This window comes from Pseudonocardia sp. WMMC193 (assembly GCF_021728735.1).
In the GTDB taxonomy this organism is placed as follows: Bacteria; Actinomycetota; Actinomycetes; order Mycobacteriales; family Pseudonocardiaceae; genus Pseudonocardia; species Pseudonocardia oroxyli.
This window is the reverse complement of sequence record NZ_JAKKDO010000003.1, coordinates 1993796-2450092: the sequence shown is the minus strand read 5'-3', so window position 1 is coordinate 2450092 and position 456297 is coordinate 1993796. Positions and strand designations below refer to the sequence as shown.

Below are 456297 nucleotides of genomic sequence, written 5' to 3'. Positions count from 1 at the left end.
TGCGACAAGTCGCTGCCCGGCATGCTGATGGCCGCCGCGCGCCTGGACCTGGCGAGCGTGTTCGTCTACGCGGGCTCGATCCTGCCCGGCCACATCGACGGCCGGGAGGTCAACATCTCCGACGCGTTCGAGGCCGTCGGGGCCTGCGCGCGCGGGTTGATCACGCGGGACGAGCTGACCGCCATCGAGAAGGCGATCTGCCCCGGCGAGGGCGCCTGCGGCGGCATGTACACCGCGAACACGATGGCGAGCGCGGCCGAGGCGCTGGGCATGGCGCTGCCCGGGTCGGCCGCCCCGCCCGCCGTCGACCGGCGCCGGGACGGCATCGCGCGCGACTCCGGCGAGGCCGTGATCGGCATGCTGGCCAAGGGCATCACCGCGCGGCAGATCCTGACCCGCGAGGCCTTCGAGAACGCGATCGCCGTGGTCATGGCGTTCGGCGGCTCGACCAACGCCGTGCTGCACCTGCTGGCCATCGCCGCGGAGGCCGAGGTCCCCCTCGAGCTGGACGACTTCAACCGGATCGGCGACCGCGTGCCGCACCTCGCGGACGTCAAGCCCTTCGGCAAGCACGTGATGAGCACCGTCGACCAGGTCGGGGGAGTGCCCGTCGTCATGAAGGCGCTGCTGGACGCGGGACTGCTCCACGGGGACGCCCTGACCTGCACCGGGCGGACCGTCGCGGAGAACCTGGCGGACGTCGACGCCCCGCTCGACGGCACCGTGATCCACCTCATGACCGACCCGATCCACCCCACCGGCGGCATCACCATCCTGCGCGGCTCCCTCGCCCCGGACGGCGCCGTGGTCAAGTCCGCGGGCTTCGACTCCACCGAGTTCCGCGGGACCGCCCGGGTGTTCGACGGCGAGCAGGGCGCGCTCGACGCCGTGTCCGACGGCACCGTCGTGCCCGGGGACGTCGTGGTGATCCGCTACGAGGGCCCGCGCGGCGGCCCGGGGATGCGGGAGATGCTCGCCGTCACGGGGATGATCAAGGGCGCGGGGCTGGGCAAGGACGTGCTCCTCGTCACGGACGGGCGGTTCTCCGGCGCGACGACCGGGCTCTGCATCGGGCACGTCGCCCCCGAGGCGACGGACGGCGGCCCGATCGCCTTCGTGCGCGACGGCGACCCGATCGTGCTGGACATGACCACGCGCACACTGACCCTGGACATCCCCGACGAGGAGCTGGCGGCGCGGAAGGCGGCCTGGGTGCGCCCGGAGACGGGGCGGCGCACGGGGGTGCTGGCGAAGTACGCGAGACTGGTCGGGTCGGCGGCGCAGGGCGCGGTCTGCTCCTGACATGGGGCCGGATCGCGGCAGGCGCAGGCTGACGCTTGGGCGGCCCAAGCACCGCTGAGCGACGCTTGGGACGCCCAAGCGTCGGGCACGGGCGGTGCAGGCTGACGCTTGGGACGCCCGAGCACCGCTGAGCGACGCTTGGGACGCCCAAGCAGCAGAGGCCAGGCAGCGTGACGCTTGGGCGGCCCAAGCACCACGGAGCGACGCTTGGGACGCCCAAGCAGCAGAGGACGAGGAGTGGCGTGGGTAGGAAGCAGCAGGGCCGGGGGCAGAAGCGCGCGGCGAAGGTCGCGGCGCGGAAGCGGAAGGTCCGGCAGAGCGAGCCCCTGCGCCCCGTCGTCACCGTGCCCGGGCTGGACGGCTGGGAGGGCCCCGTCGAGGAGCTCACGCCCGTCGACGAGATGCGCTACGCCGTCGCGGAGATCCGCACGGTCCGCGCCCTCGGCCCGCACGACGGCAACCCGGAGTGGCTCGAGGTCCTCCAGGCCAACGTCGACGTCCTCGCCGACGCGGGGGAGAACGAGCTGGTCGTCGAGATCCTCGACGACCGGGTCCGCCGCGCCGTGCGGGACACCCTCGACGCCCGGTCGCCCGAGCCCGCCCGCGAGGAGGTCCGCTGCCTCGTCGAGTCCGACGGGGAGATGGGCGATCCCGACGTGGTGCCCGGCGACATCGGCGGCGCCCCCGCCCAGGGCATGGCGCTGGCGATCCTCTTGAGCTGGCTCGCCAACCGCGGACCGCGCCCCGTCCCCACCGCCGCGCGGACCCGTGTCCCGGAGTGGGTCGCGGACACCCTCGGCGCGCGCCCGGGCGAGGTCGCCACGACGTTGATCGGGATCACGGGTTCGGAGGAGGAGCGCCGCGCGGCCCTCGGCCCCGCGGCGGACGAGCTGGGCGAGGACTTCCTCGCCGGCCTGATGTGGATCGCCGCGGGCCTCGTCGCCCTCTACGGCGACGGGGACCCCGACACCTACCTGGCGTTCCCGGAGGGTGTGCCGGCCTGAGCGGAGCCCGCTCCGGACGCCTGATCCGACTCCCGATCCGACTCCCGATCCGACTCGGACCACGCCTGCTCCAGCGCCTGCACCAGCACCTCCACCGACTGGGCGCCGGACACGCCGTACCGGCGGTCGAGGACGTAGAACGGCACCCCGCTGATGCCGAGGCTCCGCGCGGTCTGCTCGTCCGCGCGCACCGCGTCGGTGTACTCCGCGGAGCCGAGCACCCGGTCCACGTCGGCCTCCGGCAGACCCGCCGCCACCGCGACCCGGCGGAGCGCCTCCACGGAGCCGATCGGCTCGCCGTCCCGGAACAGGGCCGTGACCAGCGCCGACTTGACCTGCGACTGCAGCTGGGCGCCGCCGAGATCCCAGGCGAGGTGCAGGAGGCGGTGGGCGTCGAAGGTGTTGCCGTCCTGCGTGCGGTCGAACCGGATCTCCAGCCCGTCCGCCGCGGCGAGGTCGGCGAGCCGCTGCTCCATCGCCCGCACCTGCGGCACGTCCGCGCCGATCTTCGCCGACAGCCGCTGCGTGCGGTCGCCCTCGTAGGTGCGGGGCGCGTGCGGGTCCAGCTCGAAGCTGCGGTAGCGCACCTCCACCTCGTGCGGGAACGCCGCCAGCGCGGCGGCGATCCGCCGGGTACCCAGGGCACACCACGGGCAGGCGACGTCCGACCAGATCTCGAGCTTCACGCTCGGTGACAACCGCCCGCCCGGCACGGCGATTCCCACTCACAGCGCTCTCTCAGCGCGCGCCCACCCGACACCGAGCGTGCCGGGCCATGGTGGAGGGATGGGCGAGGGGCCGGAGCCGGAGCTGGTCGCGCGGGCGAAGGCGGGGGACCGGACGTCGATCGACCGGGTGCTGACGGCGGTGCACCCGTTCGCGCTGCGCTACTGCCGCGCGCGGCTGGGGCACGCGCTGCCGGGGGTCACGGCCGAGGACCTGGCCCAGCAGGTGTGCCTCGCGGTGCTGCGGGCGCTGCCGCGCTACGAGGACCGCGGACGGCCGTTCCTGGCGTTCGTCCACCGGATCGCGGTGCGCGAGGTGGCCGACGCCTACCGCGCGGCGGCGCGGGACCCGCTGCTCGCCGAGCTCGTCCCCGACCGGCCGGACCCAGACGTCGGACCCGAGGAACGCGCGCTGACCGGGGACGACATGCGCCGGGTGCGCCCGCTGTTGAACCGGCTCACGCCCGCCGCCCGGGAGGTGCTGCTGCTGCGCGTGGCACTCGGCATGTCCGCGGAGGAGACCGCGGCGGTCGTCGGGCGTTCCCCGGGTTCGGTCCGCACCATGCAGCACCGTGCGCTCGCCACGCTGCGGTCCGGCGCCGCCGCGATGGTGCGGTCGGCGGTGCCGCAGTACTGAGCCCACCACCGAGCAGCAGTACTGAGCAGCAGTACTGAGCAGCAGTACTGAGCCGCAGTACTGAGCCGCAGTACTGAGCAGCAGTACCGAGCCGCAGTACCGAGCAGGCGCCCCGGTACCCGAGGAACCGGCGCCGACCCCGGCGGGGCCCGGAACGCGCTCGTTACACCGCGGATCACGGCGCGCAACCCGGCGGGCTCACCGTGGCCTCATGCACGAGCGGGAACCGTCCGTCGATCTGCTGCGGGCCCCCGGACCCGCGCCGACCGCAGGAATCGGCGTGATCGTCCCCTTCGACTTCGCGCTGGACCGCGAGCTGTGGCGGTGGGTACCGGAGGACGCGGCGCTGCACGTCACGCGCACGCCGTTCGTGCCGTCGCCGGTCACCGCGGCGATGGCGCGGGTGATCTCGGACCCCGAGCCGGTCCAGCGCGCCACGCGGGACGTGCTGGTGCCCGAGCCCGGCGTGGTCGCCTACGCGTGTACCTCGGGCAGCTTCGTCGACGGCGCGGCGGGCGAGATCGCGCTCACCGGCGTGATCGCGGACGCGGGCGCCCCGCTGGCGCTGACCACGTCCGGCGCGCTGGTCGAGGCGCTGAAGGTCCTGGGCGCGAGCCGGGTCGCGGTCGTCACGCCCTATGTGGACGACCTGACCGACAAGCTCGCCGCGTTCCTGGCCGCCCACGGGGTGGAGACCGTCGGGAGCGTGGGGCTGGGGCTGCTCGGCCAGATCTGGCGGGTGACCTACGACGAGGTGGTGCGGGCGGTGCGCGCCGCGGACCGGCCCGAGGCCGAGGCCGTGTTCATCAGCTGCACCAACCTCGCGACCTACGACGTCATCGCCCCGCTGGAACGCCTGCTGGGCAAGCCGGTGATCACGGCGAACCAGGTCACGGTCTGGGCGGCGCTCCGCGCGGTCGGGCGCCGCGCGGTCGGGCCGGGCCAGTCGCTGGTCACCGGCAGGCAGGGCGCGCCCGCGCACCTGCGGGTGGTGCCGGACCAGCCGCGGCGCAAGGGCGGCGGGCCCGACGGGCCGCCCGTCCTGCACAAGGTCCGGGTCCGGCTGCCGGACGAGGCGGGGGCACTGGCCCGTCTCACCGAGGCCGTCGCGCGGGCCGAGGGCAACATCCTCGGCCTCGCGGTGCACGGCCAGGACTCGCGCTCGGTGGTCGACGAGATGTTCGTCGGCTCCACGGGCAGCGCCGAGGACCTCGCCGAGGCCATCCGCCGCGGCGTGGGCACCGCGGAGCCCGTGCTCGTCACCCCCGCCGACCCGCACGATCTCGTCGACGCGCCCACCCGCGCGCTGGACCTGGCGGTGCAGGCGATGTCCGGTGGGGATCTCGCCCGCGGCATCGAGGCCCTCGTCCACGCCGACGAGGTCCGCTACCAGCCCACCGCGCCGTCGTCCGACCCGCACGTCCTCGCGGTCGCGGCGCCGACCGGCGGCTGGCTGGTCGCGCAGCGGGAGTGGGCGCCGTTCACCGTGACCGAGCAGGCGCGGGCCGAGGCCTTCGTGCGGGCGGCGGGCGTGGAGCCGGTCCGGCCGCGCTGGGACATCCTGACCCTGTCCGGGGACGAGCTGGTGGCCGAGCCCGCGACCGGCGAGGAGCTGGGCGCGGTCGAGGAGCTGCTGTGCGAGTGCCTCGCGACGCTGGGGCCGGACGGCGAGCGCGCGACCTGGACCGACCGCGAGCTGCGGGACCTGCTGATCACCCCGCGGGGTCCGGCGCTCCTGGTCCGGGACGGCGAGCGGGTCGTCGCCCTCGGCGCCGTGGTCGACGGGGAGGCCGAGGACGAGTACGGGGCCCCGGTCCTGCTCGTCCACCCGCACTACCGCGGCATGCGCCTCGGGCGCTGGCTGCGCAAGCGCCTCGCGGAACGGTCCGGACGGCCGGCGCCTACGCTCCCCGTGTGACCCTCCCGCACCGCTGGTACCACCCGGACACCACGGCCTACGACGACCGCTGGTCCGCCATGGAGAACCCCCACGGCGAGGCCGATCTCGTCGCCTCCTACGGGCCCGCGTCGGTGCTCGACGGCGGCTGCGGCACCGGCCGGGTCGCGGTCGAGCTGGCGCGGCGGGGGATCGCGGTGGTCGGGGTGGACCCGGACGCCGACATGATCGCCGCGGCCCGGGCGAAGGCGCCGGAGCTGCGGTGGCGGGAGGAGGGGTTGGAGTCCCTCGACCTCCCCGACCGGTTCGATGTGATCGTGCTGGCGGGCAACGTGATCCCGTACGCGGGCGACCGCGCAGGGGTCGTGGCGGGCTGCGCGCGACACCTCGCCCCGGGCGGGCGCCTGATCGCCGGGTTCACCCTGCAGCCCGGCTGGCCGACCCTCGACGACTACGACGGCTGGTGCGCCGGTCTGTCCCTGGAGGACCGCTGGTCCACCTGGGACCGCGCGCCCTACGCCGGCGGCGCCTACGCCGTCTCCGTCCACACCCGGTCGGCCACCCCGTGAGGTGAGCGGCGCGGAGGCAGGTCCTGGATCACCCGCCGGAGATCGTCTCGGGGCGGGTCATGCCCGGCAGAGTATTTCGCCGTGCGGCACGATCAACCACCCGTCGGGGCTGTCGCGCCAGGCCCGCCAGCCTGCGGAGATCTCCTCCAGGTCCGCCCGGGTCGCGAGCCCGCGCTCCACGGCCTGGGTCGCGATGGCCGAGTCGAGGATCCGGTCGGCCCACATCCCGCCCCAGGCGGCGCGGGCGTCGGGGGTGGCGTGACACCACACCGAGGCGGTGGGGGTGATCTCGGTGAACCCGGCCGCGCGGGCCCAGGCGAGCAGCCGACGGCCCGCGTCCGGTTCGGCGTCGTTGCCGTGCGCGACCGCCCGGTACAGCGCGAGCCAGCGGTCCAGCCGGGGGTCCGCCGGGTACCAGGTGAAGGCGGCGTAGTCCGCGTCCCGCGCGGCGACGACCCCGCCCGGACGGCACACCCGGCGCATCTCGCGCAGCGCCGCGACGGGATCGGAGAGGTGCTGCAGGACCTGGTGGGCGTGCACCACGTCCCACGTGTCGTCCGGGTCCGAGAGCGCGTAGACGTCGTCCACCGCGAACTCGGGCCCGGGCGTGCGGCGGGCCTCCGCCAGCGGCGCCTCGACCACGTCGACGCCCTTGACCCGACCGGGCGCCACCCGCGCGGCGAGGTCGTGGGTGATGCTGCCCGGCCCGCAGCCGACGTCGAGCAGGTCCAGGCCCGGGCGCAGCAGGGGCAGCAGGTACCCGGCCGAGTTCTCGGCGGTCCGGGCGCGGTGCGAGCGCAGCACGGACTCGTGGTGGCCGTGGGTGTAGACGTCCATCAGCCCGTCACGTCCAGTCCCGGACGGCGGCGTCGAGGGCCGCGCGCATCGCGCCCACCGGGCCCTCGTGACCGGTCATCAGCTCGACCTGCGCCACGGCCTGGTGCAGCAGCATGTCCAGCCCGCTCGCCACGCGGCAGCCCGCCACCGCCGCACCCGCGGCCAGGGCCGTGGGCCAGGGCGCGTACACGACGTCCAGCACCACGGTGCGGTCCCGCCACCGGGCCCCGGCCAGTTCGTCCGCGGCGCCCGCGGGCAGCGTGGAGAGCACGACGTCCGCCCCGTCCAGCAGCCCCGCGGCCACCTCGGCGTCGGTCAGCACGCCGCGCACGTCCGGCCGCACGTCGAGGCGTTCGGCGGCGTCGAGCAGCTCGCCCGCGCGGCGGGGTTCGCGGACCAGCACCGTCGGCTCCGCGGCGCCGAGCTCGCGCAGCGCCGCCAGCGCGGCCTGGGCGGTGCCGCCCGCGCCGAGCACGACCGCCTGCTCGACCTTCTCCACCCCCGCCGCCCGCAGCGCCCCGACGATCCCGACGACGTCCGTGTTGTCGGCGTGCCGCCCGTCCGGGCCCAGGACCAGGGTGTTCGCCGCCCCGACGGCCTCGGCCAGCGGGGAGACGGTGTCCGCGACGTCGAGCGCGACCCGCTTGAGCGGCATGGTCAGCGACAGCCCCGCCCAGCTCGCGTCCAGCCCGGCGACGAACCCCGCCAGGTCCGCCTCGCCCGTCTCGACCACCTCGTACGACCAGCCCTCCAGACCGAGGGCGGCGTAGGCCGCGCGGTGCAGGACGGGCGAGAGCGAATGTCGGATGGGAGAGCCGAGCACGGCGGCGCGTCGTGTCACACCGGGAAGTATCTACCTGCGGAAGGACTCCAGGGTGACCTGGTCGGTGGCGGCGAACCGGGCGGCCGCCTGTTCGATGCCCGCCATCGTCGCCACGGACTGGGCGCAGCCGAACCCGTACTTCTGCCGGACGCGCTGGTCGGCGATCCGCATGCAGGTGCGGCTCGTGTCCACGAACTCGGCGACGGGGTACACCGACCCGGCGTGGAAATGCTCCTCCACGATCAACGACGGCGAGTAGAAGGTCTGGCGGGAACCGTCCGGCCAGCGGACGTCGAAGAGCACCTCGGGCACCCGGCGACGGTAGATCGCGGATGTGACGACCGTGTTGCCCACCCCGTGAGCGGCGATGGTCGCCAGAGCGACCATCGCCGCTCACGAGGTCGGGGGGCCCTGACAGACTCCGGCCCATGGGCACGGTGCTGTTGCTGGGCGGACGGAGCGAGATCGGGCTGGCGGTGGTGCGGCGGCTCGCGGGACGGGAGGCGACCCGGGTCGTGCTCGCGGCCCGCGGGGGCGTCGAGCCCGTGCCCGAGATCCCCGGCGCCGCGGTGGAGTCCGTGGACTTCGACGCCGACGACCTGGCCGCGCACCGCCCGCTGGTCGAGGGGACGGGGGAGATCGACGTCGCCGTCGTCGCGTTCGGGATCCTCGGCGACCAGGCCCGCGCCGAGGCCGACCCGGCGCACGCCGTGCAGGTCGTGCACACCGACTACGTGGCGCACGTGCAGGTCCTGACCGAGCTCGCGAACCACATGCGGGCCCGGGGCCGCGGCACGATCGTCGTCTACTCGTCCGTGGCGGGTGCCCGGGTCCGCCGGGCGAACTACGTCTACGGGTCGGCGAAGGCGGGCCTCGACGGCTTCGCCTCCGGCCTGGCGGACGCGCTGCACGGCACCGGGGTGCGGCTGGTCCTCGTCCGGCCCGGGTTCGTGATCGGCCGGATGACCGAGGGGATGAGCCCGGCGCCCTTCTCCAGCACGCCCGACCAGGTCGCCGACGCGACCGTCGCCGCCCTGCGCGGCGGGCGGGACGAGGTCTGGGTGCCGCGGGTGCTGCAGCCGCTGTTCGCGGTGGCCCGGCACCTGCCCCGGGCGCTCTGGCGACGTCTGCCGCGCTGAAATCGTTCGACACTTTCGTGACGGGCCGACAGTGGCGCGTCCGTGATCGTCGTCATAAGGTCGGGTGCGCATCTCCCCATGTGACGACGACGTCAAGGAGAACGACCAGTGCACACTCGCGGAGCAGTCGTCCGGCAGGCGCCGGGCAAGTACGAGGTCGTCGATCTCGAGGTGGACGACCCGAAGACCGGTGAGATCCAGGTCCAGCTGGTGGCCTCGGGCCTGTGCCACTCGGACGACCACATCGCCACCGGTGACATCCCCGTCGGCATGTACCCGTTCGCGGGCGGTCACGAGGGCGCGGGCATCATCACGAAGGTGGGCCCCGGCACCAAGGGGTACAAGGAGGGCGACCACGTCGTCTTCTCGTTCCTGCCCGGCTGTGGCCGGTGTCGCTGGTGCGCCAGCGGCATGCAGAACCTGTGTGACCTCGGCTCGACCCTGTTGCAGGGCTCCCGCTGGGAGGACCCGACCGACTTCCGGCTGTCCCTCGACGGGCAGCCGGTCGGCCAGATGTGCGGCATCTCGACCTTCTGCGAGACCACCACGGTCGCGATCGACTCCGCGGTCGTGGTGCCGGACGACATCCCCCTGGACAAGGCCTGCCTGGTCGGCTGCGGCGTCGGCACCGGCTGGGGCTCGGCGGTCAACTCCGCGGAGGTCCGGCCCGGCGACACCGTGATCGTGATGGGCATCGGCGGCATCGGCATCAACGCCGTGCAGGGCGCGCGGCACGCGGGCGCGTCGAACATCATCGCGGTGGACCCGGTGGCCTTCAAGCGCGAGAAGGCGCAGGAGCTGGGCGCCACCCACGCCGTCGAGACGATGGAGGAGGCCGCCGAGCTCGGCCGCCAGTTCACCAACGGCCAGGGCGCGGACTCGGCGATCGTCACCGTCGGCGTCACCACGGGCGACCACGTCGCCCAGGCCTTCAGCGCGATCCGCAAGGCGGGCACGGCGGTCGTGACCGGCCTCGGGGACATCACCGAGGTCGGCGTCCCGATCGCGATCTCCGAGCTCACCCTGTTCCAGAAGCGCCTGCAGGGCGCCCTGTTCGGCGCCTCGGCGCCCAGCTTCGGCATCCTGCGCCAGCTGGAGATGTACCAGCAGGGCGTGCTCAAGCTCGACGAGCTGATCACCAAGACCTACTCGCTCGACGAGATCAACCAGGGCTACCAGGACATGCACGACGGCAAGAACATCCGCGGCGTCATCGTCTACTGACTCGACCCGCGGCTGCGCCGCCCGTGAGTGGTAAGTCGTGCCAGAGCACCACTTACCACGCACGAGCGGCGGAGCCGCAGATCAGTGGTCGCGGGCCTCGAGGCGGTCGCGGACGTCCGCCGGGAGGAGCTCGCGCAGCTGCTCGGGGAGCAGCGGGAGGTCGAGCAGGCTGAGCTTGACCCGGCTGCGCCGCGCGTGCAGGTCCGGGTCGAGCCGGACCACGCGTCCGGCGTGCGGCTCCGCGGTGACGTGCACGCGGTCGCCCGCGGTCACGTCCTTGTGCCCGATCCCGTCCACCTCCACGGCGAGGGTGCCGCAGCGGGGGGTGAGATCGAAGGTCAGCGCGTCCGTCCCGGCGACGACGAGGGGCCGCGAGATCCCGCTCATCGGCGCCGACGGCGTCACGACCACCCCGTCGACGGACGGCGACACCAGCGGCCCACCCGCCGCGTAGCTGTAGGCCGAGGAGCCCGCGGGCGTGGCGACCACGAGGGCGTCGCTGCGGTAGAAGCCGTAGCTCAACCCGTTGACCGAGAGCGTGGCGTCCACCTGTCCGCGCCCGGGCTGGCGGGCCAGCGCGAGGTCGTTGAACGCGATCGCCCGGTCGGTCCCGGAGACGGCGCCCGCGGAGTCGACGCTCGGCGCCGCCGTGATCCGCAGCGCGCTGTGCGGCTCCTCGGTGAAGTCACCCCGGATGAGCCGCGGCAGCGCCGAGTCCAGCTCGGCGGGCGTGACCTCCACCAGGAACCCCAGGTTGCCCAGGTGTACGCCGAGCACCGGCACCGGGCGGTCGGCGACCAGGCGCAGGGCGCCGAGCATGGTGCCGTCCCCGCCCAGGCTCAGCACGCCGTCGCACTCCGCGGCGAGCTCGTCGGTGGACACCGGCACCGCGCCGGGCACCCGGCGGGCGTCCGCGGCGCGCACCAGGACCTCGGCGCCGAGCTCGGCGGCGACGGCGACGGCGCGTTCGGCGACCTCGGTGACGTCGTTGCGGGGATGGAGGACCAGCGCGATCTGCACGACCTCCATACTGTCCGATCATGCTGCTCATCGACGGACACAACGACCTGCCGTGGGCGCTCCGCACGTTCGACGGGCCGGAGCCCGATCTCGCCGCGGGCGCTCCGACCCTGCACACGGACCTGCCGCGGCTGCGCGCGGGCGGGGTGGGTGCCCAGTTCTGGTCGGTCTACGTGCCCTGCTCCTTCGTCGGGGACGCGGCGGTCGCGGCCGTCGTCGAGCAGGTGGAGCGGGTGTACGCGCTGGCCGACCGGTACCCGGCGGACCTGCGCGTGGTCACCACGGCCGACGAGGTCGAGGCGGCCCACGCGGACGGCTGGATCGGGTCGCTGCTCGGGGCCGAGGGCGGGCACTCGATCGGCGGGTCGCTGCAGGTCCTGCGCGCGCTGCGCCGCTCCGGCGTGCGCTACATGACGTTGACGCACAACCTGAACACCGACTGGGCGGACTCGGCGACCGACGAGCCGACCCACGGCGGACTCAGCGACTTCGGCCGCGACGTGGTCGCGGAGATGAACCGCATCGGCATGATCGTGGACCTCTCGCACGTGGCCGCGACCACGATGCGCGCGGCGTTGGACGCGACCCGGGCGCCGGTGCTGTTCACGCACTCGTCGGCGCGCGCGGTGACCGACCACCCGCGCAACGTGCCGGACGACGTGCTGGCCGCGCTCCCCGCGAACGGCGGCGTGTGCATGATCACCTTCGTGCCGCGGTTCGTCTCGCGGGCCGTCGCGGACTGGGACGCCCGCCTGGCCGACGCGATGGCGGCCGCCGGGGCCGACCACCGCGACCTGCGGGCACGGGACGCCTTCGCCGCGACCTGGGACGGCCCGCCGCCGCCCGGCGCCACCCTGGACGACGTCGTGGCGCACCTCGAGCACGCCCGCGAGGTCGCGGGGATCGACCACCTGGGCATCGGCGGCGACTACGACGGCGTCGCCGAGCTCCCCGCGGGCCTGGAGGACGTCAGCGGCTACCCGAGGCTGTTCGCGGCGCTGTCCGCACGCGGCTGGAGCCGGGCGGACCTGGAGAAGCTCGCGGGCCGCAACGTCCTGCGGGTGCTGCGCGCCGTGGACGACGTCTCCCAGCCGTAGCCCCCACCGCCTGGTGATCATGCGCGGGGGTGATCATCAGGCGCCCACGGTCGAGTCGCCGCCCCAGCTCAGCCCTCAGCGCCTGGTGATCACCCACCGCGCATGATCATCAGGCGCGGAGGGTCGGGCGGAGGTCGGACTCCGGCACCGACTCGACGCCCTCGCGCGCGATCCGCTCCGCGAGGGTGAAGGCGTGCTGCTGCAGCCCCCGGACGTCCAGGCCCGCCGGGGGCTCGCCGATCCACCGCGCGATCCCGTCGCCCGCCCGCTCCAGCAGCGAGGCGGCGCCGCGGGAGTTGCCGCGCTGGGCGTGCGTGAGGCCCGCGCCGTACTGGGCCAGGGCACGCCAGAGCTCGCGGCTCTCGGGGCCCGCGGTCTTCCAGGCCGCCTCCAGCACCTCGTGGGCGTGGAAGGGCATGCCCTCGTCGAACAGGCGCTGCGCCTCGGTGACGGTCTCGTCCGGGGTGAGGTCGAGGTCGTCCGGGATCGTCGGAACCCCTTGTGCCCCATGGGGGAGTGGGCGGCCCAAGACGTCCCGGGGGCGGGCGTTGCGGGCGCGCCCGGTGGGGTCGCGGTCCCTCATCCGGACTCCAGGGGGCGCAGCTCCTGGTCGAACCGGTCCAGGAACCCCCGCCAGTCCGGCACCGGGGTGGCCGGGCGGACCACGAACTTCGTCAGCCCCGCGTCGACGTACTCGGCGATGCGCTCCCGCGCCTGCGCCCAGCCGTGCGCCACGATCTGGTCGGGCGACACGTCGGGGCGGCGGTCGACCGAGTTCGCCAGCGCGGCCGCGATCTGCGCGTCCGTGGCCTCCGGCGGGACGACGGCGAGGTTGGTGCCGTAGTGGTCCGGCTCCACGGCGCGGCCCGCGGCGGCGGCGGCGCGTTCGATGATCGCCCGGCACTCGGCGGCCTCCGCCGGGGTGACGAAGCTGCCGAGCCAGCCGTCGGCCAGCCTGCCGATCCGTTCGAGGCCGACCCGGGCGCGCCCGCCGAGCCACAGGTCCACGTGACCGGGCGGTCGGGGGCCGACGCGCGCGTCCGTCAGCTGGAAGAACTCGCCGTGGTGGGTGACCCGGTCCTCGGTGAGCAGCCGGCGGACCACGACCAGCGCCTCCTCGAACACCGCGGCACGGTCGCCGGGCACCGGGTAGAGCTGCCGCTCCCGTGCCCGGGCGGGCCGCACCCCGAAGGCGGGCAGCACCCGCTTGGGCGCCAGCGTGGCCAGCGACGCGAGCTCCGCGGCGACCAGCGCCGGGTTGCGGCCCGGGAGGACGAGCACGCCGGTGCCCACCTTCAGCGTCCGGGTGCGCCCGAGGGCGAACGCCATGCCGGTGTGCGCGTCGACCGCGTCGGTCCCGACGAGGTCGGGGAGCCAGAGCGAGTCGATCCCGCGTGCCTCGAGCTCGTCCACCAGCTCGACGAACCCGTCCGCCCCGGTGGAGCCGCCCACCGGGAGGGAGCCGATACCGATCCGTACCTTCACCCGCCCGACGCTACGGGGTCGTGGGCTCCTTGCCGACAGAACCGACGGAACCGACCGGTCCGACGGTCGAGTCGGCCGACGGCGCGGGCGAGGGGGTCGGCGAGGGGGACGCGGCCGGGGCCGGGCTGGGGGCCGCGTCGGCGCTCAGCTCGGCCTTGAGGATGCGGGTGGAACGCCCCAGGCTGCGTGCCGCGTCCGGCAGCTTCTGCGCGCCGAAGAGGAGCACGAACGCTCCGATCACGATCAGCCAGTGCCACGCGCTGAGCCCACCCATGCCGCCTCCTGCTGGTGCGTCGTCGTCCGAGTATGGACCATAGGCCGGCGCGCGCGTCACATTCACAGCGGAGCCCCAGGAATTGCGTCCGAATTGCGGTCTGCTGTCGGAAACACGGCGTTCGGCCGGTCCGCGGCGCGCCATTCGGGCTGGTAGACAGTGCGGCTGTGGGTCGACTGGTCGGTGTGCGCAAGCTCCTGGTGCTCGGGGTGGCCGCGGGGGTACTGCTCGCCGGAATGCTTTTCCCGGTGGCGGGTGGAATCGGGCTTCTCGCGGCGTCGGTGAGCGATTCCGCCGTCGGCTCCCACACCGACCTCGAGACGGGCGTGCTCCCCGCCGTGACCACGGTGAAGGACCGCAACGGCGCCACCATCGCCTCGCTGTACCAGCAGTACCGCGTGCCTGTGGACAGCGACCGGATCGCGCCGGCCATGAAGGCCGCCATCGTCGCGATCGAGGACCGGCGGTTCTACGAGCACGGCGGCTTCGACCCCATCGGCGCGCTGCGCGCGCTGGTCAACAACTCCAACGGCGGCGCCACCCAGGGCGCGTCGACGCTGACCGAGCAGTACGTCAAGAACTACGACCTCTACGTCGCCGCGCAGACCGACGCCGAGCGCCGCGCCGCCGTCGCGCCCAGCTACGCGCGCAAGCTCAAGGAGGCCGAGCTCGCCGTCAGCCTGGACCACGACCTCAGCAAGGACGAGATCCTCACCCGCTACCTCAACCTGGTCTACTTCGGACACGGGGCGTACGGGGTGCAGGCGGCGGCCCAGGCGTACTTCGGGGTCGACGCGGCCGCGCTCACGGTGCCGCAGGCCGCGCTGTTGGCGGGCATGGTGCAGAGCCCGGCCGAGTACGACCCGGTGAACCACCCGGAGGCGGCGACGGGCAGGCGCAACGTGGTGATCGAGGCGTTGGCGGCGCAGGGGTCGATCCCGGACACGTCCGCCGAGGCGCAGCCGCTGGGCGTCGTGGCGAACCCGTCGGTCCCGGCGGAGGGGTGCATCGGGGCGGGCGACGCCGGCTACTTCTGCGACTACGTCCTGGACTACCTGCGCAAGGCCGGGTTCCCCACCGACCGGCTCTCCGGCGGCGGGTACACCGTCACCACGACGCTCGATCCCGATGCGCTGGCCAAGACGAAGGCCGCGGTGGACGAGCAGGTCCCGCCGACGCAGCCGCACGTCGCGAACGTCATGTCCGTGGTTGCGCCGGGCGCGGACGCCCACCAGGTCGTCGCGATGGCGGCGAACCGGACCTTCGGCAACAAGGAGGGGGAGTCGAGCTACGGGCTGCCCTACGAGCCGGAGAACATGGGCGCGGGCTCGGTCTACAAGATCTTCACGGCGGCGACGGCGATGGAGCAGCACCTCGTCGGCATCGACACCGTGATCTCCGTGCCGCCCAGCGGGTACACCTCGCCGATCTACCGCAACGGCTCGGGCAGGCCGATCCCCGTGGGCAACGCGGGCAACTACCGGACCGCGCTGACCCTGCAGGACGCGCTGGCCGAGTCGCCGAACACGGCGTTCGTGAAGCTCGAGGAGAGCACCGGGGTCCCCCCGGTCGTCGACATGGCGGTGCGGCTCGGGCTGACCTCGCTCGCCGAGACGCCCTACAGCGGCAAGGCGGGCACGCCCTCGATCGCCGACGTGATGAAGCAGCAGAAGCAGGCGTCGTTCACCCTCGGGGTCACCCCGACCTCGGCGCTGGAGCTCGCGAACGTGCAGGCCACGCTCGCGTCGCACGGCACGTGGTGCCCGCCGACGCCGCTCCTCTCGGTCACCGACCGGGCCGGCGCCGCGGTGCCGGTCACCCAGCAGGCCTGCACCCAGGCCCTCGACCCGGCCATCGCGGACACCCTGATGACGGGCCTGTCCAAGGACGACGCCGCGGGCGGCACCTCGGCCGCCGCCGCCGGACAGATGGGGTGGAACCGGCCGATCGCGGCGAAGACGGGGACCACGCAGGAGTACAAGTCGGCCGCCTTCGTGGGCGCGACCCCGCAGCTCGCGGGCGCCGCGATCGTGTTCGACGACTCCGCCTCGCCCAAGCCGATCTGCGACGGCAGCCCGCCGCGCTCCTGCGGCGGCGGGAACATCTACGGCGGCAAGGCCCCGGCCCGCACGTTCTACCGGGCCTTCGGCGACATCCTGGCCGCGCAGCCGGTGGCGCCGCTGCCCCCGACCGACCCGGCGTACCTGCACGGCACGCTGCCGGACGTCGTCGTCGCCCCGCCGCCGGACCAACCCCAGCCCGACGGCGCCCAGCCCCCGGCCGACCAGCCCCCACCCGACCAGCCGCAGCCGGGCGGCGAGAACGGCGGCTGACGCCGCTCGTGAGTGGTCAGTGGTGCTGGAGCACCACTGACCACTCACAGGGCGCGGAGCGCCTGGTCCAGGTCGGCGATCAGGTCGCGGGGGTCCTCGAGGCCGACCGAGAAGCGCAGGTGGCCCCACTCGCGGAACTCCGCGGGCCAGGAGCGGGCCCGCTCGTCATCCCCGGCGACGTGCACGATCAGCGACTCGTCGTGGCCCAGCGACACGGCGGAGGTGATCACCTCCAGGTTCGCGACGAACGCGTTCTGGTCGCCGCGCACCGCGAAGGCCATCATGCCGCCGAAGCCGTCCATGGTGCGGGCGGCGAGCTCGTGCTGCGGGTGCGTGGGCAGTCCGGGGTAGGTCGTGTACGCCACGCGCGGGTCCGCCGCGAGCCACTCGGCCACCGTCTGGGCGCTCGCGCAGTGCTGGCGCATCCGCAGCGGGAGGGTGACCGCGCCGCGCATGATCAGCCATGCGGCGAACGGGCTGAGCACGCCACCCACGTTGACCTGCGCGTCCGTCCGGATGCGGTCGGTGAGGGCACGGTCGCCGATCACCGCGCCGCCCATCGCGTCGCCGTGGCCGTTGAGGTACTTGGTCAGCGAGTGGACGACGAGGTCGGCGCCGAGCGCGAGCGGGCGCTGCAGGATGGGGGTGGCGAACGTGGCGTCGACGGAGAGCAGCGCGCCCGCCTCGTGGGCGATCGCCGCGACGGCCTCGACGTCCGTGATGCGCGTGCTCGGGTTCGCGGGGGTCTCGACGTGCACGAGCCGGGTCTCCGGCCGGATCGCGGCGCGGACGGCCTCGGGGTCGCTCGAGTCGACGAGGGTGGCGGTGATCCCGTACTTGTCCGGCAGCAGCTCGGTGAGCAGGCGGTAGGTGGCCACGTAGGTCACGTCGGAGCTGACGACGTGATCGCCGGAGCGCAGGAACGTGAAGAACACCGCGTGCAGGGCGGCGACCCCGCTCGCGAGGGCGACCGCGTCGACGTTCCCGCGGTCCCCGGCCGTCTCCAGCAGGGCGAGCTTCTCCTCGAGCCAGCCCTGGTTGGCGCCGCCGTTGCGGGTGTAGATCGGGGTGTCGACGTCCGACCAGCTCAACGTCGACGGGTCGGCGGGCAGTGCGTAGGAGTTGGCCGCGACGATCGGACGGCGGACGGCCCCGGTACCGGGGTCGACGGCGTTGCCCGCGTGGACGCTCAGCGTGTCGAAGTGCACGCCCGCATTCTCACCAGCGCGGGTCCCGACCCTCCAGGCCGAGGACGCGATGGAACACCGGGGCGTCCGCCCCCACCTCGACGCGCTCGCCGAACAGCCCGGGCACGACGACCTCGAACTGCTGCGCGAACCCCAGGCAGGCGCGGGCGCTCGCCGCGTTCACGGAGAACCGCTGGCGGGTGGCCCGGGCCAGGTCCCAGCCGTGCACGACCAGCTCGTTCACCGCGATGGCACCCACCTCGGACGCGGGGAGGCGCAGCCCGCCCGCCTCGGTCTCGCCCGCCCACGCCGCGGGCTCGGCCCAGGCCGCGACGAGCTCGGCCAGCATGTCCGGCAGGGCCGTGCGCCAGTCGGGGTCCAGGTGCGCCGCCGACGGGGTCTCCGGGGCGCCGAGCGGGGTCTTGCGGGCGGAGTGCGTGAACGCGTCGGTGAGCGTGACCAGGTGGTCGAGCAGGGTCGCCACGTCGAAGTCGGGGCAGGGGGTCGGGTCGCCGAGCTGCTCCGGGCCGATCGCGGGCAGCAGCGCGGCGACCCGGCGGGCCGCGGGGGCCAGATCGAGTGCGGGGCCGAGTGCGGGCTCGTGTGCGGGCTCGGGCGGGCGGGGCGCGTCGGTCGTCGAAGCAGTCATGCCGGGGGAGACCGCGGGCGTCCGCGGAACTCATCGTTCGACACGTGGTAGAACTTCAGGGACGCCGACGAAAGGGACCCCATGACCGCGAGCACGGCCACCGTCACCGGCATCGGCAGGCTGTTCCGGGCGGTCGCGATCGCCGAGGCCTGCTCCTGGGCGGGCCTGCTGGTCGGGATGTTCTTCAAGTACGTCGTGGTGCGCAACGACATCGGCGTCACGATCTTCGGCCCGATCCACGGCGCCCTCTTCGTCCTCTACTGCGTGGTCGCCCTGGTGGCCTGGCGGATGCTGCGGTGGGACCTCAAGACCCTGGCCCTGGCCCTGGTCTCCAGCATCCCGCCGCTGATGACCATCTGGTTCGAGCGCCGCGCCGCCGCCCGCGGGCAGCTCGCGGGCTGAGGTCCGCAGCGCGGTACCTGGGCCGCTGCTCAGCGGCTCATGCACCGCGCTGCGGCCGCGGGACCCCCGGGCTGTCGCTCGCGGGGGAGCCGTGTACCCTTCGGAATGCGACCACCCCGTCGTGCGTTCACCACGTACGTCAGGGCGATCAAGTGGAGCCCCGCTCCCACCCGCTCACTGCTCACAGGTGTCCGGGTCCCGGTCAGCAGTTCTTCGCGGAGCTGTGTCGATCGACGGGTCTTTGCTTGTCGTCGCGTGACATGACGGCATAACGAGGAGACCCCATCACCACAGAGACCCGCATCAACGACCGCATCCGCGTTCCCGAGGTCCGGCTCGTCGGCCCGAACGGCGAGCAGGTCGGCATCGTGCGTATCGAGGACGCCCTTCGGCTGGCGCAGGAGGCCGAGCTGGACCTCGTCGAGGTCGCGGCTCAGGCCCGCCCGCCCGTCTGCAAGCTCATGGACTACGGCAAGTTCAAGTACGAGAGCGCGCAGAAGGCCCGGGAGTCCCGGCGGAACCAGCAGCTCACGGTGATCAAGGAGCAGAAGCTCCGGCCGAAGATCGACAAGCACGACTACGAGACGAAGCGCGGCCACGTCCGCCGCTTCCTCGAAGGCGGCAACAAGGTCAAGGTCACGATCATGTTCCGTGGTCGCGAGCAGTCGCGCCCGGAGCTGGGCTACCGGCTGTTGCAGCGGCTCGCCGAGGACATCAGCGACCTCGGTGTGGTCGAGGCGGCGCCGAAGCAGGACGGCCGCAACATGACGATGGTGATCGCTCCGACCAAGAAGCCGACCAAGAAGCCGACGGCCCAGTCTCAGGAGTCCGAGACCGAGGCCGAGGCGACGGTCGAGCCGACGGCCTGAGACCGACCAGCCCGGTAGTACCCGTGCCGCGGCCCGCCGCGACCAGCGGCGGACCGCGACAGACAGAAGTGAGACAGCCATGCCCAAGAACAAGACGCACAAGGGAACGGCCAAGCGGGTCAAGGTGACCGGCTCCGGCAAGCTCCTGCGCCAGCAGACCGGTCTGCGCCACCGGCTCGAGGTGAAGTCGAGCAAGGAGACCCGCGACCTGGGTCACGTGGTCGAGGTCAACAAGGCCGACCGCAAGCGCGTCAAGAAGCTGCTCGGTCGCTGACCGCTCCCGCCCGCTAGCCCCCTGAAGTAGTGAGGAACACCCCATGGCACGCGTGAAGCGCGCGGTGAACGCCCAGAAGAAGCGCCGCTCGATCCTCGAGGCGTCGGCCGGTTACCGCGGGCAGCGTTCGCGGCTGTACCGCAAGGCGAAGGAGCAGCAGCTCCACTCGCTGACCTACGCCTACCGGGACCGGCGCGCCAAGAAGGGCGACTTCCGGCAGCTGTGGATCACCCGCATCAACGCGGGCGCCCGCGCCAACGGCATGACCTACAACCGCTTCATCCAGGGCCTCAAGGCCGCGGGTGTCGAGGTGGACCGCAAGAACCTCTCGGAGCTCGCGATCAGCGACCCGACCGCGTTCGCCGCGCTCGTCGAGCTCGCGAAGACCAACGTGCCTGCCCAGTCGCCTGCCGCCTGAGCTTGCTCACCGAACGCACGCCACGCGTCGTAGCAGCCCGCAAGCTGCTGCGGCGCGTGTCGCGTGAACGGGCCGGGCGCTTCCTCGTCGAGGGCGCCCAGGCCGTGTCGGAGGCGATCCGGTACGGGCGGGTCCACGAGATCTTCGCGACGCAGGCGGCCCTGGACCGCAACGCCGCCCTGCTCGACGGGGTGCCGGTCACCCTCGTCGACGACCGGGCCGCGGACGGGCTGTCGGACACCGTCACCCCGCAGGGCCTGATCGCCGTCTGCGACCTGGTGGACGTGCCGCTGGCCGAGGCGGTGCGCGGGGCGCGGCTGGTCGCCGTGCTCGCCGGCATCGCCGAGCCGGGCAACGCCGGGACCGTGCTGCGGGCCGCGGACGCCGCGGGCGCGGACGCCGTGGTCTTCGCGGGAGACACCGTCGATCCGCACAACCCCAAGGCCGTGCGCGCCTCCACCGGCAGCCTCTTCCACCTGCCCGTCGCCCGGGAACGGGACCCGGCCACCGTGCTCGACGCGCTGGCGGGCCTCACCCTGCTGGCCGCCGACGGGCACGGCGAGGTCGACCTGCACGCGTCGCCCGAGGTGCTGGCCGGGCCCACCGCGTGGATCTTCGGTGGCGAGGCCCACGGCGTCCCCGAGACCCTGCTGGCGCGGGCGGACCACCGGGTGCGCGTGCCGCTGTACGGGCGGGCCGAGAGCCTGAACCTCGCCACCGCGGCGGCCGTGTGTCTGTACGCGAGCGCCCACGCTCTACGATCACCGACCGTGCATGAGGGAACCCGATGACCAGCCTGGAGAGCACCGACCTGGACGCCGCCGTCAAGGCGGCCCACGAGGCGTTCGAGGCCGCGGGCGATCTGGACGCGCTCGCCGCCGTCAAGCCCGCGCACCTCGGCGACAAGGCCCCCGTGCTCCTGGCCCGCCGCAGCCTCGGCAGCCTGCCCGGCAAGGAGCGCGCCGAGGCCGGCAAGCGGGTCAACGCGGCCCGGGTCGAGATCCAGGCGGCCTTCGACGCCCGCCGCGCGGTGCTCGTCGCGGAGCGTGACGCACGGGTGCTGCGCGAGGAGACCGTCGACGTCACCCTCCCCTGGGACCGCCGCCCGCGCGGCGCCCGGCACCCGATCACCCAGATCGCCGAGACGATCGCGGACGTGTTCGTTGGCATGGGCTGGGAGGTCGCGGAGGGGCCCGAGGTCGAGTCGGCCTGGCTGAACTTCGACGCGCTGAACTTCGGCAAGGACCACCCCGCGCGGACCATGCAGGACACGTTCTACCTGGACGACGGCACGGTCCTGCGCACCCACACGTCCCCGGTGCAGGTCCGCGCGCTGCTGAACCGCGAGCTGCCGGTCTACGTCGTGTGCCCCGGGCGCACCTTCCGCACCGACGAGCTGGACGCCACCCACACCCCGGTGTTCCACCAGGTCGAGGGCCTCGCCGTCGACAAGGGGATCACCATGGCGCACCTCAAGGGCACCCTGGACGCCTTCGCCCGCGCCATGTTCGGGCAGGAGTCGACCACCCGCCTGCGGCCCTCGTTCTTCCCCTTCACCGAGCCGTCCGCCGAGGTGGACGTGTGGTTCCCGGAGAAGAAGGGCGGCGCGGGCTGGGTCGAGTGGGGCGGCTGCGGGATGGTCAACCCGAACGTGCTGCGCGCCTGCGGCGTGGACCCGGAGGTCTACTCCGGCTTCGCGTTCGGCATGGGCCTGGAGCGCACCCTGCAGTTCCGCAACGGGCTGCCGGACATGCGGGACATGGTCGAGGGCGACGTCCGGTTCTCCCGGGCCTTCGGAATCTGAGGGAGTAGGCAGTGCGAGTCCCCCTGTCCTGGCTGCGCGACCACGTGGCCGAGGTCCCCTCGGACGCGGCCGTCGTGGGCGAGGCGTTCGTCCGCGTGGGCCTGGAGCTCGAGGAGATCCACCCGCTCCCCGAGATCACCGGCCCGCTCGTCGTCGGCCGGGTGCGCGAGATCGAGGAGCTCACCGGCTTCAAGAAGCCGATCCGGTTCTGCCGGGTGGACGTCGGCGCCGCCGAGCCCCAGGGGATCGTCTGCGGCGCCCGGAACTTCGCCGTCGGCGACCTGGTGGTCGTCGCGCTGCCGGGTGCCGTGCTGCCCGGACCCTTCCCGATCGCCGCGCGCGAGACCTACGGGCGGATCTCGGACGGCATGATCTGCTCCGCCCGGGAGCTCGGCCTCGGCGCGGACCACTCCGGCATCCTCGTGCTGCCCCCGGGCACCGCCGAGCCCGGTGCGGACGCGCGGGCGGTGCTGGGGGTGGACGACCCGGTCGTCGAGCTGGCGATCACCCCGGACCGGGGTTACTGCTTCGCCGTGCGCGGCATCGCCCGCGAGCTCGCCGCGTCCCTGGGCACCGGCTACACCGATCCGGCCGCGCAGGTCGCGGTGCCCGCGGCGAAGGGCGAGGCGCACCCGGTCCGGCTGGCCGACTCCGGCTGCGCCCGGTTCGTCGCGCGCACGGTGGTCGGGGTGGACGCGAGCGCGCCCACCCCCTGGTGGATGCAGCGCAGGCTGCTCGCGGCCGGGATGCGGCCGATCTCGCTGACCGTGGACGTCACCAACTTCGTGATGCTCGACCTGGGGCAGCCGATCCACGCGTACGACGCGTCGGCGCTGCAGGGCGAGATCGTCGTGCGGCGGGCCGTCGCGGGCGAGACGCTCCGCACGCTCGACGGCGTGGAGCGCACCCTCGACCCGGACGACCTGCTGATCACGGACGACTCGGGCCCCATCGGCCTCGCCGGCGTGATGGGCGGGGCCTCCACCGAGATCCCGCTCGACGCGGCGGGCACGATCGACGTCGTCATCGAGGCCGCGCACTTCGTCCCGACCGTCATCGCGCGGGCCGCGCGCCGGCACAAGCTGCCCAGCGAGGCGTCCAAGCGCTTCGAGCGCTCCGTCGACCCCGAGCTGCCCCCGATCGCCGCCGAGCTGGTCGCGAACCTGCTGGTGGAGCACGGTGGCGGGCGGATCGAGCCCGGCCGCACGGACGTGGGTGCGGCGCCCGCCCTGCCGTCGATCACCATGGCGCTGGACCTGCCGGACCGGTACGCGGGCACGACCTACCCGCCCGGCGCGACCGTCGCGCGGCTCGAGCAGGTCGGCTGCACGGTCACCGGCACCGACCCGCTCACGGTCACCCCGCCGTCGTGGCGCCCCGACCTGGACCTGCCCGCCGCGCTGGTCGAGGAGGTGCTGCGGCTGGAGGGGTACGACACCATCCCGTCGGTGCTCCCGGCGGCGCCCGCCGGGCGCGGTCTGACCCCGGCCCAGCAGCGCAGGCGCGCGGTGTCGCGGGCGGTGGCCGAGGCGGGGTTCGTCGAGGTCGAGCCGTTCCCGTTCGTCTCCGACGCCGTGTGGGACGACCTCGGGCTCGCTCCGGACGACATCCGCCGGACCACGGTCACGGTCGCCAACCCGCTCGACGCCGAGCGCAACCGGCTCGCCACCACGCTCCTGCCCGGGCTGCTGGACACCCTCGTCCGCAACGCCGCCCGCGGGTTCGACGACCTCGCGCTCTACACCGTCGGCCAGGTCGTGCTGCCGCACCGCAACCCGGTGCCGATGCCCGACCCCGCCGTCGACCGCCGTCCCACGGACGCGGAGATCGCCATGATCGACGCGGCGCTGCCCGCGCAGCCCGTGCACGTCGGCGCGGTGCTGGCGGGGAACCGCGAGCCCGCCGGGCACTGGGGCCGGGGCCGCCCGGCGAGCTGGGCGGACGCCGTCGAGGTGGGCCGGCTCGTGGGTCGGGTCGCGGGCGTCGAGCTGCGGGTGACCCGCGCCGAGCTCGCGCCGTGGCACCCCGGCCGGTGCGCCGCGCTGCGGGTGGGGGAGTGGGTCGTCGGGCACGCGGGCGAGCTGCACCCCAAGGTGGTCGAGGCGCTGGGCCTGCCGCCGCGGACCTGCGCGATGGAGATCGACCTGGACGCCATCCCGCTGCGGGAGGACCGGCCGGTGCCGCGGGTGTCGCCGTACCCGCCGGTCTCGGTGGACGTCGCGCTGGTCACGGCGCTGGACGTGCCCGCGGCGAGCGTCGAGCAGGCGCTGGTCGAGGGCGGCGGCGACCTGCTCGAGGCGGTCCGCCTGTTCGACGTCTACGCGGGCGACCAGGTCGGCGAGGGCAGGCGGTCGCTGGCCTACAGCCTGCGTTTCCGGGCCCCCGACCGCACCCTCACCAGCGAGGAGGCGAACGCCGCCCGGGACGCCGCGATCGCCGTGGCGGCCGAGCGGTTCGAGGCCGTCCAGCGCTGACGCGCCCGTGCGCGGTGAGTGGTGCCAGAGCACCACTTACCGCTCACGACCGCAGCAGCCGCTTCTCGAGCATCCCGCCCAGCCACGGGATCACGCCCCACAGCACGAACGCCCAGCTCCCCAGCAGCGGGAACGTCGGGATCGACACCACGAACGCCACCGCGCTGACCATCGCGCCGAACCACCCCTCGAGCCCGCGCCAGTGGGCCGGGGTGTCGGGCCGGAACGCGTCGGTCCGGTCCAGCCTCAGCACGAGGGCCGTGAAGATCAGGATCTGCAGCGTCTGGGCCAGCGCGTAGATCGTGAAGTGCGCGAAGTCGACCTGCTCGTCGGCGATGAACTGCGTCAGGAACGGGGTGAGCACGATCATCAGCAGCCACGCCAGGTTGATCCAGATCGTGATCGTGTCCGCCCGCCGCACGTAGCGGAACAGCCGGTGGTGGCTGATCCAGTGCCGCCCGATCACCGCGAAGCTGATCAGGAAGGCCAGGTAGGCGTTCCAGTTCGCGCCGAACGCGGCTCCGATCTCGGCGAACGTGGAACCCTTCGGCACCTGCAGGTCGATCGCCAGCAGCGTGATGGCGATCGCCACGACGGCGTCGGAGAAGAACGCCATCCGCTCGGCGGCGCCCAGCTCCGTCCCGTCGACCTCCGCCGCAGGCTCCCGCTCGCTCATGGCGGCAGCGTAGGACGTCCGCGGCGGCTCATCCCAGCGCCGCGACGGCCCGGCGGCCCGCCTCGACCCACCGCGCGTCGTCCGGCTCGCGGTCGGCCACGGCGATCGTGACGAGCCGGTCACCCGTCGCGACCTGCAGCGTCGGCCCGCCCGCGGTGTCGACGACCACGGCGGCGTCCCCCACCTCGAGGGGACGTCCGGACCGCAGCAGGTCGGCGGGCGCGCCGCCGCGCACGCCATAGACGTTGATCGCGGCGAGGCCGCGCGGGGTGCCGCGGGTGGTGGCGGTCGCGCAGGACGGCGGGTCGCCGCCGTTGGCGGGCGGGGCCACCGGCGCCTCCAGCAGGAGGGCGAACCCCTCGGCGTCGAGCAGGCACTCGTCCGGCAGGACGTCCGACACCAGGACCGCGGTGGTCGGGGCGGCGGGCGCGGGTTCCGGCACCGCCCGCCCGGGCACGGACACGGCACACCCGGCGACCAGGAGCAGCACCACCAGGGCCGGGACCGCGCGCACCGCCCGACGCTACGACGCCCGCCCCGGGCCCCGAGGCGTTTTCGCCGAACTCAGACCCGCGCCAGCCTGACCAGCTCCCGCGCCGAGGCGTCGGGCAGGTAGGCGCGGGTCAGCGCCAGCCCGATCCGCGGCAGGTCCGCCTCGTCGCGGAAGACCAGGTGCAGCGGCGAGTACCGCGGCTGGAACTTCGCCTTGAAGGCGTGCAGCGAGCGGAACCCGTACAGCGGCTCCAGGCGGGCGCCGAGGGTGTCCAGCAGGCGGTCGAGGACGGCGGTGTCCCCGTCGGTGTCGGTGCGGGCCAGCGGCGCCCCGGACAGCGACACCACGCGTGCGCCCTCCGCCCGGAAGGTGAGGCAGGACGAGGCGATCAGGAACTCGACGACCGGCCGGAACCCGTCCTCCCGCCGCCGCATCACGTCGAGGGTCCAGCCGGTGACCCGTCCGTCTCCGTACACCGGCAGCCAGGACGTGACCCCCTGCACGATCCCGTCGGCGTCGAGCGCCAGCCCGACGCGGACGTGCGGGTCGAGCGCCTCGTCGACCCCGCCGAGGGTGAACCCCAGCTCGGGCAGGCCCTTGTCGCCGACCCACTGTTCCGAGATCTCCCGCACCTGCGCGACGAGCGAGTACCGCTCCTCGGCGAGGGTGACCATCCGGAACCCGACGCCCTGGGCACCCGCCCGGTTCAGCGCCGACCGGACGTCCTGCCAGGACTTCCCGCGGAACTCCAGGTCGGGCAGGTCGATCAGGGTGTCCTCGGCGACCTGCGTGGTGCGCCAGCCCGCCGCGCGGGCGGCCTGCGCCAGCTCGTCCGACGCCGAGAACAGGCACGCCACCAGCCCGGCCGTCTCGCTGCGGGCGCGGAACTCGGCCACCGCGCCCACCGGGTCGGCGCCCACGGGGTCGCCGAGCCCGATCGCGACGCCGGCGTGCCGCTGCCAGGCGACGACGGTGTCCCCGGCCGCGGTGCGGAACCAGTCGTTGTCCGGCCAGGTCGCCATCCACGACAGCGTGCCGCCGCCGTACCGCTCGACGAGGGCGACGGCGGTCTCCCGGTCGGTCAGCCCGCCCGCGGCCCGCCGACCGCGCCGCGACGGCACCCGCCACGCCCGCCGCCCGATCACCAGCACCGCGAACAGCACGGCGTAGGCCAGGCGGTCCGCCACGAAGATCCCCGGCGCCTGGCCGAGCTCGATCTCCCCGCCCGCCACCGCCACCGCGCCCGCCGCGACGCCGACGAGGAGCCCGACGGCGACGTTGAGCGCCGCCCAGCCGACGACCCAGCGCCAGGCGACCCGGTGCCCCTTGCGCAGGCCGTTCACCGCGAGCCCGGTGATCACCACGTTGAGCACGATGTCGACCCACGTGCTCTCGGGGTCGGCGGTCGAGCCCAGCGGCCCGTCGTTCGGCAGCGCCACGCTCAGCACGGACCCGGCGGTGAGCAGGACCAGCACGAACACCGCCAGCAGCCGCCACTCGCGCCGGGTCGGCCTGCCGGGCGCGGCGAGCCCGAGCCGCGCCCGTACCAGCCGCGGCCCGACGGCGAGCGCCAGACCGACCGCCACCAGGTGCTCGAGATCGGCCAGCGAGCCCAGGTACACGGCGCTGGCCAGCACGTACAGGCCGAGGGCGAGGCGCAGCCGCAGCCGCCAGGGCGGGCGCAGGACCGCGCTCGTCACCGCCGCGGCCGCCAGCGACCCGGCGGAGAACCCGACGTCGAGCAGGGTGGCGGTGCGGTCCGCCCACCCCCACCCGTGCCCGCGGACCGCGACCAGGAACCCGAGCGCGGCCAGGATGCCGGTCAGCTGCCCGACGACGGCCGCGACCGCGGCGACCCGCGTCCCCAGCCGCCACTCGGCGTACCCCACCAGCAACGCGAAGCTGCCGGTCATGGCCAGGTAGAACGGCGGCACCACGGCGAAGAACGGGCCCGTCAGCAACGTCCACCAGCGCCCCGCCTCCAGCGACGGCACGCCGTAGGCGACCATCGGGTACCAGGACGCGTCCTCGGCGGCCCGCCAGAGGGTGCCGGTCGCGAGCCCGAGCGCGATCATCGCGACCACGACGGCGCTGGTGAACGGCAGCCGCCTGATCAGGTGCGTCATCCGGAGAGGGTCGCACGGGCGCAGACGGCGTTACCGTCGGATCATGTGCTTCGCAGACGAGCCCGGTGGCGCGCCCCGACCCGCGCCCGGCGTCGCCGTGGACCCGATCGCGCTCGAGCCGGTCGACGAGGTGCGGATCACGACCCTGGTGGAGAACACCTTCGACGCGTTGCTGGTCGGCTCCGAGCGGGTCGCACGGGCCGGGCTGGGGGCGGGTCGGGTCGAGGCGCCGCAGTTCCTCGGCGGCGCGGCGGACGTGGGCCTGGTGGCCGAGCACGGGTTCTCCGCGCTGGTCACGGTGCGCCGGGGAGCCACGGAGACCGCACTGCTGTTCGACGCCGGACTCTCGCCGGACGCCTTGTCGCTCAACGCCGCGCGGCTGGGGGTGGACCTCGGCGCGGTGCAGGGGATCGTGCTCAGCCACGGCCACCCCGACCACGCGGGCGGGCTGCTCGGGCTGCCGCGCCTGCCGATGGTCCTGCACCCGGGTGCCTGGACCCGGCGCAGGTTCGCGCTGCCCGGCGGGGCGCGCGAGCTGGCCTCGCTGAGCCGCCGCGCGCTGGAGGCGGAGGGGTTCTCGCTCGTCGAGCGGCGGGTCCCGTCGCTGCTCGTCGACGGCGCGGTGCTGATCACCGGCGAGGTCGACCGGACCACCGACTTCGAGCTCGGCATGCCCGCCGCGCACGAGGCCTGGACCGGGGACGGCTGGGAGCCGGACCCGTGGGTGGTCGACGACCAGGCCCTCGTCGTGCACGTCCGGGACCGCGGTCTCGTGGTGCTGACCGGCTGCGGGCACGCGGGCGCGGTGAACATCGTGCGGCACGCGCAGCGGCTCACCGGCGTGGCGGAGCTGCACGCCCTGGTCGGCGGCCTGCACCTCGGCGGAGCGCACGTCGAGCCGGTGATCGCCCCGACCGTGGCGGCGCTGCGGGCGCTCGCACCCGCCGTGGTCGTCGGAGGCCACTGCACCGGCTGGAAGGCGCAACACGCCCTCGCCGCGGCCCTGCCGGACGCCTACCTCCCGCCCAGCGCGGGCAGTACCTACCGGCTGTGAGCGCGGCTCACAGGTGTTTGAGGGCCTCGCGGCGCGAGAGCGGGGAGAGGTCCGGGTGGGCGTCGACGAACTCGCGGACCCACAACGGGTCGGTGCGGGCGTGTTGGCGCAGCGCCCAGCCGATCCCCTTGCGCAGGAAGAAGTCCTCGTCCTTGAGGCTGGCCTCGATCGCCTCGCCCAGCAGAGCGGTGTCGGTGGCCTCCTTCGCCATCAGCTGGCAGATGATCGAGGCGCGCCGCAGCCACGGATCGGGGTCGGTGGCCCAGCGCCGCATGACGGGGACGACCCGGCCGGGGTCGGCGCGCAGCAGCGGGCCGACCAGGCGGTTCGCGATCTCGTCGACGTGGTCCCACCAGGCGCCGGACACGATCCAGTGCCGGTAGCGGGGGAGCCAGTCCGCGTCCGGCAGGCGGGCGAGCGACCGGTGGGCGCACAGGGCCGTGGCGAGGTAGCGCTCCTCGCGGAACTCCGCGCCGTCCCACAGGGCGTCGACGACGCGGGCCAGGACGTCCGCGGTCGGCGGCGGCGCGGCGGCCAGGCACTCGCGCAGGATCCGGGCGCGGACCGGTTGCGGCACCCCGCGGAAGGGCAGGGCGGACTTCATGTACGCCTGCATGGTCGGCGCCTGCTCGGGGTCGGCCGCGCGCGCGAGCGCGGCGCGCAGGGCGGCCACCAACGGGTGCATGGGGCGAGCCTAGAGCCGTAGGCTCGGGGAAACCCCCTTTGCATGAGCTTGCAGGGGTGTGCATAATCATCCGCGTGGTACGGATCGCAGTGGCAGGAGCCAGTGGCTATGCCGGGGGAGAGCTGTTGCGGCTCCTCCTGGCCCACCCGAGCGTCGAGATCGGCGCGCTCACGGCGGGCGGCAACGCGGGCCGACGAGTCGGTGAGTTCCAGCCCCACCTGACCCCGCTCGCGGACCGGGTGCTCGGCGAGAGCACCGCCGAGGTGCTCGCCGGACACGACGTGGTCTTCCTCGCGCTGCCGCACGGCAAGTCGGCGGAGATCGCGGCGCAGCTGGGCGAGGGCGTCCTCGTCGTCGACTGCGGGGCGGACCACCGGCTGGCGGACTCCGCCGCCTGGGACCGGTGGTACGGCGGGGAGCACGCCGGGCACTGGCCCTACGGCCTGCCGGAGCTGCCCGGTGCGCGGGACGCGCTGCGGGGCACCCGGCGGGTCGCGGTCCCCGGCTGCTTCCCCACGGTCTCGTCGCTCGCCCTGGCCCCGGCCCTGGCGGCCGGGATCGTGGCCCCGGACGTGGTGGTCACCGCGGTCACCGGGACCTCCGGCGCCGGGAAGTCGCTCAAGCCGCACCTGCTGGGCGCCGAGGTCATGGGCTCGCTCTCCGCCTACGGGGTGGGGGGCGTGCACCGGCACACCCCGGAGATCGCGCAGAACCTGTCGGGGGTGTCCGGTACCCCGGTACGGGTGAGCTTCACCCCCGTCCTCGCGCCCCTGCCCCGGGGCATCCTCGCGACCTGCACCGCGCCGCTGACCGGAGACGGTGCGGACGCGCGGGAGGTCTACGAGAAGGCCTACGCGGCCGAGCCGTTCGTCCGGCTGCTGCCCGAGGGGCAGTGGCCCACCACCAAGGCCACGCTCGGCGCCAACACGGTGCAGCTGCAGGTCGCGGTGGACGCGGACGCGCAGCGGCTCGTGGTGGTCGGCGCGATCGACAACCTGGCCAAGGGCACCGCGGGCGGCGCCGTCCAGTGCATGAACATCGCGCTCGGCCTCCCCGAGACCACCGGTCTCCCGACCACGGGGATCGCGCCGTGAGCGTCGTCGCGCCGCAGGGCTTCCGGGCCGCGGGCATCGCCGCGGGGCTCAAGGTGAGCGGCAAGCCGGACCTCGCGCTCGTGGTGAACGACGGGCCGGAGCAGACCGCCGCGGCCGTCTTCACCCGCAACAAGGTCAAGGCCGCCCCCGTCCTGTGGTCCCAGCAGGTCCTGACCACCGGCACGCTCCGCGCGGTCGTCCTCAACTCCGGCGGGGCGAACGCCTGCACCGGCCCCGAGGGCTTCCAGACCGCGCACGCCACCGCCGAGAAGGCCGCCGAGGTGCTCGGGGTGGGCGCGATCGACGTCGCGATCTGCTCCACCGGGCTGATCGGCGCACAGCTCCCGCGGGACGTGCTGCTGGCCGGGGTCGAGAAGGCCGCCGCGTCGCTGGACGCCTCCCCGGAGTCCGGGCTGGCCGCGGCCACCGCGATCATGACGACGGACACCGTGGCCAAGCAGGCCGTGGCCGTCCGGGAGGGCTGGTCGGTCGGCGGGATCACCAAGGGCGCCGGGATGATCGCGCCGTCGATGGCCACCATGCTGTCGGTCCTCACCACGGACGCCGCGGTGTCGGCGGAGACCCTGGACAGCGCCCTGCGCGCCGCCGTGCGGGTCAGCTTCGACCGGCTGGACGTCGACGGGTCGATGTCCACCAACGACACCGTGATCGCGATGGCTTCCGGCGCCTCCGGTGCCGCGCCCTCGGTCGCGGAGCTCACCGTGGCGTTCACCGAGGTCGCGAAGAGCCTCGCGGCGCAGATGCAGGCGGACGCCGAGGGCGTCACCAAGCGGGCGACGATCCGGGTCACCGGCGCCGCGAGCGAGGACGACGCGGTCACGGTCGCCCGCACGGTCGCCCGGGACTCGCTGGTCAAGACCGCGCTGTTCGGGTCGGACCCGAACTGGGGCCGGATCGCCGCCGCGGCGGGCTACGCGGACGCGGAGCTGGACCCCGACTCGCTGGACATCACGATCAACGGCGTGCTGCTCTGCCGGGGCGGCGTGGCGGCGGGGGACCGGTCGCTCGCGGACCTCAGCGGCGAGGACGTCCTGGTCGTGGTCGCGCTCGGGATCGGCGGCGGCGAGGCGGAGATCCTCACCACCGACCTGTCGCACGCGTACGTGGAGGAGAACAGTGCCTACTCCTCGTGAGGGCGGCAGCCCGGTGATCAGCCCGGGTCGGCTCACCCACGCCGGTGAGAAGGCCGCGGTCCTGGCCGAGGCGCTGCCCTGGCTGCAGCGCTTCCACGGCAAGGTCGTCGTGGTCAAGTACGGCGGCAACGCCATGATCGACGAGGAGCTCAAGCAGGCCTTCGCGCAGGACATGGTGTTCCTGCGGCTGGCCGGCATCCACCCCGTCGTCGTGCACGGGGGTGGGCCGCAGATCAGCGCGATGCTGAAGCGACTGGGCCTGCCGGGTGAGTTCCGCGGCGGGCTGCGGGTCACCACGCCCGAGACGATCGACGTGGTCCGGATGGTGCTGGTCGGGCAGGTCGGCCGCGAGCTCGTCGGCCTGATCAACCAGCACGGCCCCTACGCCGTGGGCCTCTCCGGGGAGGACGCCGGGCTGTTCACCGCCGAGAAGCGCACGGCGCTGGTCGGCGGCGAGGAGGTCGACATCGGCCTGGTGGGAGACGTGGTGGAGGTCAGCCCCGCGGCGGTGCTGGACATCGTGGCGGCGGGGCGCATCCCCGTGGTCGCCGGTGTCGCGCCGGACGTGGCGGGCCAGGTCCACAACATCAACGCCGACAGCGCTGCCGCCGCGCTGGCGGCCGCGCTCGGCGCCGAGAAGCTCGTGGTGCTCACGGACGTCGAGGGCCTCTACGCGAACTACCCCGACCCCGAGTCGATCATCTCGGAGCTGACCGCCGCCGAGCTGGAGCCGATGCTCCCGCAGCTCGAGAGCGGGATGGCCCCGAAGATGGAGGCCTGCCTGCGCGCGGTGCAGGGCGGGGTCCCCCAGGCGCACGTGATCGACGGCCGCGTGCCGCACTCCGTGCTGCTCGAAGTCTTCACCTCAGCCGGTGTCGGAACCATGGTGGTGCCCTCATGACCAGCAACTACGCCGAGCGGTGGCAGCACTCGCTCATGAACAACTACGGCACCCCGCCGCTCACCCTGGTGCGCGGCGAGGGCGCCCGCGTCTGGGACGCGGACGGGCGCGAGTACCTCGACCTGCTGGGCGGCATCGCGGTCAACTCCCTCGGCCACGCCCACCCGGCGATCGTCGAGGCGGTCACCCGGCAGATCTCCACGCTGGGCCACGTCTCCAACCTCTACATCGCCGAGCCGCCGCTGCTGCTCGCGGAGAGGCTGCGGGACCTGCTCGGCCAGGAGTCGGCGCGGGTGCTGTTCAGCAACTCCGGCGCCGAGGCGAACGAGACGGCGTTCAAGATCGCGCGGCGCACCGGCCGCCCGAAGATCATCGCCTGTGAGCAGGCGTTCCACGGCCGCACCATGGGTTCGCTGGCCCTGACGGGCCAGCCCGCCAAGCGCGCCCCGTTCGAGCCGATGCCCCCGGGCGTCGAGCACATCCCGTTCGGGGACGTCGCGGCGCTCGAGGCGGCGGTGGACGAGACCACCGCGGCGGTGTTCCTGGAGCCCATCCTCGGCGAGGCGGGCGTGATCGTGCCGCCGGAGGGCTACCTGGCGGCGGCGCGGGAGATCACCGCGCGGCACGGTGCCCTCCTGGTGCTGGACGAGGTGCAGACCGGCATCGGGCGCACCGGCGCCTGGTTCGCGCACCAGACGGTCGGGATCGTGCCGGACGTCGTCACCCTGGCCAAGGGCCTGGGCGGCGGCCTGCCGATCGGCGCCTGCATCGGGATCGGGGCGGCGGCGAGCCTGCTCGAGCCCGGCCAGCACGGCACCACCTTCGGCGGCAACCCGGTCAGCTGCGCCGCGGCCCTCGCGGTCCTGGCCGTGATCGCGAACGACAACCTGCTCGAGCACGTGACCACGCTCGGCAAGGAGATCACCGCGGCCGTCGAGCAGATGCCCCTGGTCACCGACGTGTCCGGCGCGGGCCTGCACATCGGGATCGGCCTGGCGAAGCCGGAGTCCGCGGCGATCACCGCGGCCGCCCGGGACCGGGGCTACCTGATCAACAACCCGGCGCCGGACCGGCTGCGGCTGGCGCCGCCCCTCGTGCTCCCCCGGGAGGAGGCCCAGGGCTTCCTGGCCGACCTCCCCGACATCCTGCGGAGCGTCTAGATGGTCCGGCACTTCCTGCGGGACGACGACCTCAGCGCCGCCGAACAGGCCGAGGTCCTCGCGCTGGCGGCGGAGCTGAAGGCGGAGCGGTTCGCGGCGGGGGAGAGGAGCCTGCGAAACGACCGATCGGCGCTGCCGCTGCACGGGCCGCGCCCGGTCGCGGTGATCTTCGACAAGGCGTCCACCCGCACCCGGGTCTCCTTCGAGGTCGGCATCACCCAGCTCGGCGGGCAGCCGGTGATCCTGGACGGCACCACCAGCCAGCTCGGCCGCGGCGAGACGATCTCCGACACCGCGCGGGTGCTCTCGCGCTTCGTCGACGCCATCGTCTGGCGCACCTCGGGGCAGGAGCGGATCGCCGAGATGGCCGCCGCGGCCACCGTCCCGGTGGTCAACGCGCTGACCGACGAGTTCCACCCGTGTCAGGTCCTCGCGGACCTGCAGACGATCCGGGAGCGGTTCGGGCGCACCGCCGGGCTCACCCTGACCTACCTGGGGGACGGCGCGAACAACATGGCCCACTCGCTGCTCCTCGGCGGGGTGCTGGCGGGCCTGCACGTGCGGATCTGCGCGCCCGAGGGCTTCCAGCCGGACCCGGAGGTCCTGCAGGCGGCGAAGGCCCACGGCAGCGAGACCGGCGGGTCGGCGGAGCTGATCGGGGACCCGGGCGCCGCGGCCGAGGGCGCGGACGTGCTGGTCACCGACACCTGGGTGTCGATGGGCCAGGAGGCGGACGGGCTGGACCGGGCGGCGCCGTTTCGGCCGTACCAGATCAACGCCGAGCTGCTGGGCAAGGCGAACAGCGGCGCGATCGTGCTGCACTGCCTGCCCGCCCACCGCGGGGACGAGATCACCGACGAGGTGCTCGACGGTCCCGCGAGCGCGGTGTGGGACGAGGCGGAGAACCGGCTCCACGCCCAGAAGGCGCTGCTGGCGTGGCTGATGGACCCCGCGCGCACATGACCGGCGCCACCCGGGCGGCCCGGCAGGGCCTGATCATCGAGCTCGTCTCGCGGCACACGGTGCGCAGCCAGGGCGAGCTGCTCGTGCTGCTGGAGGAGCACGGCGTCGACACCACCCAGGCCACGTTGTCCCGCGACCTGGACGAGCTCGGGGCCGTCAAGCTGCGCGGGGCGGACGGCGGGCAGCCCGCCTACGTGATCCCGGAGGACGGGAGCCCCGTCCGGGGCGTCGAGGGGGGCACGTCGCGCCTCGAACGCCTGCTGTCCGAGCTGCTCGTCTCCACCGACTCGAGCGGCAACATGGCGGTCCTGCGCACGCCGCCCGGAGCGGCGCACTACCTTGCGAGTGCACTGGACCGCGCGTCGCTGAGCATCGTCGTCGGCACCATCGCGGGAGACGACACGATCTTCGTGGTCGCCCGTGAACCGCTGACCGGCGCCCAGCTGGCCGACCGGCTACAGAACCTGCATGAAGGAGCATCGTGAGCAAGGTCCTGACCTCCCTCCCGAAGGGCGAGCGCATCGGCATCGCCTTCTCGGGCGGCCTCGACACCTCGGTGGCGGTCGCCTGGATGCGCGACAAGGGCGGGATCCCGTGCACCTACACGGCAGACCTCGGCCAGTACGACGAGGCGGACATCGCGGGCATCCCGGAGCGGGCCACGCAGTACGGCGCCGAGATCGCCCGCGCGGTGGACATCAAGCCCCAGCTGGTGGACGAGGGGCTGGCGGCGCTGGCGTGCGGCGCGTTCCACATCCGTTCCGGCGGGCGCACGTACTTCAACACCACACCGCTGGGCCGCGCCGTCACCGGCACCCTGCTCGTCCGGGCCATGCAGGCGGACGAGGTCAACATCTGGGGTGACGGGTCGACCTACAAGGGCAACGACATCGAGCGGTTCTACCGCTACGGCCTGCTGGCCAACCCCGAGCTGCGGATCTACAAGCCCTGGCTGGACGCGGACTTCGTCGACGAGCTCGGCGGGCGGGACGAGATGAGCCGCTGGCTCACCGCGCACGGCCTGCCCTACCGGGACTCGGCGGAGAAGGCCTACTCGACGGACGCGAACATCTGGGGCGCCACGCACGAGGCGAAGACCCTCGAGCACCTGGACGTCTCGCTGGAGACCGTCGAGCCGATCATGGGCGTGCGGTTCTGGGACCCGGCGGTCGCGATCGAGACCGAGGACGTCGCCGTCACGTTCGAGGCGGGCAGGCCGGTGGCGCTGAACGGCAGGCGCTTCGCCACGGCCGTCGACCTGGTCCTGGAGGCGAACGCCATCGGCGGCAGGCACGGCCTGGGCATGTCCGACCAGATCGAGAACCGGATCATCGAGGCCAAGTCGCGGGGGATCTACGAGGCCCCCGGCATGGCGCTGCTGTTCGCCGCCTACGAGCGGCTGATCAACGCGATCCACAACGAGGACACCGTCGCCAACTACCACAACGAGGGCCGCAAGCTCGGCAGGCTGCTCTACGAGGGCCGCTGGCTGGACCCGCAGGCGCTCATGGTGCGCGAGTCGGTGCAGCGGTGGATCGCCTCGCTGGTCACCGGCACCGTCACGCTGCGGCTGCGCCGGGGAGACGACTACACGGTCCTGAACACCGAGGGCACCGGCTTCTCCTACCACCCGGAGCGGCTGTCGATGGAGCGCGTCGAGAACGCGGCCTTCGGTCCCACGGACCGGATCGGCCAGCTGACCATGCGCAACCTGGACATCGCCGACTCCCGCGCCAAGCTCGAGGCCTACGCGGACCAGCCCGCCGAGCAGGGCACCGTGCTGGTGGAGCACGGCACGCTGTTCGGGGAGCTGCCCTCGGGCGGGTTCGACCGGATCGCCGCGGGTGAGGACGGCGGCGAGGGCGCCTCGCTCGACGCCGCGGCACTCGAGTCGGGTACGGACTGATGCCCGAGTCGAGCGGAGCGTTGTGGGGCGGCCGGTTCACCGGCGGCCCCGCGGACGCGCTGGCCGCCCTGAGCAAGTCCACCCAGTTCGACTGGCGGCTCGCGCCCTACGACATCCGCGGATCCAAGGCGCACGCCCGCGTGCTGCACCGCGCCGGCCTGCTGACCGACGCCGAGCTGGACGGGATGCTGGAGGCGCTGGACAAGCTGGCGGCGGACGTCGAGTCGGGCTCCTTCGGCCCCGCCGTCGACGACGAGGACGTGCACAGCGCCCTCGAGCGCGGCCTGATCGAGCGAGCCGGGCCGGAGCTGGGCGGCAAGCTCCGCGCGGGCCGCTCCCGCAACGACCAGGTCGCCACCCTGTTCCGGATGTGGCTGCGGGAGGCGGCGCGCCGGATCGGGTCCGGCGTGCTGGACGTCGTGGACGCACTCGTCACCCAGGCCACCGCCCACCCGAACGCCCCCATGCCGGGCCGCACGCACCTGCAGCACGCGCAGCCGGTGCTGCTCGCCCACCAGCTCGGGGCGCACGCCCAGGCGCTGGTCCGAGACGTCGAGCGGCTGCGGGACTGGGACCGGCGGGCCGCGGTCTCGCCGTACGGGTCCGGGGCGCTTGCCGGGTCGTCGCTGGGGCTCGACCCGGAGGCGGTCGCGGCGGAGCTGGGCTTCGACTCCTCGGCGGAGAACTCGATCGACGGCACCGCCGCGCGGGACTTCGCCGCCGAGGCGGCCTTCGTCCTCGCGATGGTGGCGGTCGACCTCAGCAGGCTGTCGGAGGAGGTCATCCTCTGGGCGACCGCGGAGTTCTCCTACATCACCCTGGACGACGCGTTCTCCACCGGCAGCTCGATCATGCCGCAGAAGAAGAACCCGGACGTCGCCGAGCTCGCGCGCGGCAAGGCGGGCAGGCTGATCGGCAACCTGACCGGGCTCCTGGCCACGCTCAAGGGCCTCCCGCTGGCCTACAACCGGGACCTGCAGGAGGACAAGGAGCCGCTGTTCGACTCCGCCGAGCAGCTCGAGGTCCTGCTGCCCGCGGTGTCCGGCATGGTCGAGACCCTGGTGTTCCACACCGAGCGGCTCGCCGAGCTGGCCCCGGCCGGGTTCACCCTCGCCACCGACATCGCCGAGTGGCTGGTGCGGCAGGGGGTCCCGTTCCGGGTGGCGCACGAGGCGGCGGGCGGCTGTGTGCGCGCCGCCGAGGCCCGCGGCGTGGGCCTGGCGGACCTGACCGACGCCGAGCTCGCGCAGGTCCACACCGCGCTGACCCCCGCGGTCCGCGAGGTCCTCACGGTGGCGGGCTCGATCGCCAGCCGGGACGCGCGGGGCGGCACGGCGGGGGTCCGGGTGGAGGAGCAGCTGGACCGGCTGCGGCTCGTCACGGCGGACCACCGGGCCTGGTGCTCCGCCTGAGCGTCGCGGGATGCGCGCCCCCGACCCGACCTCCGCAGTGTGGAGCCACAACGGCCGGAACCGCGCCGTGAGACGGACACTGTGGAGCCACGATGCTGCTTGATCGCGGTGAGCTCGCGGGCGACGTGCTGCCCGCGGCGCGGCGGCTGCTGGGCTGCACGGTGGAGGTGGACACGCCGGACGGCACCGTGGCCGTCGAGCTGGTGGAGGTCGAGGCGTACCGCGGGGCGGACGACCCGGCGTCGCACAGCTACCGGGGGCGGACCCCGCGCAACACGGTGATGTTCGGGCCCGCCGGACACCTGTACGTGTACTTCGTCTACGGGATGCACTTCTGCGCCAACGTGTCCTGCCTCGGCGACGGGGCGGCGGGCGCGGTGCTGCTGCGAGCGGGACGGGTGGTGTCGGACCCGGGGATCGCCCGGGTCCGTCGGCCCACCGCCCGCACGGACCGCGAGCTGGCGCGCGGGCCCGCCCGCCTGGCCGCACTGCTCGGGCTCGGCCGGGACCACAACGGCCTGGACCTGACCTCGCCGGACTCGCCGGTGCGGATCGTGGCGGGCGCACCCGTCGCCCCGGACCGGATCCGGAGCGGACCGCGGGTCGGGGTGGCGGCCGCCCACGAGCTGCCCTGGCGGTTCTGGATCGACGGCGCGCCGGAGGTCAGCCCCTATCGCCGGCACACCCCGCGCGTCCGGACCCCGACCCGACCCGACCGACGTGCGGCGCGGGGATCGGGGAGGATTGGCCCGTGAGCATCCTCGACGAGCTGGAGTGGCGCGGCCTGATCGCGCAGAGCACGGACCTCGACGCCCTGCGCAAGGACCTCGACGCACCCGAGCCGCTCACGCTCTATTGCGGATTCGACCCCACGGCGGCCAGCCTGCACGCTGGCCACCTGATCCCGCTGCTCACCCTGCGCCGCTTCCAGGAGGCGGGGGCCCGGCCGATCGTGCTGGCGGGCGGGGCCACCGGCCAGATCGGTGACCCGCGGGACGTGGGGGAGCGGTCGCTGCAGAGCGTCGACACCGTCGCGGAGTGGGCCGGGCTCATCCGCGGCCAGCTCGAGCGGTTCGTGGTCTTCGACGATTCGCCCACCGGGGCGCTGGTCGCGAACAACCTGGACTGGACCGGCGGGCAGAGCGTCCTGGAGTTCCTGCGGGACGTCGGGAAGCACTTCTCGGTGAACGTGATGCTGGCGCGGGAGACCGTGAAGCGCAGGCTGGCGACGGACGGGTTGTCCTACACCGAGTTCAGCTACCTGCTCCTGCAGTCCCAGGACTACCTGGAGCTGTACCGCCGGTACGGCTGTCGGCTGCAGATCGGCGGCTCGGACCAGTGGGGCAACATCGTCGGCGGAGCGGACCTCATCCGCCGGGTCGACGGGGGCTCCGCCCACGCCCTGACCCTGCCGCTCGTCACGGACTCGGAGGGCCGCAAGTTCGGGAAGTCGACGGGCGGCGGCAACATCTGGCTCGATCCGCGGCTGACGTCGCCGTACGCCTGGTACCAGTACTTCGTGAACGTGGCCGACGCCGACGTGGGCCGCTACCTGCGGATGTTCACCTTCCTGTCGCGGGAGGAGATCCTCGCGCTCGAGGAGGACACCCGGGAGCGTCCGCACCTGCGGGCGGGGCAGAAGCGGCTCGCGGCGGAGCTGACCACGCTGGTCCACGGACCACACCAGACGGAGCAGGTCGTCGCGGCGTCCGCGGCGCTCTTCGGGCGCGGCGAGCTCACCGGGCTGGACGCGTCCACACTGGACGCCGCGATGAGCGAGGTGCCGACCGCAGACGCGGTGCTGGGGGAGACCACGCTCGTCGACCTGCTGATCGGTACCGGTCTCGTGGAGTCCCGGGGCGCCGCGCGGCGGGCCGTCGGCGAGGGCGGGGCGTACGTGAACAACGTGAAGATCACCGACGAGGGCTGGACGCCGTCGTCGGCCGACGTGCTCGCGGGTGGCTGGCTCGTGGTGCGCCGCGGGAAGCGCAACCTGGCCGGCGTCCGCGCGCGGTAAGCGACGTCACACGGCTGTTCTCTCGGGCCCGGCGCCCCCGTCAGGGGGGTGCCGGGCCCGACCCGTCTCGGTGGCGGCGCCGTCGGGCCGCGTCGGGGGCGACTGCAGGCCCGTGCCGCGCACGCGGACCTCGATACCGGCCTTGACCTGCGAAGACATCGATAACCCACCCCCCCGGTTTTCGGGCCCTGAGGGCGTGTGTGTAACTTTCTCGTCGTCGCCAAGGCGGTCAGCACGACAGACCGGGACGGAATCTCCGGCCCAGAGTCAGACGGCAGGCGGCGACGACAATCGGTTCACACCGACCCGCTAGGGGCGATGGGGATCGGCGCGGGACCCCGGTGCTTGACCAGGCCGGTGGAACCGGGTAAGTTAAGAAAGTTGCCTCCGGCCGGACCGGCCTGGTAGAGTGACTGCAGACGACGCCCCCGAGCGTGTATCCCGAGTGGATCCATGCGGAGGTGTGCGGATGTCTTTTGAGAACTCAACAGTGTGTCGAGCTATTTTTCTTGTTCTGGCAGTGTTTGTGCCAGTTCATTTTGGGGCTCGTTCCTCCGACCCCGTCGGAGGCGAGCCCGTCAGCTAGAGCCAGTTTTTGTTGGAGAGTTTGATCCTGGCTCAGGACGAACGCTGGCGGCGTGCTTAACACATGCAAGTCGAGCGGTAAGGCCTTTCGGGGTACACGAGCGGCGAACGGGTGAGTAACACGTGGGCGACCTGCCCTCCACTCTGGGATAAGCCCGGGAAACTGGGTCTAATACCGGATATGACCTTCCCTCGCATGGGGGTTGGTGGAAAGTTTTTCGGTGGGGGATGGGCCCGCGGCCTATCAGCTTGTTGGTGGGGTGATGGCCCACCAAGGCGACGACGGGTAGCCGGCCTGAGAGGGCGACCGGCCACACTGGGACTGAGACACGGCCCAGACTCCTACGGGAGGCAGCAGTGGGGAATATTGCGCAATGGGCGAAAGCCTGACGCAGCGACGCCGCGTGGGGGATGACGGCCTTCGGGTTGTAAACCTCTTTCGCCAGGGACGAAGCGCAAGTGACGGTACCTGGATAAGAAGCACCGGCCAACTACGTGCCAGCAGCCGCGGTAACACGTAGGGTGCGAGCGTTGTCCGGAATTATTGGGCGTAAAGAGCTCGTAGGCGGTCTGTCGCGTCGGTCGTGAAAACTTGGGGCTTAACTCTGAGCTTGCGGTCGATACGGGCATGACTGGAGTTCGGCAGGGGAGACTGGAATTCCTGGTGTAGCGGTGAAATGCGCAGATATCAGGAGGAACACCGGTGGCGAAGGCGGGTCTCTGGGCCGATACTGACGCTGAGGAGCGAAAGCGTGGGGAGCGAACAGGATTAGATACCCTGGTAGTCCACGCCGTAAACGTTGGGCGCTAGGTGTGGGGGCCATTCCACGGTCTCTGTGCCGCAGCTAACGCATTAAGCGCCCCGCCTGGGGAGTACGGCCGCAAGGCTAAAACTCAAAGGAATTGACGGGGGCCCGCACAAGCGGCGGAGCATGTGGATTAATTCGATGCAACGCGAAGAACCTTACCTGGGTTTGACATGCACCAGACATCCCTAGAGATAGGGCTTCCCTTGTGGTTGGTGTGCAGGTGGTGCATGGTTGTCGTCAGCTCGTGTCGTGAGATGTTGGGTTAAGTCCCGCAACGAGCGCAACCCTTGTTCCATGTTGCCAGCACGTAATGGTGGGGACTCATGGGAGACTGCCGGGGTCAACTCGGAGGAAGGTGGGGATGACGTCAAATCATCATGCCCCTTATGTCCAGGGCTTCACACATGCTACAATGGCCAGTACAGAGGGCTGCGAGACCGTGAGGTGGAGCGAATCTCTTAAAGCTGGTCTCAGTTCGGATTGGGGTCTGCAACTCGACCCCATGAAGTTGGAGTCGCTAGTAATCGCAGATCAGCAACGCTGCGGTGAATACGTTCCCGGGCCTTGTACACACCGCCCGTCACGTCACGAAAGTTGGTAACACCCGAAGCCGGCGGCCCAACCCTTGTGGAGGGAGTCGTCGAAGGTGGGACTGGCGATTGGGACGAAGTCGTAACAAGGTAGCCGTACCGGAAGGTGCGGCTGGATCACCTCCTTTCTAAGGAGTCTCACCGAGTGGTGAGCGTCCGGGTCTTCGGGTCCGGTCCTTTCACTGATACGCATCCGTGATGACGGTTCGAGTCCTGGTTTGGGGTTCGGGTCGTGGGTGCGCTGGGTGGAACACAGTTTGCATTGTGCAGAACTTGGGTTCGACACACTGTTGGGTCCTGAGGGGACATCCTGTTGGGTGTGTTCTCCGGCCGCACCCGGTTGGTGCCTTCTAACGCTTTCGTCGAGGTGACTCGGTTGGGGGTGGTGGAGGTGCTGGTGCCGGGGTTCGGTTGTGTGTTGAGTGTTGCATAGTGGATGCGAGCATCTTGTTGTGGTCAAGTGTGTAAGGGCACATGGTGGATGTCTAGGCATCAGGAGCCGATGAAGGACGTGGGAGGCCGCGATAGTCCTCGGGGAGTTGTCAACCTAGCTGTGATCCGAGGGTGTCCGAATGGGGAAACCCAGCGCCCGTCATGGGGCGTTACCGTGCGATGAATTCATAGTCGTACGGGGGGAACGTGGGGAAGTGAAACATCTCAGTACCCACAGGAAGAGAAAACAACCGTGATTCCGTGAGTAGTGGCGAGCGAAAGCGGAGGAGGCTAAACCGTGTTCGTGTGATACCCGGCAGGGGTTGCGGATGCGGTGTCGTGGGTTATGGTCGTCGAGGTTCTGCCGGATCTTGGATCGTGTTGTCTGTGTGTTAGTGGAAGACGTCTGGAAAGCGTCACCGTAGTGGGTGAGAGTCCCGTACGCGAAAACATGCAGGGCATGGTGGACTGTGTACCCGAGTAGCAGCGAGCTCGTGGAATTTGCTGTGAATTTGGCGGGACCACCCGTTAAGCCTAAATACTCCCTGGTGACCGATAGCGGACTAGTACCGTGAGGGAAAGATGAAAAGTACCCCGGGAGGGGAGTGAAATAGTACCTGAAACCGTGTGCCTACAAGCCGTCAGAGCCTTTCGGGGTGATGGCGTGCCTTTTGAAGAATGAGCCTGCGAGTTATGCTTCGTGGCGAGGTTAACCCGTGTGGGGTAGCCGTAGCGAAAGCGAGTCTGAATAGGGCGTGTAGTCGCGGGGTGTAGACCCGAAGCGGAGTGATCTACCCATGGCCAGGGTGAAGCTACGGTAAGACGTGGTGGAGGCCCGAACCCACCAGGGTTGAAAACCTGGGGGATGAGCTGTGGGTAGGGGTGAAAGGCCAATCAAACTCCGTGATAGCTGGTTCTCCCCGAAATGCATTTAGGTGCAGCGTCGCGTGGTGGGTACCGGAGGTAGAGCACTGGATGGTCTAGGGGGCCGACAAGCTTACTGAAATCAGCCAAACTCCGAATGCCGGTACTGTTAGCGCGGCAGTGAGACTGTGGGGGATAAGCTTCATAGTCGAGAGGGAAACAGCCCAGATCACCAGCTAAGGCCCCTAAGCGTGCGCTAAGTGGGAAAGGATGTGGGATCGCCGAGACAACCAGGAGGTTGGCTTAGAAGCAGCCACCCTTGAAAGAGTGCGTAATAGCTCACTGGTCAAGTGGTCCTGCGCCGACAATGTAGCGGGGCTCAAGCGCACCGCCGAAGCTGTGGCAATCCAGCAGAGATCCGCTCGCCGGTTTTTCCGGTGGGTGTAGTCGTTGGGTTGGGTAGGGGAGCGTCGTGCATCCGTTGAAGCTGCGGGGGAACCCAGTGGTGGAGGGTGTGCGAGTGAGAATGCAGGCATGAGTAGCGAATGCAGAGTGAGAATCTCTGCCGCCGGATGACCAAGGGTTCCTGGGCCAGGTTGTTCCGCCCAGGGTGAGCCGGGACCTAAGGCGAGGCCGACAGGCGTAGTCGATGGATAACGGGTTGATATTCCCGTGCTCGTGATAGTGCGCCCATGCTGAGGTCGTTGATGCTAACCATCCGAACCCGGCTCTGTTGTCCCTTCGGGGGCTTGAGTTCGGGGGAGCGTGGGAACCGATTCGGTAGTAGGCAAGCGATGGGGTGACGCAGGAGGGTAGCTCCGCCACGCGGTGGTTGTCGTGGTGTAAGCCTGTAGCCTGATTCCTAGGTAAATCCGGGGGTCGTGAAGGGTGAGAGGTGATGCGTAGCCGATTGAGGCGAAGTAGAGTGATCCCATGCTGTCGAGAAAAGCCTCTAGTGAGTGCTGTTGCGGCCCGTACCCCAAACCGACACAGGTGGTCAGGTAGAGAATACCGAGGCGATCGAGTGAACTCTGGTTAAGGAACTCGGCAAAATACCTCCGTAACTTCGGGAGAAGGAGGGCCGGTTGTCTTGAAGCCCCTTTGCGGGCTAGGGGCGGCCGGTCGCAGAGACCAGGCCCAAGCGACTGTTTACTAAAAACACAGGTCCGTGCGAAGTCGCAAGACGATGTATACGGACTGACGCCTGCCCGGTGCTGGAACGTTAAGAGGACCTGTTAGTCCTTTCGGGGGCGAAGCGGAGAATTTAAGCGCCAGTAAACGGCGGTGGTAACTATAACCATCCTAAGGTAGCGAAATTCCTTGTCGGGTAAGTTCCGACCTGCACGAATGGCGTAACGACTTGGGCGCTGTCTCGACCAGAGACTCGGCGAAATTGCACTACGAGTAAAGATGCTCGTTACGCGCGGCAGGACGGAAAGACCCCGGGACCTTTACTATAGCTTGGTATTGATGCTCGGTTCGGCTTGTGTAGGATAGGTGGGAGACTGTGAAGCGGTCACGCTAGTGGTTGTGGAGTCGTTGTTGAAATACCACTCTGGTCGAATTGGGTGTCTGAACCTCGGGCCATGATCTGGTTCAGGGACAGTGCCTGGTGGGTAGTTTAACTGGGGCGGTTGCCTCCCAAAGAGTAACGGAGGCGCCCAAAGGTTCCCTCAGCCTGGTTGGCAATCAGGTGTTGAGTGTAAGTGCACAAGGGAGCTTGACTGTGAGACTGACGGGTCGAGCAGGGACGAAAGTCGGGACTAGTGATCCGGCACCGCCTTGTGGAAGGGGTGTCGCTCAACGGATAAAAGGTACCCCGGGGATAACAGGCTGATCTTGCCCAAGAGTCCATATCGACGGCATGGTTTGGCACCTCGATGTCGGCTCGTCGCATCCTGGGGCTGGAGTAGGTCCCAAGGGTTGGGCTGTTCGCCCATTAAAGCGGTACGCGAGCTGGGTTTAGAACGTCGTGAGACAGTTCGGTCCCTATCCGCCGCGCGCGTAGGAGACTTGAGGAAGGCTGTCCCTAGTACGAGAGGACCGGGACGGACGAACCTCTGGTGTGCCAGTTGTACCGCCAGGTGCATGGCTGGTTGGCTATGTTCGGAAGGGATAACCGCTGAAGGCATCTAAGCGGGAAGCTCGTTCCAAGATGAGGTCTCCCACCACCTTGCGTGGTTAAGGCTCCCAGTAGACGACTGGGTTGATAGGCCAGAGATGGAAGCCCTGTGAGGGGTGGAGTTGACTGGTACTAATAGGCCGAGGGCTTGCCACAACATGTTGTTCGCATCCACTGTGTGACCCTGAGCACACAACCTCATTCCCTGGTTTCGGGGGGTGTTCGGTTGGTGTTCGAAACCCTGGGTCCCGATTCCTTCCACTGTGTGGTGGGGGTTGGGGTGTTGGGGATAGTTGGATAGTGTTGTCGGTGGTTATGGCGGAGGGGGAACGCCCGGTCCCATCCCGAACCCGGAAGCTAAGCCCTCCAGCGCCGATGGTACTGCACTCGCCAGGGTGTGGGAGAGTAGGTCGCCGCCGACATCAAACATCGAAGGGCGTCCCCACCGGGCAGGTGGGGGCGCTCTTTTTTGTGTTCTCCGAGGCTGGAATCGCGGCTGTGCAACAGAAGCCCGAGCACGGCCGCGACGCGACGGAATCGGAATCTCCAGTGACTGATCGGGATGACAAGCAGGGCTCCGGCGACCGCCGTGACCGCCCGCGCACCTTCGACCGGCGTGACGACCGCCGCCAGGGTGGCCGCGTCGGCAGCGGGTGGGGTGACCGCAACGACCGGGACCGCGACCGCAGCGACCGGGGCACCGGCGACCGCGACCGGGGCGACCGGCCCCGGGGCGGGCGGAGCCAGCCGAGCGGAAAGGTGCCCGTCGACCGGTGGGGCAAGGACGACCGGCGTGGTCGGGGCCGGGACGACCGCTCCGGCGGATTCCGCCGGGACGACCGTGACGACCGCAAGGGCGGCTCCCGCGGCGGCCGGGACGACCGGCCCGGCGGTGACCGTGCTCGCGGCGGCGCGCGGGACGACCGTGGCGGCTACCGAGGTGGCTACCGAGACGCCGGCGGGCGCGACGAGCGTGGTCCGCGCCGGGACGACCGTCCGTCCGGTGGTGGCTCCCGCGAGGACCGCGGTTCTCGGAGTGGCGGCTACCAGGGCGATCGCGGTGGCCGTGGCGGCTCGCGCAGCGACGACTTCCGGGGCGGTGACCGTGGTCGCGACGGCTCGCGCGGTGGGTACGGCTCCAACGACCGCGGCGGCTACCGCAGCGACTCCCGTCGTGAGCGCGGCGAGGGCGGTGCGCGCGGCTACCGGGGGAACGACGGTGCGCGCACCGACCGCGGCGGCAGCTCCGGTGGCTACCGCGGAAACGACGACTCGCGCGGCTACCGCGGGAACAACGAGTCGCGGAACCACCGCGGTGGAGACGACTCCCGCGGATACCGGGGCAACGACGGGGCGCGGAGCGACCGCGGTGTCCGCGGCGACGACGACTCCCGCGGCTACCGGCGCACCGACGACTCACGGGGTGACCGAGACTCCCGCACCGACGGTCCGCGCGGCTACCGCGGGAACGACGACTCCCGTGGATACCGGGGGAACAGCGGTGCCCGGAGCTACCGCGGTGACGACGATTCCCGCGGCTACCGGGGCAACGGCGGTGCGCGCACCGACCGCGGGAGCAGTGGTTCGGGCGGCTACCGGGACACTGACTCACGTGGTGGCCGGGGCAGCGATTCCCGCGGGTATCGCGGCAACGACACCTCGCGCGGGGACCGCGGGAGCAGTTCCGGCGGCTACCGCGGAAACGACTCGCGTGGTGACCGCGCGACCGGCGGCTACCGCGGCAGCAGCGACTCCCGTGGCTACCGGGGCAGCGACTCGCGTGGTGACCGCGAGAACGGCTCCCGTGGTTACCGCGGGAGCGATTCGCGCGGTGAGCGGGACGGCGACTCGCGCGGCTACCGTGGCAACGACACTGCCCGCGGTGACCGCGCCGGCGGCGACTCGCGTGGTGACCGCAGGTCCGACGCCTTCCGTGGCGGGTACCGCGGCGATCGCGACTCCGGCTACCGCGGAGGCTCGTCCGGTGACCGCGACGATCGTGGTCAGCGCGGCGGCTACCGGGGCGACCGGGACCGCGCGGGCTACGGCGCCGACCGGGGTGCCCGTGCTGACTACCGCGCCGACTACCGCGGCGACGACGACCGCGGCCGTGACGACCGTGACCGGAACGACCGTGACCGCCGGTTCGGCGACGACCGCGCCGCGTCCGTGGACGAGCGCCCGGTCACTCGGGACACGGACGACCGCCCGGTCACCCGAGAGACGGACGAGCGCCCGAGCAGCGCGGCCGTCACCGGCGATGCCCTGCCCGCGTCCGACGACCGGGAGAGCGCCGGCTCTCCGACCGACCACCCCTCCACCGCCGACACCGCCGCGGCTGTCGAGCCCGCTGCCGCCGCGTCCCCGACCGTGACCGAGGGCGGCCGCGCGGCGGAGCAGGTCGCGGGCACCGAGAGCCTGACCCCGACCTTCGACGACGGCCGTGCCGCCGCCGAAGACGCCCGGGGCACCGGGGACGACGCCCGTCCTGCGCGCACGACCGACGCGCCGTCCGAGCAGGCCCCGGTGCGCGACCGGGACCGCGAGTGGCGGCAGGAGTACCCGCGCCGGGACCGTCGCGACGACCGGCCGCGCCGGGACGACCGCCCGCGCGGCGGTGACCGGGGACGACGGGACGACCGGCGGGACGCCCGACCGGGACGGGACGACCGGCCCCGGCGTTCGGCCGGCGCCGCCGAAGGGGTCTCGACCCCGTACATGGCCGAGCCCGATCTGCCGGAGGGGGTGCGGGCGTCCGCGCTCGACGGCGACGTCCGGCGTGACCTGCGTGGTCTGCAGAAGGACACGGCGGACACCGTGGCGCTGCACCTCGTGGCCGCCGGGATGCTCGTCGACTCCGACCCGGAGCAGGCGCTCGAGCACGCCCGGTTCGCCCGCAAGCGGGCGTCTCGGATCGCGCTCGTCCGCGAGGCGGCCGGGATCGCCGCCTACCACGCGGGGGAGTGGACCGAGGCGCTCGGTGAGCTGCGCGCCGCCCGTCGCATGGGGGGCGGGCCGGGGCACCTGGCGGTGATGGCCGACATCGAGCGGGCGCTCGGGCGCCCGGAGCGCGCGCTGGACCTGGCGCGCAGCCCGGAGGCGAAGGAGCTCGAGCACGCGGAGCGGGTCGAGCTCGCGATCGTCGCGGCCGGGGCCCGGCGGGACCTCGGCGAGACCGACGCCGCGGTCGTCGGGTTGCAGGGGGCCGACCTGGACCCGAAGAAGCGGGATCCGTGGAGCGCGCGGCTGTTCTACGCCTACGCGGACAACCTGCTCGCCGCGGGCCGCGAGTCCGACGCCGTGCAGTGGTTCGCCCACGCCGTCGACGCGGACGTCGAGGTCGAGACCGACGCCCGCGACCGGCTGGCCGAGCTGACCGGCGAGTCCCTCGACGACGACGGCTTCGACATCGGCGACGTCTACGAGGACGACGGGGCGGACGGGGACGAGCCGGCCGAACCGACACGGGCCGCGAACGGGACCACGGCGACCGCCGCCGCCCGTCCCAGCGTCTCCGCCCGTCCCAGCGTCTCCGACGGGCCCGCTTCCGACGACGCGGTCTCGGATGAGGCGCTCTCCGGCGACGCGGCGCCCGCCGGGGCCGTCTCCGACGAGGCTGTGTCCGATGAGGCGCCCTCCGCCGGGGCCGTGTCCGATGAGGTCACGACCGCCGGGGCCGTGTCCGACGGGACCGTGTCGGACGGGACCGTGTCGGACGGGACCGTGTCGGACGGGACCGTGTCGGACGGGACCGTGTCGGACGGGACCGTGTCGGACGGGACCGTGTCGGACGGGACCGTGTCGGACGGGACCGTGTCGGACGGGACCGTGTCGGACGGGACCGTGTCGGACGGGACCGTGTCGGACGGGACCGTGTCGGACGGGACCGTGTCGGACGGGACCGTGTCGGACGGGACCGTGTCGGACGGGACCGTGTCCGAGGAGGTGGCGACCGACGGGCCCGTGTCCGGCGAGCCCACATCCGGCCAAGCCGGCTCCGACGACGGTCCCGTCTCCGACCCGACCGTCTCCGACCCGACCGAGCCGCCCGCCCCCTCCGCGAGCGGGACGGACGGCGAGGCGGACGAGGACGGCGACCCGCTGCCCGCCGTCGACACCTGGCCTTCCCTCGAGGGGCAGAATCGGGAGTCGTGAGCGACCTCCTCTCCCGGTTCGACGCCCTCCTCGCCGACCTCGACGGCACCCTGTACGCGGGTAAGGAGGCGGTGCCGGGCGCGGTCGCCGCCGTCCGGGCCGCCGCGGAGCGGGGGGTGCGGACCGCGTACGTCACCAACAACGCGTCGCGGCGTCCGGCGGACGTCGCGGCGCACCTCGTCGAGCTGGGGTACCCGGCGACGACCGAGGACGTCCGGACCAGCTCGCAGGCGGGTGCGGCGATGCTCGCCGCGCAGCTGCCGGCCGGGGCGAAGGTGCTGGTCCTGGGCACCGACGCGCTCGTCGACGAGGTGGCCCTGCGCGGCCTGACGCCCGTGCGCGAGGCGGCGGGTGCGGTCGCGGTGGTCCACGGCCACTCCCCGGACACCGGGTGGCGCCAGCTCGCCGAGGCCACCCTCGCCATCCGCAACGGGGCGGTCTGGGTCGCCACGAACGTCGACCCGACGCTGCCGACCGAGCGCGGCCCCATGCCCGGGAACGGGTCCATGGTCCGGGTGGTGCAGACCGCGACCGGGATGGACCCGCAGGTCGCGGGCAAGCCCGCGCCCGCGCTGATCCTGCAGGCCCACCGGGACGGGGAGCGGTCCCTGGTCGTGGGGGACCGCCTGGACACCGACATCGAGGGCGGCAACGCTGCGGGCCTGCCGACGCTGCTGGTGCTCACCGGCGTCTCCACCCCCCGCGACGTGCTCGAGGCCCCCGAGCGGCAGCGGCCGACCTACATCGGCGCCGACCTCGGCGTGCTGAGCGAGGACCCCGGTCCCGAGGGATGGCGGGTGTCCGACGGCGTGCTGAGCGGCGAGGGCTCCCCGGTGGCCGCGCTGCGCGCCCTGCTGGCCGCGGCGTCGGGCCCGGACGTCCGGGCGGACGGCGACCAGGCCGTCCACGCTCTCGACGCCCTGGGCCTCGGCTGACCGAGCCCATGATCCACGTCTCGGGAGCGGGACGGTCGGAGATCGACCGTCCTCCTCCCGACGAGTGGATCACTGCAGTGCCGGTCCGAGCGCGGTGGTGAAGATCGGCCGGGCATGGCTTAGCCTGGCGACGATGAACGCTCCGGTCCCCGGCGACCCCCGGCCGCCCGCCGCCCGCCCGCTCGAGGCGGTGCGTGCCGAGGTCGACAGCGCCCTGGCCGCGCTGGACGAGGTGGCCGAGCGGCCCGCGTCCGAGCACGTCGCGGCGTTCGAGCGGGTGCACGCCGCGCTCGGCGCGGCCCTCGCCGCGGGCTCGTGACCACGCGTTCGCGGCTCGACGCGGAGCTCGTGCGTCGCAAGCTGGCCCGCTCCCGACAGCACGCCGCCGAGCTCATCGGCGCCGGTCGGGTGACCGTGAACGGCATGCCCGCGCAGAAGCCCGCGTCCCAGGTCGAGCGCAGTGCCCCGGTCGTCGTGGCCGAGAACGACGAGCCCGAGTGGGCCTCGCGCGGCGCCCACAAGCTGATCGGCGCGCTCGACGCGTTCGGGGTCGACCCCGCGGGCCTGCGCTGTCTCGACGCCGGCGCCTCCACCGGGGGGTTCACCGACGTCCTGCTCAGCCGCGGGGCCCGGGAGGTCGTGGCGGCGGACGTCGGGTACGGGCAGTTGGTCTGGCGCCTGCGGTCCGACGAGCGGGTGCGCGTCCACGACCGCACGAACGTCCGCGCGCTGGAGCCCGCGCAGATCGGCGGGACCGTCGACCTGACCGTCGCCGACCTGTCGTTCATCTCGCTGCGCACGGTGTTGCCCGCGCTGGCCGCGTGCACCGCCGGGACCATCCTGCCGATGGTGAAACCGCAGTTCGAGGTGGGGAAGGAGCGGCTGGGGTCCGGGGGAGTGGTGCGGGACCCGGCGCTGCGGCTCGCCGCGCTGACCGAGGTCGCGCAGGCCGCCCGCGCGCTCGGACTGGCCGTGCTGGGCGCCGTCGCGAGCCCGCTGCCCGGCCCGTCCGGCAACGTCGAGTTCTTCCTGCGGCTCGGCACCGGGGAGGACGTCGGGGACGGCCCGCTGGCCACCGCCGTCGAGGAGGGGCCGGCATGAGAGAGGTCCTGGTCGTGCTGCACGCCGGGCGCGCCACGAACCGGCGGGTCGCCGCCCGGGTCGCGGAGCGGTTGGCGGCCTCGGGCATCCGGCTGCGGGTGCTCGCCGACGAGTGGGCCGAGGTGCAGAACGGCCACGACCTGCCGCCGGAGCTGCGCCCGGTCGTCGTCGACGGGTCGCCCGCCTGCGCGGCGGAGACCGAGGCCGTGATCGTCCTCGGCGGCGACGGCACCCTGCTGCGCGCCGCCGACCTCGCCCGCCCCGCGAAGGTGCCGCTGCTGGGGGTGAACCTCGGCCGCGTGGGGTTCCTCGCGGAGGCCGAGCAGGAGTCGCTCGGCGAGGCGCTCGATGCCGTCGCCGCCGGGAAGTACCAGGTCGAGGAACGGATGACGGTGGACGCCGTGGTCCGCCACCACGGCCGCACGCTGGACCGCACCTGGGCGCTGAACGAGGCCTGCGTGGAGAAGAGCACCCGTGAGCGGATCCTCGAGGTGATGCTGGAGATCGACGGCCGCCCGGTGTCCGGCTTCGGCTGCGACGGCGTGATCTGCTCGACGCCCACCGGCTCCACCGCCTACGCCTTCTCCGCGGGCGGCCCGCTGATCTGGCCGCAGGTCGAGGCGATGCTCGTCGTGCCGTCGAACGCGCACGCCCTGTTCGCGCGGCCGCTCGTCGTGTCCCCGACCAGCGAGGTCGCGATCGAGATCGACGCGACCGGCCCGCCCGCGGTCCTCGACTGCGACGGCCGCCGGATCATCGACGTGCCGCCCGGCGCCCGGGTGGAGATCACCCGGGGCGTCGAGCCCGTGCGGATGATGCGGCTCGACGGCCAGCCCTTCGCCGACCGGCTCGTGCGCAAGTTCGACCTCCCCGTCCGCGGCTGGCGCGGGGAGCCGGACGACAGCTGAGCGGACACTGACCGCACTCGAACAGCCGTTCGGCTCTCGTGTCCACAGGGGCGGCGCGGCGGCGTCGGATCTGTCGGGCGGGCGCCGTATCGTGCGGCCCATGCTGGCCGAGATGCGCATCCAGGGCCTCGGCGTGATCGAGGACGCCACGCTGGAGCTGGATCCGGGCCTCACCGTGCTCACGGGTGAGACCGGTGCGGGCAAGACGATGGTGGTCACCGGTCTGTCGCTGCTCGGCGGCGGTCGGGCCGAGGCCTCGCGGGTCTCGGGGGCCAAGGCCGTGGTCGAGGGGGTCTTCGCCGAGGCCGGGCCCGGGGCGTTGGAGCTGGCCGAGGAGGTCGGCGCCGAGGCGGACGAGGACGGCACGCTGATCGCGGTCCGCACCGTGTCGGCCGACGGGCGGTCCCGTGCGCACCTCGGCGGGCGGTCCGTGCCGGTCGGGGTGTTGGGCAGGCTGGCGGAGGCCTCCCTCGCCGTCCACGGCCAGAACGACCAGCTCCGCCTGCTCCGATCGGCGGACCAGCGTGCGCTGCTGGACCGTTTCGCGGGAGACGCGGTGGGCAAGCCGCTGGTCGCCTACCGGGAGACCCGGGCCGAGTGGCAGGCGGTCGGCGCGGAGATCGTCGAGCGGCGGGACGGGGCGCGGCGGCTCGCCCAGGAGGCCGACATGCTGCGCCACGGGCTGGCCGAGATCGAGGCCGTCGCACCGCAGCCGGGTGAGGACCGGGTGCTGGTCGAGGAGGCGCGGCGGCTCGCGGCGGCGGACGACCTGCGCGAGGCCGCGGGGCTGGCGCACGGCCTGCTCGGCGGCTCGGACGACGGGGAGACCCCCGGCGCCGTCGGGCTCGTCGGGGAGGCCCGCAACCGGCTGCAGGCCTCCGGCGATCCGGAGCTGACCGCGCACGATGCCCGGCTGGACGAGGCGCTGGCGATCCTCACCGACGTGGCGGGGGAGCTGACCGGCTACCTCGACCGGCTGGACGCGGACCCCGAGCGGCTCGGCGAGGTCCTGTCCCGGCAGGCCGAGCTCAAGGCGCTGACCAGGAAGTACGCGGCGGACGTGGACGGGGTGCTGGAGTGGGCGGCCCAGGCCGCGCGCCGGCTGGACGGGCTGGACACCTCGGACGAGGCGCTCGCCGCCCTCACCGCCCGCCGGGACGCCCTCGCCGCGGACCTCGCCGGGCACGCCGCGGAGATCACCGCCGCGCGCACGGAGGCGGCCGCCCGGCTGGCCGCGGACACCACCGCCGAGCTCGGGGGGCTCGCGATGAAGGACGCGGAGCTGTTCGTCTCGGTCCTGCCCCGCGAGGCCGGGGACCTGCTCGAGACGGGCGGGCAGCGGCTCTTCGCCGGACCGGACGGGGTGGACGAGGTGGAGCTGCGGCTCGTCCCGCACCCCGGGTCGCCGCCGCAGCCGCTGCACAAGGGTGCGTCCGGCGGTGAGCTCTCCCGGGTGATGCTGGCGCTGGAGGTCGCGCTCGCCGGGTCGGACCCGGTGCCCACCATGGTGTTCGACGAGGTCGACGCCGGGGTCGGCGGTCGCGCCGCGGTGGAGATCGGGCGCAGGCTGGCGCGGCTCGCGCAGCGGCACCAGGTGATCGTGGTGACCCACCTCCCGCAGGTCGCGGCCTACGCCGACCGCCACCTCGTGGTGCAGAAGAAGCGGGGCGAGGGGGTCACCCGCAGCAGCGTGCGCACGCTGCCCGAGAGCGACCGGATCGTCGAGCTGGCGCGCATGCTCGCCGGGCTGGACGACACCGACACCGGCCGCGCCCACGCCGAGGAGCTCCTCACCACGGCCCGCGCGCACCGGGACGAGGACCGGAAGCCCGCGAAGAAGCGCCGCCGAGCGTGACAGGAGCGCTCTCGCGCTGACGCGCCTGTGACGCTCGCGGTGGGTGATCGTTGCGAGTGTGACGTGAGCGCTGCGAGGTGTGCGCTCCTGTGACGGTCGTCGCGGGCGTGACGGGAGCGCTCTTGCGCCGACGCCCCTGTGACGCTCGTGGTGGGTGATCGTTGCGAGTGTGACGTGAGCGTTCCGAGGTGTGCGCTCCTGTGACGGTCGTCGCGGGCGTGACGGGAGTGCTCTTGCGCCGACGCTCCCGTGACATTCGCGGTGGGTGATCGTTGCGAGTGTGACCGGAGCGTTCCGAGGTGTGCGCTCCTGTGACGGTCGTCGCGGGCGTGACGGGAGTGCTCTTGCGCCGACGCTCCCGTGACATTCGCGGTGGGTGATCGTTGCGAGTGTGACGTGAGCGCTGCGAGGTGTGCGCTCCTGTGACGGTCGTCGCGGGCGTGACGGGAGTGCTCTTGCGCCGACGCTCCCGTGACATTCGCGGTGGGTGATCGTTGCGAGTGTGACGTGAGCGCTGCGAGGTGTGCGCTCCCGTGACGGTCGTCGCGAGCGTGACGGGAGCGCTCTCGCACCGACGCTCGTGTGACGCTTGCGGTGGGTGATCGTTGCGAGTGTGACGTGAGCGCTGCGAGGAGCGCGCTCCCGTGACACTCAGGCGTGGGTGGTCAGCCAGCGGGTCACGGACTCGAGGACGTCGGGGGCGATCGTGGTCTCGATGGTCGCGTACTCGGCGGGGCTCCCGGTCTGCGCGGGCTGCATGAGGTGGTTCAGCTCCGGAAAGGTGCGAACCTCCGAACCCGGGGCCCGCGCGAGCGCGGCGCGCATCGGGCCCTCGCTCTGCGCGGGCGGGACCTGCAGGTCCTTCGCGCCGAAGAACGCGTAGGTCGGGATGCGCAGCGCGCGCAGGGCGGGCTGCGGGTCGTAGGTCAGGAACGGGACCAGCGAGTCCACCTGCGCCGCGGCCGCCTGCGGGTCGACCCCCTGGGCCACCGCCTGGTCGCGGGCCGCCTGCCGGGCGGCGTCGAGGTCGCCCGCCCGGACCTGCGCCACCAGCGTCCGGACGTTCTCGACGCCGGCGTCCACCTGGTCCGCGGGCAACCCGGCGGCGGCGAGCAGCAGCCGGTTCTGCTCGATCAGCACGTCGCCGCCGGACACCGCGGGGCCCGCCATCAGCACGGCGAACGCGACGTCCCCGCGCTGCGCCGCCAGCGGCGCGAGGTAGCCGCCCTCGCTGTGCCCGAACAGCCCCACCCGGGCCGGGTCCACGTCGGGCCGCCCGCGCAGCAGCGCCGCGCCCGCGAGCGCGTCGTCGGCGAGGACGTCGTACGGCGTGCCCTCCAGGGTGCCGCCGGACCCGCCGACCCCGCGGTCGTCCGTGCGGAGCACCACGAACCCGGCGCGGGTCAGGGTGTCGGCGAGCAGCAGGAACGGCTTGTGTCCCGCAATGGTCTCGTCGCGGTCCTGCGCCCCGCTCCCGGTGATCATCACGACGCCGGGGAACGGGCCCGGTCCGGGCGGCGCGGTGACGGTGCCCGCCAGCGTCACGTCGCCGCTCGGGAAGGTCACGTCCTCGGTCCGGTACGGGTAGGGCGGCTGCGGCTCCTGCGGCCGCGCCTGCGCCGGCAGCGTGCCCCTGGCCAGCGAGAACGGGAGACTCTGTCCGCCCTGGGTGAGGGTGCCCGAGATCGCGTCCCCGTCGAGGGTGCCGGTGAACGCCGGTGAGCCGGGCACGGTGGAGAGGCCGAAGCGGACGGTGTCCCCGTCGACCGCGACGCCGTCGAGCGGGGCGCCCCGCGTCCCCTGCGCCGGGATGTCGATCGTGCCGGACGCCTGGTCCTCGCCGATGTGCAGCGCGAACGGCAGCCGCTGCCCGGGCAGCTCGATCGCGCCCTGCCAGTCCCCGGCGAACGACGAATCGGCCGGTATCCCCGTCGGCCCGGCCCCGCACGCGGCCAACCCCAGCACCAGAACGAGAGCCCACGCCCCCCGACGCACCATGGCCGCGATCATGCCCGGCGCCGCCGCCGGGCGCCGAACCGGTTCGCGGTCGAACGGACGGGGTGGTACCCAGACCGGATGCCGCCACCCCCGACCTCCGTCCTGCTCTGGCGGGCCGACGACTGCGCCGCCGCGGGTCCCGTCCACGCCTGCTGCCTGCGCGAGACCGCGCCCGGTGCCCGCGCCGTGGTCTACCGCACCCGGGCGGAGCAGGGGATCGCGGGCGTCGTCGACTTCACGGCGGCGGCGGGCCCGCGCCCGGACGGGGGATGGGCGGCCCCGGGTGTCTTCGTCCCGCTGGCCGACCCGGTGCCCCGCGCGGCGCTGCTCGCCGACGACACCCTGCGTCCGGTCTTCGCGACGCTGCGCAGCAGGCGCAGGCTGCCCGAGCCGGCCGCCCGTCTGCTGGCCCGGATGATCGACCCACCTGCGGATCCCCGACCGGATCGGTGACAGCCCGGTCACGGTCGGCGCGCCTTCACCGCACGGGCACGAGCGGATGTCAAGGTGCCCCGCATGAAGCTCTCCGGCCTGCTGCACCGCTCGCGACCCGAGCTGCCCGGGCTCGCCGGGACCGCCCGCGTCGACAAGCGCACCGACGCCCTGCTGAAGCGGCTCAAGCCCGGTGAGGTCGCCGTGCTCGACCAGATCGACATGGACCGCGCCACGGCGGACGCGCTGATCGCGGCGGAGGTCGCGGCCGTCGTCAACGCGGCGCCGTCGATCTCCGGGCGCTTCCCGAACCTCGGCCCCGAGGCCCTGCTGGCCGCCGGCATCCCGCTGCTGGACGACTGCGGGCCGGAGATCCTGCACGCGGTCAAGGACGGCGCGCGGATCCGGCTGCACGACGGCGCGGTCTTCGCGGGCGAGCTGGAGCTGGGCCGCGGCACCGAGCAGACGGCCGACTCGGTCGCGGACGCCCTCGTCGAGGCCAAGGCGGGGCTGACCCACCAGCTCGAGGCGTTCGCCGCGAACACCACCGAGTTCATGCGCCAGGAGCGCGCCCTGCTGCTCGACGGCTACGGCGTGCCGGACGTCGACGTGGTCCTCGAGGGCCGCCAGGTGCTCGTCGTCGCCGCCGGGTTCGACCACCTGAAGGACCTCAAGAAGCTGCAGCACTTCATCCGCGAGTACCAGCCGGTGCTGGTCGGGGTGGGGGCGGGCGCGGACGCGCTGCGGGCCGCGGGCCACACCCCGCAGCTGATCGTCGGGGACCCGTCGGACGTCACCGACGAGACGCTGACCTGCGGCGCGGACGTGGTCGTGCCGGCGTTCGCGGACGGGCACGCGCCCGGCCTGCACAAGGTCCAGGATCTCGGCGCGAGCGCCGTGACGTTCCCGAGCAGCGCCAACCCCGAGGACCTCGCGCTGCTGCTGGCCCACCACCACGGCGCGTCGATGATCGTCACCGTGGGGCTCTCCGCGACGATGGCCGAGTTCCTCGACCGCGGCCGCTCGGGCAGCAACGCCTCGACCTTCCTCACCCGGCTGCAGGTCGGGGGCACCGTCGTCGACGGCCGGGTGATCGCGCAGCTCTACCGCAGCCGGGTGTCCACCGGCGCGCTGTTGTTGCTGGTGGGCGCCGCGCTCGTGGCCATCCTCGCGGCGCTGCTGATGTCCCAGGCGGGCGACGCGGTGATCACCTGGGTCACCACGACGTGGACCGCGCTGGTCGAGACGGTCCGGGGCGGGGTCGCCCCGTGATCTCGCTCAAGTACCACGCCATCTCCCTGGCCGGGGTCTTCCTGGCCCTGGCGGTCGGGGTCGTCCTCGGCGCGAGCGGGCTGTCGGACCGGCTGCTCGCGGCCGTGTCGACGGACCGGGACTCGCTGTCCTCCCAGGTCGACACGTTGACGGCGGAGCGGGACTCGCTGCTCGATCAGCAGGCGGCCGCCGACCAGTTCGCCGCCCGGGTGGGCCCGGCCGCCGTCGCCGGCTCGTTGACCGGCCGCAGCGTCGCGATCGTCCAGGCGGGCGGCGACCAGAGCGACCAGGAGTCGGTGATCCGGCTGATCGGGCAGGCCGGCGGCACCGTGACCGGCTCGATCACCCTCACCGACGCCGTCACCGACCCCGCGCGGGCCGACCAGCTCAACGAGCTCGCCGCGCGCCTGCTGCCCGCGGGCGCCCAGCTCCCGGCCGCCTCGGACACCGGCAGCCTCGCCGGTGGCCTGCTCGGCAGCGTCATGACCACCAAGAACGCCGCGACCGCGGGTTCGGCGGGCGCGGTCTGGACCGGTCTCGCCGACTCCGGGTTCGTCCAGCCGGGCACGGCCCCCGGGCCCGCCGACATGATCGTCGTGCTGACCGGCGGCGCCCAGCAGGGGGCCGACGCGGGCGACTCGGCCGCCGTCCTGGCCCGCCTGGCCGCCGAGCTCGACCGGGCCGGATCGGGCGCGGTCCTCGCGGGCCGCACCGGCTCGGCGTCGGCGACCGGACCCGTCGGCGTCGCCCGCGCGGCGGGCGGCTCCACCGCGGGCCTGTCCACGGTGGACGACGTGCAGACCGGCACCGGCCGCGTCGCCACGGTGCTGGCGCTGAAGGAGCAGCTCGACGGCAAGGCGGGCGCCTACGGCTCCGACCGCACCGCGAGCAACGGCGCCGTCCCCACCGCATGACCCCGGCTCGGCGTGCCGGTTGCGGGTCTCGCGGGCGCAGGGCGTAACCTGAGGTTCCGTGCAGACACGCTCGACCCGTCACCTGTTCGTCACCGGCGGGGTCGCGTCCTCGCTGGGCAAAGGCCTCACCGCGTCCAGCCTGGGGCAGTTGCTGACCGCGCGTGGACTCCGGGTCACCATGCAGAAGCTGGACCCCTACCTCAACGTCGATCCCGGCACCATGAACCCGTTCCAGCACGGCGAGGTCTTCGTGACCGAGGACGGCGCGGAGACCGACCTCGACATCGGCCACTACGAGCGGTTCCTCGACCGGAACCTGCACGGGCGGGCCAACGTCACCACCGGCCAGGTCTACTCCGAGGTCATCGCCAAGGAGCGCCGCGGCGAGTACCTCGGCGACACCGTGCAGGTCATCCCGCACATCACCAACGAGATCAAGGACCGCATCCTCGCGATGGCGGAGCCGGACGCGGACGGCATCGTCCCCGACGTCGTGATCACCGAGGTGGGCGGCACGATCGGCGACATCGAGTCGCTGCCCTTCGTCGAGGCGGCCCGCCAGGTCCGCCACGAGGTCGGCCGGGACAACTGCTTCTTCCTGCACGTCTCGCTCGTGCCGTACCTCGCGCCGTCCGGGGAGCTGAAGACCAAGCCCACCCAGCACTCCGTCGCGGCGCTGCGCAACATCGGCATCCAGCCGGACGCGCTGGTCCTGCGCGCCGACCGGGAGATCCCGGAGGCGATGAAGCGCAAGATCTCGCTGATGTGCGACGTCGAGCTCGACGGCGTGGCCGCCTGCCCGGACGCCCCGTCGATCTACGACATCCCCCGCGTGCTGCACCGCGAGGCCCTCGACGCCTACGTCGTCCGCAGGCTCGGCCTGCCGTTCCGGGACGTCGACTGGACGGTCTGGGGGGACCTGCTCGACAAGGTCCACAACCCCGACGAGACGGTGACGGTCGCGCTGGTCGGCAAGTACGTCGACCTGCCGGACGCCTACCTGTCGGTCACCGAGGCGCTGCGCGCGGGCGGGTTCGCCCACCGGGCCAAGGTCGAGATCCGCTGGGTCCCCTCGGACGACTGCGAGACGCCCGCGGGCGCGGCCGCCGCGCTGGACGGCGTGGACGGCATCCTCATCCCCGGCGGGTTCGGCATCCGCGGGATCGAGGGCAAGCTCGGCGCCCTCACCCACGCCCGCACCCGGCAGATCCCGGCGCTGGGGCTGTGCCTGGGGCTGCAGTGCATGGTGATCGAGGCGGCGCGCAACCTCGCCGGCCTCGCCGACGCGTCGAGCTCCGAGTTCGACCCGCGCACCCCGCACCCGGTCATCTCGACGATGGCCGAGCAGCTCGACGTCGTCGCCGGGGAGCGGGACATGGGCGGCACCATGCGCCTCGGGGCGTACCCCGCGGCACTGGGGGAGGGGACCGTCGTCGCGAAGGCCTACGGCTCCCGCGAGGTCTCCGAGCGCCACCGGCACCGCTACGAGGTCAACAACTCCTACCGGGCCCGGCTCGCGGAGGCGGGCCTGGTCTTCGGCGGCACCTCGCCGGACGGCACGCTCGTCGAGTTCGTCGAGCTGCCCGCGGAGCAGCACCCGTTCTACGTGGGCACCCAGGCGCACCCCGAGCTGAAGTCCCGCCCGACCCGTCCGCACCCGCTGTTCGCGGCGTTCATCAAGGCGGCGTTGACCTACAGCGGCGAGGTCAGGCTGCCGGTCGAGCTGCCCGCCCGGCCGAAGAAGAAGCCCGCCGAGGTCGGTTCGTGAAGCCCGGCGAGCACGACTTCCCGGTCGCCTCGTCGAAGGACATCTACACCGGCCGCGTGATGGCCGTCCGGGCCGACCAGGTCGTGATGCCCGGCGGGCGGGAGGCGACCCGGGAGATCCTGGAGCACCCGGGCGCCGTCGCGGTCGCGGCCGTCGACCCGGACGACCGGCTCATGATGATCCTGCAGTACCGGCACGCCGTGCGGCGGCGGCTGTGGGAGATGCCCGCGGGTCTGCTGGACCACGCGGGGGAGGACCCGGCCGCGGCCGCCGCCCGCGAGCTCGAGGAGGAGTCCGGGCTGCGGGCGGCGGAGTGGTCGGTGCTGGTCGACTGCGTGTCCAGCCCCGGGTTCTCCGAGGAGGCGATCCGGGTGTTCCTGGCGAGCGGGCTCACCGAGGTGACCCGCCCCGACCTGGGCGACGACGAGGAGGCGGACCTCGAGACCCGCTGGATCCCGTTGGCCGAGGCCGTCGCGATGGTGCTGCGCGGGGAGATCGTCAACGCGACGACCGTCGCCGGCGTCCTCGCCCTGCAGGCGGTGCGGGACGGTCACGGCCGCACCCGCCCGCTGGACGCCGCGTGGCCCGACCGCCCCACGAACTTCGCGGCCCGCACCTCCTGAGGTCGTGAGTGGCGATGGTCGCTCCAGCGACCATCGCCGCTCACAGGTCGCCGAAGCCCTCCAGTGCGGCGATCTTGCCGAGGACGTCGAGCCGGTTCGCGGGTTCGCGGGTCGGGTCGCGGTGGTCGTAGACGTTCGCGACGTTCTGCGCGATGCGGCTGCTCTCCCCGAGCCCGCCCCACTCGCCGAGGTCGATCGACGCGATGGCGGCGTCCACGTCCAGCCCGTCCTCGAAGCGCGCACCCGCCTCCCGCTGCACGAACAGCAGGTACTCGCGCATCCGCGAGACGTCCGGCTTCGCGCCGATCGGGCCGTGGCCGGGCACGATCGTGTCGACGGGCAGGTCGAGCATGAGGTCGCAGGCCGCGATCCAGCGCTCCACCGGCCCGGCCCAGACGATCGGGGTGCCGCCGATGAACAGGACGTCCCCCGCGTAGAGCAGCCGGGCGTCCGGGACCTGGACGAGCGTGTCGCCGGGGGTGTGCGCGGGCCCGACCTGGATCAGGCGGACCTCCCGCCCGCCCACGTCGAGGCTGGTCTCCCCGCGGAACGTCCGGGTCGGCGGGGTGGCCGTGATCCCCTCGAACTCGAAGGGCCCGAACACCTTCCGCACGAAGTCCCCGCGCGGTCCGGGCAACCGCTTGAGCGCCGCGAGCGCCTCGACCTCCTCCTGGCCCATCAGCGCGGCCGCCGCCTCGGACGCGACGATCTCGATGTCGCCGACCAGCTCGTTGCCGAACACGTGGTCGCCGTCGGAGTGGGTGTTGACCAGCGTCTCGAGCGGGTTCGCGGCCGTGAGCGGGCGGATGCCCGCCAGCATCTCGCGGGTCAGCGCGAGGTCGAACAGCGTGTCGACCAGCAGGCTGACCCCGCCGCCGGTGACCAGGCCGGAGTTGCTCAGGCCCCAGCCGCCGTCGGGTTGCAGCCAGGCGTGGCAGCCGTGGCCGAGGTCGTGCAGTCCCTTGTCGTACACGGGCTCTCCTTCAGAATCCGGAGCGGAGGGGGACGAGCGGGGCGCCGGGGACGACCGTCTGCCGGGTCTCGCCGCCGAAGCCGCGCAAGGACACCACGTCACCGGGCTCCAGCCAGCGCGCCTTCGCCACGTCCGGGGTGTCGACGTGTTCGAGCAGACACCCCCGCGGCACGGTGCCGGAGCAGATGACGTCCCCGGGCACGAGATCGCAGCCGCGGGAGGCGTACGCGACCATCTCGCCGAAGGTCCAGTCCATGCCCGTCAGCGCACCGCGGGCCAGCTCCTCGCCGTTCAGCGTGACCGACAGCGGGGTCTCGGGGTCCGCGTCGGTCTCCACCGCGGGCCCGAGCGTCGACGCGGAGTCCTTGCTCTTGCCCATCCCGATGCCCTGCGCCATGTCCCGCATCTGGATGTCGCGGGCGGACCAGTCGTTGAACATCGTGTAGCCGGCGATGTGGTCGGCCGCCGTGTCCGGGTGCAGGTCCCGGCCGCCGCGGCCGATCACCGCGGCCACCTCCAGCTCGAAGTCGAACAGCGTGCAGCCCGGCGGGACCGGGACGTCGTCGTGGGGGCCGAGGATCGAGCCGACGTTCGCGAAGTAGAAGGCGGGCGTCTGGAACCAGGCCTCCGACAGCTCGGTGGGCCTGCCGAGGGCGGCGTAGCAGCCGCGCAGGTGGTCGAGGAACCCGAGCGAGTCCCGCACCGACGGCGGCCGGGGCAGCGGCGCCCGCAGCCGGACGTCCGCGAGCGCGCGGACCTCCGCCGGGTCCCGCCGCGCCCCGTCCCCGGCCTCGGCCAGCTCGCCGCGGGTCAGCAGGTCCAACAGCGTCGTGCCGGGGGCCAGGCCGCGCACGCTCTCCCCGTCGACGATCCCGACGCGCGCCCCGTCCCCGCCGTCGTAGGTCACCCACCTCATGCGAACACCACCGGGATCTCCTCCCACCCGCGGGCGACCTTGTTGGCGACCCGCCGCACCGCGGGTCCGGCGGGGGCGATGTCGGGGAACCGCTCCAGCAGCCGGGCGAAGATGATCTGGCCCTCGAGCCGGGCCAGCGGCGCCCCGATGCAGTGATGGTGGCCGGGCAGGAACGTCAGGTGCCGGTTGGGGCTGCGCGTCGGGTCGAACGTGTCGGGGCGGTCGAAGGCCCGCGGGTCCCGGTTGGCGGACGCGATGACGAGCCAGACGATCGCACCGGCGGGGAGGTCCACGCCGCCGAGGGTGACCTCGCGCGTCGTCTTGCGCAGGTCCAGGTGCAGGGGAGGATCCATCCGCAGCATCTCCTCGACGGTCGAGGAGAGGTCCGCCTCCCGGGCGGAGGGCTCGGCGAACAGGAACTGCAGCCCGTTGCCCAGCAGGTTCACCGTGGTGTCGTTGCCCGCGGTGAGCAGCAGCGCGAGCGAGCCGAGCAGCTCGTCGTCCGGCAGGTCGGCCGCCGCGAGGATCGAGGTCAGGTCGTCCCGCGGGTGGGCGCGGCGCCGGGCGAGGATCCCGCGCAGGTACTCGACCATCTCGGACGCGGTGTGGATCGCGGTGGCGCGGGCGGCGCCCTGGATCCCGGGGTCGAAGGTCGCCGCCAGGGCCTGGGACCAGCGGCGGAACTCGGACTGCTCCTCCTCGGGCACCCCGAGCACGTCCGCGATGATCGCGACCGGCACCGCGCCCGCGAAGTCCGCCATGAACTCCGCCTTCTGTCCCGGCTCGAACCGGTCGAGCAGGGCACCCACCCTGGCCTCGACGATCGGTCGCCAGCGGCGGGTCGCGAACCCGGTGAAGGCGGGCACCATCGCCTGCCGCATCCGGGTGTGGGCGGGCGGGTCGTGGAACATGAACTGCTGCGCGCTGACGGCCATGAAGGCGGCCTGGACCGGGTCCGTCGGGTCGTGCAGCCCCGCGGGGGAGTCGTGGAAGTGGTCGGAGCTGAACACGGCGTTGTCCCGCCCCATCCGGGCCACGTCGTCGTAGCGGAAGGCGAAGTAGCCCAGACCGGGGAGGGGGTGCACCCCGCCGCCGGTCTCGCGCAGCTCGCTGTAGAGGGGGAAGGGATCGGGGTCGTCGCCCATCAGGCGACCCAGGAGCGTCTCCGTCGACGTCATGGGGTCAGCGTGCCGCCACCGCCCACCGCGGGGCTCGGACAGGCACGCACACCTTCCGGACGGACGCGCACAGGCGTACGGTCCGCTCCACCACCACGGCGAGGACGCCATGTACGAGGTCGAGACCGTCCGCACGGACCGTGCGGCCCCCTGGAGCGAGACCGTCATGGCGTTCCAGGGCACGCTGCGGTGCACCTACCCCGACGCGGGCCGGTTCGACGCGGTCGCGACCCGGCAGCGCAGCGGGCGGTTCCAGCTGGTCACGTGGCACATCGGCCAGGAGCAGACGCTCAGTCGACGCCGGTCGGAGGACGCGGACCTCCGTCTGCTGCTGCCGTTGGCGGGCCCCGCCGACCTGCGGATCGGGCGGTCCGACCACCGGCTGACGACGCGTGAGGGCCTGCTGATCGGGCCCGCCGAGCCCTACCACCTCCGGCTGCCGCCCGGCAGCCGCGGACTCGTCGTGACGCTGCCGGGCACCGAGATCGACACGCCGGACGGCCCGCACCGGATCCTGTCGCTGGACCGCGCGCCGGGTCGGGTGCTGCGGCTGGTGCTCACCACGCTCGTCGCCGACCGCGCGGAGCTGGACCGCCGCAGCTTCGACACGGTCTGCGGGCACGCCGCCGAGCTCGCCTGCCTGGCGGCCGAGGACCGCGCGGCCGTCCCCGAGTCCGATCTCGCCGACGAGGTCCGGCTCGTCGTGCGCCGCCACGCCCACGACCCGGAGCTGACGGGCACGGAGGTCGCCCGGCTGGTCGGCTGGTCGTTGCGCCAGGTCCAGGCGGTGTTGCAGCGGGAGGGGACCACGCCGTCGGACCTCATCCGGGAGGCCCGCCTCGAGCGGGCCCGCCACCTCCTCGGCGGCCCCGGCACGATCACCGAGATCGCCCGGGCGTCGGGCTTCCGCTCCATCGACGCGTTCGAGAAGGCCTTCCGCCGCCGCCACGGCCGTACCCCGACGGACTTCCGCAGATCCTGACCGGGTGGCGTCGGTCCGCGACGCGCTGTCGTACCGTGTCGCATGCGCATCGCGGTGGTCGAGGACGACGACGGCGTCGGTGACGCGCTCGTCGACGCGCTCGGTGCCGTGGGGCACAGCCCCGTGCGGATGCGCCGCGGGTCGGACGTGCTGCTCGGCCACCGGGACGTCGAGGCGGTCCTGCTCGACCTCGGCCTGCCGGACGCCGACGGCCTGACCGTCCTGCGGCGGCTGCGGGCGGTCAGCGACGTGCCGGTCGTGGTGCTCACCGCCCGCGACGACGAACGCTCCGTGGTCCGCGCCCTGCGGACCGGCGCCGACGACTACGTCGTCAAGCCCGCGCGCCTCGGCGAGCTGCGGGCGCGCCTCGAGGTGGCGGTCCGCCGCCGCAGGCCCGCCGAGCAGGACGCCCCCGAGGTGGTGGAGGCGGGGGACGTCGTGGTCGATCTCGCCGCCCGCCGCGTCGAGGTGGCGGGCGCGGAGGTCACGCTCGCCCCGAAGGAGTTCGAGATCCTCGCCCACCTCGTCGCCCGCCGCGGCGAGGCGGTGAGCAGGCAGGAGCTGCTGGACGCGGTCTGGGGTGACGCCTACGTCGCGGTCTCGCGCAGCCTGGACGTGCACATGACCTCGCTGCGGGCGAAGCTCGGCCGCCCGGACGCGCTCACGACCATCCGCGGCTACGGCTACCGGTGGGGCCGCTGACGTGTGGCGGCGGGTCCTGCTCGTCCTGGTCGTGTACTCGACGATCGCGGTCGTCGCGCTGGCGGTGCCGCTGGCGCTGGCGCTGGGCCGCGAGCGGGCGCAGCGGCTGAGCGAGAGCCGTTCGTCCGCCGCCGCGTACTTCGCCGACCTCGCGGCCCGCCGGGACCCGGCGGTCGCCGTCGACCTGGCGCAGGCGGTCGACCGGTACCACGCGCTGTACCGCGAGCCGGTGCTCGTGGTCGACCGCGACGGCACGCCGCGCGCGTCGGCGGGCCTGGCCGGGGTGCCGCCCGACGTCGGCGCCGCCGTCTCGGAGGCCCTGCGCAACCAGCGCAGCCGCGTGCCGGAGTCGGTGACCCCGTGGTCGCCCGCCGAGGTGCTGGTGGCCGTGCCGGTCGGCACCGGCACGCAGGTCGACGGCGCGGTCGTGCTGGTGGCGTCGACCGCGGCCGCCGCGGCGGACGTCGGCCGGGCCTGGTGGATCATCGGCGGGGGCGCGGCCGCGCTGCTGGGGGTCGCGTCGCTCATCGCCGTGGCCCTGTCGCGCTGGACCGCCCGCCCCCTGAGCGGGCTGTCCGCCCGGGTCGCGGCGCTCCAGGACCGCGTGGTGGACCGCCCCACCGCGCCCGCCCCGGTCGAGGGCGGACCACCCACCGTCGAGCGCCACGCCGGGCCGCGCGAGGTGCGCGCGCTGGCGGCCGCCTTCGACGGCATGGCCCGCGAGGTCGAGGCCGCCGCGGCGGCGCAGCGCCGGTTCGTCGCCGACTCCGCTCACGCCCTGCGCAACCCGCTCGCCGCGCTGCGCATCCGCCTCGACACCCTCGGCATGGTCGTGCCGGAGGACTCGGCCGCGGTGCACCACCGGACGACGCTGGAGGTCGACCGGCTGGAGGGGATCGTCGTCGACCTGCTCGCCCTGGCGACCGCCGAGACCCGCAGGCCCGACGCGGTCGCCGCCGCGGACGTCGGCGCGGTGGTCACCGAACGCCACGAGTTCTGGGCGGCGGCCCTGAGCGCGGCGGAGGTGTCCGCCACCGTCGACGTCCGCCCCGGCCTGCGGGCCGACCTGGCCGCGGGCGACCTCACCCAGGTGCTGGACGTGCTGCTCGGCAACGTCGTGCAGCACGCAGGCCCCGGCACCCGGGTCGAGATCACGGGCCGCGGCGAGGCGGCCCACGTCCTGCTCACGGTCGAGGACGACGGGCGCGGGGTGCCCGAGCCGGACCTGCCGCTGGTCACCACCCGGTTCCACCGCGCGACCAACACGGTCGGGCAGGGGACCGGCCTGGGGATGTCGATCGCCCGCGCGCTCACCGAACGCGCGGGCGGGCGGTTCGAGGTCGGGACGGGGCCCGCCGGTGGCCTGCGCGTGACGCTGCGGGTGCCGCGCGCCCGTCCGGAGTGACCGTCCTAAGGGAGCGTTAGGGTTCGCCGCCCCGCCTTCCGCCGCCGCCCGCCGGCCCGCACCGTGGTCTCACGACGACGGGGTCGGCCTCCTTCCGTTCCGGCCCGCGTCCGCAGGAACAGGAGGCTGTCATGAGCGACCCGACCACCCAGCCGGCGCCCGCCCCGGCGTCGCCGCGGGCGGCGAACCGGCGCGCGATCCTGAACACGTTGCGCGGCTCGTCCGGAAACCTCGTCGAGTGGTACGACGTCTACGTCTACACGGTGTTCGTGTCGTACTTCGAGAACCAGTTCTTCGACTCCGCGGACAAGAACTCCACCCTGTACGTCTACGGCATCTTCGCGGTGACGTTCCTCATGCGCCCCGTCGGCTCGTGGTTCTTCGGCCGGTTCGCCGACCGGCGGGGCAGGCGGGCGGCGCTGACCTTCAGCGTCTCCCTCATGGCCGCCTGCTCGCTGCTCATCGCGCTGACCCCGGGGCGCGAGAGCATCGGCGTGTGGGCCGCGGTCATCCTGCTGCTGTGCCGCCTCGTCCAGGGCTTCGCCACCGGCGGTGAGTACGGCGCGTCGGCCACCTACATGTCCGAGGCCGCCACGCGCGAGCGGCGCGGGTTCTTCTCCTCGTTCCAGTACGTCACCCTCGTCGGCGGCCACGTGCTCGCGCAGCTGACGCTGCTGGTCATGCAGCTGTTCCTCGACCGCGAGCAGATCGCCGAGTTCGGCTGGCGCATCGCGTTCCTCATCGGCGGCGTCGCCGCGATCGTCGTGTTCTGGCTGCGGCGCAGCATGGACGAGTCCCTCTCCGCCGAGCAGCTCGCCGCGGTCCGGCGCGGCGAGGACACCGGATCGGGGTCGCTGCGCGAGCTGCTCACCCGGTACTGGCGGCCCCTGCTCACGTGCTTCCTCGTCACCATCGGCGGCACGATCGCCTTCTACACCTACAGCGTCAACGCGCCCGCCATCGTCAAGTCGACCTACGCCGACGAGGGCATGACCGCGACGTGGATCAACCTCGTCAGCCTGACCTTCCTCATGGTCATCCAGCCGATCGGCGGGCTCGTCAGCGACCGGGTCGGCCGCAAGCCGCTGCTGGTGTTCTTCGGCGTCGGCGCGGTGATCTACACCTACGTGCTGCTCACCTTCCTGCCGCAGACCACCTCGGTGGCCGCCTCGCTCACCCTCGTCTGCGTCGGCTACGTCATCCTCACCGGCTACACCTCGATCAACGCGATCGTGAAGGCGGAGCTGTTCCCGTCGCACATCCGCGCCCTCGGCGTCGGGCTGGGCTACGCGCTGGCCAACTCCGCCTTCGGTGGCACCGCGCCGCTGATCTACCAGGCGGCGAAGGACGGCGGGTACGTCACGGTGTTCATCGTGTACGTGACGGCCGTCGTCGCGGCCTCCCTGCTGGTCTACGTGTTCGTGCTCAAGAACAAGACGGAGACCGCGCTGGACCGTGAACAGGGCCGCGCCTTCGTCTGACGGCACCTAGGGGGTGTCTGATGGATCTCCAGCCGGCCCGCGGGGCCCCAGGCGGCGCCCCGCGGCGTTCTCGTCGGGACCGATCCAACCCCGGGATCGGCCCCTCCTCGGCCTTGCGGGCCATCCACCTGGAACCCCGCGGACTCGGCGGAGATCCATCAGACACCCCCTAGGCTTCCCGTCCATGACGTCGCTCGCCCCGCAGCCGGACCGCCGGTCCGTGCTGCGGGGCCTCGTGCTGGGGGCGGCCGCGCTGGGTCTCGCGGCGTGCGGGACCGACGACACGCCCACGGTGCGGCTGGCCGCGGGGGAGCCCGGCGGGCTCTTCTGGGACTTCTCGGGTCTGCTCGCCGCGGCGGCCGGCCGGGCGGGCACCGCCCGGCTGGAGCCGCTGCCGACCGGCGGTTCCGCGGAGAACCTGCAGCTGCTGGGGGCGGGATCGGCCGCCCTGGCCATGACCCTCGGCGACCTCGCCCAGGACCGCGTCGCCACCGACGGGTTCGCGGCGGTCGGCCGCGTGTACGAGAACTACTTCCAGGTCGCCGTGCGCGCCGACTCCCCGATCACCGCGCCGGCCCGGCTCGCGGGCCGGACGGTGAGCGTCGGCGCGCCGGGATCCGGCGCGAGCACCCTCTCCGCCCGCGTGCTCGACGTCGTGGGGCTCGGCGCCCCCACGGCCGTGCGCCGGGTCGAGCGGACGATGCGCGGGGCGGCCGCGGCGCTCGTCACGGGCGAGGTCGACGCGGCGATGTGGGCGGGCGGTCTGCCCACCCCCGCGTTCGCCGACCCCGCCACCCCGATCCGGCTGCTCGACCTCGGCGGCGAGGTGGACGCCCTGCGACAGCGGTTCGGCAGCGTCTACGAGTCCGTCACCGTGCCCGCCGGGGTGTACGGGGCGAATCCCGCGGTGACGACCGTCGGTGTCGCGAACCTGCTGCTCGCCCGGCGGGACGTGGCCGACCGCGTCGCCGCCGACATGGTCGACCTGCTGCTCGACGACCCGTCCGCGCTGGTCCCCACCCAGGCGGTCGGCAGCCAGTTCCTCGACGCCCAGTCGTTGATCCAGACCGGCCCCGTGGCCCTGCACCCCGGGGCGGCCGCCGAGTACCGGCGCCGCCACGGCTGAACCCACCCGCCCTCCTGCGGTCGTGCGTGGTAAGTGGTGCTCTGGCACCACTTACCACGCACGGGCCTCAGGGGCGCAGTGGCCTGCCGTCCGGGTCGGTGTTGCGGCCCGCCAGCAGGACGATGCCGTCCGCGACCCCCCACACCGCGCCCAGCCCGAACGTCACGATCGTGACGATGAGCTGCGCGATCGCGATCTCGGTGTGGCCGGTGTAGAACCGGCCCGCGCCGACGGCGCCGAGGAACAGCTGCAGGATCCCGGCGGTGACCTTGGACTTGTCCGAGTACGGCAGCCCCGTGCCGGGCTCCCGGCCGAACGGGGCGTCCTGCCACGCGAGGTGGGCCGTCGGGCGGGGGAGCCCGGGGGCGCCGTACGTCGGGCCGCCCCCGAACGCCGCGGGCAGCCCGGCGGGTGGGCCGTAGGCGAGGTCCGCGGGCCGGGCCGGGGGAGACGGCCGCAGCACCGCAGGCCGCGGGTCCGGCAGGTCCTCGAACACCACCGCGAGGTCGGTCGTGGTCTTGCCGTTCCAGACGGCGCCGACCCGGTCGGCGTACTCGTCCCCGTCGAGCCTGCCGTGCGAGAAGTGTTCGGCGAGGGCGTTCGCCGCCTCCTCGCGCTCGGCGTTGCCGATGCGCAGCGCCGGTCGCGCGGGCGACGCGGCGGGTTCCGGCTCGGGTGCGGGTTCGGGCTGCGTCACCCTCCCGACGGTACCGAACCGCACGGCCTAGAGTCCGGTCATGCGCTTCGGTCTCTTCGTCCCACAGGGCTGGCGGCACGATCTCGTCGGCATCGACCCCGCCGAGCACTGGGGGGTGATGAAGGGGCTGGCCCGGCACGCCGACGCGGGCCCCTGGGAGTCGATCTGGGTCTACGACCACTTCCACCCGGTGCCCAAGCCCACCCACGAGGCCGTGCACGAGGCGTGGTCGCTGATGGCCGCGTTCGCCGCCGCGACCGACCGGGTCCGGCTCGGCCAGATGTGTACCTGCATGGCCTACCGCAACCCGATGTACCTGGCGAAGGTCGCGGCCACCATCGACGTCATCTCCGGCGGGCGGGTCGAGATGGGCATCGGCGCGGGCTGGTACGAGAACGAGTGGCGGGCCTACGGCTACGGCTTCCCGTCCCCGGGCGACCGGCTCGGCATGCTCGACGAGGGCGTCCAGATCTTCCGGCAGGCGTGGGAGCACGGCACGGCGACGTTCGAGGGCAAGCACTACCAGGTCGACCAGGCCCTCTGCGAGCCGCAGCCGCTGCAGGCGGGCGGCATCCCGATGTGGATCGCGGGCGGCGGGGAGAAGGTCACGCTGAAGATCGCGGCGAAGTACGCGGACTTCACCAACTTCGACGGCTCGCCCGAGGGCTTCACGCACAAGTCGGAGCTGCTCGCCAGGCACTGCGAGACCGTCGGCACGGACTTCGCCGCCATCGTGCGGTCGGCGAACTACAACGTGGCGATCGCCGAGACCGAGGCGGGCGTGGAGGCGAAGCTGCAGGAGGCCGTCGACCGGCTGCGGCCCCACGTGGGCGACGAGCGGGCCGAGGCCTCGCTCGGGGCCTACCGCGGCCTGCCGGGGGTGGGTACGCCGGAGCAGATCGTGGAGAAGCTGCGCGGCATGCAGGAGCGGGGGATGACCTACGGCATCTTCTACTTCCCCGACGCCGCCTACGACCGCTCCTCGATCGAGCTGTTCGAGCGCGAGGTCATCCCGCACGTTGCCTGAACGCACGGTCGAGGCCTTCCTCGCGCACCTCGCCGTCGAGCGCGGGAGCTCGGCGAACACGCTGCGCGCGTACACGAACGACCTGGACCGGTACGTGGCCTACCTGCACGACCGGGGCCTCGACGACCTCGCCGCCGTCCGGGAGTCGGACGTCGGCGGGTTCGTCGCGGCCCTGCGCAGCGGCCCGACCCCGCTGGCCGCCTCCTCGGCGGCCCGCGCCCTGGCCGCGGTGCGCGGACTGCACCGGTTCGCCGCCCGCGAGGGTGTGGTGCCCGTGGACGTGGCCAAGGCCGTGACACCCCCGGCGCAGCCCGGCAGGCTGCCGCACACGCTGACCGTCGACCAGGTGGAGCAGCTGCTGGCGGGGTGCGTGGGGGACGGGCCCACCGCGCTGCGCGACCGCGCCCTGCTGGAGATCCTCTACTCGACGGGCGCCCGGATCTCCGAGGCCGTCGGGATCGACCTCGACGACCTCGACCCCGGCGACCGCACGGTGCTGGTCCGCGGCAAGGGCGGCAAGCAGCGGATCGTGCCGGTGGGCAGGCCCGCGCTCGCGGCGGTCGACGCCTACCTGGTCCGGGCCCGGCCCGCGTTCGCGGCCAAGGGGACGGGCACGGCGGCGTTGTTGCTCAACGCCCGGGGTGCCCGGCTGTCGCGGCAGTCCGCCTGGCACACCCTGCGCGGCGCCGCGGACGCCGCCGGGCTGGACCCCACCGCGATCTCGCCGCACACCCTGCGGCACTGCTTCGCCACCCACCTGCTCGCGGGCGGCGCGGACGTCCGCGTGGTCCAGGAGCTGCTGGGCCACGCGTCGGTCACCACCACGCAGATCTACACCCACGTGACGGTCGACGCGCTGCGCGAGGTGTACGCCACGAGCCACCCACGCGCCCGCGGATAGCCCACCCGTGAGTGGCGATGGTCGCCATGGCGACCATCGCCACTCACAGGGTGGTGTGGGTCCAGCGGCCGGCGAGCATCGTGGCGGCGACCGGCAGCGCGCGGAGCTGGGCGGGGGTGCACCGCGCGGGATCGGCGTCCAGGACCGCCAGGTCGGCGACGCGGCCCGCGCGCAGGGGGCCGTCCGGCCCGGATGACGCGGCGAGCGCCTCGGCCAGCGTCAGGTGCTGTTCGGGGTGCCACGGCTCGCGCGCGTCCCCGCTGCGGTGCACGGCGGCGGCGATCGCCACCCACGGGTCCAGCGGCGCGACCGGGGCGTCCGAGCCCAGGGCCAGGGTGGCCCCCGCGGCGAGCAGCGACCGGAACACGAAGGCCCGCCGCGTGCGGCCCGCCCAGTAGTGGTCCGCGACGTCCCGGTCGTCCACGGCGTGCTCGGGCTGCACCGACGCGGTGATCCCCAGCGCGGCGAACCGTGGCACGTCGGTGTCCTGCAGCAGCTGCGCGTGCTCGACCCGGCCGCGGGCGCCGGTCGCGGCGAACGCGTCGAGCACGAAGGCGTTCGCGGCGTCCCCGATCGCGTGGACCGCCACGTCCAGCCCGCCCGCGGCGGCGCGGCGCAGCAGCGGCTCCAGCTCCGACCGCGGCACCAGGACCATCCCGCACGGGTGCGGCGTGCCCTCCAGCCCCGGGTACGGGTCGACGCAGAAGGCGGTCCGGGTGTTCAGCGACCCGTCCGTCACGATCTTCAACGGCCCCATGGTGAGCAGCCCGTCCGTGCCCGGCACCGCGGCGCCGGTGCGCAGTCCCCGCTCCAGCGCGAGGTCCAGCGCGGGCGGCCACACCGACGACACGACCCGCAGGGAGCGGGTGCCCGCGGCGATCCGGGAGGCCCACGCGTCGAGCGGGAAGGGGGCCTCGAAGTCCACGACGCCCACCACGCCGCGGGCGGCGGCGGCCCGCGCGGCCTCGTCCGCGGCGCGGTCGACGTCTCCCGCCAGCCGGACGTCCTCCATGATCGGGATCCAGTCCTGCTCGCGCACGACGCCCGGGGGCACGCCGTAGTGCGCGGCCGCGGCGGCGTTCACCCAGCAGCAGTGCAGGTCCGCGCTCACCAGCACGATGCGCGGGGCGGGCGGCAGCAGGTCCGCCCGCGGGAGGTCCGGCCACAACGCGTCCCGGAACCCGGCGCCGACCAGCATCCCGTCCGCGGGCGGGTCGCTGCGCAGGCGCGCCTCGACCAGCGCGGCCGCCTGCGCCGCCGAGCCCGCCCCGGACAGGTCCAGCCGCCGCCGGGACAGCGCCCACTGGTCGAAGTGCACGTGGCTGTCCCACAGCCCCGGCACGACGACCCGGCCCTGCAGATCGACCCCGGGGCCGGGGGAGTGCGGGCGGACCTCGGTGAGCACGCCGCCCTCGACGGTCAGGTCCACCAGCTCGCCGTCGACCCGGCCCGCGCGGAGCCGCGTCGACGCCGCCGCCGCGGGAGGGCGGACGTCGGCGGTCACGCGTGGCGCAGCCGCAGGAACCAGGCCAGCGCCGCGGCCAGCACGATCCCCATGGCCAGCACGGACACCCCGATCCCCGCCACGGGGGCCAGGAAGGCGCAGGCCAGGATCAGGACCGCCGCCAGCGTGACGAGCAGCGGGGTGAGCGTCCCCGACGGCCAGACGAGCCCGCGCAGCACCATGATCACGAGCACGTAGAGCGCCACCGGGACCGCCACCGCGAACCCGGCGACGAGCGGTGCCACGTGCGCCTCGTGCTCGGCGAGCTGCACCGCCGTCTCCAGGCCCGCACCGAGCGCCGCCACCGCCGCGAACACGAGGAAGTGGCCGTATCCCCAGGTCAGGGCGGTGCGCAGGGAGCGGAACCCGTGCTCGTCGCCCCCGAGGAAGTAGATCCACCAGATCCCGAACATCAACAGCAGCGCACCCACGGCGACCAGCACCAGGTCCAGCGTCAGACCGGAGGCCTGCGAGCCCTGGAACGCGACGGTCGCCGCGAGGATGACCTCGCCGAGCACGATGATCGTGAACAGCCCGTAGCGCTCGGCGATGTGCTCGGGGTGGAAGGAGGTGGGGCGGGTGCGCTCGGCCCACGGCGGCACCGCGACCTCGGCCACCGCCAGCACCACGAAGCCGATGTAGTCGAACGGGTGCGGCAGCAGGAGCCGCAGCAGCCACAGCACCTGCACGACGGCGATCCCGAGCGCGTACCGCTGGGCGGTCCGGCGGCCCTCGGGGTGTTCGCGGGCCGCGCGCAGCCACTGCAGCACCATCGGGATGCGCATGACCGCGTAGCCGACGGTCACCATCGCGAAGTCGTAGTCGTTCAGCGCCGCCGGGACGCCCGCCGCCAGGATCAGCACGCCCGCCATCTGCAGCAGGGTGAGCAGCCGGTACGGGACGTCGTCGGTGTCGTAGGACGAGGCGAACCAGGTGAAGTTCATCCAGGCCCACCAGATGGCGAAGAACACCATCACGAACCCGCCGGTCGCCGCGACGGCGTGGTTCTCCTCGATCCCGTGCGCGAGCTGGGCCGCGGCCTGCGCGATCGCGACCACGAAACACAGGTCGAACAGCAGCTCGAGCGGGGTCGAGGCGCGCCCCTCCTCCTCCGGGTCCCGCCCGTTCATCCGCCGCCGCCACGGCATCGCCAATCCCGGAACCGCCATGATCGTCCCCTCCCCGCGCGTTCCGGGGAGAAACTACCCGGTAGGTTTCGACCGGAAGTTCGAGGCGCCCTGGCGTGGCGCGTTGCCCCCGGTAGGTGGGTTTCCTAGTCTGCGGCGCAGGTAGGGACATCAGAGGAGCCGCATGGACACATCCCCCGCGGGGCCTGACTACGACCCGACCGTCGAGGATCCCGCTCCCGCCGCCGCCCGGCACCGGGCGGGCGCCCCCGAACCCGCCCCGCTGACCGAGCACGGCCCGGCCCGGGTGATCGCCGTCGCGAACCAGAAGGGCGGGGTCGGCAAGACCACCTCGACCATCAACCTGGGCGCGGCGCTGGCCGAGTACGGGCGCCGGGTGCTGCTCGTCGACTTCGACCCGCAGGGGGCGCTGTCGGTGGGGCTGGGGGTCCAGCCGCACCAGCTCGACGCCACGATCTACAACCTGCTGATGGAGCGCGGGGTCGAGGCGGAGGACGTCATCCTCGAGACGTCCGTGCCCGGCATGGACCTGCTGCCCAGCAACATCGACCTGTCCGCGGCGGAGGTCCAGCTCGTCACCGAGGTCGGCCGCGAGCAGGCGCTCGGCCGGGCGCTCAAGCGCGTCCTCGGCAACTACGACGTCGTGCTGATCGACTGCCAGCCGTCGCTCGGCCTGCTCACGATCAACGCCCTGGCCTGCGCGGACCACGTGCTGATCCCGCTGGCGTGCGAGTTCTTCTCGCTGCGCGGCGTGGCGCTGCTGATGGACACCATCGACAAGGTGAAGGACCGGCTCAACCCGGACCTGGAGCTCATCGGCGTCCTCGCCACCATGTTCGACTCGCGCACCGTGCACACCCGCGAGGTGCACCAGCGCGTGGTCGAGGCCTTCGGCGACCTGGTGTTCGACGCCGTGATCAACCGGACCATCCGCTTCCCGGAGACCACGGTGGCCGGGGAGCCGATCACCACCTGGGCGCCCAACTCGTCGGGCGCGGCGGCGTACCGGATGCTCGCGCGTGAGGTCATCGCCCGTTGACCATCGCCCCGGAAGAGCGCCCGCGGTTCACCGTCCGGCTCCAGAACTTCGAGGGGCCGTTCGACCTGCTGCTGCAGCTGATCGGCAAGCACCAACTCGACGTCACCGAGATGGCGCTGCACAAGGTCACGGACGACTTCATCGCCCACCTCACCGCGATGGGCGACGCGATGGACCTCGACGAGACCACCGAGTTCCTCGTCGTCGCGGCGACCCTGCTCGACCTCAAGGCCGCCCGGCTGCTGCCGAACGCCGAGGTCGAGGACGAGGAGGACCTCGCCCTGCTCGAGGCGCGGGACCTGCTCTTCGCCCGGCTGCTGCAGTACAAGGCGTACAAGCAGGTCGCGAGCCTGTTCGCCGAGCTGGAGAAGACGGCGCTGCGCCGGTTCCCCCGCTCGGTCGCCCTGGAGCCGCGGTTCGAGGGGCTGCTCCCCGAGGTGCTGCTGGGCATGGACGCCGCGGCGTTCGCCGAGCTCGCCGCCGGGGTGTTCCGGCCCAAGCCGCCGCCGGTCGTCGGCGTGGACCACGTCCACCAGCACGACGTCTCGGTGCCGGCCCACATGGACATCCTCCGCGAGCGCCTGGCCGAGCTGGGCGAGGCCACGTTCGCGATGCTGACGGACGACTGCACGGAGACCATCGAGATCGTCGCCCGGTTCATGGCGGTGCTCGAGCTCTTCCGCGAGAAGGCCATCGACGTGGAGCAGCCCGAGGCCTTCGGCACGCTGACCGTACGCTGGAACCCTGATGACCTCGTCCGAGCCTGAGCCGCCGGATCTCGACGCGCTGGAGGCGGCGTTCGCGGAGCCGTCCACGGTCGAGGAGCCGGGCCTGCCCACCCTGCACCGCGACGACGAGCTGGCCGCGGCCCTCGAGGCGTTGTTGCTGGTCGTGGACTCGCCGACGGACGAGGCGTCGCTCGCCACGGCGCTGGACCAGCCGGTCGCCCGGGTGGAGCGGGCCCTGCGCCACCTCGCCGAGTCCTACCGCGAACAGGGCCGCGGGATCGACCTGCGCCGGGTGGGGGAGGGCTGGCGGTTCTACACCCGCGACCTCTACGCCCCCTACGTCGAGCGCTTCCTGCTGGACGGGCAGCGCGCCAAGCTGACCCGGGCCGCCCTGGAGACCCTCGCGGTCGTCGCGTACCGGCAGCCCGTCACCCGGGCGCGGGTCGCGGCGGTACGGGGTGTGAACTGCGACGGCGTCCTGCGTACGCTGCTCACACGCGGTCTGGTGGAGGAGGCCGGTGTGGACGGGCCCACCCAGGGCACGCTGTTCCGCACCACCGAGCTCTTCCTGGAGCGGCTGGGGCTGTCCTCGCTGGAGGACCTGCCCCCGCTGGCTCCGCTGCTACCGGACATCGAGACGATCGACGAGCTCTGACGGGCTCGTCACCAGAGCTTCACGAGGGAACGACACGATGGTTGACTCCGCACCCCAGGGTGTGCGGCTGCAGAAGGTGCTCGCACAGGCGGGGGTGGCCTCGCGCCGCGCCGCCGAGGAGCTGATCGCCGCGGGCCGGGTCTCGGTGGACGGTGAGATCGTCCGCGAGATGGGGCGGCGCATCGACCCGGACAGCGCCGTGGTGCACGTGGACGGCTCGCGCATCCAGCTCACCGAGGACCAGGTCTACCTGGCGCTGAACAAGCCCGTCGGCATGCTGTCCACGATGTCCGACGACCAGGGCCGGGTCTGCGTCGGGGACCTGATCCTGCACCGCACCGAGCTGCTGAACAAGGCGGGCAGGCTCTTCCACGTCGGCAGGCTGGACCAGGACACCGAGGGGCTGCTCCTGCTGACCAACGACGGGGAGCTGGGCCACCGGCTCATGCACCCGTCGTTCGAGGTGGAGAAGACCTACGTGGCGGAGGTGCAGGGGCAGGTCAGCCGGGACGCCGGGCGGCGGCTGCGCGAGGGCGTCGAGCTGGAGGACGGGCCGGTCGCGGTGCACTCCTTCAAGCTGATCGACTCCATGCCGGGCCGCTCGGTCGTCGAGCTGAAGATCCACGAGGGCCGCAAGCACGTCGTGCGCAGGCTGCTCGACGAGGTCGGCTACCCCGTCGAGCGGCTGGTGCGCACGGCGATCGGGGACGTCCGGCTCGGCGACCAGCGCCCCGGCAAGCTGCGCCCGCTGACCCAGAGCGAGGTCGGCGCGCTGTACAAGGCGGTGGGGATGTAGTGGCCGTCCGGGCGATCCGCGGCGCGATCCAGATCGAGGGGGACTCCCGGGACGAGATCCTGGAGGGCTCCGCCGAGCTGGTCACCGCCGTCCTCAAGCGCAACGACCTGACCAGCGACGACATCATCTCGATCCTGTTCACGGCCACGCCGGACCTGACGGCCGAGTTCCCGGCCTACGCCGCCCGCCTCCTCGGCCTGACCGACGTCCCGCTGATGTGCGCGGTGGAGATCGCGGTGCCCGAGGCCATGCCGCGCGTGCTGCGCCTGATGGCGCACGTGGAGACCGACCTGGCCAGGGCCGACCTGCGCCACGTCTACCTCCGCGGCGCGGCCGCCCTGCGCCGCGACCTCCCGAGCTAGCGGCTCCGCCGCCCGTGCGTGGTAAGTGGTGCTCTGGCACCACTTACCACTCACGAGTGCCGCAGGCGCGGCTGGCACAATGACCGGGGCTCGCGCGGGGTGTGCGGGGCTCGTCCTTCCAACCGCCGGCGTGAGAGGTGTCCATGGTGCTGCACGGGGTCGTCGCGATGGACGGGCCCTCCGGTACCGGCAAGTCCACCGTCTCGCGCCGGTTGGCCCGCGAGCTGCAGGCCGACTACCTCGACACCGGGGCGATGTACCGCGCCGTCACGCTGGCGTGCCTGCGCGCGGGGCTGACCGCCGAGAGCTCCGCCGAGGAGATCACGAAGGTGGCGCTGTCCGCCGGGATCGAGTCGGTCACCGACCCGGCCGCCCCGCGGATCCTCCTCGAGGGGGAGGACGTCGAGGCCGAGATCCGGGGCGAGGCCGTCACGAAGGCCGTCTCCGCCGTCTCCGCCGTGCCCGAGGTGCGTGCGGCGCTGGTCGCACGCCAGCAGGCGTACATCGCCGCGGCGAGCGGCATCGTGGTCGAGGGGCGGGACATCGGCTCGGTCGTCGCGCCGGACGCCGGGCTCAAGATCTACCTGACCGCGTCGGAGGAGGTGCGGGCCGCGCGCCGCAACCGGCAGGACCTGCGGGCCGGCCGCACCGCGGACGCCGCCGCCACCCTGGCGGACGTCCAGCGCCGCGACCGGCTGGACTCCACCCGCAAGACCTCCCCGCTGCACGCCGCGCCGGACGCGCTCGTCCTGGACACCGACGAGCTGTCCGTGGAGCAGGTGCACACGGCGCTGCTGGCGCTGGTCGAGGAGCGTGGCCTGGTCTCATGACCCTTCTGGAGGCACCGGCGGCCGCCGATCTCCCCGCCGGTGCGGACCCCCGGCTGCACGACCTGGCCCGCTGGCTCGGGACGTGGCTGTTCGTGCCGGGCTACCGGGTCCGGGTGCACGGTCGCGACCGGATCCCGGTGGACGGGCCGCTGGTGCTGGTCGCCAACCACAGCGCGATGGTCGACGGTCCGCTGCTGTTCGGACTACTCGGGCGCCGTGCGGTGTTCTGGGTGAAGCAGGAGATGTTCACCGGCGTCCTCGGGGTCGGGCTGCGCCGGATCGGGCAGATCCCGGTGCGGCGCGGGTCCGCGGACCGGGCGCCGCTCACCGCGGCCCGCGAGGTGCTGCGGGGCGGCGGCCTCGTCGGGGTGTTCCCCGAGGGCACCCGTGGCAGTGGGGACGTCGCGGCCGCCCAGCAGGGGGCGGCGTGGCTGGCCCGCGCGACCGGGGCGCGGATCCTGCCGGTGGTCATCCGCGGGACCCGCCGGGGCGGCGGGCACCGCTGGAGACCGCGAGTGGACGTGCTGGTGGGCGAGCCGTTGCCGGCCCCCACCGGGAAGGGCCGCGCCGAGCTGGCGGCGGCCACCGAGACCGTGCGTGGCGCTCTCGCCGCGCTGGTCCGAGAACTCGATGACGTACGGAGCAGGACGTGAGTGAGATCAGTGGGACCGACCGGGCCGCCATGGCCGACCTGGGTCTGGACCCCGACGAGTTCGTGGGCGACGAGTTCGCCGACCCGGACGCGCCGCAGGAGGAGGGGCCCACCCCGGTGCTGGCCGTGGTCGGGCGACCCAACGTGGGCAAGTCCACGCTGGTCAACCGCTTCCTTGGGCGCCGCGAGGCGGTCGTGCAGGACGTCCCCGGGGTGACCAGGGACCGCGTCTCCTACGACGCCCTGTGGAACGGCCGCCGCTTCACCGTGATGGACACCGGCGGCTGGGAGCCGGACGCGTCGGGCCTGCAGAAGGCGGTCGCCGCGCAGGCCGAGCTGGCCATGCGCACCGCGGACGCGATCCTGCTCGTGGTCGACTCCCGCGTCGGGGCCACCGAGGTCGAGCAGGCCGCGGCGGACGTGCTGCGCCGCTCCGACCGGCCCGTCCTGGTCGCCGCCACCAAGGTGGACGACGAGCGCATGGTCGCCGAGACCGCCGCGCTCTGGGGCCTGGGTCTCGGCGAGCCCTACCCCGTCTCCGGCCTGCACGGCCGCGGCTCCGGCGACCTGCTCGACGCGATCCTCGACGCGCTGCCCGAGACCCCGCGCGAGACGTTCGAGGCCACCCGCGGCGGGCCGCGCCGGGTCGCCCTGGTCGGGCGCCCGAACGTCGGCAAGTCCTCGCTGCTCAACCGCGTCTCCGGCGAGGTCCGCTCCGTGGTGCACGATGTCGCCGGCACGACGGTGGACCCCGTCGACTCCCTGGTGGAGCTCGACGGCGAGATCTTCCGCTTCGTCGACACGGCGGGCCTGCGCAAGCGGGTCAAGACGGCGTCGGGCATGGAGTACTACGCCTCACTGCGCACCCAGGCGGCGATCGAGGCCTCCGAGGTCGCGCTCGTCCTGCTCGACGCGAGCGAGCCGATCTCCGAGCAGGACCAGCGGGTGCTGACGATGGTCGAGGAGGCCGGGCGCGCGCTCGTGATCGTGTTCAACAAGTGGGACCTCGTCGACGAGGAGCGCAGGCTCGCGATGAAGCGCGAGCTGGAACGCGACCTCGGGCGGGTGCGCTGGGCCGAGCGGATCAACATCTCCGCGCTGACCGGGCGGGCCACCGCGAAGATCGCCCCGGCCATGCGCACGGCGCTGTCGTCCTGGGACACCCGGATCCCGACGGGCAGGCTGAACAGCTGGCTGTCGGACGTCATCGCCGCCACCCCGCCGCCCGTGCGCGGCGGCAAGCAGCCGAAGGTCCTCTTCGCCACCCAGGCCGCCACCCGACCGCCGACGTTCGTGCTGTTCACGAGCGGCTTCCTGGAGGCGGGCTACCGCCGGTTCCTGGAGCGGCGCCTCCGCGAGGAGTTCGGCTTCGAGGGCTCCCCGATCCGGCTGTCGGTGCGGGTCCGGGAGAAGCGCGAGCGGGGCGGGAAGCGCCGCTGAGTATCCTCGCCCCATGTCCGAACCGGTGCGCGTCGTCCTCGCGGACGACGAGGCGCTGCTCCGGATGGGCCTGCGGACCGTGTTGGAGGCCCGCGGCACCGTCGCGGTCGTCGGGGAGGCGGCCGAGGGGCACGGCCTGATCGCCGCCGTCGAGGCGCACCGGCCGGACGTGGTGCTGGCGGATGTCCAGATGCCCGGCATGAGCGGGCTGGAGGCCCTCGCGGTGCTCTGCGCGCGTCCCGACGCGGTCCCGGCCGCGGTGCTGACCACCTTCGATCTCGACGACTACGTGGCCGAGGCGCTGCGCATCGGCGTCCAGGGCTTCCTGCTCAAGGACGCCGAGCCGGACGCGTTGATCCGGGCCGTCCTCGACCTCGCCGCCGGGGGCGCGGTGCTCGATCCGCGGATCACCGCCCGGTTGTTGCCGCGGCTGGTCCCCGAGACCCCCCACCCGCGGCCGCGCCCGGCGGACCTGACGCTGCGCGAGACCCAGGTGCTGCGCCTGCTCGCGGCCGGGGTGTCGAACGCCGCCATCGGCCTGGAGCTCGGCCTGGCCGAGGCCACCGTGAAGAAGTACGTGTCCGCGCTGCTGGTCAAACTGGGTGCCGAGAACCGCGTCCAGGCCGCGCTGCTCGCCCAGAGCTGGGGCGCCTGATGTCCCCCGACCCCACCCACCCCGTGAGTGGCGATAGTCGCCAGAGCGACTATCGCCACTCACGGGGGGTGTGGCGGCCGGGTGCGCCGGTGCGGGTCGTGGGGCTGGAGATCCTGGCGATGGGCACGTCGGCGGCGTTCGTGCTGCTCGCCGCCCCGGGGCCGACGTCGTGGTCCCTGCTCGCCGGGCTCGTCGGGTGTGCGTTGCTGCCGTTGCGCCACCTCTGGGCGCCGCTCGGGGTGATCGTCTCGCTGCCCGGGATCGCGGGCGGGTTGGGCTGGCCGGTCCAGATCGTGACCCTCTGGGCGCTCGGCCGCCGCACCAGGCCGGTGGCGACCGTCCCGTGGTTCGTGCTCGTGGTGCTCGCCGCGGTGCTGCCGGTGCAGCTGCGCGAGTCGCTGACCTGGCAGTCCACGGTGCTCAGCGTGGTCTTCGCGGTGCTCTCGGCCGCCAGCCCGCTGGGCTTCGGGCTGTTCGAGGCCGCCCGGGCCCGGCTCACGGCCAGCCTGCGGGAGCTGGAGAGCGCCCGCGAGGCCATGGTCGTCGCGCGCGAGGCCGCGGCCCGCGCCGAGGAACGCGCCCGGATCGGCCGCGAGGTGCACGACGCCGTGGGCCACCACGCCACCCTCATCGCGGTCGGCGCGGCGGCGCTCGCGGCCTCCTCGGAGGACCCGCACGTGCGGGAGACCGCGGAGCGGCTGCGGACCCAGGCGAAGGAGGCCCTCGCCGAGATGCGCAGCGCGCTGGGCCTGCTCGGGCCCGCCCACAGCGCCGGGGTGGGTGACCTCGCGGAGCTGGTGGACAGCGCCCGGCGCAACGGCCTGGACGTCCGCTGGGAGACCGTCGGCGACCCGCGCCCCCTCCCGCAGGCCCCCGACCACGCGGTGTACCGGGTGGTGCAGGAGGCACTCACCAACGCGGCCCGGCACGCCCCGGGCTCCGCGGTGCGGGTGGAGGTCTCCTGGGGTCCCGGGGTCGTGCGGGTCGAGGTCCGCAGCGGCCCCGCCCGCGCCCCGGTGCGCGGCCTCGGCGCGGGCGGCGCGGGTCTGGCGGGGCTGGCCGACCGGATCCGGGCCGTCGGCGGGGAGCTCGACCACGGCCCGGCGGACGACGGGTTCGTCGTCCGCGCCGTCCTCCCGCTGGCCCCCGAGACCCCCGGCACCCCACCCCGGGGCCAGCCGCCCGCGGTCAGCGGGGCAGCCGGTACCGGATGAGCCGGGAGCTGTTGCCGACCACGGCCACGCTGGACGCGTTGTGCAGGATCGCGGCGACCACGGGGGACAGCGCGCCCGCGGCCGAGACCGCCAGGCCCGCGGCGTTGACCGCGATCGACATGCCGTAGTTCTGCCGGACGTGGGTGATCGTGCGGCGGCCGAGGTCGCGCAGCTCGAGCAGGGTGTGCAGGTCGTCCCCGGCGAGCGCGACGTCCGCGGTCTCCACCGCCACGTCCGTGCCGCCGACGCCCATGGCGATGCCGATGTCGGCCAGGGCGAGCGCGGGGGCGTCGTTGGTGCCGTCCCCGACCATGGCGACGGTGTGGCCCTCGGCCTGCAGCGCCCGGACGACGTCCTGCTTCTCCTCGGGCATGACCTGCGCGCGGTACTCGCCGATCCCGAGCTCCGCGGCGACCGCGGCGGCGGTCTGCGGGTTGTCGCCGGTGAGCAGCACGATCCGGCGGACGCCGTCCGCACGCAACGCGTCGAGCACCTCGCGGGACTCGGCGCGCACGGTGTCCCGCAGCGACACCAGGCCGACCAGCCTGCCGTCGACGGCGAGCAGCAGCGGCGTCTCGGCCCGCTTCTGCAGCCTGGTGACCCACCCGGACGCGACCCGGCTCACCGGGACCTTCATCTCGCGCAGCAGCGCGCGGTTGCCGATCAGCAGCGTGCGGCCGTCGGACTGCACGCGCATGCCCTGGCCGAGCAGCACCTCGCACTCCTCGTGCGGCGGGATCTCGATCCGGCGCTCCTCGGTGGAGCGGATCACGGCCTGGGCGAGCGGGTGCCGGGAGTGGATCTCGGAGCTGGCGGCGTAGGCCAGGACCTGCTCGGGGGACCAGGTGTCGTCGAAGGAGATGACGTTGGTGACCACCGGGCGGCCCAGGGTGAGCGTGCCGGTCTTGTCGAAGACCACCGCGTCGACCCGGCCCGCCGCCTCGAGGTGCGCGCCGCCCTTGATGAGGATGCCGCGGCGGGCGCCGTTGCCGATGGCCGCGCTGATCGCGGTCGGGGTGGACAGCCCCACCGCGCACGGGCAGGCGACGAGCAGCATGGTCATCGCGCGCCGCACGTCCCGGGTGAGCAGCAACGTCACCGCGGACAGGGCGAACGACGCCGGCACGAACCGCCGGGAGAAGTTCTCCCCGACGGTCTGGATCGGGGCCCGGTCGGACTGCGCCGACTCGACGCGGTCGATGATTCGGCCGATCGCGGTGTCCCGGCCGACGGCCGTGGCGCGCACGACGATCCGCCCGCGCATCAGCACCGATCCCGCGTGCAGCGCCACCCCGGGGGCGACGGAGACGGGCAGCTGCTCGCCGGTGATCGCGGCCTGGTCGACGACCCCCTCGCCCTCGACGACCTCGCCGTCCACCGGCAGCACCACGTGCTCGTGGACGACCACCTCGTCGCCCACCCGGACGTCGTCGATGTCGATCTCGATCTCGGTGCCGTCCGCCAGCCGCGTCCAGGTGCGGGTCTGGGCGCCGGTGAGCAGCTCGGAGATCGCCCGCCGGGAGCGGCGCAGCGTGAGGTCCTGCAGGTACTCGCCGATGTTGAGCAGCCAGAGCACCGTCAGCGCAACGACGTTCTCGCGCAGCACGAGCGAGGCGACCGTGGCCGCGGAGACCAACGCGTCCGTGCCCGCTCCGCGGCCGCCGGTCAGCGACCGCAGCGCCCCGCGCAGGAACGGGTAGCCGGTGAAGATCGTGACGCCGGTGGCGACGGTCCGGCTGGTCGGCCCCAGCACCGGCGGGCGGCGCAGGCCGTAGCGGCGCACCCCGAGCGCGGCGAGCGCGACCCCGCCGACGACGAGCCGCACGAGGTCGGCGTTGCGGACGTCCGCCGAGCGCGGCGCGCGGGCCGCCGTGGCCTCCGGGTCGGCGCCGCAGCCCTTCTCGACGGCGTCGAGCAGCTCCGCGCGGACGCAGCGGGCCGGGTCGTACCAGACCACGACGCTGCCGGTCCGGGGGTAGGCGTGGACCTGGCGGACCCCGCCGACCGCGTCCACGGCGTCCTCCACCGCCACGCAGAGCGAGGCGCGTCCGCGCAGCTCGGGGACGGCGAACCGGGCGCGTCCCGCGGCGTCCGAGAGGACCTGCACCTCGGTGGTCCTCAGTGGTCGTGGTCGTGGACGTGCGCGGCCCCGGGCACCGGGGCCTCCTCGCCGATCTTGGCGCGCGCCTCGCTGACGATGTCCGCGGTGGCCAGCCGGGCCCGCTCGGCGCCGGTCTCGGCCGCGCGGGCGCCGCGCAGCCCCCAGGAGGTGACCGTGACCGCGGCGCCGCGCACCGCGCCCGAACGGACCACGCGCTTCACACCGTCGTAGGCGGCCGCACCCACCAGCCCACTGCCGACCAGGCCCGCGGCCTTACCGATGAGACCAGCTGCGAACACGACTCTCTCCTCCCGGGACGATCACGCCGTCAGGGTACGCGGGCCGGGTTCCCCCGCGCCGACCCGACCGGACGGTCACACCGCCGGGGTGCCGCGGACGGGGGTCCGGGTGGAGAGGCTCAGATCGGCGGCCGGGAAGTACCCGTGGCTGAACTCGCAGGGTCGGCCCTGCTCGTCGACGAGCACCCGCTCCCGCAGGAGCAGCAGCGTGCCGGGGGAGACGTCGAGCAGCCGCGCGGTGCGCCCGTCGGCGCGCACGGCGTGCACCGTCGAGTCGATCCGGTCGACCGCCGAGCCGTGGGTCCGGGCGAACAGCTCGTCGAAGTCCACGGGCGAGTCGGTACTGAGCGGGCGGTGGGGCAGGCTCGCCCGCGAGTAGAGCAGGTACACGCCGAACGGCCTGCCGTCCCGCAGGATCCGGTACTCGGTGACCGCGACCTCGGGTTCGGAGGTGCTCAGCATCCGGGAGAGGAACGGCGGGGTCGGCACGGTGGCGACGGCGAGCCGTTCGGCCCGATAGCGCCAGGCCTCGGTGCGGTGCCAGCCGCGGCCGGTGTCGAGCGGCAGGTCGGCGATCCGCCGCTCGATGACCGTGCCGGTCCGCGGCGCCCGCCGGACGACGCCCTCGTCGGCCAGCTGCGCCAGACCCCGGCGGATCGAGTTGCGGCTGACCCCGAACCGGTCGGCGAGGTCCTGTTCGTTCAGGCGGTCACCGACCGGCAGCAGCCCCTCGCGCACGGCCGCACGCAGCTCGGCGTGCACGGACAGCGCGGACTGGCGGGCCCCGACGACACCCGGCTCGACGGGCTCGACCGCGGTGCGGGCGCGGCGCGGCACCGGGATCCGCAGCCGGGGCCGGAACTCCGTGGACAGGGTGGTGTGGGTGGCGGGGTAGTGGGTGACGCTGAACTCCCGCGGGACCCCGTCCGCGCTCCACAGCACCCGGGATTTCACGAGCAGCGCGGTGCCGACCGGGACCTCCAGCTGCGCGGCGACCTTCTCGTCCGCCTCCACCGCCTCGAGCCAACAGCCGACCTGGCCGAGCGGGCTGCCGTAGACGCGGGCGAACTCGTCGCCGAACGAGGCGGTCTCGGCGGAGGTCATCGTGAGCCTGCGGTCCACGCCGCCGGACAGGCTGAACCGGGCGTAGAGCAACGCCGGTCCACCGTGGCGCAGCAGCACCAGCTCGGTGAGGTGCACGGCCTCGGCGTCCGGGGACAGGTGGTGGCGGGTCAGCGGGGTGGCGGGCACCCAGCGGCGCTCCAGCACCTCACACCGGAAGACGTCCTCCGTCGTGGTGCTCCACCCGACCCCGTTGTCGATCCGCACGTCGGTCAGGTCGCCGCGCACGACCGTGCCCGCCCGCGGGGAGCGGGACACGATGCCCTCCTCCACCAGCAGACCCAGCGCCGCGCGGACGGCGCTGCGGCTCACGGAGAAGCGGTCCACCAGGGTGTGCTCGTCGAGGCGCTCGTCCGCCTCGATGAGACCGGTGCGCAGGCTGGAGCGCAGCGCGGCGTGCACCCCGGCGACCGACTGGAGCCGCACGCGGTGCTGGCGCAGTGCCCGCTCCCGCGTCGCCCGCCGGTACTGCTCCTCCGCGGTGGTCATCCGTCCTCCTGCGCGCCTCGACCGGACCAGGGTCCGCCACCGCGTCGGGGCACACGTTCGGATGGTTCGTCGGCGCCGTGCCGCGGTGGTCACCGGACGGTGAACACCTCGTTGCGCGGTCCCGCGCCCGGCGGCGGGGGAGCGGCCCGCGCGGCTGTGGGGCCGGTCACGACGCGGTCGGCCCGGGGGCCGTCGCGCCCCCGCGCCGCCGGGCCCGCGGTGGCGAGCCGGATGCGGCGGCAGCCCGCTGACCTGCGCAGACGGGCTGTCGCACGGCCGCGTGACCCCGCGTAATTGCGCCTTGACCCTCGACGTCACCGCGCGGCAATACTCGCTCCATACGGTTCTGGTCGTCCCCCGAACGACCACGAAGAGCCCGGTGATGATCGTATGAGTCCCCCGCCGTTCCACCTCGGTTGGTTCTATTCCAAGGGCTTCGGTCCGAAGGCGTGGAAGCACGGGTGGGCGGGTCCGCGCGCGGCGGTGGCGAGGTTCACCCGACCCGACACGGCGGTGGATCTGGCCCGGGCGATGGAGCGGGCGCGCTTCGACTACTTCATGATCGAGGACTCGTCGAACGTCCCGTACACCTACCAGGGCAGCCACAACGCCTACCTGCAGCACTCGGTCGACACCCCGAAGCTGGACCCGATGGTGCTGGCGCCCTTCATCGCCCAGGCCACCGAGAAGCTCGGCGTGGTCGTGACCTGCTCCACCACCGAGTACCACCCGTTCATGCTGGCCAGGGCGATGAACGCGCTCGACCACACCACCGACGGCCGGATCGGCTGGAACGTGGTCACCGGCTCGAACGACGGCGGGGCGCAGAACTACGGCCGGGACAGGCAGTACCCGCACGACGAGCGCTACGACATGGCGGACGAGTTCCTCGAGGTCGCCCACGGCCTGTGGCGCAGCTGGGACGAGGACGCGGTGGTCCTCGACCTGGAGAAGGGCGTGTTCGCCGACGGGGACAAGGTGCACGCGCTGCACCACGAGGGCACCTACTTCCGCTCCCGCGGACCGCTGTCGGCCCCGCGCTCCCCGCAGGGCGCGCCGGTGATCTGCCAGGCGGGCGGGTCCGGGCGGGGTCGGGCGTTCGCGTCCCGCTGGGCGGAGACGATCATCTGCGCCGCCCGCGGGGTGGACGCCATGAAGGCCTACCGGGAGGACGTGCGCGCCCAGGCCGCCGCGGCGGGCCGCGACCCGGACGGCATCAAGGTCCTGTTCCTGATCTCGCCGATCGTGGACGAGACCATCGAGGCCGCGCAGGAGCGCCGGAAGGCCCGCTGGGACTTCGCCGAGAGCGAGGTCGAGTTCGGTCTCGCGGCCCTCTCGCGCGGTTCCGGGATCGACTTCGCGCAGTTCGCGCTCGACGAGCCGCTGCCCGCCCTCACCTCCAACGGGCACCAGTCCAGCGTCGCGCAGATGGAGGGCAAGGTCCTCCGGGACGTGCTCCGCTACCAGCGCCACCTGGAGTGCGTGCCCCTGACCGGCACCGCGCAGAGCGTCGCCGCCGAGATGCGCGAGGTCATGGCGGAGGTCGGCGGGGACGGGTTCCTGCTCAACGAGAGCTACTTCTCCCGCCGGTACGTCACCGAGATCTGCGACGGGCTGGTGCCCGAGCTCCAGCGGCTGGGTCTGACCCGGACCGAGTACGAGTTCGACACCTTCCGCGAGAACCTCCTGGCTTTCTGAACAGCTTTCTGAGAAGGAACGAACAGATGAGCGCCAGACCCTTCCACCTCGGGTGGTTCTACTCCAAGGGCTTCGGTCCGAAGGCGTGGAAGCACCAGTGGGCCGGACCGAAGTCCGCGGTCGCCCGCTTCACCAAGCCGGACACCGCGGTGGAGCTCGCCCGCGCGATGGAGCGGGCCTGCTTCGACTACTTCATGATCGAGGACTCGTCGAACGTCCCGTATACCTACCAGGGCAGCCACGACGCCTACCTGCGGCACTCGGTCGACACCCCGAAGCTGGACCCGACCGTGCTCGCCCCCTACCTGATCGCGGCGACGGAGAAGCTCGGCATCGTGGTCACCTGCTCGACGACCGAGTACCACCCGTTCATGTTGGCCCGCAAGATGAACACCCTCGACCACGTGAGCGAGGGCCGGATCGGCTGGAACGTGGTGACCGGGTCGAACGACGGCGGCGCCCAGAACTACGGCCGGGACAAGCAGTACCCGCACGACGAGCGCTACGACCGCGCGGACGAGTTCCTGGAGGTCGCGCACGGGCTGTGGGCGGGGTGGGAGCCCGACGCGCTGGTCCTGGACCTGGAGAAGGGCGTGTTCGCCGACGGCGACAAGGTCCATCCGCTGCACCACGAGGGCCGCTTCTACCGCTCCCGGGGCCCGCTGTCGGCGCCGCGCTCCCCGCAGGGTTCGCCGGTGATCTGTCAGGCGGGCGGCTCCGCCCGCGGCCAGGCCTTCGCGGGCCGCTGGGCCGAGACGATCATCGCGTCCGCCTCCACGCCGGAGAAGATGAAGGCCTACCGCGACAACGTCCGGGCGACGGCCGCCGCCCACGGCCGCGACCCGGACCAGATCAAGATCCTCTTTCTCGTCTCGCCGACGGTCGACGAGACCCGGGAACGGGCCGAGGACCGCTACCGGCGCAGCCTGGAGATCGACGACAACGAGGTCGAGTACCAGCTCGCCTCGCTGTCCCGGCAGTCCGGGATCGACTTCTCGCAGTTCCCGATGGACGAGCCGCTGCCGGACACCCTGGTCAGCAACGGGCACCAGTCGATGGTCGCCCAGTGGCAGGGCCGGGTGCTCGCCGACGTCATCCGCGGCAACCCGCTCAACTCCGGGTCGAACGCCTTCGTCGGTACCGCGGACGACGTGGCAGCCCACATGGACGAGGTCATGCAGGAGGTCGGCGGGGACGGGTTCCTGCTGGTCAACAGCTATTTCTCGCGGCGGTACGTCACCGAGGTCTGCGACGGGCTGGTGCCCGAGCTCCAGCGCCGCGGACTGACCCGCACCGCCTACGAACACGACCACTTCCGCGACAACCTGATGGCGTTCTGATGATCACGATCGTGCAGCTGGCCCTGCGCCCGGACGACACCCTCGCGGGCGTCGAGTCCGCCGTGGCCGCCCTGGAGGCGGCAGGCGTCGCCGCGGTGTGCGTGCTCGACGGCGCGGACACCGGGGAGGCGACCGCCTTCGAGTCGACGACGCTGTGTGGACGACTGGCCTCGACGACCTCCGAGATCGGCCTGGTGGCGTCGAACTCCGCGCTCTACGGCTTCCCCTACCACCTCGCCCGGCGGCTGGCGACGGTCGACCACTTCTCGGACGGCCGCTCCGGCTGGCTGCTGCGCACCCGGACCGCGGCCGATGAGGCGGCGGCCTACGACTGGCGCTCGACCGGCGGGAGGGGGGTCGAGCTGCACCGGGCCGCGGAGTACGCCGAGATCGCGCTGGAGCTCTGGGACTCCTGGGAGGACGGCGCCCAGTACCCGGACAAGGCGAGCGGCGACTACAAGGACGACGCCCGGATCCACCGCATCGACTACCGCTCGCTCGCCTTCCGCGTGGAGGGTCCGCTCGACGTGCCGCCTTCGCCGCAGCGCCGCCCGGTGCTGTTCGCCCGGTTCGACGAGGCGGCGGAGGCCGCGCTGCTCCCGTCGGTGGACGTCGCGATCGTCTCGGACCCGACCACGGCCGCGGCGGTGACGGCCCCCCTGATCCTGCGCGCCGTCCCCCCGCACACGACCCCGGACGAGGCGGAGCGGCTGCGCGCGGCGACCGGCGCCCACGGCCTCGCCCTGCACGCCACCACCGACACCGTCCCCGAGGCCTGCGCGCTCGCGGTCGCGCTCGGTGCCGCCCGGAACCCGGGCGACACCCTCGCGGCGGCGCTCGGCCTGACCCTGACCCTGGGAGGACGCGCGGCATGACCCGCCCGACGATTCACCCCGCCACGATGCACCTCAGCGTCAACCTCACCGAGTACGGCAGGCACTCCGGCGGCTGGCGGCACGCCGTCAGCGACGTCAGCCGGATCCCGAACCTGGAGACCTACCGGCACGTCGTGCGGACCGCCGAGCGCGGGCTGTTCGACCAGGCCTTCATCGCGGACACCCCGGTGCACGGCTGGGGCCGGTCGAGCTCCACGACCACCCGCATCGACCCGCTGGAGATCGCGGCGGCCCTGTCCACCGAGACGGCGCACATCGCGATCATCGCGACCCTGTCCACCAGCTACAACGAGCCCTACGACGTGGCCCGCCGGGCCGCCTCGGTGGACGCGGTCACGGGCGGGCGGCTCGGCATCAACTACGTCGCCTCCACCGGGGACCAGACGGCCCGCAACTTCCACCGCGCGGCCCAGCTCCCGCACGACGAGCGCTACCAGCGGTCCAACGAGTTCATCGAGGTCGTCACGAAGCTGTGGGCGAACGCCCCCACCGCGGACGCGGCGGGGTCGCGGGTCGCCCACCGCGGGCGCTTCTTCGACGTGGACGCGACCCTGGACGTCCGGCAGCCGCGGCACGGCAGGCCGCTGATCGTGCAGGCGGGCTCGTCGCCCGCAGGCCGCGACCTGGCCGCCCGCTGGGCGGACGCGATCTACGCGGGCGGCTCCACGCTGGACCGCGCGCAGGAGTACTACCAGGACATCAAGGCCCGCGCGGTCGCCTACGGCCGGGACCCGGACAGCATCAAGGTGCTGCTGGGCATCGCGCCCTTCCTCGGCGACACCGCCGAGGAGGCCGCCGAGCTGCAGGCCACGATGGACGCCCACCACGCCGAGGGCGCGGACGTGGTCGCGCACCTGTCCGGCCTGCTGGAGTACGACCTGTCGACGCACGACCCGGACGGGCCGCTGCCCTTCGACCTGCTGCCCGAGGTCACGAGCGCCAGCGTCAGCCAGGCCACGCTGTTCACCCGGATGGCACGCGAGGAGCACCTGACCATCGCCCAGGTCGCCTACCGGTCCTACGTCGGCGGGCTGGCGAACATGCAGTTCGTCACCACCGGCACCCCCACCCACGTCGCCGACGTGATGCAGGAGTGGTTCGAGGCGGGCACCTGCGACGGCTACTCGCTCGTCGCGCCGCTGCTGCCGCAGACCATCGACGCGTTCGTCGACGGCGTGGTCCCGATCCTGCAGGAACGCGGGCTCTTCCGCACCGAGTACGAGGGGTCCACCATCACCAGCCACTTCGGCCTGTCCGCGCTCGACTCCCGCGTGGCGGTGGTCGCGTGAGCACGCCCCCCTTCCACCTGGCCTGGTTCACCTCCTTCACCGCCCCCGCCTGGCGCTCCACCTTCGGCGGCGACACGGGCACGGAGTGGATGACCGGCGAGTACTACGTGTCGATGGCGCGCCAGCTCGAGCGCGCGGGCTTCGACTTCATGATGTTCGAGGACTCGACCATGGTGTCCGAGGCGCTCGGCGGCACCATGGAGCAGGACCTCAAGCACAGCCTGCACAGCCCCAAGCTGGACCCGTTCCCGCTGCTGCCGATCCTGGCCAGGGCCACGAAGCACATGGGCTTCATCGCCACCGGGTCCACGTCCTTCTACTCGCCGTACATCCTCGCCCGGGTCATGGCCACGATGGACCACCTCACCGGCGGGCGCGTCGGCTGGAACATCGTGACCAGCTCCGAGGACATCGCCGCGCAGAACTACGGCATGGACGCCCTGCCCCCGCACGACGAGCGCTACGACATCGCCGAGGAGTTCGTGCAGGTCGTCAAGGCGCTGTGGGACTCCTGGGAGCCCGGGGCCATCGTGATGAACCGGGAGACCGGGCACTACGCCGACCACACGAAGGTCCACCGGATCGACTACCGCGGCAAGTACCACGCCTCGCGTGGCCCGCTCAACATGCCCGCGGGCCCGCAGGGGCATCCGGTGCTCTGCCAGGCGGGCGGCTCGCCGAAGGGTCGGGACTTCGCGGCCAAGCACGCGAACGCGATCGTCGCCACCAACCCGAACGTCGAGAAGATGGCCGCCTACCGGGCGGACATCCGGGAGCGGGCCGCCCGGCACGGCCGCAACCCCGACGACGTCAAGGTCCTGTTCCACGCCGCCCCGATCATCGCCGAGACCACGGAGGAGGCGCACGCCGCCTACCAGCGGGTCTTCGGGATGGACGACCCGCTGCAGATCGAGCAGACCCTCGCCATGACCGCGGCCGTCACCGAGATCGACTTCTTCCAGTACGACCTCGACGCGCCCATGCCGCAGGACCTGAAGACCAACGGCCACCAGTCGGTGCTCGACGACTTCATGAAGCGCAACGAGGGCAAGACGCTGCGCGAGTCGCTCGGCGAGCGCCTGCGGCTGGGTCCGCTGCTCGTCGGCACGGTGTCCGAGGTCGCCGACCAGATGGAGGACATCGTGACCCGGGTGGGCGGCGACGGCTTCCTCATCCGGGCGGAGACGGGCCTGTCCCACACCCGCCGCTACATCGACGAGATCTGCTCGGGGCTGGCGCCGGAGCTGCGCCGCCGCGGGCTCATCCGCAGCGACTACCCGAACGACCTGTTCAAGCAGAACCTCCTCCAGTTCTAGGAGCGCGAGAAGTGAGTGCCAACCCCTTCCACCTCGCCTGGTTCGGCGCGGGCGGCTTCGGCGTGAAGTCCTGGAACAAGACGTGGTCCGGTCGCGGCGGCCAGGACTGGGCGAGCCCGCAGCTGTGGGTCGACATCGCCCAGGCCCTCGAGCGGGCGCGGTTCGACTACATCATCATCGAGGACTCGTCCTACGTGCCCGACGCGTACGGCTCGAACGCCAAGGCCTACCTGTCCTCGGCCACGGCCACCCCGAAGATGGACCCGACGGTGCTCGCGCCGATCATGTCCCACCTGACCAGCCGGATCGGCATCGTGCCGACGCTGTCGGTCACCGAGTACCACCCGTACATGCTCGCCCGCAAGATCAACACCCTCGACCACATGTCGAACGGGCGCACCGGCTGGAACATCGTCACCTCGTCGAGCCACCGCGCCGCCCAGAACTACGGCAAGGACCTGCTCGAGGAGCACGACCTGCGCTACGACATCGCGGACGAGTTCTTCGACGTCAGCTGCAGGCTGTGGGAGTCCTGGGACGCGGACGCGGTCACCCTCGACGCGGAGAACGGCGTGTGGGCGGACTACGAGAAGGTCCACACCATCGACTTCGAGGGCAAGTTCTTCAAGGTGCGCGGGCCGCTGAACGCGCCGCAGTCGCCGCAGGGCAGGCCCGTCTTCACCCAGGCGGGCGGGTCGCCGCGGGGCAGGCAGTTCGCCGCCCGCACCGCGAACTCGGTGATCTCCGGCGTCGAGGGCGGCCCGGAGGCGATGAAGCGGTTCCGGGACGACATCCGGGCCCAGGCCGTCGGGTTCGGCCGGGACCCCGACGACGTCAAGGTGCTGTTCATGGCCTCCCCGGTCGTCGGGGAGACCGACGAGGAGGCCCAGGCCAAGCGCGCGCGGCAGGTCGCCTTCGCCGAGGCCCACCCCGAGCTGGGCCTGCTGCACCTGTCCCGACACTCCGGGATCGACTTCGCGCAGTTCCCGCTCGACGAGCCGATCCCCGACACCGCGAAGACCAACGGCCACCAGCAGATGCTGGCGCAGGCCATCGGCAAGACGCCGCGGGAGTTCCTCCGCAAGTCCCTGTCCACGATGGAGTTCGTCGGCAGCCCCGACACCGTCGCGGCGAAGATGGACGAGGTCATGGCCGAGGTCGGCGGGGACGGCTTCCTGATCGCGAACTTCGACCTCAACCGCCGGTACGTCAGCGAGATCGCCGACGGCCTGGTCCCCGCGCTGCAGCGTCGCGGCCTCACCCGGACCGAGTACACGCACTCCCGCTTCCGGGACAACCTGCTCGAGTTCTGAGCCGACCGGAGCCGATGGTCGGCTCCGCGAGCTCCGCCTCCGCGCCCGCGACCACGAAGGACGAGATCCGTGCCCGAGACCCCCGAAGGCGAGCCGTTGCTCGCCGTCCGCGACCTGACCGTCCGCTACGGCGGCGGTGACCCCGCCGTCGACCGGGCCTCCCTGCGCATCGAGCGCGGCGAACACGTCGCGATCGTGGGGGAGTCCGGCTCCGGCAAGACCACCCTCGCCCTCGCCGTCGCCGGGCTGCTGCCGCTCGAGAACACCGTCCGCACCTACGAGTCGTTCCGGTTCGCGGGGCAGGACGTGGTCCGGGTGCAGAAGCACCTGATCCCGCAGCGCACGCCGGGCATGTCCATGGTGTTCCAGGACGCCATGACGTCGCTGGACCCCGTCGCGACGATCGGGTCCCAGTTCACCGACGTCCTGCGGGGGGTCCGTCGGGTGGGTCGGCGCGAGGCGCGGGCGCTCACCGTCGAGTGGCTGGGCAAGGTCGGTCTCGGCGGGACCGGGAACGACGCCGAGCGGGTGCTGAAGCTGCGGCCCTACGAGCTCTCCGGCGGCATGCGCCAGCGCGTGATGCTGGCGTTGGCGCTGTGCAGCGAGCCGACGCTGCTCATCGCCGACGAGCCGACCTCCGCCCTGGACGCCTCGCTGAGCCGGGACGTCATGGACCTGCTGCTGGACATGACCCACCGGACCGGCGCGGGCCTGCTGGTGGTCAGCCACGACATCGAGCTGTGCCGCATGTACGTGGACCGGATCGTGGTGATGTACCACGGGCGGATCGTGGACGTGGTCCGGGCGGAGCACGTCGAGGAGGACGCCACCCACCCCTACACGCTCGCCCTCACCGAGTGCGTGCCCACGCTGGAGTCCTCCCGGCTGCGGCGGCTGCCGAGCCTGTCCGACGAGGCCCGCGCCGAGTTCGACCGGATCGCCGAGGAGCGGGCCGCCGGGTCGACTTCCGGGTCGACTTCCGGGTCGACTTCCGACGCGCGCACCGCCGGCGCCGAGCTCGAGCAGGTGTCGGCATGAGGAAGCCGGTCTCGCTGCGTGCCGAGGCGCTGAGCCGCAGCTTCGGACGGCACGTCGCCGTGCAGCCGCTGGACCTGGAGATCACCTCCGCGACGTCGTTGGGGATCGTGGGGGAGTCCGGCTCCGGGAAGTCGACGCTGTCCCGGCTGCTCGTCGGGCTGGACCGGCCCAGCGAGGGGCGGGTGACCCTCGACGGCGCGGACGTCGCGCAGCTGCTGCGCAGCCGCGCCGGGACCCGCGACCTGCGCCGCACCGTGCAGTACGTCGCCCAGGACACCTTCTCCAGCTTCGACCCGCGGCGCACCCTGCGAGACGCCGTGGCCACCCCGCTGCGGGTGCTGCGCGGGCTGGACCGGGACGCGGCCGAGGCGGAGATCCTGCCCGTGCTCGACCTGCTCAAGCTGGACCGCCGGATGCTGGAGCGCTACCCCGCGCAGCTCTCCGGCGGCCAGCGGCAGCGGTTCGCGCTGGCCCGCTCCCTGGTCGTCAAGCCCCGGATCCTGCTGTGCGATGAGGTCGTGTCGGCGCTCGACGTGTCCGTCCAGGGCGCGGTGCTGAACATGATCCGGGACTTCTGCGAGTCCGAGGAGGTCGGGCTGGGGTTCGTCTCGCACGGGCTGCCCGCAACCGCTTTCGTGGCCGACGAGCTGCTGGTCATGTGCCGGGGCGAGGTCGTGGAGCACGGGCCGACCCAGCAGGTCCTCGACGCCCCCACGCACCCGTACACCGTCTCGCTGCTCGACGCGTACCGCCGCGGGCCCCGACCACTGCTGGACGTGTCCGCGTGAGCGAGCTCGCGAGCGAACCGTGGGCGCGGAACGAACCCTCCGGGCGTCGGGGCTGGACGGTCCTCGTCGTCACCACGTTCGGCAGCCTGCTGGTCTTCCTGAACAGCACGGCCACCAACGTCGCGCTGCCCGCCATCTCGGCGGACCTGTCGATCGCAGCGGCCACGGCGGACTGGATCCTGCTGTCCTTCATGCTCACCCTGTCGATGTCCGTGCTGGTGGTCTCGCGGATCTCGGACATGGTGGGGCGGCGGCGGATCTACCTGGCCGGCCTCGCGATCCTGGTGGTGTCCAGCATCGGCGCCGCGTTCGCGACCGGGCCCGCGGTGCTGGCGACCCTGCGCGGGGTGCAGGGCGTGGCCGCGGCGATCATCATCACCGGCGCGACCGCGGTGATCTCGGACGTGTTCCCGGCGCACCGGCTGGCGGGCGCGCTGAGCATCAACATCATGACGGCGTCCGCGGCCGGGATGCTCGGGCCGCTGGTGGGCGCGCTGCTGCTGGAGTCGTACGGCTGGCGCTCGCTGTTCCTGGTGAACGTGCCGTTCGGGCTCATCGCGTTGGCCCTGGCGGCGACGGTGCTCCCGCGGGACCGGCGGACGCGGAGCGCGGGGGAGTCGCTCGACGTGCCGGGGGCGGTCCTGTCGGCCGTCGGGCTGGCCTGCCTGCTGCTCGCGGTGAACCGGTCGTCCGCGTGGGGGGTCACCGACCCGCGGGTGCTCGGGCTGGGGGTCGCGGCGGTGGCGATCCTGGGCGCGTTCGTGGTCGTGGAGCGGCGGGCCGCCCGCCCGCTGGTGGACCTCGGCCTCGTCGCGGACCGCAACCGGGCGCTGGCCTACGCCACGGCCTTCCTGATGGCGCTCCCGCAGGCCGCGTCGCTGGTGCTCGTCGTGCTCTACCAGCAGACGGTCCTCGGGGCCTCCAGCGTCGAGGCCGGGATCGCCGCGACGGTCACCGCGGCCGCGCTCGTCGTCACCTCGCCGGTCGCGGGCGTCCTCGCCCGGTCCCTCACGCCGCGGGCGGTCTCCTCGGCGGGCTGCGCGCTGACCGCCGTCGGCTACCTGCTGCTCGGGCTGTCGATGACCGGGGCCGGGACGGGCGGGGCCTTCTGGGTCGGGCTCGTCCTGGTGGGGGCGGGCAACGGGATCTTCATGGCCCCCAACACCGCGTCCATCGTCCGGGGGCTCCCGGTGGACCGGCGCGGCATCGCCAACGGCATCCGGTCGCTGATGTTCAACAGCGCGCAGACCCTGGGCGCCGCGCTCGCCCTGCTGCTGGCCGCGGCCGGCCTGGCGGGCGCCGGGATCGGCGGCTACGACGGCGTCGCTGCCGACCCCGCAGGCGCCCTCTGGGGCTTCCACCTGGCCGCCGGACTACTGGTCGCGTTCGCCGTGGCCGCGACCGTCACGTCCCTGCGCCGCTCCGGCGCCTGGCTCGTCGACCAGACACCCGACTCCGCGGCTGCACCGGTGCCGTCGCCCGCATCGAGAGGAGAGGACCGTTGAGCCCGTTCCTGGCTCGCCACCGCTGGTGGATCACCCGGACCCTGGTGCTGCCGCTGCACGTCGCGGTCTTCGCGAGCGTGGCGTTCTTCCTGGTCCGGCTGGTGCCGGGGGACCCCGTCATGGCGCGGATCGACGCCAGCGGCGGCTTCACGCAGGAGGACTACGACCGGGCCGCGGAGCAGATGGGCCTCGCGGGCTCGGTCTGGTCGCAGTTCGGCCGGTTCTGGTCCGAGCTGGTCACCGGGAACCTGGGCGTCTCGCCCGTCACCGGCCGTCCGGTGTGGGAGGAGGTGATGAGCCGCCTGCCGTCCACGGTGGAGCTCGTGACGCTGGGCCTGCTGGGCTGCGTGGCCCTGGCGCTGGTCCTGGCGGCGATCACCGTCACCACCCGCAGCCCGCGCCTGCACGCCGTGCTGCGCGGCTACGGCAAGCTGGCGGGCTCCGTGCCGGACTTCGCCGTCGCCATCCTCGGCCTGGTCCTGTTCTTCGTGGTCCTGCAGGTGATCCCGGCCCCGCTCGGGCGCGTCGACCCGCGGATGACGATGCCGGACGTCACCGGGTTCCCGTTGCTGGACAGCGTGATCACCGGCGACTGGCCGGTGTTCGCGGCGATCACCGCGCGCTACGCCCTCCCGCTCGCGGTGCTCGTCCTGGTCCACACCCCGAGCCTGTGGCGCCAGCTCAGCCTCGGGCTGAGCGAGCAGGTCACCGCCTCGCCGACGCTGTTCAAGGTGGCCTCCGGCGCCACCCGCACCTCCATCCACCTCTCGGTGCTGCGGCGCGCCAGCGCGTCGTCGGTCGTCATGCTCGGGGCCATGTTCGGCGGCCTCATCGGCGGCGTCGTGGTGATCGAGCAGCTGTTCGGCTTCGGCGGGGTCGCCCAGTTCGCGATCGGCTCGGTGGAGCAGCTGGACTTCGTCGGCCTCCAGGGCTTCCTCGTCGTGATCGCCGGGCTCTGCCTGCTGGTCTTCTTCCTGGTCGACCTCGTGAACATGATCCTCGACCCCCGACGCCGCCCCGGCGTCCGAGTGGACGGCTGAGCCCCATGACCGAAGTCCTCGCGGCCGTCCCGACCACTCCCGCGCCTGCGCCCGCTCCGGCGGCACCGGTCCGGCCCGCGTCCCGGTGGCGCGTGTGGCTGCCCGCCCTCCCGTTCGCCCTGCTCGCGCTGCTCACGGTCGTCGCGCGCCTGGTGGTGCCGTTCGACCCGGAGACGGTGGTCGCGCCCGCCAACCTCGAGCCGGGCGGCGCCCACCTGTTCGGCACCGACGCGACCGGCATGGACGTGTTCTCCCGGACCGTCGCGGCCACCCAGGTGAACCTCGTCATGGCCGTGCTGGTCACGATCATGGCGACGGCCATCGGGCTCGCCCTCGGGCTGGTCCTCGGCATGAACGAGGCGGCGGGTGGTGTGCGCGGCCTCCTCGGCCGGGGCATGAACCGCTTCACCGACCTCACCGACGCCGTCCCGCCGCTGATCGTCGGCGTCGTCGTGGTCGGGCTGTTCGGCCCGTCGATCGTCAGCCTCAGCGTGGCGCTCGCCCTGATCCTCATGCCCAACCAGGTCCGGCTGACCCGCGCGGAGGTCCTCAAGGTCCGCGGGGACGCCTACGTGGACGCCGCGCGGATGGCGGGCCTGACGCCCTGGCAGGTCATGGTGCGCCACGTCCTGCCGAACTCCGCCCGGCCCGCGATCGAGAACAGCTCCAACATCTTCGGGGTCTCGATCATCGTCTCGGCGTCGCTGGGCTTCCTCGGCGTCGGGCTCAACCCGCCGACGCCGGAGTGGGGCGTGATGATCTCCACCGGCATGTCCGACGTGATGCTCGGCGGCTGGTGGACCACGTTGTTCCCCGCGCTCGCGCTGTGTGTCGCGGTCGCCTCCGCGGCGCTGCTCACCGGCGTCATCACCCGTCTGACCCGCTCCCCGGGCCACTGATCCGCCCCCTCACCAGGAGAAGAGAGAAACCCCCGTGACCCAGCCCATGTACTCCGCCCGCGGCAGCAGCATCATGCAGAGGTCCGTGGGCCGCCGCGGCTTCCTCGCAGGCGGCCTGTCCGGCCTCGGCCTCCTGGCCCTCGCCGCCTGCGGGGGCGGCGGCGGTGGCTCGTCGGCGGGCGGCAGCGGCGGCGGGGGCGGCACCCGCTCCCTCGTCGTCGCCGTGCCCGCGCTGGCCCCGACGCTCGACGGCGTCGTCGGCGGCGGCGGGCTGAGCCTCGAGTCGTTCGAGATGAACGCGAACCTGCAGGCGGGCCTGGTCCGCAACCCCTACATCGCGGGCAAGACCGAGAACACCGTCGTCCAGGACTTCAACACCTACGTCGGCTACGTCGCGGAGTCCTACGACGTGTCGGCCGACGGCCTGACCTACACCTTCCGGCTGCGCCCCGGCCTGCAGAGCCCGCTCGGCAACCCCATCACCGCGGACGACGTGCTGTACTCGTTCGAGCGCAAGTGGAACACCCCCACCTACTCGAAGACGGTGTGGCAGGGCGGGTTCGCGGGCCCGCAGGCGATCAGCAAGATCGACGACCACACCGTCGCCTTCACCCTGACCAACCCGGGCTTCGGCCTGACCTTCCTCGGTCTGTTGGCGAACCTGCAGGGGCACATCTACGACTCGACCGCGCTGAAGCAGCACGCGACCTCCGCGGACCCGTATGCGCTGGAGTGGGCCAAGGCCAACGGCGGCTGGGGGCTGGGCCCGTACCACGTGACCTCGCAGACCCCCGACCAGGAGATGATCCTCACCGCCAACCCGAACTACGCCTACGGGGCCCCGGCCATCGGCCAGGTCACCCTGCGCGTGGTCGGGGACGCGGGCACCCGGGCGTCGCTGGTGGCGAGCGGGGACGTGGACATCGCGGAGGGCACCCGGCCCACCGACCAGGCGCGGCTGGCGTCCAACGACGCCGTCGTCGTGCCCGAGGCGGACCCCATCGAGTACGTCGACCTCACCCTGGTCACCAACAAGGCCCCGTTCGACGACGAGCGCGTGCGCAAGGCGATGTCGCTGGCCGTGCCCTACGACCAGATCATGCAGCAGATCTACGCGGGCCGGGCCGTGCCGACGGTCGGCAACGTCAACCCGAACACGCGCAACTACGACGTGTCCAAGGTGCCCGCGCCGACCTCGGACCCCGCGCGGGCCAAGGCGCTGCTCGGCGAGGCGGGGCACGACCGGATCGCGTTCACGCTCTCGGTGTCCACGGCCAACCAGGACCTGATGGACGCGTCGGTGCTGATCCAGTCCTACGCCCGCGAGGCCGGGTTCGACATCAGCATCGACCAGAAGACCGCCGCGGACTTCTCGACCCTGCGCAACAAGGCGGCGGGCCAGGCGATCATCTACCGCAACCGGTCCCAGGTGCAGACGCCGACGTACGCCTGCACCATCTTCTGGAAGCCCAACAACGACGCGTCGAACCCCTCCCGCTGGGACGACGCCTCGGCGAACCGGTTCCGGGCGATCGTCGACCAGGCCCAGGCGCTCCCGGACCCGCTGAGCCCGGAGGCGGGCGCGCTGTGGGTGCAGGCCCAGCAGATCCTCGTCGAGTCCTCGCCGGAGATCTTCGTGTGCTCGATCCAGCCGTCGCAGATCTTCCGCACCGACGTCGGCGGCTTCACCTACCGCTCGGAGAACGCGATCGACTTCGGCAACATCACGATCCTCGACGCCTGACCGCCCGGCCGCGGCAGCGCCGCCGCGGCCCGCCCGCCCCGTGAACGCCGCCCCGTGGAAGGAACGACCACGCCCCCCGTACGCCCGGCGGCCGCACCGCGTGGTGCGCCCGCCGGTATCGCCCCGCGCCCCTACGCCGTCCTCGCCGTCACCAGCCTCGCGCTCGCCCTGGTGCTGATCAACGGCACCTCGATCAACGTCGCCCTCCCCGACCTCTCCCGCGACTTCGCCGCCCCCGCAGGCCTCGCCGACTGGTTCCTGCTGGCCTTCCTGCTGGCCAACACGGCGTCGATCCTGGTGTTCGGGCGTATCTCGGACCTCGTCGGCAGGCGGCGGATCTACCTGGTCGGAATGACGGCGTTCATGGTGCTCAGCCTGGCCGCCACCGTCGCCCCGGACGCGGGCACCTTCATCGCGGTCCGGGCGCTGCAGGGGGTGTCCGCCGCGACGATCGTGGCGAACTCCTCCGCGCTCGTCGCGGACGCGTTCCCGGAACACCGGCTGGCCTACGGGCTCTCGCTGAACCTCACCGCGGCCTCGGTCGCGAACACCGTAGGCCCCACCATCGGCGGGCTGCTGGTCTCGGTCGCGGGCTGGGAGGCGGTGTTCCTCGTGAACGTCCCCTTCGGACTGGCCGCGTTGCTGCTGGGTCTGCGGGTGCTGCCCGCGCCGCGGCGGGCGTCCGGTCGCCGGGAGCGGTTCGACGCCCGCGGCGCGCTCCTGTCCGCCGCCGCGCTCGCGACCCTGCTCTACGGCGTCAACCGGCTGTCGACGGCGGGGCCCGCGGACCCGTTCGTCTGGGCGATGCTCGGTCTGGGCGTGGTGTTGTGGGCGGTGTTCGGGCTGCTGGAGCGCCGCCTGCAGGACCCGCTCGTCGACCTCGCGCTGGTCCGGGACAAGGCCCGGGCCTGTGCCTACGGCGCCGCCTTCTTCCAGTCCTTCGGCCGCGCCGGGGTGACGGTCCTGGTGGTGTTGCAGCAGCAGATCGTGGCGGGTCGCTCGGCGGCGGAGGCCGGGCTGACCGGGATGGTCATGGCGCTGGCGATGGTCGTGGTGACCCCGGTCTCCGGGCGGCTCACCCGGATCCTGACGGCCCGCACCCTGACCGCGCTCGGCGGCGGGCTGTCCGTCGTCGGGACGGTGGGGCTGGCCCTCACCCCGCCCACGGCCGCGCTCCCGGCCACGATGGCCTGGCTGGTCCTCGTCGGCGCGGGCATCGGCACGTTCGTCACGCCCAACACCACCGCCATCATGCGCGGTGTCGCGCCGGAGCGGCGCGCGGTCGCGAACTCGGTGCGGTCCATGTTGTACAACAGCGCCGCGGCACTCGGCACCAGCGTGGTCCTGCTGCTGGTGTCCGCCTCCGGCATCGCGGGCTACGACGTGCAGGACTCCGGTCCGCAGGTCAGCGCGGCGTTCACCGTGGCCCTGCTCGTCTGCGCCTGCGCGGACGCACTCGCCCTGGTGTTCGGGATCGCCAGGGGCGGGCCGTGGCGGGTGCGGGACGGGGCGGCCGGATGACCGCCGTCGCGCCGGCGCCCGTCTCGCGGGCGGCCGCGGTCGCGGTCCTGACGACGACCTCCCTGGCGGCCGTCCTCGTGTTCGGGTCGGCGTCGGCCCTGGGGGTGGCCGTGCCGGACATGGCCGCCGACCTCGCGGGCGGCGCGGGCACGGCGACCTGGGTGGTGCTGGCGTTCCCGCTGGCGAACGCGGCCACCATCCTGGTGTTCGGCAAGCTGTCCGACTCGTTGGGCCGCCGCCCGCTCTACCTGGGCGGGCTCGTGGTGTTCACGCTCTGCGCCGCGGTCTGCGCGCTGGCGCGGGAGGACACCGTCCTGATCGCCGCCCGGGTCCTGCAGGGGCTGTGCGCCGCGGCGGCGGTCAGCAACACCACGGCGGTGATCAGCGACGTCTTCCCGCCGCCGCGACTGTCGTTGGCGCTGTCGCTCAACATCACCGCGGGCGGCGCGGCGACGCTGCTGGGCCCCGTGGTCGGCGGGCTGCTGGTGGACGCCTACGGGTGGCGCTCGATCCTGTGGTGCGCCGTCCCGATCGGGCTCCTGGCCTGCGGGATCGGCTGGTGGAGCCTGCGGCACGCGCATTCGCCCGCCCGGTCGGCCGGGTTCCGGCTGGACGTCCCCGGCGCCGTGCTGTCGATCGCGGCGATCGTGGCCGTGCTGCTGGCCGGGCAGTTCGTCGCGGCGGGGCGGGTGGTCCTCGCCGCCCTGGTCCTGGGGATCGGGGTGCTCGCGGGCGGCGTCTTCGTGACGGTGCAACGCCGGGTCCGCGAGCCGGTGCTCGACCTGCGGATCCTCGCGGGCGACCGCGGCTTCGCCTACGGCGCGTCCTTCTGCGCGGGACTGGCGTTCGGCGCGTCGGCCCTGCTCGTGGTGCTGTACCTGCAGACCGTCCGGGGCTTCTCCGCAGGCGCGTCGGGTGCGCTGGTCCTGCCGATGGGACTGGCCCTCGTCGTCGCCTCGCCCGCGACGGGGCTGCTGGGCAGGTGGGTCTCGGCGCGGGTACTGACGACGACCGGGGCCGCGCTGGTGGGGGTGGCCATGCTCGGGCTGGCGGGGCTGTTCACCGGGCGGCCTGCCGTCGTGGCGCTCGTGGTACTCCTGACGGTGTCGGGGTTCGGCGAGGGCGTGTTCATGGCCTCGATCACCCGCCGGGTGATCGAGGGGGTGCCCGCCGACCGGCGGGCGATCGCGAACGGGTTCCGGTCGGTGCTGCACAACGGCGCGCTGGCCCTGAGCACGGCGTGCGTGCTCGCCGTCGTACTGGGCGGTGGTCCCGACGGGTACGTCGTGTCGGCGGCGGCGCTCGGTGTCGTCGGGCTGCTCGCGGCGCTGCTGTCGGCGCGCCGGGACCGGAACGGATGAGAGGGGAACGGATGGACACCGTGCTGGTGGTCGACGAGCTGCAGCGGCAGGCCCTCGGCGCGCCCGCCGGGTGGCGGGTGGCGTCCTGGGAGGAGTTCGAGGCGGGCGCGGTCCCGGCGGCGGACGTGCGCTTCGTGGTGATCAGCCGCGACGGCGGCGTCGAGCGCCGCCGCCGGATGCGGGAGCTGCCCGCCGTCGAGCGGGTGCAGGTGATGAGCGTGGGCTTCGACTACGTCATGGACCACCTGCCGTCGGGCGCCCGGCTGCACAACGCGGCCGCCGTGATCGCCGAGACCACCGCCGAGCAGGGTCTGCTCAACATCCTCGCGGCGCTGCGCAGGCTGCCGGACTACGTGCGCGCCCAGGACCGCGCGGACTGGGTCGACGTGGACGACCCCACCAGCGAGATCCCCGCCGCGGGGCTGCGCAGCCTGGTCGGCGCCACGGTGGTCCAGCTCGGGCACGGGGTCGTCGGGAAGGCACTCGCGCGCAGGCTGGCGGCGTGCGGGGCGGAGGTCGTGGCCTTCGCGCGCAGCGCCCGGATCGAGGCGGGCCGCCCCGTCCTGCCGCTGGCGGAGCTCGACGAGTGGCTGCCCCGCGCGGACGTCGTCGCCTCCGCGCTGCCGCTGAGCCCGGCCACCCGTGGACTGGTCGACGCGGCCTTCCTGGCCCGGATGAAGGACGGTGCGCTGTTCAGCAACGTCGGACGCGGGGCCACCGTGGACACGGCCGACCTGACCGCGGCGGTTGCCACCGGGCGGATCGGGGCGAGCCTGGACGTCGTCGACCCGGAGCCGCTCCCCGCCGACCACCCGCTCTGGCGGCTGCCGAACGTGCTGCTCACCCCGCACATGGCCGGTGACCACCGGGGCACCCTGGGCGAGCTGGCGGCGCTCGTCGCGACCCAGTTCGAGGCCTACCGCACCGGACGCCCGCTGGTCGACGACGTGACCGCCATGGTCGAGCCCTCGCTGCCGTAGCGCCACAGGCACTTCGAGGTGCCCCGGTCACCTCGAAGTGCGTACTGGTCGGGCGCTGCCCCGGAGGGCGACCATTCGTCCGTCACATCCGGAACAGCGCAAGGAGACACGGTGTCCGTCGCCGTCGCACCGTGCTCGAGCAGCTGGGCACCGCCCGGTGGACCGGTGAGGAGCCGGGGCGGGCCGCGGCCTTCGACATGGCCCTGCTCGACCTGTTCCGGACCGCCACGGGCGCCTTCGCCCACGCCGCCGCCCTGGCCCGCGCGGAGGGCATCGCGCCGGCGGAGCTCCTCCCGCACGCCCTCGGCATCCGCGAGATCCTCGTCGACGCGGGGCACGGTGGGGACGAGTTCAGCCGGGTGCTCGACTACCCCCGATCTGGTCGATGTGCTCGACGGCCCAGTCGCCCAGGGGGATCAGGACGGCGTCGAGCCGCTCGCCCGACGGGGTCATCGGGTACTCGACCCGCGGCGGCATCTCGGGGGAGTCCCGCCGGGTTCGCTCGTGGTGAAAACGTCGGCGGGTCGGGCAGATCGCCGTGACCGTGGCCGTTGGGTCCGGCATGGGATACCGCCGCGACGAGCTCGTCCGACAGCCGATCGGGTACTGGACCGGGGAGGCCTACCGGCGGATCGCCGCGGCCATCCGGGAGAGCCTCGCGGCGAACGCCCTGAGCCAGCCCCAGTGGTGGATCCTCAACCACCTCGACGGCGGCCCTCGGCCTCGCGACGTACTGGTCGAGACGCTGACCGGCTACAGCGACCGCGAGGAGGGGCGCGACGTGGCGAGCGAGCTCGACGCGATGGTGGGGGCCGGGCTCGTGGTCGAGTCCGAGGTCGGCGTCGCGCTCACCGGAGACGGTGTCACCCGACTCGCGGCGGCGCGCGAGCGCAACGGCGCGACCCACGCCTCCCTCCGCGCGGACGTGAGCGACGAGGAGTACGCCACGACCATCGACGTGCTGCGCCGGATCGTCGGCAACCTGGGTGGGGACGCCCGTCTGCCCTGACAGTTCCGTGTCTGCACAGCGTGTCCGTGTCTGCACAGCGTTCCCGCGGCGACGGCCCGCCGCCGACGGCGAAGTGCTGCCTGGTGAACACCTCGCCGTAGTCGCGCCGGGCCCACCCGTTGCCCCGACTCTGACAGACCATGATCGCCGTCTGCGGTTCACGGGTGCCGGATTCGGCACCTGTGGACCGCGGGTCGCGATCTTGGGGGGGCAGCGCGCTTTGCGGTGACTACAGATGCAGGAAATCGGTTCGAACAGGTGTTCGATATGGGGCGCGTGGATCCGGTATTCTGTGGGCATGTCCGAGACTCGATTCGTCACCTCCCCGCAGTCGCGGGAGGAATGGGTGGCGTGGGTGTCGGAAATGATGTCCTCAGAGTACGAGGCGGAATCTCCGGCAGAACTCATCGAGCGCATCTCGCGGCTGGATCAGGCGGTCGCGATCCTTTCGGCCGCGCGTCTGGAGGCGGTGTACGCGTTCGCGCGGGCGGAGGTCGGTGCGCGGTTGGACGCGGCCGGCGCGCCGCTGCAGGCGGTCCCCGTCGAGCTCGACCAGAGCGGCTCCGACTCGGGCGGCTCCGACTCGGGCGGCTCCGACTCGGGCGGCTCCTCCGACCCTGCTCGTGTCCTGGAGTCGGGCCCAGGGCCAGGCTCGGAGCCTGCCCTGGCGTTGGTGGTGCCGGATCTGGAGCGGATCGAGCGGGAGGTGGCGGCGCAGGTGGGGTTGGCGTGTCGTGTCGGGCCGGGGGAGGGGCGGCGGCGGGTGCGGATGGCGCGTGATCTGCATGCGGGGTTGGGTCGGGTGCGGGAGGCGTTCGTGGCGGGGGAGTTGGGGGAGCGGAAGGTCGCGGCGATCGTGCGGGCGACCGGGCACCTCGACGAGCGCGAGCGTGCTGCGGTCGATGCGGAGTTGGCACGCCGTGGTTGGGAGGGGTTGGGGGAGCGGCGGCTCGGTGACCTGGCCCGGCGGATCGCCGGTCGGGTCGCTCCGGAGAAGGCACTCGAGCGGGTGCGGCAGGCGCGGCGTGGTCGTTTCGTCAGTGTCCGGCCGGTGGGGGACGGCATGGCCGATCTGCGGGTGCGGCTTCCGGTCGAGCAGGCCGTGGGCTGTTATGCGGCGTTGGACAAGGCGGTGCGTCAGGTGTTCGTGGCGTCGGAGCCGGTCACACGGACGCGCGGGCAGATCATGGCCGACACGGTGGTGGAGCGGGTGACCGGGCGGGCCCGGGCCGGGGAGGTGGATGTGGAGGTGCAGGTGCTGGTGCCGGTCGAGTCGCTGCTGGAGCCGGGTGCGCCGCTGTTGGGTGAGGTTCCCGGTTACGGCCCGCTCCCGCCAGAGGTCCTCGCTCATGGGGAGGGTCGGCGTTCGTGGCGGCGTCTGTTCACTCGTGAGGGGGTGGTGGTGGGTGTGGAGTCTCGGCGGCGTGTGTTCACGGGGGTGGTGGCGGAGGTGATCCGGGCGCGGGACGGTGGGGTGTGTGCCGAACCGTATTGTGATGCCCCGATCCGCCATCTCGACCATATCGTGCCGCATTCTCGTGGTGGTCCGACCAGTGCGGCGAACGGTCGCGGAACGTGTGAGTTCCACAATCTCGTGAAAGAGAACGACGGGTGGGCGGTCCGGAGAGAAGGAATGGTGCTCACCACGACCACCCCGACCGGGCACGAGTATTCACGGCGCCTCGAAGAAACCGTCCCTCTCTCCCGAGGAGCGAGCTCGTGACATCCCCGTATCGCCAAGCCGGCTACGCCCTGCGTCTCGACTGGGGCCCGACGGGCGCGGCCGAGATCGCCTCGGAGGTCGACGTCGCCGTGGTCGTCGACGTCCTGAGCTTCACGACGACCCTCACGGTCGCGGCGGACCGCGGCACCGTCGTCCACCCCTACCGCTGGCGGGACGAGTCCGCCGTCCGGTTCGCCGCGGACCACGACGCGGTGCTCGCAGGCGGCCGGTCCCAGGGCGGCGTGAGCCTGTCCCCGGCCACGATCCGGGCCGCCGCCGACCTGCCGCGCCTGGTCCTGCCCTCGCCCAACGGCTCGACGATCAGCGCCCTCCTCGCCGACGCCGTCCCGCTCGTCGCCGGGGTGAGTCTGCGCAACCGCGCTGCGGCCGCGGCGTGGCTCCGCCGCAGGCGCGCCGAGAACCCCGACCTGCGGGTGGCCGTCGTCGCCGCCGGCGAGCGGTGGCCGGACGGCAGTCTCCGGCCCGCCGTCGAGGACCTGTGGGGTGCGGGCGGTCTGCTCAGCGTGCTGATCCGGGAGGGCTGGACGGCATCCCCGGAGGCGCGCGCGGCCGCCGCGGCCTTCGACGCGGTCGGCGCGGACGTCGAGACGGCTCTGCACGACTGTGCGAGCGGCCGTGAGCTCGACGGGATCGGCTTCGCGAACGACGTGGACACCGCCGCCGAGCTCGATGCGAGCGCGTCGGTCCCGCTGCTGGTCGACGGGCGCTTCGTCAGCGCCCGGAGCTGAGCGGAGGCGGTTCCGCGCCCCGGACCCGACGATGGTTGGCTGGTCGACATGCCCGACATGGATCATCCGAAGGTGCAGCGCGTGCTCGCCGACCTGCGCGCGGGCGGGGCGGACGAGGAGCGGATCGGCCGCCTGCAGGTCCTGCCGGACGCGGTCCGCACCGCGGCCGCGGCGGCGGCCGCGCTGGGGGTCGAGGTGGGCGCCATCGCGAACTCGCTGGTCTTCGCCGCGGACGGGGAGCCCCTGCTCGTCCTGACCTCCGGCGCCCACCGGGTCGACACGGCGACGGTCGCGGCGCTGGTCGGCGCCGAGGTCGTCCGGCGGGGCACCCCGGAGTTCGTCACGGCCGCGACGGGGCAGGCCATCGGCGGGGTCGCGCCCGTCGGGCACCCGGCGCCGGTCCGCACCCTGGTCGACGTCGCCCTGCGGCACTACCCGGAGGTCTGGGCCGCCGGTGGGATCGCCCACGCCGTCTTCCCCACGACCTTCGACGAACTGGTCGCCGTCACCGGCGGAACGCCGGCGACGGTGGGGTAGCGCGCCGACCCAGCACCTCCGTCACGACCGGCGCCGCCAACTCCACGGCGAGCAGCACGTCGTGGAAGCGGTGGGGGCGACCGAGGGTCGCACGCGTCGCGAGGCGCCCGAGGCCGCCGACGGCCATGAGCCCGGCGAGCAGCCGCATCCGGTTCAGGTCGGGTTTCTCGGCCGCCGCCGCGTCCAGCCACCCCACGCCGTAGCCCGCGAAGACGGGTCCCATGAAGCGGACGTGCGAGTCCACGGTCGCGTCACCGGTCATACCGGGTTCGCCGCGCGCGCCACCGACCAGCTGGATCCCCCCGATCGCGATGCAGGCCCAACCGGTCACGCGTGCCATGGTCGTCAACGCCGTCATCCGGTCAGCCTGGCAGCACCGCGCTCGACCGTCATGCCGTTTAGGCGGCGGCCCGCGCCCCGCACGACCGGTCCACCAGGTCCGAGCGGCGTACGAGGAGGACACCCGCGCCCTCCGGGGAAGCGCTACGAGTGGCGCCCCGGCGGGTCGTCCTCCGGGGGCGGACGGTCGGTGATCCCGGCACCCGCTGCGGTGTCTCCTCCGTCGCCGGTCTGTCCACTCGGGACGAACGCGGCGATGCCGACGCGCCACACCTCGTCCAGGTCGGCGTCCTCCGGGAACCGGTCGGCGAGCTCGAGGTCCACGAGGCCGTGGGCGAAGGCCCAGACCGCCCGCGCGACGGGGACGTCCCCACCGACAGCGGCGAGGAGGGGGGCTCCGGCCGCGTCCTCGACGCCGTCGGGCAGCCGGTCGCGCCGGAGCCGCCGCCGGGCGGTGAGCTCGTAGAGCCGAGGGTGCGCCGACGCCCAGCGGCGGTAGGCCTGCGCCATGCCGGGGAGGTCTGTGTACGGACCCAGGGCCTCGGCCTGGCTGCGGAGCGCCCGTTCCTGCAGAGCCGCCTCGATGTCGTCCTTCCCGGTGACGTGCTTGTAGAGAGACGGAGCCCGCATCTGCAGCTCCGCGCCGAGCCTGCGCATCGTCAGGCTCGTCGGCCCCTCCGCCTCGAGGATCCGTTCGGCGGCGTCGACGACCTCCTCGCGCCGGGTCATGGGTGCAGGACGCGCTGGGTCGCGATGCGGGTGCTCCAGCCGAGACCGACGACGAAGACCACCAGCGGTACCCCGTCGACCAGGGCGCCCACCAGGAGCAGGACGACGGGCCCCCACGGTCGCGCCGCCCAGTCGCCGAGCCTGCGCAGACCGAGGACACGAGGAAGGTCGGGCACCACGAGGCCCGCGACCGCCGCGGCGATCACGGGCAGCCCGTACTTGACCGACTCGAAGACCGTGAACGCGGCGAGGACGAGGGCGAGCAGCGTCCAGCCGAGCCGTCTGACCCGATGCCCGGGGGTGGCCGGGAGAGGTGCGTCCATCCGGTCAGGCTAACAGTGTTAGCCGAAGACGCGCCCTAGTTCGACAAGGGGAGACACTCGCTGAGCAGACCGAGGACGTCCCGCCAGGCTCGCGCCGCGTGCTTCTCGTGGTACCCGACGCCGGGGAGCAGCACCTGGTCGGGCAGCTCGTCCAACGGGTGGTGGAACGCGTGCTCCGCCCCGCCGTAGATCGTCAGCCGCCAGTCCACGCCCGCGTCCTGCATCTCGGCGGCGAACGCGTCGCGTTGCGCGGCGGGCTGGATCGGGTCCTCCGATCCCACGCCCGCCCACACGGGGCAGCGGATGTGGGCGGCCTCGCCCGGCCTGCCGGTGATCAACCCGTTGATCGTCCCGATCGCCTGCAGCGGCACACCGGCCCGACCGAGCTCGAGCGCGACCGCACCGCCGGTGCCGTACCCGATCGCGGCGATCCGCTCCGGGTCCGTGCGGTCCTCGGCGAGGACGACGTCCCGCGCCGCGGTCCCGATCTCGCGGAGGCGGTCCGGGTCGGCGAGCAGCGGCAGGCAACGCGCGAGCATCTCCTCGGGGTCGCGGAACCAGCGTCCGCCGTGGATGTCGAAGGCGAAGGCCACGTAGCCCCGCTCGGCCAGCGCGTCGGCTCGGCGCCGCTGCACCTCGCTGATCCCGGTGCCCTCGGGGCCGAGCAGGACCGCCGGTCGGCGGTCGTGGCCCGACGGCAGCGCCAGATGACCCACCATGGTCAACCCGTCCGCCGGATACTCGACCGTCCGTCTCGTGATCGTCGTCATGAGACCGGACGCTAGCCACCGACGGCCCGTCGGTGCGGTGGTTTCGCCCGACGCGGAACCGTCCCTACGCCGAGCGACCCGCCGCCCGGCCGAACGTGGCCCGGTAGGTGGTGGGGCTGGCCCCCACCGTGCGCCGGAAGTGTCGGCGCAGCGTGGCCGCGGTGCCGAGGCCGCAGCGGGCGGCGATCTGCTCGATCGTCGCGTCCGAGGACTCGAGGAGCTCCTGGGCCAGCGAGATCCGTTCGCGGTGCAGCCAGTCCAGCGGGCGCAGCCCCAGCTCGGCGTGCATGCGTCGGGCGAGCTGTCGGCTGCTCAGGCCCGCCCGGCGGGCCAGGGACTCGACGGTGACCGGTTGGTCGAGACGGTCCCGGGCCCAGGCGAGGGCACCGGCGAGCCCGTCGGTCGTGCGGGGCAGGCTCGGGCGGGTGGCGTACTGCGCCTGGCCGCCGGGGCGGTGCCCGGGGCCGACGAGCCTGCGGACCAGCCCGTTGGCCGCCGCCGCTCCGAAGTCCTCGCGGACGAGATGGACGCACAGGTCCAGGGCCGCCATCTTGCCCGCCGAGGTCAGCACGAGGCCCTCGTCGACGTAGAGGACGTCGGGTCGCACCTCGACCCGCGGGTGCGCGCGGGCGAGGTCCTCGGCGTGCATCCAGTGCGTGGCCGCCGCGCGCCCGTCGAGCAGGCCGGCGTCGGCGAGGACGAACGCACCCGTGCAGAGTGCGGCGATCCGGGTGCCCCGCTCGTGCGCGGCGCGCAACGCGGCCCGCAGCGCGGGATCGGTGTCCGCGGCGGGATCGTCGGTCGAGGGGACGACGATCGTGTCGGCGGCGCGCAGGTCGTCGAGGGTGCAGGTCGGGACGTCGGGCAGCCAGGGGGTGGGGCGGCCGTCGGGCGTCCACGCCGCGAGGCCGTACCAGCGGCCGTCCGCGGTGAGGTCGGACCGGTCGACCCCGAAGACCTCGGCGGCGATGGCCAGCTCCAGCAGCATGGTGTGGGCGTGGACGGCCAGGACGACGCGGTGCATGTCGGAAAGTATGCGGTAGTGGTCGGATCGGACGCTCGTCGTGTCGGCGCGGTCCGGGGACGCTGGGCGCATGTCGATCACCACACCCCGCGTCGCGGTCTACGGCGCCTACGGCCACACCGGACGGTTCGTCGTCGCCGAGCTGCTGCGCCGCGGCGTCGAGCCCGTCGTCTCCGGCCGTGACGCCACGCGCCTGGCCGCGACCGGACTCGAGGCCCGCCCCGCCGCGACCGGCGACCCGACGGCGCTGGCCGCCGCCTTCGCGGGCGCCGACGCGGTGATCAACGTGGCCGGTCCGTTCCTGGACACCGCCGTCCCCGTGGCGGCGGCCGCGGTCCGGGCGGGTGCCCACTACCTCGACGTGTCGGCCGAGCAGGCCCCCGTCCGCGCCCTGGCTGCGGAGCTGGGCGCGACGGCGCGCGCGGCGGGGGTGAGCGTGGTGCCCGCCATGTCGTTCTTCGGGGGGCTGGCCGACCTGCTGGCGACCGCGGCCGTCGGCGACCGGCGCGGCGACGACGTCACGGTGGCCATCGGGATCGACCGGTGGTGGCCCACCGCCGGGACCCGGATCACCGGACGACGCACCACCGCACCTCGGCTGGTGGTGACCGACGGTGCGCTCGCGCCGGCCGACGCCGAGCCCGAGGTCCGCACCTGGCACTTCCCGGAGCCGCTCGGCGCCCAGGAGGTCGTCGCGCACCCCTTCTCCGAGACGGTCCTGATCGCCGACCACCTCCCGGTCCGCTCCGTGCGGACGTTCCTCACCACCGCGCCGCTCGCGGACCTCCGGGACCCGGCCACGCCCGCCCCCGAGGCGGTGGACGACCTCGGGCGGTCCGCGCAGCGGTTCACCGTCGAGGTCGACGCCGGCGGTCGGCGGATCAGCGCGTCCGGCCGGGACATCTACGCCGTGACGGCGCCCCTGGTCGTCGAAGCCGCCCTGCGGCTGGGGCGGGACCGGCCGGGCGGGGTCTGGGCGCCGGGGGCCCGGTTCGACGCCGAGGACTTCCTCGCCGCACTCACGCCGGAGCCGCTGAGCCTCCGCCACCCCGTTCCCGCGCGGTGACGCCCCCGAGGTCATCGCGCCGCCCGGGCCACCCCCGCCGGCTCGGCCGCCCCGTGTCGGGCGAGCGGAGCCGTCACCGCCACGCCGGCGACCGCCAGTGCCACCGCGACCACGACCCCGGCCCGGAGGTCCGTGCTCACCACCGCGGCGGTCGCGACCGCGAGGCCGATCGCCCCTCCGAACTGGAAGGACATGGTCATGAGACCACCGGCCAGCCCCTGCTCGGACTCCTCGGCGCGGTCGGTGCCGACGAGGGTGAGGGGCCCGTAGGCCAGGGCGAACGCCACGCTGATCGCCAGCAGCCCGGCCGCCATCAGGGAGACCGTGCCGTCGAGCGGCAGGAACCCGAGGTACCCGACGGCGGCGAGCCCGAGCCCCGCGACCAGGACCCTCCCGTTGCCGACGCGGCGGACCAGCGGCGGGGCGAGTGTCGGGGCGAGGACCGCGTCCAGCCCGCCGATGGCCAGCAGCAGGCCCGTCTCGATCGAGGACCAGCCCAGCTGCTCCTGCAGGAACAGGACCGCGGAGAACTGGAACGCCATGAAGGAGCCGACCAGGGCCATGGCTCCGAGGTTCGCCCGGGCCACGCCCGGCACGCGCAGGATCCCCAGCCGCAGCAGCGGCTCCGGTCGACGCCGCTCGACGGCGAGGAACGCGACCAACCCCGCGACCGCGCCGGCGCCGGTGAGCAGGCTGATGGCGAGCGGCACCTCGGGCGCGTGCACCACGGTCAGGATCAGCAGCGACATCCCGACGGTGAGCAGGAGCGTGCCCACCAGGTCGAACCGCGCACCCGCCCGGCGCGCACCGCCGTCACGAGGGACCACCGCGGCCGCCGCCGCCAGGATCACGGTCGCCAGCACCACCGGTGCGAAGAACACCCAGCGCCAGTGCAGCGCCGTGAGCAGCCCGCCCACCACCATCCCGAGCGAGAACCCGCCTGCCGCCGCGCCCGCGTACACCAGCACCGCCCGGTCCCGGGCGGGCCCGCGGGCGTACGTGGTGGTGATGATCGACAGGCCCGCGGGGGCGGTGAACGCCGCGGCGACGCCCGTCACGAAGCGGGCGGCGACGAGCATCCAGCCCTCCGTCGCCACCCCGCCCAGCCCGGAGAACACGACGAACACCCCCAGCATCACCAGGAACATCCGGCGGCGCCCGAGCAGGTCCGCGGCGCGGCCGCCGAGCAGCACGAACCCGCCGTAGCCCAGCACGTAGGAGCTCACGACCCACTGCAGCTCCCCGGTGCTCAGCCCGAGGTCGGCGCGCATCGACGGGAGGGCGACGCCCATCATCGAGATGTCGACCCCCTCCAGGAAGATCGCCCCGGACAGCACGAGCAGCAGGGCCCAGGCCCGGGCGGACAGGCGGTCGGTCGCGGTCATCGGTTCCCCCATGAGTTACTTCTTGATACCGACCGCATCGTGCGTCACCATCCAGAGCCATGGAAGACGGCACTTCGGAAGAACCCGGTTCCTGCGCGGTGACCGACGACGACCCGTTCCAGTGGGACGCCCGCCAGAACTGCGAGGTCCGCCAGATCCTCGACCGGATCGCGGACAAGTGGTCCCTGCTGGTCATCGCCCTGCTGGAGCGCCGGACCATGCGCTTCACGGAGCTGAAGAAGGAGATCGACGGGGTCAGCCAGCGGATGCTCACCGTCACCCTGCGCCAGCTCGAACGAGACGGCCTGGTCCACCGCTACGTGCACGCCACCGTTCCGCCGCGCGTCGACTACTCGCTCACCGGCCTGGGCTGCACGCTGCACGACACCATCAAGCCCCTGGTGGCCTGGACCGAGACCCACCAGGAACAGATCATCTCCGCCCGGGCCGCCTACGACCGGGCCGTGGCCACCGGGTGACCCGTCGGCGTCGTCGTGGGGCCTCGGGAAAACCCAGCGCGAGACCCCGGCGGCGCGCCTACGGTGGTGTGCGACCACCGACGACGTGCCCCGGACCCGTCGTCCGGGCTGTGGGGGATCCTCGTGATCATCGGGCTCCGCCGGACGGCGGCCGCGCATGGCTGACACCATGCCCACGCTGTGGGTCACCGGAGCCCCCGGCATCGGCAAGTCCACAGTCGGCTGGGGGCTGTTCGAGGCCGTCGCCTCCCGTGGTGGGAGCGTCGCCTACCTCGACATCGACCAGCTCGGCCTCCTCGGTCCGCCGCCGGGCGGCGGCGACCGGAGCCATCGGATCACGACCGACAACCTGGTCCCGCTGCTCCACGGTCTGCGCCGGGCGGGCGTGCGGCAGACGATCGTCTCGGGAGTCGTCGACCCCGAGCGCGGGATCGACCACCACCTGCGGGCCGGGCCCCCGCTCGACGGCGTGCCTCTCGACCTGGTGCGGTTGTCCTGCCGTGACGACGTCCTCCGCGGACGGTTCCTCGGGCGTGGATCCTCGCCCGAGCTGCTGGACGAGTTGCAGCGCTACGCCCGGCTCCTCGACCGGACGGGGATCGGTGAGCCGGTCGACACGACGGACCACACCCCCGCGCAGACCGTGGCCGGGCTGCTCGGTCGGTGCCTGATCGCGGCGCCGGGAGCGGGGGAGGTGCCGACGGGTCCGCCGCCGTCGATCCCCGTCGCCGGGGTGATCGGGCCGACGGCGGTGGGCAAGTCCACCGCGGGATGGCACGCGCTGCGGACGCTCTGGCAGGAGGGTCGTCCCGCGGCCTTCGTCGACGCCCAGCAGCTCGGGTTCGTGCACCCCCGGCCCTCCGACGCGTTCGTGCGGGCCCAGATCTCGATCCTCCTCCACGGGTACCAACGGGCGGGCGCGACCGTCGCCCTGCTGGTCTCGCGCGATCCGGTGCTCGCCCGGCCGCCGTTCGGGGAGGGGGCGGGCACCCTGATCCGGCTCGCCGCCGACCCGGACGCGCTGGCGCGGCGGGTCGAGAGCCGGGCGCGGGGTTCGTCCGCGCTGCTGGCGGGCGACGAGCTCCGCGGTGCGCCCGCGCCGACGCGGCGGGCGGTCCTCGACCGTGCGCTGCGGGAGGCCGAGAACCTCGCCCGGGCCTGCCCGGACCTGCCCGTCGTCGACTCCTCGCGCCAGGCGGCCGAGGCGACCGCGGCGGCGCTGCTGGAGCATCTCCGCAGTTCAGTGCTCGCCCTGCGCTCGCTCCCTCCGCGGCCGGGTACCGTTCGCCTCGTGCTCAACCGCGACCGCATCCTGGAGACCGCCATCGCCCAGGGTTTGGACCGGTTCAGCATGGCGGGGGTGAGCCGGGAGCTCGGGGTGACCGACATGGCGCTGTATCGCTATGTCGGGTCTCGGGAGGAGCTGTACTCGCTGGCGGCGGCGCGGGCGCATGCGACCTTCCAGTTCCGGCTGGAGGGGACGGACTGGCGGGCGCACCTGGTGGAGGTGGCGGAGCAGACCTGGCAGCTGGCGGCCCGGCATCCGGGGATCGAGCGGTATCTGCTCGACGGTCCCTACCACCCGGAGACGTTGCGGGTGTTCGACGCCAGCATCGCGGGGTTCCGGGCGTTGGCCCCGCAGTTCTCGGCCGACCAGGCGTACGTGCTGCTCAGCCGGGTGGTGTCGTTCACGCTGGCGGCGGCGGACAACGCGTTGAGCCGCCGCTGGCAGCCTGATCCGGGGGAGCCCAGCGCGTTGTTCCGGTGGACGGTGGAGGCGTTGGTGGACGGGATGGTCGGCAGGCTGGACGACCTGCCGACCGATCCGTCCGCGCGTGGTCTGGGTCCGGAGAGCGCGATCAGCCCGTCGCGGTCTTGAGGAAGGGCAACATGGCGTTGACGCCGTAGGGGATGGACAGGACCGAGGGTGAGGAGAGGGCGAGGTCCGGCATGAAGTAGGCGTGGTCGGCCTTGACCGCGCCCAGGTTGGCGAGTCCGGCGTTGGAGGCGAGGGTGTCGGCTTGGTTGGCGCCGAAGCCGTAGACGACGAGGATGTCGGAGTCGATCTGGGGGAGGAGCTCGGCGGAGAGGGGTGACTGGGTGTCGGCCGGGGGAAGCGATGCCACGTAGGGGGTGTCGGTGAAGCCGAGTTCTTTGAGTGTGGTGACGACGGTGGCCTGGTTGCCGCCGACGTAGACCTCGCCGGCCATGACGTCGAGGTAGGTGGCGGTCTTGCCGCGGAAGGTGGGGTTGGCCGAGGCGACCCCGTTCAGGTAGGTCTCGGTGTCCGCGACGAGCGTGTCGCCTTCGGCGGGCTTGCCCAGCGCTTGGGCGATCAGCCGCGTCGCGTCCTGCCACTTGGGCGCGTAGGGCTGCGCGCCGACGGGGAGGGCGATGGTGGGGGCGATCCGCGACAGGGTGTCGTACTCGTCTTTGTCGCCGCTGGAGGCGACGTTGATGATGAGGTCGGGTTTGGCCGCGGCGATGGCTTCGAGGGGCAGGACGCGGCCGGTGGTCACGGTGGGGGTGGCCGTGCCCAGTTTGTCCTCGGCCCAGGGGCCGACGCCGCGTTCGAAGCCGTAGCGGCTGTGGATGCCGACGGGGGTCACGCCGAGTGCCAGGACGACGTCCGCGTCCGACGGGCCGAGGGTGAACACCCGGGTGGGTTGCTGGGGGATCGTGGTGGATCCGAGTGCGTGCTGCACGGTGACCGGGAACGCGGCGGCGGGGGCCTGGGGTTGCTCGGTCGGAGCGGGTGTGCCGGCACACCCGGCCAGCACCAGCAGGAGCGCCACCGCTCCGAGGATTCGCTTCATGAGGGCAGACTAATCTGAGGTTTGGGTAGCAAACAACCACGCGCCTCAGCGATCGCGGGTGGGGTCGCCGCGCCCGGCGAAGGCGGGGCCTGCGAGGAACCACACCCCGGTGACGATGGGGAGGAGCAGCAGGGTGGCCCAGTAGGGATGGCCTGCGGCGTCCTCGACATCGGCGGGAGCGGGCCCACCCTCGAGTCCGATCATGACGAGCAGGCAGGCCGCGCCGATCGCCGCGGCGAGCAGCACGCGGAACCATTCACGCCAGAGGGCGCGCACCTCCTCGGTCGATCCCTTGGGCGGCCTGGTCGGTGCCGGTCCGCCCGCGAACCGGTACCGGAACCAGGTGTCGGTGCGCTGCACGATGTGGTGGCCGAACGCCACGGTGATGCCCAGGTACAGGGCCGCGAACGCGTGCGGCCGTGTCGGCGGGGCGCCGTTCAGTACGTCGACCGCGACGAGGACCAGCAGGGCGAGGTCGACGAGGGGCACCCCGGCGAGCACGACGGTGCTCAGCCGCCGGGCGCGGGCGAGGTAGCGCAGCGCCAGCCCGGCGAGCAGGAGTGCCCAGAACGCGACCTCGGCGCCGATGATCGCCGCGATCACGACAGCAGCGCCCGGCGCAGGGCGGCGGTGGCCTGGTCGCGGCTGATCAGGTCGGGCGCGGTCAGCAGCTCGAAGGTCAGCCCGTCGACGACGGCGTTGAGGTGGGTCACCTCGGCTTCGATGTCGGTGGCGGGTGGTCTGAGCCCCGCCGCCACCAGGTCGGTGACCACCGTGGTCAGGAACTCCCGGATCGCGGTGGCCTGCTCGGCCACGATGCGAGCCAGACCCGGGGCGTGGCGGGCCCTGGCGACGAACGCCATCCAGACGCCCAGCTCCCGCTCGGTGTCCTCGCGCAGCGGCATCAGCTCGCTCACCATCGCCACCGCCCGCCGCCCGAGGTCGGGCTCCGTCGCGAGGCGAAGGATGCGCTCCCGTACCCGCTCGGCGAGGCCGGTCATCGCGAACTCGTGCAGCCCGGCCTGGGTGGAGAAGAAGAACCGGATCGACCCGGACGACAGCCCGGTCTCGGCGACCACACCGCGCACCGACGCCGCCTCGACGCCGCCCTTCTCCAGGAGACGCCACACCGCCTCGACGATCTCGCGCCGCCGCTCCTGCGGGTTCACCTGGGCCACGAACGCAAACTAGCACACCTGTGCTAGTCCGCTCGGCCCTTCACTGAGCCCCAGACGGCACCCCGGTCGAGCCGGGCGACCATGACGTCCAGCGCGGCCTCCCGAGCAGCGCCGCGGCACACCTCCCGGCCCCGGCCGTCACTCGAACACGGACCAGCAGAGGGCGTTGCGCCGTTGCTGGTCCTCGAGGACGAGCTCCTGGACCGGCGCGGGGAGCCTGCCGCGCTGCCACAGGCATTCGCGCCTGCCCGCCTCCACCCCCGACGCCGCCCGCACGGCCTTGATCGCGTAGGCGGCGGCGCCGAGGTCGTGCTCGGCGACGTGCGCCACGCACGCCGCCTGTCCCGCCGCGTAGGCGGCGAAGCGGGGTGCCCCGCGCAGGTCCCGGGCCGCCCCCATGGCGTGTCCGCCCGCCGAGCGGGTGTCCCACATGGACAGTTCCCCGCACGTCCACGCCCGCACCGCGGCGAGCGCCGCCCGCGGCCGCGGATCGTCCGAGTCGAACAGGGGGAGGACGTGCTCGGCGCACTCCGCGGCCCACAGGGCGAGCAGGTGGTGGTCGGCGTCGGTGAGCGTGCCGCCGCGGCGGACGGTGACCATCCTGGGGTCGCGCACCGGGGGCAGGATCATCCTCCGAGCCGCCCCGTGTCGGCGGCGGTCAGACTCTCGTCCACGGATCCGACTCTACGAGACGCCGCAGGCCCGGGTGCGCTGTCCGCGCAGCGGGGCGCTCCCGAGCCGGCGTGGGTCAGCGGAGCCGCACCTGCGCGGTCAGCGACGGCTCGACGCCCTCGGCGGCGACCGCGACCGTCGCGGTGTCGCCCTCCCGGTCGCCGGTCGCGACCAGCGGGGACGGGACGAAGGCCGGACGGGACAGCCGGTAGGAGACGCTCTCGACCTGCTCCTGCGGGGCGTGCCGCCGGGGCAGCTCCAGGCCGAGCAGCGCCATCAGCGGGCCGTGGATCACCAGGTCCGGGTACCCCTCCACGGCGGTGACGTACGGGACGTCGTGGTGGATGCGGTGGCCGTTGTAGGTCAGCGCGCTGAAGCGGGAGAGCAGGACCGAGTCGGTGGGCAGCCGCAGGCGCCAGGCGGCGGCGGGCTCCGGTCGGCCGCCCTCCGGACGTGCCATGGTCCGCCGCTCGGTGCCCTCGGGCTCGGAGCGGTAGACCACGTCCTGCTCCTCGACGGCCGCCACCGCGGGGTCGCCGTCGACGGTGAGCTCGCTGCGCACCGTCACGAACAGCATCTCCCCGGTCCGCCCCGACCGCGGGACCACGGCGCTCACCGCGGACCGGCTGGTCAGGACGGACCCGAACGGGATGGGCCGGTGCCGGGTGAACCGGCCGCCGGCGATCATGCGCCGCCTGCCCGGGATCGGCGGCAGGAACGGTCCGTCGGCCGGGTGGCCGTCCTCGCCGATCTCCGAGGTGCGCGGATGGGCCAACAGCAGGAACCAGTGCCACAGCGGAGGCAGCGGCGCACCGTCGTCGAGGGCGGGCGGGTCGGTCTCGACCAGGTCGGCGAAGGCCGCGGCGGGCCAGGGATCGACCCGGCGGGTGAGCTCGACGGTCGGCGGGTGCCAGTCCGCGACGGCCGCGGCGAGCGATCCCTGGGTGGCGAGGTCGGTCATGGGAGTCTCCTTCGGGGTCGAGACGGCGTCAGAGGACGACGAACGCGAGCCAGGCGGCGACCGGCGCGAGGAGGCAGACCCCGAGGCCCCACAGGAGCATCGCGCGGTAGGTCTGCGGGCGCAGGGCGTCGGGCGCGTTGGCGATGACGAGGGCGCCGTTGGTGGAGAACGGGCTCGCGTCCACGATGGTGGACGCGGCGGCCAGCGCGATGACCACCCCGGTCACCGGGAGCGCCCCGGAGCCCAGGAACGGCACCGACAGCGGGACCAGCGCGCCGAGGATGCCGGTCGTGGACGCGAACGCCGAGACGACCCCGCCGATGTAGCAGATCACCAGCGCCGCGACCAGCGGCGTGCCAATCCCGACGATCATGGCGCCCAGCGAGTCGACGACGCCGACGTCCTCCAGCACGCCGATGTAGGTGACGATGCCGCAGACCAGCAGGATCACCGGCCACGCGATCTGACTCGTCGCCTCCTTGGCGGTGGTGCGGAAGATCAGCGCCAGCACGGCGGCGATGGTCAGCGCCGTGAAGCCGGTGTCCAGGCGGAAGCCGATCGTGCCCACCACCAGGGCCGCGAGGCCGACCAGGGTGACCAGCTGCTCCACCTCGAGGCGGCCTGCGGTCGGGGCCGCGACGAGCGTCGCCGTGCGGCCCGTGCCGCCGCCCGCCGGGGCCGCGCCGGGGACGGGGCCCTCGCCGGGGGACGTGTCGTCGTCGGCGGTGGGGGCCGCGCCGGGGGCCGGGGCTGTGCGCCGGCGTCCGAAGATCGCCCAGGTGGCGAGGGCGGCCACCAGGTTGAGCGCGAACGTGCCGGCGAACAGGGCGGCGGCGTCGACCTGCAGGCCGTTGGCCGCCAAGGTGCCGTGCACGATGCCGCCGAGGATCCCGGTGGGGGAGAAGCTCCCCGCCGCGGCGCCGTTGACCGCCATCAGGCCCGCGTAGATGGGGGTGATGCCGTGCCGCACGGCGAAGGTGATGCCGATCGGGGCGACGATCGCCACGGCCGCGGGCGAGGCGGCGCCCGCCGCGCACAGCACGGTCGTCAGCAGGAACAGCACCCACGGCACCAGCCCGATCCGGTTGCCGCTCAAGCGGACCGTGGACCGCACCAGCCAGTCGACGGTGCCGTTCGTCCGGGCCATCCCGAACAGGAACGTCACGGCGAGCAGCACCACGAACAGGTCGCCGGGGAAGGCGGCGAGCACCTCCTTGGGCCGGCTCCCGACCAGGACGCTGCCCACGAGGAACGCCGCGACGAGGGCGAGCACGCCCATGTTCAGGCCCCGCAGGGCCGACAGCAGGAAGACGGCGGCGAGCCCGAGAACGCCGATGATCTCGATCGTCGTCATGCCGTCACCGCGCCCGGGCCGGGACCGGCTGCTCGGCCTGTTCCGGTGTCTCGGCGAGCCAGGCGAGCACGCTCTCGGTGTGCTCACCCAGCGCGGGCACCGGGCGGAGCGCGGGGTCGGTGCCCGGCAGCCGCACCGGCGGCACGAGCCCGGTCAACGGGCCGACCGGGCTGTCGAACTCGGCCCACCGTTCCCGGGCGCGCAGCTGGGGGTGGTCGGCGAACTCGGCCATGGTGCGTTGGCGCGCGTAGGCGATGGGCGCCGCCTCCAGCCGGGCGACGAGCTCCTCCCCGGTCAGGGTCGCGGCGACCTCCGCGATCAGCGCGTCGAGCTCGGCGCGGCGGGCCACCCGCTGCGCGTTGCCCGCGAACCGCGGGTCCGCGGCCAGCGCGGGCTGCTGCAGCACGACCCGGCAGAACGCCTCCCACTCGTGCTCGTTCTGCAGCCCGAGGTTCACGACCGTGCCGTCGCCCGCGGTGAACGGGCCGTACGGGGCGATGGTGGCGTGGCTGGCGCCCGCGCGCAGCGGCGCCGTGCCGCCGTAGCGCGTGAAGTACTCGGCGTAGCCCATCCACTCGCCGAGCGCCTCGAGCATGGACACCTCGAAGGCGGTCCCCCGCCCGGTCCGGCCGCGGTCGAGCAGCGCCGTGAGGATCCCGGAGTAGGCGTACATGCCCGACGCGATGTCGGCGATCGAGATCCCGACCTTCGCAGGCTCCTCCGGTCCGCCGGTGAGCGAGACGAGCCCGGCCTCGCACTGGATCAGCAGGTCGTAGGCCTTGCGGGTGCCGTACTCGCCGCCCGTGCCGTAGCCCGAGACGCCGCAGACGACCAGGCGCGGGTGCCGGGCGGTGAGGGTGGCGGGCTCGAGGCCGAGCCGGTCGGCGGCGCCGGGTGCGAGGTTCTGCACCACCACGTCGGCCCGGCCGACCAGCTCGTGCAGTGTCCGGTTCCCCGCGGCCGAGCGGACGTCGAGCTCGACGCTCTCCTTGCCGCGGTTGAGCCAGACGAAGTGGCTGGACATCCCGCGCACGGTGGTGTCGTAGTGCCGGGCGAGGTCGCCGCGACCGGGTCGCTCGATCTTGATGACGCGGGCGCCGAGGTCGGCGAGCTGGCGGGTCGCGAACGGGGCCGCGACGGCCTGCTCGAGGCTGACGACGACGAGCCCGGCCAGCGGGCCCGGCGTGGTGGGCGGTGGTGCGGAGGTTCTCATGGGCCACTCCATCGTGGGTTCGGCATCGTGGGTTCGGCGACGAGGCGGTGGGCGATCGCCCGGCAGCCAGGATCGCGGCGCCCGGCGCCCGTGTGAAATGAACGCTTCGCGGACCGACGATGCGCGTCGCGCATAATTGCAGCATGGAGATCCGGGAGCTGGGCTGGTTCACGCTGCTCGCCGAGCGGGAGCACGTCACCGAGGCGGCCGAGCACCTCAACGTGGCGCAGTCGACGCTGTCCCGCGCGGTCGCCCGGCTCGAGCGCAGGCTCGGGGTGCCGCTGTTCGACCGCGCCCACAACCGGCTGCGGCTCAACGAGTACGGCGAGATCCTGCGCGCGCACGCGCTGCGGGCCCTGTCGGAGATCTCCGCGGCCGAGCAGCGGATCGCCGCGCTGGCCGATCCGGGGCGCGGCACGCTCTCGGTCGGCTTCCTGCACTCCTTCGGCGGCTGGCTGCTGCCCGGCCTGCTCGCCGGCTACCGCGCCGAGTCCCCGGGGGTGGCGTTCCGGCTCAGCGGCGGCGCGGCCGACACCGTGGTCGACGGCGTGCGGGCCGGCAGTCTCGACGTGGCCTTCACCAGCCCGCGCCCGGCCGGTGACGACCTGCTGTGGACCGAGCTGGGCGACGAACGGCTGGGGCTGCTGGTGCCCGAGGCCCACCCGCTGGCCGAGCGGGAGTCGGTCGCGGTGGAGGAGCTGGCTCAGGAGCAGTTCGTCGCGCTCGAGCGGCTGTACGGGCTGCGGCAGGTCGCGGACCGGCTCTGCGCGGCGGCGGGTGTGTTGCCCCGGGTGGTCATGGAGGCCACCGAGCTCGTCACGGTGCGCTCGCTGGTCGCGGCCGGGCTGGGTGTCGCGATCGTGCCGGCGCCGCGCCCGGGGGACGCGGTGCTGCCCGGGGTGCGGGACGTGGCGATCGCCGATCGCGGGGCCTCGCGGGCGGTCGGGATGATCGTGGCCGCCCACGGCACCCCGACGCCCGCGGCCCGCCGGTTCCGGGAGTTCGTGCGGGCCCGGCACACCGAGCCCCCGAGCTGAGGCGCCCTGCTCGTGGTCAGGAGCCGGGGGCGTGGCTCGCCTGGCGGAGGACCTCGCGGGCGTGGGCGAGCACCGGAGCGTCGACCATCCGACCGTCGAGGGCGAAGACGCCGGCGGTGTGCCGTTCGGCGGCGGCGAGCACCGCCTGGGCGTCGGCGACCTCCGTCGGCGTCGGGCGGAAGGCCTCCCGCACCACCGCGACCTGGCTGGGATGGACGCAGGCCTTGGCCGCGTAGCCGTCCGCGACGGCGTCCGCGGTGTCGGAGCGCAGCCGGTCGAGGTCGGCGATGTCGACCAGGACGGTGTCGACCGGCATCACCCCGGCGGCCCGGGCCGCGTACAGGACGCGGGTGCGGGCCTCGGCCAGGGCGGGCCGGTACCCGCCTGCCGCGGTCCGGGCGCTGCGGCCGCCGAGGTCGGCCCGCAGGTCCTCGCTGCCCCACATGATCCCGACACAGTTCGGGGCGGCCGCGATCTCCGGTGCGGCGAGCACCCCGGCCGCGGTCTCGCACAGCGCGACGACGGGCCGGGGCGCGAGCGCGACGACGTCCGCGGCCCGGGCCGTCATCGGCAGCATCACCGGGACGTCCGGACGGGCGGCCAGGGCGGCGAGGTCGTCGTCGTGCCAGGGGGTCCCCGGTGCGTTGATCCGCACCAGCACACCGGTCGGGTCCAGCGCGTCCAGACCGGCGACGACCGCCGACCGTGCCCCGTCCTTGGCGCCCGGGCCGACCGCGTCCTCGAGGTCGAGGACCACCATGTCCGCCACGGCGGCCGCCTTGGCGTAGCGCTCCGGGCGGTCACCCGGGCAGAACAGCCACGCCGGGCCGCGCACGACCGGCGGCAGGGGGTCCTCGACGGCCTCGGCGAGGCTCGGTGCAGCGGGCTCGTCGGCCACATCACTCCTTGTCCGGTGGTGTCGGCGCCTGCCGGGTCCACACAGGAGACGGGCCTCGCGCCGGGACCCCCAGTCTCGGCCACCGACGCGAGGGTGTGAAGTCCGGGGGATGCGGACCGACGATGCGCCGGGCGCATGACACGCCGCGGTGTCGGGAGTCGCGGTCCGGGGAGAGGACCGGGGACGGCCGCGCACCCCGGGTGGCGGTACCCGCGCAGGTCGCTGAACCGGGAGTACCGGGCGGGTCTCGAGCGGTCCGTGACCGTGGGCGGGCCCCCTCCGGGTCCCGGTCAGCCGGGGGCCTGACGGCTGAGCGGCTCCCATGCCCGGTAGAGCTCGTCTCGGGCGCGGCGCAGCTCCTGGACCTGGTCGTAGGACCGGCTGCCGACGATGAGTCGCCGGGGCGGGTCGGGCAGTGTGGCCAGCTCCATGACGACCGGGACGGCCGTCTCCGGTGCCGGGCCCGAGTCCTCGCCCCACATCTCGGCCAGTTCGGCGCGCAGGGCGTCGTAGTGCGGCAGGGTTCCCGTCGCCGTGATGCCCTTGGTGAACAGCTCGGTGTCGTAGCCGCCCATCTCCACGATGGTGACCGTGACGCCGAACCGCTCGACCTCCATCGCCAGCGCCTCACTGACGGTGTCCAGTGCCGCCTTGCCCGCGCCGTAGAACCCGACGGACGCCATCCCGCCGGCCGCGCCCATCGAGGTCACCTGCAGGATTCGTCCGGACCCCTGTGCGCGCAGATGGGGCAGGACGGCTTGCGACACCCACACGGCGCCGAAGAAGTTGACGTCCAGATGTGCCCGGATCTGGTCCTCCGTGGCCTCCTCGACCATCCCGTAGAGCAGCCCGCCCGCGTTGTTGACCACGACGTCGAGCCGGCCGAGGGCGGCCACCGCGCGGTCCACGGCATCCCTCACCGCGCTGCGGTCGGAGACGTCCAGGACGAGCGGGATCAGGGTGTGCGGGTACTCCGCCTGCAGGTCCGCCAGCGGCGCCACGTCGCGGGCGCAGGCCACCACGCGGTCCCCGGTGGCCAGGACCGCCTCGGCGAAGGCCCTGCCCAGCCCGCGGGACGCGCCGGTGATCAACCATCCTCTGGCAGGGGTCATGTCTGCACCTTCCTCAAACGAGACGAACCGTCTCGTCTCGTCGTTACCGTAGGTCTCCGGGCTCCGCCCTGTCAAAACGAACCGGTCCGTCTCGTTGTCCGGGTAGCGTGTCGCCATGCCCGATGCCAGGACGCCGGAGCCCTCTCGGCGCAGTGAACGGTCCCGGCACGCGATCCTGGAGGCCACCCGCGCGCTGGTCTCCGAGGTCGGGTACGGCAAGATCGCGATCGAGACCATCGCGGCCCGGGCGGGCGTCGGCAAGCAGACCATCTACCGCTGGTGGCCGTCCAAGGGCGCGGTGATCTTCGACGCGTTCCTGGCCCTGAGCGAGGGCGCGTCGGGGCCGGGCGTGGCGCTGCCCGACACCGGCGACATCGAGGCCGATCTCAAGACGGTCCTGCGCGCGACCGCCGCCGAGTTCGCCGACCCCGAGTTCGAGAAGCCGATCCGGGCGCTCACCGGCGAGATCGTCAACGATCCCGACCTGGCCGCCCAGTACCGCGAGAGGCTCGCCAAGCCCGTCGACGAGGCCAAGAAGGAACGCCTGCGCAGCGCCCAGCGGGCCGGCCAGCTCGCCGCGGACGTCGACCTCGACCTGGTCCTGGAGGTGCTCTACGCGCCGCTGTTCCAGCGCTGGCTGCACCGCTCCGGCCCGCTGACCGCGCAGTACGCCGACTCGCTCGTCGATGCCACGCTCAGGGCCTTCGGCCCCTGAGTCGCAGGCCCGCCACGGTCATCGCGTCCGCGCGTCGACCTGCGGCACGAGCTCGGCGAGCAGCGCGCGGACGCGGCGGTCGATGTCGTCGCGGATCGGGCGGACCTCGTCGACGGGCCTTCCGGCGGGGTCGGTGAGGGCCCAGTCGAGGTAGCGCTTGCCGGGGAAGACCGGGCAGGCGTCCCCGCAGCCCATGGTGATGACGACGTCCGAGGCCTCGACGGCGTCGGTGGTGAGCCTTGTGGGGACCTCGTGGGTGAGGTCGATGCCGATCTCGGCCATGACCTCGCGCACGGCGGGGTTGATGGTCTCGGCAGGTTCGGAGCCTGCGGAGCGGACGGCGACCGCGCCGTGGGCGTGGTGCTGGAGCAGCGCGGCGGCCATCTGGGAGCGGCCGGCGTTGTGCACGCAGACGAACAGGACCTCGGGAACGGCGGGCATCAGCGGGCTCCGTGACGGGTCGGCCACCAGCGGCGACGCAGGGCGAGGGAGACGTAGACCAGGCCGACGAGCACGGGTACCTCGATCAGTGGGCCGACGACGCCGGCGAGGGCCTGGCCCGACGTCACGCCGAAGGTCGCGATGGCGACGGCGATGGCGAGCTCGAAGTTGTTGCCCGCGGCGGTGAACGCCAGCGTGGCGGAGCGCTCGTAGCCCAGCCCGACGGCCTTCGCGAGGGCGAGGGATCCGAACCACATGAGCGCGAAGTAGGCCAGCAGCGGCAGCGCGATCCGCGCGACGTCGAGGGGTTGCGAGGTGATCGCCTCGCCCTGGAGGGCGAAGAGGACGACGATGGTGAACAGCAGCCCGTAGAGCGCGAACGGCCCGATCCGGGGGATGAACCTCTCCTCGTACCACGTGCGGCCCTTGGCCTTCTCCCCGAACCGGCGGGTCAGGTAGCCGGCGACCAGGGGGATCCCGAGGAAGATCAGGACGGACCGGGCGATCTGCCAGGCGGAGACGTCGAGGTCGGCCCGGGGGAGGCCCAGCCACCCGGGGAGCACGGAGAGGTAGAACCAGCCGAGTCCGGCGAACGCGACGACCTGGAACACCGAGTTGATCGCCACCAGGACGGCGGCGGCTTCGCGGTCACCACACGCGAGGTCGTTCCAGATGACGACCATGGCGATGCAGCGGGCCAGGCCGACGATGATCAGGCCGGTGCGGTACTCGGGCAGATCGGGGAGCATCAGCCAGGCCAGGGCGAACATCAGCGCGGGCCCGAGCACCCAGTTGAGGACCAGCGAGGAGATCAGCAGGCGGCGGTCCCCGGTGACGGTGTCCAGCCGGTCGTAGCGGACCTTGGCCAGCACCGGGTACATCATGATCAGCAGCCCGAGGGCGATGGGCAGCGAGACGCCGTCGACGGTGATGGCGTCGAGCGCTGCGCCCAGGCCGGGGACGAGTCGTCCGGCGCCGAGCCCGATCGCCATGGCGGCGAGGATCCAGACCGGCAGGAAGCGGTCGAGTGTGGACAGTCGCTGTGCGACGGGTGCGTCGGGGTCGTTCGTGGTGGTCATGCGGGGGCGTCCTCGGGTGCGCAGGTGCTGGCGAGTGGGGTGTCGGTGGGGACCAGGACGTGGGCGAGCCTGCCGATGACGGCGGGCCGGACGCGGTAGTAGATCCAGGTCCCGCGCCGCTCCCCGGTGATCAGGCCCGCGGTGCGCAGCACCTTGAGGTGGTGGCTGATGGTGGGGCCGGTCAGGTCGAACGCGCCGGTCAGATCGCACACGCAGGCCTCGCCGCCGTCGTGGGCGGCGATCAGGGACAGCAGGCGCAGCCGGACCGGGTCGCCGAGGGCCTTGAAGACGGCGGCCAGTTCGGCCGCCTCGTCGGCGCTCAGTGCGGCGTGCGTGGCCGCGGAGGTGACTAGCAACGGCAGGGACACCGGTACGGACTTCGACACACGTCTATCTTCATGGATGTCGAAGCAGCGGGTCGACGCGGGGGCCGGTGACCTCGAGGACGGGCGAGACGGCCTGCTCAGCGCGCAGCGGCCACCCGGGGCGGGATGCTGCCGACCGCGAACGCGGCGGCGGTCGCGGCGACGGCGGCGAGCAGCCAGAACACCGCGGTGTAGCCGCCCAGGGTCGCGGCCAGGGCGGCGCCGGCCCACGGGGCGACGGCGGTGGCGATCATCGACGGGGCGGAGAGCAGCCCGTTGAGCCGCCCGTAGTGCGCGGCACCCCAGCGGTCGCTGATGGCGGTGGCCTGCAGCAGGGTGAAGATCCCGCGGGCGGCGCCGGCGAGCATCGCGACGGCGGTCAGCAGCCCGGTGGGGCCGGGGACCAGGGCCAGCAGCGCGGTCGCCAGTGCGGACACGGCCAGGATGCCGACGCCGCGGGCCCGCACGCCCAGGGTCCGGTCGAGGCGGCCGTAGCCGAGCCGTCCGCACACCTGCCCCACCCCGCCGAGGCCCAGCACCCAGGCCGCGGTCGTGGTGGACAGGCCGCGTTCGAGGAACAGCGGGACCTGGTTGACCACCACGGCGAAGGCACTGAAGGTGCCCAGCGTGATCGCCGCCACCAGCAGTGCGAACGCGCGGCTGCGCACGATCTCCCGCGGCGCGTGCCGAGGCGCGGGCTCGCCCGTCTCGTGGTGCTCGGGCCACCGTCCGCGCAGCCCGAGGGCGTGCCCGGGGAGGGTGGTCACGGCGAGGACGATCGCCAGGACGAGGTAGGTGTCGCGCCACCCGAGGTGGCCGAGCAGGGCCGCGGTCAGCGGGGCGAAGATCGTGCTCGCCAGCCCGCCCAGCAGCGTCACCACGGTCAGCGCCCGCACCCGTCGAGGTCCCCACCAGCGGGTCAGTGCGGCGAAGGCGGGCGGATAGAGGGTCCCGGCCATGGCGACCCCGGCGAGGGTCCACGCGGCGAAGAACAGCGGCAGCGTGGGTGCCCATCCGATCCCGACGACGGCGGGCGCGGCCAGCGCCGACCCGACCGTCATCACCGGCCGCGGCCCGATCCGGTCCAGCAGCCGCCCGGACCAGATCCCCACCAGCGCCGACACGACGAGGCCCGTCGAGAAGGCGGCCGTGACCGTCGAGACCGGCCAGCCCGTGTCGGCGGAGATCGACGGCGCGAGGACGGGGAAGGCGTAGTAGAGGACACCCCAACTGACGATCTCGGTCGCGCAGAGCACGAGGAGCACCCGCCGCAGACCACCGACGGTCAGCGACGCGACGCTCGCCGGCGGCACCTGCTCAGTCCTGCGGGCGCCCGACACCGACCGCGACCGGCTCGACGGGGGCGCCACAGCAGCCTCCGTCCGCGGCGCCCGCCGGGTCGTCGACCACCCCGGCGCCCCCGCAGACCCCGGTCTCGGGGAGGACCAGCTCGACGCGACCGGCCGCGGCCTGGTCCCCGTCGATCGCGGCGACGACGGAGCGGACCTGCTCGTAGCCGGTCATCGCGAGGAACGTCGGCGCGCGGCCGTAGGACTTCATACCGACCAGGAACACCCCCGGCTCGGGCTGCGTCAACTCCCGCGCCCCGTGCGGAGACACCGTGCCGCACGAATGCACGTTCGGGTCGACGAGCGGCGCCAGCGCGCGGGGTGCCTGCAGCACCGGGTCGAGATCCAGGCGCACCTCCGAGAGCCACGACAGGTCCGGACGGAACCCGGTCAGGGCCACGACCTCCGCCACCGGGTCGAGGCGGCGCCCGTCGTCGGCGACCAGGACGAGTCCGTCCGCGGCGGCCTCGACGGCGCGGGTGCGGAACCCGGTCACGATGCGGACGTGCCCGGCCTCGACGGCGGCGGCGGCGCGCCGGCCCAGCGCTCCGCGGGCGGGGAGCTGGTCGGCGTCCCCGCCGCCGAAGGCGTCTCCGACCCGGCCGCGGCGCAGCAGCCAGGTCACGTGCGTGCCCGGCTCGGCGGTGGCGAGCTCGGCGAACGCCACCAGCGCGGTCAGCGCCGAGTGCCCGCTCCCGGCCACCGCGATCCGCTCGCCCGCGAACCGGCTCCGCACGGCGGGGTCGTCGAGGTCGGGAACCCGGTAGCCGATGTGTGCCGCCGCGGCGCGCTCCCCGATCGCGGGCAGCCCGTCCCCGCCCAGCGGGTTCGGGCCGCTCCAGGTCCCGGAGGCGTCGACGACCGCGCGGGCGGTGATCCGCTCGTCCGCGAGGTGCACCGTCAGCGGCTCGCGGTCGCGGCCCGCGTCGACGACCCGGTCCCGACCACGCCGCGCCACACCGACGACGCGCGCGCCGAAGCGGACCCGGTCTCCGAGGACCTCGGCGAGGGGCTGCAGGTAGCGGGCCGCCCACTCCTGCCCGGTCGGGTGGTAGTCCGGGTCCGGGGCCTGCCACCCCGTCGACGCGAGCAGCCTCTCCGCGGCCGGGTCGACCAGCTCGGCCCACCGGGAGAACAGGCGCACGTGGTGCCACTGCCGCACCGCCGCACCCGCCCGCTCCCCGGCTTCGAGGACCAGCGGGGTCGACCCGCGTTCGACGAGGTGCGCTGCGGCGGCGAGCCCCACCGGGCCCGCCCCCACGACCACCACCGGCAGCTCGGCCATGACTCCTCCATCGATGAGCATCGATCCTTCGGGCCCGGACTGTATCGACGGGGGTCGATGGATGCAACCATCGACGTTCGTCGATACTCTGGTCGCCATGAGCGCTCCGCCTCGCTTGCCGTCGTCGACCGTCCTGCCGCTGTCGGACGTCTCCGACCCGGCGCCGGCGCAGCTCGCCGCCCACGACGCGGCGACCTACGCGGAGTGGTTCGCCTGCCTCGCCGACCCCACCCGCGTCCGGCTCCTGCACGCCGTGGCGGTCGCAGGCCACGAGACGACCGTCGGTGAGCTGCACACCCGGCTCGGGATCAGCCAGTCCACCACCTCCCACCACCTGCGCAAGCTCGCCGACGTCGGGTTCGTGACCGTGCGGAAGGAGGGCACGGCCACCCTGGTGTCGGTCAACCCCGCCTGCTGCACCGGCCTGCCGCACGCCGCCGACGCCGTCATGGGACTGCTCGGCCCCCGTCCCTGCTGCCCCGCCGACGTGCCGGAGGACGTCACCGTCCGCGCCCTGGAGGCACGCGACTGGCCGGAGGTGAGACGCATCTACGCCGAAGGCATCGCCACCGGACACGCCACTTTCGAGACCGAGGTCCCCGACCGCCGCGAGCTCGACCGCAGGTGGCTTCCCGGCCACCGCTGGGTCGCGGACGTCGACGGCCGGGTCGCCGGGTGGACCGCCCTGACCGCCGCCTCCACCCGCCCCGTCTACGCCGGGGTCGCCGAGTCCGCGGTCTGCGTCGGGGACGGGTTCCGCGGCCGCGGCGTCGGGAAGGCGTTGCTGCACAAGCAGGTCACCGCCGCGGACGGCGCCGGGATCTGGACGCTGCAGACCTCGGCCTTCCCCGAGAACCGCGCCTCGCTGGCCCTGCACCGCTCCGCCGGCTACCGCACCCTCGGCGTCCGCGAACGCATCGCCCGCCACCACGGCGTCTGGCGCGACACCGTGCTCCTCGAACGCCGCCGCGCCGTCGACGACTAGGGTCCTGGCCGGCGTCGGGCCCTTCGGCGCATCTCACCCACGGCCTCGACCTCACCGCGACCGATCGCGCCCCGGGCTCGGCTCATCTGGCTCCGCGGGCGCGCAGGTCCGCGAGGGACTCGCCGCCCGCGAACCAGAGTTCCGGCTCGCACTCGGTCAGGACCACGCGGATGGTCTCCCGCTTCGCCCCGATGGCCTCTTCGGCGGCGGTGGTGAGGGCCTCGCCGAGGGCGCGGAGCTGCTCGGGGGAGCGGCCCTTGGCGAGGGTGACCTGGATCAGGGGCATGGGTGTTCCCTTCCGAGCGCGGTGGGTCAGGCGCAGCCGAGCTCGACGGACCCGAGCCGGTCGATCGAGGCGACGACGACGTCGGCGGGGGCGACGGGGACCGCCGCGGTCAGCCCGCCGGAGAGCACGATCTCGCCCGCCCGCAGGCCCTCGCCGTCGGCGGAGAGCTGGCGGGCGAGCCACGCGACCGCGGCGGCGGGGTGCCCGAGGGCCGCCGCGCCGGACGCGGTGGCGACGACCCGCCCGTTCTTCTCCAGCACCACGCCGACCAGCCTCAGGTCGATGCCGGCGGGGGAGACCGGGGCCCCGACGAGGTAGCGGGCGGCGGAGGTGTTGTCGGCCACCACGTCGGCCATGGTGAAGCGGTAGTCGGTGTAGCGGGAGTCGAGTACCTCGATCCCCACCGCCACCCCGGACGTCGCGGCCAGCACGTCCGCCGCGGTGACGTGGGGTCCGTCGAGGTCGCGGCCGAGGGTGAACACGATCTCGGGCTCGCAGCGTGGCTGGATGTGCCGCGAGGTGTCCAGCGGCGCACCGAGGTCGAGGGCGTTCGCGGCGGCGAGGAAGCCGTAGACGGGGTCGGTGACGCCGACCTGTGCCTGTTTGGCCCGGGAGGTGACCCCGAGCTTCCACCCGGCGAGCGGGCCCGCGCCCGAGCGCAGCACGCGTTGCACCCGGTAGGCGGTGGGGAGATCCAGGTCGGGGAACTCGTCGGACAGCTGCGCGATGGCGGTCCGCTCGGCCACGGCCTTGTCCAGGCGGGTGGCCAGCTCCTCGATGTCGATCCCGCCGTCGATCCTGCCGTCGGTCCTGGTGTCGCTCATGGTCCGACCCTCACGGTGACCGGGCCGAGCCGGTCGAACTCGGCCCGGAAGACGTCTCCCGGGGTCATCGGGACGGCCGCGTGCAACGCGCCCGTCATGATCAGGTGGCCGGGCTCGAGCGCGATCCCGTTCTCCCCGAGGGTGTTCGCCAGCCAGGCGACGACGGCGACGGGGTCGCCCAGGGCGGCCGCCCCCGCGCCGGTGTCGACGAGCTCGCCGTTGCGGGTCAGGGTCATCCCGACCAGCCGGGTGTCCAGCGTGGTGACGGGGACGACCCGGCTGGAGACCGCGACCGCGCCGTTGGACGCGAGGTCGGCGACGGTGTCGGCGAGCTTGATCCGCCAGTCGACGATGCGCGAGTCGACGATCTCCACCCCGGCCACCGCCCCGGCGAGGGCGGCGCGAGCCTGGGTGACGGTCACGCCGGGGCCTTCGAGCCGCTCGCCGAGGACGAAGACGATCTCGGCTTCGAGCTTGGGCGCGATGAACCGCGACAGCGGGATCTCGTCGCCGTCGCGGTAGACCGTCGAGCCCAGGACGGGGCCGTAGTCGGGGGAGTCCACACCGATCATCCGCTGCATGGGCTCGGAGGTCAGCCCGACCTTGTAGCCGACGACGCGGTCGCCGTCGGCGAGGAGCAGGGCGACCAGCTCCCGCTGCACGGCGTAGCCGTCCGCGATGCCCAGGGCGGGGTCGTCGTCGGTGAAGGGCGCGATCGGCGTGCGCGTGCGGCGAGCGTCGTAGAGCGCCTGCGCCTTGCCGCGCGGGTCCGTCACGACCACGGCCGCCTCGTCCGGTCCCGTACTCATCCTCGCTCCTGAACGGCCATCACGACGGCCTTGGGGTCGGTGAAGATCTCGCGGCTGACGGTACCGCCCTCCCGGCCCTCGGGTACCTCCACGGCGACCGCCCCCGCGGCCGTCGTGGGTCGGGTTCAGGGTGTCTGTTCCCGGCGGCGGGCCGAGAGCCCGGAGCGGTACTGCTTCGGGATCGGGTGTCCTCGGTAGTCCTGGTCGAGTGCGGCGTTGAGCGTCCAGTAGGGGTCGACGAGGTGGGGGCGGGCGATGGCGCAGAGGTCGGCCCGTCCGCTGGCGATGATCGTGTTGGCGTCCTCGACCGAGGAGATGGCGCCGACGGTGATGGTCGGGACGCCGGTCTCCTGGCGGATCCGGTCGGCGAAGGGCGTCTGGTAGAGGCGGCCGTACCTCGGGCGGGCCTCGGTGCTGGTCTGGCCGGTGGAGACGTCGATGATGTCGGCGCCGTGCGCGGCGAGCATCGGGGCGAGGGCGACGGCGTCGTCACCGTCGAAGCCGTCGTCGACCCAGTCGGTGGCGCTGATCCGGACGCTGATCGGCTTGGCGGCGGGCCAGACCTCGCGGACGGCGTCGAGGATCCGCAGGGCGAGGCGGGCCCGGTTGTCCAGGCTGCCGCCGTAGGAGTCGGTGCGCCGGTTGGAGACCGGCGAGAGGAACCCGGACACCAGGTAGCCGTGGGCGAAGTGCAGCTCGAGCAGGTCGAACCCGGCCTCGTCGGCCCGTCGTGCGGCCGCGACGTGGTCGGCGACGACCTGGTCGAGGTCGGCCGCGGTGGCCTCGCGCGGCACCGCGCTGTCGGGTCGGTACCGAACCGGCGAGGGGGCGAGGATCTCCCAGTTCCCCTGGTCGAGGGGCTCGTCGATGCCCTCCCACATGAGCTTGGTGGAGCCCTTGCGCCCGGCGTGCCCGATCTGGGCGCCGATCGCGGCGTCCGTCCGCTCGTGGACGAACCGCACGACGCGGGCCCAGGCGTCCCGCTGCTCGTCGGTCCACAGGCCGGGGCAGCCGGGGGTGATCCGCGCGTCGGGGGAGGTGCAGATCATCTCGGTCATGACCAGCCCGGCACCGCCCTGGGCCCGTGCGCCCAGGTGGACGAGGTGCCAGTCGTCCGGGACGCCGTCGGTCGCCGAGTACTGCGCCATCGGCGAGACCACGATCCGGTTCGGGAGGGTGAGCCCGCGCAGCCGGAAGGGGTGGAACATCGGCGGGGTGCCGGTCTCGACCTCGAGTCCGTGGGCGCGGGTGCGCTCGGCGAGCCAGGCGTCGACGCGGCCGACGTAGCCGGGGTCGCGCAGCTTGAGGTTGTCGTAGGTGACCCGCTGCGAGCGGGTGAGCAGCTGGAACGTGAACTGCTCCGGCGCGAGGTGGCGGTAGCGCCGGGCGCCCTCGAACCACTCCAGGCTGGTCTGGGCGGAGCGCTGCAGCGACTCGACGGCCGGCTTGCGGTCCTCCTGGTAGGCCTTCAGCGCCGCGTCGATCGTCGGCTCGCGGTCGACCGCGACGGCGAGCCCGATCGCGTCCTCCAGCGCGAGCTTGGTCCCCGACCCGATCGAGAAGTGGGCGGTGTGCGCGGCGTCGCCGACCAGCGCGACGTTGCCCGCCATCCAGTTCCGGTTGCGGACGACGCCGAAGTTCAGCCAGCCGCTGTTGTTGCCGACCAGGCCGTGCCCGTCGAGCAGCTCGGCGAAGATCTCCTCGCAGAACCGCATGCTGCGCTCGTCGTTCTCGCCGGGCCTGCGCGGTGCGGCGGCGAACTCGCCCAGCCCGGCGCGGGCCCAGGTGTCGGAGTCGGTCTCGACGATGAAGGTGGAGCGCTCGCCGTCGAACGGGTAGATGTGCGCCCAGAACAGGCCGAACCCGGTCTGGACGAACTGGAAGGTGAAGCAGTCGAACGGGCGGGTCGTGGCGAACCAGACGTACTTCGCGGTGCGCGGGTCGAGGCTCGGTTCGAAGTCCGCGGCGAGCGCGGAGCGGATCCGGGAGTTCACGCCGTCCGCGGCGACGACCAGGTCGTGCGAGGCGCGCAGGGTGTCGAGGTCGGGGGCCTCGCTGGAGTAGCGGACGTCCACACCCAGCTCGGTGGCCCGCTCCCCGAGGATCGCGAGCAGCCGCTTGCGCTCCAGGGCCGCGAAGGCGTGCCCGTCCGACCGCTCCCGGGTGCCGAGGAAGTCGACGTCGATCGCCGACCAGTGCCGGAACTCCGCGGCGATGCGGCCGAGGGACTCGGGGTCGGCGGACTCGATGTTCGACAGGGTCTCCTGGGAGAACACCACGCCGAAGCCGAAGGTGTCGTCCGCGCGGTTGCGTTCGTAGACCGTGATCTCGCGGGTGTGGTCGGACTTCTTCAGCAGGGTCGCGGCGAACAGACCACCGGGCCCACCACCGACTGCGACGATCTTCACGGGAGTCTCACCAGTCCTTCCTGGACGACCGAGGCCAGGAGGCGGCCGTCGGCGGAGAACAGCCGGGCGGTGCCCAGGCCGGTGCCGCGGGTGGCGACGGGGGAGTCCTGTACCAGCGCGACCCACCCGTCGATGCGGCCGTCGTGGTGCCACCACATGGCGTGGTCGAGGCTGGCGGTGACCACGCCCTCGTCGGCCCAGGCCGCGCCGTGGGCGCGCAGGATCGGCTCGAGCATCGTGTAGTCACAGACGTAGGCCAGGGCGCTGCGGTGCAGGGCCGGGTCGTCGGGGAGGCGGTCCCAGGCCCGCAGCCACACGGTCTGGCGGCGGACCCGCGCGCCGTCGTGTCGGGTGTAGACCGCGGACGGGGAGTGTCGGATGTCGACGCTGCGGTGGTGGCGCCAGTACTCGGCGTCGCGGGTGTCCGCATCGCCGAGGGCCTCGGCGGTGGTGGGCAGGGCCTCGGGGTCGCCGAGGTCGGCGGGCGGCTCGACGGCGTGCTCGACGCCGGCGGCCGGGACGCCGAACTGGGCCATCGCCCGGAAGACCTCCCTGCCGTGCTGGACGCCGCGCACGGCCCGGTGGGAGAAGCCGCGTCCGTCGCGGACGCGCTCGACCTCCCAGCGCGTGGGTGCCCGTACGTCTCCGGCGCGCAGGAAGTAGCCGTGGAAGGAGTGGATCCGGCGGTCGTCGTCGCAGGTCAGCGTGGTCGCGTGCACGGCCTGGGCGACGAGCTCGCCGCCGTAGGCGCGCCCGCTGGGGATCCCCTGGTGGCGGGCGACGAACGCGTCGTCGCCGTCCTTGCGCAGGTCGAGCGCGTCCCGCAGCGGTGCGCTGGTGCGCGCGGTCTCGGTGGGCATCGGGGTGGTCATGCGCGCCGGTACCCCTCGAGCACGGAGTCGTCGACGTCGTCGAGGTTGACGACGATGTTGTCCGGGGTCCGGCAGGTCAGCCACACGAGCTCCTCGGTGGTCGACATGTTGCCCTCGACGTGCGGCATGAACGGGGGAACGAACACGAAGTCGCCCTCGGTCATCTCGATCCACTGCGCGTAGTCCTCGCCGTACCAGATCCGACCGGTGCCCTCGAGCACGTAGCCGCCGGTCTCGGCCTCGCCGTGGTGGTGGGGCAGGGAACGGTAGCCGGGCTCGTTGGACACCCGGCCGAACCAGATCCGCGTGGCCGGCGTGTGCTGCGGCGAGACACCGGAGACCCGGACGGCGCCGCCGGACTGCCCGGTCGCGCCGAACTCCTGCCCGGCCCGGGTGACCACCGGTACGGACCCGGTGTCCGGCTCCACGGTTCGGCTCTGCGCGGTCATGCGACGCCTCCTGCGACGGTGGGGAGCAGGTGTCCCTGCTCGGACGGTTCCTCGATGCGGATACGGGTGGTCAGCACGCCGACGCCCTCCAGAGCGACCTCGACGACGTCGCCGTCGCGCAGGGTCGCCCGACGCATGTCCCGCTCCTGTATGTCGTGTAGCTGACGACCGTTACAGAAGCACGCTTCACATGGTCGGGGCAAGGGTGCGGGGGCGAGCTCGCGCACAGCGGACCGGAGCCGCGTTGAACGGCTAGGTGCGTGGCGTCGGGAGGCCTACCGTCGTTCACCACTACCTCACGACCGTCATGCGTCCGGCATGACTGCGACCCCATCCACGTCGAAGGGAAGGCCATGGCCGAACGGTCCTTCGCCGCCGAGGTGCAGAAGCTGCGCGCAGGCGCGGGCGAGACACTGCACGTCGAGGGCATCCTGGCCGTGACGAAGGCGCTGCTGCAGTCCGGCGTCGCCTACGTCGGCGGCTACCAGGGCGCGCCGATCTCGCACCTGATGGACGTCCTCGGTGACGCCCGCGAGGTGCTCGACGAGCTCGACATCCGGTTCGAGAACTCGGCGTCGGAGGCGACCGCGGCGGCGATGCTGGCCGCCTCGGTGCACCATCCGCTGCGCGGCGCGATCACCTTCAAGTCGCCGGTGGGCACCAACGTGGCCTCGGACGCGCTGGCCAACCTGGCCTCGGGCGGGGTGACCGGCGGCGCGCTGGTGATCCTCGGCGAGGACTACGGCGAGGGCTCCTCGATCATGCAGGAGCGCAGCCACGCCTTCGCGATGAAGTCGCAGATGTGGCTGCTCGACCCGCGCCCGAACACCACGGCCATCGTGGAGGCCGTCGAGGCCGGGTTCGCCCTGTCCGAGGTGTCGAACACCCCGGTCCTCCTGGAGCTGCGGCTGCGCTCGTGTCATCTGCACGGCGGCTTCGTGGCCAAGGACAACCGGCGGCCGCCCATGACGGTCGCGCAGGCCGCGCAGGCCCCGCGCCGCGCCGTCGACCGGATCGTGCTGCCGCCGGCCGGCTTCCTGCACGAGAAGGAGAAGATCGAGGACCGCTGGCCCCAGGCCGTCGAGTTCATCCGCGAGCGCGGCATGAACGAGCTGTTCCCCGGCGACGGGTCGGCCGACGACGTCGGGGTCATCGTGCAGGGCGGGCTCTACAACACCCTCAACCGGTCGATGGAGCTGCTCGGCGCCTCCGACGCCTTCGGCCGCACCCGGGTCCCGACCTACGTCATGAACGTGACCTATCCGGTCGTCGACTCCGAGATCGTGGAGTTCTGCGCCGGCAAGCGCGCGGTGATCATGGTGGAGGAGGGGCAGCCGGACTACATCGAGCAGAACCTGCACGCCGTCCTGCGCCGGGCCGACGTGCCGACGGTGCTGCACGGCAAGGACATGCTGGCCGCGGCGGGCGAGTACACGACCCAGGTCGTGACGCGCGGGCTCGACCGGTTCCTGAGCAAGTACGCCCCGCAGACGGTGACCCACCGGCCGTCGCTGCTGCTCGACGCGGACGATCCGGCGAGCCCGCTCGCCCCGCGGGTCGCGGCCGAGGTCGTCCGCCCGCGCCCGCCGGGCCTGTGCACCGGCTGCCCGGAGCGACCGATCTTCGCGGGCCTCAAGCTCGCCGAACGCGAGACGGGCGCGCACCAGATCTCCGCCGACATCGGCTGCCACCTGTTCGCGATCAACGCGCCCTTCGACCTCGGCGCCACCACCATGGGCTACGGCCTGGGAGCGGCCGGGGCGGCGGCCCTGTCGAGCGACCGGACCGAGAACCGGCCCGTGTCGATCATGGGTGACGGCGGGTTCTGGCACAACGGCCTGACCTCCGGCATCGGCAACGCGGTGTTCAACAAGTCGGACCAGCTGATGGTGGTGGTGGACAACGACTACGCCGCCGCCACCGGTGGGCAGGACCTGCTGTCCTCGCACGCCGAGCTGGAGCGCCGCTCCACGCACCACCCCATCGAGCGGGCGGCCCGGGGTCTCGGGATCACCCGGGCGACCACGATCGACCACACCTACGACGTGCAGAAGGTCAAGGACGCCTTCCTGAAGGCCTTCCGCCGCACGGAGAGCGGGCCCGAGCTGCTGGTCATGCAGTCCGAGTGCCAGCTCAACCGGCAACGGCGGGTGAAGAAGGAGCGGGCGGAGAAGCTGAAGCGCGGCGAGCGCGTCGTGCGGGAGCGGTTCGGGGTGGACCCGGAGACCTGCACCGGTGACCACGCCTGCATCCGGATCTCCGGCTGCCCGTCGCTCACGATCACCGACAACCCGGACCCGCTGCGCAGCGACCCGATCGCCACCGTGCTCGACAGCTGCGTGGGCTGCGGGGTGTGCGGCAACAACGCCCACGCCGCGGTGCTCTGCCCGTCGTTCTACCGCACGGACGTCGTCGACAACCCCACCGTCTCCGACCGGCTGCTGGGCCGCGTGCGGGGCTGGTGGATCACCCTCGCATCCCGGGGCCTCGAGCGCCGGGCCGCTCGGATGGAGGTCTGATGCCCACCGTCATGCCCGCGACCACGCCCGCCACCGGGGAGGCCACCTGGTACGCCGGACAGCGCCCGATCACGATCGCCGTACTGGCGATGGGCGGCGAGGGCGGCGGCGTGCTCGCGGACTGGATCGTCGCGGTCGCCGAGCGGGCCGGGTACTTCGCCCAGACGACCTCGGTGGCCGGCGTGGCGCAGCGCACCGGTGCGACCGTGTACTACGCCGAGCTCTACCCGCCGCTCACCGAGACACCCGACGCGGCGGGCAGGCCCGAGCCCGTGCTCGGCGTCTTCCCGGCCCCCGGGGAGGTCGACGTCGTGGTGGCCTCGGAGCTGATGGAGTGCGGCCGGGCCGTGCAGCGCGGCTTCGCCACCCCGGACCGCACCACGCTGATCACCTCCACCCACCGCGTCTACTCGATCGACGAGAAGATGCACCTGGGCGACGGGCGGGTGGACTCCGCCGAGCTCCTCGCGGCCGCGGGGCGCGCGGCGAAGCGGCTGGTCGCGGCGGACTTCGCGGCGATCGCCGAGGAGCACCGCAGCGTGATCTCCGCGGCGCTGTTCGGCGCGGTGGCCGGGTCGGGCACGCTGCCCTTCCCCCGCGAGGCGTTCGAGCAGGCGATCCGGGACGCCGGCAAGGGGGTCGAGGCGAGCCTCGCCGCGTTCGCGGGCGGGTTCGCGGCGGCCGCACCCCCCGTTCCCGAGAAGCCGAGGCGAGCCCCCGTCGAGATCTCGATCGGCGTCCGCCCCGTGTCGGTCGAGGAGCGCAAGGAACGCGAGGAGGCACGGCGCGCCGAGATCGCCGCCACCGCCCCCGAGTCCCTGGTCGGCCCGGACCTGCGCCCGCTGGCCCGCGAGGTCGCGGACCTGCCCGCCCCGGCGCGCTCCACCGTGCTGCACGGGCTGGTGCGCACCGGTCTCTACCAGGACCTCGACTACGCGCGACGCTATCTGGACCGGGTCCGCACGGTCGCCGCCGCCGACCCCGATGCCGCCGGATCCGCCCGGCTCACCACCGCCGCGGCCCGGCACCTGGCCCTGTGGATGTGCTACCAGGACACCATCGCGGTCGCGCTGCAGAAGACCCGCACGCGCCGGCTCGAGCGGGTCCGCACCGAGGCCCGCGCCACCCCCGCCCAGGTCACACAGGTCCGCGAGTACCTGCACCCGCAGTCGGAGGAGATCACCGACACGCTGCCCTACCGCCTCGGCGGGCTGCTGCGCCGCTCCACGGCCTTCACGCGGGCCGTCGACCGGGTGACGCGGGAGGGGATGATCCTCAACACCACGTCGGTCACCGGCTACACGATGCTCTCGACGATGGCGCGGATGCGTCCACTGCGCCCGCGGTCGCTGCGGTTCGTGCACGAGCAGACGGCGATCGAGGAGTGGCTGGCCCTCGTGCTCGCGGTCGCCGCCGACGACGCGGAGCTGGCCGTCGAGATCGTCGAATGCCAGGGCGTCCTCAAGGGCTACGGCGCGACCTACGCCCACGGAGACGACAGCTTCGCGCTGCTCGTGACGGCGGCCCGGGCCCTGCGCGGCCGGGCGGACGCCGCGACCGAGCTGGCCCGGCTCCGCTCCGCGGCGCTGGCTGACGAGGACGGTGCGGCACTGCGCACGCGGCTGGCCGGGGCCGGCCTGCCCACCACCCCCGACACCCCGAAGAGGAAGAGTTGACCATGACCGTCGAGCTGATCAACCCGGACGTGCTCGCGAAGCCCTCCGGCTTCACCCACGCCGTGCGCCACGGCGACACCGTCCACCTGTCCGGCCAGACCGCCATGGACGCCCACGGCACGATCGTCGACGGCGACATCGTCGACCAGTTCCGCCAGGCCCTGACCAACGTGCTGACCGCCCTGCGCGCGGCGGGCGCGGAGCCCGCCGATCTGCTGTCGGTGCGGATCTACCTGATCGACGTGCCCGGCTACCAGGCCCGGGGCAAGGAGATCGGGCGGATCTGGAAGGAGCTCTGCGGGTCCGACTACCCGGCCATGACCGGCGTCGGGGTCACGGCGCTGTGGCAGCCCGAGGCCCTGATCGAGATCGAGGCGGTGGCCGCGGTCCGCTCCTGACCCGACACGGCGAACGGCGCCTTCGCTCACCAGGTATGAGCGAAGGCGCCGTTCGCCGTGTCCGGGGGGCGGGTCAGGAGTCGACGACGAGCGAGAAGTACTCGCGCGCCGGGCCCGCGAGCCGGGCTCGCAGGGTCCCGAACAGCTCCTCGGCCCGGTTGCCCACCCACGCGGTGGGCAGCGCGTCGAGCGGCAGGCCCGGGTCGAGATAGGGCAGCCGGCGCCAGACCGTCACCAGCGACACGTGGTCGGCGAAGGCCTGCGCCGGAGTGGGGTCCGCCCCCTCCCAGGTCCGCAGCACGGGCTCCTGTCGCTCGAGGAAGGCCGTGTACTGGGCGTGCAGGGCATCGAGGTCCCACCACGAGGCGACGGTCTCGCGCAGCGGCAGGCCCCCGACGTGGCGACTGCGGAAGAGCTCGGTGTAGCCGCGCAGCCCGGCCCGTTCCAGCGCGTGCGAGACCTCTGCCTCGAGGTGCGCGGGCGCCACCCACAGCCCGGGCGCGACCGTCCCCAGCCCGAGCCGGATCAGCAGGCTCCGCAGCCGGTGGCGCTGGTCGCGCGCCGACTCGGGCACCGAGAACGCCACCAGGAGCCAGCCCTCGCCTGCCGCCGCGCGCCGCCGGGAGAAGATCCGTTCGTCGCCCTCCGCCAGCACCTCGGTGAGCAGCGGGGACAACCGGTAGCCTGCCGCGCCGTCGACGCGCTGCGGTTCGAGCAGGCCCCGGCGCTTCAACCTCGACACGGCGGACCGGACGGCCTGGCCGTCCACGCCGACGGCGTCGAGCAGCCGGACCAGCGCCGCGACCGACAGCGCGCCGCCCCGCTCGCGCGCGTAGAGCCCGTAGACGGTGACGATGAGCCTGCGGGGCGGAACGGGGGCGAGGATCTCCTGCGTCTCGACGACGGTCGTCACGGGCGCATCGTACGGGCCGGGCGCACCGGAACGGCGCACGCGCCGCACCGCGGAGGGCGGTGCGGCGCGTGCGCGCAGCGCGGGGCGCGTCACCCGGCGGCTCGCAGCCGGGTTCCGGGCGAGGTGCGGCCGCCGGCCACGACCGGGCGGTGCCGGGCGGTCAGCCGCGCGATGGGCCGGGCATAGGCACCCGGGTCGACGGGCAGCAGCCACTCGGTGAACCGGCGCCTGCGACCGATGCCCTCGCCGAGGTCGGAGAGCATCTCGTCGATGTTGTGCAGCGAGAAGGGGATGATGTTGGTGCCGCGGGCGTGCTTGCCCCTGGTCCGCTCCTCCATCCAGCGCAGCCGCTCCTGCACGAAGGCCCGCCGCTCGGCGACCGGGGGCAGTGCGATCCCGCCGGCCAGGTGGGTGCCGATCCACAGCGCCGCGACCTCGGCGGACAGTGGCGAGAGGAACGAGGAGTTGTAGCCGCAGAAGGTCAGGTCGGCCACGGTGTGCGGCAGGATCTGGCGGTACAGCTCGAAGTTGCCCCGCTCGTCCACGAGCCGGTCCCGCACCTCCGCGGACAGGAACGGGACCCGCTGGTGGAAGCCGGTCCCGGCCACCACCACGTCCGCGGGCACCACGGTGCCGTCGGCGAGCTCGGCGACCGGCTCGCCCCCGCGGACGCCGAGCCGGGCGATCACGGCGTCCCGGTGCACGTCGATCGTGCCGTCCGCCACGCCCTCGTAGAAGCCCTCGGTGGCCAGGCTGACCGTGGAGCGGGCGATGTCCTCCAGCGACCCCTCCGGCACCAGACCCAGCTTCGTGAGCTCGAGCTGGCGGACGATCTGGCCCTGCAGGCTGCCCATCATGCCGTCGCGCACCCCGCGGCCCGCCCCGTGCAGGAACTTCTCGAAGCCGACGAGCCTGGCGTAGCGGAACAGGCCCTCCCCGAGCCGGGTGAGCAGCAGGTACTTGTAGTTCAGCGCCCCGGCGATCCGGCGTGGCATCTTCCACAGCAGCTCGCGGGCCACCACCGTCGTCGTGCGCGACACGGCGGTCAGCGCCACCGCGATGTCGCAGGAGGACTTGCCGTAGCCGATCACCACCACGTCCCGGTCCCGGGCGTCCTCCAGCACGGTGAACTCCGAGGCGTGGCAGTAGCGCCCGCCCGCGGCCCGGAACTCGTCGGCGCCCGGCAGGTCGGGGACGAAGGGATCGGAGAAGATCCCGTTCGCCACGACCAGGTGGTCGACGTCCTCCGCGCCGGCGGACGTCGTGACGGTCCAGCCGCCCGCGGCGCGGGGTTCGGCGGAGAGCACCTCGGTCGAGGTCCGGACCCTGTCGAGGATCCCGAAGTGCCGCGCGTAGGACTCCAGGTACTGCTGGACCTGCTCGCCCGACGGCCACTCCGGGTAGTGCCGCGGCATCGGGTAGTCCGACAGGGAGTACGTGCCCTTGTCGTTCTGCGTGGTCAGGCCGGGGTAGCGGCGCGAACGGCTCCACACCCCGCCGACGTCCGGCGCCTTCTCGAAGACGGTGACGTCGTGTCCGAACCCGGTGAGGATCTTGGCGGAGGACAGGCCCGCGAAGCCTGCCCCGACGATGGCGATGCGCATGAGAGGTCTCCTGAGACTGGCTGGGGTTACTCGGCGAGCTGCGGAATGGCGGCGACGGCCTGCTCGGGTCCCATGGCCGAGTAGCCGCCGTCGACGGCCCAGTCGGCGCCGGTGACCCCGGACGCCGCGGGGGAGAGCAGGAAGGCGACGACCTCGCCGACCTCGTCCGGGTCGCCGACCCGGCCGGTGAGGTGGAACGGCGCCGCGACCCGGTCGGTCTTCGCCCGGTCCCCGCCGGTCAGGTCGTCCATGATCTTCGACCAGGTCCAGCCCGGGCTCACGGAGTTGACCCGGATGCCGTCGGCGGCGAGGTCCATCGCCATCGAGCGGGTGACCTGCACGAGCGCGGCCTTGCTCGCCGGGTAGACCCACCGGCCGGTCTGCGCGACCTTCGAGGAGATCGAGGTGAAGGTGACGACCGCGCCGCCGGTGGCGGCGAGGTGCGGGCGGGCGGCGCGGGTCACCTGGACCGCGCTCACGACGTTGACGTCGAGTGCCCGCAACCAGTCGGCGCGGCCGGTGTCGGCGCCCTCGTCGAGGTAGCTGCACGCGAGGTTGACCAGGCCGTGCAGCCCGTTCGGGGCCGCGACGGCGGCGAGTGTCTCCGCGACCGCCGCGTCGTCGGTGATGTCCGTCCGATGGAAGCTCACCCGCTCGCCGAGCTCGTCGAGCAGCGGCGTGGCGCCCTCGGCGTCGATGTCGGCGATCGCGACGGTGGCACCCGCGGCGGCCAGCGCGCGGACCACACCGTGCCCGACGAGGGTGGAGCCGCCGGTCACCAGGACCGTTCGGTGGTGCAGCACGGCCATGAGGTGCCTCCCGGGGAAGAGAAACGCGACGGTCATATAGCGGACTCGTGAACGCAGTCAACAATCTGTTATATGCTCCTGCGTGGCTATCCCCGCCGCGCAGGAGCTGTCCGGCGTGCGCGGTGAGAGCGCTCGCCACGAGGAGGTGGAGATGACCGAGGTGCTGACCGGGTACCGCCGGGTCCACTCGTCCGACCTGGACGAGGCGCGCGAGCGGGTCGGGGAGGTCTTCTGCCCACACGGGCTGGCGCCCGCGGGTCGCTCGTCCACCGCGCAGGCGGTGCGGTTCAACTCGACGGAGCTGGGTGCCGTCGGGCTGTCGTACCTGGCGTACGGCACCACGGTGCGCATCCGCCCCCAGCCGCTGGGCTCCTTCGTCCTGGTGCAGATCCCGCTGTCGGGGCGCGCGCTGGTGCGCACCGGCGGGGACGAGATCGTCTCCGACCCCACCGTGGCCTCGGTCCCGGACCCGGAGGCGGACCTGGACATGACGTGGGCGGAGGACAACGAGCAGCTCATCGTCCGGGTGGACCGGCAGGCCCTGGAGGCGCAGCTGCAGCGCCTGTTGGGCCGCCCGCCCGCGAAGCCGCTGCGCCTGGCCACCCGGCTGGACACCACCACCCCACAGGCGCGGTCCTGGCTGTCCACGCTCGAGATGCTGCGCGCGGACCTCGACGGGCCCGCCGGGCTGCGCCACCCCGCGTTGCAGGCCCAGGCCGAGCACCTGGTCCTGAGCCAGCTCCTCGCGGCGGTGCCCCATTCCGCCTCCGCCGAGCTCGAGGGGATCGGCCGCGAGACCACGCAGGTCGTGCCCCGGGTGATTCGGCGGGCCGAGCAGTTGATCGCCGATCACGCGCGGGAGCCGCTGACCGTCGACGACGTCGCAGAGGCCGTCGGGCTGTCCGTGCGCAGCCTGCAGGAGGGGTTCCGTCGCCACCTCGACACCACGCCCACGGCCTGGCTGCGGGACGCCCGGCTGATCGGCGCCCGCAGGGAGCTCGCCGACTGCGACCCGACCCGCACCACCGTGTCCCGGGTGGCCGCGGACTGGGGCTTCCATCACCTCGGCCGGTTCGCCGTCGCCTACCGGGAACGGTTCGGCGAGTCGCCCTCGGAGACCCTCCGGCGCTGACCGGACCCCTGCCCGAGCGCTGATCGAGCCCCGATCGAGCGCTGAGCGGACACCCTCCGCGCACAGCGGATGGCTCCGCGCGGCACGGAGGCGGATCCTTCCGAGCACGCCCGCCCGCCTGGAGGTTGCCGTGTCCGTCCTGTCCACCCTGGTCGAAGCCACCCGGTCCGGTTCGGTCCGGGTCGTCGACCTGACGACCCCGCTGCAGGAGTCCACCCCGATCCTGGAGCTCCCGCCGCCCTTCGCCAACACCAGCCGGTTCCGGCTCGAGGAACTCTCCCGCTACGACGACCGCGGGCCCGCCTGGTACTGGAACGACATCCACACGGGCGAGCACACCGGCACCCACCTCGACGCCCCGAACCACTGGATCACCGGCAAGGACGGCCTCGACGTCTCGCAGGCCCCGCTGTCCACCCTGGTCGCCCCGGTCGTCGTGATCGACAAGGTGGCCGAGGCCGAGAAGGACGCGGACTTCCTGCTGCAGATCGACCACGTGCAGGAGTGGGAGGCCGAGCACGGCCCGCTCCCCGAGGGCGGCTGGCTGCTCTACCGCACCGGCTGGTCCGCGCGCGGCGACGACGCCGAGGCCTTCGCCAACGCCGACGAGAACGGACCGCACACCCCCGGCGTCGCGCCGGACTGCGCCCGGTGGCTCGCCCGCGAGACCCCGATCACCGGGTTCGGTGTGGAGACCGTCGGCACGGACGCGGGCCAGGCCCCGGCGCTCGACCCGGCCTTCCCCTGCCACTCGGAGCTGATGGGCGCGGGCAAGTGGGGCCTGACCAGCCTGCGTAACCTCGACCGGCTGCCCGCCACCGGCGCCGTGCTCGTCGTGTGCCCGCTGCCGATCGTGAACGGCTCGGGGAGCCCGGCCCGCGTGCTGGCCCTCGTCGAGGGGTGAGGGGCGTGGCCGCACACCGCAGCGCCGCCGACGCCGCCGACGCCGCCGACGCCGTGGTCGTCGGCGGCGGCGTCAACGGCCTGGTCGCCGCCGCGCGGCTGGCCCGGGCCGGCTGGTCGGTCGCCCTGGTCGACGACCACGAGCGGCTCGGCGGGTTCATCGCCACCGAGGAGCGGACCCTCCCCGGCTACACCCACGACACGTGGTCGAGCTGGCACCCGCTGTTCGTCACCGGCCCGGGCTACGCCGCGTTCGGCCCCGACCTGTACCGGCACGGTCTCGAGTACGCCAACACCGACGGCCCGCTCACCGCCACCGTGTCCGACGACGGGACGGTCGCGCTCGCGCACCGGGACGTCGAGGAGACGGTGGCGGGCTTCGCCGAGCCCGCCGACCGGGACGCCTACCGGGCGATGATCGACCGCTTCGGCGCCCACGCCGCCGGCGTCGGCGGCCTGCTGGGCGCCGAGCTGCACTCGCGCGGCGTCCTTCGGCCCGCGCTCACCCTGGCCCGGTCCGCCGGGCGCTCCGGCCTCGCGGACTACGCCCGGGACGCGCTGACCTCGGGCCGGTCCTGGATGCGGGCCCGGTTCCGCGGGTCGGAGACGGACCGGCTGTGGGCACCGTGGCTGCTGCACGCGGGGCTGGCCCCGGACTCCGCCTCCGGCGGGGTGATGGTGCCGGTGCTCGCCGCGACCCTGCACGGTGCCGGGTTGCCGGTCGTCGTCGGCGGTGCGGGCGGGTTCCTGACGGCCTGGGAGGGGTTGCTCGCCGAGCTCGGCGTGGCCGTCCACACCGGGCGGAGGGTCGACCGCATCGTCCTGCGAGACGGTGCCGCCGTCGGCGTCGCGGGGGACGGGTTCGAGATCCTCGCGCGCCGGGCGGTCCTCGCCTCCGTCACACCGCCTGCGCTCTACGGTTCGCTGCTGCCGTCGGGGGCGGTGCCCGCCCCGGTCGCCGAGGCGGCCGCCCGCTACCGGCCCGGACGGGCCGCGATGCAGATCCACGTGGCGCTCTCGGGCCCCGTCCCGTGGGCGGACCCCCGGCTCGCGGACGTGCCGCTCGTGCACGTCTCCGACGGCTCGGCCTCCACCGGGATCGCCTGTGCCGAGGCCGAGGCGGGGCTGCTCCCGCGCAGGCCCACCGTGGTCGTGGGCCAGCAGCACGTCCTCGATCCCTCCCGGGTGCCCGCGGGGGCCGCCGCGTTGTGGCTGCAGCTGCAGGAGCTGCCGTTCGCGCCGGTCGGGGACGCGGCGGGCGAGCTCGACACGAGCGACGGCTGGGACCGCACGCTCGCCGAGGGCTACGCGGACCGCGTGCTGGCGCGGCTCGCCGCACACGCCCCCGGGCTCCGGGAGCGGGTGCGCCACGTCGACGTCATCGACCCGACGGCAGTGGCCGCGCACAACCCCAACGCCCTGTCCGGTGATCCCTACGCGGGATCGGCGGAGCTGGACCAGAACTTCTGGTGGCGGCCACTGCCGATCTCGGGCGGACACGACACGCCCGTGCCGCGGCTGTGGCACATCGGCGCCTCCACGCACCCGGGCCCCGGTCTGGGCGGTGCGTCGGGGTTCCTGGTCGCGGACCGGTTGGCCGCCCGACGCCGATGACCCCGGACCGATCGACCGCGCCGGGGGTCGGGGGGCGGCTCCACGGACGAGCGAGCAGAGACGTCCTCAGCCCCCTGCGGCGATCCGAACGGCCTCGTCGACCGACAGGACCTTGCGTCGGGACGCGCCGACCGCACGGCCCGCCAGCTGCTCGTGCCGGTCGATCGCCCGCCAGCCCGCGAGCCCGATCCGCTCGGGACGGCGCTCCCGCAGCAGGGCGTCGAGCTCGGCCGGGGCGTGGGTGGGCTCGGGGAGCAGACCGGCGAGGTGGTCGGCGAGCAGTCGGTCCACGGTCTCCTCGGCACAGAGCCTGCTGCGCCCGATCCCGCCGGTGGGGCCGCGTCTGAGCCACCCGACGACGTAGTGTCCCGGCGCCCCGTTCACGCGGCCGCCGTCGCTGGGGACCACGGCCCGGCGGTCGTCGAACGGGAGGCCGGGGACCGGGATGCCGCGGTGGCCGATCGCGGTGACCACGAGGGTGCAGCTCAGGTCCTCGCCCGAGCCGTCCGGCGCGGACAGGCGCAGGCCCGTGACGGCGTCCGGGCCGAGGATCTCGACGGGGGAGCGGCCGAAGCGGAGCACGATGCGGCGGTCCCCGCCCGCGGCGCGCGTGGCGTACTCGGCGATGATCGCCGCCTTGCGGTCCCGGATGAGGTCTCCGGTCGCCGTGGTCCCGGCCTCGTCGGGCGGGACCGAGACCGTGACGCCGTCGAGGCGGCCGAGGGCGAGCAGCTCCGGGGTGGTGAAGGCGGCGTCGGCGGGGCCCCGGCGGCCGACGACGTGGACCTCGCGGATCCGCGAGGCGCGCAGGGTCGCGAGCGCGGGCGCCGCGATGTCGGTGCGCGCCATCACGTCCGGGTCCGTGGTGAGGATCCGCGCCACGTCCAGCGCGACGTTCCCCGTGCCGATCACCACGGCCCGCTCCCCGGACAGGTCGACCGGGAGGTCGACGAACGCCGGGTGGCCGTTGTACCAGCGGACCAGCTCGCCCGCTGGGTGGCTGCCGGGCAGGTCCTCGCCGGGGATGCCGAGGCTGCGGTCCCCGGCGGCCCCACCCGCGTGCACGACGGCGTGGTGGTGGGCGAGCAGCTCGGCGGCGGACAGGTGCACGCCGATCTCGACGTTGAGGTGCAGGGTGACGCCGGGCCTGCGGGCGAGTCGGTCCAGGCCGAGGGCGAAGGCCTTGGTGTGGGCGTGGTCGGGCGCGACCCCGTACCGGATGAGCCCGCCGGGCGTGGGTGCGGAGTCGAACAGCGACACCCGGGCCCGGCCGCCGGTCCGGTCGAGGATCTCCTCGGCGGCGTAGTAGCCGGACGCGCCGGTGCCCACGATCGCGACCCGGAGCTCGCCGTCTCCCGCGACCGGCCGGGCGCGGGCGGGGGAGGGCCGGGGCCGGAGCGGGTGGTGGTCGAACCACTCGACGCTCGCGTGGAGGCTGAGCCTGCCCGCGGCGTCGAGCGCGTCGTCGGGGGTGATCGCGTCCACCGGGCAGACGTCCGTGCAGGCGCCGCAGTCGATACAGGTCGACGGGTCGATGTAGAGCGTCTCCGCGGTGAGGTACTCCGGGTCGCCGGGGCGTGGGCGGATGCAGTCCACCGGGCAGACCTCGGCGCAGACGGCGTCGTTGCAGCAGGGCTGCGTGATCACGTGCGTCATCGGGCGACCCCCACCGTGACCCGGATCCCGTTGAAGATCGGGATCCCGGTGATCGGCTCGACGTGCCGGTCGTCGACCAGGGCGTTCACGTTGACCCCCGGTGCCGCGGCGGCGTGGGTCAGCCGGACGCCGGCGCCGGTGTGGCCCCACCCGTGCGGCAGGCTCACCACGCCCTGCCGGACCGAGTCGTCGAGGTGCAGCGCGGCGGTGACCCGCCCGGCGGCACTCTCCACGACCACCGCGTCTCCCTCGACGAGACCGCGGCGGGCGGCGTCGGTGGGGTGCATGTGCAAGGCGCTCTCCGCGTCGTCTCGGTGGGGCAGGGCGTTGTGCAGCCAGGAGTTCATGCCCCGTCGCTGCCTGCGGTTGATGAGCAGCAGCTCGCCCTCGACGCCGGGGTCGAGGCTGCGGCGCACCCGCTCCAGGTCCTCGACGAGCAGCGCCGGGGCGAGGTCGATCCGCCGCTGCGGCGTCCGCAGCACGTCCGGCAGCCGCGGGCCGAGCGGGCCGTAGTCGATGCCGTCGGGGGCGGCCTCCAGGGCGGCGAGGCTCAGCCCGTCTCCGGTGAACCGGTCGCCGTACGGGCCGCTGCGCAGCCGCAGGTCCACGAGCCGCTCCGGGCCGCGTCGCGCCCCGACGGCGCGCAGCGCGGTCTCGGTGTCGACGCCGACGAGGGTCGCGGCGCGGCGGGCGGCCCGGGTGGCGATCTCCTCGTCCAGCGACTCGACCGTGCCGCCGCCGCGCAGGATCGCCGCGAGCCGCAGCAGTTGGTGCCAGTCCGGCAGCTCACCCGGAGCGGGCTCGACGGCCGCGGCGCTCCAGCGGGCGACGTTGCGCAGCTGGTAGTGGTTCAGGGTGAGGTCGATGTGCCCGTGCGAGAACAGGTTCGGCGGGGGGAGCAGGACGTCCGCGTGCCGGGTGGTCTCGTTGAGGTAGGGATCCAGACAGAGCAGGAAGTCCAGCTCGCCCAGCGCGCGTTCGACGTTCGCGCTGCCGGGCAGCGAGCGGGCCGGGTTGCCCGCCAGCGTGATCAGCGCGCGGACCCGTCCCTCGCCGGGGGTGAGGATCTCCTCGGCGAGGCACGCCGCGGGAAGCTCCCCCATGGCCTCGGGCATCCCGCGCACGCGGGAGCGCCAGCGGTCGAAGGGCAGCCCGCGCATCGACCCGGGCCAGGTCGTCTGGCCGCCGCCGGGCGGGGTCGCGAACAGGGCGCCACCGACCGCGTCGAGCCTGCCGGTGACGGCGTTGAGCACCTCGACCAGCCAGTTCGCGAGCGTGCCGAACTCCTGCGCACACGTCCCGATCCGGGAGTGCACCACCGCCCGGCGCGCCGTCGCGAACCGCCGGGCCAGGTCCCTGATCGCGACGGCCGAGATCCCGCACGCGGGCGCGACGCGCTCGGGGGTGAACTCCAGGGCGGACGCGAGAACCTCCGCCGCGCCGTCGAGGTGCGGGGCCGCGTTCCCGAGCGAGTCGAGTCCCTCGGCGGCGATCACCGACAGCATGCCGAGCAGCAGGTGCGCGTCGCGGCCGGGCCGGACGGCGAGGTGGCTGTCGGCGACCTCGGCGGTGCGGGTGCGGGCCGGGTCGATCACCACCAGGTGCCCGCCGCGCCTGCGCAGCGCCGCCAGCCTCCTGTCCATCCCCGGCGCGCAGATCGTGCTGCCGTTGGACACCAACGGGTTCGTGCCGATCAGGATCAGCAGGTCCGTCCGGTCCAGGTCCGGGACGGGCATCCCGAGCGGGGTGCCGTAGAGCAGCGAACAGACCAGGTTCTTGGGCAGCGTGTCGAGGCTGGCGGGGGAGAAGAGGTTCCGGGAGCCGAGGGCGCCGAGGAGGGTCGGCAGGTACAGGGTGTAGTCGAGCTGGTGGGCGGCGGGATTGCCGGTGTAGACCGCCACGCTGTTCGGATCGTGGGCGACGAGGGGTGGGAGGTGCTCGGCGATCCGGGCGAAGGCCTCGTCCCAGCTCGCCTCGCGCAGCTCGCCGCCGTGGCGCACCAGCGGGGTCCGCACGCGGTCGGGGTCCTCCTCGACCGCACCGAGCCCCAGTCCCTTGGCGCAGGCGTGGCCCTCGCTGAACACGTCGTCCCGGTTGGGGCGGACGGACAGCACCCGCGGACCGTCCAGCTCCACGGTCAGGCCGCAGGTCGCCTCGCACAGTGGACAGATCCGGGTGGCGGTGATCGTCATCCGATCCTCGCCTTCTCGGCGCGCCGGGTCATCGGTGCGGGCCACTCGCGACCCAGGGTGAGCCCGCCGTCGACGACGATCGCCTGGCCCGTCACGAAATCGGCCTCCGCGAGGTAGGCCGCGGCCCGCGCGATGTCCTCGGGCTCGCCGATCCGGGGGATCGGCTGCAGGGCGGCCAGCCCGGCGCGCAGCCGCTCCGGGTCCACACGAGACGGTGCGTCGGTCCCGTTGGCGACGATGTCCGTGTCGGTCCCGCCGGGCACGATCGCGTTGACCCGCACCCGGTGCGGCGCGAGCTCCATCGCCGCGCTGCGCACGAGCGCGAGGACCGCCGCCTTGGCGGCGCCGTAGGCGTGCGGGCTGTGGCCGGTCTGCAGCGCGGCCACGCTGGAGGTGGCGAGGATGCAGCCCGATCCCTGTGGGCACATGACCCGTGCGGCGTGCTTGATCCCCAGCATGACGCTGCGGCTGAGCAGGGCGAACGTGGCGTCCCACTCCGCGGTGTCCAGCTCGGTGACGAACCGCCACGCACCGACCCGGCCCGCGTTGTTGACCATCGTGTCCAGCCTGCCGAACCGCTCCACCGCCAGGTCGACGGCGCCCGCGACGTCCGCCTCCACGGTCACGTCCCCCCGCCGGAACTCGGCGCCCAGCTCGCGCGCCAGGTCGGCGCCCGCGGGGTCGACGTCCAGCAGCACCAGGCGCCCGCCGCGCTCGGCGAACAGTCGCGCGATCCCCGCCCCGATGCCGCTCGCCGCACCGGTCACCACCGCTACCTGTTGCACGGATCCTCCTTGAACCTTATGGCTTTAGGCTAGCCGGACTGACCGAAGGAGGTCGAGGGTGAAGGTCGCACTCGTCACCGGTGGAGCGCGCGGGATCGGCGCGGCGCTCTCCCGCAGGCTCGCCGCGGACGGTTTCGCCGTGGCGGTCAACTACGCGGGCAGCGAACAGGCGGCGACGGCGCTGGTCGCCGAGATCGCGGCCGCGGGCGGAACGGCCTGCGCCCTGCAGGCGGACGTCGGCGACGCGGAGGCGGCGGCCGGTCTCGTCGCGCGGGCCACCGAGGCCCTCGGTCCGCCCACAGCGCTCGTGCACAACGCCGGGGTCGCCCTCTCGGGGTCGGTCCGCGCGCAGAGTCCGCGGGACTGGGACCGGGTGCTCGCGGTGAACCTCAGCGCCGCGTTCTACCTCGCCCACGCCGCGCTGCCCGCGATGTACGAGCGGGGGTGGGGACGGATCGTGTTCTTCACCAGTCCCGCCGCCGAGCGGCACCCGATGCCGGTGACCGCCGCCTACGCCGCGGCCAAGGCCGGTCTGCAGGGCATGACCAGGGCGATGGCGAAGGAGGTCGCCCGGCGCGGGATCACGGTGAACAGCGTGCTGCCGGGCTACGTGCTCACCGACATGGTCGCCGCCGAGGGGCCCGAGGCCGTGGCGGAGATGGACCGCCGGTGGCCCCGGATCCCGCCCGCCGCGGTCGCCTCGACGGTCTCCTACCTGCTGTCCGACGAGGCGGAGTACGTCTCGGGCGAGGAGATCGGCGTCTGGCGCGGTGGGCCGGTCTAGCGGCCGACGGAATACCTACAGGCTTTCGGCAAACCTCTAGTGCACCTGCACGACACCGTGGTAGACAGTCGTCCGCATCGAGCCACCGCCCGTCTCGAGAAGGGGTCGCCCCCGCCATGACCACCACGCGCGCTCTCCCCGATCACCTGGTCGAGGCCGTCCGCATGCTCGAGCAGAACTCCCTCGACGCCACGCCGCTGCGGCCCCTCGTCGAGGCCCGCCGCCTGCGCCGCTGATCCGTCGGCTCCCGCGCAGCGGTCACCCCGGAGCGGCTCGCCGCCCGGGGGGTGCCGCGTCCCCACCTCCCGAGAACCCGAGTCCCAAGGACCACCATGCCTCGTACCCGGAAGTACAGCTCACGCACGGTCGTCGCCACCTGTCTGGCGATCACCATCCTCGACGGATTCGACCTGCTCGTCTTCGGCGCCGCGCTGCCGGTGCTCCTGGAGACCCGGCAGTGGGGGATGACGGCGGCCTCGGCGGGCGTCGTCGGCAGCCTCTCGCTGTTCGGGATGTTGTTCGGTGCGCTGGTCATCGGCTACCTCACCGACCTGCTCGGCCGCCGCCCGATGCTGTTGGCCTGCACGGCGTGCTTCGCCCTGTTCACCGGACTGTGCGCGATCGCGCCCAGCATGGAGGTCTTCGGCGCTCTGCGGTTCCTCGCGGGCCTCGGCTTCGGCGGGGCGCTCCCGACGCTCATCGCGCTCACGATGGAGTACGTCCGGATGGAGCGGCGCCAGTTCGCGAACGGCGTGATCCAGACGGGGTTCCCGCTCGGCGGCGCGATCGTGTCGGTCACGGCGATCTTCCTGCTCCCCACGCTCGGCTGGCGGGCGCTGTTCGTCCTCGGCGGCGTGTTGGGCCTGGTCCTGCTCGCGGTGGCCTGGCGCAACCTGCCCGAGTCGATGGCCTTCCTCGCCGCGCGCGGCAGGCACGACGAGGCTCGCGCGCTGGCCGAGCGCTACGACCTGCCCGCCACGGCGGAATCGGCGATCGCCGTGAGTGGGACACCCGTGGCGAAGAGGCAGTCCCCGATCGCGGCGCTGTTCGCCCCGGGCCTGCGGGCGGCCACGATCCTGTTCCCGCTGATCAGCATCTGCGGTCTGCTCGTCGGCTACGGGATGCAGACCTGGACGCCGCAGATCCTGCGCTCCACCGGTTACGACCTGGGGTCGGCGCTGACCTTCATGCTGATGTTCAACCTCGGCTGCATCGGTGGCGCCCTGTTCCTGAACTACTCGGCGGGCCGCTGGGGACCCCGTTCGACGATCGCCGGGGGCTTCCTGCTCGGCGCGGCCTCGGTCGCGGTGCTCAGCATGGGACCGCCGCAGGCGCTCGCGCTCCTCATCATGGTCGTGATCGGCTTCTGCACCGGCGCGCAGCCCGCGGTGTACGGGTTCGCCGGCGTCTACTACCCGGCCGCCGTGCGCGGCACCGCGCTCGGCCTGGCCGCGGGCCTCGGCCGGTTGGGCGGCGTCGCCGGACCGGTGATGGCCGGGCTGATCATGGGGTCCGCCGCGGGCTCGACGGGGGTCTTCCTGGCCTTCGCCGCGGTGGGTGTCCTGGCCGCGGTCCTGGTCGGGTTGGTCCCGCGGGTGCGGGCCGCGAAGGACGCACCGGCGGCGGTGGTGGCATGAGCGGCACCGTCACCGACGCGCTCCGCTGGTGGGCGCGAACCGTCCCCGACCAGGCGGCGATCGACTTCGACGGCGCCCCGGTCACCTACGCCGAGCTGGACGTCTGGGCGGACGGCGCCGCGGCCTGGCTGCGGTCGCACGGCGTCCGGCCGGGCGACCGGGTGGGGATCGTCGGCGACAACAGCCTGGAGTGGTGCGTCGTCGCGCTGGCGGCCTGGAAGCTCGACGCCGTGGCGTGCGGTTTCAACCACCGGTTCAAGGTGGGCGACCTGCGACCGCTGATCGAGCTCTGCGCGCCGACCGTCGTCGTGGCGGACGCGGCGCACCACGAGCGGGCGAAGGAGGCCGCGGACGTCCCGGTCCTCGGGACGGCCGAGGTCACCGGTCTGCGCGGCGGGGCGCACGCCCCGATCCCGCGCCGGGACGTCGAGCCCACGGACCCGACGCTGATCGTGTTCACCAGCGGGACGACGGGGACCCCGAAGGGCGTCGTGCACACCCACGGCACGATCGCCGCGGTGATGCACGAGTGGTCGCTCGCCGAGCGCGTCGAGCCCAACGGCATGCGGATCCTGCTGGTCCTGCCGATGTTCGCCGCCGCGGGGATCATGTGGGGGCTGGCGCGCGCGGTGGTGCAGGGCGGCACGCTGCACCTGCAACCGCGGTTCGACCCGGCGCGGGCCCTCGAGCTCCTCGAACGGGAACGCATCACGACCTTCACCGGCCCGCCGATCCTCTTCCAGCAGATCGCGGCGGTGCCCGGGTTCGCGCAGGCGCGGCTCGACAGCCTCACGACGGCCTGGGTCGGCGGCGCCCGGGTGGACGCCGGGCTGCAGGCGGCCTGGGGCGCCCGCGGCGCGCACCTGCGCCAGATGTACGGGCAGACCGAGACCGGCGGCGGCTGCACGGTGATGGCGGCGGGCGGCGATCCGGCGAAGTGCGGGTCCGGTGGGGTGTTCACCCGCATCCGGGTCGTCGACGCCGACGGCGTGGACTGCCCGCCGGAGACGGTCGGCGAGATCATCGTGCGCGGGCCCGGCGTCTTCGCGGGCTACTGGCGCGACGAGGAGGCCACCGCCCGCGCCCTGCGAGACGGCTGGCTGTGGACCGGTGACCTGGGCGTCCTCGACGCCGACGGGGCGCTCACCTTCGTCGACCGTCGGGGCGAGATGATCAACTCCGGCGGCCTCAAGATCTCGCCCATCGAGATCGAGTCGATGATCGGGCAGCTGCCCGGGGTGTCCGAGGTCGCCGTCTTCGGGGTGTCGGACCCCAAGTTCGGCGAGACGCCCGCCGCCGTGGTCGCCGGCGCGGAGCCCGCCGACGTCGTCTCCTGGTGCGACGCCCGCCTCGCGGACTACAAGGTTCCGCGCTACGTCATCCCCCACGACGGGCCGCTGCCTCGGATGGCCAGCGGGAAGATCGACAAGCGCGCGCTGCGCGTCGCCTACGCCGATGCGCCGCAACGCTTCCCGAAGGTGAGGTGACCAGGCAGGCCGTGACCGCCGAACCCTAGGCCTGGCGCTGGTAGCGAGCGCGGTGGGTGTCCGCGGTGCCGTACTCGTACTCGAACGCCGTGAGCCGCTTGAAGTAGTGCCCGATCGCGAGTTCCTGCGTCATGCCCATCCCGCCGTGCAGCTGCACCGCGCTCTGGCCCACGAACCGCGCCGCCCGCGCCACCGTGACCTTCGCGGCCGAGACGGCCTTGGGCCGTTCCGGCTCCGGGGCGAGGAAGGCCCGGTAGACCGCCGACACGGCCAGCTCCAGCTCCAGGTCCATGTCGACCATCCGGTGCTGGAGCACCTGGAACGAGCCGATCGGCTGCCCGAACTGCTTGCGCTCCTTCGTGTACGCGATGGTGTCCGCGAGGACCTTCCGCATGCAGCCGACCGCCTCCGCGCAGACGGCCGCCGTGGCCTCGTCCAGCGCAGGCGCGAGCGCGGACCGGTCGAGCTCGGTCGCCCGGACGCCGACGAGCTCCAGGTCCGCGGCGTGCCGGTCGTCGATCGTGCGGTAGGGGTGCGCGGTGAGGCCGGACGCGTCGGTCGCGGTGAGGAACAGGGCGTCGCCGGTGTCGACGAGCAGGTGGGTGGCCTGCGGGAACCCGACGACGACGGCGGCGGACCCGCTCAGGCCCCCGTCCCGAGCCGTCACGTCCGCCCCGAGCGCGGTGGCGATCCGGACCGACCCGTCGACGATCCCCTTCAGCTCGGTGTGGGCCCCCGCGCGGCGCAGCACGCCGCCGCCGAGCACCACGGTGTCGACGAACGGCTCGACGACCAGCGCCCGGCCCAGCTCCTCGGCCACCACCATCGTCTCGACCGGCCCGCCGCCCTCCTCCGGGAGCGCGGCGCCGAGGATCCCGAGATCGTCGGCGAAGGCCCGCCACACCTGCGGCCGCCAGCCGACCCGGCTGTCGTGGAGGTCGTAGTGCTCGGCGAGGTAGTCGGCCAGGGACCGCCGCAGGAGGTCCTGCTCGGCGGTGAGGGTGAAGTCCATGAGTCAGAGCCCCCGTGTCACAGTCCGAGTGCGGCTTTGGCGATGATGTTGCGCTGGATCTCGTTGCTGCCGGCGTAGATGGTCCCGGCGCGGTCGTTGAAGTACCGCAGCGGAGCCACGGCCTGCCACGGCTCGCCGCCGACGTAGCCGTCCGCGGGCGGGGCGAACCCGGCGAGCGGGCCGCCGGGCCGGGTCGCGTGCGGCTGGTAGGCCCGCCCGCGCGGGCCCGCGGCCTCGAGCAGCAGCTCGGTCAGGGTCTGGCTCAGCTCGGTGCCGATGATCTTCATGCGGGACGCTCCCGCCCCGGGGTCCCGGCCGGCCGCCACCGCGGTGAGGACGCGGAACTCGAGCACCTCCAGGGCGTCGATCCGGATCCGCGCGTCGGCGAGCCTCGCCGCGAAGACGGGGGAGTCCACCGAGGCGGCCACCTCCGCGACCTCGTCCGCCATCACCTGCAGCTTCGGCGCCATCGCCGTGCCGCCGCGCTCGAACTGCAGCAGGTACTTCGCCACGGTCCAGCCGTCGTCGATCTCGCCGACGACGTTGCTCTTCGGCACCCGGACGCCGTCGAAGAACTCCTGGTTCTGGATGATCTCGCCGGACGTCATGACCAGCGGGCGGACCTCGACGCCCGGCGAGGTCATGTCGATCAGCAGGAACGTGATGCCCTGCTGTTTGCGCTCGCTCTTCGTGGTCCGGACCAGGCAGAACATCCAGTTCGCCTCGGCGGCGTGCGTGGTCCAGATCTTGCTGCCGGTGCAGACCAGGTCGTCTCCGTCCGACACGGCGGACATCTGCAGCGACGCGAGGTCGGACCCGGACTCGGGCTCGGAGTAGCCCTGGCAGAAGAACACCTCGCCGGAGAGGATCCGCGGCAGGAACCACTCCTTCTGCGCCGTGGTCCCGAACCTCATGAGCACGTGGGCGACCATGCTGATCCCCATGGGGGACAACGACGGCGCGCCGGCCAGCACCGACTCGCGGGCGAACAGGTAGCGCTGGGTCACCGACCAGCCCGTGCCGCCGTACTCGACGGGCCACGCGGGCGCCGCCCAGCCGCGCTCGTGGAGGATCGCCTGCCACGCCATGCTCGCCTCGTGCTCGGCGTACACGCTGGTCATGAGCCGACCCGCCTGCCGCAGGTCCGGGGTGAGCTTCTCCGCCAGGAACGCCCGCACCTCGTCGCGGAACGCGAGGTCGTCGGCTGACCAGTCGAGGTCCATGGCCACAACCTAACAAACGTAGGTGAGGAGGTCCCCGCACGGAGCCTGTCTTACCTAATGCCAGTAGGCTACGGTGTCCGGTGGCGACGAGGCTCGCCCCGCGACCGGTGTGACCCCCTCCCGGTCGACCCCGGTCACCCGAACCGCTGAGAGGACGCCCCATGACGATTCGCGACGAGCTGCTGATCGACGGCGAGTGGCGCAAGCCCTCGTCGTCCGTCCGGATCCCGGTGGTCTCACCCTCCACGGGCGCGGTGGTCGGCGAGGCCCCCGACGCCGACGCCGAGGACGTCGACGCCGCCGTGCGCGCGGCCCGTCGCTCGTTCGACGAGGGCGTGTGGCGGACGAAGACCCCGGCCGAGCGCGTCGAGGTCCTGGAGCGTGCGCTGAGCCTGATCGAGCCCGCGCTCGACGAGATCGGCCGCCTCGTCACCGCCGAGATGGGTCTGCCCACCTCGATCGCGGGGCTGCAGATCCCGGGTGCGCTGGCCGTGGGCCGGTACTTCCTCGACGTGGCGCGCCACGACCGGCTGTCCGAGGTGCGCCGGACGATGTACGGCCCGGCCGCGGTCGTGAAGGAGCCCGTCGGCGTCGTCGCGTCGATCGCGCCGTGGAACGGCCCGTTCAACATGGCCGTGTCCAAGATCTTCCCGGCGCTGGTGTCCGGGTGCAGCGTGGTCTACAAGCCCGCGCCGGAGACCCCGCTCGACGGGTTCTTCGTCGCCGAGGCGCTGCACGCGGCGGGCGTGCCCGCCGGCGTCTTCAACTACCTCACCGGTGACCGGGAGGCCGGCCGCGCGCTCGTGGCGCACCCGGGCGTCGACAAGATCAGCTTCACCGGCTCGACGGCGGCCGGCCGCCAGATCGGCCGGGAGGCGGGCGGCAGCTTCAAGCGCCTGCAGCTGGAGCTGGGCGGCAAGTCCGCCGCGATCGTGCTCGACGACGCCGACCTGCAGACCACGATGGCCGGGCTCGCGATGGGCTCGTTCTTCAACACCGGCCAGGTCTGTGCCGCCTACAGCCGGGTCCTGGTCCCGGCGAGCCGGTACGACGAGGTCGTGGGCGCGCTCGTGGCCACCGCCGAGTCCTTCGTGGTCGGCGACCCGTTCGACCCTGCCACCACCATGGGCCCGCTGGTCTCGAAGCGTCAGCAGGAGAGGGTGCTCGGCTACATCGAGGCGGGCCGGGCCGAGGGCGCGAGCGTCGCGACGGGCGGTGGGGTCCCCGAGGGCCTGGAGCAGGGTGCCTACGTCCGACCCACGGTGTTCACCGGCGTCGAGAACGCGATGCGGATCGCCCAGGAGGAGATCTTCGGGCCGGTGGCGTCCGTGATCCGGTACGAGACCGTCGACCAGGCCGTCCGGATCGCCAACGACTCGGAGTACGGCCTGCACGGCGCCGTGTTCACGGCCGATCCGCAGCGGGCGGCGGACGTGGCGCGGCGGGTGCGCACCGGGACCTTCAGCGTCAACGGATTCACCTACAACACCGAGGCGCCGTTCGGCGGGGTCAAGTGCTCCGGCGTCGGCCGCGACACCGGGCCCGAGGCCGTCCAGGCGTACTACGAGCTCAAGACGGTCAACCTCACCGAGGACATGACCACCCTGTTCTGACCGGTCCGGGGCGCGTCTGCGCCCGCACCCACCACCGGAGGAGATCCTGCGGTGGTGGGTGCGGGCGGTGTCGGACCGGCCTCAGGTCTCCGAGGTGGAGACCGGGAGGGCGACCGCGTCCGCGGGCACCGTCGGGTAGGCCTTGCGCAGCTCGGGCTTGGCGACCTTGGCCGAGAACGTGCGGGGCAGCGGCTCGGTGCGGACGACCGCGTAGCGGGGCCGCTTGAACCCGGCGAGGTCCCGCCGGGCGGTGTCGGCGAGCCGGTCCAGCACCGGCGCCGGGTCCCCGGCGCACGACACCAGGACCATCGGCACCTCGCCCCAGCGCTCGTCCGGCACCCCGATCACGGCCAGCTCGCCCACGCCCTCGACCCCGGCCAGGGCCCGTTCGATCTCGGCGGGGTACACGTTGATGCCGCCGGAGATCAGCATGTCCTTGGTGCGGTCGACGACCTTGAGGTAGCCGCGGTCGTCCATGCTCCCGAGGTCTCCGGACCGCAGCCAGCCGCCCGGCAGCATCGTGGCGGCGGTCGCGTCGGGCTTGCGCCAGTACTCGCGCATCACGTGCGGACCGCGGACCAGGATCTCGCCGACCTCGCCCGCGGCGGCCGTGTCCTGCGGGTCCGCGCCGCCGATCCGGATCGTGGTGCCGCGCAGCGCCTTCCCCGCGTAGCCGGGGTAGGCCGAGGCGTCCTCGGTGCGCAGCGCGGACACGAGGCCGGACGCCTCCGTCATGCCGTAGACCTGGATCAGCGACACCCCGCGGGCGCGGTAGGTCTCCAGCAGGTCCAGCCGCACGGGCGCTCCGCCGACCGCCGCGGACACCAGCGAGGAGAGGTCCCGCGACCCGAAGTCCGGCAGGGTCGCCATGCGCTCGTAGAGCACCGGGACCGTGGTCAGGGCGGAGATGCGGTGGCGTTCGATCATGTCCAGGTAGCGGTCCGGGTCGAAGTCGCGCTCCAGCACCATGGTGCCGCCCGCGTACACCGTGAACTGCATGAAGCAGGAGATCACCGCGCCGGTGTAGACCAGGGGGACCGCCACGAGCATGCGGTCCCGCCAGGTCAGTCCCTCGGCGACGACCTTGGCCTCGCCCGGGGCGATCACGCTGCGGTGCGTGAGCACCGCCCCCTTCTGCAGGCCCGTGGTGCCGGAGGTGTAGCAGAGGAAGGCGGGGTCGGCGTCGGAGATCTCGACGGGGGGCGGTGTCGGCCCGGCCTCCAGCAGGGCCGACCAGGGCGGGAGGTCCGTCCCGCCGACGCAGACCACGTCCGGGCCGTCGACCAGCTCGAGGGCGGGCGCGAGCGACTCCTCCGTGACGACGAGCCTGCAGTCCGCGTCGTGCACGAGCGGGGCCAGCTCGCCCGCGGTGAGCCGCACGTTCAGCGGGACGCTGACCGCGCCGAGCTTGAGCGTGGCCAGGATGGTGTGGACCAGCTCGGCGCGGTTGCCCAGCAGCGTCCCGACCCGGTCGCCCTGCCGGACGCCGCGCGCGGCCATACCCGCCGCCACGGCGTCGCTCGTCGCGTCCAGCTCGGCCCAGCCGTACTCGCGATCGGCACTGACGAGGGCCGTGTGTTCGGGGCGCCAGTGGCCCCAGAAACGGACGAGCTCGGCGAGGTTCACGCCACCACTCCTGTCGACGTCGACGTGGTCGGGGTCCGGCGGTTCGGGAAGTCGCTCACCCCATGGGGTGATGCCGTCCGACCATGACACGTGAGACAGAGAGTGTCAATCGTCTCGCTTCGGGATCGGGCTCAGGTGGTGTGCACGATGAGCACGTCCACCCCGGCGGTCCGGGCCGCCTCGCTCGGGACGGATCCGAGGAGCCGGCCCGTGAGCGTGCTCAACCCCCGGTTGCCGACCACGAGCAGGTCGGCGCCGTGGTCGCGCACCGCCGCGGTGAGGACGTCGACCGGGGCGCCGTCCGCGGCGGCGGTGCGGATCCGGTCCGCCGGGAGGACGGCGGCGGCGCGATCCCTCGCCGTGCGGAGGGTGTCCTCGGCGGGTGCGAACCCGTGCACCAGGAAGGACTCGCCCTTGAGCGCGTCGTCGGCGGCTCCGGTGTCCTTCTCGGAGGGATGGTAGGCGGACACGATCACCAGGTCGGCCCCGGTGGACGAGGCCACCGCGGCGGCCCGGTCGACGGCGCGGAACGAGGTGTCGGAGCCGTCCGTGCCGACGACGACGGTGGTGTAGCCGGACATGGGGTCTCCTCAGCGGAAGTGGTGGCGGCCGCGGTCGACCGGGGCGCCGAGCGGTGCCTCGGTGACCCGGGGGAGCTCGGTGGTGGGTGTCTCCGTGGTGGGATCGGGGCGGCCGTAGGGGGCGGCGCCGACGACGGCGGTGCGCCCTTCCGCGTGCTCCTGCTCGGCGAAGGAGCGCTGGATGGCCTCCTGTGCCGCGGGCGGGAGGGTGTGGAGCATGTCGCGGACCCGCTTGCGGCGGCGGGCGACGGCCTTGCGTTCCGGCATGCCCTTGCTCGCCTCGATCTGGGGCTTGAGCGGGGGCAGGCCGTCGAGCTGGTCGATCTCGGCCATCTCGCGGGCGGCCTGGGCGGTGTCCTTCTCCTCGGACATGCCGATGGGGCCCTGTCGGCGACCGTTGAGGAACTGGGAGACGACGGGGTCCTCGGAGGTGAGCAGGACCTCCCGGGGGCCGAACATGGCGAGGTGCTTGCGGTAGAGCATGCCGATGTTGTCCGGCACGGTCTGGGCGGTGTTGATGTCGTGGGTGACGATCAGGAACGTCGAGTCCGTCTGGGCGTTGAGGTCCAGGATGAGCTGGTTGAGGTAGGCCGTGCGGACGGGGTCGAGCCCGGAGTCCGGCTCGTCGAACAGGATGATCTCCGGGTCCAGCACCAGCGCCCGAGCCAACCCGGCGCGCTTGCGCATCCCGCCGGAGATCTCGCCGGGGAGCTTGTACTCGTCCCCCGTGAGGCCGACCATGTCCATCTTCTCCATCACGATGTCCCTGATCTGTGCCTCGGACTTCTTCGTGTGCTCGCGCAGCGGGAAGGCGATGTTGTCGAACAGGTTCATCGACCCGAACAGGGCGCCGTCCTGGAACAGCACGCCGAACAGCTTGCGCAGCTCGTAGAGCTTCGACTCGGTGCACCGCACCAGGTCCGTGTCGTGGATGACGATGGAGCCCTTCTCGGGCTTGAGCAGCCCGATCAGGGACTTGAGGAACACCGACTTCCCGGTACCCGAGGGGCCGAGCAGGACGGACACCTCGCCGGGGGGAAGGGTCAGGGTCACGTCGGACCAGATGTTGGCGCGTCCGAAGGACTTGGACAGTCCCTCGACGGTCACCTCGACACCGGGCATGGAGCACCTCCGTTGGGCTCGTCGCGCGGGTGGTCCCACCTAAAGGCCCTAGGGGCCCGGGTACGCTGTGGCCCGGGTCACCGACCCCGCATGCTGATGATACGTATAACGAAATCTGTCAGTTGAAGCAGTGTGCGGCGAGAGCGGTTCACTCGAACGAGGGGCTTCTGCTCACAGATCGCCAGCTCGGAGCGGTCGAGTTCGATGCGGTTCGGATGATCGACGTTACGAAGAACGTAACTTGTTGCATGACGGGTCGTTGACCCTGTGACAGCTCCCCGAAGCGGGCAACGTCCCGTGCCACGTCTCAGTGCAGAGGCTCAGATGCAGCAGCTCCCCGCCGCGGCCAGGCCGCGCTCCGCCCCGTCCCGAACGGCGGCGTGATGGCGGCGCCCACACTCACCCGCGTCGTCACGCCCATCGGCGGCTTCTTCGCGTTCACGCTCGACACCTTCGTCGCGATGTTCAAGCGCCCGTTCCAGTGGCGCGAGTTCATCCAGCAGACGTGGTTCGTCGCGTCCGTCTCGCTCGGCCCGGCGATCCTGCTGGGCATCCCGTTCGTGGCGCTGGTGACCTTCCAGTTCAACCTGATCCTGGTCGAGATCGGCGCCATCGACCTGTCCGGCTCGGGCTCGGGCTTCGCCACGGTGACCCAGATCGGGCCGGTGGCCACGACGTTCATCATCGCGGGCGCGAGCTCGACGGCGATCTGCGCGGACATCGGCGCGCGGAAGATCCGCGAGGAGCTCGACGCGATGGAGGTGCTGGGCATCGACACCGTCCAGCGGCTGGTCGTGCCCCGCGTGCTCGCCACCGCGGTGAACGCGTTCCTGCTCAACGGCGTCATGATCCTGATCGGGCTGTCCGGCGGGTTCGTGTTCGGCGTGTTCCTGCAGGGCGCGAGCCCCGGTCAGTACGTCGACTCGATGAAGCTGCTCGTCGGCTTCGCGGACCTGGTGCACGGCGAGGTCCGGGCCGTGGTCTTCGGGGTCGTCGGGGCACTGATCGGCTGCTACCGCGGCATGACGTGCGCGGCCGGGCCGCGCGGTGTGGGGAACGCGGTGAACGAGACGGTGGTCTACACCTTCCTCGCGCTCTTCCCGATCAACATCCTGCTCACGCAGATCCCGTACTCACTCGGCATCGTGGGAGGCCACTGACATGAGCGGCCTCATGAAGGTGCTCAAGGCGCCCTTGAACCTGCTCGACGACCTGGGTCGTCAAGCCGAGTTCTACGGCAAGTCCATCGCCTGGACGCCCAAGGCGGTCAAGAGCTACAAGACCGAGCAGGTCCGGCTGATCGCGGAGGTCGGCATGTCCTCCGGTGCGCTGGCCGTGATCGGCGGCTCGTCGGTGATCACCCTGTTCATCACCCTGTTCGCGGGCGTCACGGGCGGCGTCCAGACCTTCGACGCCCTGTCCAACCTCCAGCTGGAGGCGCTCGGCGGGTTCGCCTCGGCGATCATCAACCCGCGGCTGCTGACCCCGATCGTCGCCGGCGCCGCGCTGGCGGCCACCGTGGGCTCGGGCTTCACCGCCCAGCTCGGCGCGATGCGGGTGTCGGAGGAGATCGACGCCCTGGAGGTCATCGGCGTCCGCTCGCTGCCCTACCTGGTCACGACCAGGCTGGTGGCGGGCATGATCACGATCATCCCGATCTTCGCCATGGCGATGTGCGGGGCCTGGATCGGCTGGAAGCTCACCCAGGTCGACTTCTTCGGACTCTCCGAGGGCACCTACGACCACTACATGGACACGTTCATGCAGTGGCAGGACGTGCTCTACTCCTTCGCCCAGGCGCTGGGCATCGCGGTCGTGGTCATCCTGATCCACACCTACTACGGCTACACCGCCTCCGGGGGCCCGGCGGGTGTGGGGCGCGCGGTGGGCAAGGCCGTGCGCACGTCGCTCATCGCGGTGCTCGCCGTGGAGCTGGCCATCTCGATGGCCCTCTACGCCGACTCGGACGCCTTCCGGATCTCGGGGTAGCGCCGTGAACTCTCTGACACAGTCGATCAAGCTCAAGGTCTACGCCCTGGTCCTGCTGGGGGTCATCGGCGGGTTCACCGTGCTCTGCGTGGCCGTCTACGACAAGGCGTTCACGCCCACCGTGCCCGTCTACGTGCGGGCCGACCGCACCGGCCTGCAGATGTACCCCGGCAACCGGGTGCAGCTGCTCGGCGTGGACGTCGGCCACGTGGGGACCGTGGCGCTCGACGAGGGCGGCCGTTCCGTCCTCATCACGCTCGACATGGACCCGGACACCCTCGACCGGATCCCCGCCAACGCGGGCGTCCAGCTCAACCAGCTCACCGCGTTCGGCGCGAAGACCGTGGGGATCACCGTCCCCGCGCAGCCGTCCACGGTGTCGCTCGCGGCGGACGACACGCTGCTCGCCGACCGGGTCACCGTCGAGGTCAACACGTTGTTCGACCACCTCGACGACGTGCTCACCACGCTCGAGCCGGACAAGGTCTCCGCCTTCCTGGGCAACATGGCCCAGTCGCTGAACGGGCGCGGCGCGCAGATCGGGGAGACCGCCGTCGAGCTCGAGGCCTACCTGCGCAGGTTCAACGAGAACCTCCCGGACCTGCAGCGCACGCTGACGAGCGGGGCGGACCTGGCGAACCTCTACGCCGACATCGCCCCCGACCTGACCGACCTGCTCGACAACGCGGCCTTCACCAGCCGCACCATCGTCGACCAGCAGGCCCAGCTGGACAGCTTCCTGTTCAGCGTCTCGAAGCTCTCCGGGGTCGGCGCGGACTTCTTCCGGCAGAACGGCGACGACCTCGAGGAGGTCACCCGCACGGCCCTGCCGACGACGGGCCTGCTCGAGGAGTACTCGCCGGAGTTCGCCTGCTTCCTGCAGGGCATGGACGAGGGCCGCAAGCGGCTCGAGAAGACCCAGGGCGACACCGTCCCCGGTCTGGTCGGCAACACGACCTTCGAGCCGGGGGACCGCGCCTACGACGCGCCGCCGGTCGTGGCGGCCACCGGCGGCCCGAACTGCAACGGACTCCCGTCCATCGACGGGCTGTCCACCCCGGACTCGTTGCTGCGCAACGTGGACGCGGGCGGCGAGCCCAACCCGTACCCGGGTGACAACACGCTGCGGATCGGCGACCCGCCGCTCGTCGCGCAGCTGTTCGGCCCGGAGGCGGCGAAGGGCCTGGAGGGCGACCGGGACGGGAAGGGCACGGTGGGCCGGCGATGAGCGGCAGCAACGCACAGGCCGTCGCGGCCCCGCTCACCAAGAGCATCGTCTTCGTCATCGTGACGGTGTTGGTGTTGGGGCTCATCGGCTTCGAGCTCTCCGGCGGTGGCTGGTTCTCCGCCACGAAGACGTACTCGGCCGTCTTCCGGGACACCTCGGGGCTGCGGTCCGGGGACTCGGTGCGGATCGCCGGGGTGAAGGTCGGCAAGGTCTCCGACGTCTCGGTCTACGACAACACCCAGGGTCTGGTGACCTTCGACGTGGACGCCGACCGGGAGCTGCCCGAGGGCGTGCTCGCCTCGGCCCGCTACCTGAACCTGACCGGCGACCGGTACCTCGCGCTGGCGGAGGGCCCGGGCAGCACCGCGCCGCTGGCCGAGGGGGCGACGCTGCCGATCACGCAGACCAAGCCCGCGCTCGATCTCGACGTGCTGCTCGCCGGCTTCAACCCGCTGTTCGAGGGGCTGGCGCCGGAGAAGATCAACTCACTGACCCAGGACGTCATCCAGGTGTTCCAGGGGGAGGGCGGCACGATCGAGTCCCTGCTGGCCAGGGCGGCGTCGCTGACCAACACCCTCGCGGACCGCGACCAGGTGATCGGCCAGGTCGTCACCAACCTGAACACGGTGCTGGGCACGCTGGACCAGCGCGCCCCGCAGCTGGAGCAGACGATCGACAACCTGCAGGAGCTCATCTCGGGGCTCAACGCCGACCGGGGTCCGCTCGGGCAGTCCTTCGCAGACGTCAACCGGCTGGTCGGGAGCACCGACACGCTGCTCGCCGACCTGCGCGGCCCGCTGCGGGGCACGGTCGACCAGCTCGACCGGGTCGCCACCCTGGTGAACGAGGGCCAGGCGGCCGTCGACGAGAACCTCTCCCTGCTGCCGGGCGCCTACCTGCGGGTCTCCCGCCTCGGCTCCCGCGGCGCGACCTACAACCTGTTCATCTGCTCCCTGCGGCTCAAGCTCACCGGGCCGGACGGGCAGCCCATGTACACCCCGTGGGTCGGCCCGTCGGACAACGTCGACCGCTGCAAGCCGGGCGTCGACCCGCTCGAGACCCCGGAGCAGCGCGCGGCGTACGACCCGGTCGTCGAGGAGCGCCGCGCGAACCCGCCGGGCACCGGCGTGGGCGAGAACCCGACCCCGACCGAGGAGGGCGGCCGATGAAGCTCCGCTTCCGCGAGAAGAACCCGGTCGTCATCGCGATCGCGGGCCTGGTCGGCCTGCTGGCGGTGCTGTTCGGCTCGTTCCAGCTCGCCGCCCTGCCGGTGTTCGCCGGTACGACCTACGAGGCCCGGTTCGCCGAGGGTGGGCTGAAGTCCGGCGACGCGGTCACCGTCGCGGGCACCCCCGTCGGCGAGGTGACGTCGGTGGACCTCGACGGCGCGGACGTCGTCGTCCGGTTCACGGCCAAGGACGTGTCACTCGGTGACGCGACCCGGGCCACCATCCGCACCCAGACCCTGCTCGGCGAGCGCCAGCTCGGCATCGAGCCGGCGGGCGACGGCGAGATGGCCCCGGGCGACACGATCCCGCAGGCGCGCACCCGGTCCCCGTACAGCGTCACGCAGGGGATCGAGGATCTGACCCGGCGCACCGGCGAGGTCGACATGAACCAGCTCGGAGAGGCCATGGACACCTTCTCCGAGGCGTTCAAGGACACACCGGACGAGATCGGGCCCGCCTTCACGGGGATCACCCGCATCTCCCAGACGATCGCCTCGCGGGACGAGGCGCTGCGCGCGCTGCTGGCCAGGGCCGAGCGGACCACCGAGGTGCTGAAGGGCCGGACCGGCCAGCTCACCACCCTGCTGGTCGACGGCAACACCCTGCTGCAGGAGCTGGAGTCGCGCCGCGCGGTGCTGCACGAGCTGCTGGTGAACACCCGCGCGGTGGCCGACCAGATCGTCGGGCTGACCGAGGAGCAGCGGGGGCGGCTGGCTCCCGCCCTGGACAAGCTCAACGCCGCGATGGTGGTCATCGAGCGCAACGAGGGCAACATCGTCTCGTCGGTGCAGCGCGTGTCCAGCTTCATCACCGGCCTCGGCGAGGGCCTCTCCACGGGCCCGTACTTCACCGGCCACGGCGACCTCAGCGGCCTCGTGCCGACGCTGTTCCCGGTCAGCGACTACATCCCGAGCCTCACGGTGCCGGGCAACCCCGTCCCCGGTGCGGTGCCGGAGCTCCCCGCCCCGTCGGGCCTGATCGGACTGGGAGGCAACTGATGCGTGCACTCGGCACCGTGTCCAAGGTGCTCGGCGTCGTGGTGGTCGGGCTCCTCGTCGCGGGACTGGTCGTCCTGGTCCAGGGCCACACCAAGTCCGGCACGGCCTACTTCGCCTCGGTCAAGAACGTCTACCCGAAGGACCGCGTCCGGATCCAGGGCGTGGACGTCGGGCAGATCACCGCGATCGAGCCCGAGGGCGACAGGGTCAAGGTCAGCTTCGACTACGACGCGAAGTACGACCTCCCCGCGGACGCGAAGGCGGCGATCATCTCCCCGACGCTGGTCGCGACCCGCTTCCTGCAGCTCGCCCCGGCCTACACCGGCGGCCCGACGCTGGGCGAGGACGGGATCATCCCGCTCGACCGCACGGCCTCGCCGCTGGAGTTCGACGACCTGAAGAAGGAGATCGGCACCCTCTCGCAGGCGCTGGGCCCGGACGGCGTCGACAAGGACGGGGCGCTCAAGCGCTTCTCCGACACTGTCGCCGCCAACGCGGCGGGCGGGCAGGGCGCCCACTTCAACGAGATGGTGCGCCAGGCGTCCGCGGCGGTGCAGACCCTGTCCGACGGCCGCGAGGACCTGTTCGGCACGGTCGCGAACCTGCAGGCCTTCGTCACCGCCCTGGCCGCGCTCGACGACCAGATCGTCGAGTTCAACGGCAGGCTCTCCACGGTGTCGGCGTTCCTCGACGACAACACCGACGAGCTCACCGCGGCGCTGCAGGGCGTCGACGAGGCGGCCCGCGCCGTCCAGGAGTTCGTCGACACCAACGGCGGCCCGCTGACCGAGTCGGTCGACAAGCTCGGCCGCTTCACCCGCACCCTGGCCAACAGCCGCGACGACCTCGCGACGATCCTGCACGTGGGGCCGAGCACGCTGATGAACCTGTTCAACATCTACAGCCCGCGCTCCGGCTCACTCTCCGGCGCGCTGGTCGTGGACAACCTGAACACGCCCGCGGACTTCGTCTGCTCGGCGTACTCGGCGGCGTACCAGAGCGTCGACGAAGGTGTGAAGGCCTGCAAGAGCTACCTCGGACCGCTGCTCACCGTGCTCCGCGTCCAGCAGCCGCCCGCGCAGGTCAACCCGCTGCTCGTCCCGGGCGGCGGTGCCAACCAGCCGGATCCCGGCCCGATCGACCCGGCCCCGCCCGTCGCCGAGCGTCCGGCCCAGCTGCCGCCGCCCGTCGACGTCCCGGGCCTGGGCGGCCTGCTCGTCCCGAACGGGGGCAACTGATGCGGAGGTCCATCGCGGCGGCGGCGCTCGCCGTCACCACGGCGCTGCTGCTGTCCGGCTGCGACTACAAGGGGCTCAACGACTTCACGCTCCCGGGCGCGGAGGGCACGAAGGAGGGCTCGTACGCCGTCCAGATCGAGATGAGCGACGTCGCCGACCTCGTCCCCAACAACCCCGTGCGGATCGGGGACGTGACCGTCGGCAACATCGAGAAGATCGAGCTGGACGGCTGGAAGGCCCTCGTCACCGTCACGCTCAACCCGGAGGTGCGGCTCCCCGAGAACGTGACCGCCCGCGTCGGGCAGGTCTCCCTGCTCGGCGCGAAGTTCATCGAGATCGACCAGCCCGCCGACCCCGCCGTGCGCACCGTCGCGGCGGACTCGCGGATCCCGCTCGCCCAGGCCGGGAAGTACCCGGAGACCGAGCAGATCCTCGCGTCGGTCGCCGCCCTGCTCAACGGCGGCGGCCTCAACCAGCTCAAGACCATCACCACGGAGCTGGACAAGGCGATCGACGGGAAGGAGGAGACCTACAAGAGCCTCCTCACCGAGCTGGACACGTTCGCGGGCGGCCTGGACGACCAGAAGGACGACATCGTCCGGGCGATCGACGGCCTCGACCGGCTGTCGGCCCGCTTCGCCGAGCAGAACTCCAAGGTCGAGGACGCCTTGGACGCGCTGCCGCCCGCGCTGCAGGTCCTGAACGAGCAGCGGGCGAAGCTCACCAGCACGCTGACCGCGCTGGGCGACTTCGGCGTCGCGGCGGACGACGTGATCCAGCGGACCTCGACCGACCTGGCCACCAACGTCGCGAACCTGGAGCCCGCGCTGCGCGGCCTGGCGGACTCCGGCCGTTCACTGACCGACTCGCTGGGCCTGCTGGGGACGATCGTGTTCCCGCTCAAGGGCTTCGCGGAGACCTTCCGCGGGGACTACGTGAACTTCTGGCTCACCCTGGACGTCACGTTGTCCACGCTGGACCGCAACTTCCTCACCGGTACCCCGTTCGCGGGCAGCCTCGGCAACTTCGAGAAGGTGCTGGCGGGCACGGGTGGTGCGGCCCTGCAGAACGCGGACCCGTTGCTGGCCCCCGTCCAGGGCGGCCAGGTGCCCCCGGTGGCCGGGGACCTGCTGCCCGCCCTCGGCGGCGAGGCGGGCTCCCAGCCCGCCTCGCGACCGACCGACCCGCCGTCACCGCCGACCGGCGAGCCCATCCCGCCCGACCAGCGCCCCGCCGGGGACCCCGGCCCCGCGCCGGGCTCGGTCGGCGGGCTCCTCGGCGGCCTGACGGGAGGGAACTGACATGCTGATCTCCCGTTTCGTCAAGGTGCAGCTCCTCGTCTTCACCGTGCTCACGCTGGTCGCGGCGCTGCTGATCGTCTTCGTCTACGTCCGGGTGCCCGCGTTGCTCGGCGTCGGGCGGATCTCGGCCACGGCGCAGCTCCCGGCGGCGGGTGGTCTGTACCCGAACGCCAACGTCACGTACCGCGGGGTCACCGTGGGCAAGGTGACGGACGTCGAGCTGGCCGACGGCCACGTCGTCGCCACGATGTCGCTGGACGCGCACCGGCTGCCCGCCGCGTCCAGCACCGCGGAGGTGCACAGCGTCTCCGCGATCGGCGAGCAGTACCTCGACCTGATCCCGCCGACGGGCGACACCGGCCCCACGCTGGCCGACGGGGACGTGATCCCGTTGTCCCGCACGTCGATCCCGCCGGCCACGGCGGACGTGCTGGAGTCGGCCGACTCGCTGTTGGCCTCGGTGCCCCGCGATCAGCTGCGGAGCACGGTCGACGAGTTCGCGGCGGCCTTCGACGGCATCGGCCCGGACCTCGGGCGACTGCTCGACACCACACAGAGCCTCGTCCGCACCGCGGACGAGAACTACGATTCCACACAGCGGCTGCTGCAGGACTTCCCGCAGTTCGCCGATCCCCAGCTCGTGTCCAGCGACGCCATCCGCGGTTGGAGCAGGGACCTGGCGGGCTTCTCCCAGGCGCTGCGGGACAACGACCCGGCTCTGCGCGCGGTGCTCACCGAGGGCTCCGCGGCCGCCGGGAAGGCCACCGACCTGCTGAAGGACCTCAGCCGGACGACGCCGACCCTGCTGTCCACCACCGGCGTGCTGACCCGGTTGGCGGAGGCGTACCACGCTCCGATCGAGCAGGTCCTCGTGGTGTATCCCATGTGGGCGGCCGTGAACCAGATGATCGTGCCGAAGGACCAGCCCGGCGCACTGCGGTTCAACCTCGAGACGAACGTCAACCCGGCCTCCTGCGTCGAGGGCTGGACCCCGCCGGGTGAGCCCGGCGGCCCGCGGAACTCCTCCGAGCTGGGGGACCTCCCGCTGCCGCAGAACAGCTACTGCACGCTGCCGCAGGACGATCCCACCCTCGCGCGCAGCGCCCGCAACCTGCCGTGCTTCGAGCCCGGGTCACCCCCGGGACGCCGCGCGGCCACGATCTTCCAGTGCCGGGGCACCGGTTTCAGCACGGCGGAGGCGGGGCGACTCACCCTCGCCCCGGACAGCCCCGTGAACGGGCAGCCCGCCTTCGAACCGCTCGCCGCACTGGGGGCGACCAGCACTCCGGCACCGAAGCCCGAGGAGATGACATGGCCATCACTGATGCTCGGCGGGGCGGACGCATGACGCGCCGCACCGCGAGTCCCCCCGCCGCCGTCCGGGAGGACGGTGTGGTGGACGACGACACCGAGACCGACCCCCAGACCCAGACCGGCACCGAGGCGCGCGCCACGGAGGTCGAGGCCGCGGCCGAGGACGACCGACCCACCTCGGTCCTCGAGGCAGCCGAGGCCGCCGAGGCGCCCGAGCCGGCCTCCGGCACCGACGACGGTGGTGCGGCCGGGGACGACCGTCCGCTGCGTGGGCGTCCGCTGTTCGGCCTGATCGCCCTGCTGGTCGCTGTGGTGCTGCTGCTCGTCGCGGCGATCGTGGCGGCCGTCGTCTGGCGAACGGCGCGGCGGCGGCCTCCGATCGGGAGAACGCCCTGTCCGCGGCCCGGGCCACGGCCGTCAACCTCACCACGATCGACTTCGCCACCGCCGAGGAGGACGTCCGACGGGTCCTCGACGGCTCGACCGGCGACTTCGGCGGGCTGTTCACCCAGAACCTCGACTCCTACGTCGGGGTGGTGAAGGAGGGCCGGGTCGTCACCACGGGCGAGGTCACCGAGGCGGGCATCGAGAAGATCGACGGCGACACGGCCAGTGCGGTCGTCGCCGTGAAGACCACGGTGAAGAACAAGACCGTGCCGAACGGCGAGCAGCGCTTCTACCGGCTCGTCGAGCAGCTGGAGCGCCAGGACGGGAGATGGCTGGTGTCGCGAGTGGAGTTCGTTCCGTGAGCCGGCTCGGAGGAGTCCTGACCGCCGCGCGCGGAGGGGCCACGGCCGTCGGACACGGCGCGCGGAAGGCGGTGCGGCTGCCCGGCGTGGCCTGGGCGGACGCCCGGCGCAGGCCGAGGCGGGCCTTCCTCACCCTCGGCGTGGTCGCGGTCGTGCTGATCGTCGTCGCGGGACTGTTCGGGTTCCTCGCGCTCCGGCAGGCGCAGATCGAGAGCGCCCGGGGCGCGGCGAGCGCGGCGGCCGAGGACAAGGTCACCACGCTGCTGTCCTACGACTACCGCACCATCGACGCCGACCAGCAGGACCGGCAGGCCCTGGTCACCGGGCAGTTCAAGGAGGACTACGGCTCGCTGATCGCGGACATCGTCGGGCCCGCGGCGTCCCGGCAGCAGCTGACCACCCGCTCGTCGGTGGTGTCGAGCTCGGTGGTGGGGACGGAGGGGACCGACCGGGTCACCCTGTTGATGTTCCTCAACCAGACCACGCAGTCCGCGGACAAGCCCGACCCCACGCTGTCGGGCAGCCGGATCCGGGTGACCCTGGAACAGGTGGACGGAGACTGGCTGGTCTCGGAGCTGACCCCCGTCTGAGCCGGGGGCCCTCGCGGGTCGGGCGGTCGCCGCACGTCGGCCGCCCGACCCGTTCTTACTGTGAGACAGAGGACGTTGCATGTTGCACGAGGACGTCGTTACGGTCGTGAGGCCGGGTGCGCGGACGCTCCGCGGCGGAGAGGACGCACAGTGACGCTGGACCGTTCCCACTTCCTCGTCGGAGGGGAGTGGCGGGTCCCCGCCACGAACGAGACCGTCGAGATCGTCGAGGCCGCCACCGAGAAGCCGCTCGGCACCGCGCCGCTCGCCGGCACCGCGGACGTCGACGCGGCCGTGGCGGCGGCCCGTGCCGCCCTGCGCGGGCCGTGGGGGCGGACCACCGGCGTGGAGCGGGCCGAGGCGATGCGTCGGTTCGCCGCCGCGTTGAGGTCCCGCGGCCGCGAGACCTCCGAGCTGGTCAGCCGCGAGAACGGGATGCCGCGCGCGCTGTCGCTGGGCGCCAACGGGTTCAGCCCCGCGATCACGCTCGACTACTACGCGGGCCTCGCCGGGACCGTGGACGCCGAGGACGTGCGCCCGGGGATGCTGTCGCGGACCAGCGTCCGGCGCGGCCCGGTCGGCGTGGTCGCCGCGATCACCCCCTGGAACTACCCGCAGGCCCTGGCCGCCATGAAGATCGCGCCCGCGCTCGCCGCGGGCTGCACCGTGGTGCTCAAACCCGCGCCGGAGACCGCGCTCGACGCCTACGTCTTCGCGGACGCGGCGCTGGAGGCGGGTCTGCCCGCCGGCGTGCTCAACGTCCTGCCCGGCGGCCGCTCGGCCGGTGCCCACCTGGTGGAGCACCCGGGCGTCGACAAGGTCGCCTTCACCGGGTCGACCGCGGCGGGCCGTGCGATCGGCGCGGCCTGCGGTCGGCTGCTGCGCCCGGTCACCCTGGAGCTCGGCGGCAAGTCGGCCTCCCTCGTCGCGGAGGACGCCGACCTGGCCGCGTTCGCGGCGGCCCTGCCCGAGGTCTCGCTGGCCAACAACGGCCAGACCTGCCACGCCTGCACCCGGATCCTCGCGCCGCGCTCGCGGTACGCCGAGGTCGTGGACGCCGTGACGGACACGGTGCGGGCCTTGCGGATCGGCGACCCGCTGGACAAGGCCACCCGGATCGGCCCGCTGGTGAGCGCGGCCCAACGCGAGCGCGTGCTCGCCCACATCGACGCCGGCCGTCGGAGCGGACTTCGCCTGACGGCCGGCGGCGCCATCCCCGCCGACCAGCCGACCGGGTGGTTCGTCGAGCCGACCGTGTTCGCGGACGTCGACAACGCGGCCGCGCTCGCGCAGGAGGAGATCTTCGGCCCGGTCCTGGTGGTGACGCCCTACGCGGACGAGGACGAGGCCGTCGCCCTGGCCAACGACTCGCAGTACGGGCTCGGTGGCACGGTCTGGACGACCGACGTCGAGCGCGGGCTCGCGCTGGCGGACCGGATCGAGTCCGGCTCGGTGGGGGTCAACCACTACGGCCTGGACGTGGCCGGCCCGTTCGGCGGCGTGAAGGCCAGCGGGCTCGGTCGGGAGATGGGCCCGGAGGGGCTCACCCCCTACATCGCCTACAAGTCCGTCTACCTCGCCCCGGAGCGCACCCCATGACCGACACCGCCCCGAGCACCGAGCCCGCCGCCCTGTTCGAGAAGCGCGGCCACATCGGGATCATCACCCTGAACCGGCCCCGGGCCATGAACGCGGTGAACTCCGCCCTCTCCGTCGCGGCGGGGGACGCACTGGCCCGGGCGCAGGAGGACCCCGACGTGCGGGTCGTGGTGATCACGGGTGCCGGGCGGGGCTTCTGCGCGGGTGCGGACCTCAAGGAACTGGCGCGGGGCAACCGCATCGACGACCGCGACCACCCCGAGCGGGGCTTCGCCGGGCTGGTCCGACAGTTCGTCGGCACGCCGACGATCGCGGCCGTCAACGGCTACGCGATGGGCGGCGGCACGGAGATCGTGCTGGCCTGCGACCTCGCCGTGATCGACGAGACGGCGTCCCTGGGGTTGCCGGAGGTCAAGCGCGGCCTGTTCGCCGCGGCGGGCGGGGTGCTGCGGCTGCAGCGCCAGATCCCCCAGAAGATCGCTCTCGAGACGATCCTGACGGGCGAGCCGATGTCCGCGGCCCGGGCCTACGAGCTGGGTCTGGTGAACCGGGTGGCGCCGGAGGGCACCGCCCTCGAGGTGGCCCTGCAGGTCGCCGAGGTGATCGCGGCCAACGCCCCCGTCTCGGTGCAGCAGAGCAAGCGGGTGGTGCACGAGACCTGGTCGACCGACTGGGGCCCGGAGGCCTGGGCGGTCAACACCGACGCGATGAAGGTCGTGTTCGCGAGCCGGGACTCCCGCGAGGGCCCGCGGGCCTTCGCCGAGAAGCGCGATCCGGTGTGGGAGGGGCGGTGACCGGGGCGGCCATCGCCGGTCTCGGGCTCACCGAGATGGGCAAGGTGTACGGGCGCTCCTCCACCTCCCTCGCGGCCGAAGCGGTCCGCCTCGCCGTGGCGGACGCGGGACTGGCCCTGACCGACCTCGACGGGCTGCTGGTCAGCTCCGGGGTGAAGCAGGACGTCGGCGTCAACCTGGGTGCCGTGCTCGGGCTGCACGACCTGGCGATCCTCAACCAGGTCAACGCCTACGGGGCCACCGCGGGCGTGATGGTGGCGCAGGCCGCCCAGGCCATCGCCGCGGGCGCGGCGACCACGGTCGCGTGCGTGTTCGCGGACTCGCCGCTGAAGCCGAAGCAGAAGGCGGGCGCCGCCTGGGGTTCCGGGGCGGCCCGTCCCGGTGCCGCGCGGAACCTGCGCGGCATGGCGGGCTGGTCGGTCAACTCCGGCGCCACCAACCCGAACATCCTCTACGCGCTCTGCGCGCGGCGGCACATGGAGCGCTACGGCACCACGTCGGAGCAGCTCGCGGAGGTCGCGGTGGCCCAGCGGGCGTGGGCGGTGCACAACCCGCTCGCGCAGCTGCGGGAGCCGATGACGGTGGCCGACCACCAGGCCTCGCGCTGGATCGCCGAACCACTGCACCTGCTGGACTGCTGCCTGGTCAGCAACGGGGCGGTCGCGGTGGTCGTCACCGCGGCGGACCGCGCCGAGTCGCTGGCCCGGCCGCCGGTCCACCTGTGGGGGTACGGCCAGGCGCACGGTCCCCGGCGCATGCACGCCGGGTCGGACTGGGGACTGGTCACCCCCGCGGCGAGGTCGGGCCCGGCCGCCATGCGCATGGCGGGCATCGGCGTCGAGGACGTCGACGTCGCCGAGCTCTACGACTGCTACACCTACACCGTCCTGGTCACGCTGGAGGACTACGGCTTCTGCGGCAAGGGCGAGGGCGGTGCGTTCGTGTCCGACGGCAGGCTCGCTCCCGGCGGGAAGCTCGCCTGCAACACCGGCGGTGGCCAGCTGTCGTCCTACTACATGTGGGGGTTCACCCCGCTCTCCGAGGCCGTGATCCAGGCCCGGGGGCAGGGCGGCGGACGCCAGGCGCCGCGAAACGACGTCGTGCTGGTGAGCGGCAACGGCGGGATCCTCGAACACCACTCCACGCTGGTGCTGAGCCCGCACGGGAGGAAGTCGTGACGGCGTTCCCGCGGGTTGAGCCGGACGAGGCGAGCGCCGCCTTCTACGCGGCCGCGGCCCGGGGGGAGTTGTTGATGCAGCGTGGCCCGTCCGGCACCGTGCTGCCGCCCGAGGCCCGCACCGACCCGACGACCGGCTCCGCCGAGCTGGAACCGGTCGTCGTGTCGGGGGAGGGGACGCTGGTCAGCTGGGCCGTGGTGCACCAGGCGCCGCTGCCCGCCCTCGCCGAGGCGGTGCCCTACGTCAGCGCGGTCGTCGAGCTGGCCGAGGGGCCCTGGGTGATGGTCCGTCTGCTGGGCGACCCGACGACGTTGCGCGCGGGCGATCCGGTGCGGGCGCGGTTCGTCGCCTCCGGCACCGACGCGGAAGCCGGGGCGGTCCTGCCCGTGTTTCAGCAGCTCCCGGCGTCGTCGCCCCGGTAGGCTGGCACGCGGGGCGACGCAGGGGGATGAACGTGGGACGAGGTCGGGGGCCCTTCGCGGGCGGCCCGGAGCAGGCGCGCCGCGCGCTGGTCGCGGCGGCGGAGGAGTGCTTCCTGTCGTTCGGGGTGGGGCGCACCACGATGGACGACATCGCCAAGCGGGCAGGGGTCTCCCGGCCCACGGTGTACCGGTACTTCGCCGACCGGGACGCGTTGATCGTGGAGGTGGTGTCCCGCCGCTCCCGCGCCTTCAGCGGCCACGCCCGGGACTACATCGAGAGCAGGCCGACGTTCACGGCGAAGCTCGTCGACGGCCTCGCCTTCCTCATCGACGGCGGTCGCAAGGATCCCATCCTGCGGGCCCTGCTCCGCCCGGAGAACCTGGGCGCCGCCAACGGGATCCTCGCCTCCAGCAACGTCGCCGAGAACCTGACGTACGAGATCTGGGAGCCGATCCTGTCGGCGGCGCAGGCCGCCGGGGAGATGCGCACGGACGTGGACCTGCACGAGTTCTGCGCGCTGATGGCGGACGTCGAGATGATGATGGTCGGGCGGGAGGACCTGTTCGACCCGGACGGGCCCGGCGCGCGCGAGCTGATCGGGGACTTCCTCCTCCCCGCGCTCGTCTGACCCGCGCGCTCCCGACCCTGGCCGGGGGCCACGGGACGCGAGCGCGCGGGCCCCGCACGCAGGCTAGGCCGGGCGGGCCGACTCGTACGGCACGGCCTTGTGCAGGGCCGGGACGATGTAGCGCTCCAGCAACCGCCGGTGGGACGGGTCCTCGGCGCCGAGGCGCTCGATGCGGCCCACCAGGATCAGCTCGACGAAGGTCAGCCAGGCGCAGAACCGGTCGATGTCGAGATCCGGTCGCACCTCCCCGGCGCTCTTCGCCTCGGCGAGGATGTCGCTCCACAGCTCGGCGGTGAGGTCCGTGGCGAGCTTGGGGGTGTCGCTGACCCGGTTGGCGACCTCGAGGAACTCGAGGCTGACCAGCTGCAGGACCATGGGGTCCCGCCGTCCGGCGTCCACGAGGAAGACCATCCCGTCGACGATCTTCGCGTCGATCGTCGAGCGCGTGTCGATGAACCGGCGGGCCCGGTCCAGGAGGTCCCGGGCGCGGGCGAGCAGCACGCCGGTGATGAGGTCGTCCCGCGTGGCGTAGTGGCGGTAGACGGTGGGGCGGGAGACGCCCGCCTCGCGGGCCACGTCGTCCATCGTGGCCTTGGTGATGCCGAGCCGCAGGAAGCAGGCCTCCGCGGCGAGCAGGATCGCCGTGGCCGGATCGGACACACGGGCGCGCGGCGACCGCTTCCGGTCGCCGTCCGATCCCTTCGCCATCGACGCCCCCCTCTGTGCGCCCGCCGACGCTACCGGACGGGTCCCCGCGGGCCGGGTCTCGGTCGTCCCCATGTCAGGTGATCGTCCAGGTGTCGTGGCCGCGGAGCAGGGCCTGGAGGTCGGAGGGGCCCGCCTGGGCGGCCTGGAGTTGGGCGCGGGCGGCGTCGTCGTAGGTGGTGCGGTCGACGTTGCGGAAGACGCCGGTGACGGTGTGGTCGAGGTTCTGGTCGCTCAGCCGGGACAGGGCGAAGGCGAGCTCGTGGTTCGTGGCGTCGTGGGTGACCACGTCGGAGGGGTCGAACTCGGCTCCGTCGACGACCTCCAGCCCGAAGTCCTTCCGGATGACCGCGCGGCGGTCGTGTTCGGGCCCGAACACGATCGGTTCCCCGTGGCGCAGCGGGATCAGCCGGGAGTCCTTGGTCTCGGGCTTGCGGAGCAGGTCGAAGGAGCCGTCGTTGAAGATGGGGCAGTCCTGGAAGATCTCGACGAGCGCGGAGCCGCGGTGGGCTGCGGCGGCGGCGAGGACTTCGGTGAGGCCTTTGCGGTCGGAGTCGAGGGCTCGGCCGATGAAGGTGGCTTCGGCACCGAGGGCCAACGAGATGGGGTTGAAGGGGTGGTCGAGTGAGCCCATGGGGGTGGACTTGGTGACCTTCCCGACCTCCGAGGTGGGGGAGTACTGGCCCTTGGTGAGCCCGTAGATCCGGTTGTTGAACAGCAGGATCTTCAGGTTCACGTTGCGGCGCAGCGCGTGGATGAGGTGGTTGCCGCCGATGGACAGCGCGTCGCCGTCGCCGGTGACGACCCAGACCGACAGGTCTTCGCGGGAGGTGGCGAGGCCGGTGGCGATGGCGGGGGCGCGGCCGTGGATGGAGTGCATCCCGTAGGTGTTGAGGTAGTACGGGAACCGGGAGCTGCAGCCGATGCCGGAGACGAACACGGTGTTCTCGCGGCGGATGCCCAGGGTGGGGAGGAAGGAGCGGACGGCGGCGAGGACGGCGTAGTCGCCGCAGCCGGGGCACCAGCGGACCTCCTGGTCGGAGGTGTAGTCCTTGGCGGTCTGCTTCGTGTCGGTGGTGGGGACCAGGCCCAGGCCGGGCAGGCCGAGTTCGATGGTCATGCGTGGGCCTCCAGGCCGGTGAGGTGGTCGAGGAACACGTCCTGGAGTTCTTCGGCTTTGAACGGGAGCCCGGAGACCTTGGTGTAGGACTTGGCGTCGACGAGGTAGCGGGCGCGTAGTAGCAGGACGAGTTGGCCGAGGTTCATCTCCGGGACCAGGACCGTGTCGTAGCGGCGGAGCACCTCGCCGAGGTTGGCGGGCATGGGGTTGAGGTGGCGCAGGTGGGTGGTCGCCACGGCGTGGCCCTTCGCCCGGACGCGGCGGGCGGCGGCCTCGATGGGGCCGTAGGTCGAGCCCCAGCCCAGCACGAGCAGCCGCGCGGTGCCTTCGGGGTCCTGGACGGCGATGTCCGGCACGTGGATGCCGTCGATCTTGGCTTGGCGTAGCCGCATCATCCGGTCGTGGTTGTCCGGGTCGTAGCTGATGGACCCGCGCCCGTCGGCTTTCTCCAGGCCGCCGATGCGGTGTTCCAGCCCGGGTGTGCCGGGGATCGCCCACGGTCGGGCGAGGGTTTCGGGGTCGCGTAGGTAGGGCCAGAACTCCCCGGACCCGTCGGGGGCGTTGGGTTCGGTCGCGAACCCTGGGTCGACCGGTTGCAGGGTGTCGGCGTCGGGGACCTTCCACGGCTCGGACCCGTTCGCGAGCGCCCCGTCGGAGAGCACCATGACGGGGGTGCGGTACTTGACCGCCATGGCGGCGGCTTCGACGGCGGCGTGGAAGCAGTCCCCCGGGGACTGGGGGGCGATGATCGGTAGGGGTGCTTCGCCGTTGCGCCCGAACATGGCTTGGAGCAGGTCGGCCTGCTCGGTCTTGGTCGGCAGCCCCGTCGACGGGCCACCACGTTGGACGTCGATGACCAGCAGCGGCAGCTCCAACGCGACCGCCAAGCCGATGGTCTCGGCTTTGAGCGCGATCCCCGGCCCGGAGGTGGCCGTGACACCCAGGACCCCGCCGAAGCTCGCGCCCAGGGCGGCGCCGACCCCGGCGATCTCGTCCTCGGCCTGGAACGTGGTCACGCCGAACGCCTTGTGCTTGGACAGCTCGTGGAGGATGTCCGAGGCGGGGGTGATCGGGTAGGCGCCCAGGAACACCGGCAGCCCGGTGACCTTCCCGGCCGCGACGATGCCGTAGGACATCGCGGTGTTCCCGGTGATCTGCCGATACGTGCCGGGGGCCAGCTTGGCGGGGGCGACCTCGTAGGTGACGGCGAAGGCTTCGGTGGTCTCACCGTAGGCGTGACCTGCCCGGAAGGCGAGGATGTTGGCCTCGGCGATCTCCGGGCGGCGGGCGAACTTCTCCCGTAGGAACCGCTCCGTGCCCTCGTGCGGGCGGTGATACATCCAGGACAGCAGCCCGAGGGCGAACATGTTCTTCGCCCGCTCGGCGTCCTTCTTGCTCAGCCCGGTCTCCTCCAACGCACCCCTCGTGAGGGTGGCCATGGCGACCGGATGCACCTGGAAGTCGGCCAGCGAGTCGTCCTCGAGCGGATTCTGCGCGTAGCCGACCTTGGTCAGGTTCCGCTTGGTGAACTCGTCGGTGTTGACGATCAACACCCCACCGTGGGGCAGGTCGGCGATGTTCGCCTTCAACGCGGCGGGGTTCATCGCGACGAGCACGTCCGGGCGGTCACCGGGGGTGAGGATGTCGTAGTTCGCGAAGTGCAGCTGGAACGAGCTGACTCCGGGCAGGGTCCCGGCGGGGGCGCGGATCTCGGCGGGGAAGTTCGGCAGCGTCGACAGGTCGTTGCCGAACGTCGCGGTCTCCGAGGTGAACCGGTCACCCGTCAACTGCATCCCGTCACCCGAGTCACCCGCGAACCGGATCACCACCCGGTCGACCGCGTGGACCTCGGGGCCGGCCTGCGGGGCCTCGATCGTCACGATTCTCACGTCCTTCTCGGCGGGGGCGGCTGTTCCGGGGAGCGATAACCTAGTACCATTAGGAACAGATTACGTCATCTGTATCAACGACGAGGAGATGGGCGTGGTCACGCTTTGTCGCTCACTCGTGCGCCTGATCGGTCCTCGCATCCCGTCGGGGACCGGCCGCGTCTGGCCCGGGTGTGGACACGGGCCCCGTCGCCGACGGCGCGCGGCCCGTCACGCGCTTCGCTGACGAGCCGAGAGAAGGGTCGCCGATGACGCTCCCCCTGCAGACACTCCGCGTGCTCGACCTCACCGAGGGTGCGGCCGAGTCCTGCGGTCGCCTGTTGGCCGACCTCGGCGCGGAGGTGCTGCGCGTCGAGCCGCCGGGCGGCTCGCCCGGCAGGCGGGACGCGGTGGGCTTCGCACTGCGCAACGCCAACAAGCTCGGGATCACCCTCGACCTGACGACGGCGGCGGGGCGGGACGAGGTGCTGCGGCGGGCGCGGCACGCGGACATCCTGCTGGAGTCCTTCAGCGCCGACGAGGCCGCGACCCTGCGCCTCACCCCCGAGGACCTGCTCGCGGCCGATCCCGCGCTCGTCGTGGTCTCCGTGACCGACTTCGGTCGGACGGGGCCGTGGGCCGACCGCGTCGCCACCGAGGACGTGCTCGCGGCGGCCGGTGGTGTGCTGTCCCGCTCCGGGATGCCCGGCGGCACTCCGCTGCTGCCGCCCAGCGGACTGGTCGACCAGACGGTCGGCGTCCACGCGGCGTGGGCGGCACTCGTCGCCTACGTGAAGCGGGTGCGGACCGGCGTCGGCGAGCACGTGGACGTCTCGGCGTTCGAGGCCGTGGTGCACGGTTTCGACCCCGGGTTCGGTGCCCAGGGCTCGGCGGCCGCGGGCCGGTCCGAGTCCTTCCCCCGGGACCGTCCGAACGCCGCGAACTTCTACCCGGTGTTCCCCTGCGCCGACGGCCACGTCCGCATCTGCCTGCTGGCCAGGCGCCAGTGGCGCGCGATGTTCGCCTGGCTCGGCGAGCCCGCGGAGTTCGCGGACCCCCGCTACGACGCCATCCCCGCCCGCTTCGCGGCGTCCGACCGGCTGAACCCGCTGATCGCCGCCCTGTTCGCGGGCAAGACGCGCGAGGAGCTGACCCTGGAGGGCAGCAGGCGCGGGGTCCCGGTCGGCGGGATGCTCACCGTCGCGGAGGTGCTGGCCGCGGAGCACCTGCGCAGCACCGGCACGCTGGTCGACGCCGAGATCGCCGACGGCCTCCGGGCCACCGTCCCGACCGGCTACCTCTCGATCGACGGCGAGCGGGTGGGCCTGCGCGTCCGGGCCCCGCGCCCCGGCGAGCACGACGACCTGCCCCTCCCGGCCGCACGCCCCGCGCCCGACCTCGGGCTCGCGCCGCAGGAACCGGGGGAGCGGCCGCTCGCCGGGCTGCGGGTCCTCGACCTCGGGGTGATCGTGTTCGGTGCCGAGCTGGGCCGGGCGTTCGCCGACCAGGGCGCCGACGTCGTGAAGATCGAGAACGCGGCCTTCCCCGACGGGCTGCGCCAGACCCGCAACGGCGGCGGGATGAACGCCTCCTTCGCCTGGGGTGGGCGCAACAAGCGCGGCCTGGGGTTGGACCTGCGCAGCGCGGAGGGCAAGGAGCTGTTCCGGCGGCTGGTCGCCGAGGCCGACCTGGTCACCGCGAACTTCAAGCCCGGCACGCTGGAGTCGCTCGGCCTCTCCCACGCCGACCTCGTCGAGATCAACCCCCGGATCGTGGTGTCGGACAGCAGCGCGTTCGGCGCCCGCGGTCCGTGGCGGACCCGGATGGGCTACGGCCCGCTGGTGCGGGCCTCGTGTGGCGTCTCGGCCCTGTGGCAAGACCCCGGCACGGGCGACTTCTGCGACGGCTCCACCGTCTACCCCGACCACGTCGCGGGCCAGGTCGCGGCCGTCGCGGCGCTGGCGGTGCTGATCGGGCGCGGCGCGAGCGGCCCCGGCCGGTCGATCGAGATCGCCCAGGCGGACACCGCGGTGATGGCGCTCGGGCCCACCCTGGCGCGGGCCTCGCTCGACCCGGCGGCCTCGGGCCCCGAGGGGAACCGCCGCTCCGGGGTCGCCCCGGCGGGCGTCTACCCCTGCGCCGGGGACGACGAGTGGTGCGTGGTCGTGGTGCGGGACGACGCGGACTGGGGACGGCTGGCCGCGGCGACCGGCCTGCCTGACGACGACGACCTGCGCACCCTCGCGGGCAGGCTGGAGCGGCGGGACGAGCTCGAGAAGCGGCTCGGCGAGTGGACGGCCGAGCGGACCCCGGACGAGGTGGCCGAGGTGCTGGCTGCCGTGGGGGTGCCCGCTGCCGGAATGCTCCGGTTGCCGGACGAGCTCACCCATCCCCAGCTCGTCGCCCGCGACTCCTTCCATGAGATGTCCCACCCGTTGCTGCGGCGGCCCGTCCCCGCCGCCGCGCGGGTGGCCCGGTTCTCGCAGATCCCCGACTCACCCCTGCGCCCCGCGCCCCTGGCGGGGGAGCACACCAGGGAGATCGCGCGGACCCGGTGGGGGCTGGCCGACGAGGAGATCGAGCGGCTGGTGCGCGAGGGCGTGCTCCAGCCCGCCGATGCCGGCTGAGGCGCCGGCGTCCTCGACCGGGGGCTGTACGAACGTTCACCCGGTTCGCTACGTTACCGCTGACACAATTCGTCGTTTGTAAAGCTGTAGGTCACAGTCGACCGGACAGGAGAGTGCCATGCCCACCACGCAGGCAGACGTCAGACCCGATCTGGTGGTCGAGTTCGACATCTACGACCCGGCGCTCACGATGCCGGTGGACCGCATGCAGGAGCGGACCACCGAGCTGCGCAAGATCGGCCCGGTCGTGTGGTCGCCCGGGTACGGCGGCCACTGGCTCGTCACGGCCTACGGCGAGGCGCATGCGGTGCTCCGGGACCCGGAGACGTTCTCCAGCTACCCGAACAACCTGGTCGACGCGGGGCAGGGCAAGTTCCTGCCGATCGAGCTCGACCCGCCGGAGCACACGTCCTACCGGCAGGTGCTGCAGCCGCTGTTCAACCCGAACCGGATGAAGGCCCTCGAGCCCCGCATCCGCGCGCTGGTCGTGGAGCTGATCGAGCGGTTCGAGGGAGACGGCGAGGTCGAGTTCGTCGAGCAGTTCGCGCACGAGCTGCCCACCACGGTGTTCCTCGCCCTGATGGGCTGGCCGATCGAGGACGCCCCGACCTTCACCACGGCGACCGAGATCGCGATGAACGGCAAGCCGGGTGACACCCCCGAGCAGGCCGTGCAGTCCCGGACCGAGGCCGCCATGCAGATGTTCGGCTACTTCATGCAGGTCATCGGCGCCCGCAAGGAGGCGCAGGCGAAGGGTGAGGCGTTCGACGACGTCACCACGGCGATCATCGACACGCCCATCCGGGACGCCGAGGGCGTCGAGCGGCAGCTCACCGACGACGAGCTGGCGCGGATGTTCTTCCTGCTGCTCATCGCGGGTCTGCACACCGTGCAGGGCACGCTCTGCTGGATGATGACCCACCTCGCGCAGAACACCGAGGAGCGGGACCGGATCATCGCCGACGCGGGCGCGATCCCGGCGGCGGTCGAGGAGATCCTGCGCCACGAGGCCCAGGTCGCGATGGGGCGCCGGGCCACCCGGGACGTCGAGCTCGGCGGCGTCACCATCAAGGCGGACGACCAGCTGCTCGTGCTGCTCTGCTCGGCCAACCGGGACGACTCGCAGTTCGTCGACCCGGCGAACCTGGACGTCGCCCGCACACCCAACCGGCACCTGTCCTTCGGCGCCGGGCCGCACCGGTGCATCGGCTCCCACCTCGCGCGCGTCGAGCTCAAGATCGCCATGGAGGAGATCCACAAGCGCATCCCCGACTACCGGCTGGACCCGGCGGACCCGGCGGTCGTGCTGCCGAGCCAGGTCCGCGGGTTCGCGCGGCTGCCGCTGCTGTTCACCCCCGTCGAGAAGTCCTGAGCGGACGCTCGACCCCCTTAACCTAAAGTAATAAGGTACGGCTGCGTCCGTACCGTCTCGGAGAGGAGACGCCCGATGGGCAGGCTCGAAGACAAGGTCGCGATCATCACGGGTGCGGGGTCCGGTCTGGGGCGCCAGTCGTCCCAGCTGTTCGCCTCCGAGGGCGCCAGGGTCGTCGTCATGGACGTCGACGGCGACCGTGCGGACGCCACCGTGAAGCTGGTGAGCGAGCAGGGCGGCACCGCGGTGGCGGTGCAGGCGGACACGACGGTCGAGGCGGACGTCGCCCGCACCGTCCAGACCGCCCTGGACGAGTACGGCAAGATCGACATCATGTGGGCGAACGCCGGCATCGTGTCGCGCGGCGGCGTGCCCGGGGTGATGGGCGGCGAGGCGGTCGAGTTCGAGGAGTACCCGCTCGAGGACTGGAACCACGTCCTCACCACGAACCTCACCGGCCCGTTCCTGTGCGCCAAGCACGTCGCGAAGCACATGCGCGAGCGCGGCAGCGGCGCCATCCTGGTCACCTCGTCGGCGGCGTCGCTGCAGGCGTACCACCAGATCCCGTCGTACTCCGCCAGCAAGGCCGGGCTGAACGCGATGGTCCGTGGCTTGGCGCTGGACCTGGGCAAGTACGGCATCCGGGTCAACGCCATCGCGCCGACCCACGGCATGTCGCCGAACTTCCTCATGCCCGCGGGCTCGCCGGTCGTCGGCCAGTCCTACGAGGAGGTGGCGGGTCCCTGGGACAAGAGCGTGACCCCGATCCCGCTGAAGCTGGACCGCCCGCCGTCGCTGCTCGACAACGCCAAGGTGGCGCTGTTCCTCGTCTCCGACGACGCGGCGTACACCTCGGGCCAGGTCATCTCCTCCGGAGACGGCGGCACCATGGGTCGGGTCGCCATCTGGTTCCCCGAGGACCTCGGGCAGGGCTGAGTCGTGGCCGGACCGCATCTGACCGTGGACCGGCGCGCCTGCGCCGGTCACGGGTTGTGTTACGGCGCGGCCCCGGAGATCGTCGACTGCGACGACCAGGGCGACCCGGTCATCCTCGCCGACCCGGTGCCGTCGGATCGGGTCGACCAGGCCAAGCACCTCGTGGAGATCTGCCCGGAGCGGGCGCTGGCCATCGAGGGCGGCGTCTGACCGGGTGTGAGCAGTGATCGGACCGCCCCCGTCGGGTGCGGTCCGATCACGGGAAGGGAAGCCGTGAGCAGGGCGAGTGGCGGAGTCGAGCACGAGATGGACCTGGAGGTGGCCGGGCGCGATGCGGTCGCCGACGGCGTCGTCCGGCTGACCCTGCGGTCGGCGGCGGGGGAGGACCTGCCGGAGTGGGAACCGGGGGCGCACCTGGACCTGCACCTGGGGCCCGACCTCGTGCGGCAGTACTCGCTGTGCGGCGACCGCCAGGACCGGACCTGTTATCAGGTCGCGGTGCTGCGCGAGCCGCGCAGCCGCGGGGGCTCCTCCCACGTGCACGACGCCCTCGAGGTGGGCCGGGCGGTCCGGGCCAAGGGGCCGCGCAACCACTTCGCCCTCGACGAGGCCCCCGCCTACCGCTTCGTCGCAGGCGGGATCGGCATCACGCCGATCATCCCGATGGTCGCGGCGGCCGAGAAGGCGGGCGCGGAGTGGACGCTCACCTACGGCGGCCGCACGCGCGCGTCCATGGCCTTCACCGCCGAGCTGACCGAGCGCTACGGCGACCGGGTCACCCTGGCGCCCCAGGACGAGGTCGGGCTGCTCGACCTCGACGCGCTGCTCGGCGCCCCCCGGGAGGACACGCTCGTCTACTGCTGTGGGCCGGAGGCCCTGCTCGAGGCGGTCGAAGCACGGTGCGCCGCCTGGCCGACCGGGTCTCTGCGCCTCGAGCGGTTCGCGCCCAGGGAGCTTCCGGCGACCGCCGAGGACGGGTCGTTCCAGGTCGAGCTCGCCCGGTCGGGGGTCACCGTCACGGTCGCGCCCGGGGTCAGCATCGTGGACGCCGCGGCCGAGGCCGGTGTGACCATCGAGACCTCGTGCCGGGAGGGCACCTGCGGGACCTGCGAGACGAGCGTCCTGGGTGGGGTCCCCGAGCACCGGGACTCGCTGCTGACGGCCGAGGAGCAGGCGGAGAACGACGTGATGTTCCCGTGCGTCTCGCGGGCGAGCTCGCCGACGCTCACGCTCGACGCGTAGGGGCCCGGTCGCGACCGTCCCGTGGTAATCTAAAGGCTGTAGGATTAATCCCGAACGAGTGTGCGAGCCGACGCGCGAGGGCGCGGCGGAGCACGAGGAGGCGGCGATGACCACCCAGGAGACCTCGCCTGATGCCGGGGGCACCAACCTCGCCTACCGCAACGACCGCATCCGCCGGGCGCTGGATCACATCCGCAACGACTCCACGGACGAGTTCGACGGCGTCAACGGGTTCACCGCCCAGGAGTTCACCGACCCGGACATCGCCCGTGGCGAGCGGGACCTGGTGTTCGGCAGGGTGCCCTCGATCGTCTGTCACGGCAGCGAAATCCCGAAGCCGAACGACTTCATGACGCTGCAGCTGCCGCGCAACAACGTGATCGTCGTGCGGCAGCGGGACGGCTCGGTGAAGACCTTCGTCAACCTGTGCCGACACCGCGGCGCCATGCTGGAGGAGCAGGAGAAGGGCCGCTGCAGGCTGTTCTCCTGCGGCTACCACCGGTGGTCCTACGACACCGACGGGACGCTGCGCGCGATCACCCGCGACAACACCTTCGGGGAGATCGACCGCACGAGGTTCGGCCTGATCGAGCTCCCGACCGAGGAGCGCCACGGGTTCGTCTGGGTCGTCGACGAGGCGGACGCGGAGATCGACGTCGCCGCGTGGCTCGGCACGGAGATGGACGACATCCTCGCCGGCTACGGCATGGAGAAGCTGGTCTCGGCGCAGGCCGAGGGCTTCGACGAGCCGGTGAACTGGAAGATCATGCAGGACGCGTTCCTGGACGGCTACCACATCCAGTACGCGCACCCGAACACCGCGGCGAAGCACATCCACACCAACGTGATGGCCGTGGAGGACTTCGGCCGCCACGCCCGCTTCATCGCACCGCGCAAGACGATCGACAAGTACCTCGAGGAGCCCCCGGCGGCGGACGAGGACCTGTCCAAGCACGTCACCGAGACGCACTTCCTGCTGCCCAACAGCACGCTCCTGCGGCAGCCGGACCACTTCGAGCTGCTCACCTTCCGGCCCCACCCGACCGACCCCGGGCGCTGCCGCATGGAGATGCGCCTCGTGGTGCCGACGGTCGAGGACTCCGGCTGGGAGGAGGAGCGCTGGAACCGGATCTGGGAGAAGAACTGGAAGATCCTCCTCGCCGTGCTGCACCAGGAGGACTTCCCGCTGCTGCGCAGCTCGCAGGTCGGCATGGCCAGTGCGAACGCGGGCGGGATGCTGCTGGGCCGCAACGAGGTCGTGAACCAGATCTTCCACCGCGAGCTGAAGAAGCTGGTCCAGTGATCGACTTCGACTGGGTCCCGCCGGGGGAGGACCTCCCGTCGGACGTGGAGGCCGAACTGCGGGAGATGCTGCGGGACGCCGCCGAGGCGGACGCGGAGGCCGGCTTCCCTCAGCTCTCGCTCGACGACGACACCGAGCCCGGCACCACCCGGCTGCTCGTCTGGCTGCTGCCGGACGACCGGTCGGGACGCACGGTGCCGCTCGCCCCGAGCCTGGCGGGCTACCTGCGGATCGAGCCGCTGTCCGGCGAGGACGCGGGCACGGCCGAGGTCTCCCACGTCGTGCGGCCCGAGTACCGCTCGCGTGGGATCACCACGCTCCTGCTCGAGAAGATCGGGCTGGAGCTGGGCTCCGACGAGGGCTGGTGCGGCACCGGGGCGACGGCCCTGCGCGTGTGGGCGCGCGGCAACCATCCGGCCGCGCTGCGCATGTCCTTGCGCTTCCGCCGCTACGGCATCACGACCGCGGCGCGCCGCTGGCAGCTGGTGCTCCCGCTGCGGGTCGGTCGGGAGATCGATCCCGGCGCCGAGCCCCGCACGATCGCGGTGCGGGAGGCGCAGGGCGCGGCGGAGCGCAGGGCGGCCGCGGACCTGTGGACCGCGAGCGGGCGCCGCCACCGGCCCCCCGCGGACGCCACCCTGCTGGTGAGCGGCCCCGAGGCGGCGCTGGACGGCGCCGTCTGGATCGACCCGGACTCCGGCGAGCCGACCGAGTGGGGGGCCGCGGGCAGGCTGGTCGCCCTGGTGACCGGGAACGCCGACCGCGACCACGAGGAGGACCCGCTCGTGCGGGCCCTGCTGGTCGCCGGGCTCGAACGGCTGCGGGACGCGGGCGTCCGCGCCGGGATGATCACGATGGACGCCCGGGACCGGCCGCTGGTCCACGAGGCCCGCAGCCTCGGCCTGATGCACGACCAGACGGACGTGCTGTACACGGTGCGCAACCGCGCCACCGAGCCGTTGCCCGCCGTTCGATGAGTCGCGAGTGCGCAAGGAGGCGCTGGTGAGAGAGTTCCCCGGGGTACCCGCGGACCTGGCCGAGATCGTCGAGAAGCACGGGCAGGCGGTCGCCGCAGGCGACAACGCCACCGTCCTGAACGACTTCCGGCAGGACCGGGTGGGTCAGCTGCTGGGATCGGCGCGCCCGCCGGAGGGTCTGCACTCGGCCGAGCTGCTGGGCATCGAGCCGGGGCCGGGTGAGCTGTACGAGGCGCACATCCGCTACACCGGGACGGGTGGGGAGGCGGTCTTCCGCTCGCGCTGGATCTTCGTCGACGGCGCGTGGCGGGTCACCCAGGTCCGCAACGTTCCGGACACCCCTCCGCAGACGTCCGCGGCCCACCCGTCCGACGACGGGGTCGACGCCCCGCACTGGGAGGGTCTGCGCCGCGGCGAGCTGCGCATCCAGCACTGTCCGCGGTGCGGCCGCTGGACCTGGTCGCCGCGGCCGATCTGTCCGGGCTGCCACTCGACGGAGCTCGAGTGGCCCGTCGTCGAGCCGACCGGGCGGATCTACTCCTGGACCCGGACCTGGCAGCCGTTCTCGCCCGAGGTCACCGGGCACCTGCCCTACGTCGTGGTGAACGTCGAGCTGCCCGCCGCGGGGAACCGCCGCATCCTGGGCGTCCTGCAGGACGGCGACGGAGCAGACGTCCGGATCGGCGCCGAGGTCAAGGGCGAGATCGAGCAGCCCGCCGACCCCGACAAGTACCCCGTCCTGCGTTGGAGGCTCGCATGACCACCCGTGACCGCGCCTTCCGCGCCGCGACGGCCGTCGTCGGCGTCGCCAACACGCCGTTCCACAAGCGGGGCACCGCCACCCAGAGCTCCGCCCGGCTGACCCTGGAGGCCATCCTCGCGGCCGCCACCGACGCCGGGATCGACGCGCACGAGATCGACGGGTTCGCCTCCTACGCCAACGACGACAACGAGGGCCTGGCGATCGGTGCGGCCCTCGGCGTGCACGAGATCCGCTGGTCGTCGATGGTCTGGGGCGGGGGAGGGGGCGGTGTCGCCGCGGCGGTGAACGCCGCGTCCGCCGCCGTCGCCACCGGGCAGGCGGACATGGTCTGCGTGTACCGCGGCATCTCCGAGGCGGACGCGGGCAGGCAGAGCTACAGCAAGGGCCACATGGGTCCGCTGCTCGCCGGGCACGGGATGTTCGCCCCCGCCCAGGTCTGCGCGATGCGGACCCAGCGGTTGATCGAGGTCGACGGCGTGCCCGCCTCGGCCCTGGAGGCGCTCGTCGCCGCCGCCTACCACCACGCCCAGAACAACCCGGACGCCGTGGCGTACGGCAAGCCGCTGGACCCGCAGGTCTACGCGGACTCCCGGATGATCTCCGAGCCGCTCCGGCTGTACGACTGCTCGCGGGAGAACGACGCCGCGGGCGCGGTCCTGGTGACCACGGCGGAGCGGGCCCGCGAGCTGCGCCAGAAGCCGGCCTACGTCCTGTCGGGCGTGCAGGGCGGCGGCCCCGACTGGTCGGAGTCGGTCGAGAACGACCTGGCCTACACGAGCGCGGGCTTCCACCCGGCCATGGTCCGGAGGCTGTGGGAGGGCGCGGGCGTCAAGCCCGGCGAGGTCGACGTGGTGCAGGTCTACGAGAACTTCTCCGGGCCGGCCGTCGCGTCGCTGATCGACCTCGGGCTGGTGCCGTCGGGCCCCGAGGCGGGCCGGGTCATGCGGTTCGAGAACCTCATCGCGCCCACGGGCTCGCTGCCGATCAACACGGCGGGCGGCAACATCGCCGAGGGCTTCGTGCACGGGTTCGGGCTGATCGTCGAGGCGGTGCGCCAGATCCGCGGCACCTCGCCGAACCAGGTGCCCGACGCCGCGCTGTCCCTCCTGCTCGGGGGCCCGATGGCCCCGCTCGTCAGCGCCACCTTGTTCGGCGCCGACTCCGTCCTGTAGCAACACTCATCCCGGACAAACGCAACGCTGCGTGAGAGGACCTCACCATGGCCACATCGGTCGGTTCCGCCCTCCACTGGTGGGCGCGCACGAAGGGCGACCAGGCCGCGCTGGTCTTCGGTGCGGACACCGTGGACTACCGCACCCTGCGGGACTGGTCCGGCGCCGTCGCGCGCAGGCTCCACGAGCGGGGTGTCGCCGAGGGGGACCGCGTCGGTCTGCTCGGCGGGAACACGCCGGAATGGGCTGCCGTCGCGCTCGGCGTGCTCAAGGCGGGCGCCGTCCTGGTCCCGCTGAACCCGCGCCTGGTCGGCCCGGAGCTGCACAAGCTGCTGTCGGACTCCGGCGCGAAGCTGGTCCTCGCCGACCCGCAGTTCGACCCCGCGATCGCCCAGGCCCGCGAGCTGGGGAGCATCGTCGACACCGTCCCGCTGCCCGAGCTCGCGGCGCTGCGCGGCGGCGGAGCCGAGGTCTTCCGCATCGACCGGGAGCCCCACGAGCCGGTCGCCCTCCTGTTCACCAGCGGCTCGACGGGCCTGTCCAAGGGCGTCGTCTGCACCAACCGGACGTTGCTGGACATCGTGTTCGAGGCGTCGCTGTGCGAGGAGGGCCTGCGTCCCGGCGGCAGCAGCCTGCTGCTCCTCCCGCTCTGCTTCACCCCCGGCCTGGTCTGGGGCCTGGTCATGCAGGTCGTGCTGGGCGGCACCCTGGTCGTCGAGGCGCAGCTGGACCCGTCCCGGGCGGTGCGCGCGCTCGACGAGCACAAGATCGAGACGATCTTCGGCGTCCCGCTGATCTACGAGGTCATGGCGAAGGCCCCGGAGTTCGCCGGGGCGGACCTGTCGAACCTCAAGACGGCGGTCGTCGGCGGCGCCGCGGTGTCGGTGCCCCTGCTCGAGGCGTGGGGGTCCAAGGGCGTCAAGCTCCGGCAGATCTACGGCATGACCGAGGCGGGCGGGGTGGCGACCGCGACCTGGCCGTCGGAGGCCGAGACCCACCCGGACTCCTGCGGCGTCGGGTCGGCGTTCACCGAGCTCAAGGTCGTGCGGCCGGACGGCAGCGAGTGCGACCCGGGCGAGCCGGGTGAGATCCTGCTGCGCGGCCCGGGCGTCTCGCCGGGCTACTGGCAGGATCCCGAGACGACCGCGCAGGCCTTCCGGGACGGCTGGCTGCACAGCGGTGACCTGGGTGTCTGCGACGCCGAGGGCAGGCTGTCGTTCGTCGACCGGATGAAGGACCTGATCATCTCCGGGGGGATCAACCTCTCGCCGGTGGAGATCGAGGCCGTGATCAGCCGGATACCCGGCGTCCGGGAGGTCTCGGTCATCGCGGCGAAGGACGACCGCTTCGGCGAGACCCCGGCCGCGATCGTGACGGCGGACGAGGGTGTCACGGTCGAGGCGATCGTGGAGTACTGCGGACGCGAGATGGCGGACTACAAGGTGCCGCGCTACGTGGTGCTCCGGTCCTCGGAGCTGCCCCGCCTGCCCAGCGGCAAGATCAGCAAGCGGGCGATCCGGGACGAGTACACGGACGTCGCGGACCGCTTCGAGAAGGTCCGCTGACGCCGGCCCGACACCCCTGACCCCGTCCCACGAACGGCACCTCCGGGAAGCTCCGCTCCCGGACGGTGCCGTTCGTGCGTTCACCCGGCGTTACAGATTGACGAATCACGTCATTTGTTACTAGTCTTCCGACACCGCGTGGCACCGACGTCGCGCGCGTGGGGGAGGCGAGATGAGCACCGCGACCGACCAGCCGTCCGCGCAGCACACGGACCCCGGTCCCGAGCTGCGGATCCACTGCCCCGCCGACGGGCGCCTGGTCGGGATCGTCCCGGACCAGGGCGCGTCCGAGGTCGCGGCCGCCGCGGCCGCGCTGCGCGCGGCACAGCCCGCCTGGGAGGCGCTCGGCCCTCGGGGGCGTCGCCGCCACCTGCGGAACTGGCTGAACTGGCTGCTGGACAACGAGCGCCGCATCCTGGAGCTCTGCCAGGCCGAGGCGGGCAAGTCCTGGTCGGACGCCGCGATCGAGATGACCGTGGCCATCGACGTCATCAACTACTTCACGGCGAACGCCGAGCGCTTCCTCGCCGACCGGCACGTCAAGCCCGCGGGCATCGCCAACAAGGCCCGGACACTGCGGGTGCAGGCCCGCCCCTACCCGCTGGTCGGCCTGATCACGCCCTGGAACGGTCCGCTCGGCGGCCCGATGATGGACGTCGTCGGGGCGCTCGTGGCCGGTGCGGCGGTGCTCAGCAAGCCGTCCGAGGTCGTGCCGCTGACGTGGGCCGAGGCGGTCGAGGGCTGGCGGGAGATCGGCGCGCCGCCGGTGCTGGAGTGCATCACCGGTGGAGGTGCGGCCGGCGCGGCCGTGGTCGAGCAGGTCGACATGGTCATGTTCACCGGGTCGGTCGCGACGGGCCGGAGGATCGCGGCACGCTGCGGCGAGCGGCTGATCCCGTGCAGCCTGGAGCTGGGCGGCAAGGACGCGATGGTCGTGCTGTCCGACGCGGACGTGGAGCGCGCCGCGGGCGGTGCCGTCTGGGGCGGGATGATGAACGCGGGCCAGGCCTGCGTCTCCGTCGAGCGGGTGTACGTCGAGGCCCCGGTGTACGACGAGTTCGTCGCGTCGGTGGTCGCGAAGGTCGAGGCGATGCGCCAGGGCATGGACGCCCCCGGCAGCTTCGCCACCGAGATCGGCGCGATGATCACCCCGAGCCAGACCGAGATCGTCGAGCGGCACGTGGCCGACGCGGTGGCCAAGGGCGCGCGCGTGCTGACCGGCGGGAAGGCGAGCGGCCCCTACTTCGAGCCCACGGTGCTGGTCGACGTCGACCACTCGATGGCCTGCATGCGCGAGGAGACCTTCGGCCCCACGCTGCCGATCATGAAGGTGGCGGACGAGGACGAGGCCGTGCGCCTCGCGAACGACTCGGACTTCGGTCTCTCGTCGAGCATCTGGTCGAAGGACCGCCGCCGCGCCGACCGGCTGTCCCGCCGGATCGAGGCGGGCTCGGTCTCGCTGAACAACGCCGTCATCGCCACGTTCCAGACGCCGGTCCCGATGGGCGGGTGGAAGCAGTCCGGCCTGGGCAGCCGCTTCGGCGGCGCGAACGGCGTGCTCAAGTACTGCAGGCTGCAGACGGTGGTCGCCGAACGGCTGGCGCTCAAGGCGGAGCCGAACTGGTTCCCGGTGGTGCCGAAGAAGAGCGAGCTGATGGGGCGGGTCGTGCGGTTCCTGGGGGCGCACGACTGGAGGCGACGGCTCGGCCGCTGACCGCGCTCGCGGTCGCCACCTGCCGGTGTCACCGCGGGCTACGTCCCGGCGAGCTCGGCCACGACCGGCGCGATCCGCTCCAGCATCGGTTCGGGGACCGACACGTAGCTGATCCCCGTCTCCTCCCGCCGGGCCCGCAGGGTGTCCGCGATCTCGGCGGTCGAGCCGACCAGGACCGAGGGCAGCGCGTGCACCTCCTCCGGCGGCACCCCGAACGTCGCGGCGGTGCGCTCGAGGCGGGCGGTGTCGTCCGCATCGATCACCGCGGTGATCGTGACCTGCAGCTCGACCGGCCGCTCGGCCGCCGCCCGCACCCGGCTCGCCTTCTCCGCCACCAGCTCCCGGGTGGTCGTGCGGGCCGCGGCCCGGCCGATCCGGCCGGTCCGCATGTCCGGTGCGATCCCGACGATGTCCGCGTGTCGTGCCGCGAGGGCGAGCACCCGCGCTCCGCCGCCGCCGATCAGGACGGGCGGCGGCGCGTCCGTCGCGGTGCCCTCCGGCAGGTCGGTCAGGACGTAGTGCTCGCCGTCGTGGTGCGTGGATCCCGCCCAGCAGGCCCGGATCAGCTCCAGCGACTCCGCGAGGCGATCGACGCGCTCGGGCGCCGCGCGCCAGGTACCGCCGAGCATCGTGTGGTCAGCGGCGAGCCAGCCCGCCCCGATGCCGAGCTCGAACCGGCCGCCGGTCTCGCGGGCGAGCCAGGCCCCGTCCCGGGCGACGACGGCGGGGTGCGCGGCCTCGTTGTCCAGCACCAGGGTCCCGACCCGCAGCCCCGTGGTGGCACCCGCCGCCATGGCCAGCGCGACCAGCGGGGGCACGGAGGCGAGGCTGAAGTGTTGGGGCACCTGGAGGGTCGAGAAGCCGAGATCCTCCACCCGACGGGCGAGGGGGAGCCACGGACCGTCGGCGCCGGTGCTGGTCAGTCCGAACTGAAAGGGGTGCACCCGCCCACCTTACGGCTTTAGATAACCTCGATCTCCCCGACGGTGGCGGCCGGGACCAGCGCCGGCGGAGGCGTGGTCGCCGACACCTGGGGGGCCGCGCCGCGCAGGAACGCGCGGATCGACTCGGCGAACACCTGGTCCGACGTAAGGCCGCTCTCCCGCACCGCCTCGGCGAGGGTCGGCTCCCGCTCCGGGTCCACGTGGGCGAAGACCGCGTTCGCGTCCTCGGGGTCCCGGGCCGCCTCGGTGATCGAGGCGCCCAGGGTCAGCTTGTCCATGCCGTCGAGGATCAGCACCTGCTGGGCGGGTGGGATGCCGAGGTCGCGCAGGATCCGCGCGCTGTTGTCGTAGGTCTGGATGAGCACGTCCCGCGGCATGAACTGCAGCAGGACCGGGGCGGCGTTGCGGTGGCGCAGCACGGCCGCGCGGAAGTTCAGGCTCAGGGCCACGAACCAGTCGATCCACGTCGGGGTGGTCTCCGGGTCCGGCAGTCGGGTCTCCAGCACGATCAGCCTGGCGATGCCGCGGAGGATCTCCGCCTTGTCGGCGAAGTGGTGGTAGAGCGACGGCGCGCGCACGTTCAGCTCACGGGCGAGTCGGGGCAGGCTGAACGCGTCGAGGCCCTCGGTGTCGATGATCCGCAGGGACGTCTCGATCACTGCGTCGTGTCGGATCAGCGGCTTCGCCGGGCGTGGCATGCGGTCATTATCCGCCGGAGCTCGGCGGTCCCGTCGCAGGGTGTGGGCCGAGATGAGACGCTTGACAGTATGTGTCTCACGTGTCACGGTGGCGGGGTGAGCGGGTACTCGTTGTTGAGTGGCGTCCGGGTCCTCGAGGTCGCGCAGCTGGCGCCGTCGTCGGTGGGCGGGCACCTCGCCGACCTGGGCGCAGACGTGATCAAGGTCGAGACGCCGGGGCGGGGTGAGGGTGTGCGGTCCACCGGCGCCCGCGCCGTCGACGGTCCGGACGGGCCGGGCTTCCTGCACCTGCGCTGGAACCGCGGCAAACGCAGCATCGAGCTCGACCTGCGGTCGGATGCGGGTCGGGCCGCCTTCCTGCGACTCGCCGCCGAGGCGGACGCCGTCGTCGAGGGCACCCGGCACGGCCACCTCGAACGCCTGGGACTGGGGTTCGACGCGCTGTGCCGGGTCCGCCCGCAGACCGTGCTGTGCGAGGTCTCCGGCACCGGTGCCGACGGGCCGTACCGCGACCTGGCGACCGGTGGCCTGTGGTTCGACGCGTACGCGGGGCTGCGGACCGTGGACACGCAGAACCCCTCCCCACCCGGTGTGATGGGCGGGTCGGGGGAGGCCCCACAGGCGATGTACGCGATCGGGGCCTACGGCGCCCTGGCGGTCCTCGCGGGCGTGCTCAAGGCCCGCGGCACCGGCGAACCCGTCCGGGTGCAGGTCAGCAGCGTGGACGTGGCGACCGCCTGGATGCCGGACCGGATCGACGCGGCGCTGAACGCCGACCGCACCGTGCCGCGACCCGGCTGGACCCCGGACGGCCGCCTGCCGGACTGGCCGCTGCTCGACGCGTACGCCACGAAGGACGGCGGTGCGATGGTCTTCGGCTCGCACACCGCCAAGTTCTGGCAGCACTTCTGCACCGCGGTGGACCGGCCCGATCTCCTGGAGATCGACCTCGCCACGGTGGACGAGGGCGGCGACGAGCGGGCCCTGCACGTCTGGCGCGAGCTCGACGCGCTCTTCCGCACCCGGACCCGCGCCGAGTGGACCGACCTGTTCCTGGCCCACGACATCGCGGGCGGGCCGGTCAACACGGTCGCCGACCTGCTCGAGGACCCGCACTTCCGCGCGCGCGCCACCACCTACGAGGTCGACGGGCTGCGGTTCGCCGCGAGCCCCGTCCGCGTGGTCGGGGAGGACTTCGCCCCCGCCCTCGCCCCCGGCCTGGGTGAGCACACCGAGGAGGTGCTCGGTTGTCCGTCTCCGGACTCCTGAGCGAGCCGGGGACACCGTTGCCCGGGGTGCCGTCGCACGCGGTGCCCCTCACCACCACCTGGGGGACGACCTCATGACCCTGCTGAACAGCGACGTCGCCGACCTGCTCGTCCGGCATCTGCGGGCGGGCACCACGGAGATGTCCCCGACCGACCTCCGGGTCCCGATCTCCCACTTCGTCAGCGAGGAGCGGGCGGCGAAGGAGCGGGAGCTGCTGACCCGGCTGCCGGTGATCATCGGCCACGGTTCGGAGATCGCCGAGCGCGGGTCCTTCCTGACCCGCGAGATCCTGGGGATCCCGCTGATCGTCGTCCGCAGGTCCGACGGCACCGTCCAGGGCTACCTCAACATCTGTCGCCACCGCGGCGGGCGGGTCGAGGAGGCGCCGTGCGGCACGAAGCGTGTGTTCACCTGCCACTACCACGGCTGGAGCTACGGCCGCGAGGACGGCACCCTGCGCGGCGTCCCGTACGACGACTTCTACACCCACGTGGAGAAGGACCGCCACGGCCTGCACACGGTCCGGATCGCCGAACGGCACGGCTTCCTGTTCGCCGACCTGTCCGGGACCGCGGACTGGGACATCGACGACTGGCTCGGGCCGGAGGTCGACGCGCAGCTCGCCCCGTTCGGACTCGACGGCGCCGAGATCTTCCTCGACAAGACCTTCACCTTGGACATCAACTGGAAGATCGTGCTCGACGGCGCGATCGACGTCCTGCACCCGAAGTTCCTGCACCCCACCGGTGTGGGGAAGCTGATCGAGACCAACACCAGCGTGTGGCGGCGGTACGGGCGACACGGCCAGTCGTTCAGCCCGCGCACCCGCATGGGCGACAGGGCCCGCGCGGGCGAGGAGGTCGACGCGAGCTTCCGCTACATGGGCAGCAACCTGATGCTCTACCCGAACTCGATGGTCATCTCCACCCCGGACCACGTCGAGTTCTGGACGGTCTGGCCGGACCCGGAGACCGCAGGCCGCTCCACGACCCGGATCCGCTTCCTCGTGCGGCCGGAGAAGCGCACCGAGCACGTCGAGGGCCGGATCCGGCGCAGCTGGGAGATCCTGGAGGAGGCCGCGTCGAAGGAGGACTGGCCGATGGAGGTCACCATCCAGCAGAACGCGAAGGCCCGCCCCGAGGGGACGTTCCTCTACGGCCGCAACGAGCAGTCCTGCCAGCACCTGCACCGCGAGCTGGCCGCCGACCTCGGAGACTAGGCGACCAGGGCCGGGACCACGAACTCGGCGACCATCCGGCGGACCCTCGCGAGGGAGTCCGCCGAGTCGTCGAGCTGGGTGATGAACATGATCTCGAGGTGGGAGAACCAGGCGCACAGTGCCTCGAGGTCGATCCCCGACCGCAGCTCGCCGGACTCCTGTGCCGCCACGAGGATCGGCTCCCAGAACTGGCGGGTGAGCTCGGTCGCGAGGCCCGTCGTGCTGAGCAGCGAGGTGGCCAACGCCATCTGCTCGGGCGAGACGAGGGTGTGGACCAGCGGATCCCGGTGGCCCACCGTGACGTTGAGGACCATCCCCTCCACGACGCGGTCGGCGAGCGTGGGGAGCTCGAGCAGCCGGGGCCGGGTGCGGGTCATGTTCTGCGTGGCCCGGCGCCGGACCAGCGCCGTCAGCAGCGCCTCGCGGTCGGCGAAGGTCCGGTAGAGGGTGGCGCGGGAGATGCCCGCCGCGGACGCCACGTCCTCCATCGTGGTCTTGGCGATCCCGAACCGCGCGTAGCAGGCGTCCGCCGCGTCCAGGATCCGCTCGACGGCGGGGGAGCGGGCGGCCATGCCGGCAGCATACGACCGGCCGATCACCGCCCGACCGCGCGGGCGAGGGCCTGCAGCTCGCTCGGGCCGCCGGACGCGATCAGTGTGTCGACGACCGTGTCCTCCCACCGCGTGAACTCCTCCCGGATCTTGCCCGCGGGCCCCACTAGCGCGACGTCCTCGACGAGCGCGGTGGGCACGGCCGCCACCGCCTCCTCCCGCCGCCCGTCGAGGTACAGCTCCTGGATCCGGGCGCAGGCGTCCGCGTAGCCCAGGCGCACGAACACCTGGTTGTGGAAGTTGGCCTCCTTGGCGCCCATCCCTCCGATGTAGAGCGCCAGCTTCGGCCGGACGCGATCGGCGGCGCGCTCGACGTCGTCGTCCACGACCACGGGGACGGTCGCGGAGATCCGGAAGTCCGCACGCGTGCGGCGGGCGCCCGGCCGGGCGAAGCCCTCGGCGAGCGCCTCGCGGTAGAACGCGTCCGCCTTCGGGGAGAAGAACAGCGGCAGCCAGCCGTCCGCGATCTCCGCGGCCAGCGCCACGTTCTTCGGGCCCTCCGCGGCGAGGTGGATCGGGATGTCCGCGCGGAGCGGGTGCACGGTGGACTTGAGCGGCTTGCCCAGACCGGCCCCGCCCGGGTACGGCAGCGTGTAGAACTCCCCGTCGTAGGTCACGGGCTCCTCGCGCGCCCAGACCTTCCGCACGATGTCGACGTACTCGCGGGTGCGCGCGAGCGGGCGCGGATAGGCGGTGCCGTACCAGCCCTCCACGACCTGGGGACCCGAGGCGCCCAGGCCCAGCACGAAGCGCCCACCCGAGAGGTGGTCGAGGGTCAGCGCGGCCATCGCGGCGGCGGTGGGTGTGCGCGCGGCCATCTGCAGGATGTTGGTGCCCAGCAAGACCCGCTCGGTGGCCGAGCCCCACCAGGCCAGCGGGGTCAGGCAGTCCGAGCCGTAGGCCTCGGCGGTCCAGACGGACTCGAAGCCCAGTCGCTCGGCCGCCGTCACCGCGTCCGCGGCCTGCGGGGGCGGCCCGGCCGACCAATACCCGACATGCAGACCCAGCTCCATGGAAGCCCCCTTCGTCGGGAATGAGACGGTATACGTACTTCGTATCACGTGTCAGTATCGGCCGGACAGCCCCGCCGTCGAGGAACAGTGTGTCCTCCGTGCTCCCCGGAAGGAAGGAGCCCCATGGGCACCGTCACCACCAGCACACCACGTCCCGGTGTCCGCCGGCTCACCCTGAACCGGCCGGACGCACTCAACTCCATGACGGCCGAGCTGATCGAGGAGCTGCGCACCGGGCTCCGGGCGATCCGCGAGGACTCCGACGTGCGGGCCGTGGTGCTGACCGGCGCGGGCCGCGCGTTCTGCGCCGGGATCGAGCTGCGCGGCTACGGCGAGCCGCCGCTGACCCCCGCCGGGGGAGAGGGCCGGTCGCAGACCGGGCTGCGGGTGCAGCAACACATCTCCAGCCTCGGTGAGGAGTTCCGCCGGGTCCGCGCGCCGATCGTCGCGGCGGCGAACGGCGGTTCGTCGCCGGGATCGGGCTCGGCACCACGATCGGCGGCTTCCTGTGTGGTCAGGTCGCCGCGGTGCTGGTCCCCGCCTTCGGCTGGCGGTCGGTCTTCCTGGTCGGCGTGGTCCTCCCGCTGGTCCTCGTGCCGGTCGCGGTCAAGGCCCTGCCGGAGTCGCTGGTCTACCTGGCCGTCCGCGGTCGGGTCGACCAGGTGCGGCTCGCTGATCGCCCCGCTCGTCGGTGGTCTGCTGTTCACCCGGGGCGTTCCGGGGGAGGTCATCTTCCGCCTGGTCGCCGTACCGGCGATCCTGGGCGCGGTCACCGTCGCGATCCTGGTGGCGCGGATCCACCGCGCCCGCCGCGCGGCGACGACGGACCCCGTCGCCGCCTGAGCCGGGCGGAACCTCCTCGACCGGCGCCACCCGGTCCGGCTCAGCCTCCGCTGAGCCGGACCGGGATGGCGTTCATCTGGACGGTGCCCGAGAGCGGGTCCAGGACGCTGCCGTCGGTGAGGGTGTTGCTGTTGACGCCCGGTTTCCGCCTGGCGACCCGCAGCGTCGCGTGCGGGTCGTCGTGGCCCCACCCGTGCCCGAGGGACACCACCCCGGCGGCCACCTGGTCGGTGACCGTCACGGGGACCCGGATCTCGCCCGCGGCCGAGGTGACGACGGCGGTGTCCCCGTCCGTCAGGGCGTGGGCCCGGGCGTCGGCGGGGGAGACGTAGAGGGTGGAGCGGTCCCTGCCCTTCGCGAGCGGGGACACGTTGTGCAGCCAGGAGTTCTTCGACCGGGCGTCCCGGCGGCCGATCAGGAGCATCGTGCCGGGTTCGGGCCGCGGCGGCTCGACCTGCGCCAACGCTTCGAGGACCAGCGCCGGGGCCAGCTCGACGGTGCCCGACGGCGTCCGGATCACCTCGTCGAGTCGCGGCCGCAGCGGGCCGAGGTCGATCCCGTGGGGGGCCTCGAGCAGGCGGGCCAGGGTGAGCCCGCCGGGGTTCTCGCCGAACAGGTCGCCGTAGGGACCGGAGCGGATCCGCAGGTCCAGCAGGCGGCGCACCCCGCGCCCCGACATCTCGATCTCCTCGGGATCGCGGCCCAGGTTGCGGGCGACGGAGCGGCGCAGGCTCGCCGCCATGTCGTCCTCGATCTCGGCGGGGGTGGCCCCGGAGCCCTCGTAGATCGCGATGAGCCGCAGCAGGATCTCCCACTCGCTGAGCATGCCCTCGGGCAGCGGGCGGGCGGGCACCGAGAACCGGGCGAAGTTGCGCTGGGCGTACTGGTAGAGGACGAGGTCGAAGTGGTCGCGGGTCAGCGCTCCCGGCGGCGGGAGCACGACGTCGGCGTACCGGGTCGTCTCGTTGAGGTACGGGTCGACGCAGACCATGGCCTCGACCGCGTCGAGGGCCCGCTGCATCTGCGCGGAGTCCGGGGCCGAGCGGGCGAGGTTGCCCGCGTAGACCACGAGGCCGCGGACCCGGCCGGGGCCCGGTGTCAGGATCTCCTCGGCGAGGGCGGCGACCGGCAGCTCGCCGACCACCTCCGGGTGGCCGCTGACCCGGGTGCGGTAGCGCCCGACGGTGAACGGCCGCGCGGGCGTCGTGGCCCTGCGGGTGGTGGGCCCGCCGGTCACGGGGCGGGTGAACAACAGGCCCCCGGGGCGGTCGACGTGTCCGCACAGGAGGTTGACCGCCTGCAGCGCCCAGCAGGTCAGCGTGCCGTACCGGTTCAGCGTGGTGCCGAGCCTGCCGTAGACCGCGGCCTTGTCCGCCGTGGCGAGCTCACGGGCGAGCGCGGTGATCCGGTCGGCTCCGATGCCGCAGACCTCGGCCACCCGGGTGGGGGGATGGTCGGCGACGGCGACGCGCAGCTCGTCGAGCCCGCTGATCCGGCCCGCGGCGGCGCGGGGGCGCACCAGGTCCTCCGCGAGGAGCACGTTCAGGATCCCCAGGAACAGGAAGAGGTCGGTGCCCGGGCGGACCTGGAGGTGCTCGTCGGCCGCCTTCGCCGTGGCGGTCCGTGCCGGGTCGACCACGACGAGCCTGCCGCCGCGGGCGTGCAGGGCGGCGAGCTTGGCGCGGTAGTTCGGCGCGGCGCCGACGCTGCCGTTCGAGACCAGTGGGTTGCCGCCGACGACGACCAGCAGCTCGACCGTGTCGAGGTCCGGGACCGGGATGCTGCTCGGGTCCCCGAACAGCATCGACGCGGTGACGTTCTGCGGGAGCTGGTCCATGGTCGCGGGCGAGTAGTTCTGGATGGTGCCCAGTGCGCGGGCGAGCCTGCCCGCCAGCAGGGAGAACGCGACGTTGTGGCCGGTCGGGTTGCCGGTGTAGGCGGCGACGGCGTTGCGGTCCTCGGCGAGGATCGGGCCGAGCAGGCGCTCGACCTCGGCGAACGCCTCCTCCCAGGTCGTCTCGACCAGCACCCCGTCCCGCCGGACGAGCGGTCGGGTCAGCCGGTCCGGGTCGTCGTCCACGGCACCCAGCGACGCCCCCTTGGGGCACAGGTAGCCCTTGCTGTAGACGTCCGCGTCGTCGCCACGGACGGAGACGACCCGGTGGTCGGCGTCCAGGGTGACCGACAACCCGCACATGGCCTCGCACAGCGGGCAGCCGCGCGGGACGGTGCGCAGGGACGTGGTCGTCGCAGTGCTCGGCATCGGGCCCTCCGTCTTTATCTACAGACGATAGTTTCGGGCCGCGCGCCGGGTCAACCGTCCGGTCTCGGGCCGGGTGCGGGTCGACTCGCAGTCCGGAGTGGCGGCGTGGACGGAGTCCGACGGCGGTGACGTGTCGCACGCCTCACTCGTTCGGACCCCCGCTCCGCGTCGGAGCGTGGCCGATGTCGCCCGCGGAGGGCCCGCTTGGCCCTCATACTCTGCCAAAGGGTTAGGTTAGCCTTCGCTCGTCAAAAGCGTGACGGACTAACCGCTGTCAGGAGTGTGCATGGTCTCCGGCCAAGCCGAAGGATCGGTGTTCGACGTGGTGGGAGTGGGGTTCGGTCCCTCCAACCTGGCCATCGCGATCGCGCTGCGAGAGTGGAACCAGCGACAGGGTGCGCCCGGGTTGACGGCGCGATTCCTCGAGCGGCAGCCGCGGTTCGGCTGGCACCGCGGGATGCTCCTCGAGGACGCGACCATGCAGGTCTCCTTTCTCAAGGACCTCGCCACCCTGCGGAACCCGACCAGCGACTTCAGTTTCCTGGCCTACCTCGCCAGTCGCGGTCGGCTGGTCGACTTCATCAACTACGGCACCGCGTTCCCCACCCGGATCGAGTTCCACGACTATCTCGAGTGGGCCGCGGACCGGGTCGCGGACGACGTCGACTACGGAGTCGAGGTCGTCGAGGTCAGTCGGGGCCCGTCGGCCTGGTCGCACGGCCCGGCGGAGTATCTCGACGTGGTCGCCGCGCACGCGGACGGGCGGGTGGAGCGACTGCGGGCGCGGAACGTCGTCCTCGCGACCGGTCTCCGACCGCACCTTCCCGAGGGCGCCCGACTCGGTGACCGGGTGTGGCACAACCGCGAGCTCGTCCAGCGGGTCGACGGCCTCCGCTCGGCCGATCCGGAACGGTTCGTCGTGGTGGGGGCGGGGCAGAGTGCCGCCGAGACGGCGGAGTACCTGCACCGCAGCTTCCCGTCCGCCCAGGTCTGCGCGGTGTTCGCGCGCTACGGGTACAGCCCGGCCGACGACAGTCCCTTCGCCAACCGGGTGTTCGACCCCAAGGGTGTCGACGACTTCTTCGCCGCCGAGGAGGACGCCAAGCGGCTGATCCTGGACTACCACGCGAACACGAACTACTCCGTCGTCGACCCGGATCTGATCGAGCGGCTGTATCGGTCCCACTACCACGAGAAGATCGCCGGGACCGAACGGCTCCGGTTCCTCAACCTCTCGCGGGTCCGGGACGTGCGAGACGGGCCCGACGGCGTCGAGGTCGCCGTCGAGTCGTTGGTGGACGGTGCTCGGGAGACCCTCTCCGCCGACGCGCTGGTCTACGCCACCGGCTATCGCTCCACCGATCCCGCCGCCCTGCTCGGCGACCTCGCGGGCGACTGTGTCCGGGACGGGAGCGGACGGCTGGCCATCCGGCGCGACTACAGCGTCGAGACCACCGCGCAGGTCGAGGCCGGTCTGTTCGTGCTGGGGGCGACCGAGCACACCCACGGGATCTCGTCGACCCTGCTGTCGAACGTCGCGATCCGCGCGGGCGAGATCGTCGACGCCGTGGCCGACTCGGCCCGGAGGTCCGCGCGGAAGCCGACCGCCGCGGCGAGCTGACGCCGCACCCGCCCACTCCCACCACCTCGAGGTCCCTACCGAAAGGAAGCTGTACGCATGTCGACGAACCCCTTCGACGACGAGAACGGGGAGTTCTACGCCCTGGTGAACGAGGAGGGCCAGTACTCGCTGTGGCCGACGTTCGCCGCGGTGCCCGCGGGGTGGGAGATCGCCTGCGGCCCGGACTCCCGGCAGGCGTGCCTGGACCACGTGGAGCAGAACTGGACCGACCTGCGACCGAAGAGCCTCGTCGCGGCGATGGAGCAGGGCGCCTGATGTATCGCACGCTGCTCAGCGGCAAGATCCACCGCGCCACCGTGACGCAGGCGGACCTGCACTACGTCGGCTCGATCACCATCGACGCCGCCCTCATGGAGGCGGCCGACCTCGTCGAGGGCGAGCAGGTGCAGGTCGTCGACATCGAGAACGGCGCCCGACTGGTGACCTACGCCATCACCGGCGAACGGGACAGTGGGGTGATCGGGATCAACGGCGCGGCCGCCCACCTGGTGCACCCGGGCGACCTCGTGATCATCATGTCGTTCCGCCAGGTGCCCGCCGCCGACCCGACCTCGCTCGTCCCGCGGGTGGTGCACGTCGACGCCGACAACCGGATCGTCGCGCTCGGTGCGGACCCCGCCCAGCCCGTCCCCGGCGCCCCCGAGGCGCTGGTCTCCGGACGGACGGCCCGGTGAGCGAGACGGTGGAGCTCGACGGCGCCGCGCTGCGCGTCCTGCTGGCCGAGCTGTTGGAGGAGGAACCCGCGGACATCGCCGACGACGCGAACCTCTTCGAGCTGGGACTGGAGTCCATCACGCTGATGCGGCTGGTGAGCCGCTGGCGCGGGGAGGGCCGCCACGTCGGGTTCGCGGCCCTGGCCGAGAACCCGACCGTCGAGGCGTGGACGCGCCTGCTCGCCGGGGAGCCGGTGGCCCGGGCCGACGAGCCTGCGGCGGGATCCGCGCCGGGATCCGCGGCGGGATCCGCGGCGGACGCGGGCGAGGAGTTCGACCTGGCGCTGCTCCAGCACGCCTACTGGGTCGGGCGGGACGCGGGACAGCAGCTCGGCGGGGTGGCGCCGCACCTCTACCTCGAGTTCGACGGCCCCGGGATCGACCCCGACCGGCTGCGCGCGGCCTTCGACGGGCTCGTCCGCAGGCACCCCATGCTGCGCGTCCGGATCGGGGACGACGGCAGGCAGCGCATCGCCCGGCCGTCGTCCTGGCAGGCCCTGCGCGTGCACGACCTCCGCGAGGCGGAACCCGAGGACGCGGCCCGCGAGCTCGACCGGATCCGGGACGAGACGTCCCACGAGCTGCTGGACATCGAAGGGGGCGAGGTGTTCCGGGCCGCCGTCAGCCTGCTGCCCCCCGGCCTGCCCGGCGGGCCCCGCGCGCGGCTGCACCTCGACGTGGACATGGTGGCCGCGGACGCGGTGAGCTACCGCGCGATGCTGGCGGACCTGGCCGCGCTCTACGCCGACCCCGACGCCACGCTGCCCGCGCTGCGCTACACCTACCGGGAGTACCTGCACGCCCGGCCGGAGGCACGGGCGGCGGCGAAGGCGGAGGCGGCGCGGTACTGGGCCGACCGGCTGGCCACGCTGCCCGGGCCCCCGGAGCTCCCGCGTGCCGTCGATCCCGGCGACCGGGCGCGGGCGCGGCGGCTGGCATTCCACCTGGACACCGCCGAGTGGGCCGCGGTCGCCGCCGCCGCGCGCCGGCGCGGGGTCACCCCCGCGGTCGCCGTCGCCACCGTGTTCGCCGAGGTGGTGGGCGCGTGGAGCGCCGATCCCCGGTTCGTCCTCAACGTGCCGATGTTCGACCGCGAGCAGGTCCACCCGGACATCGACCGGGTCGTCGGGGACTTCACCAGCTCCGTGCTGCTGGAGGTCGACCTGACCGAGCCGCGGACGCTGCACGAGCGGGCGCAGGCGGTGCAGCGGCGGTTGCACGCGGACGCCTCGCACAAGGACCACTCCGGGCTGGAGGTGCTCCGCGATCTCGGCCGCCGCAACGGCGAGCAGCTGATCGCGCCGGTGGTCTTCACCAGCGGGATCGACCTGGGGGAGCTCTTCGACCCGGGGGTGCGCGCCCACTTCGGCGACCCGGTGTGGATCATCTCGCAGGGCCCGCAGGTCGTGCTGGACGCCCAGGTCAGCGAGCTGGACGGCGGCCTGTTGGTGAACTGGGACATCCGGGAGAACGAGTTCGCGGCGGGGGTGCCCGCGGCGATGTTCGCCGCGTTCGAGGGGCTGGTCCGCGGACTCGCCCGGGACCAGAGCTGGACGGAGCCCGTCGGTGACCTCCGGCCCGCCGACCAGCGCGCGGCGCGGGAGGCCGCGAACGACACCGCGACCCCCGGCAGCGGTGCCCTGCTCCACGAGCGGTTCTTCGCCCACGCCGCCGAGCGCGCGGACCGACCGGCCGTGTGCTGGGCGGACGGCCACACGATGGGGCACGGGGAGCTCGCGGACCGGGCGCTGCGCGTCGCCGCGGGGTTGCACGCCCGCGGGGTCCGTCCGGGCGACCCGGTCGCCGTGACCCTGCCGCGCGGCCCCGAGCAGGTCGTCGCCGTGCTGGGCGTCCTCGCCGCGGGCGGCGCCTACGTGCCGGTCGGGATCGAGCAGCCCGCGGCGCGCGCCGAACGCATCGCCTCGGTCTCCGGCCATGCGGTGGTCGTCGGGGCCGGCGTGCCGCTGAGCGAGCTGGAACGGGCGGACCCGCTGCCCGCACCGGTGCCCGTCGACGCCGAACAGCCCGCCTACCTGCTGTTCACCTCGGGATCGACCGGCGAGCCCAAGGGCGTCGAGGTCCCGCACCGGGCCGCGGTGACCACCCTGGACGATCTCACCGGGCGGTTCCGGCTGGGACCGGAGGACCGCACGCTCGCCGTGTCGGCGCTCGACTTCGACCTCTCGGTCTTCGACGTCTTCGCGATGCTGGACGTCGGCGGCGCCGTCGTGACGCTGACCGAGGGCAGGCAGCGGGAGGCCGAACACTGGGCCGAGCTGGTCCGGACCCACCGGGTGACCGTGCTGAACTGCGTCCCGGCCCTGCTCGACGCACTGCTGGCGACGGGTGCGGACCTGGGCGACTCGCTGCGGCAGGTCCTGCTGGGCGGTGACCGGGTGGGCGTCGACCTGCCCGGCCGGCTGCGGGCACGGGTGCCGGGATGCGGGTTCGCGGGGCTGGGCGGCACGACCGAGACGGCCATCCACTCCACCGTCTGCGTGGTGGACGAGATCGACCCGTCGTGGCAGTCGGTGCCCTACGGCACGCCGCTGGACGACGTCGTGCTGCGCGTCGTCGACCCGCGCGGGCGGGACACGCCGGACTGGGTGCCGGGCGAGCTGTGGATCGGGGGCGGCGGGGTCGCCGCCGGGTACCGCGGCGACCCCGAGCGCACCCGGGACCGTTTCGTGACGCGGGCGGGCACCCGCTGGTACCGGACCGGGGACACGGCGCGGTACCGGCCCGGTGGCACCGTCGAGTTCCTCGGCCGCCGGGACAACCAGGTCAAGGTCAACGGCTTTCGCATCGAGCTCGGCGAGGTCGAGGCCGCGACCCTGCAGGTTCCGGGTGTGCGGTCCGCGCTCGCCGTGGTGGTCGGCGGGGCCGCCCCGTCGCTCGCCGTCGCCGTGGTGGCGGACGGGCCGGTCGGCGACGGGTCCGCGCTGCTGGCCGAGCTCGGCACCCGGCTGCCCCCGCACATGATGCCGCGCACGGTCCTCGCGCTGGACGCGATGCCGCTGACCCCCAACGGGAAGCTCGACCGTGCCGCGGTCCGGTCGAGGGTCGCGGCCGCGAGCGGGGACCAGGCGCCGGTGGCGCCGCGCACGGCCCTGGAGACGGTGATCGCGCACGTCTGGCAGTCGGTGCTGGAACAGGACGCCATCGGTGTCACCCACTCGCTGTTCGCGGTGGGCGGCGACTCCGTGCTGGCGACCTTGATCGTGTCGAGGCTGCGGGAGACCCTCGACACCCGGGAGGTCTCGGTGCGGATGCTGTTCGGCGCCCCGACGATCGCGGGTCTCGCCGCCGCGATGCTCGCGGCCTCGACCGAACCGGACCGGCTGCGGGAGGTGGCCGAGATCGTGCTCGAGGTCGAGGCGATGTCCGAGGAGGAGGCGGCGGACGCGGTCCGCGCGCTGGCCCACGCCGAGGGGGACCGGTGACCGATCCGGGGTTCACCCCCTGGCCCGCCGAGTTCGTCGAGCGCTACGTCGAGGCGGGGTACTGGGGGTCGGAGACGCTGGGCGGGCTGCTGCGCGGGTGGGCGGCCCGTTCGCCGGGGGACGTCGCGCTCGTGTGCGGACCGCGCCGCCTCACCTACGCCGAGCTCGACGCCGCCGCGGACGCGATGGCCGCCGGGTTCGGGGCCCGCGGGTTCGGACCGGGCGACCACGTCGTCGTGCAGCTGCCGAACGTGGCCGAGTTCGTCGTGGCGCTGTTCGCACTGCTGCGGCTCGGCGCGATCCCCGTCCTGACCATGCCCGCCCACCGCCGCGCGGAGATCGTGCACGTCGCGCAGGTCAGCGAGGCGGTGGCCTGTCTCGTGCCGGACCGGCACGAGGGGTTCGACCACGTGGCGCTGGCCGAGCAGGTGCGCCGCGAGGTGCCGTCCGTGCGATCGGTGTTCGTGCGCGGCGAACCGGGGGCGTCCGTGTCGTCCGTGTCGTTCGGGGGGTTCGAGGACCTGGCGGACGTCCCGGTGCCGGGCGCCCGGGTGGACGACGCCGCCTCCGCCGAGGACGTCGCGCTGCTCCTGATGTCCGGGGGGACCACGGGCAGGCCGAAGCTGATCCCGCGCACCCACCGCGACTACGCCTACAACCTGCGGGCGGCGGCACAGGTGTGCGGGCTGACCGAGCGGGACGTCTACCTCGCGGTGCTGCCGATCGGGCACAACCTGCCGTTGGCCTGCCCCGGGGTGCTGGGCACCCTGTCGGCGGGCGGCACGGCGGTGCTCGCCCCGGCGCCCAGCCCGGACGTCGCCTTCGGACTGGTCGAACGCGAGCGGGTCACCGTGTCCTCCGTGGTCCCGCCGCTCGCGCGGCTGTGGGTCGAGGCGGCCCCGCAGGACGGGCGTGACCTCTCGAGTCTCGACCGGCTCATGGTCGGCGGCGCCCGGCTGGACGTCGGGACGGCCGACCGCGTCCAGGAGGTGTTGGGCGTGCGGCTGATCCAGTCGCTGGGCATGGCCGAGGGCCTGCTGACCCAGACCCGGCCCGAGGACCCGCCCGAGATCGTCCGGTCCACCCAGGGCCGCCCGATGTCCCCGGCCGACGAGATCCGGGTCCTCGACGAGGCGGGTCGCCCGGTCCCGGCGGGCGAGGTCGGCGAGCTGTGGACGCGCGGGCCCTACACGCTGCGCGGCTACTACCGCGCGGCCGAGTACAACCGGCTGGCGTTCGACGACGAGGGCTTCTACCGCACCGGTGACCTGGTCCGGGTCCTGCCGGGAGGCCACGTCGTCGTGGCGGGCCGGGTCAAGGAGGTCATCAACCGCGGCGGCGAGAACGTGTCGGCGACCGAGCTCGAGGAGGAGCTGCTCGGGCACCCGGCCGTCGCGGCGGCCGCGGTCTTCCCGCTGCTCGACGACGACCTCGGCGAGACCGTCTGCGCCGCCGTCGTGCTCCGCCCGGCCACCCCGCGACCGCCGAAGCTCAAGGAGCTCAAGGCCTACCTCCGCGAGCGCGGGCTCGCCCGCTTCAAACACCCCGACCGCCTGCTGCTCGTCGACACGCTCCCGCTCACCGGGGTGGGGAAGGTCGACAAGAAGGCGCTCGCCCAGTCGGCCGCGCGCGTCTGACGCGCCGCCCCGCCCCGCTCCGACCAGTCGAGGAACCCATGGCTCCCAGCACGACCAAGCAGGAACTCCTGGCCCGGCGGATCGCCGCCGCGGGCCTGCACCGCGCGACCCCGGGGCCGAGCTCGCCGGTGGTGCGCGAGACCGGCCGCACGGACTTCCCCCTCTCGTTCGCGCAGCGCCGGATGTGGCTGCACCAGCAGATCGTCCCGGACAGCACGGCCTACAACCTGTGCATCGAGGTCTCCTTCACCGGGGAGGTCGACGAGCGGGCGCTCGCGGCGGCCTTCCGCGCGCTGGTGCGCAGGCACGAGATCCTCCGGACGACCTACCACGCCGTCGACGGGGTCCCCTGCCAGCGGGTGCACGAGGAGCTCCCGCTGCACCTGGAGGTGGCGGACCTCGACGGGACCTCCGTGGGGGACCTCGCCCGCGTGCACGCCGCGCGGCCCTACGACCTGGAGCGGGAGAGCTCGCTGCGGGTCGTGTTCGCCCGGGAGTCGGCGACCAGGCTCACGGTGCTGCTGCTCGTGCACCACATCGCGTGGGACGGGCTGACCTTCGCGGCGTTGTCCCGCGACCTCGAGCGGTTCTACCGGGAGGCGGCCGCGGGCGGCGACCTCCGCCCGGCCCCGCCCGCGGTCCAGGTCGCCGACCACGCCGCGGCGGAGCAGGCGGCCTGGGACGACGCGGGCCGGTCGGCGGAGCTGGAGTTCTGGCGGGCCCGGTTGGCCGAACCCGCCCCCGCGCTGTTCGACGGCATGGTGCCCGAGCACCCGGACGGCCCCGCCGAGGGCGGCGCGCGGGTGGACCGGCGGATGTCCGAGGCCGCCACCGACGGGCTCCGGCGGCTGGCCCGCGACCTCGACACCACCCCGTACACGATCTTCCTGGCCGCCTACACGGCGTTGCTGAGCCGGTACGGGTCCGCGGACGACGTCGCGGTCGGGACGGCCGTGCTCAACCGTGAGGACGCCGGCGTCACCGATCTGGTCGGCAACTTCGGCAACATCGTGGTGCTGCGCTCGCCCGTCCGGGTCACCGACTCGTTCCGGTCGCTGGTCGAGCGGGTGCGCCACGTCGCGGCGGAGGGCTTCGCCCACCAGGGCTACCCGTACGACAAGCTCGTCGAGAAGCTCAACCCGGAACGCACCGCGCGCGGCGGCGGCCTGTTCGACGCCATGCTGCTCTTCCTCACCCAGCAGATCGACGGTCCGCAGCTCCCCGGCGCGACGACCACCTGGTTCCGCACCGACAACGGGACGGCCCAGCACCCGCTGGCGCTGGAGGTGTTCCTCACCGCCGACGGCATGGACGTCGAGGCGACCTACGCGACGGCGACCCTGACGGGCCCGCTCGTGGCGCGCTTCCTGGCCGAGCTCGACGGGCTCCTCGCCGCCGCGGCCGACCGGCCGCAGGAGCGGCTCGGCGCCCTGCTGTCCGCGGGCGCTCGGTCGTCGGGCGCTCGGTCGTCGGGCACACCGTCCCCGCTCGCGGCTCCCGCGGGCACCCCGGCGCCGTCGGTCCCGGACCTGCTGCGGTCGCGGATCGAGCGGGAGGGCCGGGCCGCCGCGGTCGTGTCCGGGGACCGCGTCGTGTCCTACGCCGAGCTCGGCGCGCGGGCGGGCGCGCTGGCGGGGGAGCTGCGCGCCCGCGGGGTGGAGCCGGAGGACCGGGTGGCGGTGGTGCTGCCGCGCACCGACGACCTCGTCGTCGCCGTGCTCGGGGTGCTGGAGGCCGGGGCGGTCCTGGTGCCGATCGACCGCACCGCCCCCGCGGAGCGCATCGCCTACCTGCTGGCCGACGCGGCACCGCGCTGCGTGATCACCACCGGGGAACTCGGGGCAGGCCTGCCCGACGCCGCGGACGGGGTGCCGCTGGAGACGGTGCTGATGGAGGACGGCGCCCGGTTCCGGGCCGGCCCCGCGCCCGCCCCGGTGCGCGCCGCCGCAGCCGCCTACCTGATCCACACCTCGGGGTCGACCGGCCGTCCCAAGGGCGTCCTGGGCACCCACGCGGGCCTGGCGAACCGGCTCGCCTGGGCGCAGGAGCAGTGGCCGGTCGCACCGGGGGACGTCCGGCTGGCGAAGAGCTCCATCGGCTTCATCGACGGGGTCACCGAGCTGCTCGCCGCGCTGGCGGGCGGTGCCCGGGTCGTCCTGGCCGACGACCGCGCCGCGACCGACGTGGCCGCGCTCGCCCGGCTGGTCGCCGACCACGAGGTCGGCCAGCTCACGGCCGTCCCGTCGGTGGTCGCCGCGCTGACCGCGCTCCCCGGCGCGGACGTCTCGACGCTCGGTCGCTGGGTGTGCTCGGGCGAACCGCTCACCGCGGCCGTCACCCGGGACGCGCTCGCGGCCGCGCCGGGTTCGGTCGTGGTCAACTCCTACGGCTCCTCCGAGGTCGCGGGCGACGTCCTCGCCGGCGAGGTCGCCGGGGACGCAGCGGTGACCGTCGGTCGGCCGGTGCCGGGCGCCGAGGTCCTGCTGCTCGACCGCTTCCTCGTCCCCGTCCCCGCCGGTGTCGTCGGGGAGGTCTACGTCGCGGGCGTCCAGGTCGCCCGGGGCTACCTCGGCCGGTCGGCCCTGACGGCCGCGCGCTTCGTCGCGGACCCGCGCGGTGCGGGCGGTCGGCTCTACCGGACCGGTGACCTGGGCCGCTGGACGGAGGACGGCCGCGTCGCGCTCCTCGGCCGGGTGGACCACCAGGTCAAGATCCGCGGCGTCCGGGTGGAGCCCGGCGAGGTGGAGGCCGTGCTCGCCGAGCACGAGGCCGTCGCCGAGGCCGCGGTCGTCCCCCGGGCGGACGCCGTCGGCGGCGGGACGGCGCTGGTCGCCCACCTCGTCGGCGTCGAGGGCCGTGCGCTCGACACCGACGAGATCCGGCGATGGCTGCGGACCCGGCTGCCCGCGCAGCTCGTGCCCGCGTTCCTCGCCCCGATCGAGGCGCTGCCGCGCACCCCGGGCGGGAAGCTCGACCGGGCCGCGCTGCCGGACCCGCTGACCCACCCCGAGACCCGCCCCGCGGTCGCCTCCCGCCCGCCCCGGACCGACCGCGAACGCGTGCTGTGCGCGCTGTTCGCGGCGTCCCTGGGCCTGCCCGAGGTCGGCGTGGAGGACGACTTCTTCGCCCTCGGCGGACACTCGCTGCTGGCCCTGCGGCTGGCCAACCGGATCAAGGACGCCGTCGGCGCGGAGATCGCGGTCGCCGACCTCTTCGGCGCCCCGACCGTCGCCCGGCTCGGCGAGCTCCTCGACCGGCTCGACGCGCTCGACGCACCGCCCGCGCCCCCGCTGGTCCGGGTGCCGCGCACCGGGGACCTGCCGCTCTCGGCCGGGCAGCAGCGGCTGTGGACGGTGACCCAGACGGACGGGGCCTCCGCGGTCGACCCGGCGGCCTACAACGTCCCCCGGGTGTGGCACGTGCACGGGCCGGTGGACCTCGCCGCGCTGCGAGGCGCGTTCGAAGACGTCGTGGCCCGGCACGAGATCCTGCGCACGACCTACCCGACGGTCGGGGACTCCGTCGCGCAGCGCATCCACGAGCCCGGTGCGGTGCCGGTCGCGGTCGACGTCCTGGCCGTCGCGCCCGCCGACGTCGACGCCGCCGTGGCGGCGGCGGTCGGCCACCGGTTCGACCTCACCCGGGAGGCCCCGCTCCGGCCGACCGTGCTCGAGGTCGGCGCGGACGAGTGGGTGCTCGTCCTGACGGTGCACCACATCGCGGTGGACGAGTGGTCCTACCGGGTGCTGCTCGCCGACCTGTCCGCCGCGTACGCGGCCCGGCTCGGGGACGGTGCCGCGCCGCTCACCGCCCCGGCGCTGCAGTACGCGGACTTCGCGGCCTGGCAGACCGCGCTGCTCGGGCCGGACGACGCCCCGACGCCCACGGCCCGCCGGCAGCTGGACCACTGGGCCGACACCCTCGCCGGTGCGCCGGCCGAGGTGACCCTGCCCCTGGACCGGCCGCGCCCGGAGGTCTCCTCCGGCGCAGGCGCGACGGTCGGCTTCGCGCTCGACCCCGAGCTCACCGCCCGGCTGCGCGAGGTCGCCCACGAGCACCGGATCAGCATGTTCATGCTCCTGCACGCCGCCGTCGCGGCGCTGCTGGGCAAGCACGGTGCCGGGGACGACATCGTGCTCGGGACGCCTGTGTCCGCGCGGCGCGACCAGCAGCTCGACGACGTCGTCGGGTTCTTCCTCAACACCCTGGCCCTGCGGGTGGACCTGGGGGGCGACCCGACGCTCGCCGAGCTGCTGGGCCGGGTCCGCGAGGCCGACCTGGCCGCGCTGCGCCGCCAGGACGTGCCGTTCCAGCGGGTCGTCGGCCGGGTCAACCCCGAACGGGCGCCCGCGCGGCACCCGTTGTTCCAGGTCGAGGTCGTGTACCTGCGCACCGACGTCGAGCGCAGCGAGCTCGGGCTCGCCGGCGCGACCGTCGTCCCGCAGCCGCCCGGTGCGGGCACGGCCCGGTTCGACGCCGCCTTCCAGTTCTTCGAGGCCGGCGACGGCGGGCCGGGTGCCGCCGTGCACGGCGTCCTGGAGTACGCCGTCGAGCTGTTCGACGCCGCGACCGCCCGGGCCGTGGTCGAGCGGCTGCGCCGGGTCCTCGCCGCGCTCGCGCGCGACACCGGCGCCCGACTGTCCGAGGTGGACGTCCTGTCGACGGGCGACGTGCTCCGGCTGCTCGATCGGCGGACCGCCCTGCCCGCGGTCGCCGAGCGGCCGAGCACGCTCGCGGAGGCGTTCGCCCGGTCGGCCGCGGCCCGGCGGGACGCGGTGGCGCTGGTCGCGGGGGAGGACCGGCTGACCTACGGCGAGCTCGACGCCCGCGCGAACCGGGTCGCACGGCTGCTGCGCGAGCGCGGCTGCCTGCCGGGGGACCGGGTGGGGATCGCGGTGCCGCGATCCGCCGAGATGGTCGTCGCGCTGCTGGGCGTGCTCAAGGCCGGCGCGACGTACGTGCCGCTGGACGTCTCGGCCCCGGCCGAGCGGCTGGCCCTGATCCTCTCCGACGCCGCGCCCGTCTGCGTCCTGACGACCGAGGCGACCCGGTCCACCCTCGCCGCCGCGCGGACGCCGCTGGTGGTGCTGGACTCCGCCGCGGTCGTCGCCGAGCAGGCCGCCATGGGTGACGCCGCGCCCGAGGTGGGGCCGGTGCCCGCCGCGCTGCCCGCGTACGTGATCTACACGTCGGGCTCGACGGGACGGCCCAAGGGCGTGGAGGTGAGCCACCGGAGCGTGCTGGACCTGCTCGTCGCGGCGACGGCGGCGGGGACGGCCCGGCTGCGGGTCGACGAGACCGACGTGTGGACGTTGTTCCACTCGGTGGCGTTCGACGTCTCCGTGTTCGAGCTGTGGGGTGCCTTCGTCCACGGTGGACGCCTGGTCGTCGTGGACGCGATGACCGCGCGGGCACCCGAGCAGCTGTGGGAGCTGCTCGCCGCCGAGCGGGTGACGGTGCTGAGCCAGACGCCGTCGGCCTTCTACCAGCTGGCCGAGGCGGAGCAGGCGGGATCGGCGGACTCCCTGCGCTACGTGATCCTCGCGGGCGAGGCGCTGGAGCCGCGGCGGTTGCGCCGGTGGTACGAGCGGCACCCGGTGGACGCCCCGGTGATGGTGAACATGTACGGGATCACCGAGACCACGGTGCACACCACGTACCGGGAGCTGGACCTCGCCGCCGCCGAGGGGACCCGCAGCCCGGTGGGCGGCCCGCTGGGCGGCCTCGCCGTCCTCGTGCTGGACCCGCACCTGCGGCTGGTGCCCACCGGCGTGGTGGGCGAGGTGTACGTCGCGGGCGGTCAGCTCGCGCAGGGCTACGCCGAGCGCCCCGACCTGACCGCGGCCCGGTTCGTCGCCCACCCGTTCGGTGCCGACGGCGAGCGGCTCTACCGCTCGGGCGACCTGGCCCGGTGGACCGCCGCGGGCGAGCTGGAGTTCGTCGGCCGCGCCGACGACCAGGTCAAGCTGCGCGGCTTCCGGATCGAGCTCGGCGAGATCGAGGCGGCCCTGCTGGCCCATCCCGGCGTCACGCAGGCCACCGTGCAGGTGCGCGAGGACGTCCCCGGGCACCGGCGACTCGTCGGGTACGTCGCGCCCGCCGCCCACGATCCCGCCGACCTGCGGGCGGCGCTCGCCCGGACGCTGCCCGAGTACATGGTCCCCGCCGCCGTCGTGCCGCTCGACCGGCTGCCGCTGACCCTCAACGGCAAGCTCGACCGCCGCGCGCTGCCCGTGCCCGAGGTCGGGGAGCGCGCCGTGCGCGCCCCGCGGACCGAGGTGGAGACGCTCGTCTGCACCGCCTTCGCGGCGCTCCTGGGCCTCGACGAGGTGGGGCTCGACGACGACTTCTTCGCGCTCGGCGGGGACAGCATCCTGGCCACCCGCGTGACCGCCCTGGTCCGGGCGGGCGGCTACCGGCTCCGGGCGCGGGACGTGTTCACCGGCCGCACCCCGGCCCTGATCGCCGAAGCCGCCGAGGCCGCGGTGCCCGCCGACGCGGGTCCCACGGACGTGGACCTGCGCGCGACCCTGGACCTCACCGCCGAGGACGAGGCGGCCCTCGCCGCGGTCGCGGGCGGTCCGGTCGCCGACGTGTGGCCGCTGTCCCCCCTGCAGGAGGGGCTGTACTTCCAGTCGGTCTACGACGCCGACTCGGCGCGCATCTACGTCCTGCAGAGCCTGTTCACCGCCGCGCGCGTGTTCGAGGCGGACCGGCTGGCGGCCGCGCTGCGGACCCTGGTGGCGCAGACGCCGCTGCTGCGCGCCGGGTTCACGGCCACCGCCGCCGGGCGGCCGGTCCAGTTCGTGCGCGCGGCCGTCGACCCGGAGCTGGTGCAGGTGCACCTCACCGGCACCGACGACGAGGTCGAGGCGCAGCTCGCCGAGCTCGGCCGCCGCGAACGCGACCGCAGCTTCGACCTCGCCCGGGAGCCGCTGTTCCGGCTGGTGCTCGTGCACACCGGCGCCGGTCCCGACCGGCTGCTGCTCACCAACCACTTCCAGCTGTTCGACGGCGCGGCAGGCATCACCCTCGTCGACCGGCTGGTCGCGCTCTACCACGGCCGGGATCACGACACCGCCCCGGCGACGGCCGGCCCGGACTACGCCGACTTCCTGCGCTGGAACCTCGGCCAGGACGAGGCGGCGGCGCAGCAGGCGTGGCGGCAGGCCTTCGCCGGACTGGAGACGGGGACCGAGGTCGTCGGCGGCGCCCGCACCTGGGCGGAGCCGTCCCGGCGGGTCGGGACCCGCCTGGGCCCGGACCTGTCGGCCGCGCTGCGGCGTCTCGCCGCGGACCGCGGCGTCACGCTGAACGTGGTGCTCAACGCGGCCCTGGGCCTCGTGCTGGCCCACGCCACCGGGGACGACGACGTGGTCTTCGGCACCCCGGTCGTCGTCCACCCCGACGCCCTGCCCGGCATCAACGACGCGATCGGCCTGTTCCTCAACACCGTCCCCGTGCGGGTGGCCCTCGACCCGCGCGAGAGCGTGGGCGACCTCCTGGTCCGCCTCCAGGACGACCGGGTGCGGCTGCTCGCGCACTCCCACCTCGGCCTCGGCCGGATCCAGCAGGCGACGGGGCACGACCGGCTGTTCGACACCCTCTTCACCCTGCGCAACGCCTGGTACTCGTTCGCCGAGTCGCCGTCGCGCGCAGACATCGCGGACGTCGCGATCGTGGACGACTCGCACTTCCCGCTGTCCTTCGCCGTCAACCCGTTCGACGACATCGAGGTCACCCTCGACTACCGGCCCGACGGCGTCCCCGAGGAGACCGCGCGCACGCTCCTCGCGCGGTTCGAGGGGGTGCTCGGCCGGGTGGCAGCCGATCCGACGGCGCCCGTCGGGTCGCTGGCCGTGTCGGTGGACGCGGAGCTCGCGGAGCTGGAGCGGGCGTGGACGGCGGGGGAGCGCCCCGTCGGCGAGGCGACGGTCGCGGAGCTGCTCGGCGAGCGGGCCCGGCTGCACCCGGACGCCACCGCGCTCGTCTTCGGCACCCGGCGGGTGTCGTTCGCGGAGCTCGACGCACGCGTGTCCCGGCTGGCCAGGGTGCTGCGCGCGCGGGAGCTGGGCCCGGAGTCCGTCGTGGGGCTCGGGCTGCCGCGCAGCATCGAGACGGTCGTGGCGCTGTTCGCGGTGCTGCGGGCGGGTGCGGCCTACGTCCCGCTCGAGCTGGACTACCCGGACGAGCGGCTCAAGGAGGTCCTGGCCGACTCGGGCGCGGCGCTCCTGGTGACCGACGCCTCCGGGGCCGTCCGCCTCGGCCCGGCGGGTGTGCCGCTGCTGTGCCTGGACGACGAGGACGTCCGGGCCGAGCTCGCGGCCGCGTCGGCGGCGCCGCTGACCGACGCGGAGCTCGGGGCCTTCGGCACGGGGAACCCGCGCCGGGCCGAGTTCCCGGCCTACGTGATCTACACGTCCGGCTCGACCGGCCGCCCCAAGGGCGTGGTGACCCCCTTCGGCGGCCTCACCAACATGATGGTCAACCACCGGGACACGATCTTCCGGCCCGCGGTGGCCTCGGCCGGGGGCCGGACCCTCCGGATCGCCCACACGGTGTCGTTCTCCTTCGACATGTCCTGGGAGGAGCTGTTGTGGCTGGTGGAGGGCCACGAGGTGCACGTGTGCGACGAGCGGCTGCGCCGGGACGCCGTGGAGCTGGTCGAGTACTGCGACCGCGAGCGCATCGACGTCGTCAACGTGACACCCACCTACGCCCACCACCTGTTCGCGGCGGGCCTGCTCGACGAGGGCCGTCACCGTCCGGTGCTCGTGCTGCTGGGGGGCGAGGCGGTGCCGGAGTCGATCTGGGGTCGGCTGCGGGACACCGAGGGGGTGTGGGGGTACAACCTCTACGGCCCCACCGAGTACACGATCAACACGTTGGGGGCGGGCACCGACGAGAGCCCGACCCCGGTCGTCGGCAGGCCGGTCGCCAACACCCGCGACCGCGTGCTCGACGCGTGGCTGCGCCCGGTGCCCGCCGGCGTGGTCGGTGAGCTCTACATCTCCGGGGCGGGCCTCGCGCGCGGCTACCTGGACCGCTGGGGGCTGACCGCCGAGCGGTTCGTGGCGGACCCCTTCACCCCCGGCGCGCGCATGTACCGCACCGGTGACCTGGTGCGCCGCCGGCCCGACGGGCACCTGGAGTTCCTGGGGCGCAGCGACGACCAGGTGAAGATCCGCGGGTACCGGGTGGAGCTCGGGGAGGTCGAGTCGGTGCTGGCCGGCGTGCCGGGGGTGGCGCAGGCCGCCGTGCTCACTCGGCCTGACCCCGTCGTGCCGGGGCAGCGCAGCCTCGTGGCGTACCTGGTCCCCGACGGCCCGGTCCCCGACCGCACCGGTCTGCCCGAGGCGGTCCGCGCGCGGGCGGCGGAGCTGCTGCCGGACTACATGGTCCCCACCCTGTGGGGACAGGTCGACGCCCTGCCCCTCACCGTGAACGGCAAGCTCGACACCGCCGTCCTGCCCGAGCCGCGCCGGCTGCGGAGCCGGGCCGCGCGCCCGCCTGCCACCGAGACCGAGCGGGTGCTCTGCACGGTGTTCGCCGCCGTGCTGGGCCTGGACGAGTTCGGCGTCGACGACGACTTCTTCGGCTTCGGCGGCGACAGCATCTCCTCGCTGCAGGTGACGAACCAGGCGCGCAAGGCGGGTGTCCGGATCCGGCCGCGGCACGTGTTCGACGGCCGCACCCCGGCCCGGATCGCCGCGGCGCACGACGGCAGCGGCACGGGCGGCGGCACGGGCGGCGACAGGGACGGCGAGAACGGCGCCGCGATTGGCACGGCGACCGGCACCGCGACCGGCACCCCGGCGACCGGCACCGAGCGTCCCGCGCTGGTGCCCGGGCCCCGGGGCGGGACCGCGCCCCTGTCCGACGGGCAGCGCCAGCTCTGGACGATCTTCAGCATCGAGGGACCGGTCCCGACCTACACCATCCCGTTGGTCTGGCGGCTGACCGGGACGCTGGACGTCCCGGCGTTCCGCGCCGCGCTCGGCGACCTGCTCCTCCGCCACGAGATCCTGCGGACGGTGTACGTGCCGGAGGAGGGTGACGTGGTCGCCCGGGTCCTCCCGCTCGACGACGCACCCGACTGGTTCGGCCACCGGCGCGTCGACCCCGGTGAGGTCGAGGCCCTCGTCGCCGAGCTGTCCCGGTACGGCTTCGACCTCGGCGCCGAGCTGCCGATCCGGGCGGAGGTGCTGACGTGCGGCCCGACGGAGTCCGTCGTCGTGCTCGCCGTGCACCACATCGCGGTCGACGAGATGTCGTGGCGGCCCCTGGTCGCGGACCTGGAGCGCGCCTACGCGGCCCGGCTGGCGGGCCGCGACCCGGCGCTCGGACCGGCCACGGTGCAGTACGCCGACTACGCGCGCTGGCAGCGGGCCCACCTGGGGACGAGGTCCGCGCCGACACCCGCGAAGACGGCCCAGCTCGAGTTCTGGCGCGCCACCCTCGACGGCGTGCCCGACGAGACGAGCCTCCCCGCCGACCGGCCGCGCCCCGCCGTCCTGAGTGGACGGGGTGCGACCGTCGAGGTCCGGCTGCCCGCGGCGCTCACCGCCCGGGTGCACGCCGTGGCCGAGGAGCACGGGATGAGCGTGTTCATGGTCCTGCACGCCGCGGTGGCGCTCCTGCTCGGCAAGCACGGCGCCGGGGAGGACGTCGCCGTCGGGTCCCCGATCTCCGGCCGGGTCGACGCCGCGCTCCAGGACTCCGTGGGCTACTTCCTCAACACCCTCGTGCTCCGCACCCGGGTGGCGCCCGAGTCGACGGTGGGGGAGTTCCTGCGCCACGTGCGCGAGGTGGACCTGCAGGCCTACGACCACCAGGACACCCCGTTCGACGAGGTCGTCGACCTCGTGCGGCCCACCCGCTCGATGGGCCGCAACCCGCTGTTCCAGGTCATGCTGGTCTTCCTCGCGCAGGAGGCCAACCACGCCTCGCTGCGCCTGCCGGGCGTGGCGGCGACGGCGGAGCACCTGACGACCGGCACCTCGAAGTTCGACCTCGCCTTCAACCTGCAGGAGCGCGCGGGCCGGATCGGCGGGGTGGTCGAGTACTCCACCGACCTGTTCGACACCGACACCGTCCGCCGGGTGGCCGAGCGGCTCGAACACGTGCTGGACCAGCTGACCCGGGACCCGGCCGTGCGGCTGGGCTCGGTCGGCGTGCTGGCCGCCGCCGACCGGGCCGCGCTCGAGCGCGACCGGGCGGCCGGGGAGCGTCGGGTCGACGACGCCACCGTGGCGGAGCTGCTCGGCGAGCGCGCCCGCGTGTGCCCGGACGCCGTGGCCCTCGTGGCGGGGTCCGAGCGCGTGACGTTCGCGCAGCTCGACGCCCGCGTGTCCCGGCTGGCGCGGGCCCTGCTGGACCGGGGTGTGGGCCCCGAGTCCGTGGTGGGCATCGGCCTGCCGCGCGGGGTCGACACCGTCGTCGCCCTGTTCGCCGTGCTCCGGGCGGGCGCGGCCTACGTGCCGCTCGAGCTGGAGTACCCGGACGAACGGCTGCGCGCGGTGCTGACGGACGCGTCGGCGGCCCTGCTGATCACCGACGCGGAGTCGGCGCCCCGCCTGGCGGCGACCGGCGTCCCCCCGCTGGTCCTCGACGACCCCCGGGTGCGGGCCGAGCTGGCGCAGCGGTCGGGCGCCGCGGTGACCCCCGGCGAGCTCGGGGCCTTCGCGCCGGGGAACCCGCACCGGGCGGACCTCCCGGCCTACGTGATCTACACCTCGGGCTCGACGGGGCGGCCGAAGGGCGTCGTCACGCCGTACCGGGGGCTGACGAACATGATGGTCAACCACCGGGAGAAGATCTTCCGGCCCGCGGTGGCGGCGGCGGGCGGGCGCGTGTTCCGGGTGGCCCACACCGTGTCCTTCTCCTTCGACATGTCGTGGGAGGAGCTGCTGTGGCTGGTGGACGGGCACGAGGTGCACATCTGCGACGAGTCGCTGCGCCGGGACGCCCCCGAGCTGGTCCGCTACTGCGACCGGGAGCGCATCGACGTCGTGAACGTGACGCCGACCTACGCCCACCACCTGTTCGCCGCCGGGTTCCTCGACGCGGACCGCCACCGACCGCCCCTGGTCCTGCTGGGCGGGGAGGCCGTGCCCGAGTCCATCTGGGGTCGGCTGCGGGACACCGACGGGGTGTGGGGCTACAACCTCTACGGACCCACCGAGTACACGATCAACACCCTGGGTGCGGGCACCGACGAGAGCGCCACGCCCGTCGTCGGGCGGCCGATCGCCAACACCCGCGACCACGTGCTCGACGCGGGCCTGCAGCCGGTTCCCGCGGGCGTGGTCGGCGAGCTGTACGTCGCGGGGGCCGGTCTGGCGCGGGGGTACCTGGGCCGCGGCGCGCTGACCGCGGAGCGGTTCGTCGCCGACCCGTTCACCCCGGGCGGGCGCCTGTACCGCACGGGTGACCTGGTGCGGCGCCGACGGGACGGGCACCTGGAGTTCCTGGGGCGCAGCGACGACCAGGTGAAGATCCGCGGCCACCGGGTGGAGCTCGGCGAGGTGGAGGCGGCGTTGGCCGGCGTGCCGGGGGTGGCGCAGGCCGCCGTGCTCACCCGGCCGGACCCCGTCGTGCCGGGGCAGCGCAGCCTCGTCGCCTACCTGGTGCCCGACGGCCCTGTTCCCGGCGACGGAGCCGAGCAGCTGCCCGCGCAGGCCCGCGACGCCGTGTCCGCGCGGCTCCCCGGCTACCTCGTCCCGACCCTCTGGGCGGTGGTCCCGGCGTTGCCGCTCACGGTGAACGGCAAGCTCGACGCCGCGGCACTGCCCGAACCCGCGCCGCTGCGCGCGCGGACGGGGCGGGCGCCGCGGACGCCCGTCGAACAGCTGCTCTGCGAGGCGGTCGCCGAGACGCTGGGGGTCCCGAGCGTCGGGATCGACGACGACTTCTTCGATCTCGGCGGGGACAGCCTCTCCGCGATCGCGCTGGCCGGCCGGGCCCGCGCCGTCGGCCTGCCGGTGCGGGTGCGAGACGTCCTCCGGTACCCGACGGTCGCGCAGCTCGTCGAGCAGGGGACGGCCGCGGACGTCGACGAGCCCGCGGCGGATCCCGGCCTGGGCCGCGTCGGGCTCACGCCCGCCCTGCGGTGGCTCGAGAGCCTGGGCGGGTCACCGACCGGGCCGCACCAGGCGGGCCTGCTGCGGACCCCGCCCGGCGTGGACCGGGCCGCGCTGGTCGCCCTCCTCGGTGCGCTCCAGGTGCGGCACCCGGTGCTGGGCGCCCGGCTCGTGACGGACGACCGCGGCCGCTGGGACCACCTGCACGTCCCGGACCCGACCGGGCTCGACCCGGCGGGGACGCTGCGTCGGGTGCCCGTGTCGGAGGAGGATCTCGCCACGGTCGTGGCCCGCGAGACCGCCGCCGCCCGGGACGCGCTCGACCCGTTCTCCGGTGCCGTGGTGCGGTTCGTCTGGCTGGACCGCGGGCCCCGGCGCACGGGACGGCTGATCGTCGTCGCGCACCAGCTGGTCGTCGACGGAGCGTCCTGGCGCACCCTGGTCGAGGACATCGCGGCCCTGGGCGCGGGCGCCGCTCCGCCCGGTCCGGCGGGGACCTCCCTGCGGACCTGGGCGGACGTGCTGGCGGCGGTCGCCGAGGACCCGCGGACGGCGGACGAGGCGCCGCACTGGCGGGCGCTGGCGACCGGCGCGGCGCCGCTGACCGGTGATCCCGCGCCGCGGCAGCAGGCGGCGGACGCCCGCAGGCACCGACGGGTGCTCGACCCGGCGGTGGCCGAGACGGTGCTCGTCGGGTTGCCCCGAGCGCTCGGCGTCTCGGTGAACGCGGTCCTCCTCGCGGCACTGGACCTCGCGGTCACCACGGTGCTCGGTGGGGCGGGGGAGGGTGTGCTCGTCGACGTCGAGGGGCACGGACGGGTCGAGGGACTCCGGCCCGGTCTCGATCTCACGCGCACCGTCGGCCGGTTCACCGCCCTGCACCCCGTCCGGCTGGCGGGGGCGACGGACCCCGGCGGCCTCGACGACGCCGCCCGGCTGCTCGACGCCCAGCTCACCGGCCACCCGAACGGCGGGCTGGGGTACGGGCTGCTGCGCCACCACGTGCCGGGGGTGGACCTCGGACCGGCCGCCGACGTGTCGTTCAGCTATCTGGGCCGCACCGTCGTCCCCGCCGAGTCGGCGTGGTCCGTGGCACCCGAGTTCGCCGCGACCGACGTCGGCGCGGCCCCGGGCGTCCTCTCCGGACACGGCCTGGTCATCGGCGTGACCGCGGTCGACGACGGCACGTCGCTGCGGGTCGCGGCCGACATCCGCACCGGAGTACTGCCCACCGAGACCGTCGAGAGACTGGCGGCGCACTGGATCGGGACCCTCGAGTCCTGGGCGGTCCGTGCGGCCGCCCGCAGGAAGGACCAGCAGTGAGCACGACGTCCGAGGTCCGGACCGCCCGCCCGGCGCGGGTGGAACGGCTGGCACCGGAGCACTGGCGCTCCTCCTACGACCTGTTCATGGCGGGACTGCACCTCCCGGCCACGTCGGACGAGCGCTGGGCCCAGGTCGAGGGCCTCTACCGACCCGGGCTCGTGTACGGCAGCCGCGTCGACGACACGGTGGTGGCCACCCTCATGACCACCCCGCTGGGCATGGTCGTCCCGGGCGGCGGGGTACTCCCCGTCGCGGGCTCCACCGCGGGCGGCGTGCGGAGCGGCCACACGCGACGCGGGCTCTACGCCGCGCTGATGAGCACCCGGCTCCAGGACCTCGCCGAGGCCGGGGAGACCTTCCTCGTCGAGCGGCCGAGCGTGGCGACGCTGTACCAGCGGTGGGGGAGCGGCGAGGCGACGGCGACCCGCACCCTGCGCGTCCATCGCGACCGCTCGACCCCGCGTGCGGACCTCCCCGCGCCGACGGGCGTCGTCCGGCAGCCGGTCGACGGCGGGCTGCGCGAGGTCCTGGCCGCCGTGCACGCCCGCGCCGTGGCCTCCGGGGCCCGGCCGGGGATGGTGCACCGCTCCCCGGCCTGGTGGGACGCGTGGGACCCCTACCGGGGAGCCGCCCCGACGCTGGCCGCGGCGACCTACGAGGGGCCCGGCGGGGAGACGGGCTACGTGACCTGGGCCGTCGACTTCGAGGGTGTCGACGTGGCGTCGATGCGCCGGGTGCTGACGGTCGTCGAGCTCGTGGCCGGGTCGCCCGAGGTCGCCGCCGTGCTGTGGCGGTACCTGCTGCACCTCGACCTCGTCGAGGAGATCCGCGCCCCGGGCCGCCCGCTCGACGAGGCGGTGCCGTTGCTGCTGCACGACCGCCGGGCGTGCCGCGTCGAGGACACCCTCGACGAGATGTGGCTGCGGATCATCGACGTCCCCGCGGCCCTCGCCGCGAGACGCTGGGGCTCGGGGACCGGGTCCGACGGCGTCGTGGTCGAGATCGTCGACGAGCACCTGCCCGCGAACGGGGGGCGGTACCGGATCAGCGGCGCCGGGGTCGACCGCGTGGCCACGGACCCGCAGCTCACCGTGCCGGTCTCGGCACTGGCGGCGGCCTACCTCGGCGGCACCGCGCCCTCCCAGCTCGCCGCGGTCGGCCTCGTGGCCGTCCACGATCGCGCGGCCGTGCCGGTCGCGGACCGGCTGTTCGCGACCGGGGCCGCGCCGTGGTGCGGGACGATGTTCTGATCATGCTCCGGTCCCTCCTGGTCGACATCACCCCGCTGCGGCGGAGTGCGTCCTTCCGCTCCCTGTTCCTCGCCCGTTTCGTGCTGCTGTTCGGCGTCGGTCTCGTCGCGGTCACCGTGCCGCTGGAGGTGTACCGGCTCACCGGGTCCACCGCCACGGTCAGCCTGGTGGCCGCGGCGGAGGGGTTCGCGTTCTTCGCCGGGTTCCTCGCGGGCGGCGTGCTCGCCGACCGGCGGGACCGGTGGGCGCTGATCGTGTGGAGCACCCTCGTCTGCGGGCTGACCTTCGTCGGGCTCACCCTCAACGCGGCGTTCCTGCAGGCCGTGTGGCCCGTGTTCGCCTTCGTCGTGCTGAACGGACTGTCGGGCTCGATGGGCATCACCGCGCTGCTCGCCGTCCTGCCCGAGCTGGTCGACGCCTCGCAGCTGCACGCCGTCGGGGCGCTCAACACCGTGTCGATGCGGCTGGGCACCGTCCTCGCGCCGGTGACCGGCGGCGCGGTCTTCGCCGTCGCAGGCCCGGGGTGGAACTACGGCGTCGGCGCGGTGACGGCCCTGTCGGCCTGGGTGGTGCTCCTGCTCGTCGCCCGGCGTCGGGCGGCCGTCCCCCGCTCCGACACAGAGACGGCGCCGCCCACCGCGGAGGGCCCACTGCGCGCGATGCGCAGCGGCTACCGGTTCGTCGTCCGCGAGCCCGTGGTCCGCGGCGTGATGGTGGCGGGGGTGGTGGGCATGTGCGGCGGCGGGTCGCTGGTCCTCATCCCCGCGTTCGTGGACGCCCGGCTGGGCGGGGACCCGACCGTGGTGGGCCTGATGTACTCCGCCCTGTCGGCGGGGCTGATCCTCGGGGCGCTGGGCAGCGGCAGGCTCGGCGGCGTGTCCCGTCCGGGTCGGCTGTTGCTCGCGATGATGATCGTGAGCTTCCTCTGCTACGTCGCCGCCGGGCTGGCCTCGGTCGTGCCGGTGGTGCTGCTCCTCGTCGTCGCCGCGGGCGCGAGCGTGTCGGTCGAGGAGGTGCTCCGGTACGCCCTGCTGCAGATCCGCACGCCCGCCGCCATGCTCGGGCGGGTCAACAGCGTGTTCGGGGCACAGAACATGTCCGGCGCCGCCGTCGGCGCCCTGGTGGCCGGGGTGTTCGGGTCGGTGTTCGGGCCCGCCGACGCCTTCTGGGTCTACAACGCCGTCATGGCGGGTGTCGGTGTCGTCCTGCTGGTGGCCCTGCCCGGGCTGCGCCGGGTCGGCGGCCACGGTCGAGTGGAGGTGTCATGATCTTCGTCGGTGACGGTGCCCTGCTGTGGCGGGCCGTCGACCACGCCCGTCGGAGCGGGTACGCGGTGGACGGGGTGTGCACGTCCGTCGGCGGGGACCGGCCGCCGTGGGCCGAGTCGGTGACGGTCCACGAGACCACGGACGTGAACCTGCTCGCGGACGAGCTGAAGGCGGCCTCGACCGACGGGGTCGTCTGGTCGATCGACAACCGCTTCCTGTTCCGGGCGCCGCTGCTCGGGACGGGGCTGCGGATCTACAACGTGCACGGCGGCCCGCTCCCGCAGTACCGGGGGCTGCCCCTGGCTCTCGTGGCCCACGCGATCCTGAACGGGGAGACCGAGTTCGCCGCGACACTGCACGAGGTGGACGCGGGGATCGACACCGGTCCCGTCGTCGACGAGGAGCGGTTCCCGGTGGAGCCGGACGACGTCTTCGAGGACGTGATGCTCAACCTGGTGGAGGCCTGCCATCGCCTCTTCGTCCGGGCGGCCGACGCGGTGGCGGCGGATCGGCTGCCCCGAGGGGAACGGCGACCGGGACCGGGTGGCTACTACGGCAGGCGGGCGCTGACCGAGTTCGTCCGGCACCGCGCCCATCCGAACTATGTCCGCGCCACCGATCTCGGAATGTTCGAGGATTTCTTTCCGGAAGCGGCGGCGGCCTGGCGCTGACCGCGGAAACGGGGCGATGAAGGGGAGGAGACTGCCTCGGAAAGCGGTCGGTTCACATTTCCCGCGGCGCCGATTCCGGGCCGGAATGACTCCGGCCCGGAATCGGCGCCGAGCGCGCGATCAGCCTGTCGCGGTCTTGAGGAAGGGCAACATGGCGTCGACGCCGTAGGGGATGGACAGGACCGAGGGTGAGGAGAGGGCGAGGTCCGGCATGAAGTAGGCGTGCTCGGCCTTGACCGCACCCAGGTTGGCGAGGCCTGCGTTGGACGCGAGCGTCTCGGCCTGGCTCGCGCCGAAGCCGTAGACGACGAGCACGTCGGAGTCGATCTGCGGCATGAGCTCGGCGGACAGGGGCGACTGGGTGTCCGTGGGGGGAAGCGACGCCACGTAGGGGGTGTCGGTGAAGCCGAGCTCCTTGAGCGTGGTGACGACCGTGGCCTGGTTGCCGCCGACGTAGACCTCGCCGGCCATGACGTCGAGGTAGGTGGCGGTCTTGCCGCGGAAGGTGGGGTTGGCCGAGGCGACCCCGTTCAGGTAGGACTCGGTGTCCGCGATGAGCGTGTCGCCCTCGGCGGGTTTGCCGAGTGCTTGGGCGATCAGCCGGGTGGCGTCCTGCCACTTGGGCGCGTAGGGCTGCGCCCCGACGGGGAGGGCGACGGTCGGGGCGATCCGCGACAGGGTGTCGTACTCCTCCTTGTCGCCGCCGGAGGCGACGTTGATGATCAGGTCGGGCTTGGCCGCGGCGATGGCCTCCAAGGGCAGGACGCGGCCGGTCGTCACCGTGGGGGTGGCCGAACCCAGTTTGTCCTCGGCCCAGGGGCCGACGCCGCGTTCGAAGCCGTAGCGGCTGTGGATGCCGACGGGGACCACGCCGAGTGCCAGGACGACGTCCGCGTCCGACGGGCCGAGGGTGAACACCCGGGTGGGCTGCTGCGGGATCGTGGTGGATCCGAGCGAGTGCTGCACGGTGACCGGGAACGCGGCGGCGGGGGCCTGGGGTTGCTCGGCCGGAGCGGGAGCGCCGGCACACCCGGCCAGCACCAGCAGGAGCGCCACCGCTCCGAGGATTCGCTTCATGAGGGGAGACTAATCTGAGGTTTGGGTAGCAAACAACAGGGTAGGGTCGCCACCACGAGCCGTGCGGGGAGTCAGTACGTTCCGTGAGCGGTCGCTGCGGTCCGTGGCCCGTACGGCGCCCGCTCGAGCCACTCGCCGAGGCGGGGAACCGCAGGTGAGAGCGCTGCGGCCGCGCGCTGCGCCCCGCGCAGCGCCGGGCTCCGCGGGCGCATGTGACGCAGGGCCCGCCCCGCCGCGTCGCGGTTGTGGCGGGCGGCCGCCGTGCGCTCCGCCGCGTAGTCCTCGACCGCTCCCCGCGCCCGTTCGGGGCCGGTCGCACGCAGGGCCAGCGCCACGGCCGAGGCCGCGGCGTCCGCGTCGGCGATCCCGCTGTTCATCCCGCGGGCCCCGAAGGGCGCGAACAGGTGCGCCGCCTCCCCGGCCAGCAGCACCCGGCGGTGCTCGTCGACGAAGGAGTCCGCCACCAGCTGCAGGAACGGGTAGCGCGAGGCCCACAGCACCCGGTCCAGGTAGCCGCGGTCGACCACCTGCGGCAGCCAGTCGCGCATGCGGGCCTCGTCGAGGAACTCCTCGGGGTCCTCGCCCGGCCTGCACTGCAGGTCGACCTGCCTGCCGCCGGCGAACGGCACGACCAGGACGTGCCGCCCGCCGAGACCGGGATGGTGATAGTGGAAGGTGCGCAGGGCGGGCTCGGGCGCGCGGGGGTCGTCGGCCAGGTCGACGACGACGTGGTGGCTGTTCGAGCGGCCGCCCACCATGGTGCGGCCGATCGCGGCCCGGACCGGGGAGCGGGCCCCGTCGGCGGCGATCACGTACCCGGCGCTCCAGGACCGGCCGTCCGCCGCGTGCACCTCGACGCCGTCGGGGGTGCTGCGCACCGTCTCCACCCGCGCCGACCAGGCGAGCTCGACGCCTGCCTCCCGGCAGGCCTCGAGGAGGAAGCCCTCGGTCTCGATCTGGCGCAGGCAGGCGTAGGGCGGGAGCCCGTGCCCCCGGGTCCCCGAGTCGTCCCGGTGGTCGCGCGCGAACACCTCGTGGCCGCGGTAGCGGGTGCGGCGCCCGGCCCACCGGATGCCCCGGCGCGCGATCGCGGTGCCCAGGCCCGGCCGCATCCGGTCGAGCAGGGTCAGCGAGTCGCGGTGGACGTACAGCGCGCGGCTGCCCGGGCGAACGCGGTCCTGCGGGTCGGCCTCCAGCAGGCGGACCGGGATGTCGAGGGCGCGCAGGGCGAGGGCCGCGGTGAGCCCGACGGGCCCGGCGCCGACCACCAGGACGGGGGGAGTGTGGGCACCATGGTCTGCAGTCAACTGCTCGGCTCCGTCGATGTATTCGAGCGCACGAAAAGCGGCCCGGGGGCGCCCCGGCGCGCGGCAGCGAATTCTGGAGAAAACGTTGTCCCGGCCCGGGGAGCGGCTTAAGGTAAGGCTATGGTTACATTAGTCGGGGGTCCGGTTCCAGTGGTCTTCCGAGATTTCCGGTGAACGTCGCGGAGGTCGTCGCACGGCGGGTGCGGGCGCGCGGCCTGCTCGATTCGGCCGCGTTCCACAGCGACCGCACGTGGACGCACCGCGAGGTCCACTCCCTGGCGGCGAGGCTCGCGACCGTGCTGCGGGAGCGGGGCGTCCGGGCCGGTGCGCGCGTCGTCCTGTCCCTCGTGGACAGCCCGGTGTTCGTCGCCCTGTTCCTCGCGGTGGCGCGGACCGGTGCGGTCGCGGTCGTGACCAACCCGTACCTCGGCGGGGCGGAGCGGGCCGAGCTGGTCGACCGGGTCGGGCCGGCACTCGTCGTCGCCGGCGGTCCGGGCGGTGCCCTGGGGTCGGCGGAGCGATGGGTCGAGCCCGAGGCGCTCGTCGTGGCCGCGGACCGGGCCGCCGAGGGTGCCGCGGTCGACCTGGCGGACGATGCGGACCTCTACGTGCAGTTCACCTCCGGCACCACCGGTCGTCCCAAGGGGGCCGTGCACCGCCACGGGGACCTCGCCGCGTACCACCGGGCGGTGGGGGAGGACATGCTGGGGATCTCGGCCGCGGACGTCACCCTGTCCGTCTCCAAGATGTTCTTCGCCTACGGGTTCGGCAACTCGCTGGTCTACCCGCTGTTCTCGGGTTCGGCCGCGGTGCTGAGCCCCGAGCGACCGACCCCGGCGGCGATCGCCGAGCTGGTCGACCGGTACCGGGTCACGGTCCTGCACGGGGTGCCCTCCGCCTACGCCAACCTGGTCGCCGAGACCGACCGGAAGGCGTTCGGCTCGGTGCGGGTCGCGGTCTCGGCGGGGGAGTCGCTGCCCGCCGTCGTGCGGGCGCGCGCCGGGGAGCTGCTCGGGGCCCCGGTGCTGAACGAGCTCGGATCGACCGAGGTGGGGGGCGCCTACTGCGCCGAGACCCCCGCCGACACCGCAGCCGACGACCCGGCCGACCGCGCGCCCGGGACCATCGGACGGCCCCTGACCGGCTACGCGCTGCAGGTGCGCGACGGCGCCGGGCGACCGTGCCCGGTGGACGTCTCGGGCAGGCTGTGGGTGCGGGGTCCGACGGTCATGTCCCGCTACCTCGACGCGCCCGATGAGACGGCCCGGGTGCTCGTCGACGGGTGGCTCTCGACGAACGACACCGGGTTCCGGCGCGCCGACGGCCGGTTCGTCCACACCGGACGCGCGGACGACATGGAGATCGTCGGCGGGATCAACGTCTCGCCGCAGGAGGTCGAGGCCGTCCTCGGCGAGCATCCCGCGGTGCGGGAGATCGTGGTCGCCGCGGTCCTCGACGCGCGCGGCGCGAGCAAGCTGCGCGCGTTCGCGGTCTCGACGGCCGCCGCGGACCGCCACGCCCAGCTCGAGGGCGAGCTGCTCGCCCTGGCCCGGCGCAGGCTGGCGGCGTTCAAGGTGCCGCGCAGCATCACCTTCGTGCCCGCGCTGCCGCGCACGTTCAGCGGCAAGGTCCAGCGGTTCGTGGCGCGGACGGGGCAGTGGTGACCGCGCGGCGCCTGCACTGGGCCGGGCCGGGCCGCTGGTCGGAGGAGGTCGGGCCCGCGCCCGAGGCGGCCCTGGTGGTGGACTCGTTCCTCGCCGTCGGGGGGCGGGTGCGGGACCTCGACCGGCACGGGGCCCGGTTCCGCGCCGGGTGCGCCGCCCTCGGGCTGCCCACCGCCGACCTCGGGGCGTTCCTCACCGACGCCGCGGCCGCCCTCCCGCGGGCGGGGCGGTGGTTCCCCCGTGTGGAGGCCCACCCGGGTGGCCGCCTCGTGCTCTGGGTCCGACCGGCGCCGCCGGAGCAGTGGGAGACCCGGCTGTGGGTGGCACCCGAACCGGACGCCCGCCGCCGCCCCGAGGTGAAGGGTCCCGATCTCGCGCTGCTCGCGGGGCTGCGCGGCCGCGCCGTCGCGCACGGCGCGGACGACGCCCTGCTGGTGGGCCCGGACGGGGTCGTGCGCGAGGCCGCACACTCCGCCCTGCTGTGGTGGCGCGGGGACCGGCTCTGCGTCCCCGCCCCCGACCTGCCGGTGCTGCCCAGCGTCACCGCCGCGCGGCTCCGCGGTGCGGCGCAGGCCGCGGGCGTGCCGATCACCCCCGAGCGCTGCGCGCCCGCGAGCCTCGCCGAGGCGGAGGTCTGGACCGTGAACGCACTGCACGGGATCCGCCCGGTGGTCGGCTGGCGGGGCGCCGGGGCGCCCGTGCGGGCCGCCGTCCCCGACGCGGCCCGCCTCGACCACTTCCGCAGCCAGCTCGCCGCCGACGCGTCCACGCGACGCTGACCGACGCCCGGAGACCCGATGCGCACCATCCTCGTCGACAACTACGACTCCTACAGCTACAACGTGTTCCAGCTGATGGCCGCCACGTTCGGGGTCGAGCCCACGGTCCTCGCCAACGACGCCCCGGAGTGGGCGGACATCGACCTCGCCGACTATGCGGCGGTGGTGATCTCCCCGGGGCCCGGCAGCCCCGCCGAACCGGGGGACCGCGGCGTGGCCCTGGACCACCTGCGCGCGGGGACCATCCCCGTCCTCGGGGTCTGCCTGGGCCATCAGGCGCTCGGCTGGCTGGCGGGCGGGTCGGTGGTCCCCGCCCCCGAACCCCGGCACGGCTACCTGGAGACCATCCGCCACAGCGGGACCGAGCTGTTCCGCGGCGTCCCGCAGGACTTCACGGCCGTGCGCTACCACTCGCTCTGCCTCGCCGAGCCGCTCCCCGAAGACCTCGAGGCCACGGCCTGGTCGCCGGACGGCGTGGTGATGGGCGTCCGGCACCGGCGCCTCCCCTGGTGGGGCGTGCAGTTCCACCCGGAGTCGGTGGCCTCCGAGCACGGCGCGGCGATCTTCGCCAACTTCGCCGAGCTCGTCCGGGCCGAGCACCGCGGCGGACCGACGCCGCTGCGCCCCCAGCAGCGGACCCTGCGCCGCCGGACCCTGGACTTCACCGTGTCGACCGAGGTCCTGTTCGAGGAGCTGTTCGCCGACTCGCGGTTCGCGTTCTGGCTGGACAGCAGCCGGGTCGAGCGCGGGCTCTCCCGCTTCTCCTTCCTGGGGGACGCGGGCGGCGGGCTCGGCGAGGTGCTCAGCGCGCGGGTGGGCACCGGCGTCGTCCACGTCGTCACCGAGGACGGGCGGGTCCGCGCCACCCCCGGGTCGATCTTCGACACCCTGGAGGAGCGGCTGCGCACCCACCGGCTGCCCTGGGACTCCGCGCTGCCGTTCGACCTCGCCTGCGGCTACGTCGGCTACTTCGGCTACGAGATGCGGGACGAGTGCGGGTCGCCCACCGACCACGTCTCGCCCCAACCAGACGCCCAGTGGATGACGGCGAGCCGCATGGTCGCCGTCGACCACGAGACCGACACCACCTGGGTCTTCGCCCTGGCGGACGGGGGAGACGGCTCGGTGCGGCGGGCCCAGGCCTGGGTGGACGAGACCGCGGGCCGCATCGAGGCGCTGCGCGGCGCCCGGCCGCGGCCGGTGGCGCACGAGGAACGGGAGATCGACGTCGAGCCGCTGCTGCACCGCTCGCGGGCCCGCTACCTCGCGGACATCGCGGAGTGCACGGCGAGCCTGCACGCCGGGGAGAGCTACGAGATCTGCCTGACCAACGGCCTGGACCTGCCCTTCACCGGATCCCCGCTGGAGGCCTACCGCTGGCTGCGCAGGCGCAGCCCCGCCCCGTACGCCGCCTACCTCCGGTTCGACGAGCTCCACGTGCTGTCGTCGTCCCCGGAGCGCTTCCTCACCGTCGACGCCCAGGGCACGGTCGAGTCCAAGCCGATCAAGGGCACCGCCCGCCGCGACCCCGACCCCGAGGTCGACCGCGCCCTGCGGGACGAGCTGGCGGGCAGCGACAAGACCCGCGCCGAGAACCTCATGATCGTCGACCTGCTGCGCAACGACCTCGGCCGGATCTGCGAGATCGGCAGCATCCGGGTGCCGGGCTTCATGAAGGTGGAGTCCTACGCCACCGTCCACCAGCTCGTCTCGACGATCCGCGGTCGGCTCCGGCCCGAGGTCGGGCCCGTCGCGGCGGTCCGGGCCGCGTTCCCGGGCGGCTCGATGACGGGCGCGCCCAAGCTGCGCACGATGCAGATCATCGACGCGCTGGAGCAGCGCCCGCGCGGCATCTACTCCGGGGCGCTGGGCTTCTTCGGCTTCCAGGGCGCGGCGGACCTCAACATCGTGATCCGCACGGCGACGATCGAGTCCGGGCGGGCGAGCATCGGGGCCGGTGGGGCCATCGTCCTGGACTCGGACCCGGTGGACGAGTACGACGAGATGACCCTGAAGGCGGCCGCGGTCGTGCAGGCGGTGGCCGGAGCGGGTGGCGGAGCACGCGGAGTCGCACCCTGCGCCCGGCCGGAGCGGCGCTCGGCATGACGACCGTCGTCGCCGACCTGAACGGCATCTCACTCGCGTACGACGTGCGCGGCGAGGGCCGGCTCGTCGTCCTGGTGATGGGCACCGGGAGCCCCGGTCGGGTCTGGCACCTGCACCAGGTCCCGGCCCTGCTCGCGGCGGGACACCGGGTCGTGACGTTCGACAACCGCGGGATCCCGCCGACGACGGAGTGCGCCGACGGCTTCACCGTCGACGACATGGTGGGGGACACCGCGGCCCTCATCGAGCACCTCGGCGGCGGCCCTGCCCACGTGATCGGGACCTCGCTCGGCGCGCGGATCGTCCAGGAGCTCGCCCTGGCGAGACCGGACCTCGTCTCCCGGGCGGTGGCGATGGGCGCGCACGCGCGCCTGGACCCCGTGGCCGAGGCGCAGGCCCGCGGCGAGATCGCGCTGCACGACGACGGCGTGGTCCTGCCGCCCGCTTACCATGCCGCGGTGAAGGTGGTGCAGAACCTCTCGCCCGTCTCGCGGCGGGCGGAGTCCGTCCAGGACTGGCTGGACGTGTACGAGATGGGGGGCTCGGCGATCGGACCGGGGGAGCGGGCCCAGCTGGCGGCGTCGGTCGACATGGGCGACCGGCGGCCCGCGTACCGGGCGATCACGGTGCCGTTCCTCGTCGTCGGCTTCGCGGACGACACCACCATCCCGCCCCACCTGAGCCGGGAGGTCGCCGAGGCGATCCCGGCCGCCCGCTACGTCGAGGTCCCCGACACCGGGCACGTCGGGTACCTCGAACGTCCCGCGACCGTGAACGAGATCCTGCTCGACTTCCTGAACGAGGAGCGCACGTGACCGCCGAACCCCCGTCCCACCTGGCCGACGTGCTGGCCGTGCGCCGGCTCTCGCCCAGCCTGGTCCGCGTCGAGCTGGGCGGGCCGGGGCTGCGGGGGTTCACCTCACTCGGCGTCCCCGACGAGGGGTGCCTGCTCAACTTCCCGGTGGCCGGGATCTCCGAGGACCCCGTGGACGACGTGGGCCGCTGGTACACCGTCCGCGCGGTCGACGAGGCGGCCGGGCGCCTGACCGTGGACCTGGTGGTCCACCCCGGTGGGGTCGGCGGCGAGTGGGCCGCCGTGGCCGAGGTCGGCGACCGGCTCCGGATCGTGCACCAGAACAGCTGGTTCAAGCGACCCGAGGACGCCCGGTGGCAGCTCCTGCTGGGGGACGTCGTCGGCCTCCCGGCCTTCGGCCGGATCATCGAGGAGACGGCGGGCTCCCTGCCCACGACGGCCGTGATCGAGATCCCCGACCCCGCCGACCGGCAGCCCCTCACCGGTGCGGAGGTGACCTGGATCGACACCCCGGAGCTGGGCACCGCGGGCAGCACCCTGGCCACGGTGGTCCGGGCACTGGAGCTCCCCGAGGGACCCGGGTACGTCTACGTCGCGGGCGAGGCCGCCGCGACGCGCGCCATCCGCAAGCACCTGCGCCACGAGCGCGGGCTCCCGGCCCGCTCCTACGGTGTCGTCGGGTACTGGCGCGTCGACGGCAAGGAGTGGAACCGCCGGTTCCGCGAGTCCGGAGCGGACCTGCGGGCCCTCTACGCGGAGGTCGAGAAGACCGCGCCCGACGCCGAGGCCGCGCTCGACGTCTACGAGGAACGGCTGGACCGCATCGGTCTGCTCTGAGCGGGCCGAACACGCCCGTGCGGGTCCGTGCACGGTCGACCTTCCGACTTCGACACAGGGTGTCCCCGCTGCGCACCGGCACGCCCATCCAGCCGTGGGAGCCTTCGGAGACGACGAGGTCGGTGGCGGAGCCGAAGATCGGGTCGGTCTGGGCGTCCGGCGAGAAGACGTGCTGGGTGTGCTCGAGGATGTTCGGCAGGACCGATCTCCCGGCGGCACCGGAGGACGCCGGGAGCCGCGCGGTGGCGGTGTCGGGCGGGATCTCGGCCAGGTCCGTGGGTGCCCGGAGCTGAGCGGATGGTGCCGTCGTCCCGCGCCGGGGCACGGCCGAGCTCGCCGGTGACTCCACCGTGATCAAGCGACGAGCCTGCCACCGTCGGCGGTGACGTCGGTGCCGGTCATGAATGCGCTGCGGTCCGAGGCGAGGAACAAGGCCGCGTCCGCGACGGCCTCGGCCGGGACGAGATCGGCGAGTGGAGTCCGGAGCGTGCCGGAGAACCCCGCGGCCCGCGCCTCCTCGAGCGTCCGGGCCATGCCCGGGGTGTCGGTGGGGCCGGGCAGGAGCGCGTTGACTCGGATCCGGCGCGAAGCGAGCTCCCCCGCCCACGAGCGGGCCAGATTGCGGCCGGCTGCCTTGGTCGCCGCGTAGACGCTCATGCCGGGTGACCCCGTCACCCCGGCGATCGAGGACACCAGGATCACCGAGGCGCCGTCCACCAGCAAAGGCAGCGCCTTCTGCACCGTGAAGAAGGTCCCCTTGGTAGTGGTGGCGAGGGCGGTGGTACCTGCTCCACCTCAGGTCGCGCGCCCAGGGGCGCCGACCATGTGTAGCAAGAACTGTTACAATCAACACATGAGTGCCAACTCCCGGATGACGACCGCTGTGCACGTCTTGACGTGGATGGCGTTCGACCGGCGGGGGACGGACAAGGAGATCGCGACGTCTCAACGCATCGCGACGAGTGTGAACACCAACCCCGTCGTGATCCGTCGCTGTCTGGGGGAGCTGCGTGCCGCCGGACTCGTCGAGGCCGTACGCGGACGCAGCGGGGGTTGGGTGCTCACCCGCGACGCGGCCGAGATCACGTTGCTGGACGTCTACCGGGCAACCGGGGCGGAGCCGATCTTCGGTATGCACGCGGCGTCCCCGGATGCGGAGTGCTACGTGGGCCACGGCATCGTGGCGGCGTTGGGCGAGGTCTACGACGAGGCGAGCCGGGCGATGTGTGAGGTGCTGGGCTCCACCTCGATCCGGGACGTGCTTCGCCGGAGTCTCGCCGACTTCCCCGAGCTCTGGGAGGGCCAGGGGTTCGGCGTGGTGGCGACCGGCTGAACCCGGTCGTCGGGCGGTGGCCCAGCCCCGCTGGGCGGCTCGGGGTCACCGCGGACCCGAGCACGCCGGACCTGTGGTCAGGCGCGGTCCCACGACCCGCCCGATGGTGCTCGCGGAGCTGGTCTGGGACCTCACCGTGGACGGAGACCGGCTCGAGGCGACACGGCCGCCGGAGGTGGCGGCCTGAGCCGGCTCGCACGCTCACGCGGGGCGATGGGTGCCGCTGATCCTAGGTGCGGCGCACCCCGTGAGTGTCGCCCTTCTTCGGCGTGCCTGCGCGGCGTTGACTCGTCTCCGTCAGCCACACGACGGAGGGAACGAGAAGCGTGACGATCATCGTCATCACCGGAGGAAGTCGCGGGTTGGGTGCGGCGGCGGCGCGGGCGTGCGCCCGCCGAGGCATGGGTGTGGTGCTCACCTACAAGGCCAACCCGGAGTCGGCGCAACTCGTCGTCGAGGAGATCACGGCCGAGGGCGGCACGGCGGTGGCGCTGCCGCTCGACGTCGCCGACGTGGCGTCGTTCGGCGCGTTCCGGGAGTCGCTGCGGGCTGCGCTGCGCACCGAGTGGGGCCGCGAGGACTTCGACGGGCTGGTCAACAACGCGGGCTACGGCCTGTACGCCCCGATCACCGAGGTGACCGAGGCACAGTTCGACTCCTTGTTCGCCGTTCACCTGAAGGGCCCGTTCTTCCTGACCCAGACGCTGCTGCCGCTCCTCGCCGACGGTGGACACATCGTCAACATGGCCAGCGCCACCTCCCGGGTGGCGACGTCCGGGGTCGCGCCGTACGCGAGCCTCAAGGGCGGGTTGGAGGTGCTCACCCGGTATCAGGCCAAGGAGTTCGGTGACCGGGGAATCCGTGCCAACGCCATCGCTCCGGGGTCGATCCGTACCGAGCTGGGTGGCGGCCTGACCGACGAGTTCGAGAAGATGTTGGCGGGCCAGACCGCCCTGGGTCGCGTCGGAGAGCCCGATGAGGTCGGCACGGTGATCGCCGGCCTGCTCTCGGCGGACAGCCGGTGGATCAACGCTCAGACGATCGAAGTCGCAGGCGGCTACGTCATCTGAAAGGACAGCGCCGTCCGACCCCCGTGGGCGAAGGCCTGCCCGGGCTGCAACGGCACTCTCCCGCAGTCGGTGTGACGCTGATCGCCGATCCAGGTCGGCACGTGCACGGCGAGGTGGAACCCACCGTTCGCGCTCACCTGCGTCCGCTCGCCCGACTTGACTGTAACCGTTGTTGTTACATAAGTTCTGGTGTAACCGTAATCGTTACACCATCTCGTCGGGCCGCGCGACGTCGTCGTCGGCCGCGACATCACCCTGGTAGGAGCGGAACATGGTCGAGCCGTTGACAGGCGACGAGCGTCACCTCGGCGGGTCGGCGCGGCGGGTGCAGTTCAGTCGGCTCGGTGGCCCCGAGGTGCTGGAGATGGTGCCGTTCACGCTGCCTGCGCTGGCGTCCGGGCATGTGCGCGTGGCGATCGACGTGATCGGGCTCAATCGCTTCGAGGCCTTGTTCCGGCGCGACCACTACGTCATCACCCCGACGCTGCCTGCGGCGCTCGGTGTCGAGGCCGTGGGCGCCGTCCTCGACACCGCGCCCGACGTCGAGGGATTCGTCGTGGGGGAGCGGGTGGCGATCCTGCCGATCCAGTCCCCGGTGGTCGGTACCGGCACCTACGCCACCCACGCGGACGTTCCCGTGGGGGCGCTGGTCGCAGTGGCGGCCGATCGGTCAGACGAGCAGGAGGCCGCGACCTGGATGGCCGGCCTGCAGGCCTACACCCTGGCCACCAAGGTGCCGATCCAACGCGGTGACACCGTCGTCGTCACGGCCGGAACGTCCTCGGTCGGCACCGCACTGATCCAGATCGCACGGGACTTCGGCGCTACGGTCATCGCCACGACCCGCACTGCTGCGCGCAAGCCGGAGCTGCTCGCCCTGGGAGCCGACCACGCCGTCGCCACCGACGACGAGGACCTCGTCGGCATCGTCGCCTCGATCACCGACGGGGTGGGCGCCACGGCGGTGTACGACACCGTGGGCGGTGCTCTGCTGGTCGATCTGATCGCCGCCACCGCGCCGTTCGGGCATGTGCTCTGCTACGGGGCACAGACCTCACCGGATATCCGGGCGGCCCGCGTCGACGTGCCCCTGGTCGCTCTCGACCGTAGGTCCATCGCTTTCGTCGACCTCTTCGAGCTCGTGGAGTCCCCCGACCGCCTGGCCGCGGCGAAGGCCTACATCACCGATGCCGGCAAACGCGGTGCACTGTGCGTGCCCGTGGATCGAGTGCTGGACTTCGACGACGTGCAGGAGGCCCACCGGCTTCTCGAGGCCGGCCGTCTCGCCGGGAAGCTGCTGCTCCGCGTCACCCGTCCCTGACCCGCCGCCTCACCCCGCATCTGGATCGAAAGGAAGGGAGACACACCCATGTCTGGCAAACTCGAAGGCAAGGTCGCGGTCGTCACCGGCGGCTCCAGCGGAATCGGTCTCGCCATCGCCAAGGAGTTCGTCGAGCAGGGCGCCTACGTCTTCATCACCGGGCGTCGTGCGACGGAGCTCGAGAAGGCGGCCGAGGAGATCGGGCGCAACGTCACCCCGGTCCAGGGTGACGTCGCGAAGCTGGCGGACCTCGACGAGCTCTACGACGTCGTGCGGCGCGAGCAGGGTCGCGTCGACGTCGTCGTCGCGAATGCCGCCGTGGGCGGTCTGGCCCCGGAGGGTGCCGCAGCGTCACCGGAGCACTACGACAAGGTCTTCACCGTCAACGCGCGCGGGGTGTTCTTCACGGTGCAGAAGGCGGTCGACCTCCTGAGCGACGGCGCAGCCATCGTGCTCGTCGCCTCGAACGCCCACTCTCTGGGCATCCCCGGCTTCGGGCCGTACTCCGCCTCCAAGGCGGCGGTCCGCTCCTTCGCACGGACCTGGGCGGCCGAGTTCAGTGGTCGCGGCATCCGCGTCAACACGTTGAGCCCCGGACCGATCGACACGCCGATCTACGACACGTCCGGGCTGACCCGGGAGGAGAGCGACGAGTTCCTGAACGGGATCATCAGCCAGGTGCCGCTGCGCCGCATGGGCCGCCCCGAGGAGATGGCCGCGGCCGCGCTGTTCCTGGCCTCCAGCGACTCCGGCTTCATCACCGGCGTCGATCTCGTGGCCGACGGCGGCATGACTCAGATCTGACGGGCTCCGTCACCGCCGGTGCGGACCGCGACGAGGCGGCGGACGGCGAGGCCGAGGTCGGCGCGCTGTGCCTTCGCGATGGCTGCGACCGTGCTCCCGTAGTAGGCGTAGATCATCCGCTGGTTGACCGCACCGCCGCTGCTACGCGTGCGACCCGGCCGCCTGCGAGCCCGGCAGCCGAGAACTCGGCCGTCTCGTCCACTCTGCTCGTGATGGGCGCTCGCGCCCATCACGATTCCTCAGGTCAGATCGGCGTGGACGAACGAGATGAGCTCGCCTGCGAACTTCACATCGAAGACACCGCCTGTCCGTCCACCGGGGAAGTCCCCGGTGAAGTCGACCACGACGTGCACGTCCTCCGCCCGCGGCGTCATGCTGACGACGCGGGTGGTCGTGTTGTACTCGATGAAGTAGCGCCTGTAGTACTCCGCGATTCCCGCCCGGCCCTCGAACCGCCCGCCCACCGACGGGTCGTCGAGGACTGCGTCGTCGGTGAAGTGCGCGAGGTACTGCTCGGTGTCGTGCGTGTTGATCGAGTCGACCCACTCCGAGATGGTCGCCTGCAGGTCCGTGCCGGTCATCGTGGCTCCTTCGAGTCCTTGTCCGTCGTGGCCGTGAGAGCCGTTCCCGCGGGCCTCACTCGCCCAGGAGCGAACGATGGTCCGTCGATGCAGCACCACGGCGGGTGTTGCACGACCAAGACTGCGCGTCTTCGCAGCCGGTAGGGAGGCCGGGCGAGCCGGGGTGCGCCACACCCAGGAACCGCCGCAGGCCGCCGGGCCGGTGCCCCGTCTCCGCCACCTCGGTCGAGCCGAGCTGTGGGCCGTCGATCCGCACCTCGTGCGCGGGTGGGTGACCGAGCAGCCCCAGGGCGGCAGGGTCGGCCTGCTTGACGAGCGTGCGCAGGCCGTGCCGGACCAGGGGCTCGGTGGTCGGCGCCGGGTCGGCGAGCCGGCTCGCGGCGATACCGACGGCCTGAGCCGGGGAGGTCCTGCTGAGGTCGTTGAGGTGGTTGGCCACCGACCGACGCACGTAGGCGCTGTCGTCGCGGTAGAGGGCGTCGAGGATCGGGATGGTCGCCTCCGGGCGGGTCAGGAGCGCCCTGACCCTGCTCACCCAGGGGAGAGAGGGCCTCGTTCCCTCGGACGCGAGCCGCCGGACGTCGGCCTCGGGCGAGCGGGTCCACTCGAGGATGCGTCCCAGCGCGTGGTCGGGATCGGCGTTGAGGAGGATGCGGAGGGCGAACTCCGAGGTCAGGCGGCCGGTGAGGGCTGCGAGGACGTCGAGTGCCGCGTCGAACGCCGCGAGCTGACCGTCCTGCACGGCGCGGACCGCGACGGCCTCGGTGACCGGCCGGATCAGCCAACCGTGGAAGGGGAGCGGTCCTGCGGCGGCGGCCCTCACAGCGTCGTGCAGCGTGTCGAAGTCACCGGGCAGGTCGGTGAGCAGCGCGTCGCGGAGCAGATCGGCCCGCGTGCGCAGGGCGAGGGTCGCGTCCGCCTCGAGGGTGCCCGCAGCGGCCCGGAGGGCGGTCATCGGACGGACGCGCGGTGTCGCCGCCTCGACGGCCCGGATGAGGGCGTGCGCCGTCGAGGCGTTGATCATTTCGTCGGCGAAGGGCATGTCGGCTCTCAAGACTCGGGTCCGCGAGAATCTCGCAGAGGGTCGGCTCGTCCCCGTCCACGGTGCCCGCCCTCGCGGGCACGAGGGAGGCCGGGCGAGCCCGGGTGCGTGACACCCCGGAATGCGTCAGGCGTGCATGGCGGCGAGGTAGGCCAGGGCGTCGGCGCTGCGGCTGCCCTGCGCGGGGGTGCCGACGAGCAGCTGTTGGGCGGGGGCGTCGCGGACGTCGAAGCTCTGGTAGGTCAGCTCGATGCGACCGACCTCGGGGTGGACGAAGACCTTGAACGCGCGGCTGAGCCCGCCGACGGTGCGGTCCTGCCAGAGGCGGCGGAAGTCCGCCGACGTCTCGTGGAGCTCGGCGACCAGGGAGTCGATCTGCGGGTCACCGGGGAAGCGGCCGGACTGCAGGCGCAGCGCGTGCACGGTGTTGGTGACGACCTCGTCCCAGTCGACGAACACGGCCCGGGCCTGCGGATGTCCGAGCAGTATCCGGACCATGTTGGTCCAGCCCTCGAACGGGGACAGCAGCGCGGCGGCGACGCGGTTGGTGGCGAGGACGTCGAAGGTCGGCCCGAGGACGTAGGCCGCGGAGGTGGGGAAGGCGTCGAGCAGTTCGACCAGTGCCGGGTGGACCTGCTCGGCGCCGGTGGCGGGGCCGAGGCGGGGGTTGAGCCCGGCGAGGCGGTAGAGGTGCTCGCGGGAGTCGAGCGACAGCCGCATGGCTCGACCGAGCGCGTCGAGGACTGGGGCGGACGGGTTGCGTTCCCGGCCCTGTTCGAGCCGGGTGTAGTAGTCGCTGCTGACCCCGGCCAGCACGGCGACCTCCTCCCGGCGCAGCCCGGCGACCCGCCGATTGGGCTGCGTGGGGAGGCCGACCTCGCGGGGGTCCAGGCGGGCGCGGTGGGCCTTGAGGAACTCGCCGAGTTCGTTCGTCGGCACGTCAGCGGCCCTGCACGGCTCGGGTGAGGCCGGTGCCGATGCGGTCCATCGTGGCCTGGTAGGCCTCGGGGAGGTCGACGTCGAGGCGGTCGGCGAGCACGAACAGCCACCAGAGGCATTCGGCGAGCTTGTGGCGCAGCTCGGCGTCGGTGTCGCCGTCGATGTCCCAGGTGCGCTCGGCGGCCAGCGCGAGGCGGCCGACGTAGGCGGCGTCGTTGGTGAATCCCACCGCGAGCTCGGGCAGGGTCCAGGTGCGCCCCAGCAAGCGCTGCTCGAGCTGCTCGTAGAGCTCACGCACCTCACGGGCCCGGGTCCGCGCGTCGCGGAGCCCCGCCTGCTCGACCGTCGATCCATCGTCCATGGGAGCGACGGTAGGACGCTATGCGGACAGTTCCGGACCGGGTTGGTCCGGCGGTGGGTGTCGACCACCTCACAGCACCCGGTCGGGTATGCGGACCGTGGCTGTCCGGGTCTGTTCCTAGCGTCGAGCCGTGAGCACAGTGATGATCTACGGGGCCACCGGGTACACCGGGCGGCTCGCGGTCGAGCAGGCGGCCCGGTCCGGGCTGGACGTCGTGGTCGGGGGTCGGGACCCGGAACGGACCTCGGCCGTGGGAGCGCAGTGGGGTCTGCGGGCGCGGACCTTCCCCCTCGACGATCCGGGTGCGGTGCGGGCGGGAATCGAGGACGTGACCTGCGTGCTGCACGTCGCCGGTCCGTTCGCGGTGACCGCGGAGCCGATGATGCAGGCCTGCATCGACACGGGCGTGCACTATCTCGACACCACCGCGGAGTACCCGACGTTCGCGCTGGCGGAGTCGCTGCACGAGAAGGCGTCTGCGGCGGGGGTGATGGTCCTGTCCGGCGCGGGATGGGACGTCGTGCCGAGCGACTGCCTCGCGCTGCACACGGTGCGACGGGTCGCGGAGCCCGAGCGGCTGACCCTCGCGCTGCGGGTGACCGGCGGGTTCTCGCGCGGCTCGCTGGCCAGCGCCGCGGGGATCGGCGACCTCGGTGCCCTCGTGCGCGCCGGCGGCCGGATCGTCGAGGGTCACGCCGCGCCGCTGACCGTCGACTTCGGTGCCGGTCCGCAGGAGTGCGCACCGGCCGCGATGGGCGACCTGATCACAGCCCACCGCTCGACCGGCCTGGGCGACATCCGGGTGTACCTGTCCGCGGACTTCCCGGAGGCTTCCGACGGTCCCGGCCCGACCGCCGAGGAGCGGGCGGCGACCCGCTACCAGGCGTTCGCGGAGGTCGTCGGCCGCGACGGGGCCATCGCCCGATCACTGATCGACACCCCCGGCGGGTACAGCTTCACCCCGGCCTCCGGCGTCGAGATCGCCCGCCGCGTCCTGACAGGCGGGGCTCCCGCCGGATTCCAGACCCCGGCGTCGGCCTTCGGGCCGGAGCTGGCGCTCGCCATCGGTGACACGACGATCACCGATCTCTAGGGGGCGCGTTCTGTTCCGCGAGGGCGGCGGCTCGCACGCGTACCGCCTCGCGCACGGTGTCGGGGGACAGGACACGGACCGGGACGCCGAGGCCGAGCAGGAGCTCGGCGAGCGAGGCGACGTCCCGCCCGCCGAGCTGGACGACGGTGGCGTCCGGGCCGTCGGGCCGATGCGTACCCGAGGTCGGGGGGATCCGTCGTCGGGCCTCGTCGAGGGGCAGCGGCAGGCGGACGGTGGCGTAGAGCGGGTAATCGCTGGTGAGGACCTTCGCCACCAACCGCGCCGCCTCGGGCGGGTCCGCCAACTCGACGATGCGCCCGGTGGGTGCGGCGGCCAGCACCCTGTCGGCCCGGAAGGTCCGCCACGCCTCCCGGTCGACGTCGTAGGCCACGAAGTACCAGCGGTGCCCGGTGAACACCAGCCGGTGCGGATCCACTCTGCGCTCAGTCTCCCGGCCCCCCATGTCTCGATAGGTCAGGCGCACCCGCTCGCTGCGCCGACAGGCGTTGGCCAACTCAGCCAGCAGCCCGGCCGACAACGGCTGACCGCCACCACGGGCCGTCTGCTCGACGGTCTCGTCCATGGCACCGAGCAGCGTGGCCATCCGCGCAGGCAACATCCGACGCAGCTTCAACAGCGCCGACAGCGCGGCCTGGTCGTCGCCGAGGACCCGAGTCTGGGCGGCCTCGCGCAGCGCGACCGCGACGGCGAAGACCTCGTCGTCGTCGAGGACGAGCGGGAGCACTCGGCCCTCCCCGGCGAGGCGATATCCGCCGAAGCGGCCGGGATCGGACTCCACGGAGTACCCGATCTCGCGGAGCCGAGCGATGTCGCGTCGCACCGTTCGTGGGGTGACCTTCATCCGGCCCGCCAGCTCGGCAGCCGACCAGGACGGGCGGGATCCCAGCAGAGCGAGCACCTGCAGCAGGCGAGACGACGTCCCGGACACCCCGACGATGCTAGGCCGCCCCGTCCGTGGCGGGAGTCCGCGGATCCGGTGCACGCCTCCGCTCACCTGCGGTGTCGTCCATCAGGGTGGCCGCCGGGTGGCGACGCTGCGACACACCGAGCGCGACGGTGGCGAGGACCGCCGCCACCAACGGCGCGGCGAAGACCAGAAACAGATCGCGGGGAGTCAGACCACCGTTGAGCAGGTAGCCGACGACGACAGGCGCCAAGATGGAGGCGACCCGCCCCACGCCGATGGCCAGCCCCATACCGGTGCTACGCGCACGCGGCGAGTAGAGACCGGGGGAGATCGCGTAGAACCCCGAGACCGCACAGGCCGTGACCGTTCCCATGACGACGGCGACCGTCGCCGCGACGCCGGGGGCGCCGAGAGTGGCCCCGAACGCCGCGAAAGCCACCGCGGCCAGTGTGAGGGCGCCGACGAGGATCGGCAGACTCCGGAACCGCAGCGCCAGCGCCCCGAACAAGAGACACCCCGCGATGCCACCGATGTTGAAGACGAGACCGACCCGCACCCCGAGTGCGTCGTTCCCGGTGGTTCCGGCCAGGATCTTCGGAATCCAGGTCGTCGCGAAGTAGTAGGCGGCGAGAACCAGGGAGTAGCCGATCCACAGGAGCACGGTGCGGACCCCGACAGAGCCGGTGAGAACCTCTCGCCACGGTGAGCGCGTGCCCTGCATGATGGGCAGGTCGGGCAGCTGCATGATCGGCTCACGGCGCATCCGGACGAGGATCGCGTTGACCCGGGCCAGGGCGTTGCGTGGCCGCCGGGTGAGCAGGTAGTCCAGCGACTCGGGCAGGAGCACTGCTGAGACCAGCAACAACACCGCGCTCAACAGTGCCGCGACCGCGAACAGGGCGTGCCAACCGAACGTCGGGATGACCAGGGCGGCGGCCAACCCGCCGAGGGTCGCGCCGATCGGATAGCCGGCGCTGTACAGACCGATGATCGCGCCTCGCCGCCGGTTGGAGGCGTACTCCGAGACCAGGACGTTGAGGTTGGCCATCATCCCGCCGACGCCGATCCCGGTGAGAACCCGGAAGGCGACCAGCTGGGGCACGTCGGCGGCGACGACGCACAAGGCGCTGCCGATCGTGGCCACGGTCAGCGAGGCCAGGGTCAGCCTTCGGCGTCCGATCCGGTCGGCCAGCGGCGTGAGCAGGAACGATCCCGCCGCCATGCCGAACAGGCCCGCCGAGAGCAGGTAGCCGAGCAGGACTGGGCCCGTCTCCCACTCACGAGACAGTGCGGGTGCCACGTAGGACATCACAGCGACGTCGATGCCGTCGACGAAGAACAAGCTCAGTGCGACCGCGATCCCGACGACCTGGAAGCGGGTCATCGGCGACTCACGGATGTCGGACAGCAGATCCATGGCACTGCTCCTTTGCAGCGGCAGGGGATGTCAAGGGAGGTCGAGCACGAGCCGAGCAGGAGCGCCTGCTCCGGGCACAGCGGCGGCCCGGCTGACGCAGACGCAGAGGTAGCCGCCCTCGTCGTGTTGCGCGGGACTGAGGAAGACGTCGCGGTGGTCGACGACGCCCTCGCAGGCGAGAACCCTCACCTCACAGACGCCGCACTCACCGCGGCGGCAGTCGGAGATCATCTCGGCACCTGCCGACTCCAGCGCGTCGAGCAGTGACCGATGGGCGGGGACGGTCGTCCGCAGCGCGAGTCGGGGCACCTCGACCACGAACTCCTCGACGGGGAGCCGACCGCTGCTGCCGAAGGTCTCGAACCGCAGGCCTCCGGGCGGCCGCCCCGCGGCCACCCAGGCGGTGCGCAGGGCGTCGAGCAGACCGATCGGGCCACAGACGTACAGCTCGTGGTCGGCGGGGATGCTCGCCACCAGCTCGGCGGCGTCGACCAGGGTACCCTCCTCCTCGACCCGCAGATCCACCTCGATCTCCGGAAGTTCCTCGAGCTCGTCGAGGAACGCCATGCTCGAGCGGCTGCGACCTGCGTAGACGAGCCGGACCGGCGCCCCGTCGGCCGCGAGTGCGCGCACCATCGGCAGGATCGGGGTGATTCCGATGCCGCCCGCGACGAGCACGTATCCGGCCCGTCGCCTGGTCAGTGGGAAGTCCTGCACCGGGTCGGAGACCCGCAGCCGGTCGCCGACCGCCAGTCCGTGCATGTAGCGAGATCCGCCGCGGCCGTCGGCGGCCAACTTGATGCCGAGGTCGAGCACGCCGTGCTCGGCCTCGTGGTGGACGACGGAGTAGGAGCGCACCTCGCTGCGGCCCTCCACCTGCACCTGGACCTCGACGTGCGCACCGGGCTCCGCACGCAGCGGTCGACCGTAGTCGAGACGGAGGCGGCGGATCCCGTCGGCGGGCGCGGTGGCCTCGCGAACCGTCGCCGTCGTCCAGGTCATCGTCCGGCTCCGGTCCAGGCGCGGGCGACGCCGACTCGCTGTGTCTCTGCGTCGATCATCGCGTCGATGGCCCGGCGGGCCCACATGCTCCCGGCGTCGATGTTGAGGTTGTAGAACTCGTGGCCCGGGTTGGCGTCGAGCGCCCGCTGCTGGGCGGTGATCATCGCCTGGTCCTCTGTGAAGACCTTGGCGACGCCCTCCCTGAGCCGGGTCGTGATGCCCTGGTCCCGGAGGTGGTAGTCGCGGGCGATCGCCCAGAAGTAGTGGGTGGTGTCGCGCGTCGCGGGCGTCATCGTGTTGAGGATGCGGTTCGCCACCCCCTGGGACCGGTCGCCCTCCGGCGCGCCGGTCCCCGCCTTGGCGACTCCGACGTCGATGGTGACGGTGCACGGCGCCTCGAACCGGATGATCTGCCACCGGTCGACCGGGCCCGACCAGCCGGGGAAGGCATGCTGGAGCTGTCGCGACCAGAACGGCGGCGGGGTGACACCCAGCATCCACTTGGTGGCGGTCACGATGCCGCCCTCGTGGCGCACGTCGAGGCGCTCGGTGTTGATCTCGTTCTGCGACAGGGTGCTCGCATGGACGAAGGCCTCGTGGGTCAGGTCCATGAGGTTGTCCACGATGAGCCGATAGTCGGCGGCGAAGCGGATGGTCTGCCCGTCTCCGGCCCACTCCGGGTCGTCGTTCCAGTGCATGTCCGGGATGAGGTCGGGGTCGGCGCGGGCGGGGTCGCCGGGCCAGATCCACACGAACCTGTACCGCTCGACCACCGGGTAGGAGCGGACACAGGCGCTCGGGTTGATGGTCTGTTGGGCGGGCATGAAGGTCGCCCGTCCATCGCCGTCGTAGCGGATCCCGTGGTATCCGCAGGCCACGTCGTCGCCCTCGAGCCGCCCGGACGACAGCGGGACCAGTCGGTGCCAGCACGAGTCGGCCAGTGCGACGGCGGTGCCGTCGAGCTTTCGGTAGAGCACGACGGGCAGGTCTGCGACCCGAACCGGGTGGAGGTCTCGTCCCACCGCATGATCCCAGGCCGCCGCATACCAGGCGTCGAGTGGGAAGGAGGGGCGGTCACGGTCGTCGAGCGGGCCGGGAGGGCCTGCGGGCTTCGTCATCGAAGCTCCCTTCGGTCGAGAGGCGTGAGAGGCTCAGACGAGCTCGTCGCGGTAGAGCCCGAGGGCCTTGACGACCGGCTCGTTGGAATAGGCGAACAGCACGGCGTCGTCGGTCATCGAGTCGTTGACGTGGCGGTAGCTCGCCCACGAGGGGACGACGAGGACGTCCTTCTCCCCCCAGGCGAACTCCTGGTCGTTGACGACCGTTCGTCCCTCGCCGCGGACGACGTGCAGAATCGTCGCCGCGGTGTGCCTGCGGGGGACACCGTGGAACCCGGGGACCAGGCGCTGCACCCGACACGACATCGTCGGCATGACCGGCCCCCCGGTCCACGGGTTGGTGTACTCCAGCGAGATTCCGTCGACCTCGCTGCCGGAGGCGTGCTCGGCGATGGCGGAGAAGGCCCGCTCGGTCTCCGCCCAGGGGTAGTTCCCGATGGGCGAGGCGTCCGTCCGCTCGCCGATCCACGTGGGGTTCAGCCGGCCGTGGATGAACTGCAGCGACGACAGGTCGTCCGGCACCGACGCCTTCTGGGCCGCGTCCGAGTAGAGCTCGAAGAACGCGGTGTCGAGCGAGTTGACGAGGGGGAAGTCCAGTCCGTCGAGCCACGTCATCGGGCCCTCGCCCTCGTGGTAGTGGTCATGCCAGTGCCAGCCGGGGGTGAGGAGCAGGTCGCCCGGGTTCATGTGGACCCGCTCGCCGGAGACGGTCGTGTAGGCGCCGGAGCCCTCGATGATGTAGCGAAAGGCGTTCGCCGAGTGGCGGTGCGCCTGCGCCTGCTCGCCCGGAAGGATGATCTGAATCCCGGCGTAGAGGCCGGTGACCGTCGCGGAGGTGTCGCGCATTCCGGGGTTGACCAGCATCAGCACCCGACGCTGGGCGTCCTCGATGGACAGTGCGTCCGCGAAGTGCATCATGTAGGGCCGCAGCGCCCGGTAGCTCCAGTGGAAGGGCACCGCCCGAGCGGGCGGTTCCCCGGGGAAGAGATTGTCCAGGTGCCGCCAGAGCGCCCCGACGCTCAGAGCCTCCATCTCGTCGTAGGCGGTCTCGGTCCGGATGTCCGGGGTGAGGGTCATGTCGTTCCTCCTCAGGCTGCGGTGCCGGCGTTGTGGCCGTAGAGCCAGTCGACGACGTCGTAGTCGGTCGTGGTGCGCGCGGCGAGCAGGGCCGCGCGAAGGTCCCGCCCGATCCCGTCGACGTGGAGGACCTCGCCCCACTTGCGGGCCGTGGTCTGCACGCGCGAGGTGCGGGGCGCGCGAACGGTCTCGTAAGCCTTGAAGGCGGCCTCGGTGTCGCCGGGGTGCTCGTCGACCGCGTCCGCCAGCGCGGCCCCGTCCTCGATGGCCTGGCACGCACCCTGGGCGAGGTACTGCAGCATCGGGTGGGCCGCGTCGCCGACGAGTGTGATCGATCCCCGACTCCAGCCGAGGGCGGGGGAGCGGTCGAGCATCGGCCAGCGGCGGGAGGTGTCCAGGAGCGCGATGCCCGCCTGCACGTCCGGGCAGGTGTCGGCGAAGGCGGCATGCAGCTGCGCGTCCAGATCCCCCGCATGAGCGGTGTACCGGCGCGTGTCGATCGTGGCCACCTGGTTGCAGAGCCGTCCATTGCGCACCGGGTACTGGACCAGGTGCAAGCTGGGGCCGACCCAGATCACCATGCCGTCAGGTTCGCGGAGCCCGCCCTGCGGGGTCAGCGCCTCGATCGGGACGGTGCCGCGATAGGCGACGTAGCCGGAGTCGACCGGGTCCCCGTCGTCGATGAGCAGGCGGCGCGCCGGTGAGTACAGACCATCGGCGGCGACGAGCGCGTCCGCGGTGAACTCCGACCCGTCCGCACAACGCACCCGTGTCCCGGCGTGGTCCTCGGCGATCTCCGCGACCTCCTTGCCGGGGATCAGCTCCACCAGACCGCTCTCCTCGCACGCGACCAGCAGGGCCCGGTGCAGGTCTGCTCGATGTGCCACGAAGTAGCGGTAACCGAAGCGCTCGCGGAAGGAGTCCCCGGTGTCCAGCGAGGCGAGTCGCTGCCCGGAGAGGGCATCGCGCAGGGTGAGCCTCGTGGGGAAGAAGGCGGTCGCGGTGACCGCATCGAGCACCCCCAGACGGTCCAGGACACGGGAGGCGTTGGGGCCGACCTGGAGGCCGGCGCCGACCTCGGCGAACTCCGGCGCTCGCTCCAGGAGGCGGACCGCGTGCCCCGCGCGGGCGAGAGCGAGGGCAGCGGCCAGGCCGCCGATACCGCCGCCGGTGACGAGGAACGGGGTGGACGAGGATGGCGACATCAGTGCTGCCCCTTCCGTCGCTGGAATTTCATCAGCACACGGATGAATGTGCACTCTGCGCGAAGTCCTGTCAACAGTTCTCCTGGCAGATCCCCGGCCTTGACGACTCGGCGCACACATTCCTATCGTCAGCACACTGACGAAGCGGAGCCGCTGGTGGTCCGCCCGATGAGGCAGGTGTCTTGATGCGACTGGTGACCTACGACGACGGATCCGGGATCGACAAGGTCGGGTACGTACGCGACGACCGGATCGTGGACTTGGGCGAGCTCGTCGGCGGGTACGAGCGACCCGACGCCGCCGGCCCGATGCGCCGGCTGCTGGCCCGCTGGGAGGATGTCCGTGAAGCCCTCCCAGCCGACGGGCCCTCGGTGGCCCTGGCCGACGTTCGGCTGCAGGCGCCGGTTCCGGACCCGACGAAGGTCGTGGCCGCGCCGGTCAACTACCGCGACCACCGCACCGAGATGGAGCTGACGGTGGACGTCAGCGACCTCGCCGTCTTCCTGAAGGCACCCTCCTCGATCATCCCGCACCGGGGCATCGTCGAGCTGCCCTACTCGGACCGCCGAGTGGATCAGGAGGGCGAGCTCGCGGCGGTGATCGGGCGGCGTGCACGCAACGTCTCCGAGGCCGAGGCGCTGTCGTACGTGGCCGGCTACACCGGCTGCCTCGACATCACGATGCGCGGCAAGGAGGACCGCTCGACCCGCAAGTCGTTCGACACCTTCACCCCGCTGGGTCCGTGGCTCGTCACCAGCGACGAGGCGGGGCCTGCCGACGACATCGATCTCGACTGCTCGGTCGGCGGTGAGCACCGGCAGAAGACCAACACGCGCAACCTGATCTGGGGGGTCGCGAAGTTGGTGTCCTACATCTCGACGGTGATGACCCTCGAGGTCGGGGACGTCATCGCGACCGGGACGCCTGCCGGCGTGGGGCCGCTCTCGGCGGGGGACGAGATCGTCCTGACGCTGTCGACGATCGGAACGCTCTCGGTGACGGTGGCGAAGGACCCGGCGGTCGGACCCTCTCCGACGGGTACCCGTCAGCTCTGACGTCGGTGGCTGGGCCGCCGTCGTCGCCCGTGTCGCGTCGGGGGCCGCGGAAACCCGTCGGTCTTCCGGCGCTGCCTGCCCTGCTGGGAGCGGGCATGGTCGGCCTGCGCGATCTCGCGGCTGTCCCCTCCGTCGTGCCGTGGGTCGTGTCGGCGGTGTTCGGGCTGGCGGTCCTCCGCCGTCCGGACTGGTCGACACCCCGTGCCCGCATCGTGGCGGCGCCGGTGCTCGGGTCGGTGCTCGGTCTGGCCGTCTCGCCGCTGGTGCCCGCGCTGTCCGTTCCCGGGGCGGCTCTGGTCGCCGCGCTGCTCGGGCTCGTCCTCCTGCAGCTCGCCCGATGTCCCGTCGGACCCTTCCTGTCGGCTCCGGTGCTGCCGGTCCTCGCGGACATCCGGAGCTGGTGGTACCCCGTGGTGGTGCTGGGGGCCGCGTCGCTGATGGCCGTACTCGCCACCCCCGGTGACGCGCCGCGCTGGAAGGTGCGCGCGGCGGCCGTCCACGGCGGCGCCGTCACGGTCTGGCTGGCACTGGCCGCCGTGGCGCGGCTGCCCGTTGCGGCGTTCGCCGCCCCCCTGCTCGTCTCCTGCCTCGAGTTCGTCCGATCGGGCGCCTCGTCGGTCAGGCTCGCGGCGCTCCGGTGGGTGCTGGTGACGGCCACGGCGGGCGGGGCCGTCCTCTGTCGGGTGTCGATCCCGTTCGGGTGGCTCGCCTGTCTGACCGCGGTGGCGTTGGCCACCGCGCTGGTCCGCCTTCTCGGTGATCCCCATCCGCCAGCTCTGGCCCTCGCCGCCACCCCGTTCGTGGTGTCGACGGACCCGCTCACGCTGGTGGCGGCGGTGGCGGTGGGGGCGGCTGCGCTCTACGGCGGGGCGGCCCTAGTGCGGCGGAGCCTCGACCGCCTGACGAGCGGTGCGCACGAAGGCCTCGACGACCGGTGACCGGTCGTCCTCGCGCCAGGCGAGGCCGGTCCCGATCCGCGCCTGCGGCCCCTGGGGGAGGGACCGGTACACGACGCCGGGGCGGTGCAGCTTGCGCATGGAGTCGGGCACCAGGGCCACTCCCATCCCGGTGGCCACCAGACCGATGATCGCGTGGACCTGCTGCGCCTCCTGGACGACCCGCGGGCTGAAGCCCTCCTGCTGGCACAGCGCCACGATGCGGTCGAACACCAGCGCCTCCCGTGAACGCGGGACCACGATGAACCCCTCGTCGGCCAGTGCCGCCACATCGACCGGGGTGTCCGGAGGCCCCGCGAGCGGATGCGTCTCCGGCAGCGCCAGGCAGATCGGCTCGGACAGCACCTCGACGAGCCGAAGGCCCTCGGTGGCGGTCGGCAGTCGGACGAGACCCGCGTCGAGCTCGCGGGCTGCCAACAGCTCGAGCTGCTCGGCCGTCGTGTGCTCGTGCAGGCTCAGATCGACGGCAGGGTGCCCCCGACGGAACGCCTCGATCAGCCCGGGAAGGACGCTGTAGGTCGCGGGACCGACGAACCCGACGGCGAGCCGACCGGTACTGCCCGCAGCCGCGCGGCGCGTGGCGGCGATCGCCCTCTCGCGCCGCTCGAGGAGCACGCGTGCCTCGTCCAGCAGGACGGCGCCCGCGGTCGTCAGGCTGACATGCCGCTTGGTCCGCTCGAGCAGACGCATCCCCAGCTCGTCTTCCAGGCGGGCGATCTGCTGGCTCAGCGCGGGCTGAGCCAGGTGCAGCCGCTCGGCGGCCCGGCGGAAGTGCAACTCCTCGGCGACGGCGACGAAGTACTGCAGGTGCCGAAACTCCATGCCCAGCCTCTGATCGTCGGGAGTTATCAGTGGTGAAGGTTTATATATTGGACGCTCTCAGTCGGTGCGTCCAGGCTGGGGGCGACATCTCGACGAAGGAGACGCGATGACGACCGCCGCCGACCAGACCGCCGGGCAGGACGCGGGGACCCCGCCGCCCGACGCCGCCACCTACGACCAGCTCCTCGCCCTCGCCCGGCACCGCCGCTCGGTGCGCGCGATCGACCCGAAGCGGGAGGTGTCCGACGAGACGATCGAGAAGATCCTGGAGGTCGCGCGCTGGGCCCCGTCCGCCGGGAATGCGCAGCCGTGGGAGTTCCTCGTCGTACGCGACCCGGAGACCAGGGGGCGCATCGCCGACCTGTACTCCCGGCAGATGACCGACAAGCGCGAAATGCAGGAGGCCGTGTGGGGGCACCGCAACCACATCGGCTACACGGGGTTCCGCCACTCACCGGTCTTCGTGCTCGTCCTCGGTGACCCGCGGGTGATCGACGCCTACCCCGTGCGAACCGCGCTGGAGAAGGGGGAGTCGCATTTCGTGACGAGCCTGGCGCAGGCGACCGTCTTCGCGCACCTCGCCGTGGCGTCGCTGGGTCTCGGCTCGCAGTGGATCAGCGACGTCAGCTCGCCGTACATGAGCACGATGATCAAGTCCTGGCTGGGGATCCCGCGCGGACTGCGCATCTACGACATGTTCGGCGTGGGACACCCGGCCGTCATGCCGACGCCGACGACCCGCCGGGAGCTCGACGAGATCGTCCATCGCGACCGCTACGACGCCACGAAGGCGCGTGACCAGCAGGCGATCGAGGACTTCCTGTGGGGGGACACCCTGCTCGGCGGGTTCAAGTCGCACAACGGCCTCAAGGGATCCTGATGCGTGTCGCCGTCGTCGGGGCGGGCCCTTCGGGGGTGTTCGCGACCGCCGAGCTCCTGACCCGTCCGGGGGTCGAGGTCGACGTGCTGGACCGCTCGTACACCCCGTTCGGACTCGTCCGCTACGGGGTGGCGCCGGACCATCTCAAGATCAAGACGGTGGCGACGGCGTTGAGCCGGGTCCTCGCCGACGAGCGGGTGCGGTTCCACGGCGGCGTGGAGCTGGGTCGCGACCTCTCCCTCGACGAGCTGCGCTCGGTCTCCGACGCCGTCGTCCTCGCCACCGGGGCGCGGGACTCCCGCCGACTCGGCATCCCCGGTGAGGACCTGCCGGGGAGCTTCACCGCCGCGGACATGGTCCCCTGGTACAACGGCCACCCCCTCGACGGGGTCCGGTGGTCGACGGCCTCGTCCTCGGTGGCCGTCGTCGGGGCGGGCAACGTCGCGCTCGACGTCTCGCGGATCCTGCTCAAGGGCGGAGCGGGTCTCGCGAACACGGACCTGCCAGGCTCGGTCGCGGCCGTCCTGGACGCGCGGCCGGTCACGGACGTGCACCTCGTCATCCGTCGTGGCGTCGCCGACGTGCGGTTCAGCCCTGCGGAGCTGCTCGAGTTCGATCATCTCGACGTCGATGTCCTCGTCGACCCGACGGAGATCACCCTGGGGTCGGCGGAGCGCGCCAGGGCCGCGGAGGATCGACTGGTCGCCCAGCGGGTAGCGATGTTCACTCGGTGGGCCGAGGCGGGCGCGGTCGGTGCCGGGCGTCGTCTGCACGTGCATTTCCACCGCACCCCCACCGAGATCGGGGGTGCCGCCGGGGTGGAGGCGATCGCACTGCGGGACAACCGCTCGGGTCGCATCGAGGAACTGTCGGTCGGCGCCGTCGTCACGGCGATCGGGTACCGCGCCGCAGCGCCCGCAGGTCTCTTCACGACCGATGGCGCAGTGCACCACGACGCGGGCCGCGTGGCCCCCGGGCTGTACGTGGCGGGCTGGCTCAAACGTGGGCCGAGCGGAGTGATCGGCACCAACAAGGCCTGTGCGGCCGAGACGGTCCGGGCGCTGTGGGCGGACGTCGACAGCGCGGCCATCACCGGCGGTGCGGACGGACCTGCCGATCTGGTCCGCTCACGCCTGCCCGAGGTCGTCGACTGGTCCGGCTGGACGCGGATCGACGCAGCCGAGATCGCCCTCGGCGCCACCACGGGCCGCGCCCGAACGAAGATCACCAACCATGCCGAGCTCGCGCGCCTGGGCGCGGCTGCGGTTCTCGCCGAGGAGACCCGATGACCTACGTGATCACTGCAGGCTGCATCGACGTGATGGACCGCTCCTGTCTGGAGCAGTGTCCGGTCGACTGCATCAAGCCGGGGGAGCGGATGCTCTACATCGATGCCGAGGTCTGCATCGACTGTGGCGCGTGTGAGCCGGCGTGTCCGCAGGAGGCCATCGCGATGGATGCGATGCTGCCGGAGGAGATGCGGAGCTATGTCGACACCAACGCGGCGTTCTTCGCCGCGGGCGCCTCGGTGGATCCGCCCGAGGTGGCGTCGGCGCCGCGCCGCGCCGGGTGATCCATCAGTGTACTGATTGATTGTTCCCGACCCCTGAGGGTGCACGACCCCCGGCTCTGCGGCACTTGTACGATCGGGGTGCCCGCGGTCGGCCGACCCGGGTGCGCTTGCCGCGAGAGGGGGACTGGTGGCCTCGCCGCAGCAGCCCGCCGGGCCCGTCGAGTTCGACCTCGCGAGCATGATCGGGCACCTGCTGCGCACCTGCCAACAGGTGCATGTCGCGATCTGGGCCGAGAACTTCCCCGGAGGTCTCACCTCGCCTCAGTTCGCCGTCCTGCACGCCCTCGCCCACGACGGCTCGCTGACCCAGGTGACGCTGCGCTCGAAGATCCGGCTCGACCGGTCCACCACGGCGGACGTGATCCGCAGGCTGGTCGCGCGCCGGCTCGTCACCCAGGTCAAGGACCCAGAGGACGCCCGGCGCCGGGTCGTGCGGCTGACCGCGGCGGGCCGGGCGCTCTACGTCGAGTCGACAGTGCGTGCGACGCAGGTCAACGAAGCGATGCTGGCCGGACTGGACCCGGTGCAGCGCGAGCAGCTCGTCACCCTGCTCACGTCCCTTCTCGACCATCACAAGGGCTTGCTGGACTACCGGGAGAACTGACTCTCCGGCCCTTGACAGGTGGTTCCGCCTGACACATTCTTCCGTGTACTGATGAATCTTTGGAGCTCGGGCTCCGCCACCACGCTTCGCCGACTCCCAACGGAGGGACCATGACCGGCGTCGTCCGCCCGTCCTCACCGACCGCGTCCACAGCGCCAACGAGTTCCCGCAAGGTGGCCTTCGCCAGCCTTGTCGGGACGACCATCGAGTACTACGACTTCTCGGTCTACGCGATGGCCGCCTCCCTGGCGCTCGGCCCCCTGTTCTTCCCGTCGGGAAGCGGTGCCGCGAGCACACTCGCGGCCTTCGCGACGTTCGCCGTCGCCTTCATCGCTCGCCCGCTCGGGTCGATCGTCTTCAGCACGATCGGCGACCGGGTGGGGCGGCGGCGTGCCCTCCTGATCTGCCTGTTGCTGATGGGGTGCTCGACCGTCGCCATCGGGTTGTTGCCGACCTATGCCGCTGCGGGTGCCATCGCACCGATCCTGCTCGTCGTCTGCCGGATCCTGCAGGGACTCGCCGTGGGCGGCGAGTGGGGCGGTGCGGTCCTGCTCGCGACCGAGCACGCACCGCCGAACCGGCGGGCGTTCTTCGGCGCGTTCCCGCAGATCGGTCCGCCGCTGGGCTTCGTCCTGGCCGCGCTGATCTTCTCCGTCACGACGGCGGTCAGCGGCCCTGAAGGTTTCCTCGTGTGGGGCTGGCGGGTGCCCTTCCTGCTCAGTGTCGTGATGGTCGGAGTCGGCCTCTGGGTTCGCCTGCGGGTCGAGGAGTCCCCGGTGTTCGACGCCGCCGCGAGTCGCGACGAACTGGTGAAGGCGCCGCTGATCGAGGTCTTCCGCCGCTACCCCGGACGCATCCTGATCGGCATGTGCACCGCCCTCGGCGGTCTCACCACCTGGTTCCTCATCACGACGTTCAGCGTGTCCTACGGCACTGCGGCACTGGGGATCGGCTCGCAGACGATGATCCTCGTGGTCTGTGCCGCTGCGGCCACCCACGGCGTTCTCGTCCTCCCTGCGGCGCTCGTCGTCGAGCGTTTCGGCCGCCGGATCCCGATGATGATCGGTGCGGTCGGTGTCGCGGTGTGTGTGGTGCCTGCCTTCGCGCTCCTGAGCACGCGGAACCCGGTACTGATCGGCCTCGGGTTCTGCGTGACCATGGTGCCGTTCACCCTGATCTTCGGCCCCGTCGGGGCCTGGCTCGCCGAGCTGTTCCCGACCAGAGTCCGCTACGTGGGCGCCTCGACGGGCTTCATGCTCGCGAGCCTGCTCGGAGGCTTCTCCCCGCTGGTGGGCAGCGCTCTACTCGCCGGGGGGCGTCCGCCCGTGGTGCTGGGTGCCTACGCGGGGGTGCTCGCCCTGCTGGGCGTCCTCGCTCTCGCGTTCTCGCCGGAGACCAAGAACCGGTCGCTACTGACCTCAGAGTGAATCCCGACCGTCGAGGAGAATCCGCATGTCCATGTCGACCCGCACCATCGAGCGTGCGGAGGTCAGACTCGTCGACCTCCCCCTGGGCTCCGCCCGCGGCGGCTCGGGTGCGACCCGGCTGCAGCTCGCGTTGGTCACGCTCGTCGACGCCGACGGAGCGCAGGGGACGGGATACAGCTACTCCCTCGGCCCCGGCATGGGCTCGGTGGTCGCGCTGCTCGAGGAGCTGCACCTGCCTGCGGTCGTCGGCTCCGACCCGGACGACTGGGCACGGGGCTGGTACCGGATGCGCGATGCGACCCATCGGCTCGGTACCGGTATCCCCCTCTTGGCGACGTCGGCCGTGGACATCGCGATGTGGGACCTGCGTTCGGTGCGAGCGGGACAGCCGCTCTACCGGTTCCTGGGCGCCCAGCGCGAGGAGATGCCCGTCTATGGAAGTGGCCGGGCGACGCATGCCATGACCACCGAGGAGCTGGTCGAGGGGGCCCGCAGCTATGTCGACGAGGGCTTTCCCGCGGTGAAGCTCCGCGTCGGGGTGCGGGCCCCCGCGGACGACGTGGCGCGAGTCGCTGCGGTGCGGGCTGCGGTCGGCGACGACGTGGCGATCATGGTCGACGCCAACGAGCGTCTCGACCTCCCCACAGCACAGTGGATGGCTCCGCGGCTCCTCGACCTCGGCGTCGTGTGGTTCGAGGAGCCGGTGCCGTCACGCCACCCCCAGGCGCACCGCAGCCTCTCGACGGGCCCCACCCCGCCGTTGGCGGTGGGGGAGCACGTGCTCGGACTGGCGGGCTTCACCGAGTTCGTCGACAGCGCCTCGGTCTGGATGCCGGATGCGCCGCTGACCGGTGGCGTGTCGGAGTTCCTGCGCATCGACGCCCTGGCGGAGGCACACGGAGTGAGCGTGACCCCGCACTTCCTGCCCGAGCTGCACGTCCATCTCGTCGCGGCGGGTCGGGCCACGACCTGGCTGGAGCACTTCCCGCTGCTCGACGATCTGCTCGCCGAGACGCTCACGATCAAGGACGGGGTGACCACCCCGCCGGACCGGCCCGGTCACGGCCTGCGCTTCGACGAGGGCCGGGTCGGGGCACACACGGTCCGCTCGGTCGAGGTCGGGCCACGCGGCCGAGGACGATGACGGCTGGTGGCGGGCCCGCCCGGCTCAGTCGGGTGGTCGTTGGAGGACGAGGAGCTCCTCCAGTCGGGCGACGACCATCTCGCGGACGTCGTCTGGAGCCAGGACCGTGAACGGCACGCCGAGCCGGAGCAGGTAGTCGGCGACCCACCCTGGACTGGGTCCACCCAGTCTGGTCAGGGTGTGGTGCGGGCCGTCGGCGCGGTGCTGCGCGACCGTGGCCGGGACGAGGGCCTGAACCTCCCCGAGTGGGCGGTGGATCTCGACGTCGGCATGGACCTCGAACGGGGTGGCGGTGATCGAGGCTTCGACGAGGGCGACGGCGTCGACACCGCCGCGACGCGCTTCGGCCCGACCGGTGACGGTGACCCCGGTGATGCGGTCCACCCGGAAGACGCGCCAGTCGTCGCGGTCCAGATCCCAGGCGGCGAGGTACCAGCGGTGCGCGGTGCGGACCACCCGTACCGGCTCGACCTCACGGTCGGTGCCGGCACCGCGGCGGTCCCGGTAGCGGAACCGCGCCCGCTCCCGTCCTCGACAGGCCCCGGCGAGCGCGGTCAGCACGTGGAGGTCCACCTCACCGCGTGGTTCGGGTGCCTGCCCGGCGCGAGCCGTCGCGGCGTCGAGCCGGTCCAGCGCCTCGGCCGACCTGCGTGGCAGGCATCGCTGCAGTTTCCGCAGTGCGGTCAACGCCGACTGTCCCTCGCCGTCCGGATGGTTCCAGGCGAGGCTGCGCAGCGCGATCGCGGTGGCCATCGCCTCGTCATCGTCCAGGGTGAGCGGGGGCATGCGTGATCCCGCTCCGAGGCGGTACCCGCCCCACGGGCCGGTCGTCGCCTCGACGCCGTACCCCAGCTCACGGAGCTTGGCGACATCACGTCGAACCGTGCGCTCGTGGACACCGAGGCGGTCGGCGAGCTCGGTCGAGGTCCACTCCGGTCTCGTCGACAGTACCGCGAGGAGCTGGAGCAGACGGTGTGAGGCGCTGAGCACGAATCCGAGCGTAGGCGGTGACCCGGACAGGATCTGTCCGCAACCCGACCTAGGGTCCGAGTCGTGGCACCGAGCGGCTCGCCGAGGACGGCGATCCTCTCGATGCTTCGCCAAGGCACTGCCCACGACGGGGGAGAACTCTCATGACCACCGACCCGAGCGCCGCGGCGCCCACCGCGCACCTGAGCGCTGCCGATCATCCTGAGCTGGTTCGGGCACCCCGCACGACCTTCGTGTCGATCCGGGGCAGCGGACGTCCGGGTACCGCCGAGTTCTACCGCAAGAAGGAGCTCGTCGGCGCGGTCGTCCGTGCTCTGCCGGCTGCGCGGCAGGTGCGAGCCGCGGCGGGCGTCGTGGAGATCGTCTACTGGTACCCGGACGCCGCGGCGCCCGTCGACATCGCGGACTTCTACTGGGTCAACCCGATCGACGACCTCGAGTACCGCGTGCTCGCCCAGGTCGATGACGGGACCACGGGGCAGGAGCTCGTCTCCGCGGTCGGGGCCGCGGATGCCACGGATGCCACGGACGTCGGGGCGGAGCTGTTCACGCTGCCCGAGCGTCTGGTGGTGCAGGTGATGCACCATGGCCCGTTCGCCGAGGAGCGTGAGACGCTCGCGGGGCTGGGTGCGTTCGCCGCGAGCCGGGGCGTGCGGCGGGTCGGCGCCCACCATGAGATCCACCTGGACCCCTTCACGGCGCGCACTCCGCAGGACGAGCTGCGCACCATCTTGCGGGACCCCGTGGGCTGACGATCGGGTGGGGCCGCCCAGGGGCGTCGTCTCGTGGCCCGATGTCGAACCCGATCGCGTCGGACCTGTCACAGGTACGGCTATGATGTAACTAGAGTAGTTATGTTTCTGTGTGGTGGTCACGGTCCACGTGATGGAGGTGCGGTATGCGGTTCGGAGTGTTCGCGGTCAGCCAGGTCGGGGGAGGGGAGCCGGAGGCGGCGGTGGCGTCGGTCCGGCTGGCGGAGGAGTTGGGGTTCGAGTCCTTGTGGCTGAACGACCATGTGGTCGTTCCGAGTCGGTACGACAGCGTCTACCCCTACGACGAGTCGGGGAAGATGGGTGGCGATGACGTGGTCGATTTTCCGGATCCGCTGATCTGGCTGTCGTTCGCGGCGGCGGTGACGAGTCGGATCCGTCTCGCGACCGGGGTGCTGGTCCTGCCCCAGCGCAACCCGGTCGTGTTGGCCAAGCAGGTCGCGACGCTGGACCGGCTCAGCGGCGGGCGGGTCGTGCTCGGGGTCGGTACCGGATGGCTCGCGGAGGAGTTCGCCGCGGTCGGGGTCGACTTCGCGGGACGTGGTCGGCGGCACGACGACTACCTCGCCGCGATGCGACAGCTGTGGACGGGGGAGCCGGCGTCCGTCGATCGAGACACCGTCTCCTTCTCCGGCGTGGTCAGCGTGCCGACCCCTGCGCAGTCTCGGGTTCCGATCGTGGTCGGTGGTGGTGGACCGCGGGCGATTCGTCGTGCGGCTCAGCTCGGTGACGGGCTGTTCCCTGCGGCGCTCCCGGCCGGTGAGGTCGCAAAGACGGCTCGGTTGCTCCGCGAGGAGACGGAGCGGGCGGGTCGTCCGGCGGGTTCGGTCGGTCTCACGGTCATCGACGGCGCCCAGGATCTCGACGAGTTCTCGCGCCTGGTGGAGCAGCACGGTGCCGCGGGAGTGGAGCGGATCTTGATCCCGGTTCGTCCGGAGAAGGAGCTGCGGACGTTCGCCGAGGCGATGTCCGCTCGCTTCGGGATGACCGCATAGGTGGGCCTGGTCTTCGGCGCGCTCCGCCGCGTCCGTCTCCGACCTTGCGACGAGGTGCGTCGACGCCACCGGCGGCGACCAGTGGTCTCCAGGAGGCGTGGCCCCGGTTGGTGACTCTGACGCCTCCCTCGCCGGCCCCAGGCCAAGCGTCCAGTTGGAGATCGACGACCGGGAGGGCTACGACAGGTACGCGAACGCGGATCACGGCCGCATCCTCGCGCGGTTGGGTGGACGCGTGGTGGTGGCCGAGGACGACGTGAAGACTCCGGAGGGAGACGGGGCAGGTACCGCACGGTCGTCGTGAAGTTCCCGACGGCGAGCGCGCGGTCGGCGTCGAGTACGAACACGAGGGTACGGTCCAGACCGCGGTCGCCGACCGAGAGGTGGTGCTCAGCGCAGGGGCCTACAACTCCCCGAAGCTGCTGATGCTCTCCGGTATCGGGCCCGCCGCACATCTACGGGAGCTCAGCATCGACGTAATCGTCGACCAGCCGAACGTCGGCGCCCACCTCCAGGACCACCCGCTGACGCTATTGCAGGTGGAGACCTCTGCGGCGGCTGTTCGTCGGGCCCCGCGGGGGACGGGTGACGGTCGCCATCCTCAGGGATGGCACCCGCTGGGACGAAGTGGTCGCCGATCTCGGTCTCGAGAAGCTCCGTCGCCACGACCTCCCACACACCGGCCTGACATGGGGATGGCCGATGCAGGGGCGACGCCCATGATCAGGACAGGGACCGCGGCATGATCATGATCACACGGTTTGTACATCGTGATTCCGCAGGTGGAAACGACGAAGGCCGGTGGCTCCGTCGAGAAACCACCGGCCTCTGCCGACCGTCGGGACGACAGGATTTGAACCTGCGACCCCTTGACCCCCAGTCAAGTGCGCTACCAAGCTGCGCCACGTCCCGGCCGCCCCCGTGAGGGCTCGATCAGCCTACCGCACCGCTGATCGTGCTCTGCACCGACCCGGACGCCGCGTCCCCCCAACTCGTCCGCGAACACACCGACCCGAGAGCCACGGTGGGGCACCACCGTGACGGTCCATTGAGTCTCGTCCCGTCCGGGCCGGGGCGCCACCGCCCTCGGTCGCCCCGGGGTGGGCGACTTTCGTAGGTACCGGCCGGTAACCCGCGGTCCGGCGGTCCCGGGCCGCGGCTGTGTAGAGTCCGGTCGGGGTGACGGGGAGGCGTCCGGGTGCCTGGTGGCCCCCGCGGTCTTCAACACCGACGTGGCCGAGTATCTCGGTCAGGCGGGTTCGATTCCCGTCCGCCTCCGCCACCCGGGAACGGTTCGTCGGTGCGTGTCGGGGTGCGGTCGAGCACACCGCGGGCCGACGGGGATATCCTCACCACAACACACCCGTGAGACAGGACGAGACATGGCGCAGGGCACCGTCAAGTGGTTCAACGGCGAGAAGGGCTTCGGCTTCATCGAGCAGGACGGTGGCGGCGCTGACGTCTTCGTTCACTACTCGCAGATCGACGGACGCGGTTTCCGCAGCCTGGACGAGGGCCAGCGGGTCGAGTTCGAGATCGGCCAGGGCCAGAAGGGCCCGCAGGCCGAGGGCGTCCGCGTCATCTGAGGTCGCCACGGAAGAGGCCCACCCCGCTGTGCGGGGTGGGCCTCTTCTGCTGTTCGGACCCGGGTCAGCGGATGAAGTAGATGACGGCGAACAGGCCGATCCACACGACGTCGACGAAGTGCCAGTAGTACGACACGACGATCGCGGCGGTGGCCTGGGCGGGGGTGAACTTGCTCAGCGTGGTCCGGACGATCAGGAACGCGAACGCCACGAGCCCGCCGATGACGTGCAGGCCGTGGAAGCCCGTCGTCATGTAGAACATCGTCCCGTACGCGCTGGACGAGATCGTGGTTCCGGTGTGCACCAGCTCGTAGTACTCGTAGGCCTGGCCGATCACGAAGATCGTGCCCATCGCGAGGGTGAGCAGGTACCAGCGGCGCAGCCCGAACACGTCGCCGCGCTCGGCCGCGAACACGCCGAACTGGCAGGTGAACGAGGACGCCACCAGGATGATCGTGATCGTCAGCGCGTAGGGGACGTTGAGGTGGGTGGGCGGCGGCGGCCATTCCCCGACGTGCTGGGCCCGCGCGGTGAAGTACATGGCGAACAGGCCCGCGAAGAACATCAGCTCGCTGGACAGCCAGACGACCGTCCCCATGCTCACGATGTTCGGGCGGTTCAGCGAGTGGATGCGGGGGGAGAGCGAAGCGGCGCCGGACGTCACAAAACGAACATATCCGACATTCTACGGTCGGTCGAAGCCGGGGCCGTCACAGCTCCGGCCCGAACCGGAGCAGGACGAGCGCCACGAGCACCGCGAACCACAGGGCAAGTGGGACCGAGTGCCGCCGCACCAGCGCCGCGACGGCCGGGTGCGTGGGCCACCGCCGGTCGAGGTTCCGCAGCGTCACGTACCAGAAGATCGGCACCGTGACCGCCCACACGATCATGCAGTAGGGGCACAGGGCGCCGATCCGGTAGAGGCTCTGGCCGATCAGCCAGTGCACGAACACCGCGCCCGCGGTGGCGCCGAGCTGCAGCCCCGCCCAGTACCACCCGGCGAGCCGCCCGCCGGCGAGCAGGGCGGCGCCCGTGGCCGCGACGACCGCGAACCCGGCGATGCCGAGCAGCGGGTTGGGGAACCCGAAGACGGCCGCCTGGGCCGTCGTCATGACCGAACCGCAGCTCAGGACGGGGTTGATGCTGCAGGTGGGGATGTAGGCGGAGTCCTCGGCGAGGGCGAACCGCTCGACCGTGAGGACGAACGCGGCGAGCAGGCCGATCCCACCGCCGACCACCAGCAACCAGGGCAGACCGCGGGGGAACGGCTCCCGCGCCTCGGCGGCGGTCATCGGGCGAGGACCGCGTCGAAGGCGTCGACCAGGTCGCCGACGGTCTGTGGCTGGAGGCGTTCGCCGTCGAGGAAGAAGCTCGGGGTGCCGCGCACGCCCAGCGCCTCGCCGTCCGCGCGGTCGGAGCGGATGCGGTCGAGCGTCTCCGGTGCGGCGGAGACGCGGTCGTACTCGGCCAGGTCGAGGCCCAGGTCGGCGGCGTACCCGCGGAAGCGCTCGTCCACCGGCTCCGGGCGACCGCCCCACTCGGCCCGGGTCTCGAACATCCGCTGGGCCATCGGTGCGAACGCGCCCTGCTGCGCGGCGGCCTCGACGGCGCGGGCCGCGGGCTCGGCGTGCTGGTGGGCGTCGATCGGGAAGTAGCGCACGACGAACCCGATGCGGTCGCCGTACTCGGCGCGCAGCTGGTCGAGGGCGGGGTGGACCGCCGCGCACGCCGAGCACTCGAAGTCGAGGAACTCGACGAAGGTGGCCTCGGTGCCGGGTGAGAGGCGGTGGCTGTCCGCCCGGTGGGCGGCGGTCGAGCCGCCCCAGGGGACGAGGACGACGACCAGCACGGCGACGAGCGCGGCGCCGAGGGCGGCGGCGAGGGCGGCGGCGAGGATCTTGACGTTCAGGGGCACGGGACATCCGTTCTCAGGACGCGGACCCGCACGACGGTGCGGGTGGGGGACGGCCGGACCGACCCACGTCGTGGGTCGGTGGGCCGATCAGCGCCTGCTGACGCAGATCTCCGTACAGAGCACGGCGCCGCCGGGAGCGTCCGGCGGGCTCGACGAGACCGGGACGCGGGGTCCAGTGGGCGTACCGCAGGGGACGGCGCGGGCGTCCGGCACCGGGGACGGGGTGAGATCGGTCGCCGCGGCGACGCGGAGCACCGGGGTGGCGAGGCCGTCGTGCAGCGGGTGGGTGTCCGGGCAGGCGGGCGGCGCGGGGGTCGGGTCGTTCGGGTACGCGACCGCGGTGACCGGCACCACCGTGGGGCCGGCGGGCGTGCACTGCAGCACCAGGGCCACACCGACGAGGAGCACGGTGAGAAGCCCTCGCAGCGCTCGCCCACCGGTCACGGACGGGAGGCTACCGACCCCGCCGCCCGTGAGTGGTAAGTGGTGCTCCAGCACCACTTACCACTCACGGGCGGCGGAGCCGCGACACCGTCAGGGCGCCAGGACGAGCGCGACCGCGACACAGGTGAGGATCACCATGGACGCCAGGATCGGGTACTGGATCCGCAGCGCGACGGCGGACGGGAACAGCCGCACGGCCCGCTCGTGGGCCGCGACCGCCGCCGCCACGTGCCCGAGGACGATCGCGCCGAGCTGCACGGCGGCGATCGCCCCCACCCCGACGACGGTGTAGTCGACGGCCTCCCGCCACCCGAGCAGCACGACGACCTGCTGCCCGTCGAAGACGAGCAGTGAGAAGTAGTGCGCGATCGCGTAGCCCGCCGCGATCGGGACGAGGGTGTGCGCGAAGGCGCGGGGGAGCGGGGCGCGGTCCTCGCCGCGGACGGGGTCCGCGCGTCGGGTGCCGAGCAGCCACAACGCCGTGACCAGCGCCGTGGCGCCGACCAGCCCGACCGTGGCCCACAGCGTGCCGCGCAGCGGCCAGAGCTCCGAGCGGGACAGGCCGTCGAACGCGGTGGTGCCGAGCAGCACCAGCACGACGGCGGTGAGCCCGGGCCGGGGGCGGACGGCCTCCAGCCCGTCGAGCGGGTTGCGCAGCACGAGCCGGCCGTCGCCCCGCCTGCCGAGCGGGGCGAGCGCGCCGAGCAGGGTGGACCAGACCTCGAACCCGTCGCCGTGGGCGAACCAGTCCCGGCCGAGGACCAGCGCCGCGGCCACCTGGACGACGGCGTAGCCGGTCAGGCAGGCGGCGACGAGCCGCGGGTCGGCGGGTTCGGGCGCGGCGAGCTCCAGCCAGCCGAACGCGCCCAGCACCACCGCCGCGGGCCAGAGCCCGACCCGGGCGGGCACACCCCGGCCCGCGGGGTCGATCCGCAGAATCCGGGCCAGCAGCAGGTGCAGGGCGCGCAGCGGGTTCAGCACCCGCCAGACCGGCCCCAGCAGCAGCGAGGCGGGGACCAGTCCCACCCAGAACACCACGTAGAGGGTCCAGGGCGCGAGGTTGTCCGGCGTCTCCGGCGGACCCGTGAACCCCACGACGACCACCGCGACGGCGAGCACGGTCGTGACCGCGCGCAGGATCGGGCCGAGCAGCCGCGGCGGCTCGGGCAGCGGCCTCCCCGCGGCCGCGCCGCGCAGCCGCGGCGTCCGCCAGAGCACGCCGAGCAGCACGAACGTCAGGACCAGGACGAGGCCCGCGGCGAGCGCGGCGTACTCGACGGGGACCGGGAGGTCGCCGCGGGTGCCGACGCCGTGCGCCAGGGGCATCAGCGGACTTGCAGGGTGGCGAGCGGCTCCCCGGAGTGGTGGAGCTCGAGCTCGAACTCGCCGGGGACGTCCGCGGTGAAGTCGATCGTCGCGGTGCCGCCCGCGGGCACCTGCACGGCCTTGTCGTACCCGTGCAGGTGGGCCTCCTCGGCGGTGTCGCTGCCGATCTCCAGGTGGACCTGCGACCCGAGCGTGACGGGCACGGTGCCGGTGTCCCCGGTGACCTGCCCGCCCGCGTAGGCGACCCGCACGGTCTGGACGCCGCCTGCGGGCGGGGCCTGCGGCGCGCCGCACGCGGTCAGCAGGACCGCCAGGAACAGGAACAGGGCCGCCGAGCGGGCGGTCATCGGGCCTCCTCGGGAACGACCTGGTCGGGGAGCGTGTCCGGGGTCATGGCGCGCAGCGCGGCGAACCCGGTGAGCAGCAGCCCGACGCCGAGGCCGACCGTGCCGGCGGTGGCGATCCGGTCCAGCGTCGGGTCCCAGGCGTAGGGCAGGACGGCGTCGGCGAAGCTGTCGGTGTCCGACACGGTGAGCAGGGCGAGCACGGTGCCACCGATCCCGGTCAGCAGGGTGCCCCAGCGGGTGCCCGCCACGGTCAGCGCCGCCCCCGCGACCGCCGCCGCCCAGGCCCCGATCCCGATGCCGGCGGTGCCGAACACGGTGGGCCAGTAGGGCAGGTCCACGGGTACGTCCGCCGAGCCGAGGACGTGCACGAGATGGGCGGCCACGGCCAGCAGGCCGAGACCGGCGACGGCGAGCTCCGCCCAGCGCCGTCGGACCGCGGGGGCGCCGAGCAGCGCGGCGCCGACGGCGAGGGCCGCGGTCAGCCCCCACCACCCGGCGGTCGCGGGGGCGGGCGGCCAGATCGTCTCGCCGCGCAGGGCGACCGGCTCGCCGTCGACCGACAGGGGGATCGTCCACGCGACGGGGGCGCCGCTCGGGGACGTGGCCACCCGCGGGTCCGCCCAGTGGGCCGAACCCCCGGGCGGGACGACGGGTTCCTCGCCGCGGTCCGCGACCGGCACGACCTCGACGGTGGCGGCGGTGTCGTTGACCAGCGCGAGCCGGGCGCCACCCTCGACCACCCGCACGACCAGCCCCGGCACCGGCGGATCGAGCCCCAGCACCCGCGGGAGATGGGGCTCGGACGCCAGGCCGGACCCGTGGGCGGTCGCCGTGCCCGCCGTGACCACCGCCAGCAGGGCGGTGAGCACGGCGAGCAGCGCGAACCTCGGCATGGGCGGAGTCTCGGACCGCGGTCAGCCGGCGAGCTCGGCGGCCCGCTGCGACGAACGGCGGTCGACCAGGGCCCCGAACAGCAGCCCGAGCACCGCCCACAGCACGACGTGCAGACCCAGGGTGGACAGCCGGAAGTCGTACAGGACGACGGCCGGGAAGTCCGCCGGGGTCTCGGCGATGGTGGGCAGCAGGGCCCCGATCACGCCGATCACCACGAGGTAGCCGAGCACGGCGAGCAGCACACCGTTCCACGCCCCGAATCGGGCGACCAGCCGCCTGCCCACGGCGACGGCCGCCACCGCGACCGCGATCGACAGCGCGAGCATGAGGACGAACGTGCCGGTCCGCAGGCCGATCGTGTCGTCCGCGCTGGAGGCGGGCGGGTTCGACGGGTACTTCAGGAACGGCACCAGCACCACGACCACGTACCCGACGAGCGCGAGCACGGCCGAGGTCGCCCGGGCCGACAGCCGCCCGATCCGGCCGTACACCCCGGCGAACACCAGGGCGAAGATGCCGCCGATCGCCACGCCGTAGATCAGCAGCGCGACCAGCAGCCCGACCGTGCTCTGCACGCCGCGGCCGACCATCGGCTCGCCGCCGGCCTCGCCGGACGCGGCGGCGAGCATGTCCTCGTAGGCGATCCCGCCGTCGAGCGCGGGCTCACCCACGAGGTAGGCGAACACCCACGCGCACACGGCTGCCGCCAGGCCCGCGAGCATGCCGCGGACCAGCAGTGTCCTCACCATCGACCGTGGTCCTAGTGGCAGGGGAAGCCGAGCAGGTGCCGGCCGTCGTGGACGAACTCATGGATCATCTCGCCGGAGAACACCGAGGTCGCCCCCTGGTCCATGCCGACGAGGTAGAGCAGCGCCAGCAGGATCACGCCCGCGAAGACCGCCCACGGGGCGAGCTCGCGCAGCGGGACGACGCCCAGCGACACCGACGAGCTCGGCAGGGTTGCACCCTGAGCCATCACGACCTCCAACGAGTCATATGAACGGATGTGCAAGCGTCAGCATCCGATGACATGTCGTGGTTGTCAATGGTGCGCCGGGCTACAGTCCGATACCCCCGTCCTCACACCTGCCGAGGAGCCCTCGTGACGATTCCGAGCGACGAGGCGGACCTCTTCTCCGACGAGGCCCGGCTCGACCCGTACCCGATCTACGACCGGCTGCGCGAGGCCGGCCCGGTCGTGCATCTCACCCGGACCGACCTGTACGCCCTGACCCGCTACGAGGACGTCCGGGCCGCGTTGATGGACTGGCGGACCTTCTCCTCGGCCCGCAGCGTCTTCGTCGACCCGCAGACGAACGCGCAGCTCGAGGGCATCACGCTGTGCAGTGACCCGCCCGAGCACAGCCTGCTGCGCTCGGTGCTGGGGCGCCCCCTGCGCCCGGAGCTGATGCGGGACATCGCGCCTCGGGTCGAGGCCGCGGCGGACGAGATCGTCGGCGCGCTCGTGGACCGCGGCCGGTTCGACGCGGCCACCGACCTCGCCGAGCACCTGCCCATGACGATCGTGTCGGACCTGGTCGGGTTGGGGGAGGCCCACCGGGGCAAGATGCTGCAGTGGGCCGCGGCCATCTGGGACGTCCAGGGTCCGGTCAACGAGCGGTTCACCGCCGCCACGCCGCTGGTCGAGGAGTTCCTCGGCTTCGCCGCCGAGGAGGCGGTGCCCGGCCGGATCGTCCCGGACGGCTGGGCCGACCAGCTCTACCAGGCCGCCGACCGCGGCGAGCTGCCGCGGGAGAAGTGCCCGGTGATGATGCTGGACTACGTCACCCCGAGCCTGGACACGACGATCCTCGCGATCACGAACATGATCGCGCTGTTCGCCGCCCACCCCGAGCAGTGGACGCTGCTGCGGGAGGACCGCAGCCTGGTCCCGCACGCGATCAACGAGTCGCTGCGGGTGGAGTCGCCGGTGCCGCAGTTCAGCAGGGTGCTCACCGAGGACCACGAGGTCGACGGTGTGCCGCTCGCCGCGGGCACCCGCGTGGCGCTGCTCTACGGCGCCGCCAACCGGGACCCGCGGAAGTACCCCGATCCCGCGCGCTTCGACATCACGCGGCGGCCGTCGGACCAGCTGGCCTTCGGGCGGGGTGAGCACGTGTGCATCGGGATGAACCTGGCCCGGCTGGAGATGTCGGCCCTGCTGGAGCGGCTGGCGGACCGCGTCGAGCGCTTCGACGTGCTGGCCGCCCGGCCGCTGCTCAACAACGGGCTGCGCGGCTTCGAGCACCTGGAGGTGCAGGTCACGGCCGGGTGAACAGCCCGGCGTTCAGGTAGACGTCCCAGTCGGCCGCGGTCAGGCCGTGCTCGCCCGAGCGCAGGTGATAGCCCATCGCCGGTCCGCGGAAGGCGGTGTCCGTGGCCGGCGGCCAGGCGTCCGAGGGCAGGCCGGTGTCGCCGAGCCCGTAGAGCGCGAAGACGGGGGCGGCGGCCCGGTAGGACAGGAACTCGCCCTGCGGGTCGGCGTTCGCGTCCTCGGACGCGCTCCCGACGAGCACCGTCCGCGGCGCGAGCAGCGCGAGCAGCTGGTGCTGGTCGACGGGCAGGGACGCGGGATCCCCGGCGAAGGCGCGGTAGTTCTGCGCGAACCAGTGCGGGAAGGACTCGGTGATCCGCGCGATGGACTCCCCGCTGTCCCGCCGGGCGAGCTTGGTGCCGGTCGAGCCCGAGTCGTTGGTGATCGCCGCGGCGAACCGGGTGTCCTGCGCCCCGGCCCAGAGCGCCGCCTTGCCGCTGCGGGAGTGGCCGATCACGGCGACCTTCGTCGCGTCGACGTCCGGGTCGGTCTCCAGGTAGTCCAGCACCCGGCTCGCACCCCACGCCCAGGCGCTGACGGCGCGTCCGGCGTTGTCGGGGAGGTCCCGGTCGGCCGGGTGGAACAGGTCGATCACGCCCGTGCGGTAGTCCCCGCCGTCGGGGGCGACGGCGTTCGCGTCGAAGTGGGCCAGCGCGTAGCCGGCCTTCGTGATCGCCTCGGTGGGGAGGTAGTCGGAGGACGCGCGCGGGTCGCTGCCGCGGTGGTCGATCATCAGGAACGTGCCGCGGGGCCTGCCCTCCGGGAGGGTGAGGTCCGCCTCGAAGGACCCGGTGCCCTCGGGGCCGGTGATCCCGATGGTCACCGTCTTGTGCCTGCCCTGCTCGGTGACGGCGAAGGTCTGCGCCGTCGGCTGCGGGAGGCTCTCCCCGTAGACGTGCTCCCGGAACGCCGCCAGGATCTGCGGCCGTCTCCGCTGCTCCCACGTTCCGACGTCCGTGACCGGCGCCCCGTCGTCGAGCTCCAGGGGGTCCGGGTACTCGATGCCGTCGATCGTCACCGCCACGGGGGTGACCGCTGTGGGCGGCTCCGCCGCGGCCGCCCAGACCCCACCCAGCACCAGCAGCGCCGTGACGCACCTGGTCACGATGTGTAGTCGGTCGACGCGGCTCGGGACACCCACACCGCGGAACCTACGGCAGGAGGACGTGCCCGCAACCACCGTCGGCCCATCGGAGGACCCCGACCGGGTGAGCGGGTGTGGTGTCCTGCGATCGCTAAGGTCGGCTCATGAGACACCCTCTGTCAACCTTCGGGTCAGGCGGCTCGGCCGAGGGCTCGGTTGCGGTTGGCGACGTGGACGGCCTCGTCGTAGAGGACACCTCGGGTCAGGCAGTGCCAGAGGATCTCCAGCCAGCGGTTCCCCAGGGCCCGCAGCGCGTTGTGGTGACTCTTTCCGGCAGCGATCTTCCCGTCGTAGAACTCCCGCGCCCAGCCGCTTCGAGTAAGGCTGCAGAACGCCCATTGGTGCACGGCGTCACCGAGGTATCTGTTGTGCGCCAGGCGTCTCGCGACGACGAAGTCGCTTTTTCCCGAGCGTCGGGTGACCGGGGCTCGACCGGCATAGCACTGCAGACCGTTCGGAGAGTCGAACTGCCCGAGGTGCTCACCGATCTCACCGGCGACCCGAGCTGCGAGTCTGTCTCCCAGGCCGGGGAAGCTCAGGTAGATGTCCCCGCCCGGGAAGGCCTTCCCCGGGTCGGGCTCCTCCACGGTGTGATCACGCCGGGTTCGCCGCCCTCCCAGGAGCAGCTCACCCATGCGCTGTTCCCAGCCGCGGCGGGCCTCGTGCAGGGCGAGGAGCTGGACCGCGGCCAGCCGGATCCCGGCGGCCTTGGCGCGCACGAGGTAGTCCCGCGTGGGCAGCGACGGCACGGTCAGAGCGGCGGTGACCCGGTCGGCGAAGCGGCCGGGCCAACCGTGCCGGCCGGCGCGGGCGAACGCCTCGAGCTCGTCGCGGGTCGCAGCGGCGAGCTCGTCCTGGGTCGGCCAGCGCTCCAGCAGTCGCAGCACCGTCGGAGCACCGAGGTCCTTCCCGGCAATGATCAGCGCGGCGGGGTAGGTGGTCTGCAGGTCGGCTCGGAGCCGGTTGAGCAGGCGGCGTTGGTCACGGGCGGCGCGTTCGTCGTCGCGGCCGATTGCGCGCAGCTCGCCTGCGATCGGCCCGTGCGGGACCAGCGTCTTGAGCACGGCGTGGCGGTCGAGCGCCAGCAGACAGCAGATCCTCGCGTCCTCGGCGTCGTCCTTCTTCCGCGCCGGGCCGCGGCGGCGGGCCACCAGGTCCGGGTTGACCGGCAACACGGTGAACCCGGCGTCGAGCAGGGCTTCGACGAGCAGCCCGTGGCGGGTCTCGATGACCACCCGGACCTCGGCCGGGTCGGGCTCCAGGCGCAACGCACGCTCGACCAGAGCAGCGACACCGTCCGGTCCGTGCGCGATCCGGAACTGCTCGACCACGCCTTTCTCCACCGTGCCGAGGGCGACGTCATGAAACTCCTCAGCCCAGTCGATGCCGATTCCCAGCACCCGCTTCTCTCCTTCCGCCGATCACATTCTGCTCGCTGTGCTCGGCGGACCGGGAAGGCGCTGCGTCGTGCTGATGAACCAGTCCTCGCGGGACCACACCCTCCTGGACATCAGACCTTCGCCGGGGCCCGGCAGGGGCGCCGTCTCATGCCAGTCCTCAAGGGACAAGCGCCGAAAGCGCTCCCTGCCGGGAACCACCGTGCGAAAGGAAGGTAGAGCCATCAGCGTCGAGGACGCCCCGACCGGCTCGCGACACCGGCTGCTGGTCCTGGGCAAGATCACCGAGATCCTCGACGCGTTCACCCTCGCCCGGCCGGTGCTGACCCTCGGCGAGATCCAGAAGGCGACCGGGATCCCCACCTCCACCGTCCAGCGCCTGGTGGCGAACATGGTGGCGGAGGGCCTGCTGGACCGGGCCGGGGACGGCATCCGGATCGGCGTGCGGATGGCCTACTGGGCCGCGCCCGCGACCCAGGGCGTGGACGTGCTGGAGCTCGTCGCGCCGGTCGTCCGGTCGCTGCGGGACGAGACCGGGGAGACGGCGTGCTTCTTCCGGGCCGAGCAGGGCAGCCGGGTCTGTGTCGCGCTCGCCGAGACCACGCACGCCCTGCGCCGGGAGATGTACGTGGGGAAGGTGATGCCCCTGCACGTCGGCTCGGCGGGCCGGGTGATCCTGGCCTGGCGCCCCGACCTGCTCGACCGCGTGCTGGCCGAACCTCTCGAGACCCTGACCGACGAGACGATCACCGATCCGGACGCGCTGCGCCTCGCCGTCGCCCGGGCCCGGCGGGACGGGGTCTCGGTGACGGTCGGCGAGCGGGAGGACGGCGCGTCCGGACTGGCCGCCCCCGTGTTCGACTCGGGGGCGGAGCTGGTGGGGGCGCTCGGCGTCGTCGGGCCTCGGCTGCGGATGCCTCGCGAACGGTGCGAGGGGTGGGTGGACACGGTCGTCGCGCACGCCGAGCAGCTCGTGCGCACCCTCGGCGGTCGGCACCCCCGATGAGCCGCACGGACGGCGGTTGACCCGTATGGTGGGTATCTGCTCACATAGCAGGTGACACTCGCCGTCCAGGAGGTCCGATGACAGCCATGCCCCTCGAGGGAGTCCGGGTGGTCGAGCTCGGCAACTACATCGCCGCGCCCACCGCCGGTCGGCTGCTCGCCGACTTCGGCGCCGAGGTGATCAAGATCGAGCGCCCGCGCACCGGGGACGAGCTGCGGAACTGGCGGCTCTACGCGGGCGAGACGTCGATGCTCTACCGCACGGTCAACCGCAACAAGAAGTCCGTGGTGCTGGACCTGCGGGACCCGGCGGGGCGCGAGGCGGTGCTCGCGCTCGTCGCGCAGGCCGACATCGTGTTGGAGAACTTCCGGCCCGGGACGCTGGAGAAGTGGGGCCTCGGCCCGGCCGAGCTCGACGCCGCGAACCCGGACGTCGTCGTCGTCCGCATCTCGGCCTTCGGGCAGACCGGCCCGCTCGCCGGGCGGCCCGGGTTCGCCGCGGTCGCCGAGGCGATGGGTGGGCTGCGGGACCTGGTGGGGGAGCCGGACCGGCCGCCGTCGCGCACCGGGGTGTCCATCGGGGACTCCATCGCTGGGCTCTACGCGGCCTTCGGCGCGGTCATGGCGCTGTTCCAGCGCGAGACGCGCGAGCGGCCGCCGCTGGGCAGGCGCACCATCGACGTGGCGCTCAACGAGGCCGTGCTGTCCATGATGGAGTCCCTCGTGCCCGACCACCTCGCCTACGGGGTGGAACGCAAGCGGGTGGGCGGCCGGATGGAGGGCATCGCGCCCTCCAACGCCTACCCGTGCGCGGGCGGGGACTCGGTGGTCATCGCCGGCAACGGCGACGGCATCTACAAACGACTGATGGAGACCGCCGGCAGGCCGGACCTGGCCGAGGATCCCGATCTCGCGTCGAACGCCGGGCGGTGGCTGCGCCGGGACGAGCTCGACGACGCGATCGGCGCCTGGACCGCCTCGCTGCCCCGCGCCGAGGTGCTCGCCCGGCTGGAGGCGGCGGAGGTGCCCGCCGGCCCGATCTACACCGCCCCGGACATCTGCGCGGACCCGCAGTACCGCGCGCGCGACATGATCCAGTACTTCGAGGTGGACACCGGCGGCGAGGCGCCGAAGCGGGTCGGCTTCACCGGTGTCGTCCCGGTGCTGGGCGACGGCACCGTCCCGATCCGCTCGCTGGGACCCGATCTCGGCGAGCACACCGACGAGGTCCTGGGAGGCCTGCGATGACCGTCCTGCGCGACGTCACCCTGCGGGACGGGCTGCAGCTCACCGGCCGGGCGCTGCCCACCGGGCGCAAGGTCGAGATCGTCCGGGAGCTGCTCGACCTGGGGGTGCCCAGCCTGGAGATCGGCTCGCTCGCCCGCCCCGACCTGGTGCCCCCGCTGGCCGACACCCTCGACGTGGTCGCCGCGCTGACGCCGGCGGAGCTCGACCGGTGCTGGCTGTGGGTCGCGACCCCGCGCCACGTCGCCCGCGCCGTCGAGGCGGGGGCCCGGAACGTCCAGTACTGCCTCTCGGTGTCCGACGCCCACAACCGGGCCAACATCGGCCGGGACACCGAGGCGAGCCTCGCGGCCATGCCTGCGGCGGTCGAGACCGCGCTCGGTGCGGGCGGGCGCATCCAGCTGTGCCTGGCCACCACGTTCACCTGTCCGTTCGACGGTCCGGTGGACCCGGACCGCGTCCTGCGGATCGTCGAGGACCCCCGGACCGAGGGGGCGGCGGACGTGGTGCTGGCGGACACCCTCGGGCAGGCCGCGCCGGGCGAGGTGGCCGCGCTCGTGGAGCGGGTGCACGCGGCCCGGCCGGACGCGCGGATCGTCTTCCACGGCCACGACACCTGGGGGCTGGGCGTGGCGAACACCCTCGCCGCCGTCGCCGCGGGGGCGTCCATGGTGGACGGCGCCCTCGGCGGTCTCGGCGGCTGCCCGTTCGCGCCCGGGGCCAGCGGCAACACCGCCACCGAGGACCTGCTGTTCGCGCTGCGGCCGGACTGGCTGGACCCGGCGGGCCTGGTCGCGCTGGCCGACCTGTCGGCCGCGCTGCTGGACGAGCTCGGCGAGCCGAACCGCTCCCGGACCGCCCAGGGCGTCGGCTCCGACGCCCCCGCCTTCCCCTGGACCCGCGCCTCCGGCGCCCGTGCGCGGTAAGTGGTGCCAGAGCACCACTTACCACTCACGAGCGCCGGAGGCGCTCAGTCCTGCGGGGGAGGGAAGCCGCCCGTGGCGACCGGGCCCCAGTCGTCCGGCGTGACCCGGATCAGCGACTTGCCCTGACGGGCCATCGCCTCCCGGTACTCCGCCCAGTCCGGGTGCTCGCCCGCGATGCCGCGGTAGTAGTCCACGAGCCCGTCGAGCGCCTCGGGCATGTCGAGCACCTCGGCCGTGCCGTCGACGTGCACGTAGGGGCCGTCCCAGTCGTCGGAGAGCACGCACAGCGCGACCTGCGGGTTCCGCCGCACGTTGCGGGTCTTGGCCCGACCCGGGTAGGTGGACACGACGATCCGCCCCTCGGCGTCGACGCCGCAGGTGACCGGCGAGGACTGCGGCCGCCCGTCCGCCCGGGTCGTGACCAGCACCGCGCGGTGGCGCGGGCGCAGGAACGCGAGCAGCGCGTCCCGGTCGACGCGGTCCGCGGTGGCGAACTTCGGCATGCGTCGTTTCCTTCCCCTCGGTCCGATTCGGGGGCCAGGGTACGGCGCGCGAGGGGGGATCGGGATGTGACGGTGACCGGGTGGGTTCGCGGCCGGTCGGTGAGTCGTGATCTGATCGGCGGTCACGCGACCCGAGCGACCGATAGGATCGCGGGTGCGGTCGAACAGTGAGAGGAGCATGGGGTCTTGGCAGAGGACACACCGGGTCGCGCAGGGCTGTCGATCCAGGGTGAGCAGCAGCAGGATGCGGGATACATTCGGGCGTCGGAGGAGGACGTCGACCTCTACGTCGACGGGGTCTCCGACGAGGTGATCATGTGCCGTGAGCGCGGCAGGCACCTCTTCCCGACGATCCGCCAGGCGGGCATCCACTTCTCGGAGGTCGACGAGGAGGGGCTGTTCATCCGGCGCCTCCAGTGCACCTGCTGCAAGCTCGCGGTGCGGGTGGAGAAGTGGGAGGGCGTCCGCCGGGGTAGCCGGACCCGGTTCGCCCGGGTCACCTCGGGGCTGGTCTACCAGACCGGGCCCAAGGGCGAGATGTACCTGGCGCCGTCCGGGCGCGGTCACATGACCCCGCGCCAGATCGGCGACTCGGTCGCCTCGAAGGCGCTGGCGGGCGAGAGCATCACGGCGCTGCGCAAGTCGATCGCGAAGGCCCAGGCGGACGCGAAGAAGAAGGCCCAGAAGAAGCAGGGGGGCTGACTAGGTGGGCGTACGGGAGATCCGGTACTGCGACATCAGCGGTACCGAGAAGGACGTCGAGTCGCACGAGCTCCAGGTCGACCAGATGCGGATCCAGATCGACCTGGCCGAGAAGGAGTACGGCAAGCTGCTCGACCTGCTGCGGCCGTACCTGGATGTCGGGCGCATCGAGGCCTCGGTCCCGGAGCTGCCGCGCAGGCGGGCCCAGCCCTCCGGCACGGCGCTCACGGTCGAGCAGCGCCAGCAGGTCCGCGAGTGGGCCGAGGCGAAGGGCATCGAGGTGCCGCTGAACAACCGGTTCAAGCGCACCCTGGTCGACCAGTGGAAGGCCGAGACCCAGGAGGGACAGCTGGAGTTCGACTGACGGGTCGTTTCGGGCAGCCGGGTGGCGCCCCCTGCGGCCGGCCACCGCCGACGGGTCTACCGCTCGGCGGACGTGGCGCGGGTGCGCAGGGTGGGCAGCCATGTCGGGGCGGCTGCGCGGAACCGGGCCGGGTCCAGACGGGCCGCATCGGCCGGGACGGCGCCCAGCAGGGGCTCGAGGCGGGCCCGGTTGGTCTCGTCGATCTCGGTGGGGGCGTCGGGCCAGGACCCGATCACCAGTCCGGCCTCGGGGAGGCCGCGCAGGGCCTCGCGGGTCAACGCCGTGTGGTTGAGGGTGCCCAGTCCGCTGCGGCACACGACGATCACCGGTGCGCCGAGGAGCCGGTCCAGGTCACGGAGGGTGTGTCCCTCGTCGTCGAGCTCGACGAGCAGCCCGCCCGCCCCCTCGACCAGGACGTGGTCGTGCTGCGCCGCGAGCGCCGCGACGAACTCGACGTGCTCCCGGATCGGGGGGAGCGCGACCCCCGCCCGTCTCGCCGCGGCCACGGGCGCCATCGGATCCGGCAGCCGGATCCCCTCGTGCGTGGGCACGCCGGCGAGCCGCGAGACGACGTCCGCGTCCCCCAGCCCGTCCTCGGTCCCCGCCTGCACGGGCTTGTAGACCACCGCGTCCGGCAGCACCGAGGCCACGGCCGCGGTCGTGATCGTCTTGCCGACCCCGGTGTCGGTCCCGGTCACCACCAGCACTCCGCGGTCGTGCGCGGTAAGTGGTGCTCTGGCACCACTTACCGCGCACGGGCACGCAGTGCCGGTCATGCCGCGAGGGTGCGGGCTCGGCGCGCCGCCGCTGCTGCGCGTGCGGGGTCGAGGGTGGCCCGCGCGACGAGGCGCAGGCGGGACACGCCGTCGGGCACGCTCGGGGGTCGGAAGCAACCCACCACCACGCCGTCCTCGAAGAGCCGGGTGGCCGCGGCGAGGGCCGCCCCGGGCTCACCGACCTCGAGGGACTGGACCGCGCCGGGGGAGTGGTCGATCTGCGCGGCGTCGGCGACCGCGCGGGCCACCCGGTGCAGGGCGGCGACGCGATCGGGCTCGGCGCGGACGATCCGGCACGCCTGCGCCGCGGCGGCGGCGGCCGCGGGCGCCAGGGCGGTGTCGAAGATGAAGGTGCGTGCGGTGTTCACGAGGTGCTCCCGCAGGGCGGGGGAGCCCAGGACGGCGCCGCCCTGGGCGCCGAGGGCCTTGGACAGCGTGGCGGTCACGACCACGTGCTCGGCGCCGGCGAGGCCCGCCGCGTGCACCGCGCCGCGCCCGCGACCGGCGACGCCGACGCCGTGCGCCTCGTCGACGACGAGCAGCGCGTCGTGGAACGCGCACAGCTCCGCGGTGGCGGCGAGGTCCGCGGCGTCTCCCAGTACCGAGTACAGCGACTCGACGACCACGATCGCCCGCGGTTGGGTCCGCTCCCGCAGGATCCGCTCCAGCGCGCCGAGATCGGCGTGCGGGCACACCGCGACCGGGGACCGGGAGAGCCGAGCGCCGTCGATCAGGGAGGCGTGGGCATGGGCGTCGGAGACGATCAGGGTGCCCGGGTCGCCCAGCGCCGTCAGCAGCCCGATGTTCGCGGTGTAGCCGCTGGAGAAGGCCAGGCAGGTGGGCTGACCGGTCAGGTCGGCGAGCTCCGCCTCCAGCTCGGCGTGCCCGGCCGTGGTGCCGGTGACGACCCGGGAGGCGCGGGCGCCCGTGCCGAAGCGGTCCAGCGCCGCCGCCGCGGCGTCGCGGACGCGCGGGTCGTCGGCGAGGCCGAGGTAGTCGTTCGACGCGAGGTCGAGCAGGCCGCGGCGGGACTGCGGGTTGCGCCGCACGTCGTCCGCGCGCACCACCCCGGCCCGCTCCCGCCGCTGCGCCGCCTCCGCGAGCCAGACCCCCAGGCTCATCCGTGCACCTCCTCGACGGCGCCGGTGATCGCGGCGCCGATCGCCGCGACGTCCGCCGTGGACGAGACGTAGGGCGGCATCGTGTAGACCAGGTCGCGGAACGGGCGGACCCAGACCCCGCGACGGAGCGCCGCCCGGGTCACCGCACCCACGTCCACCGGGCCGCTGAGCTGCACCGCGCCGACGGCGCCGAGCACCCGGACCTCCTTCACCGCGGACAGTCCCGCCGCCGGGCCCAGCGCCGCGGCCAGTTCCCGGCCGATCCGCGCGACCGTCCCGCCGTCGTCGAGCAGCGACAGTGAGGCCGACGCGACGGCGCAGGCCAGGGGGTTGCCCATGAACGTCGGGCCGTGCAGCAGCGCGCGTTGCGGGGACCGGGTGACGGCCTCGGCGACGGCACGGGTGCAGAGCACCGCGGCCAGCGTCAGGTAGCCGCCGGTCAGGGCCTTCCCTACGCACATCACGTCCGGCACGACGCCGGCGTGGTCGACCGCGAAGGGGGCGCCGGTCCGGCCGAACCCGGTGGCGATCTCGTCCGCGATCAGCAGGATGTCGTGCGCGTCCGCGATGCGCCGCAAGGCGGTCAGGCATCGCGGCGGGTACACGTGCATCCCGCCCGCGCCCTGCAGCACCGGCTCGACGACGAGGGCCGCCACCGTGTCCGCGTGCGCCGCCACGAGCTCCTCGGCGCCGGCGATCCAGGCGTCGACCTGGGGATCCGACTCCGGCGTGAGCACGCCGTCGACGGTGTCGGCGGCGGGCGGGCGCGGCAGGAACAGCTGGGTGCCCACCAGCCCCGGGAACAGCGCGTGCATCCCGTCGACGGGGTCGCAGACGCCCATCGCCCCGGTGGTGTCGCCGTGGTAGCCCCCGCGCAACGCCACGAACCGCCTGCGCTCGGGCCGCCCGCGCGCCGCCTGCACCTGCACCGCCAGCTTCAGCGCCACCTCGACCGACACCGAGCCGGAGTCGGCGAGGAAGACGTGGGGGAGACCGGTGCGCGCGGCCAGGTCCTCGGCCAGCCGGACCGCGGGCTCGTGGGTCAGGCCGCCGAACATCACGTGGCTGAACCGGTCGACCTGGGCGTGCGCGGCGGCGTCGAGCACCGGGTGGCGGTAGCCGTGGGCCGCGCACCACCAGGAGCTCATCGCGTCGATCGCGTCGAACCGGGCCCCGTCGGCCGCCTCCAGGTCCAGCCGGACGCCTGCGGCGCCGCGCACCGCGTAGGGCGCGGGCCCGTCGAGCGCCGCGTAGGGGTGCCAGAGCAGGCCGCGGTCGCGGTCGAGCAGCGAGGTCATGCGTTCGGGGCGTCGGTGGTGCCCGCGCCGCGGCGCCGGATCGCGACCGGGTCCGGCGCGTGTCCCTCGGTGTCGGCGCCGAGCACCGCGAACCCGTTGTCCGCGATCATCTGCAGGTCGTCCTTCGCCGCCTGCCCCTCGCTGGTGAGGTAGTCGCCGAGGAACAGCGAGTTCGCCACGTGCAGCGCGAGCGGTTGCAGCGACCGCAGGTGCATCTCCCGCCCGCCTGCCATCCGGACCTCGGTCGCGGGGCAGACCAGTCGGGCGAGCGCGAGGATCCGCAGGCAGCGCAGGGGATCCAGCTCCCAGGTCCCGGCCAGCGGGGTGCCGTCGAACGGCATCAGGAAGTTCACCGGGACCGAGTCGCTGCCGATGTCTCGCAACGCGAAGAGGGCGTCGACCAGTTGGTCGTCGGTCTCGCCCATCCCGACGATCAACCCGGAGCAGGGGGACAGCCCCGCCGCCCGCGCCTTCGCGACGGTGTCGACGCGGTCGGCGTAGGTGTGCGTGGAGCAGATGGCGTCGTAGTTCGACTCGGCGGTGTTCAGGTTGTGGTTGTAGGCGTCGACCCCGGCCTCGGCCAGGCGCTCGGCCTGCCCGTCCTGCAGCAGCCCCAGGCAGGCGCAGACCTCGACGTCCGGGTGTTCGGTCCGCAGCGCGCCGACGATCGAGGCCACCCGCTCGACGTCCCGGTCGCCCGGCCCGCGCCCGCTGGAGACCAGACAGACGCGGGACGCGCCGCCCGCGATCCCCGCGCCGGCCTGGCGCACCGCGTCCGCTGTGGACAGCCAGGAGTACTTCAGGACGTCCGCGTCGGAGCCCAGCCGCTGGGAGCAGTACCCGCAGTCCTCCGGGCAGAGTCCCGACTTGAGGTTCACCAGGTAGTTGACCTTGACCAGGTTGGCGAAGTGCGCGCGGCGCACCCGGCCCGCCGCGGCGACGAGGTCGAGGACCTCGTGGTCCGGGGTGGCCAGCACCTCGAGGGCCTCCGCGCGGTCGAGGACCGCGCCGTCGAGGACTCGCTCGGCGAGCACGTCATAGGTTTTGAACACCGTTCAAACGTAGGTGCCCGATCCCCGCCTGACAAGATGTGTCCGTGGCGTTGACCCGGGAGCTGATCGTCGACGCGGCCTACGCCGTGCTCGACGGGCAGGGGTTGGCCGGGCTCACGATGCGCCGCGTCGCGCAGGAGCTGGACGTGCGGCCGGGGGCGCTGTACTACCACGTCGCGAACAAGCAGGAGCTGCTCGCGGAGGTCGCGGCCCGCATCCTCGGCCAGGGCGCCGCGACCGACGACGCGCACAAGGCCGCCCGGGAGCTGCGGGACGCGTTGCGCCGGGTCCGGGACGGGGCCGAGGTGGTCTCGTTCGTCCTCGCCTTCCGGCCCGAGGGGTTGGCGCCGATCCGGGCGTTGCCCGCGGCGTTCGCGCTGCCGCCCCGCGAGGCGGTGTGGGCCGCCCGCACCCTGACGCACTACGTCCTCGGCGCGGTCGCGGAGGAGCAGAACCGGGCCGAGCTGGTCCGGACCGGGATCCTCGCCGACGGGCCGGACGACGTCGAGGAGTCCTTCCTCTTCGGACTCGACGCGGTGCTGGCCGGGCTGCGACGCCGCGTCGACCCGTGAGCGCGCGGCGGTCAGGCGATCCGGACGGCGTGCGGGCCCACCCGCGGGAACCGGTCCATGACCTGCGGGTCGTGGCCGGGGACGATCAGCTCGGCGGAGTCCGCGAGCTCGCGAATCCGGTCGTAGGCCGCGTAGATGCCGGGCATGGAGTGCAGGATCGGGCCAGGCCGGTCCTGCTCCAGGTTCTCGGTGAAGTGGATGGCGTCCGAGGCCAGCACGACCCAGCCCCGCGCCGTCCACACCCGGGTGAGCTGCATCCCCGCGGTGTGCCCGCCGACCAGGTGGACGGACAGGCCGGGCGCGATCTCCGCCTCGCCGTCGACGAGATCGAGGCGGTCGGGGGCGAGCACGGTCGCGAGGTCGGACTCCGAGCGGAGCCAGTGCTCGCGGGTGATCCGCTTCGCCACCGGGCCCGTCCAGTAGTCGCGCTCGGCGCGCTGGACCACCCGGCGGGCGGCGGGGAACCGCGCCGCCGCGCCGGTGTGGTCGTAGTGCAGGTGCGACAGCACGAGGGTGTCGACGTCCGCGGGGTCGATCCCCAGCGACGCGACCCCCTCGTGCGGCGTGCAGTCGAACGCGATCGCCGCGGGGGCCCGGTCCGGCTCCAGCCCCGCGTCGAGCACGACGGCGCGGGTGTCGGAGACGGCGAGCCAGACGTAGTACGCGGTGGGGTGCGGCTCGGCCCAGGTGTCGTCGTACCCCAGGAAGTGTTGTCCCCGAAGGCCTTCGCGGGTCGCGTACCGGATCGCGTGGACGGTGTACATCAGGCGCCCACGGCCGCCTTCGCCCGGACCGGCTCCAGCCCGAGCTGCTCGGTCGGCGTGCGGACGTAGTCCTTGCCGGTCCCGACGGCGATCACGTTCAGCAGGCAGACGGCGGCGACGAAGATCGCCACCGCGACCCAGTTCTCGCCGCCCTCACCGGCCAGCGCCGCGGAGATCGACGGGGCGAAACCCGCGACGGCGAACCCGATCTGGGTGCCGATCGCGGTGCCGGACAGCCGGACCCGCGCGGGGAACATCTCGCCGTAGAACGCGGGCCAGACGCCACCGGTGGCGCTGTGCACGAAGCCGAACATCACGATGCCGACCACGAAGATCAGCACGTAGTTGCCGGTCGAGATGGAGGCCAGGTAGCCGAACATGAGCACGGCGCAGCCGAGCGAGCCCGCGATGAACACCGGCTTGCGGCCGACCCGGTCGGCGAGGTTGCCGAAGAACGGGAGGGCGGCCAGCGCCACGGCGTTGGCCAGCACACCGACCCAGAGCATCGCGGTGCGGGACAGGCCCTCGGTGTTCACGGCGTAGGACAGCGCGTACACCGAGAAGACGGTGCTCACGGTGGCGATCGTGGCGCAGGCGACCACCCGCAGCACGGAGCGCCAGTGGTCCCGGAACAGGACGGCGAGGGGGAGCTTCTCGACCTCGTTCTGCTGCTGCTCGCGGGTGAAGACCGGGGTCTCGTCGAGGCTGCGCCGGATCAGCAGCGCCACCACCACGACGACGGACGACGCCCAGAACGGGACCCGCCACCCCCAGCTCAGCAGGGCCTCCTCGGGCAGCGTCGCGATCGGCAGGAAGACCGCGGTGGCCAGGATCTGGCCGAACTGGGTGCCGCTGAGGGTGAAGCTGGTGAAGTACGCGCGGCGGTGCGCAGGTGCGTGCTCGAGGGTCATCGAGTTCGCGCCCGCCTGCTCGCCGCCCGCGGAGAAGCCCTGGAGCAGCCGCAGCGTGACCAGGAGGATCGGTGCGGCGACACCGATCGTGGAGTAGGCGGGCAGGCAGCCGATCAGGAACGTGCACACGCCCATCAGCAGGACGGTCAGCACGAGGACGCGCTTGCGCCCGAACCGGTCGCCGACGTGGCCGAGCACGAAGGCGCCGATCGGACGGGCGATGTAGCCGACGCCGAACGTGGCCAGAGCGAGCAGCGTGCCAGTGGCCGCGCTGGAGCCGGGGAAGAAGACCCGGCCGAACACCAGCGCCGCGGCGGTGCCGTAGATGAAGAAGTCGTAGTACTCGAGCGCGCTGCCGATCCAGGCGGCGAGCGCCGCCTTCCGCGGTTGGGCGGTCGTGGGCTGGGACACGAGGGGCTCCTGGGTGATGCGTCGATGCAGGCACCGGGCGACGGCGTATGTACCGTCTGGTTACGTACCGGATAGTGAGTTAGGTCGGCGGCGGTGTCAAGCCCGAGACACGGCCTCGGTCTGACCCACGAGCGCGGTCAGGTACTCGAGCACCAGGTCGCCCAGCATCCGGCGGTAGTGCTCCCGGCGGCCCGCGTCCAGCAGGTCGCGGTCGAAGATGGCCTGGAAGGTGTGCCGGTTGGCCGTGCGGAACACGCAGAACGCGCTGATCAGCATGTGGACGTCCAGGGCGTCGACGTCCGTGCGGAACAGGCCGCAGGCCTGGCCGCGCGCCAGGATCCCGCCCAGCACGTCGACGGCGGGCGCGGCGAGCCCCTCGCGGATCGGCGAGGTGCGCAGGTGTTCGGCGTGGTGGATGTTCTCGATGCCGACCAGCCGGATGAACGCCGGGTGCGACTCGTGGTGGTCGAAGGTCAGCTCCGCCAGGGCGCGCATGGCGCGGGCGGGGTCGAGGTGGTCGACGTCGAGCTGGGACTCCAGGGAGCGGATGCCGGCGTAGGCCGCCTCGAGCACCGCCACGTAGAGGCCCTGCTTGCTGCCGAAATAGTAGTAGAGCATCCGCTTCGTGGTGCGGGTGCGCGCCGCGATCTCGTCCACCCGCGCGCCCGCGTACCCGCGGTCGGCGAACTCCTCGGTGGCGATCGCGAGGATCTCCGCCCGGGTCCGTTCGGCGTCGCGCTGTCGCTCGGGCGGCACGTCTGCGGGTTCGGCGCTCACGGGCCCGACGATATCCGCCCGCCGCTCTTGCCGAGGATCCCTCGACCCGGTACAAGTAACCATCTAGTACATCGTTGGTTCGTCCGCAGTCTCGTCGAGGAGCGCCGTGAACGTCGTCCGCACCGGCCTGATCGGCTCGGGCATCGGCCCGTCCCTCTCGCCCGCCCTGCACGAACGCGAGGCGCGCGAGCTCGGGTTCGCCCTCGACTACCCCCGCTTCGACCTCGACGTCCTCGGCGTCGAGGCGGACGCCGTGGGGGAGCTGCTGGCGCGCGCCCGGGCCGCGGGGCACCGCGGCGTGAACGTCACCCACCCCTGCAAGCAGCGGGTGATCCCGCACCTGGACGCGCTTTCGCCGGACGCCGCGGCCATCGGCGCCGTGAACACCGTGGTCTTCGAGGACGGGCGCGCGGTCGGGTACAACACCGACTGGTCCGGCTTCCGGGACGGGCTGGTCGACGGCCTGCCCGGGGCCCCGCTGGACCGGGTCGTGCTGCTCGGCGCGGGCGGTGCGGGCGCGGCGGCGGCGCACGCGTTGGTCGCCCTCGACGTGGGCGCGCTGACCGTGCTCGACGTCGACGCCGAGCGGGCGGCCGAGCTCGCGGCGGCGCTGAACGCCCGATCCGCCGAACTCGCAGGTACGGACAGCGGGACTCGCGTGGACGAACCGGGGGACTCGCGGGTGGTGGGCGCGGGGGTCGGGGAGCTCGGCCGGGCGCTCGACGGGGCGGACGGGCTGGTGCACGCCACGCCCGTCGGGATGGCCGACCACCCGGGGCTGCCGCTGCCCGCCGCGCTGCTGCGGCCCGAGCTGTGGGTCGCGGAGATCGTCTACCGGCCGCTGGACACCGCGCTGCTGCGCGCCGCCCGGGCCGCGGGCTGTCGCACGCTCGACGGCGGGCGGATGGCCGTGCACCAGGCGGCCACGGCGTTCCGGCTGTTCACCGGCCGGGAGCCGGACCCCGCCCGTATGCTGCGCCACCTCGCCGAGCTCATCGGACAGGAGGAGTCCCGTGTCGCCTAGGACGGCCCTCGCCACGGTGTGTCTCTCCGGGGCGCTCGACGACAAGCTGGTCGCCGCCGCGGCGGCCGGGTTCGACGGCGTCGAGATCTTCGAACCGGACCTCGTCGCCTCCCCGATGCCACCCGGCGAGGTGCGCCTGCGCTGCGCCGACCTGGGCCTGTCCGTCGACCTCTACCAGCCGTTCCGCGACCTGGACTCCACCGATCCCGCGCGGTTCGCGGCGAACCTGCGCCGCGCGGACGCCAAGTTCGCCGTCATGGAGGCGCTGGGGGCGGACACGGTGCTGATGTGCTCGTCGGTCTCCGCGGACGCCGTCGAGGACCCGGACCGCCTCGCCGAGCAGCTGCACACCGTGGCCGAGCGGGCCCACGACCGCGGGCTGCGGATCGCCTACGAGGCGCTGGCGTGGGGCGCGCACGTCGCGACCTGGGACGCGAGCTGGGAGGTCGTCCGGCGCGCCGACCACCCGGCCCTGGGCCTGTGCCTCGACAGCTTCCACATCCTGTCCCGCGGCTCGGACCCCGCACCGATCGCGGACGTGCCGGGGGAGAAGCTGTTCTTCCTCCAGCTCGCCGACGCGCCACACCTGTCGATGGACGTGCTGCAGTGGAGCCGCCACCACCGGCTGTTCCCCGGCCAGGGCGCCTTCGACCTGCCCGCGTTCATGCGGGCGGTGCTCGCCGCCGGGTACGCCGGGCCCTGGTCGCTGGAGGTGTTCAACGACGTCTTCCGGCAGGCGGATCCCGAGCGGGCCGCCGTGGACGCCCACCGCTCCCTGCTCACCCTCGCCGAAGCGACCACCGGGGGGACCGAGCCCCCGCCGCGGCTCGCCGGCCACGCGTTCGTCGAGGTGACCGGCGACGAGTCGACCGGCGGCGTGCTCGCCGCCCTGGGCTTCGCGCGCACCGGCGTGCACCGCACCAAGCCGGTCGAACGCTGGGAGCAGGGCGGCGCCCGGGTGCTGGTCAACCGGTCCGGCGCGGAGACCGCCATCGCCGCGGTGGCCGTCGAGTCCGCGGACCCGCCCGCGTCGGCGCGGCGCGCGGTCCGGCTGGCCGCTCCCGCGCTGCCCCGCGAGCGCGGGCCCGCCGAAGCCGACCTGGCCGCCGTGACCGCCCCGGACGGGACGGCGTTGTTCTTCTGCCGCACCGGCGCGCCGGACGACTGGTCGGGGGACTTCGTGGCGACCGGCGAGCGGGCCGCGGGGATCGGCGTGACCGGCATCGACCACGTCGGACTGGCCCAGCCGTTCGACCACTTCGACGAGGCCGCCCTGTTCTACCGCTCGGTCCTCGGCCTGGAACCCGTGACCTCGGCCGAGTTCGCCGCGCCGTTCGGGCTGGTCCGCAGCCGCGCCCTGGCGGACCCGGGGCGGGACGTGCGGCTCGCGCTGAGCGTCTCACTGCTGCGCCGCGGGCAGTGGGCGCCCGGCGTGTCGGAGCCCCAGTACGTCGCCCTCGCCGTGGACGACGTCGTCGCCGCGGCCCGCGCGGCGCGGGCGGCGGGTGCCCCGCTGCTCGGCATCCCGGACAACTACTACGCCGACCTGGAGGCCCGCCTGGAGCTGCCCGCCGCCGAGATCGCGGCGTACCGGGAGCTCGGGGTCCTGCGCGAGGAGACGCCGGAGGGCGCCTACCTGCAGGTGTGCACCGAGGTCCTGGGCGGGCGGCTGTTCGTGGCGCTGGTGCAGCGGATCGGCGACCACGACCTCTTCGGCTGGACCGACGCCCCGGTCCGGATGGCGGCCCACCGCCGTCGTCGGCTGGCGCGGGCGGCCGTGCGCACCTGAACTGTCGGTGCCGTCCCGGATGATGCGGCCATGAGTCGTGAGATCCAGGTGACGGTCGACGCGCACGACCCGGCGGCCGCGGCCCGCTTCTGGGCCGAGGCGTTGGGCTACGTCATCCCCGGACCGCCGGGGGTCGCGCTGCCGGCGGGCGCGGACCCCCTCGCGGTCTGGCAGGAGTTCCTCGCCCGCATCGGCGTACCGGAGGAGCAGCGCAACACCCGCGCGGCGGCCGAGGACCCGGAGGGCCGCGGCCCCCGGCTGTTCTTCCAGCAGGTGCCCGAGGACAAGACGGTGAAGAACCGCCTCCACCTGGACGTCCGTGCCGCGCCGGGGCTGCAGGGCGAGGAGCGGATGGCGGCCCTGGAGGGCGAGTGCGCGCGGCTGGTGGCCCTCGGCGCCACCCGCCTACGCCGCGTCGAGCCCGCCCCGCCCCTGGACGGCGGCCACATCGTCCTCGCCGACCCCGAGGGCAACGAGTTCTGCCTCGACTAGCGCCTCCGGCGCTCGTGCGTGGTAAGTGGTGCCAGAGCACCACTTACCACGCACGGGCGGTGACGCCGCAGGTCAGCGGAGGCGGTGGCGGCCGTCGTCGGTGCGGACGGTGCGCCTGCGGCGGGCGAGGTGTTCCAGGAGCGGGACGGCGACGCGGCGGGTGGTGCCGAGCGCCTCGCGCGCCTCGCTGAGCGTGAACGTCTCCGGCAGGCCGCGCAGGATCTCGACGGCACGGTCCTCCGCGTCCGGGAGCAGGAGGACGCCGTCCCCCACTGTGCTCAGCTCGCCCGCCCTGACCAGGGTCGCGACCTGTTTCGGGCCCAGCCCGAGGCCGGCGAGCCGCTCGGCGTCCGGCGCGGCGAAGGGGGCCTCGGCGAGGTCGGACCGCACGGCGTCGAGCGCCCTGCGCAGCGCGTCCGGGAGGCCGGCGTCGGTGGCCCGGCGGATCCGTCCGTCCCGGGCCACCAGCGTGTCCTGGCCCGCGAGCAGCTCCGCCACCAGCGCCGGGTGCGGCAGACCCAGGGCGTGGCGGGCCGCCTCGATCGGCAGGCCGGGGTCGAGCGGGTCGGCGTGGTCGTGGGCGCTCACCGCCGCGCCCAGCGCCTCGACCAGCGCGGGGACGCGGGCCGGGGCCAGCAGCCAGCCGCCGCCGCGGACCGCGGGCACCGCCTCGACCGCGGCGGCGGGCACCCCCATCGCGACGAGGTCCGCGGCCCGCACCGTGCCGCGGCGGCGGAGCTCGTCCGCGGCGTCCGGCGCCCCGGTCACCGCCGCCAGCTCGGCGGCGCGGGCCCGGGCGGCGCCGCGGCGGCGCAGCTCCGGGGGTCGGACGTCGAGCACCGTCAGGCCGGTCACGGCGCGGCGCCCGGGATCGCGCAGCACCACGCGGTCCCCGATCCGCAGCGGGAGCGGGCGGTCGAGCCGCAGCCGGACGACGTCCTCGCCCAGCGGCCGGACCCGCACCGACACGGCCGCGGACCCGATGTGCAGGATCGGGGCGCGCGGCAGGTCGGCGGCCGACCCGTGCACCCGACCGTCCAGCTCGGAGACCGTGAGCCAGGCGCCGGGGGTGCACAGCGCCGCCCCGCGCCCGATCTCGTCGACGCCGATCCCGCGCAGGTTCGCGGCGACCCGGGTGACCCCGCGCGCCGTCCGCACGGTCTCGCCCAGACTCTCCAGCCCGCGCACGCCGATCCGCCGGTCGCCCAGCGCCAGCTCGTCCTCCCGGCTCAGGGTGCCCTCGGCGAGGGTCCCGGTGACCACCGTCCCGGCGCCGCGGACGGTGAACGCGCGGTCCACCCAGAACCGCACGGGCGCGGCGGGATCGGGCTCGGGCAGGCCGCTGACCAGCGCGTGCAGGGCCGTGCGGAGCTCGTCCAGCCCGGCGCCGGTGGCACCGGAGACCGCGACGGCGGGCCAGTCGGGCAGCTGCTCCCGCGCCTCGGCGAGGGCGAGCTCCGGTTCCAGCAGGTCGGAGCGGGTCACGACGAGCAGCCCGTGGCGCACCCCCAGCGCGGCGAGGGCCTCGGCGTGCTCGGCGGTCTGCGGCATCCAGCCCCCGTCCGCGGCGACGACCAGCAGGACCGCGGGCACCGGGCCGACCCCCGCGAGCATCGTCGTCACGAAGCGTTCGTGGCCGGGGACGTCCACGAAGGCGACGCTGTCCTCGCCGATCCGGGCCCACGCGAAGCCCAGGTCGAGGGTCATCCCGCGGCGCCGCTCCTCGGCGTAGCGGTCCGGTTCCATGCCGGTCAGGGCGCGGACCAGGGTGGACTTGCCGTGGTCGACGTGCCCCGCCGTCGCCACGACGTGGGTCCTCATGCCACCGCCGCCCGGACGGCCGCGACCAGCGCGGGATCGTCCGCCGGGTCGACCGCCCGCAGGTCGAGCAGGCACCGCCCGCGCTCGACGCGCCCCAGCACGGCGGGCTCCCCGAGGCGCAGGGCCGCGGCGAGGCGTTCGGGCAGCGCCACCGCCCAGCTCTCCAGCACGACGTCCGGGGCGCCGCCACCGCCGACCCGGGCCCGGGAGGGCACGGCCTCCCCGGCGACCTCGGCGGCCAGGGCCTCGGCGCGGCGCCGCAGCTCGGCGACGTCCGCGTCGAGGGCGGCGCGGGTCGGGGTGGCCGGCCCGCGCAGGGTCGCCTCCAGCGCGGCGAGGGTCAGCTTGTCGACCCGCATCGCGCGGGCGAGCGGGTGGCGGCGGATGCGCTCCACGGTCTCGGCCGCCCCGAGCACGAGCCCGGCCTGCGGCCCGCCGAGCAGCTTGTCCCCGGACGCGGTGACCAGGGTCGCGCCCGCGGTGAGGGTGGTCGCGGCGTCCGGCTCGTCCGGCAGGAGCGGGTGCGGCGCGAGCAGCCCGGACCCGATGTCCACGACCAGGGGCACCCCGAGGCCCGCCAGCTCGGCGACCGGCACGCTGTGGGTGAAGCCGCTGACCGTGAAGTTCGACGGGTGCACCTTGAGCACGAACCCGGTGTCCTCGCCGACGGCCGCGGCGTAGTCGTGCAGATGCGTGCGGTTCGTCGTCCCCACCTCGCGCAGCCGCGCGCCCGCGGCCTCGAGCAGCTCGGGGATCCGGAACCCGTCGCCGATCTCCACCAGCTCACCGCGGGACACGACGATCTCGCGGCCCGCGGCGAGCGTGGCGGCGGTGAGGGCGAGCGCGGCGGCCCCGTTGTTGACCGCGAGCGCCCCACCCGCCGCGGGGACGGCCTCGCGCAGCGCGGCCACCGCGTCGGCCCCCCGCCTGCCGCGCCCGCCGGTGGCGAGGTCGAGCTCGACGTCACACGTCCCGGCGGCGGTCTGCAGCGCCGCCCGGGCCGCGGCGGACAGCGGGGCCCGACCGAGGTTGGTGTGCAGCAGGACCCCGGTGGCGTTCAGGACCGGGCGCAGGCCCCGCGGCAGCTCCCGCACGGCCGCGGCGACGACCTCGCCCGGCGCGATCTCGCCCCGCCGGGCGGCGGCCTGGGCCTGCCCGACCGCCGCCTTCACCGCCGGTCTCCCCAGCCGTGCGATCGCTTCGGCCAGCGCCGGGTCGGCCAGCACGACGTCCGTCCGCGGGATGCTCCTGCGCAGATCCACCCGCCCAACCTACGGTGGAGGCGTGACGGTGGCGGCGGACGGCAAGAGGCTCACGGAGTTCAGCCACGGCGCGGGCTGCGGCTGCAAGATCGGCCCGGGCGCGTTGGCGGAGGTCATGGCGCTGCTCGCGCCCTCCCAGCGGCCCGACGAGCTGCTCGTGGGCACCGAGACGGGGGACGACGCGGCGGTCTGGCGGCTCGACGCCGACCGGGCGCTCGTGGCCACCACGGACTTCTTCACCCCCGTCGTCGACGACCCCCGGCTGTGGGGGCGGATCGCGGCGACCAACGCGGCGTCGGACGTCTACGCCATGGGCGGGCGCCCGCTGTTCGCCCTGAACCTCGTCGCCTGGCCCACGGACGCACTGCCGCCCGAGGTGCTCGCCGAGGTGCTGGCGGGCGGCGCCGACGCGGGGCGGGCCTGCGGGTTCGTGGTCGTCGGCGGGCACTCGATCGACGACCCGGAGCCCAAGTACGGCATGGCCGTCATCGGGGAGGTGCACCCGGACCGCCTGCTCACCAACGCGGGTCTGCGCCCCGGCGACGCGCTGGTGCTGACCAAGCGGCTCGGCATCGGGATCGCCACCACGGCGGTGAAGCGGGGGGTGGCGAGCACCGCGCTGGTGGACGCCGCGGTGGCCTCGATGATCGCGCCCAACGCCGCCGCGGCGGCCGCGGCCGTGGCCGCCGGGGCGACCGGGTGCACGGACGTGACGGGGTTCGGGCTGCTCGGGCACCTGCGCAAGATGGCCGCGGCGTCCAGCGTGGACGCCGCGGTGCGGGTGGCCGACGTGCCGTTCCTCGACGGCGTCCGGGACCTGGCCGACGCCGGCGTGGTGCCGGGCGGCTCGCAACGCAACCGGGACTGGGTGCGGGAGGTCGTCGACGGGAGCCCCGGCGAGACCGACCTGCTGCTGCTCTCCGACGCCCAGACCTCCGGCGGGCTGCTCTTCGGCGCGGCGCCGGACCGGGCCGCCCGCGCGGTCGCCGAGCTGGGGGACCGGGGCGTGCCCGCCGCCGTGATCGGCGAGGTCGGCGCCGGGACGGGCCGGATCCGGGTGCTGTGAGCGGCGGCCGGGACGCTATACGGTGATCCCGTGCCCCGCCCGAGCCGCTGGTCGGAGATCCTGGTCGCCGCGAGCGAGGAGTTCCGCGACCGCGGGTACGAGGCGGCCACGCTCGAGGGCATCGGCGCGCGCGTCGGCATCCTCAAGGGCTCGATCTACAACTACGTGGGCAGCAAGGAGGAGCTGCTGCTCGCGGTCGTCGAGCAGCCCGCCAAGCAGCTCCTCGCCGAGCTGGAGCGGCTGCAGGCGGACAGCGGCCACACCGTCGCGGTGCGGTTGCGCGAGCTGATCCGCATGCAGGTGCGGATCTTCGGCGACCACCATCCGGCCGCGTTCGTGTACCTGCAGAACATCGGCCGGATGACCGCGCCGCGTTTCGCCGAGTTCCGGGAGATGGACGCCCGGTACATGGCCGCGATCGAGGCGCTCGTCGCCGAGGGCGCGCGGACCGGGGAGTTCTCCCTGGCCTCGAGCCCGCGCACGGTGGCCCGCGCCGTCGTCGGGATCCTGGACTGGATGCAGCACTGGTTCGTCCCCCGCGGCCCCGAGGCGGACCGGGAGCTCGCCGACGAGCTGTTCGCGTTCGCGCTGGGCGGGCTGGTCGCGGGCGGCGGCATGCGGGGGATCACCCGGGCGTTCCCCGCGTGAGGCTGGACGGGAAGGTCGCCGTGGTGACCGGGGCGTCCTCCGGGCTGGGGCTGCGGTTCGCGCAGGTGCTGGCGGAGGCGGGCGCGGACGTCGCCGTCGGGGCGCGGCGGGACCTCGCGGCCGCCCGCGCCGTGGTGGAGGGCGCCGGACGGCGGTGTGCGGCGGTGCGCACGGACGTCGCCCGGGACGCCGACTGCGCGGCCCTCGTCGCGGCCGCCGTCGAGCAGCTGGGCCGGGTGGACGTGCTGGTCAACAACGCCGGCACCGGGTACGCGGCCCGCGCGGAGCAGGACGATCCGGCCGCGGCGGCCGCGCTCTTCGCCGTCAACCTGCTCGGGGCGTACCAGATGGCGATCCACGTCGGGCGCGCGCTGATCGCGCAGGGCGAGGGCGGGTCGATCGTGACCATCGGGTCGGCGCTGGGCAGCACGACGGGCCCGCTGCCGGAGGCGGCCTACTCGGCGTCGAAGGCGGGGGTGGCCGGGCTGACCCGCGACCTCGCCGCGCAGTGGGCGCGCCACGGCATCCGGGTCAACACCCTCGCCCCGGGGTGGTTCGCCTCGGAGCTGACCGGGCCGCTGCTGGAGCACGAACGCCGGGCCGCGCAGCTGGCGGGCTGCGCGGCGCTCGGCCGGATCGGCAGGCCCGAGGAGCTCGACGGCCCCCTGCTGCTGCTCGCCTCGGACGCCGGGTCCTACATCACGGGGACCACGCTCACCGTCGACGGCGGCTGGTCGATGCGGTAGGGGACGTCTCAGCGGGTGTGTACGGGGAGGTGGTGCAGCCCGCGGGACAGCAGGACGGAGTGCCAGGTCAGGGGCTCGTCACGCAGGCGCATCGCGGGGAAGCGGCGCAGGGCCGCGGGGATCGCGATGCTCGTCTCGAGCCGGGCCAGCGGGGCACCGAGGCAGTAGTGCAGCCCGATCCCGAACCCGAGCTGGCGGCCCGGTCTGCGCGAGACGTCGAAGCGGTCCGGGTCCGTGAAGACCGCCGGGTCCCGGTTCGCGGCCGCCGGGCAGAGGAACACCCGCTCGCCCGTCCGCAGGGTCCGCCCGCCCAGCTCGACGTCCGTGGCCATCAGGCGCGCGATCGTCTTCGCCGGACCGTCCCAGCGCAGCAGCTCGTCCACCGTGCCCGCCGCGTCCGGGGCCTCCGACGGGTGCCGCAGCAGCGCCAGGATCCCGTTGCCGATCAGGTTCGTGGTGGTCTCGTGGCCGGCGAAGAGCAACAGGACGCCGGTGGCGACGACCTCGTCGTGGGTCAGCGAGTCGCCCTCGTCCCGGGCGCGGATCAGGGCGGTGAGCAGGTCGTCTCCCTCGTGGTCGCGGACCAGGTCGTCCAGGTAGGCGGTCAGCTCGGCCATCCCGTCCGCGCCGTCGGCGTGCCGGTCCGGGTCGCCCATGCCGCCGAACACCAGCCCGGTGATGCGGTCCGACCAGTCCTTGAACCGGTCCCGGTCCGCGCGTGGCACCCCGAGCAGCTCGGCGACCACGGAGGAGGTGAGGGGATACGCGTACTCGCCGATCAGGTCGGCCTCCGGCCCCAGCTCGTCGAGCAGCTCGGCCGCGATCTGCACGACCCGCGGCCGTATCCGCTCGACGGCCCGGGGGGTGAAGGCCCGGGACAGCAGCCTGCGCAGGCGCGTGTGGTCCGGGGGGTCCTTGAAGACCATCCAGTCCTCGAGCACCCCGAACGCCGCGCGGACGGACGGGTCGGTGTCCGGTCCGTCGAGCCGGGCGCGGCGGTAGGGCGCGATGCGGTCCGACGAGAAGCGCGGGTCCCGCAGCGCGGCGTCGACGTCCGCGTACCGGGTGACGAACCAGGACCGGTAGCGCTCGCTCCAGTGCACGGGGTCGTGCTCGCGCAGCTCGGCGAGCAGGGGGTACGGGTCGGCGACGGCCTCGGGGGAGAGGAGGTCGGCCCGGGTGCTGCCCGGTCCCAGCACGGTCATGGCGCCTCCAACACGGCGACGACGCAGGCGTTGCCGTCGAGCACGGACACCCCGCCGCCCATGGTCTCGACCAGCCCGATCCGCGCGCCCTCGACCTGGCGTCCCCCGGCCCGCCCGCGCAGCTGCCAGACGATCTCGGCGAGCTGTGCGAGGCCGGTCGCGCCGAGCGGGTGCCCGCGGGAGAGCAGCCCGCCGGAGGGGTTCACCGTGTGCGGCGCCTTCAGGCCGAGTGCCGCGGTGGTGACCAGCTCGCCGATGGTGAAGGCGTCGTGCACCTCCGCGACGTCGACGTCCTCCGCTCCGAGTCCGGCGGCGGCGAAGGCCGCGGCACCGGTGTCCCGCACCAGGTCGTGGCCCCACACCTCGCGCGAGCGATGGTTCCAGGGGGCGCCCGACTGCAGCGCGACCGACCGGACGCGGACCCCGCCGCCTCCCGAGCCGCCCCGGCCGACGATCGCGGCCGCGGCGCCGTCGGAGGTCGGGCAGCACTGCAGCAGGGTCAGCGGATCGGCGATCGGGCGCGAGGCCAGGACCTCCGCCACGGTGAACCGCCCGCCGAAGGGGGCCCGCGGGTTCGCCAGCGCGTTCGCCTTGTTCTTCACCGCCACCGCGGCCAGCTGCTCGAGGGTGGTCCGGCCCTCGTGCAGCCACCGGGCGGCGGCCATCGCGTAGAGGGCGGGCAGCGCCAGCCCGGTGCGGCCCTCGGGGTCGGTCGGTTCGGGGACGATCGCGCCGTCGCCCATCCGCTCGATCCCCAGCGCCAGCACCCGCCCGTACCGGCCCGTGCGCACGGCCTCGCAGGCCTCGGCGAAGGCGGTGGTGCCGCTCGCGCACGCGTTCTCGACGGTCAGCACGGGCATGCCGGTGAGCCCCATCGCGCGCAGGACCCGCTGGGCCACCCCGGCGGGGCCGAACACGGTCCCGACCCACACGGCGTCGACCGTGCGGGGGCCGCCCGCGTCCCGGAACGCCTCGTCCACCGCGGCGAACGCGAGGTCGACGAGGTCGACGTCCGGCTGCCTGCCGAACCCGGACGTCCCGACGCCCTCGATCGCCACGGTCATGTCCGCTCGACCCTCAGCTCGGCGGCCGCCAGGAGGCGCACGCGGGCCCCGATCGGGATCGGCGCCGCGCTGTGCGCCAGCACCCGCGGCCCGTCGTCGAGGTCGACGTAGGCCAGCGCGTAGGGCGGGGTCCGGTCGGCCACCGGGATGCGCACGACGGTCGCGCTCCAGACCGTTCCGCCGGGCCCGAACCGCGCGGGCTCGACGGGGCCCCCGCAGGTCGGGCAGGCGGGCCAGGTGAACGCCGACGGCTCCGCGCAGGCGGTGCAGCGGCGGCCCTCGACCAGGCCGTCGCCCGCAGGGCCCGCCACGACGACGGGGCGGGGATCGACGCTGCTCACGGCGCCCATGAAACCAAACTGCAGGTCGGTTATCAACGCGTCTTGACAGGTCTGCGTGGCGCAGGACACAGTGAAAGGGCATGGACGGCAAACCATGGTTTGTGGAACCGGCGAAAGGATCCCGACCGATGAAGTTCGGCTTCTTCACCATGCCCGAGCACCCGCCGCGCGAGAACTGGACGCTCTCGTACGACCGCGACATCGCGGCGATCGTGGAGGCCGAGCGGCTGGGCTTCCACGAGTACTGGATCGGCGAGCACCACACCGGCGGCTACGAGAACGTGCCGGTGCCCGAGTACATGATCGCCAAGGCGTCCGCCGTGACGCACCGGATCCGGCTCGGTACCGGAGTGATCAACCTGCCCTACCAGGACCCCTTCATGGTGGCCGAGCGCATGGCGTTCCTCGACCACCTCACCCACGGTCGTCTGGAGTACGGCTTCGGCGGTGGCGGGCTCCCCACGGACAAGGCGCTGTTCGGGCTCGAGCCGACCGAGGCCGCTCCGCGGACGAACGAGGCCCTGGACATCATCTGGCGGCTGCTCACCGAGGACGACCCGGTGAGCTACGAGGGCGTGTACTGGAAGTACGAGAACCGGCAGCTGCAGGTCGGGCCCTACCAGGACGTCCCGCCGTTCGCGATCGCGGGCCTCACCGGCGTGCACAACTACGCCAAGTGCGGCGAGCGGGGTTGGAAGCCGCTGTCGGTGCACTTCGCGCCCACGGACAACGGCACCTACACCGATGCCCCCGACCTCCGGGCCATGGGGGACGCGATGCTCTCCGCCGGTGCCTCGGCGGGCATCGACCCGGCCGTGACCAGGGACAACTGGCGCATCGTCCGCGAGGTCTACGTCGCCGACAGCCGCGACCAGGCGCTGCAGGACATCCGCGAGGGCGTCAAGCTCTCCTACGACTACCTGTTCGGGCTGGGCCTCGGCGCGCTGATGAAGATCGGCGACGGGATGACGGACGCCGACCTCACGCTGGACTGGATGGTCGAGAACATCCCCTGGATCATCGGCAGCCCCGAGGAGTGCACCCGCACGCTCAAGGAGCTCGAGGAGGAGACCGGCGGCTTCGGCACCCTGCTGATCAACGTGCGGGACTGGGTGACCACCGACAAGTGGAACCGGTCGAACGAGATGTTCGCCCGGTACGTCATGCCGCACTTCACCCGGCGAGAGCGTCTGGACCGGCGGCAGAAGCTGGCCGACCGCGCCCTCGGCATCGACTGACGGCCCGGGGTCGCGCCGCCCAGAGGAGGATCGATGACCTTCCCCCGGTACTGGGACGAGGAGCGGGAGACCCTCGAGCCCGCCAAGCGCGAGGCACTCGTCCTCGACCGCATCCAGTACCAGCTGCGCTACGTCTACGCCGAGCTGCCGTTCTACCGGAACCACTACGACGCCCACGGTTTCCACCCCGACCAGGTGCAGACGCTCGAGGACTTCACCACGAGGGTCCCGGTGATCACGAAGCGACAGCTGGTCGCGGACCAGGCCGCGCACCCGCCCTTCGGCAGCTACGCCCGTGAGCTGCCGCCGGGCGGGATCGCGCGGATCCACGGCTCCTCCGGCACCTCCGGCGTGCCCACGATGTACGCGGTCTCGAAGAACGACTGGGAACGGGCGGGCGAGGTCCACGCCATGGCGCAGTGGTGCGCGGGCGTGCGGCCGGACGACATCGTGCAGGTCGGGTTCCCGTTCGGCCTCTTCTTCGGCGGCTGGGGCGTGGTGCAGGGCGCCGAGCGGATCGGCGCGACCCTGTTCCCGCTGGGCGTCACCGAGTCGCAGAAGCACCTCGAGCTGATCGGCAGGCTGGGCTCCACGGTCTTCAGCGCCACGCCGAGCTACTGCATCCACCTGCTGTCGGTCGCCGAGCAGCTCGGCATCGACCTGCGGGCCTCGAGCGTGGAGCACCTGCTCGTCGGCGGTGAGCCCGGGGGCTCCCTGCCCGGGACCGCCGCCATCATCCGGGAGGGCTGGGGCGCCACGGTGTCCGACGCGGGCTCCACCTCCGAGATGTATCCCTTCCAGACGAGCGTGGGGTGCGAGGCCCAGACCGGCACCCACCTCTACATCGACGAGGTGTTCACCGAGGTGGTGTCCGCGGCGGACCCGAACGTGCCGATCCCGGTGGGGGAGCGCGGCGCCCTCGTCTACACCCACCTGTGGCGAGACTCCCAGCCGATGATCCGCTTCGCGCCGGGGGACGAGTCCTACCTCGCCACGGACCCGTGTCCGTGCGGGCGCACCTACCCGCGGCTGCCGGAGGGCGTGCTCGGTCGGCTGGACGACATGCTCGTCATCCGCGGCGCGAACATCTACCCCAGCGCGGTCGAGACCGCGCTGCGCTCCGTGCCGGGGCTCGGCCCGGAGTTCCGGATGCGGGTCACCCGCAAGGGCGCGCTGGACGAGCTGACCGTCGAGGCCGAGGGGCCCGTTGCGCTGCAGGGGGCGACCGAGGACGCGTTGAAGCGGGTCCTCGGCATCCGGGTCCCCGCGGTGCTGCTCGCGCCGGGCACGATGCCGGAGACCACGTTCAAGGCCCGCCGGGTGGTGGATGATCGCTGAATGCTGCTCGACCTGACCCAGCCGTTGGTCCCGGGGATGCAGGTCTACCCGGGTGACCCGCAGTTCCGCTGCACACCCGTCACCGCGGACGGGGTCACGGTCACCGAGCTGCACCTCGGCACGCACACCGGTACGCACGTCGACGCGCCCGCGCACGTGATCCCGGGCGGCGCCGGCGTCGCCGACCTGGACCTGGAGCTGTTCCGGGGCCGGGCGGTGGTGATGGACGGTCCGGAGCCGCCCGCCCTCCGCCCGGGGGACGTCCTGGTGGTCCACACCGGTTGGTCACGGTACTTCGGCACGCCCCGCTACCTCGACCACCCGGTGGTCGACCCCGCGGTGGCCCGGGCGATGCTCGCGGCGGGTGTGCGCGCGCTGGCCGTCGACACGCTGAGCCCGGACCCGAGGGACTCGCTCGCCGTGCACGAGATCGTCCTCGGCGCGGGCGGGGTGATCGTGGAGAACCTGCGCGGTGTGGAGCGGCTGCGGGGCCGCGACGCGATCCTCACCTTCCATCCCCTGGCCCTGCAGGGGGACGGCTCCCCGGTCCGCGCCGTCGCCGAGCTGGCCTAGGCGCGTCGAGGCGCCGCCGGACGGCCCGGCCCGCGACGCCCAGGGCGACCACCCCCAGGCCGGCGAGCATGGCGCCGGTCGGGAGGGTGGCGGCGAGGAGGAGGCAGCCGACCAGACCCGCGACGGCGACGGGGCGGGAGCGGCGGTCGAGGGTGCAGGCCGAGGCGTTGGCGACCGCGTAGTACAGCAGCACCCCGACACCCGAGGCCGCGATGACCCCGCGCAGGTCCACGGCCGACACCAGGACCGCGACCACCACGCCGGTCACGACCAGCGCCGAGCGGCCGCGGTAGGGGCGCGGGAGCTCGCGGTCGTCCGCCATGGCGTTCGCCGTGCGGCCCACGCCTGCCAGCAGGGTCAGCAGCACCCCCACACACGCCACGGCGGCCCCGACCCGCACGACGACCGAGGCACCGGGCAGCCCACCCGCCACGTCCGCGAGCGGGGCGACCGACCGGGCCAGCCCGGCGGGGCCGAGGGTGAGCAGCGCCGTCCCGCCCACGACGGCGTAGATCGCGAGCACGGAACCCAGCGCGATCCGGATGGCGAGCGGGAGGGTGCGCGCGGGATCGCGGACGTCCCCGCCCAGCGTGGCGATCCGTGCGTACCCGGCGAAGGCGAAGAACAGCAGGCCCGCGGCCTGCAGCACGCCGAACGCGCCGACCGAGGGCCCCTCGGTGAGCCGGTCGGCGCTCGGCTCGCCCCCGACGAGCCCGGCGACCACGACCACCGCCAACGCCGCGAGCGTGACCGCCACGAGGACGCGCGCCGCCGCGGCGGTGCGGGTGATCCCGAGCAGGTTGACGCCGGTCAGCGCCACCACGGCGACGACCGCCGGGACGGCCGGGACGGCGGGCCACACGTAGGCGCCGAAGGTCAGCGCCACCGCCGCGCAGCTCGCCGTCTTCCCGACGACGAAGCACCACCCGGCCAGGAACCCCCAGCCCGCCCCGAGCCGCTCCCGCCCGTAGACGTAGGTGCCGCCGGACTCCGGGTACCGCGCCGCGAGCCGCGCGGACGAGAGCGCGTTGCAGTAGGCGATCGCCCCGGCCACCAGGAGCGCGACCGGCAGCCACGCCCCGGCCGCCGCCGCCGCGGGCCCGAAGGCCGCGAACACCCCGGCCCCGAGCATCGACGCCAACCCGACGACCACCGCATCCGAGAGCCCCAGGCGCCGCACCCCGCGACACTAGCCACGCGAGGTGAACCCGCGGCTGCGCACAGGTGCCGTAGGTGCGTCACTCCATCCAGACGATGATCTGGTCGGCGACGCACGCGGGCTTGTCCGCGCCCTCGATCTCCACGACGGCGCGGAAGGTGGCCTTGGCGCCGCCGGGGACGGGCGCGACGTCGAGGAGGGTGACCTCGGCGCGGATCCGGCTGTCGACCGGGACGGGATGGGTGAAGCGGACCTTGTCGAAGCCGTAGTTCACCCCCCGCGACGCCCCCGGCACCGCGGCGAGCTCGCCGATCAGCACCGGGACCAGGGACAGCGTCAGCATCCCGTGGGCGATGGTCGCGCCGTAGGGGCCCTCGGCCGCGCGGGCCGTGTCGACGTGGATCCACTGGTGATCGTCCGTGGCGTCGGCGAAGGTGTCGATGCGGGGCTGCTCGACGACCCGCCAGGCGGTGTGCCCCAGGGACGTCCCGGGCGGGCAGGCGAGCAGGTCGGCAACGGTCCGGAAGGTGGTCATCCGAGCGCCGGCACCCGGTCGGGGTCGGTCTCGTCGTGCCCGAACTCGTCCGCGCCGAAGTACGCCGCCTCCACCAGGTACCGGTCGCGGAGCAGGTCCGCCGCGGCGCCGGTGAGCACGACCCGGCCGTGGTTGAGGATCACGCCGCGGTCCGCGATGGACAGCGCCAGCTCGATGTGCTGCTCGACCAGGATGAGCCCGATGCCGTCCTCCTTCGCGAGGTCGCGGATGGCGGGCAGCATCTCCTGGACGATCTTCGGTGCCAGCCCGAGGCTCATCTCGTCGATGATCAACACCTTGGGCTTGGCCAGCAGGGCCTTCGCGATCGCGAGCATCTGCTGCTCGCCGCCCGACATCAGGCCCGCCTTGCGCCCCTCCAGGTTCCGCAGCACCGGGAAGCGGTCCAGCACCGCCGCCTCCCGCCGGGCGTCCGGCCTGCGGGCGGCCAGTCGCAGGTGCTCGCGCACGGTGAGGCCGTAGAAGATGCCGCGGTCGTCCGGGACCAGGAGCACGCCGGCGCGCGCGACCTGGTGTGGCCTGCGCCTGCCCAGCGGAGCGCCGAGCACGTCGACCTCGCCCGCCAGCAGCGGGACGAGCCCGACCATCGCCAGCAGGGACGTGGTCTTGCCCGCGCCGTTGGGCCCGAGCAGGGCGACGACCTCACCCGGGGCGACCGAGACCGTCAGCCCGCGGATGGCGGGGACGCCGTTGTACCCGGCCGCGAGATCGCGCGTCTCCAGGAGGTTCTCAGGCATGGGTGGCCCCTGCGCTTTCTACGGGAGCGCCGAGGTACGCGGCGACGACGGTCGGGTCGGTGCGGGCCTCGGCCGGGGTGCCGGTGAAGATCTGCCTGCCGAACTCCAGCACCGTCACCCGGTCGCAGACGCCCAGGACGAGGGACATGTCGTGGTCGATCAGCAGCACGCCGGGGCCGGAGTCCGCGATCGACCGGATGCGGCGCGCGAAGGCCCGGCTCTCCAGCGAGTCCAGGCCGGCGGCCGGCTCGTCGAGCAGCAGGACCTCCGCACCGCCCGCCAGGGCGCGGGCCACGCCGACCAGCTTCTGCTGGCCGAGCGAGAGGTCCCGCGCGAGGGTGTCCGCCACGTCGCGCAGGCCCACGACCTCCAGCGCCCGGGTCACGACGTCGTCGGCGGTCGCGCGGCGCGGGACGAAGACGTCTCGCACCAGCGTGCGCCAGCCGCCGATCCGCGCCGCGACCAGCAGGTTCTCGGCGACCGCGAGGTTGCCGAACAGCTCGCCGGACTGCCAGGTGCGGGACAGGCCCGCACGCCGCCGCTGGTGCGGCGCGAGCGCGTCGATGCGGGCGCCGTCGAGGTGGATCTCGCCCTCGCAGGCGGTGAACCCGGTGACGGCGTCGACGAAGGTCGTCTTGCCCGCGCCGTTGGGCCCGATCAGCCCGACGACCTCGCCGGGGGCCACGTCGATGGTCACCGAGTCGTTCGCGACCAGCCCGCCGTAGCGGACGGTCAGGTCGCGCGTGTGCAGACCCTGCTCAGACACGGGACGGCTCCTTCGCGGCCGGGACGACGGGATCGGTGGGCGGCGGCGCGGAGCGGGTCAGCTTCCGCCGGACCCAGGCCACCTGCTCGCGGGTGGCGCCCGCGATGCCGACCGGGTTGAGCAGGGCGGTGATGATCAGACCCAGGCCGGAGATGAGCAGGTAGTAGTCCCCGAGGTCGAACACCCCGCGCAGCAGCGTGTAGACGATGCCCAGCGGGCCGAGGATGCCGGCGACGACGGCGCCGCCGACGCTCGTGATGCCGCCGAGGTACGCCACCGCCAGCACCTGGAGCCCGGCGAACACGCTGAACGACTCCGCCGAGAGCTGGCCGCGGCTGAACCCGATCAGGCACCCCGCGATGCCCGCGATGAAGGCCGAGACGGCGAAGCCGATCAGCTTGGTCTTGCGCACGTCGATGCCGGACGAGGCGGCGGCGCGCTCGTTGGCGCGGACCGCGAGGAAGGCCCGGCCGGTGTCGCCCGAGGCGATCCGCAGGAAGGCCCACACCAGGACCGCCGCGATGACCAGCACGGTCAACGAGAAGGCGATCCGGGAGAGGTCGCGGCCCTCCCGCACGCCCAGGTTCAGCCCGAACAGCGTGGCGTCCGCGATCGGGTTCCCCTCGGGCGGGCTCAGCGTGTAGTTGTTGAACACGAACCGCTCGATGGCCAGCGCCGCGGCGATCGTGACGATGGCGAGCTGGGCACCGCGGATCCGGAAGGCCGGCAGCGCCACCAGCATGCCGAGCCCGGTGGCCACCAGCGCGCACAGGATCAGCGAGAGCGGGAACGGGATGCCCCAGTTCGTGGTGGCCTTCGACAGGCAGAAGCCCGCGGCGCCCGCGAACGCGCCCTGGGCGAGCGAGATCTGGCCGAGGTACCCGGTGAGCACCACGTAGGACAGCGCCAGGAGCATCACGATGATCGACGTGGTGATGCCGAAGCGCCAGGTGCCCTGGGTGAACGACAGCGCGGCCACACCCACCACCAGCATGATCACGGCGGGGATCGGCTTGAACCTCGGGATGGACACGTCCGGGAGCCGGACGGTCTGCAGCGAGCCGCGCGAGGGCAGCCGCCTGCCCTGCACGAACAGGATGACCATGACGACGGCGAACGGGATGACCTGGTCGAGGCCGGACTGCGCCCACTGCGGCCAGAAGGGCTTGGTGATCAGCAGGTTGATCAGCGACTGGAACGCGCCCATCAGCAGCGCCGCGACCACCACGACGGCGATCGACTCCATGCGCGCCACCAGCAGCACGGCGAGCGCGGGGACGACGAGCAGCGTGTAGTTGTCCGCGTTGAGGCCGGTCAGCGAGCTGCCGAGCATCACGGCGACGGTGCCGAGCATGATCGCGACGACCTGGGCGACGGCGGCGAGCCGGTCGGGGGAGAAGCCCATCAGGACCGCGGCGCGCTCGTTCTCCGACGCCGCGCGGGTGGCCACGCCCGCGCGGGTGAAGCGCAGGTACGCCCAGACTGCGCCGGCGAGCAGCACCATGATCAGTGCCATGACGATCTCGCGGGTCGGGATCTCGGCCCCGAGCACGGTGAAGGAGCCCTCGGGGATGAGCGAGGCGACGTCGATGTTGTTGGGCCCGAACCGGAGCACGACCAGGGCCTGGAGGGTGATCATCACCGCGACGGACACGACCACCTGGGCGAGGACCGGGGCGTGGCGCACCGGGCGGAAGACCACGTAGTGCACGAGCAGGCCGAGCAGGAACGCCATGACGAGCCCGATGAGGGCGGCGACGGCGACGGGCGGGCGGCGGGCGAACTCGATCGAGCCGATCGGGAGGACCAGCGTGCCGTCCAGCCGGAGCTGGGCGAAGACGAAGGCGCCCCACATGGCCATGGCGCCCTGGGCGAAGTTGATGATGCCGGTGGCGCGGTGCACCAGCAGCAGGCCGGTGCCGAGGCCGATGTAGATCGCTCCCAGCCCCAGACCGAGGACCACGAACTGCAGGATCGTGCCCACAGGAACTCCTTCCTCGAAGGAGCGGGCGGATCCCCTGTCCCGGAGTCCTCCGGGCGACGGGGGACCCGCCCGCCGCGCGCCCTAGGCCGCGCTCATCTTCGACGGGTCGAGGGCGATGAAGCCGTTCGGGTCGACCGGCTTCATGGAGCCGTCCGCCTGCACCTCGAAGAAGATCGCCTCGTGGCTGCAGGACGCGGGCCGGTTGGCCCACTGCTGCCCGTCGCACGTGACGGTCGGGCCGGCGAAGGTCGGCATGTCCTTGACGGCCTTCATGGCCGCGGTCACGGTCTCCGGGTTGATCTCGCCCTGGATGCCCTTGAGCACGGTGGCCAGGTTGACCATGCCCGCGAAGGAGTAGAGCGAGCGGGCGGACTGCTGGTCACCGCGGTCGATCGCCTCCATCGAGGCGGCGAAGTCCTCGAGCTGCTGCTTGACCTCGGGCGGGGCGTTGTCCTTGGCGGCCGGGACCCACACGCGCGGCTGGACGATCGCCCCCGCCGCGTCGGGGCCCAGCTGGGCGATGAACTGCGAGCAGGAACCCGCGAAGAGGGTGCCGCCGTAGCCCTGCGCCCGCAGCGCCTTGAACAGGCCGGTGCAGCCGTCCTCGGTCAGCGCGATGATGCCCGCGACGTCCGGGTTGGTCGACAGCTCGGTGGCGGCCATGACGTTGAAGTTCATGTTGTTGCCGGGCACGTAGAGCGGGGTGACGTTCATGCCGAGGTTCTTGGCCGCGGGCATGACCAGCTTGTCGACGTAGCCGTGGCTGGGCGGGCCGTCGGTGACCGCGAGCGAGGCGTTGGTCTTGCCGATCTGGTTCAGGATGGTGACCATGCCCAGCGCGCTGGTCTCCAGCGGGCCGGAGAAGTAGAACGATTGGCCCCACGGCAGCGAGTCGACGACGGCGGTCGCGCCGAGCTCGCCGATGATCGGGATCTTGGCCGCGGTGAGCACCGGGACGGCGCCGCCGACCGATCCGTCGTAGGCGTCGAAGACCGCGACGACGTTCTCGGTGACGAACTGGTTGGCGCAGTTGACGGCGGTCTCGGGGCTGCCGTCGCCCGCGCACAGGTCGATCTTGATCGGCCTGCCGCCGATGCCGCCCAGCTTCTCGTTGATGTACTGCTCGGCGGCCTGCGCGCCGTACCCGGTCTGCGGGTAGGCGGTGGCGCCGTCCATGGGGGCGAGCACCCCGACCAGGACGGGCTCGCCGGTCAGGCCGCCCGCGGCGGCGGACGAGTCGTCGCCGGAGCCGCAGCCTGCCAGTACCAGGGCCGCGGCCGCGAACGACGCGACGGCGGCGAGGGTTCTCTTCATCGAGATTCCATTCGGTGGGGTGGACGGGGCCCTTGGGCGGATCACGCCGTGGTGATCCGCGCGGGACCCGGGGGGCCTGGCGGGCCTAGCTGGACAGACCCGCGGCCTTGAGCCCGAGGGCCCGGGCCCGGTCGACGTCGTAGTTCTTGCGCGTGACGAGGCGCTGGGCGTAGAGCCCACCACCGGACTGGATGTTGGTGACCAGGTGCCACCCGCCGTAGGCGTCCGCGGTGGTGTCGCGGATCGCGTGGAACAGCTTCGTGCGGTACTCACCGGAGATCCCGCCCCCGGTCGACATGTACTTCTCGAGGTAGGGCTGCAGCGTCGGATTGTCGAAGTCCGTCATCGACGGTGCGGTGACCACGGCCCCGCCCGCGATGTCGTGCAGGTGGCGCACCATCGTGCCGAACTGCGCCGCGCCCTGGTACTTGGTGACGTTGGTGAACATGTCGTCGGGGTAGAAGTAGCCCTCGGGCGTGGCGTGCGCGTTCGTGATCGCGGCCTCGAGCCCGGCGCGCAGCAGCGTCGCGTGGATCATCATCTCGTCGATCTTCTCCCGCACGTGGGAGACCTTCGCCGTGCCGTTGGCCTCGGCGATCAGCAGCGCGAGCCCGACGAGCTCGTCCGCCTGCTGGACCATGAACGAGATGCCGCCGAGCCGCTCCCACAGGCCCAGGGAGTGGGCGAAGACCGCGGCGTGCTCGGTCTCGCCGTCGAGGAACACGCGCTCGTTCGGCACGAACACGTCGTCGAAGATGCACATCGAGTCCGGCATCGACTCGTACGCGGACACCGGGAAGTCCCGCGGGTCGCGGTCGGTGGGGTGGTAGGTGGTGTTGGTGATGTGCACACCGGGGGAGTTGACCGGGATCGCGCAGGCGATCGCGTAGTCCTCCTCGCCGGGGCGCATCGTCTTGGTCGGCATGACCATCAGGTCGTGGCCCAGCGCGGCGCCGCTGATGTGCAGTTTCGCCCCGCGCACGACCACGCCGTCGGACTGCCGGGAGACCACCCGCACGTACGCGTCGGGGTCCTCCTGCTTGCCCGGGTGCAGGCTGCGGTTGCCCTTGGCGTCGGTGATGCACTCGGTGATCCGGATGTCCTCGCGGCGGGCCTTCTCGACGTAGGCCTCGATCCGGGGGATGTACCGGGGTGCGGAGCCCACCAGGCGGCCCGCGGCGACCAGGACGGTCATCAGCGACTGGTAGGTCACGTTGAGGACCAGGTCGAGCTCCATCAGCTCGGGGATGCGGTCGCGGAGCTCGGCCGGGCTGAGCGGGGCGGTGATCACCGGGTTCACCGCGTCCGGCGCGGACGAGTAGTACTTGTCGTAGCCGTCCGCCACCGCCTGCAGTGGTACCGCGAGGCCGGGCTCCTTCTCCAGGTCCTCGACGAGCCTGCCCTGGAAGTAGACCTTCCGACCGTCCTTGAGGGACGCCTTGTACTCCTGGCCGGTGAGCATGCGATGGCACTCCAGATCGTCGGCGTGGGGAGACGACGCGGCCCGGTGCGGCGCGTGATTGTGACGTCGTCGTCAGGTGGGAAGCATCGACCGTGACGCCCGTCATGTCAACACCGGAATTCGACGACTTCCGCAGCTCATGTACCACTCTCAAAAGTGAGATTGACACCGACGTCACATGGGTTGCATGGTTGCCGGCGTGGACGCAGAGCAGCGTGGACCCGAGTTCGGGTGGACCGACGAGCATCGTGCGCTGCGGGCCACGGTCCGGGACCTGCTGGCCGCGCGGGCCCCCGTCGCGCGAGCCCGCGAGCTCGCCGAGGCGGGGGAGCGGCACGATCCCGCGCTGTGGACGGCGCTGGCCGCGGACGTCGGGCTGCAGGGGCTGGCCCTGCCGGAGCGCTACGGCGGCTCCGGCGGCACCCTGGTGGACCTCGCGATCGTCGTCGAGGAGATGGGCCGGGTGCTGTTCGGCGGCCCGTTCCTCTCCACGGTGGCCCTCGCCGCGCCCGTGGTGCTGGCGTCCGGGGACGAGCGGGCCTGCGCGGCGTTCCTGCCGCGGGTCGCCGACGGCACGCTGACCGCGGCGTTGGCGGTGGAGGCCTGGGCGGAGGACGAGATCACGGTGACCGCGGACGCCGCGGGCGCCCTGACCGGGACCGTCCCGGTGGTGCTCGACGGCGCCGACGCGGACCTGCTGGTCGTGGCGGCCTGCGGACCGGACGGGGTGGCCCCGTACCTGGTCGAGGCCGGTGCCGTGCGCACCCCGTTGTCGACGATGGACCTGACCCGGCGCGCGGCGCGGGTGACCTTCGACGCCACCCCGGGGACGCTGCTGGGCGACCCCGGTCGCGGCTGGGCGGTCCTGCAGGCGGCGCGCTCGGTGTCGTCGGCGCTGGTCGCGGCGGAACAGGTGGGCGGCATGGCCGCCGCGACCGAGCTCACGGCCGAGTACGCCCGCACACGGCGGCAGTTCGGCAGGCTGATCGGCTCGTTCCAGGGCGTCAAGCACCGCTTGGCGGACATGACCGTCCGCAGCGAGCTGGCGCGCTCCGCCGCCTACTGGGCGGCCTGGCAGCGGGTGGGATCGGACGCGCTGGCCCACGGCGCCGCCGTCGCGCGCTCCTACTGCGGCGACGCGTTCCTCCAGACCGGGCTCGACACGATCCAGCTGCACGGCGGCATCGGCTTCACCTGGGAGCACGACGCCCACCTCTACCTGCGCCGCGCCCGGGCGGACCGGGGGCTGCTGGGCACCCCCGCCCAGGCCCGCTCCGAGCTGGCCGCGCGCCTGGCGCCCCGCACCACGACCGAGGGGGTCCCCGCATGACCGTCACCGAGCCCGCCCGGGTGCGGGTCGCACCGGACGCGTCCGACGACGAGATCACCACGACGGTCGAGGGCTGGCTGCACGAGCACCTGCCCGCGGACTGGCGCGCCGCCGTGGCCCGCGGCGACCTGGCGGCGGTGGAGGCGATCCGGGAGGACCCCGAGCGCGGTCCGGCCTGGTTCGACCTGCTCGGGGACGCCGGGCTGGCCACCCCGACGTGGCCGGTCGAGCACGGCGGGCTGGGCCTGCCCGCGGACCGCGGCGCCGTCGTCACCGAGACGCTCGCGCGGTTCCGGGCCGAGCGGCACGGCCGGGACTTCGTCGGCCTCGTGCTGGCCGGGCACACGATCCTGGAGTGGGGCACCGACGAGCAGAAGGCCGAGCGGCTGCCCGCGCTGCGCCGCGGCCGCGAGTTCTGGTGCCAGCTGTTCAGCGAGCCCGGCGCGGGATCGGACCTGGCCGGGCTGTCCACCCGCGCCGTCCGGCAGGACGACGGGACCTGGCTGGTCAACGGGCAGAAGGTGTGGAACTCCTACGCCCACCTCGCCGACTTCGGGCTCCTGGTGGCCCGCACCGACCCGGCGGCCCCGAAGCACCGCGGCATCACCTACTTCCTGCTGGACATGCGCACGCCCGGCGTCGAGCCGCGACCGCTCCGGCAGATGACCGGGGACGCCGAGTTCAACGAGACCTTCCTGACCGACGTCGTCGTCCCCGACTCCGCGCGGATCGGCCCGGTCAACCAGGGGTGGTCGGTCGCGATCTCCACGCTCATGCAGGAGCGCAACGGGCTGTCCGGGCGCCCGGCCGTGGGCCCCGGCGCGACAGACGAGCTCGTCGCCCATGCCGTCGCGAACGGGTCCTGGTCGGACCCCGTGCTGCGCGAGCGGCTGCTCGAGGCCTACGTGGAGGAGAAGGTCCTCCAGATGACGACGGTGCGCAGCTTCGTCTCCTCCGGGGCCGCCGCGCCCACCGCGGAGGGCTCCATCCGCAAGCTCGCCCACTCGGTCCTGGCCGAGAAGCTGGGGGTGCTGGGCACCGACCTCGAGCCCGACGGCGCCGTGGCCTGGGAGTCCGAGAGCCCTGCGGCGCAACGCTTCCTGGCGATGAAGACCTACTCGATCGCGGGCGGCACCTCGGAGATCCAGCGCAACATCATCGCCGAGCGGGTGCTGGGACTGCCCAAGGACCCGGACCCCGAACGCCACCTGCCCTTCACCGAGCGGGGGCGGTCGTGACCGAGGGGCCCGTCGGTGTCTCCACCCCGGTCGACGGGGTCCTGCTGGTCACCCTCGACCGGCCCGAGGCCCGCAATGCGGTGAACGCCGCGCTGGCCGAGGGCGTCTCGGCGGCGATGGACCGCCTCGACGCCGATCCGGACCTGCGGGTCGGGATCCTCACCGGCGCGGGCGGCACGTTCTGCGCCGGCGCGGACCTCAAGGCCTTCGTGCGGGGGGAGCGGCCCTACGCGGGGCGCCGCGGCTTCGCGGGTCTCGTGGAGCTGCCGCCGGAGAAGCCGCTGATCGCGGCGGTGGAGGGCTATGCCCTGGCCGGCGGGTGCGAGATCGTGCTGGCGTGCGACCTGGTCGTGGCGGCCGAGACGGCGGTCTTCGGCATCACCGAGGTGCGGCGCGGCCTGGTCGCGGCGGGCGGCGGGCTGCTGCGGCTGCCCGAGCGCATCCCCTACCACCTCGCGATGGAGCTGGCGCTGACCGGCGCGCACGTCCCCGCCCCGCGGATGGCCGAGCTCGGCCTGGTCAACCGCCTGGTGCCGACCGGGGGCGCGCTCGACGCCGCGCTCGCGTTGGCGGGCGAGATCACGGCGAACGGCCCGCTCGCCGTGCGCACCAGCAAGCGCATCGTCGTCGAGACCCTCGGCCGACCCGCTGCGGAGAAGTGGTCCCGCCAGGAGGAGCTGGTCGCGCCCATCGCCACCTCGGCGGACGCGCGCGAGGGCGCGACCGCCTTCGCGGAGAAGCGCCCCCCGGTCTGGTCCGGGACCTGAGTCCGCCCCGCCCTCGACCCCCACCGGATGCTCAGCGAGGAGATCCCATGACGGCACCGCTCGCGTTCTCGCTGGGAGAGGCGCTGCCGCTGTCCGCGGCCCGCCACCCGGACAAGGCCTGTTTCCTGTTCCCCGACGGGTCGGAACACTCGTTCGCCCGCACCAACTCCCGGGTCAACAAGCTCGTCTCGGCGCTGCGGGGCCAGGGGATCGGGCGTGGGGACCGGGTGGCCGTGCTGGCGCTGGACTCGCACCGGTACGTCGAGATCGTGTTGGCGTGCCTGAAGCTGGGCGTGGTCTACATGCCGCTCAACTACCGCCTGATGCGCCCCGAGGTCGACGTGTTCCTCCAGCGCGGGCAGGCCGTCGCGCTGTTCCACGACGCGCGCTACGCGGGCCTGCTCGAGGGGGTCGCCGAGCAGCACGCGCCGCTGCGGCTGGTGATCGAGATGGAGTCCGCGTTCGACGCCTTCCTCGAGACCGGCCGAGACGTCGAGCCGCCGGTCGTGTGCCAGGACCGGGACCTGCTCGGGCTGGCGTTCACCTCCGGGACCACCGGCACCCCGAAGGGGGTGCTGCAGTCCCAGGGGATGATGAAGACGATCATCGAGAGCGGGATGATCACCAGTAGGCCGCAGGCGGACGACATCCGCTACGTCGCCGCGCCCGCCTTCCACGTCACGGGCATCGCGGGGCTGCTCAGTGGGGTGGCGGCGGGCTTCACCTCGCTGCTCCTGCCGCAGTTCGACCCGGCCACGGTGCTGGGTTTCCTGGCCGAGGACCGGGTCACCGGCATGTTCCTGGTCCCCACGATGATCAGCACGCTGCTGCAGCAGCCCGGCGTCGCCGACCACGCCTACGACCGCCTGCGGTTGATCTACTACGGCGCCGCGCCGATGTCGCCCACCCTGCTGCGCCGGGCGATGGAGGTCTTCGACTGCGACTTCCTGCAGCTCTTCGGTGCGGGCACCGAGGCGGGCCTGCAGGCCTTCCTCACCCCGGAGGAGCACCGGCTCGCGCTGGCGGGCCGCACCGAGCTGCTCGGCTCGATCGGCAGGCCGGGCTACGGCATCGCGCTGCGGCTCGTCGACGACGAGCTGAACGACGTCCCGCTCGGCGAGGTCGGCGAGATCGCGACCCGCAGCGACATGGTCATGGACGGCTACCTCGACATGCCCGAGGAGACCGAACGGGCGTTTCGGGGCGGCTGGTTCCGGGCGGGCGACATGGCCTACCAGGACAAGGAGGGGTACCTCTACCTGCACGGACGCAAGAAGGACATGATCATCAGGGGTGGCGAGAACGTCTATCCCGTGGAGATCGAGACGGTGCTCGCCGAGCACCCGTCCGTGGTCCAATGCGCCGTGATCGGGGTGCCGGACGAGCACTGGGGCGAGACCGTGCGCGCCTACGTCACCGCCCCGTCGTGGTCGGGGACGGCGGAGGAGCTGGCGGCGGAGCTCGTGGAGCTGTGTGGGGGGCGGCTGGCGCGGTACAAGGTGCCCGCCGAGGTCGTGGTGCGCGAGGAGCTGCCGTGCAATGCCAGCGGGAAGATCCTCAAGCGTGAGCTCAGACGGCTCGACACGTGAGCACCCGCGCCCCCGGACCGCAGGTCAGGGCCGGTAGACTGCGTCATCCGGTCCGCTCGGTCCGGGTCGCCGGTGAGTAGGGGACAGACGATGGCATCGCGTGGCGGCAGCTCCCGCGGCAGGCGGGTCACGGCCGCGAGCGATCCCCAGCAGCAGCGCCGGGACAGCGGTCCGCAGACCGACAAGGGGCAGGCCCGCCGGGAGCAGCTCATCGAGGCCGCGCACACGGTGTTCATGCGGAAGGGCTTCCTCGACGCGCGCGTCGCGGACATCGTGGCGGAGGCGAACGTCGCCCAGGGCACGTTCTACAGCTACTTCGACTCGAAGGACACGATCTTCCGCGAGGTCGCCCGGATCACCACCGACCGGATGCTGGAGGACGTGGCCGCGGCCACGGTCACGTCGCCGGAGGCGCCGATGATCGACCGCATCCGCGCGGGCCTCAAGGGCTACATCGAGGTCTACCGGGAGAACGCCCGCATGATCGCCCTGACCGAGCAGGTCAGCACGTTCACGCCCGAGATGCGCGAGATGCGGCTGCAGATGCGGGAGGGGTGGCTCGCCCGGTTGGAGCGGGTGCTCAAGCGGCAGCAGGCCGAGGGCATCGCCGACCCGACGCTGGACCCCTACATGACGATCCAGGTGCTGGGCGCCATGGCGGACCACGCCTGCTACGTGTGGCTCTCGCTGGGCAAGCCGTTCGACGAGACCGAGGTGTTGGACTCGCTCACCCGCGTGTGGGCGCGCACGATCGGCGTCGAGGACTCCCAGGCCTGGCAGGTCTGACACAGCTGACCAAACGATCGGTCGAATTCTCCGGACCGAACGGTTGACCAGGAGCCCGCGGCGGGGTCCAATGGACAGGTGACGGACACCGGAGGTCCTGGGCCGCAACGGATCGCCCCGCGCGCGCGGCCGCTCGAACCCAGCCGGTACGACCGGATCCTGGAGGCGGCAGCGGAGCTGTTCCGCAGCCAGGGCTACGCGGCGACGAGCGTGGCCGAGGTCGCGGCGGCGGCGGGCCTGCTCAAGGGCAGCGTCTACCACTACATCCGCACCAAGGAGGACCTGCTCGCCGCGATCATCGAGGAGGCGCACGCGGGCACCGGGCAGCTGGGGGAGGAGCTGCGGGCGTCGCAGGCGTCCGCGGTCGAGAAGCTGCGGACGGTGATCGAGCGGCACCTGCGGGGCACGGAGAAGAACCTCGTGCAGGTCCAGGTGCTGTTCCGCGAGTTCTCGACCCTGCCCCCCGAGCGGTTCGCGGCGGTCGTCGAGCGCCGCGACACCTACGAACGCGCGGTCCGGGAGCTGGTCCGCCAGGGTCAGGCCGAGGGTGTCTTCGCGGCCCACCTCGATCCCCGACTGACCGCCGCCGCCGTCCTGGCCACCCTGAACTCCGTGCAGGCGTGGTACCGGCCGGACGGCCCCATGAGCATGACCGAGATCATCGACGGGTTCACCGACCTCCTGCTCCGCAGCGTCGGCGTCGAGACGCATCCCGACCTGAGGAGACCGAACTGATGAAGACCGGTGCGGAGTACCTGGCGTCGATCGACGACGGGCGCAGGGTGTGGTTCGAGGGCGAGCTCGTCGACCGCATCGAGGACCACCCGATCCTGGGCGCCAGCGCGAAGCTGATCGCCGAGGGCTACGACAAGGTGTACGACCCGACCGGTGACCACAGCCCGTTCTCCGACGTCCCGACGGACGCGGCGGGCCTGCGCGAGCACATCGACTTCGTGCACGACATGGGCATGCTGGCCCACGTCACCTACACCTCGATCATGACGCTGCTGACCGCGGCGGGCCGGATCATGGACTCCTGCCCCGAGGAGGTCGAGCGGATCAACGCGTTCGTCGCCAGGGCACGCGCGGAGGACCTGCGGATCACCCAGTGCATCACGGACGCGAAGGGCCACCGCAAGGTCCGCCCGGGCGCCCAGCAGGACCCCGACCAGTACGTCCGGGTCGTCGAGCGGCGACCCGACGGGGTGGTGGTGCGGGGCGCGAAGCTGCACATCACCGCGGCCTCGCTGGGCCACGAGCTGATGGTCATCCCCACCAAGGGCATGAAGCCGGGGGAGGAGGACTACGCGATCGCGTGCATGATCCCGGTCAACGCGCCCGGGGTGAAGATCGTGGACGTCAGCTACGCGCCGCGGGCCGCCGAGCTCGAGGACTACCCGGTGTCCGGCCCGGTCGCCTACCCGGAGTCGTTCGTCATCCTCGAGGACGTCTTCGTCCCGACCGAGCGGGTCTTCCTCGACGGGCAGACCCGGTACGCCACCGTGTTCGCGCACTCGCTGGGGCTGTGGGAGCGCCTCGGCGGGCTCTCCTCGATGGCGGACGGCGCGGACCTGCTGGTCGGGCTCGCCCAGCTGATCGCGCAGGCGAACGGCACCGAGTCCGTGGCGCACGTCCGGGACAAGATCGACGACATGCTCATCCAGGCCACGCTGATCCGCGCCTCGCTCGAGGCCGCGATCACGCACTGCCACGTGGGCGACAACGGCGCCGCCTTCCCCGACGAGCTGTACACCAACGCGGGCAAGTACTACGCGGCCTCGCACTACGACCGGCTCGTGCAGAGCCTGCACGACATCGCGGGCGGCTCGATCGTCACCGCGCCGTCGCTGGCGGACCTGCGCAACCCCGAGATCGGCCCGGCGGTGCGCAAGTACATGCAGGCCAACCCGGAGATCGACGGCGAGATCCGGCTCCGCCTGTTCCACCTGATCCGGGACATCTCGGCGGACACGTACGGCGGCTGGAAGCTCGTCACGAACATCCAGGCGGGCGGCGGGCTCTACGCGCAGAAGATCGTCACACGCAAGTGGTACCCGATGGACAAGGCGGTCGCCAAGGCCAAGGAGCTGGTCGGCGTCCCGTTCTGACCCCGCGACCGGGCAGGATCCCGTGTCCGCTGTCACCCGTGACACCGGTCGCGGGATCCTCCGCCCGTGGGGCGACTTGCCCGGGACACCCCCGTCCGACCATCCTGCTGGGGTGACTGAGGACTCCGTCCGACTCGACACTGACGAATCCGGGCTGGCGCGGGCACTGCCGCGCCCGTCGCACGGACACGACGAGATCCAGGGTGTGCCGTTCCGCCCGGTCGGCTTCCGGGACGACGACCTGCCCACCGCGCTGGAACGCTCGGCCCGCTGGCTGCGCGAGGTGCAGGAGTGGCTGGGCGAGCCCGTCGACGTGATCGGCGTGCACCTGGACTACGACGACTCGCCCGGCGGCATCTACTACGAGGTCAAGCTGCTCTGCAACGACGAGGACCTCGCCGGCGTGCCCATCGCCCTGCGGCAGCGGGCGGCACAGGGGACGGCGGACTGACACATCGGCCCGCGCGCCCGGATCCGGGCGCGCGGGCCCCGGCTCCGCTACACCGTGACGCCGAGGCGCTCCAGCTCGTCGAGCTGGGCGGCGGTGAGGCCGAGGACCTCGGTGAGGACCTCCCTGGTGTGCTCGCCCAGCGCCGGGGCCGCGGCGCGCGGGGACATGGGCGAGCGCGAGGCCACCCACGGGACCGAGGGCAGCCTGCGGGGGCCGATCTCGGAGTGCGTCAGCTCCGGGAAGAAGCCGCGCGCGGCGAGCACGGGATGGCGGTGCACCTCGCCGATCGTGGCGACGACCTCGGCGCCGATCCCCTTGGCCTGCAAGGCCTCCACCACCTCGGCGGGGCTGCGCTCCGCGGTCCAGGCCGAGACCAGGGCCTCCAGCTCGTCCTCGTGCAGCCTGCGTGATCCCAGCGTGCGAAACCGCGGGTCGTCGGCGAGGCCGGGATCGCCCATCACGTCCGCCAACGCGGCGAACGCGGCGTCGTCGGCCACGCTGACCGCCACCCAGTCCGCCCCGCCGCGGCAGCGGAACGTGCCGTGCGGGCTGCGTGCCTCGTCCCGGTTGTGGATCACCGGGACCTCGCCGCCGGTCGCGCCCGCGAACAGCACCGGCCAGGGGAACGCCGCGAGGCAGGACTCGAACATCGCCGTCTCGACGCGGACGGGCTCGCCCGTCGCGCGGGCCCGGTAGAGGGCGCCCAGCGTGGCGACGGCCGTGGTGATGCCCGCCATCGGGTCCGGCAGGGACATCACCAGGTCGGTCGGGCCGCCACGGACGCGGCCGTTGGACGTGGCGATCCCGCAGAGGGCGTCGATCAGCGAGCCGTAGGCCGTGTGTCCGGAGTACGGGCCGGACTCGCCGAAGCCGGTCATCGAGACCGCGACGATCCGCGGGTTGATCTCCGTCAGCCGCTCGAAGGGGAAGCCCATGCGCCCCAGGGCGCCCGCGCTCATGTTGTCGATCACCACGTCCGCCGTGGCGATCAGGTCGCGCAGCAGGTCCCGGCCGCGTTCGGTCTTGAGGTTGAGTGCGACGGACCGCTTGCCCTGGTTGTTCTGGTTGAAGTACCCGGAGCGGTTCACCCCGACGATCTCGTCCGCGTAGGGACCGAGTCCCCGCGTGGTCTCGAGCCGGGTCGACGACTCGATCTTGAGCACGTCCGCGCCCAGGTGGGCCAGCTGCATCGCCGAGAAGGGGCCCGCCCACACCACGGTGAGATCGACGACGCGGATCCCGGCGAGCGGGCCGGGGACGGGGGCGCCCGCGCCCGCGGCGGGGGAGGGCCGCTCGGCGGGGGTGGTCCACAGCGCCTCGGCGTCCCCCGAGCCCAGGCGCGGCACGGGGCCCCGCTCGGGCGGGACCGCGCCGTCGAAGCGCCACGGCCGCACGGGCACCGGCACGCCGTCCCCGGTGGCGAACCGCGCCGTCGGCAGGGACGAGCGGGCCGCCAGGTGGTCCCACTCCAGGATGTCCCGGGCGCCGTGGATCGGGCAGGCGGCGATCCGGTGCTCGTAGGCGAGGTCGAGGAACTCCCGCATCGTGTAGGGGGCGAGTGCCTCCCGGACGAACACGTCGAGGACGTCGTGGTTCTCGTCGCGGCCCGCGGTGGTGTCGAAGAGCTCGATGGCGCCCCAGTCCGGGTCCCCGAGCAGGTGCACCAGCCTGCGGAACTCCTCGTCGCGGGTGATCTGCATGAGGACCCTGCCGTCGACGAGCTCGTAGAAGCCCCACGGCCCGACGCTGCGGTTGCCCTGCCAGACCGGCGCCGTGCCCGTGTAGGCCCAGCGGGACACGGCGGTGGCCAGCACGGAGGCGACGGCGGCCTGCTGGGAGACGTCGACCCGCTGGCCGTGTCCGCTGCGCCGGCGCTCGAACAGCGCGCCGAGCACCGCGACGACCGCGCCGCACGCCGCGTGCACGCTCGACAGCTCGCCGCGGTAGCGCAGCGGCTGCGGGTCGTCGTCGGTCAGCGACGTCGAGTTGACGCGCAGCAGCCCCGAGGCGGCGAGGGCGAGCAGGTCGTCCGATCCGTGGGGGCCCGCGCCGGTGCCGATCCGGCCCAGGGCGGAGACGTCGACCACGACCAGCCCCGGGTCGTCCGCCACCAGGCGCTCGACCTCGGCGTCGGTCAGGAACGGGTCCCCGTCCCGGGAGCCGCGCAGCACGACGTCCGACCGCGCGGCGAGGGCGCCGAGGTCCGCGGACCGCGACACCGAGCTCTTGCCCGCGTGGAAGTAGGCGAACGCCGCGCTGCGCTCCGCGTCCGGCACCCCGCCCGCGAACGGGCCGAGCGCACGCAAGGGGCTGCCGGGCCCGGACTCGACGAGCACCACGTCGGCGCCCAGGTCGGCGAGCAGCCGCCCCGCGTACGCGAGGGCGATCGTGTCACCGGCCTCGAGCACCCTGACCCCCGCGAGCGGGCTTTCCACACTCGGCGAACATGACGTCATCGTCACACCCTTCGTCGCCGGTGAGCCTAGCGATTCGCGGCTCCGAACGGCACCCCCCGTGGCGATCTCGAACTCCGGGCGGGGCCCGTGGACTCGCGCACCACCAGGACGGACGGGAGGACCGGGTCGTCCGGCGCGGTGCCGGTGACGAGATCGACCAGCGCCCGGCCCGCGGGCTCGGCGGGGCTGGTCACGGTGGTGAGCGGCGGGTGGCAGAAGGAGGCGCCGAAGACGTCGTCCGCCCCGACGACGCTCACGTCGCCGGGCACGGCCACCCCGGCCCGTTCGAGGTGTTGCAGGACGCCGATCGCGATCAGGTCGTTGAACGCCACCAGGGCCGTCGCCCCGGTGGCCAGGCCCGCCTCCGCGGCCGCGGGCCCGGACCCGAGGACGGGGGCGTGCGGGCCCGCCGCGTGGAAGGTGACGCCGTGGCGCTCGGCGTGGGCGGCCAGGGTGCGGCGGCGTTCACCGTCCGCCCAGGAGGTCTCGGGCCCGCGCAGGTAGACCAGGGCGCGGTGCCCGAGCCCGGCGAGGTGCTCGACGGTCTGGGCGCTCGCGGCGTCGATGTCCGCGACCACGCCCGGCAGCCCGGCCAGCGGCCGGTTGAACACCGCGGCCGGGTGGCGGCGCAGCAGCGGCGCGAGGTCGTCGGCGGAACCGCGGGGGGACACCAGCAGGAACCCGTCGACGAACGAGCCGAGCCGACGCAGGTGGGCGGCCTCGATCGCGGCGTCCTCCTGGCCGTCGGCGAGCACGATGCTGTGCCCGGCCGCCGCGGCCTGCGCCTCGGCCCCGCGGATCAACCCGACGTGGTGGGGGTTGGTGACGTCCGGGACGAGCAGGGCGAACAGCCCCGTCCGGCCCGAGGGGAGCGCCTGCGCCATGCGGTTGGGCACGTAGCCGAGCCGCTCGGCGACCTCCGCCACGTGCGCGCGGGTGCGCTCGGACACGCGGCCGGGGTTGGACAGCGCCCGGGACGCGGTGGACGTCGCGACGCCGGCCGCGCGGGCGACGTCGTAGATCGTCACGGCCCGCGGACGGGCGTCCCCGGTGTGATTCATGGCGGCATTCCACCACGGGCCTGCACCCGAGCGGCAACCGGTTGCCATACTGGTTCGAGCCGAAGAGAGGGAGCACTGCGCAGCATGGGGACCGTCCGGTCGGGGGTCAGGAGCGGGACACGGGACGACAGGGGTGGACGCGCCGTCTGGGCGGTGTGGGCCGCCGCGATCGCGGTGTACCTGCTCGCGGTCACCCAGCGGACCTCGCTCGGGGCGGCCGGGCTCGACGCCGCGGACCGCTTCGGGATCGACCCCGGCACGCTCTCGCTGTTCGTCTTCCTCCAGATCACCGTGTACGCGGCCGGACAGATCCCCGCCGGGATGCTGGTGGATCGGTACGGCCCCCGCCGGATGCTGCTGGTCGGCGGGCTGATCCTGGGCGTGGGCCAGGGCGTGCTGGCCTTCACCGGGGCGCTGCCGCTCGCGCTCGGCGCCCGGGCCCTGGTCGGCGCGGGAGACGCGGTGGTGTTCTCCGCGGCGATGGTGGTCGTGGCGCGCTGGTTCCCGCCCCGCCGGGTCCCCGTCGTCACCCAGGTCACGACGATCGTCGGGCAGCTGGGTCAGGTGCTCTCCGCGCTGCCGCTGCTCCTGCTGCTGCACGCCGCGGGCTGGACCGCGGCCTTCGCCGCGGCCGCCGCGGCCAGCGTGCTCTCCGCGGCCGTCGCCGGGACGGTGGTGCGGGACGGCCCGCGCGGCTGGCGGGCCCCGCCGCCGGTGTCGGCGCGGACGATGCTGCGCCAGGTCGCGGACGTCTGGCGGCGGCCGGGGACGCGGCTCGGGTTCTTCGGCCACCTCGGCACGCAGTTCTCGATGATGACGTTCGCGCTGCTCTGGGGCCTGCCCTACCTCGTGTCGGCGCAGGGGCTGGACCCGCTGCTCGCGGGCTCCCTGATGACGCTGCTGGTGCTCGCCGCGGTGGTGGTCGGGCCGCTGGTCGGGGTGCTCACCGCGCGGCACCCGATGCGCCGCTCGTGGATCCTGCTGTCGGTCATCGCGCTGACGGCGGGCACCTGGACGGCCGTCCTCGTCCAGCCCGGCCCGGCCCCGCTGTGGCTGCTCGTCGTCCTGATCGTGGTGCTCGCGATCGGCGGGCCGGCGTCGGTGGTCGGCTTCGACATCGCGCGGACGACGAACCCGGGCTCCACCCTCGCCGTCGCCCAGGGCATGGTCAACATCGCCGGGTACAGCGCGTCCGTGGTGGTCCTGATGGTGATGGGGTGGGTGCTGACCGCACTGGGCGGCTTCACCCCGGAGGGCTTCCGGGTGGCGTGGCTGGTGCAGTACCCGGTGTGGGCGGTCGCCGTCGTCGGGATCCTGGTCACCCGCCGCAAGGCCCGTCGGGTGGACGCCGCGCGCGGGATCGCCCCGCGGCCGCTGCGTGATGTCGTCCGGCGCAGGCCCGCCTCGCCGACCTGCGGCCGGGCGGCCGTGGGCGTCCCCGAGCAATGAGGAGGCCCGGCCCCGACCGGGTGGGCCGGGACCGGGCGTCGTCGGCGGTCCCCCTCGAGAGCCGACGACCGGACACATCCGGCGGGCCGTCGTACCCGCCGGATGCTCCCAGCCTGCGTTCGGCGCCGGGCGCCGAACGGTTCAGCTCTTCGGCATGAGGACCTTGTCGATCACGAACACGGTGGCGTTCGAGGTCGGGATGTTGCCGCAGAGGATGTTCGCGGTGTTACCCATCCCGTCGGTGACGGTCGGGGCCTCCGGCGTGCCGCCGATCGTGACGGTGCCGCCTGCGAGCTCGGTGACCGTGCCCGCGTCGACCAGCCCGGTGGCGTCGTAGCGCTTCGGGACGACGTGGTAGCTCAGCAGCCCGCCCAGCTGCTGCTGGTTCGCCAGCAGGCTGGTGAAGGCCTGGTCGCCGACCTGCTTCTGGACCGCCTCGAACGCGCCGTTGTACGGGGCGAACACGGTGATGGCCTGCTGCTGGTTGAGGGTGTCGGCCAGGCCGGGGACCTTGCCGACGGCGGTGACGAGCGTGCTCAGCAGCGGGTTCGTGCTCGCGGCGGTGGCGACCGGCTGCGGGCCCATCGCGTTGAGCGACCCGGGCGCGTCGCCCTGCGGGAGCTGGCCGCAGGCCGGACCGAAGACGTCGGCGTTGGTGGTGACGCCGTTGCCCGCCGCCGCCGGTGCGGACGTCGGCGCCTGGGACATCGGGGCCTGCGACGGGGTGGCCGGTGCGGCCGACTCGGACGAGCCGCAGGCGGCCAGCGAGACGGTCAGAGCGGCGATCGCGCCCGCGGCGGCGATGCGGAAGGTCTTGCGCATAGCGATTTCTCCTTGAATTCTCCGGCCCGGTGGACCGGACCCTCGACAGTTGTTCGGTGCGTTGTGCGGATCGGTTCGATCGATTTCTCAGGCGACCGTGAAAATGGTCGCGGGCCAGCCGGAGGCCCCGTCGGGAATGGGGTCGGCACGCTGTTCGGTCTGGACGTTCCCGGCGGCGTCGGTCGCCCGCACCTGGACGGTGTGGCTGCCCGGTGGGAGGTCGAAGTCGGCGGTCCACATGCGCCAGGTCCGCCCGTTCACCGCGGTCGAGAGGGTCGCCTCGCGCCAGGGACCGCCGTCCATCCGGACCTCCACGCGGCCGATCCCGACGGGCTGGGACCAGGCGATGCCCGCGCAGCGCACCGGGCCCGCGGGCACCGTGGCGAAGCCGCGGGGGGCGTCGATCCGGGACTGGGTCTTGATCGGGGCCCGCTGCGCCCACCCGCGTTCGAGCCAGTACGCCCGGCGGGCGTCGAACGTGGTCAGCTCGAGGTCGACCAGCCACTTGGTCGCGGACACGTAGCCGTAGAGCCCGGGGACGACCATCCGCACCGGGAACCCGTGTTCCGGCGGGAGCGCCTCGCCGTTCATCCCGACGGCGAGCAGCGCCCCCCGGTCGGGTTCGAGCACGACGTCCGTGGGGGTCCCCGCGGTCCAGCCGTCGACGCTCGTCGCGAAGATCTGGTCCGCGCCCGGGCGCACCCCGGCGTCGAGCAGGAGGCTGCGCAGGTCGACCCCGGTGAAGGTGGCCGTGGAGACGAGATCCCCGCCGACCGGGTTGGACACGCAGGTCATCGTGATGGTGCGGTCGACGAGGGGGCGGGCGAGCAGGTCGTCGAAGGTCAGGGTGAGCTCGCGCTCGACCAGGCCGTGCAGGCGCAGGCTCCAGTCCTCGGCACGCACCTCGGGGACCCGCAGCGCGACGTCGATCCGGTAGAAGTCCGCGTTGGGGGTCACGAACGTGGGCGTGCCCGCCGCGGCGAAGTCCGCGTCCGCCGGGATCGCGGGCGCCCGCTCGGTGCGCAGCGCCGCGGCCAGCCGCCGGGTGACCCGGTCGCGGGACTCGGCGTACCCGCCGCCGACCAGCAGGCTGCCCGCCCCGGCCGCGACGGACAGCACCGCCACCGCCGCGAGCCCACCCAGCAGCACCGCGCGCCGGGTGTGGTCCTGGCGGGCGGGTCTGCGGAACCCCACGAACACCGCCACCCCGACGAGCAGCGCCACCACGGGCGCCACGAGATCGACCGGTCCGAACGTGGGGGCCCCGACCACGGCCGCGATCCCGGCGAGGCCGAGCGCGACGATCAGCACCACCCCGCGCCGCAGCAGCCCCGCCACGGCGGCGAGGAGGAGGATCACCACGGCCATCCCGGTGAGCAGGACCGGCTTGTCGGCCGTGCCGAAGGTCGTTTTCGCGAATTCGGTGAGGAACTGCGGCGAAAACCGGATCACGGTGTCCCCGACCGCCAGGAAAGGCGACGATCCGGGCGCGATCAGAGCGGCGACGAGCTGCCCTGAGGAGATCGCGGCGAGGACCGACACGATCCCGGTTGCGGCGGCGACGGCGCGGTTGCTGGACACGAGAGGTGTTCGCGCGTCCGGCCGATCCGGTTCGGCCGGTGGGCGGGGGGCACCCGGTCGTGCGGGATGATCGGGGCATGCGTGCGTACGGCTTCACCCGGACCGGCGGCCCGGAGACCCAGACCTTCCTGGACGTGGCGGTACCGGAGCCGGGGCCCGGGGAGCTGCGGGTCCGGGTGCGCGCGGCCGGGGTGAACCCGGGGGACTGGCGGTTGCGCGAGGGCGCCTACGGCACCGTCCCGCCCGCCGTGCTGGGTCGGGAGGTGGCCGGGACCGTCACCGCGGTGGGGCCGGGCGTCACGGGCTTCGGGACGGCCGACGAGGTGTTCGGCGGCTGCCCGGGCATGGTCGGGGGCTGGGCCGAGGAGGCGATCGTGACCGCGGGGTTCGCCGCGCACCGGCCCGCGTCCGTGCGCCCCGAGGACGCGGCCGCGCTACCGGTGGCGGCGGGCACGGCGTTCGACGCGCTGGAGGGCCTCGCGCTGCCCGCCGGGTCGACGCTGCTGGTCAACGGCGCGGGCGGCGGGGTCGGGGTGCCCACCCTGCAGCTCGCCCGGGCGGCGGGGCTGCGGGTGGTGGGGGTCGCGAGCCCGCGCAAGCACGCGCTCGTCGAACGCTTCGGCGGGATCCCGGTGGCCTACGGCGACGGCGTGCTCGACCGGGTGCGGGCCGTCGCGCCGGACGGCGTGGACGCCGTGTTCGACCTGGTCGGCGGCGACCCGCTGCGCGCCGTGGCGACGCTGCTCACCGACCGCTCCCGGCTGCGCTCGATCGCGGACAAGGGGCTCGCGGCGGAGCTGGGCGGCCGGGACGTGGTGCGGGACCGGAGCACCCGGGTCCTCGACGCCCTGGCCAACGAGGTGGCGGCGGGCAGGCTGGACCCGCACGTCACCGAGGTGCTGCCCCTGGAGCAGGCCGAACGTGCCCTGGCCGAGGTCGAGAACGGGCACGCGGAGGGCAAGGTCGTGCTGCGTATCGCGTAGCTCAGGCCTGGGCCGCGGCTCGGGCGTGCGCAGGCGTCCAGCCCAGGCGCGGGCCGAGGGCACCCGCGATGTCGCCCAGGATCTGGGTGTAGTCGTCCGGGCGGAAGGTGAAGGGCAGCGCGAAGACGACCTCCTCCACCCGCTGGTAGCCGGCGTGGGCCTCGAGACGCTCGGCGATCTCCTCGGACGTCCCCACCAGGTCCGGGGCGAAGAGCATGCCGGGGCCCTGCGGCTCCCGCGTCCGCGGCGTGCGCGCCTCGACGTAGGCGTGGTACCGCTCCCGCTGGTCCGCGGTGGCGGAGTCGGTGGGGATCACGACCAGGCCCTGGGAGACGCGACCCTCCGGCCGCACCTCCCGGTACGCGTCGATCTGGGCGGCCTGGATGGCGGCGAAGTCCCACACGCCGTTCGGCGGAGCCTGCTCGGCGCGGACCACGCTGCTGGTCAACAGGTTCATCTCCAGCTCACCGGCCCGGCGGGCGGACGACAGGCCCCCCGCGCCGTACCAGAGCCGGGCACGCAGCCCGGGGGAGTGTGGCTCGACGCGCTCGGAGAACGTCTCGAACCCGGCCGTTCCGGAGAAGCCGCTGACCTGCTCGCCCGCCACCGCGCGCAGGAAGCGGGTGAGCCGCTCGGTGCTGAAGTCCTCCTGGTCGGCGGTGTCCGGGTAGAGCGCCTCGCGGACGTCCTCCCACCGCATGGGCGGGCCCACGCTCACGCCGGGGTTGAGCCTGCCGCCGGAGAGCAGGTCGACGGTCGCGAAGTCCTCGGCCAGCCGCAGCGGGTTCTCCCAGCCCAGGGGCGTGACGGCGGTGCCCAGCTCGATCCGCGACGTGCGCTGCGAGGCCGCCCCCAGCACCGCCACCGGCGAGGAGACCCCGTACTGGAGGTGCCGGTGGCGCAGGAACGCGCTGTCGAACCCGAGCTGCTCGCCCAGTTCGATCATGCGCAGCGTGGACTCGTGACCGCCCGCGGGGTCGTCGCGGTCGAACAGGCCGATGGTGAGGAAACCGAGCTTCTGCAGCACGTCCGCTGCAACACCGCGGCCCGCGCGCTGCTTCCCGGTGTCGGCCGGGACGCCGACCGAGTACGGTGGTCGGACGAGTTCAGACCACGTGCTCGCCCCGAGAGCCGAGAGCGGCCGTGTGCCGCATGACGCAGGAAGGTGGCGAGGGCTCACCCCACGAGCCCGAACCCGTGACATCTCTCCACCGTGACCAGCAGCTTCTCGTCGGGGACGAGACGCCGTGGCACGCTGCGGCCGTCGCGTCGTTCGTGGTCGACGACGCCGGGGTCGTCTCCGCCGCCAACGCGTTGTCCCGCGAGCTGCTGCCGAGCGTCCTCCCGGGCGCGCTCCTGGCCGACACCGCGCCCGCCTGGCTGTGCGCGACCGGCCCCGCGTCCGGCGAGCTCGACGACCGGCGCTACCAGGCCCGGCCCGTCCGGCTCTCGGACGCCACCTGCTGGTGGCTCCTCGACGACACCGACGCCGAGGACGCCCGCTCCGAGCTGGGACTGGCCCGGGAGCGCACCGCGTTCCTCACCGAGGCCTCCGACGAGCTGCTCGGCTCGCTGAACCTGCAGCGCTGCATGGACATCGCCGCCCGGCTCGCCCTGCGCCACCTCGCGGACGCGGCCTGGGTGGTGGGCCCCGGCGGTCCCCGCCCCGTCGTCGTCGGGACGCCGGAGGGGTTGCGGCACTCCACCCTCGACCACGCCCCGGAGGAGGTCCTGGGCCTGGAGGAGGCGCTGCTCGGCTTCCCGCCCGTGCCCAGCCGCTGGCTCGACCCGAGCGGGGTGCCCGGGTGGCTCGCGCCGGAGGGCTTCGGCCCGATCGGCTCCGTCGTCATCACCCCGCTGCCCGGTCACGCCGTGGCCGCCGGAGCGCTCATCCTGCTGCGCAAGCCGTCGAGCCCGCGGTTCTCCGCGGCCGAGGAGGAGATCGCGCGGCTGTTCGCGGCCCGCGTGGGCGTGGCGCTCTCGGCGGCGCGGATGTTCGCCCAGCAGGCGAGCGTGACCGACACGCTGACCTGCGAGCTGCTGCCGCCGGTGCTGCACCAGCTGCCGGGCGTGGAGCTCGCGGCGCGGTACCGGCCGGCCTCGGACACCGACCGGGTCGGCGGGGACTTCTACGACGTCCACCCGGCGGACACCGAGGACGGCGAGTCGCTCGTCGTGCTCGGGGACGTGTGCGGCAAGGGCCTGGAGGCCGCCGTGCTGACCGGTCGGATCCGCAGCACCGTGCAGGCGTTGCTGCCGATGGCCGCCGACCACCTGCAGATGCTCCGCCTGCTGAACACCGCGCTGCTGAGCACCGAGCACACCCGCTTCGCCACCATGGTGCTGGGCTCGGTGAGCCGCCGCCACGCGGACGTCCGGCTGCGGCTGACCAGCGCGGGGCACCTCCCGCCGCTGGTCGTGCGGGCGAACGGCCGGGTCGAGGAGGTCGACACGCAGGGCACGCTCGTCGGCGCGATGCCGGAGGTGGAGGCGGCCTCGGTCGAGATCGTGCTCGGCCCCGGAGACACCTGCCTGCTCTACACCGACGGGATCACCGAGGCCCGCGGCGGCCCCTTCGGCTCCGAGTTCTTCGGCGAGGAGCGGCTACGCCGTGCGCTCGCCGGCTGTGCCGGGATGCCCGCGGAGGCGCTCGTCGAGCGGATCCAGATGCTGGCGAGCGACTGGGCGGGCCGCACCCGGCCCGACGACATGGCCGTGCTGGCCATCACCGCGCCCCGCGGGCAGCACCTCACGGCCGTCGGGGGGCACGGACCAGGGAGGTACACCGCGTGACCGCAGCGGATTCCGTCGAGGAGACCGGGTCGCAGGACCGGGTCGAGCAGCTCTGGCGGGCGGCGGTGGCCGGGGACACCCGGACCGCGGCCGACGTCGTGCTGGGCGCCCTCGCCGACGGGGTCCCGGCCGAGTCCGTGCTGCTCGACGTGATCGGCGGCGTGCAGCGCCGGGTCGGCGAGGAGTGGGCGGCCGCGCGGATCGACGTCGCGCAGGAGCACACGGCCACCGCCGTCAACGACCGCGCCGTCACGGCCGTCACGGCCGTCGCGCTGGCCGCGCCCCGGACCGAGCCCGAGCACGGGCGGATCACCGTGGCCTGCGTGGACGGCGAGTGGCACGCGCTGCCCGCCCGGCTGCTCTCCGAGGTCCTGGTCCTGCGCGGGTTCACCGTGGACTACCTGGGCGCGCAGGTGCCCAGCCCGCACCTGGTGGAGCACCTGCACCGGACCGGTCCCGACGCCGTCGCGCTCTCGGGGTCGCTGGCGACCCGGCTGCCCGCCGCGCACGCCACCATCGACGCCTGCGCCTCGACCGGCACGCCGGTCATCGCGGGCGGGGCGGCGTTCGGGGTGGACGGCCGCTACGCGCGGCTGCTCGGGGCACAGGCCTGGGCGCCCGACGCCCGCACCGCGGCCGAGCTGCTGGTCGCAGGCCCACCCGGGCTGCCGGGGGTGCCCGGCCAGCCCGCCGACCGGCTGCCCCACCTGGCCGACCAGGAGTACACGATGGTCGCCCGCACCCAGCGCGAGCTGGTGAAGGCGGTGTACGCGGGTCTGGAGGACCGGCTGCCCGCGATGCGGTCCTCCACCGAGGACCAGCGCGAACGCACCGCGGAGGACCTCGCGCACATCGTCGAGTTCCTGGCCACCGCGCTCTACGTCGACACGGACGCGCTGTTCGCGGACTTCCTCGGCTGGACGGCCGGGGTGCTGTCCGTGCGGGGCGTGCCCGCCCGGACCCTCGTCCCCGCCCTGGACCTGCTGGCGGGCGAGCTGCGGGACTTCCCCCGCGCGCGGCGGATCCTGGACCACGGCCGGGCAGCGGTGCTCGAGCCCGCGACGGCGGCGTCGTGACCGGGCCCGGCGTGCTCACCCTGTCCTGGTCGCACCCCGAGGACGGGGACGCCACCGTGGGGATGACGGGTGACCTCGACTACGCCACCGCCGACCGGCTGCTCGCCGAGGTGATCGCCGAGGCCGCGGTCCCGGGCACCGAACGGATCGTGCTGGACTGTGCGGAGCTGGTGTTCTGCGACTCCCACGGGCTCGCCGTGCTGCTGATGATCCGGCGCCGCACGGCCGCCGCGGGCGTGGACCTCGCGCTGGACAACCGCCCGGCCCGGCTCGACCGGCTCCTCGCGATCACCGGGACCGCGGAGCTCCTCACGGGTGCGGTGCCGCAGGCGCGCTCGCAGAGCTAGCGAGGCCCCGGGAACCAACGGCGGACTCCCGGTGTTGAGGGGGACGTACCGTCGAGCCGAGGGAGAGAGATGAGCACTGAGAAGGCGATCCTGGCGGGCGGCTGCTTCTGGGGCATGCAGGACCTGATCCGCAAGCGGCCGGGCGTGGTCTCCACCCGCGTCGGCTACACGGGCGGAGACGTCCCGAACGCCACCTACCGCAACCACGGCACGCACGCCGAGGGCATCGAGATCGTGTTCGACCCCGCCGTGACGAGCTACCGGGAGCTGCTGGAGTTCTTCTTCCAGATCCACGACCCGACCACGAAGAACCGGCAGGGCAACGACATCGGCCTGTCCTACCGGTCGGCGATCTACTACGTCGACGACGAGCAGAAGCGCGTCGCCGAGGACACGATCGCGGACGTCGAGGCGTCCGGGCTGTGGCCCGGCAAGGTCGTCACCGAGATGGAGCCCGCCGGGGACTTCTGGGAGGCCGAGCCCGAGCACCAGGACTACCTGGAGCGCATGCCGTGGGGCTACACCTGCCACTTCCCGCGCCCGAACTGGGTGCTGCCGAAGCGGGCGGGCGCTCAGGCCTGAGTCGTCCACTCCTCCGCGGAGGTGTAGGCGAGGAGGTTGCCGAGGCGCTTCTGCACCCCGGCGATCTCCCGCACGGCCTGCGCCAGCAGGCTGCGGTCGAGCGGAGCGAGTGACCGCACGCGGACCACGTCCGACGCGGGCTCGCCCCGGTCCCGCTGCTGCAGCTGGATGCGCAGCCGCAGCCGCTGGAGCACCTCGAACACCTCGGTGAGGGTGTCGGCCTGCTCCGTCGGCATCAGCATCGACCCGCTCGCGGCGGTGAGCCGCGTGCGGGTCGACAGGGCGGGCGAGTGCACCGAGAGCGCCGCCCAGCGGGCGATCTCGACGATCGGCCGCAGGGCGTGGGCCTTGATGTCCACCGTGCCGATGCGGCGCAGCTGCGCCCGGTTGGTGAGTGACTCGCGGATCAGCAGCCGCAGGGTGTGCGGGTGCTCCCGGACCCCGGCGAAGACCTCCTGCACGACGGGTTCGGCGTGCCCGTCGACCGCCCGGCCGTCCAGCAGCAGGGACGCCATGAGCATGCCCTGGTCGTCCAGCGGGCTGACCAGCCACTGTTCGGCGGCCTCCCGCCACTCGGACCGGGTGCGGGCGAACCGCGGGTTGACCGGGGTGGCGCCGTGCCGGTCCACGGTCAGACCCGCCGCGGCGAGCGCCTCGTTGACCTGGACGAAGGCCCGCCGGTAGCAGACGGCGCGTTCCGGGGTGACCGAGTCGGCGAACACCACGGCGGAGTCGATGTCCGAGCTGGGCGCGGCCTCCCGGCGGGCGTTGGAGCCGAGCACGAGCCAGGTCAGGTCCGCGAGGTCGAGGCCCGGGTCGGCCCCCAGCACCAGGGCGAGGACCCGGCGCTGCACCGCGTCGATCAGCGTGGCGTACACCGCCGTGACCTCGGCCGGGTCGCGGCGCTCCCGGGCGAGGTCGGCGAGCAGGGCGGGCAGCCGGTGGCCGAGCGCGGCGACCTGGTCGAGGTCGTCTGCCCGGTCCAACCGGGCGCGCAGCAGCAGCCCGGCGGCCGAGGGCGAGGCGAGGAAGTCCTGCGGGTCGACCGCCCCGCGCAGCGTGCCCTCCGGGTCGACGACGAGCAGGTAGTGCAGCCGGTGCTCGAGCAGCTCCTCCAGGACCTCGGCCGTGGGCGTGCCGGTGAGCACCGTGCGCGCCACCGGCACCATGATCTCGGACAGCGGGGTCTGCGCGGACCGGCCCGCGGCGAGCACGCGCTCGCGCAGGATCTGGTCGGTGACCACCCCGAAGCGGCCCGCGCCCGCGGGCACGGCGACGTAGCCCTTGCGCCGCTCGGTCATCAGCGCCGCGGCCTCGGCGACCGTCATGCCGGGGGTGCCGAGCACGGGGTCACTGACGACGAGCTCGTCGACCGTCCGGAACCGCGGCTCGGGGTCCACGGGACGAACCTACCCCTTCGTGTCCCAGACCGGCCCGATCTTGCCCCCGGTGTGCGCGAGCACCTTCGGCTTCGCGATGAACCACCCGCCGACCAGCAGCGCCGCGATGATCGGGATGCCGAGCACCACCACGATGAAGTTCGTCTTGTGCCAGAACTCCGGCGAGCTCTGCCAGCCCGAGATCGCCATGCCGACGATCACGAAAGCCAGGAACGCGAGCCCGAAGTAGCTGGTCCACGGGCTGCCGGGCATCCGGAACGGGCTCGCGGGGATGACGCCGCTGTCGCTGAGCCTGCGCAGCCGCAGCTGGCACAGGAAGATCGTCGCCCAGGTGAAGATCACGCCGAGCGCGGCGGCCTCGAGTGCGGTCTCGAAGGCGTCCGGGTCCACGGCGTTGAGGACGGCGCCGAAGACGTAGACCACGGACGTCATGATGATGCCCGCCCACGGCACGCCCGACCCGCTCATCCGGGTGGTGAAGGGCGGCGCCTGCTTGCTCATGCCCAGGCTGCGCAGCACGCGGCCGGTCGAGTAGAGACCCGAGTTCAGCGACGACATGGCCGCCACGATGAGCACCGCCTGGATGACGTCGCCCATCCAGTTCCAGCCCAACGCGCCGAACACGCGCACGAACGGGCTGGTGTCGCCGTTGTACTGGTCGGTGGGCAGCATGGAGACCAGCAGCAGCAGCGAGCCGCAGTAGAACACGCCGATCCGGAAGATGACCGAGTTGACCGCTTTGGGCACCTCGCGCTTCGGGTCGGACATCTCGCCCGCGGCGACCCCGACCATCTCGATGGCGGCGTAGGCGAAGACGACGCCGGACATGACGAGGATCGGTCCCCACCAGTGGTAGTCGCCGGAGGCGGGCCAGAACCCGCCCGGGTTGGACCACAGGTTGTCGAACCCGGCGCGGTGCCCGCCGATGTCGAAGCGCCCCACCACGAGGACCAGGCCGACCACCAGGAACACCACGATGGCCCCGACCTTGAGGATCGAGGCCCAGAACTCGAACTCGCCGAACGCCTTCGCGGACAGCAGGTTCACCGCCAGCACCACGGCCAGCGCGATGAGCACGGTGAGCCAGCTCGGCATGTCCGGCAGCCAGTGCTTGACGTACACCCCGACCGCGGACAGCTCGGCGATCCCGGTCAACGCCCAGTTCAGCCAGTACATCCAGCCGGTCACGTACGCGGCCTTCTCACCGAAGAACTCGCGCATGTAGGAGACGAACGCACCCGACGTCGGCCGGTGCAGGACCAGCTCGCCCAACGCCCGCATCAGGAAGTAGGCGACCAGGCCGACGAACGCGTAGCTCAGCACCAGGGCGGGTCCGGTGCTCTGCAGCCGGGATCCCGTGCCGAGGAACAGGCCGGTCCCGATGGCGCCGCCGATCGCGATCATCTGCACCTGGCGGCGGCCCAGGGACTGCTGATAGCCCTCGTTCTCCGCGTGCAGTCCGCTGCTCTGGTCCAGCGTGTCGGTCATGCGGTCCCCCTCCGTGCGTGGTGAGCCTCGTGGTCGTCTCGCCGTGCAGTCGTCTCGCCGTGCAACGGAAGATAAGCCGGATCACGCCGCGGCGCTCTGTAGACGTGTGACGATCGCGTGACGGTCCGTCTCCGGGGCCGGGAACGCGCCGAGCCCGCGTCCCCGGTGGTCCGGGTGGCGCGGGCTCGTGTGGCGGTGAGCGGGGACCTGCTCAGCCGCCCATCTGGTTGTTGCCGGTGGCCAGCATCCGGGTCAGGGCGGCCTGGGTGGCGGCGTTCATCGTGCCGGTCTGCGGCAGGTGGGCGTCTCGCTGGAGGTAGGTGATGGCCTGGGTGGTCTGGGTGTTCATGATCCCGGTGTCGGGGCCCTCGTAGTAGTTGAGCTGCCCGAGCTCCTGCTGCAGGGTCTCGATGGCCTGCGAGGGCTTGACCGGCGGGGTGGGCGGCGTTGGCGGCGTGACGTGCCCGCCGCCCCCGTTGCCGTTCGACCCGCCGCCCGCGGGGACGATCGCGTGGCCCCCGCTGTGGGCACCGGGCACCACGTTGATGATGGGGGTGGTGCCGGGGTCGGCCATCGGGGCGGCGGTGCTGCCCCAGAGACCGCCCAGCCCCGCCACGAGGCCCGCCGTCAGGCCCGCCGCGGCCAGGACCGAACCGACCGTGATCGCGATCGTCTTGCCGCGGCCGCCCTTCTGCCCGGCGGTGGCGCCGGGCCCCGGCCGGTACCCCGCCCCCGCGGGCTGCTGTCCCGCGTACTCGGGCCCCGCGTAGGCGGGACCGCCCTCGTGGGTGTCGTAGCGGGTGTCGTCGTAGCGGTCGTCGTCGTACTGGGCGTCGTACCGCGGCGCGTAGGGGGTCCGGGCGGTGGCGGAGCGGTAGGGCGAGCCGTACCGGGGGCCGCGGGGCTGCTCGTCCTCGCCGCCGGTGGTGGTGCGGGTGGTGGTGTCGGTGCTCATCGGGAGCCTCCCCGGTCTGTCCGCCCGGTCCCTCCGGGCTGAGACCGACTCTGCGCCCGGCCGATCCAACGCCGGTCCAACCTGGGGGCCGGGCCGCGGAATCCCGCTGAAACGCGCTGGTCAGAGGTCGGTGAGGCGCATCCGGGCGCCGGTGGCCCAAGCCGCGTCGGCTGCGCTCTCGGGCAGGGCGGCGCGGGCCGCCGCGAGCAGCGGGGGCGCCCAGTCGGTGTGTGGCCAGCCGATCCCGGCCCGGGTGAGGTGGGCGTGCGCGGCACCGAAGAGGGTGACGGCCTCCCGCGCCCGGCCCGCCTGCGCGGTCAGGCCCGCCCGCAGCTCCAGCAGGAACGGCGCCTCGACCACGCCGTGGGCCCGGTGGGCCTCGAGCAGCCGCTCGGTCCAGCGCAGGCCCTCGTCGGTCCGCCCGGCGCGCAGGGCGTCGGCCGCGGCGACGACGGCGGCGACCCAGCAGGTGAAGTGGTCGTCGACGGCCGCGCCGCGGGCGAAGACCTCGGCGGCGGAGCCCGGGGTCTCGCCGGCGAGCAGCGCGGCGACGGCGAGCGGCAGCGCGTCCGGTGCGGCGACGGTGCGCAGCGCGGCCAGCGCCGGTGCGACGGCGGCGGCGCCGATCCCCGCGGCGAGCGTCCCGGCGACCACGGCGAGCCGGTCGACCAGCTCGGGCGCCCCGGACCCGGGCTCCACGGCGCGCACGGCCGCCGCGACCAGGTCGGGGGAGCCGTCGCCCGCGAGCCCGCGGAACCCGGCCAGGCCGAGCAGCGCGAGCGCCCGGTCCAGCGGCTCGCCGAGCTCCAGCGCGACCGCTCGCTCCAGCCGGTGCCGCGCCTCCAGTGACAGCCCGCGGTGGTAGAGGTACTGCGCGACCCGCCCGACGACGGCGACCCCGACCGCCGAGGGCCGGTCCACCAGGGTGTGGACGAGGGTGGCCCGCAGGGCTGCGAGGTCGTCGTCGAGCCGGGCGAACCAGGCGGTCTCGGCGGGGGAGCCGAGCCGGGGGAGCTCCGCGGCGAGCCGGGCGACCCACCGGTCGCGGCGCAGGTGCAGGCCGTCCGGGTCGGCGGCGACGTGCGTGGCGTGCCCACGCACGGTCGCGAGCTGCGCGAACCGGGAGGGCCCGCCCACCCGCAGCGGCCCGAGGGGGCTCAGCAGGGAGCGGTGCACGAGCCCCGCGACGGCGTCCTCGGCCCGGTCGGCGGGCAGCCCGGCGAGGGCGCCCGCGACGCCGACCGTGAACGGGCCCGGCACCACCGACACCGCGGCGTGCAGGGCCGCCTCGTCCGGTCCGAGCAGCGCGACGCTCTGCGCGACCGCCTCCCGCAGCGTGCGGTGGTGGTCGCCGCGGTGGGCCCGCCCGACCGCGGCGAGGCCGCTCGGGTCGGTCGTGACCTGGTCCAGGATCTCCGGCAGCGCGAACGCGCGCGTGCGGGCGGCGGCGAGCTCGATGGCCAGCGGCAGGCCGTCGACGGCCCGGCAGATCCGGGCGATCACCTCGGCGGAGTCGGGGGCGCGGGCGGAGTCGGCGACCCGGGCCCGCTCGGCGAACAGGCGGACCGCGGGCGCGGCGGCGACCTCCGGGTCGTCGGGGTCCGGCAGGGGCAGCGGCGCGAGGGCGACCACGGCCTCGCCCGGCACGTCGAGCGCTTCGCGGCTGGTGGCGAGCAGGGTCGTGGCGGCACCATCGGCGAGCAGGGTCTCCGCGAGGTCGGCCGCGGCGTCGAGGACCTGCTCGCAGTTGTCGAGGACCAGGAGCATCCGCAGGCCCAGCAGGTGTGCGCGGACGGCGTCAGTGGCGGGCACGGCCAGCCCGACGGCGGCGCGGACCGCGTCGAGGACCTGTTCGGGGGCGCGGGCGGCGGTCAGGTCGACGAACCGGACGCCGTCGGGGAACGCGGGCGCGGCGGCCCGCGCGACCTCCACCGCCAGCCCGGTCTTGCCGCACCCCGCCGGGCCCACGACCGTGACCAGCGCGGACTCGGTGACGAGTGCGGTGAGCCGGTCGAGCTCGGCGTCCCGGCCGAGCAGGGTGCGCCGGGGTGGCAGGCGCACGTCGACCGTCGGGGCGGCGACCCGGCGCGGCCCGGCCAGCGTGGGGTCCTCGGCCAGCAGGCGGGCGTGCAGGTCCCGCAGCTCGCGGCCGGGCTCGACGCCCAGCTCGTCGAGCAGGAGGGTCCGGGCCCGGGTGAAGTCGGCCAGCGCGCGGTCCGGGCGGCCCGCGCGGTGGTCGGCGAGCATCCGTTGGGCCCAGAGGCGCTCGCTGAGCGGGTGGTCGCGCAGGGCGGACTCCAGCTCGAGCAGGGCGGCTTCCGGGTCGCCCTCGGCGAGCAGGGCGTCGACGTGACGTTCGCGGACCTGGCCGTGCAGCTCGGTCAGCCGGGCGACCGCCGCCTCCGCCCAGGGCTCGTCCGCCAGCTCGCCGAGGGGGCGGCCGCGCCACAGACCCAGTGCCTCCGCCGTGACCAGCAGCGCGGAGCGGCCCGCGGTGAGCAGGTCGTCCGCCTCGCGGGCGAGGCGCGCGAACCGCAGCGAGTCGACCTCCGCCGAGGCGGTGAGCAGCCGATATCCCGCGGGATCGTGGGCGAGGACCTGCGAGGCGGCGCCGCGGACGCGGTCCGGCTCCAGGGCCTTGCGCAGCCGGAAGACGTGGGACTCCAGGGTGGACTGCGCGCCTGCGGGCGCGGCGTCGGACCAGAGGGCCTCCACCAGGGCATCCGGGCTGACCGGGCGGTTCGGGTGGACCAGCAGCATCCCGAGGACGGTGCGCAGCTTGCCGCCCGCGACCGGTACCGGCACCCCGTCGCGCTCGACGGTGATCTCCCCGAGATCCCGGTAGCGCAGCGTCATGCCGGTGATCCTCGCAGCAGCCGCGCGGCGGCCGCGACCAGCACGATCGGCACCCCCAGCGCGACGGCGGTCGGGAGCAGCGCGGCCGCGACGGCGCCGACGACGAGCGCGAGCAGCTGCCGCAGCGCTGCCACGGCGGCCCGGCCGTCCCGCTCGGCCACGGCGGCGTGCGCGGCCGTGGTCAGGGCGCCGGTCATGTAGGTGGTCGAGGTGTGCAGCCGCAGTCCCACGACGCTCTGCCCGCCGAGCGCGGCGGCGAGCAGCGCCAGCACGACGGGCTCGACGCCCGCCAGCTGGAACGGGACGGCGGCGACCAGCAGGACCAGCTCGGCGACCAGGGGGAGGGCGAGCGCCGCGCGTGGGCTCGCGGCCCACAGCAGCGCACCGAGGGTGAACCCGCCGACGGCGATCCCGATCGGCACCAGCCGGGCGGGGTCGTGGCCGGTCAGCGCGTCGCCCGCGGTGACCAGGTTGCCCGTCACGATCCCGGCGAACGCCCCGCCGAGCGCCGTCAGCGCCACCAGGTTGACCGCGCCCGCCGCGCAGGCCAGCAGCGTCCCCGCCCATGCCCTCACCCGGGAACGCTAGCGCGACCGCCCCGGGACGGCTCGGGGATGGCCGAGCGTCCCGGGGCGGTCCGGATGGCCGCCCGGGGCGGCGGGCGGCCGTGAGGGGGACGGGGGAGATCAGAACATGATCAGGAGACGGTCTGTGCGGCCTCGGTCTCGGAGGAGGCGCTCGCCTGGCGGAGGGTGCCGTCGGCGTTCTCCAGGTGGGCGCGGACGAACCACTGGAACTGCTCCAGCTCGCCCGCCTGCGCGATGAGCAGGTCCTGGGTCACCGGGTCGAGCTTCTCGGTCTCCTCGATCGCGCCGCGGTGGTCCGCGATGACGCCCGAGTACACGAGGTCGAGCGCCGCGAGGTGGGCGATCGCGTCGTTCCGGCCGATGGAGTAGTCGTCCCAGGTGCGTTCCGCGACGAGGGCGCCGGGGGTGCCCTTCGGCGAGCCGCCGAGGGTCGCGATCCGCTCCGCCACGTCGTCGACCATCGCACGCACCGACTCGACCTGCGGGTCCAGCATGGTGTGCACCGCGATGAACTGCGGGCCGATCACGTTCCAGTGGACGTGCTTGAGGGTGAGCGCGAGGTCGTTCAGGGCGTGCAGGCGGATCTGCAGCAGGCCGACCACGCGGTCGGCGGCGCCGGTGTCGAGACCGGGGACGGTGTAGGAGACGCTGGCCACGAGGAAATCCTCCCGTAATCGATGTGTGCTCGACCCAGAGCTACCCGGCGGGGCCGGCCGAAAACGTGATCAGTCCGGGGGAGTGGCCCCGCGCTCGATGGGTATCCCGCGCTCCGTCACGAGCGGGGAGGAGCCACCGGTGTCGCTGCTGTCGGAGCCGTCCGGGTCGCCGTCGTCGGACGGCGACGACCTCCCGCCCCCGCCGGGCCAGGGCTCGACCGTCGAGCGGTGGGCCCGGTTCGCGGCCTGGGGGCGCGCCGACCTGCCCGCCGCGCGGCTGGCCGAGGGGCACGCGGACGCGCTCGCGATCCTGGTCGAGGCGGGCGCCGAGCCGATCCCGGGCGCCCGTTACGGGGTGTGGGCGGCCCGCTCGGAGGGCACCGGCGCGGTGCTCGCCGGGGCCGTCGGGTCCTGGTCGCTGGAGGGGCGGGTCCGGTACTGCTCCGGCGCGCACGAGCTGGACCGGGCGCTGGTCGTCGCCGAGGCGCCCGGCGGGAGCCGGATCGTGGACCTCGACCTGCGGCATCCCGGCGTGCACCGCGTGGAGGGCACCTGGCGGGCGGCGGCGATGCGCGCGAGCGACAGCATCGACGTCGAGCTGCGCGGGATCGCGGTGACCGACCCGGTGGGGGAGCCGGGCTTCTACACCGCGCGGCCCGGGTTCGCCTGGGGCGGCGGCGGGGTGGCCGCGGTCTGGTTCGGCGGTGCCGTGGGCGCCGTCGACCGGCTCCGGGAGCGCCTGGCGTCCGGGGCGGACGCCCATGCGCTGGCCCATCTCGGGGCGCTGCACACGGGCGTGTGCGCCGTGGACGCGCTGCTGGAGCGCACCGCGGAGCTGATCGACGCCGCGCCCAAGGCCGCCCACGCGGGCGAGGTCGCCGTCGCGCGGGCGGCGGCCGAGGCGCTCTGTCGGGACGTGCTCGACCGGGTGCCGCGGGCCGCCGGGGTCGGGGCCCTCGCCGCCGGGCTCGCCGACCACCTCGCCGACCTGGGGGTCTACGTGCGTCAACACCACGGCGAGCGGGACCTGGCCGCACTCGGGGAGACGCTGCTGTGACCGCCCCCGCCGTGGACGTCGCCGAGTGGTCGGCGGCCCTCGACGCCCGCGACCTCGCCCCGATGCCCACCGACCTCGGCCGCGTCGTGGTCGTCGCCGCCCACCCGGACGACGAGACCCTCGCCGCGGCCGGGCTGCTGCAGGCGCTCGACCGTGCCGGCGGGCCGGCGCACCTGGTCGTCGCGACCGACGGGGAGGCGGCCTACCCGGGCATGCCGCCCGCCGAGCTCGCCGCCACCCGGCGGGCCGAGCTCCACGCCGCCTGGGCCGACCTCGGCGGCCGCGCGGAGTCCGTGACCTGGCTGGGGCTGCCCGACTCCGACCTCGCCGCGCACGAGGACGCGCTGGTCGCGGCCCTGCGCCCGCTGCTGGCCGAGGCGGACGCCTGCCTCGCGCCGTGGCCGGAGGACCCCCATCCCGACCACGCCGCGGCCGGGCGGGCGGCCCGCCGCGCCGCCGCGGCCCGGACCCACTGCTTCGGCTACCCGATCTGGCTCATGCCGTGGAACCGGCCCGACGCCGTCGCGGTGCCGTGGGCCTCGGCGCTCGTCCACCGGCTCGACGACCGGGCCCGGGCGGCGAAGGCCGCGGCGATCGGGCGGTTCGTCTCCCAGACCGCGCCCGACGAGCCGATCCTGCCCCCGGACGTGCTGGCGCACTTCGCGGGCGACCGGGAGCTGTTCTTCCGCCTGCCACCCGCCGACGGCGCGCCGCTGAGCCGGTTCGCCGAGCTGTACGCCGCCGACCCGGACCCCTGGGGCACGCGGTCGCGCTGGTACGAGGAGCGCAAGCGGGCGATCCTGCTGGCCTGTCTGCCCCGGCAGCGCTACACCCACGCGGCGGAGCCGGGGTGCGGGACCGGCGCGCTGACCGCGGCGCTCGCCGCGCGGTGCGACGCGGTCACCGCGTCCGATCCCGTGTCCGCCGAGCTCGCGCGCGGCGAACCGACGGGGGAGCACGTCCGGGTGCTCGACGCGGCCCTGCCGGACCCGGCGGCGGTGCCCCGCGGCGTCGACCTGGTGGTGGCGAGCGAGGTGCTCTACTACCTCTCGCCCACCGACCTCGCGGCGGCGACCGACCGCATCGCGGAGTCCCTGGTGCCGGGCGGCGACCTGGTCGTCGTCCACTGGCGGGGGCTGCCCGCCGAGGCGCCGCAGGGGGCCGCCGAGGTGCACCGGCTGCTGCGGGGCGACCCGCGGTTCGCTCCGCTCGTCGAGCACCGCGACGAGGAGTTCCTGCTCGACGTGCTCCGCCGCCGATGAGGGTCGGGGTGGTGGTGCCGGCCCGGGACGAGGAGGACCGGGTCGAGGAGTGCCTGCGCGCGGTGCGCGCCGCGATCCGCCACGCCGGGGTGCCGGGCTGGGTCTGCGTCGTCGCCGACCGCTGCACCGACCGGACCGCGGACGTCGCGGCGCCGTACGCGCGGGTGGTGCGCGCCGGGCGGGCCCGCACAGTCGGCGAGGTCCGGGACCTGGGCGTGCGGCACCTGCCGCCGGTCGACTGGCTGGGCAACACGGACGCCGACTCGGTCGTCCCGCCGTCCTGGGTCGCCGACCAGCTGCGCCACGCGGCGGCGGGCGCGGATGCCGTGGCGGGTCCGGTCGACCTGGACGCGGAGCTGCCGGGCGTGGCGGCCGAGCGCTACCGGCGCCTGCTGACCGGCACCGACGGCCACGCCTACGCCGCGAACCTCGGGGTCCGGGCGACCGCCTACCACGCCGTCGGCGGGTTCCCGGCCGTCCCGCACGGGGAGGAGCACGCCCTGCTCGCCCGCCTGCGAGACGCCGGGTTCCGCGTGGTCCGCCCGCCGGAGGTCCGGGTGCGGACCAGCGCGCGGACCACCGGACGGGCCGCGGGCGGTCTCGCCGACCTGCTCGACGGCCTCGGCGCCTGATCCGGTTAACGCAGCGGTTACCGGACCGGGGAGCCGGCGGCAACATCGCGGCACGACGGTGGGCACGTCCGTCCGGCACGACCCGGTGAACGATCCGCAGCTCCCCTGCGGAGGAGGACCCCCTTCTGGTGTCGGGTGCGAGGGCCGCCACCGCGTGCGACACGACGCGGAGGTGCGGTGAGCGACACCGTCTTCGACCCGGCGGACCGGGCGATCCTGGCGGGCCACTGGTACGCCGTGGCGCGCTCGGCCGACGTGGTGGACGCGCCCCTGTCCGCCCGCCTCCTGGACCAGGACCTGGTCGTCTACCGCGCGGGCGGCGAGGTCGTGGTCGCGGACGACCTGTGCCCCCACCGCGGCGTCCCGTTGAGCATGGGGACCGGGGGCGAGGCCCTGCAGTGCGCCTACCACGGACTCCGGTTCGGCGCGGGCGGACGCTGCGTGGCCGTGCCCGCGCACCCGGGCGCCCGCATCCCGGAGCGGCTGCACCTGCGCCCGTACCCGGTCCGCGAGCGGTACGGGCTGGTCTGGACGTGCGTCGGGGACCCGGTCGGCGAGCTCCCCGGGTTCGCCGAGTTCGACGAGCCCGGGTTCCAGACCGTGGTGTTGCCGCCGTTCGACGTCCGGGCGTTCGCGGGGCGGCAGGTGGAGGGGTTCCTCGACGTCGGGCACTTCGCGTTCGTGCACACCGCGTCCTTCGCCGACCCGGAGAACACCGAGGTCCCGCCGTACCGCACGGAGCCCGCGCCGTTCGGGTTCACCGTGGACTACCGGTCGACCGTCGCGAACGTCGGCGCGGGCACGGTGAACCCCTTCCCGGGCGCCCGGTGGCTGCGGGCCTACGCGATGCACCTGCCGTTCACCCCGACCCTGGTGATCCACTTCCCGGACGGCGGGCGGCTGGGCATCCTCAACGCCGCCACACCCGTCGGGCCGCGGGAGACCCGGCTGTTCGGGGTGGTCGCCAAGGACGTCTTCACCGACCAGACCGAGGCCGAGGTCGTCGAGTTCAACCTGCGGGTGTTCGAGGAGGACCGGGTGATCGTGGAGCGCCAGCGGCCGGAGAACCTCCCCACCGACCCGCGCATCGAGGTCAACATCCCCGCCGACCGCAGCTCCGTCGCCTACCGGCGGGCGCTGCGCGATCTCGGCCTCGGCGCCTTCTTCACCGTCTAGAAAGGACGATCCATGCACGACTCCGCGGTGGGCGAGGTGCTCGCCGGGCTGGCCCAGGCCGGGGTGAGCATCGCCTGCTACCTGCCGGACTCCCTGTTCAAGCCGCTCTACCCGGCCATGGACGCCGCCCCCGGGCTGCGCACCATCCGCGTGACGAACGAGGGCGAGGGCGCCGCGATCTGTGGTGGCGTGTTCCTCTCGGGCAGGCGGGCGGTGCTGGTCATGGAGAACTCGGGGCTGCGCGCGTCGGTGGAACCCTTGGCGCGCATGGGGCTCGGCGCCGGGATCCCGGTCGTGATGCTGATGAGCTACCGCGGCGAGATGGGCGAGAACAACTGGTGGGCCGTGCCGCACGGGATCACCATGGAGCCGGTGCTCGGCGCGCTGCGGATCCCGTACCGGGTGGTGCGCCGGGAGCAGGAGATCCGGCAGTCCATCGTGGACGCCTACGAGCTGGCGTACTCGAGCTACTACCACACGGCCGTCGCGCTGGGCGGGGAGATCGTGCGATGAGGCGCTACGACTGCATGGTCTCCCTCGCGGGTCTGCTGACCGACGAGCTCGTGGTGCTCTCCCTCGGCGGCAGCGTGGACGAGTGGTACACCGCGGCCCCGCACATGCGCGCGGCCAGCCTGTTCCAACAGCAGCTGGGGTGCGTGACGCCCGAGGCGTTCGGGCTGGCCGTCGGGCTGCCGCACCGGCGGGTCGTCTCGCTGGACACCGACGGCGGGCTGCTGTTCAACCTCGGCATCCTCGCCACGCTCGGCAACGAGCAGCCGCCGAACCTGTTCGTGGTGGTCTGGGACAACGAGCGCTACCAGTCGATCGGCGGTCCGCCGACGCACACCGCCTCGGGCCGGGTGGACCTCGCGGGCATCGCGCGGGCCTCGGGCGTGACCGAGGCGCACACCGCCCGCACGGTCGAGGAGTTCGCCGCGCACTGCGCCGCCGGGCTCGCCGCCGAGGTCCCGTACCTGGTGGTGGCCAAGGTGTCCGGCGAGACGGTGCCCGGGATCCGCCGGAAGCACTCCGACGGCCGCGAGGACAAGTACGTCTTCGTGCGGCACGTCGAGGAGAGCGAGGGCATCGTGATCATGGGGCCCAGTGAGCACAACTGACCCGGCGGCGACCGGGCCCGACTGGATCGTGGTGGGCGGCGGGAGCGCCGGGTGCGTGCTGGCCCGGCGGCTCTCCGACGACCCGTCGGTGCGCGTCGTGCTGCTGGAGGCGGGGCCCGCCAGGGGCGGCCCCGCCGTCGCGGACCCGGCCCGCTGGACGGAGCTGATCGGCGGCCCGCTGGACTGGGGCCACGCCTACGAGCCCGCCGCGCCGACCCTGCACCGGCCCATCGCGATCCCGCGCGGGCGAGTCCTCGGCGGGAGCAGCGCCACGAACGCGATGCTCTGGTACCGCGGCCACCCCGCCGACTACGACGCCTGGGGCGAGGGCTGGGACTTCGCCACCCTGCTGCCGTACTTCCGCAGGTCGGAGGACGCGGGACGGTCCGACCCGTGGCGGGGGACCGGCGGGCCGATGCGGGTGGAGGCACCGGCGGACCCGCACCCGGTCGCGCTCGCGGTCCTCGACGCCGCCGTCGAGGCGGGCCTGCCCCGGATCGCGGACGCCAACGGTGCCACCAACCTCGGCGCCACCGTCCCCGAGTTCACCGTGCGCGGGGAGCGCAGGCACAGCGCCGCCGACGGGTACCTCGCGCCGGTCGCGGGGCGGGCGAACCTCGACGTGCGCTGCGACACCCACGTGGTCGGGCTCGAGTTCGCGGGCGACCGGTGCGTGGGGGTGCGGTGGCGGCCCGCCCGCGGGGAGTCCGGCGGCGGGATGCTGCGCGCGGAGCGGGGCGTGGTCCTCGCGCTCGGCGCCCTGGAGACCCCGCGGCTGCTGATGCTCTCCGGCATCGGGCCCGCCGCGCACCTGCGCGCGCACGGGATCGCGGTCCGGGTGGACCTCCCCGTCGGCGCCCGGCTGGCCGACCACCCGTTGGTCACCGGCATCACGTTCCGCGCCCGGGAGCCGCTCGGCCCGGTGCGCGGCACCGGCGGCGGGGCGATGCTGAACTGGTGCTCGCCCGGCTCCGAGCGCCCGGACCTGCACGCCTTCGTGGTCCAGGGGCCGCACGCCACCCCCGAGGTCGCGGCGCGCCACGACCTCACCCCACCGGTCTTCGCGCTCTCCCCGGGCCTGATGCGCGCGCGGAGCCTGGGGGAGGTCCGGCTGACCGGCACCGACCCCACCGCCCCGCTGCGGATCCAGCCGAACCTGCTCGGCGACCCGCAGGACGTCGAGGCGCTGTGCGCGGGCGTCGAGTTCGTGCAGGAGCTGGGGCGCACCGGTGCACTGGGCGCGGTCGCCGCGGGCCCGGCCGCGCCCGACCACCTGCTGACCGCGCGCGAACGGGAGGCGTTCGTCCGGCTCGCCACCTCGACGTTCTTCCACGTCGCGGGCACCGCCGCGATCGGGCCGGTGGTGGACCGCACGCTGCGGGTGCACGGCGTCGACGGGCTGCGGGTGGTCGACGCGAGCGTCTTCCCGAGCCTGCCCTCGTGCAACACCAACGCGCCCGTGATCGCGGTGGCCGAGCGCGCCGCGGACCTGCTCAGGGCCGCCGGGTGACGGCCGTCTGCACCCCTATCGAGGAGGAGACCATGGACCTCGCCGACTACCTGCGGCTGCTGCCGAAGGTCGAGCTGCACTGCCACTTCGTCGCCACGATCCGCCCGAGCACGCTCGTCGAGCTGGCCCGGGCCCGGGACGTGCCGCTGCCCTCCTACGACCCGGACGTCCTGTTCGACTACGACAACATCGTCGACTTCCTGACCGTGTTCGAGGCCGCCCAGCCGGTCTTCGCGGACAAGGGCGTGTTCGAACGGGTGGCCTACGAGTCCGTCGAGGACGCGGTGGCGGCCGGGAACCTGCGCTACCGCGAGTACTTCGTGAACGCCGACCTGTTCCCCATCCCCTACGCCGAGGTGCTCGACGCCATGGTCGCCGGGCTCGCGGCCGCCGAGCGGGACTTCGGCGTCGGGTTCGGGATCATCCCGGCGATCGCGCGGCAGCGTCCGCCCGCGTCGGCCCTCGACCTGGTCCGCACGATCCTCGACGACGGCCGCCCCGAGGTCCTCGGCATCGGCCAGGACTACCTGACCCCGCAGAACACCGAGTCGCCCGAGCTCTGGGTCGAGGCGTACGCGCTGGCCGAGCGGCACGGGCTGCGGCGGACCGCGCACGTCGCGGAGATCCCCGGCTCCACGGCGGACGCCGTGACGGTCGCGATCGAGCGGCTGGGTTGCGCGCGCATCGACCACGGCTACCACGTCCTGGACGACCCGGCGGTCGTCGAGGCGGCCCGCGCGCTGCAGATCCCGTTCACCTGCACGCCGTACTCCACCCGGGTGCTCTCGGGCTGGGAGATGACCCCGGAGCACCCGGTCGCACGGATGATCCGGGCCGGGCTGAACGTCACGCTCAGCACCGACGACCCCACGTTCTTCCGCACCGACCTCGGGCGCGAGTACGCGCAGGCGTTGCCCGCCATGGGGTTCGGGGCCGCGGACGGCGCCCGGATCGCCCTGGCCGGGGTGGACGCGAGCTGGCTGCCCGCCGACCGCAAGGAGCGGCTGCGGGCGGAGTTCACCGGCCAGATCCGCGCCCTGGACGCCGCCCTGGGTTCCGCCCTGGGTTCCGCGCTGGGTTCCGTGCCGGGTTCCGCGCCGTCCTGAGCGCGCCGGCGTGACAGTCTGGGCCCCGTGCAGCCCATGCTCGCCACCGCAGGCCCGCCGCCGGTCGGGCCGGGCTGGGCCGTGGAGTTCAAGTGGGACGGGGTGCGTGCGCTCGTCGAGATCCGGGACGGCGCGGTGCGGCTGGTGTCGCGCAACGGCAACGACGTCACCGCGGGCTACCCGGAGCTCGTCGCGGCCCTCCCCGTGGACCGCGACCTCGTGCTCGACGGCGAGATCGTCGCCCTGGACGCGGACGGCAGGCCGGACTTCGGACTGCTCCAGCACCGGATGCACGTCCGGTCGCCCGGCGCGCCGCTGCTCGCGCAGGTCCCCGTCCAGCTCTACCTGTTCGACGTGCTGTCCGTGGACGGCACCCTCGTCGTCGAGGAGACCTACGACGCCCGCCGGGAACGGCTGACCGGCCTGGGGATCGCGGGCGGGCGGGTGTCGGTCACCCCGTCGTTCACCGACGTCAGCCCCGCGCAGGGGCTCGACGTGGCCCGGGCCCACCGGCTGGAGGGCATCGTCGCCAAGCGCCGGAGCAGCCGGTACCTGCCCGGGCGGCGCAGCGAGTCCTGGGTCAAGACCGCGCTGTTCCACGCGCAGGAGGTCGTGCTGGCCGGGTGGACGGCCGGGCGCGGCAACCGCGGGAAGACCCTCGGCGCCCTGCTCATGGGGGCCTACGACGGCGGCGCGCTGCGCTACCTGGGCAACGTCGGCTCCGGCTTCTCCGAGGCCGCCCTGACCCGGCTGCGGGCGCAGCTGCGACCGCTCGTGCGCGCGGACAGCCCGTTCGACGAGGAGGTGCCGCGGGAGTACACCCGCGGCGTGACCTGGGTGGAGCCGCGGCTGGTGGGGGAGGTGGAGTACCGCACGCTGACCCACGACGGGCGGCTGCGGCACACCGTGTGGCGGGGGCTGCGGCCCGACCGCGACCCCGGCGAGATCACCGTCCCCGGTGCCGCGCCCCCGCCGGAACCGCCTGCGGGGCGGAAGGGGAGCTGGTCGGTCGGCGGCCGCGAGGTGGCCCTGACCAACCTGGACAAGGAGCTGTTCCCGGGGATCACCAAACGGGAGCTCGTGGACTACTACGCCCGCGTCTCCCGGCACCTGCTGCCGTACCTGGCCGGGCGACCGGTGAACCTGCACCGCTTCCCGGACGGGATCGACGCCCCCGGGTTCTGGCAGAAGGAGCTCCCGGCGCACGCCCCGGACTGGGTGCGGACCTGGGAGAACCCCGACGCGGAGCCGGGGGAGTCCCGCCGGTACGCGGTCGTCGACTCGACGGCCACGCTCGTCTGGATGGCCAACCACGCCGCCGTCGAGCTGCATCCGTGGACGTCGTCGACGGCCCGGCCGGACGAGCCCGACTGGGCGTTGGTCGACATCGACCCCGGCCCCGACACCGACTTCGACGACGTCCTGGTCCTGGCCCGGCTGCACCGCACGGCGCTCGCCCACCTCGGCGTCGAGGGCAGGCCGACGGTGACCGGGCAGCGCGGTGTCCAGATCCGGATCCCGGTGCGCCCCGGATACCGCTTCGCCGACACCCGCGGCTGGGTGGAGCGGCTGTCGAAGGCGGTGGGGCGCACGGTGCCCGAGCTGGTGTCGTGGGAGTGGCACACCGACCGCCGGGACGGCCGCATCCGGCTCGACTACACCCAGAACGCCCGCAACCGCACCCTCGTCGCGCCCTTCAGCCCGCGGCCGCGGCCCGGCGCGCCGGTCTGCGTGCCGATCGAATGGGACGAGCTCGACGATCCCGCCCTGCGCCCCGACCGCTGGACCCTGCGCACGGTCCTGGAGCGCCTCGAGTCCGCAGGCGACCCGCTGCGCCCCCTGATCGGCCGCGAACAGGAACTCCCGCGCCTCTGACCTGCGGCTCCGCCGCTCGTGAGTGGTCAGTGGTGCTAGAGCACCACTTACCGCGCACGGGCGACGGAGTCGCTGGTGAGGGCGTCGGTGAGCAGGGCGACCAGGGCCGCGTGCTGGACGTCGGTGGAGTTGCCGATCTCCTCGTCGCTGCCGTCGAGGGCGACGGCGGCCAGGCCCGCCTTGCTGTCGATCAGCTCGGCGATGCGGGCGTCGATCGTCTGCGCGGCGATGATGCGCCAGGCCGTGACCGGCATCGTCTGGCCGATGCGGTGGCTGCGGTCGATGGCCTGGGTCTGCTCGGCCGCCGTCCAGGACAGCTCCGCGAGCACGACGTTCGACGCGACCTGAAGGTTCAGGCCCACGCCCGCCGCCGTCAGCGAGCAGACGGCGATCGCGACCTCGGGATCCTGGACGAACGCGTCGATGTTGCGCTGGCGCACGCGCGGGGTCTGGTCGCCGCGGATCGACGAGAACCGCACGCCCTGCCGCTCGAACAGCTCCTCGGCCGCGTCCATCACGTCCACGTGCTTGGCGAAGAACACCACCTTGCCCGCGCTGCGGGCCAGCTGGGCGGCGTAGTCCGCCGCGAGCGCCGCCTTCGCCTGGCCGATGGTGCGCATCATGCCGAAGACGTTGTCGCCGGACCCGGCCTCGGCCGCGTCCTTCTGCTCCCAGCGGGCGACCTGCGCGACGAGGTCGTAGTCGATCCCCTCGACCACCTCGACGCCCCGCCGAGCGTCCAGCGCGGTGGTGTACCGCTTGACCAGGCGGCGGGCGAGCTCCTGCTCGGCGGCCCGGATCGAGCGGCCCGCGGCGCCGTCGAGCTCCACGGGCAGGTCGGCGATCCGCCGGGCCGGGATGTCCGCGGCCACGTCCACCTTGCGGCGCCGCACGATGCCCTGGTCCACCACGGCCTGCCGGGCCGCCGGGTAGAAGCCCGGGTCCGCCGGGTTGTAACCGGTCGCGGTCAGCGCGTTCATCAGGTCGGCGCGCGGCTTCTCGGCGTCGATCCAGCCGAGGAACTGCCAGATGGCCAGGAAGTCCTCGATGTCGTTGATCAGCGGGGTGCCGGTGAGCGCCATCATCAGCGGCCGCGGGGTGAAGTTCCGGATCCGGTCCGCCAGCTCGAGGACGTGCTTGCTGCGCTGCGAGGACTTGTTCTTGATGAAGTGCGCCTCGTCGACGACCATGCCGCGGAACCCGAAGTCCCCGAGCCAGCCGACGTGCCGGTCCAGCACCTCGTAGTTGACCACGACGATGTCCGCGAACCCGTCGATCGAGTCGCCGTTGCCCTGGATCACCGTGGCCGGGCGGCGCGGGGTCCAGAGGCCGGCCTCGCGCGCCCAGTTCGTCTTGACGACGTTCGGCACCACGACGAGCAGGGGATAGGCGTCCGCCGCCTCCGCGGCCAGCAGGGACTGCGCGGTCTTGCCGAGGCCGGGCTCGTCCGCGAGCAGGAACGTGCGGTGGCCCTCGGCGGCCGCCTGGACCAGCCGCGCCTGGTGGGGCATGAGCTCGCGCCCGCCCGCGATGCGCGGGAGGGCCTCGGGGAGCTCCATGCACGCGGGGGCCCCGCTGCTCGCCCGCTCGAACGAGCGCAGCAGCGGCCCCAGCAGCTCCCACCCGGCCAGCGGGGTGGGGCGGATCGTGGCCGGGCGCGCGGCGGAGAAGTCCGGGGCGAGGAAGGGGTTCGCCATCTGCCGGGTGATCACGGCCTGCGGGACCACCCGGGGCTTCGCCGGGGCCTCCTCGACCGGGGCCACCGGCTCGGGCTCCGGCTCGACCTCGACACCCGCCTTGAGCAGCACCTCCCGGGCGAGCGCGCGGGCCTCGTCGGAGACGGCGGCGTGCTCGTCGAGCAGGGCGAGCAGGGTGGGCTCGCGCACGGCGCTCATGGCGAGGGCCTTCGCGACGCCGTCGATCCGCTTCAGCTGCTCGGTCTTCTGCCGCTCGGTCAGCTCACCGGCCTTGACCCGGGCCCGCTCCTCGCGCAGCAGCAACGCCACGGCCTGGAACTTCGTGCGCGTGGTCGGCGTGACGCGGCCGTGGCGCAGCGCGCCCTCGACCTCACGGACCGAGCGCGCGAGCACGGACAGCACATCGGTGGGTCCGTCCCCGGTGCGCTCACGGCGCGGAGCGGGGCGGCGAGCCCGCGTCTGGGGCTTGCCTCGTCGAGCCAAGAACTCCTCCTGAGGGACAGTCCGGTCGGGTCGCGCACGAGGCTGTGCGCGTACGACCGCCGTCGAGTGCGGGGTCCGACGCGGCTGCCGCGCCGGGAGGATCACCCGGGGGTTCGACGGAGCGGGCGCCGAGGGCTGGAACCAGCCCGGAAGGCGCGCGGCCGTGTCCATCGTACGGGATGGGGGGTCCGGAGTGCAGGAGCGGCGTGTCCCCGGTACCGGGGGCACCGGCTCAGCCGACCCGTTGGCGCACCTTCTCGACGAGCGCGAGCCCGCTCGCCCGGTCCGCCGCCGAGTCCGTGGTGGAGACCTGGACCATGCAGTCCCGGTCGCCCGCCGCGAACTCGATGCCGCCGTTGATGTCGCGCATGTCGGTGCCGACCTTGCGCTCCTCGCCCAGCATCGGGTCCCACTTCGGGAGCACTCCGCCGGGTGCCGAGCCGGGGTTCCCGACCTCGACGGTCACGCTGTGGTAGGTGGTCTGGTTCTCCCACATGCAGCCGCCGCCGGCGGTGGAGATCCCGGAGGGCCGCCCGCCGTCGTTCGCGCCGATCAGGTCGCTCACCTCGGCGGCGCTGAGCAGGGCACACCCGTCGATCGGGGGGCCCGCGTCCGCCCCGGGGAGCTGGGAGGCCGCCTGCTCCTGAGCCTCCTTGACGGTGGGCGTGCCCGCGGTGGTGGACGCGCAGCCGGCGAGGGTCAGGGCGCCGAGCAGGAGGATCGCGGAGAGGCCCCGCTGGTGAGTCATGCCGGGTACTCGTCCGTGACGGCCGGATCGTCACACTCGCTAGGTTGATCCACCATGCAGCCCACCCGCGACCTCACCGATCCCGAGCAGAACGAGGCGGTGCTCCGGTCCGCCTCCGCCCTGCTCGCCGACGCGGGCGCGGCCGTCCCGGTCGCCGTCGACGCGGAGGCCCGGGCCGTGGCGGACTCCCGGCGGCGGCTGGCCGCGCTGACCGGCCCCGTGCACCTGACCGTGGTCTGGGCGATGTACGGCGAGACCGGGCGGATGGCGACCCGCGCGCAGCACCCGCACGGCGAGGACTTCGTGCGGGTCAAGGTCCGCCAGCTCGACTGGCTGACCGCCGGGCTGCCGGAGGTGACCTGGAGCATCCTCGCGGTCGACGACGGCTGCCCCGACCGGCCGTCGAGCGCCGAGGCGATGGCCGCGATCGCCGCCGCCGAGGGCTACCCGACCGAGGGCCACCGCGCGGTGTCCGTGCTGCGGCTCGCCGACGTGCTCGAGGGCGGCCCGTCGATCTCCCCGGCCTTCGACGCGCTGACCTCGACCGACCAGTCCCGCAAGGGCGGCTCGATCCTCGCCGGGCTGGCCGTCGCCGTCGCCGCGGGCGCGGACGTCGTCTGCTACACCGACGCCGACCTCTCGGCGAACCTCGCCATGCTGGGGTCGCTGGTCGCCCCGGTCGTGGCGGGGGAGGGCGTGGTCGCGGCGCTGGGGCAGCGCTACGGCATGACGGGGGCGGTGCTGGTCAAGGCGGACGGCCCGTCGGTCGAACCGCACAGCACCGGCGACAAGCCGGACAAGCTGATCGTGCTGTTCCGGCACGTCGTGCGGGCGATGCTGGTGCCGGACCTCGCGCACGTCCTGGACACCCAGGCGGGGTTCAAGGCCTTCGACGCCGCCGCGCTGCGGCCGGTGCTGGGCCGGGTGACGGCCTTTCACGAGACGTTCGACGTCGAGCTGCTGATCCTGCTCGCGCAGGCCTACGGCCCGGCGTCGCTGGTCGTCGAGCCGATCGTGTTCACCGAGGACCTGGCCGCCACGAACTTCCCCTCCGTCGACCCGGGCGCGCGCCACCTCGCGATGGTGGAGCAGGTCGTGCAGCTCTACGACCGGCTGGTCGCCCCGGTCGCGCCGGCCACCGGGGAGGCCGCGGACCTGCTCGACCTGCTGCGCGGGCTGGATCTCGACGGCTACGTCCGGCTCGTCGAGGGGCTGCGCGCGGAGGACCCGGGCGACCCGACGCTGTTCGACCGCCGCTGGCCGGTCGCCCACCTCAGGGAGCTGGCCGCGCCACCACGCTGAGCTCACCCGCCTCGGGGGCGAAGACCACCCGGCCCGCGCGGTGCAGGTCCTCCAGCCAGCCCCGCATCGGCCAGTCGCCCCAGCGGCGGTGGAACCGGCGGGCGTTGCGGACGATCTCGGCGACCCGGTCGGCGTCCTGTCGGGCGGGCGGGTGGTGCTGGTGGAAGGCCCGCGCGCCGCCCACCCAGAACATCTCGGCGCCGCGGTCGCGGGCGCGCCGCGCGAAGTCGGTGTCCTCGGCGCCGTAGCCGCGGAAGCCCTCGTCGAACCCGCCGAGGGCCCGCCAGGTCTGCGGCGTCACGGCGAACGACAGCGACCAGAACAGCTCCACCCGGTCCTCGGCGACGACCTGCCCGGGCGCCGGGGCCGGGCGACCCGGGTGAGGGGGAGCGAGGTCGGCGAGGCCGCTGGTCGGGTACCCGCCGGGTCCCGCGGGCGGGAGGTAGTGGACGGGTCCGCACAGCAGCGCGCCGTCCCGGGCGGCCGCGGTGTAGGAGGCCGGGAGGTCCGGGCCGGGGATGCAGTCCACGTCGAGGAAGACGAGCAGGTCGGCGCCGCGATCCAGGGCGGCGGCGGCCCCCGCGTTGCGGGCGGCGGCGAGCGGCAGACCCTCCGGCGACGCGTCGACCTCGAGCCGGACGGTCTCGGGCCCCGGTGACTCCGGCGCCCGCCCGCCCATCCCGACGACCACGTGCAGGCCGTCGTGCAGGCACTCGCCGAGCGCGGCCCGCTGCCTGCGCAGGTGCCCGGCCCGCCCCGCGACGGTCGTGACCACGGCGGTCCGCACCCGGTCGGTCCTCATGCCGTCGCTCGGACGTCGGCGAGCAGCCGGGCGGCGCGCGCCACACCCGACCCGTCGGACCACTGCGCCCACGCCGCGCCCCCGCGGCGGCGGGCCTCGCCCAGCAGAGCGGGCCAGCACTCGGCGGCGGGCCACCCGTCCGCCACCTGGGCGAGGCCGTGGCGGGTCAGGGCCGCCCCGGTCGCCGCCTGCTCGCCGTGCGGGCGGGACTGGGGCAGCACGATCGCGGGGCGGCGGGCCGCGGCGACCTCGGCGACGGCGTTCTGGCCGGCGTGGGTGACCACGACGTCCGCCTCGGCCAGCGCGGCCCAGACGTCCTGCACGTGCCCCAGGGGCCGGACGCGCGCGGGCACGTCGGGTCCTGCGGTGCCGGTGACCGCCCACGACCAGGTCGGCGTGGCCGCCGCCGCGGCGGCGAGGTCCGCGGCCGCGGGCCCGGCGCCGCCCCGGCCCCAGAGCACGAGCACCCGGTTCCCGTCGGGTGGGGGTGCGGCGGTGCGCCCCTCGTACCGCGACACCGCCCCGACGTGCTGCGCGGTCTCGGGGTGCGGGCGGAGCAGGTCCGGCAGCGCGGGCCAGGGCAGCAGGACGCGCGCCGCGAGGTCGTAAACGGTCCGGTGCGGCCGGTCGTCTCGCACCCCGGGTTGGCCGACGACCACCACCGGGACCCCGTGCAGCCGCGCGAGCAGCCCCATCTCGACCGACACGTCGGCGACGAACAGCCGGACCGCGGGGTCGGCGAGCGCCCGGGACGCCAGCGCCGTGCGCGCGCGGAGGCCTCGATGACCACGCGGGACCCAGTGCAGCGTGCCGCCCGCGGTCACGTCCTCGCCCTCCAGAGGCCCACCGGTGTCCAGGGGCAGGTCGATCCACTCCCCGGGCCACCCGGCGGGCCGCGGGAGGCTGGACAGCCCGATCACGGGCACGGCGTCCTGGGCGAGCGCGGACGCGATCGCGACCGCCCGGTGCACGTGGCCGCTGCCCTGGTGGTGGACGTAGTAGAGGACGGTCATGCGGCGATCGCGTCGTACAGCCGCTCGTACCCGGTGATCATCGCCTCGACCGAGCAGACGGTCTCGGCGCGGCGGCGCGCCGCCTCCCGGTCGAGCCGGGCGGCGGCCCGGATCGCGGCGGCCAGCCCGTCGACGTCTCCGGGTGCGGCGAGGACCCCGCACTCGTCGTCGAGGATCTCCGGCAGCGCACCGCGGGCGAACCCGGCCACCGGGGTGCCGCAGGCCAGCGCCTCCGCGACGACGAGGCCGTAGGGCTCGTCCCAGCAGGGGGAGACCACCGCGGCCGACGCGCTCCCGACGAGGCGGGCCAGCCGCCGGTGGTCGAGGTGTCCGACGTAGCGGATCCGGTCGGTCAGCAGCGGCGCGACCTCGTCCCGGAAGTACGCCGCGTCGGGGGTCGGACCGGCGATGCGCAGCCCCGTCCCCGCCCGGTCGGCGGCCCGGACGGCCTCGACCACGCCCTTCTCCCGGACCAGCCGACCCGACCACACCGGCGACCCGCCGCCGGGGCCGGGTGACCACCGGTCGGTGTCGACGCCGTTCGGGATCACCTCCGGGTCGGCGCCCAGCGGGCGCCACCGGTCCGCGGTGTGCCTGCTCACCGCCGCGAACACCGTCCCCGCCCGCGGGATCCGGACCGCGGACTCCAGCCACGGGGTCGGCGGCGTGTGCAGGGTGGTCAGCACCGGCGCCGGGACGCTCGCGGCCATCGCGACGGGCAGGTAGTGCAAGGAGTTGTTGTGCACGACCGTGTGGCCGCCCGCGCCCAGGTCGAGCATGAGCTGCAGGTAGGCGTGGTGCTCGGCGAGGAACCACTCCGGGGGCATCCCGACGTCGCTGCGGGCGTCGGTCGAGATCTCCGGGAGCCGGGCCATCGCCCGGACGCCGAGCCTGCGGTCGGAGTCCGGCGCCCCGAACACGGTGACGTCGTGGCCCCGCTCGCGCAGCCCCGTCGCCAGCTGCCAGGTGTGGGCCTCCAGACCGCCCGGGAACGGTTCGCGGAGGGGGTAGCGGGCGGAGGCGATGAGCGCGATCCGGTGTCTCATGTGGACTGGACGGGCGAGGTGTGCACGGGTCGGTCGCTCCACGGTCGGTCGTCCTGCGCCGTGGGGAAGGCGGGCAGGCAGGTCGTCGGTCGGTCACGAGCTGCTGCTGAACCCGGCGCCCCGATCATCGGCCCCCGAGCGGGGACGCACAACTCGAGCCCAGGACCTCCAGGTCGGCGGCGTAGCGCTCCAGCCCGGCCGGCACCCAGGCGGGGTGGTCCGCGTACCACCGCAGCTGCGGCGCGCGGACGTCGTCCTCCGTGACGGGGGTGCCGTGGACGAGCCAGTGCGGCCGGGCGCGGTCGGGGTCGAGGCCGAGGGCGTCGAGCACCTGCGGGTCGAGCGGGGCGCGGATCCCGCCCAGGAGCTCGCGGCCGGGGTCGGCGACCTCCCCGCGCAGCCCGAGGTGCGCGCGGACGCGTCCGGCCAGGGCCAGCAGGACGGGGTTGGCGGGGTGGTTGAGCACGTGCACGGCGTCCAGCCCGAGGGGGCGCAGCACGTCGGACACCCCGACGTCGCAGGCCCGTTCGCGGCGGGCCAGCTCGGCGACCGAACGCTCGGCCACGGCCCGGAACGCCCCGGCCGCGGGCCTGCCGAGGCTCCGGCCCGCGGCGGCGCCGAGCGTGCGCAGGTCGTGGTAGGGCACCACCGGCGGCACGGCGGCGGGGTCCGAGGGGTGGCGCACGATGGCCGTCCACGGGTGCAGCCCGCGGTAGCGGATCACCGGCCACATGACGGTGCGGGCGTCCGCGGGCAGGTGCGCGCGCAGCTGGGCGGTGCCGATCGGCAGGTCCCGGTAGTCCGCCCGCACGGGCTGGCTCAGCACCAGCCGGGTCCGGGCCAACAACCGGGCGACGTGCGGCAGGTCCGCGGCGGTGAGCTCGTGCACCGGCGGCACCCGGACCGTCGTCAACGGCAGGCCCGGCGCGAGCGCGACGCGCAGCGCCTCGGCCTGGCAGTTGCCCCACACCACGGCGAGGGGGCCGCGGGGTGGTCCGTCGTAGAACGCGCCGTAGTGGCGCCGCCGTCCGGGATCCATGTGGTCATCGTCGGGTGGGTCCGGGGGTTTCGCGCGCCGACGGCCGGGCATTCCCCGTCCCGCGAGAGGGAGGTCCACATGCGGGTGGTCTCGGTGCCCGAGGGGCATGCGTACGTGCGGAACACCGGTGGCCCCGGGGTCGTCCGGCTGCCGGACCCGCCCGTGCCCGGCGCGCCCGCGGGGCAGTGGTGGCCCTCGCCGTGGCTGGACCCCGAGCGGGTCCGGCGCGAGGCCGGGACCGTCGACGTCTACCACCTGCACTTCGGGTTCGACGCCTGTCGCCCCGCGCAGCTCTCGGCGCTGGTCGGGGCGCTGCGGGCGGCCGGGACGCCGCTGGTGTTCACCGTCCACGACCTGCGCAACCCCCACCACGTGGACACCGCGGCGCACGACGCCGCCCTGGACGTCCTCGTCCCCGCCGCGGACGCGCTCGTCACGCTGACCCCGGGCGCGGCCGCGGAGATCGCGCGGCGGTGGGGGAGGACCGCGCGGGTGATCCCGCATCCGCACGTCGTGCCGCTGGACCGGGTGCCGGTCCCGCGCCCGCACGAGGGGTTCCTGGTGGGCGTGCACGCGAAGTCCGTGCGCACCAACGCCGACCCCGTGGGGATCACCCGCCTGCTGGCCGCGGCGGACGTGCCGGACCTGCGGATCCGGTTCGACGCCCACGACGACGACCGCGGCCGGGCCGCCGCCCGGGCCGTCGCGGGGCTGCCGGGGGTGGAGGTGCACGTCCACCCGCCCTTCACCGACGACGAGCTGTGGGCCTACCTCGAGAGCCTCGACCTGTCCGTCCTCCCGCACCGGTGGGGCACCCATTCGGGCTGGTCCGAGGCCTGCCACGACCTCGGGACGCCGGTGCTGGTGCCGGACTGCGGGTACTACCGCGAGCAGGGGCCCTGCCTGGTCCACCGGTGGACGGCGGCCTCGGTGGCGGCGGCGCTGCACCGGGCGCGGCACCTCCCGCGCGCGCCCGCGCGGGGACGGGCCGCGCAGCGGGAGCGGATCGCGCAGGCCCACCTGGATCTGTATCGGGCCGTCACGGCACCGGTGCCGGCGTGAGGGTCGCCGTCCACGCACCCGGCGACCCGGGGCACGGGGTGGTCCGGCACGCCCGTGCGGTCGCCGGGCTCGCGGGCCTCGCCGAGCCCTCCGAGCCCTCCGAGCTCTCCGAACACGACGGGCCGCCGGACCTGGTCCACGCCCACTTCACCGACGCGCTCTTCGGCCCCGACGTCGCCACGGCCGCGCGCGCCTTCGCGACGTGGGCCGCGGACCTGCGGCGACCGCTGGTCGTCACGCTGCACGACGTCCCCGGCGCCGACCCCGACCCCGCGCGGGACGCCCGCCGCGCCGCCGGCTACCGGCGGGTGATCGCCTGCGCCGACGCGGTCGTGGTCTCCTCGCGGCACGAGGCCGAGCGGGTGCGCCGGGTGGCGGGCGCCCTGGCCCGCGTGATCCCGCTCCCGCTCCCGCTCCCGGCGCCGCCCGCCCCCGCGCCGGCGTGGGCGGAGCGGCCCTCCCTGGTCGTGCTCGGCTTCGTGTACCCGGGCAAGGGCCACGACCTGGCCCTGGACCTGGCCGCGGGCCGCGGGCTGCGGGTGGTCGCGGCGGGTGCCGTCGTGCCGGGGCACACCGCGCCCGCGGGCGTACTGGTCACCGGAGCGCTGACCGACGCGGAACTGGCCGCCGCCGCGCGCGCCGCGGCGGTGCCGTTCGTCGCCAACCCCGGGGTGAGCGCCAGCGGGTCGTTGCTGGCCTGGCTGGCCCACGGCCGTCGCCCGGTCACCGCCGCGGGGGCGTACGCGGACGAGGTCGCGGCGGACACCGGCGCGCTCGCTCCGACCACGGACCTCGCCGCGGCGCTCGACCACGCCGTGGCGTACCCGGCCACGACGTGGCTCGACACACCGCCCGCCTGGCCGGACGTGGGTGCGGCGCACCGCGCGCTCTACCGGGACGTCCTCCGGAGTCGGGCGGCGGTGAGCCGGTGCTGAGCGACCGGTCCGTCCCGGGGAACCGGTGGGACCTGCTCGACCCGCGCACCGCCCCGCGGCCCGAGGTCGGCGTGGTGGTCTGCCACTACGAACAGCCCCGCCTGCTCGCCCGCACGCTCGCCGCGCTGGCCGACCAGACCCTGCCGCCGGTGGACGTCGTCGTCGCCGACGACGGGTCGCGGCACCTCCCGCAGGTTCCGGCGGGCGTGCGGGTGGTCACCCAGGAGGACCGGGGGTTCCGGGCCGCCGCCGCGCGCAACCTCGGCGCCCGCCACGTCCGCGGCGAGATCCTCGTCTTCCTCGACGCCGACACCGTGCCCGAGCCGGACTGTCTCGCCGTGCTGACCGCGCGGGCGGCGCTGTGCGGCGACGTCCTCGCCGTCGGGCGGCGGTGTCACGCCGACCTGTCGGCGCTGCCGCCCGGGGCCGACCCGCGCTCGGCCCCGCGGCTGCCCGACCCCGCCTGGCTCGACGAGGCCTACGCCCGGTCCCGCGACCTCCTCGACGCCGACGGGCGCAGCTTCCGCCACGTGATCAGCGCGGTCCTGGCCTGCCGCCGGACCCTGTTCGACGACGTCGGCGGGTTCGACGAGCGCTTCGTCGGCTACGGCGGGGAGGACTGGGACCTGGCCTACCGCGCCTGGAACGCGGGCGCCGTCCTGGTCCGCGAGCGCGGCGCGGTGGCCTGGCACGACGGCGTGGACTGGGGCGGGCGGGCCGCCGATCCCGCGGTGAAGGACCGCGAGTCCGCGCGCCTGGCCGCGCTGATCCCCGAGCCGCACACCCGTGGGGCGCCGCTGCCGGTCGCGGTGGCGGACGTGCTCGTCGACGTCGACCCGGCCGCCGACCCGATCCGCACCCGGCACGCGCTGCTCCGGCAGACCCACCGGGACCTGCGGATCCGCGGGGGCCCGGCCGAGCTCTACGGCGCCGCGGTGCAGGAGGGGGAGTGGTCGGTCGACCAGCTCCGCCGCGCGCGGGCCCGGCTGCACGTGACCGGCGTGCTGCCGCCGACCGCGCTGGCGGCGGCGATGGCCCGGCTGGTCGACGAGGACCTGGGGTGCGTGGCGCTGCACTCGCCCGCGGGCGCGCCGCTCGCCCTGCTGCGCTCGACGCGGGCGCTGGGTCGGGCGCGGCGGGGACACCGCGGCGGGTTCGGGTCCGAGACCCTGGTCGTCGAGCCCCCCGCGGTGCGCGGCGACCTGGCCGCGTTCTTCGACCGGATCTGAAAGGCCGGCGCCGTGTGCCGGACCCGAGCGCGGGATCCCGCCCACAGCGGCCGGTCGGGCGAGTGCCGGAGGCCCGCGGGGCTGACATCCTGACGCGGTGACCGACGACGCCGTCACCGCTCGGGCCCGTGGACGTGCCGAGCGGGTGGCCGACCACCCCGCGCTCGACGTGCTCGCCCGGGTCGGGCTCGCCGCCTACGGGCTCGTGCACCTGCTGATCGCGGTGCTCGCGGTCCGCATCGCCGTCGGGGCGGGCGGGCAGGCGGACAAGGCCGACAAGACGGGCGCGCTGCAGGCCGTCGCGGCCACGGGCGCGGGCCGTGTCCTGCTGTGGCTGGTGGTCGGCGGGCTGGCCGCGCTGGTGGTCGACCGGCTCCTGCACGCGGCGGTCGGACACCGGGGGCTGCCGCGGGCGGCGCGGGTGCGGCGCACCGCCGTCGACCTGGCCGAGGCCGTGGTCTACGCGCTGCTGGCGAAGACGGCCGCGGACGTGGCGGCGGACGGCGGTGCCGACCCGTCGACGCCCCCGCTGCCGTCCCTGCTGCTGGCGCTCCCCGGCGGCCCCTGGCTGCTCGGGGCCGCCGGGCTCGGCGTGATGACGGTCGCGGGGTACGCGGCCTACCGGGGGCTCAGCGGCGCCTTCCACCGCGATCTCGACCTGCGCGGGGCCGGGCTGCGGCGCTCGCTGCTGGTCCTGCGGCTGGGCCGGATCGGCTGGACCGCGCTCGGGACCGTCTACCTGCTCTCCGGTGGTCTGCTGGTGGTCGCGGCCGTGCAGCACGACCCCGCCCAGCCCGTCGGGCTCGACGCGGCCCTCCAGGGCCTGGCCGAGCACACCGTGGGACCCGCGGTGCTCCTCGTCCTCGCGGCGGGGCTGGTGGTGTTCGCGGTCTACACGGTCTTCCACGCCCGGCACCGGGCGGCGTAGGGCCGGCGGAGGGTCAGGCCCCGGACAGCAGCATCGTCCAGACCTTGACGATCCTCCCGTCCTGCACCAGCGCGACGTCCGCGCCGGTCACCACCGGCGGCTGCCCCTCCGGGCCGAACCGCCACTCCAGGAAACCGAGGTCCTGGACGACCCGGATCGGCCCGCCGGGGCTGAACACGAACCCCGGGGCCTCGTCGAGGATCTTCTGCGCCTTCGCCGCCAACGCGTCGAACCCGGTCACCGTCTCCTCCGGGTCCGCGAACGAGACGTCCGTCGCGTACGTCCGCGCGATGGCCTCCGCGCGCCGCGCGGGGTCGCGCTCGTTGAACACGTCCAGCAGGTTCGCCCGCATGAGCTCCTCGATCGTCGCCATGTCCCGCAGTCTTCCTTCCCGTGGAGTGCACCGACTGTGGGGCGCAGTCTGGCTCGCCCGGACCGGTCCGGACAATCTGCGGGCGGCCGTCCAGTCGGCGGACACGGCGTTGCCGGTGGCGGCCATTTCGGGTGACGATGGGGCACATGGCCGCCCGGACCCTGCTCGAGCCGTTCTGGCCGGGCCGCCGGGCCCACGCCTACGACCAGTTCTGTCGGTAGGTCGCGCCGCCGCCCCGCGGTGGCGCGGCCCTCGTGTGTCTCCACCACCACACCGACCGCCGGAGCCCCCGTGTCCGACGCACTCGTCCAGCAGCCCGCCCGTGTCCGCATCGGGACCCAGCGGGGTGCCACCGTCTGGCTGACCGGACTGCCCAGCGCGGGCAAGTCCACGATCGCCCACGCCGCCGAAACCGTCCTGCGCGCCCGCGGGCTGCGGGTCGAGGTGCTCGACGGGGACGCCGTCCGCCCGCACCTCGCCGCCGCCCGCGGCTACTCCCGGGACGACCGGGCGATCAACATCCGCCGCATCGGCTGGGTCGCGGAGCTGTTGGCGCGCAACGGGGTACTCGTGCTGGTGTCGGCGATCGCCCCGTTCCGGGACGTCCGCGAGCAGGTGCGCGCGGCCCACACCGAGAACGGCACGGAGTTCCGCGAGGTCTACGTGAGCACCCCCGTGGAGGTCTCGGCCCAGCGGGACGTCAAGGGGCTCTACGCCCGCCAGCGCGCCGGCGAGATCTCCGGGCTGACCGGGGTGGACGACCCCTACGAGGTGCCGGACCGGCCCGATCTCGTCATCCCCGCCCACGAGCAGTCGGTCGACGACTCCGTCGCGCTGCTGCTCACCCATCTCACCGACGGCGGGCTCACCGGCCCGACCGAGGAGCAGTCATGATCCTTCCGATCCCCCGATGGACCGACGCCGTCGTCGCCGTCCCCGCACCCGGCGCGGGCGCGGGGAACTGGGTGGGCGCGCCCAGCGTCGTGCTGACCGACGACGGCGAGTACCTGGCGGCGTACCGGCTGCGGGCGCCGCTCGGGCTGGGCCGCGGTCTGGCGACCGTGCTCGCCCGCTCGACCGACGGGGTGGCGTTCACCGAGGTCGCGCGGGTGACCAAGGACCGGTTCGGGGCGGAGTCCCTGGAGCGCCCCGCGCTCGTCCGCACGGCGGAGGGCAGGCTGCGCCTCTACGTCAGCTGCGCCACCCCCGGCACCAAGCACTGGTGGGTGGACGCGCTCGAGGCGGACACGCTCGAGGAGCTGCCCACCGCGCCGGTCGTGACCGTGCTGCCCGGCGACGAGCGGCACGCGGTCAAGGACCCGGTGATCGTGCGCGACGGCGCGGTGTGGCACCTGTGGGCCTCGGTCCACCCGCTCGACGTGCCGGACCACGAGGACCGGATGACCACCGAGCACTACACCAGCCCGGACGGCCTCACCTGGCGGCACGCGGGCACCGCGCTGCGTGGCCGGACGGGGAGCTGGGACGCCCGCGGGGTCCGGATCAGCGCCGTCTTCCCGGTGGAGGGCCGCTGGGCCGCCACCTACGACGGCCGTGCCACCGCCGAGGAGAACTGGGAGGAACGCACGGGGCTCGCCTACGCCGACGACGACGGGGTGTTCCACGCCGAGGGGGCGGCCCCGGTCGCGGAGTCCCCGCACGCGGGCCGCGGGCTGCGCTACCTCAGCGTGGTCGCCCTCCCGGCGGGCGGCTACCGGCTCTACTACGAAGGCACCCGCGCCGACGGGGCGCACGAGCTGCGCACCGAGCTGCTGCGACCGTCCGTGCCTGCCGTGCCCGCCTCCTGATGCCGCCGGACTTCCTGCTGGTCGGCGCGGCCAAGTGCGGCACGTCCGCGCTGCACAACGCGCTGGCCGGGCACCCGGACCTGTTCCTGTCCACCCCCAAGGAGCCCAAGTTCTTCCTCACCGACGGCCCGCCGCCGGACTCCGGTGGCGGGCCGGGAGACGTGCCGACCTGGGGTGAGCACGTGTGGCGGCGCGCGGACTACGAGGCGCTGTTCGCCGCCGCGCCGCCCGGTGCGCTGCGGGGCGAGTCGACGGTGTTCTACCTCTACGACCCGGAGGCGCAGCGGCGGATCGCGAAGCTGGTCCCGCAGGCGAAGCTGATCGCGGTCCTGCGGGACCCGGTCGAGCGGGCGCACTCGAACTGGGCGCACCTGCGCGGGGCCGAGCTGGAACCCGAGGCGGACTTCCTGCGGGCACTCGAGCTCGAGGAGGAGCGGATCGCCGCGGGCTGGGCGCACTTCTGGCACTACGCGGCGCAGGGCCGCTACGGCGAGCAGCTCGACCAGCTGTTCTCCCTGGTCCCGCGCGAGCAGGTGCTGCTGCTGCGCTACCGCGAGCTGCGGGACGACCCGGTGACCACCGCGGACCGGGTCTGCGCGTTCCTGGGCGTGCCCACCGGCCTGATCGCCGGCGTCCCCCGCCACCATGTGCGGCCGGACGTCCACGGCCGGACCTCGGGCCCCACCGCCGCCGAGCGGGCGGCGGCCCTGCCCCGCTTCGCCGCGGACCTGCCGCGGGTCGCGGCCCACACCGGCTGGGACCTCAGCGACTGGGCCCAGTGACCTGAGGATCCCGGCCGCCGGGTGGCCCGGTCAGAACATCGTGTTCGTGTTGGCGGCCTGCTCGGGGACCTCCTGGAGGACGTCCCAGTGTTCGACGATCTTGCCGTGCTGGACGCGCCAGATGTCGGCCGCGGCGAGGCCGCGGTGGCCGGGGGTGAGCTGGAACCGGCTGTGGGTGACGACGAGGTCTCCGGACGCGACGGTGCGCTTGATCTCCAGCTGCAGCTCCGGGAACCGCCCGCGCATGTGGTGGACGTACCCGATGAACGCCTCCGCGCCGTCGGGGGCGCCGGGGTTGTGCTGGATGTAGGTGGCGCCGAGCGCGGCGCGCGCCGCGGCTTCGGGCTCTCCCTCGTTGAAGGCGCGGGTGTAGAACTCGGTGACGAGCGCGGTGTTCTCGGTCGCGGTGTCAGGCGTGGACATGGTGCTCCTCGGCGGTCGGGGGCGGGTCGGATCTCGGGACGTGGAAGCTGCGGCGGTAGGCCGTCGGGAGGAGGCCGAGGCTGCTGCTCAGATGGTTGCGGAGGGAGGTCGCGGTGGCGTAGCCCACGGCGCTGGAGACCTCCTCGATGGACAGGTCGGTGTTCTCGAGGAGCTCGCGTGCCCGGGCGAGGCGGTGCAGGGTGAGCCAGCGGCGCGGGGCGATGCCGGTCTCCTCGGTGAAGCGGCGGACGAGCGTGCGTTCGCTCATGTGGGAGCGGCGTGCGAGGTCGGCGATCGTGATCTTCGTGTCGAGGTGCGCCAGTGCCCACTCCCGGGCCGCGGCGGTCGACGTGTCGGCGGCGTCGGGCACCGGCCGGTCGATGAACTGGGCCTGTCCGCCCTCCCGGAACGGGGGGACGATGCAGCGGCGCGCGGCGCGGCCGGCGACCGGGGATCCGTGGTCGGTGCGGATGAGGTCGAGGCACAGGTCGATGCCCGCCGCGGCGCCCGCCGAGGTGTGGACGTCCCCGTCGTGCACGAACAGCACGTTCTCCGCCAGGTCGATGTGCGGGTACCAGGCGCGGAACAGCGGGGCGCACTCCCAGTGGGTGGTCGCCGTGCGGTCGTCGAGCAGGCCCGCCGCGGCGAGGGTGAACCCGCCCGTGCAGATCGACACGATCCGGGTCCCCGGCCGGACGAGGGCCAGTGCCGCCCGCACGTCGTCGTCCACGTCGGGCCGCAGGTGTCGCGGATCGACGGGCGGGACGACGACCGTGTCGGCGCGGGCGAGGACCTCGGGTCCGTGGTCGGGGAGCACGGAGAACCCGGCGTTGGTCGCCACCGGCCGCCCGGTGGGGCTGCACACGAGCACCTCGTACCCCGCGTCGGCCGCGCCGAAGATGCGGGCGGGGATGCCGAGCTCGAACGGGTAGCCGTGCTCCTGGGCGAGCGCGACCACGGTGTGTGTGCCGGCCGCCGCTCCCGGGAGCGCGGCCCGGCTCATGGTCGAGCTCATCCCTGCCGGGCGCGGCGCAGGGCCGCGGCCCCGAGGACCGCGCCGAGGTCGAGCTCGAGGGCCGGGTTGCCGACGATGAGGTTCACCGGCGGGCTCGCGCAGGTGACCCGCGCGATCTGCGGCGAGACCCGGGTGAGGGTGACGATCGAGTCGGACATCCGGTTCCTTCGGGCGGTGGGTGGGTGGTCGACGCTACGAACCCGCCGGCGCCGGCACGAGTGACGGGAACGTCATGTCCCGCTACGAACGCGCCAAACCCGGTCACCGCCGCGGTCCCTCGCCGCCGGCCGTCTCGTGGTCCGCTGTGATCAGGGCCCGGATGCTGCGTCGGCTCTCGGCGAGCAGCGCCTCGCGCGCCTGCGGATCGTCGACGGTCCGGGCGAGCTGCACGGTGCCGATCAGCAGGGCGAGGCGGCTGCGGACGACCGCGTCCGGTGTCGTGGCGGGCAGCCCGGCGAGCCGACGGAAGGCATCCGTCATCCGGGCCGCGGCCTCGGCGTAGCGGTGCCGCACCTCGGGCGCCGACCGGGCGATGTCGGCGAGCAGGGCCGCGGACACGCATCCCCCGGCGCGGTCGTCGCAGTGCGCGCCGGAGAGGTATCCGTCGAGCACCCGGTCCAGTCCGTCGGGGAGGGCGGCCGCGGCCTCGAACACCCCGGCCTGCCGCCGCACCTCGGCGGAGACGACCTCGCCCACGAGGTCCTCCTTGGAGCGGAAGTGCGCGTAGAACGCCCCGTTCGTCAGGCCCGCGTCCCTCATCAGCGCCGTCAGCCCCGCGCCGTCCAGCCCGTCCCGGCGGAACCGCCGCCCGGCCGCGCGGAGGATGCGGTCCCTGGTCCGTGCCTTGTGCACCGCCGGATACCGGGCCACGTCCGCACCTCCCGCTCGTCTCCCCGTCGCCGCGAGGCGATGATATGACGACCATCATCCCATCGGCGCGGTGATCCGGAGCCCGCGTCCCGGCTCACGGCCGGGTCGCCTGCTCCACCAGCTCGAGGACGTGGACGTAGGGCTGTCCGGTCGCCCGGGTCATCCCGAGTTCGCAGGTGCGGTTGCACGAGGCGAACGCGCTGTGCCCACCGGCGGTGATCTCCGCGGCCTGGGCCCGGGTGGCGGAGGCGGTGAGCTCGGGGTGCAGCAGCCCGCGGTCCCCGGCGAAACCGCAGCAGCCCCAGGTCTGGGGAACGGTCACCGAGGTCGCGACGGCACCGGCGACGGTCTGGAGGGCGTCGGTGAGTCCCATCCGGGTCGCCGAGCAGGTCGGGTGGAGCGCCAGGTCGTCGACGGGTGCGGTCACCGTCAGCCGGGGGAGCAGGTGGGTGGCACAGAACTCGACAGCGTCGACGACGGTGATCCCCCGGAACCGCTCGGGGCCGTGCTCGACCATCTGCCGCACTCCCTCGGTGCACGAGGACGCGTCGAGGACGACGGGGAGCTCGCCCCGGCGGGTGGCCTGCCAGAGGGCGGGCAGGACCCGGTCGGCCATCTCCTGGTAGCCGCGGGTCAGCCCCTTGGACCGCCAGGGGGTGCCGCAGCAGAGGCGGGTGGCCGCGGGCGGCGGGACGAGACCGACGCCCGCCCGCTCGCACAGCAGGGCGAACGCGGCGGCGGACCCGGCGGTCGACGGCGTGGCCGGGCCGAACATGGTGCCGGTGCAGGAGGGGAAGAAGACGGCTTGCGCCACCCCGGACGACGGGACGTCGGACGGGTGCCCGCCGCGGGGGAGCTCGGGGGACCACAGCGGGAGGGCGTCGGGTCCGGCGACCCTGCGTCCGGCCCGGTTGGCCGCCTCGACGACCGGGGTGGGCAGGGCCGCGGCGGCGGTGAGCGCGGCCGACGCGGCGCGGGTGGTCAGGTCCCACCGTCGGCCCGCGGCCGTCCAGGCGGCCTCGGTGGCGCGGCCCGCGCGGTCGGCCCGGAGGCGTTTGACGAGGTCGCCGGTGTTGATGAGGACGGGGCAGGTGGTCTGGCACATGCCGTCCGCGGCGCAGGTCTCCACGCCGTCGTAGTCGTAGTCCGCCTCCAGGAGGTCGGCGAGCTCGACGTCCCCGGCGCGGCGGGCCCGTTCGATCTCCCGGCGCAGGACGATGCGTTGGCGGGGTGTCGTGGTCAGGTCGCGGCTGGGGCAGACCGGCTCGCAGAAACCGCACTCCACGCAGCGGTCGGCCTCGGGCTCGATCGGCGGGGTGGTCTTGAGATCGCGCAGGTGGATGTCGGCGTCCTCGCTCAGCAGGACGCCGGGGTTGAGGACTCCCTCGGGGTCGCAGAGCCGCTTGATCTCGCGCATGACGGCGTAGAGCTCGTCCCCGTACTGGCGGCGGACGAACGGCGCCATCATGCGGCCGGTGCCGTGCTCGGCCTTGAGGGAGCCGCCCTGGCCGAGGACGAGGTCGACCATGTCGTCGGTGAACCGGGCGAACCGGTCCAGGGAGGCGCCCTCGCCCGCGAGCTGCTCGGTGAGCATGAAGTGGATGTTGCCGTCCTTGGCGTGGCCGAAGATCACGGCGTCGCTGTACCCGTGCGTGCGGAACAGGGACGTGAGCCGCTCGCAGGTGGGCAGCAGCTGCGGGACCGGCACGACGACGTCCTCCAGCAGCGCGGTCGTGCCGGCCGGTCGCGCTTCGGCGACCATCGCGTAGAGACCCTTGCGGATGTGCCACATCCCGGCCCGGGCGGCCGGGTCCGCGGTGAGCTCGTCCGGGCCGATGATCGGGAGACCGCCGATGGTGGCGCGCGCGGCGAGGGCGAGCTCGTCGACGCCGTCGGCGGTGGCGGCCTGGTACTCGACGAGCAGGGCGGCGTGCTCGTCGACCGGGAGCGTGCGCAGCCGCTCGTCGGCCGCCGGGTCCCGCTGCCCGACGCGCAGGGACGTGGCGTCGAGCAGCTCGATCGACACGGGGGACGAGTCGACCAACCCGGGCAGCGCGCCGGTGGCCGCGGCGAGGTCCTCGAAGACCAGGAGCCCGGTGCGGGTGTGCGGCAGGACGGGCACGGTCCGCAGGACGATCGACGCGATGAACGCGAGCGTGCCTTCGCTGCCGACCACGAGGTGGGCCAGGATGTCGGCGGGCGCGCGGAAGTCCAGCAGCGAGTTGATCCCGTAGCCCATCGTGTTCTTCATCGAGAACTGTCGCTCGACGCGGGCCCGGAGGTCGGGGGACTCGCGAACCCGGTCCCGCAGCCGGCACAGCCCGGCGTACAGCTCGGGTTCCCGGGCGCGCAGCGCGGCGTCCGCGTCCGCCGCTCCCGTGTCGACGACGGTGCCGGAGGGCAGGACCAGCACCATCGACTCCAGCGTGGCGTAGCTGTTGGCGGTGGTGCCGCAGGCCATGCCGCTGGAGTTGTTGGCGACCACCCCGCCGACGGTGCAGGCGACCTCGCTGGCCGGGTCCGGGCCCAGCTTGCGGCCGTGGCGGAGGAGGCGGGCGTTGACCTGGCGGATCGTGGCCCCGGGTCCGACCCGGACCCGGTGTCCTGAGTCGAGGACCTCGATGGACCGGAAGCGGGAGCGGGTGTCCACGAGGAGGCCGGTCGTGCCCGCCTGCCCGGACAGGCTCGTGCCGCCGGAGCGGAAGGTCAACGGGAGCCCCGTCGACCGGGCGGCGGCGAACAGCCTGCCGACCGCTGCGGCGTCGTGGGGGCGCGCGACCGCGCTGGGGACCAGGTGGAAGTGCGAGGCGTCGTGGGCGTGGGCCAGCCGGTCGGTCATGCGCTCGTGGAGCGTGCCGCCTGCACCGAGCGCCTCGCGGACCGCGGCCAAGGGGCCCTCCGACGTGTGGTCGTGGCGACGAGCCCGCTGCATCGGCATTGTCTAGTTGTATGACAACCGCACGTGTCCGGTCAACGACCGTGGTCCGCTAGCGTTCGTCCGGCGCCGGAAGGGGGTGGCATGGGTCGGCTCGAGACGGTCTCGGTGACCACGTCGCTGATCGCGACCATGCGGGCCGAGATCCTCGACGGGAAGATCGCGCCGGGACGGGGGCTCTCGGAGAACGAGGTGGCCGCCGAGTACCAGGTGTCGAGGCCCACCGCGCGGGTGGCGATCACCCAGCTCGTCCTCGAGGGTCTGCTCCGGCGGGAGGGCCGTCAGCAGCCGGCCCGGGTGCCGCAGCTGGCCGCCGCGGACGTCGCCGATCTCTTCCTCGTCCGGATCCCGCTCGAGCTGGAGGCGGTGGACCTGGTCGCGGGACGGGCCGAGGCCCACGAGACGGCCGGACGCGCGGTCGACGACCTGCGGGCCATCGACGAGAGCAGGCCGCACAGCGACTTCGTCGAGGCCGACCTGCGCTTCCACCGCGCCCTGGTCGACGGCATCGGTAGCCCGCGCCTGTCCGCTCACTACGAGCGGCTCACCGGCGAGATCCACCTGTCCATGGTCCAGTCGCGCTCGGTGCTGGGTCGCGAGCGCATCGCCGCCGAACACGAGGCGGTCCTCGACGCCCTGCGCCTCGGTGACGTCGAGCAGGCGCGGGTGCGGATGCGCGCCCACCTGGCCGGGGCGCGAGACGCGATGATGGCGGCGCTGGCGAAGGACGGGGAGCCGCGGCGCGCCCCCGTGGCCTGACGTCGTCGCCTCAGATCGCGGCCGTGGCGGCCGCGGTCGGCTTCGGTGGCGTCTTCACCCTGACCGCCGTGTTCATCCTGGCCTGCGGCTTGACCGTGGGGCTCTTCGGTGAGCGCACCCGCGGCCGTCGCCTCGAGGAGATCGGAGAGACCGTGCCCTGAGGGGAGCGCTAGCGCGACGGACCCTCCGGCGTCGCGGTGTGGGCGGCCAGGTCGAAGGTGCGGGGAGGGCCGGCGAGCGTGTTCTTGGACTCGACCGCCACCGCGTCCATGATCTCGAGCTCCCCGGCCTCGAGCCCGTCCAGGGCGAGCCGGACGAGGTCGGCGGGTGCCGTCATGGCCTCCTCGGAGAGGGTCATCCCGGCCTGTCGCACGAAGTCGCGCAGGGTGTCGGTCGCCACGAGCCCGGGGACGAGGGCGGTGACGAGCGTGCCCTGCTCGGCGAGCTCCGCCCGGATCCCGTTGGTGAGCCCCCACTCGGCGGACTTGGCGGCGGCGTAGGCGGTGTTGCCGAGCACGGTGGTCCAGGCCACGGCGGAGAGCACGTTGAGGATGGCTCCGCCACCGTTGCGGGCGAGGATCGGAGCGAACGCGCGGACCATGGCGAGGGTGCCGAAGTAGTTGGACTCCATCACGTCCCGGATCGCGGCGAGGTCACCCGTGACGAGGTTCCCGCCGTCGGTCGAGGCGGCGTTGTTGACCAGCACGTCGACGTCGGTGGCGATCTCCGCGACCGCGGCGACCGAGGCCGGGTCGGTGATGTCGAGACGCAGGACCTCGGCGCCGGGGATGTCGACCAGCTCAGGACGGCGGGCGGTCGCGTAGACCCGAGCACCGCGCCGGAGCAGTTCGGTGGCGAAGCAGGGGCCGATGCCGCGGTTGGTACCGGTGACGAGTGCGGTGGCGCCGGTGAGCTTCATGGTGTCTCCTCGCTGATTAACATGACCGAGTGGTCATGTTGATGACGCTAGCGACAACATGACCGCACGGTCAACTTGCTAGGATGCGGTCGTGAGCACACCTGCCCGCTCCCTGCGCGCCGATGCGGCCCGCAATCGTGAGCTGCTCCTCGCCGCGGCGGAGGAGGAGTTCGCGGAGCGGGGGCTGGACGCCTCGATGGCGGACATCGCGAGCCGGGCGGGCGTGGCGAAGGGCACGGTCTTCCGGCATTTCGCCACGAAGGAGGACCTGGTGGCGGCGATCGTCGGCGACCAGTTCGCCGCGCTCGCGGTCGTCGCGCGGGAGCTGCTGGGCGCCCCCGACGCGGGGGAGGCCCTGCTGGAGTTCCTCACGGTGGCCGCGGCCGCCCTGCAGCGCCGCGACCTCACCTTCCTGCAGGCGTTCAGCGAGGGCCACCCGATGGTGAGCGACCGGCGTGACCAGCTGCACGCCGCTGTCGGAGCGCTCGTGGACCGGGCGCAGGCGGCCGGCGTCCTACGCCCGGACGTCACGGGCACCGACGTGTTCCTCCTGGTCTGCGCGCCGGTGCACGCCGCCGGGTTCCACCCCCGTCCGGAGTCGGATCTCTGGCGCCGCTACCTGGGCGTCATCTTCGACGGCCTGCGGCGGGAAGGAGCCACACCGCTGCCGCGCCCCGCGCCGCCGTGGCCGTGAACGCCCGACCGGGCGCTCAGCGCTGCCCGACCCCCACGATGCTCAGGGCGAACTCCGAGTACTCGCGCGCGACCTGGGCCACGCTGATCGGCCCGTCGTCCTGGTACCAGCGCGCGATGCTCACGCACATCTCCCGTATCGCGAAGGAGGCCAGCGCAGGGGAGTCCACGGTGAACCGGCCCGCGGCCACGCCCTCGGTGATGATCAGCCGGAGCTGGTGCTCGTGCTCGCGGCGGAGGGCCTGCATCCGCGAGCGGTCGGGTTCCTCCAGGCTCGAGGTGTCCCGGTTGACCACGATCGCCTCCCGGCGGTGGGTGGCGTGGCGCTGCGCGTAGACCAGGACCGCGTGGTAGAGCCGGTCGACGGGCTCGGTGCGACCCTCGACGGCGGCGTGGAAGTCGTCGAGGACGCCTTGCGCCGTCGCCTCCACGATGGTCCGCAGGAGCTCCTGTTTCGAGCGCATGTGGTTGTAGAGGCTCGGCGTGCGCACGGCGAGCGCGTCGGCGATCTGGCTCAGCGCCGTGCCGTGGTAGCCGCGCTCGGCGAAGAGCGTGAGTGCGGCGTCCAGTACCGTCCCCCTCGTCACCGCGTCCCGGACAGAACCGGTCATGGCCGGTACCTCACGATCTGGAGCGCGAACTCCCCGTACTCGTCGGCGACCTGCTCGGGCGTGCGCGGGCCGTCCTCCCGGAACCAGCGGGCGATGCTCACACTCATCTCCAGGATGGCGAACGAGGCGAGCCCGGGGTTGCCCACGGCGAAGACGCCGCTCTCGATCCCGCGGATGATGATCGCGCGGATGGCGCGTTCGTGACTCCGCCGCCGCTCGCGCATGGTCGTGAGCGCCGGCTCGGGCAGGCTCGTGGTGTCCCGGTTGACGACGAGAGCCTCGCGCCGGCGGGTGGCGTGGCGCAGCGCGTAGACGCGGGTCGCGGCCCGCAACTGCGCGGCGGGGTCGTCGAGCCCGGCGACGGCGGCGTCGAAGTCCGCGCGCACCTCGTCCAGGGTCTGGCCGACCAGCGTCTCGAGCAGCTCCTGCTTGGAGCGCATGTGGTTGTACAGGCTCGGGGTGCGGATCCCCAGGCGATCCGCGATCTGGCTCAGCGCCGTGCCGTGGTAACCGCGTTCGGCGAACAGCGTGAGGGCGGCGTCGAGCACGGCCTCGGTCGTGACCGTCGGCCGGGTCGCGGGCGGGGTGGCGCGCGTGTCCGCAGACGGCATGGCCGTGATCCTATGTCCTCTTGCCTGCGTCGGCCCGGCCGCTTATCGTCTCGTCACCGAGACTTACGAGCGTTAGCTAGTCTCGTCCCCCTGCCGTGACCGAAGGAGCTCTCGATGACGAGACCGCAAGAAGTCGACTGGGAGGTCCTCCGGGCGTCCGCACCCTTCCGGGAGCTCGCCGCAGCCCGGCGCCGGTTCGTGCGCACCGCGGCCACGGTCCTGCTCGGCTGGTTCGCCGTGTTCCTGGCGGTGATCGGCGCGGCGCCCGGTCTCGCGGCCACGGTCGTGGTCGCCGGAATGACCGTCGGGTTCCTGCTCGGACTGAGCCAGTTCGTACTCGCCTGGATCCTGACCTGGCTGTACCTGCGCGCGGCCAACACCCGGTTCGCCCCCTTGGAACGCGAGGTCGAGTCGCTCGCGGCGGCGACGGGCGGACCGGGGGACGGCGCCGAGGACGCGGCCGCCGCGCGGAGCGCCGACGGTTCCGGGGCGCAGCGGTGAACGCCACCCGCCTGATCGCCTTCGCCCTGCTCGTCGGGGTGACGCTGGGGATCACCGTCTGGGCCTCGCGCAGGACGCGATCGGCGACCGACTTCTTCGCCGCGGGCCGTGGCATCTCCGGCCCGCAGAACGGCCTGGCCATCGCGGGCGATCTGATGTCCGCGGCGACGTTCCTCGGCTTCACCGGGCTGATGTACCTGTCCGGCTTCGACGGTTGGATCATGCCGTCGGTCACCCTGGTCGCGTTCGTGCTCATCCTGCTGCTGTTCGCCGAGCGGATGCGCAACGCGGGCAGCTTCACCGTGGCCGACGTCCTCTCCTTCCGGCTGCGGGACCGTCCGGTCCGCGCCGCCACCGCCGCCTCGACCGTGCTCGTCGCGGTCATCTACCTGGTCGCCCAGCTCGTGGGCGCCGGTGTGCTGATCCGTGCGCTGACCGGCCTCGACTTCGTTCCGGCCGTCATCGTGACCGGCCTGGCGATGCTCGCGTACGTGGTCTTCGGGGGCATGCTCGCCACCACATGGGTGCAGATCATCAAAGCGGTGCTGCTGCTCGTCGCTGGCGCCGCGCTGACCATCGGCGTGCTGGTCCACACCGGGTTCGACCTGGGCGTGCTCTTCGCCACCGCGGCGGCCCACAGCCCGTCCCCGGAGACGTACCTGGCCCCGGGCGGATCGGGCCGGACCTTCCTGGACACCGTGTCGGTCGCGCTCGCGTTCGCCATCGGCACCGCCGCACTGCCCCACATCCTGATCCGGTTCTTCACCGTCCCGGACGCGAGGCAGGCCCGCAGTTCGGCAGGCTGGGCCACTGCGCTGATCGGCGTCTTCTTCGTGATGACGGCGTTCATCGGCTTCGGTGCCCGCGCCCTGCTGCCCGCCGAGGCCGACCAGGCGGTGGGCAGGAGCGGCAACCTGGCCGCGCCGCTGCTGGCCGAGTTCCTCGGCGGAGGGGTGGGCACGCTGGGTGGTGACCTGTTCGTCGCGTTCGTGTCCGCGGTCGCCTTCGCGACCATCCTCGCGGTGGTCTCCGGCCTGGTCCTCTCCGCGTCCGGAGCGGTGGCGCACGACCTGTGGGTCAACGTGATCCGTCGGGGCGACCCGGGCGCGAAGGAGACCACGGTCGCACGGGTCGCCGCCGCCGCGATCGGTGCCGTCGCGATCGTGATCACCCTGGTGATGGGGCCGAACTTCAACGTGGCGTTCCTGGTCGGGCTGGCCCTGTCCGTCGCGGCGGGGGCCAACTTCCCCGCCCTGCTGCTGGCCCTCACCTGGCGGCGGTTCACCACGGCGGGCGCCATCGCGGGCATCACCGCCGGCTTGGTCACGTCGATCCTCTGCATCGTGCTCGGCCCGGCGGTGTGGCCCGGTGGGGCCGCGTCGGCTCCGTACCCGGTGGAGTACCCGACACTGCTCGCGATCCCGGTCGGCTTCCTCGCCTGCTGGATCGGCACCGTGCTGTCCCGGGAGCGGGGCGCCTCCCGCTCCTTCGCCGAGCTCGAGGTCCGCTCCCAGACAGGGATCGGCTCCGAGCCGGCCGCGACCTCGCACTAGAGCGACTCGCATCCCCACCCCGAACCCGAGGAGGAACGGTGCTGCGCACGGAGTACATCGCGACCGTGCCGGAACTGCTGGCAGGCCACGCCGAGTCCCGGCCGGACGCCATCGCCTACGTCGACGACCAGCGGACCCTGACCTACGGCGAGCTCGTCGAGTCGACCGCCCGCCTGGCCGGTCATCTGCAGGAGCTGGGTCTGCGACGCGGCGATCGGGTGCTGCTCTACCTGGACAACCGGGTCGAGGTGGCCGAGTCCTACCTGGCGGTGCCGCGGGCCGGCGCGGTCGCGGTGTGCGCCAACCCGCAGGCGGCCACCGCCGAGGTCGCGCACATCCTGTCCGACAGCGGATCCCGCGTCGTCGTCACCGATGCGGAGCATCTCCCACTCGTGCGGGAGCTCGCCGGCGACACCGAACTGCTCGCCGTGCTCGTCGTCGGCGACCCACCGGCCGGCGGCGGTCCGGCCCAGGGTCGCGAGATCGCCTACGCCGACCTGGTGGGCGCCGCCGCCCCGCAGGCACCGCGGGACTGCCTGACCCTCGACGACACCGCCTGGATGCTCTACACCTCCGGGACCACCGGCCGACCCAAGGGGGTCTACCTCACCCAGCGTGGATGCTTCTGGGTCGTGGCGGCCTGCTGGGCGCCGATCGCCGGTCTGAATCCGGACGACGTGCTGCTGAGCGCGCTGCCGCTGTTCCACTCCTACGCCCTGGTGCTCTGCGTCCTCGGCGTGTTCGCGGTGGGCGCCACCGCCCGGATCGTGCCGCGGTTCTCCGTCACGGACACCCCGTCTCGCTTCGCCGGTGCCCCGGAGGGGGACGTCACGATCTTCCCCGGCGTGCCGACGATGTTCCACTACCTGCTCGATCGCGTCGGCGACCAGGGCTTCACCGCCCCCGCGCTGCGCGTCTGCCTCTCGGCGGGGGCGATCCTGCCCGCCGCGGTGAACGAGAAGTTCGAGGCCGCGTTCGGCATCCGCCTGCTGGACGGCTACGGCATCACGGAGACCTCCACCATGGTCACGATGAACTGGCCGACCGGCACCCGGGTGATGGGGTCCTGCGGGCTGCCCCTGCCCGGCCTCTCCGTGCGGCTGGTCGACGCCTCGGGGGAGGACGTGGCGACGGGGGAGGAGGGCGAGCTGTGGGTTCAGGGCCCGAACGTCACCCCCGGCTACCACGACCTGCCGGACGCCACCGCCGCCGTGCTGGTCGACGGCTGGTACCGCACGGGTGACCTCGCCCGCCGGGACCCGCACGGCTACCTGCGGATCAGTGGTCGCACCAAGGAGCTGATCATCCGCGGCGGCGAGAACATCTACCCCGCGGAGATCGAGAACGTCCTGATCGCCTCGGACGAGGTCGCGGACGCGGCCGTCGTCGGGCTGTCGCACTCGCACCTGGGCGAGGTGCCGGTCGCCTTCGTCGTGCCGGCCCGCCCGGGCGCCTTCGACCACGAGGCGGTGCTGGCGCTGGCGCGCGGGCGCCTGTCCTCGTTCAAGCTCCCCGAGCGGCTCATCGAGTGCACGGCGATCCCGCGCACCGGGTCCGGGAAGGTCCTGCGGTTCCGGCTCCAGCAGCAGCTCGCCGAGGAGTCCGGGCCCGGCTCCGGGTGTCCGGGCGCACCTCGGTGTGGCCGCGGCCCCGCGTCTGACCTATCGTACTAAAGAGCGTTAGTTAGTGAGGAGCGCGAACAACCGATGGAGCTGATCAACACGTTCAGCGTGAGCGAGCCGGTGGACCGCGCCTGGGCCGTGATCACCGACCTCGAGCGGGTCGCCCCCTGCCTGCCGGGCGCCGCCCTCCTCGGGGTCGACGGCGACGACTACCAGGGGGCCGTCAAGATCAAGGTCGGGCCGGTCACCGCACAGTACGAGGGAGTGGCCCGCTTCGCGTCCCGGGACGACGACGCACACCACGCCGTGCTGCGCGCCGAGGGCCGGGACACGCGTGGGCAGGGCAACGCCGCCGCGACGATCGACCTCCGGCTCCACGCCAGGGGCGACGGCACCGAGGTCGTCGTCCTCACCGACCTCGAGCTCGCCGGACGGGTCGCCCAGTTCGGCCGCGGCGTGATCGCCGACGTCAGCGGCAAGCTGATCGGCCGGTTCGCCCAGCGGCTCGAGGACGAGATGGGTCGCGACTCGGCAGGCGCCGCCGCGTCCGCCCCCTCCACGAGCGGAGCGGCGCCGTCGAGAGACCGGGCCGTCGTGACGCCTGCCCGCTCGATCGACGACGTCGAGCCTCTCGACCTCGTGTCCGCAGGCGGCGGCGCCGCGCTCGGCCTGATCAAGCAGAACGCGATCCCGATCGGCCTGGGACTGCTGGGCCTGATCGGGGCCGTCCTGGTCGCGGCCTCGCGCCGGGCGACCCCGTCGCGCGCCGTGCCCGCGGCGGGGCCCGGTGTCGCGCCCGTGATCCTGCAGCTGGTCCTGCCGTCCGTCCCGGCGGCCCAGCACCCGACCCACGACACGCCCGTTCCCGGCGTGGAGGGAGACCGATGAGTGACGCCGCCGTGGAGCCGATCCACGAGCCGAACCTGTACATCGACGGACGATGGACCCCCGGTGGGGGTGTCGACCTGGAGGTCGAGAACCCGGCCACGGAGGAGATCACCGGCCGCATCACCCAGGCCTCGGTGGAGGACGTCGAGACGGCCGTCGCGGCCGCGCGCACGGCGTTCGGGCCGTGGGCCGCCACCCCCGTGGCCGAACGGGCCGCGGTGCTGCGCCGGCTCGGCGCGGTCCTCAGGGAGCGCGCCGACGTCTTCGCGGACATCGTCAACCGAGAGCAGGGCTCGCCGCCCCGGGTGGCCCGCGCCCTGCACGTCGACACCCCGATCGCGGTCGTCGACGCGACCGTCGAGGCCCTGGAGCGCTTCGAGTTCCGCTCGGAGCTGGGCAACTCGCTGATCCTGCGGGAGCCGGTCGGCGTCGTCGCGGCGATCACGCCGTGGAACCTGCCGCTGCACCAGGTCGTCGTGAAGGTCGTCCCGGCCCTGGCCGCCGGCACCACCGTGGTGCTGAAGCCCGCCGGGCTCACCCCGCTCGCGGCGTTCGAGCTGGCCCGCGCCTTCGAGGCCGCCGGGCTACCGGCGGGCGCCTTCAACCTCGTCCCGGGCAGCGGACGGGTGGTGGGCGACCTGCTCACCCGCCACCCCGGCGTCGACCAGGTCTCGTTCACCGGGTCCACCCCGGTCGGGCGCACCATCGCGGCCACCGCCGCGGAGTCGCTCAAGCGCGTCACCCTCGAGCTGGGCGGCAAGTCCGCCTCCGTCGTGCTCTCCGGCGCGTCCGACGCGCAGCTGGCCGCGGCCGTCAAGCTCACCGTCGCCAACTGCTTCCTCAACGGCGGCCAGACCTGCACGGCGCTCTCGCGCCTCATCGTGCCTGCCGACAGGATCGAGCAGGTCGAGGAGCTCGCCGCGGCCGCCGCCGCGAAGTACGCCCCCGGCTCGCGCCTGGGCCCGCTGATCTCGGCGGGCCGGCGCAAGGAGGTCCAGTCCTTCCTCGAGCCCGGTGCCGGTGGCGCGTCCGCGGTCACCGTGACCGCGCCGCTCGAGCTCCCGGAACGCGGCTACTACGTCACCCCGACCGTCGTCTCCCGGGTCGCCCCGGACTCCCGCCTGGCACAGGAGGAGGTCTTCGGCCCGGTGCTCGCGGTGCTCGCCGCCGGCTCGGACGACGATGCGGTGACGCTGGCCAACGACAGCATCTACGGTCTCGGTGGCGCCGTGTGGGGCCCGGACGAGGCCGCCCTGGAGGTCGCGGGGCGGCTGCAGACCGGTCAGGTCGACGTCAACGGCGGTGCCTTCAACCCGGGGGCCCCGTTCGGTGGCTACAAGCAGTCCGGCACGGGCCGGGAGATCGGCGAGTACGGCATCGCGGACGTCCTCGAGATCAAGGCGGTGCAGCGATGAGCGACCCGACGGTCGAGTACCCGCACGAGGTGCGCGCCGCGGTCCTGCGCGAGGTCGGCGCCCCCATGCAGGTCGAGACGATCCGCCTCAGGGCCGTCGGCCCCGGAGACGTGCGGGTGCGCATCGAGGCCACCGGCGTGTGCCACTCCGACCTCTCGCTGGCGAACGGCACGCTGGCTCAGCCGCTGCCCGCGGTCCTCGGACACGAAGCCTGCGGCACGGTCGTCGAGACCGGGGCGGAGGTCACGGACCTGGCCGTGGGCAGTCGGGTCATCCTGCTGTGGATCACCCCGTGCCGGGAGTGCCACCCCTGCACCCACGGCCAGCCCCACCTGTGCGAGAAGGGGTCCTCCCGCGCCGGCGAGCCCTACGCGGTGACTCGGGACGGCACGCCGGTGTACCCCGGTCTGACCGTCGGCTCGTTCGCCGAGCAGACCGTCGTCCCGCGCGGCGCCCTGGTGCCGGTCCCGGATGACATCGACACCGCCGACGCGGCCCTGCTGGGCTGCGCCGTGATGACCGGTGTCGGCGCGGCGACGCACACGGCGCACGTCACGAAGAAGTCGTCCGTCCTGGTCGTCGGCCTCGGCGGCGTCGGTCTCTCGGTCCTGCAGGGCGCCCGCCTCGCGGGTGCCACCACGATCGTCGCGGTCGACCGCAACACGGACAAGGAGGCGCTGGCCAAGGCCGCGGGCGCCACGCACTTCGTGCCCGCGGACGACACCACGAAGAAGGCGGTCCGGTCGCTCACCGGCGGCCGCGGGGCCGACTTCACCTTCGACTGCGTCGGCTCGTCGCGGACGATCCGGGACGTCTGGGGCCTGACCCGGCGCGGCGGGACCACGGTCGTCGTCGGGATCGGCGGCAAGGACGACGCGGTGCAGTTCTCCGCGCTCGAGCTGTTCCACTTCGCCCGCACCCTGAAGGGCTGTGTGGCCGGCTCGGTCGACGCCGAGGCGGACATGCCGCAGTTCTTCGACTGGGTCCGCGGCGGTGACCTGGACCTGCGCGGCCTGATCACCGGCCACGGCACCCTCGGCGACGTCGACCACGCGCTCGCCGAGCTCGCCGCCGGACGCGGGGTCCGCACCGTGCTCGCTCCCGTGGAGAAGTCGTGAAGGTCGGGGCGATCGAGATCGCCCCGATCCTCGACGGCGTGGGGCGCGAGCCGGCCGCGGAGGTCCTGACCCGGCCCGACGTCCCGGACGCGTGGGCGTGTCACTCCGAGCTGCTCGACGAGCACGGCACGCTGCACCTCGACCTCGGTGGGTTCCTCGTCCGGACCCGCGACCGCGTGGTGCTCGTCGACGCGGGGGTCGGCACCATCGACAACGGCAAGTACGCGGGCGGCCGGTTCCTCGACTCCCTGCGCGCCCAGGGAGTCGGGCCGGACGACGTCACCGACGTCGTGTTCACCCACCTGCACTTCGACCACGTCGGCTGGGCGACGGCGAAGGGGGAGGTCGTCTTCCCCCGCGCCACCTACCGCGTGCACGCGGCGGACTGGGCACACTTCGTCGAGTCGCCCGACGCCGAGCCCGGCGCCGTCCGCAAGCTGTCGCCGCTGCTGAGCCGGCTCGAGACCTTCGACACCGACGGGGAGCTCGCGCCGGGGCTCAGCGCCCGACACACCCCGGGCCACACCCCGGGTTCCACCGTCTACGTGGTGTCCGACGGTGACCGGCGGGCGCTGCTGCTCGGCGACGTCGCCCACTCGGTCGTCGAGCTCCACGAGCGCGACTGGGAGGCCGTCTTCGACGTCGACCCGGTGGCCGCGGCCGCGGTGCGCAACGCCCTGGCCGACGAGGTCGCGGACTCGACCGACCTCGTCGTGGGCGCCCACTTCCCCGGGTTGCGGTTCGGCCGGGTCGTCACGACCTCCGGCCACCGCACCTTCCACCAGCTCACCTAGGAGAGACGCCGTCATGGATCTTCAGCTCGCGGGCACCACCGTCCTGGTCACCGGGGCGGGGCAGGGCCTGGGCAGGTTCCTCGGACTGGGCTTCGCCCGCGAGGGCGCCACCGTCGCGTTCCACTACAACTCGTCCGCCGAGGGCGCCGAGAAGGCCGCGGCCGAGGCCGCGGAGCTGGGTGTGCGGTCGATCGCCGTCGGCGGCGACCTGCGTGATGCCGCCGCCGTGTCGCAGATCGTCGAGAGGACCGAGACCGAGCTGGGCCCGATCGGGGTCCTGGTCAACAACTCGGCGGTCACGAAGAAGCAGCGCTTCCTCGAGTCGACCCCCGAGGACTGGGCCCCGCAGATCGACGTCACGGTGACCGGGACGCTGCAGCTCACCCATGCCGTCGCCACGCGCATGGCCGAGCGCAGGAGCGGCTCGATCGTCAATCTGATGGGCGACTCGGGCCGGGTCGGCGAGTCGGGCCTGCTGGTCACCGCCACCGCCCGCTCGACCACCGTCGGCCTGACCCGCTCGCTGGCCAAGGAGCTGGCGCGCTTCGGGATCCGCTCCAACGCGGTCTCGCTGGCCCTGGTGCGCACGGACAACTTCGACGCCCACGCCGGCACGCCCGAGGCGGAGCAGATGAAGAAGATCCTCGCCCAGTACCCGCTGCGCCGCGTCGGGCATCCCGACGACATCGTCCCGATGGTGCTGCTGCTGGCCTCGCCGCTGTCGTCGTGGACGACCGGGCAGGTCGTCTCGGTCAACGGCGGCTACGCGATGCCCTGACCCCTCTAGGGTCACGGCGACACCGCAGCAAGGAGGACGAATGAGCGTGAGCAGGGCGGGCGGCGGTGCGGAGCAGCGGGGGAGGAGGCCGGGGGCGCTCGGACGCAACGTCCGCCGCAAGGAGGACCAGCGGCTGATCACCGGGCACGGGCGGTTCGTCAGCGACATCGAGCTGCCGTGGATGCGGCACGTCGCCTTCCTCCGCAGCCCCTACGGGCACGCGCGGATCACGGGCGTGGACGCGGACGCCGCGCGCGCGGCGGGGTACACCGTCTTCACCGGTGATGACTTCGCGCACGTCGCACTGCGGGCGCAGTCCGCCCTGCCGGGCTACGTCGAGACGGCACAGCCCGTCCTCGCCCACGACAAGGCGCGCTTCTCCGGGGAGGCCGTCGCCGCGGTGGTCGCGAAGGACCGCTACCGCGCCGAGGACGGACTGGAGCTGCTCGAGGTCGGTTACGAGGCGCTGCACCCCACGGTCTGCGCCTGGAACGCGCCGGTCGAGCCGGTGCACGCCGAGGCGCCGGACAACGTCCTGCTCGAGCGCACCTTCCAGGCGGGCTCGGTCGCGGACGCGTTCGACACCGCGGCCGTGATCGTCGAGCGCGAGCTGGTCACCAACCGGCACGCGGGCAACCCGATGGAGTGCCGGGCCGGCGTCGCGCTGTGGGACGCCGCGGACGGCAAGCTCACGTTCTACAACGGCACCCAGGTGCCCCACATCGCCCGGAACATGATCGCCGAGCTGATGGGCCTGCCCGAGGGCAAGGTGCGGGTGGTCGCGCCGGACGTGGGCGGCGGGTTCGGCGTCAAAGCCGTGATCTACCCCGAGGACGTCGCCCTGTGCCTCATGGCGCGACAGCTGCCCGGCATCCCGCTGAAGTGGGTGGAGGACCGCGCCGAACACCTCCTGGCCGCCACCCACGCCCGCGACCACCGCTACCTGATGAAGGCCGGGTTCGACGAGGCCGGAACGCTGCTCGCCGTCGAGGCGGACGTCAGCTGCAACGTCGGCGCGTACTCGGTCTACCCGTGGACGGCAGGCATCGAGCCGCTGATGGCGGGCGGCCTGCTCACCGGCCCGTACAAGCTGGACAACTACCGGGCCACCGTCCGCGGCGTCGCGACGAACACCGCGCCGTCGGGGCCGTACCGTGGCGTCGCCCGCCCGGCCAGTGTGTTCGCCATGGAGACCTGCTTCGACGAGGCCGCCAGCAGGCTGGGCATCGACCCGGTGGAGATCCGCAGACGCAACGTCATCACGCCCGAGGACATCCCCTACACGATGCCCTCGCGTCTGGTCGACGACTCGGGCCACTACACCGAGTGCCTCGACAAGGCGCTCGAGAAGCTGGACTACGCGGGCTTCCGGGCCGAGCAGGCCCGCCGCCGCGAGGCGGGGGAGAACCCGATCGGTTTCGGCGTCGCGCTCTACAACGAGCTCACCGGCCTCGGTCGAGCGGCGAGCGCCGGCCCCCGGATGCCCTTCCGGACCGGACACGACGCCTGCACCGTGCGGATCAACCCGGACGGCCGGGCCACGGTGCTCTCCGGCATCACGTCGCAGGGCCAGGGCTCGGAGACGATGGTCGCCCAGATCGTGTCCGACGCACTCGGCCTCGACTACGACGACGTCGACGTGCGGATCGGGGACACCGACGAGTCGCTGTGGGGGTTCGGCGCCTTCTCCTCCCGGCAGGCGGTCATCGGCGGTGGGGCGGCGCACAACACCGCGATGGAGGTGCGCGCGAAGCTGCTGCGGCTCGCCGCGGGTCTGATCGAGGCCGCGGAGGAGGACCTGCAGGTCGTCGACGGCGAGATCTACGTCGTCGGCGATCCGAAGTCGCAGATCACCGTGGCCGAGGTCGCCCGGGTGGCCTATCTGGAGTCCAACCGGCTGCCCGAGGACATCGACCCCGGCCTGGACGCCACCACGTTCTTCGACCCGATCCGCGGGGCTTTCGCCGCGGGCGCGCAGGTCGCGACGATCGAGGTGGACCGGGCCACCGGCGAGCTGAAGATCCTCGCGTGGGTCTGTGTGGAGGACGCCGGGCGGGCCATGCACCCGCAGATCGTCGACGGCCAGATCGCCGGGTCGATCGCGCAGGGCCTGGGCGGGGCGCTGTACGAGCACCTCGTCTACGACGAGGCGGGCAACCTGTCCACCGGCACGCTGCTGGACTACCTGATGCCGACCTCGGCCGAGGTGCCGGACATGGTCATCGGGCACGTCTCGCGGCCCGCGAAGAACCCGCTCGGGGTCCGCGGCGTGGGCGAGGGCGGCACGCTCGGCCCGAACGCGGTGCTGGCCGGCGCCGTTCGGGACGCGCTCGGGATCGCCGTCGACACGCTGCCCCTCAGCCCCGGGAGCATCTGGAAGGAGCTCCAGTCGTGATCGAGCTGTCCTGGCAGGACCGGGTCGCCGTCGTCACCCTCGACCGGCCCGACCGGCACAACGCGCTGAACGTCGAGCTGTGTCGTCGGATCGAGGCGGTGATCGCCGAGGCCGGTGCGGCCCGCGCGATCGTCCTCACCGGCAACGGCCGCAGCTTCTGCTCCGGAGCCGACCTCGGCGAGGTCTACACCGCGGACTTCCGGGACGCCCTGTACCGCATGCTGCACACCGTCACCGACGCTCCCGTCCCGGTGATCGCGGCGGTGAACGGCGCGGCGATCGGGGCCGGCACCCAGCTGGCCATCGCCGCGGACTTCCGCGTCGTCGCCGAGCGGGCCCGGTTCTCGGTCCCGACCGCGCGCCTCGGGCTCGCGGTGGACCCGTGGACCATCCGGCGGCTGGCCCTGCTCGCCGGGAACGGCGTGGCCCGCCGACTGCTGCTCGCCTGCGACCAGCTCGAGGCGGACGCGGCGCTCGCCAGTGGTCTGGCCGACCGCGCGGGCACCGTCGAGGAGGCGCTGGCCTGGGCGCGGCAGACGGCGGAGCTGGCCCCCCTCACGCAGGCCTACTCCAAGCGCGTGCTCAACGAGGTCTTCGAGCCGGAGTTCGACGAGGCCCTGGACACCCGGTTGCACGAGGCCTTCGAGGGGTGTTGGGCGAGCGAGGACTTCGCCGAGGGTCGCCTCGCACGCACCGAGAAACGTCAACCCGTCTTCCAGGGGAGGTGAGCCCGTGAAGTGCGCCCCGTTCGAGTACGTCCGCGCCGGCAGCGTCGACGAGGTCGTGAAGGTCCTCGGCGAGGCCGACGGAGACGGCAAGATCCTCGCCGGCGGCCAGAGCCTGGTTCCGGTACTGGCGCTGCGCATGGCGCGGCCCAGCGTGCTCGTCGACGTCAACCGGATCCCCGGGTTGAGCTCGATCCGGCCGGTCGACGGCGGTGTCGAGGTCGGCGCCCTGGTCCGGCACAGCCGGCTGGTGGAGCAGACCCACTACCCGCTGCTCGCCGAGGCCGCGCGGTGGATCGGGCACACCGCCATCCGCACGCGGGGCACGATGGGCGGCAGCATCGCCCACGCCGATCCCGCCGCGGAACTCCCGGTGGTCGCCGCGGGCACCGACGCACGGATCACCATCGCCGGCCCGTCCGGGGAGCGGACCGTCGCCGCCGAGGAGCTCTTCCTCAGCGCGCTGATGACCTCGCTCGACGAGGACGAGATGATCGTCCGTGTCCGGTACCCGGCCCTCGACCGCTGGGGGTTCGCCGAGTTCTCGCGCCGCCACGGGGACTTCGCGCTGGTCACCGCGGTGGTGGCGACGGTCGCCGGGCAGACCCGGGTGACCCTGGGCGGGGTCGGGGCGGTGCCCGTGCGGGCCACGCACGCCGAACAGGTCCTCGCCCGCGGTGGCACGGCCGGGGAGGCCGCGGCGGCGGCGTCCGAGGAGATCGAGCCGACGGCGGACCTGCACGGCACGGTTCCCTTCCGCCGCGCGATCGCGGGCGAGATGGTGCGGCGCGCCCTCGCCGACGCCGGCATCGAGTAGGAGAACAACGATGGACATCACCTTCAGCGTGAACGGCGAGCGGACGGAGATCGACGTCGAGCCGCGCCGGACCCTGGCCGACGCCCTGCGCGAGGACATCGGTCTCACCGGGACCCACCTGGGGTGCGAGCACGGGGTGTGCGGCGCCTGCACCGTCCTGGTGGACGGCGAACCGGCCCGCGCGTGCCTGATGTTCGCGGTGCAGGCCGACGGCAGCTCGATCACCACGATCGAAGGGCTGCAGGGCGCCGACGGCGCGCTGCACCCGCTGCAGGAGGCCTTCGTGGAGCACCACGGGCTGCAGTGCGGCTTCTGCACCCCCGGGATGCTCATGAGCGGTCTGCACCTGATCGACACCGAGCCGGACGCGGACCGCGAGCGGGTCCGCGAGGAGATGTCCGGCAACATCTGTCGCTGCACCGGCTACCAGGGCATCGTCGACGCCGTGCAGGCGGCGCAGGCCGCGGTCCGCGGCGACGAACCCGGCACGGGGGAGACCACGACCTCCCCGGAGAGCGGGTCGTCTCGAGGCCACTGAGAGCGAGGGTCGGCAGATGGTCGGGCCGATGCGACCCTTCAGCCGGTGATGGCCGCATCCGCGGCGGCGTCGGGTCCCTCGTCTTCTGTGGTCCCGGACCGGCGGTGGGAGTGGGCGGCCGGCTGCCGGGGGTGGCCTGGAAGGCTCTCGCACATGATCACCGGGCCTGAGATCGAGCGGGTGGCGGCCGAGCTGTCAGGGGAGGTCGCGAAGGCCGTTCACCGCCTCGGTGCGCGAGTCTCCGACGGAGCGGCCGAGGTCCTGGGCCGGCCGCGGGCGAAGGCTCCGCTCGCGGCGCCTGTGTCGGGGAGGTGGGCCGGGCCCACGGCGGTGGCAGGTCACCCGGGCGCGGAGGCGGTGGCGGGGTTGCCTGCGGAGCTCGCTCATCGGCTGTTGGGGGCGGTCGAGACCGCGCTGCCGGCCTTCCCGGCCGCGGAGTCGGTGAGCGGGCTCGGACGGCTCGTGCGGGCCGGGGCGGCGGGGGACGGGATGGTCGCCGTGGGGGGCCGGGAGGGGCACGACGCGTTCGCGGTCGCGACGCAGCTCGCCCGGGTCCGGCTCCCGGGTGCGGCCGAGGCGACGGCCGCGCTGGTCCGCGCTCTCGCCATCTCCGCGCCGGTCGCTGCCGTGCTCGACGCGACGATCGACGGGGATGCCGCGGTGATCGCGGCCGAGCACGGGCGGCGGTGGTTCGCGCTCTCGGTCGCCGCGGCCACCATCGTGGTCCGGGCCGGGGACGACGGCGGGGCGACCCCGGGTGGGGAGGCGGCCCTCGTCGTCGGGCTCGGAGTGGACGCGGCCGTGCAAGTGCTGGCCGAGCGGCCCATGCCCGCGGAGTGGGCGGCCGCGCGGGCGCAGGAGCAGCGGGCCGAGTTCCTGCTGCCGCAGATGTGCTCGATCATGCTGCGGGCGGAGAACCGACGCTTCGGGCTGCTCGAGGTCGGCACGGCCGCAGTCCCCGACGTCCCGGCCGGGGGAGTGGCCACGGCGGTGGACGGCGGTCTCGTCGTCCACGTCGGAAGCGACGATGTGCCGGTCACGGTCGTCGTGGAGACCACCGCACACGGCCCCGAGCGGGACCTCCGGCCTCCCGACCATGACGACTGGGAGGAGATCGTCGAGCTCGGCTTCTCCGCAGGCGGACTCGCCGAGCTGGTCGGCAAGCCGATGACGGTGCATCCGCCGCAGGAGGTCGGGTTCCCGTGGCCCGCGACGGTGCGGGCCCGCGTGTACGCGGGTGGACGCGGCAGTGGTGGGGCCGAGCGCTACTGGGTCCGGCTGTGGGAGGCACCGCTCGCGCCGGTCGCCGTGCTGCGGGACCGGCCGGTGGCGCCGTCGCTGCCCGCCGTCGTCGGGACCGCGCTGATCCGCACCGACTTCTCCGACGACGACCGCTGGGCGGCAGCGGTGGCCAGGCTGACCACCCCGAACGTGTCCGGGTTCGTCGCCGATGTCGGAATCGTCGACGACCGTCGTTTCGCCGACGCCTCGATCGCCGACCTGCTCGCGCTCGCGACTCCCTTCTGGTGCGGCCTCCACGCGTGCTTCTTCGTCGCCGACCGCGCCACCCTGGCCTCCGCCGAGCTCCCGGTCCTGGTCGTGGGCCTACGCGGGGACGACCGGGGGCGGAGCTTTCGCGTGATCGGCGATGAGCTGTGGGGGGTGGAGAACAACCTGGCGCTGTCCAACATGGACTTCGTCGAGTTCGCGGCTGCGACCGAGGACGGGGTCTTCCGCGGCTTCTGACCCGGGGCCGAGCCGGGCGGCGGTCAGATCGCGCGCAGGACGATCGCCCGGTGCCGGGTCGCGCCCGAGTCCAGCCAGGACGCCGTGACGGTGCCGTGTGGTTCGGGCCCGGTGTGGGGGAGGAGGTGGCGGACGATCTCGGTCTCGCTCACGTCGGTGGCGTCGGGTGTGGGGTGGACGTGGACGGTGCGGTCGACGGTGTCGGACTCCGACTGTGCCTGGGGGATCGCCTCGCCCCGCAGCAGCGCCGCGGCCTGGGTGTGGAAGACGGGGTCGGTGGTGGCGTCGTAGGCGTAGCGGGTGCCGAGGACGCCGTGTTCCATCGTGCCGATCAGCGTGCCCTCGATCTCTGTGGCCCGGTAGGTGAGGGGGACCAGGTAGGCGTCCTCGTCTGGGCCTGCGGTGTCGGTGACGATCATCAGCTCGATCCCGACCTCGCCCGCGGGATCGTCGAGTCGAAACCCGCCGGCCTTGGCGAGCTTCGGGGTCGTGGTGCCGCGGTACCAGTCCTGTGTGGGCAGCCAGGCGGTGAGCAGGTCGAGCTTCGACGGGGTCAGCGTGGTGCGATGGACGATGGCCACCGCGGCAGCCTGCCACAACCGCGGCCCGCGGCCGACCACCCTTGGTCGATCAGATGTTCGAGTCCGTACCCCTCGGGTGGGCCTCGTGACGATCTCGTCTCGCTCAGGAGCCCGGTTCGATCACCGCCAGACCGTTGGCCAAGACGGCGTCCTGGTCTCGGAGGGTCTCGAAGCCGTACCGCCCACCTCCGTCGCCGCCGAGGCGCCAGATCCGAGTCTCGAGTAGCTCGCCGGGACGCACCATCTTCGCGAAGCGCACCGACAGCTGCTTGAGGCGGGTGCCGTCCGAAGCGGCGACCTCGCTCAGCAGGGCTCGCGAGGCGAACGCCATCGTGCACATGCCGTGAACGATGATCCCGGGAAGCCCGGCCGCGATCGCGTACTCCTCATCCAGGTGGATCTTCATGGGGTCGCCCGACGCTGCGGCGTACCGGAACGTCTGGTCCGGGTCGATGCGCTGGAGGACGGACGAGCTCGGCGGCGTCGCGCGCAGCGCCCGGTCGAGGCGGTGGTCGGGATTGAGCTCGCCGACTCGTGCTCCTTCGTCGTGGCCGCGATAGAAGAAGGTCACCCGCTGTGAGTTCACCGTCTCGCCCGCGGGCGTGATCGATTCGGCGCGCACGGCCACCCGGGTACCGCGTTCCGTACCTTCGAATCCGACGACCGTCGCTCTGGGGATGACCACGTCCCCCGGACGGAGCTGACGCGAGAAGCGGAAGTCCTGTTGCGCGTGGACACCCAGCGGTGTCAGTGCGGACGGTGCGACGCTGAACAGCGACTCCATCAGGCAGTCGAACAGGGGGACCACCGCGAAGACCGGCGGCGCCAGGTCTCCGTCGGCATGGAGGGGGATCTCGTCGTTGGTTGCCGCGGCGTAGGCGGTGATCGATTCGCGCGTCACCTCGTAACGTTCACCGTCGGTCCACGTGTTCATCCTGCTCTGATCGAACGCCACGCGTTCTCGTCCCATCTCAGCGCTCTCCTGTGCTCTGTCGGATGTCGGGGCGGCGAGGGTGCGGAGACCGATGCGGTCTCCGAGGGTGCCTCCTCGCCTACAGCAGTTCGCGTAGCTCCGATTTGACGACCTTGCCGACGGCGTTGCGGGGCAGCGAGTCCACGACGACCAGTCGGGTGGGTTTCTCGTACGACGCGAGCCGCTTCCGGCACAGCATCGTGAGCTCGTCGAGGGTCGGTGGCTGCGCTGGATCGGCGGCCACCACGACTGCGACCGGGGATTCTCCCCACTTCTCGTGCGCTGCTCCGACGACGGCGACCTCGCGCACCTTGGGGTGCTGGTCCAAGACCGACTCGACCTCCGCGCTGTAGATGTTCTCGCCGCCGGAGATGATCAGGTCCTTCAGTCGCCCGACGACGTACAGGAAGCCGTCTTCGTCCTTGCGGACGAGATCCCCCGAATGGAACCATCCTCCCCTGAAGGCCTCCGCGGTCTCCGTCGGGAGGTTCCAATATCGATCCATCACGCTCGGGCCTCGGTAGACGATTTCACCGATCTCGCCGGGCCCGACGTCCTGCATCGAATCATCGACGATTCTGACGGCGACTGCGGCGACCGGCTTTCCCACCGATCCCAGCTTCGACAGCGCGTCGTCACCGCCGAGGAAGGTGGTGACGCCCGCGGTCTCCGTCTGGCCGAAGGTCGACATGTTCACCGCATGCGGGTAGGCCTCGAGCATGCGAGTCAGGAGCCGCTCCGTAGCGGGCGCAGCGGACCAGCACGTCACCCGAAGGCTGTCGGCGCGGGTCGAGACGTCGGGCGAGTCGACGATCTCCTGCCACTGGGACGGAACCAGGAACGCGTGCGACACACGATGTGACTGCACCAGGCGCAACACCGCGTCGGCGTCGAAGTTCCCACTCGGCGTGATGACCGTGGCCGCACCGACCGCGATCATCGGGCCGAATATGCAGATCAGTCCGACGTGGAACATGGGAGACGCGTAGAGGCTGACGTCGTCCTCCCGGTTGAGGCCGAAGTGACGAACCATGGTGTGGGCCATGGAGTTGATGTTCCGGTGCGAGAGCACCGCACCCTTGGGTCGCCCCGTGGTCCCCGACGTGTAGAGGATGAGCGCCGGTTCCGAATCGTCGATCATGCTCGGGAGATCGTGTTCCCCGCCGCCGGCAGCGCATTCGTCCCAGTCCACGACGTCGGCGTGCCGACTCGAGCCGCACCGTGCCGAGAACACCACACCGACGTCGGGGGCGCCGGCTCTGGCCTTCTGGACGATCGCGAGTCGCTCCTCGTCGACGACGACCGCCACGGCGCCGCAGTCGTTGAGGATGAAGCTGATCTCCGGGGCGCTGAGTCGAAAGTTCACGGGAACGGCGATCGCGCCGATGGCGTTCGCGGCCAGGACAGCCTCGAGGAACCGTGGGCGGTTCCCCATCAGGATCGCCACGCGATCGCCGCGGCGGACACCTCGCGCCGCGAGGGCGTCGGCACCGCTCAGGACGCGCTGGTACAGCTCGTGCCAGGTCGACACCGTGCCCTCGAAGACGAGGGCCGGGCGCTGCGCCCGGTTGTGGGCCTGTCTGGCCAGACTCGCAACCCAGTGATCTCCCCACTCGTGAGCGTGGGGAGCCGGCCTCCGCCGTGGGTCACCGTCGGCGTGGTGGGACGGCGGGGCTACCCGCTCTGCGAACGACATGCCGCCTCCTGCGACTCAGGCCAGTACCGTCGCGAGGGCGTTCTTCGCGGTTTCGTACTCGTCGGCGAGCCGTGTGACGAGATCGGCGGCCGGCACGGTTCGGTGGATGGTCGAGATGCCCTGTCCGGAGCCCCAGATGTCCTTCCACGCTCTCGCATCCATGTTGCCTCCGGATCCGAAGTTCATCTGCGTGGGGTCTGAACTGGGCAGATCGTCCGGGTCCAGGCCGGAAGCCGCGATCGAGCCGCGCAGATAGTTTCCGTGAACACCCGTGAAGAGGTTCGTGTACACGATGTCTTTCGCGGTGCTCTCCGCCAGCATGTCCTTGTAGCCGTCGGGAGCGTTGGCTTCGGCGGTGGCGAGAAAGGCGGATCCGACGTAGGCGAGGTCCGCGCCCGCGGCCTGAGCCGCCAGGATCGACCGCCCGTGCCCGATGGCGCCTCCCAGGACGAGCGGACCGTCGAACCATGATCGGATCTCGTTGACGAGAGCGAAGGGCGAGATCGCGCCGGCGTGGCCGCCCGCTCCGGCGGCGACCGCGATCACGCCGTCGGCGCCCTTGTCGATCGCCTTCTTCGCGAACTCGTTGCTGATCACGTCGTGGAGGACCAGGCCCCCGTAGGAGTGGATGGCCTCGTTCAGGTCGGTACGGGCGCCGAGCGAGGTGATGACGATGGGAACCTCATGCTCGACGCAGGCCTCGATGTCCTGCTCCAGGCGCTCGTTCGACCGGTGGACGATCTGGTTCACGGCGAAGGGGGCCACCTTGGCCGTGGGGTGATCGCGACGAAACGCCTTCAGGGCCGAATCGATGGTCGCGATCCACCGTCGGAGTTCCGAAGCCGGGCGGGCGTTCAGCGCGGGAAAGGAACCGACGACTCCGGACGTGCACTGCGCGATGACGAGTTCGGGTGTGGACGAGATGAACAGTGGGGCGGCGACGAGCGGGACCCTCAGCTCGGCGGTCAGTGAGTCAGGAAGTGCCATCGTGTCTCTCCTCGGTTCGATCGGGTGTCGGTCACGCGTCGAGATGGAGCTCGTCGTCGAGCGAGCGGGACACACAGGTCAGGATCGTCTCGCCGCTCGCCCGTTCCTCCGGGCTGAGCAGGCTGTCTCGGTGGTCGGGGCGGCCCGCCAGCACCCGGGTCTCGCACGTGCCGCAGACCCCTTCGAAGCAGGAGGCGGGCAGAGCGACCCCGCAGGCCTCGGCGGCGTCCACGATCGTCTGGCCCGCCGCGACCGTCGCCGACCTCCCGGACGTCGAGAAGTGCACCGTGAACGGCCGGTCGGCGGTCCCGTCAGCGGGGCCGGGTGTCGCGCGGAAGCGCTCGACGTGGAGGGTGCCGGTCGGTAGGCGGGCGCAGCGCGCCTCGACGGCGGCCAGCAGTCCCTCGGGCCCGCAGCAGTAGACGAGGGTGTCCGGGTCGACGCGGCGGAGGACGGCGTCCAGAGGGAGCGGGCCGGTCTCGTCCTCGGGGTGGATGCGCACGTGGTGTCCGTACTCGCCCAGCCGGTCGAGGAAGGCCATCGAGGTTCGCCTGCGCCCGCCGTACTCCAGCCGCCAGTCCGCGCCGTGGGAGACGGCCTGCGCGATCATCGGCAGCATGGGCGTGATCCCGATGCCGCCCGCCAGGAACAGGTAGCGGCGTGCCGGGACCAGCGCGAAGTTGTTGCGCGGCGCGGAGATCGTGACCGGGGAGCCCACGTGCAGGGTGTCGTGGATGCGCCGGGACCCGCCGCGGCCCGCGTGATCGAGCAGGACGGCGACCTCGTACCGATCCGGGACCCGCGGGTCGCCGCAGAGCGAGTACTGCCGCACGAGTCCGTCTCCGGCCGCGACGTCGATGTGCGCCCCCGCCGACCACGGGGGCAGCGCCGCCCCGCCCCGGTCGACGGTGAACAGGTCGACGTCGTCGGCGACCCGGCGGCGTTCGCGCACCACGGCGTCGAGCGGCTCGGCGAGCGGCGTCGCCCGGGCGGGCGGGGTGGTGGTCTCTGCGGTCGTCGGTGCCATCGAATCCTCTCCGTGGTCGCGGCGGCGGCGTCCCGGGGCGCCCGGGACGCCGCCGCAGGGGGTCAGCTGGTGACGGTGCGCCAGTCCTGTCCCTCGGGGATGTCGACGGCCAGCGCACGGACCGACCGCACGTCCAGGGTCGCCGGGTCGGGGTGGAGGGTCCCGGAGGCCTCGAGGTCTCGTGCGGCCTTGAGCAGGAACCGGCGGGTCCGGGCCACGAACTGGTCGCTCGAGCCGAGGTGCTCCCGCGTGCGGTCCATGATCTGGCCCTGGCTCTCCTGGAGCGCGACGTCCTCGAGCACGATGTTCGGGAGCCCGGTGAAGTGGTCGCCGCCCATGCTCGCCCGGTCCTGTCCCCACTTCGGCTTGTTCCGCACCGACGAGGCGAAGTCGTCCGGGGTCTCCATCAGCAGGCGGTAGACCTCGGAGTTCTCGGGGTCCTCCGTGTCCAGCGGCTGGGTCAGGTTGTGGAAGACGTAGAACTGCAGGGTGTTGGTGTCGTCGACCGGGACGACGGCCATGCAGACGCGGTCCTCCTTCACCCCAGACGGGATGAAGGACCAGAACGGCGCGACGTACTCGGTGATGCGGACGTAGTGGCTCCCGTCGCCGCGCGGGCGGTCGGCACAGGCCCGCAGGCCGAAGTCCGCGGTGTCGATGTCGTACGTGGGCGCGGACTCCACCGAGACCGAGGCGAGGCTGCTCGTGATCGCGGGCAGCCAGGCCTGGTGGAGCTGTCCGACGTGGACGGTGTCGACCAGGCCCTCCAGGCACTGCATCCAGTTGCAGGTGGTGAGCCCGACGACGACGGTCACGTGGTCGGCGGGCAGGTTGGCGAACTCGAAGTCCGGCAGCGGCGGTGCCGTGTCGGCCTCCCCGAGGTAGATCCACACGATGCCGCCCGCCTCGGCGACGGGGTGGTTGCGGACCTTGACCCGGGCGGCGAAGTCGGCGCGCTTGTCGGCGGGCTCGGTGGGCACGTTGACGCAGGTCCCGTCGGTGCCGAACTGCCAGCCGTGGTAGAGGCAGGTGATCCGGTCGCCCTCGGGCTTGGCCAGCGCCAGCGACGCCAGCCGGTGCGGGCAGCGCTCGTCCAGGCAGGCCAGGGAGCCGTCGGTGCCGCGGAAGACGATGAGGTCCTCGCCGAGCAGCCGCACCTGGGTCGGCTCACCCCCGGCGGGAACGGCCTCGGAACGCGTGGCGGGAAGCCAGTACCGGCGCATGTACTCGCCCATCGGGGTTCCGGCACCCACGCGGGTGATCAGTTCGTTGTCGGCAGCGGTCAGCATGCGGGCACTCCTTCGTGGTGGGGTTGCTGGGACTCGGTCGTGTCGGTTCGGTCGGGGGAGTGGGTGGGGTTCCCCAGGAGCAGGCGGGCCGCGGCCTCCGCGCGGCGGCGCGTCTCGGCGGGACCCGCGGTCGTCGCGGCGGTCATGCGGGGCCCGCCCTGACCACCCCCAGGGTCTCGTGGCGACGGTCGCTGGTGGCCCAGACCGCGCCCGCGGCCACCAGGCACACGACGACGACGAACACCGCGACCCAGACGAGGCTGCCGTTCGCCGCCGCGGCCAGCGCCCCCACGATCAACGGGGTGAACCCGGCGACCAGCGTCCCGCCCTGGTAGGCCAGCGACACACCGGTGTAGCGGTTGGAGGTCGCGAACATCTCGCTCAGCTGAGCGGCGAGGCTGGCGTTCATGAGCGTGGCTCCGATCCCGGAGAGCAGGCTCACCCCGATGTACAGCAGTGCCGTGGAGCCCGCGCCGATCAGCAGGAACACCGGCAGGGTGAGCACCGCCATCAGCACGGCTCCGACCAGGTAGGTCTGCCGTCTGCCGAATCGGTCCGAGAGGAGGCCGAACAGCGGCGTCAGGGCGATGGCCAGCACCCAGGACACCGCGAGCGCCGAGAGCGTGCTGGAGCGGGAGTGTCCCTGCTGCACGGCGTAGGAGATCGCGAAGCTGCCGAACAGGGTGGACGCCATCACGACCGGCAGGGACGCGGCGATCCCGCGCAGCAGCGAGGCCTTCTGGTCCCGGAACAGCCCGACGACCGGTACCCGGCGCTCGCGTTCGATCCGCTCCATCTGCGTGAACAGCGGGCTCTCGCTGATCCGGAGCCGCATGTACAGCCCGACGCCGAGGAGCAGGAAGCTGGCGATGAAGGGCAGCCGCCAGCCCCAGGACATCAGCTGCTCCTGCGGGAGCAGCCCGACCCCCGCCATCGCCAGGGTCGAGAGCAGGCCGCCGGAGGGCAGACCCGCCTGGGAGAAGGAGGTCAGGAACCCGCGGCGACCGGGTGGCGCGTACTCGGCCGTCATCAGTGCCGCGCCGCCCCACTCGCCGCCGACCGCGAAGCCCTGCAGCATCCGCAGGATCACCAGCAGTACCGGGGCGAGCGTGCCGACCTGGGCGTAGGTGGGCAGCAGGCCGATGAACCCGCTGGCCAGGCCCATGATGGTCATGGTCCAGATCAGTGTCGACTTGCGTCCGGCGCGGTCGCCGATGTGGCCGAAGACGAAGGCGCCGAGCGGTCGGGCGATGTAGCCCGTGGCGAACGTCGCGAAGGCGGCCAGCACTCCGACCGTCGGGCTCAGGCTGGTGAAGAACAGCGGACCGAAGATCAGCGCGGAGGCCGAGGCGAACAGGATGAAGTCGTAGAACTCGATCGTGTTCCCGAGATAGCTGGAGAGCGCGACCCGGCGCAGCTCGCGCCAGGAGGGCTGGGTCTGCGACTGCGGTGGGGCCGCCACGGGATCGCGGCTCGGGTCGTCGACGCTCATGGAGTCTCCTGGGAGTCGGTCAGGGCGGGAGGTGGCGGACGCGATGTCGGGTGGGTCGGACGCCGTGGGTGCGGGGGCTCAGCGGACCCGTTCGCGCAACACGGGCTTGCGGACCTTGCCGGTGGCGTTTCGCGGCAGGGCGTCGAGCAGCAGCAGCCGGGTCGGCTTCTTGTAGGAGGCGAGCCGGGTGCGACACCATTCGGTCAGCTCGGCGAGGGTGGGGGGAGTGCCGGCCGGGACGACGACGGCGACCGGGGTCTCACCCCAGCGCTCGTGCGGGGCGCCGACCACGGCGACCTCGAGGACCGCGGGATGTCCCGCGAGGACGTCCTCGACCTCGGCGCAGTAGATGTTCTCCCCGCCCGAGATGATCATGTCCTTCTTGCGGTCGACGACGTAGAGGAAGCCGTCCTCGTCCTCGCGCACCAGGTCACCGGAGTGGAACCAGCCGCCGGTGGTCGCCTCCGTGGTGGCCTCCGGGAGGTTCCAGTAGCCCTGCATCAGCCCCGGGCCGCGGTAGACGATCTCTCCGACCTCGCCCCGGGCGACGTCCTGCATGGCGTCGTTCACGATGCGGATGTCCACCGCCGGGACGGGGCGTCCGATCGACCCGATCTTGCGGATCGCGTCCTCGCCCCTCAGGGCCGTGGTGATCGGGGACATCTCGGTCTGGCCGAAGGTGCACACGTTGGGCACTCCGGGGAAGACCTCTGCCATCCGACGGAGCAGCGGGACCGTGGCGGGCGCCGCGCCCCAGCACAACAGTCGCAGGCGGTGGGCCCGGCGCCCGGCGTCCGGCACGTCCACCACCGCCTGCCACTGCGAGGGGACCATGAACACGTGGGTGATGCCCTCGCGGTCGAGCGTGTCGATCATGGCCTGGGGATCGAACGCGCCGCTGGGTGCGATGACCGTGGTCCCGCCGATGGCGATGAGCGGTGCGATCGCCCCGATGGCGGCGATGTGGAACATCGGCGAGGCGCAGAGGCTGACCTCGTCCTCGTCCACCAGTCGCCAGATCCGGATCAGGGTCTGGGTCTGGACGGCGAGATTCAGGTGGGTGAGGACCGCGCCCTTCGGTCGCCCGGTGGTCCCGGAGGTGTACATGATCAGAGCCGGGTCCCGCTCGTCGATCGCCACCGCGGCGGGCAGTCCGAGGCGCGACTCGGCCAGCTCGTCGAACGAGAGTGCGCCGGGTCCCGCCACCGCGGGGTCGGCGCCGGTGACCAGCACGAGTGCCGGGCCTGCGAGTGCACCCCGGACCTGTGCGGCCGTCGGCGCGAGATCGGCGTCGACGGCGAGGGCCACCGACCCGGAGTCCTGCAGGATGAACGTCACCTCGTCGGCGGTGAGCCGGAAGTTCACCGGGACCGCGATCGCCCCGGCGGCGTTCGCGGCGAGCAGTCCCTCGACGAACTCGGTCCGGTTGCTCATCAGGACCGCGACCCGGTCGCCCGGCTGCACGCCTCGGTCGGCCAGTGCGCCCGCCAGCGCGTGGACCCGGCGGTGCAGGTCGCTCCATGTGGTCGTTCGGCCCTCGAAGACCAGCGCGGGACGATCGGGCAGGAGGTGGGCATGGCGGTCGATCTGGGTCAGCCAGTGTTGGGTGCCGCCGGGCAGCCGCGCGGCGGAGCCGCGTTCGGCGAGGACCTGGCCCGCGGTCACGCGAGCGTCGCGATCCGGCCGGCGGGAACGCGGACGACCCCGGCCGCGTCTCCGACCACGAGATCGCCGAGCACGACCGGCACCGCGCCGATCACGATCGGATCACCGAGCTCACCGTCGCCAAGGGGGTCCTGGGTGGTCGCGCGTGTCGACACCGTCGCGGCGAAGATCGGCCACCCGAGCTCGACCAGTCGGCTCGCGTCCCGGACCCCACCGTGGATCACCAGGCCCGCCAGGCCGCGGGCGATCGCGGCGATGGTCAGGTCCGCGCCCCAGTATCCGAAGTCGAGGGCGCCGCCGCAGTCGACGACCAGCACCTCGCCGGGCGACGCGGCGCGCACCGCGTGGTGGAGCCAGAGGTCGTCCCCGGGTGGAGTCCGGACCGGGAAGGCGCGGGCGGCCAGGTGCATCGACGGGTGCAGCGGGCGGATCGTCTGCGGCAGCGCCCCGGTCCGCCCGGTGCCGGGTGCCGTGGTGGGGCCGGGTTCGGTCGCGGTCGTCATGACCGGTCCTCCAGTCGACGTGGTGGATGCCCGTCCGCGAGGACACGGCTGTGCGGACGGGTGGCTCCGGTCCCGGGTCCCGGGACCGGGTCAACGGGACAACGCTTCCCGGGGGACGCTGCCGAAGAGTCGGTCGGTCCGGCGGGCCCGCGAGAGGGGCCCTGGCGGCGACTGCGGTCGCTCGTCCAGCGCACGCGGACCTCCTCGTCCTGTGGGGATCGGCCCGGTGCTGCCAGGGCCGACGGTGTGACCATAGCGACTCTGCAGGCGATCTGTGAAGCAAATATTGCATGCAATCTTGCTCGGCCTGCGGCCTGCCGTCCGACGAGCGTCGGTGTGGCCCGCCGCGTGGCGCCGCGCGCCGCCATGCGGCAGCGCAGGTGGCGGTCGCGGGGCCGCGTGCTCGCGACACCCTCACGGGTCCCGGAGTCGGGAATCCGGCCATCTCGGCGTCGAACGGCTGCTCAGGGCCATCGAGGGGGGCGGTGACCCGACTCGGGCGGGGGGCTGGGTGGCTGTGCAGGGCGGCTCGGGGCCGCGGCCGATCTCCGGCGGACATCGGGCGGGTGGCTCGGCCGTGGAGTGTCGCGGATCCGGGGTGCGACGGACCTCCTCGTCCGGCGGCGATGACTCCGAGTCGGCTGCTGCCCGATCGGTGGGCAGGACGATAGCGACTGCGGGGGCGCCGGGGAAGACAGGATTGCCTACAATTTACCCCCCGTGAATCGGGAATTGCATTCGGTCATGTAACGTGACATCGTCACCGCACGTCGGGAGGGTCCCCAGAAATGGCAGTCGGCCAAGAGTCCTCGCTGGTCAAGTCGGGTGCCGCCGTGGACCGGGTGGTGGGCGAGGTCCTGGCCCAGATCGCCGCCGGTGAGCTGGGCCCCGGGGAGCAGCTCCGGCAGGAGGAGCTCGCGCGCACGCTCGGTACGAGTCGCGTGCCGGTCCGCGAGGCGCTGCACGCGTTGGCGGAGCAGGGCGTGCTGGCGCACCAGAAGCACCGCGGGTTCTTCGTGACCAAGCGCAGCCCGGGCGAGCTCGCCCAGCTGGCGCGCATGCTCGAGCTGCTCGAGGACGAGGTGGTCGGCGAGATCGTCTGGCCGGACGCGCAGGTGATCGAGCACATCCGGGGGCTCAACGAGCGGCTCCTGGCGATCGTCGACGACGTCGATCCGGCCGAGACCTTCGCGGTGAACCGCGAGTTCCACTTCGCGATCTTCGTGCTCTCCCCGCAGTCCGTGATCGTCGAGGAGCTGGACCGGCTGTGGCGCCTGGCCCAGCCCTACATCATCGCCGAGATGCTGATGGCCGACGCCCGGCGTCAGCGCTACGAGGAGCACCTCGACATCGTCGCGGCCCTCGAGGTGCGCGACCGGGAGGCGCTGATCGCCGCGATGCGCCAGCACCGGCGCCGCTCGCGGGGGGAGCAGTACGAGTCCCGCTGGCACCGCCGCGCCGGACGTTAGGCGCGGTCCCCGTGGCTCAGCGCGCGCCTGCCGCCTCCCGGACGAGGCGGCTGCGCCGGTGCGCCGCCATCCGCACGGGTGCGTCGGTCCAGCCGTAGCCCGCGTCCGTGCCGATGCGCTGGGTCAGGGCGAGGAACAGGCGTCCGCCCACGACCTCGGTGCACACCTGCAGATACGAGCCGTCCGGGGTCTCCTCGTAGAGGACGCCGAGCTCGCGGTACTCGGCGAGGTGGGCCGGGGCCAGGCGGGCGTCGACATCGGCGTAGTAGTTGTCCGGAATGTCCAGCAGCGGGGCACCCAAGGCCCGGGCCGCCCGGGCGGCGGCCAGGACGTCGTCGCAGGCCAACGCCACGTACTGCGGCTCGGAGACCCCCGGCGCCCAGGTGCCGCGGCGGAGCCGGGACACGGTCAGGGCGAGCCGGACCGTTCCCTGCTCGTCGGCGAGGGCCCGCGTCCGGACCAGGCCGAACGGTGCCGCGTACTCGCCCGCCCCCTCCGCGGTGAGCCCCAGCACCGAGCGGTAGAACAGGGCGGCCTCGTCGAAGTGGTCGAAGGGTTGGGCGAGCCCGACGTGGTCGATCCCGGTCACCCCGATGCCGGCCACCGCGGGCTCGTCGGTGGGGACGAAGTCGCCCGACCAGTCGTCCCGCGCGCCGGTGCGGCAGAAGAAGACCGCGGTGCCGTCCGGAGCCCGCACCGCGGCGAGGTCGGCTTCGCGCGGACCACGCTCCCGCGGCAGCGCGGGCACACCGAGTCGGGCGGCGCGTCGCGCGGCGGCGGGCGGGTCGGCTGCCTCGACCCCGACCGCCAGCACCGCGGCCTCGGCGCCTGCGCGGTTCACGAGGATCCGCGCGCCCGCCTGTTCCCACCGCTCCACGGGCTTGGTGCGGTGCACCCCCGTGCGGGAGAACCCCAGCGCGGCCAGGACATCCGCGGTGGACGAGTCCCCGGCCACCTCGACGAACGCGTGCCCGGTGAGCGGCACCGGGAGCGAGTGGTCCGTCAGCGCCGTCAGCGAGCGGCGGGCGTCGACCGCCGCGCGCAGCGGGTCCGACTGGCGGAACACGTCGTTGAACACCTCGAGCGAGAGCGGCCCCGCGTACCCGGCGGCGTGCACCGCGGCCAGCAGCCCTGACAGGTCGAAGGCACCCTGACCGGGGAACAGCCGGTGGTGGCGGCTCCACTCCAGCACGTCCATGTCGAGCGACGGCGCGTCGGCGAGCTGGAGGAAGAAGATCTTCTCGCCCGGCAGGTCGGCGATCGGGGCCGGATCCGACCGCCGGGACAGGATGTGGAAGGAGTCCAGGCACAGGCCCAACGCGGGATGGTCGGCGCGCCGGACCACGTCCCAGGACGCGTCCCAGGTCGAGACGTGGGTGCCCCAGGCCAGGGCCTCGTAGGCCAGTCGGAGCCCGCGTGCCCGGGCGCGCTCGGCCACCGCGGAGAGCTGCTCGGCGATCCGGTCCGGCTCGGCCACGGCATCGGCCGCGACCGACGAACAGACCAGCACGGTGTCGACGCCCAACTCCTCCATGACGCCGAAGGTGTGGTCGGCCCGCCGCAGGGTGGCGGCGAAACGGGCCGGATCGGTCGAGTCGAGGTCCCGGAAGGGCTGATAGAGGTCGATGGACAGGCCCAGGTCGGCGCAGCGCAGGCGCACCTCGCCGGGTGACAGGGGAGTGGCGACGAGGTCGGGCTGGAAGATCTCCACCCCGTCGAAGCCGGCCTTCGCCGCCGCCTCCAGCTTGTCCTCCAACGCACCGGAGAGACAGACCGTCGCGATCGCCGTCCGCTGCTGCTCAGACACCGGCACACCCCGCTCGAGGCGCTGCGGGCCGGTTCACCGGATAGACGGGAGCGCGCCCGCTGAGCACCTCGACGACGTTGGCCGCCGTCTTGCGTCGGATCTCGGCCTCCGAGTCCTCGGAGTACCAGGCGCAGTGCGGGCTGAGCAGCACCGAGTCCAGGCGGCGCAGCGGGTGGTCGCCGGGCAGCGGCTCGACGGTGAAGACGTCCAGCCCGGCGCCGGCGATCCTGTTCTCGGACAACGCCGCCACCAGCGCGTCCTGGTCGACGACGGGTCCTCGGGCGGTGTTCACCAGGTAGGCGGTGGGCTTCATCGCGGCGAAGGCGGCGGCGTCGACCATCCCGGTGGTCGCGGCGGTCAGTGGGGCGTGGACGGAGACGACGTCGGACTCCCGGTACAGCTGCTCGGCCGAGACCAGCGGGATCCCCTCCGCCGCGGTGGCGTAGGGGTCGTGGGCGATCACCCGCATGCCGAAGGCCTGCATCTTCGCTGCGAGCCTGCGTGGGATCTGCCCGAAGCCGACCAGCCCCAGGGTCCGGCCGCGCAGCCGGAACAGCGGGCCGGCGGCCGCGTAGTCCCAGTCGCCCGAGCGCATCGCCCGGTCGTAGCGGCCCAGGCCGCGAGCCAGCGCGAGGATCATCCCGGCCGCGTGGTCGGACACGTCGTCGAGCGAGCCGTCGGGCACGTTGGCGACGAGGATGCCGGCCGCGGTGGCGGCCTCGACGTCGATCGTGTTCAGCCCGATGCCGTAGCGGGAGATGATCTGTGCGCGCGGCAGGCGGGCGAGGACGTCCGCGCCCATCGGCGCGTACTGGTTCAGGATGCCGTCCGCATCGGCGCACGCGGCCACGACCTCGTCCGCGGTGCGGGCCTGCGCCGAGACGAACCGGAACCCCGCGCCCTCGACGAGCGCGCGCTCGACGTCGAGGTCCCCGAACTCGCTGTCGGTCACGACGACCGTGGGGGCGCTCACGAGCGGCCGCCGAAGCGATGGTCGAGGTCCTGGTGGTGGGCGAGGTCGACGAGATCGGAGTACTCGGCGTAGGTGTGCTTGGCCGGGCCCTGCTCCGGGGACCCCGTGGCGGCGAGGCTCGCCAGGGCGTCCGCGGCGGCACGGGTGGCGGCGAACAGGGTGGTCACCGCGTAAAGGACCAGGTCGAAGCCGAGACCCTGCAGGTCCTTGGCGGTGAGTCGGGCGGCCTCGGTTCCGTCGACCAGCGAGACGACCTTGGGGCCGGTCACCCCCGCCGCCACCGTCTCGACCTCCGCGATCGTCTTGATCCCGTCGACGAACACCAGGTCCACGCCCGCCTCGGCGTAGAGCGCGGCGCGGCGCAGGGCCTCGTCCGGACCGACGGCGGGCAGCGCATCGGTCCGCGCGATGATCAGGAGGTCGGCGTCGCCGCGGGCCTCGACGGCGCAGCGCAGGCGGTCGGCACTCTCCTCGGCATCCGTCAGTCGGATCCCGGCGAGCTGCCCGCACCGCTTGGGTGCGACCTGGTCCTCCAGGTGCACCGCCGCGACCCCCGCCTGCCGGTACTCGGCGATCGTGCGGGCGATGTTCGACGGGCCGCCGTAGCCGGTGTCCGCGTCGGCGACGATCGGGATGTCCACGGCCCGCACCATGTTGCGGGCGTGCTCGGTCATCTCGGTCTGGGTGAGCAGCCCGATGTCCGGGGTGCCGAGCCTGCTCGCGGTGGCGCCGAAGCCCGTCATGTAGATCGCCGGGAACCCCGCCGCCTGCACGAGCCGGGCGGTGATGGAGTCGGGGGCGCCGGGGGCGGACACGATGTCCGGGCCCGCGAGCAGTTCCCGCAGGGTGGCCATGGTGGTCTCCTCGAGGTCGGGGATCAGACGGTGGTCGTGGCGGGGCTGGTCGCGGCGGCCTTCGCGGGCTGCTCGAGCCGCCACGCCAGCACGGCGGAGATCAGGCAGCCCACGGCCATGTAGGTGGCCACGAGGTACCAGGAGCCGCCGGTGGCGGCGGCGAGCGCGGCGGCGATGAACGGGGTGAAGCCGCCTGCGATCGCACTGGCGAACTGGTAGCCCACACCCGCCCCGCTGTAGCGGAACTCGGCCCCGAACATCTCGCTGAACAGGGGCTGTTGCACGCTGACGGCCATGTCGTGGGCGATGTTGAACAGCACGATCGCGCCGACCATCACGGCGACCTTGGACCCGCTCTCGATGGCGAGGAAGAACGGCGCGGCGCCGAGGACGCCCGCGATGGAGCCGATCAGATAGATGTTCCGGCGCCCGTAGCGGTCGGAGAGGTAGGCGAACAGCGGGATGGTGACGATCCCCAGGGCGCCGACGACGAGCCCGACGTTGAGCATGAAGTCACGGGTGAACAGCCCGTCCACGGTGGCGTAGCTGACCGCGAAGGTGATCACGATGTAGGCCGAGAACAGCTCGACGAGGCGCAGGCCGAAGATCTTCGCGAAGGCGCCCGGGTGGTTGCGCAGGGCCTCGAGGAGAGGCATCCGCCGGCGTCCGGTCGCCCGCTGCTCGGCGGCCTCGACCCGCTTGGTGACCTCCTCGGAGTCCACCACCCGGGCCCGCACGACGAGTCCGACCAGCACCAACAGGACGCTCGCGACGAACGGCACCCGCCAGCCCCACGTCGCGAACTGCTCCTCGGTGGTGACCGCCCGCATGATCAGGATGAACGAGGTGGCGATGATCAGTCCGACGGAGTACCCGACCTGGACGCCCGAGCTGTAGAGGGCGCGACGGCCGGGCGGAGCGCTCTCCACCGCCATCAGGGTCGCCCCGCCCCATTCGCCGCCGACGGCGAATCCCTGGATCGCGCGCAGGACCACCAGGAGGAAGGGCGCCCACCAGCCGATGGTCGCGTAGTCCGGCAGCAGCCCGATGAGGGTGGTGGCGCCGCCCATCAGGATCATTGTGAGCACGAGCATCTGCTTGCGCCCGATGCGGTCACCGAAGTGCCCGAACACGATCCCGCCCAGCGGGCGGAACAGGAAGCCCACGCCGAACGTGGCGAACGCGGCGAGCGTGCCGATCGCCGGGCTGACGTTCGGGAAGAACTCGGAGTTGAAGACCAGCGCGGCGACCAGCCCGTAGAGGATGAAGTCGTACCAGTCGATCACGGCGCCCGCGAAGCTGCCGAGGGCGGCCCGGCGGGCCTTGCGGTTGTCCTCCGCGGTGAAGGTCGTGGCGTCCATTGCCCCATCCCATCGTCGGCGCCCCACCGTCGGTGGTGGGGCAGGGGTGACCCGGGAGCCGCTGTGCTCCGCTCGGTCGCTGGAACTCTAGATGCGCGTTAACTGGGATACAAGATAGGGATGCAAGAATGTCGGTACACCGTCAGGAAGGGGTCTCGCCGATGGCCGCACCCGCCGCCAGGGCATCGCTCGCCACGGCCGTCGCCGACCGGCTGCGCGAGGCCATCATGGACGGAGCCTTCGAGCTGGGTGAGTCCCTGTCCGAGGACGCGCTGTCCACGGCCTTCGGCGTGTCCCGCACCCCGGTTCGGGAGGCGCTCAAGGAGTTGCGCGGGCAGGGCCTGGTCGAGATCCGCCCCAAGTCCGGCACGTACATCTTCCGCCCCGGCGAGGACCAGATTCGCGAGCTGTGCGAGTGCAGGCTGCGGTTGGAGATCGCGGGGGCGGAACTCGCCCTGGTGCGAGACGGCGCGGCGGTGTCCGCGGCGCTGCACGACCGCCTCGCCCCGATGGAGACGGCGCTCGCTGCGGGCGACCTCCTCCGCTACAACCGGCTCGACGCCGCCTTCCACCTCTCCTTCCTGGACTGGTGCGGCAACCGCTACCTGGCAGGCGCGTACGACCAGATGTTCGCGCAGATCTCCGCGGTGCGGGTGCATCTGTCCGCCCGTACCGCCGGAGCGTTCGAGGCCTCGATGCGGGAGCATCGGCAGATCGCCGAGCTGGCGGCCGCGGGGGACGTCCCGGGGCTCACGACGGTCCTCACGGCCCACGTCGAGCGGGCCCAACGGGGCTACGCGGGCGCGCTGCAGGAGCTGGAGCGGGCTTCGCAGCTCACCAGACCCCAGCGTCTGCGCAGGAAGCTCTCCCTCTGAGAATCCGAGCGCTGCACGGCCCCGTGTCGGCGAGCGTCGTCGCCGACGCCGTCGCAGCCCCGACCTCCGCGACGGCCGACCGGTGACCGTCCGATGGTCAGGTCCCGGTGCCTCGCATCAGCGAGGTGGACAGGGCCGGGTGGTGGATGTCCGCGTTCTCGGAGTCCATCGGCACGCCGTCGAACCCGCCAGGGGGGTCGGTGTAGAGCCGCAGCACCAGGCCGTCGGGCGTGGTGAGGCCGAGGACCTGGCCGATGTAGCCGGTGACCTTCCCGCTGTGCGGGACGCCGAGCCCGTCGAGGTGGGCCACCCACGCGTCCAGCGCGGCCTCGTCGGCCACGCCGAACGTGACCGGGTCGTAGCCCGCGGTCGCGACGGCGGCCTCGGGCGCGTGGCGTAGCTCGACGGGCGCACCGAGACCGGGCAGGAAGACCATCACGGCGTACCGGTGGCCGTGCTCGTCGACGTGGTCGAACCGGGCGACGTGCTCGGCGCCGAGGACGCGCTCGAACCAGTCGAGACCGGCCGCGAGATCGCGGACGGGGAACTTCAGGTGGTGCACTCCGGTGACGGTCGGGGTCACGGGGGTCTCCTTCGATCGTGGCGCAGCCGGGTCGTGGGCCGGGTGCAGCGCGCTCAGGACAGCTCCGCCATGTGCAGCGCCATCCGGCGGCGGACGGGCGGGAGCTTCCCGGCCAGTGCGAACATGGCGTCCCGGACCAGCTGCGCCGGGCGGTTGCGCACGATGGAGGCGCTGGTCATGGCGTTGGTGAAGCGGACCGTCGCCTTGGCGATCGGCTTGCGTCGGGCCTCGTAGCCGTCGAGTGCGGTCTCGCCGGGGGCCCGGTCGGTGAGGAAGTCGGCGATGGTGTGGCCGAGGTCGACCGCGTCCTGGATGCCGAGGTTCATGCCCTGACCGCCTGCGGGGCTGTGGACGTGCGCCGCGTCGCCCGCCAGCAGTACCGGGCCCAGCCGGAAGGTCGAGGCGACCCGGTGGTGGACGCGGAAGCGCGAGGTCCAGGACAGCGAGCCCACCTTCGCGCCCGTCGGTCCGCGCTCGTCGAGGATGCCCTGGACGAAGGGCACGTCGATCTCGGCGGGGTCCTCGTCGACGGTGGTGAGGACGCGGCGGTGCTTCTCGGGCAGCGGGCCGCTCACCACGATGCCGGACGGGGAGAAGAAGTTCTGGACCTCGTCGAACTCCAGGGGCCACTCGTCGAGCACCGCGTCGGCGAGCACGAAGGACTGCGGGTAGTCGCCGCCCAGGAACGAGATCCCGGCCTGCTGGCGAACCCGGGAGTGGGTGCCGTCCGCGCCGATCACGAACCGGGCGCGGACCTGCTCGACGCCGTCGGGGCCGAGGACGGTCACCGTCGCACCGTCCCGGTCGGGGCGGACCTCGGTGACCTCGTAGGGCCGCAGGACGTCCCCGCCCGCGGCGCGCAGCCCCTCCAGCAGGATCCGCTCGGTCCGGTACTGCTGGATCGTCAGGATGAAGGGGTGTCGGGTGGGCAGCTCGGCGAACTCGAGCCGGGCGAGCAGCCGGTCGCGGTCCCGGAAGGAGAACCAGGGGACCCGCACGCCCTCCGCGACGAGGGTGTCGGTGACCTCCAGCTCGTCGAGCACCTCCAGGGTGCGGGCATGGATGGCGGCGGCCCGGGAGGCGTTGGCGCCCTCCGCCTGGCGGTCGAGAGTCAGCACCTCCCGACCGGCGCGACGGAGCACGGACGAGACGACGAGTCCCGTGGGACCGCCGCCCGCGACCAGGACCTCGACCTTGCTGGGCAGCATCTCGGTACCCCCACTATGAGTCAACGTTTGTTGGCCAACACATGTTGACTGTACCTGGATCGTGTCGTCGTGCAACCCGTTAGGCTCGGGTGGTGCCGACGAAGAAGCAGCGCGCGGAGCTGTCCCGCGCCGCGATCCTCACCGCGGCGCGGCGCCAGTTCGCCCGCCAGGGACTGGACCGCACGACCATCCGGTCGGTGGCCTCCGAGGCGGGCATCGACCCGTCGATGGTGATGCGCTACTACGGGAACAAGGCCGACCTGTTCCGGGCGGCCACCGACATCGACCTCGCGCTGCCCGACCTGGCCGCCGTGCCTCCGGCCCGGCGGGGTGAGCTCGCGGTGCGGCACTTCCTCTCGCTCTGGGAGAACGCGGAGACCGAGGACCCGCTGCGGATGCTGCTCGCGAGCGCGGTGGACAGTCCCGAGGCGGCCGCCCGGGTCCAGGAGGTGATCGAGAACGGCCTGGCCCGCGTGGTGGCGGCGACCGTCGACGAGGACCCGGCGGCCAGTCGGGCGCGCGCGGCCCTGGTGGCCGCCCAGATCCTCGGCCTCGCCCTCTGCCGGTACGTGCTCCGGCTGCCCGCCGCGGTGGAGATGAGCCCCGAGACCGTCGTCGCCGGGATGGGGCCGGCCGTGACCGCGGTGCTCGACCAGCCCCTTCCGACGTCGACGGGCCGGTGAGCAGCCAGCACGAGAGCGCAGGACGAGGACACGGAGGAACGACGATGAGCGGGGCCGAGGAGGCGGTCGGGCCCCCGCGGCGGGTCCGCGACCCCGCCGCCAGGCGGGCGGCGATCCTGGCGGCCGCCGCGAGCGTGTTCGCCGAACGCGGCTACCCGGGCACCACGATGCGGGAGGTCGCCCGACGGGCGGGCGTCACCCACGGGCTGATCACCCTGCACTTCGGGTCGAAGGAGAAGCTCTTCCTCGCCGCGGTCCCCGGCACCAGGGAGCTTCCGGGCTTCACGGAGGGGCCCACGGCCGAGCTCCCGCACCGCATCGCCACCTCGTTCGTCGCGCGGATGGAACAGGGCGGCGCGCCTGATCCGTTGATCGCCCTGGTCCGGGCCGCGGCGTCGGACCAGGCCGCGGCGAAGCGGCTGCTCGCGGCCATCCAGGAGTTCAGCGTCGAGCCCTACGGTGCCGTGCTCGACGTGCCGGACGTCCCCGAGCGGGTCGCTCTGGTCGGAGCGCACCTGATGGGGCTGACGATGAGCCGCTACGTGCTGAGGGTCGGCCCGCTCGCCGCGATGTCCCCCGAGGACCTCGTCGCCCGGCTGACCGCGTCTTTGCGGACGATCCTGCTGGGCCCCGTCGGTTGAGTCACGCCGGGAGGAGCGCGAAGTTCCGGTCGAAGAGGTTCGCCGGGTCGTAGCGGGCCTTCAGGCTGCGTAGGCGCTCCAGCACCGCGCCCGGGAAGGCGTCGCGGAGCTGCTGTTCGCCGACCCGGGTCTCGAAGCTGAGGTAGAGGCCGTCGGCGTGCGCGGCGACGTCGGGCCAGCGGGCGTCGAGCTCCGGTGCCCGGTCGGGTGTGGTCGCGGCCATCAGCGAGAAGTTCTGGTGGCGGTGGGCGTAGGCCGTCGCGTCCGCGGGCAGGTCGTTGACCGCGCCGCCGACGCTGCGGAACTGCGCCATCGGTGCGGCGCCCGAGCGCACGAGCTCCGCGACGGCCGCGGCGGTCTCCGCGTCGAGGTGGGTGAACAGCGCGGACCGGGATTCGGCGAGCGGTTGCTGGGCGTGGTGGGGGGCGTGGTCCGCGCGCACGAGGTCCGGGTACCGGGCGCGGTGCACCTGCTGGTCGAGCGCGGGGCCCACCTCGAGGACCGGCCGAAGGTCGCGCAGCAGTGCGGAGTCGGCGTGCTCGCCCGCCGAATGCACCGTGTGGGCGCGGGCGATCGGCCCGCGGCCGGTGCCTATGACGATGAGGAAGCTCGTGACCTCCCGCGGCGCGGCCTCGACCGCGGCACCCCATCGTTCGAGCAGCCCCGCGGTGTCGCGCGCGTCGACCACGGTCTCGGCCACGGCGACCTGGTCGACGGGTTCCGCGGCCAGCTCGAACGCGGTCACCACGCCGAAGTTGGCGCCCGCCCCGCGGACGGCCCAGAGCAGGTCGGGGTTGACCCGGTCGTCGGCGCGGACCAGGGAGCCGTCGGCCAGGACGATCTCGACGGCCTGGACCCGGTCGATCGTGAGCCCCCAGCGCCGTGCGAGCAGTCCCATGCCGCCCGCGGTCGCGAGGCCGCCCACGCCGACGTCCCCGGTGTCTCCGGAGGACAGCGCCCAGCCGCGGCTGCCCAGCTCCGCCGCGACGTCCCCCCACAGCGCGCCCGGTCCCAGACGGACGAGTCGGGTGGTCTCGTCGAGCACCTCGACCTGGTGCAGCCCGGAGAGGTCGAGCAGCACGCCGTCGTTCAGGGTGGACCTTCCGCTGATGCCGTGGCCGCCGCTGCGGACGGCCAGGGGTCCGCCGCCGCGGCCTGCCCGCTCGACGACGGCGGCCACGTCCTCGCCGTCTCGCGCCAGCACGATCTCGGTCGGCGCGCCTCGGCGGGTGTAGGTGTGGCGCAACGCCTCGTAGTCCCGGTCCCCGGCGCGGACCCTGCGCGGCCCGGTCACGTCCGTGGTGGGGTGGTCGTGACGCCGGCAGCGGGCATCACCAGGTACTGGAGCGGGTCGCCGACGTGCGCCCCGGTGCCCGCCACCAGGTCCGCGGCGTGCTCGCCCAGTTGCTCGGCGGAGTACCAGCGCGGGTCGTCGATGCCCGCCGCGGCCCGCGGCCGGGTCCGGATCGGTCCGATGACCAGCTCGTACACCCGGGGGCCGCGGCCGCCGAGCTCCGCGGTCAGGGACCGGACCAGCGACTTCTTGGCCGCGTTGGTGGCGCCGACGAGGGCGGCGAAGGGGTAGGGGATCTCGGCGCTGAAGCCGCTGAGGTGGATCAGCGCGCCGCTGCGGGCGACCAGCGGGGTGACCGAACGCAGTGTCCGGAAGTGTGCCGTGAGGTTGGCGGCGATCATGTGGTCCCAGGTCGCGTCGTCGACGTCGAGCAGGCCGACTCGCCCGGGCGGGCCCCAGTCGCCGATGGTGACGACGGCGCCGTCCACCTCGGTCACCCCGTGCTCGGCCAGCTGTCGGCGCACCGCCGCCGGGTCGCCGGTGAGGTCCACCGGAACCGGCACCACGCCGTCCCCGCCGAGCGACTCGACCAGTCGGTCGAGCCGTTCGGCGCTGCGCCCGGCGGCCAGCACGGTGGCGCCACGCGTGCGCAGTGCCGCGGTCATGCCCTCGCCGATGCCCCCGGTGGCTCCGGCCACCAGGACCCGGCGACCCTCGAGGTCTCCGTTACTATCCACGTGGACAGTAACTTTCCGGGGTTCCGGGCCATTCCCGGCGCTTCATCCCGCCCAGCCGATCCCGAACCGGGCTGGCCCGAGCGTGGCGGCGAAGTGGGCGGACACGGTGGTGACGGCGACGTCCGCCTCCCGGGCCACGTCGCGCACGCCCCTCTCGGTCTCCGAGCTTGACGCCCATTGATGTATATACAACACTGGGCTCGTGACCGAAGCGCCCGCGGACGAGATCGTGCGCGACTGCCTGGCCGTACGCGTCCGACTGATCGCTCGTGCGGTCACCGCCCTGTACGACGGTGCGCTCGATCGGCACGGCCTGACCGTCGCTCAGGTCAACCTGCTCGCCGCGCTGGGCAAGGTCGGCCCGTGTCCGCCGTCGAGGCTCGGCGAGGTGCTGCAGCTGGAGCGGTCCACCGTGAGCCGGAACCTGAGGCTGCTGCAGGACCGCGGCTGGGTCGAGGCCGTCGCGTCGGACGCGAAGGGCGTGCGAGAGGTGGCGTTGACCCGCGCGGGCAGGAGCACGATCCGCTCTGTCATGCCGGAGTGGCGGCGGGCCCAACAGCGCGCCGCCCAGCTCCTGGGGGACACGGGCGTGGCGACCGTTCACGAGGTCGCGAGCGCCATGGGATATCCGCCCGAGGCGTAGCCCCGCGTGGCCGCCTGCCGGCAGCCACGCCCATTTGTTGTACCTACATCATGAGGAGGACGACATGGACGGGTACTTCCGGTCGACGGTGGTCGTGGTCACCGGCGCGTCACGCGGTATCGGCCGATCGACCGCCCTGGAGTTCGCCCGGCGAGGCGCGCACGTCGTGCTCGCCGCGCGGACGGCCGACCGGCTCGCCCACGTGGCGGACGAGGTCCGTGCCCTCGGCGCCGAGGTCCTGGCGGTGCCGACCGACGTCACCGCCCCCGACGCGGTGCGCGCGCTGGTCGCGGCGACCGTCGAGCGGTTCGGGCGGATCGACGTCCTGGTCAACAACGCCGGGATCGGCAAGGTCGGCGCGGCGGAGTCGGCCACCTTCGACGACGACGTCCACCAGACGTTGCGCGCCAGCCTCTTCGGGATGATCGACCTGACCCGCGCGGTGCTGCCGATCATGCGTCGGCAGGGTTCGGGCACGGTCGTCGGCATGTCGTCGGTGATGGGGCGCAAGGCGTTCGCGCGGTTCGGCTCGTACGCCATCGTGATGCACGCGGTCTCCGCGTTCTCCGACAGCCTCCGCCAGGAGCTGGCGGGCAGCGGAGTCCGGGTGTCGGTCATCCATCCCGCCCTCACCGCCACCGACCTGCTCAGAGACGCCGACGAAGCCGAGATGCCCCCGCCCTTCCGCCACATGACGCCGTTGTCGGCCGACGACGTCGCCCGTGCCGTGGTGAGGGCGGTCCGACGGGGGAGGCGACGTGTCGTGCTACCCCGGACCGCCTCCATGCTGCTGTTGGCGGAGGCCTGCTCGCCCCGCCTCGGGGACCTGGTCGCCACCGCCCTCACCAAGCGACCCGTGGCGAGGATGCTCGGCATGAGCCGCGGCACGACCTACCACGACGCGATCCTGAGCCGCCCGGGCCGGCGCGCCACGGCCCGGGGCTCCCGATGACGTGTCGAGTCATGAGTTGTCGTAGTCCGCCGTGGGCCACGTGAATCGGCTCGTGGTGAGGGTGAGTCGGGTCGTGCATGCTGTGTTGGCCCTCGTGGTGGTGGTCGGGCTGGCCATCCAGCTCACCCTGATCGCGACGGGTGGGGCGGACGCCAACTCCGGCGACACGGGTGCGGCGATGTCGATCGGCTCGGCTGGTGCAGCTGTTCAGCTTCTTCACGATCCAGAGCAATGTGATCGCCGGGGTCGTGGCGGCGATGCTGGCGCTCGATCCGCTCCGGGACGGCCGGGTGTGGCGGGTGGCTCGGTTGGACGCCCTGTTGGGGATCGTGATCACCGGCCTCGTGTTCGACTTCGTCCTGGCGCCGCTGGTCCACCTGACGGGCTGGGCGCTCGTCGCGACGGTCCTGTTCCACTACGTCATGCCGTGGGGGACGCTGCTCGCCTGGCTCGTGCTCGGTCCGCGGCGACGGTGGTCGTGGGTCACCGTGGTCGCGGCCTTCGTCTGGCCCGTGGCGTGGTTGGTGTACACCTTCGTCCGGGGCGCGATCGTGGGCTGGTACCCCTATCCGTTCCTCGACGCCGGCCGCCTGGGGCTCGGTCCGGCCCTGCTGAACTCCTTGCTCGTCGTCCTGGTGGCGGTGCTCCTGGCGGTCGTCTTCACCGTCGTCGACCGCAGGGTGCCCGCGGCGATCGGGACACCCGACACCTCGTCCGCGGACTCGAACAGTGGATCGCAGGACGGGAGTCGGGTGCTCCCTCAGCGGCCCCGGTGAGAATCTGCGCAGGTCAGAGTAGGGCTGCGGTGGTGGTTCCCAGGGTGATCAGGGCCCAGTCGTTGAGGACGTGGGCGCCGGTGCTGACCCAGAGGTTCTTGGTGCGGATGTAGGCGAGGGTGAGGACGAGTCGGGCGACGCCGATGATCAGCAGGGCCTGGGCGAGGTGCCAGTCGTAGGTGGGGAGGTGGATGAGCCCGAACCAGACGGCGGTGATCAGCCAGGCCAGAAGCGCGGCTCTGGTGCGGGTCAGGTGGGCGCGGCTGGTGAGGATGTGGAGCAGCGCGAGGAAGGGGAGGACCGTCAGGAGCTCTTCACCGAGTAGCTGGATCGCGACGCCGAGCTAGAGGGCGACGAGATCGAGGGGGTCGGACGCGGGGCTGGTGACGGCGGTGTTGGTCGCGGTGCTGAACAGGGTGGAGACCAGGAGGGCGACGAGCAGGGTGACCACGTAGTTGAGGGCGGCGAAGAGGATCATGAGGCCGATGTCGCGGACTGCGACCCGGCGGAAGACCGCCTTCCAGTGGGGGCCGGTGGCCCAGACCAGTGCGCCGAGCATGATCGCGGTGAACAGCGCGCGTGGGACGAGCGCGACGATGTCGTTCGGTTGTGGGATGAAGGACAGGACGAGGAACGCGGCGAGACAGGCCGCCCAGACGATGATCCACCGTCCGACGGAGACCCTGACGGGCGTGCCGTCGTAGTAGGGGAAATCGGCGTTGTCGCGGCGCTCGATGAGTCGTCCGAAGCGGTTGGTGGCGGGCCCGGTCGACCTCGGCTGAGCGTTCATGAGCTGTCCCGTCTCGAGGGGTGCGCGCCCGACTCGGCACTCGGCGTAGGACGAACTCTGCCGCGGTGGGCGACCTCGACCGCCGGATCAGAGTATGCCGAGGGTCCGAGCACGGGTGATGACCTGCGCGCGGTTGCGCGCCGCGAGTTTGCGCATGGCGGTGGCCAGATAGGCCTTCACGGTATTCGGGGACAGGTAGAGCTGCGCGGCGATCTCGGAGTTGGTGAGGCCGGTGGCGACGAGCCGGATGATGTCGTATTCGCGGGCGGAGACGAGCCCGCTGCAGCGTTGCGCCGGATCCCCGCCGTCGCCTCCGGCGGGTCGGTACCGGCCGGTTCTGGCGACGTCGCGGATGGCGGCGGCGAGAGCGGCCACGGAGGCGTCCTTGACGACGAGCCCTGCAGCTCCGGCGGCGAGGGTGGGGCCGACGCTGATGTGCTCGGGGAACGCGGTGAACAGGAGGACCCGGGTGTCGGGTGAGGTGGCGCGTATCAGCGAGATGATGTCGGGAGCGGGCCGGTCCGGAAGGCGGACGTCGAGTACGACGACGTCGGGGGAGAGCCGCGTCGTCTCGACCACGGCTTGCTCGCCGGAGCAGGCGACGCCGACGACGCGGATGTCCTCGTGGCCACGGAGCTGGGCTGCGACGCCGTCGCAGACGACGGGATGGTCGTCGACGATCAGGACGTCGACGATGTCGGTCAGCACGGCAGCTCGATCCGCCACGTCGTCCCGCCGTCCGGGTCGCCTGCCAGGGTGAGCAGCCCGCCGACTCGGCCGACGGCGTCGGCAGTGGTGGCCAGCCCGATCCCTTGTGGACAGTCGGGCGCCATGCCGACGCCGTCGTCGGTGACGGCGATGACGAGCCGCTCCGGGGTACGGCGGCAGACGGTGACGACGACGCCGTGCGCACCGGCGTGTTTCTCGACGTTGTGCAGGGCCTCGCGCACCGCGGTGACGGCGATGTCGCGTCGGGTGGGGTCGAGGGCCAGGTTGTCGTCGAGCATGACGAGCTCGGCGGGGGTGCCGGTGCGTTCGGTGAATGCGGTGCAGTCGGCGCGCAACGCGACGGCGAGCTCGAGGGCGGTGGGTGAGGCCCGCAGGGTGCGCATCGAGTCGCGGAGCGCGGTCGATGCTTCCACCGCCTGGCCCCGGAGCTGTTCGAGGCGGGCCCGCAGGACGGGATCGGCGCTCGAGGACTCGACGAGGCCTGCCATGCCGGACCCGATGGCGAACAGCAGGGCTCCGACGCTGTCGTGCAGCTCGGCGGCCAGGCGAGAGCGCTCGGCGTGCACGGCCGCCTCACGTGCGGCCCGGGCCCGATCGGCGACCTCGACCGCGCGCGCGATCTCGTCGGCGATCGTGCCGGCGTGCTGCGCAGCGACGGAGCCGAAGGCACCGTCGCTGCGCACACCGACCGCGAGCACGCCGAGCGTCCGACCGTCGGCGACGACCGGCACGGCGAGCAGCCTCCGTATGCCCTCGTCGGCGATCTGAGTGTCGAAGGTGTGGGTGATCCTTGCCGTGGCGAAGTAGTCGTCCACCCATTCCGTGCGGCCGAGGCCGAAGACCTTCCCGGTCAGGCCGTGCCCGGGTGGGATCTGGAGGGCCCGCAGCGCGGGAGTGCGGTGGCCGTCGAGGTGGCGAAGCACGGCGCCGCCGTGCGGGTCGTCGTGGTCGAGCTCCGCGATCCAGGCGACGTCACCCAGCGTGCGCGTGACGACGTCGACACATGCCTGCCACGCCCGGTCCCGGTCGACGAAGGCCGCCAGACCCGCGTGCTCTCGGACGAGGCCACGCAGCGCGGCGTCCCGCTCGGGGTGGGGGATCGCCGATGGAGACACTCTGCTAGTCAACCGCGGTGCCGACCGCGCTGTCGACATCGAACCCCTTGATCAGCTCGCGGCGCATGATCTTTCCCGTGGAGGTGGCGGGCAGCGCGTCGACGAACTGCACCAGACGGGGGACCTTGTAGGCGGCGAGGTGCTCGCGCGCGTAGGCGATCAACTCGGCGCCGGTCGTGGTGTCTCCGTCCGTGCGGACCACGTACGCGCAGGCCAGCTCACCCTTCACCGGGTCGGGCACGGGCCCGGCGGCGACCATCGCCACGCCGGGATGTCCGGCGAGGACCCGTTCGATCTCCGCGGGGTAGACGTTGTACCCGGCGGTAATGATCATGTCCTTGCGTCGATCGACGACGAAGACGTAGCCGGCGTCGTCCATGGTGGCGACGTCGCCGGTGTGCAGCCAGCCGTCGGGCTCGAGCACCTCGGCGGTGGCCTCGGGACGACCGTGGTAGCCGAGCATGACGACCGGCCCACGGATCATGAGCTCTCCCGGCTCGCCCACGGGGGCGTCCCGGGTGGCGTCGGCCAGGTCGGCGATGCGCACCTGTACGCCGGGCAGGGAGACCCCGATGGACCCCGGCCGCGGCGGTGCGTGCAGGGGGTGGGTGGTGCCGAGCCCGGAGATCTCCGTCATGCCCCACAGCTCGATCAGCGGCGCCCCGGACCGCCGCTCCCAGCGTTCCACGGTGGAGACCGGGATGGTCTGGCCGCCGACCGTGCAGCGGGTCAGCGACGACAGGTCCGCGTCGGCGAGATCGGGGTGGGCGAGCAGCATCGCGTACATCGCCGGGACACCTTCGAACAGGGTCGCGCGGTGCTCGGCGATCAGCCGCAGGGTCTGTGCCGGGTCGAACCTCGGCATCAGCACGACCGTGCCGCCGACGAGGAACGTCCCGTTGATCACGACGTTGCCGTAGACGTGTGGCGCCGGCAGCGCGGTGACCACGACGTCGTCGGCGCTGCGGCCGTGCATGGTGGCGGTCGCCGCGCAGTTCCACAGCACTGCGCGGTGGCTCTGCACCGCGCCCTTCGGATGCCCGGTGGTGCCCGAGGTGTAGCCGATCGTGCACGGCTGAGCGGGATCCGGCTCCACCTGCGGCACCGGGCCGGTCGAGTCCAGCAGGGCCGCGAACGCGACCACGTCGTCCCTCGTCTCGGGCAGGTCTCCGAACGCGACCACGCTGTGCAGATCGGGTAGGTCCGCAGTCAGCTCGGCCACCCGGCCCGCCTGGTCGGCGGTGGTGAGGACCGCGGCCGCGCCGCAGTCGCGCAGCACGAACGCCAGCTCCTCAGCGGTCAGCATCACGTTGACCGGGTTCACCACCGCCCCGGCCTTGAGAGCGCCGTGATAGGCCACCACCCACTCCCAGCTGTTCGGCGCGTAGAGCGACACCGGCCTGCCGGGGCGGACACCGCGCTCGGTGAGCCCCGCCGCGACCCGATCGCTGAGCTCGTCGAGCTCGACGAAGGTCAGGCGGCGGTCGGGGGTCACGAGCGCGGTCTTCTCGCCGAACCGGCGGGCCAGCCCGGGCAGGATCTCTCCAGGTCCGTTCATGGTCGGGTCCTTCCCCGGCCCGGTCGCCCGTGGCCGGTCTCGGCGGCCTACAGACCGGCGTACAGGGCCTTCTCGAACGCGGCGTAGAGCGCCATCGACTCGGGGGTGACGAACGGAAGGAACTGGCTGTAGATCGCCCCGGTCACACCGGTGGTCGGATCGACCCAGAAGTGCGAGTTGCACAGCCCCGCCCACGAGCCGCTGTAGGGTGCGCGCATACCCGGTTCCTGCAGGATGTTCAGCATCAGTCCGAGACCCCAGGTGCGTCCCGGCCCGGTGGGGAAGTCGGTCCGGAGACGGTCTCCAGGATCCGGCCCAACCAGTCCGTGCTGTGCCCGTACTCGATCCTCGTTCCCGGGTCGGCGACGAGCGGTGCCGTGAACGAGCGGGCGTCTCCGGCCAGCACGTTCGGCACCCCGGTGGCCTCTTCCCACGCCGCCAGGTCGGCGCTCCAGAACCAGTACCCCAGCCCGGAGGTGTGCGTGGCCAGCCGGCGAACCGTCGGGCGCGACGCAGGCGGGCGCAGCTTCGGGACATCCCCGTCGACGCCCTCCAGCACCATCAGCTCGTCGAACTCCGGACGATAGTCCGCGACCGGGGCGTCAAGATCGACCCGGCCCTGCTCGACCAGCCTCAGTACCGCCACCGTCGTGATCATCTTTGTCATCGATGCCAACCTGAACGACGTGTCAGGCCCCGCTGCGTCGTCCGATCCTGCCGCCCGCGGCCCGGCCCCGCCCTCGTAGACGATGCCGTTGCGGTCCGCCGCGACGGCGACCGCGTTCGGGACGTCACCCCGGTCGACGGCGGCCTTCAGCAACTCGTCGATTCCCGCCTTCATCTGCACTCCCTCGTGTCGAATCGGCGTTTCGCCGGTAGTCAAGTCTCGACGTATCGAGCTCCGCTACACCCGAATGGGCGTTGGACCAGACGCGGAGAGGACGCGGTGTGGAGGCAGGTGCGAGCCCCTCGGAGGTCGTCCCACCTCGGCATGCGTGCGGCGGCGACCTCCGCGGCTTTGCGGTCGGAGGCCGCGACCCATGCTGCGTAGACCTCGAGGGTCGTCGCGCCGCCTGCGCCGTGGCCGAGGCGGCCGGCGACGGTCCGCAGGTCGACGCCTGCGGTCAGGAGCTCGGTGGCGGAGTAGTGGCACAGGTTGTGGATGTGGGTGTCGATGCCTGCTCGTTCGGCCATGCGCTTGCAGCGCTGGGTGACGGCGTTGGGGGAGTAGGGCTGGGAGTGGTCCGGTGTCTTGAGGCCGAAGGCGAAGGTCTGGTCGGTGAGCGTGGTGCCGAGTGTTCGCAGTCGTTCGGCGACTCGTTCGCGGTGTTCTCGGAGCAGGGTGACGGTCTCGGAGTCGAGGGAGATGCGGCGGGCCTGGTGGGTCTTGGTGTCCTCTCGCGGCCGCGGACCCAGGTGCGGCGGATTGGGAGGTGTGGCGGGTGCTCTCCTCGAGTGAGCTCCTTTGCGGCCCTTCTCACTGCCTCCGCGTCGGTCCCCGGGACCGTGATGGTGGGTGTCGAGCGCCTCCCGGTGACGGGATCCTCGCCCGCGGAGACCCGTACTTGAAGGGTGTTGCCGCGCACGCGGATCGAACCGCGGGTGCGGCTGTCCTGGGAGCTGCTCCTCACCACGAGGGCGACGCTAGCCGGCGCTCGTTCGCGAGTTCGTGGACAGATTCGTGGACAGCAGGCTGCGTTGCGATCGTGAACCCGGCGTCGCCGCAGGTGGGTGTGGTGCCCCCGGTCAGATTCGAACTGACACTGGACGGATTTTGAGTCCGCTGCCTCTGCCGTTGGGCTACGGGGGCCCGTGAACTGCTGTGTTCTACCTCGCGTCGGCGCGAATCACACGACGCCGGCAACCAGGGCGCAACCCTATCGCCGGTACCCTGGTGGCTCGCGTTCGACCCGGATCTAAGGAGAACCCCCCGTGAGCCAGCCAGTGTCCGAGGACCAGTCGACCGAGGGCGGTCCCGCCGTCGGCTGGCGGGTGCTCGTGGTGGAGGACGAGGCGTTGATCCGTCTCGACCTGACCGAGATGCTCGGGGAAGAGGGCTACCAGATCGCCGGCGAGGCGCCGGACGGCGAGGCCGCGATCGAGATGGCGCGCGACCTGAAGCCCGATCTCGTGATCATGGACGTCAAGATGCCGAAGAAGGACGGCATCGAGGCGGCGGCCACGATCGTCGACGAGAAGATCGCCCCGGTCGTCATGCTGACCGCCTTCAGCCAGCGGGACCTCATCGAGCGGGCGCGGGACGCCGGGGCCATGGCCTACCTGGTCAAGCCCTTCGCCCGGCACGAGCTCGTCCCCGCGATCGAGCTGGCGGTCTCCCGGTTCGCCGAGAAGCGCGCCCTGGAGGACGAGGTCGCGTCCCTGCACGACCGCTTCGAGACCCGGAAGGTGATCGACCGGGCCAAGGGGCTGCTGCAGGCGAAGCAGAACATGACCGAGCCCGAGGCCTTCCGGTGGATCCAGCGCACCGCGATGGACCGCCGCACCACCATGAAGGCCGTCGCCGAGGCCGTCATCGAGGGTCTGGCCCCCGCCAAGGGCTGAACTGCGCCCGATCCCACCCGCGCAGACGGGGTCGTCCGGAGTCCCGGACGGCCCCGTTTCGCATTTCCGACCATTTCCGCAGGTCAGTGCACAGCACCCGTTACCCACCGGTAATGACCCTGCCGGTGGTGCGATCTTCGCCACGTGCTAAAGCGGAACCCGCTGGTCAGAGCCTCGCGGCTTGATAACGTTCTGATAACTTAACACCTTCGGTCATCATCTGGCGACCGTGCGTGACATCCGGTTGCGGTCTGGTAAAGCTGGCTCCGCTCGTGATGACTCCGCCCCTGCCGGTCCCCTAACGTCCGCCCCATTCGCGATGGCTGATCGCGGTTCGGCGGGTCTGTCGGGGGACCGCCAACGACGTGGTTTGCACGGAAGGACATGACATGAGTCGGACGCGGAAGGTCGCCACGACCGCCGCCCTGCTCGCCGGAGTGCTCGCGCTCTCCGCCTGCAGCACCAATCGGGAAGAGGCGTCGAGCGGCGGCGGGGGGTCCTGCGACACCAGCAAGGGCACCCTGGTCGTCGGGTTCGTCGCCCCGCTCTCCGGCAGCCTGTCGGCGCTGGGTCTGGGCATGAAGAACTCGACCGACCTCGCGGTCAACCAGGCCAACCAGGCCTGCAAGGTGCCCGGGTACCGCCTCGCGCTGCAGGCGGAGGACGACCAGGCCACCGCGCAGATCGCGGGCCAGGCGGCCACCAAGCTGGCGTCGGACCCGAACGTGGTCGGCGTCATCGGCACGCTGAACTCCTCCACGGCGCAGACCGTGGCCCCGATCCTGGCGCAGAAGAAGATCGTCGAGATCTCGCCTGCGAACACCAACCCGGCGCTGACCCAGGGTGACAACTACGCCACCGCGCCCGCGCGGCCGAACGCCACCTACTTCCGCACCGCGACCACGGACGCCATCCAGGGCCCGTTCGCCGCGCAGTTCCTCGTGCAGAAGCAGGGCAAGAAGAACATCGCCGTGATCGACGACGGCAAGACCTACGGCGCGGGCCTGGCGGACCAGTTCGCCGCCGAGGCGCAGAAGCTCGGCGCCACGATCGCCGCGCGGCTGAAGGTCGGCGAGAAGGACACCGACTTCTCGGGCGTCATCACCCAGATCCGCGGCGCGAACCCGGACGCCGTCTACTACGGCGGTGAGTACCCGGTCGCCGGTCCGCTGTCGAAGCAGTTGGCCGACGCGGGCCTCAACATCCCGCTGATGGGTGGGGACGGCATCGTCGACTCGACCTACGCCCAGCTCGGCGGCCGCGAGGGCGACTTCGCGACCAACGTCGGCGCCCCGCCGGAGCAGCAGCCCAGCGCCAAGGCGTTCATCGACGCCTACGCGGCGGCCGGCTACTCCGAGCCGTACTCGGCCTACGGCGCGCTGACCTACGACGCGGCCAACGTCCTCATCGACGGCCTGTCGAAGACCGTGGGCAACGGGACGTTCTCGGACGCCTCCCGGGACGGGCTGATCTCCGCGGTCCAGGCGACCAACCTGCAGGGTGCCACGGGCGCGATCTCGTTCGACCAGTTCGGCGACACCACCAACAAGGTGCTGACCGTCTACACGGTCCAGGGCGGCAAGTTCACGCCGCTGGAGACGGGCACGTACGCCGCCAGCTGACGTCGCCCTGACAGCAACGCGAGCGGGGACGGGACACCATCCCGTCCCCGCTCGTGCACGCAGAGGAGATCCCTCGCTTGTCCATCTTCCTGTCCCAGATCGCGAACGGGCTGATGTTCGGCTCGCTGATCGCGCTGATCGCCATCGGCTACACGATGGTCTACGGCATCATCACGCTGATCAACTTCGCCCACGGTGAGATCTTCATGGTCGGCGCCTACGGCGGCCTGGCCACGCTGACGTACTGGGTGCCCACGGCCGTCGTGGCGCGGTGGTACTTCGCGTTGCCGATCGCGCTCGTCGCGGGCGCGCTGGTCTCGATGCTCGTGGCCGTCGCCATGGAGCGCTTCGCCTACCGGCCCCTGCGCAACGCGCCGCGGCTGGCCCCCCTGATCACCGCGCTCGGCGTGTCGGTGGCGCTGCAGGAGGCCGTCCGGGTGTTCTACCCCGGCGCCACCGCGGCGATCCCGTTCCCCCCGCTGTTCATCCAGGGCGCCTTCGTCATCCCGATCGGGGACGGCGTCGTCATCCGGTACACGGGCATCCTGCTGATCGTCGTGTCGCTCGGCCTGGCCTTCGGGCTGGAGCGGTTCGTCGAGCGGACCCGGCTGGGCCGCGCCATGCGGGCCACGTCCCAGGACCGCGACACGGCGCGTCTGATGGGCATCGACCCGGACCGCGTGATCGTGCTGACCTTCGCCATCGGCGGTGCCCTCGCGGGCGTCGCCGGGGTGCTCTACGGCAGCTACCTGAACAACATCAACATCGACATGGGCTTCCAGAACGGCATCTTCGCGTTCACCGCGGCGGTGCTCGGCGGCATCGGCAACATCCGCGGGGCCGTCGTCGGCGGGTTGGTGATCGGCCTGGTGCGGGCGCTCGGCGGGCAGTACCTGCCGGGCGGCACGGCCTACGACTACGTGTGGATCTTCGTGGTCCTCATCATCGTCCTGGTGTTCCGGCCGCAGGGCTTCTTCGGCGAGTCCGAGCGGGTGAGGGCATGAGCGAGGTGACGAGCGAGTCCGCGTCCACGACCGAGACCGCCGAGGCCCCCGTCCGGACCGTCCCCGCCGCGCCCCCGGCGCGGCACACCGGCCGCCTGGCAGGCCCGCTGAACGCGCTGGCCCCGCACGCGAAGATCGGCATGATCGTCGGCGGGGTGCTGTCGATCGTCGGCGCGTACCTGGCCTGGTCGACGTTCGTCCTGAACGAGGGGGCCTACCCCGAGCGGGCGACCCTCACGATGTTCGTGGAGCCCTTCGGCGTCACCGGGTTCCGGCTGCACATCACGCTGCTCGGCCTGGCGACGATCGTGGTCGCCCTGCTGCGGGTCCCGGCGAAGCACCGCATCGTGCGGGGTCTCGGCGTCGGCGTCACCGCCGTGGCGGTGCTCAACGGGCTGTGGATCACCGTCGAGGGCGGCGGGCTGGGCGCGATCACCGCGTCCGACGGCACCGTCGCGTTCGGGTCCATCGTCGCGCTCGTCGGCGGGCTGGTCACGGTGCTGTCGGCGACCGCGGGCGGACTCGAGGACAAGCCCGTCTGGGAGTGGAAGCTCGCCTGGTGGGTCGAGTGGATCCTGCTGCTGGTCGTGTTCGTGCTGATCCTGCTGCTCGTCGCCGAGGTGCTGACCTCCGGCGGTCAGGGCGGCGTGGTCAACCCGTACGCGGGCGTCGTGTTCCTGTCCCTGCTGGCCGCGCTGGCCGGGGCGTTCGCCGCGCTCAACGCCTCGGGCCTGCTGACCTGGGTCGGTGAGGTGTCCGAGCGGCACCGGGTGTTCAGCGTCGTGGTGCTGCTGCTCTGCGCGCTGGCCCTGCCCTTCACCGGGGCGGGCACCGAGTACTGGATGACGGTCGCGTCGAACATCGGCGTGTACGCCGCCACGGCGATCGGGCTCAACATCGTCGTCGGGCTCGCGGGCCTGCTGGACCTCGGGTACGTCGCCTTCCTCGGCATCGGGGCGTTCGTGGCGGCCAACCTGTCCGGCGCGGCGGCCTCGGTGATCGGCATCCACGTGCCGTTCCTGCTGGTCATGGTGATCTCGGCGGTGGTGGCGGGCATCTTCGGCGCCATCGTCGGCTCGCCCACGCTGCGGGTGCGCGGGGACTACCTGGCGATCGTCACCCTGGCCTTCGGTGAGATCTTCGTGCGGAGCGCGCAGAACAACATCGCGGGCCTGACGGGCGGCGCGAACGCCATCCCCAACATCCCGCAGGTGGCGCTCGGCAGCTTCCAGTTCAACCAGTCGATCTCCCTCGGCCCCATCCAGCTGCCCGGCGGCGTCATGTACTACGTCGCGATCGTGCTGCTGGTGGCCGCGGTCATGCTGGTGTTCGGCAACCTGAAGAACTCCCGCCTCGGCCGGGCCTGGATCGCCATCCGGGAGGACGAGGACGCGGCGGCGGCCATGGGCATCCGCACCGGCCCCATCAAGATCCTCGCGTTCCTGATCGGCGCCATGCTGGCGGGCTTCGCCGGGGCGTTCTTCGCGCACAAGACGGCCGTCGTGGCGTACGACTCGTTCCGCTTCCTGGAGTCGGTCACCCTGCTCGCCGCGGTCATCCTCGGCGGCATGGGGACGATCCCGGGCGCCGTGCTCGGCGCGTCGATCCTGTTCGTGCTGCCCGAGAAGCTGCGGGAGTTCGCCGACTACCGGCTGTTGCTGTTCGGTCTGGCGCTGGTGCTGATCATGCGGTTCCGGCCGCAGGGCATCATCGCGGACAAGCACCGCAAGGCGGAGTTGGCGGAGGATCCCGAGGACGCCGCCAAGGAAGCACCCGGCGCTCTTCCGACGGAGGTGAAGTGATGTCGGAGTCGGTCGAGCAGCCCGAGCTCGAGGCACCTCCGGAGGAGGTCACGGCCGAGCTGGCCGAGGACATGCAGATCGCCACGGGGACCCGGGAGCCGATCCTGGAGTCCGCGGGCGTGTCGATGGTCTTCGGCGGCCTGCGGGCGCTGAACGAGGTCACCTTCTCCCTCAAGGAGGGGGAGATCATCGGCCTGATCGGGCCCAACGGCGCGGGGAAGACCACGTTCTTCAACTGCCTGACGGGGCTGTACACGCCGACGTCGGGCTCGGTCACCCTGCGCGGCGCGCCGATGCCCCAGGACCCCGCGCGGGTCACGGAGGCGGGGGTGGCCCGGACGTTCCAGAACATCCGGCTCTTCCCGTCGATGACGGCCACGGAGAACGTCCTGGTCGGCAGGCACGTCCGGATGAAGCAGGGGCCGGTGTCCTCGCTGCTGCACGGGCCGCGGTTCCGGCGCAGCGAGGCGGAGGCCCACGACCGGGCGGAGAAGCTGCTCGCGTTCGTCGGGCTGACCCGGTTCGCCGACGAGCTCGCCCGCAACCTGCCCTACGGCGACCAGCGCCGGCTGGAGATCGCCCGCGCGCTGGCCACCGACCCGTCGGTCCTGCTGCTCGACGAGCCCACCGCGGGCATGAACGCGCAGGAGACCGAGGCGACCCGGCAGCTGATCTTCGCGATCCGGGACCTCGGCGTCTCGGTCGTGGTGATCGAGCACGACACGAAGTTCATCTTCACGTTGTGCGACAGGGTGTTGGTGCTGGTGCAGGGCGAGCTGCTGGTCGAGGGCTCGCCGGACGAGGTGCGCGGCGACCCCCGGGTCGTCGAGGCCTACCTGGGTGCTCCGCCGGACGAGGTCGAGGCGCAGATTCATGCCGGCGAGGAGTCGTAGTGGCGTTTCTAGAGGTACGTGACCTGGTGGTCGCCTACGGGGCGATCCAGGCGGTGCGCGGCGTGTCGTTCGACGTCGAGGAGGGGCAGATCGTCTCCCTCATCGGCTCCAACGGCGCGGGCAAGACCACCACGCTGCGCACGCTGTCCGGCCTGCTGCGGCCGGTGTCGGGCACGGTGTCGTTCAAGGGCGAGCAGATCCAGCGGCTCCCCGCCCACGAGATCCTCGGCCTCGGGGTGGCCCACAGCCCCGAGGGCAGGCGGCTGTTCGCCCGGATGAGCGTGGAGGAGAACCTCCGGCTCGGTGCCTACACCCGCAAGGACGAGGACGGCATCGTCGCGGACATCCAGCGGGTGTACGACCTGTTCCCGGTGCTGGGGGAGCGGCGGCAGAACAAGGCGGGCCTGTTCTCCGGCGGCGAGCAGCAGATGCTCGCGATCGGCCGGGCGCTGATGTCCCGCCCGAAGCTGCTCATGCTCGACGAGCCGTCCATGGGGCTCTCGCCGATCATGACGCAGCTGATCTTCGACACGGTCAAGGAGCTGCGTGCGGAGGGCACCACGGTGCTCCTCGTGGAGCAGAACGCGCTCGCGGCCCTGGGCCTGTCGGACCAGGCGTACGTGATCGACCTCGGTCGCACCACGCTGTCCGGCACCGGCGCCGAGCTGCTGGCGGACCCGCGGGTGCAGGAGGCGTACCTCGGCGAGGGCGTCGGCGCGGAGTAGCGCCCGTCCCTGGCCCGATCCCGACCCGGCGAACGGCGCGGGCGCTCACGAGGTGTGAGCGCCCGCGCCGTTCGGCCTGTGGGGGAGTGGGATCAGGGGCTGGTGTCGCGGTGCAGGCAGGTGAGCTTGGCCGTGCAGGTGCGCCTGCCCTGGTCGTCGGTCAGGACGATCTCGTGGGTGCTCGTGCTGCGACCCACGTGCAGGGGGCGGGCCACACCCGTCACCCAGCCCTCGGTGACCGCGCGATGGTGCGTGCACGCCAGTTCCAGGCCGACCGGGAAGCGCTCGGGCAGGGCGTGCAGCGCGGCCAGGGTGGACCCGAGGGTCTCGGCGAGGACGCCGCTGGCCCCGCCGTGCAGCAGGCCGTAGGGCTGGAGGTTGCCCGCCACCGGCATCCGGCCGCGGACCTCCTCCAGCGTGGCGGAGAGGACCTCGATCCCCATCCGCTCGTTCAGCTGGCCTGCAGGCATGTCACGGGTCGACGAGCTGAGCTCGGAGGGATCGATCGGCACGGGCGGAATCTAGCCCAGCGCCCCGCCCGCAAGCGCCCCCTCCCGCCCCGAGCTCGTGAGCGGCGATCGTCGCCATGGCGACGATCGCCGCTCACAGGGGCTTGTGGGTCACGAAGATCGCGGTGCCGGGGAAGAGCGCGCCGCGCAGGGGCGACCACTGGCCCCACACGCGGTCGCGGCCCTCGGGCCACTCCGGTTCGACCAGGTCGTCCAGGACCAGGCCCGCGGCCACGACGTCCCGGACCCGGTCGCCCAGCGTCCGGTGGTGCTCGACGTAGGTGGCCCGGCCCGCGTCGTCCACCTCGACGTACGGGGTGCGGTCGAAGTAGGACTGGGTGACGGTCAGGCCGTCCGGGCCGGGGTCGTCGGAGAACATCCACCGCATCGGGTGGTTCACGGCGAACACCCAGCGCCCGCCGGGCCGCAGGACCCGGTGGACCTCGCGCATGACCTGCACCGGCTCGGCCACGAACGGGACCGCGCCGAAGGCGGAGCAGGCCAGGTCGAACGATGCGTCGGCGAACGGGAGGCGCTCGGCGCCCGCCTGGACGAGCGGGACCTCGATCCCGGTGGCGCGGTTGAGGTCCGCGGCCGCGGCCAGCATCCCGCGTGAGAGGTCGAGGGCGACGGGACGGGCGCCCTGCGCGGCGAGCCAGCGCGCGCAGGGCGCCGACCCGCAGCCGACCTCGAGGACGGTCCGGCCCTCGACGTCTCCCAGCAGCCGGACGTCCGCCTCGCGCAGGCCCTCCGGGCACCACACGAAGTCGGCCTCGCCGATGTCCCGGCCGTGCTCGGCGAGATAGTCGGCCGCGTCGGCGTCCCACCAGGCGCGACTCGCCCGCTCGGACTCCGCCGGACCGACGGCGCGTCGGGCCACCGCGGCCGTCCCGAGAACCTGCTCGGCGCTGATCTTCGGGGTGTCGCTCACGGACTGGATCGTCCCAGTTCGGACCGGGGGGCCCGCATTGCCCCGCTGATCGGGTCACGCGTAGCATGGCGGGTACCCGTGGTCAACGTGTGCGCTTCGCCCCCGGGCGGGCGTCACGGGTACTTTCCACGGGAATCGACGAACGAAGGTGACTGTTACACGGTCCAGTCACGGCTACACCCACCCGACCGGCCGCCCGATGCGGCCACTACGAAGACTTCCACCGGAGCACCCCACTACATGTCCACCGACACCACCGCCGCCCCGACCAGCACGACCCCGCAGGTCGCCATCAACGACATCGGGTCGGAGGAGGACTTCCTCGCCGCCATCGACCAGACGATCAAGTACTTCAACGATGGCGACATCGTCGAGGGCACCATCGTCAAGGTCGACCGCGACGAGGTCCTGCTCGACATCGGCTACAAGACCGAGGGCGTCATCCCCTCGCGGGAGCTGTCGATCAAGCACGACGTCGACCCCGCAGAGGTCGTCGAGGTCGGCGAGTTCGTCGAGGCCCTCGTCCTCCAGAAGGAGGACAAGGAGGGCCGGCTGATCCTGTCCAAGAAGCGCGCCCAGTACGAGCGCGCCTGGGGCACGATCGAGGCCCTCAAGGAGGCGGACGAGCCCGTCGAGGGCACCGTCATCGAGGTCGTCAAGGGCGGCCTCATCCTGGACATCGGGCTCCGGGGCTTCCTCCCGGCGTCGCTGGTCGAGATGCGTCGCGTCCGCGACCTGCAGCCGTACGTCGGCCGCAAGATCGAGGCGAAGATCATCGAGCTGGACAAGAACCGCAACAACGTGGTCCTGTCCCGGCGCGCCTGGCTCGAGCAGACCCAGTCCGAGGTCCGCAGCGAGTTCCTCAACCAGCTCGCCCGCGGCCAGGTCCGCAAGGGCGTCGTGTCCTCCGTCGTCAACTTCGGTGCCTTCGTGGACCTGGGTGGCGTCGACGGTCTGGTGCACGTCTCCGAGCTGTCCTGGAAGCACATCGACCACCCGTCCGAGGTCGTCGAGGTGGGCCAGGAGGTCACCGTCGAGGTGCTCGACGTCGACCTGGACCGCGAGCGTGTCTCCCTGTCGCTGAAGGCGACGCAGGAGGACCCGTGGCGCCTGTACGCCCGGACCCACGCGATCGGCCAGATCGTCCCGGGCAAGGTCACCAAGCTCGTCCCGTTCGGCGCGTTCGTGCGCGTCGAGGAGGGCATCGAGGGCCTGGTGCACATCTCCGAGCTGGCCGAGCGCCACGTCGAGATCCCGGAGCAGGTCGTCCAGGTGGGCGACGACGCCATGGTCAAGGTCATCGACATCGACCTGGACCGGCGCCGCATCTCGCTGTCGCTCAAGCAGGCCAACGAGGGCATGACGGTCGACACCGAGTTCGACCCCACCCGCTACGGCATGGCGGCGGAGTACGACGACCAGGGGAACTACATCTACCCCGAGGGCTTCGACGTCGAGACCGGCGAGTGGAAGGAAGGCTTCGACGAGGCCCGCGCGGCCTGGGAGAAGGAGTACGCCGAGGCGCAGGAGCGCTACGAGCAGCACATCACCCAGATCCGCAAGGCCGCCGAGGCCGACGCGGAGGCTGCGGTCGAGGGTGCGACCGGCACCAACTACTCGTCCGGTGCCGGCGCGGAGGCCGGGCAGCCCGCCCAGTCCGGCGGCTCGCTCGCCAGCGACGAGCAGCTCGCGGCCCTGCGGGAGAAGCTCTCCGGCGGCGCGTGATCTGATCGCATGATCGGCCGAACGGCCCCGAGTCCCTTCGGACTCGGGGCCGTTCGTCGTTCGCGGCCCAGTGTCGCCCCGATCACGATCGTGCTGCGTTCCGTGACCGACCGGGCGCGGCGCGTGTGTCGATCATGTGTCGCGGCCTACCGTGGACGGCATGCGGTGGGGGGCTGTGGTGTCGGCGATGGCGGTGACCCTGACGGCGGTGCTGCTCACCGGGTGCGCCCGGGGGAACGCCGAGGAGACGACCCCGCTGCCGACCTTCTCGGCCGCCGAATCGGCCGCGGCGGGCGCCGCGGCCCCGCGGATCGGGCTCCCCGAGGACTGCGCCACCTTCCTGAGTCCCGACGACCTCGGCGCGATCTTCGCCCGCCCCGTCGGCTCCACGGCGATGCGGACGATCAAGGGGCTCGCCGAGCCGACGGTGAAGCGGACCGAGCGCGTCGGCTGCCGCTACACCGCCAGCGGTCGCGGCGGCGGGAACACGTTGCTGGACATGAACCTCGGCCGCTACGCGGACGCGGACGCGGCGGCCCGGCAGTGGCAGCTGAACACCAACGCGGAGCGCTCCGACGGGCAGTCCCGCGACCTCGCCCTCGGCACCGCCCGCGCCGTGGCCATCGAGCGGCGGGCCGAGACCGTGCTGGCGGTGGTCTACGGCGTCGACACCCTGACGTTCGTGCTGCCGACGTCCGCCCGCGCCCCGGGCCCGCCGGTGGACCGGCTCGTCGACCTCGCGCTGCGCGTGCTGCCCGCGGACGGGGCGAGCCAGCCGACGCACCCCGACCCGCCCGCGCCGCCGCCGACCGACACGGCCCCGATGGCGGCGGCGGGATGATCTCGCCGCGGCGGTGAGGTGTGGTGACGCGTGGGACGCCCAAGCGCCGCTGAGTGACGCTTGGGACGCCCGAGCGTCGGGGGGCTGGGGGCGGGTGCTGACGCTTGGGACGCCCAAGCGCCGCTGAGTGACGCTTGGGACGCCCAAGCGTCAGGGGGCGGCACTAGGCTCGGCGGCGTGCTGCAGATCGGGCTGACGGGTGGGATCGGCGCGGGGAAGTCGACGGTGTCGCGCCGGCTGGTCGAGTCGGGGGCCGTCCTCATCGACGCCGACGAGCTCGGGCGGGAGGTCGTCGCCGCCGGCAGCCCGGGCCTGGCGCAGATCGCCGAGGCCTTCGGCCCCAGCGTGATCCGCCCGGACGGGACCATGGACCGGGCCGCCGTGGCCTCGATCGTCTTCTCCGACGACGCGCAGCTGGCGGTGCTCAACGGGATCACCCACCCGCTCATCGCCCGGCGGACCGCCGAGCTGGTCGCCGCCGCGGGCCCCGAGGCGGTCGTGGTCTACGACGCCGCGTTGATGGTCGAGCAGGGCACCCAGTCCCGGTTCGCGCTGGTCGTGGTCGTCGACACCGACGAGGAGATCCGGGTGCGGCGGCTGGTGGAGTCCCGCGGCCTCGACGAGGCGGACGCCCGGGCCCGGATCGGCAAGCAGGCGACCGACGCCCAGCGCCGCGCCGCCGCGGACGTCCTGCTGCCCAACGACGGCGGCACCGAGGAGCTGCTGGAGCGCGTCGACCGGCTCTGGGCGGAGCGGCTGGTGCCGTTCGAGGAGAACATCCGGCTGCGTCGCCCGGTCCGCGGCGGCGCGCCGACGCTCGTCGACCCCAACCCGGGCTGGGCGGCGCGCGGGGAGCGGATCGTGGCGCGGGTCGCCCGGGCCGCGGGCGCGGTCGGCCGGGGGGTGGCCCACATCGGGTCCACCGCGGTGCCGGGGCTCCCGGCCAAGGACGTCACCGACGTCCAGCTGGCCGTGCGGTCGCTGGCGGACCTGGACGAGATCGTGGAGCCGCTGGCGGCGGCGGGCCTGATCCTGGTCCCGGACATCACCCGGGACAGCCCGAAGCCCACCGACCCGGACCCCGAGCGGTGGCGCAAGCGGTACCTGGCCGGGGCGGACCCCGGCCAGCGGGTGCACCTGCACGTCCGCGAGCACGGGTCCCCGGCCTGGCGGTTCGCGCTGCTGTTCCGTGACTGGCTGCGTGCGGACGCACCGGCCCGCGCGGAGTACCTGCAGGTCAAGAAGGCGGCCGCGGCGGAGTTCGCGGGTGATCCGGACGCCGCCCGGTACGTCGCACGCAAGGAGCCCTGGTTCGACGCCGCCCTGCCCCGCGCCGAAGCCTGGGCCGAGTCCACCGGATGGAGTCCCCAGTAATACGCTGAACGGACGGTTGTCGCCGAGGGGGTCGCTGTAACGGGTGACCTGTTCCCTCCGATAGCCCGGACGGGACCATCACGAGCGGTGAGCGGGGGTCGGGTGAGCAGCACGGACGTGGAAGACGTCGAGTCCGCAGGACCCGACGCCGCCCGAGGTGACGTGGACCGGCCGGACGCCGAGCGACCCGAAGCGGACCCGTCGGCCGAGCCCCGGTCGGACGACTCGGTCGTCGAACGGGACCTGAGCGAGTCCCCGCTGGGGGGCAGCCTCCGCACCGATTTCGGCGCCCACTTCGAGGCGCACTACCCGCGGCTGGTCGGCCAGCTGTTCGCGATCACGCTGGACTCCGGAGCGGCCCACGACCTGGTGCAGGACGCCTACTCGCGGGCCTGGCGCCGCTGGTCGGAGGTCCGCGAGGGAGATGCCGAGGCCTGGGTCCGGCGGGTCGCCGTCCGCGCCTCGCGCAACCCCCTGCGCCGGCTCGCCGCCAAGCTGGGCCTGCGGTCGGGGCGCGTGCCGCGCCAGGAGGGCCTGGACCCGCGCACGGTCGCGGTGCTCGGCGCGCTCGCCGACCTGCCGATCGACGAGCGACGCGTCGCCGTGCTGGTGCACATGGCCGGGCTGACCGTGACCGAGGTCGCCGTGCTGGAGGGGGTCTCGATCGGGACCGTCCAGGCGCGCCTCAACCGGGTGGGCACCCGGATCGAGCATGCTGTCGTCGAGCTGGGGCCCGTGTACGTGCCCCCGCCCGCACCCGAGGACGCCGAGCCCGTCTCGGTCGCCTCGGTTCACGAGGAGGAGGACCGGTGACCCACCCGCTGCCGGGACGCGGAGCCGACGAGCTGCGCCGTCTCGACGACGAGCTGGCCGCGGGGGTCACCCTGCCCGCGGTGGACGACGTGCTCCGCCGGGCGGGCGCGGTGAACCGGGCGAGCGGTGCGGCCGCGGCCGCGGTGCTGACCGTCGGCGCGCTGGGCGGCGTCACGGCCGTCGGGACCGCCGCGGCGCAGAACGCCCCGACCGTGGCCTCCCCGGTCGCGGACGTGGTGCCCGCCACCACCACCCCGCCCCCGGTCGTCACGACCACCGAGGCGCCGCCGGTCGTGGTGCCGCCGCCCGCTCCGGTCGTCGAGGAGGCCCCGCCCACCACGACCCAGCGCAGGGTCGTGCCGCGGACGACCACCCCGCGCCCGAAGCCGACCACGGTGGCCCCCGCGCCGCCGCCGGTCGTGCAGCCGCCGCCCCCGGTCGTCCCGCCGCCGGTCACGCAGAACCCGCCGCCGAGTGACACCGAGGGCGGGCCGGACACGGGCACGCCCCCACCGCCGACCACGACCACCACCACGACGACGGCCACCGCCTCCGGAACCACCACGACCAGCGCGCCCGCGGAGCCGGGTGCGGAGGCCGCCCGGTCCGCAGGCCGCGTCTGAGGTCTCCGCAGCTCACCCGGCCCGGACGGTGCCGTGTCCCTCCCAGGTCAGGGTGATCCCGCGGGTGGCCAGCCAGGCGTCGAGGTCGTTGCCGTGCGCGGCGAGCGCCGCGACGACCTCGGTGGCCCGGTGCAGCGCCCACTCGCCGGTGGCCGGGTCGAGCAGCCCGGTGGCCACCGCCGCGACGAACTCGTCCGCGTCGAGCAGGTCGCTCCACTGGCCCGTCCGGACCACCACGTCCAGGTAGAGATCGGTCGTCCGCCATGTCGGTTCGCCCGGCTCCACGCGGGCGATGTCGAGGTAGAAGTCCTGGTCGCGCTCGTGGCCGGGGTTCCAGGTCCAGTCGCTGACGACGATCCCGAGCTCGGGCAGCAGCCACGACTCGATCCAGCTCGCCGAGGCGCGGCCCACGACCTCGCGGCTCATGTAGAGGCCGAACGGGGTGCGCCGGTACTCCCGCACCGTGCGCCGGACACCCTTGTTGTCGACGTTCACCCCGGCCCCGACGTCGTACGTCTGGATCTTCGGCGGATGCATGGAGCCGATCCTGCCGGAAACTGTCGGGGCCGGCTCGTACTCTGGATGTATGGCATTCGCGACGGAGGTTCCCGGCAGCGCCCGCGAGGGCGGGGAGGCCGATGTGCCGTTGGCGCACTCGGAGTACCGCCCCGTCGGCGAGATCGAGCGGGCCGGTGGGCGCTTCGAGGTCGTCAGCGACTACGAGCCCGCGGGTGACCAGCCCGCGGCGATCGAGGAGCTCGAGAAGCGGCTGAGGGCGGGCGAGCAGGACGTGGTGCTCCTCGGCGCCACCGGTACCGGCAAGTCGGCGACCACGGCCTGGCTGATCGAGCGGGTCCAGCGCCCCACGCTGGTCATGGCGCCGAACAAGACCCTCGCGGCGCAGCTGGCGAACGAGCTGCGGGACATGCTCCCGAACAACGCGGTCGAGTACTTCGTCTCGTACTACGACTACTACCAGCCCGAGGCGTACATCGCGCAGACGGACACGTACATCGAGAAGGACTCGTCGATCAACGACGACGTGGAGCGGCTGCGGCACTCGGCCACCCAGAACCTGTTGTCGCGCAGGGACGTCGTGGTGGTCGCGTCGGTGTCCTGCATCTACGGCCTGGGCACCCCGCAGTCCTACCTCGACCGCTCGGTGAAGCTGGAGACGGGCGTCGAGCTGGACCGGGACGCGTTCCTGCGGCTGCTGGTGGACATCCAGTACACGCGGAACGACGTGGCGTTCGCCCGCGGCACGTTCCGGGTCCGCGGCGACACGGTGGAGATCATCCCGGCGTACGAGGAGCTGGCGATCCGGATCGAGTTCTTCGGGGACGAGATCGAGTCGCTGTACTACCTGCACCCGCTCACGGGAGACGTGATCAAGCAGGTGGACGAGCTGCGGATCTTCCCGGCCACGCACTACGTGGCGGGGCCCGACCGGATGGAGAAGGCCGTCCGCAGCATCGAGGCGGAGCTCGAGGAACGGCTCGCCGAGCTGGAGAACCAGGGCAAGCTCCTGGAGGCCCAGCGGCTGCGCATGCGCACCCAGTACGACCTGGAGATGATCCGGCAGGTCGGGTTCTGCTCGGGCATCGAGAACTACTCGCGCCACATCGACGGGCGCGGCCCGGGCACGGCGCCCGCCACCCTGATCGACTACTTCCCGGACGACTTCCTGCTGGTCATCGACGAGTCGCACGTGACCGTCCCGCAGATCGGCGGGATGTACGAGGGTGACATGTCCCGGAAGCGGAACCTCGTGGAGTTCGGCTTCCGGCTGCCGTCGGCGGTGGACAACCGGCCGCTGACCTGGGAGGAGTTCGCCGACCGGATCGGGCAGACGGTGTACCTGTCCGCCACGCCGGGGCCCTACGAGCTCTCCCGCACGGGCGGCGAGTTCGTGGAGCAGGTCATCCGGCCGACGGGCCTGGTGGACCCGGAGATCGTCGTCAAGCCGACGAAGGGCCAGATCGACGACCTGGTGGGCGAGATCCGCGAGCGCGCGGAGCGCGACGAGCGGGTCCTGGTCACCACGCTCACCAAGAAGATGGCCGAGGACCTCACCGACTACCTGCTCGAGCTGGGCATCCGGGTGCGGTACCTGCACTCGGAGGTGGACACGCTGCGCCGCGTCGAGCTGCTGCGGCAGCTGCGCCTCGGCGAGTACGACGTGCTGGTCGGCATCAACCTGCTCCGCGAGGGTCTCGACCTTCCCGAGGTGTCGCTCGTGGCGATCCTGGACGCGGACAAGGAGGGGTTCCTGCGCTCGGGCACGTCACTCATCCAGACGATCGGCCGTGCCGCCCGGAACGTGTCCGGCCAGGTGCACATGTACGCGGACAAGATCACCGAGTCCATGCAGCACGCCATCGACGAGACGGACCGGCGCCGGGCCAAGCAGATCGCGTACAACACCGAGAAGGGCCTCGACCCGCAGCCGCTGCGCAAGAAGATCGCGGATATCCTCGACCAGGTCTACAAGGAGGCCGCGGACACCGAAGAGGTCCCGGTGGGCGGCTCGGGCCGCAACCAGTCGCGGGGCAAGCGGGCCGCGGGCGAGCCGGGGCGTGCGAGCTCGGGGGTCGCGGCGGGCCGCGACACGTCGACGATGCCGCGGGCGGAGCTGGCCGACCTGATCCAGTCCATGAGCGACCAGATGCTCGCCGCGGCGCGGGACCTGCAGTTCGAGCTGGCGGCCCGGCTGCGGGACGAGATCCAGGACCTGAAGAAGGAGCTGCGGGGGATGGACGCCGCGGGCATCCGCTAGTGCGGTCACCGCACGGGGCACCAGGTCGCGCCCGGCCCGCCCCGGGCGGCCGGGGAGGGCGGCGGCGGCGCGGAGTGCGGGCTCGGTACCGTGTGAACCCGCCGGTCCGCTGCGTGCCGGCGGTGAACAGGAGGGCCGCTGCGTGACCGTGTCGAGCACCCGCCCATCCGCCGTCGGGCGGGCCCGGGCGTGGCTGGCCGGGTCGCGGGGGCCGGTGCTGGTCGGGCTGCCGCTGCTCGCCGTGTCGGTCACGCTGATGCTGGTGCACACGCACGGCTATCACATCGACCTCGAGGTGTACCGGCTCGGCGTGCAGACCTGGCTCGCGGGCGGGGACCCCTACGGCCCGCTGCCGCCCACCATCTCGGGGCTGGGCCTGCCGTTCATCTACCCGATCTTCGCGGCGATCGTGCTGGCCCCGTTCGCGCTGGTGCCGTGGACGGTCGCGTGGGTCTCGCTGTTCGTGCTGTCGCTGGCCTCGCTCGGCGTCACGCTCTACGTCACCGTGCTGCGCGCCTGGCCCGCGGGCGGGCGCGGGGGAGCGCTGTCGGTCGCCACGCTGGCGCTGCCGCTGCTCCTGTGGATCGAACCCGTCCTGGAGACCATCGAGTTCGGGCAGGTCAACCTCATCCTGATGGCGTTGGTCGCGGTGGACGTGCTGGCGCCGCGGCCCTCGCGGTGGGCGCCGTGGCCGCGCGGGATGCTCGTCGGGATCGCGGCGGCGATCAAGCTGACCCCGGCGGCGTTCGTGCTGTTCTTCCTGCTGCGCCGCGACGTCCGGGCGGCGGTCGTCGCGGCGGTGACCGGGGTGCTGGCCACCGCGCTCGGCTTCCTCGTCGACTGGCAGGCGTCCGCGACCTACTGGTTCGGGGGGCCGGCGTCCGGGGTCAGCGGCTCGGTGTTCTACACCAACGAGACGGTGCAGGCGGTCGTCGCGCGGTGGGGGGTGCACGGGCCGCTGCTGACCGGGATCTGGCTGGTCGCGACCGTCGTGCTGCTGATGCTGGCGGTGCCGACGATCCGGCGGGCCGATCCGGCGGTCGCGATGTCCGCCACGGCGGCGTTCATGCTGCTCGTCTCGCCGACGTCCTGGTCGCACCACTGGGTGTGGATCGCGCCCGCCCTCATCGCGGTGGGGGCGCACGCCGTCCGCACGGCGTCGCGGGGGTGGGCCGCGGTCACGGCGGTGCTCGCCGTCGCGTTCACCGTGGCACCGTTCCGGTGGCTGCCGGGCAACAACGAGGTCGAGCTGACCTGGAACCCGCTGCAGCACCTGGCGGGGGCCACCTACGTGATCATCGCGATCGCGCTCCTGGTGGCGGGCTTCCGGCACTACCGGGCCGTCGCCTCCGCGGTCGCGGATTGAAGCGCCTCCACGACCAGCCGCACGGCGGGCCGCTCGGCGACGCTCTCCCGCATCACCACCTCGACCATCCGGGCGGCCCGGACGCCGGCGAGCGGGCGGCGGGCGAAGCGGCGCCCGCCGCGGTCGTCGGTCGACCAGCGGGGGAGCAGCGCCACCCCGACGCCCGCCGCGACCAGCTCCTCGGTCACCGCGAAGTCGTTGATCCGCTGCACCACCCGGGGGCGGGCGCCGGTGAGGGTGGTCAGCGAGCCGAGCACGTCGTCCACCGGCCAGCCGACGTTCACGCTGATCCAGGGCTCGTCGGCCAGATCGGCCGACCGGAGCCTGCGCCGGGCGGCGAGCGGGTGGCCGGGCGGGAGCACCACGTCCAGGGGTTCGCGGACCAGCGGGACGACCCGGTGCCGAGAGCTCACCAGGGGCTCGCGGTGCTCGTCCCGGTGGGTGACGACGAGGTCGTAGTCCCCCGCGAGCCCGGTCACCTGGGCCGGGGTCATGTCGACGTCCCGCACCTGCAGATCGACGCCCGACCCCGCGATCCGGCGCAGCAGCCCGGCGAGCATCATCCGGGCTCCGGAGGGGAACAGTGCCATCCGGACCAGTCCGTGCGGCCGGGTGCGCAGTCGTTCGACGGCCGCGTCCGCTCGCGCGAGCGCGGCGAGGACGTGCTCGGCCTCGGCGACGAGCACCTGCCCGGCGTCGGTGAGCCGCAACCCGCGGCCCGCGGGCTCGGTGAGCGGCATGCCGACCTCGGCGGTGAGCGCCTTGAGCTGCTGCGAGATCGCCGACGGCGTGTAGGCCAGGGCCGCGGCGACCGCGGTCACCGAGCCCCGGTCGGCGAGCTCGCGCAGGATGCGGAGCCGCTGGACGTCCATGTAGGCAGGCTACAAGATGCTGTAAGAACATATCGCTGGTCTTCCGGGTCCGGGCGACGGAGCATCGAGGCGTGACCGCAAGACACCGCCTGCTCGCCGCCTTCGTCGCCGCCCTGTGGGGCGGCAACTTCCTGGCCATCCACTACGGCCTCGAGCACTTCCCGCCGCTCTTCCTCGCCGGCCTGCGCATGCTGGTGATCGCGATCCCGACGCTGCTGTTCGTGCCGCGCCCGCAGGTCCCGACGAAGTGGCTCGTCGGGTACGGGCTCGGGTTCGGCACCGTCCAGTTCCTGTTCCTGTTCGTCGCGATGGACGTGGGCATGCCGACGGGCCTGGCCTCCCTGGTGCTGCAGGCGTCCGCGCCGTTCACGGTGGTCCTCGGCGCGCTGTTCCTGCGCGAGAAGCTCTCGGTGCGGCAAGGGGTCGGCATCGGGCTCGCGGTGCTCGGGTTGGCCGCGATCGCGTTCTCCCGGGCGCAGTCCGCGGCACTGCTGCCGGTGCTGCTGACCCTCTGCGGCGCGTTGGGCTGGGCCTTCGGCAACCTGTGCAGCCGGTTGGCCGCGCCGCCGAAGCCGATGCACCTCACGCTGTGGATGTGCGTGATCCCTCCGATCCCGCTGATCGGGGCGTCCCTGCTGACCGAAGGACCGTTGGCCGGGGTGCGGGCACTCGGCGCGGCCTTCTCCCTCGACGGGCTGCCCGGTCTCGGTGCGCTCGTGTACCTGTCGGTCCTCGCGACGATCGTCGGCTCGGGCATCTGGACGTGGCTCATGCGGCGCTACCCCGCGGGCGTCGTGGCGCCCTACTCCCTGCTCGTCCCGGTCGTCGGGATCGTGCTGGCGGCGCTCGTCCTGGGGGAGCGGCCGTCGGTGACCGAGCTGGTGGCGGCGGTGGTGATCGTCGGCGGGGTCCTGCTCGGGACACCCCGGCCGGCACGCGTGGACCCGGCCGAGGTCGTGGGGACCGAGGAACCGGCCGTGCCGCGCGCGGCGTAGGAGGCACGGCGCGGAGCGCACGTTTCGTGCGGTCGGTGCTGCATGATCGCCGGTTCCGTGCGGCGGCTGCGGCCCCGGCCGCGGTGAGCGCACATTCTCTGCGGTCACGCACGGACTCACCGGAAGGGGGGCGCCGCAGGCGGGCCCACCGGATAGGGTCGGGGCACGTCCCGGCCCGTCGTCGTCACCGGGGCGGGGCGGAGGACGCATGAATCCACCCGCGTGGTCGGACGGTGGGGTGTGCGCGGTCCGACCCGGCACGGACGTGGGTCGACACGCCCGGACGCTCGCCCACCTGCACGACGCCACCCTCGCCGGCGCGCCCGCGGCCGGAGTGCGGCGGCTGGTTGCGCGGTCCTGGCGGCGGGTGCTCGCCCAGGGCGTCGACCCCGAACACGGCGAACCCGCAGGCCCGCTGCCCGCCGACGAGGTCGAGCGCAGGCGCGCGGAGTCGCCCCTGCACCGGGTGCTGCCGGAGCTGCGGGCCTCGCTCACCTCGGTCGCCGAGGACGCCCGGCACGTCATGGTGGTGACGGACGCCGACGGCGTCCTCCTGTGGCGGGAGGGCGCCAACCGCGTCCGGCACCGCGCGGACTCGCTCGGGTTCACCGAGGGCGCCACCTGGTCCGAGGCGTCGGTGGGCACGAACGCCATCGGCACCGCGTTGGCCGAGGGCTCGCCGGTGCAGCTGTTCGCGGCGGAGCACTTCGTGCGCGCCCACCACGTCTGGACCTGCACCGCGTGCCCGGTGCACGATCCGCGGACCGGCGAGCTGCTCGGCGTCGTGGATGTCAGCGGGCCCGCCGAGACCATCCACCCGACGACGGTCGCGCTGGTCGGCACGGCGGTGAAGCTCGCCGAAGCGGGCCTGTGGCGCCATCACGAGACCCGCCTGGAGGCCCTGCGGACCGTTGCAGCGCCCCTGCTCTCGGGCGGGCCGGGACTCGTCGTCGACGACCACGGCTGGGTCGCCGCGGTGAGCGGCATGCCGAGCATCGACCGGGTCGCCGCCCCTCGGGCGGACCGGCCGCTCGCGGTGCACGGGGTCGGGGTGTGCCTGCCCGAGCCGGTGCCCGGAGGCTGGCTGCTGCGGCTGGCCGAGGCCGAGCGCCTCACCCTGACCGTCGACCTCGCCGCCCGACCGCCCCGCGCGCTGGTGGACGGCACCACCCGCTGGGTGCACCCGCTGTCGCTGCGGCACGCGGAGCTGCTCGTGCTGCTCGCCCGGGCGGGCGACCGAGGCCTGGACGCCGGCGCCCTCTCCGCCGCGCTCTACGGCGACCGCGACCACCTCGTCACCGTGCGCGCCGAGATGAGCAGGCTGCGCCGCACGCTGGGCGGGCTGCTGCTGGCGCGCCCCTACCGCATCGCGGGGGACGTGCGGGTGGAGATCGTCGAGGGCCCGGCGCTCGCCGGCTCCACCGCCCCCGGTCTGCACCGGCCGGAGCCATGACGCGTGACGCTGGGGACGCCCAAGCGTCGCTGAGTGACGCTTGGGACGCCCAAGCGTCGGCGGGCTGTCGTGAGCTGTGACGCTGGGGACGCCCAAGCGTCGCTGAGTGACGCTTGGGACGCCCAAGCGTCGCTCAGCTCGTGATGTCCTTGCGGTGGAAACGCCAGGCGGCCGCGGCGAAGAAGACCGCGGCGTAGGTGATGCTGCTGAACAGGCCCCGGGTGATGTCGCCCCAGTCCGGCGCGCTGCTCAGCAGGCCGGACCAGGCGGTGGCGTAGTGGGTGGGGAGGTAGTTCCGCAGGCCTTCCAGCGCGGTGATCTGGTCGAGGATCTGCGAGACGATCGACACCATCACCGCGCCGCCGACGGCACCGAGCGGGGCGTCCGTGCTCACCGACAGCAGCAGCGCGAGTCCCGCCACCCACAGCAGCGACAGCGCCACGTACACGCCGCCGAGCAGGACGCGGCCGACCGCGACCCCGTAGCCCAGCGACTCCCCGGTGGGGCTGACCAGGTCACCGGCGCCGTAGGCGAGCGTGCCCACGACCAGCGCGACCACCGGCAGCAGGAGCACCGCCGCGAAGGCCAGGAATCCCGCGATCAGCGCCTTCTGTCGCAGCAGCCGCGCCCGAGGGATCGGCGCCGCGAGCAGGTAGCGCAGCGACGACCAGCTCGCCTCCGCGGCCACGGTGTCGCCGAAGAACAGCGCCGCGACCACCACCAGCAGGAACCCGGCGGACGCGAACAACGCGAAGATCGCGAAGTTGGGTCCGCTGCGTTGGCCGAGGTCGACGAGGCTGACGGACTGTCCGGTCTCGTCCCCGCTGCTGAGCGCGAAGGCGATCCACAGGATGACCGGCAGCAGCGCGACCAGCCCGAACGTCACCTGCGTGCGGCGCCGTCGGAGCTGGCGCACCAGCTCGACGCGCAGCGGCAGGGTCCGCCCCGGCCGGTACGACGAGGCGGGGGAGCCGTCCGCCCCGAGGAGCCCGACGTGCCCCTTCCGCGTCGAGACGTCCTGGTACTTCGCGTCGCTCACGGCACTCCTCTCTCGGCGCTCACGGAGCGGTGTCCTCTCCGACGAGCTGCAGGAACGCGTCCTCGAGCCGGCGGCGCGGACCGGCCGACTCCACCGACACCCCGGCCGCGACCAGCGCCTGGACCGCGGACGCGCGGGGCGTGCCGTTCAGTTCGGCGTGCACCGTGGTGCCCTCCGCGGCGACCTCCCGCACCCCGTCGAGGGCGGTGAGGACCTCGACGGCGCGGGCGGGCGCGTCGACGCCGAAGCTGGCCGCCCCGCCGCCCGCGATGATGTCCGCGACGGTGCCGTCCGCCACGACCCGCCCGTGGTGCATGACGACGACGTGCGTGCACGTCTGCTCGACCTCCGCCAGCAGGTGGCTGGAGACGAGCACCGTGCGGCCGCCCTCGGCGTAGCGCCGCAGCAGGTCGCGCATGGCGTGGATCTGGGGCGGGTCGAGCCCGTTGGTGGGTTCGTCGAGCACCAGGAGCTCGGGCAGGCCCAGCATGGCCTGGGCGATCGCGAGCCGCTGGCGCATGCCCTGGGAGTAGGTGCCCACCCGCCGGTGCACCGACTCGCCGAGGCCCGCGATCTCCAGCGCCTCCTCGAGGTGCGCCTCGTCGGTGGGGCGGCCGGTCGCGGCCCAGTAGAGCCGCAGGTTGTCCGCGCCGGAGAGGTGCGGCAGGAAGCCCGGTCCCTCCACGAACGCGCCGATGCGGGCGAGCACCGGCGCCCCCGGCCCGACCTCCTGGCCGAAGGCCCGGATCGAGCCCTTCGACGGCGTGATCAGCCCCATCAGCATCCGCAGGACGGTGGTCTTGCCCGCGCCGTTGGGCCCGAGCAGGCCGAGCACCATGCCCGGTCGGACCGTGAACGACACGTCCTTGACCGCGCTGAACCCGCCCCGGTAGGTCTTCGCGAGACCGCTGATCTCCAGCGGCAGCCCCTCGCTCGCCGGGGTGTCGCCGCGGCGGCGGAACCGGAACACGAGCCAGGCCGCCAGTGCCGCGGCCAGCACGACCGCGATCCCGACGACCGGCCACAGCGGCACCGTGTTCGGCGTGACGGCCCGCCCCGGGACGACCGGCACGGTCAGCCCGCCCTGCAGCCCGACCTGCCAGACCGCGGGCTCGCCGGGCGAGGCGAATCCCTGGTCGGTCGTCCCCACCGACACGACGAGCGTGTTGCCCGCCTCGATCGGCGCCACGACGCCGGGCAGGGTCACCGTGACCTGCGCCGGTGTGCCGTCCGCCGGGACCGCCACCCGGAAGGGCGCGACGGCGCTGCCCAGCAGCGCCCGCTGGCCGCCGGGGGAGTCCTCGAAGACCTTCGCGAACAGGACCGCCTCGGCGGGTGCGGCCTGCCCGGGCACCCGCGCGACGGTGACCGTGACCCGCGGCGCCCCCGCGACCAGGACCTGGGCGGCGAGCGGCTCGGCCCGGAAGGTCGCGGACTGGCCGGGCAGGTCCGCGGTGAACGCCGCGAGCCTGCTGCCGAGGCTCCCCAGCGCACCGCCGAGACCGGGCAGTGAGGTGAGCGCGGCCGGGACCCCGCCGGGCGGGTTCAGGACGACCTGCGGGTCGCCGCCCAGCCCCACGACCTGCGTCTCGACGTCCGTCGGGTAGGCGTCCGCCACGACCGAGCGGGTGGTGGCCGTGTTCTGCCCGGCCCGGATGCCGCTCTCGACCTCGTACCGGAACGCGGTGCCCGGGTCCTCGCCGACGCCGCGCAGGTGGAAGTCGAACCACGCGCCGATGCGGTCGCGGACCTCGGGGCCGGGGGCGCCGCCGTCGTGCCCGCCCGCGTACCACTCGACCTGCACCGGGGTGCCGGTCGCGGCGATCTCCCGGGCGTTGGCGTCCGCCTGGTCGAGGCCGAAGAGCGTGTCCTGCTCGCCCTGGACGAGCAGGGTGGGCGCGGTGATCCGGTCGGTCACCGAGGCGGGCGAGGACCGGGCCAGCAGCGCCTGCGTCGAGGGGGAGAGGGTGCCGGTCGTGGCGGCCTCGGTGAAGGCCGCGCACACGGCCGGGTCGAACCGGCCGCAGACCAGCGGTGCGCTCGGATCGGGGGCCGTGCCCGCACCATCCGCACCACCCGCACCATCCGCACCGCCGCCGCGGGCACCACCCGAGCCGACCGAGAACAGCGTGCCCGCCCAGCCCTTCTTGAACACCCCGTCGCCGGCGGCGGCGCCGCGGGCCGGGGTGTCCTCGGGCAGCGCGGCGGTCGCGGCGGAGTTGGGGAACAGCGCCTGGTCCAGCGCGTTCCAGGTGATCACCGGGGCGATCGCGTCGATCCGCCGGTCGTAGCCCGCGAGCAGCAGGGCCAGGGCCCCGCCGTAGGACCCGCCCGTGACGCCGACCCGCGGGTCCCCCGGGCCGTCCTGCTGCACCTCGGGCCGCGTCGAAAGCCAGTCGACGAGCTGCTGGGCGTCCGCCACCTCGTAGTCCGGCGAGTCGAGCGCGATCTGCCCGCCGCTGGCCCCGAACCCGCGCGCCGACCAGGTCAGGACGACGTAGCCGCGGTCGGCGAGCTCGCGGGCGTCCGCGTCCACGGACTGCTTGGTCGCGCCGAAGCCGTGCGCGACGAGCACCGCGGGCGCCGGGGTGGTGGCGGGCAGGTAGAGCGTGGTGTCCAGCGGGATCGTGCCGGTGGCCCCGGGGCCGCTCCGCACGTCGATCGTCTGCTCGCGCACGGCGGGCCCGGAACCGGTGGCGGCGTTCGCCACGCCCGGCGAGAGCAGCAGCGCGCCGACGCAGACGAGCACGCCGCAGGCGCGGAGGAGACGGGGCACGACGAGACCCTATTCGGGCAGGCCGACGGTGCGCGCGGCGCGCCTCAGGCGGTTCTCAGCGCCGCGACACACCTCACGTTCCGGACGAACCGCCCGGTCCCCCGGACGCGCCGGGCCGGGTCCACCGCGTCGAGGCGCTCGGCGGGCAGGGTCGTCGGGTGGCGACGATCCCCGAGGAGCAGGACCGGTGGCGCACCCTGCTGCGCCGCAGCCCGGTCAGCAGGCGCGCGGCGCTGCGCGGGGCGACCGGCGCGGCGGCCGCGCTGGCCCTGACCGCGGGTCCCTGGGCGCAGCTGGCGCGGGCGCAGGAACGGGTGGGGGTCGTCGGGCGCCACCTCGCCTTCGGCGACGACCCGCGCACCACGATGGCGATCGCCGCGGAGCTGGTCGACCGGCCTGGGGGAGCGGTGGCCGTCGAGCTGGGGCTGGACCCGGCGTACGGCGCGACGCTCCCGGTGGACGTCCGCAACCTCGTGAACTCCGGGCACTCCGAGCAGTACTTCGCGCACGCCGCGGCCACCGGCTTGGCGCCCGGGACGGAGTACCACTACCGCTTCCGGCTGGCGGACGGCCGCACCACGCCCGACGCCACCTTCCGCACCGCCCCGGCCGCGGGCGACCGCAGCCCGTTCGTCTTCACCGCGTTCGCCGACCAGGGCGTGAACACGGGAGGCGGAGAGGGCGCCAACCGGTACCCGGGCGACCGCGGAGACGTCGGCAAGCCCGCCGACGCGTTGACCGCCCTGGTCGCGGAGACCCGACCCGCCTTCCACCTGCTGGCCGGGGACATCTGCTACGCCGACCGCCCGGCCGTGGGCTCGTTCGACCCGGGGCTGTGGACCGCCTACTTCGCCGCCGTCGAGCGCAGCGCCGCGCAGACGCCCTGGATGTTCGCCACCGGCAACCACGACATGGAGCCGAGCTACGACGACGGCGACGCGGGCCACGGCTACGGCGGCCACGCCGCCCGGCTCGCCCTGCCGACCACGGGCCCGTCGGGCTGCCCGTCGGTCTACGTGTTCACCCACGGCTGCGTCGGGGTCGTGAGCGTCGACGCCAACGACCTCTCCGCCGAGATCGACGACAACGCGGGCTACAGCGACGGCGCCCAGGTGCGCTGGCTGGAGGGGACGCTGTCCGCGCTGCGGGCCGATCCGGCGATCACCTTCGTCGTGGTGTTCTTCCACCACTGCGCCTACTCCACCAGCGAGGCCCACGCCTCGGACGGCGGGGTGCGCGAGGCCCTGACCCCGCTGTTGGACCGCTTCCGCGTGGACCTTGCCGTACAAGGCCACAACCACCAGTACGAGCGCACGGACCCGATCCGCGGCGGCCGGGCGACCCGCGCCGCCCCGGACGGGGAGACCGTGCGGCCCGAGACCGACGGCACGACCTACCTGTGCGTCGGCTCGGGCGGGCGCAACAGCAACGGCTGGCTCGACGACGCGGGCGACCGCCACCGCGGCACCCCCGGGGAGGACCGGGAGATCCGCAGCCGGGTGCACGGCGGGGAGGACGAGTCCGTCACCTGGTCGCGGGTCCGCTACCGGGGCTACGCGTTCCTGCGGGTCGAGGTCACGCCCGGCACACCGGGCGGCACGGCCACGATGGCCGTGCACGCGGTCACCGACGGCGGCGAGGAGATCGACCGCGTGGACCTCGCGCGCCCGGTGCCCGCCCTCTGGACACCCGTCTGACCTGGTCAGCAGGTGGGTTCGGTCACCCCGGGTGGCGCAGGTCGATCAGTACCGGGCAGACTGGACGGGCACCGCAGGGGAGTATCCCGCTCGCGGTGGCGTCGTCAGCACGCGGAAGGGCCCGCCGCCCGGGATCGACAATCAGGCGGACCCGGAAACCGGCGCCACTGATCCGCAGTCGCGGAGGGGAGAGACCTCGGGGCAGTTCCATGCTGCCCTCGAGAACCCTGGAGCCCTCGTCGTGAACGTGCCCGTCTGGTTGTGGATCGCCACCATCGGTGGCCTCCTCGCCGTCATCCTGGCCGACCTGTTCCTGGTCGACCACAAGCCCCACGCGGTGACGATCAAGGAAGCCACCCGCTGGGTGCTCTTCTACGTCGCGCTCGCCGTGCTCTTCGGCCTCGGCATCTGGTACTTCGCGGGCGGACAGTTCGCAGGCGAGTTCTTCGCCGGGTACATCACCGAGTACTCGCTCTCGGTGGACAACCTGTTCGTCTTCGTCCTGATCATGTCCAGCTTCGCCGTGCCCGCCATCCACCAGCACCGGGTGCTGTTGGTGGGCATCGTGATCGCGCTCGTCCTGCGCGGCGCGTTCATCGCCGTCGGCGCCGCCGCGATCAACGCCCTGAGCTGGATCTTCTACCTGTTCGCCGCGTTCTTGATCTACACCGCGGTCAACATGGTCCGCCAGGGCATGGGCGGCGAGGAGGAGGAGGAGTGGTCCGAGCCCCGCGTCGTCGGCTGGGTGCGCAGGCTCTTCCCCGTCACCGACGAGTACCACGGCTCCCGCACCACCGTGAAGCTCGACGGCAAGCGCTGGGTCACCCCCATGCTGATCGTGATGATCGCGATCGGGCTCACCGACCTGCTCTTCGCGCTGGACTCGATCCCGGCCATCTTCGGGCTCACCCAGGAGCCCTACCTCGTCTTCACGGCGAACGCCTTCGCCCTGATGGGGCTGCGCCAGCTGTACTTCCTGCTCGGCGGGCTGCTCAAGAAGCTGATCTACCTGTCCTACGGCCTCGCCGTGATCCTCGCGTTCATCGGCGTGAAGCTGGTGCTGCACGCGCTGCACGAGAACGAGCTGCCCTTCCTCAACGGCGGCGAGCCCATCCCGGTGCCCGAGGTCGGCATCGCGCTGTCCCTCACGGTGATCGTCGCGGTGCTCGCGATCACCACGGTCGTCAGCCTGCTGGCGGTGCGGCGCAACCCGGCGCTCGCCGAGGGCCACGGCGGGACCGTCAGCGTCCCCGTCGCGCACGACGCGGCCGAGGCCGCCGAGATGGACCGGCACGACCGCGAGGTCGACGCGCGCCAGGCCGCCCTCGACGCCCGGCACGGGGGCTGAGATGGACATCCCCTTCTGGGTCTGGCTCGTCACCATCGGCGTGACGATCGCGTTCTTCGTCTTCGAGTTCGTCGCGCACGTCCGCACCCCGCACGAGCCGACGATGCGGGAGTCCGCCCTGTGGTCGGCCTTCTACATCGGCCTGGCCGTGGTGTTCGGCGTCGGGATCGGGCTGGTCAGCGGCTGGAACTTCGGCGGCGAGTACTTCGCCGGGTACCTCACCGAGAAGGCCCTCTCGGTGGACAACCTGTTCGTGTTCCTGCTGGTCATGAGCGGGTTCGCGGTGCCGAAGGCCTACCAGCAGAAGGTGCTGCTGATCGGCATCGTGATCGCGCTGGTCATGCGCGGCGGGTTCATCGCGGTGGGCGCGGCGCTGATCGAGAACTTCTCCTGGATCTTCTACCTGTTCGGCGCCCTGCTGCTGGTGCTGGCCTGGCGCCAGCTCCAGCACGACGACGGCGCGGACCCGGGCGACAACGCCATCACCCGCTGGTCGCGGCGCGTGTTCAACGTGACGGACGACTTCCGCGGGGACCGGCTGACGGTGAAGGAGGGCGGCAAGCGCTGGGTCACGCCGCTGTTCGTCACGGTCGTCGCCATCGGCTTCGTGGACCTGATCTTCGCCGTCGACTCGATCCCGGCCATCTACGGCCTCACCGAGGAGGCGTACATCGTCTTCACGGCGAACGCCTTCGCCCTGATGGGCCTGCGCCAGCTGTACTTCCTGCTCGGCGGGGTGCTGGAGCGGCTGGTCTACCTCGCGCAGGGGCTGGCGTTCATCCTGGCCTTCATCGGCGTGAAGCTCATCTTCCACGCGCTGCACGTCAACGAGCTGCCGTTCATCAACGGCGGGGAGCCCGTGCTGTGGGTCCCGGAGATCCCGACGTGGCTCTCGCTCGTCGTCATCGCGGCCGCGATCGCGGTGGCGACGGTGGCCAGCCTGGCGAAGACCGGCGGGAAGCTGACGAGCGAGAAGTAGCCGTGAGCGGCGATCGTCGCCAGGGCGACGATCGCCGCTCACAGGTGGTGCAGGTCCAGCCGGGGTTCAGTCACCCGCGTGGACCACCAGGTCGCACGCCTCGGCGGCCTCCCACAGCCGGGCGGGCAGGTCCTTCGCCCGCACCGGGAGACGGGTGTCGGAGACGAGGACGAGCCTCACCGTACGGCGACGAGGTCCACCACGAAGATCAGCGTCTCGCCGCCCTTGATCACGCCGCCCGCGCCGCGGTCGCCGTAACCCAGGTGCGGCGGGATCACGATGCGCCGGCGGCCGCCGACCTTCATGCCCTGCACGCCCTGGTCCCAGCCCTGGATGACCTGGCCGGCGCCGAGCCCGAAGTCCAGGGTCTGGCCGCGGTTGTAGGAGGCGTCGAACTCCTCGCCGGTGGAGTGCGCGACCCCGACGTAGTGCACGGAGATCCGGTTGCCCGCCTTCGCCTCCGGGCCGTCGCCGACGGTGATGTCGGTGATCTCGAGGTCGGTGGGGGCGGGGCCGTCGATCGGGTCGACGTCGGGCTTCTGCGGGGCCACGGCGGGTCCTCCTGGAGTTCGTCCTGCGGTCGGCCGCCCACCCTGCCAGACCCGACCGTCTGGACGTGGCGCGCCCCCGCACCGACGGGGTAGGGAGGGTCATGCAGATCCGATCCCTCCACCGCTTCCCGGTCAAGTCGATGCAGGGCGAGGAGGTCGAGTCGCTCGCGTTGCTCCCGGGCGGGGCGCGCGGCGACCGCGCCTACGCCGTCGTGGACGCCGAGGACGGCACCGTCGCCAGCGCGAAGTACCCGCGCAAGTGGGGGGCGCTGCTCGGGTGCTCGGCCGCCTTCCTCGGTGACCCCACCCCGGACGGACCCCCGCCGCCGGTCGCCGTCACGCTGCCGGACGGCCGGGTGCTCGAGTCCGGCGAGGCGCTGGACGCCGCCCTGTCCGACCTGCTCGGACGGCGGGTCGTGCTGTCCGCCGACCCGGTGGCGGGCGCGGAGTTCGAGGAGCAGTGGCCGCAGATCGAGGGCCTGGCACCGCAGAGGTTCATCGACGACACCACCGTGGAGCACAGCGACGGCGAGGCCGTCAGCCGGATCGCCACGGCGGGGCTGACGCCGTCGGACTCCTTCCTCGACCTCGGCGTCCTGCACCTGATGACGACCTCGACCCTCGCCGCGCTGTCCGCGGCGGCCCCCGAGTCCGTGTTCGACCTGCGCCGCTACCGGCCCAACCTGCTGCTGGACACCGGCACCGAGCCCGGGTTCGTCGAGGACGAGTGGGTGGGGCGCACGCTCGCCGCGGCGGACGCGCGGATCACCGTGACCATGCCGACCATGCGCTGCGTGATGACGACGCTCGCCCAGCCCGGCGTCCCCGAGGACCGGAACACGCTGCGCACCATCGCGAGGACCAACCGCCGCGCGATCCCCGGCCTCGGCACGTGGGCGTGCGCGGGCGCCTACGCCGACGTCGACGCCGCGGGGACGGTGCGCGTGGGGGAGCGGCTGACCTGAGCCGGCGGTAGGTTGCCTCGTGCGATGACGAGCACCGAGACCTACACCCCCGACCCCCGCCGCTGGCGGGCGTTGAGCGTCACCCTCGCGGCGGGGTTCATGACCCTGCTCGACGTCAGCATCGTGTCCGTGGCTCTGCCCTCGATCCAGCAGGGCCTCGGGACGAACCCGGCGGGCGCGCAGTGGGTCGTGTCGGGCTACGCGCTGACCTTCGGGCTGGCGCTCGTCCCGGCGGGCCGCCTCGGGGACGCGTTCGGCCGCCGTCGGATGTTCTTGATCTCGCTGACCGCGTTCGTGCTGTTCAGCGCCGCGTGCGGGGCCGCCCCGACGATCGGGCCGCTGGTCGTGGCGCGGTTGTTGCAGGGGCTGGCGGCGGGCTGTCTGGCCCCGCAGAACTCCGGGCTCATCCAGAACCTGTTCCGCGGCGCCGAGCGCGGCCGGGCCTTCGGGTTCTTCGGGGCCACCGTGGGGATCTCGACGGCCGCGGGCCCGATCGTCGGCGGCCTGCTGCTGGCCGCGTTCGGGGAGCCCGACGGCTGGCGCTGGATCTTCTACGTCAACGTCCCGATCGGCGTCCTCGCCGTGGTCCTGGCGGCGCGGCTGGTCCCGAAGGTCGGCACCGGCGGGGACCGCAAGCCCATCGACTGGACGGGCGCGGCGCTGCTCGGGACGGCGGTCCTCGCGCTGCTGTTCCCGCTGGTCCAGGCCGAGTCCGGGGGAGTGGCGCGGTACTGGTGGCTGTTCCCGATCGGCGCGGTGCTGGCCGGGGCGTTCCTCTGGTGGGAGCGCCGGGAGCTGCAGCGACGGCGGGAGCCGCTGCTGGACCTGCGGCTGATCACCGAGACCTCCGGCTACGCCTGCGGTGCCTTGATCGGGATGGTCTACTTCACCGGCTTCTCGGGCGTGTGGATCGTGTTCGCGCAGTTCTTCCAGAGCGGGCTCGGGTACACGCCGCTGCAGTCGGGGCTCTCGGTCACGGCGTTCGCGGTCGGGTCGGCGGTGTCCGCGGTCGTGGCGGGCAGGCTCGTCGAGCGCTACGGGCGCAGGCTCACCGTGTTCGGGCTGTCGCTGGTCACCCTCGGGATCGCGGCCGCGGCGGTGATCCTGCTGCTCGTGCCCGGGGACGTCGCCGGGCTGTGCGTGGCGCCCGCGCTGCTGGTCGGCGGGATCGGCGGCGGGTTCGTGATCTCGCCGAACGTCACCATGACGCTGCGGAACGTCCCGGTCCGCATGGCGGGCTCGGCGGGCGGCGCGCTGCAGACCGGCCAGCGGGTCGGCGCGGCGATCGGGACCGCGCTCGTCGCGGGCGTGTTCTACGGCGTCCTGGCCGCGGCCGGGAGGTCCTACCCGGCCGCGATCGCGGGGGCACTGGGCCTCGCGGTGCTGACGACGGCCGTCGCGCTCGCCGTCGCGGTCGTCGACCTGCGCCACGAGGGCGGCGGCACCGTCCCCGAGCCGAGCGAGCACCACGTCTCGCACGACTGATCCACCCGTCGGGAGCGGGGCGGTCGGAGATCGACCGCCCCGCTCCTCAGACGTGGATCAGGCCCCCAGCGCCCGCTTGAGGAAGTCCACCTGCAGGAGCAGCAGGTTCTCCGCGACGACCTCCTGGGGTGTCAT

415 protein-coding genes, 3 tRNA genes, 3 rRNA genes and 4 pseudogenes (2 of these 425 only partly in view) are annotated in these 456297 nt (G+C 73.3%); 246 read left to right on the top strand and 179 right to left on the bottom strand.

The annotated features are described in order from the left end of the window. Together ilvD and L3X23_RS13040 are read left to right on the top strand one after the other, a co-directional pair. On the top strand, positions 1 to 1302 hold the 3' portion of the coding sequence (gene ilvD / locus L3X23_RS13045; RefSeq protein ID WP_237192478.1) for a dihydroxy-acid dehydratase. The gene continues 372 nt to the left of window position 1, outside the view; only the last 1302 of its 1674 coding nucleotides appear in the window; its start codon lies off the left edge, out of view; the stop codon is at positions 1300 to 1302. A gap of 242 nt (positions 1303 to 1544) precedes the next feature. Next, positions 1545 to 2306, top strand: coding sequence for a hypothetical protein (locus tag L3X23_RS13040; protein WP_237192477.1), 762 nt, complete (start codon positions 1545 to 1547; stop codon positions 2304 to 2306). Here L3X23_RS13040 and L3X23_RS13035 read toward each other — a convergent pair. Further along, entirely contained in the window at positions 2273 to 2992 is a 720-nt protein-coding gene (locus L3X23_RS13035) for a DsbA family protein (RefSeq protein ID WP_237192476.1), read from the bottom strand. The two genes, L3X23_RS13040 and L3X23_RS13035, sit on opposite strands and share 34 nt — an antisense overlap. Before the next feature lie 100 nt (positions 2993 to 3092). Between L3X23_RS13035 and shbA the strand changes: the two genes are divergently transcribed. From shbA to L3X23_RS13020, 3 genes and pseudogenes are all read left to right on the top strand, one after another. Then, a complete protein-coding gene (shbA, locus tag L3X23_RS13030) occupies positions 3093 to 3668 on the top strand; it encodes an RNA polymerase sigma factor ShbA (protein ID WP_093088827.1) in 576 nt (191 codons plus the stop codon). A 211-nt stretch (positions 3669 to 3879) separates the two neighbouring features. Further along, a pseudogene (locus tag L3X23_RS13025) lies at positions 3880 to 4620 on the top strand (Asp/Glu racemase); the annotation flags it as partial. Between the two features lie 962 nt (positions 4621 to 5582). Beyond that, the gene (locus L3X23_RS13020; RefSeq protein WP_237192475.1) at positions 5583 to 6134 is read left to right on the top strand and encodes a bifunctional 2-polyprenyl-6-hydroxyphenol methylase/3-demethylubiquinol 3-O-methyltransferase UbiG; all 552 of its coding nucleotides are present in this window, start codon (positions 5583 to 5585) and stop codon (positions 6132 to 6134) included. 57 nt (positions 6135 to 6191) lie between these two features. Here L3X23_RS13020 and L3X23_RS13015 read toward each other — a convergent pair whose 3' ends face one another. The 3 genes from L3X23_RS13015 to L3X23_RS13005 are packed head-to-tail and all read right to left on the bottom strand — an operon-like array spanning position 6192 to position 8106. Continuing rightward, positions 6192 to 6971 (bottom strand): methyltransferase domain-containing protein, encoded by a 780-nt coding sequence (locus tag L3X23_RS13015; RefSeq protein WP_237192474.1) that lies wholly within the window; start codon positions 6969 to 6971, stop codon positions 6192 to 6194. 7 nt (positions 6972 to 6978) lie between these two features. Then, entirely contained in the window at positions 6979 to 7812 is an 834-nt protein-coding gene (locus L3X23_RS13010; RefSeq protein ID WP_237192473.1) for a shikimate dehydrogenase, read from the bottom strand. Positions 7813 to 7824: 12 nt separating this feature from the next. Further along, complete coding sequence (locus tag L3X23_RS13005) at positions 7825 to 8106, bottom strand: MSMEG_0570 family nitrogen starvation response protein (protein WP_093088910.1); 282 nt, start codon at positions 8104 to 8106, stop codon at positions 7825 to 7827. A 116-nt stretch (positions 8107 to 8222) separates the two neighbouring features. Between L3X23_RS13005 and L3X23_RS13000 the strand changes: the two genes are divergently transcribed. Both L3X23_RS13000 and L3X23_RS12995 read left to right on the top strand, forming a co-directional pair. Then, positions 8223 to 8933 (top strand): SDR family NAD(P)-dependent oxidoreductase, encoded by a 711-nt coding sequence (locus L3X23_RS13000; protein WP_237192472.1) that lies wholly within the window; start codon positions 8223 to 8225, stop codon positions 8931 to 8933. Between the two features lie 108 nt (positions 8934 to 9041). Further along, complete coding sequence (locus L3X23_RS12995; protein WP_093088836.1) at positions 9042 to 10157, top strand: NDMA-dependent alcohol dehydrogenase; 1116 nt, start codon at positions 9042 to 9044, stop codon at positions 10155 to 10157. Positions 10158 to 10238: 81 nt separating this feature from the next. Here L3X23_RS12995 and L3X23_RS12990 read toward each other — a convergent pair whose 3' ends face one another. Further along, positions 10239 to 11186, bottom strand: a complete 948-nt coding sequence (locus L3X23_RS12990; protein ID WP_237192471.1) for an NAD(+)/NADH kinase — start codon at positions 11184 to 11186, stop codon at positions 10239 to 10241. Positions 11187 to 11197: 11 nt separating this feature from the next. On the opposite strand from L3X23_RS12990, the gene L3X23_RS12985 reads away from it, so the two are divergent. After that, positions 11198 to 12274 carry a dipeptidase gene (locus L3X23_RS12985; protein WP_237192470.1) on the top strand — a complete coding sequence of 359 codons (1077 nt, stop codon included), beginning with the start codon at positions 11198 to 11200 and terminating at the stop codon, positions 12272 to 12274. Positions 12275 to 12383: 109 nt separating this feature from the next. Here the strand turns inward: L3X23_RS12985 and L3X23_RS12980 are convergent, their stop codons facing one another. From L3X23_RS12980 to tatA, 3 genes are read right to left on the bottom strand one after another with little or no spacing between them, the layout of a single operon-like run. Further along, complete coding sequence (locus L3X23_RS12980) at positions 12384 to 12857, bottom strand: DUF309 domain-containing protein (protein ID WP_237192469.1); 474 nt, start codon at positions 12855 to 12857, stop codon at positions 12384 to 12386. Then, complete coding sequence (locus tag L3X23_RS12975) at positions 12854 to 13759, bottom strand: TIGR03854 family LLM class F420-dependent oxidoreductase (protein WP_237192468.1); 906 nt, start codon at positions 13757 to 13759, stop codon at positions 12854 to 12856. Before L3X23_RS12975 ends, L3X23_RS12980 begins: the two co-directional genes overlap by 4 nt. A gap of 10 nt (positions 13760 to 13769) precedes the next feature. Beyond that, positions 13770 to 14033, bottom strand: a complete 264-nt coding sequence (tatA, locus tag L3X23_RS12970) for a Sec-independent protein translocase subunit TatA (protein ID WP_237192467.1) — start codon at positions 14031 to 14033, stop codon at positions 13770 to 13772. A gap of 167 nt (positions 14034 to 14200) precedes the next feature. Between tatA and L3X23_RS12965 the strand changes: the two genes are divergently transcribed. Beyond that, positions 14201 to 16366 carry a transglycosylase domain-containing protein gene (locus L3X23_RS12965; protein WP_237192466.1) on the top strand — a complete coding sequence of 722 codons (2166 nt, stop codon included), beginning with the start codon at positions 14201 to 14203 and terminating at the stop codon, positions 16364 to 16366. 44 nt (positions 16367 to 16410) lie between these two features. On the opposite strand, the gene L3X23_RS12960 is transcribed toward L3X23_RS12965, so the two are convergent. Next, positions 16411 to 17574 carry a PLP-dependent aspartate aminotransferase family protein gene (locus L3X23_RS12960; protein WP_237192465.1) on the bottom strand — a complete coding sequence of 388 codons (1164 nt, stop codon included), beginning with the start codon at positions 17572 to 17574 and terminating at the stop codon, positions 16411 to 16413. A gap of 10 nt (positions 17575 to 17584) precedes the next feature. Further along, positions 17585 to 18202 (bottom strand): TIGR03086 family metal-binding protein, encoded by a 618-nt coding sequence (locus tag L3X23_RS12955; RefSeq protein ID WP_237192464.1) that lies wholly within the window; start codon positions 18200 to 18202, stop codon positions 17585 to 17587. An 81-nt stretch (positions 18203 to 18283) separates the two neighbouring features. Between L3X23_RS12955 and L3X23_RS12950 the strand changes: the two genes are divergently transcribed. The 7 genes from L3X23_RS12950 to pheT all read left to right on the top strand — a co-directional run bounded on the left by L3X23_RS12950 (position 18284) and on the right by pheT (position 24443). Beyond that, entirely contained in the window at positions 18284 to 18604 is a 321-nt protein-coding gene (locus tag L3X23_RS12950) for a DUF3817 domain-containing protein (protein ID WP_093088854.1), read from the top strand. A gap of 284 nt (positions 18605 to 18888) precedes the next feature. Continuing rightward, positions 18889 to 19473, top strand: coding sequence for a translation initiation factor IF-3 (gene infC / locus L3X23_RS12945; RefSeq protein WP_237198010.1), 585 nt, complete (start codon positions 18889 to 18891; stop codon positions 19471 to 19473). A gap of 79 nt (positions 19474 to 19552) precedes the next feature. Next, the gene (gene rpmI, locus L3X23_RS12940; protein ID WP_093088858.1) at positions 19553 to 19747 is read left to right on the top strand and encodes a 50S ribosomal protein L35; all 195 of its coding nucleotides are present in this window, start codon (positions 19553 to 19555) and stop codon (positions 19745 to 19747) included. Between the two features lie 43 nt (positions 19748 to 19790). Further along, the gene (rplT, locus tag L3X23_RS12935; protein WP_237192463.1) at positions 19791 to 20165 is read left to right on the top strand and encodes a 50S ribosomal protein L20; all 375 of its coding nucleotides are present in this window, start codon (positions 19791 to 19793) and stop codon (positions 20163 to 20165) included. Positions 20166 to 20167: 2 nt separating this feature from the next. Continuing rightward, on the top strand, positions 20168 to 20956 hold the full coding sequence (locus L3X23_RS12930; protein ID WP_374204838.1) for a TrmH family RNA methyltransferase: 789 nt from the start codon (positions 20168 to 20170) through the stop codon (positions 20954 to 20956). Beyond that, positions 20953 to 21969: a phenylalanine--tRNA ligase subunit alpha gene (pheS, locus tag L3X23_RS12925; protein ID WP_237192461.1), complete on the top strand. Its 1017-nt coding sequence runs from the start codon at positions 20953 to 20955 to the stop codon at positions 21967 to 21969. Before L3X23_RS12930 ends, pheS begins: the two co-directional genes overlap by 4 nt. A gap of 11 nt (positions 21970 to 21980) precedes the next feature. Then, positions 21981 to 24443: a phenylalanine--tRNA ligase subunit beta gene (pheT, locus tag L3X23_RS12920; RefSeq protein ID WP_237192460.1), complete on the top strand. Its 2463-nt coding sequence runs from the start codon at positions 21981 to 21983 to the stop codon at positions 24441 to 24443. Between the two features lie 43 nt (positions 24444 to 24486). On the opposite strand, the gene L3X23_RS12915 is transcribed toward pheT, so the two are convergent. The 3 genes from L3X23_RS12915 to L3X23_RS12905 are packed head-to-tail and all read right to left on the bottom strand — an operon-like array spanning position 24487 to position 27738. Next, positions 24487 to 25119, bottom strand: coding sequence for a TMEM175 family protein (locus tag L3X23_RS12915; protein ID WP_093088867.1), 633 nt, complete (start codon positions 25117 to 25119; stop codon positions 24487 to 24489). A 28-nt stretch (positions 25120 to 25147) separates the two neighbouring features. Then, positions 25148 to 25633 carry a hypothetical protein gene (locus tag L3X23_RS12910; protein WP_237192459.1) on the bottom strand — a complete coding sequence of 162 codons (486 nt, stop codon included), beginning with the start codon at positions 25631 to 25633 and terminating at the stop codon, positions 25148 to 25150. A gap of 50 nt (positions 25634 to 25683) precedes the next feature. Continuing rightward, the gene (locus L3X23_RS12905; RefSeq protein ID WP_237192458.1) at positions 25684 to 27738 is read right to left on the bottom strand and encodes a bifunctional lysylphosphatidylglycerol flippase/synthetase MprF; all 2055 of its coding nucleotides are present in this window, start codon (positions 27736 to 27738) and stop codon (positions 25684 to 25686) included. Positions 27739 to 27781: 43 nt separating this feature from the next. Between L3X23_RS12905 and L3X23_RS12900 the strand changes: the two genes are divergently transcribed. Then, complete coding sequence (locus tag L3X23_RS12900; protein WP_237192457.1) at positions 27782 to 28792, top strand: MBL fold metallo-hydrolase; 1011 nt, start codon at positions 27782 to 27784, stop codon at positions 28790 to 28792. A gap of 7 nt (positions 28793 to 28799) precedes the next feature. On the opposite strand, the gene L3X23_RS12895 is transcribed toward L3X23_RS12900, so the two are convergent. Then, entirely contained in the window at positions 28800 to 29477 is a 678-nt protein-coding gene (locus tag L3X23_RS12895; protein WP_237192456.1) for a DNA alkylation repair protein, read from the bottom strand. 83 nt (positions 29478 to 29560) lie between these two features. Here L3X23_RS12895 and argC point away from each other — a divergent pair, with 83 nt between their 5' ends. From argC to recN, 19 genes are all read left to right on the top strand, one after another. Further along, positions 29561 to 30571 carry an N-acetyl-gamma-glutamyl-phosphate reductase gene (gene argC / locus L3X23_RS12890; RefSeq protein WP_237198009.1) on the top strand — a complete coding sequence of 337 codons (1011 nt, stop codon included), beginning with the start codon at positions 29561 to 29563 and terminating at the stop codon, positions 30569 to 30571. Further along, positions 30568 to 31725, top strand: coding sequence for a bifunctional glutamate N-acetyltransferase/amino-acid acetyltransferase ArgJ (gene argJ / locus L3X23_RS12885; protein WP_237192455.1), 1158 nt, complete (start codon positions 30568 to 30570; stop codon positions 31723 to 31725). Before argC ends, argJ begins: the two co-directional genes overlap by 4 nt. Beyond that, positions 31709 to 32626, top strand: coding sequence for an acetylglutamate kinase (gene argB / locus L3X23_RS12880; RefSeq protein ID WP_374204837.1), 918 nt, complete (start codon positions 31709 to 31711; stop codon positions 32624 to 32626). Before argJ ends, argB begins: the two co-directional genes overlap by 17 nt. Further along, complete coding sequence (locus L3X23_RS12875) at positions 32623 to 33786, top strand: acetylornithine transaminase (RefSeq protein ID WP_237192454.1); 1164 nt, start codon at positions 32623 to 32625, stop codon at positions 33784 to 33786. Before argB ends, L3X23_RS12875 begins: the two co-directional genes overlap by 4 nt. Continuing rightward, positions 33787 to 34749, top strand: a complete 963-nt coding sequence (argF, locus tag L3X23_RS12870; RefSeq protein WP_093088885.1) for an ornithine carbamoyltransferase — start codon at positions 33787 to 33789, stop codon at positions 34747 to 34749. Beyond that, on the top strand, positions 34746 to 35234 hold the full coding sequence (locus L3X23_RS12865; RefSeq protein ID WP_093088887.1) for an arginine repressor: 489 nt from the start codon (positions 34746 to 34748) through the stop codon (positions 35232 to 35234). Before argF ends, L3X23_RS12865 begins: the two co-directional genes overlap by 4 nt. Beyond that, entirely contained in the window at positions 35231 to 36655 is a 1425-nt protein-coding gene (gene argG, locus L3X23_RS12860) for an argininosuccinate synthase (RefSeq protein ID WP_237192453.1), read from the top strand. The genes L3X23_RS12865 and argG overlap by 4 nt, the downstream gene beginning before the upstream one ends. Then, positions 36655 to 38067, top strand: coding sequence for an argininosuccinate lyase (gene argH, locus L3X23_RS12855; RefSeq protein ID WP_237192452.1), 1413 nt, complete (start codon positions 36655 to 36657; stop codon positions 38065 to 38067). Before argG ends, argH begins: the two co-directional genes overlap by 1 nt. A gap of 92 nt (positions 38068 to 38159) precedes the next feature. Next, positions 38160 to 38822, top strand: a complete 663-nt coding sequence (locus tag L3X23_RS12850) for a DNA-3-methyladenine glycosylase (protein ID WP_237192451.1) — start codon at positions 38160 to 38162, stop codon at positions 38820 to 38822. Beyond that, positions 38819 to 40084 (top strand): tyrosine--tRNA ligase, encoded by a 1266-nt coding sequence (gene tyrS, locus L3X23_RS12845; RefSeq protein ID WP_237192450.1) that lies wholly within the window; start codon positions 38819 to 38821, stop codon positions 40082 to 40084. The genes L3X23_RS12850 and tyrS overlap by 4 nt, the downstream gene beginning before the upstream one ends. A gap of 595 nt (positions 40085 to 40679) precedes the next feature. After that, positions 40680 to 42196: ribosomal RNA gene (locus tag L3X23_RS12840) — 16S ribosomal RNA — on the top strand. 326 nt (positions 42197 to 42522) lie between these two features. Continuing rightward, positions 42523 to 45642, top strand: a 23S ribosomal RNA gene (locus tag L3X23_RS12835). 149 nt (positions 45643 to 45791) lie between these two features. Continuing rightward, positions 45792 to 45908 (top strand): 5S ribosomal RNA (gene rrf, locus L3X23_RS12830). Together the 16S, 23S and 5S rRNA genes form the textbook arrangement of a ribosomal RNA operon. Positions 45909 to 46035: 127 nt before the next feature. After that, entirely contained in the window at positions 46036 to 49641 is a 3606-nt protein-coding gene (locus L3X23_RS36595; protein ID WP_374204836.1) for a hypothetical protein, read from the top strand. Continuing rightward, positions 49638 to 50576, top strand: coding sequence for an HAD-IIA family hydrolase (locus L3X23_RS12820; RefSeq protein ID WP_237192449.1), 939 nt, complete (start codon positions 49638 to 49640; stop codon positions 50574 to 50576). Before L3X23_RS36595 ends, L3X23_RS12820 begins: the two co-directional genes overlap by 4 nt. Positions 50577 to 50709: 133 nt before the next feature. Then, on the top strand, positions 50710 to 50895 hold the full coding sequence (locus tag L3X23_RS12815) for a hypothetical protein (RefSeq protein ID WP_093086333.1): 186 nt from the start codon (positions 50710 to 50712) through the stop codon (positions 50893 to 50895). Next, positions 50892 to 51677, top strand: coding sequence for a TlyA family RNA methyltransferase (locus L3X23_RS12810; protein WP_093086260.1), 786 nt, complete (start codon positions 50892 to 50894; stop codon positions 51675 to 51677). Before L3X23_RS12815 ends, L3X23_RS12810 begins: the two co-directional genes overlap by 4 nt. Then, complete coding sequence (locus L3X23_RS12805) at positions 51674 to 52585, top strand: NAD kinase (RefSeq protein ID WP_093086256.1); 912 nt, start codon at positions 51674 to 51676, stop codon at positions 52583 to 52585. Before L3X23_RS12810 ends, L3X23_RS12805 begins: the two co-directional genes overlap by 4 nt. A 100-nt stretch (positions 52586 to 52685) precedes the next feature. Then, positions 52686 to 54440, top strand: coding sequence for a DNA repair protein RecN (gene recN, locus L3X23_RS12800; protein WP_237192448.1), 1755 nt, complete (start codon positions 52686 to 52688; stop codon positions 54438 to 54440). A 651-nt stretch (positions 54441 to 55091) separates the two neighbouring features. Here recN and L3X23_RS12795 read toward each other — a convergent pair. Next, complete coding sequence (locus L3X23_RS12795) at positions 55092 to 56438, bottom strand: S9 family peptidase (RefSeq protein ID WP_237192447.1); 1347 nt, start codon at positions 56436 to 56438, stop codon at positions 55092 to 55094. Positions 56439 to 56516: 78 nt separating this feature from the next. Here L3X23_RS12795 and L3X23_RS12790 point away from each other — a divergent pair, with 78 nt between their 5' ends. The 5 genes from L3X23_RS12790 to L3X23_RS12770 all read left to right on the top strand — a co-directional run bounded on the left by L3X23_RS12790 (position 56517) and on the right by L3X23_RS12770 (position 61447). Further along, positions 56517 to 56891 (top strand): hypothetical protein, encoded by a 375-nt coding sequence (locus L3X23_RS12790; protein WP_237192446.1) that lies wholly within the window; start codon positions 56517 to 56519, stop codon positions 56889 to 56891. A gap of 63 nt (positions 56892 to 56954) precedes the next feature. Further along, positions 56955 to 58142, top strand: coding sequence for a putative cytokinetic ring protein SteA (gene steA, locus L3X23_RS12785; RefSeq protein WP_093086247.1), 1188 nt, complete (start codon positions 56955 to 56957; stop codon positions 58140 to 58142). Next, complete coding sequence (locus tag L3X23_RS12780; protein ID WP_237192445.1) at positions 58139 to 59056, top strand: copper transporter; 918 nt, start codon at positions 58139 to 58141, stop codon at positions 59054 to 59056. The genes steA and L3X23_RS12780 overlap by 4 nt, the downstream gene beginning before the upstream one ends. A 58-nt stretch (positions 59057 to 59114) precedes the next feature. After that, a complete protein-coding gene (locus tag L3X23_RS12775; RefSeq protein ID WP_237192444.1) occupies positions 59115 to 60824 on the top strand; it encodes a CTP synthase in 1710 nt (569 codons plus the stop codon). 59 nt (positions 60825 to 60883) lie between these two features. Next, positions 60884 to 61447 (top strand): NUDIX domain-containing protein, encoded by a 564-nt coding sequence (locus tag L3X23_RS12770; protein WP_237198007.1) that lies wholly within the window; start codon positions 60884 to 60886, stop codon positions 61445 to 61447. 40 nt (positions 61448 to 61487) lie between these two features. Here the strand turns inward: L3X23_RS12770 and L3X23_RS12765 are convergent, their stop codons facing one another. From L3X23_RS12765 to L3X23_RS12755, 3 genes are read right to left on the bottom strand one after another with little or no spacing between them, the layout of a single operon-like run. Continuing rightward, positions 61488 to 62420, bottom strand: coding sequence for an MBL fold metallo-hydrolase (locus tag L3X23_RS12765; protein WP_093086241.1), 933 nt, complete (start codon positions 62418 to 62420; stop codon positions 61488 to 61490). A 10-nt stretch (positions 62421 to 62430) separates the two neighbouring features. Continuing rightward, positions 62431 to 63336, bottom strand: a complete 906-nt coding sequence (locus tag L3X23_RS12760; RefSeq protein ID WP_237192443.1) for a fumarylacetoacetate hydrolase family protein — start codon at positions 63334 to 63336, stop codon at positions 62431 to 62433. Next, entirely contained in the window at positions 63333 to 64514 is a 1182-nt protein-coding gene (locus L3X23_RS12755; RefSeq protein ID WP_237192442.1) for a cytochrome P450, read from the bottom strand. The genes L3X23_RS12760 and L3X23_RS12755 overlap by 4 nt, the downstream gene beginning before the upstream one ends. A 109-nt stretch (positions 64515 to 64623) precedes the next feature. Here L3X23_RS12755 and L3X23_RS12750 point away from each other — a divergent pair, with 109 nt between their 5' ends. The 5 genes from L3X23_RS12750 (at position 64624) to L3X23_RS12730 (ending at position 70210) form a co-directional block, all read left to right on the top strand. Then, positions 64624 to 65496, top strand: a complete 873-nt coding sequence (locus L3X23_RS12750) for an AraC family transcriptional regulator (RefSeq protein ID WP_237192441.1) — start codon at positions 64624 to 64626, stop codon at positions 65494 to 65496. Positions 65497 to 65538: 42 nt separating this feature from the next. Further along, a complete protein-coding gene (locus L3X23_RS12745) occupies positions 65539 to 66198 on the top strand; it encodes a response regulator transcription factor (RefSeq protein ID WP_237192440.1) in 660 nt (219 codons plus the stop codon). 1 nt (position 66199) lies between these two features. Continuing rightward, positions 66200 to 67603: a sensor histidine kinase KdpD gene (locus L3X23_RS36135; RefSeq protein ID WP_237192439.1), complete on the top strand. Its 1404-nt coding sequence runs from the start codon at positions 66200 to 66202 to the stop codon at positions 67601 to 67603. A 131-nt stretch (positions 67604 to 67734) separates the two neighbouring features. Next, entirely contained in the window at positions 67735 to 69084 is a 1350-nt protein-coding gene (locus tag L3X23_RS12735) for an MFS transporter (RefSeq protein WP_237192438.1), read from the top strand. 184 nt (positions 69085 to 69268) lie between these two features. Further along, positions 69269 to 70210, top strand: coding sequence for a TAXI family TRAP transporter solute-binding subunit (locus tag L3X23_RS12730; RefSeq protein WP_237192437.1), 942 nt, complete (start codon positions 69269 to 69271; stop codon positions 70208 to 70210). A 67-nt stretch (positions 70211 to 70277) separates the two neighbouring features. Here the strand turns inward: L3X23_RS12730 and L3X23_RS12725 are convergent, their stop codons facing one another. Next, positions 70278 to 70907 (bottom strand): DUF1707 domain-containing protein, encoded by a 630-nt coding sequence (locus L3X23_RS12725; protein ID WP_237192436.1) that lies wholly within the window; start codon positions 70905 to 70907, stop codon positions 70278 to 70280. A 40-nt stretch (positions 70908 to 70947) separates the two neighbouring features. On the opposite strand from L3X23_RS12725, the gene L3X23_RS12720 reads away from it, so the two are divergent. Then, positions 70948 to 71934: an LLM class F420-dependent oxidoreductase gene (locus L3X23_RS12720; RefSeq protein WP_237192435.1), complete on the top strand. Its 987-nt coding sequence runs from the start codon at positions 70948 to 70950 to the stop codon at positions 71932 to 71934. Beyond that, positions 71927 to 72835 carry a site-specific tyrosine recombinase XerD gene (gene xerD / locus L3X23_RS12715; protein WP_237192434.1) on the top strand — a complete coding sequence of 303 codons (909 nt, stop codon included), beginning with the start codon at positions 71927 to 71929 and terminating at the stop codon, positions 72833 to 72835. The genes L3X23_RS12720 and xerD overlap by 8 nt, the downstream gene beginning before the upstream one ends. 43 nt (positions 72836 to 72878) lie before the next feature. Here the strand turns inward: xerD and L3X23_RS12710 are convergent, their stop codons facing one another. Continuing rightward, on the bottom strand, positions 72879 to 74339 hold the full coding sequence (locus L3X23_RS12710) for an amidohydrolase (RefSeq protein WP_237192433.1): 1461 nt from the start codon (positions 74337 to 74339) through the stop codon (positions 72879 to 72881). Further along, a complete protein-coding gene (locus tag L3X23_RS12705; RefSeq protein WP_237192432.1) occupies positions 74336 to 75508 on the bottom strand; it encodes a low temperature requirement protein A in 1173 nt (390 codons plus the stop codon). Before L3X23_RS12705 ends, L3X23_RS12710 begins: the two co-directional genes overlap by 4 nt. Positions 75509 to 75650: 142 nt before the next feature. Between L3X23_RS12705 and L3X23_RS12700 the strand changes: the two genes are divergently transcribed. The 10 genes from L3X23_RS12700 to L3X23_RS36130 all read left to right on the top strand — a co-directional run bounded on the left by L3X23_RS12700 (position 75651) and on the right by L3X23_RS36130 (position 83858). Next, positions 75651 to 76526, top strand: coding sequence for a ParA family protein (locus L3X23_RS12700; RefSeq protein WP_093086214.1), 876 nt, complete (start codon positions 75651 to 75653; stop codon positions 76524 to 76526). After that, the gene (locus L3X23_RS12695; RefSeq protein ID WP_237192431.1) at positions 76523 to 77293 is read left to right on the top strand and encodes a ScpA family protein; all 771 of its coding nucleotides are present in this window, start codon (positions 76523 to 76525) and stop codon (positions 77291 to 77293) included. Before L3X23_RS12700 ends, L3X23_RS12695 begins: the two co-directional genes overlap by 4 nt. Continuing rightward, positions 77274 to 77909, top strand: coding sequence for an SMC-Scp complex subunit ScpB (scpB, locus tag L3X23_RS12690; RefSeq protein ID WP_237192430.1), 636 nt, complete (start codon positions 77274 to 77276; stop codon positions 77907 to 77909). Before L3X23_RS12695 ends, scpB begins: the two co-directional genes overlap by 20 nt. Positions 77910 to 77946: 37 nt before the next feature. After that, a complete protein-coding gene (locus L3X23_RS12685; protein ID WP_093086205.1) occupies positions 77947 to 78705 on the top strand; it encodes a pseudouridine synthase in 759 nt (252 codons plus the stop codon). After that, positions 78705 to 79067, top strand: a complete 363-nt coding sequence (gene aroH / locus L3X23_RS12680; RefSeq protein WP_093086202.1) for a chorismate mutase — start codon at positions 78705 to 78707, stop codon at positions 79065 to 79067. Before L3X23_RS12685 ends, aroH begins: the two co-directional genes overlap by 1 nt. A gap of 143 nt (positions 79068 to 79210) precedes the next feature. Then, on the top strand, positions 79211 to 79897 hold the full coding sequence (gene cmk, locus L3X23_RS12675) for a (d)CMP kinase (protein ID WP_237192429.1): 687 nt from the start codon (positions 79211 to 79213) through the stop codon (positions 79895 to 79897). Beyond that, positions 79894 to 80550 (top strand): 1-acyl-sn-glycerol-3-phosphate acyltransferase, encoded by a 657-nt coding sequence (locus tag L3X23_RS12670; RefSeq protein WP_237192428.1) that lies wholly within the window; start codon positions 79894 to 79896, stop codon positions 80548 to 80550. The genes cmk and L3X23_RS12670 overlap by 4 nt, the downstream gene beginning before the upstream one ends. A gap of 29 nt (positions 80551 to 80579) precedes the next feature. Beyond that, complete coding sequence (der, locus tag L3X23_RS12665) at positions 80580 to 81989, top strand: ribosome biogenesis GTPase Der (RefSeq protein ID WP_237198006.1); 1410 nt, start codon at positions 80580 to 80582, stop codon at positions 81987 to 81989. Positions 81990 to 82002: 13 nt separating this feature from the next. After that, positions 82003 to 82644, top strand: coding sequence for a response regulator transcription factor (locus L3X23_RS12660; protein WP_093086193.1), 642 nt, complete (start codon positions 82003 to 82005; stop codon positions 82642 to 82644). 89 nt (positions 82645 to 82733) lie between these two features. Beyond that, positions 82734 to 83858, top strand: a complete 1125-nt coding sequence (locus L3X23_RS36130) for a sensor histidine kinase (protein ID WP_237192427.1) — start codon at positions 82734 to 82736, stop codon at positions 83856 to 83858. Here L3X23_RS36130 and L3X23_RS12650 read toward each other — a convergent pair. The 3 genes from L3X23_RS12650 to L3X23_RS12640 all read right to left on the bottom strand — a co-directional run bounded on the left by L3X23_RS12650 (position 83833) and on the right by L3X23_RS12640 (position 87869). Beyond that, positions 83833 to 85965: a cation-translocating P-type ATPase gene (locus L3X23_RS12650; protein ID WP_237192426.1), complete on the bottom strand. Its 2133-nt coding sequence runs from the start codon at positions 85963 to 85965 to the stop codon at positions 83833 to 83835. The two genes, L3X23_RS36130 and L3X23_RS12650, sit on opposite strands and share 26 nt — an antisense overlap. 11 nt (positions 85966 to 85976) lie before the next feature. Continuing rightward, positions 85977 to 86258: a DUF1490 family protein gene (locus L3X23_RS12645; RefSeq protein ID WP_237192425.1), complete on the bottom strand. Its 282-nt coding sequence runs from the start codon at positions 86256 to 86258 to the stop codon at positions 85977 to 85979. Between the two features lie 75 nt (positions 86259 to 86333). Next, a complete protein-coding gene (locus L3X23_RS12640; protein WP_237192424.1) occupies positions 86334 to 87869 on the bottom strand; it encodes a GntR family transcriptional regulator in 1536 nt (511 codons plus the stop codon). Between the two features lie 390 nt (positions 87870 to 88259). On the opposite strand from L3X23_RS12640, the gene L3X23_RS12635 reads away from it, so the two are divergent. The 16 genes and pseudogenes from L3X23_RS12635 to L3X23_RS36590 form a co-directional block, all read left to right on the top strand. Further along, positions 88260 to 89567 carry an NtaA/DmoA family FMN-dependent monooxygenase gene (locus L3X23_RS12635; protein ID WP_237192423.1) on the top strand — a complete coding sequence of 436 codons (1308 nt, stop codon included), beginning with the start codon at positions 88260 to 88262 and terminating at the stop codon, positions 89565 to 89567. A 26-nt stretch (positions 89568 to 89593) separates the two neighbouring features. Next, positions 89594 to 90907 carry an NtaA/DmoA family FMN-dependent monooxygenase gene (locus L3X23_RS12630; RefSeq protein WP_237192422.1) on the top strand — a complete coding sequence of 438 codons (1314 nt, stop codon included), beginning with the start codon at positions 89594 to 89596 and terminating at the stop codon, positions 90905 to 90907. Continuing rightward, positions 90907 to 91782 (top strand): LLM class flavin-dependent oxidoreductase, encoded by an 876-nt coding sequence (locus L3X23_RS12625; RefSeq protein WP_237192421.1) that lies wholly within the window; start codon positions 90907 to 90909, stop codon positions 91780 to 91782. Before L3X23_RS12630 ends, L3X23_RS12625 begins: the two co-directional genes overlap by 1 nt. Further along, positions 91779 to 93092, top strand: a complete 1314-nt coding sequence (locus L3X23_RS12620) for an NtaA/DmoA family FMN-dependent monooxygenase (RefSeq protein ID WP_237192420.1) — start codon at positions 91779 to 91781, stop codon at positions 93090 to 93092. The genes L3X23_RS12625 and L3X23_RS12620 overlap by 4 nt, the downstream gene beginning before the upstream one ends. Further along, the gene (locus L3X23_RS12615) at positions 93089 to 94408 is read left to right on the top strand and encodes an NtaA/DmoA family FMN-dependent monooxygenase (protein WP_093086167.1); all 1320 of its coding nucleotides are present in this window, start codon (positions 93089 to 93091) and stop codon (positions 94406 to 94408) included. The genes L3X23_RS12620 and L3X23_RS12615 overlap by 4 nt, the downstream gene beginning before the upstream one ends. Positions 94409 to 94419: 11 nt before the next feature. Beyond that, on the top strand, positions 94420 to 95721 hold the full coding sequence (locus tag L3X23_RS12610) for an NtaA/DmoA family FMN-dependent monooxygenase (protein WP_237192419.1): 1302 nt from the start codon (positions 94420 to 94422) through the stop codon (positions 95719 to 95721). Positions 95722 to 95790: 69 nt separating this feature from the next. Continuing rightward, positions 95791 to 96759, top strand: a complete 969-nt coding sequence (locus tag L3X23_RS12605; RefSeq protein WP_237192418.1) for an ABC transporter ATP-binding protein — start codon at positions 95791 to 95793, stop codon at positions 96757 to 96759. Further along, on the top strand, positions 96756 to 97547 hold the full coding sequence (locus L3X23_RS12600; RefSeq protein WP_237192417.1) for an ABC transporter ATP-binding protein: 792 nt from the start codon (positions 96756 to 96758) through the stop codon (positions 97545 to 97547). Before L3X23_RS12605 ends, L3X23_RS12600 begins: the two co-directional genes overlap by 4 nt. Continuing rightward, the gene (locus L3X23_RS12595; RefSeq protein ID WP_237192416.1) at positions 97544 to 99052 is read left to right on the top strand and encodes an MFS transporter; all 1509 of its coding nucleotides are present in this window, start codon (positions 97544 to 97546) and stop codon (positions 99050 to 99052) included. The genes L3X23_RS12600 and L3X23_RS12595 overlap by 4 nt, the downstream gene beginning before the upstream one ends. Beyond that, positions 99049 to 100092 (top strand): ABC transporter permease, encoded by a 1044-nt coding sequence (locus L3X23_RS12590; RefSeq protein ID WP_237192415.1) that lies wholly within the window; start codon positions 99049 to 99051, stop codon positions 100090 to 100092. The genes L3X23_RS12595 and L3X23_RS12590 overlap by 4 nt, the downstream gene beginning before the upstream one ends. A 5-nt stretch (positions 100093 to 100097) precedes the next feature. Continuing rightward, positions 100098 to 100991, top strand: coding sequence for an ABC transporter permease (locus L3X23_RS12585; protein WP_237192414.1), 894 nt, complete (start codon positions 100098 to 100100; stop codon positions 100989 to 100991). A 34-nt stretch (positions 100992 to 101025) separates the two neighbouring features. After that, positions 101026 to 102735 carry an ABC transporter substrate-binding protein gene (locus tag L3X23_RS12580; RefSeq protein WP_237192413.1) on the top strand — a complete coding sequence of 570 codons (1710 nt, stop codon included), beginning with the start codon at positions 101026 to 101028 and terminating at the stop codon, positions 102733 to 102735. A 54-nt stretch (positions 102736 to 102789) separates the two neighbouring features. Next, complete coding sequence (locus L3X23_RS12575; RefSeq protein ID WP_237192412.1) at positions 102790 to 104256, top strand: MFS transporter; 1467 nt, start codon at positions 102790 to 102792, stop codon at positions 104254 to 104256. Continuing rightward, positions 104253 to 105617, top strand: a complete 1365-nt coding sequence (locus tag L3X23_RS12570) for an MFS transporter (protein WP_237192411.1) — start codon at positions 104253 to 104255, stop codon at positions 105615 to 105617. The genes L3X23_RS12575 and L3X23_RS12570 overlap by 4 nt, the downstream gene beginning before the upstream one ends. An 11-nt stretch (positions 105618 to 105628) precedes the next feature. Next, positions 105629 to 106597, top strand: coding sequence for an NAD(P)-dependent oxidoreductase (locus L3X23_RS12565; RefSeq protein ID WP_237192410.1), 969 nt, complete (start codon positions 105629 to 105631; stop codon positions 106595 to 106597). A 131-nt stretch (positions 106598 to 106728) separates the two neighbouring features. Further along, positions 106729 to 106908: pseudogene (locus L3X23_RS36590) on the top strand (NAD(P)-dependent oxidoreductase); the annotation flags it as partial. 40 nt (positions 106909 to 106948) lie between these two features. Here L3X23_RS36590 and L3X23_RS12560 read toward each other — a convergent pair. Next, the gene (locus L3X23_RS12560) at positions 106949 to 107161 is read right to left on the bottom strand and encodes a helix-turn-helix domain-containing protein (protein WP_237192409.1); all 213 of its coding nucleotides are present in this window, start codon (positions 107159 to 107161) and stop codon (positions 106949 to 106951) included. Between L3X23_RS12560 and L3X23_RS12555 the strand changes: the two genes are divergently transcribed. The 4 genes from L3X23_RS12555 to L3X23_RS12540 all read left to right on the top strand — a co-directional run bounded on the left by L3X23_RS12555 (position 107160) and on the right by L3X23_RS12540 (position 110615). After that, positions 107160 to 107606 carry a MarR family transcriptional regulator gene (locus L3X23_RS12555; RefSeq protein ID WP_237192408.1) on the top strand — a complete coding sequence of 149 codons (447 nt, stop codon included), beginning with the start codon at positions 107160 to 107162 and terminating at the stop codon, positions 107604 to 107606. The two genes, L3X23_RS12560 and L3X23_RS12555, sit on opposite strands and share 2 nt — an antisense overlap. A gap of 298 nt (positions 107607 to 107904) precedes the next feature. After that, on the top strand, positions 107905 to 109329 hold the full coding sequence (locus tag L3X23_RS12550; protein ID WP_237192407.1) for an HNH endonuclease signature motif containing protein: 1425 nt from the start codon (positions 107905 to 107907) through the stop codon (positions 109327 to 109329). Continuing rightward, positions 109326 to 110078, top strand: coding sequence for a 2-phosphosulfolactate phosphatase (locus L3X23_RS12545; protein WP_237192406.1), 753 nt, complete (start codon positions 109326 to 109328; stop codon positions 110076 to 110078). Before L3X23_RS12550 ends, L3X23_RS12545 begins: the two co-directional genes overlap by 4 nt. Positions 110079 to 110126: 48 nt before the next feature. After that, positions 110127 to 110615 (top strand): YbaK/EbsC family protein, encoded by a 489-nt coding sequence (locus tag L3X23_RS12540; protein WP_237192405.1) that lies wholly within the window; start codon positions 110127 to 110129, stop codon positions 110613 to 110615. Here the strand turns inward: L3X23_RS12540 and L3X23_RS12535 are convergent. The 5 genes from L3X23_RS12535 to L3X23_RS12515 all read right to left on the bottom strand — a co-directional run bounded on the left by L3X23_RS12535 (position 110584) and on the right by L3X23_RS12515 (position 113800). Beyond that, complete coding sequence (locus tag L3X23_RS12535) at positions 110584 to 110973, bottom strand: DUF4345 domain-containing protein (RefSeq protein WP_237192404.1); 390 nt, start codon at positions 110971 to 110973, stop codon at positions 110584 to 110586. The genes L3X23_RS12540 and L3X23_RS12535 overlap by 32 nt on opposite strands. A 125-nt stretch (positions 110974 to 111098) precedes the next feature. Then, entirely contained in the window at positions 111099 to 111683 is a 585-nt protein-coding gene (locus tag L3X23_RS12530) for a TetR/AcrR family transcriptional regulator (RefSeq protein WP_237192403.1), read from the bottom strand. After that, entirely contained in the window at positions 111680 to 112006 is a 327-nt protein-coding gene (locus L3X23_RS12525; protein ID WP_237192402.1) for a hypothetical protein, read from the bottom strand. Before L3X23_RS12525 ends, L3X23_RS12530 begins: the two co-directional genes overlap by 4 nt. 35 nt (positions 112007 to 112041) lie before the next feature. Further along, on the bottom strand, positions 112042 to 112776 hold the full coding sequence (locus L3X23_RS12520) for a dienelactone hydrolase family protein (protein ID WP_237192401.1): 735 nt from the start codon (positions 112774 to 112776) through the stop codon (positions 112042 to 112044). A gap of 64 nt (positions 112777 to 112840) precedes the next feature. Further along, complete coding sequence (locus L3X23_RS12515) at positions 112841 to 113800, bottom strand: GlxA family transcriptional regulator (RefSeq protein WP_237192400.1); 960 nt, start codon at positions 113798 to 113800, stop codon at positions 112841 to 112843. 70 nt (positions 113801 to 113870) lie between these two features. Between L3X23_RS12515 and L3X23_RS12510 the strand changes: the two genes are divergently transcribed. After that, positions 113871 to 114866 carry a saccharopine dehydrogenase NADP-binding domain-containing protein gene (locus tag L3X23_RS12510; protein WP_237192399.1) on the top strand — a complete coding sequence of 332 codons (996 nt, stop codon included), beginning with the start codon at positions 113871 to 113873 and terminating at the stop codon, positions 114864 to 114866. A gap of 11 nt (positions 114867 to 114877) precedes the next feature. On the opposite strand, the gene L3X23_RS12505 is transcribed toward L3X23_RS12510, so the two are convergent. Then, a complete protein-coding gene (locus L3X23_RS12505; RefSeq protein WP_237192398.1) occupies positions 114878 to 116251 on the bottom strand; it encodes an MFS transporter in 1374 nt (457 codons plus the stop codon). A 59-nt stretch (positions 116252 to 116310) separates the two neighbouring features. On the opposite strand from L3X23_RS12505, the gene L3X23_RS12500 reads away from it, so the two are divergent. Together L3X23_RS12500 and L3X23_RS12495 are read left to right on the top strand one after the other, a co-directional pair. After that, entirely contained in the window at positions 116311 to 116730 is a 420-nt protein-coding gene (locus tag L3X23_RS12500) for a helix-turn-helix domain-containing protein (protein ID WP_237192397.1), read from the top strand. Between the two features lie 157 nt (positions 116731 to 116887). Next, on the top strand, positions 116888 to 118609 hold the full coding sequence (locus L3X23_RS12495) for a TetR family transcriptional regulator (protein WP_237192396.1): 1722 nt from the start codon (positions 116888 to 116890) through the stop codon (positions 118607 to 118609). Here the strand turns inward: L3X23_RS12495 and L3X23_RS12490 are convergent. The 7 genes from L3X23_RS12490 to L3X23_RS12460 form a co-directional block, all read right to left on the bottom strand. Next, the gene (locus tag L3X23_RS12490) at positions 118590 to 119546 is read right to left on the bottom strand and encodes an iron-siderophore ABC transporter substrate-binding protein (RefSeq protein WP_237192395.1); all 957 of its coding nucleotides are present in this window, start codon (positions 119544 to 119546) and stop codon (positions 118590 to 118592) included. The two genes, L3X23_RS12495 and L3X23_RS12490, sit on opposite strands and share 20 nt — an antisense overlap. 45 nt (positions 119547 to 119591) lie before the next feature. After that, positions 119592 to 120149 (bottom strand): hypothetical protein, encoded by a 558-nt coding sequence (locus L3X23_RS12485; RefSeq protein ID WP_237192394.1) that lies wholly within the window; start codon positions 120147 to 120149, stop codon positions 119592 to 119594. After that, positions 120146 to 120724: a TetR/AcrR family transcriptional regulator gene (locus L3X23_RS36125; RefSeq protein ID WP_237192393.1), complete on the bottom strand. Its 579-nt coding sequence runs from the start codon at positions 120722 to 120724 to the stop codon at positions 120146 to 120148. Before L3X23_RS36125 ends, L3X23_RS12485 begins: the two co-directional genes overlap by 4 nt. Positions 120725 to 120862: 138 nt before the next feature. Continuing rightward, the gene (locus L3X23_RS12475) at positions 120863 to 121339 is read right to left on the bottom strand and encodes a putative immunity protein (RefSeq protein ID WP_237192392.1); all 477 of its coding nucleotides are present in this window, start codon (positions 121337 to 121339) and stop codon (positions 120863 to 120865) included. Positions 121340 to 121472: 133 nt separating this feature from the next. Continuing rightward, a complete protein-coding gene (locus tag L3X23_RS12470) occupies positions 121473 to 122357 on the bottom strand; it encodes a MaoC family dehydratase N-terminal domain-containing protein (RefSeq protein ID WP_237192391.1) in 885 nt (294 codons plus the stop codon). Between the two features lie 28 nt (positions 122358 to 122385). Continuing rightward, positions 122386 to 123711: an SLC13 family permease gene (locus L3X23_RS12465; RefSeq protein WP_237192390.1), complete on the bottom strand. Its 1326-nt coding sequence runs from the start codon at positions 123709 to 123711 to the stop codon at positions 122386 to 122388. 4 nt (positions 123712 to 123715) lie between these two features. After that, positions 123716 to 124924: a CaiB/BaiF CoA-transferase family protein gene (locus L3X23_RS12460; protein WP_237192389.1), complete on the bottom strand. Its 1209-nt coding sequence runs from the start codon at positions 124922 to 124924 to the stop codon at positions 123716 to 123718. A 143-nt stretch (positions 124925 to 125067) separates the two neighbouring features. On the opposite strand from L3X23_RS12460, the gene L3X23_RS12455 reads away from it, so the two are divergent. Further along, positions 125068 to 125961: a LysR family transcriptional regulator gene (locus L3X23_RS12455; RefSeq protein WP_237192388.1), complete on the top strand. Its 894-nt coding sequence runs from the start codon at positions 125068 to 125070 to the stop codon at positions 125959 to 125961. A gap of 16 nt (positions 125962 to 125977) precedes the next feature. Here the strand turns inward: L3X23_RS12455 and L3X23_RS12450 are convergent, their stop codons facing one another. Both L3X23_RS12450 and L3X23_RS12445 read right to left on the bottom strand, forming a co-directional pair. Then, on the bottom strand, positions 125978 to 126859 hold the full coding sequence (locus tag L3X23_RS12450) for a CoA ester lyase (RefSeq protein WP_237192387.1): 882 nt from the start codon (positions 126857 to 126859) through the stop codon (positions 125978 to 125980). A gap of 290 nt (positions 126860 to 127149) precedes the next feature. After that, on the bottom strand, positions 127150 to 127971 hold the full coding sequence (locus L3X23_RS12445; RefSeq protein WP_237192386.1) for an SDR family NAD(P)-dependent oxidoreductase: 822 nt from the start codon (positions 127969 to 127971) through the stop codon (positions 127150 to 127152). Positions 127972 to 128086: 115 nt separating this feature from the next. On the opposite strand from L3X23_RS12445, the gene L3X23_RS12440 reads away from it, so the two are divergent. Next, positions 128087 to 128686 (top strand): TetR/AcrR family transcriptional regulator, encoded by a 600-nt coding sequence (locus tag L3X23_RS12440; RefSeq protein WP_237192385.1) that lies wholly within the window; start codon positions 128087 to 128089, stop codon positions 128684 to 128686. A gap of 18 nt (positions 128687 to 128704) precedes the next feature. Here L3X23_RS12440 and L3X23_RS12435 read toward each other — a convergent pair whose 3' ends face one another. The 5 genes from L3X23_RS12435 to L3X23_RS12415 all read right to left on the bottom strand — a co-directional run bounded on the left by L3X23_RS12435 (position 128705) and on the right by L3X23_RS12415 (position 133205). Beyond that, entirely contained in the window at positions 128705 to 129127 is a 423-nt protein-coding gene (locus tag L3X23_RS12435; protein ID WP_237192384.1) for an arsenate reductase ArsC, read from the bottom strand. Then, positions 129127 to 130206: an ACR3 family arsenite efflux transporter gene (arsB, locus tag L3X23_RS12430; protein ID WP_237192383.1), complete on the bottom strand. Its 1080-nt coding sequence runs from the start codon at positions 130204 to 130206 to the stop codon at positions 129127 to 129129. The genes L3X23_RS12435 and arsB overlap by 1 nt, the downstream gene beginning before the upstream one ends. After that, positions 130203 to 130574 carry a helix-turn-helix transcriptional regulator gene (locus L3X23_RS12425; RefSeq protein WP_237198005.1) on the bottom strand — a complete coding sequence of 124 codons (372 nt, stop codon included), beginning with the start codon at positions 130572 to 130574 and terminating at the stop codon, positions 130203 to 130205. The genes arsB and L3X23_RS12425 overlap by 4 nt, the downstream gene beginning before the upstream one ends. 95 nt (positions 130575 to 130669) lie before the next feature. Further along, on the bottom strand, positions 130670 to 131884 hold the full coding sequence (locus tag L3X23_RS12420) for an MFS transporter (protein ID WP_237192382.1): 1215 nt from the start codon (positions 131882 to 131884) through the stop codon (positions 130670 to 130672). Between the two features lie 4 nt (positions 131885 to 131888). Further along, entirely contained in the window at positions 131889 to 133205 is a 1317-nt protein-coding gene (locus L3X23_RS12415; RefSeq protein WP_237192381.1) for an FAD-dependent oxidoreductase, read from the bottom strand. 97 nt (positions 133206 to 133302) lie between these two features. Here L3X23_RS12415 and L3X23_RS12410 point away from each other — a divergent pair, with 97 nt between their 5' ends. Next, a complete protein-coding gene (locus L3X23_RS12410; protein ID WP_237192380.1) occupies positions 133303 to 134190 on the top strand; it encodes a metalloregulator ArsR/SmtB family transcription factor in 888 nt (295 codons plus the stop codon). An 82-nt stretch (positions 134191 to 134272) separates the two neighbouring features. On the opposite strand, the gene L3X23_RS12405 is transcribed toward L3X23_RS12410, so the two are convergent. From L3X23_RS12405 to L3X23_RS12375, 7 genes are all read right to left on the bottom strand, one after another. After that, positions 134273 to 134476: a 4-oxalocrotonate tautomerase family protein gene (locus tag L3X23_RS12405; protein ID WP_237192379.1), complete on the bottom strand. Its 204-nt coding sequence runs from the start codon at positions 134474 to 134476 to the stop codon at positions 134273 to 134275. Positions 134477 to 134502: 26 nt separating this feature from the next. Then, positions 134503 to 135300: a 2-keto-4-pentenoate hydratase gene (locus L3X23_RS12400; RefSeq protein ID WP_237192378.1), complete on the bottom strand. Its 798-nt coding sequence runs from the start codon at positions 135298 to 135300 to the stop codon at positions 134503 to 134505. Beyond that, on the bottom strand, positions 135297 to 136109 hold the full coding sequence (locus tag L3X23_RS12395; protein WP_237192377.1) for a 2-keto-4-pentenoate hydratase: 813 nt from the start codon (positions 136107 to 136109) through the stop codon (positions 135297 to 135299). The genes L3X23_RS12400 and L3X23_RS12395 overlap by 4 nt, the downstream gene beginning before the upstream one ends. 125 nt (positions 136110 to 136234) lie before the next feature. Beyond that, entirely contained in the window at positions 136235 to 138517 is a 2283-nt protein-coding gene (locus L3X23_RS12390) for a bifunctional salicylyl-CoA 5-hydroxylase/oxidoreductase (RefSeq protein ID WP_237192376.1), read from the bottom strand. Further along, the gene (locus L3X23_RS12385) at positions 138514 to 139389 is read right to left on the bottom strand and encodes an acyl-CoA thioesterase II (RefSeq protein ID WP_237192375.1); all 876 of its coding nucleotides are present in this window, start codon (positions 139387 to 139389) and stop codon (positions 138514 to 138516) included. Before L3X23_RS12385 ends, L3X23_RS12390 begins: the two co-directional genes overlap by 4 nt. Beyond that, entirely contained in the window at positions 139386 to 139838 is a 453-nt protein-coding gene (locus L3X23_RS12380; RefSeq protein ID WP_237192374.1) for a cupin domain-containing protein, read from the bottom strand. The genes L3X23_RS12385 and L3X23_RS12380 overlap by 4 nt, the downstream gene beginning before the upstream one ends. Then, positions 139835 to 139975, bottom strand: a complete 141-nt coding sequence (locus L3X23_RS12375; RefSeq protein ID WP_237192373.1) for a hypothetical protein — start codon at positions 139973 to 139975, stop codon at positions 139835 to 139837. Before L3X23_RS12375 ends, L3X23_RS12380 begins: the two co-directional genes overlap by 4 nt. Before the next feature lie 216 nt (positions 139976 to 140191). Between L3X23_RS12375 and L3X23_RS12370 the strand changes: the two genes are divergently transcribed. From L3X23_RS12370 to L3X23_RS12360, 3 genes are read left to right on the top strand one after another with little or no spacing between them, the layout of a single operon-like run. Then, positions 140192 to 142357, top strand: coding sequence for an indolepyruvate ferredoxin oxidoreductase subunit alpha (locus L3X23_RS12370; protein ID WP_237192372.1), 2166 nt, complete (start codon positions 140192 to 140194; stop codon positions 142355 to 142357). Beyond that, positions 142357 to 144033, top strand: coding sequence for an indolepyruvate oxidoreductase subunit beta family protein (locus L3X23_RS12365; RefSeq protein WP_237192371.1), 1677 nt, complete (start codon positions 142357 to 142359; stop codon positions 144031 to 144033). Before L3X23_RS12370 ends, L3X23_RS12365 begins: the two co-directional genes overlap by 1 nt. Positions 144034 to 144035: 2 nt before the next feature. Then, entirely contained in the window at positions 144036 to 144431 is a 396-nt protein-coding gene (locus L3X23_RS12360; RefSeq protein WP_237192370.1) for a RidA family protein, read from the top strand. A gap of 73 nt (positions 144432 to 144504) precedes the next feature. On the opposite strand, the gene L3X23_RS12355 is transcribed toward L3X23_RS12360, so the two are convergent. From L3X23_RS12355 to L3X23_RS12345, 3 genes are all read right to left on the bottom strand, one after another. Then, on the bottom strand, positions 144505 to 145344 hold the full coding sequence (locus L3X23_RS12355) for a PaaX family transcriptional regulator C-terminal domain-containing protein (protein ID WP_237192369.1): 840 nt from the start codon (positions 145342 to 145344) through the stop codon (positions 144505 to 144507). A gap of 89 nt (positions 145345 to 145433) precedes the next feature. Then, on the bottom strand, positions 145434 to 146948 hold the full coding sequence (locus tag L3X23_RS12350; RefSeq protein WP_237192368.1) for an NAD(P)/FAD-dependent oxidoreductase: 1515 nt from the start codon (positions 146946 to 146948) through the stop codon (positions 145434 to 145436). A 26-nt stretch (positions 146949 to 146974) separates the two neighbouring features. Next, entirely contained in the window at positions 146975 to 147793 is an 819-nt protein-coding gene (locus L3X23_RS12345; protein ID WP_237192367.1) for an SDR family oxidoreductase, read from the bottom strand. Positions 147794 to 147839: 46 nt separating this feature from the next. Here L3X23_RS12345 and L3X23_RS12340 point away from each other — a divergent pair, with 46 nt between their 5' ends. The 3 genes from L3X23_RS12340 (at position 147840) to L3X23_RS12330 (ending at position 151406) form a co-directional block, all read left to right on the top strand. Beyond that, positions 147840 to 148889: an AraC family transcriptional regulator gene (locus tag L3X23_RS12340; protein ID WP_237192366.1), complete on the top strand. Its 1050-nt coding sequence runs from the start codon at positions 147840 to 147842 to the stop codon at positions 148887 to 148889. 130 nt (positions 148890 to 149019) lie between these two features. Beyond that, positions 149020 to 149793 (top strand): cyclase family protein, encoded by a 774-nt coding sequence (locus L3X23_RS12335; RefSeq protein WP_237192365.1) that lies wholly within the window; start codon positions 149020 to 149022, stop codon positions 149791 to 149793. A 5-nt stretch (positions 149794 to 149798) separates the two neighbouring features. Next, on the top strand, positions 149799 to 151406 hold the full coding sequence (locus tag L3X23_RS12330) for an NAD(P)/FAD-dependent oxidoreductase (RefSeq protein ID WP_237192364.1): 1608 nt from the start codon (positions 149799 to 149801) through the stop codon (positions 151404 to 151406). A 66-nt stretch (positions 151407 to 151472) separates the two neighbouring features. Here L3X23_RS12330 and L3X23_RS12325 read toward each other — a convergent pair whose 3' ends face one another. Genes L3X23_RS12325 through L3X23_RS12315 form a run of 3 tightly spaced genes read right to left on the bottom strand, consistent with a single transcriptional unit; the run spans position 151473 to position 156039 of the window. Further along, the gene (locus tag L3X23_RS12325; RefSeq protein ID WP_237192363.1) at positions 151473 to 153062 is read right to left on the bottom strand and encodes a 4Fe-4S binding protein; all 1590 of its coding nucleotides are present in this window, start codon (positions 153060 to 153062) and stop codon (positions 151473 to 151475) included. Then, complete coding sequence (locus tag L3X23_RS12320) at positions 153059 to 155254, bottom strand: molybdopterin-dependent oxidoreductase (protein ID WP_237192362.1); 2196 nt, start codon at positions 155252 to 155254, stop codon at positions 153059 to 153061. Before L3X23_RS12320 ends, L3X23_RS12325 begins: the two co-directional genes overlap by 4 nt. After that, a complete protein-coding gene (locus L3X23_RS12315) occupies positions 155251 to 156039 on the bottom strand; it encodes an SDR family oxidoreductase (RefSeq protein ID WP_237192361.1) in 789 nt (262 codons plus the stop codon). The genes L3X23_RS12320 and L3X23_RS12315 overlap by 4 nt, the downstream gene beginning before the upstream one ends. A gap of 58 nt (positions 156040 to 156097) precedes the next feature. On the opposite strand from L3X23_RS12315, the gene L3X23_RS12310 reads away from it, so the two are divergent. The 3 genes from L3X23_RS12310 to L3X23_RS12300 all read left to right on the top strand — a co-directional run bounded on the left by L3X23_RS12310 (position 156098) and on the right by L3X23_RS12300 (position 159947). Continuing rightward, positions 156098 to 156823 (top strand): SDR family NAD(P)-dependent oxidoreductase, encoded by a 726-nt coding sequence (locus L3X23_RS12310; protein WP_237192360.1) that lies wholly within the window; start codon positions 156098 to 156100, stop codon positions 156821 to 156823. Between the two features lie 332 nt (positions 156824 to 157155). Further along, entirely contained in the window at positions 157156 to 158460 is a 1305-nt protein-coding gene (locus tag L3X23_RS12305; protein ID WP_237192359.1) for an MFS transporter, read from the top strand. After that, on the top strand, positions 158457 to 159947 hold the full coding sequence (locus L3X23_RS12300) for a class I adenylate-forming enzyme family protein (RefSeq protein WP_237192358.1): 1491 nt from the start codon (positions 158457 to 158459) through the stop codon (positions 159945 to 159947). Before L3X23_RS12305 ends, L3X23_RS12300 begins: the two co-directional genes overlap by 4 nt. 25 nt (positions 159948 to 159972) lie before the next feature. Here the strand turns inward: L3X23_RS12300 and L3X23_RS12295 are convergent, their stop codons facing one another. Both L3X23_RS12295 and L3X23_RS12290 read right to left on the bottom strand, forming a co-directional pair. Continuing rightward, on the bottom strand, positions 159973 to 160959 hold the full coding sequence (locus L3X23_RS12295) for an acyl-CoA dehydrogenase family protein (protein WP_237192357.1): 987 nt from the start codon (positions 160957 to 160959) through the stop codon (positions 159973 to 159975). A gap of 17 nt (positions 160960 to 160976) precedes the next feature. After that, a complete protein-coding gene (locus L3X23_RS12290; RefSeq protein ID WP_237192356.1) occupies positions 160977 to 162182 on the bottom strand; it encodes an acyl-CoA dehydrogenase family protein in 1206 nt (401 codons plus the stop codon). 161 nt (positions 162183 to 162343) lie between these two features. On the opposite strand from L3X23_RS12290, the gene L3X23_RS12285 reads away from it, so the two are divergent. After that, on the top strand, positions 162344 to 163795 hold the full coding sequence (locus tag L3X23_RS12285) for an aldehyde dehydrogenase (protein ID WP_237192355.1): 1452 nt from the start codon (positions 162344 to 162346) through the stop codon (positions 163793 to 163795). An 81-nt stretch (positions 163796 to 163876) separates the two neighbouring features. Here the strand turns inward: L3X23_RS12285 and L3X23_RS12280 are convergent, their stop codons facing one another. The 3 genes from L3X23_RS12280 to L3X23_RS12270 all read right to left on the bottom strand — a co-directional run bounded on the left by L3X23_RS12280 (position 163877) and on the right by L3X23_RS12270 (position 167124). Beyond that, a complete protein-coding gene (locus L3X23_RS12280; protein ID WP_237192354.1) occupies positions 163877 to 165421 on the bottom strand; it encodes a class I adenylate-forming enzyme family protein in 1545 nt (514 codons plus the stop codon). A 131-nt stretch (positions 165422 to 165552) separates the two neighbouring features. Continuing rightward, the gene (locus L3X23_RS12275) at positions 165553 to 166002 is read right to left on the bottom strand and encodes a universal stress protein (protein WP_237192353.1); all 450 of its coding nucleotides are present in this window, start codon (positions 166000 to 166002) and stop codon (positions 165553 to 165555) included. Positions 166003 to 166011: 9 nt separating this feature from the next. After that, on the bottom strand, positions 166012 to 167124 hold the full coding sequence (locus L3X23_RS12270; RefSeq protein WP_237192352.1) for an ABC transporter ATP-binding protein: 1113 nt from the start codon (positions 167122 to 167124) through the stop codon (positions 166012 to 166014). A 383-nt stretch (positions 167125 to 167507) separates the two neighbouring features. Here L3X23_RS12270 and L3X23_RS12265 point away from each other — a divergent pair, with 383 nt between their 5' ends. The 16 genes from L3X23_RS12265 (at position 167508) to L3X23_RS12190 (ending at position 182382) form a co-directional block, all read left to right on the top strand. Continuing rightward, complete coding sequence (locus L3X23_RS12265; RefSeq protein ID WP_237192351.1) at positions 167508 to 168284, top strand: ABC transporter permease; 777 nt, start codon at positions 167508 to 167510, stop codon at positions 168282 to 168284. A gap of 1 nt (position 168285) precedes the next feature. Further along, positions 168286 to 169113 carry an ABC transporter permease gene (locus L3X23_RS12260; protein ID WP_237192350.1) on the top strand — a complete coding sequence of 276 codons (828 nt, stop codon included), beginning with the start codon at positions 168286 to 168288 and terminating at the stop codon, positions 169111 to 169113. A 4-nt stretch (positions 169114 to 169117) separates the two neighbouring features. Next, positions 169118 to 170341, top strand: a complete 1224-nt coding sequence (locus L3X23_RS12255; protein WP_237192349.1) for an MCE family protein — start codon at positions 169118 to 169120, stop codon at positions 170339 to 170341. After that, a complete protein-coding gene (locus L3X23_RS12250) occupies positions 170338 to 171510 on the top strand; it encodes an MCE family protein (RefSeq protein WP_237192348.1) in 1173 nt (390 codons plus the stop codon). The genes L3X23_RS12255 and L3X23_RS12250 overlap by 4 nt, the downstream gene beginning before the upstream one ends. Further along, positions 171507 to 172568 (top strand): MCE family protein, encoded by a 1062-nt coding sequence (locus L3X23_RS12245; RefSeq protein ID WP_237192347.1) that lies wholly within the window; start codon positions 171507 to 171509, stop codon positions 172566 to 172568. Before L3X23_RS12250 ends, L3X23_RS12245 begins: the two co-directional genes overlap by 4 nt. Then, a complete protein-coding gene (locus L3X23_RS12240; protein ID WP_237192346.1) occupies positions 172568 to 173806 on the top strand; it encodes an MCE family protein in 1239 nt (412 codons plus the stop codon). Before L3X23_RS12245 ends, L3X23_RS12240 begins: the two co-directional genes overlap by 1 nt. Further along, positions 173806 to 175107, top strand: coding sequence for an MCE family protein (locus L3X23_RS12235; RefSeq protein ID WP_237192345.1), 1302 nt, complete (start codon positions 173806 to 173808; stop codon positions 175105 to 175107). The genes L3X23_RS12240 and L3X23_RS12235 overlap by 1 nt, the downstream gene beginning before the upstream one ends. A 1-nt stretch (position 175108) precedes the next feature. Further along, complete coding sequence (locus L3X23_RS12230; protein WP_237192344.1) at positions 175109 to 176455, top strand: MCE family protein; 1347 nt, start codon at positions 175109 to 175111, stop codon at positions 176453 to 176455. After that, positions 176452 to 176961, top strand: coding sequence for a hypothetical protein (locus L3X23_RS12225; protein ID WP_237192343.1), 510 nt, complete (start codon positions 176452 to 176454; stop codon positions 176959 to 176961). The genes L3X23_RS12230 and L3X23_RS12225 overlap by 4 nt, the downstream gene beginning before the upstream one ends. Continuing rightward, positions 176958 to 177170, top strand: a complete 213-nt coding sequence (locus tag L3X23_RS12220; RefSeq protein ID WP_237192342.1) for a hypothetical protein — start codon at positions 176958 to 176960, stop codon at positions 177168 to 177170. Before L3X23_RS12225 ends, L3X23_RS12220 begins: the two co-directional genes overlap by 4 nt. Continuing rightward, complete coding sequence (locus tag L3X23_RS12215) at positions 177167 to 177760, top strand: hypothetical protein (protein WP_237192341.1); 594 nt, start codon at positions 177167 to 177169, stop codon at positions 177758 to 177760. Before L3X23_RS12220 ends, L3X23_RS12215 begins: the two co-directional genes overlap by 4 nt. Positions 177761 to 177910: 150 nt before the next feature. Next, positions 177911 to 179359: an aldehyde dehydrogenase gene (locus L3X23_RS12210; protein ID WP_374204835.1), complete on the top strand. Its 1449-nt coding sequence runs from the start codon at positions 177911 to 177913 to the stop codon at positions 179357 to 179359. Continuing rightward, the gene (locus L3X23_RS12205) at positions 179356 to 180153 is read left to right on the top strand and encodes a crotonase/enoyl-CoA hydratase family protein (RefSeq protein WP_237192340.1); all 798 of its coding nucleotides are present in this window, start codon (positions 179356 to 179358) and stop codon (positions 180151 to 180153) included. The genes L3X23_RS12210 and L3X23_RS12205 overlap by 4 nt, the downstream gene beginning before the upstream one ends. Continuing rightward, positions 180150 to 181331 (top strand): thiolase family protein, encoded by a 1182-nt coding sequence (locus L3X23_RS12200; protein WP_237192339.1) that lies wholly within the window; start codon positions 180150 to 180152, stop codon positions 181329 to 181331. Before L3X23_RS12205 ends, L3X23_RS12200 begins: the two co-directional genes overlap by 4 nt. Beyond that, positions 181328 to 181753 (top strand): Zn-ribbon domain-containing OB-fold protein, encoded by a 426-nt coding sequence (locus L3X23_RS12195; RefSeq protein WP_237192338.1) that lies wholly within the window; start codon positions 181328 to 181330, stop codon positions 181751 to 181753. The genes L3X23_RS12200 and L3X23_RS12195 overlap by 4 nt, the downstream gene beginning before the upstream one ends. 26 nt (positions 181754 to 181779) lie before the next feature. After that, positions 181780 to 182382, top strand: coding sequence for a TetR/AcrR family transcriptional regulator (locus L3X23_RS12190; RefSeq protein WP_237192337.1), 603 nt, complete (start codon positions 181780 to 181782; stop codon positions 182380 to 182382). Positions 182383 to 182445: 63 nt separating this feature from the next. On the opposite strand, the gene L3X23_RS12185 is transcribed toward L3X23_RS12190, so the two are convergent. The 3 genes from L3X23_RS12185 to L3X23_RS12175 all read right to left on the bottom strand — a co-directional run bounded on the left by L3X23_RS12185 (position 182446) and on the right by L3X23_RS12175 (position 186087). After that, a complete protein-coding gene (locus L3X23_RS12185; protein ID WP_237192336.1) occupies positions 182446 to 183090 on the bottom strand; it encodes a TetR/AcrR family transcriptional regulator in 645 nt (214 codons plus the stop codon). A gap of 73 nt (positions 183091 to 183163) precedes the next feature. Continuing rightward, a complete protein-coding gene (locus L3X23_RS12180) occupies positions 183164 to 184207 on the bottom strand; it encodes a 2-oxoacid:ferredoxin oxidoreductase subunit beta (RefSeq protein ID WP_237192335.1) in 1044 nt (347 codons plus the stop codon). After that, complete coding sequence (locus tag L3X23_RS12175) at positions 184204 to 186087, bottom strand: 2-oxoacid:acceptor oxidoreductase subunit alpha (protein WP_237192334.1); 1884 nt, start codon at positions 186085 to 186087, stop codon at positions 184204 to 184206. The genes L3X23_RS12180 and L3X23_RS12175 overlap by 4 nt, the downstream gene beginning before the upstream one ends. Positions 186088 to 186344: 257 nt before the next feature. On the opposite strand from L3X23_RS12175, the gene L3X23_RS12170 reads away from it, so the two are divergent. From L3X23_RS12170 to L3X23_RS12120, 11 genes are all read left to right on the top strand, one after another. Continuing rightward, on the top strand, positions 186345 to 188702 hold the full coding sequence (locus L3X23_RS12170) for a CaiB/BaiF CoA-transferase family protein (protein WP_237192333.1): 2358 nt from the start codon (positions 186345 to 186347) through the stop codon (positions 188700 to 188702). Between the two features lie 118 nt (positions 188703 to 188820). After that, complete coding sequence (locus L3X23_RS12165; RefSeq protein WP_237192332.1) at positions 188821 to 190074, top strand: cytochrome P450; 1254 nt, start codon at positions 188821 to 188823, stop codon at positions 190072 to 190074. Between the two features lie 75 nt (positions 190075 to 190149). Then, positions 190150 to 191010 (top strand): SDR family NAD(P)-dependent oxidoreductase, encoded by an 861-nt coding sequence (locus L3X23_RS12160; RefSeq protein ID WP_237192331.1) that lies wholly within the window; start codon positions 190150 to 190152, stop codon positions 191008 to 191010. Positions 191011 to 191013: 3 nt separating this feature from the next. Beyond that, entirely contained in the window at positions 191014 to 191220 is a 207-nt protein-coding gene (locus L3X23_RS12155) for a ferredoxin (RefSeq protein WP_237192330.1), read from the top strand. 63 nt (positions 191221 to 191283) lie between these two features. Next, complete coding sequence (locus L3X23_RS12150) at positions 191284 to 192252, top strand: 2Fe-2S iron-sulfur cluster-binding protein (RefSeq protein ID WP_374204834.1); 969 nt, start codon at positions 191284 to 191286, stop codon at positions 192250 to 192252. A gap of 106 nt (positions 192253 to 192358) precedes the next feature. After that, the gene (locus L3X23_RS12145) at positions 192359 to 193555 is read left to right on the top strand and encodes an aromatic ring-hydroxylating dioxygenase subunit alpha (RefSeq protein WP_237192329.1); all 1197 of its coding nucleotides are present in this window, start codon (positions 192359 to 192361) and stop codon (positions 193553 to 193555) included. After that, positions 193552 to 194532 (top strand): GNAT family N-acetyltransferase, encoded by a 981-nt coding sequence (locus L3X23_RS12140; RefSeq protein ID WP_237192328.1) that lies wholly within the window; start codon positions 193552 to 193554, stop codon positions 194530 to 194532. The genes L3X23_RS12145 and L3X23_RS12140 overlap by 4 nt, the downstream gene beginning before the upstream one ends. Positions 194533 to 194557: 25 nt before the next feature. Continuing rightward, on the top strand, positions 194558 to 195292 hold the full coding sequence (locus tag L3X23_RS12135) for a Zn-ribbon domain-containing OB-fold protein (RefSeq protein ID WP_237192327.1): 735 nt from the start codon (positions 194558 to 194560) through the stop codon (positions 195290 to 195292). Then, positions 195289 to 196467 carry a transporter gene (locus L3X23_RS12130; protein ID WP_237192326.1) on the top strand — a complete coding sequence of 393 codons (1179 nt, stop codon included), beginning with the start codon at positions 195289 to 195291 and terminating at the stop codon, positions 196465 to 196467. The genes L3X23_RS12135 and L3X23_RS12130 overlap by 4 nt, the downstream gene beginning before the upstream one ends. Positions 196468 to 196514: 47 nt before the next feature. Further along, positions 196515 to 198032, top strand: a complete 1518-nt coding sequence (locus tag L3X23_RS12125; protein WP_237192325.1) for a class I adenylate-forming enzyme family protein — start codon at positions 196515 to 196517, stop codon at positions 198030 to 198032. 172 nt (positions 198033 to 198204) lie between these two features. After that, positions 198205 to 199746, top strand: a complete 1542-nt coding sequence (locus L3X23_RS12120) for an aldehyde dehydrogenase family protein (protein ID WP_237192324.1) — start codon at positions 198205 to 198207, stop codon at positions 199744 to 199746. Positions 199747 to 199784: 38 nt separating this feature from the next. Here L3X23_RS12120 and L3X23_RS12115 read toward each other — a convergent pair whose 3' ends face one another. Further along, on the bottom strand, positions 199785 to 200690 hold the full coding sequence (locus L3X23_RS12115; protein ID WP_237192323.1) for a TIGR03621 family F420-dependent LLM class oxidoreductase: 906 nt from the start codon (positions 200688 to 200690) through the stop codon (positions 199785 to 199787). Positions 200691 to 200707: 17 nt separating this feature from the next. Continuing rightward, positions 200708 to 201388 carry a TetR family transcriptional regulator gene (locus tag L3X23_RS12110; protein WP_237192322.1) on the bottom strand — a complete coding sequence of 227 codons (681 nt, stop codon included), beginning with the start codon at positions 201386 to 201388 and terminating at the stop codon, positions 200708 to 200710. Between the two features lie 96 nt (positions 201389 to 201484). Here L3X23_RS12110 and L3X23_RS12105 point away from each other — a divergent pair, with 96 nt between their 5' ends. Next, positions 201485 to 202657: a CaiB/BaiF CoA-transferase family protein gene (locus L3X23_RS12105; RefSeq protein WP_237192321.1), complete on the top strand. Its 1173-nt coding sequence runs from the start codon at positions 201485 to 201487 to the stop codon at positions 202655 to 202657. 73 nt (positions 202658 to 202730) lie between these two features. Next, a complete protein-coding gene (locus L3X23_RS12100; protein ID WP_237192320.1) occupies positions 202731 to 203876 on the top strand; it encodes an SRPBCC family protein in 1146 nt (381 codons plus the stop codon). On the opposite strand, the gene L3X23_RS12095 is transcribed toward L3X23_RS12100, so the two are convergent. Together L3X23_RS12095 and L3X23_RS12090 are read right to left on the bottom strand one after the other, a co-directional pair. Then, positions 203873 to 204448 carry a TetR/AcrR family transcriptional regulator gene (locus L3X23_RS12095; protein WP_237192319.1) on the bottom strand — a complete coding sequence of 192 codons (576 nt, stop codon included), beginning with the start codon at positions 204446 to 204448 and terminating at the stop codon, positions 203873 to 203875. The genes L3X23_RS12100 and L3X23_RS12095 overlap by 4 nt on opposite strands. Positions 204449 to 204471: 23 nt before the next feature. Beyond that, complete coding sequence (locus tag L3X23_RS12090) at positions 204472 to 205500, bottom strand: LLM class F420-dependent oxidoreductase (protein ID WP_237192318.1); 1029 nt, start codon at positions 205498 to 205500, stop codon at positions 204472 to 204474. Positions 205501 to 205623: 123 nt separating this feature from the next. On the opposite strand from L3X23_RS12090, the gene L3X23_RS12085 reads away from it, so the two are divergent. Beyond that, a complete protein-coding gene (locus L3X23_RS12085; RefSeq protein ID WP_237192317.1) occupies positions 205624 to 206343 on the top strand; it encodes an enoyl-CoA hydratase/isomerase family protein in 720 nt (239 codons plus the stop codon). 40 nt (positions 206344 to 206383) lie between these two features. Here L3X23_RS12085 and L3X23_RS12080 read toward each other — a convergent pair whose 3' ends face one another. Next, entirely contained in the window at positions 206384 to 208606 is a 2223-nt protein-coding gene (locus tag L3X23_RS12080) for a molybdopterin-dependent oxidoreductase (RefSeq protein ID WP_237192316.1), read from the bottom strand. 286 nt (positions 208607 to 208892) lie between these two features. On the opposite strand from L3X23_RS12080, the gene L3X23_RS12075 reads away from it, so the two are divergent. The 9 genes from L3X23_RS12075 to L3X23_RS12035 are packed head-to-tail and all read left to right on the top strand — an operon-like array spanning position 208893 to position 233638. Then, positions 208893 to 210227: a lysine N(6)-hydroxylase/L-ornithine N(5)-oxygenase family protein gene (locus L3X23_RS12075; protein ID WP_237192315.1), complete on the top strand. Its 1335-nt coding sequence runs from the start codon at positions 208893 to 208895 to the stop codon at positions 210225 to 210227. Positions 210228 to 210284: 57 nt separating this feature from the next. Then, positions 210285 to 210503 (top strand): MbtH family protein, encoded by a 219-nt coding sequence (locus L3X23_RS12070; protein ID WP_237192314.1) that lies wholly within the window; start codon positions 210285 to 210287, stop codon positions 210501 to 210503. Further along, complete coding sequence (gene panD / locus L3X23_RS12065; RefSeq protein ID WP_237192313.1) at positions 210503 to 210922, top strand: aspartate 1-decarboxylase; 420 nt, start codon at positions 210503 to 210505, stop codon at positions 210920 to 210922. Before L3X23_RS12070 ends, panD begins: the two co-directional genes overlap by 1 nt. Continuing rightward, positions 210919 to 214404 carry an amino acid adenylation domain-containing protein gene (locus L3X23_RS12060; protein WP_237192312.1) on the top strand — a complete coding sequence of 1162 codons (3486 nt, stop codon included), beginning with the start codon at positions 210919 to 210921 and terminating at the stop codon, positions 214402 to 214404. Before panD ends, L3X23_RS12060 begins: the two co-directional genes overlap by 4 nt. Beyond that, positions 214401 to 216041 (top strand): (2,3-dihydroxybenzoyl)adenylate synthase, encoded by a 1641-nt coding sequence (locus L3X23_RS12055; protein ID WP_237192311.1) that lies wholly within the window; start codon positions 214401 to 214403, stop codon positions 216039 to 216041. The genes L3X23_RS12060 and L3X23_RS12055 overlap by 4 nt, the downstream gene beginning before the upstream one ends. Positions 216042 to 216079: 38 nt before the next feature. Next, entirely contained in the window at positions 216080 to 230446 is a 14367-nt protein-coding gene (locus L3X23_RS12050) for a non-ribosomal peptide synthetase (RefSeq protein ID WP_237192310.1), read from the top strand. Then, positions 230443 to 231699 carry a GNAT family N-acetyltransferase gene (locus tag L3X23_RS12045; RefSeq protein ID WP_237192309.1) on the top strand — a complete coding sequence of 419 codons (1257 nt, stop codon included), beginning with the start codon at positions 230443 to 230445 and terminating at the stop codon, positions 231697 to 231699. The genes L3X23_RS12050 and L3X23_RS12045 overlap by 4 nt, the downstream gene beginning before the upstream one ends. A 2-nt stretch (positions 231700 to 231701) precedes the next feature. Beyond that, a complete protein-coding gene (gene entS, locus L3X23_RS12040; RefSeq protein WP_237192308.1) occupies positions 231702 to 232967 on the top strand; it encodes an enterobactin transporter EntS in 1266 nt (421 codons plus the stop codon). Beyond that, entirely contained in the window at positions 232964 to 233638 is a 675-nt protein-coding gene (locus L3X23_RS12035; protein ID WP_237192307.1) for a formyltransferase family protein, read from the top strand. The genes entS and L3X23_RS12035 overlap by 4 nt, the downstream gene beginning before the upstream one ends. A gap of 120 nt (positions 233639 to 233758) precedes the next feature. Here the strand turns inward: L3X23_RS12035 and L3X23_RS12030 are convergent, their stop codons facing one another. Continuing rightward, positions 233759 to 234715 (bottom strand): iron-siderophore ABC transporter substrate-binding protein, encoded by a 957-nt coding sequence (locus L3X23_RS12030; RefSeq protein ID WP_237192306.1) that lies wholly within the window; start codon positions 234713 to 234715, stop codon positions 233759 to 233761. Between the two features lie 71 nt (positions 234716 to 234786). Then, the gene (locus L3X23_RS12025) at positions 234787 to 236022 is read right to left on the bottom strand and encodes an FAD-dependent monooxygenase (RefSeq protein WP_237192305.1); all 1236 of its coding nucleotides are present in this window, start codon (positions 236020 to 236022) and stop codon (positions 234787 to 234789) included. 170 nt (positions 236023 to 236192) lie between these two features. Between L3X23_RS12025 and L3X23_RS12020 the strand changes: the two genes are divergently transcribed. From L3X23_RS12020 to L3X23_RS12000, 5 genes are read left to right on the top strand one after another with little or no spacing between them, the layout of a single operon-like run. Continuing rightward, a complete protein-coding gene (locus tag L3X23_RS12020) occupies positions 236193 to 237686 on the top strand; it encodes a class I adenylate-forming enzyme family protein (RefSeq protein ID WP_237192304.1) in 1494 nt (497 codons plus the stop codon). Beyond that, entirely contained in the window at positions 237683 to 238465 is a 783-nt protein-coding gene (locus L3X23_RS12015; protein ID WP_237192303.1) for an aminotransferase class IV, read from the top strand. The genes L3X23_RS12020 and L3X23_RS12015 overlap by 4 nt, the downstream gene beginning before the upstream one ends. 18 nt (positions 238466 to 238483) lie before the next feature. After that, entirely contained in the window at positions 238484 to 240571 is a 2088-nt protein-coding gene (pabB, locus tag L3X23_RS12010; protein ID WP_237192302.1) for an aminodeoxychorismate synthase component I, read from the top strand. Next, positions 240568 to 241386: an alpha/beta fold hydrolase gene (locus L3X23_RS12005; protein WP_237192301.1), complete on the top strand. Its 819-nt coding sequence runs from the start codon at positions 240568 to 240570 to the stop codon at positions 241384 to 241386. The genes pabB and L3X23_RS12005 overlap by 4 nt, the downstream gene beginning before the upstream one ends. Continuing rightward, the gene (locus tag L3X23_RS12000) at positions 241383 to 242222 is read left to right on the top strand and encodes a siderophore-interacting protein (RefSeq protein WP_237192300.1); all 840 of its coding nucleotides are present in this window, start codon (positions 241383 to 241385) and stop codon (positions 242220 to 242222) included. Before L3X23_RS12005 ends, L3X23_RS12000 begins: the two co-directional genes overlap by 4 nt. 354 nt (positions 242223 to 242576) lie before the next feature. On the opposite strand, the pseudogene L3X23_RS11995 reads toward L3X23_RS12000, so the two are convergent. Next, positions 242577 to 242990, bottom strand: a pseudogene (locus L3X23_RS11995) (SDR family NAD(P)-dependent oxidoreductase); the annotation flags it as partial. Positions 242991 to 243075: 85 nt separating this feature from the next. Here L3X23_RS11995 and L3X23_RS11990 point away from each other — a divergent pair. The 4 genes from L3X23_RS11990 (at position 243076) to L3X23_RS11975 (ending at position 246750) form a co-directional block, all read left to right on the top strand. Then, positions 243076 to 243555: an Rrf2 family transcriptional regulator gene (locus L3X23_RS11990; RefSeq protein WP_237192298.1), complete on the top strand. Its 480-nt coding sequence runs from the start codon at positions 243076 to 243078 to the stop codon at positions 243553 to 243555. A gap of 326 nt (positions 243556 to 243881) precedes the next feature. Continuing rightward, a complete protein-coding gene (locus L3X23_RS11985) occupies positions 243882 to 244625 on the top strand; it encodes an SDR family NAD(P)-dependent oxidoreductase (RefSeq protein WP_237192297.1) in 744 nt (247 codons plus the stop codon). A gap of 271 nt (positions 244626 to 244896) precedes the next feature. Further along, positions 244897 to 245946 (top strand): zinc-binding dehydrogenase, encoded by a 1050-nt coding sequence (locus L3X23_RS11980; protein WP_237192296.1) that lies wholly within the window; start codon positions 244897 to 244899, stop codon positions 245944 to 245946. 48 nt (positions 245947 to 245994) lie between these two features. Further along, entirely contained in the window at positions 245995 to 246750 is a 756-nt protein-coding gene (locus L3X23_RS11975) for an SDR family NAD(P)-dependent oxidoreductase (RefSeq protein WP_237192295.1), read from the top strand. Here L3X23_RS11975 and L3X23_RS35300 read toward each other — a convergent pair. The 5 genes from L3X23_RS35300 to L3X23_RS11955 form a co-directional block, all read right to left on the bottom strand. After that, the gene (locus tag L3X23_RS35300) at positions 246741 to 246866 is read right to left on the bottom strand and encodes a hypothetical protein (protein WP_255733939.1); all 126 of its coding nucleotides are present in this window, start codon (positions 246864 to 246866) and stop codon (positions 246741 to 246743) included. The genes L3X23_RS11975 and L3X23_RS35300 overlap by 10 nt on opposite strands. Before the next feature lie 123 nt (positions 246867 to 246989). Continuing rightward, positions 246990 to 247331 (bottom strand): nuclear transport factor 2 family protein, encoded by a 342-nt coding sequence (locus L3X23_RS11970; RefSeq protein ID WP_237192294.1) that lies wholly within the window; start codon positions 247329 to 247331, stop codon positions 246990 to 246992. A 55-nt stretch (positions 247332 to 247386) separates the two neighbouring features. Continuing rightward, positions 247387 to 248373 (bottom strand): hypothetical protein, encoded by a 987-nt coding sequence (locus L3X23_RS11965; RefSeq protein WP_237192293.1) that lies wholly within the window; start codon positions 248371 to 248373, stop codon positions 247387 to 247389. Between the two features lie 126 nt (positions 248374 to 248499). After that, a complete protein-coding gene (locus L3X23_RS11960) occupies positions 248500 to 249312 on the bottom strand; it encodes a helix-turn-helix transcriptional regulator (protein WP_237192292.1) in 813 nt (270 codons plus the stop codon). A gap of 1 nt (position 249313) precedes the next feature. Continuing rightward, complete coding sequence (locus L3X23_RS11955; RefSeq protein WP_237192291.1) at positions 249314 to 249673, bottom strand: hypothetical protein; 360 nt, start codon at positions 249671 to 249673, stop codon at positions 249314 to 249316. A gap of 130 nt (positions 249674 to 249803) precedes the next feature. On the opposite strand from L3X23_RS11955, the gene L3X23_RS11950 reads away from it, so the two are divergent. After that, a complete protein-coding gene (locus L3X23_RS11950) occupies positions 249804 to 250766 on the top strand; it encodes a trans-acting enoyl reductase family protein (RefSeq protein ID WP_237192290.1) in 963 nt (320 codons plus the stop codon). On the opposite strand, the gene L3X23_RS11945 is transcribed toward L3X23_RS11950, so the two are convergent. Genes L3X23_RS11945 through L3X23_RS11920 form a run of 6 tightly spaced genes read right to left on the bottom strand, consistent with a single transcriptional unit; the run spans position 250753 to position 257513 of the window. Next, on the bottom strand, positions 250753 to 251715 hold the full coding sequence (locus L3X23_RS11945) for a YafY family protein (RefSeq protein ID WP_237192289.1): 963 nt from the start codon (positions 251713 to 251715) through the stop codon (positions 250753 to 250755). The genes L3X23_RS11950 and L3X23_RS11945 overlap by 14 nt on opposite strands. 10 nt (positions 251716 to 251725) lie before the next feature. Beyond that, positions 251726 to 253111 carry an MFS transporter gene (locus L3X23_RS11940; RefSeq protein WP_237192288.1) on the bottom strand — a complete coding sequence of 462 codons (1386 nt, stop codon included), beginning with the start codon at positions 253109 to 253111 and terminating at the stop codon, positions 251726 to 251728. 30 nt (positions 253112 to 253141) lie between these two features. After that, positions 253142 to 254113 (bottom strand): PDR/VanB family oxidoreductase, encoded by a 972-nt coding sequence (locus L3X23_RS11935; protein ID WP_237192287.1) that lies wholly within the window; start codon positions 254111 to 254113, stop codon positions 253142 to 253144. Beyond that, positions 254110 to 255231 carry an aromatic ring-hydroxylating dioxygenase subunit alpha gene (locus L3X23_RS11930; protein ID WP_237192286.1) on the bottom strand — a complete coding sequence of 374 codons (1122 nt, stop codon included), beginning with the start codon at positions 255229 to 255231 and terminating at the stop codon, positions 254110 to 254112. Before L3X23_RS11930 ends, L3X23_RS11935 begins: the two co-directional genes overlap by 4 nt. Before the next feature lie 33 nt (positions 255232 to 255264). Then, entirely contained in the window at positions 255265 to 256308 is a 1044-nt protein-coding gene (locus L3X23_RS11925) for a cupin domain-containing protein (RefSeq protein ID WP_237192285.1), read from the bottom strand. An 11-nt stretch (positions 256309 to 256319) separates the two neighbouring features. Continuing rightward, positions 256320 to 257513 (bottom strand): FAD-dependent monooxygenase, encoded by a 1194-nt coding sequence (locus L3X23_RS11920; protein ID WP_237192284.1) that lies wholly within the window; start codon positions 257511 to 257513, stop codon positions 256320 to 256322. 185 nt (positions 257514 to 257698) lie between these two features. Between L3X23_RS11920 and L3X23_RS11915 the strand changes: the two genes are divergently transcribed. Both L3X23_RS11915 and L3X23_RS11910 read left to right on the top strand, forming a co-directional pair. Next, a complete protein-coding gene (locus L3X23_RS11915) occupies positions 257699 to 258568 on the top strand; it encodes a fumarylacetoacetate hydrolase family protein (protein WP_237192283.1) in 870 nt (289 codons plus the stop codon). A 95-nt stretch (positions 258569 to 258663) separates the two neighbouring features. After that, positions 258664 to 259506 (top strand): hypothetical protein, encoded by an 843-nt coding sequence (locus tag L3X23_RS11910; protein ID WP_237192282.1) that lies wholly within the window; start codon positions 258664 to 258666, stop codon positions 259504 to 259506. Here the strand turns inward: L3X23_RS11910 and L3X23_RS11905 are convergent. Further along, positions 259444 to 260346, bottom strand: a complete 903-nt coding sequence (locus L3X23_RS11905) for a LysR family transcriptional regulator (RefSeq protein WP_237192281.1) — start codon at positions 260344 to 260346, stop codon at positions 259444 to 259446. The genes L3X23_RS11910 and L3X23_RS11905 overlap by 63 nt on opposite strands. 106 nt (positions 260347 to 260452) lie before the next feature. On the opposite strand from L3X23_RS11905, the gene L3X23_RS11900 reads away from it, so the two are divergent. The 6 genes from L3X23_RS11900 to L3X23_RS11875 all read left to right on the top strand — a co-directional run bounded on the left by L3X23_RS11900 (position 260453) and on the right by L3X23_RS11875 (position 265974). Beyond that, entirely contained in the window at positions 260453 to 261226 is a 774-nt protein-coding gene (locus tag L3X23_RS11900) for a nitroreductase family protein (protein WP_237192280.1), read from the top strand. After that, positions 261226 to 262515: an FAD-dependent oxidoreductase gene (locus tag L3X23_RS11895; RefSeq protein WP_237192279.1), complete on the top strand. Its 1290-nt coding sequence runs from the start codon at positions 261226 to 261228 to the stop codon at positions 262513 to 262515. The genes L3X23_RS11900 and L3X23_RS11895 overlap by 1 nt, the downstream gene beginning before the upstream one ends. Further along, on the top strand, positions 262512 to 262799 hold the full coding sequence (locus L3X23_RS11890; protein WP_237192278.1) for a ferredoxin family protein: 288 nt from the start codon (positions 262512 to 262514) through the stop codon (positions 262797 to 262799). Before L3X23_RS11895 ends, L3X23_RS11890 begins: the two co-directional genes overlap by 4 nt. A gap of 127 nt (positions 262800 to 262926) precedes the next feature. Then, positions 262927 to 263403, top strand: coding sequence for a MarR family winged helix-turn-helix transcriptional regulator (locus tag L3X23_RS11885; RefSeq protein WP_237192277.1), 477 nt, complete (start codon positions 262927 to 262929; stop codon positions 263401 to 263403). A 173-nt stretch (positions 263404 to 263576) separates the two neighbouring features. After that, entirely contained in the window at positions 263577 to 264830 is a 1254-nt protein-coding gene (locus tag L3X23_RS11880) for an MFS transporter (RefSeq protein ID WP_237192276.1), read from the top strand. Positions 264831 to 264855: 25 nt separating this feature from the next. Then, positions 264856 to 265974, top strand: a complete 1119-nt coding sequence (locus tag L3X23_RS11875; protein WP_237192275.1) for a mandelate racemase/muconate lactonizing enzyme family protein — start codon at positions 264856 to 264858, stop codon at positions 265972 to 265974. Between the two features lie 24 nt (positions 265975 to 265998). On the opposite strand, the gene L3X23_RS11870 is transcribed toward L3X23_RS11875, so the two are convergent. Next, a complete protein-coding gene (locus L3X23_RS11870) occupies positions 265999 to 266964 on the bottom strand; it encodes a YafY family protein (RefSeq protein WP_237192274.1) in 966 nt (321 codons plus the stop codon). A gap of 143 nt (positions 266965 to 267107) precedes the next feature. Between L3X23_RS11870 and L3X23_RS11865 the strand changes: the two genes are divergently transcribed. The 3 genes and pseudogenes from L3X23_RS11865 to L3X23_RS11855 all read left to right on the top strand — a co-directional run. Continuing rightward, on the top strand, positions 267108 to 267716 hold the full coding sequence (locus L3X23_RS11865; protein ID WP_237192273.1) for a GyrI-like domain-containing protein: 609 nt from the start codon (positions 267108 to 267110) through the stop codon (positions 267714 to 267716). A 146-nt stretch (positions 267717 to 267862) separates the two neighbouring features. Then, a complete protein-coding gene (locus tag L3X23_RS11860) occupies positions 267863 to 268729 on the top strand; it encodes an LLM class F420-dependent oxidoreductase (RefSeq protein WP_237192272.1) in 867 nt (288 codons plus the stop codon). A 323-nt stretch (positions 268730 to 269052) separates the two neighbouring features. Then, a pseudogene (locus tag L3X23_RS11855) lies at positions 269053 to 269475 on the top strand (GMC family oxidoreductase N-terminal domain-containing protein); the annotation flags it as partial. 92 nt (positions 269476 to 269567) lie between these two features. Here L3X23_RS11855 and L3X23_RS11850 read toward each other — a convergent pair. Continuing rightward, a tRNA-Pro gene (locus L3X23_RS11850) sits at positions 269568 to 269641 on the bottom strand. A gap of 274 nt (positions 269642 to 269915) precedes the next feature. Here L3X23_RS11850 and L3X23_RS11845 point away from each other — a divergent pair. Then, positions 269916 to 270011, top strand: a tRNA-Sec gene (locus L3X23_RS11845). A 100-nt stretch (positions 270012 to 270111) separates the two neighbouring features. Further along, on the top strand, positions 270112 to 270315 hold the full coding sequence (locus tag L3X23_RS11840) for a cold-shock protein (protein ID WP_093088258.1): 204 nt from the start codon (positions 270112 to 270114) through the stop codon (positions 270313 to 270315). A gap of 64 nt (positions 270316 to 270379) precedes the next feature. Here L3X23_RS11840 and L3X23_RS11835 read toward each other — a convergent pair whose 3' ends face one another. The 9 genes from L3X23_RS11835 to L3X23_RS11795 all read right to left on the bottom strand — a co-directional run bounded on the left by L3X23_RS11835 (position 270380) and on the right by L3X23_RS11795 (position 276217). Continuing rightward, the gene (locus tag L3X23_RS11835; RefSeq protein WP_093088378.1) at positions 270380 to 270913 is read right to left on the bottom strand and encodes a heme-copper oxidase subunit III; all 534 of its coding nucleotides are present in this window, start codon (positions 270911 to 270913) and stop codon (positions 270380 to 270382) included. Between the two features lie 112 nt (positions 270914 to 271025). Further along, entirely contained in the window at positions 271026 to 271607 is a 582-nt protein-coding gene (locus L3X23_RS11830; RefSeq protein ID WP_237192271.1) for a vitamin K epoxide reductase family protein, read from the bottom strand. After that, positions 271604 to 272230, bottom strand: coding sequence for a thioredoxin domain-containing protein (locus tag L3X23_RS11825; protein WP_237192270.1), 627 nt, complete (start codon positions 272228 to 272230; stop codon positions 271604 to 271606). Before L3X23_RS11825 ends, L3X23_RS11830 begins: the two co-directional genes overlap by 4 nt. An 87-nt stretch (positions 272231 to 272317) precedes the next feature. Further along, complete coding sequence (locus tag L3X23_RS11820; protein ID WP_237192269.1) at positions 272318 to 272674, bottom strand: hypothetical protein; 357 nt, start codon at positions 272672 to 272674, stop codon at positions 272318 to 272320. A 90-nt stretch (positions 272675 to 272764) separates the two neighbouring features. Further along, positions 272765 to 274000 carry a hypothetical protein gene (locus tag L3X23_RS11815; protein WP_237192268.1) on the bottom strand — a complete coding sequence of 412 codons (1236 nt, stop codon included), beginning with the start codon at positions 273998 to 274000 and terminating at the stop codon, positions 272765 to 272767. Beyond that, complete coding sequence (locus tag L3X23_RS11810; RefSeq protein WP_237192267.1) at positions 274000 to 274347, bottom strand: hypothetical protein; 348 nt, start codon at positions 274345 to 274347, stop codon at positions 274000 to 274002. The genes L3X23_RS11815 and L3X23_RS11810 overlap by 1 nt, the downstream gene beginning before the upstream one ends. After that, positions 274344 to 275240 carry a hypothetical protein gene (locus tag L3X23_RS11805; protein ID WP_237192266.1) on the bottom strand — a complete coding sequence of 299 codons (897 nt, stop codon included), beginning with the start codon at positions 275238 to 275240 and terminating at the stop codon, positions 274344 to 274346. Before L3X23_RS11805 ends, L3X23_RS11810 begins: the two co-directional genes overlap by 4 nt. Before the next feature lie 21 nt (positions 275241 to 275261). Further along, positions 275262 to 275990 (bottom strand): CbtA family protein, encoded by a 729-nt coding sequence (locus tag L3X23_RS11800; RefSeq protein ID WP_237192265.1) that lies wholly within the window; start codon positions 275988 to 275990, stop codon positions 275262 to 275264. Positions 275991 to 276001: 11 nt separating this feature from the next. Further along, a complete protein-coding gene (locus L3X23_RS11795; RefSeq protein WP_093088237.1) occupies positions 276002 to 276217 on the bottom strand; it encodes a CbtB domain-containing protein in 216 nt (71 codons plus the stop codon). Between the two features lie 126 nt (positions 276218 to 276343). Between L3X23_RS11795 and L3X23_RS11790 the strand changes: the two genes are divergently transcribed. After that, positions 276344 to 277516, top strand: coding sequence for a cytochrome P450 (locus L3X23_RS11790; protein ID WP_237192264.1), 1173 nt, complete (start codon positions 276344 to 276346; stop codon positions 277514 to 277516). Here the strand turns inward: L3X23_RS11790 and L3X23_RS11785 are convergent. After that, positions 277503 to 278660 carry an acetylxylan esterase gene (locus tag L3X23_RS11785; RefSeq protein ID WP_237192263.1) on the bottom strand — a complete coding sequence of 386 codons (1158 nt, stop codon included), beginning with the start codon at positions 278658 to 278660 and terminating at the stop codon, positions 277503 to 277505. The genes L3X23_RS11790 and L3X23_RS11785 overlap by 14 nt on opposite strands. Before the next feature lie 170 nt (positions 278661 to 278830). Next, a complete protein-coding gene (locus L3X23_RS11780) occupies positions 278831 to 280099 on the bottom strand; it encodes a transposase (protein ID WP_237190731.1) in 1269 nt (422 codons plus the stop codon). A gap of 199 nt (positions 280100 to 280298) precedes the next feature. Between L3X23_RS11780 and L3X23_RS11775 the strand changes: the two genes are divergently transcribed. The 3 genes from L3X23_RS11775 (at position 280299) to L3X23_RS11765 (ending at position 283272) form a co-directional block, all read left to right on the top strand. Next, positions 280299 to 281102, top strand: a complete 804-nt coding sequence (locus L3X23_RS11775) for an IclR family transcriptional regulator (protein ID WP_237192262.1) — start codon at positions 280299 to 280301, stop codon at positions 281100 to 281102. Positions 281103 to 281179: 77 nt separating this feature from the next. Next, complete coding sequence (locus L3X23_RS11770; RefSeq protein ID WP_237192261.1) at positions 281180 to 282349, top strand: CaiB/BaiF CoA-transferase family protein; 1170 nt, start codon at positions 281180 to 281182, stop codon at positions 282347 to 282349. Continuing rightward, positions 282346 to 283272: a hydroxymethylglutaryl-CoA lyase gene (locus L3X23_RS11765; protein ID WP_237192260.1), complete on the top strand. Its 927-nt coding sequence runs from the start codon at positions 282346 to 282348 to the stop codon at positions 283270 to 283272. The genes L3X23_RS11770 and L3X23_RS11765 overlap by 4 nt, the downstream gene beginning before the upstream one ends. Positions 283273 to 283316: 44 nt before the next feature. Here L3X23_RS11765 and L3X23_RS11760 read toward each other — a convergent pair whose 3' ends face one another. Continuing rightward, on the bottom strand, positions 283317 to 283775 hold the full coding sequence (locus tag L3X23_RS11760) for a PPOX class F420-dependent oxidoreductase (protein WP_237192259.1): 459 nt from the start codon (positions 283773 to 283775) through the stop codon (positions 283317 to 283319). Between the two features lie 186 nt (positions 283776 to 283961). On the opposite strand from L3X23_RS11760, the gene L3X23_RS11755 reads away from it, so the two are divergent. Continuing rightward, a complete protein-coding gene (locus L3X23_RS11755) occupies positions 283962 to 284477 on the top strand; it encodes a hypothetical protein (RefSeq protein ID WP_093088225.1) in 516 nt (171 codons plus the stop codon). A 4-nt stretch (positions 284478 to 284481) separates the two neighbouring features. Then, positions 284482 to 284841 carry a histone-like nucleoid-structuring protein Lsr2 gene (locus L3X23_RS11750; RefSeq protein ID WP_093088223.1) on the top strand — a complete coding sequence of 120 codons (360 nt, stop codon included), beginning with the start codon at positions 284482 to 284484 and terminating at the stop codon, positions 284839 to 284841. 56 nt (positions 284842 to 284897) lie between these two features. On the opposite strand, the gene bioD is transcribed toward L3X23_RS11750, so the two are convergent. The 4 genes from bioD to bioB form a co-directional block, all read right to left on the bottom strand. Beyond that, positions 284898 to 285542, bottom strand: a complete 645-nt coding sequence (gene bioD / locus L3X23_RS11745; RefSeq protein WP_237192258.1) for a dethiobiotin synthase — start codon at positions 285540 to 285542, stop codon at positions 284898 to 284900. Between the two features lie 71 nt (positions 285543 to 285613). Beyond that, positions 285614 to 286738 (bottom strand): 8-amino-7-oxononanoate synthase, encoded by a 1125-nt coding sequence (locus L3X23_RS11740; protein ID WP_237192257.1) that lies wholly within the window; start codon positions 286736 to 286738, stop codon positions 285614 to 285616. Further along, a complete protein-coding gene (bioA, locus tag L3X23_RS11735) occupies positions 286735 to 288036 on the bottom strand; it encodes an adenosylmethionine--8-amino-7-oxononanoate transaminase (RefSeq protein ID WP_237192256.1) in 1302 nt (433 codons plus the stop codon). Before bioA ends, L3X23_RS11740 begins: the two co-directional genes overlap by 4 nt. Next, a complete protein-coding gene (gene bioB / locus L3X23_RS11730; RefSeq protein ID WP_374204833.1) occupies positions 288033 to 289088 on the bottom strand; it encodes a biotin synthase BioB in 1056 nt (351 codons plus the stop codon). The genes bioA and bioB overlap by 4 nt, the downstream gene beginning before the upstream one ends. Before the next feature lie 44 nt (positions 289089 to 289132). Here bioB and L3X23_RS11725 point away from each other — a divergent pair, with 44 nt between their 5' ends. Next, entirely contained in the window at positions 289133 to 289660 is a 528-nt protein-coding gene (locus tag L3X23_RS11725) for a TetR family transcriptional regulator (RefSeq protein ID WP_237192255.1), read from the top strand. Positions 289661 to 289671: 11 nt separating this feature from the next. Here L3X23_RS11725 and L3X23_RS11720 read toward each other — a convergent pair whose 3' ends face one another. The 3 genes from L3X23_RS11720 to L3X23_RS11710 form a co-directional block, all read right to left on the bottom strand. Continuing rightward, positions 289672 to 290424, bottom strand: coding sequence for an N-acyl homoserine lactonase family protein (locus L3X23_RS11720; protein WP_237192254.1), 753 nt, complete (start codon positions 290422 to 290424; stop codon positions 289672 to 289674). Further along, on the bottom strand, positions 290424 to 291746 hold the full coding sequence (locus tag L3X23_RS11715; RefSeq protein ID WP_237192253.1) for an MFS transporter: 1323 nt from the start codon (positions 291744 to 291746) through the stop codon (positions 290424 to 290426). The genes L3X23_RS11720 and L3X23_RS11715 overlap by 1 nt, the downstream gene beginning before the upstream one ends. A gap of 96 nt (positions 291747 to 291842) precedes the next feature. Then, a complete protein-coding gene (locus L3X23_RS11710; RefSeq protein ID WP_237192252.1) occupies positions 291843 to 292523 on the bottom strand; it encodes a TetR/AcrR family transcriptional regulator in 681 nt (226 codons plus the stop codon). A gap of 106 nt (positions 292524 to 292629) precedes the next feature. Between L3X23_RS11710 and L3X23_RS11705 the strand changes: the two genes are divergently transcribed. Genes L3X23_RS11705 through L3X23_RS11695 form a run of 3 tightly spaced genes read left to right on the top strand, consistent with a single transcriptional unit; the run spans position 292630 to position 295828 of the window. After that, positions 292630 to 293547, top strand: coding sequence for a shikimate dehydrogenase (locus tag L3X23_RS11705; RefSeq protein ID WP_237192251.1), 918 nt, complete (start codon positions 292630 to 292632; stop codon positions 293545 to 293547). Continuing rightward, positions 293537 to 295336, top strand: coding sequence for a sugar phosphate isomerase/epimerase and 4-hydroxyphenylpyruvate domain-containing protein (locus tag L3X23_RS11700; protein ID WP_237192250.1), 1800 nt, complete (start codon positions 293537 to 293539; stop codon positions 295334 to 295336). The genes L3X23_RS11705 and L3X23_RS11700 overlap by 11 nt, the downstream gene beginning before the upstream one ends. Positions 295337 to 295366: 30 nt before the next feature. After that, on the top strand, positions 295367 to 295828 hold the full coding sequence (locus L3X23_RS11695; protein ID WP_237192249.1) for a VOC family protein: 462 nt from the start codon (positions 295367 to 295369) through the stop codon (positions 295826 to 295828). Between the two features lie 72 nt (positions 295829 to 295900). Here the strand turns inward: L3X23_RS11695 and L3X23_RS11690 are convergent, their stop codons facing one another. Beyond that, a complete protein-coding gene (locus L3X23_RS11690) occupies positions 295901 to 297649 on the bottom strand; it encodes a SelB C-terminal domain-containing protein (RefSeq protein ID WP_237192248.1) in 1749 nt (582 codons plus the stop codon). Further along, positions 297646 to 298911, bottom strand: a complete 1266-nt coding sequence (gene selA, locus L3X23_RS11685; RefSeq protein WP_237192247.1) for an L-seryl-tRNA(Sec) selenium transferase — start codon at positions 298909 to 298911, stop codon at positions 297646 to 297648. Before selA ends, L3X23_RS11690 begins: the two co-directional genes overlap by 4 nt. Positions 298912 to 298933: 22 nt before the next feature. Between selA and selD the strand changes: the two genes are divergently transcribed. The 3 genes from selD to L3X23_RS11670 are packed head-to-tail and all read left to right on the top strand — an operon-like array spanning position 298934 to position 301371. Then, positions 298934 to 299977 (top strand): selenide, water dikinase SelD, encoded by a 1044-nt coding sequence (gene selD, locus L3X23_RS11680; RefSeq protein ID WP_237192246.1) that lies wholly within the window; start codon positions 298934 to 298936, stop codon positions 299975 to 299977. A 30-nt stretch (positions 299978 to 300007) separates the two neighbouring features. Beyond that, positions 300008 to 300625, top strand: coding sequence for a TetR/AcrR family transcriptional regulator (locus L3X23_RS11675; RefSeq protein ID WP_237192245.1), 618 nt, complete (start codon positions 300008 to 300010; stop codon positions 300623 to 300625). Further along, the gene (locus tag L3X23_RS11670; RefSeq protein WP_237192244.1) at positions 300622 to 301371 is read left to right on the top strand and encodes an SDR family NAD(P)-dependent oxidoreductase; all 750 of its coding nucleotides are present in this window, start codon (positions 300622 to 300624) and stop codon (positions 301369 to 301371) included. The genes L3X23_RS11675 and L3X23_RS11670 overlap by 4 nt, the downstream gene beginning before the upstream one ends. A gap of 8 nt (positions 301372 to 301379) precedes the next feature. On the opposite strand, the gene L3X23_RS11665 is transcribed toward L3X23_RS11670, so the two are convergent. Genes L3X23_RS11665 through L3X23_RS11655 form a run of 3 tightly spaced genes read right to left on the bottom strand, consistent with a single transcriptional unit; the run spans position 301380 to position 303981 of the window. Further along, positions 301380 to 302576, bottom strand: a complete 1197-nt coding sequence (locus L3X23_RS11665; RefSeq protein ID WP_237192243.1) for a cytochrome P450 — start codon at positions 302574 to 302576, stop codon at positions 301380 to 301382. Further along, entirely contained in the window at positions 302573 to 303640 is a 1068-nt protein-coding gene (locus tag L3X23_RS11660) for a thiolase family protein (RefSeq protein ID WP_237192242.1), read from the bottom strand. Before L3X23_RS11660 ends, L3X23_RS11665 begins: the two co-directional genes overlap by 4 nt. After that, positions 303637 to 303981, bottom strand: coding sequence for a Zn-ribbon domain-containing OB-fold protein (locus tag L3X23_RS11655; protein WP_237192241.1), 345 nt, complete (start codon positions 303979 to 303981; stop codon positions 303637 to 303639). Before L3X23_RS11655 ends, L3X23_RS11660 begins: the two co-directional genes overlap by 4 nt. Positions 303982 to 304109: 128 nt before the next feature. On the opposite strand from L3X23_RS11655, the gene L3X23_RS11650 reads away from it, so the two are divergent. The 3 genes from L3X23_RS11650 to L3X23_RS11640 are packed head-to-tail and all read left to right on the top strand — an operon-like array spanning position 304110 to position 307130. Further along, positions 304110 to 305219, top strand: a complete 1110-nt coding sequence (locus L3X23_RS11650) for an LLM class flavin-dependent oxidoreductase (RefSeq protein WP_237192240.1) — start codon at positions 304110 to 304112, stop codon at positions 305217 to 305219. 33 nt (positions 305220 to 305252) lie between these two features. After that, a complete protein-coding gene (locus L3X23_RS11645) occupies positions 305253 to 306557 on the top strand; it encodes a phenylacetate--CoA ligase family protein (RefSeq protein WP_237192239.1) in 1305 nt (434 codons plus the stop codon). Next, on the top strand, positions 306558 to 307130 hold the full coding sequence (locus L3X23_RS11640; RefSeq protein WP_237192238.1) for a cyclase family protein: 573 nt from the start codon (positions 306558 to 306560) through the stop codon (positions 307128 to 307130). It begins immediately after the preceding gene. On the opposite strand, the gene L3X23_RS11635 is transcribed toward L3X23_RS11640, so the two are convergent. The 7 genes from L3X23_RS11635 to L3X23_RS11605 form a co-directional block, all read right to left on the bottom strand. Continuing rightward, positions 307063 to 308310, bottom strand: coding sequence for an APC family permease (locus L3X23_RS11635; protein ID WP_237192237.1), 1248 nt, complete (start codon positions 308308 to 308310; stop codon positions 307063 to 307065). The genes L3X23_RS11640 and L3X23_RS11635 overlap by 68 nt on opposite strands. 58 nt (positions 308311 to 308368) lie before the next feature. Continuing rightward, positions 308369 to 308824 carry a MaoC family dehydratase gene (locus tag L3X23_RS11630; RefSeq protein ID WP_237192236.1) on the bottom strand — a complete coding sequence of 152 codons (456 nt, stop codon included), beginning with the start codon at positions 308822 to 308824 and terminating at the stop codon, positions 308369 to 308371. Then, positions 308821 to 309579, bottom strand: a complete 759-nt coding sequence (locus tag L3X23_RS11625) for an ABC transporter ATP-binding protein (RefSeq protein WP_237192235.1) — start codon at positions 309577 to 309579, stop codon at positions 308821 to 308823. Before L3X23_RS11625 ends, L3X23_RS11630 begins: the two co-directional genes overlap by 4 nt. Beyond that, positions 309572 to 310345 (bottom strand): ABC transporter ATP-binding protein, encoded by a 774-nt coding sequence (locus L3X23_RS11620; RefSeq protein WP_237192234.1) that lies wholly within the window; start codon positions 310343 to 310345, stop codon positions 309572 to 309574. Before L3X23_RS11620 ends, L3X23_RS11625 begins: the two co-directional genes overlap by 8 nt. Beyond that, positions 310338 to 312329 (bottom strand): ABC transporter permease, encoded by a 1992-nt coding sequence (locus L3X23_RS11615; protein ID WP_237192233.1) that lies wholly within the window; start codon positions 312327 to 312329, stop codon positions 310338 to 310340. The genes L3X23_RS11620 and L3X23_RS11615 overlap by 8 nt, the downstream gene beginning before the upstream one ends. An 81-nt stretch (positions 312330 to 312410) precedes the next feature. Further along, on the bottom strand, positions 312411 to 313643 hold the full coding sequence (locus L3X23_RS11610) for an ABC transporter substrate-binding protein (RefSeq protein WP_237192232.1): 1233 nt from the start codon (positions 313641 to 313643) through the stop codon (positions 312411 to 312413). 85 nt (positions 313644 to 313728) lie between these two features. Then, positions 313729 to 315105, bottom strand: coding sequence for a 4-hydroxyphenylacetate 3-hydroxylase N-terminal domain-containing protein (locus L3X23_RS11605; RefSeq protein WP_237192231.1), 1377 nt, complete (start codon positions 315103 to 315105; stop codon positions 313729 to 313731). Between the two features lie 199 nt (positions 315106 to 315304). Between L3X23_RS11605 and L3X23_RS11600 the strand changes: the two genes are divergently transcribed. The 8 genes from L3X23_RS11600 to L3X23_RS11565 all read left to right on the top strand — a co-directional run bounded on the left by L3X23_RS11600 (position 315305) and on the right by L3X23_RS11565 (position 323374). Continuing rightward, positions 315305 to 316435 (top strand): acyl-CoA dehydrogenase family protein, encoded by a 1131-nt coding sequence (locus tag L3X23_RS11600; protein WP_237192230.1) that lies wholly within the window; start codon positions 315305 to 315307, stop codon positions 316433 to 316435. Next, the gene (locus tag L3X23_RS11595) at positions 316432 to 317673 is read left to right on the top strand and encodes an acyl-CoA dehydrogenase family protein (protein WP_237192229.1); all 1242 of its coding nucleotides are present in this window, start codon (positions 316432 to 316434) and stop codon (positions 317671 to 317673) included. Before L3X23_RS11600 ends, L3X23_RS11595 begins: the two co-directional genes overlap by 4 nt. After that, positions 317670 to 318440 carry a crotonase/enoyl-CoA hydratase family protein gene (locus tag L3X23_RS11590; protein WP_237192228.1) on the top strand — a complete coding sequence of 257 codons (771 nt, stop codon included), beginning with the start codon at positions 317670 to 317672 and terminating at the stop codon, positions 318438 to 318440. The genes L3X23_RS11595 and L3X23_RS11590 overlap by 4 nt, the downstream gene beginning before the upstream one ends. A gap of 47 nt (positions 318441 to 318487) precedes the next feature. Next, entirely contained in the window at positions 318488 to 320029 is a 1542-nt protein-coding gene (locus tag L3X23_RS11585) for a class I adenylate-forming enzyme family protein (protein WP_237192227.1), read from the top strand. Between the two features lie 90 nt (positions 320030 to 320119). Further along, complete coding sequence (locus L3X23_RS11580; protein WP_237192226.1) at positions 320120 to 320815, top strand: TetR/AcrR family transcriptional regulator; 696 nt, start codon at positions 320120 to 320122, stop codon at positions 320813 to 320815. 78 nt (positions 320816 to 320893) lie between these two features. Beyond that, entirely contained in the window at positions 320894 to 321550 is a 657-nt protein-coding gene (locus L3X23_RS11575) for a TetR/AcrR family transcriptional regulator (RefSeq protein ID WP_237192225.1), read from the top strand. Next, positions 321550 to 322923, top strand: coding sequence for a 4-hydroxyphenylacetate 3-hydroxylase N-terminal domain-containing protein (locus L3X23_RS11570; protein ID WP_237192224.1), 1374 nt, complete (start codon positions 321550 to 321552; stop codon positions 322921 to 322923). Before L3X23_RS11575 ends, L3X23_RS11570 begins: the two co-directional genes overlap by 1 nt. 112 nt (positions 322924 to 323035) lie before the next feature. Continuing rightward, on the top strand, positions 323036 to 323374 hold the full coding sequence (locus L3X23_RS11565) for a hypothetical protein (protein WP_093088155.1): 339 nt from the start codon (positions 323036 to 323038) through the stop codon (positions 323372 to 323374). Positions 323375 to 323421: 47 nt separating this feature from the next. Here L3X23_RS11565 and L3X23_RS11560 read toward each other — a convergent pair whose 3' ends face one another. Beyond that, positions 323422 to 325809: a CoA transferase gene (locus L3X23_RS11560; RefSeq protein ID WP_237192223.1), complete on the bottom strand. Its 2388-nt coding sequence runs from the start codon at positions 325807 to 325809 to the stop codon at positions 323422 to 323424. 47 nt (positions 325810 to 325856) lie between these two features. Then, on the bottom strand, positions 325857 to 326891 hold the full coding sequence (locus L3X23_RS11555; RefSeq protein ID WP_237192222.1) for a LacI family DNA-binding transcriptional regulator: 1035 nt from the start codon (positions 326889 to 326891) through the stop codon (positions 325857 to 325859). 84 nt (positions 326892 to 326975) lie between these two features. Between L3X23_RS11555 and L3X23_RS11550 the strand changes: the two genes are divergently transcribed. Then, a complete protein-coding gene (locus tag L3X23_RS11550) occupies positions 326976 to 328340 on the top strand; it encodes a nitrate/nitrite transporter (protein WP_237192221.1) in 1365 nt (454 codons plus the stop codon). 141 nt (positions 328341 to 328481) lie between these two features. On the opposite strand, the gene L3X23_RS11545 is transcribed toward L3X23_RS11550, so the two are convergent. Next, entirely contained in the window at positions 328482 to 329162 is a 681-nt protein-coding gene (locus L3X23_RS11545; RefSeq protein ID WP_093088143.1) for a fasciclin domain-containing protein, read from the bottom strand. An 87-nt stretch (positions 329163 to 329249) separates the two neighbouring features. Beyond that, on the bottom strand, positions 329250 to 330743 hold the full coding sequence (locus L3X23_RS11540; RefSeq protein ID WP_237192220.1) for a molybdopterin-dependent oxidoreductase: 1494 nt from the start codon (positions 330741 to 330743) through the stop codon (positions 329250 to 329252). A gap of 77 nt (positions 330744 to 330820) precedes the next feature. Here L3X23_RS11540 and L3X23_RS11535 point away from each other — a divergent pair, with 77 nt between their 5' ends. Continuing rightward, positions 330821 to 331726 (top strand): NADP-dependent oxidoreductase, encoded by a 906-nt coding sequence (locus tag L3X23_RS11535; protein ID WP_237192219.1) that lies wholly within the window; start codon positions 330821 to 330823, stop codon positions 331724 to 331726. A gap of 1 nt (position 331727) precedes the next feature. Here L3X23_RS11535 and L3X23_RS11530 read toward each other — a convergent pair whose 3' ends face one another. Continuing rightward, the gene (locus tag L3X23_RS11530; RefSeq protein WP_237192218.1) at positions 331728 to 332753 is read right to left on the bottom strand and encodes an LLM class flavin-dependent oxidoreductase; all 1026 of its coding nucleotides are present in this window, start codon (positions 332751 to 332753) and stop codon (positions 331728 to 331730) included. Positions 332754 to 332923: 170 nt separating this feature from the next. On the opposite strand from L3X23_RS11530, the gene L3X23_RS11525 reads away from it, so the two are divergent. The 4 genes from L3X23_RS11525 (at position 332924) to msrA (ending at position 336524) form a co-directional block, all read left to right on the top strand. Then, positions 332924 to 334519 (top strand): PP2C family protein-serine/threonine phosphatase, encoded by a 1596-nt coding sequence (locus tag L3X23_RS11525; protein ID WP_237192217.1) that lies wholly within the window; start codon positions 332924 to 332926, stop codon positions 334517 to 334519. Next, entirely contained in the window at positions 334516 to 335595 is a 1080-nt protein-coding gene (locus L3X23_RS11520; protein ID WP_237192216.1) for a B12-binding domain-containing protein, read from the top strand. Before L3X23_RS11525 ends, L3X23_RS11520 begins: the two co-directional genes overlap by 4 nt. Continuing rightward, a complete protein-coding gene (locus L3X23_RS11515) occupies positions 335592 to 335942 on the top strand; it encodes an STAS domain-containing protein (protein WP_237192215.1) in 351 nt (116 codons plus the stop codon). The genes L3X23_RS11520 and L3X23_RS11515 overlap by 4 nt, the downstream gene beginning before the upstream one ends. A gap of 69 nt (positions 335943 to 336011) precedes the next feature. After that, positions 336012 to 336524, top strand: a complete 513-nt coding sequence (gene msrA / locus L3X23_RS11510) for a peptide-methionine (S)-S-oxide reductase MsrA (protein WP_237192214.1) — start codon at positions 336012 to 336014, stop codon at positions 336522 to 336524. On the opposite strand, the gene L3X23_RS11505 is transcribed toward msrA, so the two are convergent. From L3X23_RS11505 to L3X23_RS11480, 6 genes are all read right to left on the bottom strand, one after another. Continuing rightward, positions 336515 to 337924: a putative nucleotidyltransferase substrate binding domain-containing protein gene (locus tag L3X23_RS11505; protein WP_237192213.1), complete on the bottom strand. Its 1410-nt coding sequence runs from the start codon at positions 337922 to 337924 to the stop codon at positions 336515 to 336517. The genes msrA and L3X23_RS11505 overlap by 10 nt on opposite strands. A 9-nt stretch (positions 337925 to 337933) precedes the next feature. Then, a complete protein-coding gene (locus L3X23_RS11500; protein WP_237192212.1) occupies positions 337934 to 339412 on the bottom strand; it encodes an amino acid permease in 1479 nt (492 codons plus the stop codon). A gap of 211 nt (positions 339413 to 339623) precedes the next feature. Continuing rightward, positions 339624 to 340367, bottom strand: a complete 744-nt coding sequence (locus L3X23_RS11495) for a peptidoglycan-binding protein (RefSeq protein ID WP_237192211.1) — start codon at positions 340365 to 340367, stop codon at positions 339624 to 339626. Between the two features lie 120 nt (positions 340368 to 340487). Next, positions 340488 to 343223 (bottom strand): BTAD domain-containing putative transcriptional regulator, encoded by a 2736-nt coding sequence (locus L3X23_RS11490; protein ID WP_237192210.1) that lies wholly within the window; start codon positions 343221 to 343223, stop codon positions 340488 to 340490. Beyond that, entirely contained in the window at positions 343220 to 343798 is a 579-nt protein-coding gene (locus L3X23_RS11485; RefSeq protein ID WP_237192209.1) for a DUF1275 family protein, read from the bottom strand. The genes L3X23_RS11490 and L3X23_RS11485 overlap by 4 nt, the downstream gene beginning before the upstream one ends. A gap of 122 nt (positions 343799 to 343920) precedes the next feature. After that, positions 343921 to 344466, bottom strand: a complete 546-nt coding sequence (locus tag L3X23_RS11480; protein WP_237192208.1) for a Dps family protein — start codon at positions 344464 to 344466, stop codon at positions 343921 to 343923. 139 nt (positions 344467 to 344605) lie between these two features. Here L3X23_RS11480 and L3X23_RS11475 point away from each other — a divergent pair, with 139 nt between their 5' ends. The 9 genes from L3X23_RS11475 (at position 344606) to ligD (ending at position 354202) form a co-directional block, all read left to right on the top strand. Further along, positions 344606 to 345523, top strand: coding sequence for an acyl-CoA dehydrogenase (locus L3X23_RS11475; RefSeq protein ID WP_237192207.1), 918 nt, complete (start codon positions 344606 to 344608; stop codon positions 345521 to 345523). After that, positions 345520 to 346785, top strand: a complete 1266-nt coding sequence (locus L3X23_RS11470; protein WP_237192206.1) for a bifunctional PIG-L family deacetylase/class I SAM-dependent methyltransferase — start codon at positions 345520 to 345522, stop codon at positions 346783 to 346785. The genes L3X23_RS11475 and L3X23_RS11470 overlap by 4 nt, the downstream gene beginning before the upstream one ends. Continuing rightward, positions 346782 to 347417 (top strand): glycosyltransferase family 2 protein, encoded by a 636-nt coding sequence (locus L3X23_RS11465; RefSeq protein ID WP_237192205.1) that lies wholly within the window; start codon positions 346782 to 346784, stop codon positions 347415 to 347417. Before L3X23_RS11470 ends, L3X23_RS11465 begins: the two co-directional genes overlap by 4 nt. A 177-nt stretch (positions 347418 to 347594) precedes the next feature. Further along, a complete protein-coding gene (locus tag L3X23_RS11460; protein ID WP_237192204.1) occupies positions 347595 to 348593 on the top strand; it encodes an aromatic ring-hydroxylating dioxygenase subunit alpha in 999 nt (332 codons plus the stop codon). Between the two features lie 12 nt (positions 348594 to 348605). Then, complete coding sequence (locus tag L3X23_RS11455; RefSeq protein ID WP_093088105.1) at positions 348606 to 349106, top strand: thiamine pyrophosphate-binding protein; 501 nt, start codon at positions 348606 to 348608, stop codon at positions 349104 to 349106. Continuing rightward, positions 349103 to 349711 carry a thiamine pyrophosphate-dependent enzyme gene (locus L3X23_RS11450; RefSeq protein ID WP_093088102.1) on the top strand — a complete coding sequence of 203 codons (609 nt, stop codon included), beginning with the start codon at positions 349103 to 349105 and terminating at the stop codon, positions 349709 to 349711. Before L3X23_RS11455 ends, L3X23_RS11450 begins: the two co-directional genes overlap by 4 nt. Continuing rightward, complete coding sequence (locus L3X23_RS36120; protein ID WP_237192203.1) at positions 349698 to 351221, top strand: GMC family oxidoreductase; 1524 nt, start codon at positions 349698 to 349700, stop codon at positions 351219 to 351221. The genes L3X23_RS11450 and L3X23_RS36120 overlap by 14 nt, the downstream gene beginning before the upstream one ends. 32 nt (positions 351222 to 351253) lie before the next feature. Then, positions 351254 to 352327, top strand: a complete 1074-nt coding sequence (locus L3X23_RS11440; protein WP_237192202.1) for a hypothetical protein — start codon at positions 351254 to 351256, stop codon at positions 352325 to 352327. 36 nt (positions 352328 to 352363) lie between these two features. Next, positions 352364 to 354202: a DNA ligase D gene (ligD, locus tag L3X23_RS11435; protein WP_237198001.1), complete on the top strand. Its 1839-nt coding sequence runs from the start codon at positions 352364 to 352366 to the stop codon at positions 354200 to 354202. Positions 354203 to 354249: 47 nt separating this feature from the next. Here ligD and L3X23_RS11430 read toward each other — a convergent pair whose 3' ends face one another. Both L3X23_RS11430 and L3X23_RS11425 read right to left on the bottom strand, forming a co-directional pair. Then, the gene (locus tag L3X23_RS11430) at positions 354250 to 356292 is read right to left on the bottom strand and encodes a DEAD/DEAH box helicase (protein WP_237192201.1); all 2043 of its coding nucleotides are present in this window, start codon (positions 356290 to 356292) and stop codon (positions 354250 to 354252) included. Positions 356293 to 356614: 322 nt separating this feature from the next. Further along, positions 356615 to 357130, bottom strand: a complete 516-nt coding sequence (locus L3X23_RS11425; RefSeq protein ID WP_237192200.1) for a DUF3558 family protein — start codon at positions 357128 to 357130, stop codon at positions 356615 to 356617. 54 nt (positions 357131 to 357184) lie between these two features. Here L3X23_RS11425 and L3X23_RS11420 point away from each other — a divergent pair, with 54 nt between their 5' ends. Then, positions 357185 to 358432: a hypothetical protein gene (locus L3X23_RS11420; protein ID WP_237192199.1), complete on the top strand. Its 1248-nt coding sequence runs from the start codon at positions 357185 to 357187 to the stop codon at positions 358430 to 358432. Here the strand turns inward: L3X23_RS11420 and L3X23_RS11415 are convergent. The 4 genes from L3X23_RS11415 to L3X23_RS11400 form a co-directional block, all read right to left on the bottom strand. Continuing rightward, positions 358404 to 359234 carry a galactosyltransferase-related protein gene (locus L3X23_RS11415; protein WP_237192198.1) on the bottom strand — a complete coding sequence of 277 codons (831 nt, stop codon included), beginning with the start codon at positions 359232 to 359234 and terminating at the stop codon, positions 358404 to 358406. The two genes, L3X23_RS11420 and L3X23_RS11415, sit on opposite strands and share 29 nt — an antisense overlap. After that, the gene (locus tag L3X23_RS11410; protein ID WP_237192197.1) at positions 359231 to 360247 is read right to left on the bottom strand and encodes a glycosyltransferase; all 1017 of its coding nucleotides are present in this window, start codon (positions 360245 to 360247) and stop codon (positions 359231 to 359233) included. The genes L3X23_RS11415 and L3X23_RS11410 overlap by 4 nt, the downstream gene beginning before the upstream one ends. Further along, entirely contained in the window at positions 360244 to 361293 is a 1050-nt protein-coding gene (locus L3X23_RS11405) for a glycosyltransferase (protein WP_237192196.1), read from the bottom strand. The genes L3X23_RS11410 and L3X23_RS11405 overlap by 4 nt, the downstream gene beginning before the upstream one ends. 124 nt (positions 361294 to 361417) lie before the next feature. Next, entirely contained in the window at positions 361418 to 362332 is a 915-nt protein-coding gene (locus tag L3X23_RS11400; protein WP_237192195.1) for a WcbI family polysaccharide biosynthesis putative acetyltransferase, read from the bottom strand. 78 nt (positions 362333 to 362410) lie between these two features. On the opposite strand from L3X23_RS11400, the gene L3X23_RS11395 reads away from it, so the two are divergent. The 4 genes from L3X23_RS11395 (at position 362411) to L3X23_RS36115 (ending at position 366486) form a co-directional block, all read left to right on the top strand. Then, on the top strand, positions 362411 to 363394 hold the full coding sequence (locus L3X23_RS11395; RefSeq protein WP_237192194.1) for a glycosyltransferase family 1 protein: 984 nt from the start codon (positions 362411 to 362413) through the stop codon (positions 363392 to 363394). Next, on the top strand, positions 363391 to 364329 hold the full coding sequence (locus L3X23_RS11390) for a glycosyltransferase (protein WP_237192193.1): 939 nt from the start codon (positions 363391 to 363393) through the stop codon (positions 364327 to 364329). The genes L3X23_RS11395 and L3X23_RS11390 overlap by 4 nt, the downstream gene beginning before the upstream one ends. Beyond that, positions 364323 to 365558 (top strand): glycosyltransferase, encoded by a 1236-nt coding sequence (locus L3X23_RS11385; RefSeq protein ID WP_237192192.1) that lies wholly within the window; start codon positions 364323 to 364325, stop codon positions 365556 to 365558. The genes L3X23_RS11390 and L3X23_RS11385 overlap by 7 nt, the downstream gene beginning before the upstream one ends. Positions 365559 to 365655: 97 nt before the next feature. After that, complete coding sequence (locus tag L3X23_RS36115; RefSeq protein WP_237192191.1) at positions 365656 to 366486, top strand: DUF1206 domain-containing protein; 831 nt, start codon at positions 365656 to 365658, stop codon at positions 366484 to 366486. A 13-nt stretch (positions 366487 to 366499) separates the two neighbouring features. Here the strand turns inward: L3X23_RS36115 and L3X23_RS11375 are convergent, their stop codons facing one another. Continuing rightward, positions 366500 to 366859 (bottom strand): nuclear transport factor 2 family protein, encoded by a 360-nt coding sequence (locus tag L3X23_RS11375; RefSeq protein WP_237192190.1) that lies wholly within the window; start codon positions 366857 to 366859, stop codon positions 366500 to 366502. A gap of 291 nt (positions 366860 to 367150) precedes the next feature. Between L3X23_RS11375 and cysC the strand changes: the two genes are divergently transcribed. The 3 genes from cysC to L3X23_RS11360 are packed head-to-tail and all read left to right on the top strand — an operon-like array spanning position 367151 to position 369449. Next, positions 367151 to 367753 (top strand): adenylyl-sulfate kinase, encoded by a 603-nt coding sequence (cysC, locus tag L3X23_RS11370; protein ID WP_237192189.1) that lies wholly within the window; start codon positions 367151 to 367153, stop codon positions 367751 to 367753. Beyond that, on the top strand, positions 367750 to 368667 hold the full coding sequence (locus L3X23_RS11365) for a hypothetical protein (RefSeq protein ID WP_237192188.1): 918 nt from the start codon (positions 367750 to 367752) through the stop codon (positions 368665 to 368667). The genes cysC and L3X23_RS11365 overlap by 4 nt, the downstream gene beginning before the upstream one ends. Continuing rightward, positions 368667 to 369449, top strand: a complete 783-nt coding sequence (locus L3X23_RS11360; RefSeq protein ID WP_237192187.1) for a sulfotransferase — start codon at positions 368667 to 368669, stop codon at positions 369447 to 369449. Before L3X23_RS11365 ends, L3X23_RS11360 begins: the two co-directional genes overlap by 1 nt. Before the next feature lie 30 nt (positions 369450 to 369479). Here L3X23_RS11360 and L3X23_RS11355 read toward each other — a convergent pair whose 3' ends face one another. The 5 genes from L3X23_RS11355 to L3X23_RS11335 form a co-directional block, all read right to left on the bottom strand. After that, complete coding sequence (locus tag L3X23_RS11355; RefSeq protein WP_237192186.1) at positions 369480 to 369872, bottom strand: nuclear transport factor 2 family protein; 393 nt, start codon at positions 369870 to 369872, stop codon at positions 369480 to 369482. Next, entirely contained in the window at positions 369859 to 370875 is a 1017-nt protein-coding gene (locus tag L3X23_RS11350) for a GlxA family transcriptional regulator (RefSeq protein ID WP_237192185.1), read from the bottom strand. The genes L3X23_RS11355 and L3X23_RS11350 overlap by 14 nt, the downstream gene beginning before the upstream one ends. A gap of 8 nt (positions 370876 to 370883) precedes the next feature. Then, positions 370884 to 371045: a hypothetical protein gene (locus L3X23_RS11345; RefSeq protein WP_237192184.1), complete on the bottom strand. Its 162-nt coding sequence runs from the start codon at positions 371043 to 371045 to the stop codon at positions 370884 to 370886. A gap of 103 nt (positions 371046 to 371148) precedes the next feature. Continuing rightward, entirely contained in the window at positions 371149 to 371757 is a 609-nt protein-coding gene (locus L3X23_RS11340) for a TetR/AcrR family transcriptional regulator (protein ID WP_237192183.1), read from the bottom strand. A gap of 94 nt (positions 371758 to 371851) precedes the next feature. Then, the gene (locus tag L3X23_RS11335; RefSeq protein WP_237192182.1) at positions 371852 to 374689 is read right to left on the bottom strand and encodes an FAD-binding and (Fe-S)-binding domain-containing protein; all 2838 of its coding nucleotides are present in this window, start codon (positions 374687 to 374689) and stop codon (positions 371852 to 371854) included. 87 nt (positions 374690 to 374776) lie between these two features. Between L3X23_RS11335 and L3X23_RS11330 the strand changes: the two genes are divergently transcribed. After that, positions 374777 to 375451, top strand: coding sequence for a GntR family transcriptional regulator (locus L3X23_RS11330; protein WP_237192181.1), 675 nt, complete (start codon positions 374777 to 374779; stop codon positions 375449 to 375451). Between the two features lie 23 nt (positions 375452 to 375474). Then, on the top strand, positions 375475 to 375612 hold the full coding sequence (locus L3X23_RS11325) for a hypothetical protein (RefSeq protein WP_237192180.1): 138 nt from the start codon (positions 375475 to 375477) through the stop codon (positions 375610 to 375612). An 8-nt stretch (positions 375613 to 375620) separates the two neighbouring features. On the opposite strand, the gene L3X23_RS11320 is transcribed toward L3X23_RS11325, so the two are convergent. After that, a complete protein-coding gene (locus L3X23_RS11320) occupies positions 375621 to 376370 on the bottom strand; it encodes an SDR family NAD(P)-dependent oxidoreductase (protein ID WP_237192179.1) in 750 nt (249 codons plus the stop codon). A gap of 91 nt (positions 376371 to 376461) precedes the next feature. Here L3X23_RS11320 and L3X23_RS11315 point away from each other — a divergent pair, with 91 nt between their 5' ends. Beyond that, positions 376462 to 377064 carry a TetR/AcrR family transcriptional regulator gene (locus L3X23_RS11315; protein ID WP_237192178.1) on the top strand — a complete coding sequence of 201 codons (603 nt, stop codon included), beginning with the start codon at positions 376462 to 376464 and terminating at the stop codon, positions 377062 to 377064. A 16-nt stretch (positions 377065 to 377080) separates the two neighbouring features. On the opposite strand, the gene L3X23_RS11310 is transcribed toward L3X23_RS11315, so the two are convergent. Together L3X23_RS11310 and L3X23_RS11305 are read right to left on the bottom strand one after the other, a co-directional pair. After that, on the bottom strand, positions 377081 to 377674 hold the full coding sequence (locus L3X23_RS11310) for a TetR/AcrR family transcriptional regulator (protein WP_237192177.1): 594 nt from the start codon (positions 377672 to 377674) through the stop codon (positions 377081 to 377083). Next, positions 377671 to 378285 (bottom strand): TetR/AcrR family transcriptional regulator, encoded by a 615-nt coding sequence (locus L3X23_RS11305; protein WP_237192176.1) that lies wholly within the window; start codon positions 378283 to 378285, stop codon positions 377671 to 377673. The genes L3X23_RS11310 and L3X23_RS11305 overlap by 4 nt, the downstream gene beginning before the upstream one ends. A gap of 114 nt (positions 378286 to 378399) precedes the next feature. On the opposite strand from L3X23_RS11305, the gene L3X23_RS11300 reads away from it, so the two are divergent. The 13 genes from L3X23_RS11300 (at position 378400) to L3X23_RS11240 (ending at position 393175) form a co-directional block, all read left to right on the top strand. Then, positions 378400 to 378786, top strand: a complete 387-nt coding sequence (locus tag L3X23_RS11300; protein WP_237192175.1) for a DUF485 domain-containing protein — start codon at positions 378400 to 378402, stop codon at positions 378784 to 378786. Further along, positions 378783 to 380339, top strand: a complete 1557-nt coding sequence (locus L3X23_RS11295) for a cation acetate symporter (protein ID WP_237192174.1) — start codon at positions 378783 to 378785, stop codon at positions 380337 to 380339. Before L3X23_RS11300 ends, L3X23_RS11295 begins: the two co-directional genes overlap by 4 nt. A 38-nt stretch (positions 380340 to 380377) precedes the next feature. Continuing rightward, a complete protein-coding gene (locus L3X23_RS11290; RefSeq protein ID WP_237192173.1) occupies positions 380378 to 382012 on the top strand; it encodes a class I adenylate-forming enzyme family protein in 1635 nt (544 codons plus the stop codon). Between the two features lie 33 nt (positions 382013 to 382045). Beyond that, positions 382046 to 382849, top strand: coding sequence for an SRPBCC family protein (locus L3X23_RS11285; RefSeq protein WP_237192172.1), 804 nt, complete (start codon positions 382046 to 382048; stop codon positions 382847 to 382849). After that, positions 382846 to 384264, top strand: a complete 1419-nt coding sequence (locus L3X23_RS11280; protein WP_237192171.1) for an aldehyde dehydrogenase family protein — start codon at positions 382846 to 382848, stop codon at positions 384262 to 384264. The genes L3X23_RS11285 and L3X23_RS11280 overlap by 4 nt, the downstream gene beginning before the upstream one ends. Further along, positions 384261 to 385382 (top strand): zinc-binding dehydrogenase, encoded by a 1122-nt coding sequence (locus L3X23_RS11275; RefSeq protein WP_237192170.1) that lies wholly within the window; start codon positions 384261 to 384263, stop codon positions 385380 to 385382. Before L3X23_RS11280 ends, L3X23_RS11275 begins: the two co-directional genes overlap by 4 nt. Next, positions 385379 to 386176 carry an MBL fold metallo-hydrolase gene (locus tag L3X23_RS11270; protein WP_237192169.1) on the top strand — a complete coding sequence of 266 codons (798 nt, stop codon included), beginning with the start codon at positions 385379 to 385381 and terminating at the stop codon, positions 386174 to 386176. Before L3X23_RS11275 ends, L3X23_RS11270 begins: the two co-directional genes overlap by 4 nt. Positions 386177 to 386189: 13 nt before the next feature. Then, positions 386190 to 386954 carry an SDR family NAD(P)-dependent oxidoreductase gene (locus tag L3X23_RS11265; protein ID WP_237192168.1) on the top strand — a complete coding sequence of 255 codons (765 nt, stop codon included), beginning with the start codon at positions 386190 to 386192 and terminating at the stop codon, positions 386952 to 386954. 40 nt (positions 386955 to 386994) lie between these two features. After that, positions 386995 to 389349, top strand: a complete 2355-nt coding sequence (locus L3X23_RS11260) for a xanthine dehydrogenase family protein molybdopterin-binding subunit (protein ID WP_237192167.1) — start codon at positions 386995 to 386997, stop codon at positions 389347 to 389349. Next, positions 389346 to 390077, top strand: a complete 732-nt coding sequence (locus L3X23_RS11255; RefSeq protein WP_237192166.1) for an enoyl-CoA hydratase — start codon at positions 389346 to 389348, stop codon at positions 390075 to 390077. Before L3X23_RS11260 ends, L3X23_RS11255 begins: the two co-directional genes overlap by 4 nt. Before the next feature lie 4 nt (positions 390078 to 390081). Next, on the top strand, positions 390082 to 390891 hold the full coding sequence (locus L3X23_RS36110) for a xanthine dehydrogenase family protein subunit M (protein WP_237192165.1): 810 nt from the start codon (positions 390082 to 390084) through the stop codon (positions 390889 to 390891). Between the two features lie 10 nt (positions 390892 to 390901). Continuing rightward, on the top strand, positions 390902 to 391429 hold the full coding sequence (locus L3X23_RS11245; RefSeq protein ID WP_237192164.1) for a (2Fe-2S)-binding protein: 528 nt from the start codon (positions 390902 to 390904) through the stop codon (positions 391427 to 391429). Positions 391430 to 391582: 153 nt separating this feature from the next. Then, the gene (locus L3X23_RS11240) at positions 391583 to 393175 is read left to right on the top strand and encodes a hypothetical protein (RefSeq protein WP_237192163.1); all 1593 of its coding nucleotides are present in this window, start codon (positions 391583 to 391585) and stop codon (positions 393173 to 393175) included. 23 nt (positions 393176 to 393198) lie between these two features. Here the strand turns inward: L3X23_RS11240 and L3X23_RS11235 are convergent, their stop codons facing one another. From L3X23_RS11235 to L3X23_RS11195, 9 genes are all read right to left on the bottom strand, one after another. After that, positions 393199 to 393756 (bottom strand): hypothetical protein, encoded by a 558-nt coding sequence (locus L3X23_RS11235; protein WP_237192162.1) that lies wholly within the window; start codon positions 393754 to 393756, stop codon positions 393199 to 393201. Between the two features lie 103 nt (positions 393757 to 393859). Then, a complete protein-coding gene (locus L3X23_RS11230) occupies positions 393860 to 394711 on the bottom strand; it encodes a MaoC/PaaZ C-terminal domain-containing protein (protein ID WP_237192161.1) in 852 nt (283 codons plus the stop codon). Positions 394712 to 394808: 97 nt separating this feature from the next. Beyond that, the gene (locus L3X23_RS11225) at positions 394809 to 396317 is read right to left on the bottom strand and encodes an AMP-binding protein (RefSeq protein ID WP_374204986.1); all 1509 of its coding nucleotides are present in this window, start codon (positions 396315 to 396317) and stop codon (positions 394809 to 394811) included. A gap of 123 nt (positions 396318 to 396440) precedes the next feature. Continuing rightward, on the bottom strand, positions 396441 to 397412 hold the full coding sequence (locus L3X23_RS11220; RefSeq protein ID WP_237192159.1) for a nitronate monooxygenase family protein: 972 nt from the start codon (positions 397410 to 397412) through the stop codon (positions 396441 to 396443). Between the two features lie 31 nt (positions 397413 to 397443). Then, positions 397444 to 398439 (bottom strand): PDR/VanB family oxidoreductase, encoded by a 996-nt coding sequence (locus tag L3X23_RS11215; RefSeq protein ID WP_237192158.1) that lies wholly within the window; start codon positions 398437 to 398439, stop codon positions 397444 to 397446. A gap of 62 nt (positions 398440 to 398501) precedes the next feature. After that, entirely contained in the window at positions 398502 to 399728 is a 1227-nt protein-coding gene (locus L3X23_RS11210; protein ID WP_237192157.1) for a Rieske 2Fe-2S domain-containing protein, read from the bottom strand. 142 nt (positions 399729 to 399870) lie between these two features. Continuing rightward, a complete protein-coding gene (locus tag L3X23_RS11205; RefSeq protein WP_237192156.1) occupies positions 399871 to 401220 on the bottom strand; it encodes an MFS transporter in 1350 nt (449 codons plus the stop codon). A gap of 78 nt (positions 401221 to 401298) precedes the next feature. Next, positions 401299 to 402885 (bottom strand): long-chain-fatty-acid--CoA ligase, encoded by a 1587-nt coding sequence (locus tag L3X23_RS11200; protein WP_237192155.1) that lies wholly within the window; start codon positions 402883 to 402885, stop codon positions 401299 to 401301. After that, a complete protein-coding gene (locus L3X23_RS11195) occupies positions 402882 to 403388 on the bottom strand; it encodes an RraA family protein (protein WP_237192154.1) in 507 nt (168 codons plus the stop codon). Before L3X23_RS11195 ends, L3X23_RS11200 begins: the two co-directional genes overlap by 4 nt. A gap of 788 nt (positions 403389 to 404176) precedes the next feature. On the opposite strand from L3X23_RS11195, the gene L3X23_RS11190 reads away from it, so the two are divergent. Then, positions 404177 to 404857 (top strand): GntR family transcriptional regulator, encoded by a 681-nt coding sequence (locus tag L3X23_RS11190; protein ID WP_237192153.1) that lies wholly within the window; start codon positions 404177 to 404179, stop codon positions 404855 to 404857. A 16-nt stretch (positions 404858 to 404873) separates the two neighbouring features. Here the strand turns inward: L3X23_RS11190 and L3X23_RS11185 are convergent, their stop codons facing one another. From L3X23_RS11185 to shiA, 4 genes are read right to left on the bottom strand one after another with little or no spacing between them, the layout of a single operon-like run. Next, positions 404874 to 406664, bottom strand: a complete 1791-nt coding sequence (locus L3X23_RS11185; RefSeq protein WP_237192152.1) for a sugar phosphate isomerase/epimerase and 4-hydroxyphenylpyruvate domain-containing protein — start codon at positions 406662 to 406664, stop codon at positions 404874 to 404876. Further along, positions 406657 to 407637: a C-terminal binding protein gene (locus L3X23_RS11180; protein ID WP_237192151.1), complete on the bottom strand. Its 981-nt coding sequence runs from the start codon at positions 407635 to 407637 to the stop codon at positions 406657 to 406659. The genes L3X23_RS11185 and L3X23_RS11180 overlap by 8 nt, the downstream gene beginning before the upstream one ends. Continuing rightward, positions 407634 to 408491, bottom strand: coding sequence for an oxaloacetate decarboxylase (locus L3X23_RS11175; RefSeq protein ID WP_237192150.1), 858 nt, complete (start codon positions 408489 to 408491; stop codon positions 407634 to 407636). Before L3X23_RS11175 ends, L3X23_RS11180 begins: the two co-directional genes overlap by 4 nt. A gap of 23 nt (positions 408492 to 408514) precedes the next feature. Then, positions 408515 to 409852: a shikimate transporter gene (gene shiA, locus L3X23_RS11170; protein WP_237192149.1), complete on the bottom strand. Its 1338-nt coding sequence runs from the start codon at positions 409850 to 409852 to the stop codon at positions 408515 to 408517. Between the two features lie 161 nt (positions 409853 to 410013). On the opposite strand from shiA, the gene L3X23_RS11165 reads away from it, so the two are divergent. Next, a complete protein-coding gene (locus tag L3X23_RS11165; protein WP_237192148.1) occupies positions 410014 to 410727 on the top strand; it encodes a GntR family transcriptional regulator in 714 nt (237 codons plus the stop codon). A 97-nt stretch (positions 410728 to 410824) separates the two neighbouring features. Here L3X23_RS11165 and L3X23_RS11160 read toward each other — a convergent pair whose 3' ends face one another. Continuing rightward, on the bottom strand, positions 410825 to 411310 hold the full coding sequence (locus L3X23_RS11160) for a VOC family protein (protein WP_237192147.1): 486 nt from the start codon (positions 411308 to 411310) through the stop codon (positions 410825 to 410827). Positions 411311 to 411363: 53 nt separating this feature from the next. Continuing rightward, positions 411364 to 412518: an NAD(P)/FAD-dependent oxidoreductase gene (locus tag L3X23_RS11155; protein ID WP_237192146.1), complete on the bottom strand. Its 1155-nt coding sequence runs from the start codon at positions 412516 to 412518 to the stop codon at positions 411364 to 411366. 92 nt (positions 412519 to 412610) lie between these two features. Here L3X23_RS11155 and L3X23_RS11150 point away from each other — a divergent pair, with 92 nt between their 5' ends. Together L3X23_RS11150 and L3X23_RS11145 are read left to right on the top strand one after the other, a co-directional pair. Further along, positions 412611 to 413201 (top strand): TetR family transcriptional regulator, encoded by a 591-nt coding sequence (locus L3X23_RS11150; RefSeq protein WP_237192145.1) that lies wholly within the window; start codon positions 412611 to 412613, stop codon positions 413199 to 413201. Between the two features lie 44 nt (positions 413202 to 413245). Further along, positions 413246 to 413842 carry a TetR family transcriptional regulator gene (locus L3X23_RS11145; RefSeq protein ID WP_237192144.1) on the top strand — a complete coding sequence of 199 codons (597 nt, stop codon included), beginning with the start codon at positions 413246 to 413248 and terminating at the stop codon, positions 413840 to 413842. Position 413843: 1 nt separating this feature from the next. Here the strand turns inward: L3X23_RS11145 and L3X23_RS11140 are convergent, their stop codons facing one another. Both L3X23_RS11140 and L3X23_RS11135 read right to left on the bottom strand, forming a co-directional pair. Further along, the gene (locus L3X23_RS11140; RefSeq protein WP_237192143.1) at positions 413844 to 415136 is read right to left on the bottom strand and encodes an FAD-binding oxidoreductase; all 1293 of its coding nucleotides are present in this window, start codon (positions 415134 to 415136) and stop codon (positions 413844 to 413846) included. Continuing rightward, the gene (locus L3X23_RS11135; RefSeq protein ID WP_237192142.1) at positions 415133 to 415873 is read right to left on the bottom strand and encodes an SDR family oxidoreductase; all 741 of its coding nucleotides are present in this window, start codon (positions 415871 to 415873) and stop codon (positions 415133 to 415135) included. Before L3X23_RS11135 ends, L3X23_RS11140 begins: the two co-directional genes overlap by 4 nt. A 202-nt stretch (positions 415874 to 416075) precedes the next feature. Between L3X23_RS11135 and L3X23_RS11130 the strand changes: the two genes are divergently transcribed. The 3 genes from L3X23_RS11130 to L3X23_RS11120 all read left to right on the top strand — a co-directional run bounded on the left by L3X23_RS11130 (position 416076) and on the right by L3X23_RS11120 (position 418244). After that, positions 416076 to 416516, top strand: a complete 441-nt coding sequence (locus tag L3X23_RS11130) for a MarR family winged helix-turn-helix transcriptional regulator (protein WP_237192141.1) — start codon at positions 416076 to 416078, stop codon at positions 416514 to 416516. Between the two features lie 64 nt (positions 416517 to 416580). Further along, positions 416581 to 417468, top strand: coding sequence for an SDR family oxidoreductase (locus L3X23_RS11125; protein WP_237192140.1), 888 nt, complete (start codon positions 416581 to 416583; stop codon positions 417466 to 417468). A 197-nt stretch (positions 417469 to 417665) separates the two neighbouring features. Beyond that, complete coding sequence (locus L3X23_RS11120) at positions 417666 to 418244, top strand: Pr6Pr family membrane protein (protein ID WP_237192139.1); 579 nt, start codon at positions 417666 to 417668, stop codon at positions 418242 to 418244. A 13-nt stretch (positions 418245 to 418257) separates the two neighbouring features. On the opposite strand, the gene L3X23_RS36585 is transcribed toward L3X23_RS11120, so the two are convergent. From L3X23_RS36585 to L3X23_RS11080, 9 genes are all read right to left on the bottom strand, one after another. Beyond that, positions 418258 to 418575, bottom strand: a complete 318-nt coding sequence (locus L3X23_RS36585; protein WP_374204985.1) for a CPBP family intramembrane glutamic endopeptidase — start codon at positions 418573 to 418575, stop codon at positions 418258 to 418260. Between the two features lie 12 nt (positions 418576 to 418587). Then, a complete protein-coding gene (locus L3X23_RS11115; RefSeq protein ID WP_237192138.1) occupies positions 418588 to 419034 on the bottom strand; it encodes a hypothetical protein in 447 nt (148 codons plus the stop codon). A gap of 87 nt (positions 419035 to 419121) precedes the next feature. Then, positions 419122 to 419742: a response regulator transcription factor gene (locus L3X23_RS11110; RefSeq protein ID WP_237192137.1), complete on the bottom strand. Its 621-nt coding sequence runs from the start codon at positions 419740 to 419742 to the stop codon at positions 419122 to 419124. Then, a complete protein-coding gene (locus tag L3X23_RS11105; protein ID WP_237192136.1) occupies positions 419736 to 420878 on the bottom strand; it encodes a GAF domain-containing protein in 1143 nt (380 codons plus the stop codon). The genes L3X23_RS11110 and L3X23_RS11105 overlap by 7 nt, the downstream gene beginning before the upstream one ends. A gap of 4 nt (positions 420879 to 420882) precedes the next feature. Continuing rightward, positions 420883 to 422436, bottom strand: a complete 1554-nt coding sequence (locus L3X23_RS11100; protein ID WP_237192135.1) for a class I adenylate-forming enzyme family protein — start codon at positions 422434 to 422436, stop codon at positions 420883 to 420885. Between the two features lie 47 nt (positions 422437 to 422483). After that, a complete protein-coding gene (locus tag L3X23_RS36105; protein WP_308116893.1) occupies positions 422484 to 422654 on the bottom strand; it encodes a hypothetical protein in 171 nt (56 codons plus the stop codon). Between the two features lie 26 nt (positions 422655 to 422680). After that, positions 422681 to 423277, bottom strand: coding sequence for a serine hydrolase (locus L3X23_RS11090; protein WP_237192134.1), 597 nt, complete (start codon positions 423275 to 423277; stop codon positions 422681 to 422683). 38 nt (positions 423278 to 423315) lie between these two features. Next, positions 423316 to 423777: a tyrosine-type recombinase/integrase gene (locus tag L3X23_RS11085; protein WP_237197999.1), complete on the bottom strand. Its 462-nt coding sequence runs from the start codon at positions 423775 to 423777 to the stop codon at positions 423316 to 423318. Between the two features lie 393 nt (positions 423778 to 424170). Continuing rightward, a tRNA-Leu gene (locus L3X23_RS11080) sits at positions 424171 to 424246 on the bottom strand. A gap of 122 nt (positions 424247 to 424368) precedes the next feature. Between L3X23_RS11080 and L3X23_RS11075 the strand changes: the two genes are divergently transcribed. The 6 genes from L3X23_RS11075 (at position 424369) to L3X23_RS11050 (ending at position 431044) form a co-directional block, all read left to right on the top strand. Beyond that, the gene (locus L3X23_RS11075; protein WP_093078425.1) at positions 424369 to 424998 is read left to right on the top strand and encodes an ANTAR domain-containing response regulator; all 630 of its coding nucleotides are present in this window, start codon (positions 424369 to 424371) and stop codon (positions 424996 to 424998) included. Positions 424999 to 425387: 389 nt separating this feature from the next. Then, the gene (locus L3X23_RS11070) at positions 425388 to 426620 is read left to right on the top strand and encodes a branched-chain amino acid ABC transporter substrate-binding protein (protein ID WP_093078422.1); all 1233 of its coding nucleotides are present in this window, start codon (positions 425388 to 425390) and stop codon (positions 426618 to 426620) included. 113 nt (positions 426621 to 426733) lie between these two features. Further along, positions 426734 to 427624 (top strand): branched-chain amino acid ABC transporter permease, encoded by an 891-nt coding sequence (locus L3X23_RS11065; protein ID WP_093078609.1) that lies wholly within the window; start codon positions 426734 to 426736, stop codon positions 427622 to 427624. After that, the gene (locus tag L3X23_RS11060; protein ID WP_237192132.1) at positions 427621 to 429426 is read left to right on the top strand and encodes a branched-chain amino acid ABC transporter permease; all 1806 of its coding nucleotides are present in this window, start codon (positions 427621 to 427623) and stop codon (positions 429424 to 429426) included. Before L3X23_RS11065 ends, L3X23_RS11060 begins: the two co-directional genes overlap by 4 nt. Next, positions 429426 to 430319 (top strand): ABC transporter ATP-binding protein, encoded by an 894-nt coding sequence (locus L3X23_RS11055; protein ID WP_237192131.1) that lies wholly within the window; start codon positions 429426 to 429428, stop codon positions 430317 to 430319. Before L3X23_RS11060 ends, L3X23_RS11055 begins: the two co-directional genes overlap by 1 nt. Further along, positions 430319 to 431044, top strand: a complete 726-nt coding sequence (locus L3X23_RS11050; protein WP_093078416.1) for an ABC transporter ATP-binding protein — start codon at positions 430319 to 430321, stop codon at positions 431042 to 431044. The genes L3X23_RS11055 and L3X23_RS11050 overlap by 1 nt, the downstream gene beginning before the upstream one ends. A gap of 92 nt (positions 431045 to 431136) precedes the next feature. On the opposite strand, the gene L3X23_RS11045 is transcribed toward L3X23_RS11050, so the two are convergent. Continuing rightward, positions 431137 to 431514 carry a hotdog fold thioesterase gene (locus L3X23_RS11045; RefSeq protein ID WP_237197998.1) on the bottom strand — a complete coding sequence of 126 codons (378 nt, stop codon included), beginning with the start codon at positions 431512 to 431514 and terminating at the stop codon, positions 431137 to 431139. A gap of 133 nt (positions 431515 to 431647) precedes the next feature. Next, on the bottom strand, positions 431648 to 432484 hold the full coding sequence (locus tag L3X23_RS11040) for a class I SAM-dependent methyltransferase (RefSeq protein WP_237192130.1): 837 nt from the start codon (positions 432482 to 432484) through the stop codon (positions 431648 to 431650). 240 nt (positions 432485 to 432724) lie between these two features. Here L3X23_RS11040 and rpsA point away from each other — a divergent pair, with 240 nt between their 5' ends. The 5 genes from rpsA to L3X23_RS11015 all read left to right on the top strand — a co-directional run bounded on the left by rpsA (position 432725) and on the right by L3X23_RS11015 (position 437860). Next, a complete protein-coding gene (rpsA, locus tag L3X23_RS11035; protein WP_237192129.1) occupies positions 432725 to 434209 on the top strand; it encodes a 30S ribosomal protein S1 in 1485 nt (494 codons plus the stop codon). A 160-nt stretch (positions 434210 to 434369) separates the two neighbouring features. Continuing rightward, positions 434370 to 435050, top strand: coding sequence for a hypothetical protein (locus L3X23_RS11030; RefSeq protein ID WP_237192128.1), 681 nt, complete (start codon positions 434370 to 434372; stop codon positions 435048 to 435050). A 177-nt stretch (positions 435051 to 435227) separates the two neighbouring features. After that, the gene (gene coaE, locus L3X23_RS11025; RefSeq protein WP_237192127.1) at positions 435228 to 436424 is read left to right on the top strand and encodes a dephospho-CoA kinase; all 1197 of its coding nucleotides are present in this window, start codon (positions 435228 to 435230) and stop codon (positions 436422 to 436424) included. A gap of 102 nt (positions 436425 to 436526) precedes the next feature. Next, entirely contained in the window at positions 436527 to 437237 is a 711-nt protein-coding gene (locus L3X23_RS11020) for an RNA polymerase sigma factor (protein ID WP_237192126.1), read from the top strand. Continuing rightward, positions 437234 to 437860, top strand: coding sequence for a hypothetical protein (locus L3X23_RS11015; protein ID WP_237192125.1), 627 nt, complete (start codon positions 437234 to 437236; stop codon positions 437858 to 437860). Before L3X23_RS11020 ends, L3X23_RS11015 begins: the two co-directional genes overlap by 4 nt. A 12-nt stretch (positions 437861 to 437872) precedes the next feature. On the opposite strand, the gene L3X23_RS11010 is transcribed toward L3X23_RS11015, so the two are convergent. Next, entirely contained in the window at positions 437873 to 438397 is a 525-nt protein-coding gene (locus L3X23_RS11010) for a DUF402 domain-containing protein (RefSeq protein WP_237192124.1), read from the bottom strand. 49 nt (positions 438398 to 438446) lie between these two features. Here L3X23_RS11010 and uvrB point away from each other — a divergent pair, with 49 nt between their 5' ends. Together uvrB and L3X23_RS11000 are read left to right on the top strand one after the other, a co-directional pair. Next, positions 438447 to 440636 carry an excinuclease ABC subunit UvrB gene (uvrB, locus tag L3X23_RS11005; RefSeq protein WP_093078390.1) on the top strand — a complete coding sequence of 730 codons (2190 nt, stop codon included), beginning with the start codon at positions 438447 to 438449 and terminating at the stop codon, positions 440634 to 440636. 142 nt (positions 440637 to 440778) lie between these two features. Then, a complete protein-coding gene (locus L3X23_RS11000; protein ID WP_237192123.1) occupies positions 440779 to 442002 on the top strand; it encodes a glycosyltransferase 87 family protein in 1224 nt (407 codons plus the stop codon). On the opposite strand, the gene L3X23_RS10995 is transcribed toward L3X23_RS11000, so the two are convergent. Next, entirely contained in the window at positions 441969 to 442874 is a 906-nt protein-coding gene (locus tag L3X23_RS10995; RefSeq protein ID WP_237192122.1) for a LysR family transcriptional regulator, read from the bottom strand. The genes L3X23_RS11000 and L3X23_RS10995 overlap by 34 nt on opposite strands. A gap of 71 nt (positions 442875 to 442945) precedes the next feature. On the opposite strand from L3X23_RS10995, the gene L3X23_RS10990 reads away from it, so the two are divergent. Both L3X23_RS10990 and L3X23_RS10985 read left to right on the top strand, forming a co-directional pair. Next, on the top strand, positions 442946 to 443869 hold the full coding sequence (locus L3X23_RS10990; protein ID WP_237192121.1) for an EamA family transporter: 924 nt from the start codon (positions 442946 to 442948) through the stop codon (positions 443867 to 443869). A gap of 208 nt (positions 443870 to 444077) precedes the next feature. Further along, a complete protein-coding gene (locus L3X23_RS10985; RefSeq protein WP_237192120.1) occupies positions 444078 to 445322 on the top strand; it encodes a GAF domain-containing protein in 1245 nt (414 codons plus the stop codon). A gap of 133 nt (positions 445323 to 445455) precedes the next feature. Here the strand turns inward: L3X23_RS10985 and L3X23_RS10980 are convergent, their stop codons facing one another. After that, entirely contained in the window at positions 445456 to 446361 is a 906-nt protein-coding gene (locus tag L3X23_RS10980) for an ABC transporter permease (RefSeq protein ID WP_093078379.1), read from the bottom strand. A 19-nt stretch (positions 446362 to 446380) separates the two neighbouring features. Next, positions 446381 to 449137, bottom strand: a complete 2757-nt coding sequence (locus L3X23_RS10975) for an alpha/beta fold hydrolase (protein ID WP_374204832.1) — start codon at positions 449135 to 449137, stop codon at positions 446381 to 446383. A 158-nt stretch (positions 449138 to 449295) separates the two neighbouring features. Between L3X23_RS10975 and L3X23_RS10970 the strand changes: the two genes are divergently transcribed. The 3 genes from L3X23_RS10970 to L3X23_RS10960 all read left to right on the top strand — a co-directional run bounded on the left by L3X23_RS10970 (position 449296) and on the right by L3X23_RS10960 (position 453161). Beyond that, entirely contained in the window at positions 449296 to 450834 is a 1539-nt protein-coding gene (locus tag L3X23_RS10970) for a metallophosphoesterase (RefSeq protein ID WP_237192119.1), read from the top strand. A gap of 241 nt (positions 450835 to 451075) precedes the next feature. Further along, positions 451076 to 452182 carry a TerC family protein gene (locus L3X23_RS10965; RefSeq protein WP_237192118.1) on the top strand — a complete coding sequence of 369 codons (1107 nt, stop codon included), beginning with the start codon at positions 451076 to 451078 and terminating at the stop codon, positions 452180 to 452182. Position 452183: 1 nt separating this feature from the next. After that, positions 452184 to 453161: a TerC family protein gene (locus tag L3X23_RS10960; protein ID WP_237192117.1), complete on the top strand. Its 978-nt coding sequence runs from the start codon at positions 452184 to 452186 to the stop codon at positions 453159 to 453161. A 176-nt stretch (positions 453162 to 453337) separates the two neighbouring features. On the opposite strand, the gene L3X23_RS10955 is transcribed toward L3X23_RS10960, so the two are convergent. Next, positions 453338 to 453712, bottom strand: a complete 375-nt coding sequence (locus tag L3X23_RS10955) for an FKBP-type peptidyl-prolyl cis-trans isomerase (RefSeq protein WP_093078363.1) — start codon at positions 453710 to 453712, stop codon at positions 453338 to 453340. 101 nt (positions 453713 to 453813) lie between these two features. Here L3X23_RS10955 and L3X23_RS10950 point away from each other — a divergent pair, with 101 nt between their 5' ends. Continuing rightward, positions 453814 to 454677, top strand: coding sequence for an MOSC domain-containing protein (locus tag L3X23_RS10950; RefSeq protein WP_237192116.1), 864 nt, complete (start codon positions 453814 to 453816; stop codon positions 454675 to 454677). A gap of 24 nt (positions 454678 to 454701) precedes the next feature. Next, positions 454702 to 456162: an MFS transporter gene (locus L3X23_RS10945; RefSeq protein WP_237192115.1), complete on the top strand. Its 1461-nt coding sequence runs from the start codon at positions 454702 to 454704 to the stop codon at positions 456160 to 456162. Positions 456163 to 456219: 57 nt separating this feature from the next. Here L3X23_RS10945 and L3X23_RS10940 read toward each other — a convergent pair whose 3' ends face one another. Beyond that, positions 456220 to 456297 carry the final stretch of a S9 family peptidase gene (locus tag L3X23_RS10940; protein ID WP_237192114.1) on the bottom strand. It continues 1962 nt past the right edge of the window, so the window shows 78 of its 2040 coding nt (coding positions 1963-2040); its start codon lies off the right edge, out of view; it ends in the stop codon at positions 456220 to 456222.

What these genes read in the sequence shown, in the direction of transcription:
- L3X23_RS11355 (WP_237192186.1), bottom strand. Translation starts at nt 369,872, where the DNA reads ATGTCCACGCCTGACACCGCGACCGAGAACACCGCGCTCGTCACCGAG.
- L3X23_RS11245 (WP_237192164.1), top strand. Translation starts at nt 390,902, where the DNA reads ATGGACATCACCTTCAGCGTGAACGGCGAGCGGACGGAGATCGACGTC.
- L3X23_RS11010 (WP_237192124.1), bottom strand. Translation starts at nt 438,397, where the DNA reads ATGCATCCGCCGAAGATCCAGACGTACGACGTCGGGGCCGGGGTGAAC.
- L3X23_RS11190 (WP_237192153.1), top strand. Translation starts at nt 404,177, where the DNA reads ATGGCAGTCGGCCAAGAGTCCTCGCTGGTCAAGTCGGGTGCCGCCGTG.
- L3X23_RS12520 (WP_237192401.1), bottom strand. Translation starts at nt 112,776, where the DNA reads ATGACGACGATCACGAGACGGACGGTCGAGTATCCGGCGGACGGGTTG.
- L3X23_RS11835 (WP_093088378.1), bottom strand. Translation starts at nt 270,913, where the DNA reads ATGGGGACGGTCGTCTGGCTGTCCAGCGAGCTGATGTTCTTCGCGGGC.
- L3X23_RS11265 (WP_237192168.1), top strand. Translation starts at nt 386,190, where the DNA reads ATGGATCTTCAGCTCGCGGGCACCACCGTCCTGGTCACCGGGGCGGGG.
- scpB (WP_237192430.1), top strand. Translation starts at nt 77,274, where the DNA reads ATGACCTCGTCCGAGCCTGAGCCGCCGGATCTCGACGCGCTGGAGGCG.
- L3X23_RS12275 (WP_237192353.1), bottom strand. Translation starts at nt 166,002, where the DNA reads ATGTCCGGCTACACCACCGTCGTCGTCGGCACGGACGGCTCCGACACC.
- L3X23_RS12760 (WP_237192443.1), bottom strand. Translation starts at nt 63,336, where the DNA reads ATGAGGTGGGTGACCTACGACGGCGGGGACGGGGCGCGCGTCGGGATC.
- pabB (WP_237192302.1), top strand. Translation starts at nt 238,484, where the DNA reads ATGCGCACCATCCTCGTCGACAACTACGACTCCTACAGCTACAACGTG.
- L3X23_RS11395 (WP_237192194.1), top strand. Translation starts at nt 362,411, where the DNA reads ATGCGGGTGGTCTCGGTGCCCGAGGGGCATGCGTACGTGCGGAACACC.
- L3X23_RS12670 (WP_237192428.1), top strand. Translation starts at nt 79,894, where the DNA reads ATGACCCTTCTGGAGGCACCGGCGGCCGCCGATCTCCCCGCCGGTGCG.
- L3X23_RS11440 (WP_237192202.1), top strand. Translation starts at nt 351,254, where the DNA reads ATGGACCTCGCCGACTACCTGCGGCTGCTGCCGAAGGTCGAGCTGCAC.
- L3X23_RS11895 (WP_237192279.1), top strand. Translation starts at nt 261,226, where the DNA reads ATGCGTGTCGCCGTCGTCGGGGCGGGCCCTTCGGGGGTGTTCGCGACC.
- L3X23_RS11605 (WP_237192231.1), bottom strand. Translation starts at nt 315,105, where the DNA reads ATGCTCACCGGCCAGGAGTACAAGGCGTCCCTCAAGGACGGTCGGAAG.
- L3X23_RS12190 (WP_237192337.1), top strand. Translation starts at nt 181,780, where the DNA reads ATGAACGTGGGACGAGGTCGGGGGCCCTTCGCGGGCGGCCCGGAGCAG.
- L3X23_RS11420 (WP_237192199.1), top strand. Translation starts at nt 357,185, where the DNA reads ATGCAGCCCACCCGCGACCTCACCGATCCCGAGCAGAACGAGGCGGTG.
- L3X23_RS11905 (WP_237192281.1), bottom strand. Translation starts at nt 260,346, where the DNA reads ATGGAGTTTCGGCACCTGCAGTACTTCGTCGCCGTCGCCGAGGAGTTG.
- L3X23_RS11145 (WP_237192144.1), top strand. Translation starts at nt 413,246, where the DNA reads ATGAGCGGGGCCGAGGAGGCGGTCGGGCCCCCGCGGCGGGTCCGCGAC.
- L3X23_RS12080 (WP_237192316.1), bottom strand. Translation starts at nt 208,606, where the DNA reads ATGCCGAGCACTGCGACGACCACGTCCCTGCGCACCGTCCCGCGCGGC.
- L3X23_RS12350 (WP_237192368.1), bottom strand. Translation starts at nt 146,948, where the DNA reads ATGCGCATCGCCATCGTCGGGGCAGGCTTCGCGGGCCTGTCCTCCGCC.
- L3X23_RS11335 (WP_237192182.1), bottom strand. Translation starts at nt 374,689, where the DNA reads ATGCAGCGGGCTCGTCGCCACGACCACACGTCGGAGGGCCCCTTGGCC.
- L3X23_RS11195 (WP_237192154.1), bottom strand. Translation starts at nt 403,388, where the DNA reads ATGACGACCGCGACCGAACCCGGCCCCACCACGGCACCCGGCACCGGG.
- L3X23_RS12815 (WP_093086333.1), top strand. Translation starts at nt 50,710, where the DNA reads ATGAACGCTCCGGTCCCCGGCGACCCCCGGCCGCCCGCCGCCCGCCCG.
- L3X23_RS12395 (WP_237192377.1), bottom strand. Translation starts at nt 136,109, where the DNA reads ATGAGTACGGGACCGGACGAGGCGGCCGTGGTCGTGACGGACCCGCGC.
- L3X23_RS11955 (WP_237192291.1), bottom strand. Translation starts at nt 249,673, where the DNA reads ATGGACGATGGATCGACGGTCGAGCAGGCGGGGCTCCGCGACGCGCGG.
- L3X23_RS11900 (WP_237192280.1), top strand. Translation starts at nt 260,453, where the DNA reads ATGACGACCGCCGCCGACCAGACCGCCGGGCAGGACGCGGGGACCCCG.
- steA (WP_093086247.1), top strand. Translation starts at nt 56,955, where the DNA reads ATGAAGCTCTCCGGCCTGCTGCACCGCTCGCGACCCGAGCTGCCCGGG.
- L3X23_RS12345 (WP_237192367.1), bottom strand. Translation starts at nt 147,793, where the DNA reads ATGACCGTCGCGTTTCTCTTCCCCGGGAGGCACCTCATGGCCGTGCTG.
- L3X23_RS11690 (WP_237192248.1), bottom strand. Translation starts at nt 297,649, where the DNA reads ATGAGGACCCACGTCGTGGCGACGGCGGGGCACGTCGACCACGGCAAG.
- L3X23_RS12620 (WP_237192420.1), top strand. Translation starts at nt 91,779, where the DNA reads ATGACCCGCCCGACGATTCACCCCGCCACGATGCACCTCAGCGTCAAC.
- L3X23_RS11155 (WP_237192146.1), bottom strand. Translation starts at nt 412,518, where the DNA reads ATGCTGCCCAGCAAGGTCGAGGTCCTGGTCGCGGGCGGCGGTCCCACG.
- L3X23_RS12635 (WP_237192423.1), top strand. Translation starts at nt 88,260, where the DNA reads ATGAGTCCCCCGCCGTTCCACCTCGGTTGGTTCTATTCCAAGGGCTTC.
- L3X23_RS11490 (WP_237192210.1), bottom strand. Translation starts at nt 343,223, where the DNA reads ATGACGCTGCGCTACCGGGATCTCGGGGAGATCACCGTCGAGCGCGAC.
- L3X23_RS12380 (WP_237192374.1), bottom strand. Translation starts at nt 139,838, where the DNA reads ATGACCGCGCAGAGCCGAACCGTGGAGCCGGACACCGGGTCCGTACCG.
- L3X23_RS12755 (WP_237192442.1), bottom strand. Translation starts at nt 64,514, where the DNA reads ATGACGTCGACGGAGACGCTCCTGGGTCGCCTGATGGGCGACGACCCC.
- L3X23_RS12915 (WP_093088867.1), bottom strand. Translation starts at nt 25,119, where the DNA reads ATGAGCGAGCGGGAGCCTGCGGCGGAGGTCGACGGGACGGAGCTGGGC.
- L3X23_RS11045 (WP_237197998.1), bottom strand. Translation starts at nt 431,514, where the DNA reads ATGCCTGCAGGCCAGCTGAACGAGCGGATGGGGATCGAGGTCCTCTCC.
- L3X23_RS12090 (WP_237192318.1), bottom strand. Translation starts at nt 205,500, where the DNA reads ATGGAGCTGGGTCTGCATGTCGGGTATTGGTCGGCCGGGCCGCCCCCG.
- L3X23_RS12565 (WP_237192410.1), top strand. Translation starts at nt 105,629, where the DNA reads ATGGACACCGTGCTGGTGGTCGACGAGCTGCAGCGGCAGGCCCTCGGC.
- L3X23_RS12370 (WP_237192372.1), top strand. Translation starts at nt 140,192, where the DNA reads ATGGCCGAACGGTCCTTCGCCGCCGAGGTGCAGAAGCTGCGCGCAGGC.
- uvrB (WP_093078390.1), top strand. Translation starts at nt 438,447, where the DNA reads ATGGCATTCGCGACGGAGGTTCCCGGCAGCGCCCGCGAGGGCGGGGAG.
- L3X23_RS11645 (WP_237192239.1), top strand. Translation starts at nt 305,253, where the DNA reads ATGACCTTCCCCCGGTACTGGGACGAGGAGCGGGAGACCCTCGAGCCC.
- L3X23_RS12235 (WP_237192345.1), top strand. Translation starts at nt 173,806, where the DNA reads ATGCGGAGGTCCATCGCGGCGGCGGCGCTCGCCGTCACCACGGCGCTG.
- L3X23_RS12500 (WP_237192397.1), top strand. Translation starts at nt 116,311, where the DNA reads ATGGAAGACGGCACTTCGGAAGAACCCGGTTCCTGCGCGGTGACCGAC.
- L3X23_RS11320 (WP_237192179.1), bottom strand. Translation starts at nt 376,370, where the DNA reads ATGAAGCTCACCGGCGCCACCGCACTCGTCACCGGTACCAACCGCGGC.
- L3X23_RS11055 (WP_237192131.1), top strand. Translation starts at nt 429,426, where the DNA reads ATGTCGGAGTCGGTCGAGCAGCCCGAGCTCGAGGCACCTCCGGAGGAG.
- L3X23_RS12165 (WP_237192332.1), top strand. Translation starts at nt 188,821, where the DNA reads ATGCCCACCACGCAGGCAGACGTCAGACCCGATCTGGTGGTCGAGTTC.
- L3X23_RS12770 (WP_237198007.1), top strand. Translation starts at nt 60,884, where the DNA reads ATGGCCGTCCGGGCCGACCAGGTCGTGATGCCCGGCGGGCGGGAGGCG.
- L3X23_RS12270 (WP_237192352.1), bottom strand. Translation starts at nt 167,124, where the DNA reads ATGCCCGGTGTCGAGGTGACCGTCGAGGGACTGTCCAAGTCCTTCGGA.
- L3X23_RS12030 (WP_237192306.1), bottom strand. Translation starts at nt 234,715, where the DNA reads ATGAAGCGAATCCTCGGAGCGGTGGCGCTCCTGCTGGTGCTGGCCGGG.
- L3X23_RS10945 (WP_237192115.1), top strand. Translation starts at nt 454,702, where the DNA reads ATGACGAGCACCGAGACCTACACCCCCGACCCCCGCCGCTGGCGGGCG.
- L3X23_RS11795 (WP_093088237.1), bottom strand. Translation starts at nt 276,217, where the DNA reads ATGGCTCAGGGTGCAACCCTGCCGAGCTCGTCGGTGTCGCTGGGCGTC.
- L3X23_RS12320 (WP_237192362.1), bottom strand. Translation starts at nt 155,254, where the DNA reads ATGACGATCACCGCCACCCGGATCTGTCCACTGTGCGAGGCGACCTGC.
- L3X23_RS11570 (WP_237192224.1), top strand. Translation starts at nt 321,550, where the DNA reads ATGAAGACCGGTGCGGAGTACCTGGCGTCGATCGACGACGGGCGCAGG.
- L3X23_RS11695 (WP_237192249.1), top strand. Translation starts at nt 295,367, where the DNA reads ATGAGTCGTGAGATCCAGGTGACGGTCGACGCGCACGACCCGGCGGCC.
- L3X23_RS12075 (WP_237192315.1), top strand. Translation starts at nt 208,893, where the DNA reads ATGGTCTCCGGCCAAGCCGAAGGATCGGTGTTCGACGTGGTGGGAGTG.
- L3X23_RS10995 (WP_237192122.1), bottom strand. Translation starts at nt 442,874, where the DNA reads ATGGACGTCCAGCGGCTCCGCATCCTGCGCGAGCTCGCCGACCGGGGC.
- L3X23_RS12295 (WP_237192357.1), bottom strand. Translation starts at nt 160,959, where the DNA reads ATGGACTTCACCCTCACCGCCGAGCAGGACCTCCTGCGGCGGTCCCTG.
- L3X23_RS11405 (WP_237192196.1), bottom strand. Translation starts at nt 361,293, where the DNA reads ATGAGACACCGGATCGCGCTCATCGCCTCCGCCCGCTACCCCCTCCGC.
- L3X23_RS12705 (WP_237192432.1), bottom strand. Translation starts at nt 75,508, where the DNA reads ATGGCGGTTCCGGGATTGGCGATGCCGTGGCGGCGGCGGATGAACGGG.
- L3X23_RS12560 (WP_237192409.1), bottom strand. Translation starts at nt 107,161, where the DNA reads ATGCCGGACCCAACGGCCACGGTCACGGCGATCTGCCCGACCCGCCGA.
- L3X23_RS11535 (WP_237192219.1), top strand. Translation starts at nt 330,821, where the DNA reads ATGCGTGCGTACGGCTTCACCCGGACCGGCGGCCCGGAGACCCAGACC.
- L3X23_RS11935 (WP_237192287.1), bottom strand. Translation starts at nt 254,113, where the DNA reads ATGACCTGGACGACGGCGACGGTTCGCGAGGCCACCGCGCCCGCCGAC.
- L3X23_RS12865 (WP_093088887.1), top strand. Translation starts at nt 34,746, where the DNA reads ATGACCGGCGCCACCCGGGCGGCCCGGCAGGGCCTGATCATCGAGCTC.
- L3X23_RS12170 (WP_237192333.1), top strand. Translation starts at nt 186,345, where the DNA reads ATGACGCTCCCCCTGCAGACACTCCGCGTGCTCGACCTCACCGAGGGT.
- L3X23_RS13000 (WP_237192472.1), top strand. Translation starts at nt 8,223, where the DNA reads ATGGGCACGGTGCTGTTGCTGGGCGGACGGAGCGAGATCGGGCTGGCG.
- L3X23_RS12805 (WP_093086256.1), top strand. Translation starts at nt 51,674, where the DNA reads ATGAGAGAGGTCCTGGTCGTGCTGCACGCCGGGCGCGCCACGAACCGG.
- L3X23_RS12790 (WP_237192446.1), top strand. Translation starts at nt 56,517, where the DNA reads ATGCCGCCACCCCCGACCTCCGTCCTGCTCTGGCGGGCCGACGACTGC.
- L3X23_RS12985 (WP_237192470.1), top strand. Translation starts at nt 11,198, where the DNA reads ATGCTGCTCATCGACGGACACAACGACCTGCCGTGGGCGCTCCGCACG.
- L3X23_RS12325 (WP_237192363.1), bottom strand. Translation starts at nt 153,062, where the DNA reads ATGACGCACGTGATCACGCAGCCCTGCTGCAACGACGCCGTCTGCGCC.
- L3X23_RS11240 (WP_237192163.1), top strand. Translation starts at nt 391,583, where the DNA reads ATGATCACCGGGCCTGAGATCGAGCGGGTGGCGGCCGAGCTGTCAGGG.
- L3X23_RS11455 (WP_093088105.1), top strand. Translation starts at nt 348,606, where the DNA reads ATGCACGACTCCGCGGTGGGCGAGGTGCTCGCCGGGCTGGCCCAGGCC.
- L3X23_RS12950 (WP_093088854.1), top strand. Translation starts at nt 18,284, where the DNA reads ATGACCGCGAGCACGGCCACCGTCACCGGCATCGGCAGGCTGTTCCGG.
- ligD (WP_237198001.1), top strand. Translation starts at nt 352,364, where the DNA reads ATGCTCGCCACCGCAGGCCCGCCGCCGGTCGGGCCGGGCTGGGCCGTG.
- cmk (WP_237192429.1), top strand. Translation starts at nt 79,211, where the DNA reads ATGGTGCTGCACGGGGTCGTCGCGATGGACGGGCCCTCCGGTACCGGC.
- tatA (WP_237192467.1), bottom strand. Translation starts at nt 14,033, where the DNA reads ATGGGTGGGCTCAGCGCGTGGCACTGGCTGATCGTGATCGGAGCGTTC.
- L3X23_RS11630 (WP_237192236.1), bottom strand. Translation starts at nt 308,824, where the DNA reads ATGACCACCTTCCGGACCGTTGCCGACCTGCTCGCCTGCCCGCCCGGG.
- L3X23_RS11305 (WP_237192176.1), bottom strand. Translation starts at nt 378,285, where the DNA reads ATGCCGTCTGCGGACACGCGCGCCACCCCGCCCGCGACCCGGCCGACG.
- L3X23_RS11920 (WP_237192284.1), bottom strand. Translation starts at nt 257,513, where the DNA reads ATGTCGCCATCCTCGTCCACCCCGTTCCTCGTCACCGGCGGCGGTATC.
- L3X23_RS12035 (WP_237192307.1), top strand. Translation starts at nt 232,964, where the DNA reads ATGATCTTCGTCGGTGACGGTGCCCTGCTGTGGCGGGCCGTCGACCAC.
- L3X23_RS11220 (WP_237192159.1), bottom strand. Translation starts at nt 397,412, where the DNA reads ATGGCACTTCCTGACTCACTGACCGCCGAGCTGAGGGTCCCGCTCGTC.
- L3X23_RS11865 (WP_237192273.1), top strand. Translation starts at nt 267,108, where the DNA reads ATGACCACCGACCCGAGCGCCGCGGCGCCCACCGCGCACCTGAGCGCT.
- rplT (WP_237192463.1), top strand. Translation starts at nt 19,791, where the DNA reads ATGGCACGCGTGAAGCGCGCGGTGAACGCCCAGAAGAAGCGCCGCTCG.
- L3X23_RS10960 (WP_237192117.1), top strand. Translation starts at nt 452,184, where the DNA reads ATGGACATCCCCTTCTGGGTCTGGCTCGTCACCATCGGCGTGACGATC.
- L3X23_RS12410 (WP_237192380.1), top strand. Translation starts at nt 133,303, where the DNA reads ATGAGCGCTCCGCCTCGCTTGCCGTCGTCGACCGTCCTGCCGCTGTCG.
- L3X23_RS12585 (WP_237192414.1), top strand. Translation starts at nt 100,098, where the DNA reads ATGACCGAAGTCCTCGCGGCCGTCCCGACCACTCCCGCGCCTGCGCCC.
- L3X23_RS11350 (WP_237192185.1), bottom strand. Translation starts at nt 370,875, where the DNA reads ATGAGCCGGGCCGCGCTCCCGGGAGCGGCGGCCGGCACACACACCGTG.
- L3X23_RS11555 (WP_237192222.1), bottom strand. Translation starts at nt 326,891, where the DNA reads ATGAATCACACCGGGGACGCCCGTCCGCGGGCCGTGACGATCTACGAC.
- L3X23_RS11100 (WP_237192135.1), bottom strand. Translation starts at nt 422,436, where the DNA reads ATGAACGGACCTGGAGAGATCCTGCCCGGGCTGGCCCGCCGGTTCGGC.
- L3X23_RS11365 (WP_237192188.1), top strand. Translation starts at nt 367,750, where the DNA reads ATGATCCTTCCGATCCCCCGATGGACCGACGCCGTCGTCGCCGTCCCC.
- L3X23_RS11070 (WP_093078422.1), top strand. Translation starts at nt 425,388, where the DNA reads ATGAGTCGGACGCGGAAGGTCGCCACGACCGCCGCCCTGCTCGCCGGA.
- bioA (WP_237192256.1), bottom strand. Translation starts at nt 288,036, where the DNA reads ATGACCTCGCTGCTCGACCGCGACCGCGGCCTGCTCTGGCACCCCTAC.
- L3X23_RS12160 (WP_237192331.1), top strand. Translation starts at nt 190,150, where the DNA reads ATGGGCAGGCTCGAAGACAAGGTCGCGATCATCACGGGTGCGGGGTCC.
- L3X23_RS11210 (WP_237192157.1), bottom strand. Translation starts at nt 399,728, where the DNA reads ATGCTGACCGCTGCCGACAACGAACTGATCACCCGCGTGGGTGCCGGA.
- L3X23_RS11500 (WP_237192212.1), bottom strand. Translation starts at nt 339,412, where the DNA reads ATGACCGACACGCTGGACCAGAGCAGCGGACTGCACGCGGAGAACGAG.
- L3X23_RS12250 (WP_237192348.1), top strand. Translation starts at nt 170,338, where the DNA reads ATGAGCGGCAGCAACGCACAGGCCGTCGCGGCCCCGCTCACCAAGAGC.
- L3X23_RS11770 (WP_237192261.1), top strand. Translation starts at nt 281,180, where the DNA reads ATGACAGCCATGCCCCTCGAGGGAGTCCGGGTGGTCGAGCTCGGCAAC.
- L3X23_RS12955 (WP_237192464.1), bottom strand. Translation starts at nt 18,202, where the DNA reads ATGACTGCTTCGACGACCGACGCGCCCCGCCCGCCCGAGCCCGCACAC.
- L3X23_RS12720 (WP_237192435.1), top strand. Translation starts at nt 70,948, where the DNA reads ATGCGCTTCGGTCTCTTCGTCCCACAGGGCTGGCGGCACGATCTCGTC.
- L3X23_RS11860 (WP_237192272.1), top strand. Translation starts at nt 267,863, where the DNA reads ATGCGGTTCGGAGTGTTCGCGGTCAGCCAGGTCGGGGGAGGGGAGCCG.
- L3X23_RS12980 (WP_237192469.1), bottom strand. Translation starts at nt 12,857, where the DNA reads ATGAGGGACCGCGACCCCACCGGGCGCGCCCGCAACGCCCGCCCCCGG.
- L3X23_RS11580 (WP_237192226.1), top strand. Translation starts at nt 320,120, where the DNA reads ATGGCATCGCGTGGCGGCAGCTCCCGCGGCAGGCGGGTCACGGCCGCG.
- L3X23_RS12110 (WP_237192322.1), bottom strand. Translation starts at nt 201,388, where the DNA reads ATGCCACGCCCGGCGAAGCCGCTGATCCGACACGACGCAGTGATCGAG.
- L3X23_RS12730 (WP_237192437.1), top strand. Translation starts at nt 69,269, where the DNA reads ATGACGTCGCTCGCCCCGCAGCCGGACCGCCGGTCCGTGCTGCGGGGC.
- L3X23_RS12095 (WP_237192319.1), bottom strand. Translation starts at nt 204,448, where the DNA reads ATGGCCGCCCGCTCCCCCGCCGTCGAGCGGATCCTGGACGCGGCGGAC.
- rpsA (WP_237192129.1), top strand. Translation starts at nt 432,725, where the DNA reads ATGTCCACCGACACCACCGCCGCCCCGACCAGCACGACCCCGCAGGTC.
- L3X23_RS11090 (WP_237192134.1), bottom strand. Translation starts at nt 423,277, where the DNA reads ATGAAGGCGGGAATCGACGAGTTGCTGAAGGCCGCCGTCGACCGGGGT.
- L3X23_RS11550 (WP_237192221.1), top strand. Translation starts at nt 326,976, where the DNA reads ATGGGGACCGTCCGGTCGGGGGTCAGGAGCGGGACACGGGACGACAGG.
- L3X23_RS12100 (WP_237192320.1), top strand. Translation starts at nt 202,731, where the DNA reads ATGACCCTGCTGAACAGCGACGTCGCCGACCTGCTCGTCCGGCATCTG.
- L3X23_RS12400 (WP_237192378.1), bottom strand. Translation starts at nt 135,300, where the DNA reads ATGAGCGACACCAGGACCGACGGCAGGATCGACGGCGGGATCGACATC.
- L3X23_RS12795 (WP_237192447.1), bottom strand. Translation starts at nt 56,438, where the DNA reads ATGGTGCGTCGGGGGGCGTGGGCTCTCGTTCTGGTGCTGGGGTTGGCC.
- L3X23_RS11765 (WP_237192260.1), top strand. Translation starts at nt 282,346, where the DNA reads ATGACCGTCCTGCGCGACGTCACCCTGCGGGACGGGCTGCAGCTCACC.
- L3X23_RS11890 (WP_237192278.1), top strand. Translation starts at nt 262,512, where the DNA reads ATGACCTACGTGATCACTGCAGGCTGCATCGACGTGATGGACCGCTCC.
- L3X23_RS11425 (WP_237192200.1), bottom strand. Translation starts at nt 357,130, where the DNA reads ATGACTCACCAGCGGGGCCTCTCCGCGATCCTCCTGCTCGGCGCCCTG.
- L3X23_RS12360 (WP_237192370.1), top strand. Translation starts at nt 144,036, where the DNA reads ATGACCGTCGAGCTGATCAACCCGGACGTGCTCGCGAAGCCCTCCGGC.
- L3X23_RS11280 (WP_237192171.1), top strand. Translation starts at nt 382,846, where the DNA reads ATGAGTGACGCCGCCGTGGAGCCGATCCACGAGCCGAACCTGTACATC.
- L3X23_RS12300 (WP_237192358.1), top strand. Translation starts at nt 158,457, where the DNA reads ATGAGCGGCACCGTCACCGACGCGCTCCGCTGGTGGGCGCGAACCGTC.
- L3X23_RS12900 (WP_237192457.1), top strand. Translation starts at nt 27,782, where the DNA reads ATGTGCTTCGCAGACGAGCCCGGTGGCGCGCCCCGACCCGCGCCCGGC.
- L3X23_RS12240 (WP_237192346.1), top strand. Translation starts at nt 172,568, where the DNA reads ATGCGTGCACTCGGCACCGTGTCCAAGGTGCTCGGCGTCGTGGTGGTC.
- shiA (WP_237192149.1), bottom strand. Translation starts at nt 409,852, where the DNA reads ATGGACGCCACGACCTTCACCGCGGAGGACAACCGCAAGGCCCGCCGG.
- L3X23_RS11125 (WP_237192140.1), top strand. Translation starts at nt 416,581, where the DNA reads ATGGACGGGTACTTCCGGTCGACGGTGGTCGTGGTCACCGGCGCGTCA.
- L3X23_RS12435 (WP_237192384.1), bottom strand. Translation starts at nt 129,127, where the DNA reads ATGCCCGCCGTTCCCGAGGTCCTGTTCGTCTGCGTGCACAACGCCGGC.
- L3X23_RS12285 (WP_237192355.1), top strand. Translation starts at nt 162,344, where the DNA reads ATGACGATTCGCGACGAGCTGCTGATCGACGGCGAGTGGCGCAAGCCC.
- L3X23_RS11215 (WP_237192158.1), bottom strand. Translation starts at nt 398,439, where the DNA reads ATGGCACCGACGACCGCAGAGACCACCACCCCGCCCGCCCGGGCGACG.
- L3X23_RS12495 (WP_237192396.1), top strand. Translation starts at nt 116,888, where the DNA reads ATGGCTGACACCATGCCCACGCTGTGGGTCACCGGAGCCCCCGGCATC.
- L3X23_RS35300 (WP_255733939.1), bottom strand. Translation starts at nt 246,866, where the DNA reads ATGATCTACGCCTACTACGGGAGCACGGTCGCAGCCATCGCGAAGGCA.
- L3X23_RS11665 (WP_237192243.1), bottom strand. Translation starts at nt 302,576, where the DNA reads ATGACCGTGCTGGGACCGGGCAGCACCCGGGCCGACCTCCTCTCCCCC.
- L3X23_RS11030 (WP_237192128.1), top strand. Translation starts at nt 434,370, where the DNA reads ATGCGGTGGGGGGCTGTGGTGTCGGCGATGGCGGTGACCCTGACGGCG.
- L3X23_RS12375 (WP_237192373.1), bottom strand. Translation starts at nt 139,975, where the DNA reads ATGCGTCGGGCGACCCTGCGCGACGGCGACGTCGTCGAGGTCGCTCTG.
- L3X23_RS12440 (WP_237192385.1), top strand. Translation starts at nt 128,087, where the DNA reads ATGCCCGATGCCAGGACGCCGGAGCCCTCTCGGCGCAGTGAACGGTCC.
- L3X23_RS11375 (WP_237192190.1), bottom strand. Translation starts at nt 366,859, where the DNA reads ATGGCGACGATCGAGGAGCTCATGCGGGCGAACCTGCTGGACGTGTTC.
- L3X23_RS12525 (WP_237192402.1), bottom strand. Translation starts at nt 112,006, where the DNA reads ATGGACGCACCTCTCCCGGCCACCCCCGGGCATCGGGTCAGACGGCTC.
- L3X23_RS12385 (WP_237192375.1), bottom strand. Translation starts at nt 139,389, where the DNA reads ATGACCACCCCGATGCCCACCGAGACCGCGCGCACCAGCGCACCGCTG.
- L3X23_RS11060 (WP_237192132.1), top strand. Translation starts at nt 427,621, where the DNA reads ATGAGCGAGGTGACGAGCGAGTCCGCGTCCACGACCGAGACCGCCGAG.
- L3X23_RS11965 (WP_237192293.1), bottom strand. Translation starts at nt 248,373, where the DNA reads ATGCCCTTCGCCGACGAAATGATCAACGCCTCGACGGCGCACGCCCTC.
- shbA (WP_093088827.1), top strand. Translation starts at nt 3,093, where the DNA reads ATGGGCGAGGGGCCGGAGCCGGAGCTGGTCGCGCGGGCGAAGGCGGGG.
- L3X23_RS12660 (WP_093086193.1), top strand. Translation starts at nt 82,003, where the DNA reads ATGTCCGAACCGGTGCGCGTCGTCCTCGCGGACGACGAGGCGCTGCTC.
- L3X23_RS11330 (WP_237192181.1), top strand. Translation starts at nt 374,777, where the DNA reads ATGGGTCGGCTCGAGACGGTCTCGGTGACCACGTCGCTGATCGCGACC.
- rpmI (WP_093088858.1), top strand. Translation starts at nt 19,553, where the DNA reads ATGCCCAAGAACAAGACGCACAAGGGAACGGCCAAGCGGGTCAAGGTG.
- L3X23_RS13015 (WP_237192474.1), bottom strand. Translation starts at nt 6,971, where the DNA reads ATGGACGTCTACACCCACGGCCACCACGAGTCCGTGCTGCGCTCGCAC.
- L3X23_RS12260 (WP_237192350.1), top strand. Translation starts at nt 168,286, where the DNA reads ATGAGCGGCCTCATGAAGGTGCTCAAGGCGCCCTTGAACCTGCTCGAC.
- L3X23_RS12990 (WP_237192471.1), bottom strand. Translation starts at nt 11,186, where the DNA reads ATGGAGGTCGTGCAGATCGCGCTGGTCCTCCATCCCCGCAACGACGTC.
- L3X23_RS12685 (WP_093086205.1), top strand. Translation starts at nt 77,947, where the DNA reads ATGGTTGACTCCGCACCCCAGGGTGTGCGGCTGCAGAAGGTGCTCGCA.
- argF (WP_093088885.1), top strand. Translation starts at nt 33,787, where the DNA reads ATGGTCCGGCACTTCCTGCGGGACGACGACCTCAGCGCCGCCGAACAG.
- L3X23_RS11115 (WP_237192138.1), bottom strand. Translation starts at nt 419,034, where the DNA reads ATGAACGCTCAGCCGAGGTCGACCGGGCCCGCCACCAACCGCTTCGGA.
- L3X23_RS12550 (WP_237192407.1), top strand. Translation starts at nt 107,905, where the DNA reads ATGTCCGAGACTCGATTCGTCACCTCCCCGCAGTCGCGGGAGGAATGG.
- L3X23_RS11585 (WP_237192227.1), top strand. Translation starts at nt 318,488, where the DNA reads ATGACGGCACCGCTCGCGTTCTCGCTGGGAGAGGCGCTGCCGCTGTCC.
- L3X23_RS11260 (WP_237192167.1), top strand. Translation starts at nt 386,995, where the DNA reads ATGAGCGTGAGCAGGGCGGGCGGCGGTGCGGAGCAGCGGGGGAGGAGG.
- L3X23_RS11165 (WP_237192148.1), top strand. Translation starts at nt 410,014, where the DNA reads ATGGCCGCACCCGCCGCCAGGGCATCGCTCGCCACGGCCGTCGCCGAC.
- L3X23_RS12130 (WP_237192326.1), top strand. Translation starts at nt 195,289, where the DNA reads ATGACCACCCGTGACCGCGCCTTCCGCGCCGCGACGGCCGTCGTCGGC.
- L3X23_RS12205 (WP_237192340.1), top strand. Translation starts at nt 179,356, where the DNA reads ATGACCGACACCGCCCCGAGCACCGAGCCCGCCGCCCTGTTCGAGAAG.
- L3X23_RS11495 (WP_237192211.1), bottom strand. Translation starts at nt 340,367, where the DNA reads ATGAGCACCGACACCACCACCCGCACCACCACCGGCGGCGAGGACGAG.
- L3X23_RS12405 (WP_237192379.1), bottom strand. Translation starts at nt 134,476, where the DNA reads ATGCCCCTGATCCAGGTCACCCTCGCCAAGGGCCGCTCCCCCGAGCAG.
- L3X23_RS12050 (WP_237192310.1), top strand. Translation starts at nt 216,080, where the DNA reads ATGGCTCCCAGCACGACCAAGCAGGAACTCCTGGCCCGGCGGATCGCC.
- L3X23_RS11925 (WP_237192285.1), bottom strand. Translation starts at nt 256,308, where the DNA reads ATGACCCTCACCCCGGACATCCGGACCGAGACCGCCTACGACGAGATG.
- L3X23_RS11625 (WP_237192235.1), bottom strand. Translation starts at nt 309,579, where the DNA reads ATGCCTGAGAACCTCCTGGAGACGCGCGATCTCGCGGCCGGGTACAAC.
- L3X23_RS11720 (WP_237192254.1), bottom strand. Translation starts at nt 290,424, where the DNA reads ATGTACACCGTCCACGCGATCCGGTACGCGACCCGCGAAGGCCTTCGG.
- L3X23_RS12895 (WP_237192456.1), bottom strand. Translation starts at nt 29,477, where the DNA reads ATGCACCCGTTGGTGGCCGCCCTGCGCGCCGCGCTCGCGCGCGCGGCC.
- L3X23_RS12470 (WP_237192391.1), bottom strand. Translation starts at nt 122,357, where the DNA reads ATGACCGACCTCGCCACCCAGGGATCGCTCGCCGCGGCCGTCGCGGAC.
- L3X23_RS11415 (WP_237192198.1), bottom strand. Translation starts at nt 359,234, where the DNA reads ATGAGGACCGACCGGGTGCGGACCGCCGTGGTCACGACCGTCGCGGGG.
- L3X23_RS36105 (WP_308116893.1), bottom strand. Translation starts at nt 422,654, where the DNA reads ATGCGCGCACCCTACAGCGGCTCGTGGGCGGGGCTGTGCAACTCGCAC.
- L3X23_RS11450 (WP_093088102.1), top strand. Translation starts at nt 349,103, where the DNA reads ATGAGGCGCTACGACTGCATGGTCTCCCTCGCGGGTCTGCTGACCGAC.
- L3X23_RS12535 (WP_237192404.1), bottom strand. Translation starts at nt 110,973, where the DNA reads ATGACGGCGTTGACGACCATGGCACGCGTGACCGGTTGGGCCTGCATC.
- argH (WP_237192452.1), top strand. Translation starts at nt 36,655, where the DNA reads ATGCCCGAGTCGAGCGGAGCGTTGTGGGGCGGCCGGTTCACCGGCGGC.
- L3X23_RS11400 (WP_237192195.1), bottom strand. Translation starts at nt 362,332, where the DNA reads ATGGATCCCGGACGGCGGCGCCACTACGGCGCGTTCTACGACGGACCA.
- L3X23_RS11285 (WP_237192172.1), top strand. Translation starts at nt 382,046, where the DNA reads ATGGAGCTGATCAACACGTTCAGCGTGAGCGAGCCGGTGGACCGCGCC.
- L3X23_RS11810 (WP_237192267.1), bottom strand. Translation starts at nt 274,347, where the DNA reads ATGACCGCCCGCTCGGCGGCCCTGTTCCTGTTCCTGGCGGTCCTGCTG.
- L3X23_RS12365 (WP_237192371.1), top strand. Translation starts at nt 142,357, where the DNA reads ATGCCCACCGTCATGCCCGCGACCACGCCCGCCACCGGGGAGGCCACC.
- recN (WP_237192448.1), top strand. Translation starts at nt 52,686, where the DNA reads ATGCTGGCCGAGATGCGCATCCAGGGCCTCGGCGTGATCGAGGACGCC.
- L3X23_RS11360 (WP_237192187.1), top strand. Translation starts at nt 368,667, where the DNA reads ATGCCGCCGGACTTCCTGCTGGTCGGCGCGGCCAAGTGCGGCACGTCC.
- L3X23_RS12510 (WP_237192399.1), top strand. Translation starts at nt 113,871, where the DNA reads ATGTCGATCACCACACCCCGCGTCGCGGTCTACGGCGCCTACGGCCAC.
- L3X23_RS12225 (WP_237192343.1), top strand. Translation starts at nt 176,452, where the DNA reads ATGACGCGCCGCACCGCGAGTCCCCCCGCCGCCGTCCGGGAGGACGGT.
- der (WP_237198006.1), top strand. Translation starts at nt 80,580, where the DNA reads ATGGCCGACCTGGGTCTGGACCCCGACGAGTTCGTGGGCGACGAGTTC.
- L3X23_RS10950 (WP_237192116.1), top strand. Translation starts at nt 453,814, where the DNA reads ATGCAGATCCGATCCCTCCACCGCTTCCCGGTCAAGTCGATGCAGGGC.
- L3X23_RS11465 (WP_237192205.1), top strand. Translation starts at nt 346,782, where the DNA reads ATGAGGGTCGGGGTGGTGGTGCCGGCCCGGGACGAGGAGGACCGGGTC.
- entS (WP_237192308.1), top strand. Translation starts at nt 231,702, where the DNA reads ATGCTCCGGTCCCTCCTGGTCGACATCACCCCGCTGCGGCGGAGTGCG.
- L3X23_RS11930 (WP_237192286.1), bottom strand. Translation starts at nt 255,231, where the DNA reads ATGACGAAGCCCGCAGGCCCTCCCGGCCCGCTCGACGACCGTGACCGC.
- L3X23_RS11830 (WP_237192271.1), bottom strand. Translation starts at nt 271,607, where the DNA reads ATGACCGCCGCCGAGGCGCGGGAGCCGTTCCCCCGCGGTCTGCCCTGG.
- L3X23_RS12735 (WP_237192438.1), top strand. Translation starts at nt 67,735, where the DNA reads ATGAGCGACCCGACCACCCAGCCGGCGCCCGCCCCGGCGTCGCCGCGG.
- L3X23_RS11410 (WP_237192197.1), bottom strand. Translation starts at nt 360,247, where the DNA reads ATGACCGTCCTCTACTACGTCCACCACCAGGGCAGCGGCCACGTGCAC.
- L3X23_RS12305 (WP_237192359.1), top strand. Translation starts at nt 157,156, where the DNA reads ATGCCTCGTACCCGGAAGTACAGCTCACGCACGGTCGTCGCCACCTGT.
- pheS (WP_237192461.1), top strand. Translation starts at nt 20,953, where the DNA reads ATGACCAGCCTGGAGAGCACCGACCTGGACGCCGCCGTCAAGGCGGCC.
- L3X23_RS12185 (WP_237192336.1), bottom strand. Translation starts at nt 183,090, where the DNA reads ATGGCGAAGGGATCGGACGGCGACCGGAAGCGGTCGCCGCGCGCCCGT.
- L3X23_RS12905 (WP_237192458.1), bottom strand. Translation starts at nt 27,738, where the DNA reads ATGACGCACCTGATCAGGCGGCTGCCGTTCACCAGCGCCGTCGTGGTC.
- L3X23_RS11065 (WP_093078609.1), top strand. Translation starts at nt 426,734, where the DNA reads ATGTTCGGCTCGCTGATCGCGCTGATCGCCATCGGCTACACGATGGTC.
- L3X23_RS11840 (WP_093088258.1), top strand. Translation starts at nt 270,112, where the DNA reads ATGGCGCAGGGCACCGTCAAGTGGTTCAACGGCGAGAAGGGCTTCGGC.
- L3X23_RS12230 (WP_237192344.1), top strand. Translation starts at nt 175,109, where the DNA reads ATGCTGATCTCCCGTTTCGTCAAGGTGCAGCTCCTCGTCTTCACCGTG.
- L3X23_RS12265 (WP_237192351.1), top strand. Translation starts at nt 167,508, where the DNA reads ATGGCGGCGCCCACACTCACCCGCGTCGTCACGCCCATCGGCGGCTTC.
- L3X23_RS12490 (WP_237192395.1), bottom strand. Translation starts at nt 119,546, where the DNA reads ATGAAGCGAATCCTCGGAGCGGTGGCGCTCCTGCTGGTGCTGGCCGGG.
- L3X23_RS11805 (WP_237192266.1), bottom strand. Translation starts at nt 275,240, where the DNA reads ATGCCGAGGTTCGCGCTGCTCGCCGTGCTCACCGCCCTGCTGGCGGTG.
- L3X23_RS12750 (WP_237192441.1), top strand. Translation starts at nt 64,624, where the DNA reads ATGTACGAGGTCGAGACCGTCCGCACGGACCGTGCGGCCCCCTGGAGC.
- L3X23_RS11910 (WP_237192282.1), top strand. Translation starts at nt 258,664, where the DNA reads ATGGTCGGCCTGCGCGATCTCGCGGCTGTCCCCTCCGTCGTGCCGTGG.
- L3X23_RS12640 (WP_237192424.1), bottom strand. Translation starts at nt 87,869, where the DNA reads ATGACCACCGCGGAGGAGCAGTACCGGCGGGCGACGCGGGAGCGGGCA.
- L3X23_RS11640 (WP_237192238.1), top strand. Translation starts at nt 306,558, where the DNA reads ATGCTGCTCGACCTGACCCAGCCGTTGGTCCCGGGGATGCAGGTCTAC.
- L3X23_RS12180 (WP_237192335.1), bottom strand. Translation starts at nt 184,207, where the DNA reads ATGACCATCGAACTCGGCCTGCCCGGCCTGGGCCTGGTCCCCACCACC.
- L3X23_RS11980 (WP_237192296.1), top strand. Translation starts at nt 244,897, where the DNA reads ATGGTCGAGCCGTTGACAGGCGACGAGCGTCACCTCGGCGGGTCGGCG.
- L3X23_RS12120 (WP_237192324.1), top strand. Translation starts at nt 198,205, where the DNA reads ATGAGCACCGCGACCGACCAGCCGTCCGCGCAGCACACGGACCCCGGT.
- L3X23_RS12700 (WP_093086214.1), top strand. Translation starts at nt 75,651, where the DNA reads ATGGACACATCCCCCGCGGGGCCTGACTACGACCCGACCGTCGAGGAT.
- L3X23_RS12455 (WP_237192388.1), top strand. Translation starts at nt 125,068, where the DNA reads ATGGAGATCCGGGAGCTGGGCTGGTTCACGCTGCTCGCCGAGCGGGAG.
- L3X23_RS11800 (WP_237192265.1), bottom strand. Translation starts at nt 275,990, where the DNA reads ATGGTGAGGACACTGCTGGTCCGCGGCATGCTCGCGGGCCTGGCGGCA.
- L3X23_RS12625 (WP_237192421.1), top strand. Translation starts at nt 90,907, where the DNA reads ATGATCACGATCGTGCAGCTGGCCCTGCGCCCGGACGACACCCTCGCG.
- L3X23_RS12460 (WP_237192389.1), bottom strand. Translation starts at nt 124,924, where the DNA reads ATGAGAACCTCCGCACCACCGCCCACCACGCCGGGCCCGCTGGCCGGG.
- L3X23_RS11815 (WP_237192268.1), bottom strand. Translation starts at nt 274,000, where the DNA reads ATGCCCCTGGCGCACGGCGTCGGCACCCGCGGCGACCTCCCGGTCCCC.
- L3X23_RS11990 (WP_237192298.1), top strand. Translation starts at nt 243,076, where the DNA reads ATGAGTGCCAACTCCCGGATGACGACCGCTGTGCACGTCTTGACGTGG.
- L3X23_RS12850 (WP_237192451.1), top strand. Translation starts at nt 38,160, where the DNA reads ATGCTGCTTGATCGCGGTGAGCTCGCGGGCGACGTGCTGCCCGCGGCG.
- L3X23_RS12005 (WP_237192301.1), top strand. Translation starts at nt 240,568, where the DNA reads ATGACGACCGTCGTCGCCGACCTGAACGGCATCTCACTCGCGTACGAC.
- L3X23_RS11310 (WP_237192177.1), bottom strand. Translation starts at nt 377,674, where the DNA reads ATGACCGGTTCTGTCCGGGACGCGGTGACGAGGGGGACGGTACTGGAC.
- L3X23_RS11660 (WP_237192242.1), bottom strand. Translation starts at nt 303,640, where the DNA reads ATGACCGTGGCGATCGAGGGCGTCGGGACGTCCGGGTTCGGCAGGCAG.
- L3X23_RS12570 (WP_237192411.1), top strand. Translation starts at nt 104,253, where the DNA reads ATGACCGCCGTCGCGCCGGCGCCCGTCTCGCGGGCGGCCGCGGTCGCG.
- L3X23_RS12145 (WP_237192329.1), top strand. Translation starts at nt 192,359, where the DNA reads ATGACCACCCAGGAGACCTCGCCTGATGCCGGGGGCACCAACCTCGCC.
- L3X23_RS11275 (WP_237192170.1), top strand. Translation starts at nt 384,261, where the DNA reads ATGAGCGACCCGACGGTCGAGTACCCGCACGAGGTGCGCGCCGCGGTC.
- L3X23_RS10985 (WP_237192120.1), top strand. Translation starts at nt 444,078, where the DNA reads ATGAATCCACCCGCGTGGTCGGACGGTGGGGTGTGCGCGGTCCGACCC.
- L3X23_RS12540 (WP_237192405.1), top strand. Translation starts at nt 110,127, where the DNA reads ATGCCCGACATGGATCATCCGAAGGTGCAGCGCGTGCTCGCCGACCTG.
- L3X23_RS12745 (WP_237192440.1), top strand. Translation starts at nt 65,539, where the DNA reads ATGCGCATCGCGGTGGTCGAGGACGACGACGGCGTCGGTGACGCGCTC.
- L3X23_RS11595 (WP_237192229.1), top strand. Translation starts at nt 316,432, where the DNA reads ATGACCGTCACCGAGCCCGCCCGGGTGCGGGTCGCACCGGACGCGTCC.
- L3X23_RS11760 (WP_237192259.1), bottom strand. Translation starts at nt 283,775, where the DNA reads ATGCCGAAGTTCGCCACCGCGGACCGCGTCGACCGGGACGCGCTGCTC.
- arsB (WP_237192383.1), bottom strand. Translation starts at nt 130,206, where the DNA reads ATGACCACCACGAACGACCCCGACGCACCCGTCGCACAGCGACTGTCC.
- L3X23_RS11915 (WP_237192283.1), top strand. Translation starts at nt 257,699, where the DNA reads ATGCGACTGGTGACCTACGACGACGGATCCGGGATCGACAAGGTCGGG.
- panD (WP_237192313.1), top strand. Translation starts at nt 210,503, where the DNA reads ATGTATCGCACGCTGCTCAGCGGCAAGATCCACCGCGCCACCGTGACG.
- L3X23_RS11345 (WP_237192184.1), bottom strand. Translation starts at nt 371,045, where the DNA reads ATGTCCGACTCGATCGTCACCCTCACCCGGGTCTCGCCGCAGATCGCG.
- L3X23_RS12085 (WP_237192317.1), top strand. Translation starts at nt 205,624, where the DNA reads ATGGGCACCGTCACCACCAGCACACCACGTCCCGGTGTCCGCCGGCTC.
- L3X23_RS12530 (WP_237192403.1), bottom strand. Translation starts at nt 111,683, where the DNA reads ATGACCCGGCGCGAGGAGGTCGTCGACGCCGCCGAACGGATCCTCGAG.
- L3X23_RS12070 (WP_237192314.1), top strand. Translation starts at nt 210,285, where the DNA reads ATGTCGACGAACCCCTTCGACGACGAGAACGGGGAGTTCTACGCCCTG.
- L3X23_RS11975 (WP_237192295.1), top strand. Translation starts at nt 245,995, where the DNA reads ATGTCTGGCAAACTCGAAGGCAAGGTCGCGGTCGTCACCGGCGGCTCC.
- L3X23_RS12875 (WP_237192454.1), top strand. Translation starts at nt 32,623, where the DNA reads ATGACCAGCAACTACGCCGAGCGGTGGCAGCACTCGCTCATGAACAAC.
- L3X23_RS11740 (WP_237192257.1), bottom strand. Translation starts at nt 286,738, where the DNA reads ATGAGCCTGGGGGTCTGGCTCGCGGAGGCGGCGCAGCGGCGGGAGCGG.
- L3X23_RS12290 (WP_237192356.1), bottom strand. Translation starts at nt 162,182, where the DNA reads ATGGACCTCGACTGGTCAGCCGACGACCTCGCGTTCCGCGACGAGGTG.
- L3X23_RS11650 (WP_237192240.1), top strand. Translation starts at nt 304,110, where the DNA reads ATGAAGTTCGGCTTCTTCACCATGCCCGAGCACCCGCCGCGCGAGAAC.
- L3X23_RS12415 (WP_237192381.1), bottom strand. Translation starts at nt 133,205, where the DNA reads ATGGCCGAGCTGCCGGTGGTGGTCGTGGGGGCGGGCCCGGTGGGGCTC.
- L3X23_RS11610 (WP_237192232.1), bottom strand. Translation starts at nt 313,643, where the DNA reads ATGAAGAGAACCCTCGCCGCCGTCGCGTCGTTCGCGGCCGCGGCCCTG.
- L3X23_RS12445 (WP_237192386.1), bottom strand. Translation starts at nt 127,971, where the DNA reads ATGACCCCTGCCAGAGGATGGTTGATCACCGGCGCGTCCCGCGGGCTG.
- msrA (WP_237192214.1), top strand. Translation starts at nt 336,012, where the DNA reads ATGAGCACTGAGAAGGCGATCCTGGCGGGCGGCTGCTTCTGGGGCATG.
- L3X23_RS11205 (WP_237192156.1), bottom strand. Translation starts at nt 401,220, where the DNA reads ATGAGCGTCGACGACCCGAGCCGCGATCCCGTGGCGGCCCCACCGCAG.
- L3X23_RS12600 (WP_237192417.1), top strand. Translation starts at nt 96,756, where the DNA reads ATGAGGAAGCCGGTCTCGCTGCGTGCCGAGGCGCTGAGCCGCAGCTTC.
- L3X23_RS11545 (WP_093088143.1), bottom strand. Translation starts at nt 329,162, where the DNA reads ATGCGCAAGACCTTCCGCATCGCCGCCGCGGGCGCGATCGCCGCTCTG.
- L3X23_RS12245 (WP_237192347.1), top strand. Translation starts at nt 171,507, where the DNA reads ATGAAGCTCCGCTTCCGCGAGAAGAACCCGGTCGTCATCGCGATCGCG.
- L3X23_RS12555 (WP_237192408.1), top strand. Translation starts at nt 107,160, where the DNA reads ATGGGATACCGCCGCGACGAGCTCGTCCGACAGCCGATCGGGTACTGG.
- L3X23_RS11300 (WP_237192175.1), top strand. Translation starts at nt 378,400, where the DNA reads ATGACGAGACCGCAAGAAGTCGACTGGGAGGTCCTCCGGGCGTCCGCA.
- L3X23_RS12630 (WP_237192422.1), top strand. Translation starts at nt 89,594, where the DNA reads ATGAGCGCCAGACCCTTCCACCTCGGGTGGTTCTACTCCAAGGGCTTC.
- L3X23_RS12125 (WP_237192325.1), top strand. Translation starts at nt 196,515, where the DNA reads ATGGCCACATCGGTCGGTTCCGCCCTCCACTGGTGGGCGCGCACGAAG.
- L3X23_RS12465 (WP_237192390.1), bottom strand. Translation starts at nt 123,711, where the DNA reads ATGACGACGATCGAGATCATCGGCGTTCTCGGGCTCGCCGCCGTCTTC.
- L3X23_RS11940 (WP_237192288.1), bottom strand. Translation starts at nt 253,111, where the DNA reads ATGGATCTGCTGTCCGACATCCGTGAGTCGCCGATGACCCGCTTCCAG.
- L3X23_RS12505 (WP_237192398.1), bottom strand. Translation starts at nt 116,251, where the DNA reads ATGACCGCGACCGACCGCCTGTCCGCCCGGGCCTGGGCCCTGCTGCTC.
- L3X23_RS11175 (WP_237192150.1), bottom strand. Translation starts at nt 408,491, where the DNA reads ATGGCCACCCTGCGGGAACTGCTCGCGGGCCCGGACATCGTGTCCGCC.
- L3X23_RS11970 (WP_237192294.1), bottom strand. Translation starts at nt 247,331, where the DNA reads ATGACCGGCACGGACCTGCAGGCGACCATCTCGGAGTGGGTCGACTCG.
- L3X23_RS12515 (WP_237192400.1), bottom strand. Translation starts at nt 113,800, where the DNA reads ATGCACCGCGTCGTCCTGGCCGTCCACGCCCACACCATGCTGCTGGAG.
- L3X23_RS11875 (WP_237192275.1), top strand. Translation starts at nt 264,856, where the DNA reads ATGTCCATGTCGACCCGCACCATCGAGCGTGCGGAGGTCAGACTCGTC.